This is a genomic window from Singulisphaera sp. GP187, assembly GCF_900129635.1.
Lineage (GTDB): Bacteria > Planctomycetota > Planctomycetia > Isosphaerales > Isosphaeraceae > Singulisphaera.
Window position 1 is genome coordinate 403,701 of the sequence record NZ_FSRB01000002.1, and the last position, 461,373, is coordinate 865,073.

The following is a 461,373-nucleotide window of genomic DNA, read 5'->3' on the forward strand; positions in this document are numbered from 1 at the left end:
TCCTGGAAGGCCCGCAGCCCTCGAAAGGGGCCGAAGTGCGCGGCCATGCCAACGATCGCAACCGGGATCGAGGGCAACTCGGTCGCCGCGTCCACCACGGGCTCCGCCGACTCCGGAACCCATTCTTCAATCAAGGCATGAGCGTTGATCCCGCCGAAGCCGAACCCACTGACCGCGGCGCGACGGGGTTGACCCTCGGCTCGAGCGGGCCAGGGCTGGGCCGCGCTGAGGATCCGGAACGGGCTGCTCCCTGGTTCCTCCAGGCTCGGCGCCGGGGTCGTAAAGTTCGCGGTCGGCGGGAGCGTCTTGTGCTTAAAGGCAAAGAGCACTTTCAAGAGCCCGGCCGAGCCCGCCGCCGTCAGGGCGTGGCCGATGTTCGACTTCACCGAGCCGATCGTACATTGCCCGGCGGACCACCCCTCTGTTCCCCAGAGGGTCCGCAAGCTGGCGAACTCGACGGCGTCGCCGACCGGCGTGCCGGTCGCGTGGCACTCGATGAGGTCGACGTCGTGCGGGTCCCAGCCCGACCGCTCGTAGGCCGAGCGCATCGCGCGGAGCTGACCTTCGGAGCTGGGGGCAAGCAGGCCGCCATCGACGTCGTTGGAGAGGCCGACGGCCGCGATGACCCCGTGGATCGTGTCCCCGTGCCGGAGCGCATCGCTCAGCCGCTTGAGGACGAACATCCCGGCCCCTTCGCCGACGACCAGGCCGTCCCCTTGGGCGTCGAACGGCGAGGGCCGGCCCGAGGCCGACAGCGCGCGGAGCTGCGAGAACCCCATCTGGGTGTAGAGCGGGTCGGGCCGCGACAGGCCGCCGGTCAACATCGCGTCGGCCCGCCCCGCTAGAAGCTCGTCGGCCGCAAGCTTGAGGGCGTAAAGCGACGAAGCGCAGGCAGCGTCGAGCGTATAAGTCCCCCCGCCGAGGCCGAGGGCCTTGGCCAGGACGCCCGCCGGCAGTCCTGCCACGTAGCCGTTGAGCGGCTCGCCACGGCCGGCTATCTGATCCACGGCCCCGACCTGCTCGGCGATCGTCCGCCCGAGCACCTCACGGGCCAAGGCCGACGAAGTCTCGGTCGGCAGCACGATGTTGCCGAACACGACGCCGACCCGGCCTCGGTCCAGCTCGGTGGTCACGGCGCTCCGCCAGGCCTGCCGGCCGGCGTGGAGGGCGAGGTGGAACATCGGGTCGAGTCGCCCGAGCTCCGCCGGGTCAAGGTCGAGCCCGCTGGGGTCGAGCTGGAAGTCTTCGATGAAGCCACCGCGGGTCGAGTAGACCCGGTCGGGAGCTCCGACCCGGGGGTCGTAGGCATCGGCGACGTCGAGCAGCCACCGGCCGCGCGGAACCTCGCGCGTGGTGTCGATTCCCCCCGCGACGTTCGCCCAAAACCGATCCAGGTCGGGAGACTGAGGGAAGATTCCCCCGATCCCCACGATCGCCACGCGTTCTCGATGCTGCATTGCTCTTGGTGTCGATGAGTGGCGAAGAGTCGTTTACCGACTGTCAGAAGCGATGGCTGCGTCTTTTGGAGGGTGGGCACGGCCCACCAGGTTTTTGGCAAAACGGGATGGTGGGCCGTGCCCACCCTCCAAGACGCGAGCTTACGGCTTTAGCCGATCGGGGTCATCTGGTTGCGTCGAAACGCCTGGTTCAGGGAGGAATCGATCACACATTCATAGTCCCCCATGCGAGCGACGACCTGGCCGTCGCCGTCGAGGAACTCGATGTCGGCGCGGGCGCGATGGGTCCCGGCCTCGGTGATTCGCGTGAGGATGCGGACCCCGTCCGTCGGGAAGGCGCGACGGAACTGGCGGTAGTTGCCGACGAACGTGGGGAGCGAGCCGACGCCGGACCGCTCGACGCTCCAGACGATCAGCATCTGGAAGGCACAGTCGAGGGCCAAGGGGTCGGTCACCCAGGCTTGACGGAGCGGCCGATCGAGCCAGGCTTGGGGCAGTGGCGCGGTCGCGGCCGAGGCGACGATGCCCGACTCGTCGCACCCTTCGATCCGCTCCAGCCCTTGGAGGTCGGGGCCATGAAACAGGACGTCGCGATAGAGCTCGGCCACTCCGGCCGCCAGCGGGGGCAGATTGCGCTCCTCGATCGAAGGCTGGGCCGGCGTGTGCCGGTCGGCCAGGATCACCACGCCCTTGGCGTGGGAGAACTCGCGGCCGTCGCCCAGGGTGCCGCGAACCTCGACGGGCACCTTGTAGGAGGAGCCGTCACGGACCCCCTTGCCCGCGAACACGCGAATCGTCTCCGGGCGATCGTCGCGGAGCACGATCCCCTTGAAGAGCCGGAGGTCGTCGATCCCCGCAAACACGAGCCCCGGGTTCCGCTGCAACGCCCCTTGGGCGAGCCATTCGAGGATCAGAGCCATCGGCAAGACCGGACGACCGTCGATCACGTGCGCCCCGAGGATCGGGGTCGTCGTCAGATCGAGCGTCCGTTCGAAGATCGGGGCGTGCCCGGGATTCGCGGCCGCCTGCCGCCCGTTCCCATCCCCATTCGCATGGCTCGTCCCGTTGTGCGACGGCCCCGCTTCGTGCGGCTTGCCGGGTCCCAGGACCACGACTTCCACCGGCCGGTCGGTCGTCGATTGGATCTCTTCCACGAGGTAGCGGGCCCCGTCGCGGGGCGGGATCAGCGGGATCCCCTCCGACTCGAACAGCGGGCGAAGCGACGGCGTGACCATGCCGCCGTCCCAGGGGCCCCAGTTGACCGCGACGACGCGACACGACGGCCGGTCGCGTGCCTCGCGCTGGGCCCATTTGTTGAGGATCTCGTTGGCGGCCGCATAAGCGACCTGCCCGGTTCGGCCGAACCGCGCGGTGGAGGAGGAGAACAAGGCGAGCACGCGGAGGTCGTCCCCCGCCGTGGCCTCGAGCAAGGCCCGCAGGCCGGCGACCTTGGTGTCGAAGACGGTGGCGAACTGCTCGTCGCTCTGGTCCTCGATCCGGCGGTCGGCCAGCACCCCCGCGCCATGGATCAAGGCCCGAATCGGACCGAACTCGTTGCGGATCTCATCCAGTCGAGCGTGGAGTGCGTGGGCGTCGCGGACGTCGGCCGAGCGGTAGACCACGCGCGATCCGGCGGCCTCGATCCGCTCGAGGTTGGCGAGGATCTCCCGGTTGGCCGAGAGGTCGCGGAACTGGGACCCGATGAGTTGCGGGGTTGCATGGCCGTTGGCGCGGGCGACCAGGGCCCGCTTGATCTCGGCCTCGTCGGCGAGCGAAGCCAGCCAGTCGGGCTCGGAGACCGGCTCGGGACTACGGCCGAGCAACACGATCGTCGGTTGCAGGGCCTCGGCCAGGGCCACGGCCGCCTCGGCGGTGATCCCCCGGGCGCCTCCGGTAATGATGACCACGTCGCCCGGCTTGAGTCCGGTCGAGCTGTCACGGTCTGTGCCGGTCAGGTCACGCGCGACGAGCTCCAAGGTGGTTCGCGTGCCGTCCGGACCGAGGCCCACTTCCCCTGGACCGCGCTGAAAGATTTCGACGAGGAGCAGGGCGGCCGCCTCGTCCGGGCCTGCGACCGCGGGGTCGAGGTCGATCGCCTTGCAGGCGACTTCGGGCCATTCGTGGCCGGCCGTTTTGGCCAGCCCCGCCAGCCCGCCCGAGGTCGGTGCGGAGCCGGAGGCGGCCGGTAAGCCGCCGAGGCCGAACGAGCCATCGAGCCGCGTGACCGTCGCAAGCAAGGCGCCCGAGTGCTGCCCCGCCCGTCTCAGGCTGCCGGCGCAGGTCCGGAGCAATCGAAAGGCCTCTTTGATCGATGAGCCGTCCTCATCCGCGGTCGCCCCCAGGAGCAGCAAGCCGTCGAGCTGGGCCGGAGGAGTGACCGTCTCGATCTCGGCGCGATCGATGAGGCGAGGATGATAGCCCATCCCCATCAGCCGGGCGGCCAGAGCCGAGGCGAGCCCACGGTCGTCGCCGGCGATCCAGACCTCTCCCCCTACTCGGATCGCCACGTTCTCCTCGCGAGACTCGAGCGGCACACGCGTCACGACCAGCCGCTGAATCGCCGGCCGACCGGTCGCCCGGCTCGATTCGGCCTTGGCCGGAGCAGGAGTCGACGTTTCGGCAGACTTGGATGCTTTGTTGGCCACCGGGGTCGGAGCCGAAGTCGCGGGGGGCGCGAGGAAGTCGACGATCTGGCCGAGGGTTCGGAGCGTGCCGAGGTGCTCGGGCTTGACGATTGGCGCTTCGGGGAGCTGTTCCTGCAAGGCGGCGAGGATTTCGACGCGTTTGATGGAGTCGATGCCGAGGTCGGCGTCGAGGAGCATGTCGGGCTCGAGCATCTCGGCGGGATAGCCCGTCTTCTCCGACACCACTGCGAGCAGGACCGCCTGAACCTGGGCGGTCGCGGGCGCCGCGTCGACGACGGGTGAACCCGTCACCGAAGTCACGACCGGCACGGCAAGGAAGTCGACGATCTGGCCGAGGGTTCGGAGCGTGCCGAGGTGCTCGGGCTTGACGATTGGCGCTTCGGGGAGCTGTTCCTGCAAGGCGGCGAGGATTTCGACGCGTTTGATGGAGTCGATACCGAGGTCGGCGTCGAGGAGCATGTCGGGCTCGAGCATCTCGGCGGGATAGCCCGTCTTCTCCGACACCACCGCGAGCAAGACCCCTCGGACGATCTCAGCCGAAGGGGAATTGGCGACCGCCGCCGCAACGGCCGGAGCGGCGGTTGTGGCTCCCCCTTGGCCGAGGAAGTCGACGATCTGGCCGAGGGTCCGGAGTGTACCGAGGTGCTCGGGCTTGACGACGGGGGCTTCGGGGAGCTGTTCCTGCAAGGCGGCGAGGATTTCGACGCGTTTGATGGAGTCGATACCGAGGTCGGCGTCGAGGAGCATGTCGGGCTCGAGCATCTCGGCGGGATAGCCCGTCTTCTCCGACACCACCGCGAGCAAGACTTCTTGGATGCGATCGGCCTTCGCGGGGACCGCGACGGGAGCCGGTGTCGGAGCCGGAGCCGGGACGGGAGCCCGTGCCGGTACTGGCGCCGGTGCGGCGTGAACCGTCGGGGCGGGCCGGGGCGAAGCGATGACCGGCTTCGCTTGAGGCACGGGTTGAGGTTGATGTTGTGGCTGTGGCTGAGCGTGGAACCGAGGAGCGGCGGGCTCAATCCCTTGCGTGTCGCGTGCCCGAGGGAGCTCGGTTCGCGGCTGGTAGGCCGGCGGCGTGGGCGTGAGGTCCACCAGGCCGAGTGAGGCGTAGGTCAGCCGTTGCTGCTGCTCGAGGAGCGTCTGGAAGGTGCGTTGCGCTTTATCCTGGCCGTCGAGGAACTGCCGGTGCAACGATGAGGTCTGTTCGCCGAGCTTTTGGAGGGCGACCAGATTATCCTGCGCGTTGCGGAGTGCCTGGCCCAGCATGGCCGGATCATTCGACCGGAGTGAAGGCGTCGGCTGGGGATGGGGCTGTTGCTGTGGCGCGGAGGTCGGCGCGGGCGAGTGGGTGCCGTTCGTTGGATTCATGGGATGATCGAGGTGCGTTCCGTTGCGTCCGTGATGGGCCGTCGCGCCACCGTTGGTCGAGGGAGCCGGGACGGAGGCAGGCGTCGACTGAACGATCCGAGCAGGAGGCGTCGGCGCGGGCAGCAAGCCCGACGCAGCAGGGATTGAGGGGGTCGCGGGCCGCGTGGAGGCCGGCCGCGGCTTGGTCGCAAGTGAAGGCGAAGGCAATGTCGGGGGCGTGGGCGTGGCGTTGGCCCCGCAGACCTTGACGGTCAGGCTCGGCTTGCGAGCGGCCTGCGGACTGAGGTCGACGCCGTCGTCCCACCGCGAGAGCACGACCGGGTGTCCCAGGGCGGCAACCTGCGCCAGGGTCAGCGCCAGGTCATAAACATGGCCTCGCTTGCCCCGAGACGCGTCGACCGCCAAGGCGGCGTGCTCGCGGCCTTCAAGGATCGAGCGGACCAGGCCGGTGAGCTTGCCGTCGGGCCCGACTTCGAGGAACGTCCGGAGCCCTGCCCGGTGCATTGCCTCGACCTCGGCGACGAACTCGACCGGCTCCGCGAGCTGCCCGGCGAGCAGGCTGCGGGCGGCGTCGGGGTCGTCGGGATAGGGGCTTGCCGTCGTGTTCGCGTAGACCGGAATTCGAGGCGCGGTGAACGGGACCGCGCGAAGCGTTTCGAGGAAGGGCTCGCGGGCCTCGGCGACGAACCGGCTGTGGAAGGCGGCCGACACGGCCAAAGGACGTGCGGTGATTTTCAGGTCTTCAAACAAGCGAGACGCCCGCGCGATCTCGTCGGCGGGGCCGGAGAGGACCGCCTGGCGGGGCGCGTTCTTGTTGGCGATGACCACGTCGAGCTTCGCCTCGCGGACGACTGCCTCGATCCGGTCGAGCGGCGCGGCGACGGCCAGCATCGCCCCTGTCCCCGCCCCCCCTGCTCCGCCGTCGTCCGCCATCAGCCGGCCGCGCCGTCGCGACAAGGCGTCGAGCGCCTTGGCGTCGAACCGGCCCGCCGCGCAAAGTGCGGTGAGCTCGCCGTAGCTGTGGCCGGCGACCGCGTCGGGGCGAACCCCGAAATGCTCGAGGAGCCGGAGCACGCCCAGGCTCATCGCCCCCAGGGCCGGTTGGGCCACCTCGGTCGCGCGGAGCGCGGTCTCCTGGACCTCGGCCTGCGCCTCGGAGAAGGCCGGGTGCGGGAAGACGAGATCCACCAGCCGCCGGCCGTCATCCAAGGGGACGCTGTTGGCTTCGGCCAGGGCGTCGTGGACCTGCGGGAACCGGCAAGCCAGGCCCCGGAGCATCCCGGCGTGCTGCGCCCCTTGTCCGGGGAAGAGCATCGCCAGGCCGCCGGCCGCGGGGCCGGTCGCGTAGTAAATCCCCTCGGGGGGGCGAGCATGGGCCGTGCCGTTACCGTTGCCGTTGCCATTCCCCGAGTGAGGCGTGCCCGCCGGTCCGCGCTCCACCAGGGACCGGGCTTGGTCCAGCAAGCTTCCCAGGTCGGCCTTGCCACGCTCGACGACGATCGCGAGTCGATAAGGGTCGTCGCTCTGGAATCGAGCCCGCGCGCGGCCAGCCTCGACCCGCAAGACTGGCCAGGCCAGGTCGCGCGGCCAGGCCTTGAGTGCGTCGAGCAGGGCGTCTTGACGGGCGGCCGAGACGGCGAGGATCTGGACGTCGCCATCCCAGTCGACGACCGCTTTCTCGGCTTCCACTTCTTCGAGAACGCAGTGGAAGTTGCTGCCGCCGAAGCCGAAGGCGCTCACCGCGGCGCGGCGCGGATGGTCGGCACGCGGCATCCAGGGGCGTGCCTCGGTGTTGATGTAGAAGGGCGAAGTCCCCGGTTCGGCCCCCGCGATCGGCTGGGTCACCTTGGCCGTGGGGGGGAGCACCTTGTGGTGCAAGGCGAGCGCGGCCTTGATCAGGCCCGCGGCCCCCGCCGCCGCCTTGGTATGGCCGATCTGCGACTTGACCGACCCCAGGGCGCACCAGGTCTGCTCGGCGTCGGCCTTGCGGTAGACCTCATTGAGCGCGGCCATCTCGACCGCGTCCCCGACCTTGGTCCCGGTGCCGTGCGCCTCGAGCAGCTCGATCGAAGCCGGCGAGATCCCTCCCAGCTCGTACGCCTGGTTCAGCGCCTTGACCTGTCCCGCCGAGCTGGGCGCGTAGACCGCCCCGACCTTGCCGTCGCTCGACGAGCCGACCGAGCGGATCACCGCGTAGATCTTGTCGCCGTCGCGTTGGGCGTCGTCGAGCCGCTTGAGCGCCAGGATCCCCAGCCCTTCGCCCAAGGCCGTGCCGTCCCCCGCCGCGTCGAACGGCCGGGCGTCGCCGGTCGGCGACAGCGCGGGGGTCTTGCTGAAGCACATGTACATGAAAATGTCATTGAACGTGTCGAGACCGCCGGTCAGGACGATATCGGACCGGCGGGCGGCGAGTTCGAGCACGGCCAGGTGGACGGCGCCGAGGGAGCTGGCGCAGGCGGCGTCGACGACGCAGTTGGTGCCGCCGAGGTCGAGCCGGTTGGCGATCCGGCCGGCGGCGACGTTGCCGAGCAGGCCGGGGAACGAGTTCTCCTGCCAGGCGACGTAGGAGTCGGCGATCCCTTGGACGACCGTTTCGGCGGTGTCGTCGGCGACCCCTGCGGCCTTGAGCGCGCGGCGCCAGATCGGGTGTCCGAGCCGGGCGCCCAGGGGGATCACCAACTCGAGGGTGCCGGTGACGCCAAGGATCACGCTGACCCGGTTGCGGTCAAAGGTCCGGCCCGGTCCGTAGCCGGCGTCCTTGAGTGCTTCGCGGGCGACGAGCAGGCCGAGGAGCTGGGTGGTGTCGGTCGCCTCGATGTTATTGGGGGCGATGCCGAACTCGAGGGCGGGGAAGTCGACCGGGTCGAGGTAGCCGCCGCGCCTGGCGTAGGTCATGTCGGGGGCTTTGGGATCGCCGTCCCAGTAGTCTTCGGGCCGCCAGTGGGTGGGCGGGACCTCGGTGATCGCGTCGAGCCGGTCGCGGATGTTGGCCCAGTAGCGCGACAGGTCTTCGGCCTTGGGAAACAGGCAGCCCATTCCGATGATCGCCACCGGCACCGGTTGGGTTGGATCGACCGACGAATTCAAGTGACTTCCCCTTTTCGCGCCGACGCTGTTGGCTAGCTAGGTGGTCCGTGGCGAGTTCTCACCGCGTTGAGCGGCTCCGATCCCTTTGTCCCTTTGACGGGTGCGGGGTGATGGACGGCGAAGGGCCTTGGGGCCTCTCGTTTACGTGTGGATGGGAATGATTAATTGCTCATCCTTCGTCCCTCACACCTCTGCATTTGAAAACGTTCGATCGGGTCCGCCATTGCCCCACTGGCACGGCTCGGCCTTGCCTTCCAGTTCCAGTCGATCTGATTCACGATTCGAGGCGATTTCTCTCGGCGGGGAGAACTTGATCAGAACCGGTTTCCCCCCGGCCGCGACGCGGGGCGTCGGGCGAGGGCATCCCCACGCACGCAGCAAAAACAAACGGGGCATGGGCATGGGGATGAGGATGCGTTAGGCCCTTTCTCGTGCAACGGGGATATTCAGGCGTTCTTCGAGCTCCGGGAGTTCGAGGGGGACGAGGCGGGGCGTGCCGGCCGGGATCGCGATTCCCTGGCCCCCCAGGCCGCGGGCCCGGGTCAGGACGGCCGCGCCGTAGAGGATGTTCAGGGCGACCGTCACCACCCGGCGATTTTCGGCCCGCTCCAGGAACGAGCCGCGGACCCAGTCGTTGAACGCGGCCATCGCGGGGCCGCACCAAATCTGGTAATCGACGGCGCGCGTCGGCTCGCCCGCGTTGGCCCAGTGCGACGATTGGCCGAGATACCAGCGGAAGATCAGGGCCATCTTGTGCTTGGGATCGCGTGTGCCGCGTTCGATCTGGGCCGGGTCGCGGGTCTGGAAGTAGGCGCGCGTCTGATCCCAGATCGTGTCCAACGGCGCCCGGAAGAAGTTCTTCTCGAGCATCGCGCGGTCGGCGGCCGGAATCTGCTCGATCGCGTCGTAGCCGCGGTAGAACTCAAAGAGCTTGCCGGCCCGCATGGCGAACATCGTGCCACGCTTCAGCACCTGCACCTTGACCCCCATCTCGAACATGTCGGCGGCCGGGGCCATCGCGATGTCCGCCTGCCGCGCCTCGGCGAGCATCTTGCGGACCGGGTCGGACGTCCCCGCTTCGACGCAGGCCTGGTTGACCGACCCGGTGACGAGGTAGGCCGCCCCCATCGCCAGCGCCCCCGCGGCCGACCAGGGGGACGAGATCCCCCCCGCCGCGCCGATCCGGAGCGGTCGGTCGTAGTTGTGCTCCGCCTGCATCCGGTCGCGGAGGGCGAGCATCGTCGGCAAGAGCACGATGGCCGGCTGGTTGTCGGTATGCCCGCCCGAGTCGGCCTCGGCCGTCACGTCGTCGGCCATCGGGATCCGCGCCGCCCAGGTTGCCTGCTCGCTGGTGATTTCGCCCGAGGCGACCAGTTCCCGGAGGAACTTCGCCGGGGGCGGAGCCAGGAACTTTGAGGCGACCTCGACCCGCGACACCTTGGCGATGATCCGGTTGGGCGCGACCACCTGCCCGGCCCCATCGAGCCGGAGGCCGTGGACCCGGTAGCGAACTACGGGCAAGGTCAGGTCCAGGTAGGCCGACGCCTCGACCAGCTTGACCCCGCGCCTCAGGTAGAGCGCGACCACCGCCGCTTCGAGCTCGGGCTCGTTGGGGCTATGGATCAGGTTGAACCCGTACGGGATCGAGGGGCCGAGGGTCCGCTCGAGCCGGTCGATGGCCGCCTCGACGGCCGCCAGCGGCAAGCCCGCTGCGCCGAAGATGCCGAGCATCCCCGCTCGCCCCATCGCCTCGACGATCTCGGCCGACGCGATGCCGTTGGCCATCGCCCCCGCCACGTAAGGAAAGCGGAGCCGATGCGCTTCGCGGAACGAGACGTCGCCGAGGTCCTCGGGCCGGCAGGACGGCAGGACGCCGGCCACCCGATCGCCGCCGAGAGGACCGTCCCAGGCCGCCAGGTCCCACTCCAAAAGCGCGTGGCTACCCTCCCGTTCCACAATCAGGAACGGGTCGCCGACCCGGCAGAGAGCTTGATCCAGTGTCTCTTCGTAGGTCGCGGGAATCACCACGGGCCGTTCTACCCCTCTGGAAAGAAAAGAGCCGATCATACAACGTCCGCGCCTCAGCGCCGACCGTTTTTCCCCAAAGACCCAGCTTGGGGAATGTTGGGTTCAAATCCGCGAAGCCATTTTTCGGGTGGGATCGCCTCGGGAGCCCGACCAGACAGGGCGAACCTCTGAACGGTGAAAGCCCCGGGACTCGCGAACCTACCCAATGGACGAAAACCCAGCAGTCACTCGCCTAGTCACTCAATAAATCACCTTTGTGTGCTTTCGTTGACTTATCAGGTGAGCGCGGCGGAGTGGGGTCGGTTGATAAACCGTACTCTTTTACATCAAGTCATCGGGCGAGGGAACACCCCTGATCCGATGTCGAGTCCCTTTTGGGGTTGCGCCGAGGGAATGGGTTGGTGGGGTTTGGGCCTTGGGATCGGGCCTCGATTCCGGGCGAACAATCGGATAGAATCAAGAAATGACATGGGTTTGGGCGACATGCGGATCCTGGGCCCGGAGCGTCGCCAAAATCGGAGCCATGATCTCGAACCAGAGTGAGAGGGAGGGACCATGAAGATCCGCGTGGGGACCTGGACTCGAATCGGCCTGGTGCTGCTGGGGGCGGTGGCCGTTCCGAGTCTGGCCGCTTGGGGGCAAGCCTTTCCTGGCCCGTTCAACAACCTGACGGCGGGCGGGCTCGTCCCCTTGCCTCCTCCCCCGCCCCCGGGCGCTTGGGGCGAGGTGATCTTCGCCAACGAGCGCTGGATCGTGGTCCAGAACAGCCAGGGGCAGCAGTTCCCGATCGCGGCCGACTCGATCAACCAGTTCCTGGTCCGCTGGCCAACGACCCTGAGGGACTTGACCGGCCGGTCCTTGATTGAGGCCACGGGGGACGACCTGGGTTCGATGTCGCTCAGCACGACCCATATCGACGTCTACGAGGGGAACGACCAGACCCTGGTTCAGCCCACTTATAAGAGCTTGCTGCCGTTCAATCGGGTGGTCACCACGATCGACCCGACGTTCAGCCGGATGATGAACGGTTTTGACATCGCCAGTCAGAATACGCTCTATGGCTGGGCCTATCCGATCAATCCCGGCGAGAACGGGATCCCGGGGCAGTTCTATGCGGTGGGCAACCTGCTGGGAATCAACCCGATCCGGATCGGCGTGCCCGGCGATAACGTCGTCAGGATCTTCCCTGATGACGCAGGGAATATGAGCCTCAGCCAGGTGACGCGCGGTACCCCCACGTTTGCCCAGTCCGGGGATTCCGTCTTCCTCACCTCGGTCGACCGGAATGCGAAGACGCTCGTGCTGTCGCAACTGGTGCTCTACAAGAAGATTCCGTTCAAAGAGTTTTCTCCGACCCCCTGAATGATTGGATTCGTCTCACGCAAGTCGGTTGATTTGATTTGAGCGGCGGCCCTGGTCGGATTGGGGAGGTGGATCGGTCCTCCCCGCCGGGGAGCCGCTTCTTTCTTTTTCGCAGGCACACCGGGACTTGTCATCCATGCGCATTCCGATTTTCGTCCGGGCGGCTTCGTTCGCCCTCGCGTTTACGCTCAGCCCTGTCTTGGCCAGGGCCGAGGAGTTTCCCAAGTCGCTCGTCGAGTGGACGCCGATCGCGGCCAACCCGGTCTTTCAAGGGGCGGGGAATGATGCCTGGGACCAGAAGATCCGCGAGCGGGGGGATATCCTGGTCGACGGGAACACGTTCCACCTTTGGTACACCGGCTATAACGACGACCGGTCGCCGACCAAGTTCCTGGGGCACGCCACCTCGCCCGACGGCATCAAGTGGACCCGAGACGCCGCCAACCCCCAGTTCTCGAAGTCATGGGTCGAGGACGTCTGCGTCGTCCGCCACGATGGCCGCTACTTCCTCTTCGCCGAGGGGAAAGACGACATCGCCCACCAGATGACCTCGCCCGACGGCACCCACTGGACTGACGAGGGAGCGCTCGACATCCGCAAGGTCGACGGCACCCCGATCCCACCTGGCGCCTTTGGCACGCCGACCGTCTGGATCGAGAACGGGACCTGGTACCTCTTCTACGAGCGCGGTGACCGCGGCGTCTGGCTGGCCACCTCAACCGATCGCCTTGTCTGGACGAACGTCAAGGACAGCCCGGTCCTTGCCTGCGGCCCCTGGCCGTACGACCGCGAAGCGGTGGCGATCAACCAGGTCATCAAGCGCGACGGCGTCTACTACGCGTTCTACCATGCCAACGCCCACCGCCCCTGGAAGAAAGACTGGACCACCAACATCGCCCGCTCGCGCGACCTGGTCCACTGGGAAAAGTACTCAGGTAACCCGATCATCCAGAACAACTGCTCCAGCTCCATCCTCGTCACCGGCCCCGGCGGCGATCGACTCTATACGATGCACCCGGACGTGCGCGTGTTCGAGAACCCGAAACCGGCGGCGGCAAAGCCTTAACAGAGAACGCCGCTCCCTTCGGTCCTGAGACTTTTTTTGGGGATCTCGTGGTGCGCTGGGGGCGCAGATCGGCCGGGATATCCTCTCGCGTCCGAAGGAGCAAGGCTGGGGGGCCAAGGTCGTCGACCGGCTCGCCGCCGCCCTGCGGCGGGAGTTCCCAGGGATCGAAGGGGTTTTCCCGCGGAGCCTCAATGACATGTGGGGCTTTACCAAGGCCTGGCCCGATGAGGCAATTGTGCAAGAGGCGCTTGCACAAATCCCGTGGGGCCATAACGTCAGGCTTCTCGACTTGGTCAAAGACCGTGAGGCTCGCGAGTGGTACGCCCGGGCGGTCATCGAAAATGGCTGGAGCCGCAACGTCCTTGTCCACTGGACCTACAGCGGTTTACCGTCAAGTGGCGTACGCTCTCTCCGGTTTCAGCCCCAACGGGGCGGGCCAAGGAAGCCCGGGGCAACGCCCCGGGAAATCAACATGTTCGCATTCAAAATCCCTGTAAGGGCGGCCTAGTCCGAGCGGCGGTTTTGTGGCGTATGTCATGCTGGTGTAACCCTTTAGGTCGCCCTTTCGGGGCTGTAGCTCCTGGTGGCCGAGTCCCCAGGGCGTTGCCCTGGGCTTCCTTGGACCGCCCCGTTGGGGCTGAATTTTGGCAAACAAATCGCAAACATGTTCACGATTGATATTTAGTAATCAATGATTCGTGCGCCATCCGACGGTAAACCGCTGTAGAGCGGTCTCCACAAGCGTCAGGGGCAGGCCACCACGAACTTTGAGCGCTCGCTGCCGGCTCCGCAGTCCGACCTCGCCCGGGGGACCTCTTTTATCATCACGGAACTATGGTCATGCGATTGCCCCGTATGATGCGGTGACTGATGGTCATGGCGGCGATCGTGACAGCCGCGTTCGCGGGGCCGAGGGGCCTGGCGTGGTCGGGTGACGAGACTCAAAAGCCCACCGTCTTGTCCCTACTTCTCCAAGCCGTCGTCGCCGCCGATGACGCGCTGGCGAAAGAATTTCTCTTCGGTGCGGTCGCCGCTACCTTGGCCCGAGCGGGATACGCGGACGATGCCCTCCGGCTCGCCGCCGGTGACCCTGGGAGCGAGGCGTTGGCCTGGGTGAATGGCCGGAGTACACCGGCGACCCGACCCTGGGGGCTATTGGGGGTTGCCGAGGGTTTGCTCCCTCGGGTCGTTGGCCCGAACCTGCAACTCGCCAGTCCGTAAGTCTTGCGCCGGGTGTTTGGTGGGAGTGGCGATGATTCTGCGAGGGGCCACAGTCCTCCGGCAGGGGGCGATTCCACGCCGCTTTGGAGGCTCTGTCATCGTGCTTCGTACTGGCTTCCCGCCGATACTGCCGTCAGGCCCATTGCGGTCATGGCGGTGATAGCGATAGCGATGGTTGAAAGGGGGATTTAGGAGTATAGGTTTTACTTTTACTGTTCATGCGAACAAGATGCAGGCAGGTTTGTGGAACTTAATGACGTCGCACCATCCGTGGGGGCATTCATAATTGAATTCTAAATTTTAGGCCGATCGATCACGTTTAATATTGACGAGCCTAACGGACTCGCGTTATTGAGTGCGAGGCGCGAACTGATTCTCTTCAACAAATTTACTTCCGGTCGATCGCGAGGATTGCCTTTGTCTTCCTTTGCGTGCCTTCGGTGCCTCTGATCGGTGCCTCTGAAGTGATTGCGTTCCTCACCCGCGAGGGGAAGTCATGGCAAGGGGCTTGAGGAATTGCCGACGGCTGGGGCAACCTGCTTGCGGTCATGATGGCCTTCGAAAAGGGGGAAGTGGACCATGGAAGTCGGGGAAGCATCGAAGGGGGAGCGGGATTCGCATCACCGCCCTCGCGGGTTTACGTTGATCGAACTCTTGGTGGTCATTGCCATCATCGCGGTGCTCATCGCCCTCTTGCTACCGGCCGTTCAGGCGGCGCGTGAGGCGGCCCGTCGCGCTCAGTGCGTGAACAATCTCAAGCAACTGGGACTGGCAACACATAATTATGAATCGTCAATCGGGTCCTTCCCTTGGGGACACTCGGGCTTTAGCAGTAGCGACTGGGGGGCCTTCCCACTGCTGCTCAACAATTTCGAGCAGTCGGCCATTTTCAATAGCATCAATTTTGCGAACACGGGTCGCGCGACGTCGAAGCCTAGCATCGAGAACTCGACGGTCCAGTATTTGAGGCTCGAGGTGCTCAATTGTCCCTCCGACCTCGACCGGCTGACGGCCGGTTTCGGAACCGTCAGCTATGCCACCAGCTTCGGGGCATCGCCCGCGGGCTTTGGACTCGCGTCGCCGGACGGGATCTTCGGCTTTGTCGGCATCCCCAATCCCGCGCCCGGCAACGGTCCGGGAGAGCCGATTGTCCGGATCGCCGACGTCACCGATGGTCTGAGCAATACGGCGGCGTTCAGCGAGCGGGTCAAGGGGATCGGCACTTCGAACAACTCCGCGCTTGATAATTTGACCCCCAGCGCCACGTCCATCGCCGTTCTGACTCCGACTTATCCCGGCGACAACGCCGTGGACTCGGCAACGAACGGCCCCCTGCTCGATCCGTCCTTGGTCAAGCCGCCGGCGCCCTTCACCTCGGGGGCCGCGTACTACCGGTCTCTCTGCATCGGTGCAGGCGGCCCGCAGGTTGCGCTCGCCGGTCAGGCCGCGGGCGGCCCGACACCGCCTTGGGGACCCTCGGGCCCGGTCGGCGGCTACTGGTGGCTCGCCATCATGCCTTATGGAACGACCTACAATCACGTCATGGCCCCCAATACTTGGTCGTGCACCGATGGCACAGGCGGCCGCCTCCTCTCCGGCGCCTGGACGGCCGGGAGCCGCCATTCCGGCGGGGTCAACGTCTGCTTCGGCGACGGACACGTCCAATTCATCAAGCAGACCGTCAATATTTCGGTCTGGTGGGCCCTCGGGACCAAGGCCGGCGGCGAGGTCATCTCGGCCGACTCGTTCTGATTCGCCGAGCCGTTGGCCTAGCGAATTCACGGGGCTCTCGGAAATCCGTTTTCATTCGTTCCACGCACACGGGTTTCCGAGGGACCGAGATCAGGAAGAAGTTGGGTTGAGATGCGAGGAGATGTGATGATGATGAGGCGGTGGTGTTTTCTCGACGGCTGGGTTGCCGTGATGGTTCTGATCCTGGGAGGCTGCAACTCAGGCGCTCCCTACGCCGAAAGTTCGCTGCAAGAAACGTCGGTGAAGGGGGTGATTAAAGTTCACGGCAAGCCGCTTGAGGGGGGCGAGGTCCACTTCAATCCAGCCAACGTGAATCGCAAGGTGGGCGGACGCAATGCTCCCATCGCGAAGGACGGCAGCTTCACACTCAGAACGCTCGTAGGCCAGAACATCGTGAGCGTCTCCCCACCCACGGAAAAGGCACGCGGCAAAGACGTCGTCGGCCTGGAATATGAAGAAAAGAGCGTCGAGCTCAAGCCCGGGGAAAATACGCTGGACTTTGAGTTCCTCCCCTGATGCGGTTGGCTGAGAGAATGCGTGCGAGGCGAGACGCGGATGTATTGATGATTGTCAGTCGATGGGGCGGCAAAACGTCCCTTTTCGCACCGCTCAGTGGAAAGCGTCGCCGGACCCGTTTGGAACTTGTCGTCCCTTCAGAATCGATTTGCGGTGAGAATCGAATTTCTGCCGTGGCGCAGGCACGGCTCACCATCCCGATCTCCTTGTCCAAAGGGAGGTTAAGAGGGAGGCCGTGCCCATCCTCTGGGAATCGTGGGGCCCACGATGAGGCCAAGACCGATCGCGCCGAGGCCGGGAAAAAACGGGTTCGACGAAGCTTTCCCGCCGATGCGGGGGCGTGTCATCGTTGGTGGCGAGACGGGGTAGTGGAATGCCTATTTTAGCGACAGATAGCCGTGTGCGGGGCTGGCTCGCCACCGATCGATCTCGGGCTCCTTCCTCGGGCGGCCCGGGGTGACCTCCGTTTTCGCGGTCGGGCCTCGCTCGGCTGTCGCCTATATCCTTCGGATGTTCCCCCAATCCACCTCCGACTTTCAAGACGCTCACCGTGAGGGCAGGTGCTCGGAATCGATCACCTTTCGCTCGGTTGGTGGCAACGGGTAGAATGGAGCGATCGGCTTGGCCCGGTCGGGTCTGACGGCCGCAACGTCCATGGCTACCGTTGCATCAACAATCGGCCCGATGGCTTCGTACGGACGTGTTCCTACTGCGCTGCCGGCGTTTCGAGGATCATCGCGGATTCCTCGCGTCAGCGCCGTTAGGGGTGGGAGTCGAGGAGACTAGGGTCGTCATTGAAGCATCACGATCTCGTCAGCCCGATTGTCAACGCGATCAGGCTCATTCGGGTTCGATGACCCGCCCGGCTATGGCGAGGTTCCGGTGATGAACCACCCCGATCCGTTCAAAGTCGCCGCGGCAGCGGACTCACACGAGCTGAGTGCGGCGGTGCCGCGGCCGGATCCTCGGGTGGAGGGGCCCGCGGGTCCCGACTCGTTCGCCCGTGCCGACTCGTGCTTTACGGGGGCGGGTCTGGCGCCGGAATTGGCCGAGCTGGCCGAAGAGATTACGCGGCGTTTGCAGGACGGTGAGGTCGTCGACCTTGATGACTACGCCGCGCGGCACCCGGAGTGGGCCGATTCGCTCCGCCAACTCATGCCGGTCCTCCGTGAGATGGCGGACATGGGCCGCGCCGTGGTCGGGGGCAGCGGCTCGGGGGAGGTTGCGGGGGGGCGATCGAAGGGGAGCGGATCCTCGGCGACTTCCGGGTGCTTCGGGAGGTCGGCCGCGGGGGCATGGGGATCGTCTACGAGGCCGAGCAACTCTCGCTGGGCCGCCGGGTCGCTTTGAAGGTGCTCCCGCTGGCGGCGGCGATGGATCCGCGGGCCTTGCAGCGGTTCCAGCTCGAGGCGCAGGCGGCGGCCTGGCTCCAGCACCCGCGGATCGTGCCGGTCTATGCGGTGGGCTCGCTCGGAGACGTGCCCTATTACGCGATGCACTTCATCGAGGGGGCCAGTCTCGCCGAGTTGATCGCGGAGTTGCGCCGGCTCGAGGGGCTGGGGGGCGAGGATCCTCCGCATGCGAGCCGGACCAGCGGCATCGTCTCACTGGCACGTGGCCTGCTGTCGGGGTGGTTCGCGCCCTCGCAGGAGGAGGACGAGGGCGAACGGTCCAACGTCGGGCCGGTCCCTGAGCTGCCCGCGTCCGACCCCACGGTCGCGTCCGACCGTTTGCAACGACGCTTGAAGCCGCTCAACGACGTCTCGATGCGGGGGCAGGATTACGCACGGACCGTGGCCCGCCTCGGCGTGCAGGCGGCCGAGGCGTTGGAATACGCCCATGAGCATGGCATCCTCCACCGGGACATCAAGCCGGCGAATTTGCTGCTCGACCGCCGTGGGGTCTTGTGGGTGACCGACTTCGGCTTGGCCCGCGGACCCGGGGAAACGGGGCTGACGCTGACCGGCGACGTGCTCGGGACCTTGCGGTACATGAGCCCGGAACAGGCCCTGGCCAAGCGGGCCTTGATCGACCGCCGGACCGACATCTACTCGCTGGGGGCCACTCTGTATGAGTTGCTCACCCTGCATCCGTTCGTCACCGGCACCGACCGTCAGGAAATCCTGCGCCAGGTGATCGAGGAGGAGCCGGTGCCAATCCGGCGGCACAGCCCCGAGGTGCCGGTCGACCTGGCCACGGTGGTGACGAAGGCGATCTGCAAGGATCCGACCGGGCGTTACGTGACGGCCCAGCACTTCGCCGACGACTTGCGGCGGTTTCTCAAGGGGCGGCCGATCGCGGCCCGGCCGACCGGACCACTCCGGCAGGCCTGGCGGTGGTGCCGCCGTCGCCCGCTCCCGGCCGGGCTGGCGCTGGGGCTGGTCGTGACCCTGATCGCCGGGTTCACCGGGGTCTTTTGGAGTTGGCGCGACGCGGTCTACCAGAAAAATCTCATGGTCAAGGCCCACGAGGCCTTGGTGATCGCCAACGCCCACGAGCGGGCGGCCCGTCAGCAGGCGCAACGCCGATTCGTTCTGGCCAGGGAGGCGGTCGAGCAGTATTACACCGGCGCCAGCCAGGACGTTTTACTCCTCCAACCTCAGATGGAGTCGCTTCGTAAGCGATTATTGGGCACCGCCTTATCGTTTTACAAGCGGTTGCAGGCGACGATCGAGGAGGAAGCCGACGATCCCAGCACGCGGGTGGAGCTGGCCACCGTCTATCGCCAGGTGGGGCGGATCGCGGTCGAGGTCGGCTCCCGGAGGGCGGGCCTCGAGGCGTTGGAGCGGGCTCGGGAGCTGCTCGAGGAGCTGGTGCGGGCCGACCGGGCGGACTCCGGGCTCCGCCGCGACCTGGCCTCCTGTCTCGATTTCATCGGCAAGCTCGAGGTCTATACCTCCGGGCGGGAGGCGGAAGGGCTCCGGTCGCTGGAGCGGTCTCTGGAGCTCTGCGAAGCGTTGTCGGCCGAGCACCCCGACGACGCCGACGACCGGTTCGCGGTCGCCGCCGCCGCCGGTGAGATTGGCTATGCACGGGCTCGAAGCGGCCGGATCGCCGAGGGCCTGCTCTCGCTGGGGCGAGAGCGGGACATGCTGGAACGACTGGTCGTCGAGCATCCCGATCACGACTTCTACCGGAACCAGCTCGCCCTGAATTACGGCCAGCTCGGGGAAATTCAGGCGTCCGCGGGCCAGATCCCCGAAGCGCTCCACTCCCAGGAGCGGGCCGCGGCCCACCTCGACCGGCTGGCGACCCATCATCCCGAAGTGGCGGTCTACCGGCGACGGTTGGGGCAAGCCGAGACGGACACCGGCCGGCTCCTCTCCGACTCGGGCCGCTCGTCCGAAGCCTTGCCGCACCTCGAACGGAGCTTGGCGATCTTGGAGCAGGTGGCGGGAGAAGTTCCCGCCGTCTCCAGCTATCAGCGCGCGGTCGCGGAGTGCTACGACGTCCTGGGGATGGCCCAGGCCAAGCTGGGCCGCCTCGACGAGGCGATCCAGTCGCTCGCCCGGGCGCGGGCGACTCTGAAGCGACTGATCGCCGACCACCCCGACTTCATCGCCTACCAGGCGGACCTGGCCGAAAACTACTTGTGGACAGGGGTTGTGTACCAGGACTTGGGCCGGTCGGTCGATGCGACCCGTGAACTCACCAACGCCCGTGCGCTGCTCGTGCGGATGGCGCCCGGGATCGACAGCCTGTATGCCCTGGCCTGCACCGAGGCCAGGCTCATTCTCCTGACCGAGCCGGCCGAGCGCGAGGCTCAAAATGACCGAGCGATGGCGGCCTTGCTCCAGGCCATCGCCAAGGGCTACCGGGCGGTCGACGCCCTTCTGACCGACCCTTGTCTCGACTCCCTGCGGTCGCGCTCTGACTTCCAGCGGCTCTTGCTCGACCTCCAGTTTCCCGACTCGCCCTTCGCCCCGTGACGTGAGCCGGCTCACGGTTGACGAGATTCGAGGTCCCCAAAAGCGGCGCTTCCGGCGAGGCCTGATCCCACGGTAGAGGGGCGGCCGTTGCGGAGCGCCCCGCCGACAGCCGCTCAAGGCCCGCGCCGGTCGGAGGGGCCGAGCGCGGTGTCAACCATTTGTCGGGGGTAAAAACTTCGACGAACCGGTTTTTTTTCGAATCTGCCGCCCCAGCCCTGCGGGGTAAAGAATGGGAGGGGTTAACGACCATGACCGACTTGCTTTCAAGGACGCATGAGTTAATCGACTGTGCCAATCAGGGGGATGAGGCGGCCCGCCAAAATCTCCTGGAACGATATCGTGACTATCTTAAGCGGATGGTCGCGGTGCGGCTTGACCGACGCTTGGCGGCCCGGGTTGACGCATCGGACGTGGTCCAAGAGACCCTCGTCGAGGCGGCCCGGCGGTTGGATGACTACCTGAGGGAGCGGCCGATTCCATTCTACGGCTGGCTCCGGCAACTCGCTGAAGAGCGAATCGTCGATACTCACCGCCGGCATGTCACCGCCCAGCGCCGGAGTGTCACGCTCGAACATCGAGAGATTGACTTGCCGAACGCCTCGACCGACGAGTTGGTTCGGCGGTTGTTTGCGGCGGACACCAGCCCGAGCAACCACCTGATTCGCCAGGAGCGACACGAACGACTGAAGCGATCGCTGGCTTCGCTTCCGCAACGCGACCGGGAGGTGCTCGTGATGCGACATCTCGAACAGCTCAGTACCGCCGAGATCGCCGCCATGCTCGAGATCAGCGAGCCGGCCGTGAAGTCCCGACTGCTCCGGGCCTTGATTCGCATGCGAGAACAGATGGGCGACCCGGCGTGAGCAGGCCCTTCGCCACGGCCCTCAAATCAAATCAGCTCAGCTCAGCTCAGATCCGATCCGATCCGGAATCATTTCACCGTGCGACCCCGAAGTCTTGGCCCGCGGTAACCCTGGATGGCCACCGGCAGGCCCTACCACGAGACCTAGTGAAGCCATGAAACTCGTTCCGAACTTCCGACGCGTGTGGCAGACGACCGGCCTTGCCGCCGGCCTCCTTCTCGCCAGTTGCCTTGTGCTGACCCCGGGTTGCGGGACCGAAGCCCCGAAGCCGCTGGAACCGCTGGCGCCCACCACCGCTCCCGAGGTCAAGGCCAAGGCGAAAGTGGGGAAGAATGTCGAGGCCTACGATGACCTCAAGGAGCGTCGAGCCAAGAAACGTTTGGCCGCTCAGAATCCAGGTTGATCCGTTCCCGATTTCGATTCCGATTCAGGCCGGCGCGGCCGCGGCCTCCGTTCTTCATCAATTCTTTCGCTCGAAGTTGCCTTCGCATGTGAGTTCTCCCCTCATTTCTACCGCCAGAGGAGTTACCCGACGATGCGCACTACATTCCGACGGAACCGAGCCGGTTTCACGTTGATCGAACTCCTGGTCGTGATCGCCATCATCGCGGTCCTGATCGCCCTCTTGCTCCCCGCGGTGCAAGCCGCCCGAGAGGCCGCGCGACGTGCCAGTTGCGTCAATAACCTGAAGCAACTCGGTCTGGCCACCGCCAACTACGAGAGCAGCTACGGCTCTTACCCGATGGGCGATCACCGCGGCCGGGGCTCGGACGGCAACACGATCCGCCAGAATTTCGGTCCGTTCCTGGCGCTGACCCAGTTCATCGAACAGGGCAACATCTTCAATACGTTCAATTCAAGCTTGCAGTGCTATATCTGGCAGAATAGCACGACCAACGGATTCGGCCTGGGCGCGCTGTGGTGCCCGAGCGACGGCGTGATCAACAGCCTTCGCTGGCCCGGCCAACCCGGCGACGGTTGGGAGGGAGCCCCTGTCCCGATGACCTACTCCAGCTACGCGGGCAACCTCGGGCCGCTCGTCTACTACACCAACAATGTGGGCGACACGAACGTCATGGCCCAGATGAAGGGGGTCTTCTCCTACATCGGCGGTTGTTGCAACGACGGTCGGCCGAGCGTCTCACCGACCCGATTGGCCGACATCACCGACGGGACCAGCAATACCCTCCTCTTCGGCGAACATGCCCACGCACGGATCTCCACGACCGGCTCGAACGCCGGTGACATGTACGGCTGCAACTGGTGGACCTCGGGCGACTACGGCGACACCACCGCGTCGAGCTTCTTCCCCCCCAACTTCTTCCAGACCAGTAATGATGGCTACAATCTTCCGAGCTACTTCGCACGCGGCGACAACTTCTCGATGACCTTTGCGAGCATGCACGCGGGCGGGGTGAACTTCTCGTTCTGCGACGGTTCGGTCAAATTCCTCAAGAACTCGATCAACTCGTGGAACTCGAAGGCGATCACCTTCAACAAGCCGAATTACAACACCAACGGGGCGAACTTCGGAGTCTACCAGGCCCTCTCGACACGCAACGGCGGCGAGGTCATCAGCTCCGACGGCTACTGATCTCAATCTGAGTGGATCATCGAATCCCACCACTTCCCCCCGTTGCCGTCGTGGAGCGACTGGCCCCGGGGGGACTTTCGTCTGGCGAGCGCCGAGCGGTTGCCGCCTCGGTGCCCTGGGACCGCGGGCGTCCCGCCCGCCTTCTCCCTGATTCGTCAGGGTCGTGTTTCCTGAGACCGCGGGCGACCCACCCGCCGCTTCTTGGTTCGCCGAGAAGAGCAGGAACCGCCGAAAACCGCTCGAGCCACCCGGGATCGGCCGGACCTGGTTCGCGAAAGAGCTCCGCGCCGGGTGAAACCACAAAAGGCAACGGTATCAAGCAAAAGGCAAGGTGGGATCGTGAGCAACGGTGAGGGGACGGGAACGAAGACGGGGCGAATCGTTTCGATGGACCAGTTCCGCGGCTACACCGTCGCGGGCATGTGCGCCGTGAACTTCCTTGGTGGGTTGCAGGCGATCCACCCGGTGATGAAGCACAACAACAATTACTTCAGCTATGCCGACACGATTATGCCGAGCTTCCTGTTCGCCTGCGGCTTCTCGTATCGGCTCACCGCGCTCAAGCGACTCGACCAGTTTGGCCCGGCCGCGATGTACCGCCGGTTCATCTGGCGAAGCCTGGGCCTCGTGCTGCTCTCGGTGATGATGTACGGTTTTGGCGCGGAGTTCAAATCGTGGTCGGAGCTGACGCCTGAGAACCTCCAGAAGTTCTTCGCCAGGCTGCTCAAGGCGAACCTTTGGGAGGTGCTGGCGATCATCGGCGCGGTGCAATTGCTGATCATGCCGGTGATCGCGGCCGGGCCTCGCGTGCGAGCTATCAGCCTCGTCGCACTGGCCGGGACGCACCTGGCGCTTTCCTATTTCTTCAATTTCGACTTCGTCTACGGCCAGCCGAACCGGCTGGACGACCTGCTGGGAACGTCCGGGTCGACCGCCTGGGACGGCGGTTTCTTCGGCCTGCTCTCGTGGGGGGCGATCATGCTGGCGGGGACGCTCGCCTATGACGCCGCGGCGGCGGCAACCCCCGGCAAACTCACGGCCCGATTGCTTGGCTGGGGGGTCGTCCTGATGGCGTTCGGCTACGGGCTCTCGTGCCTCTCGATGCTGTCCGACGGCGAGACGGCAACCGGTCGGGGCCATGTCGCCGCCGCTCCGGTCTGGCCCTCCTTCGACAAACTCTCCGGCCGGCCGCCGCAGTCGCTCCTGGCCGAGCCGCCGTTCGTGCAGCCTCCGCCCCCCGAGCGCCGGCCGCACAGCTACTGGATGATGAATAAGCGGCTGGTCAGCCTGCCGTTCATCCTCTTCTCGACCGGGTTCGCGTCCGCCCTCTACGGCCTGTTCGTGCTTGCCTGCGACGCGGGCGGCCGTCGCTTGGGTCTGTTCCGGACCTTCGGCCAGAACGCACTGGCAGCCTACGTCCTGCATCACATGGTCGAGTCGCAGGTCCTCACGATCGTACCCAAAGACTCGCCGCTCTGGTGGTGCCTTGCCGGCCTCTCGCTCTTTTTCGGGGTTACTTACCTGTTCGTCCGCTATCTGGAGAGCCAGGCCGTTTTCATCCGACTCTGAGCGCCACATCCGTCAAGTTTGCCAATTCGGGCCGGCCGAGCCAGATCTCAGAGCTCGGTCGGCCCGGTCGTGTTCCGGGAAAACGAAAGCTTCTTGGCATGCGTGCAATCCAGGCCCAAGCTGCTCGGGAATCGAGTGATTTGCCCGTTCGAAAATCGCTTGAACCCAGGGAGGGGCACGCATGCACGCACTAGGCGTTCGAAGACGGGTGTTTCGGACGCTCCCTGCCATGGTAAACTGAAGCGTGGCCCTTCACGGGGGCTGCTCTGCCGGATCACCCCAATTTGAAACACGAGGCATCGGGGGCTCTCCGCGCCGTTCGCACAATAGCTGGGCGAGCGTCGTGATCTCCTTCCCCCCGATACTTCCAAGCGCTTTCCCACAGCTGCAGGACAACATGCCCCAGACTCACGCGAAAATCGATCAAATTTACGACCAAGTCGTTCAGCGCAACCCGGGCGAGTCCGAGTTCCACCAGGCCGTCAGAGAGGTCATCGACACCCTGGGCCCGGTCTTGAGGAAATATCCTCAGTACGCCGAATCCAAGATCATCGAACGCATTTGCGAGCCCGAGCGGCAGATCATTTTTCGCGTTCCCTGGCAGGACGACAACGGCGAGGTCCACATCAACCGCGGGTTTCGGGTCGAGTTCAACAGCGCCCTCGGCCCCTACAAAGGGGGGCTGCGGTTCCACCCGTCGGTCTACCTCGGGATCGTCAAGTTCCTCGGCTTCGAGCAGATCTTCAAGAACGCCTTGACCGGGATGCCGATCGGAGGCGCCAAGGGAGGCTCGGACTTCGACCCCAAGGGTAAGTCGGACAGCGAGGTGATGCGGTTCTGCCAGAGCTTCATGACCGAGTTGTTCCGCCATCTCGGCGAGTACACCGACGTACCGGCGGGCGACATTGGAGTCGGTGCCCGGGAGATCGGCTACCTGTTCGGCCAATACAAGCGGATCACGAATCGCTACGAGTCGGGGGTCCTGACCGGCAAGAGCCCGCATTGGGGCGGCGCGTTGGTGCGTCGGGAGGCGACGGGCTACGGCTCGGTCTACTTCATGGACGAGATGCTCAAGGCACGCGGTGAGTCGTTGGAAGGCAAGGTCTGCGTGGTGTCCGGGTCGGGCAACGTGGCGATCTACACGATCGAGAAGATCCAGACGCTGGGCGGGAAAGTGGTGGCGTGCTCGGACTCGGACGGGGTGATCTTCCACAAACGTGGGATCGACCTCAACCTGCTCAAGCAGCTCAAAAATGTCGAGCGCCGGCGCATTGCCGACTACGCCGACGAACACAGCGACGCGGAGTACATCCCCGGAGGAAACATCTGGGACATTCCGTGTAAAGTGGCGATGCCGTCGGCGACCCAGAACGAGATCAACGAGGCCTCCGCACGCCAGCTTGTGGCCAACGGCTGCATCGCGGTCGGCGAGGGGGCGAACATGCCGACCATGCCCGAGGGCGTGAAAGTCTTCCAGGAGGCGGGAATCGCCTACGGCCCAGGCAAGGCGGCCAACGCCGGTGGGGTAGCGACCTCCGCCCTGGAAATGCAGCAGAACGCCAGCCGGGATACCTGGACGTTCGAGCACACAGAGCAGCGGCTTCATGAGATCATGAAAGAAATCCACCGCTCGTGCTACGAGACCGCGGCGGAATTCGGCAGCCCCGGGAACTACGTGATCGGCGCGAACATCGTGGGGTTCTTGCGGGTGGCGGAGGCGATGTTGGCGTTCGGCGTGATCTGACCGATGCCGCGCCGCAAAGACTCGGAGAGTGGACCGTTCCCCCCCCCTGCTCTGCACACTCTCCGGGGCTTATCGAGGAAACGTATTGTTATAGAGAAATGTCGGTTAACTAATTGTGCTCACGAATTTCCACGTTCATAGTTGCGATACGGCAGTGGTTTGCCAACGCGATGCGTACGCTCTCACCGGTTTTAGCCCCAACGGGGCGGCCCAAGGGAGCCCGGGGCAACGCCCCGGGGAATTGATATGTCTGCATTGCTGAGCCCTGTAAGGGCGGCCTGGTCCACGTGGCGGCTTTGCGGTGTAGCTCGTTCTGGCGTAACCCTTTAAGTCGCCCTTTCAGGGCTGATGGCCCTCGTGTGGCCGAGCCCCCAGGGCGTTGCCCTGGGCTTCCTTGGGCCGCCCCGTTGGGGCTGAAATTTTGTGTTTTATTTGAATGTATTTGTTGTGAAGCGTGTTCAGCCGTGGAGCTCACCGGTCGATCGATATTCGAACGCGAGGCCGCTGGCCGGGCTCAACCGCCGATGGGCAAGGTGAGTACCGGGCCGGCCGTTTTCTCGTCGGATTCCTGGAGCGATAGGATGATCTCGAGAACGGCCAGGACGGAGCGCGAGGTCACGTCGTCGCGAGGAATGAAGAACCAGTAGCCCCGGTAGTGCACGGCCACTTCGGCGTCGTGGGGGCGGTGCTTCTGGGAGGCAACGAAGAAGTTGCCGGTGGTGACTCCTGTCCAGTTGAACGGGCGGCCGTCGGGCCCCGGGGTCGTCGGCGCTTCCCCGTCACGGACGTGTTCCTCGGGGACGCAGACTCCCTTGGACAGGAAGGTCATGACCTGGAGGATCGATCGCAAATTGAGATAGATCGTATCGCCCGCGCCATACGTGCCCAGCGGGCTGCGCTCGGCGTTGGGCTGGAGCTCGGACTTGATCTTGTAGTGGCTGAGCCCCGGAGTCAGATGAAAGATTTGGGCCAATTCTTCCATCTCGGGGGAGTGGGTGAAGCGAGGGCGGACCTTGAGGATCAGGTCTTTTTCCCGCTTGTAGAGGGCGAGTCGACCGTCTTGGTTGGTGCGGAAGGCATAGCCGTCCTTGGCCGCGCCCAGCAGGTCGCTCCCTTGCACGAGGCCTTCGGGGATGGGGCCGGAGGCGGTGTCGTCCGATTCGCTGGTCGAGTATCCGAGCTCCACGCCCCCTTGGTCGTCAATCGCCTCGAGCAACTGGACCCCGCGGAGGAAGAGGGAATTCTCGTCCGGAACTTTGGGGACCAGGGTCGTGGCCCGGAATGCGTTCGGCACGTCGTTGATGTCGTTCAGGGTCATCCAGAAGAGCTGGTCGACCCGCGCCCCGGCGTTGACCACGCTGAACAGGTCGGTCGACAACGGGTTGAGCAGCGACTTGGCGACCGCTCGCCCCTGGCGTGGATGATAACTCAGGGTCGGCGTGTCGTGCCCCGACAGGCCGACGATCCCGAAGTTCGTCTGGGCCCCGCCCGGCCCTGGGTAGGTGGTCCCGCCCGCCACCTCGAACTGGCTCGTGATGTTGGGGAGGTCGATAAAGATGGGCGAGTCGGCGTAACGGAGTCGCACCAGGTTCATCAAGAGCTGCTCGTCGTTCGTGGCCCGCACCACTTCGTTGTAGCGCATCCGGGTGGAACGGATGGCCGCAGGGCCGAGGCAGCCACTCGCCGCCATGGAGGCGGCAATCAGGGCCACCCATTGCAAGAATCCAGGCCGACTCGGAGGTTTGCGTCCTTGCACGCCCATAAAGCCTCGACCGGCCCGTCCGGCCGTGCCTTTCCCCTTTGAACGCGGGACCTCCCGGCATCTCACTCGGTTTATTTGTCGGCCGCAAATCCGGGAGACTTGACGAAATCGTTAAGGTTGCCGTCGGATGGCCCCAGCGCTTGTCGGGTGGCCCGTGCTCGCCCGACAAGACAGAGAGGCGCTCAGTAGGAATCGGCGCTGATCACTTCGCCACTGCTCCGGGTGCCGAGTGCCCACCAGGTATTGAGGTTGATCGAGTCCTTGATGAATTTGACGCTGCCGTCGCCGAACAGGGTGTTGACGCCGCCGGAGTGGTTGCTGGTGGCGTTGGCGAAGTTCACCCCGTTGGCGCCGCCGGGCCAGCCGCCGCCGCCGTAAAACGTGCAGGTGTTGAAGGCGTACTGCTTCGAGTTCGGTGGGACGATGGTGTTGAACAGCGTGAAGCCGGCGACGCCGAAGCCCCAGAGGTAGCCTCGCGTGTTCACGATGTTCGCGGGATTGCCGGCCTTCCAGGCCGTGGCACAGCCATCGAGGTTGCTCATGGCTTGAGGCACATTCATGGAAACATCAACGCTTTTGCCGCCCCACTGCGGGGTGCCGCCGGAGCCGACGATGCCGTTGCCGCGCGTGGCCGTCTGTTGCGGGGCGCCGACGATCGATTCGGCGAATGCGATCGTATTCGAGCTGCCGTCGGTGCAATCGCGAATGCCGTACGAGAACATGTAGGAAAAGAGGCCGGTGCTGGACGTTCCCCCTTGGCCGTTGTCGCCGGGGATATAAGTGGTTCCGGTCGAGGCGTGGTAGCTGTTGACGTTGGCGTTATCGTTGTTCATCGACCAGCCCGACAAGCCGCCGGAGCCCGCATTGCCGTCGGACGGGCAGAGAAAGCTCGCGATCTTCGACACCAGGCCGGTGGCATTGGCCGCCGCGCTGCCGGCTTGCGAGAAGTTGATCGCGTGGTAGACCGCCGTCTGCTCGAGGTTCCCCAACATCTCCGCCTGCGGGCTGAACCCGTCCCAACTCACGCAGGGGCCGGAACTGCTCTGGCCGGTGCACGCGTTGCCGAGCGGGAAGCAGTCGTTGACGGAGTGGTAGTTGTGCAATGCCAAGCCAATCTGCTTCAAGTTGTTGACGCACTGGGAGCGGCGAGCCGCTTCGCGGGCCGCCTGCACCGCGGGGAGGAGCAATGCGATCAAGACGGCGATGATGGCGATGACGACCAGCAGCTCGATGAGCGTGAAGCCATGCTGACGGCGGATTTGCGCATTCATTTCGATTGCTCCTTGAGAGGTTCAGAGATCGATGTCCCACCCTCAGTCGTTGGTCTCGGTTTTCTTTGATTTTTCTGATGGGCAACCGCGGGAATGGATAGGCCGTTGGGTGCCACGGGTTGTACCCAACCCGTGAGCGATCGCCCAGGTTTTTTGGCTTACGGGTTGAGTACAACCCGTGGCACCCAGGGCTTGCACATGATTCAATGCAAAGAAGGACAGCTCCACCTGCTTACCGATTCGGTCTTCGTTTCTTGGCACCCTTCTGGATATCTGCCTGATGCTTTTTGTTGTTCTCACCGATCCGCTGAATCCCTTCGATGCGGTTTTTCGGCGCCGGTTGCACGGTCGCCGACTCGGCGGGAGCGGACCCTCCGCAACCGTTCAGCAGCATCAGAACAGCGCCCAGCGAGAGAGCGATGAGGCCGCGGGAGAGGAACACGATGCGGCGGCTTTGCACGGCAAACCTCCTGGCGAGAAAAAAAAGGGATCGCGATCGGCCCGAGCCGGTGTTTCGGTCGACAGTGCCACGAAATCGTGCTGCGCGAACCTGGGACGCACGCCTCAATCGAGAGAGAGCCGCGAACGCTCGCGCCGGATCTGTTTTGATTCGTGGGCGGAAACGCCCCGCCCTTTGCCTTGACCTTTGCCCGAACCGCGAAGCTGCCGAGCACGACTTCAGAGGGCAACTCACGGAGTTCGGATCTGGGGGCGGAGATGCAGGGTGACTACCCTGTTGAGGTAAGTACCCCCCGGCTTGAAAAAAGCTGACAGCAATTGTTCGCGGCCGGGAAAAAATGATCGGAGGTGGGGTCGCGGGTCTCCCTTTCCAAGGCGGAGCGGCCCACAATGGAATCGGGTCGGGCCGCCATCGACTCCGGTCATGACCCGTCCGAATCTCGGGCGGAAGCAAGAACGGGCGGGGGCAGGTGTCAGGTTTCTCCTCTTCGGGGGGTACTTATCCCATGACGGACGCTCCCCATCTCCGGACCAGTGCCACACTGCTGGGGAGGTTGCGCCATCAGCCCACGGACCAGGTGGCCTGGGGCGAGTTCGTCGACCGCTACGGCCCTGAAATCTACGGCTGGTGCCGGCGCTGGAATTTGCAGGACGCGGATGCCAAGGACGTGACTCAGGCCGTCATGGCGGCACTCTGCAGTAAAATGAAGACGTTTACTTATGATCGAAATCTCAGCTTTCGCGGTTGGCTGCGGACCTTGACCCATCACACCTGGAGCGACCTGGTCACACGGCGACGACCCACCGCGCTGGGGGGTGATCGTGGCGGCGAGGGGGATTCAGGGTGGCTCGAGTCGATCGAGGCCCGCGACGATTTGCTCGTGCGGCTCGACGAGCAGTTCGACCGGGAACTGCTCGAGGAGGCTTCGTTTCGGGTCAGGCTGCGCGTCGAGCCGCACACGTGGGAGGCGTTCCGGCTCACGGCGATCGAGGGACTCGCCGGCGCGGTGGTGGCCGAGCAGCTCGGGATGAAGGTCGCCACGGTCTTCAAGGCCAAGAGCAAGGTACAGCGGATGCTTCGCGAGGAGATCGGCCAGCTTGAGGGGACCGACCCCGCGGGCACTGAGTGAGTGCGGTGAGGACTCGGGCCGGGGACTTTTGAAATGTTTAAGACTTGCCCATCGTCGGAACAACTCCGCGAGCTGCTGGCCGACCAACTGGGCGAAGCGCAAGATCATTCGATCGCAGATCATGTCGAGGGATGTTCACTCTGTCAGGAGTCTCTGGAACGACTGACCGACACGGCCGTCCAGCCCGGGCGCCGGCTGCCACGGCTCGGGCGTTCCCGAGTTCGGGGCGACCGCAACGTCGACGTTGACACCGGCTTTCTCCACTCCCTGAAGAGCGACCCCCCGGCCGGCCTCTTCTTTGGCGAGAGTTCTTCGAGATCCGAGCCGCCGGGGAGCCCTGAAGTCGGCGACGACCGGCCGGCCCCGGACGGTTACGAACTGCTGGGCGAGTTGGGGCGCGGCGGTATGGGGGTGGTCTACAAGGCCCGCCACTGCCGACTCGGTCGCCCGGTCGCGCTCAAGATGCTTCTCTCAGGCGCCAACGCCGCCCCCAGGGAACTCGACCGTTTCCGCCGGGAGGCGGAGTCGGTCGCCCGGCTCCAGCACCCGAACATCGTACAGATTTATGAGGTTGGGGAGTACGACGGGCGGCCCTTCCTGGCCTTGGAGTTGGTCGAAGGGGAGAGCCTGGCCCAGCTCATCGTCGAGAATCCCCAGTCGCCCCGCCGCTCGGCGGAGCTGGTCGGAACGCTGGCAGGCGCGATCCACGCGGCCCACCGAGTCGGGATCATCCACCGCGACTTGAAACCGGCCAACGTGTTGCTGACCGGCTCGGGCCTCCCCAAGATCACCGACTTCGGGCTGGCGAAGTGGCTCGACGGCGAGGCAGCGTACCCGACCCTGACCGAACAGTTCCTGGGGACGCCGAGCTACATGGCGCCCGAGCAGGCCGTGCGCCAGCGGACCCCGGCCGTCCGCCCGGGCCTGGATTCGGGGCCGACGGCGGCGGCCGATATTTACAGTCTGGGGGCGATTCTCTACGAGATGCTCACCGGGCGCCCGCCGTTTCGGGCGGGGACGCCGCTGGAGACCGTGCTCCAGGTCTTGCACGAGGAACCGGTGCCGCCGACCCGGCTGCGGCCGAACGTGCCCCGAGACCTGGAGACGATCTGTCTGAAGTGCCTGGAAAAGAGCGTGTCGCGGCGCTATCACACGGCCCTGGAACTCGCCGACGATCTCGAACGGTTCCTGAACTTTGAACCCGTCCGGGCCCGCCCGCTTTCCGCGCCGGCGCGGGTCTGGCGGTGGTGCCTTCGCAAGACGCCGCTGGCCATCGCCTTGGGCTTGGCGGCGGCCGCGCTCGCAACCACGATCGGCCTCTCGATCAGTCTGGCCGTTTATCATTACCGGGCGGCCTCGCACCTTGGCAAGGCGTTGCACGAGGTCCAGACGCGGCAACGCGCCGTCGACCAGCAGGCGTCCCACCTGGCGTACGAGCACGGTCAGGCCCTGGCCGAACAGGGAGACGTGGCCCAAGGAATGCTCTGGCTCGTCCGCGGCCTGAAGAGCGCCAGCCTCGCCCACGACGCCAACCTCGAGCGTGCCTTCAGGTTGAACCTCTCCGGTTGGATGCCGCGAATTCACCCGCTCCGGGTCCGGTTCGAGCACCCCGGCCCGATCCAGGCCGTGGCGTATCGTCCCGACGGCCGCACCATCGCGGTCGGGGGCGACGATAGCTCGGTCCGGCTCCGCGACGCCGCCACGGGCAACCCCCTCGGCGCTCCGTTGCCGCACCCGATGAAGGTCGGGGCGCTGGCGTTCAGCCCCGACGGCCGCACCCTCCTGACCGGCTGCGACGATGGGGGCGTCCGGCTTTGGAGTGTCAGGACCGGCGAACCGGCGGGTCCGGAGTTCTATCAAACCGAGGCGGTGCTCGGCGTGGCGTTCAGCCCGGACGGCCGGGTTGCGGTGACGGGAAGCACCGACAAGACCGCGCGGCTCTGGGACCTGTCGACCGGTGAGCCGATCGGCCAGCCGATGATCCATGGGAATTTGATCACGTCGGTGGCGTTCAGCCCCGACGGCCGGACCGTCATGACCGGCAGTTGGGACAAGACGGCAAGGCTCTGGGACGCCGCCACCGGGAGCCCGGTCGGCCACCCCCTGAGCCACCGGGACTGGGTCTCATCGGTGGCGTACAGTCCCGACGGCCGGACGATCTTGACGGGTTGCTATGACCGCACGGCCCGCCTCTGGGACTTCGCGAGCGGCCGGCCAATCGGCCATCCACTGCGGCACCAGCATTGCGTCCACAACGCGATCTTCAGTCCCGACGGCAAGCGAATCCTGACCGGCTCCTTCGACGGCATCGCCCGGATCTGGGACACCGCCTCCGGCGATCCCATCGGCCCGCCGATCCGACATCGGCACACAGTCTCGTCGGTGGCGTTCAGCCCGGACGGCCGCAATGTGTTGACCGCCGGTTTCGACAGAACGGTCCTGATCTCCGAGGTTGCGACCCCCTTTGGCCGTTCGTTTTCTCATGACGGATTCATCCGTGCGGTGCTTTTCAGCCCCGACGGCCGGACGATTCTGTCCGCAAGCCAGGACCACACCGCGCGGCTCTGGGATGCGGCGACCGGCGCGCCGATCGGGGCGCCGCTGGTCCACAGCGAGGAGGTCGAATCGATCGCGTTCAGTCCCGACGGCCGCACGGTTTTGACCGGCAGCTTCGATCACACCGCGCGGCTCTGGGACGCCGTGACGGGTGAGCCGATCGGGGCTCCGCTCCGTCACGAGGACCGGGTCCAGACCGTGGCGTTCAGCCCGAAGGGGGACACCGTGCTGACCGGGAGCGAAGACAAGACGGCCCGGCTCTGGTCGGCCAAGTCGGGCGAGCCGCTCGGAGCTCCGTTACGCCACGAGGCGTGGGTCAGGGCCGTGGCGTACAGCCCCGACGGCCGGTACATCGCGACCGGCAGCGACGACAAGACGGCCCGGCTCTGGGACACCCTCCGCAAGCAACCGGTCGGTCCCCCCTTCCAGCACCGGGGCAGGGTCATGGCCGTGACGTTCAGCCCCGACGGCAAGACCCTGCTGACGGGGAGCGACGACATGAAGGCACGCCTCTGGGACACCGCCTCGGGCAAGATGCACGTCCTCCCGCTTCAGCACGACGGCCCGGTCTCGGTCGCCGCCTTCAGCCCCGACGGCCGGATCGTGATCACAGGCGGCTGGGACCGCATGGCCCGGCTCTGGGACGCGGCGACGGGCGTGCCGATCACCCCGCCTCTGCGGCACGATGGAACCCTCCGGGCCCTCTCGATCAGCCGGGATGGGAAGACCGTGCTCACCGGCAGTTACGACCGCACGGCCCGGCTCTGGGAAGCGGCCACGGGGAAGCCGATCGGCCCGGCGTTCCACCACGAGAACCAGGTCTGGTTCGTGGTGTTCAGCCCCGACGGCCGCACCGTGCTCTCGGGCGGCCAGGAGAACACGGCCCACCTCTGGAATGTGCCCAAGGCCATGACGGGCTCAATCCGGCAAGTCGAGCGCTCGATCCAGGTTGCCACTGGGATGGAACTCCTCGATGACGGGTCGCTTCGAATTCTCGACTCCGCCGAATGGAACGAACGCCGAACCCGTTCGGATTGAGAGCCCGCGCCATTCGCGGGTCCCTCTCCGCAAGGCGAGAGGTCCCCGCTTAAGGCTTATCGAATCGGCGGCTTCAGATTCAAGGTGAGGGTCAAACTGCCGCCAATCGGGCTGGGGGTCGTGATCGACCGAGCGGTATTCTTACCGAACAGGGCGTTGGCCGTGCCGATCCCCCGGAGGTTGCTGTAGGCGCCCGTCCCACTCACGATCGAGGCGTGCAGGGCGAACCGCGCATTGGGGATCTGGCCGTTGCCCCCCGATCCTGTCAGTTGAACGGTGATGCTCCCCTTGGCGTTGCTGATCTTGACGGTGCCTTGGATATCCGGCTGGTTCGGCAGCCGAAACCCGCCGAAATTGAGCGTGCCGGTCATGGTGCTACGGCCCAGCCCTTGAATTTTCCCCGCGCCGTTGAGGTTGACTTGCAGTGGGGCATCCGCTGCTCGATTATCCTGGTCGGTGGCAAGATATCTTCCGGTCAACGTCCCCGAGGTCGCGGAAAGGCGATTTTCGGTCGCGAGGCTGGTCACTTCTGGCTGGACCAGCGGCCGGACGGTCGTCGCACTCATCGTGATCCGGGATTCGAGGCTGTTCGCCGCCGGGCGAAAGGCGCGGGATTTCTGGCTCATCGTTCGGTGACTCGCGAGAGATCGTGATGGGAAGTTGCGGCAAGGCAGCGGGTCCACTCGAACACCGCCGTGTCCTTCCGCCTGCCACTGGATATCGGGAATCACGCCTTGGAGACGACATCCAAAACAAGCGATCTCAGATGGCGGCGACCGATTCATGATTGCGTGAGCCTCGGAACCGATGTCCAAGAGCCCCTCGCTTTGCGACAGCGATTTTCGCTCGCCTGAAAGGCGAGCGGGGAGCGGATCGCTCCCTGTCTTTGTGAAGACGTGTTCCATCGGCGTGTCGCGCGGATTGCACCCAAGATTTCCGTGCGCCACCCGACGGTAAACCGCTGGAGGGATTCGTTTTCACCCGAGCTCGCGACCAGACGGCCGGCAAGGGCGAGCCACCGCGAATTCTGGCCGTGGTCGCCGAACTCGTCAATGCGGAATTGCGAAATGCGTGTCTTGCTTTTTTGATCTTTAATAGAGTCGTCGAAGTGTTTTAGTGAGTTTGTGTGTTTTTGACCGTACGGGTTGACATGTTGCGTTAACTTGGTAACGAAGCGAGGGTTGTCGAGGCGGCTTTCGTGACGTCCGGCAACGCCGCGAACAGGGCGTTCCAGGTTCCGTCCGGGAGGGTGCGTCGCATCCGTTCCTGGGCCATTAACCAGGCCGGGCGGGCCTGCTCGACCTTTGCTTTCCCCGCCACGGTGATCGCGACCAGCTTCTCCCTGCGGTCGGCTCCGGCGCGGATTGTCACCCAACCGCGCTTCTCGAGGGGGCGGAGGCTGCGGGTCAGGGTCGTCGCGTCGAGAGACGCCATCTCGCCCAAATCGCCTTGACGTATCTCGCCCACCCGGTCGAGCAGCCTGAGCAACGAGTGCTGGGTGGATCGCAGGCCGGTCTCCCGGAGTTCCGCGTCGTAGATCCGGGTCACGGCGCGGGCGGCCTGCCGCAGCGCCGCGCAGAGGCATGGCGTCACGGTCGGTTGAGGCTTCCCGAGGATCGGCTGGTTGACGTCTTCCATATTATCTGTATATGCAGGTAAAACCTGCCGGTCAAGAGGGCCGGCACGATCCGAAGCCTGCCACGGAATCGCGTTCCGACCTTCAAGAATGAGGAGCATCGCCATGTCATCGCAAGCCAAAGTCGCGTTCATCACCGGGGCGAACAAGGGGATCGGGCTGGAGACGGCTCGGGGGCTTGGGCAGTTGGGGATCGCCGTCGTCATCGGCAGTCGCGACGAGGCGAAGGGACGCGCCGCCGCCGAGACGCTCCGTGCCGAAGGGATCGAGAACGTCGAGGCCGTCCGGTTCGACGTGACCAAGCCGGAGGATCACCAGGAGATCGCCCGATACCTTGAGGAACACCACGGCAAGCTCGACATCCTGGTGAACAATGCGGGTGTCATGCTCGACGAAGTCAAATTTGTGGCCCAAGGCGGGTTTAACTCCACGTCCACGGTGACGCCCGAGATTCTTCAGAAGACGTTTGAGACCAACTTTTTCAGTGTCGTCGCACTCACGCAGACGCTGCTACCGCTCATCCGGAAGTCAACCGCCGGGCGGATCGTCAACCTCTCGAGCATCCTCGGGTCGCTGACGTTTCACTCCGACCCGAAATCACCGATCTACGGCATGAAGGGGTTCGCCTACGACGCTTCGAAGACGGCTCTCAACGCGTTCACCGTCCACCTGGCCCATGAGCTGCGTGAGACGCCGATCAAGGTGAACTCCGCCCATCCCGGCTGGGTGAAGACGGACATGGGCGGCTCGGCGGCCCCGATGGAAGTCTCCGAGGGGGGCAAGACGAGCGTGCTGTTGGCGACCCTGCCCGCCGACGGGCCGTCCGGCGGCTATTCCCACCTCGGAGAGACACTGCCCTGGTGAAGTGTCGGGAGCCACCTTCAGGCACAACCTGGCGAATGAGCCGGCACGGCGGGAAGCGCCACCGGCTCTGGCTTCATCAATTGTTTGAACCCGCGGAGGACTTGCAACTCGGTCGCTCGCAGGCAGGGTGGTCGTCGTGCAATGGAACGCCAGGCTGTCGAGTGTTGATGATGTCTGACGCGGGCTACAGACCAAGAAGGCTTGTATTGTGTTCTCGAACTTGGAATTCTATTGGTGCAAGCTCGGTTGCGACTTCGCTTCGGCTTGGTTCGCTCTTGCGAATTGGTCGTGTTCGTTTGTGTCGTGTCGACGCGGAACGAAAGCGGGGACTCACACTCGGTCCGGGTGGCCCTGGATTGTGAGTTCGCCTCAGGGAAGTGTGTGTGAGTGAGTGAGGAGAGTTTCCGTTGTCGATGACACAGGCTCTCTTTGTCTTGACGAATCTGGTGGCCATAGGGTGGGGGGGCCTGCTCTATCGCGGCTCGATCGGCCGGCCGATCTGGGAGCGGCTCGGGGTTGCGGCGCTCCCGTTCCTTGGCGGTACGGTCGTCTGGCATTGGGTCGTGAGCATTGCCTTTCAGTCGATGGCAAGCTTCTGGAACGGAATGCGACTGGCGCCCGCGATTGGCCTGCTGCACGGATACAGGCTCTATTATCCGGCCACGGAAGGGCCGATCAACGGCTGGATTTATGGGCCGATCTCTGCGGTGGCCTACTTGCCGGCGGCCTTGCTGAGCAACGCGGGCGGCCAGCTCTTGGTGGCCCGCGGCCTCAGCCTCGTCTATTACCATGGGCCGGCGGCCTGGCTCCTGCTCCGAAGTGACGAGGGGCGCAAGGGGTGGCCCGGCCTGGGCGAAGTCCTGCTCTTCTTGACCTTTGTTCTTTTGGCGACCAACTCGCACGGCTTGCGCTACAGCGCGACGGAAGTGCATGCCGATGCGCCGACACTGGCCCTGGCGGCCTTGGCGGTCGCGCTGATGGTTCGGGGCGGGGGCGGACGGAATCCCAGGACTTGCTCGCTTGCGTTGATCCTGGCGGTCCTGGCCGTCTGGTCCAAGCAACTCACGATCCCGCTCCTACTTGTCGTGCTGCCCGCTTATGCCTTGGCGACGGGGGCGCTCAAAAACCCGTTCCGTTCTCTGCTCCCCGGGATCGTGGGCGGGTTGGCGATTACTTTGGTCCTCTTCTACGTTTTCGACCCGACTAGTCTCCTCTTGAATATCGTGGTGGTTCCGGGCCGCCATCGGTTTCGAGCCAAAACGTTGGTGGACTTCCTCTATCCGCTGGTCGTGCTCCAGGAAAAGCACGCGCCCTTGTTCTTCCTGTTTGCGGTCGGTGGACTGGCCCGGATTGCGCTGCCGAGCGCAGGGGGGGAACGGCGCGATCGCGGTTGGATTCTGTTTCTGATTGCGGGGCTGGCTGAGCTTCCGTTCTCCATCATGGGCTACTTCGGAGAAGGCGGTAATGAAAATAGTATGTCGTTTAGTTTTTATTTTTTGACGTTGGGAACCCTCTTGATGCTCAAGCCGCTGGTCGGCTCGGGACGTGAGACGGAACCGAGGCCAACCTACGGGGTTTGGTATCTGGTCATCGGTCTGAGCCTGATGTTGGCCACGTTTGAGGTCGAGACTCTGGGGAACGCGCTCATCCACCGCAAGGGGGCCTGGCAAGACTCCGTCGTGGCCGAGCGGTTCATCCGCGCCCATCCCGGGGAGGTTTACTTCCCCTGCAATCCGGAAGCCCACCTTGCCGCCGAGGGGATGCTCTACCACACCGAAGACGGGATCAACGGTCGAGCCTATTCCGGAATCATGACGAGCTCCGACCACTTCTTCCGACACATTCCGCCCCGCACCCGGCTCGTCTGCTATCCCCAGAACGCCGCGGGGCAGGCCCGCGTTGGGGCGATGACCTATTTGAAGGACTTTCACAAGACGGACCTGGCCGAGCTGCCGAATTGGGCTTGCTTCGAACGCGATTCCGGCGCGACTAGGTGAGAGCCGATGCCACGGTCCAAAACCGGGCCGCAGACGCGATGCGGTCGAAGTCGGGATTTTAACGCATCAAAATTCAGTTGAATTCTTGGAAAACAGACATATTTTATTTTTTTTGAGAGAAAGTAAGTTGTCGATTACACAGGTTCTCTTCTTCTTGACGTGTCTGTTTTTCGTCGGGTTGGGGATCTTGTACGGCCGCCGCTCGACCGACCGACCGATCTGGGAACGGCTCGGGATTGCGGCGCTTCCGTTCCTCGGTTGCACCGTGGCCTGGCACTGGGTGGTGAGCCTCACCTTTCAAGCGAGATCGAGCTTCTGGAGCAAAGAGAGTTTGGCGGCCGCGATGGGCCTGTCGTACGGATACGGCCTCTCTTACCCGACTCCGGTGGGACCGCTCGGTGACATGATCGATGGGCCGGTCTCAACGCTGGCCTATTGGCCTGTGGTTTTCTTGGGCCATTCGGGCTTCCAGATTCTGGTGACCCGCGGCTTGAGCCTGTGCTATTACTACGGGCCGGCGGCCTGGCTCCTGCTCCGTAACGAGGAACGCCTTGGCGGACGGGAGTGGGACCAGGACCAAGACGAGGACCAGAGGCGGAGCCGGCCCCGTCTGGGATCGCTCTTGCTGTTCATCGCGTTCGTGCTCTTGACGACCAACTTCCGCGCGTTGCGATTCAGCCCGACCGAGGTGCACGCCGATTCGCCTGCGCTGGCCCTGGCGGTCTTGGCCGTTGTGCTGATGGTCCGGGGCGGCGGCGGGCAAAATCCCTGGACCGGCTCGCTCGCGTTGATCCTGGCGGTGCTGGCCGTCTGGGCGCAGCAACTCACGGTGCCACTCCTGCTGATCGTGCTGCCTGCTTATGCCTTGGTGACGGGGGCACGCACGAGCCTGTATCGGTTGGTCGTTCCCGGGTTCGTCGGTGGGTTGGCGCTCACCCTGATCTTTTTGACTGCCTTTGACTGGCAGTGGCTTGGGTTCGGGGGCGGAGTCCCCTCTCTGGCGACTCCGCTTTGGGGCAAAGGCTGGGTGAACTTCCTCGCTCCGCTGATCGTGTTCCAGGAACGGCATGCGTCCTTGCTTTTCCTGCTGGCCGTCGGGTTCGTGGGCCGGATCGGGGCGCTGTGCGATGACCAGGCCGGTTCGCGCGCGGCGTCGGCGCGGTTTCAGCGCGGCGACGCCGACTGGATCGTGTTCCTGATCGTGGGGTTGGCCGAACTCCCGTTCTCCGTTCTCGGCGGTTTCGGGGGTGTCGCCAATGGGCACACGATGGCGTTCAGCCTCTATTTTCTGAGCCTGGGATCGCTTCTGATGCTCAAGCCTCTGCTTGGCTTAGGCGGAGGAGGCGGGCAGGAGCAGGAGCCAACCCGTGACCTTTACCCGTGGAGCTGGTATCTGATCATCGGCCTGAATCTGATGTTGGCGACGATTCAAGACGAGGCCCTGGGGATCGCGCTCGTCGACCGCAAGGGGACCGGGCGAGCGACCGTCGTGGCCGAGTGGTCCCCGCCGCTACTGCCTCCTTGTTCACCAGGTCCCCGCGCGTTACACTCCCCTCCACCGCGTGTTTGAATTCCCGTTCGATTCGTCTGTTCTTGTCCGGTGTTGAAGGCTCGGGCGGGTCGTTCTCCTGGGGCGAGAGGATCCGTGACCATGGCCTGGATCAGAATCGGCAAGCGCACGATCAATATCGAGAACATCGCTCAATTTGTCGTCGAGCAAGAGGATATCGTTCTCATCTCGATGGTCGGCGATCCGGGGAAGAACCCGATCCGATTCGAAGGCGAAGAGGCGAAGGCCGTGCGCGAGTTCATCGACGGTGGCAAGTTAGGGGAAGTCATGAGGGTCTTCGTCCCGCCCCGAGAGAAAACCGAACTCGATGAAGTGCTCGCCCGGAGAAAACGCACGATTCGGGGCGGAGAGACCGGGATCTGAAGCCGAGGTAGCCGAGCCCTGCGTTCGTTGCGAGTGCCATCGGGGCCGAGGGCGTCCCAGGCTTGCAAAACGCTTCGGTTGCCCATCAGGAAAGTCATGTTCTTGAAGGTTCTCACGGGCATGGCTTTTCTCAAGTCTCCAGCGGTTGTTGTTTGCAATGCACTCAAGTCCTCCTGTTGAGTCCTGTGAGATCCTGCCTGGATAAGGCGGGCACTTGTTTTTATTGTTTTTAGGCGATATGGCTAGGTAAGTTGGTTTGATCTGCTGATCGTTGTCCTTCTTGATTTTCTGATGGATGGCCGTGGCACCCTCTGGCCTGCACGAAATCCAAAGGAGGACCACGTCCACCTTTGTTGCGATCATGGCGTGGCCGTTTTATTTGGAGAGCGGACGGGGTCGAGGTGTGGTATCGTGGGGGGGTGGAAGAGTCTACGGGCTCTCCCCGAACGATCTCCCGGAGCGAGCCCGGGCCGGCCCATTATGAGCCCCCTCTTCCATGCGCGACTCCGATATCAAGAAGATTGCGTTCGTCGGTGATTATCTCCCTCGTAAGTGCGGAATCGCTACGTTTACACATGACATGCATGCCTCGGTGGCGACCCAGTTTCCGGACGCCGAGTGCTTCGTGGTGCCGGTCAACGACCGCCCCGAGGGGTACGACTATCCGCCCGAGGTCCGCTTCGAGATCGATGAGCAGGACCTGGACAGCTACCTGAGGGCGGCCGACTTCCTGAATTTCGCGAACACGGACGTCGTCTGCCTCCAGCACGAGTACGGGATCTTCGGCGGCCCGGCCGGCAGCCATATCCTCGGCCTGCTGCGGGACCTGCGGATGCCGGTTGTGACCACCTTGCACACCGTGCTCCGCGAACCCGACGGCGACCAGCGTCGCGTCTTGATGCGACTGGTGAATCTGTCCGCTCGCGTCGTGGTGATGACCGAGCGTGCCCGCACCTTTCTCCAGGAAATCTACGGCATCCCCGAGGCCAAGATCGACCTGATCGCGCACGGCATTCCCGACACGCCGTTCGTCGACCCGAACCCCTATAAGGACCAGTTCGGCGTTGAGGGTCGGCTGGTGGCGCTCACGTTCGGACTGCTCTCGCCCAACAAGGGGATCGAGCATATGCTCCGGGCCGTGCCCGAGATCCTCAAGCAGTTCCCCAACTTCGTTTACATTGTCCTGGGAGCGACCCATCCGGACCTGGTCCGCGAGCACGGCGAACGGTATCGACTGAGTCTGGAGCGTTTGGCACGCGACCTGGGTATCAAGAATCATGTGATCTTTTACAACCGATTCGTTGAACTCAACCAGTTGACCAAGTTCATTCGCGCGGCCGATATCTACGTGACTCCGTACCTCAATCCTGCGCAGATCACCTCGGGCACGCTAGCCTACTCGTTCGGCTGCGGCAAGGCGATCGTCTCGACGCCGTACTGGCATGCCGAAGAACTGCTGGCCGAGGGCCGTGGGGTGATCGTGCCGTTCGCCGACTCGCAGGCGCTGGCGCGGGAGATCTGCGCGTTGCTGCGTGACGAGCCTCGTCGCCTTGAAATGTGCAAAAATGCTTATGATTTAGGCCGGGAGATGATCTGGACGCGTTCCGCCCACCACTACATGGACGCATTCCAGCGGGCGCGCCACGGGCGTCAGGATCAGCCCTTCCGGCCGCTGGCGGTCCGGACGCTGGCCGAGCAGCAGTCCGAGCGGCCGCTCTGGCGGCTCGACCACCTCTCGCGGATGACCGACTCGACCGGGATGTTCCAGCATGCCACCTACACGATCCCCAATTTTGCCGAGGGGTACTGCACCGACGATAATGCGCGGGCCTTGTTGCTGACCGTGCTGCTGGGCGAGCTCGGCCACGACGGGTTGGAGGTCAGGCGGATCGCCACCACCACGGCGGCCTTTCTTCAGGCGGCCTTCGATCATGAGCGGAAACGGTTCCGCAACTTCATGAGCTTCGACCGCCATTGGCTTGAGAAGGTGGGGTCGGAGGATTCCCACGGGCGGGCCGTCTGGGCGCTGGGCGTCTGCGTCGGCCGGTCGCACCGGTCGGACTTGCCCGCCTGGGCGGCCTCGTACTTCGAGCTGGCGCTCCCCCCGTTGCCGGAGATGACCTCGCCTCGAGCCTGGGCGTTCGGCTTGCTGGGCATTCACGAGTATCTCCAGCGGTTCAGCGGCGATCGCTTCACCGGCCAGATCCGCGACGCGCTGACCACCCTGCTCATTGACTTGTACGACCGCACGGCCACGCCCGATTGGCCCTGGTTCGAAGAGATCCTGGCCTACGACAATGCCCGCCTGCCGCACGCCCTGATTGCCGTCGGCCGCGATGGCGGTAATCCGCGTGCCTTGGAGATCGGCCTGCGGGCCTTGACCTGGCTCGTCGAAGTCCAGCGCGCTCCGCAAGGCCATTTTCGGGCGATCGGCTGTCACGGTTTCTATCGCAAGGGGCAGACGCCGGCCCGGTTCGACCAGCAGCCGATCGAGGCCGCCGCGACGGTCGCCGCCTGTCTGGAGGCGTACCGAGCCACCCAGGAACCGCACTGGGTGAATGAGGCCCGCTCCTCCTTCGAATGGTTCCTCGGTCGCAATGACCTCGGCCTGGAGCTGTACGACCCCGGGTCGGGCGGCTGTTGCGACGGTCTCCAGGAGGATCGGATCAACCGCAACCAGGGGGCCGAGTCCACGCTCGCGTTCCTCCTTTCGCTTGCCGAGATGAACCTGCTGGAAAGTTCACTGGCGGCATTTCGCCAGGCGCGGTAGTGTCCCACTGGATCCAGGGAGGGCGAGAAGGGCCGACACTCCTCGAAATTAAGGTTTCAAATCCACCGACATGGACGTTAAACGCACCGGGATTATCCTCAAGCCGTCCAACTCACGCGTTGTCATCCGACCGTTTGAGGTGGCCAACGAAAACCGGATCGAGAAGATCATCGCCCGCGTCTCGTCCCTCTCCGAGGAGGAGGTCGAGGCCGTCCTGATGAACGTGAGGCAGGAGTTCCACGAGCGCCATCAGCGCACCCGGGAATTCTTGCTCCACCGGTTCGATCAGGTCCAGCGCTATGCGCTGACCGACGAAGCGCTCAGCGAGAGCCGCCGCCTGTTGATCGGGGCCTACTTCACCCAGGAATACGCCCTCGAGTCGGCCGCTCTGTTCAATCCGTCGATGGTCTTGCACCCTGATCAGTCGGGCTTGCCCGAGGGGTGGTGCCGATTCATCCTCAGCCTGAGGGCCACCGGCGAGGGCCATATCTCGTCGATCACGTTCCGCTCCGGCGTGCTCGACGCCGAGAACCGGATCCGGATGGACGAGCCGACCCGGTTCGTCGAGGCCCCGGAGATGGTGCCCAACGCCCTTTACCAGAAGCCCCTCTTCTACCGCAAGCTCATCGAGCTGGGGACCAACGGCCCCCTGACCGACCAGGTGATGGCCGCCTTGGGCGACCATTTCACGCTCAGCGAACTGGAACACACGATCCAGAACGTGAAGCATCACAACCGGGCACGCCAGCGCGAGTTCGAGCCGATCGCCCACACCATGGTCATGCTGGCCAAGTCCAACTACGAGATCCGGTTCAGCCCCGAGCTCGACGTCTCGGAACGGATCATCTTCCCCTCGTCCCCCACCGAGACCAATGGGATCGAGGACGCCCGGTTCGTCAAATTCACCCACGATGACGGCCGAGTCTGCTACTACGCGACGTACACCGCGTACGACGGTCGAGTGACCCTGCCGCAGATGCTCGAGACCGAAGACTTCCTCCACTTCAGGGTGGGCACCCTGAACGGGACGGAGATCCGGAACAAGGGGTTTGCCCTGTTCCCCCGGATGATCAACGGTCTCTACGTGATGCTCTCCCGTCAGGACAACGAGAACATCTATTTGATGTATTCCGACATGCTCCACTTCTGGTACACCAAGGAGCTTGTCGCCAGGCCGACCTATCCCTGGGAGTTCGTCCAGCTCGGCAACTGCGGCTCGCCGATCGAGACCGAGGCCGGTTGGCTGGTCCTGACCCACGGCGTCGGGCCGATGCGCAAGTACGCCATGGGGGCCATGCTGCTCGATCTCAATAACCCGACCCGCGTGATCGGGCGACTGGCGACCCCCCTCCTGGAACCGAACGCCAACGAACGCGAAGGCTACGTCCCGAACGTCGTCTACAGTTGCGGTGCGCTACCGCATGGCCGTGAACTGATCATCCCCTACGCCATGTCCGACTACGCCAGCACCTTCGCCACCGTGGCGATCGACGACGTGCTCAACGCCATGACCCGCCCCTGAGCCAAGGGGCTGGCGACCGCGGTTTACCGGCGGGTCGCGCAAGTGGCCGCCGGTTTCAGCCCCAACAGGCCGACTCATGGTGATCTGGTGACGTAAACTCACGAAGTCGATCCGACCGCCGGAAGTCGGTGATTCACCCACTGATAACGCCGTTGATTGCGCGCTCGATTTTCCGCAGGATTTCGAGCAGGAGCTCGAACGCCGGTGGCTCGCCGAAGATCATTTCTTGCATCTTTCGGTAGTCCTGCTCCAACTCCGTCAGACGGGCGTCCCGCGGCACGATTCGGAGTGTGCCCGGCTTTGCGTCCCCGTACCGCGCCCATGCCGCCGGGAAAAACACTTCCTTGTGCCGGGCGACCTTCAGCAACAGGTCGGTGTCTTTGACAGCAGCCTTTCCCAACGCGTGCTCGTACAGCCGCACCACGTCATAGTAGTGCCGCGACTGCCGATCGCGGAACTTCTTTTCCGCTGGGGCGTGGTGCCACATGTGCAACACCGTTGCTTTCTCCCAAAACGTCCGCTCGGCGGCCAGGGCGAGGACTTTGCATCCCGACTCTTTGAGGCATCCGGCAGGAATTACTTTACCTGTATATCTGCTGTTTTTGGCTTGATGATAATGTCGTACTTGGGCAGTGCCGTTGAGCGTTGCAGGCGAGCCTCGTACGCTTTCATTTGTTTGGCGGGAACTCGAATACCGTTTGGATAATGGCCATCAAGGCATTTCACTGTCGGGTGCCGCCCTCTCCAGGTCATCCGCCTGGCGCATTGGAGAACGACCTCCAAGCTGTTCAGCAAGACTCCGTTCCACTTCTTCTCCAGCGCCGACCAACAACGTTCGATCGGATTGTATTTGCTGTGGTAGGGAGGATAGTACACCAAACGCACCTCCAACCCTGACCAGTCGGCGAACTGCACCATCCGTTTCAAGAATTGGGTCCGCCGCCCGGAGTTCTTCGGCCCGTTGTCCAGGTAGATCACCAGGCGTTTGATCGATCGGTGGGCCCGCTTGACCTGACGCCACCACATCTGCAAGGCATCCACCCAGGCATCGCTGGTCTCGTGCCATCCGAAGATGAGCATCAATGCTCCGGTCGCAACGCTCAGGATGCCGACGGGGACCAATTTCTCCTTCGCCGGGGGGTCATGATCCCAGCCCTTGGCCACCACGCCCTGCGCGTCGGTCCGGGTTTTTCCCCCCACGGACGTAATCGCCCAGGCTCACCTTCGCTTTGGTATCCATGGAGATCTCCAGCACTTCGGGATCGCCACGGACCTCGTCATGCACCTCCTGCACGTGGGCGAAGATCGCGTCGGTCTCCTCGGTCTTCTTTAGTGGCTTGCCCTTCTGGATCCGCTTGAGGCGGTAGTTCATGCGATTGAGGATGTCACGCATCGTGCGCTCGCTGGGCAACTCCGCCTTGGGGTAACCCTGATCGATCAAAGCCTGGCGCACCTCGGCGGCCGACAAATTCGTGTACCGACGTGACGACTGGAGTCCTGGGTCGGCGTAGGTGTGGGGTTCCACGACGGCGCGGATCAGGGCCGCCAGGCGCGGATCCTTCTCCTCGCTTCGCCTTCGACCGCGTGCGGCGAAGTTCTCCAGGCAGCGAACGCCCTGCTGGGACTCGTGCAGTCCCTTCTCGATCGTATCGCGTCCCCAGCCGAAACGTCGTTCGGCCAGTCGGGCACTGCCATGGCAAAGTTTGGTAGTCACCTCGGCCTGGAAGAGCCGGCGCTGATGTCCGGTGAGTCGTCGGGCCCCCGAGCGAAGCAGTGCATCAATGTGGTCGGCGGAGCCTTCCATGTTGAAGAACCTCCGTGCTGGAGAGTTGACAGTCCTGGATGTGTTCCCCTACCGTGCTTTTGCAAGCATAACTCCGAACACGGGTAGATTTCCAGATACCGGTCGCCTGAATACATTGGGAAAGTCCGCCGCCGCGTAGGAGATGACCGTTGCCTCGATTGCCGGCCAGTGATCCGACCGTGCCCCGATTTCCAGTCGCACGACCGGCCGGATATAGGCCAGTTCGTCGGCGGGGCGGGACCAATTGCCGGTCGGGTAACGAAACAACAGAGTCTGCCCGTCTGGGTCATCCTCGGCGAGTTCCATCGTCCATGTTGTTGAGTGCGGTTCACCCAACGCATCACTAAATGCGGCCACGAGTTGCGGCAGAAGCCGTTCGCGGATGATCCGCTGGCACGTTTTGGCCAGTGCTTCAAGGCCGTGCTTTCGCTGCTTTCCCGTAGGAGAGTTGAGCGGATCGCTTTCCCCGCTGAAACCCAGTCCAGCCCGGTCGAATGACAGGTCTACATCTTCTGAAAACCGATCGATCACTCCGAACACTTTGGATAGCGAAGTACCACCCTTGAAGAGCAGTCCCGCGGGTGGGTCGGGCAGGGTGAACAGCCGCTTGAGCGTCCAGCAGACCCAGAAGTCCTTCTCGATGATCTCGCTGGTCAGCCTGCGCTGACGAGCCGTCGCCGCGAACAGGTCGGCTCGGTCGCCGGTTGGCAGTCGGGCAACGTCATCCATGGCTCGCTACCTCCGCTTGAGGATGCCCGGCGATCTGCCGCACCGCATCCGCGATCCAGTCGGTTGTGTAACGGGCGTCCTGCAGTAACTGAGACTGATTCCTGGGAGACAACGTCTTGCGGATTCGGCTGATTACGGTGGAATCGACCGCGTCCTTGCCGAGATACCTCATCGCCTGTAACACCGTTGCGCTGGTTCGGTTGCCGATCGGCAGTTCCTTGGGGGCCACATGCTTTACCACGATGACCAAGTTGCCGACTCGTACTTGGCGGCTTCGTCCGTCGGTGAGATACACCGCTTTGGCGGGCACCTGCGTTGAAAGCCCGAGGCGGTTTGCAGCCGTTGCCCCCGAGGGAGCGATCCGGCTCCCCGTTTGGCGTGCAAGTGCGCCAGCAATCTCATCGACATCCGGCGGAACGACGATTCCCAGCCGCTTATTGATCCGCGGGTAGTAGTACAGACCGCGGCCCAGCCGCTGTAACGTCTCTGTCTTGGCAAGCCGCGACAAAGCCTGATCGACCGACTCGCGGCTCCCTATGTCCAGGAAGTCCTTTGGCGTGAACACCTTACTCCGCCCCTGGCGACGTAGGCGATCAACGATTCTGCCCTGAATACTTGTGTCCATAGTTCGGCTCCGATCAGAAAAATGTATCTGTTTTTCTGACAGAAGGCAAGACGGTAATTTAGAGATGCTGACTGGGTGTCTTTGCAGCAAGATGCTATTTGGTAAACTCTTACAGAAAATTTGTGTCAGAAACTCGAGTGCGATTTTCCGACGATTTTCGTGAGGAGTGATCCCGGTACTGTCATGAACAGGAGCGAGGGCCCCGTGCCTGTCCAGACGCCGGGAATCGACGCGAAATCATGTCGCTGGCCAAAAAAAACACGTCGCGGAACCGTACTTCGCTGCGCGTGTCCTTGCAAATTGAGGAAAGAAACACACGGAGGAATTCCTAGGCGGTACGAAATACCTCGGTATCTTGCTTGATTGGAATCAGTAGAAGCCGACCTCATCAGGGTTTGAGACCTTTGTGGTCAAGTCCCCCAACGTTGCCACATGGGCCGCTGAGTTGGGGCTGAAAACAAGAGGCTGGGTGCTGTCCCGATCTGGCATGGAACGTCAGATCGGGATGGAACCCGTGCCGGTCCTCGATTCCCTCGCTTGGGAAGCAATGCATACGAACACACGCTGTCGCATGCGTGGCGAACCATCATCGCATGTCGGTTTCTCTGGAAATTGCTCGATCAAGATGCGCTGGCTTTCTAGGCATCAAAGTCTATGCGGTGGCTGATGCGCTTCGCTATAATCGGGTTGAAACAGACGATGGGGTGATTCCGAAGGACTGTCGGTTCATTGCAGGCACACTCCCATGACGCGATTTGAAAAACAACAGCGCAACGCGGTTGCTCAACTGTTGGGAGCACGCGAACGCTACGAGGACTTGATCTGGGGCTTAGAAGTCGAACGGGCGGGATTGTTGAGTCGAGGCTGTCCGATCCATTCCCCGGTCTGGAGAGGATGCGGCCCGTTGCCGACGACGAAGCAAGCAAGCCGGTTCCAGGGGGCGGTGGACATGCGCACGCGGAGCGGTCCGGCCTGGGGCCGTCGGCAGGCCAAAGCGATCGGCAATCCTGAGACGAAACGACTTTGGACGCCTCGTCACCGAGGCATCGCGTTGAGTAAGTCACGCTCCGCGAACTCGGCCACCGCCGTGAACGCATCCGCGGCGCCGTAGTACACCAGGATCGTTCCCTGGGCCTGATTCCGTACCAGGCCGGTCGGGAAGACGACGTTGGGCACGAACCCGGTGACTTCGAAATCGGCCTCGGGGACGAAGAAGGGCGCGGAGGCCCGGCGCTGAACCTGGGCCGGATCGTCCGGATCGAGGAGGATCGCTCCGCCGAAATAGGCGCCAACCTCGCCAGGCTGGGTCGGTTGCCGGTTTCCGTGATAGATCTCGAGCCAGCCGTCCTGGACCCGGATCGGCGGGGCTCCGGCGCCCACCCGGCCGGCTTGCCACGTACCGCCGCCGCCGGTGGCCGAGGCCGTGACGGCGAGGGGGGCGTGCGCTCCCCAGTGGATCAGGTCGGGCGAGCGCGCGGCCCACATCTCGGGTCGGGTGAACGGTGTTCCACAGACCGGTCGGTGCAGCGCGGCGAAGCTCCCCCCGATCTTCTCCGGGAAGAGGACCACGTCCTTGTTCTCGGGGCAGAAGATGATCCCGTGGCGCTCGAACGAACGGAAGTCGACCGTGGACGCCAGCGCCGTCGCGGGGCCGTGGCGCGACACCGAGACATAAGTGAAATAGAAACGGCCGTCCAGCGGGGTGATCCGCGGGTCTTCGACGCCGAACTCCTCGAGCTCGGTTTGCGGGCGGAACGTGACGTCGCTGATTTCGCGGACCGCGCGCCCGTCCCCGCAGCGGACGACTCGGAGGTGCGAGCTGAACGTGAGCCGGACCAGGCCGTCCGCCTTGTGCTTGACGACTCGGGGATCGATCGGGATCAAGTCGTCGTCGGGCACCCAGTCGACCGTTAATTCACCGGTTGAGTCCCACCTGGGCAGGCCGGTGAACCCCGGGCGTCGCTCGCGAGGGCGCTCGGCCACCCGGACCAGGAGGACGACCTCGTCTTCGGTCTGGACGGCCCCGGGGTTGAAGGCGCCGACGACCTCGAAGTCAGGGCGGGACGAGGGCATGTCCTCGGGCCGGAGCAGGAGCCGGGTCATCAGCCGCGGCACGGTCATCGGCCGGTCTCCGCCAAACGATCGCGTTGGGGATGAGCCAAGGCATCGGCCGCGCAGGCCGTCACGAGCGAATCCCGGCCGTTGGCCTCGGTCACGACCCGCCGGTGGTTGCGATCCCGGATCCAGGCGACCTGATCGGCCATCATGGCCCGGAGCAGCTTGCTGTAGAGCGGTGACTTGGCCTGGCCGTCCCCGAACGCGAGGTCGATTTTCTGGTAGACGTCGTACTCGTGGCCGCGGCCTCGACAACTCCGGTCCTTACCGCCGTAGGGCTCGACCACGTCGAGCCGCGCCCCCGGGAGCAAGTCGCTCAACTCGCGCGACTGCCGCTCGTCCACCACCGCGCGAATCTGGAGCCGAGTCGGTACCCAGTCGTGAAGCGTGATATCTCCCCGTTCGAATACGAGCCGGAGCTCCTGGCGGTCCATTCGCCCGGTCTGGTGAAAGCCGTGGTAGAAGTTGACCCAGGGGACCGCGCCGTAGCGGACCGTGCTCTGGACATGCTCCTCAATGGTCGTCCCCGGCCGAGTCCCCACCTGCGCAGACTCGACGCGCCCGGACCCGAGCCAGCCGGCGAACATGTCGAAGAAGTGGACCCCATGCTCGATGAAGATTCCGCCGCTCTTGCTCGGGTCCCAGAACCAGTGACTGGCCGGCAAGTTCTCATCCGAGGCATAGTTTTCGAAGGTCCCGTGCAACACCTCGCCGAGCATTCGCCCTTCGATCAGCCGGGACACTTTATCGAACAGCGGGTTATACCGCTGCATCAGGTTGGCGACCAGGAGCCGGTCGCGCTGCCGGGCCTTGGCGACCAGTTCGTCGGCCTGGGCGACGGTCATGGCCAGCGGTTTTTCGACGATCACATGCTTGCCCGCCTCCAAGGCGGCCATCGCCTGGGCGTGGTGGAGGAACGGCGGGGTCGCGATGTAGATCAGGTCGACGTCGTCGCGCTGGAACAGCGTTTCCAGGTTGTCATCATTCTCAACCCCGAACCGCGCCGCCGCGGCCAGGGCCGCCGGCCGGTGGGTGCCGGCCATCGCCACGAACTTGACTCCCGGTACCTGCGCGAACTGTTGGAGTGCAAACAGGCCGAACCCGCCGCAGCCGATCACCCCCAAGCCAATCAGATTGTCGCCCATCGATCCTGCCTTTTTTCTCGGGTTGGTGACAGGTCGTTCCGTTGAGCGGCCCGGGAAACCGGTGGCTCCCCCGCGGTCGATTGGTTTGTCGTGGCCAATCGGCCCGGGAGCCCGTTCCCTCTTTTTCCTTTTTGCCTCAACGCTGGGGTGCGATGCAAACGAAAACCGCTCAGGCCGACGCTTCCGGTTCCATTCCGGTCAGGTTGTCCGGCCTTCAATCCAGGAGTAGGGCGTCGGTGGCGCCTGGCTGATTCGCTCGGCGATTCCGTCGGCCGCGTGTTCGTAGCGTTCCGGCTGGCGGCAGAGATAGTCCTGGGCTCGGGCTGCCTGCCCGGTGAGCGAGCGATCGGGAATCCCCCAGCTCTGATTCAGGTGCTCGATGATTTGGGCGTAGTCGCGGACCGTGTAGGCGCCCACGCGCTGGGTGACCGTGGCGAAGTGGTCGTAGAGGTGGGGATCCTGGCCGTCGTGCATCAGGCGTCCGGGCATGGCGATCAGTCCCTTGAGGACCGATCGGTAGGCGAGCGTCCCCCCCTCGGGGTCGCGTTCCATGATCTCGCCGACCACGCGCGTATAAAACGTCTCGTGGCGGGCTTCGTCCCCGGCGATCCGCCGGCAGATCTTCGAGAGCTTCTCGTCCCCTTGCGCGGCCGCGAGCTTGCCGACGTTCATGTGGGTGATTCGGGTCGCTCGTTCCTGGAACGCGGCGTAGATCAGGCCGGAATAACCGTCGTCGTTGCTCCGGGGGTTGAAACCGTTCTTGAGCAAGTGGTGGATGGTGACTTCAACCGCGCGCATGTTCACTCTGCCGGTGAGCCGCAGGTAGGCGTTGAGCAGGTCGCCGTGGCGGTTTTCCTCGGCCGTCCACCCGCGGAGCCACTGGGCCCAGGGCTCGTCGGCGGTCCCGGTGTCGTCCCGGGCGATGCGCGAGAGCGGCAGGGTGTAGTTCGGCAACGCCTCTTCGGTGACCATGTTCCCGACTAGAACGACCAGCAACTCGTCGGAGAGCTGCTCGGCCGACTTGCGGAACGCGGCGAGTTGCTCGGCCCAATCCTTCGCGCGCAGGTTCGGGAGGAAGTCGGTCGGCTGCCAAGCCTGGTCCACCGAGGCGAGCAGGGACAGGTTTTCGCCCACGAACCCTTGCAAACTTTCAATCACATCCATGCCGGGTCGCCTTCCATCTGGTCGCTCGCAGTGCCCGATCCGGGTCGCCGTCCGGCCAGTACGTTATGTTTGAGAATGGGTTCGGTGCCGTTGGGATTCTATGCGTCCCTACAATGGTCTTCCACGTCGCTTCGAACGTCAATTCGTCGCCGAGAGCCGAAGATTGGGACATTTCCTCAGGAAAACAAACCCTCAGCTGTTCCGGTTGCAGGCTTGAAATGGGCGTCGGGATCTGGCCAGGGGACGTGAGCCCTCGAGAATCGCCAGTGCCCCAATGAAGTTTTCTTGCAGCCCCTTCGAGGGCTGGACTGCAAAAAAACAAAGACGCGATCCGCAGGACGATGTTCCAGACAATTGCCTTCAAGCTCCCTGAAATCGGGCAACGGTCCTTGGGGCTTCGCGAGGAGCGGGTCCGAAATGAGATCGCCCATGGATGAGGGCATGAAGCTGAAGGGCATTTTCGGGAGCGTTATTTTGGATCGATTGTAGTGTAGTCAAAAACTATGCCAAAAGCAACGAAAAAATTTAATAATTAATTCAGTTGTCTGTTAATTTTCCGCTTGTCTTGATTTCAACATTGTTATGATGAGTAATGGAGGACAAGGGCCCGACCGATCGATGGCTCGGATTGGGTGGTGGAACCGATGGTAGAGTCGAATTCGAGGAAACCGGGCCGTCCCAAGCGAACCGGGCCGGCGCGTCAGACGGTGGTGGCGTTACGGGGCTCGCCGGAGTGGAAGTTGTGGCTCGACGGGTTTGCCGACCACTGCCGTCTCGGGCTGGCCGATACGATTGAGCAATCCTTGCTCTGCTACGCCAAGGACCGGGGCTTCCGGGGGCCTCCGAAGCGATGATGATGCCGCCGACGGTCAGACGCAATGCTCGCCCGCGAGTTCATCGCTTTGGAGTTTCTTTTGCATGTTGATTTGCTTGGTGAGTTTGGCCGGATTGGGGCTCCTGACCGGGGGCGTCGCACGTTGGGCACGCTCCGTACCCGACTCGATGGGGTGGATCCGCTCGCTTCTGCTCGGGGTTACAGGTTCCCTACTCGGTGGGGTCTTGGCCTACGTCTTGGACTTTGGCGTGCCACCGCGCCCGGGAGCGGGCTGGATTCTCGCGATCGTCGGCGCTGTCGTGCTGCTCTTGGCCGGACGCTTTCCGGGCTATGCCCGGAAGTACTTGTGAACGAGCCAAGCCCGCCCGATCCCCCTTTGTAAAGATCGCGGATCACTACGAGGAGTTTTGAGAGATGTTGAACGATTGGCGCGAGTGTCTGCGGAAGAAGTTGGAGGCCGACCCGTTGGCCTCGTCCGGGCCGCCGATCGAGGTCACGGGGGTCGTCGACCCGCTTGATGACGAGGCCGCCCTTCGCGCGGCGGGGATGGAACTCAAATACAACGCGACGAATTTTCTCGGGCTCGCCCCGCGCCACCTGCGGCTCCTCAACTTTGGGACCACGCCCGTCCTGGGCGGGCAAGTCGAAATGTCCCTCCGGTTTCGCTACTACCGCTCCGGCTCGATCGGCGATGGATCGACGCTGGCCGACGAGACGTCAGAGGCGGACTTCAACGATCTGCCTTGAAATGATCAAAATTGGAATTATTGGAATTTGAGTGGAATGGCGATGAGCTGATCGATTGGGGGCCAAACCCTGGCCCGCACGCGAACCGAACCTGGGAAACGTCCCGCCGCTCCTTTGGCCACTTCCCGCCGATCTTCAGCGTGAGGTCGACGGAACCTTCACGATGGCCGATTCAAGACCTTGGAAGAGGTGGTCCTCCATTACGACCGGCACTTTGTGCTGGCGTTGACCGACCGGGAGGTGGGCGACTTGGTTGCCTACTTGTAAGTCGCTCTGACGCCGTTGAAGCAGGAAGTTGGGCTCGGCCCTCGCTCTGACGCCGTTGAAGCAGGAAGTTGGGCTCGGCCCCCGGTCTTTGGGCGCGCGTACCGGGGGCCGAGTACGGACCCCGGCCATCCCGACCTGGGTCATTCGAGGGTAAACCGCTGTCAGCAAGTGATTCCTTGTTCGAGGGCCCCCTCTGGCTTTGTGGCGGGCGACGCGACTACACTGTTAGGAGACCCATCGCGCACACCGGCCTCTCGATCCGGACGGATCCTCCGATGCGGCATTCTCAGCGACCTCGTCTTCTCCGCGTCCTCCGAATCAAGTCTCGACGCGTCCACGCCCGGCTCGATCGCCTGGCGCCGTTCTTGATGCTCTGGGTCCCTTCCTGGGGGACCAGCATCTTGCTCCACGCGGCGGCCTTGCTGCTCCTGGCGCTTTACTTCTATGCCCATTCGGGCGGACCGAAGGAGCTCGAGATTCGGGCGGCGATCCCGTCCCAGCTCACGGACGACCTGCTCTCACTGACCCCGTCCGACCACGCGGGCGACCCGTTCACCACCCAGAAGTCGGACGAGCCGCCGTCGCTTTCGCTCGATGCGGCCCCGCCCGAGGTCAAAACGGTCAACCAGCCGGCGCTGCCGGCCCTCACTCAGTTCACCCCCGAACTGATGGCCCCCGATCTCCCGACCGAACTGGCCCGCGTGCCGGGCAAGGGCAAGGGGATGGCCATGGCCCTTCATGTGGAAGGCCTCTCCGCGCCGTTCTCGGGGCGGCAGGGAATGAGCCGGGCCCAGCTCGTGCGCCGCGAGGGAGGGACGGTGCGGTCGGAGAAGGCAGTTGAGGACGGCCTCGACTGGCTGGTCCGCCACCAGCGGCTCGACGGCGGCTGGAGCTTGAACTTCCATGGGCAGTGTCAGGGCACCGGTTGCCCCGCGCAGGTCTGTCTCGAGTCGGAAACGGCCGCCACCGGCCTGGCGCTCTTGCCCTTACTCGGGGCCGGCCATATCCACACGGTCAAGACGCGCTACCAGATGAACGTCCGCAAAGGACTGGAGTGGTTGGTCCAACACCAGCAACCGAGCGGCGAGCTGTACATCAACGGTGGCGACACCGCTCGTATGTACAGTCATGCGATCGCCGCGATGGCCCTTTGCGAAGCGTACGGGATTTCCGGAGAGCCAACGCTCCGCCGCCCGGCGCAGCGGGCCTTGGACTTCATCGTCGCCTCGCAGAACTCGCAGGACGGCGGCTGGCGCTATTTTCCCGAGCAACCGGGCGACACTTCGGTCTTCGGCTGGCAGATGTTCGCCCTGCGGAGCGCCCGGTTGGCCGGGCTCCCGGTCCCCCGCAACGTCACCAAGGGATGCCGGGTCTACCTCGATCTGGCGGCCGTCGACGAGTCCAGGACGATGTATGCCTATCGCCCCGGCCGCGGCGCCTCCCCCGTGATGACCGCCGAGGCGCTTCTGACCCGACAATATCTCGGCTGGCCGCGTGAGTTTCCCCCCTTGGTCAAAGGGGTCGCGCATGTCGCGGCCGACCTCGAGCGCTCGTCGGAACGTAATATCTATTACTGGTATTATGCGACGCAGCTTCTCCACAACATGCAGAACAAGGACTGGCCGCGCTGGAATAGCCGGGTGCGCGACGGCCTGATCGCCATGCAGGTGGGCGGCGCCGGCTGCGATCGAGGCAGTTGGGACCCGTTCACCCCCCAGCCGGATCAGTGGGGCCGCGCCGCGGGCCGTCACTTCCTCACCGCGCTCTCGCTCCTGACCTTGGAAGTCTATTACCGCTACCTGCCCCTCTACCAGCCCAGCGATTCGGACCCGGATAAACTCGCGTTGCCGCCGCGGGATGCCCCCGTCGATCCCGCCGACAAGCCGCAACCCCTCGCTCTCCCGGTTGCTCCCCCCGTCCCCTGAATGAACTTGCGGGGCTGCACAAAACCCACCGACCGGGAGGGATTCGCGAGACTGTCGCAAGGATACCGGGATCTCGTTCCCACGCTCGGCGTGGGAACGAGTTTCTCCCGCGAATTTCGGCCTCCGGAGCAGACAGACGGCCCGGTTTCCTTGCGATAGACTTGATTTCGCGTGCATTGCTTTTCTGACTCTCAATTAAACAACGACCCGCCAGAGAGCGAGGAATCACCCTCGTTCCCACGGGGGACCGTGGGAACGAGTTGCAAGCGGCTTCCTCGCCCGGTATCGGGTCGTTGCTATTAAAGACATTGAACTCACTCTCCCCGCTCACCCCCCTGCCCCACCTCTGGCTTATCCAGGCCGAGGAGCGATGCCAGGGCGAGCGAGCGAATTGCCTCCAGGGCGTATTCCCAGCGGCCTTCGGCGCAGAGACCTCGAAGCCCCCCGTCCTCATAGGCTTCCAAGGCGGCCTGGAGGCAGGCTGAACGTACGCCTTCGGCGAGTTGAAGCTCGTGACCCTTTAAGTTGTGACTATTGCGTGATGTGTTCATGTTTAATTGCGCAGGCCTGGCTTTAGGTGCTATTGGTTCCTTAAGCCCGAGCGAGAATTCTCGCACCGTGACTGGTCACGGGAAATGAGTGGGACGGCGGGCTTTTCAAGCGTATCATACATTCAAGGCACGCTTGGAGGGGGTTTCTCTACCAGTTCGGCCGGCCGGCCGGTATTCACCCTGGAGGTCCGCCTGGTTGATTCGTTGATCCGTGACGATCGAGCCTCGACTTCTTACGGTTCCGGCCGCCGTTGAAATCAGGAGCGTGGACAGTCGTATGAGAATTTCTCGCTGTCTTGCCGTTTCGATCCTGCTGGGCCTCCTGCTCGCCACGGGGCGAGCGTCTTGGGCTCAGGTGCCGCCCGATCACGTCCGGCAAATGAAGGAAGGGTTGGCGCTATTCAAAGAGCACGTTCGCCCGGCGCTGACGCAGCACTGCCTCAATTGCCACGGCGGCAAGACGATCAAAGGGGATTTCGACCTCTCCGATCGCCGGCCGCTGATGAACAGTGGCGCGATCGAGGGCGGGGGCAGGGAGAGTTTGCTCTATGCGTTGATCACGCATGCGGAAGAGCCGCACATGCCTCAAAAAGGGGCGAAGCTGCCCGCCGAGACGATCGAGCAGATCGCACGCTGGATCGACCTGGGCGCTCCTTACGACCGCCCTTTGATCGAGCGGGCGAATGCGAACCCGGGCTCGCCCCGGGCCACCGCGATCACCGAAGAGGACCGCCAGTTCTGGTCGTTTCGCCCGCTCCTGACCGGCGCCCCGCCGACGGTGCGGGACTCGGCCTGGGCACGCACCCCGGTCGACCGCTTCATCCTCAGCAAGCTCGAAGAACAGAAGCTGACGCCGAATCCGCAGGCCGACCGCCCTGTCTTGATTCGCCGCCTCTCCCTCGACCTGGTCGGGCTGCTGCCGACGCCCGAGGAGGTCGACGCCTTCGTCGCCGATCCCGCGCCCGACGCCTACGAGCGGCTGGTCGATCGACTGCTCGCCTCGCCGCATTACGGCGAGCGTTGGGCCCGGCACTGGATGGATGTCGCCCGGTTCGCCGAGTCGCACGGCTATGAACAGGATTACGATCGGCCTTATGCCTATCACTATCGAGACTTCTTGATTGATGCTCTGAACCGGGATCTGCCCTACGACCAGTTCGTCCGCTGGCAGGTCGCGGGCGACGAACTGGCGCCGGACGACCCCTCGGCCATGGCCGCCACCGGGTTCTTGGGCGCGAGTGCCTTCCCGACCCAGCTCACCGAGGCCGAGTTCGAGTCGGCCCGCTACGAGGAGCTGAGCGACATGACTGCGACGACCGGGTCGGCCTTCCTCGGCCTCTCGGTCGGCTGCGCCCGCTGCCACGACCACAAGTTTGATCCGATCCCGGCCGAGGACTACTACCGGATGGCGGCGACCTTCTCGACCGCCATCCGCAGCGAGATCGAGATCTCCCCCCGGCCTGGCGAGAAACCGGTCAAGATGCAGGTCACCAGCGAGGGTTTTCCACACACCAAGCACAACGCGGACGGGCGTGGCTTTCCGCACTTTTATCCGACCACCTATATTCTGAGCCGCGGCGACCTCAACCAGAAGAAGGGGGAGGCGGTTCCGAGCTTCCTCCGCGTGTTGATGCCCGCCGGCCGCGACGCCTCATCCTGGCGGGTCGAGCCCCCCGCCGGCTGGACCCGCACCCGCTTTCGCCGCGCGGCGCTGGCGAACTGGCTCACCGATGCGGATCAAGGGGCCGGCCGGTTGGTCGCACGCGTGGCGGTGAACCGGCTCTGGCATTACCGGTTCGGCCGCGGCATCGTCGCCACCCCCAACGACTTCGGCGCCCAGGGCGAGCGGCCGACTCACCCCGAGTTGCTCGACTGGCTCGCGGCCGAGCTGATCCGCGAGGGCTGGCGGCTCAAACCGCTGCACCGCCTGATCGTCACCAGCGCGGTCTATCGCCAGAGCGGGACGTTCGACGAGTCGCGCGCCGTCATCGACCGGGAGAACCAGTGGCTTTGGAGGCATGCTCCCCGGCGGCTCGAAGCCGAGCCGATTCGCGACATCATGCTGCAAGTTGCCGGACTCCTCGACCGGCGGATGCACGGCCCCGGCTCGCTCGACCCGTCGATGGGGCGCCGGAGCGTCTACTTCTTTATCAAGCGGAGCGAGCTGATCCCGACGATGATGCTCTTCGACTGGCCCGAGCATCTCGTGAGCATCGGCCAGCGCGGTACGACGACGACCGCATCGCAAGCCTTGATGTTCATGAACAACCTCGAGGGCCGGCGGGCGGCCGAACACTTCTCCGCTCGCCTGGCCGGCGAACCGGACGCCAACGTGGTCCGGCACGCCTACCGGTTGGCGTTCGGCCGCGAACCGACTGCCGCCGAGACGCGATTCGCCACCGACTTTCTCGACCACCAGAGCGACGCCTACCAGCAGGCTGGCCGGCCGAACCCGGGGCAGCTTGCGCTCACGGACCTCTGCCAGTCATTGTTGGGGACCAGCGAGTTGATTTACCGCCCTTGAAATCCCAGAGTAGAGCCAACCATGAAGCGGGATTCCTCGAACCAAGGTGCGCCGAGCGCTCGGGCGTCGACCGACTCCTCTCCCGAGCCGATCCTCACGCGGCGCCGACTCCTCCAGCGTGCCGGCGGCGGATTCGGCCTGATTGGCCTGGCCGGCTTACTCCACCAAGAAGGACTGCTCGAAGCTCCGGCTTGCGCGGCGGGTGGCCTTGGCAACCTCGCGCTCAATCCGATGGCCCCCCGCCCTGCCCACTTCCCGGGTCGTGCCAAGCGGGTCATCTGGATCTTCATCAACGGGGGCCCGAGCCAGGTTGACACCTGGGACTACAAGCCGGCCCTCGCCAGGTGGAACGGCAAGTCGATGCGCGAGTTCGACGCGACCTTCAAGAACACGACCGGGTTCTTCAAGGATCAGGTCGGCGGCTTGATGAAGTCTCCGTTTCGGTTCCGCCCGCGCGGAGAGTGCGGCAAGATGGTCTCGGAGTTGTTCCCGTACCTCGGCCAGCACGTCGACAAGATGGCGTTCATCCATTCGGCCTACACCGAATCCAACAATCACTCACCTGCCTTGTTCATGATGAATACAGGGTTGCCCCGGATGGGGTTCCCCTGCGTCGGGTCATGGGTGACCTACGGCCTGGGGAGCGAGAACCAGAGCCTCCCTGGGTTCGTCGTGATGAGCGATCCGAGGGGGCGAGGACTCCCCAAAGGGCAGGCGGCCAACTGGGGCGCGGCGTTCCTGCCCGGGGTTTATCAGGGGACGCACCTCCGCCCCAAGGGGTCGCCGATCGACAACCTGGAACGAGCCGGCGGGATGAGCGACGCCCAGCAGCGAGCGCAGCTCGACCTCATCAAGCAGTTCAACCGGATCCACCAGGAGCAGGATCAGAACCAGGGCGAGAGGGAGCTGGCCGCCCGCATCGAGAGCTTCGAACTCGCGTATCGTATGCAGTCGGCCGCGCCCGAGGCGATCGCCATCGACTCCGAGCCCGCGCACATCCAACGGCTCTACGGCCTGGACGACCCGCGCTGTGAGCATGTCGCCCGCCAGTGCCTGACGGCCCGCCGCATGGTCGAGCGTGGTGTGCGGTTCGTCCAGATCTACTCGGGCGGCATGGAAAACCAACGATCATGGGACGGCCATGCCGACATCAAGGGGAACCACGAGCAGTTCGCGGGCGAGACCGACAAGCCGGTCGCCGGCCTGCTGGCCGACCTGGCGCAGCGGGGCCTGCTCGACGAGACGCTCGTCATCTGGGGCGGAGAATTCGGCCGCCTGCCGATCGCCCAGACCGGGCAGAAGCCGGGCCGCGACCACAATCCCCACGGCTTCACGCTCTGGATGGCCGGCGGCGGGATCAAGGGAGGCGTCAGCTACGGCGAGTCGGATGAAGTGGGCTATGCGGCCGCCGTTGACAAGGTTCACGTCAATGACATTCACGCAACCGTCCTCCACCTGCTCGGCCTCGAGCACGAACGGTTGACCTACAACTACAACGGCCGTCGCTTCCGCCTGACCGATGTGGGGGGACAGGTGCTCAAGAAAATCTTATGAGATTGTAGCAAGGAGACCGGGATCTCGTTCCCACGCAGAGCGTGGGAATGCCGTCCGCGACGCTCCGCGTCGTCTTGTCTTCCCCGGCAAGTGGGGCCGCAGAGCGGCCAAAACGGCATTCCCACGCAGAGCGTGGGAACGAGTTTCTCCCGCGAATCTCGGCCTCCGAGGCAGACAGACGGCCCGGTTTCCTTGCGACAGTCTCGATTTTGTTGTGAATTGCTGAGGCCTGGCTTTGACGGTCGCCCCCTATGGGGCTGCCTATTGCCCAAGGCCAGCGCATATCAAAGTGGCTGCAATGAAAGAACTTGTGTAAGATAGTCCGTATTGATCATACAGGACATCATCTTGCCGCGAAGACTATCCTTGTCGGGATGACGCTTCAGGAGCGTCACGGCGAACCGCCGAAGCCAGCTCAAATTGTTCCCCAAAGTTCGCTCGCGAGTGCGGTGCTCGTCCTCGCGAAAGTTGACATCCAGGACCCAATGCATCGACTCGATGCCCCAGTGTCCGCGCACCGCTTCGCCGAACCGCTTGCCACTGAAATCGCAAGTGCTCAGATAGTAACGCATCTCCTCCGACTCCGTACCGTCGGCATGCCGCGTGACTCGCACCGAATAGCCGATCGCTTTGACCCACGGCCACTCTTTCCCCGGGGCGAAATCACTGGGCACCTTGGCCAGAAGATAGGCCCGTTCGTCGATGCGGCCGTGCCCGTCATCGCGGGTCTCGTGATATTGATACCGGAGGTCTTCCAGGTCGCGTTCCATGTGGTCGGAAAAGAACGACTGGATCGCTGCTGGAAGCTTCGGCTGGTTGTCTTTGACGGCGATCACGCAGTCGCCCTTGCCAGTGACGATCTGCTTGACGATCTCTTTCTGGCAGCCCATCGCGTCGATCGTAATGAGCGTACCGGCGAGGTCGATCTGGTTGAGGAGTTGCGGTATCGCCGTGATCTCGTTGGACTTGGCGTCGGTGGCGACCTGGCCCAGTGCGATGCCCTCCTCGCTGGCCCAGGCGCTGACAATGTGGAGATTGCCGAGGCCTTTGGCCTTGTCGTGCGACCCGCGACAAGCCTTGCCGTCGATGGCGACGAGACGGTGGGGATTGTTGACGTCGACCGGAATCGCCTCACAGATCCAGGCTTGAAAGACGCGTTGAAACGCTTCGGGCTTGAGCGTCATGAGCAAGCGTCGGATGCAGTCCCGGGAGGGGATGCCGTTGGGCAGAGTGAGATGCAGGGCCAGCCAGGATTCTCGGTTCTTGGCCCATCGATGGATGGCGGTGGGTCCATCGCAGCCACAGATGACGGCGCAGACCGCAATGACGGCGATATCGACCAGCAAGTGCTTGCGATTGCGTGTATGACGGGGATCGGAGAGCGATTCGAAGTAGGAACCGATCGAAGCCACGTCGACAAACTTGGCCATGAGACGAGATCCTGAGTTCGGTCCGTGTCCAACCTCCACGCGCCAAGTGTCGAGGCAGGCGATCACGAAAACCGTATCTCAGGATATCGAGTTGAATCCTCTCGCGCTAGACCGCCTAAACCGTACAGCTATGCGCGCTGGCCTTGGCCTATTGCCGACTTGGCTTGCCCCGAGGTGGTTGCTGATAGATAAACCGTGATGATTTTACATGTGGCCGCGAGCATTTGAATCGGCATCGTTGGCCGTGGAGGATTCCGTCCGACGTTGCCGGTTCCGGCGGCCCTGGACTTGGTTCCAGGCCAGGAGGCCGGCGATCGAATCGGCATAGAACATGCCGAGGCCGGTCGGTTCGATCGCGGCATCGGTCTGGAGGACGAGTCCCTCCTGTTCGAGGGCTGCGAATTCGCGCGGGAAGTCATGAAGCGGGTCGCTGCCGAAGACGCTTTGATAGTGTTGGCGATCGATCCGGAGGGCGGCAAGGCTGCGAGTCAGGTGGAGAATACGGAGATCGCGAGGCGCGTACGCGAAGGCACGGTCCCAGGTCGCTCCCCCTTGGCTGACGGCCGCGATGTATGCCGAGGCGCTGTCCGGGTTGATCACTTTGACGGCCGTCTGTCCCGAGCCCGCGAATGAGATGCCGGTTGGGCCGAGGCCGATCATGTCGTACCGGCCGGGCTGGAAGCTGAGCGTCTCGTAGACGAACCGCCGCTCGTGGCCGAGGAATTCGTGGCGCTCGAAGTTGGTCAAGGTTGTCTGGTAAAACCGTTGCTCGTGCAGCAACAACGACCGAAGCTCCAGCCAGTTCCGGGCGGCGACGGGGTTCGCCGGTAGTGAAGCCACGAGGCCGGGGTCGCGGGACCACTCCGTACCAAGACCGGCGAACATCACGAGGTGGTATAGGCCGAGGTGGTCGAGCCCGATCTCGATCGCCCGCTCCACGTCCTCGCGCATCGCCGTCAGGGGCTGCCCCGGGAGGTTGAAGAGCAAGTCTCCCGAGACCGTGAAGCCACGCGCGTGGCCGAGGCGAACGACGTCGCGAAACGTCTTGGCGGTGCCGAAGCCGAGCCGACCCATTTGTCGCAGTCGCTCGACGTCGAACGTCTGGATGCCCATGCTCAGGCGGAAGTGGCGGGCCGGGAGTTCCTCACGGAGGATGTCCACGAGCAAGGGGGTACGATTGAGGAAGGCCGCGGGCACGCCTTCGAGCGTCACCTCGGCGGATGCGAGGTCGAAGGCATTCGCCAGGGCGCGGCAGAGCGTGCGAAAGGAGTCTGCCGGGCTGAGGTTCGCCGTGCCTCCGCCGAAGTAGAGGCCCGCGACCGGTCGACCGGCCAGATCGGGATCGTCCTCGAGCTTCTGCGCGAGCTCCCTTGCGACGTGGTCCATCACGACGACCGCCCTGCCCTGGTTGAACGTCTCGTGGGGAAACGTGCAGAAGCCGCACCCCGTGACGGCCGGGTTGCAGAACGGGTGCGGCAGCACGCCCACGAGCAGCCCTCGCTCGGGGTGGAAACGCAGGCGATCCGGTGTGGATCGATCCCCCGTCTCGACCCGCGGCATGGCCGCGGCGAGCGGATAGCCGTGCAAAAGCCGATGCCGCTGGGGGCGTTGGGTCAGCCTCCGCAACTCCGCGCGTTCCTCCGAGACCGGGCCTGGACGTTGGGTGCGACCGAGCATGAGCCGTCTTCCCTTCGGGCCGAGGTATGAACTCGATTCGGAACCGGTTACTGAGAATCAGGACAACGAATGTGCGTGAAATCGTTCCGAAGAGCGGATTTTTTGGAGCCCCTCCAGAATTGATAAATAAGTGTTGCTGTGAATAACTGAGTTGAATTTTGTAGGGTGGGCCCGGCCCACCATTTTCGTCTTCTCTTGTCAGGTAGGCCGAAGCCTACCCGACAGCACGGAGATGGTTACGTGGTTGCCCTTCCTTCTCGGGGGGCGATACCTGGTGGGCCGTGCCCACCCTACAAGACCTTTACATGCTCTCAACTTCGTCGCAAGGCCCGGCCTGGGGTGGCTCCCGTCGGCTCGCCGTTCTCGAGGACGAGGGTGCCGTTGACCAGGACGTGATCGACCCCGTCGGCCAGGGTTCGGCCGGCTTCGTAGGTGGAGCGATCGATGATGGTGACGGGGTCGAAGATGGCGATGTCGGCGACGAACCCAGGGCGGAGCAGGCCGCGGTCGTTGAGCCGGTAGCGGCGCGCGGCGTGGGTGGCCAGGTGCGTCACGGCCTCGGCCCAGGTGTAGTCGCCGAGCTGGCGGGTGTGGTAGCCGAGGAACCGGGCGAACGCGCCCCAACCGCGCGGGTGCGGATGACTGCCGCCGAAGATGCCGTCCGACCCGGCCATGTGCGCGGGGTGGCGGAGGATCGCCCGCACGTCGGCTTCGGTCCGCTCCCCGGCGCGAAACCCGAAGATTCCGACCGCCATCTCCGAGGCGATCAGGCTCTCGCAGACGAAGTCCCCCGGGGCCATCCCGGCGCGGTCGGCGGCCTCGGTCACCTTCAGCCCCTCGGCCCAGCGCCAGGCGGGGTTGGCCGTCATCGTGATCGTCGTCGAGTCGAGCGGATACGGGGTCGGGCTCGAGAACCAGTCGCGGTTCAGTTGAGCCCGGACGACGGGGTCGGCCAGCCGTTTGACCGTGGCTTCGATCCCACCAACCTGGACCTCGGGGGGGAGCGCGACCATCCCGAGGATCGTGCTGCCGGCGAGGTACGGGTAGGTGTCGAACGTGAGGTCCAGGCCCATCGCGCGACCCTGGTCGAGCAAGGGCAAGAGCAGGTCGGCGGGGCCGTTGTAGTGCGAGATGTGGGTGGCCACGCCCGACGCCTTGGCGATCTCGTAGACCTCGCTCATGCCGACCGGGGCCTTGGCGCCGTAGCCGCGCATGTGGGTGACGTAGACGCCGTCGTCGGGGACGATGACCTCGCAGAGCGCGGCGATCTCGCGGGCGTCGGCGTAGCGGCTCGGGATGTAGTCGAGCCCCGTCGACAGGCCGATGGCGCCGGCCTCCATCCCGGTGCGAACCATGGCCTGCATGGCGCGGAGCTCGGCGTCGGTGGCCGGGCGCGGGTCGAGCCCCATCACCTCCATCCGGACGTTGCCGTTGGGGATCAGGTACGCCACGTTCAGGGCCGTCCGGCGATCGAAACGATTGAGGTATTGCTCAATCGTCGACCAGTCGTAGTCGAGGTCCGGGTTGGCGTTGAACCCGGCGGTGTACTGCCTCATGTATTTCATGGTCGCGGGCGACGCCGGCGCGAACGAGCTGCCGTCCTGGCCGATGATGTAGGTCGTCACCCCTTGGCGGAGCGCGGGCAAGTGGATCGGGTCGGCCAGGAGCACGGCGTCGCCGTGGACGTGCGCGTCGATGAAGCCGGGGACGACGTACCGGTCGGTGCAGTCGACCACCCGCGCGGCGCGCGCTCCCTCGAGATTCCCCATCGCGCCGATCATGGTGTCGAGCAGGCCGATGTCGGCCTTGTACGGAAGACCGCCCGAACCGTCGATCACCCAGCCGTTCTTGAGGATCAGGTCGAAGTTCACGAAGGGGCTCGCTTCTCTTTTGGGGGTTGAGGAGGTCGAGGGCGCGGCGGATTCGGATCGAAATCGAATCGATCAGTGAAGCTCGAAGGGCGTTCCGAGCACGAACTCGGGCCGGCGTTTGAGGAACTGCGCGACCCGTTCGGTGCGGCTCAAGGCTTCGGGCAGGAAGGCGACGGCCTGGTCGATCCGTTCGTCGGTCTCGGCGCAACTGAAGCGGAGGAACCCACGCCCGGCCTGGCCGAACGATTCGCCCCCCAAGCAGGCGACGCCGAACTTGTCGTCGGCCGCTTCGAGCAGGTAGAGCGCCAGGCCGTGCGAGCTGATCCCGAGGCGGTTGCAGAGGGGCCGGACGTCGGGAAACACGTAGAAGGTGCCGGCGGGAGGGGCAACATGTATCCCGTCGATCTTCGCCAGGCCGGCCGCCAGCCGCTCGACCTTGTGGCGGAAGAGCTGCATGGTCTCGTCCCGAGCCGCGGCATCCTGCTCCAGGGCGGCCCGAGCGGCCCACTGGACGAACGGCGGGCTGCACGATGCGGTCGTGTTGATCAGGTTGCCGATCGCGGTGACCACCTCGGGGTGCGCGACCGCGAAGCCGATCCGCCAGCCACTCATACTGTACGACTTGCTGAACGTGTAGGCGGCCACCGTGTGGTCGAGCATCCCGGGCAGCGCCCCGATCGACTCGTGGCGGCCGCGCCAGACCATGTGGCAATAGGGCTCGTCGGAGAAGACCATCACGTCGGTCCCGCGCACGAGCGCGGCGATCGCCTCCAGGTCGTCGCGCGTGGCGATCCCGCCGGTCGGGTTGTGCGGCGAGTTCAGAAAGATCGCGCGGGGCTCGGGGTCGGTCTCGAGGAACCGCGCGACGTCGGCCGGTCGGGGGCGAAAGTCATCCTCCACCCGGAGCGGCACCGTGACCGCCCGCGCCCCTCGACGCTCGAGGTTGGGGATGTAGGTCGGGAAGTGCGGGCTGAACAGCAGGACGCCGTCGTCGGGCTCGAGCAGGGCCTCGGCGAAGTACTGCTCGAACGGCTTCGCCCCCGACGCCACGACGATGTTCTCGGCCGTCACGTTGTGGCCGAACTCGTTGTTGACGAAGTTCGCCGCCGAGGCGCGGAACTCGGCCAGACCAAGGCTCGGGCCGTAACCGGTCCGGTTCTCCTCAATGGCCTGGATCCCGGCCGCCTTGGCGTGGGGCGGACTCGGAAAGGGGCTGTCACCGATTTCGAGCTCGACGACGTCCTTGCCCTGCGCCTTCAAGGCACGCGCCAGGGCCAACACGGTAAACGCCGTCTCGGCCGTCAGGTTCCTGACCAGCGAACTGAGTCGTATCATCGGTCACACCCCTCAGCGGATTTCAATCATGGGGAAACAAGAATTTAACCACGAATCACACAAATGGGAATGAAAGAAAAAGTCGAATCTGCTGCAAGGAAACCGGACCGTCTGTTTGCCCCGGAGGCTGAAATTCGCGGAAGAAACTCGTTCCCACGCAGAGCGTGGGAACGAGATCCTGGTGTCCTTGCTACAGTCTCGGTTTTATGTCATTTTTTTTGTTTCCATTCGAGTCATTTGAGTCATTCGTGGTTAAATTCTTCTGCCTTTACCGCGACGCGATCGCCTGGGCGAGGGGCTGGACGATCCGCGGGATGATCTTGGTCTGGACGAGCTCTTCACCGACCTCGCGGAGGCGGCGGAAGGCGTCGAGGTAGGCCTGGTCGGGGCCGGCTCCCCAGTACTGGCGGATCGTGAAGTAGACGCTGATCTGATCCTCGGGGAAGTCGCCCGTGCGGACCTGATAGGCGTTGGTGCGGGTCTCGACCGAGGTCCGGCACTGGAGCCGGAACGACTCGTCGAGGGCCAGGGTGACCGACGGCTCGTAGTTGATCACGCGGGCGCCTGGGCTTTCGAGCACCCCTTCGAGGCCCTGGCCGAGGCCTAGGGCTTCGGCCACGATCTCGTCGTGGTTCCCTTCGTAGTTGAAGTCGAACCCGTACATGAGGTCGAGCGCTTCGCAGTCGAGCACGCTGATCGTCAGCAGGTGGGGGGCGATTTCCAGGACCAGCTCGTGCTGGCGGTAGGCGTCCTCGGTCGACTCGGGATTGACCTGCCCCGAGCGGAGTCGCTTGGGCTCGATCGACAGCCAGCGATACGATTCCTCCTCTTCCTTGTTCCCCTCCAGCACCAGTTCGCCGCTCTCGCGCGTGAAGAAATTCTGGAGGTCGGGGAACGCCTTTCTCATCTGCTCGAAGTAATGGAGCACGGTGTCCCGGCTGGTCGGAAGCTCCATTTCCGTGTTCAAGCTCATGTTGATATAAAAGTCGTCGGCGTCGCAAATAGGCCGGTTCATCCGTTCTTGATCCTGAAAGCCGCTCCGCCTCAGCCGCCTCGGGAACGAGGAGGAGGGAGGGAACCCTTCGAGTCGAAACAAGGATTGTAGCAATTTTGGGGACAAGGCGAAATCGGGCGGTGGGGAAGCTGGCTTTTTGTTTAATTTTTTGTTAAAAATTGGAGAGCGAGGCCGATTTGTCAGGAATCGCGGGCGAGGTTTGTAAAAAAGGGAGATGGGGGAGCGCGGAGTGGTGAAGAACTCGGAATGGCCTGGCGCAAGGAAAAACCCCGTCGCATGGCTTGGCCCCACGCGACGGGGCTCGGTCTCAGGAGATCAGCGATCTTACTAAGCATGCAAGAGGCGTGCCAAAAGTCGGGCCGCACCCCGTCGGACATAGCGCTCGACCTACCGCCCGAGGATTCCATGCATGCCGATCGCCACCAGGATCGAGCCGATCAGGCTGGCCGCCAGCACGATCGCGCCGAGTCGGCGGAGCGACTTCATCTGCCACCACATGAACAGGCCTGAGAACCCCCAGAAGACCATCGCGACGGCCATGGTGTCGACGATCGCGGCCCAGCACCACGGGACGTTGATCTGGGACGGGTAGCGGCAGGCCAGGTGCATGGCCGTCAGGAACCGCCGGGTCGAGAGGTCGGGGCCCCAGGGGCGGACGGTCAGAGCCTCGGTTTGCAACTGATAGCTCGCCCGCCAGGTGCGGCCCTCGCTTTCGACGGCGAAGATCAATTCGGGGGGCGTGCGGACTTTGACCTCCTCGGGCGGCTCGCCCCCGCCCCACTTCGTCAGGATCGCGGCCACGGCGGTTCGGGCCGCCTCGGCGGGGGGCGAGTCCAGGCGCACCGATTCGCGGGCCCAGGCCGGCTTGCTCACCGGTTTTGTTGCGGCAGGCGCGGAACGGACGGTGCCGGTGCGTCCGGCCAACTCGAGGAAGATGACTTGCTCGGCGCCCGACCCCTTGGCCGTGAGCGCGAGGTCGCGCGAGTAGGCCGGGGCCTGGGCCTTCGAGAGCGAGACGCGGTGCGTTCCCCCTTGGTTGATCGCTTGAATGACTTGGGCGGACAGTTCGTCGGCGGTCGGGAACGATCCGAGGGCGGTCCCGGCCGCGTCCTCCGCGGTGATGAGCCGCACCGATCGGTCCGAGAACCAGTCGGGGTGGTTGAACAGGAAGGCCGTCAGGCCGTAGAGCAGCACGAACGGCACGAGGAAGAGGCCTACGTACATATGAGCCCGGCGCACGAGCTTCATGCCCGCGTTGTAGCGCACGCGGGCTCGGGACGAAGGCCGGGCGACCCGGACCTGCGGTTCGGTGGTCATGACAAAGACCCGCTATAGGATCGAATGGGTTGAGACCGATCGGGGAAACCTCAGCGCTCTTCGAGATCGCCTGGGCGAAATTCACGCGATTTCGAGCCGCCCGAGGGCGAGAGATCCGCCTTCTTCTTGAGGTCGATCGTGCCCGAGCCCTCGGGCCCGCAGCCCAGGAACGTCAAAGGGACGACCAGGATCAGGATCAGGAGCAGGGTGGCGAGCCATGACCGCGGATTCGGCGATGACATGGGGAGGAGCCTCCAGTGAGGGTGAGTGACGTGACCCATCGACGCGGCGTCAGTACGAGTCCGCGCCGATGACCTCGCCCCCGGATCGCGTGGAGAGCGCCTGGTACACACCCACCTTCGACCCCGCCGCAATCGAATAAAGGTTTGCGGTCTTGTCGTAGGTCGTCCCGGCCGCCAAGGTTGTCGCCGGGTCGATCGGCCAGGAGTCGATCGAGTCCTTCAAGAACCGGACCGAGCCATCCACGAAGCTGAAATTGGCTCCCCCCGAGTGCAGGCTCGACGCGTTGGCCACGTACCGTGCCCCGAGGGTGCCGACCGGCTTCTTGTGGGCGTTGATCGGGTAATAGGTCTCGAGCATCGAGTCGTACCAGTACCCGGAATTCCAGAACTGGTTGACGACCTGATCGGCCGGCGAGAGCAGGGAATGGCCCCGCTCACCGAAGAGAATTGTGCTGCTCGTGCCGTCCTGGATATCGCCCATGCGAATGGCGCTGTACATGTAGATGGTGCCATTCATGTTGGCCACCTGCTGCGAAAAATTGCTGTCGGCCAGGCGGGGGCGAATCGCCCAGATCCCGGTGCATCCCGCATAGCTGGTGAAGCTCTGCATCCAGTTGCCCGGCGGCGGGGCCTGATAGATGACCGTTGAAAGGGGCTGATTCTGGAGGGCGGCCGGGTCGCTCGGGCACATGAAGGCCGAGATCCCCACGCCGGCGATGGTCACGTTGGCGGGATTCTTGTACGAGAGGCTGAAGTTGACGAGGTTGTAAGCGTTGGCTTGTTCGATGAAGGGCAGGATCATCACGAACGGGCTGAACCCGTCGGCCGTCTTGCCGGGCCCGGTGCCCGACGCGGCCCAGAACGAGCCCGGGGGCAACGTGCCGGTGGCCGATTCGTAGTTGGCCACGGCCAGGCCCATCTGCTTGAGGTTGTTCGTGCACTGGGCGCGGCGAGCCGCTTCACGCGCTGCCTGGACGGCGGGCAGCAAGAGGGCGATCAAGACCGCGATGATGGCGATGACGACCAGCAACTCGATCAGCGTGAAGCCGAGCGAACGAGCGGAGGGACGGGAGTGGGCGACCATGGGGGAGCGCAGCGCTTTCTGCCGGGCCGGGCAAGAGGGTTCACTTCGGCCCTACCGGCGCACGGCACTCCGCAGACGGTCTGCGAGCGGCCCGCCCGGATGCTTGTGGCCGAAGCATCGGAACAGAATCTCGACGGGCAGGTCTTCTGGCTTACGGCTTCGAGCGGCTCCCGGCCGGCCTTCCCGCCTTGCGGCAGTGGCACTCTTTGGACCGGGGACCTAGCCGATTACAGCGGCGGCCCCGCGACGGATTTTCACCGTCTTCCCTATTCTCCCCCGGACCCAATCCAAGAATCGGGCCGGCGGCACCTGTCGAGGACGGTCATTAGAGCCATCTGGGCGGGCTCCGGTCAAGGGGTCTACGATCATGTCTGATGCGTGTGCGCATGAACCCTTTGGCTTCTTGGACGGGCGCGGCTGATCCACCATTCCTGGGATCGCGGGCGTCCCACCCGCAATTTGATTGAAATTAATTATATTTTGATTTTGAAATTATTGAAAACAATTTGTTTTAAGAGCGGGCGGGGCGCCCGCGGTCTCAGGGAAGAGAGACAAGGATGGCATTATGCCCGGGTGACGCCGTTCTCGGGGTGGCGGAGGCGGATCGGGGGCATGTTGTCGGGTTCGGTGTGGGGGTCGGCGAAGATCCGGGCGCGTTGGTTGGCGAGGTTGAGCTTCGACCGGATCGGGAAGGTGGAGCCGTCGCGGCTGGCCGGGAATTGCTGGACGATCTCGCCGTCGTCGACGGAGAGCGGGATCGTCCGCGGGTGGGCCACCAGGGCGGTGGGCGGGATCTCCGCGCCCGCCGGCTCGGTCCGGAACGTGAGTTGCCAGGGGCGGCCCGGAAAGCCAGGACGGCGGAACGCGTACGAGACGGTCACTTCGGGGTGTGGGCCGGGCAGGAGTGTGCGGGCCGTCGGCTCCAGGCCGGGCGAGACGACCGTCTGGCCGGCCACCTGGGCGACGCTGTAGACCCGGATGTGCCACGGACCTTCGACGTTCAAGGGCAAGGTCAAGGTGTGGTGGCCGAGCCGGCCGTAGTCGAGCTCGTGGACCAGGATCCGATGGGCCTCGGGGTCGTCGGAGTCGAGCGGGGCCGCGCCGGCCCGCGCCACGATGAGTGACTGGGCGCCTTGCGGACTCCAACGCCAGCGCAGGTGGACCCGCTGACCGTGGCCGACCCGGGTCGCGCGGAGGTCGGACGGGTCGGGGACGCACGAGTAGGCCACGCTCCGGCCGACCGTAAGCATCCCCGCCGAGGCGATCATCGGCGTGTAGTGGCAGACTCCCAGGGCCGGCGGGGAAGGGTCGCTGGCGTGGTCGGGGGCGGTCACGTCGAGCCAGTGCCCGTCCAGCGCCTCGGCCTCGGCGATCGAGAGCCGGTCCCCGGGTGCACGTCCGGCCGGCTTCAGGGTGCGGAGGATCTTGACCGTCCCGCGCGGCGGCCTGGGCCAGTCGAGCCGGATCCGGCCCCCTGCATCGAGAGCGAGCGTGGGGGTGGGCAGAACCTCGATCGGCGGGTGCGGCTGCGCCGAGACGAAGACACCGCGTGAGGCGACCATCGGGCCGTCGGGCCTCTTATAAACAGAGAAGAGGCCGTAGTGGTAGACCCGGTCGTTTTCGAGATGGCGGTCGTGGGCGCGGTCGCGGAGCGTCTCGACCCGTTCGCCGTCCTTGACGCCGGTGGGGGGAGCCCCGAGCTTGCGGACGACCCGGATGTCGAGGGCGTTGGCGGGAGGGGACCAGAAGAGGTCGACCTCGTGGTCGCTGGCTTCGACCCGGACGTCGGTCACTTCACCGAGCAGGACGATCGGGCCGATGGCCGCGGCGGAGATCGACTCGGCCCCGCCTCGTTTGCTCAGGGCGGCGTAGCTGACCGTGTCGCCCGGGTTGACCTGGCCGTCGTCGTATTCGGTGGCGGTCACCTCGGCGATCCGCGTGCCGTCAGCGAGATGCTCGATCGCGCCGCCATGCTTGCGCAGGAGGACGTACGAGAGCGGGCCGAGGCCGTCGGGGGCCGGAGCCACCCAGCGGAGCCGGACCCGACCGTCGACGTAGTCGGCGATCAGGCTCGACGGGTGGTCGGGCGGGCACCGGTGGAGTCCGTCGAGTGCCTCGGGGAGGTCGGAAGCGAGGGCGAGGCTTTGTTGGTAGAAGCTGCGCGCGGCCCTGGGGTCGGTGGCCGCGGCCGCGCGGCCGCGAGCGGCCAGGCTTTGAGCCCGGCGCAGCGGGGTCGTCACGTCGGCCCGGCTGGGATCGACCTCGGGGTGGCTTGGGTGGAGCATCGAGGCCCAGAGCTCGAGGGCCTCGAGCGCGGCGACGAGTCGGCCCGCGGTCCGCGCGGATTCCCAGGCGGCGCGTGCCCGGTTGATGTCGGCGAGCCGATGCTGGATCCGCTCCATCGCCTTGCGGGTTCCGACGTGCTTGGGCGCGAACTCCTGGATCCGCTGCAAGTGCCGGAGCGCTGTCTCGAGGTCACGCGTCTTATACGCCCGGGTCGCGGCCTCGAAGTGGCGGATCAGCGGGTCGCGGAGCTCGACTCTGAAGCCGCAAGGGCAACGGGGCTCATCGACCCAGTGCGGCTTCTTGCAGATCGGGCAATCCCAGTGGAGCGAGGCCCGGCAGTGGCGGCAGGCCGCCGCCTTCTGCCGCGCGGCCTGGGCGAAATCGGTGACGCCCGCACAGGCCCGACAGCGCAGGAGCCGAGGGGCCACGGGGGCGGTCGCGGCCGACGGGCCGGCGTCGCGGGCCACGCCCAGACTTCGACAGGCGCGGACGATCAGCCGGTCGACGCGGTCGGGCGTAATCCCGAGGGCGGCCCCCTCGTCGTGCAAGGCGTTCCGGGTGCCGGGGTCGAGTCGCGGCAAGCCTTGCAAGGCGAACTCGATCGACGCGATCAGGGCCTCTTCGGCCTCGAGGGCGAGGGTTCGGTCGTAGCGGGCTCGCGACTCGGGGGTGGTCAGGTGCGACTGCGCGTGCGAGACCAGTTCGAGCCAGGCGGTTTTCTCGGCCGTGACTTGAGCCTTCTGCATCCAGCGCCGGCGTTCGGCGTCGGTCAGGTTGATGATCTCCTGCGCCGGGGCGTCGCGGGTGAGCGACAGCGCCTCGTAGAGATCAAGGCGGCGGAGGTGGGTCAGGGCCACCCGAATCTGCCGCCGCATGGCCGGATCGAGCACATCCACCGGAGGGTCGGGCGCGTCCTCCTCGGCGGGACTCTCGGGCTTCGGTGGGATCAACTCGGCCAGGCGGTCGAGGTCGGCGGCCGTGAGGCCGAGCCGAACGGCCTCGTCGCGGAGCAAGGCCCGATCGGCGACGGTCAGCCCCCCTTTGGCGGAGCGGAGGCGGAGCCGGCGCTGGAGGGCGTCGAGCTTCCGGTCACGCTCGACCCGTTGCGCCGCGGCCAGCTCGGCATCGTAGGCGGCTCGATCGGCCGGCGCGCCGAGCAGGGCCTGGCGGATGGCGGGGATCTGATCGAGGTACGACTGATAGGTGTGCTTGTTCTTCGGGTTCCGAGTTCCGGACGACCAGAGCGGCTGGCAACGCGCCAGCGCCGCCTCCAGCGCCCCGCGGTCGGCACCCGGGTCGACGCCCAGCATCGTGTAATAATCAGCGACCATCGTCCGTTGCCGCGTCTCCAAGCCCCGAATCCTGGGATCATGCACCAAGGTTATTTTTGCGCGAAGTCGGCGGCGAGTCCAGGCGGTGCAGAATCATTTTCTTCGCTTTGTCGTACCCCCCCCTCCCCCTTCTCTCCTGTTTGTGGAAGCCCCTTGGCTTTCCAAAGGGCCGAGCGAAAAGATGGCCCCTGGCCTTGCAGCCTCAGGCCGCTACACTACAAGTGGGCTTTTGCGGCCAATCTAAAAAAAATTATGGGGAGAGGTTCGAATATGGTGATTCAACCTCTTGCTTGTCACCCCCACTCCTGTCAACGGAACTGACTTGGTAAGAATCCCCAGCCCTAAAGGGCGGGGCTTTCCGGCTGGGAGTTCACTCCCGCCAGTTCTAAGGCCATCTTACGGGTGGCCTGAGCCCGGATATTCCGGGCGGCGTTTTGGTCCGCGTTCGCACGATGGCCGCACGACACACAGAGGAATTTCGCTTGGCTCGTTCGGTTCTCTCGACAACAGTGGCCACACTCGTGGCACGTCCGGGACGTGTTGCGTGGGTCCACCTGCACGAGGGGAACTCCCGCCAGCGTGGCCTTGTACGACAGGAAGGCGACGAGTTGGCCGAACGACCAAGTGGAAAGCCGGTTGCGCGCGTCTTTGCCCCAAGCCGGGAGCCGGTCACGGATACCGCTGAGATCCTCAACGGCAAGTCCGCGCCCGGTGCCTTTGGCAACCTCGACGAGCGTTTTACTGATGACGTGGTTCTGGTGCTTCCTGAACCGGGCCTCCTTGCCGGCGACCCGCTTCAGCTTCTTCTTGGCCCCTCGTGTGTTTCGCTTGCCCAGTCGCTTCCGTTGCAGGTTGTGCTTCCTCCTGGTCCTCTCGACCGGCCTGCCGCTGTGCTCGTTGCCGTCGCTATCGGTGGCGATGTTGGCAATTCCCAGGTCAATGCCGAGGAAGTCGGTGGTGGGAATCGGAGCTCCAACGGCCACGTCCACGGTGACCAACAAGTACCACTTACCGTCCTTGCGGAGCACCAGATCGGCCTGCCCCTTGGCGTTGGTGAACCGCTCAGCCTGATACTTCCCCATCACGAACGGCACGACCACACGACCCTCCAAGGTCAGGAGGCTGACTCGGTCGGCCTCCTTGAACGACATCATCCGTGGGTCGAACGGCATTGCGGCGTGCTTGCGGAAGTGGGGCCGCTTGGTCTTGTCCCGCTTGTACGCTTCGCAGACCTGGGCGATACACCGCACGGCCATCTGGGCCGAGAGGCCGAATCGCTCGCGGAGCAAGGCGTAGTGCGTCTTCTGGAGCTCAGTCTTGTTACTGACTTTGATCGCAAACGCTTCCCCGGCCAGCCATTCGGCGGCTTCGTTGAACCGCTCGACTGTCGCCTTGAGGGGCGCGGCGTGGATCTTGTCGGGGAAGAGTTGGGTCTGCAATGTCAGTTTCATATCCCAATCACAGGCAGTTCAGGTCACTAAGTCAAGTGGCTAGCATGAACAAAGACACGCGCGATTCCTCCTCGCGGCTAAAGCCGGGGGCTTCCTCGCTAATTTTGGTGAGACTGCTATGCTCGGAGCCATTCTGATCCTCGTGGGCTTGCTCCCTCTCGTCCCTCAACCGGCGGTCGATCCCAGCGAATTCCAGCGCTGGTTCGAGGCCGCCAGCCAGGGCCAACTGCAAATCCCGACCGAGGTCGCACGCGAAGCGGCGCACTTTCGCTATGTCTTTGTCGCCGGATTCTGGAATGAACGCATGCCGGCCTATTTTGCGCAGAATGCCCAGGAGCTGAGGACTCGTGGAGTGCCGCGTGACGCGATCCACTTCATTTACCCAAGTTCTCACAAGTCGATTGAAGAGAACGCCGACCTGGTTCACGCCCGATTCCTCGAGATTGCCGAGGCCGGCCCCGAGCCCTTGGTGGTGATCGCGCACAGCCGAGGGGCCTGCGATACCCTCGCGTTTGCGCTCGAGAACCCGGAGTTCGTCCGCACCCGGATCCGTGCCCTCTTCTTGGTGCAAGGTCCGTTCGGAGGGACCGGCGTGGCCGACTACGTGGCGGGGGACGGCCCGTCATTAGATCCCCGAATTCCCCTCCGTTACCGTGCCGTCGCCAATTTGCTCGGTCGCTTCGAGAAGATCAAGTTGAAGCGAGGCAAGCATGGGGGACTGTCTGGGATGACCCAGCAAGCGTCGGAGGATTTTTGGGAACAGATGTTGGAGAAGCATCTCTGCGCGATCCCGGTCGTCGGGCCGAAGACGTTCTACGTCACGAGCGAGACCACTCCGGAGCAACAGCGACTCTTCAAACGGGCGACCGCGTGGTATCTGCAAACGCTCTCCGGGCCCAACGACGGCGTGGTGGCGCTTGAGGATCAGTCGTTGCCCGCCCTGGGCACGGTGCTGGCCGTTCTCGACGCCGGGCACTCCGACCTGACCAATCGCGGCCCGGCGACCCGCGCTCCTCGGCAACTGCGTCGGGCCTTGATCCAAGGGGTCGTCATGGCGGTGGGGAGCCCTGGGGAACGGGCCCGGATTGACGAACACGCGTCACGCGTGAGCGCTCCAGGGAACCATTTGCTGCAAGGTCAGCGAACCCACTAGCCTCATTGTTGAAGGCGATTCCAAGGTGGGCCGTGCCCACCCTACAAGAAAATTGCAATTCACATGTCTTGTCTTGTAGGGTGGGCACGGCCCACCATTCTTGACTTCAAACAAGAACCTCCCGGATCACCCGGCCGTGGACGTCGGTCAAGCGGCGGTTTGCCCCGTCGTGGTACCAGGTGAGCTTTTCGTGGTTGAATCCGGCGAGGTGAAGCACGGTCGCGTAGAGATCCCACACGCTGGTCGGGTTCACCGACGCGCGGCGGCCGAACTCGTCGGTCTCGCCGAAGCTGACGCCTTTCTGGACGCCCGCGCCGAGCATCCAGCATGTGAATCCGTCGGGATTGTGGTCGCGGCCTGTCGTTCCTTGCTGGTGCGTCGGCATCCGACCGAACTCCGTCGTCCAGAGCACGAGCGTGTCGTCGAGGAGGCCGCGCGCGTTCAGGTCGGTCAGGAGCGCGGCGGTTGGCTGGTCGAAGATGGGACAATGCCGCTCGTAATCGGCTTTGAGGGTCTTGTGGGCGTCCCAGTTGAGCAGGCCGTCCACTCCCGACGCGCGCGAAGCGCAGTAGAGATTCACGTAGCGCACGCCCCGTTCCAGCAGCCGCCGGGAGAGCAGGCAGTTTCGGGCGTAGGCGGCCTTCAGAGGGTTCGGGTCGTCGGTGCCATAGAGCCGTTGGACGGCGCGCGACTCGCCCGCGAGGTCGGTGGCCTCGGGGGCCGAGAGTTGCATCCGCGCGGCGAGTTCGTAGGCGGCCATCCGGGCTTGCAGTTCGGTGTCGCCGGGATGGCTCGCGGCGTGGTTTCGGTTCAGGGTGTCGATGAGGGCTCGCGTGTCGCGATCCTCGGCCGTTGAGACTCCGGCCGGCCGGTTCAGGTTCCGCACGGGTTGTTGCGTGTTGATCATCACGGCCTGATGACGCGCAGGCAGGAACCCATTGCTCCAGTTTGCCTTGCCGTTGGGCGGCTCACCGCGGACGTCGGTGATCGCGACGTACGTCGGCAGGTTGTCGTTCGCGCTGCCGAGGGCGTATGACAGCCAGGCGCCGGCGGCCGGGAACCCTTCGGTTGGCCGTCCCGTGTTCATGAAGACGCAGCCGGGGCCGTGGGTGTTCGTCTTCGACGTCATCCCATGCAAGAATGCGATGTCGTCGACGTGCCGCGCCATGTTCGGCAGGAGCGTCGAGATTTTCTTGCCCGCCTGACCGGTCTCGACGAACGGCCAAGGACTCTTCATGAGGTTGCCGTTCTTCCCCTGAAACGAGACGAGGTTTTCCTCGCCGGGCATGGGTGAGCCGTGGCGTTTTTCGAGCTCGGGCTTGTGTTCCCAGAGGTCGATGTGCGACGCCGCCCCGGGACAAAAAATCTGCAAGACCCGCTTCGCCTTCGGCGCATGGTGAGTCAATCCTCGACCCGGCTGCCACTCGGCCGCGGAGCCCTCGCGCGTCAGCAGCGCGCTCAGGCCGAGACCGGCCATCGCCGTGTAGACGTCGCCGAGGAAATCGCGACGGGTGGTGGGAAGGTCGCTCATGTCAGCCTCGAGGTTGCGGAATCGATGGCGCTCGCTTGCTCAATCGATGGAAATCATCTCGCTCGCGTTCAAGAGCGCTCGGCAGAACGCGGGAAGTCCATGCTGGTCGATCAGACGACAGCCGTGGGCCACCTCGTCGTCGGTCGGGGCGCGGCCGAAGGTGAGCACGAAGCCACGGCGACACTGATCGGCGGGGGCGGAGCCGGCCTCGCGGCCGAGGCGATCGGCGAAGGCGCGGGCGGTCTCGACCGAGAAGCCGTGGTTAAGCATCGTGAGCGCTTGCAAAGGAGTCGTGGTCGACGCGCGCCGCGGCGTGCCGAAGGCATTGTCGGGACAGTCGAAATCGGACAAGACGTCGAGGTAACTCGCGCGGGCCGAGTGGTGGTAAACGCCTCGCCTGTGCGTTTCCGGGCCGGGCCGATCGAGCGGCACATACGTCGCCACGTTGTCTTGAAAGTAGGCGTAGAGCTTGAAGCCCGGCCCGCCCATCTGCGGATCGAGCAGGCCGGCGACCATCAGCATGGTGTCGCGCACTTCCTCGGCCGCCAGTCGTCGCGGCGGAAACCGCCAGAGCGACCGGGACGTTCCGTCGACGCGCGCCGCGGACTCGCGGTAGGTCGAGGCCTGCCGGTAGGTCATCGAGGTCATGATCAGCCGATGCAGCGGCTTGAGCCTCCAGCCGTCGTCGACCAGCCGGCTCGCCAGCCAGTCGAGCAGTTCCGGGTGGCTGGGCCGACCGCCCATGAAGCCGAAGTCGCTGGGGGTGTCGACCAGTCCGGTGCCGAAGTGGTAATGCCAGAGGCGGTTCGCCAGCACGCGCGGCGTGAGCGGGTTGCGCGGGTCGACGATCCAGTCGGCCAGGGCCAGCCGTCGGCCTGATTCGGGAGCGTCGGGCGGCAACTGGTAACCGGGCACGATGGCGTCCAGGACCCCCAGGGCTGCCGGCGCGACGGCCTTTCCCGGCCGTTGCGGGTCGCCCCCGAGGAAGATCCGGAACGGTCCCGGCGCCGGTTCGAACGTTCCGACCCACCACGATGGCAACGGCGGAATCGAAGTCCGGGCCGCGCGAGCGGCGTCGTGCTCGGCCTTGGCGGCGGCGAGCCGCTTGATCGCGTCGGGACTCGCGGCCGCGCGGCCGGCGGCATCAAGCCGGGCGGCTTCGGCCGCCGCGCGCGCCTCGCGGTCGCGGAGCGGTGCGACCAATGCCTCGTGCGCGGCGCGTGCCGAGGCGGCGGCCACGGTGCGGTTGCCATGCCGCACCCCTGCAAAGGTGGCATAGAGGCCGTAATAGTCTTTCTGGCTGAGCGGGTCGAACTTGTGGTCGTGACAGCGGGCACAGCCGATCGTGACGCCGAGGAACGATTCGCCGGTCGCACGGATCAGGTCGTCGAGCGTATTGGCTCGGATCAGGGCGGCCTGTGCCGCGTCCTGGTTACCGACGTCGTCGTACGGTCCACAAACGAGGAAGGTCGTGCCCACCTCGACGTCGGGCTCATCCTTGCCGATCACGTCGCCGGCCAGGTGTTCGCGAACGAGGCGGTCGAACGGCTTGTCGTCGTTGAACGACCGGATCACGTAGTCGCGAAACGGCCAGGCGTTGGGGATGATCTCGTTCCGCTCGTAGCCCCGGCTCTCGCCGAACCGGACGACGTCGAGCCAGTGCCGGCCCCATTGCTCGCCGTAACGCGGTGAGGCGAGCAGGCGATCGACGAGCTTTTCGTACGCGTCGGGCGAGGAATCCGCCTCGAATGACGCGATTTCGTCGGCCGACGGTGGCAGGCCGGTCAAGTCGTAGGTGACGCGTCGGATCAAGGTCCGCCGGTCGGCCGGCGGCGACGGTATGAGCCCCTTCGCCTTCAGGCCGGCGACGATGAACGCATCGATCGGGTTCGCCGGCCACCCCGGCGGCATGTCCTGCCCGAGGGGCGGTGGGACCTTCGCCAGGGGCCGCAGCGACCACCACTCGGCCCCGACTTTCGGAGCCTCCTTGAGGACGAGTCCCCTGGGCCAAACCGCCCCTTGCTCGACCCAGCGGCGCAAGACCGCCACCTGTGCGGACGAGAGCGGTGAGCCTTCCCTCGGCATCTTCGGTTCGCCGCCCTTTGGCGACGGCCCCACGACCTCGATCAGCGTGCTCTCAGCCGGCTTGCCCGGCTCGACGGCACCGGAGTCTTCCAGATCGGTCGCGCTGGCGAGCGAAACGTCCCCCTTCTTACTCTCCGACCGATGGCAACGAATGCAGTGATTCGTCAGGATCGGCGCGACATCGCGCTCAAACTCGACCGGCTCCTGCCCGTCCGCGGAGGCGCCCTTGGCGAGCAGAACCAGAAGGAGCACTTCCGCGATCGATCCGAAACGGTTCTGCCACATGTCAGGAGTCTCAAGCCGCGGGTGGAATCGTGCTTTCACCATACCGCGGCCGACGGCCCATTCCAAGGAGAGGGCTCAGGCCGCAAGGTCGGGGTTCGCGTATACAAAATCCGAAAAGCTCGTATGATTCCTAAAGTTTCACCTCGTTCGAGCAGTGAACCCCATCGCAGGCAGTCACTTCACATCCGATTCCCGTGACCCGGCACGAGGTTATGATGATTCCTAGAGCCAAGGATGGCCGGCGCAGTCGTTTGGACCGAACTTCTTTCGGACTTGGGCTCAACCTTGGAGCACTCGAAGCGCGGATGATGTTAACGGCGTCCACGATCAGTGGATACGTCTATCAGGACACGAACGGTGACGGTCTTTACGGGGCGGGCGACCGCCCGATCGCCGGGAGCCCGATCCAACTCGTGAACTCCGCGAAAATGGTGGTGGGATCGACGACGACCGACGCGTCGGGCAAGTACCAGTTCTCGAGTGATGGGACCGTCCAAGGGACGCCGGGCGCGCAAACGCAAACCCTTTCGTTCCCCGCGACCCCGACCAACTTTACGAAGTCGGCCACGATTTCGCAGTTCGACCCGAGTCTCGGTACGCTGACTTCGGTGGACGTGACGTTCGCCGGGACCCTGTCGAGCGACATCAAGGTAGAGAGCCGAGACGCGAACCCGATGACGGTCGTCGGTCACGCTGAGGGCACGTTGGTCACCCAGGCTCCCGGCATCGCGGACCTGATGCTTCGGCCGACGTCCACGGTGACCTTCCCGGCCTCGGCCTATGACGGCCAGGCCGATTTCGGCGGCACCAGCGGCAAGGACTTTGGCGCGGTCACGGCCAGCGACTCGAAGACGGTCACGTTGACCACGCCCGGCGATCTCGCGGCTTACACGGGGACGGGGACAGTCCCTTTTTCCGTCGGCGCCGCCTCCACTTCGGCCGCCGCGGGCCCGGGTAACCTGCTCTCCGAAATCTCGTCCACCGGCGAGGCCACGGTCAATGTGGTGTACCACTACCTGCCCCAAAGCGACCTGAAGCCAGGCCGCTACTCGATCGTCCAGACCGCCCAGCCCAACGGCTTTCTCCAAGGCTCCAATTCCCGGGGGGGCGTAGTGCTGCCGAGGAGTGCCGGGGTCGACACGATCCCGGTCACGCTCGCCGACAGCGACCTGACCGACAATAATTTTGGCGAACTGCTTCCGGCCGCCGCTGCCCCTCCCCCCCCCGCCGCCCCCCTGCCTTCCAGCAGCCTTTCCGGCTCCGTCTATCTCGACGCCAACAATAACGGCGCCAGGGATCCCAACGAGTTTGGAATCGCGACGGTGAATGTGACGCTCCGGGGGCGAGACAACTCGAATCGACCGGTCATGCTGACTTCCACGACCGACGCCTATGGTGTTTATCAGTTCAATAACTTGCGTCCTGGGCAGTACACGATCACCAAGTCTCAGCCGAACGCCTTCAGGTCGGGGCAAGAGACGATCGGCAGCCAGGGCGGGCAGGCGAGCAGGAACCGATTCTCCCGGGTCGTCCTGCGTGACAATACCCAGGGCGTCAACTACAACTTCGGTGAACAGGCCCGACCGAATTGCAGCCTGGCCTCCGTCCTCGCTCGGGTCGACCGGGGCCTTCCCCTTCGCTCCAACCTGGGACCAAACCTCCAGCGCTACCTCCCCGGACTCGTCGTCTACAACACCCAGCACCCGCGCCGCCGTTGAGCCGGCCCCGCTCGCCCTGGGACCGCGGGCGTCCCGCTCGCCTCTTCTCTTAATATGATCGCCTGTTGCGGACTCCATCCGCCGACCAGAGCGTTGCCCCCCCGCCTTGCTTGGCTCAGTCGGTCCGGGTAATCTAATTATTGTTTAACGGGCGGAACTGGGCGGCCGATGCGGGGGAGATCCGACAGACAATGCGACCGACCTTGCTTCTCACGGTGACGGGCTGCCTTCTCCTGGCGTTCCTCGGCCTCCGAACGGCCGCCGACAACCCCGCCCGCGAGCCGGACGCCAAGGTGGTTTCCCCCGACCCCGACCTCGACCTTCGCCTCCAAGAAAGCATCCGGCCGTTCCTCGCCACGTACTGTCTCGGATGCCACGGCAAGGAGAAGCCGGAGGGCGACCTGGACCTGTCCGTCTTCACGACCGTGGAGTCTGTGACCAGGGCCCTGCCCCACTGGGAACTCGTCGTCGAGCAACTCGAAGCGGGTTCGATGCCCCCGGCAAAGGCGAAGCGGCGCCCGACGGACGAGGCCCGCGCGACGGTGATTGCCTGGATCGGAGCCGTCCGCAAGCGCGAAGCCGACCGGAACGCGGGCGACCCCGGCCCGGTCCCCGCGCGACGGCTCTCCAACGCTGAGTACGACCATACGATCAGGGACCTGACCGGGGTCGACCTCCGGCCGACCCGGGAGTTCCCCGTCGACCCGGCCAACGAGGCGGGGTTCGACAACTCGGCCGAATCGCTCGCGATGTCGCCGGCCCTGGTCAAGAAGTACCTGCAGGCCGCGCGTCAGGTCGTCGATCACCTCGTCCTGAAACCGGACGGACTCGCCTTCGCGTCTCATCCGGTGATCGCCGATACCGATCGCGATAAGTATTGCGTGAACAAGATTATCGACTTCTACAAGCGTCAGCGCGCCGACTACGCCGACTACGTCTTCGCGGCCTGGCGGTTCCGGCATCGCGAGGCCCTGGGCCAGCCCAACGCGTCGCTGGAAACGCTCGCCTCCGAGGCCAAGCTCAGCCCCAAATACCTGGCGACGATCTGGGCCACGCTCACCGACGGCCCGGAAGACGTGGGCCCGACCGCCGCGCTCCAGACGCTTTGGCGGGAACTGCCTCCGCCTCCCCCCGACGGCGATCGAACGGCCGCCGCGCGGGCCGGCTGCGAGCGGATCCGCGACTACCTCGTCACCCTCCGCCGGCAGCTCACGCCCGAGGTCAAGAACCTGGAGGCACGCGGGATCAGCAACGGGTCGCAGCCGCTCGTGCTCTGGAAGAATCGTCAGTACGTTGCCAACCGGATGCGCTACGCGGCGGGGGGAGCGTCCAAGATCAAGGTGGACGCGTTGGGGCTGTCTGGGACGGCCGCCAAGGCGCTCGTCGCTCCCGAGAAGCCGGAGGACCTCGCTTCCTTCGAGGCGACCTTCCCCCGGTTCTGCCGGACCTTCCCGGATGCCTTTTTCGTCTCGGAGCGCGCCCGAGTCTATCTCGACGGCAAGGAAGACAAGAAGAACACGGGGCGGTTGCTGAACGCTGGGTTCCATAGCATGACGGGCTACTTCCGCGACGATGAGCCGCTCTCCGTGCTCATGCTGGACGAGGCCGGTCAAGGCGAGCTCGAACGGCTCTGGAGGGAGTTCGATTTCGTCACGGGCGCCCCGATGCGGCAGTACTCGAGCTACCTCTGGTACGAGCGTGCCGAATCCGGCTTTCTCCGCGACAACGAGTTCGACTTCATCAGGGCCGAGGACAAGGATGCCGCGTCCGAGGCGAAGATCGAGCAACTGGCCAAGGTCTACCTGGCGAAAGTGAGCCGGATCGGCGCCAGCGAGTTGGTGCACAGCGTCATCAAGGATCAGTTCGCGATCATCTCCGCAAGCATCCGTCGCGTTGAGAACGACCGGGTCGCGGCCGAGCCCCGACATATCGAGGCCCTGCAAGCGTTTGCCGAGCGGGCCTATCGCCGCCCGCTGTCGAGCGCGGAACGTGAGGGAATCGCCGCCTTTTACCGGACGCTCCGCACCCAGGATGAGCTGAGCCACGACGATGCCGTCCGCGACACGGTTGTCGGCGTGCTCATGTCACCCTACTTCTGCTACCGGGTCGACCTTGCCGGAGAAGGGACGGGCGTCCGGCCGCTATCGGATTATGACCTGGCCAGCCGCCTGAGCTATTTCCTCTGGGCGAGCATGCCCGATCGTGAGCTCATGGACCGGGCCGCTGCGGGCGACCTGCACCGGCCCGAAGTGCTCGCGGCGCAGGCGCGGCGGATGCTCCGCGACGATCGCGTCCGCGGCCTGGCCACGGAGTTCGCCGGCAACTGGCTCGACTTCCGCCGGTTCGAGGAGCACAACAGCGTCGATCGCGGCCGCTTCCCCGCGTTCGACGACGAGCTGCGCCGGTCGATGTTCGAGGAGCCGCTCCGCTACTTCGTCGACCTGGTGCGCAACGACCGCCCGGTCCATGAGTTCCTCGACGGCAAGCACACGTTCGTCAACCAGGCGCTGGCGCGGCACTACGGTATGCCCGAGCCCGAGGGCTGGGTCCGCGTCGACGACGCGGTTCGCTACGGGCGCGGCGGGCTCTTGCCGATGGCCGTCTTCCTGACAAAGAACGCGCCGGGCCTGCGGACGAGCCCGGTCAAACGGGGCTACTGGGTCGTGCGTCGCCTGCTCGGCGAGAACATCCCGCCACCGCCGCCCGACGTCCCCGAGCTGCCGGAGGACGAGGCCAAGCTCGGCGACCTGACCCTGCGGCAAACCTTGGCCCGGCACCGTGCCGATAAGAGCTGCGCGGGTTGTCACGAGCGGTTCGACGCGATCGGCCTGTCGTTCGAGGGCTTCGGCCCCGTCGGCGAGCTCCGCGACAAGGACCTCGGCGGCCGTCCCGTGGACGTTCGCGCGACCTTCCCCGGTGGGAGCGAAGGCGCCGGCGTTGAGGGACTCCGCCGCTATCTCGAGTCGAATCGCCGGGAGGAGTTCGTCGAGAACCTCTGCCGGAAGCTGCTGGCCTACGCCCTCGGGCGGAGCTTGCTCCCCTCGGATGACGAGACCGTCGACACCATGCGCACCCGGCTGGCGGCCGACGGCCATCGCTTCGGCAGCCTGATCGAGAGCATTGTTGCCAGCCCGCAGTTCTTGAATAAACGAGTCGAAGCCAACCACGCGGAGTGACGCAGATGAAGAGCACTTCGGACCAGGGAGAGCGCGAGAATGGCCGGGGCCGGGCGTCCCGGCGGACGTTCCTCCGCGGCGTGGGCGTGACGATGGCCTTGCCGTGGCTCGAGTCGGTCCCCGCCTTGGGTGCCTCGTCCGTGGCGGGAGCCGCCGCGCCTTGTCCGAAGCGGTTTGCCGCCTTGTTCATGGGTTGTGGCGTCAATCCGACCCAGTGGTGGGCCAAGGGCTCCGGCGCCGCGATGGAGCTGGGCCGTTGCCTCGAGCCGCTGGCCCCCTTGAAGACGAAGATCAACGTCATCAACGGCCTGTTCAACAAGCAGGCCACGGGTGTCGGCATTCACCCCGGCCAGACCGGGAACATCCTCTCGGGTGCGGCCTTGCAGAAAGGGGCCGAGCTCAAGGGGGGGATCAGCGTCGACCAGATGCTCGCCCGCCACCTCGGCGAGGCGACCGTCCAGCCGAGCATGGTTCTCGGGTGCGAGCAGCCGATCACCGGCTACCACGAGACGAACTTCTCGATGGCGTACAGCTCGCACATCTCCTGGCAGAGCGCCACCTCGCCGGTGCCGATGGAGGTCTACCCGTCGCTTGCGTTCGACAGCCTGTTCGACAACCGAGGGACCAGGCGCAATCAGAGCGTCCTCGACCGCGTCCGGGACGAGGCCTCCGGCCTGAGCCGGCGGGTCAGTGCGGCCGACCGGGCGAAGCTCGACGAGTACCTGACCAGCGTCCGCGAGGTCGAGCGCAGGGTCGTGCCGATGCGGTCCGAGAAAGACCAGGCCGAGGGCCGAGCCGCCAACCAAGGCAAGCCGCTCGTCACCATGCCGAGGCCCGACAACGGCCTGCCCGAAGATATTCGTGAACACATGCGGCTGATGTGCGACCTGATCGCCCTGGGGTTCCAGACCGACAAGACGCGGATCGCGACCCTGCTCCTCTGTCGCGACATCTCGGGCCTCTTTTATCCCTTCCTCGACGTCCGGGCCGCGCACCATGGCGCCTCGCACGACGACAAGTCCGAAGCCTACGAGCGCGTGACCCGCTACTACGTCAGCCAGCTCGCCTACCTCGCCACCCGCCTCGACGCCATGCCCGAGGGTGAGGGCACCGTGCTCGACAACACCTGCCTGCTGTTCACCAACAGCCTCTGGTCCGGCACCCGGCACGACGCCAGCAAGGTTCCCGTCGTCCTGGCCGGAGGTCTCGGTGGATCGCTCGCGACGGGCCGCACACTCGACTATGCGGACAAGGGAGACGACAACCGCAAGCTCTGCAGCATGTACCTCTCGATCATGGACCGAATGGACGTCAAACTCGACCGCTTCGGCGACGCCGACGCCCGCCTTACTGACCTCTGAGCCGAGATCCGAGGCAAAGATCTGCATTCCTCTGGCGAAACTGCCTCTCCTAATCCTGGAACCGGGGGCGGGGTGCCCGCGGTCCCAGGAAAACGAAAAAAAGCAACGACCCGCCATCGAACTAAGAATCCCCCTCGTTCCCACGGTCCTCCGCTATGCATTACCCACAAGTGGGGGTCTGGCCCGGTGTCCAGCAAGGGTGATCGGCGCAAGTGCTTGAGAGTCCTCCAGTTGTGGCATCCAGCTCGGGCCACAGCCCCCTTCCGTAACCTCCGGATTGCTAACGACTTACGACTTGTGGGTAAGGCATAGCGGTCCTCCGTGGGAATGCCGTCCCCGACGCTCCGCGTCGTCTGGCCTTCGCAAGCCGAGGACGCAGAGCGTCCCAGACGGCATTCCCACGGGGGACCGTGGGAACGAGGAGTGAGAGGCTTCCTAGCTCTGTCTCGGGTCGTTGAAAAAAAGAGCTTTGCTGGGTGGCACGTACGTACGTGTTTAGCGTGTCCGAGAGCCATTTTCCTGGGGGTTTTCGTGGGTCTGACAAGAGTACGACGGCCGTTCTACGAGTGTCAGACTTTCACGAGACCCCTGTTTTCAGGCTGCGCGACACGCTAAACACGTACGGTTGTACCCAACCCGTGAGTGGGAAGCCCCTGCTTTGGGCTCACGGGTTGGGTACAACCCGTGCCACCCAACGTCAGTAACTCGGCGTCGTCAACAACGGATGTAACTCTCACCGGACCAGAGAATTACTGCCGCTCCGTGGCTGCGGTTCGTTCGAGAGAAGGGGGGGCAAAAAATCGCCGTTCTTCGTCATGATGGGTGCGGCTAGCAACCGGCACTCACCTGGATTGAGGAAGAACGGCGATGAAGGCAGCTCGGACGCTGCAAGGCTTGCAGCAACCGCAGTCGTTGATCGGCTATGTCCGACAGTTTCTCACCCCGACGGTCTGGAAGCAAGCCCGAGGGGTTGTTCCTCAAAGGCGGTCGGCGCCGCGGTGGGATCTCCAGCCACTGGTCGTGGTCATGCTCGCCATGACCTGGGCCACCGGCGACTCCGAGTCCGAGAGGTTTGAGAAGGCCCGGGGATACTACGTCGCCTGCCATGAGTCGCGAAGACGCCCGGGAAAGACCCTCGTCGGCTTCCAGAAAGCGATGCGACGCGTCCCCATGCGACAACTCAGGGCGTTGGCCGCGGGGGTTCGGCAACAGATCCACGCCCGACTGGGGTCGCGGCGGATTGTCGACGGCTTCGAGCCGATGGGCTGCGACGGCTCGCGGATCGAGTGCCCCCGCACCCCCGAGTTGGAACGGGGACTCGGGCAGGCCGGCAAGAACGACGCGGCCCCCAACGTCTGGCTGACGGCGTTCGTCCACTTGCCCACGGGACTGCTTTGGTCGTGGCGACTCGGCCCGGGCACCGCGGCCGAGCAAGAGCATTTGAGGCACTTGCTCGCCACCCTCTCGCCCGAGGCCCTGATCGTCTGCGACGCCGCTTATATGGGCTTCGATCTGGTCCGGGCGATCCTCGGTGTCAAGCGATCGTTCCTGTTCCGGATGTCGTCGCGGGTCGACCTCTACACCCTCGAAGTGGCGAACCTGGAGGATTGGACCGAAGGCCCTGTCTTGTACTGGCCGAACTATGTCCAGAAGAAAGGGGAAGCGCCGATCCAATGCCGCTTGATCCGGATCCCGGCCAAGGGCAAGGGTAAGGGGTCGGTCAAACGCGACGTCTGGCTCCTGACCGACGTCCTCGACCCAGCCCGGATGTCGGCGGCGACGGCCGCCAAATTCTACCGCTGGAGATGGCGTAATGAAGGACTATTTCGCACATACAAGCGTATAATCAATAAATTGAAACTCGCTAGCCGCACGGTGGCCTTGGTGCATCGCGAGGCCGAGTTGTCACTGCTGGCCACGCAGATCCTCCTGGCGCATGCCGACCTGGCGCTTCGGCCGGCGTCGGCGTCGGCGACCGATGGCCCAGTGATCAGCCCCCGCAAAGTTCTGATCGAGATCCGCAAGGAGATCGACGCGGCCGTGAAACCCAAGGCCAAGTGTTACCACAAGCGACTCGCGGGCTGCCGCGCCGGGTGCCGGAAGCAGAAGAGCCCGAAAGCCACACGCAAGTGGCCTCGTCGCAAACCGCATAAGCCGCCGAAACCGCCTGTGCTCCACACCCTGACTCAGGAACAGAAAGCCTTGCTAAACAAGCACATGAGTGCAGTAGGATGAGGCATCAGTAATCGACGTTGCGTGCCACCCGAGAGTGTTTGCTGGAAAATGCGAGCGTTTGTTGTTGTGTTGGGTGGGTGTGGTCCACCAGAGCAATCGTTCGCGGCTTCATCCCGATCAGGTGAGCATCGGTTGGCCACAGGCTCGCAGCAACGCCGTCTGGACCGTCAGATCGTGTTCATACGGGAAATCGGTCGGTTTCTCCCCGCGAATGATCCGGGCCATGTCGGCTGCGTCGTCAACGTAGCGAATATATTTGGGAAACGAGATATCCTGACGTCCCTTCTTGTACCCGCCGCGCGTTTTTGACAGCACCAGGTGGGCCGACGGGTTATCGAGCGGTTGGATCTGGAAGGTTCCTTCGGTGCCGCAAACGACGAGGTGTCGCCGCTCGCCGCCGTCCACTTCGATCGCGGTTGACTTGACCGTCGCCAACGCACGCGGGTACTCGAACACCGCCAGCATATTGTCGAGGAGTGAATCGTCGACGCTTGCGGTATGCCGCGAAAATGGTGTGACCGTGGTTGGCCTTCCCAGTACGCCGACCACCAGGTCGATGACGTGACAACCGAGCTCGAACATGATGCCGCCGCGGTACGCGACCAGTTCCCGCCGCGCGGCCGGATCGACGACTTTGCTCATGACCGTGTGGACTTCGAACACGTCCCCGAGCCAGCCCCGTTTCAAGAGGTCGCGGAGCAGCACCACGGCGGGGTTGTAGCGGTACATATACCCCATCTGGACCAGCAGCTTCCGCTTCGCCGCCGCGCCCAGGATCCGCTGGTATTGCTCGAGCGACTCACCGGCCGGCTTATCGAGATGAATGTGCTTGCCCGCTTCGACGCAGGCCTCCGCTGTGTCGAGCAGGTCGCGAACCCGCGTCTCGACGAGGATCGCCTGCACTCCCGGCGCGTTGAGCAACTGCTCCTGCGTCATCCACTTGAGGTCGCGATAAGGAGCGAGCGACTCGGCCTTTCGACGGAGCTCCGCATCAGGCTCGACAATCCCGACGACCTCATAGTCCGCGGATTGCCGGAACACGGAGAGTTTGCTCGCATGGGCATGTCCCACGCCGATCTGGCCGATCTTGATGCGTGGCCGCGCTGGGCTGGCGCCGCTTCCCGATTGCGCGTTCGCAACCAGGCCGGGTGTCAGCGAGCAGGCGAGCGCTCCGCCGAATCGTTTGATGACCGCACGTCGGTTTTCAGAGTTCATGGGGATTTCGATCCTCGACCGCTCGATCCGTGATACCCAGGGTGTCGTGACAGTTCATCATTCGAATCCCGAGGGATCAAATACCAATTCGGGAAATGGCCAACCCAAGCCTGGCAAATCCGAGTGAGAAGGTCCAATTCGGCTTCCTCTTGGTAACATGGAGGTTCCCCTGTCGCTCTCCCGGAAATCGACTGGATTCCTCAAGGCGATACGCCCGCTTTTTCGCACTCGATAAGGTCAAAGCAGATGTCCGACGATCCCTATTTGCGACTGACGAATATTGGTCATTGCCGGATCCTGTCGCGGCTTGGCGAAGGCGGAATGGGGGTCGTCTACAAGGGGCATCACACGGACCTCGACCTGGACGTGGCCGTGAAGTTTCTCCACCCGCAACGGGTCCAGGCGGCCGAGGCGCCGGAGCGGTTCCTCCGCGAAGCCAGGCTGGCCGCCCGGTTGAACCACCCGGGAATCGTCCGGGTGTTCGACTGCGGCGAGACTGACGGGTATTATTATATCGTGATGGAGTTTGTGGACGGCCAGAGCTTGGCGGACCACATCGTGGAACGCAAGGCGGTCCCGGTCGCCCGAGCCTTGCAGATTGCCGAGGCCGTGGCCCGGGCGCTGGGCACGGCGTTCGACCAGATCGGGGTGATCCACCGCGATATCAAGCCGGCGAACATCCTGCTCACGACGGCAGGCGCGGTGAAGCTGGCCGACCTCGGCCTGGCCAAGATCGTGGCCGACCTGGACGCCACCGTGGCGTATACCTCGGCCGGGATCGCGCTCGGAACGCCCAGCTATATGTCGCCGGAGCAGTTCGACGACGCCAGTCAAGTCGATCTCCGGGCCGACATCTTCTCCCTCGGCGCCACCTTGTACCACATGCTCGCGGGCGAGCTGCCGTTCAAGGGGACCTCGCTGTTCCGGATCCTGAAACAGGTTCAAGAGGCCGACCCTGACCCGCTCCCAGCCACGGTGCCCGGCACGGTGGGAGCGATCGTCGCCCGGATGATGGCCAAACGACCGGAGGACCGGTTTCAGACCTATCCGGAATTGATCGAGGCCCTCAGCGGGGCACAACGGTCGCTGGGGGACGACACGCTCATCTCGACGCGGACGCTTCTCAAGCCGTCGACCACCACGATCATCCCCGCCCCCAAGCTCACCGGGCGGACGATCCGCGCGGCCTCGCCGACCGAGAACCGGGCGCTCTTGGTCGTCGATGTTCAGAATGATTTCTGCCCCCATGGCGCACTCGCCGTGCCCGAAGGGGACCTGGTCGTTCCGATCATCAATAAGCTCTCCCGCCGCTTCACCCATGTCATCCTGACGCAGGACTGGCACTGCGACGATCACCTGTCGTTCGCCTCCTCGCATCCGGGCATGAAGCCAATGACGTTGATCGAGCTTCATTACGGGCCGCAAATCCTCTGGCCCGACCACTGCGTGCAAGGCACCCCAGGCGCTCAGTTCCACCCCGACCTGGACCTGGATCGCTGCGACATGATCATCCGTAAAGGTTATCGCCGCGACATCGATTCCTACTCCGCGTTCTTTGAGAACGACCGGCAGACGCCAACCGGCCTGGCCGGTTACTTGCGGGAGCGCGGACTGACCCGGTTGTTCATCGTGGGCCTGGCCACCGATTTCTGCGTCGCCTATTCCGCCATCGATGCCTGCCGGTTGGGATTTGAAGTGACCGTCATTGAAAACGCTTGCCGAGGCATCGACGTGGAAGGCTCGCTCGCCGCGAGCTGGCAGCAAATGGCCGAGGCCGGCGTGATCCGGGCGTGAGAACCCGGGACCACGATTGCAACCGCGTAGCGAATCGCGTCCCGGGCAATCGACGGGGGAAATTCTTTGTCTGTTTTGCCCTCTTTGCCTAATCCTTTGTGTGACCGCGGATGCACCGATCGGCCGGGACGCCGGGGATTCCAAGGCAACTTGAGATGCGTGGTCTAAGTTGTTATCTTGAGCACAGTTAATTCCGCATGCCGACTCGAGAGCCTCCGTGGTCTTTGCGCCGGGGGCCGGTTGCCATGCGGGTCATTAGAAACAAGAAGAACGGTTCCGATCGAGGACGAAAGACTATGGCCAGGCCGAGCGTTTACTTCGACATCAGCATCGACGGCACCCCCTCCGGACGCATTACCTTCGAACTGTACAACGACGTGGTGCCCGAGACCGCCGAGAACTTTCGCGCCTTGTGCACCCACGAGAAGGGGTTCGGCTACAAAGGTTCTTCGTTCCACCGCGTGATTCCCAAGTTCATGCTCCAAGGGGGCGACTTCACCAACCACAACGGGACCGGTGGCAAGTCGATCTATGGAAATAAGTTCAAGGACGAGAACTTCCAGCTCAAGCACGATAAACCGTTCCTCCTGTCGATGGCCAACGCCGGCCCGAACACGAACGGCTCGCAGTTCTTCATCACCACGGTGATCACCGATTGGTTGGACGGCAAGCACGTCGTCTTCGGCGAAGTGACCGAGGGCTCCGACCTGGTCAAGAAGATCGAAGCCCTGGGCTCGAGCAGCGGGAAGCCGCAGGCCAAGATCACCATCGACGCCGCCGGCGAAGTTTGAGCTGAAGTCGCACCTCGAGTTAGGACTAACGTCGAGGCGGAATCTCACGCGGCGGCGAACGCCCCGCGGCCGGGTTCCGACTCGACGCGATTTTTTTCGAAGGTCGGAGCAAGGTGCATTCGGCGATTACGTGGACTTCGCGGTTTGAACTCACCGTCCAAGGAGTCGCCCGGCCGGGCCGTTGAGATTCAGGACCTGGGGAAGTCAGTAGGCGTCCGCGTCGAGGATCTCGCCGCCGGCTCGGGTGCAGAGGGCGTGATAGACGTCCAGGGCGATTGTCGACCGGACGAACCGGACTGATCCGTCGGCGAAGAGGAAGTTGCCTCCGCCGCTGTGCGGGCTGTAGAAGTCATCCGGCGCGGTTCCTTGGGCGTTGAAGCCGACGTCGCCGGCGTGGGCGACCACCAACTCGCCGCCGTGGCCGATCGAATGGTAGTCGGGGATGCCGGCCGGGGCATCGTCGGAAAACGAGCTGATTCCGCCATCCGGTGCGCCGACCCAGGGGGTTTTGACCAAGCAGGCCCCGCGCTCGCCGATGGCGATGGTGGAACTGGTCCCGTCGAGAATCTCGGAGTGTCGGACCACCAGGTTCCTTCGGAACAGGCCGTCCCCCCGATCCGGGAAATCGTCGATTTCAAGCCCGGCACCGAAGCAGGCCGCATAGCTGTTGGTGTGGAAAATGCCGACCGGCGGGTTGCCATCGCGTACGACCGTGAAGAGGCCGGCGTCGCGGTCCGCCGGGCAGATGTAGACACCGGTCGCGGCCTGCCGAGTCGTCAGGTTCGCGGTCTGCTCGACGGGGAGCTGGAAGTTGGCTGTGTTGTAGAGCGGGACCTGCTCGATCTGGGCAAGAATCAGGGTGGCCCAACTCCAGCCCGGGCTCGTCTGGTAAGTGTTCGGACTTGGGGTCGCGACGTATCCCATCGGCAAGGCGCCGTGGACCTCGTGATAGTTCATCAAGGCGATTCCCATCTGCTTGAGATTGTTGACGCATCGGATCCGGAGCGCCGCTTCACGGGCCGCCTGGACGGCGGGCAAGAGCAACGCCCCCAGGACGCCGACGATCGCCAGAACGACCAGGATCTCAATCAGACTGAACCCTCGGCGTGCCCTTGCCATCACTTCTCCTCCCGAATCTTCGGTGGACCGGAACCATGTTGTTTTAAAGTCAATATTTGGGTTTGCGAATAAGTGATGATTGATGGAATCGACTTTGTCAGGATTGTGATTCCCAGGTCAGTGGCACGCCTTCCGGGCCGCCTCGATCAGCCAAGCGAGCCAGGTCCCCCGGTGTGGTGCCGGTAAAATCAACATCAGTGCAATTCCCGACCCGAGGAGTGCCGAGGCTGTGCTCGCGATCAGGCCGACCCGAGGGATCGGCCTCGGTTGAGCCCGAACGGGTGAGCGCCGGATCTGGCTCTGTTGCCGGCTGGCTGCGTTCAGGGTGGCCTGGGCGAGCCGAGGTGGGATCACCTTCGCCGACGCGCGGTCGGGCCAGAGCATGAGGAGAAGCAATGGGGTGAGTGTGAGGCCGCGACGGTCGAGCCGGGATTGGAGCCGTTCGCGACCGCGCGCGAGCCGTTCCTTCACGGTGCTCGTGGGGCAGCCGATGAGCTGAGCCGCCTCGTTGGTGGTCCTGCCGTCGAGGTAGCAAAGCCGGATCGGTTCGCGGAGCTTGGCCGGGAGCCGATCGATTTCCTCGTGGAGGGCGCGATGAACCTCGTCGGCTTCCACCTGGGAGTCGCCCGTCACCTCCGTCGTTTGTCGAACCTTGTACTCGCGAATTCGGCGCCGGCTCGTGTCGACCCGTGATCGAACGGCAATTCGGTGCGCGACGCCGTGGAGCCAGGGGCCGAGCGAATCCCGCTTGCAGATCGAACTGGCTTTGCCCGCGAGCAAGAGGAAGGTGGATTGGAAGGCATCCTCCGCATCCTGGGATTGCCCGAGGACCTGTCGGCAGACGCGCCACACCCTGGGGCCGTGCCGGGCCATGAGTGTCTCGAACGCTTTCGCGTCGCGGTCCTCGACGAAGATGCGGAGCAACTCACTGTCACTGGCTGCGATCATGGCTGTCATCCCATCGTCATCAGTGATGAGGCCCGGCCCCCTTGAGATAGTGCAACGGAGCGCCGCTTTGGTCGGATCTTTCTTTTTGGATTTTTTTGGGGAAGCCGTTCGCTCACTCGCTCCCGAGGAAAATTGCGCTGGGGCCGAAGAAACCGTCGACCGCCGCCGGCCTTCCCCGCACTACTCTGGTGAACGGGGCGGACGTCGTTTTATCGTCCCGTTGGGATGGAAATGCCTGATGCTGGAGAACTCGTCATGCATGATGATAACTCGACTCGCAACTTGAGCGTAGCCCAGGGCGCGACGGGGCCTGATTCGCGGCGGTTGTTCCTCCGAGGGGCGACCGCGGCAGCCTTACCGAGCCTGATTGTGGCGACGTCGTCGAACCTGCTGGCTGCGAATCCGAAGCCCAAGCCCAAGCCGAAACCGATCCCCCTTTCCTCTGTCCAGGTTGACCGGGCGGTGGTTCGGGTCTTGATCCATGAGATCCAGAATGACGAGGCGGACCACGTCACGATCCTCCAGAAGTTGCTCGATGACTCGGGCAATCCGCTGACCCCAAAGATCCGGCCGACGCCGGTTTTGAACCTGTCCAACCTCGTTCAGCACAATCTCCGCTCGTTTCTGATGACGGCCGCCGCCTTTGAGAACACGGGCTCGGGGACGTATGGGGGAGCGCTTTTCGCCGTCCAGCAGACCAACGAATACTTCCCTACCGCCGTCGGACTCTGCACCGTCGAGTCGCGTCACGCCTCGTTTTTGAATGCGCTCCTCAGTCAACCGCTTGTTCCCGACTTTGCGCCCGTCGAGTCCCCGATCGCACAGGGAGTCACCCTGTCACGCGTCGCCCCTTTCGTCTCCGACCCGGTGGTCGGGCTTCCCTCGTTCGACCCGGTCAACTCGTCGGACCCCAACAACTTCCGGATCCTCGACTTCCTCCTGTTCCTGGAATACATCGAGGCCGCGTTCTATCGGATCAATGTCCCGCGGTTCTTCCCCTGAGTGATACGGACGGACCATGGCCGTAATGTCCCGCGGTTCTTCCCCTGAGTGATACGGACGGACCATGGCCGTCAGGACACCCGCCTTCCTTCGATTGAAGGACTGCGATGGTCGAATGCAGGCATAGACGAACGGCAGTGTCCTTCCACACCGACCTATTCCCTCCCCTCCGCATGCTCCGCGAAAATGGGAGTGAACCCGAGTCTGATTGGTCTTTGGAATGCGACCAAGTGTTCACTCAGATTGCCACCCCGGACGCGCCCCACTCGCCGGTCTTTGGGAGCTGACGGACTCGGACGGGGCGATTTCGGTCCCGCCGCTGGATGCGGCTGGCCTGCATAGGTGTGCTGATTGATTGAAACCGGTCAAGACATGACGATGCGCCTCAAGCAAATCGCAGTCTTCGCCAACCGGCGATATGCCCGTCGCAGGGCGAATATGTCTTGGCCAAGAACTGGCCATTATGTGGACCCCTTTTGATAAAAAAGGATCCACCTCCAGGTTGTTGTGGTCGACCTGGGTCTGTTCAATCAGTTGCGCCGGGCGGAATCGAACCACCTACCTCCAGGTTATGAGCCTGGCGAGCTACCGGTGCTCTACAGCGCACACGTACATTAACCGGTCCCGCCCCAGCTGTCAATGGAGAGCCGCCCTGAATGTCGCAAGCTGAGCAACAACATTGATTTGCGGATTACTTCGCCGAAGCGATCGCCCACCCCTGTCTCGAGTCCTTCGCGTGGAAGTGGGGCGTTTGACCTGTTTCGTTCGCCCTGCAAGGCGAGCAAGGAGCGTCAGCGCCCTGCCCCTCTCCGCAAAGCCGTTCTGACTTGCTCGTCGCCAAGTGCTTCCTGGGACCGCGGGCGAATCCAAAGTCGTTTGGTCCCTGCACCGCCAACAGGCTGGCCTTGTGGGGCTCAAGGCGGCCCACCTGTGTCGAACGGAAATTGTCTCTTGGCCAAGAACTGGCCATCACACGGACCCCTTTTGATGAAAAAGGATCCGACTCCCAGGTCGTTGTGATCGGCGTGTCGCCGTTCGACCTGGGTTAGTTCAGTCAGTTGCGCCGGGCGGAATCGAACCACCTACCTCCAGGTTATGAGCCTGGCGAGCTACCGGTGCTCTACAGCGCACACGTACATTAACCGGTCCCGCTCCGGCTGTCAATGTCGACCTGCCCTGAATGTTGCAAGCTGAACAGCAACATTAATTTGCGGATTGCCTCGCCGAAGCGATCGCCCACCCCTGTCTCGAGTTGTTCGCATTGAAGTGGGGCGTTTGGCCCATTTCGCTCGCCTTGCAAGGCGAGCGGGTCCGCAAAGCCGCTCTCACTTGCTCCCAGTCAGGTGCTTCCTGGGACCGCGGGCGTCCCGCCCGCTCTTGTGTTGAATTGAAAATATCAAATGGAATTGCGGGCGGGTCGCCCGCGGTCCCAGGGGGAGGCGAGCGAATCCAAAGTCATTTAGCCCCTGCTCACCATTCGCAATGTGAGACGAAGCGAGGTCTGTCCTCGCCATGGCCCACCTGTGTCGAATGGAAATTGTCTCTTGGCCAAGGACAGGCCAGCATGCGGATCCCTTTTGATAAAAAAAGGACCCGTCCCCAGGTCGTTGTGATCGGCGTGTCGCCGTTCGATCTGGGTCTGCTCAGTCAGTTGCGCCGGGCGGAATCGAACCACCTACCTCCAGGTTATGAGCCTGGCGAGCTACCGGTGCTCTACAGCGCACACGTACATTAACCGGTCCTGCCCCGGCTGTCAATGTCGACCTGCCCTGAATGGTGCAAATAGCTTTGTACCATTGGTTTGCGCATCGTTTCACCGGATCCGTTTTTTCCGGCGACAGCGTCACTGTGTGTCCAACAATTCCTGTGGGGTGGGCACGGTCCACCATACTTATCTTCTCGTTTAGCACAGAGATTGGGATGGTGGGCCGTGGCCGCCCGCCGGGAGGGAGTCTCAAGCTTCCCCGCGAACGCGAATTGTCCCTTGACCAAGAACTGGCCATCATGCGGACCCCTTTTGATGAAAAAGGATCCGACTCCCAGGTCGTTGTGATCGGCGTGTCGCCGTTCGACCTGGGTTAGTTCAGTCAGTTGCGCCGGGCGGAATCGAACCACCTACCTCCAGGTTATGAGCCTGGCGAGCTACCGGTGCTCTACAGCGCACACGTACATTAACCGGTCCCACCCCGGCTGTCAATGTCGACCTGCCCTGAATGTCGCAAGCTGAGCAGTATCATGAATTTGTAGATCGCTTCGCGGGAGCGAAGCTCGCCCCCTGTCCTTGTGACTTCGCATTGGCGTGGGGTGGATTGGCCCGTTTCGCTCGCCTGCAAGGCGAGCGGGTGGCGTCCATTCCCCGTCCCTCTCCGCAAAGCCGTTCTTACTTGCTTCTCGCCAGGTGCTTCCTGGGACCGCGGGCGTCCCGCCCGCTCTTGTGTTGAATTGAAATATCAGATCAAATCAAATTGAATTGCAGGCGGGTCGCCCGCGGTCCCAAGGGGAGGCGAGCGAATCCAAAGTCGTTTGGTCCCTGCACCGCCAACAGACTGGCCTTGTGGGGCTCAAGGCGACCCACCTGTGTCGAACGGGAATTTTCCCTTGGCCAAGAACTGGCCATCACACGGACCCCTTTTGATGAAAAAGGATCCGTCCCCAGGTCTTTGTGATCGGCGGCTCGTCGTTCGACCTGGGTTAGTTCAGTCAGTTGCGCCGGGCGGAATCGAACCACCTACCTCCAGGTTATGAGCCTGGCGAGCTACCGGTGCTCTACAGCGCACACGTACATTAACCGGTCCTGCCCCGGCTGTCAATGTGGAGCTGTCGTGAATGTTAAGATTTGGATCGCATGAATTTATCGCATGTGAATAAATTGCTAGATTGAGAACCCCGAGGAAACTTCAGACGATCGGTTGACCCGTGTGAGGATCAGGTAGCGAGCCCGCGATCGGGTTGGATTGAGCGTGGAGCCAGGCGGAGAGGTCGAAGTCGTGATGATCGAGGTTGGGGACCTGTTCGCGCTCGAGGCTGAGGAACCAGTGAGGGTGGGCATTCTTGCTGTCGGGGAGGCAGTATTCCTGGCTCACAAGCCGCCACTGCTCTTCCTTCGCCTGGTTGAGCGGGAAAAAGGTGTCGCCCGGAAACTCACCTTCGACGACGGTAAGCAGGAGCCGGTCCCAGAGGGGGAATGTGTCCTGATAGACCACTCCGCCGCCGATGATCATGACTTCGCCGTGGTCTCCCCCCTGTTGCTCTGCGGCGATCTTGATTGCGGCTTCCATCGAGCTGGCGACCCGAAATCCCTCCGCGCGGTAGTGGGCCGAACGCGACAGGGCGATGTTGAGTCGACCTGGCAGCGGGCCACGGAGCGATTCCAAGGTGCGGCGTCCCATGATCACCGGCTTGCCCATGGTGGAATCGCGGAACCGTCTCAGGTCGCGCGGCAGGTGCCAGGGCATTTTGACGCCATCGCCGATCACTCCGGTTCGACTCATCGCGGCAATGGCAGATACGATCATGGCGATTCCTTCTCAATCCCTCTCTCATACAACTCATCAATCATACGGTCGCTCAGACCGCCACCTCGCCTGAGAGGCGGGCATGGTGGCGATAGCCAACCAGCCGGAATTGTTCGGGCGTGAGACCGTCGAGGCTGGTCACGCTGTCATCGATTTCCAGCTTCGGGAGTGGATAAGGCTCTCGGGCCAGTTGCTCGCCCACCTGATCGAGGTGATTCTCGTAGATGTGTGCGTCGCCGAATGTATGGATGAACTCGGCGGCCTCGAGACCGGTCACCTTGGCGATCAGGTGGGTCAACAACGCATAGCTTGCGATGTTCCAGGGCACGCCCAAGAACAGGTCGGCCGACCGCTGGTAGAGCTGGCAGGACAGTCGGCCGTTGTTCATCGAGAACTGGCAGAGCGTGTGGCATCCCGACGGGCCGTGAATCTTGGGGAGGTCGGCGGGGTTCCAGGCGGTGAGGATCAGCCGGCGCGCGGCCGATGCGGTCGGATCGGCTTTGACTTGCTCGATCCCGCGGAGCAACTCCGCAACCTGATCCACGCGCTGTCCGTCGCTCCCCTCCCAGGCCCGCCACTGCTTGCCGTAAATCGGGCCGAGTTCGCCGGTTTCATCGGCCCACTGGTCCCAAATCTTGACGTTGTGGCGCTGGAGGTAGTCGACGTTCGTTGATCCGCTCAGGAACCAGAGCACCTCGACGACCACCTGCCGGAACGGCACGGTTTTGGTCGTGACCAGGGGAAACCCTTGAGTGAGGTCGTAACGGTTCTGATACCCGAAGAGGCTCCGCGTCTTCGGCTTCGTCCCCGTGCTCTCCAGCACCGCGCGCGAGGCTTTCACCTCGCCTCGTTCGTAGACCAATCGTAGTAAATCCAAATACTGCTTCATTTTGAGATCCTTCCCGCTCCTGGTTGAACACGTTCCTCACCTCGCGACGGGCAGGAAGCTCTCCCAGCATATGCTAGGGGTATCGACATTGAGGACTACGAGAGTCGCGGCGCAACCGAGCGAAATTGTTTTTGAAGCGTTTGGCAAACTCGGCATCATTGGAATTGTTGAGAGCCTTCCGGCGATTACAAGAGAAGTCGTTGTTACCACGCCTTGGCAAGGCGGTCGTTGTATTGAGGATTTTGTATCATAAATGATGCGGTTTTCGCTTGGAATCGGGTCTTAACTGATGCCATTGTAGGAGGTGGGCCGCGATTGCGGTTTTTTTGTGGGGAGGAAGGGAGGGCGTGAATGCGAGACGACGCTGGGGCGCTCAGTATGCTGAATCACCGACGGCGAGAACTCGGTCTCAGCTACGAGTTACTTTCGAAACGAAGTGGTGTCTCTCGACCGACGGTGCAACGGATTCTATCCGGCCATCATTCGGCTGCGAGCTTTGCCAGCATCCTGGCGATTGCCCAGGCGATGGGGCTCGCGCTTCGGTTCGATTCCGAGGTCGATCCTCGCAAGCTGAAACGTGAGCAGGCCGAACGGAAGGCGAAAAGGCTCGTCGCCCTGGTTCAGGGGACGTCGGGGCTTGAGGGCCAGGCGGTGGATCGGAATATGGTCGAGTCAATGATTGAGCAGACCACACACGAGCTTCTTGCAGGCTCGACGCGAAAGCTCTGGAGCGAAGATTGAGCCGTTGGCAACTTCTCCCAGGTGAAACCCCGATCGACCGCTCGGGGCTCATGCTTTCGTACATAGTTTGTCTTAAGCACTTGAAGAACTCGGGCCGAGGGTATCGCGTTTGAGCTGGGCGAGCCGCTCCCGTTCGGGCCTGGCCTTGTAGAACGGGTCGAGGGGATAGCAGCCGGAGACCAGGCCGTTGCGCGGGGCGGTGGTGCAATCGCTGAAGGTCCGGCAGATCCGTTTGCGGTCCGAGACCCGGCCGGCGATGACATCGGCGGGGAGGTCGGGATAGGACAGGACCATTCGGCCCAGGCCCACGAAGTCGGCGCCGCCGTCGCGGACCACGCGCTGGCCGACGTGGGGGAGCCAATCTTGCAAGTAAGTATAGCCCGATCCGACGATGGCGAGGTTGGGGTGGCGGGCCTTGAGGGTGGCGGTGGCGGCAACCTGGCGGGCGACGCCGATGAGCGGGTCTTCCGGAGGCAGGTAGCCGTCGGACGGGGGAAAGGCGCTGGGGCGCTGGATGTGGGGGTTGTAATACGGGCTGCCGGCCGTGGTGCAGACCCAGTGGATGCCGAGCTCTTCCAGTAAGTTGAGGAAGGTCGAGGGCTCGGCCAGGTCGAGGGCCAGGCCCGTGCTCGGGTCGCCGCCGAACGCGTAGGGATAGGGGGAGCCGAGGCCGGGCCAGGGCCACGGTTCGCCCCGGCCGTCGGGGCCGGCCCGGTAGGGGAGGAAGTCGAAAATGCTCAGCCGTACGCCGACCTCCAGGCCGGGAGCTTCCGCCTTGATCCCTTCGACAATCTCGCGCAAGAACCGGGTGCGGTTCTCGAGGCTCCCGCCGTACCGGCCGGGGCGATCGACGGCCGAGAGGAACTCATGGCCGAGGTAGCCGTGGCAGTGCTTCACGTCGACGAACGCATAGCCGGCGTCGCACGCCTGCCGTGAGGCGCGGACGAAATCGGCGACCAGGCGGGCGATCTCGTCGTCGGTCAGCAGGTGGACGTCGGCCCCGAGGCCGAACTTGGGGTCGAGGCAAGGGTGCCGGTAGAGGACTTGCGGCTCCATCTTGCGCTTGTCGTACGGCCGGGCGAACCGCCCCGAGTGGGTGAGCTGAAGCCCGACATACAGGTCATCGGTGCGGCCGAAGTGCTCGCGGTGGACGGTGTCGAGCCGGAGGCGGAGCCGTTCGAGGCTGGCCAGGTTGGCGTCGTTGATGACGAGCTGGTTCGGGTTCGCGCGGCCGTCGGGGCGAACGGCGACGGCTTCGCCTCCCCAGATCAGCTTGGCGCCGCTGAGCCCGAAGTTCTCCCAGCGACGGATCGTCAGGTCCGACGGTTTGCCGTCGAGTTCGCCGTCCCATCCTTCCATGGGGAGGATCGCGAACCGGTTGCCGACCGTGCCCCCGCGCCAGTGGTAGGGCCGGCCCAACGGAGCCTCCGCGCCGGGCTCGACCGACTCGTCGAACGGGAGGTCGATACCGAGCCGTTCCTGGGCGTCGCGGAAACTTGCGGCCGACTTCAAACTGGCGATGCGGCGGGGTTCCATTCCTTGAGCCTCTCGAGACCGACCGGACCGGGGCGCCTCTGTTCTCTGCGCTTCCATTCTCCGCGCGACCAGGGCGGCGATCAACCGCCCGGTCGTGATGTCGGTCTCGGAGTCCTACGGCCCGGTCTCAACCCTCGTGAGGAATGGCCGAAGCCGAGGTTGAGGTGTCGCGGCTGCCGATGCCCGCGATCCCGCGGAAGTGGGGGGACGGGAAGATCGACGAGGGGGCCGGATCGGTGGCGACGGCCTCGGTGAGCAAGAACGGGGCGGGGCCGCGGTGGACCTTTTGCGCGATGGCGCGGAGGCCGGCCTGGGCGAACAGTTCGCGGAATCGCTTCGATGAGGCGTGATGCACGTCCCCTTCGACCCCGGCGACGCAGACGTCGTAGATGAACCAGCCCCAGAGGCCGTCCCGGTAGCCGTCGATCAGCATCAGCCGGCCCCCCGGCCGCAACACCCGGTGCATCTCGGCGATCGCCCGGTCCTGGTGGGGGTAGTGGTGGAAGCTGTTGGCGCAGGTCACGATGTCGAACGTGCCCGAGGCGAACGGGAGCCGTTCGCTATCCGCCTGCGCCGGCTGGATGTGTCCGGCATGCTGCCGCCAACGCTCGGTCCCCTTGGTGAGCATCTCGGCCACCAGGTCGATGCCCCAGACTTTGGCGTTGGGCAACGACTCGCGGATTCGGGAGGCGAAGACGCCGGTCCCGCAGCCCACGTCCAAGATCCGCGCGGGGCGATCCTCCACGACGGTACGGATCCTCCGGATCAAGGCCCGGTGCGATGGCCCGAAGAGGAGCCATTGCAGGATGGAGCGATCGTAGCTTTCGCTCCAGCGGGTGAACTCGTGCGTCGCCTGGTCCCGGTCGTACGCCATGGTGCCTCCCTGCGATCTGTTGGATCTGTCGGTGGGAAGGGCGGGCATTTCCATTCGCTCGCCATCGCGCCCCTTTTTGTTTTTTTTTGCGGGTTTCGCCATCGAAAACCAGAAGGGGTGGGCCATTGTGCCCCGAGTTGATCCCCAAGGGAATTCCAACTACGATGAAAAAGCCGGATATTCCGCGAAAAAAGCAACGTCGCCTCCGCCCCTTTTCCCTCGTTTCACGTGGAGAGAGCGCCCCGAAGTGCCCAACTTGCCCATCTATCTCGACAACCATGCGACCACGCGGGTCGATCCCCGGGTCCTCGAGGCGATGCTCCCCCATTTCACGTTGACCTATGGCAATGCCGCGAGTGTTGCGCACCGCTTCGGCTGGGAGGCCGCCGAGGCGGTCGACCGTGGCCGGGAGCAGGTTGCCAGGCTCATCGGTGCGGAGGCGAGAGAGATCATTTTGACGTCGGGGGGGACCGAGTCGAATAACCTGGCGATCAAGGGGGTCTTGCCGGGCCTGAAGTCGCGTGGGAACCATGTCGTCACCACCGCGATCGAGCACAAGTCGGTGCTTGACCCGCTGAAGCGGCTGGCGCGCGAGGGGTGGGAATTGACGATGGTCCCCCCTGCCCCGGACGGCCTGGTTTCGGCGGAGTCGATCGCGGCCGCGCTGACCGAGCGGACCGTCCTGGTCTCGGTCATGGCGGCCAATAACGAGGTTGGCACGCTCAACCCGATCGCCGCCATCGGCCGCCTCTGCCGCAGCCGCGGTATCCTGTTCCATACCGACGCGATCCAGGCGGTCGGCAAGGTCCCGCTCGACGTTAACGACGATTCAATCGACTTGTTAAGTCTTTCCGCCCACAAGATTTACGGGCCGAAGGGGGCGGGTGCGCTGTATGTGCGCCGTCGTGATCCGCCGGTACGGCTGGTCCCGCTTTTCGATGGCGGCGGTCATGAGCGTGGATTGCGGAGCGGGACCGTGGCGGTCCCGTTGGTCGTCGGCCTCGGCGAGGCCGCCACGCTGGCGGTTCGGGAGCACGCCGAAGAATCGGCCCGGATCTTGGAGCTCCGCGAGCGGCTGCATGCGGCGATCTCCGGGCGGGTCCCGGTCCTCCGGCTCAACGGTCATCCGACGCTCCGGCTGCCCGGCAACCTGAACCTGAGCTTCGCCGGCGTCGATGGGGAAGCGTTGATGATGGCGATGCGCGACGTGGCGGTCAGTTCGGGCTCGGCCTGCACGTCGGCCAACCCCGAGCCGAGCCACGTCCTCCGCGCGATGGGGGTCGACGAGCCGATGGCGCGGGCCAGCCTGCGATTTGGCCTGGGGCGGTTCACCACCGCCGAGGAAATCGAGTTCGCGGCCGACGCCGTGGCCAGGGCCGTAACCCGGCTCCGAGCCTCGGATGCGCCTTGAACGAAGCAGCACCACCCATACTGTCTTCCACCGGACGGTTCTCGGGAACGTGGATCCAGGCGAATTCCACCTGGCCACGAACTTCGGGGGGCTGGGCCGCGTAGGATACTTGGCGGACACCTGACCCATTGAATCACGCGCTGAGCTCTTCCACCGGCGTGTGTGGCGACAAATAGGGGCTTTGCGAGCCTCTTGTCGGATGTGCGGGAAGGCGTTGGGATTTGACTCGACGTTATGATAGGATTATGGGGAGCGACGCAGCGTCGTCGTACCGGGGACGTTTCGCCAGCAAAGGAGATTACCGATGGGTGTGACCCTGAGTGAAAAGGCTGCTGTTGAGGTCAAGAAGATTGTCTCCGAGCAGAATCTTCCCGAGGAGACGGTGCTCCGCATCGGCGTCCAGGGGGGAGGCTGCAGCGGTTTCTCATACAGCTTGAACTTCGACACCGCCGTCTCCGAGCGCGACCGCGTCATCGACGTTCACGGCGTGAAGCTGGCCGTCGACAAGAAGTTCGACCCCTACCTCGACGGAACGGTTGTCGATTTTTACGACGGCCTGGAAAAGCGCGGCTTCGTCTTCAACAACCCGAACGTCGTCAAGTCGTGCGGCTGCGGCAGCTCGTTCCAGGTCTGATCGTCATCGACCGGCGTTCGACGCCAGCCGTCCTCGAACAACGAATCAAAGGGGTGGGCCATTCCAGTGGCCTGCCCCTTTTTTTTTTGAGCGGTATCTACCCTCGAATCACGCAGACCCCACCGTTTCGCAAAAAGACAGACAGTTGCACCTCGCTCGATGTGTTTCGTTTGTCGTGAGCCGATCGCCCTAACTATTCGACGGCAGGTCGCGACGCTGGAAGACGGCGAAGGCCGTGGCAACGCCGATCGCCCCCACGGCGCCGAGGGCCGTTGCGTGACGGACGAACGACTTGCCCGTGACGGCGACCTCCACCGGGTCGAAGGCCTTGAAGACCGAGAACCGACCAATCCACTCCCAATCCGAGAGCGTGGGTAACGTCGACGCGATCCCCGCGGCGAACCCGGCAATCGTTACCGCCGCGGCGATCAGATTCGGCCGCCAGCGGACGACGTCCCGGGCGGCGAGGAGGAGCGTGTAGCCGTAGACGGCCACGCCGACCAGGGCCAGGTTCGCGGCGGGCTTGATCAGGGCCAATGCCGTGGGCGGGTCAGAAACGCGATTGTAGAATCCCCCGACGCGGTTGCCCACGACCAGGGCCGAGGCGAGGACGACGAGCCCGAGCAGGCCGCCCATGACCTGCGTGGCGAAGTATCCCAGCCTTGAGACCGGCCGCGACAGGGTCAGGTCGAGTGTGCCCCGCTCAATCTCCCCGGCGACCGCGGCGCTCCCCCGCGAAATCGCCCACAGGCAGATGAGCAGCATCACGAACGGGTGGTTCCAGAACATGACCTGGAACGACAGCGAGGAGAAATCCATCGCCGCGCCGCCCATGCTCCGGGTGAAACGCTCGAATCGCTCGGCGTCGTTGCCGCTGACGCGGAGGAACTGACGCTCGATACGGGCCGCGATGAACGCCGAGAGCCAACCCAGGCCGAAGAGCGACGCCGAGGCGAGGCCGAGGAACCATCGCGATTCGTCCCATTGCCTGCGGAGCATCGTGACTATCGCTGTCATGGTCGGTCGTCCTCATCACTCGCGTCGGGCCCGTGGTATCGGTCATAGAGGCTGCGTAGATCCTCGGTGCCGATGGCGATGTCAACGATGGGCTGAGCACCAATCCAGGTCATCAGCGGGGAGATGACCCCGCGATGCTCCCAAAGTACGGTGTCCCCGTCCCGCTTCCTCGCGATGAGGCCCAGTTCCTCGGGGAAGCTCTCGGGTACGCCCCCTTGGTAGCGGGCGAGGACCATCCGGAGGCCGTGTCGGGCATGCATGTCTTCGACGTGCATCAACCGGCCCCGCCGCATGATGGCCACCCGATCGGAGACCGCCTCGACTTCGGAGAGGACGTGCCCCGAGAAGACGACCGTCTGCCCGTTGGTCTTCGCCTCACGGACGAGCGCGATGACGTCGCCCCGGACCGTGGGGTCGAGGGCCGACGTGGGCTCGTCGAGGATGATGATCTCCACCGGGTCGGCGAACGCCTGCGCGAGAGCGAGCTTCTGCTTCATGCCCGTCGAATAGGTGCGGACCTTGCGCGTGAGGTCGAGCCCCATCACCCGTTCCGCCAGGGCGACGGCCCGGTCGAGGCCGATGCCCTCGCGGAGGTCGCTCATGTAACGCAGCATTTTGAGCCCGGTCAGGTGGCCGTAGAGGCGGATTTCACCGGGGAGGAACGAGACAAGGCGCCGCACGTCCCGCCCCTGCCGCCAGGGGTCGAGACCGGCCACTGTGGCGCCTCCAGCGGTCGGGTAGAGCATGCCGAGGAGGAGGCGGATGAACGTCGTCTTGCCCGCCCCATTCGGCCCCAGGAGTCCCAGGACTTCGCCCTTCCGGACTTCGAGCGTCACGTCCGACAGGGCGGTGAAGCGCCCGTATCGCTTCGTGAGCCCTTGGGTCGCTATCACCGGCTCGTCCATTCCATTCGCCTCGCTCCACGTGGACCGCTCACCGATTGGGGATTGATACCGTTCGGGATCGGATTGCCCGGTCGGTCTACCGGTCCTTTGAGGCCCTTCTCATCCGCGGGTCGCTTGTCCACGAAGAATGGAGCCACCCTGGCATCGCCTCACCCCCGCTTTGTCGTCATCAAGCTGAGAACTCCTTCGTCAGCCGCTCGGTGCGAAACTCGATCGATTTCCTCCACGAATTACTCGATCGCCGAACCATTGTTTCAAAAAAATCGTCAGGCGGGACGTGGTTCCGTGATTCAACGGGACGCCTCTGGAGGATCGGCTTGGGCGTCATTGCCCTCCGGCCGTTAGGTTTGCCGGCGGTTCGACGGGCTTGTTAAGATGGTCCGATCTCAAGGTCGGAAGCATAAGCACGTCTGCCAACGAGTCACGGTCGGGAGGTCAGGTGATGCACAGGTCGATTCGACTTGCGGCGGCATGGTCGGTCTTAGCCGCTGGGGTGGGCGGGTCGATCCCGACCTTGCACCTCCAGGCGGCGCCGCCCGAGGCGCCGGTCCAGAAAAAGGGGGCTGTCACGCCGGTCGCGAGCGCCGCCGTGGGACCGCGCTCGGCCGTGGCGTTCGGCTTTGGCGGCAAGGTGGGTCCCAAGGACCAAGGGTTCGTGCCCGGGTTCGAGTCGTACAAGCTTCGGTTCGGCCCGGGCGACTGGGCGGGCGCCCGGATCATCATCACCAGCGCCTGGGGCGACAAGAATCCGGACACCGATCTGTGGAACTGGCCGGACGGGCGCAACGTCCGGGCCACGGACGCCCTTTCCGACAAGGACGGCTCTTATTTCATCTACTCCCTGGCGACAGCCAACGCGGACGACTGGGTCGTCGCCAACTTCCGCTACACGTTGCGGGATGGGCGACACGGCGTCGCCAGCACCATCATCCCTTACGGCGGGAATCCCGAGATCCCCAAGCAGACCGTCGCGGCGCTTGGCTTCGGCGGAAGGCTCGGGCCGAAGGATGAGGGCTATCTCCCCGACTTCGAGTCGTACAAGCTCCGGTTCGGCCCGGGCGACTGGGCGGGGACCAAGGTTCTCGTCAGCAGCAACTGGGGCGAGGGGTCGGACGACGCCGACCTCTGGGGCTGGAAGGACGGGACCGAGGCCAGGTCGTCGGAGGTCCGCCGCGACGCCCAGGGATATTACTTCGTCCACTCGCTCCGCGCGGCGGGCCATTCGAGGTGGGTCGCCTCGCTCTTCCGGTTCGCGAGGAAGGACGGCCGATCGGGAGTCGCGCAGTCGCTCTACTCGTTCTCCGGAGCGCTCGTGCCGCCGAAGCCGCCGGGGCAGTCGATCCACGCGCCGACCGCCCCGCCTCCCGCGGCCAGAAAGCTCCCGAAGCCGACCTCACGCGTCCTGGCGGCGGCCCGACCGACCGTCGCCGACCTGAAGTATCTGCGGGAACTCACCGATGCCTTCCAGGGGATGGAGCTCGACGAGTTCGCGGAGACCACCCGCCTGGACCTGAACGGCAAAGCGATCGACGACGAGGGCATGGTCCACCTGCGGGGCCTGAAGCGACTTCGGACCCTCTCGCTCCGGGGGACGAGGGTGGGGGACGCGGGACTCGAGAACCTCGCGGGGCTCACGAGCCTGCGCGAGCTCAACCTGATCGGCACACCCACGACCGACGTGGGGCTCCAGGTCGTCAGCCGCCTGACCGGCCTCACCGATCTCAACGTCGACCAGACGCTCGTGACCGACTCGGGAATGATCGTGCTTCGGAAGCTCGCGAATCTGGAGGAACTGACGCTCGTCGCTACCGACGTCGGCGACACCGGTCTCGCGGCATTGAAGGGGCTGGCGAGACTGCGCCGGCTCGTTCTGGGGAAGGATCCCGCCTTCGTGGGCGAACGGATCACCGGGGCCGGCCTGGCGGCCTTACAGACGCTCCCGAACCTAGAGCAACTGGGACTGTCGTTCCTCACGATCGGGGACGACGGGCTCGCGCAGCTTCGGGGAATGCGCAAGCTCTCCCTGCTCGACGTCTCGTCCAGCAACGTCACGGATGCCGGTCTCGTCCACTTGAAAACGTTGCCGGAGCTGAAGCAGTTGCACCTCGATGCGACGCCCGTGACCGCCGCCGGCCTGGCGCATCTGAAGGAGATCCCCAAGCTCAAGTACCTTTTCCTCGGCTACTCCGACCTCGGCGACGCCGCGATGGCCCAGCTCGCCCCCCTCAAAAACCTCGAGGTCCTCGCGGTCACCAAGGGGAACGTCACCGACGCGGGGCTCGCGCAGCTGCGAGGGCTCACGCAACTCGATCGCCTCTTTCTCCCGGACAACAAGATCACCGGCGCAGGCGTGGCGAACCTCCAGCGCTTGACCCGGTTGAACCAGCTTAACCTCTACTACAACAAGCTGGACGATGCCTCGCTCGCCGTGTTCAAGGCCCTGCCGGAACTGCGGCAGCTCTACATCTCAGGCGACCAGATCACGGACGCGGGCCTCGTCCATCTCAAAGCCTTGAAGAACCTGCGCTACCTCAATATCTCGTGGACCAAGGTGACCCAGGCCGGTCTCGACGACCTCAAGAAGAGCCTCCCGGAGCTCCGCGTCGACTCCGGCGATTTCTGAACCGGGCCGCTCGAGTCAAAAGAGTCGCTGATTTGCCGGCGTCGCGACGCTCGAAGCCGGCTTCCCCCCCGATGCCGGAGCGGGATGAGTCGCGGGCGACGGTTGATACGCGACCTGCTGATGATCGCAATGACCGCGCACGCCATGGCTGGCGATCGGGACCAGCGCTTCTCACCGTACGTTGATCGTTTTCAGACGATTGCGTTACATCCAACGGTCATTACCGGAATCGGCCCGTTGCTCATCGCTCGTCAGGCTGAGGTGGTCCAGGTTTTCCTTGGGGTCGTCGTGCGGGGCTTCGCAAGAGAGACTGAGGCGGTCCATCGACTGGTGGGCTGTGTCGGCGCTGGGTCGGTTTGGCGACACTCGATGATTGTCCTGCCTCGGGGACCCGGTTGTGAGCTCGGACAGGCGACTGGTGAAAGGCGTCATGACTGGGTTCCTCTGAATTCGCTTGGTTTGTGGCGCGTGGAGGGAAGTGAACGGCGTCCTCCGACTGACGCTGGACTCGCGATCGGGCCGGACCGGTGGCCCATTCAGGACGGCTCCGCTTTGGGGGGAGCGTGGTCCGAAGGCCAAGGGTCGACGGGTCGGTCTCTCAAGTCCGGTGGGCGGATCGCACTTCAGCCCAGCGCGGACGACTCCGGACGGAACACGGGGCGAGATGGGCATGCCTTCTCAGCCGGAGGCAGAAGAAGGCTTGCGACATTCGCACCGTCACCGACGAGTGTGGACCCGTTGTATCGGTCGGAGGTTTCCGCCTGAGCGAAAGAGCATTGCGCGTACCGGACAGCGCCGGCCGCGGCGGATCTTTCTTAAGGCCTAATCGCTGTAAGGGATAGGGAAGGCGACCTTGCTCGGTCACTTGCCCTGCGGGGGATTCGGAGCCAGATATGTCGGCAGGTTTTTGCCGGCCGCGGCGGGTTTTTGCCGGCCCGATCCGACCGGGATCGAATGGGGTCGGCCCGGGGTTATTGGAGGGAGTAGCGATTCATCTTGTAGCGCAAGGTGCGGACGCTGATCCCGAGGATCTGGGCGGTCCGCTCGCGGTGGTTATTGCATTGAGCCAGGGCCGCGAGGATGACCCCCTTCTCCGTTTCCTGGACCGCCGCGTCGAGGTTCAGGGTGCCTGGCCGTGGTGGTGCCTGGATTTCCTTGGGCAGGTCGCTGGCATGGATCACCGGGCCTTCCACGATCACCACGAGTCGCTCGATGCAATTGCGGAGCTGGCGGACATTGCCCGGCCATGAGCCGTCGCACAGGACGCGCATGGCGGCACCGGCCACGAGTTTGGGCTCGCGGCGATGTCGGGTGCAGGCCCGTTGCAGGAAGTGCTCGACGAGCAAGGGGATATCGTCGCGCCGCTCGCGTAACGGGGGGACCCGCAGGGGCACGACGTTGAGCCGGTAGAACAGGTCCTTGCGCAAGGCGCCCTCGGCGACCAGCTCGTCGAAGTCCCGATGGGTGGCGGCCACCATCCGCACGTCGAGCGGGATCAGCGATTCGCCCCCGACTCGGCGCACCTCTTGTTGCTCGAGGACGCGGAGCAGGTCGACCTGCGTCTTGGGGGCCATCTCGCCGACCTCGTCGAGGAAGAGCGTGCCGTGATCCGCCATCTCGAACCAGCCGGGCTTCTGGCGGATCGCTCCGCTGAACGCCCCCTTCTCATAGCCGAACAGTTCGCTTTCGATGAGCGTCTCCGGCAACGCCCCGACGTTGGCGGTGATGAGCGGCCCGTCGCGGCGCCGGCTCAGGTTGTGGATCGCCCGCGCAATCACTTCTTTGCCCGTGCCGCTTTCCCCCTGGATCAACACCGTGAGGTCGGTATCGGCGACCTGGCGGATGCACGCGAACACGTCGTGGATCGCGGCGCTCTGGCCGATCATCTCCGGGAACTCTCCGGCCGCCGCCAGCCGATCGCGGAGCCGGCGGTTCTCGGTTCGCAGGCGATGGTGCTCGAAGGCGTGGTGGACCAGGTGCCCGAGAATCTCCAGGTCGACGGGCTTGGTGAGATAATCGTGCGCTCCCAGCCGCATCGCCTCGACGGCCGTCTCGACCGTGCCATGGGCGGTGATCACCAGGATCAGAGTCTCGGGCCACTCGTGTTTGATCAACCGCACCAGGTCGAGACCGCCGAGCGGGCCCGGCATCTTCAGGTCGGTGATGACGAGTTGATGGGGCATCCGCTGGAACAGGGACCACGCCTCGGACGCGTCCGCCGCCGTCGTGACGTTGTAGGACGCCTCCTCCGCCAGCGCCAGGGCGAGCCCCGAGCGGATGTTGGGTTCATCGTCCACAACCAGGATGCGAAACGGTCGATCGCTCATGGTGCACCGTTGGCCCCGGCGATCGGCTCCCGGGGAATGAAGAGGCTGAAGGTCGTTCCTTGAGGACCGGTCCGGAAAAGGATTCGGCCTCCGTGTTGGCTGACCACCTTTTCGGTCAGGGCCAGCCCCATGCCGGTCCCTCGCGTCTTGGTTGAGACATAGGGCTTGAACAGGTCTTGCTGGATTTCCGACGGGATTCCCGGTCCGGTGTCGGTGATCCTGATCAATAACTCGCCATCCGGGGCGGAGGCGTGGAGGTTCAGGCTTCCTCCCTCGGGCATTGCCTCCAGGGCGTTGATGACCAGGTTGAGGACCGCCTGCTTGAACTTGTCGGCGTCCATCAGAGTTCGGGGGAGTTTCGCAGGCGGGCGATCCAACGTCACCTCGACATTCTGCTGGGCGGCCTGGGGGCCGATCAGCCGGAGGGTCTCCTCGAGAATTTCATGGGCATCGGTCGGTCGGACGATCAGATGCGGGAGGCTGGCGAAGTCGCGGAAGCTATCGAGGACGCCGTTGAGCCTGAGCACTTCGGATTTGAGCACCTCGATCAGCTCATCCACCGGTTTCTTGAGGTTCGGATCGCGCAGCCGCTTCTCCAGCAACTGGACGTGGATGCTCAGGGCGGTCAGCGGATTCTTGATCTCGTGATGGAGGCCCGAGGCCAGCGTTCCCAGGCTGACGAACCGCTCCATCCGGCGGACGCGATCCTCCATCAGGATCCGGTCGCTCACGTCACGGACGAGCATGACACAACCAAGGGCCGCGCCCGCGGAATCCTTGAGCACGTGGGCGTGGGCCCGAATTCGCCGGAGGCGGCCGCCCCGTTCCACGTCGAAATCCTGGTCCCAGACCGCCACGTGCCGCGCGGCGACCTGGGTGGCCAGCGCGATCAGGGGCGATCCGCCCGAGGCGATGCTCGCCAGCGGGCGGCCGACGCACTCGGGCTCCAACCCCAGGATTCGGCTCGACGCCGGATTGATGCTCGTGACGTTGTTCTGGAGGTCGATCGTGATGACGCCCTGATCCATGCTGGCCAGGATGTCGCGGGCCATCAACTTGACCTGATGCAACGTCCGACGGACGCCGAGCTGATGTTGCTGGAGCCAGAGCGTCGTCAGCGTGCAGAGCAGCAGCACGGCCGAGGCCATGGCCCGGACAATGATCCGGGTGCCGATTTCCTGCCGTAACGACTCGATCTCGGCCACCGGGACCGGACGGAGCCCGCCGACCCAGGTCCCCAGCAGGCGATACTCTACGAAGACCTGTTGGACGGCGGCGATGCTCAACACCAGGGCCACCACGAGCATGATCAGGACGATCGCCGGAGTCAACGAGATCCGGGTCTGAGCTTCGGAGGCCTTGATGCGGAGTAACGCAAGGCCCTCCCCCCCTCCTCTGCCCATCAAGCCGTCCCCCCTCACGTTTGCGAGGCCTATCGAAACCATCGGTTTGTCGCCGCGCCGGAACGTGCATTTCCTCGTGAGCCGTCCCTGGGGGGGAGGTGCGGCCGGAGGATCGCGTCACCGTTGCCAATGGCGAGGGCGAATCGGTTCGTTCGTCGTCCCGCTCATCCAAAAGGATGATCCATCATACCAAGGGAATTCACCCGGCTACATCGCCACTCCGCGGGGCCGCGCTGGCAAGCACCCGCGGGCACCGGCAAGAACCCGCCGCCCCGGCAAATGATTGCCGGATCCCACTCCGGGGTCGGCCGTGGCCACGGCCTTGACGCGGGCTTGGTGAGACGGTTTATCTGCCGAGTGAGACTGATGTTGCGATGAAATCGTGAGAATTCGGCGAGTCCTGGCACAGTCCTTGCTTTGGGTGACGCCAGGTCCTCGTTTTGGGCGGTGAGTCAATCGGATTCGCCGGCCATTTTTTCGGCCTCGACTTTATGCAGGCGCGAAACGACTCGTGGTAACTCCCTCGCTCCTTTTACTCAGTTTGCTCACCCTGGGACGAGCGGCCTTCGACGAAGGTCCCGCGGATTTCCATCCGCCGGATCTTCTCTGGATCGTGGGGTCGTCTTTGCCGGGGGCGGGTGACGGGATTCCCGTCAACCAGGAAGCGGTGTTGGAGGACGGCGAGGGAGAAGAAGAGAAGGGCGAGAAGGAGGCGATCGCGTCCGACTCGTTCGCTCCGATCACGATTGGCGTTTTCGGCCACGAGTCAGTTCCCGAGCAGCCCCCGGATCCCCAACACGTTCGCGGACGATCGCGATCGCTCCGCGCCCCCCCGTGTTTCTCCTGAGAGCCGGCCCCCCACTCCCCCCCCGCCGGCTTCTCCTCTCTCCCCTTGTCACCCGTTCCATCGGCCTCGTCCCCTCCCCCCCACGCCGTCCGATGGCGCCGCGCGGATCCCACCGGGAACGGATCTCATTCCCGATCAACGCGCCGTAGGGTTCGCTCCCCGCGCTGTCGGGAGCTGGGCCCTCGGTCCGGGATGACGTGCGGCGTCCGTTGCGTGCCCCCCCATTCCCGCTGGCTCTACGCCCTCGATCCGCGGCACGATCCCTCGTGGGATTCCGGAGAGAATAGGTCTATGAAAACCGAATTCACTGGCGCATTGGAGAAGCCGCGCAATGGCCTGGCCGGGCTCAAGCACTGGCGGCATGATCTCCTCGCCGGGCTCCTGGTCTCGTTGATTTCATTGCCATTTTCGCTGGGCATCGCGGTCGCCTCCGGGGCTCCGCCGATTGCCGGTCTGTTGTCGGCGATCATCGCCGGCCTGATCCTCCCGTTCCTGGGGGGCTCCTATGTGACGGTCAGCGGACCGGCCGCCGGCCTGGCGCCCGCCTTGCTGGTCGCGATGACGGTTCTCGGGCGGGGGAACTTGAAGACCGGTTACCCGCTCTTGCTCGGCGTCATCTGCCTGACGGGGGCCGTCCAGGTCGTCCTCAGTAAGCTCAAGGCGGCCCGGTTCTGCACGTTCTTCCCTTCCGTCGTGGTTGAAGGCATGCTCGCCTCGATCGGCCTGATGATCATCGCCAAGCAGTTGCCGCACCTGATCGGTCATGAGTTCAAGTTTCATGAATTCTTCAGCATGCTTGCCGAGACGCCGTCGCAATTGAGGCAGACCGAGCCGAAGGTCTTGGTTCTGGGGATGGTCTGCCTGGTCTTGGTCTTCTCGCTCGGATCGCTCAAGGCCCGCTGGCTCAAGGTCGTCCCTTCGCAGGTGCTCGTCGTCGGGATTGGCATTATCCTGGCCCGGCTGCTCCAGCTTGACAGCCGCTACTTGATTCATATCCCCGACGATCCCTTTAAACACGGAATCGTGCTGCCGAATTTTCAGGGCCTGATCGCCGATCGGTCGCTCTGGCTGTCCGTCGTGACGGCTGTCATCACCCTGACGCTGATCGACGGCGTCGAATCGCTGGCCACCATCGCGGCGATCGACCGGATCGACCCGTTTCGCCGCAAGTCGGACCCCGACCGGACCTTGTTCGCGATGGGGGTGAGCAACATCTGCTCGAGCATGGCCGGCGGCCTGACGATCATCCCTGGCGGGGTCAAGAGCACCGCCTGCATCCAAGGCGGGGGACGCACCCAGTGGGCCAACTTCTACAACGCGTGCTTCCTGCTGATCTTTTTGTTTGTGGGCCGAGGCCTGATCAACCTGATCCCGTTCAGTGCGCTGGCGGCAATTCTCATTTTCACGGGGTACAAGCTGTGCCGGCCCAGTGTCTGGCGGCACACGGCCGCGATCGGCAGTGAGCAGTTGCTGCTCTTCGGCACCACGGTGATCGCCACGCTGGCGACCGACCTGCTCTGGGGCATCATGATCGGCACGAGTGCCAAGATGCTGATGACTCTCGTCTTCGAGTTACGGGCCGGTGTCTTGCCGATCCGAGCCGCCACGCCGCTTGGGCTGGCGACCGGTACGGTGGGAGGGGTCGCCGACCTGTTCCGCAACCCGGTGGTCGATCGCGAGTTGATCGACGGGGCCTACCACCTCTACTTGGGGCGACCGCTGGTCTGTTTCAACACCCTCCAACTGAGCAAGGAGTTGGAGAATATCCCGACGGAGGCGGAGAACGTCTACCTCCACCTTGAAGACGGGGTCTCGATCATCGACCACACCGCGTGCGACAACTTGACCTACTTTACCGAGGAATTCGAGAGCCAGGGGAACCGTAAGCTCGAGGTGCTCGGGATGGACCGGATGCAAATGCGTTCCGACCACCCCTCCTGCATGCGGCTCGGCACTCCGGTCCTGGTCGTGGCGTCCGGGGATGGCCCGCGTCTCCTGGAGGTGGTGGACGACCTCGGGGTCCAGATGGGTGAGATCGATTAAGCGACGATCTCGTGGGTGAACAGGCCAGAGATCCTCCGGGAAAGAGGCTCATCTTGCCGGGTGCGGGAATGCCTTGGCCTGTGGCGCACGGGTTCCGAAGTGTACGGAACCCGTGGCCCCCTAATTTCTTTTGTTTGCCTGTTTGGATCAGCCAATCGAGATAATTTGTGAGGATCATAAGATTGGCAGGGTGAGGAACGGAGGTTCAGGGCTCCGTTCCTCTTGATCCGGATCACCAGCGCCAGTCTTTGGCCAGCTCGCGGTTGACGACGCAGTCGGCCGGCCAGACGCCCTGGTAGAGCGACACGACGCATTTCGCGGCCAGTTCGGCCATGTCGGCCATGCTCTTGACGTCGATGCCCCCCATGTGCGGGCTGAGCACGACGTTGGGGGCACTCAGTAATGGGTTGTCCGGCTTGGGAGGTTCCGATTTCAGGACGTCAAGCCCTGCGCCGGCGAGGTGGCCCGAAACGAGGCTCGCGGCCAGGTCGGCCTCGACGACCAGGCCTCCGCGTGACGTGTTGAGCAGGTACGAACCGGGGCGCATCCGCGCCAGGGTCTGGGTGTTGATCAGGCCCTGGGTCTCTGCGGTCAGGGGCATGTGCAGGCTGACGACGTCGGCCGCCGCGAGCAAATCCTCGAACGAGCCGCGGACGATGCCGTGGCGGGTGTCGAAATCGAGGTCGGGGACCGGGTCATAGGCGAACACGCGCATGCCGAAGGCGAGGGCCCGCGTCGCCATCGCGCGACCGATCCGGCCCAGGCCGACCAGGCCGAGCGTCTTGCCGCGCAACGGCTGGACCAGGGTCCGATCCCAGCCCCCTTGGTGGATGCTCCGGTCGTTCTTGACGATGCTCCGCGTCAGCGCCAGGAGAAGGGCGAACGCTTGCTCGGCCACGCTCTCGTGGTTCGTCCCCGGAGTAATCACGACCGCCACATTACGGGCGGTCGCCGCGACCACATCCACGGCATCGTATCCGACCCCGGTGCGCGCGATCACGCGAAGCCGAGGCGCGGCGTCGAGCACCGCGGCCGTGATTCGTTCGCCGCCCGCCACCATGGCGTCGACCTCGGGGAGAATCGCGCGGAGCGAGGCTTCACTGGGAACCTGCTCGCCGCGGAAATCCACGCATTGGAATCCGGCGGCTTCGAAAACCTCGCGGTATGAACCAGGTCGATCGCGGAGTGGCTCGGGTGTGATCAAAACAGTAGGCATGGCGGGTCCGGCGGCAGTTTGCGATGAAAACGGTGAATCCACGGTTCGCCACAGGCTAACCGCGCCGGAGAGACGTCGCTAGAGGCCACTCGCCGCCGTTGAAGTCCACTCCGTTCGCGATCGATCCCTCGACTTCTTCACCAAGATCCTCCTCGTCTCAGGCTCAGGCTCAGGCTCAGGCCCGACTCGGGTCGACGGCCGCCGGCACGGCCCGGTTCAGAAAGTTGGGGATGGTGCCTTGGAGCGACGCGGCAACTCGACTTCGGCATCGTGCAAGTCGCTTGCCATTCCGCGCGATCAGGAAGCCGTGGCCGCTCGACGCGCCCGTCACGAGAATGAGACGGTCGGTGCGAGGTCGGTCAGAAACAGGGCGCGTCGGCGACCCGTTTTTTGAAATTCTGGCTCACGGTCCCAAAATGATTGTCCCAATCATATTTTAGTCCACTGACCCTTGAGCTTTCCAGGATCTCCACGTTGTAGAGTCCCATTTGCCGGATCTTCGCTTGCAGTTCCAAAGATCGACCTTTCACCGGATCATCGAATCCAACCCAATAGAAATAAAAACGCGTTGTCGGAACGAGTTTCGGGATCGGGATGGGAAGGATCCCCGGGAGTGTTTGAAATCCAACCAAGGAGTGGTGAGACAGGGCCGACTCGAGCCACTCCCCGATGACGTCGATGTCCACTCGTTTCTTCTTTCCTTTGACCTCAATGGTGCGAGATCCCTGGCCATACATCGTGTCGAATCCCCAGACTTCGCAGACCGGCGAGCGCATGGTCCTGACCTGCTGCGAGAGGATGCCTCCCGCTCCGGAATGACCAGCGAGTACGATGTTGCCAATCTCGGGGCGCCTCTTTTTGTCAGCATACTGGGGAACATGCTTGCAGATCCACTTGGTCACTTCCGCCAGGAAATCATCCGCCCCGCCCGAATTGGCAAAGATGCCCATGCCCGGGTTGAGGCTGCTGCCGGGCGCCGCGCCCATCGTCGGCGCGATCAGCACAGCCTGTTTCCCGGTGGCATTGATGTATTCACGCAAGTAAAGATCGTGGAGTTTTCCGCTCCAGTATTCATTGATGGTCTTGAATTCATCCTTCTTGTGCCCGTGAAAGTAGAGGATGACGTTGATCTTGTCCGGAAACTTGAATCCCGCGGGAAAGAAGACCCCTGTTGCATTGTCTTGACTGTTTGGCATCACTTCGATGGGAAAGTAATACGTGGCCTCGGCGGGGCCACCGAAGTCCGACGGGGACGACGCGGAAAACGGATGCTCGATGGGCGGGACGTTACTGGGCAGCTTATCCACATAATCAAAGCGGGAATTGGTGCGTGGAGTCGGGGCGGGTTTTTTTAGAGGGGCCATGAGTTGTCTTCCTGAATCAATGGTTGCAGCCGGTATCGAGCACCACATGCTCGCTTCGGTGGCCTCGCGCATCATTCAGTGTCAAGCGGTCGACCCCTGAGAGTATTTCGTCAACGAGTTGGGAATGTGACAGGGGGACTGGCTTTCAAGCAGAAAGTGCCCCTCAGCCTCGACTTCGTACGTGCATGGCTGCAGTTCGTCTGGTTCGATGGCTGGGGATGGGGGAGGAGGGATGGCGGCCAGAGTCGTCGCCGGCCGGCGGTTGCCGGATCGCCCACTTGATGAAGAAATTCGGGGTAGATACGCTAGGGAAATCCGTTGACTTCCCCGGAGCCGGCGATGGACACAGCACCACCGAGCGCCGAGCCGCGCAAGGCAAGCACCGGCGACGCGATGATCCTGATCTTCGCGTTCGCGGTCGGTCTTGCGATCTCCCTCCGCCCCATGTCGGACATGGTCGAATGGTATGGCTTGCTCATACCGTCAAGCCGCTTTGACCTGTTGGGATGGTGGACGGCCTTCGCGCGGAAACTGCCGCCGCAATTCCTGCTAATCCAGGGCGGCGTCCAGCTCCTGTTTTGCTTGATCATACCCCTCACCCTGGCCCTCATCGTCGCCCGACTGCGCCAACCAAGGCCGTCCTCATGGCGGCTCCAGCCGGGCTTCGTGGCCTCCGTAGCGTTGTGCTTGGCCGCCGTCGTGAGCATCGACGTGGAGTACTTCAACCTAATAATGATCCCTCCCCTGATCGGATCGATCCTGCCGGGCGGGGCCGTGCTCTTCTCGTGGCTGGTCCTACTGACCATTCGCCGGTGGCACCCTGAGGCAGGCTGGATCGACCGTTCCGGGCGAGTGGTGGGTGCCCTTTGGTTGGCGACGATCCCCTGGTCGCTCTGGGTGGCGAATTGACGGGGAGCAGGCCGCAGGGCCAGCTCGCGTAACTGTGCGTTACACTTTGGACTCAAATGCTCACTCTGTACAGTAGACCGTTACCTCGACATCCTGCGAGGTCAGTTCGTCGGCGATAATCGGTTTGACCTCTTCCCACCGCCCGCCGGCCAGGCCGTAGCCGATGCGGGACATGTGGTCTGACAGGACTTTCCTATTGGTGATAAAATCGTGAAACGTTTCCACGTTCCAAATCTCGGATCGCGAATCCGGCCATGACCGACCCCACTCCCGAGAAGCCAGGGCGACGCCCACGATATCGCGGCAAGAACCCGCGAAAGTTTTCAGAAAAGTACAAGGAGCACCGGCCCGAGCAGTATGCCGACGATGTGGCGAAGGTGATCGCCGGCGGCAAGACGCCGGCCGGCACGCACAGGCCGATCATGGTCTCCGAAATCCTCGAGGTTCTTGCACCTCGGCCCGGGGACGTGGCGGTGGATTGCACCTTGGGCTACGGCGGTCACGCTCGCGAATTGCTCGCGGCCGTGCAACCGGGGGGACGGCTGCTCGGGGTGGACGCCGACCCGATCGAGCTGCCCAAGACCGAGGCTCGGCTTCGCGCACTCGGCTTTCCCGCGGAAGCGGTCGTCGTCAGGCGGATGAGCTTCGCGGGCTTGACGAAGTTCGTCGCCGCGGAAGCGCCCGAAGGCGCGGACGTGGTGCTCGCCGATCTCGGCCTCTCCTCCATGCAGATCGATGACCCCGCGCGGGGTTTCACCTTCAAGGAGAACGGCCCGCTCGACATGCGGATGAACCCCGCCCGGGGCTTGCCCGCCTCGGCCCTGCTGTCGACGCTGGCCGAACCCGAGCTGGCCCGGATCCTCGTCGACAATGCCGACGAACCCCTCGCCGCCGAGATCGCCGCCGCGATCGTTCGCGCCCAGGCACGCGCGCCGCTGGCCTCGACCCGGGCGCTGGCCACGATCGTGCAGACCGTTTTCGAACGCTGGTCCGGCCGTTGCCTGGGGACCGCCGACGACGCGGTCCGCCGCGTCTTTCAAGCGATCCGGATCGCCGTCAACGATGAGTTCGGCGCCTTGGAGGCCCTCCTCCGCATGGCCCCGTTCTGTCTGAAACCAGGGGGGCGAATCGCCTTCCTGACGTTCCACTCCGGCGAAGATCGCCGGGTCAAAGCCGCCTTCAAGGACGGTCTTCACGACGGGACCTACGCGTCGATCGCGCCCGAAGTGATCCGCGCCTCGGCCGAGGAACGGTTTGCGAACCCGCGTTCTTCCTCGGCGAAGCTCCGGTTCGCCGTCCGCAGCGCCTCATAAACCACTGTTTTTTTGTCCGTTTGCTATGACGAAGGCCAGGACCGATATCGGATGAGGGCCGTAAATCATCCGCCGCCACTCGGTTCGGGCGGCGGATCGCGCTCGCCCTGCAAGACTTGCAAGTTCGTGCGTCTCAGCGCCTCCCTCAGATTCTCGCATTCCCGCTTCTCGACCTCCGCGTCGGTTTCTCGTGAGCAATTCACGAAATTTCGTTAGCCGGTTACGGATTCTCGTGGATTTCGTTGTTTGCGTGAAATGTCGGTTCTCCCATGTTGTCGACGCAAATCCTTGGAGAATTAAAGGGTTGTGAAAACGATTCGGCTTCGGCACGACGCCTGCTTATCTCGGAAAGGTGAGTGTACGAACCGAAGCGCAAAGCGGGTCCTCATCCATCGACGCCGCTATCGGCCCCGTTGGTTCGGGCCAACGCTTCAGACGCTCGTGAGACCAGTTGGGACAGCTTGGGGGAGGCCTTGCGTGATGGACCAGGGTATGAGCGACGGTCGGGGCGATGGGGCAGCCAAGAAGAAGCCGCCCAGCAAGGCCGAGGCGGTCAAGGTCGCCAGCCAGTACCTCAGGACGTTCGTGGCCGACGAGATCGGCAACGGCCGGGCCAACTTCTCCGAGGATGCGGCGGCCGTCCTGAAGTTCCACGGCTCCTACCAGCAGGATGATCGCGACGTCCGCAGTGTCATGAAGCGAGAAGGGAGAGAGAAGGAGTATCAGTTGATGGTCCGGGTCCGCATGCCCGGCGGTAAGCTCGCCACCGCTGCGCAGTATTTGACGGTGGCGAACGTGGCCGAGACCGCCGGCAACGGCACGTTGCGCATTACCACCCGCCAGGAGTTCCAGATCCATGGGGTGGTGAAGGCCGACCTCCCCGCGACGATCCGCGCGATCAACGAGTCGCTGCTCTCGACCCTGGCCGCCTGCGGCGACGTCGAGCGGAACGTGCTTTGCTGTCCCGCGCCACTCTGCGACGGCATCCGCACCGCGATGCAAGCCGACGCCGATCGCTGGGCTTCGCACGTGGCCCCGCGGTCGTCGAGCTACTGGGACATCTGGCTCGACGGCGAGAGGATCGCCAATCCGCTTCTACCCCAGGCGGGGCCGGTCCGGGTGCCGACCGCGGGCGACGACCCGGTCGAACCGATCTACGGCAAGGCGTACCTGCCACGGAAATTCAAGACGGCGTTTGCCCTGCCGGAGGACAATTGCACCGATATCCATGCGAACGACCTGGGCTTCCTGGCCGTGGTCGAGGCGGGCAAGCTCGTCGGCTACAACGTGCTGGTCGGTGGTGGTCTGGGCACGACCCCCAGCGCCCAGAAGACGTTCCCATTCCTGGCTGTGCCCCTCGGTTCCATCGATCGGGCCGATGTCCTCGACATTGCCGAGGCCGTCATCAAGGTCTTCCGCGACTTCGGCAACCGCTCCGATCGCAAGCGGGCCCGGCTCAAATACCTCATCCACGACTGGGGCGTCCCCGCGTTCCGGGCCAAGGTCGAGGAATACCTTGGCCGCCCGCTCGCGGACCCGAAGCCGGTCTGCGTCACCGACGTCGACGACCACCTCGGTTGGCACGAGCAGGGCGACGGCAAGCTGTTCCTCGGCATCCCGGTCGAGAACGGTCGGATCAAGGATTCCGATGGCCACCGCCTGTTCAGCGGGCTGAAGACGTTCTTCGAAACCTACGGCACCCCCGCCCGGCTGACCTGCCAGCAGAAGATCCTCCTGGTCGACCTCGACCCGGCCTGGAAACCGAAGATTGAGGCGTGGCTCCTGGACTACGGGATTGCCGCGGTCGAGCAGGTGAGCACCGTCCGCCGCTGGTCGATGGCCTGCCCGGCGTTCCCCACCTGCGGCCTGGCCGTCACCGAGGCCGAGCGCGCCCTGCCGACGATCATGGACGAGCTCGAGGTCGAGCTCGACAGGCTCGGGCTGGGCGCCGAACGGTTCACCGTGCGGATGACCGGCTGTCCCAACGGCTGCGCCCGTCCCTACAACGCCGACGTTGGCCTCGTCGGCCGCTCGGCCAGTCGTAACCCGGACGGCACCCCCGGGCCCGGCACCTATACCATCTTCCTCGGCGGACGCACCACCGGGGACCGGCTCAACGTTGTGTTCAAGGACTACGTCCCATTCGACCGAGTGGTCGCCGAGCTCGTCCCGGTCTTCGCCCGGTTCAAGGGCGAGCGCACCGTGGGCGAGACGTTCGGCGACTTCTGCAACCGCGTCGAGATCGAGGAACACGCCGGCAACCTCAGTCCGGCCTGAGGCGGTGCGATCACCCCCAAAGAGAACGCCTGGCTCGGGTTGGGGCCGGTGCACCCCCTGCCACCAACCCGGCCCCATTGAGGATGAACGCAGGAACTCCCTGAAGCCGGAAATGAAGCAGGCTAACGTCCGGTGCGCCGAGTCGTTTGGACGGAAGGCGGAACGGCCCCTCCCGCCGGGTCGAAGGTTCCTGATTCTCACGTGTCGCTCACCGGTTGCCGACCTGTTAGAATCCTGATTGAGCTTATGATCGAACCGGCGGACGTTCACCTCGCGGAGGCCCGGTGATGACGATTGGAAAATGGCCGCTCGCCGCTATTGCGGCGGCGGGTCTGCTGGGTCTCGGCCTGGCCGAGCCCGATCAGGACGTGGCCGCACGACTCACCCGGCCGACGAAGATCCTCCTGGACTTCCGCGACCGCCCGGTCGCGGAAGTCATCAAGGAGCTCGCCCGCCGTAGCGGCAAGCGGGTCGTCGAGAGCCGCTCGATGGTGAAGAGCGTGGCGGGGGTCAGTCGCATCGGCGTCCAGCCGGACTTGAGCTGGCTCGAGCGCACCGTGACGTTGGAGTCGCCAGCTCCTGTTCCCTTCTGGGAAGGGATCGACCGGCTGGCCGAAGCCGGGCGGCTTGCCTACCGGGTGGGTGAGTTCGGCGCCATGGGGTCGTCGTCGACCGGCGTGTCGGTTGAGGGGGATGGGACCGCTCCGAGCCCGGCCTGCTACGCCGGCCCGTTTCGGGTGGGCCTGCTCGGGGTTCACGAGTACAACGAAGTCATCCTGGTCCAGGGGGCCTGGGTTCGGTTTTACCCCGCAACCACGGTGGGTCAAGCCACCGCGGCGGATTTGAGCGCGGCGCCCAAGGATGGTGGGCCCTGTTATGTCGAGCTCAACGTCGCTCCCGAACCGGGCCTGATCTGCAGACGCACCGGGCCTCTGCAAATCCTCGAGGCCGTCGACGAATCGGGGCGGTCGCTCCTGGCCCCCGCGCGGGAAGATGCAAGGCAATCGTTTGATGCGTTTGCGGGGGTGGGCGGGGGCTTTACCCCGGTCTTGCGGATCCCGATCAAGCCTCGCGCCCCAGAGGGCGGGGGTGGGGGCGGGGGCCGGAGCCAGTCGATCAAGACGCTCCGCGGGTTGATCCCGGTCGAGATCGCCGTGCTCCAGGCCGAGCCGGCCCTGGTGATCCCCTTGGGGGCCGCCGAGGGGAAGACATTTCGCGGCGGTGGGGCCGAGTTCACGGTGGGGAGCGATCGAACCGATCCCGACGGGCGGATGAACCTCGCCGTTACGTACCGGCTCGCGACCGAGTACGAGGCGACCGTGCGTGAATCCCGACTGGCGGCGCTGAGGACTTACCAACTTCAGATTGTCGACGCCCGTGGCGAGCCGGCCTGGCATCAGTCCAGCTCCAGCGGAGGCGATGGCCGCGGCACGATGAACTTCTCCTTGGAGTACATCCCGAGCCCCCAGGAGCCCGAGCCAGGAGTACGCCCCAAACTCCCACCGGCCGCGATCCGCTATTATGACCTGGACCGCGCCGCGTTCCAGATCCCGTTCGAGTTCCACGATATCCCCCTACCGTGAATCCATCGCCGGGAGGCGCTGCCATGAGCCTGACACGACTGATCCTGCTCGCCCTCCTCGGCCTGGCCGCTGACCCCGACGCCCTGGTGGGCGAGCTTTCCTCGCCCAAAGAGGCGGTTCGCGTGGAAGCTGCCGGGGCTCTCGAAGAGCTCGGCCGCCCTGCCCTGCCCTCGCTCTACCGGGTTCGCGGTTCCGACGATCCTGAGCTCCGTCGTCAGGTGACCAAGCTGGTCGACCTGATCGAGCGCCAGCGGCTCCTCCAAGCGACCAAGGTTCGGCTTGACTTCGAGGACAAATCACTCGCCGAGGTCGCCGAGGCCCTCAAGGCGCAGACCGGCGTCTCGGTCATTCTCGGACCGGACGAGGTGCTGCGGACGCGGCGGGTCACCCTGCACGTGCCGGAGCCGGTCCCGTTCTGGGAAGCCCTCGACCGCGTGGGGGCGACGTGCGGAGTGCGGCACAATCCCGGGCTCCCTCGTTCCCCATCGCCCCGTGAGCCAACCATCCTCCTGGGACTTGCCGAAGGGCCCCCCGTGCCCGCCAGCGATGCCGGCCCGTTCCGGGTCTATCTCGTCCGGCTGGGTCGCCACCGGGAGGTCACACCGGTCAGGCCGCCCGCCAAGGCAAAGGCCCGTGAATCCCTCGCCGTTGATTTCCATCTGATCGCCGAGCCCGGTCTCGTCGTGAACCAGATCGGGCCCGTCGTGCTGGACGAGGCCGTCGACGACCAGGGCCGCGACCTCCGCCCCGACCCCCCCGTCGGGCCTCATCCCACTCGAATCCAAGGTCCTCGGTTCGGGGAAGCAAACGCGTCGCTTCTCTCGTTGTCGATGCCGCTCAAGACCGTGGCCGGACCCGGGGGGCGACTCCGACGGATCAAAGGACACGTACCGGTTTCGGTGATCACCCGCACCGGCGATCCGATCATCGTGCCGTTGACCGGTGAAGTGGGGAAAATCTCTACCAAAGAGGGGATCGCGCTGAGTCTGACCGACATCGACCGCGTCGGTGAGGCCACGACGTTCACGCTGATGATCCGCGGCGAACCGGGCCGCCAACCTTTTTTGACACCGCTCCAAGTGATTCCCCTTGGGGATTTTCAGCCCTTTTATCGCCGCGAAAACCATGTCCAGGTCCAGGACGACCAAGGGCGGCCGCTCTGGTGGAGCGAGCGTGGGCTCATTCATAAGGCGAAAGACTTGGAAACGGTCACCCAGTTCACGGTCCCTCATCGAGAGGGCCGAACCCCGACGCGCGTTCTCTACCACGGTGTGGTCGGGGCTGCGACTGAGGTGGCGTTCGAGTTTACCGACATGCATTTGCCTTGATCTTCATTTGTGGAATGATTTGGACTCTCGACATTAAAGCGAGGGAGGGCGAGTCGAGAGCCCGAGGATTCGCCCACTCGTTGACGTGCCCCAACGCGAGTTTTCGGGGTCGGGAGACGGCGTGATGCCGAGGCAAAACCGGGTGACGCCGTTCGGCGAGATCATCGCCACCCCGGAGCGGGGGACGTACCTGGGCAACCGAGGTCTGCTTCACGATGCGGCGGGCCGCGTTCGCCGGCCCTGGCAGGTGAAGCGCTGGATTCTCTGCCGGCTGGAGTTTCGCGAGCGGCGACGGGTCATCATGGCCCCGGGCCGTTACACCGAGCTTTTCTTCCTCGACGAGGCGACCGGGCTGGCGGCCGGGCATCGTCCTTGCTTCGAGTGCCGGCGGAACTGGTTCGCAGCCTTCCGTGAAGCCTGGGCCACCGCGAACCCCGGCGCAGGCCCCCCCACGGCCGCGTCGATTGACGAGCGGCTCCATGCCGAGAGAGTCGGCCCCGGCCGCTTGAAACCGACCTATCGGGCGGCCCTTGATGACCTGCCGGACGGCGTCTTGGTGACCCGGGACGAGGGGAGCGACATTGCTTACCTGCTCTGGGAGAGGCACCTCCTCGCCTGGTCGCCTGGCGGTTACACGCGCCGGCGCTCACGACGGGATGGCGAGGAGGTGACCGTACTCACGCCGCGATCGACCGTGGGGGCGATCCGGGCGGGTTACGTACCCGAGATCCATCCCTCGACGCAGGGGTTGTGGGCGACCTGATCCGATTTGGTCGGCGGTCGAGCTGAGAATCTTCACGGCTTCGATCCCCTGCGCCTGCCCAGTACTTTCGTGAAGCTGGGTGATTCGGAAGTGCGCGATGACCCGGTGACCCATGATTCGGCGGAATGCTTTCGACGTCGCGTCGAATGCCGTTGCCATTCCTCAATAGGGAGCGTCCTCGACCCGCTCTGCCAGTTCTTCACCCGCCGCATCCGATCCTGAACCGCCCAATGGTCGTTTTCGAGGATCTTCATCGTCCGCAACCTGGAACGACAGGGTCTCACCCCGGCTGATCCCGTGGCTTTTTTGTAGAAAGTCGTATGAAACCGACGGGCTGTTCCCTTCTCTAACGAGCGTGGCGGGCTGTCAAGACCCTGGCAGCCTGAAACCGGTGGAATGGGATATGTCGCGTCGAGGTGCTTTCGTCAAGTCCTGAACGAACTTGGGCGCGTCGGCCGGGCCCCGATCTATAATCAAATTAGAGAATATATTAATTTATAGATTTTTGGCCTTAAAGATAGGCGGTTACGTCGATCCCTTTCTCCTTTCGAGATCCTTGACAGTCTCCCGGTACACCTCCTCGAACTCCTGGTCGAGCTCGTCCGACCACGGGCCGGGAAATACGCGCTCCCCGGTCGCGGTTTCGAATGCTTCGGGACGGCTGCGCCAGGTCTCTGCCAGCGTCGAATCCTCCGAGGCGATCTTGTAGGCTCTGACCAATTCGAGAAGGCGATACTCGACCGAGGCCGACTTGCATGCGATGGCCAGTCCCTCGCGGATCGCTCCGAATACAAGCTCCCGGAGGCCATTGGTATGTCCTTCCACTCCGGTTCCCGGATGCTCGTGGTCCTCTCTGCAATCCTCGACGCTGTACGATGAGTATCCCCGACATGCGATCGGCCTGACTTCGTAGACCGTGCACTTGCCCGCCTCAAGGAAGGGACAATCCAACCGGACGCGATCCCTCTGGCTCATGTCCATACCCTCGGTCGCCGCGATATTGGCCTCGACGCGACGATCGAGCGCCGCTTGCCGCGCTTCGTCGAACCGCTCGCGAACAAATGTGGCGATGGCCAAGACCTCGGGGGCCGAAGCCGCGACCGGGACCATGCAGCAATAGGTACAGCCGCTCCGGCACGCGACTCGGTGCCCGTCATGACAGGCCGCGTGAACCTGCCTGATCGACCGGTCGGTGAGCGCGTTGGTACTTCGCGCCAATTCGATGGTACTGAGAGCCGACGGCGGTCCTGACAGGATCTTCAGCGATTCCTCAGCCGCCGCAAGCCGAGCTCGAATGACGACCGGCTCCTCGTTGAACCTCCCCGGTGGCGCGGAAGGTCGAACCCGCTTCGCCTTTCTTCTGGGAGGTCTGGGGCGTTCGGGCTTGCGGGGCATTGGGAGGTTTTCTCACGCTGGTGGCGATGTTCGTCGCGGGGAAACCCCATTCTACCCGAATCGATGTCGCCAATGACCTCGGGGCCACGTCTGGAACACCAGATCGACCCGGAACGGCACCGTCACTCTCCCCGTCGTCCAGCCGGAGGCGCAGAAGAGTTGCCTGAGGGCGCCCCATCTTCCCTCTGATATCATCCGAAGCTGCCCACTCTCCCGGTCGAACACGGAGCCGACGATGAACCGAGCCCTCTTCCTGATCGCCCTTACGTGGGCCACGGCGGTAAACGCCCAGACGCCCAGCACTTCCGAGATTCCACTCTACCCAGGGGCGGCTCCCGGATCGGAGAAATGGGACTGGCAGGAGAAGTCCGTCACCACGGGCAACGGCCTGCCGATCGTGACCGACGTCGTGCGGCCGGTGTTGATTCACTACCCGGCCGACAAGGGTAAAGCCGTGGGCTCTGCCATGATCGTCGCGCCTGGTGGCGGGTTCAGGGCCTTGATGATGAGCTACGAGGGGGCGGACATCGCCAAGCGTCTCAACGCGATGGGCGTCGATGCCTATGTCCTGAAGTACCGGCTCATCCACACGGCTCCCGGAGCCCCGTCCAGGGAGGACGTCGTCAAAATGGCGGGCGAGGACGGTCGGCGAGCCGTGCAGGTCGTGCGGGAGAAGGCGGGCGAATTCGGCTACCGACCGGATCAGGTCGGTATGATCGGTTTCTCGGCGGGAGGCATGGTCACGTCGGAGGCTCTCTTCGGGCCGAAGGAAACACGGCCGGATTTCGTTGCGCTCATCTATGGGATTCGCGAGCTCAAGGAGATCCCGGACCCCGCACCGCCGCTCTTCCTGGCAGTGGCCGCCGATGACGCCGGGTTCGTCGGTCAGACGGTCGAGCTGTTCAACGCCTACCGCAAGGCGAAAGGATCGGCCGAGCTGCATGTCTTCCAGGCGGGCGCGCACGGCTTCGTGAACAAAGGGGGCGGCGCCGACCATTTCATGGACCGGCTCGAGGAATGGCTCCTGGTCAACAAGCTGCTGACGAAGCCCAGGGATGGGAAGTAGTTGGCTGCACCGGAACGAATCGCCCGCCTCGGAGCAGCCTTGGCCCGCTCAAGATTCCCCCGCAGACTCATCGACCCGGCCAACGCGCTCGCCTGGTTCGCCATGGATTTCCTCCGGCTGGCCCAACTGCGGTGGCTGGCTTACGCGATGATGGCGGTCATCCTGAGGGGAGGGCCGTTGTGGCGCGGAGCCGCGTCCGAGGTTGTCAGAGCAATGCCCGAACCTGGCGGACTCCGCATATGTCAGAGCTGTGGCCAGCGTCGGCGGTGCGCTCGTCGATCGTCATGCGGAGTCAATCGTCTTGGTCAATCGAGCCCTGATCGTCATCCTCGCGACTGTCGTCCTCGACGCCGTGGGGATCGGCCTGGCCCTCCCAGTCATCCCTTCGCTGCTCCGCGAGCTCTCGCACCAGACGCGGATCGCCGGCCGTTTCGGCTACTTCATGGCGATCTACCCGTTCATGCAATTCCTGTTCTCGCCCGTGCTCGGCCGACTTAGCGATCGATTCGGCCGACGGCCTGTCCTGCTGGTCTCGCTCGGCGTGGCGACGATCGACTACCTTGTCATGGGCTTGTCGCCCCTCCTGGGGGTCCTGTATGTCGGGCGGGCGCTCGCCGGGATGACCGGGGCCAACCTGGCAGTCGCCACGGCCTACATCGCTGACATCTCCAGCCCCGACGAGCGGGCCAGGCGCTTCGGCTACATGAACGCCTGCTTCGGGCTGGGGTTCGTGGGCGGTCCGCTCCTGGGTGGGCTGGTCGGCAGCCTTTCGCCACGCTATCCGTTTCTTCTCGCGGCCCTGTTCAGCGGCCTGAACCTTCTGATGGGGATCTTCGTCCTCCGCGAGTCCCGCAAGTCAGGCGGAGAACCGGAGCAAGAGCGGCGCAGTTTCATCGCCTCGCTGCTGTCGATCCGAGACAACCGCACGCTCTTGCCGCTCCTGATGATCTACTTCCTGGTCAATCTGATCGGCCAGATCCCGGGGTCTCTCTGGATCATCAACGGGGAAGATCGGTTCGGCTGGGACGTCTGGATGGTCGGCCTGACCTTTGCGGCGTTCGGCATCCTCCATGCCGTGGCCCAGGCCTTTCTTACCGAGCCGACCACGCGACGCCTGGGCGAGCGAGGGGCGATCCTCTTCGGGGTCGTCTGCGATTGCTCCGCGTTCGTCGCGATGGCGCTGATCACGCAGGGGTGGATGGTCTTCGCGATCATGTTCCTCTTCACCGCCGGCGGGATCGCCCTGCCGGCGTTCCAGGCCATCCTGTCGCGGCAGGTAAGCGACGAACATCAGGGCGAATTGCAGGGGACGCTGGTCAGTCTCACGAGCCTGACCGAGGTCGTCGGGCCGATCGCCGCCACGAGCATCTATGCCGCCTCGCCTCCGTCGGCCCCGGGGCTCGTCTGGCTCGTGGGGGCCGGGCTCTATTTGCTCTGCGTCCCGGTCATCCTTCGGCAGATGGCGGCGTCTCACGGGAAGCCGGTGGAGGCGGTTGAGGCCGTTCGATAGCCCTGGTCTGTAACTCCGCCCTGAGCCGCTCCATCACTCCGGCCGGGATCGGCGACTTGCCCTTCTCGTCGCGGCGGGCGGTGCGGACGCTGAGGGCGTTCGCATGGTGACCACCTTCGCTCTCATCTGCTACGCCTGCGTCATATCGGTCCCAAAGAGGACTATCTCGGCGAGGAAGCCCGTGGCCGACCCGCATCGGGAGCGGCCCCGACCGCCATGCCCAAGAGTCCGATGATGGTCAGCATGGACAGGCCCATGAACCAGAGGTGGTTCCCGTTCAGGGACGCGAGGCCGATGCTGCAAGCCGCGATGACGAGAAGGATTTGCCCGACGGTAAGCCGAGGTGGATGCATCGTGATTCTCCCGGGAACGCACTCCTCTATTTTAGGCATCTCAGCGCATCCGGTAAACCACCCGGTTGGGGGAAGGCCCCCCGTCCCGCAGACCACAATGGCCGAAGATCGGCAGATGGATTGTTGTTTTCCATAGAGGGTTTAATGATCAAGATAACCTTCGCTGTTTAATACGGAGCAACCCCGCCCCCCGCTCGATTACCTTGATCGGGATCGACGTGACCTGCGGCTCTCCGTTCGTCTCAGCCGCCACACAGAGGCCGGTATGGCGAATCTAAAGCCGGAGCCACGTCGCTCAGGCTGCCAACCGCTTTTGCCACCGTTACGGAGGCTGCGGCGCCATGATCGGCGCGGGGCGGCAATGACTGCCGCCCCGGCCATTCGCCCTTACCTTGGCATCGACTTGGCCGACTGCTCGCAGACCTGACGCATCACGCCGTCGAGCGGCCCCATCCACTCCCTCACCTTCTTTACGACCTCGGGCCCGGCTTCCTTCGGCGTGCCGGCGTGAAACGGCGGCTCCGGGTCGTACTCCATGGCGAGCTGCGTCACCTTGGCGATGTCCTCACCGAGGAGCTTGGCCAGGAGCACCAGGCCGAAGTCCAGCCCCGCCGTCACGCCGCCGCCGGAGATCCGGTTGCGGTCCACCACCACGCGGGCATCGACCGGGGTCGCCCCGAACAGCGGCAGCAGGTCGCGGCACGCCCAGTGGCTCGTCGCCTTGTACCCCCGCATGAGCCCCGCCGCGCCGAGCAGGAGCGAGCCGGAGCAGACGGAGGTGACATACTTGGCCCGCGAGCCACGGTCGGCGAGGAAGCGGACCGTCTCGGGATCGTTCATGATGCCGAACTGGCCGGGACCGCCGCCGACGAAGATCGCGTCGAGGTCCTTCGGGCAGTCGGCGAACGTCCCGGTGGGCCGTAGCCCGATTCCCGTGTCAGACTCGATGAAGTCCCGCGTCTTCCAGATGAGGTGGACGTTGCACGAGGTGGAGAGGGCCGTCTGCGGCCCGAGCAGATCCAGCAGGGTGAGCCCCGGGTAGAGCAGCATGCCGATCTCCGGCCGCCGCCCCGAGTGCATCGGCTGGAACTTGAGCTCGGGCTGTTGCGGCTCGTTACCCGACGCAATCATTGGGACGGCCAGGGCCGAGGCGACGACGCCACCGAATTGCCTGCGGTTCATCTTGCGATCTCCCGAAAGGAAGGACTTACTCACGGCGCGCAGCGGGGCACGCCGCCCCAAGGGCGTCTCGCCGATCGTTCGGCTCCTGGACGCTTTGGACGACTTCAGGCGGGGACGCTGCCGGCCTCGGGCCGCGACCGATCCACCAGGGCCCGGAAGGCCGTGTTGGCTCGCTCGTCGGCGTCTGGCCGCCTTAGGAAGCGTTGGCTGGTGTGATGGCTCAGGTAGATCCCGCAGAGCTCCCAGACGAATTGCTCGACGTCGAGGTCGGCCCGGAGGTGACCCTGTTCGACGGCCTGGCGGGTAAGGCCTTCCAGCAGGCCGCGCCACTCCGCCTCCATGGCGACGACCTTGTCGCGGACGGGTCCTTCCACGTCGTCGAGCTCGAACATCGCGGCGGCCACGGGGCATCCGCCGGGCAGGCCCGCGCGACTCGCCCAGCCGAGCCAGTTGCGGACCAGGGCCTCGAGCCGTGGCAGGCCTTCGAGGGCGCCCATCGCGGGTTCGATGACCACCGGCGCTGCAACGCGGGCCATCTGCTCGAGCAGGCCGATCTGGACCTCATCCTTCGAGCGGAAGTGGGCGAAGACCCCGCTCTTGGACATGCCGACCTGCTCGGCGATCTGGCCGAGCGTGACCCCCGCCATGCCGTCGCGGCTCATCAATGCGAGCCCCTGCTGGAGGAGCCGCTCGCGCGTTTCGTGGAGCTTCTTTCCCATGACAGGAAAATAGCACGACCGGTCGTGACGCGCCAAGAGACGAATCGCACGGCCGTTCTTTTTTTTGGGGACGTGGTTTGGGATCGCCCCGCTTTCGTCTGGTTCGCTTTCCGATCAGGGGCCGCCCGAGGGGTGATTCGGCCGTTGGCCGTCGGCTCTCCTCCGGGTCTGTCGTCAAGGCGACCCGCTTCGCGGTCCCACATATTTCGGCCAGAATTCGGCAATATGTGTGTGTCTGAACGAGTGTTTGAACCCCGTGACGAAGCGTGATCCGACCGCCACAGCCTTTACAGGATTCCGAAGACGAATGACGGTCGGCAGGTCTCTGGTTTCGTCGAGTTGTGAAGGCATCCTTGTCCGTTTAGGACTCCGATCTGATTCGCGATTACCGGAAAATTCGCTGAGAGAAGAGATAGAGGTTGTTCCTCCATTCGGTCGCGTCGTGCGCGTGGCCATCAACGTGCCAGACGTGCGGGATGTCCTTGTCCTTGAGGTAGGCATGGACACCCTGGCTGATGCGGATGAGGTTGTCCTTCTTGCCGCAGGCAATCCAGAGGAGTTTCAGTTGCTTCTTCGCATGCTCCGGATCGGGAACTAACTCGACCGCCGGCTTCGTGTTGGGGGCCGAGGAGAAGCCACCGATCCAGGCGAAGGTATCGAGGTGAGCCAGCCCGAAGTTGAGCGACTGGCCCCCGCCCATGGACAGGCCGGCGAGAGCCCGATGCTCGCGGTCCGCCTGAACCGAGTATCTCGACTCGATGGTGGGGATGACATCCTGCAACAGGTCCTGCTCGAACGCCGCGAAAGCCGGCGCGGCGGCGAAGATGTTCCCCTCGGCACGGTCGTTCTTCTGAGCGCGGCCGTTCGGCATGACCACGATCATGGGCGTGACTTTCCCCTCGGCGAGCAAGTTATCCAAGAGGACACTTGGCTTGGCGAAGCGCTGCCATTCCGTCTCGTCTCCGCCGATTCCATGCAGCAGGTACAGCACAGAATATTTCTGGTCCGCGGAATAACCGGGAGGGGTGTAGACCTGCATCTTGCGGGTCGTTCCGACTGACTTCGAGTCGTAGGAGATCATCTCCAACTTCCCGTGAGGCACCTCCTTGGCCGCGTCGATATCCGCGGGAGGATCGGGGAACGCCGGCACGTCGTCCGGATTCAAGACGATGGGTTGGCGCTGCTGGGGGCCGGGCCGGCCGATCGCAGCCCGGTTCGCGAACAGCAGCGGGGTGAATTCACGCAAGCAACGGCGCCAGGTGAGCCATTCGTGCGACGTCCCGGGCGATTCATAGTACACGTGCTTGATCCCGGCCTTCTCGAGCGCCTCGTGATAGTTCTTCACGCTCTCATACATTCGCTGAGGCTCGGTGGTGCCGATGCCCAACCAGACCAGACGCACCTTTTTGTTGAACTCTTCCGGGTCGGCCATGACGCCTCCGTGGGCCGTCTTCGGGTCGAAAGCGCCGCCACCGAACCCCCCTCCCCCACCGCTGAAGCCGCCGATGTACGCGAATTGATCCAGATGCTTGAGCGTGATCTGGAACGTCTGCATGCCGCCCATCGAGAGTCCGGCCATCGCCCGATTCTCGCGATTGGGGATCGTGCGGTAGGTCGCGTCGATCATCGGGATCAGGTCGTTCACCATCACCTCCTCGAACGCGCCGAACATCCGGCTCATGTCGGGGCGTGGGGGAGGGTTCTGCCCGGGCGTCGCGGGACGAGGCGGGGCGAGTGCCTGGGCCTCCTCGCCGGGGCGACGGGCGTAGCCTTGCTCCATGACGACCAGCATCGGCTTTGCCTTCTTCTCGGCGATCTGGTTGTCCATGATGAAGGCCAGATGCCCCTGGTTCGGCCAGCCCCGCTCGTCCTCGCCTCCGCCATGCTGCAAGTAGAGGACGGGATAGCGCGCGTCGCGCTCCGCGTCGTACGCGGGCGGGGTGTAGACGAAGATTCGCCTCCAGGCCTGTGTCGTCTTCGAGAAATACCAGCGTTCGCGGACCTCGCCGTGGGGCACATCCTTCGGGAGATAGTAATCGACGCCCTTTTCGGGGATCTCGATCCCGCTGGCATCTTTGCCGGTCCCGTAGAACGTCTCGCTCGAGGGGTCATTGACCTCGGCGCTGTCGATGAATACGCGGTAGTAATGGAATCCCGGCACCTGGGGTTCGGAGGTCGCGGTCCAGAAGCCGGCCTCGTCCTTCGTCCCGGGATACCGCTGGCTGTCGAAGAACGCGAAGACGACCTTCTGGGCGTCGGGGGCCTTGATTCGGAAGGTCACGCGCAGGTCGTCGTGAATCCGAGGGTATTGCGCCCCCCGGATGTTGGTGGGCGCGGGGACGCCCTCAGCGGGTTTCGGGTCCTGAGCCGCGACGGGTGCGGCCAGGAGGAGAGTCAGCAGGCCGTAGAACCACGAACTGTTCATCGAGAGGCCTCCCTTTGAGGGCGTGATCGGGACTGCGTCGTAGCCTCGAGCGGATCCCACAGGTTCCCAGATTCAAAGCGGGTTCGGCGTTTGCCTGTTTGGAAGATTTCGAAGTCGGTTCGGTCGAAGCGATCGGGCCGAGACGAGCCAGGTCAGGGACGGCCCTGACGCCCGGTGATGTGGGCCCGATCAGTCGAAGCCTTCGACCGTGACCGCCAGGACGATCGGGGCGGAGCGGTCGCTCCCCTTGACCAGCTCGATGCTGGCGATGGTTTCCCTCTGCTTCGGGACGACGGTGAGGTAGCGGACCTGTTGCGCGCCGAGCTTGAACGCCTGCTTCGAGCCCGGGACGTCGTTCGTGCCATTGAAGTCGGCGAGATGCACGCCGTTTTTCAACGCGTGATCTTCTGTCGAGCCGTCCGCGTACTTGATGCGCACGATCATCGAGACGGTCCCCGCGCGGCCGGCAGGGTATCCGAAGACGGACACACCGCCCAGGAGGTGGATCGCCTTGGCCGTCGCGTTGACCGGGAGTTCGGTCGACATCGGCATCTTCGGCGGGATCGCGCCGAGCGGGCTGTGCAGCATGACCGCGTTGGGCACGCGATCTCCCTGGGGGTCCACCAGCGCGAACGGCACACCGTCGACGACCTTCGGGCCCCAATCCTCGAAGATCAGCCGGCCGGTATCCGTGGCCGAATCGGACAGCATCCCCCTGCTGGTCGAGGCCGTCGCGACCTTGCGGAGGTCGAGCGGCAGGTATTTCCCCTTCTGGGCGAGGAACTGCAGGAGGTCGGCCAAGCCCTCATTTGGGATCGACTTCTCGAATCCGTCGGGCATGAGCGACTTCTTCGATGCGGCCAGTTCGTCGATGTCCTGGCGGAGGATTGTCTGCTTCTTGCCCTCGGCGTCAAGCAGGTCGATGGACGTCCTGGTCTCGCTCGCCAGGAGGCCATTGAGGACGCGGCCGTCCGTCGTCGAGGCTGTGTATTGTAAGAAGTTTCCCTCGACCGATCGGCTCGGATCGAGGATGTGGACGAGGAGTTCGCTCTTGGGGTGCGCGGCCATGCCGGTGAGGTCCGGCCCGACCTTGCCCCCTTCGCCGGAATGGGTATGGCACTTGGCGCACTCACGCTTGTAGACCTCTTTCCCTCGCGAGGCGTCTCCACCCTTCAGGACGACCGGAGCCAGTGCCTGGATAACCTTCTCGCGATCCAGGTCGGGCAGCCCGTCCCCCCTGGCCAGTAGGGCCTTGGCCCGCCCGGCGATCGACTTGTCGGGATGGGCCGCCAGGGCCTGTGTCTGGGAGAGCGATAAGAGGGACAACGGTATCTTTCCCGCTTCGATTCCGCCGATCAGCGCGTTCGTCCACTCCTTCTTGCCGAGCAATGCCAGGGCGCACGCCTTGCTGGCCGCCGGTGTCATCGGTCCCATCGCGTCGACGAGGGCCGATCCGACCTCGGCAGAGTCACTCCTGGCCACGGCGGAGATCAGGCCGACGGCCAGTTCAGGGGTGGCCTTCGGGTTCACCAGAGAAATGACGTTGCGCGCAGCTTTCGGGTCGGTCTTGCGAAGCTCGATCAGTTGCCTCGCGGCGTCGACTCGCGATGACTCGGGCTTCCTCTCGTCGGACGCTGCGGCGAGGAAATCCCGGGCGAGTTGGGCCGTGTATCCGTCCAGGCCCTTCACGCCCCAGCCTGAAGCGAGTCCGAGCAACTGGCCTCGTGCGTCCGTCGCGAGCTTCGGCAGGAGTGCGGCGATGGCCTTTTCGGAATCGACGTCGAGCTTCGGCTCCTTGTCCTTGGGCCAGCCTTTTGCAAACCCGGCGACGATCGCCTGGCTGACAAGTGGGTCGGCCTCCGCGAGGGCCGACAGCATGGCGCCGATCGTGTCCACCGGTCCCCCCCGGGCATGATGCTCGGCGAGCCGGGAGACGATGGTCAGCGTATCGGACGAGGGCGGACGAATGAATTTGTGGCGGGCCAGGACATCGAGGACTTTCGCATCATGGCGAGCCGCGGCTGAGGTCGCCGCGTCCATCAGGCCTCGATCGCGGTCGAACCCGCCCGTCGCGATCTGCTCTGCCAAAGCGCGGGTATCGCCGTCGGCCTGGGCCAGGTCCGCGATCCTCAGCAGTGCTGCGAGGCGCACCTGAGCGTTGGGGTCGCCGAGGAGGGCGCCGGCCGGGGACAATCGGGCGGCGACCAGGTCGGTCGGCAGGGCGAGCGCCGCGTTGCGACGAACGCCGGCCGAGCGGTGCTGGACCGCGGCGGCGAGCGCCGCCGGGCCGGCCTCGCCGGCCTGCTTCCAGCCGTCGAGAGCCGTCAGCGTCCAGATCGCATGGATTGCCCCCGGATTGAGCCCGGCGGCGTCGACTGAAGGATCGGCCACGAGTTTCGCGAGGTCGGCCGCGACGTCGTCCTTGCCGCGTTCGACGAGCATCCTCTGGGCGTGCAGTCGCCAGAACATATTGTCGTTCTTCAGCGCGGCCACGAGCCCGGCCGGGTCGTCTTTCGACAGCCTCGGCTGCTCGCTCGGCTTGCCGTCCTTCGCGACGATCCGATAGATGCGCCCGTGGGTCTTGTCGCGAAGGGGCGTCTCGTAGGCCGAGCCCTTGCCGGTCTTGTACCCCTCCGGCGTCGGGTTGTGCTGGACGATGAAGTTGTACCAGTCGACCACCCAGACTTGCCCGTCGGGGCCGATCTCGGCCAGGATCGGCGAGGTCCACTCGTCGTCGCTCGCGACGAGGTTCCAGGCGTTGTGGGATTTGAAGTCGGTGCCGTCCGGATGCAGCGTGAACGTGGCGACGAGATGTCCTGTCGGCTCGGCGACGAAAGCTGTCTTGTTCCAGTATGGCTCCGGGTAGGTACGAGCCGTGTAGAGCGCCGAGCCCGCCCCTGCGGTGAAGCCACCGTGCCAGTCGACCTGCCGGACGTTCTCGGTGATCGGGAAGAAGCGGTTCGAGTCGGCGATGTTCGGCAGGACCGTGGGCGACATGCCGCGCACCGACTCGTAGTAGCGGTTCGGGATCGGCATAAACACGCTCGGGCAGCCGTTGGCGGTCGAGCCGAACAGTAAGCCCTCTTCGCTGATCCCCACGCCCCAGGAATTGTTGTTCGTGCTACGGAGGAACTCCAGCTTCGAGCCGTCAGGCTTGAAGCGGAAGAAACCCTGGCGGAAGTTGTGACGCTCGCCGCCGACCTCGCCGATGAAGCCGGAATATCCGATGATCGCGTAGATCCAGTCGTCGAGCCCGTAGCGCAGGTTCGACGGGCCGGCGTGGGTGTCGCGCGTGCCGAAGCCCGTGAATAGGACGTTCCGCTCGTCGGCCTTGCCGTCGCCGTCGGTGTCCTTGAGGAAGAGCATGTCGGGGGCCTGCGTCACGACCAGGCCGCCGTTGATGGAAAGCAGGCTGGTCGGGATGCTCAGGTTGTCGGCGAAGAGTGTCGTCTTGTCGGCCTTGCCGTCGCCGTCAGTGTCCTCGACGATCGAGATCCGGTCGCGGCCCACCCCCTTCGGCTGCATCTCGTTCGGATAGTCGACGGTTTCGGCAACATAGAGCCGGCCGAGGTGGTCCCAGGTCATGGCGATCGGCTTGAAGATCTGCGGTTCGGCCACGAAGAGCTTCGCCTCGAAACCGCCGGGAAGGGCGAGGTGCTCCTGCGACTCCGCGGGGGGCAGCGGCTTCTGCATCTTGCGGATCGGCTCGCCGAGAGTGCCCCATCGGGCTCCGGGCGTGTAGAGCGGGATCTCGGCCTTCTCGTACTCGAACGGCTTCAGGCTCTTCGCCACGCGGGGACGCGAGTCGTACACATCCCCCTTGTTGGCCGCCCAGCGGATGCCCCGTTCGACGAGGTCATGGAAACCGGGATGGCCCCAGGTCCTGGCGTCGTGGCCGTAGGCGGTATAGAAGACACGCCCCTTGCCCTGGGTGCGAGTCCAGGTCCAGGGCTCGGAGCCCGCCGGATCGTCCCGGGTCTGGAGGACGTGCCGGTCCTTCGTGTTGTGTTTCGTGTGGACGTAGGTCTCATCCCAGGTGCGGAAGGGCTCCAGTCCCTTGATGATCGGGTGATCGGGGTCGATCACGGTCGTCTCGAACTGGCCGGTGCCATGCTTCTGGAACTGGGCCCCTACGAGCGCGATGTACTCCGGAGAGTTCAGGAAGCAGAACGAGGCACAGTGGAGCGGTACGAAGCCGCCGCCGTTCGCCACGAAGTCGAGCAGCGCCTTCTCCTGGTCCTTGCCGATCTGGGTCGTGTTGGCGTAGATCACCAGCGCGTCGTACTTCGCGAGGGTCCCAGCGTTCAGGTCCGAGATGTTCTCGGTATACGTCATCGCGATGCCACGTCCCGACAGGACCGAGGCAAGCTGGGGAAAGCGATCGGCCGGGCGATGGGGGCCTTGATCCCCCAGGAAAAGGACGGTCAGCGGCTTCCGCTTCGGCGGGGGTGGATCAGCGGCGTGGGTGGCGAGACCGGAAAGCCCGAAGAGCGAGAGGGCCAAGACGACCAGGCGAGTGGGGGGCTTCATGGTGCGAATTCCCTCGCGAATCGAACAATGGATGTTCGGTCGGCGCAACCGAGGCCAGCGGTCCGCCCGACGAGATCTTCTCACGGGGCGGTCCACAGTCTCGTTCTCGAACACGGTTACGAGCGGTGTAGCGATGAGGGGGACACGCGCGAACTCACAGGATCGCCACCCCAAGACCAGTGCGGGCGATACCACGACCTCAAAGGCACGCGGCCTCTCGATATCCAGTTAGGGAAACAAACCCAGACGTTACAGCCGCCGTCAGTTTTTTTTGAAGGAGTCGGAGTTTGGGACGGCCGGATCCTTCGCCTCGACACGCAGGGCCCCGACGCATCGCCAGAATTCTCGGAGAGTACGTCGCTCGGGTTCGGGGATCTCTGCCAGCGCCGACTCTTCGCGAATTCCAGCCAGCACCGGGTCGACCTGCCATCGACCGAGTCGTTTCAAGACCGCGGCTCGGTGGCGAGAATTCCCTGTGCGCAGGACCGCTTCGGAGGCTCTGAGGTCGGCGTCCAACCAGTCGAGGGCCTGCTTGACCCAACGTGCACGCGAACCAGGCTCGGAGGGTGACTCCTCGCTCCCGGGTTCGGACGCGGCGAGTGCCGCGGCGCGTGCGGCCTGGAACCGGTTCGCCGAGGCGAGGTCATCCGCGAGTGCAGGCGACGAGGCAAAAGAGTCGGCCCACAGTCGAGCCGCCCCGAGCGTCTGATGTCGAGCGAAGGCGATCCGTGCGAATGACACCCCCTCTTCGGCGTCGCTCGGGAGCTCGACCCCCGCCAGGACGGCCGGGAGTCTTCCCTCCAGGGACATGAGGTCCCTGGCGGAGGATGAGAGATCGGCCGGGGTCAGATAGGGGTCCGCCGGCGGTGGGCCGGGGTCGACGCGGGCCAGGACCGCGAGCGCTTCCCGATAATCGCCCGTCTCGATGAGGGCGCGTCCCAGGAAGAGGTTCGCCGAGGAGAGACGAGGGTCGAGGCGGACGGCCTCACGGAATTCAGCGACGGCCTCGTCGAGGCGACCGGCCGATTGCAAGGCGTGGGCGAGCGCCTTGTGGGCCACTGCAAATCTCGGAAATTTGCGGACCGCCTCCCGTTGTTCCTGAATCGCCGCGAGCCAATCGCCCCGGTCGGAGTAGGTGATTGCGATCTGGTCCCGCACCATCCAGTCGTCCGGTTTGATCCGCTTCGCTTCGCCGAATTGGGCGGCGGCTTCGTGAGGTTCGCCCAGCGCAAGTCGCGCCGAGCCCAAGGCCACGTGAGCGAGGGCATCTTCCGGCCGAAGTCGGTTCAGCTCGCGGAAGACGTCCGCAGCCTCAGTGGGCTGGCCGCTCAGGAGGAGCGACTTCCCGAGGCCGTCCAGGGCGATCCCACTCTTGGGCCGGACGCTTGCGGCGACCGCGAAGAAACGGACCGCCTCGTCGGGTCGGCCGGAAAACATCAAATCCCGCCCGAGGTCGGCATTGACCCAAAAATCGTCGCGATGCGATGCCTGGGCACGGCGCAGGAGCGAGATGGACTGATCTCTCCGTCCCAGAAATGCGAGCGAGGTGGCCAGCCGGGTGACGCTCGCCACCGGCAGACGGTCGATGTCGGCGATGGCGGCGAGCCGCTCCAAGGTCTCGAGCCGTTGAGCTGGTCCGCCATTCGTCCGCTCGAGCGTGTCGCGAAGCCCGTTCCTCCACGGGTCGGGATCGGCCGCCCTGGCAGCGGCAATGAGCCTCCGCGCACCGGCAGGGTTGCGGAGTACCTGCCCCCGACGCAGGAACGCCCATTGATCGAGGGCGCTGGCCAGATCCGCAGCCGCCGGGCTGGCGGCAAGCACCTTCACGGCTGACGCCGGATCCGACCGGTCGAGGTCGACGCCGTAGGCGCGAAACGCCGAGGCGAAATCGGCGTCGGCCTTGGCGTCGTCATTATGAACGCCCAGGTCGTTGAGGACGGCGGCCAGCCGCTCGACGATCCGGCGATCCTTCTCGGCGTCCGCGGCCGCGTCGCGCTCTCGGACCAGCTCGGCCAGATAGGCATGGACCCGTGCGCGCAGCCCCTTGCCGGGGTTGTCGCCGAGGACCGACTCGGCGCGGCGGGCGGCCTCGATGGCCTCGACCCAGGGGATCGGATCGCCGCCCGAGGCTCGAGCACTCTCCCGTTTCTTCGAGGCCTCAGCCAGCGCCCCGTCGACCGCCGCTCGCAGGTTCCCCTCGCGCCGTCGTCGCTCGCGGTCCATCCAGCCCCATCCGGTCACGCCGAAGAGCAGAGTTCCGACCATCGATGCCGCAAGGGCCAGCGTCAGCAGCCGGCGCCTCCGCTCGCCGGCCGCCTGGGCCTCGGCCCTCGCCTGGGCCAATTCGGCTTCGCGGAGACGCCCCTCGACGCCTCGGAGGTAGGCCGTCAACTCGGCCACGACCACCCCAGCGTCTCGAGGCCGATGCTTCGCCGCGGCGGCGAGGCAGGAACGCGCCAAGGCCGTCAACTCCGGGTCGGCGTCGCACGCATCGAGGCGTGCCATCGCGTCCGAGAGGTCGGCCCGCTCCGCCCTGCGATACAACTCGGCGCCGGCTTCGTCCGCGAACGCCGGCCGGCCGGTCAGGATCTCGCAGAGGATTGAGCCGAGGGCGAAGACGTCCGCCCGCTCGTCGAGTGTGTCGAGTGAGCCCCGTGCCTGCTCGGGTGCCATGTAGGAGGGAGTGCCGAGTACGGAACCGGGGCGCGACTCCATCGCCGCAGATCCACTGCGCAAGGTCCAGACGGCGGGGTCGTCGCCGCCGGCGAGGATCGCCTTCTCTTCGTCGGCCACCCCGCCCTGATCGAGCACCTTGGCAAGACCCCAGTCCATGACCTGCACCTCGCCGAAGCTGCCGACCATGATGTTCGACGGCTTCAGGTCGCGGTGGATCACGCCTCGGGCATGGGCGTAGGCCATGGTCTGACAGACCTGCTCGAAGACCGAGAGAAAACGGATCCGGTCTTCGTCGGGGCCCCGACGCGTCGCGAGCAGTGCCGCCAGGGTGCGGCCCCGTACCAGCTTCATCGCGATAAAGAGCCGGCCGTCGGGGAGGCGCCCCAGCTCATGGACGGGGACGATCCCCGGATGCTGGAGCTGGCCGCCGATTTGCGCCTCCTCCACGAACCGACGGACCATCTCGGGATGATCGCGGTGCTCCTCCCGGATCACCTTGACGGCGAGGTCCCGGCCGAGTTCGAGGTCGCGTCCCTGGAAGATGACGCCCATCCCGCCCCTGGCCAGTTCGCCGATCAGTTGGTAACGCGCCGGCTGGCCCGAGAGTTGGGACGTCTCGGATGACCTCGGCCGGATCAGACGAGTGTCCTCTGAGGTGTCACGGAGATGAACTCGGGGGATTGCCGCGATTGCTCGGTCTTCGTTCAAAACACCGATCGGCGGTTCGACGGGGCCAAGTTCCGCATCCAAGTCGTCATGGTCCCGGTTCGTCCCGGGGTTCCCAAGGCCCGCCTCAGGATCGACCGCGAGGGCGATCCCGACGCGTAACAAGCAACGCGGGCAGAGGCCGGCCGGCGAGGATGCCGGCCGGCGGCCTGAGCAGTCGGGGCAGATTTCGAGCGAGAACATCCCCGGCTCCATCGATCCGGTCCGATCCAAACTGAGGGCCCTCCCTTTTTCTTTGGGAGAAAGTCGGCGGAGGTTACAGCGCCGTGACGGGATTCAGTCCTCCAGAGCGGCAAAGAGCGTCCGGATTTCGTCCTCAACCTCAGTCGCGTCGCCGACGGTCGCGGCGATCTCCTCGCGTAACATCACCCCATAGCGGCGTCTGAGGCGATGGACGGCGACGCGGACGTTCCCTTCGGTCATCCCCAGCCGCCCCGCGACCTCCGCATAGGCCCCCGACGCCGGATCACGAGTGAGCTGGGCGATCAATTCCTCGAACTTGGCCGACCGTCCCGCATCGTCGTATTCGCGGCGGAGCCGTTCGACGATCCGATCGAGAAGGGTCAAAGCCCAGGTCCTGTCGAAGATGCGCTCCGGGGTCATCCCGTGGGCCGGTTCAAGCGCATACCGGTGCTCGGCATCGCAGGGGTCGATCGAAATCAAGAACCGCCCCCCACCCCGCTTGGCCGCAGTCTCATGATCCCGACGGGCTGCCAGTTGACGGGCGCAGATCGTACGAAGGAACGCCCGGAAGCGACCCCGCGCCGGATCGGCCTTGGCGAAGAGGTCGCGTTCCAGGACGTAGATAAAGAAATCCTGAGTCAGGTCTCGCGCCTGATCCGGCGGGTATCGGCGGTGCCTGATGTAGGCGTAGATGGGATACCAATAGGCCTGGCAAAGGCCCGACAACGCTTCCCTCGCCTCCGGGGCGTCCCTGCGGCTGGCCGCGCACAGGCGGCCCCACTGCGTGGTCGGAAAGAGGCTCCCCGCATGACTGTCGGTTTGCGTCTCCGACATGGCAGCTTGGCTCGGTTTTCGGGATGGAAGGTTGTGGCCTCGGAGTTCGACTCGATTATGGCATTCAGATCAGGCGGTGACGAGAGCCCCGATTTGCCAAGTTCACGCGGCGGTCACGAGCTTTCTTGGAGATTGGTCGGCGAGCGATTCGTTCGGAGGAATCGCACCTGTCACCTACCTCTTGAAGAGTTCGACGGTGCTCTTCTGGCTGGCGTCGTAATCGGCGGCGAGGGCGAAGATCTCCTTGACGCGCAGGTACATCCGGCGTTCGCTGGCGCGGATGTCGCGAATCCGCTCCAGCAACTCGTCGAAGTAATCGGGAACGCCGGACCCCTCGACGGGCGGGTTTTTGAGCCGCTCGTCGTCCATCGTGAATCCCTTGACCAGATACTCCCGCAACCGCTCCGTCGCCCAGCGGCGAAACTGCGTGCCGCGCGACGAGCCGACGGCCAGGATCACGTCGAGATTGTAGTGTTTGACGGCGCGGCGGACTTCGCGGCCTCCCTCCTGGCGAACTTGTAAGTAATCCTTACAGGTTGCCACCTCGTCGGCTTCTCCCTCCTCATAAATCGCCTTGATGTCGAGAGTTATGTTCTGAGGCGTGGTCTGGAAAAGTTCGGCCATGAGTGCTTGGGTGAGCCAGAGTGTCTCGTTCTCGAAACGGCACTCGATACGCGTGCGGCCATCCTCGGCCTGATAGAGGAGGACTTCTCCGTTCGGCTCTAAAGGGGGAGGATGACATAACGATTCTCCTCAGCGATCCCAGTCACAAAGGAGTGAACGCGTTCGAAACCGGCGGCCCGATGTCCATGGTTCGTGCTTTCTTCGACATAAACCGCTCTACGTTCTGGTTGAGAAATGGAAACGATGTTGTCTATATGACATAAAAATGGGCGTTTGAAACAGGTATTCCTGAAGTCATATGCTTCGGTCGTTTCTCAAGCAGAGCCTAGAGCGGTTCCCAGCCGGCTGGCGCACGGAAAAAGGGGACAGGCACCCGGCCTCCCAAGCGTTCGGTGAGATTCAAGGGCTCAGGGGCCGGGAGCCAGTCCCCTTTTTCCTCCGCGGTGCGCAATGCAAAGGAAAACCGCTCTAGTCGAGCCGAACCGGGTTCTCCAGGAGCTTCAACACGGTGGCGTCGGCGTCGAGCTCGACCAGGCCGCCATGGGGCACGGTCGCGTTGTGCGGGGTGTGGCCGATGGGAAAGTTGAGGATCACCGGCACCTTCGCTTTGGCGAAGTATTCGCGGAGCACCCGATCGGTCTCTTCACGATCCGCGGGTTCTTTGCTGGTGAACGACCCGATCACGACCCCGGCCACCTGGTCGAGCACGCCGGCCAGCCGGAGTTGGGACAGCGATCGGTCCACCCGGTACGGCGCCTCGTTCACGTCTTCGATGAGCAGGATGGCCCCTTTCGGTTGGATCGCATACGGGGTGCCGAGGGTGCTACAGATCAAGGTCAGATTCCCTCCGAGCAGTCGCCCGCTGGCCTTGCCCCCCACCAGGGTCTCGGGTTTCCGACCCTCGGGGACCGCCACGACGAAGCCGTTCTGCCCCGGCTGATATTGGTCGGCGAAGATCAACTGCCGGAACGACCGGCCCGCAAACCTGTATTCCCCCTTGTCGTCCGGCGCCAGGCCTGCCATCGGCATGGGTGAGTGGAACGTGACCAGCTTCGCTTCGCGGGCCACGGCCAGGTGAAGCGCGGTCAGATCTGAATAACCGATGATGATCTTTGGATCCTTGCGCAGGGCCGGGTAGTCGATCCGGTCGATGATGCGTGTCAGGCCATAGCCGCCGCGGACCGGGAAGATCGCCCGGACCTTGGGGTCGCGGATGAACCGGTTCAGTTCCTCGGCCCGCTGGTCGTCGGTGCCTCCGAGATACCCGTGCTTCCGCTCCTCGATCCCCTCCGGAATGATCACCTTGTACCCGGCCTGCTCCAGCGTTTTGGCGTACTCACGCAGGGGGGCCAGGACGGCGGGGCCGGCCGGGGCCGCGAACGCGATGGTGTCCCCAGGCTTCAGCGCGGGGGGATTGAGCCACTCGAGGGGGCGATCGGTGTCGGCCGCAACGGCCGGGGCCATCCCGGCGACGTTCGACCAGGCCCAGAGCAGGCAACACCCGAGGAATCGCGTCCGGATCGTTCTCAGGCCGGGCATGGTCCGTGCTCCGAAGAGAAGAAGAGTCATGATTTTCTGATTCGGTGAGTGGTCGGTATGGCGTCTCCGGCTCCCATCGAGCCGTTAACTCCGAGCAATCTTACGTCTTGGGGCCATCCCGTCGTCTCTCCTTTGCGGACCGATCGGGAGTCCGCGGGGTTATCCCGTCGTTGTTTGAGACGAACACGCCCTCAGGTTCCTTGGGCTAAAGATATTGTCGTGGAACCGTCTACTCATTAAACTAGCTGGTTCGCGATAGCCCTAGGGAACGGGAACGATCTCGGCCATGTTCGACGACCTACAAAAACGGCTTACTTCTGCCTTTGGGCAGTTCCGCGCGCGGGGGCTGCTGACCGAGGCCAACATCAAGGATGGCCTCCGCGAAGTTCGCACCGCACTCCTGGAAGCCGACGTCAATCTGCAAGTCGTCAAGGAGTTCATGGAGAAGGTCGGCGAACGCGCTGTCGGTCAGCAACTGATCAAGAGCGTTCGGCCCGAGCAGCAGATCGTCAAGATCGTCCACGACGAGCTCATCGAGCTGATGGGGCCGATCGACCCGACGATCCGGTTCGAGAAGACCGGCCCGACGGTCATCATGCTCTGCGGTCTCCAAGGCGCGGGCAAGACGACCACTTGCGGTAAGCTTGCGCGGTTGTTGGCTTCGCAGGGGCGAAAGCCGTTGCTCGTCGCGGCCGACCTTCAGCGCCCCGCCGCGATCGAGCAGCTCAAGGTCATCGGCCAGCAACTGCAAATTCCGGTTTTCAGTGCGCCGGAGTCGAACCCGGTCAAGGTCTGCCAGGATGCGCTCGCCGAGGCCAACCGCCAGGCCCGCGACACGATCATCCTCGACACCGCCGGCCGGCTCCACGTTGACGACGAGCTCATGGCCGAGCTCAAGCAGATCGAGAAGAAGGTCAAGCCGCACCAGGTCTTGTTCGTCTGTGACGCCTTGACCGGGCAGGACGCGGTCGCCTCGGCCGGCTCGTTCAACGAGGCGCTCGAACTCGACGGCGTGATCATCACCAAGCTCGATGGCGACGCCCGAGGTGGGGCCGCGCTCTCGGTCCGCAAGGTGACCGGTGTCCCCGTCAAGTTTGTCGGCATGGGGGAGAAGCTCGACAAGCTGCAGCCGTTCGACCCCGAGCGGCTCGTCGGCCAGATGCTCGGCATGGGCGACATCGTCGGCCTGGTCGAGGCCGCGCAGTCGGTCGTGGATCAGGAGGAGGCGCAGCGGCAGCAAGAGAAGCTTGCCAAGGGGAAGTTCGACCTCAACGACTTCCGCCAGCAGATCACCCAGATGAAGAAGATGGGGTCGGTCCGCGACCTGATGGGCAAGATCCCTGGCCTGAACCAGATGCCCGTGAACCTCGACGAGATCGATGCCGACGGTGAGGTGCAGCGGATTCAGGGGATCATCGATAGTATGACCCCCGAGGAGCGGCGCAATCCGAACCTGATCGATATCTCGCGACGGCGGCGGATCTCGGCCGGTGCGGGCGTTGACCCGTCCGACATCTCGGCCCTGGTCAAGCAGTTCGACGCCATGGCGGCCTTGGTCAAGCAGATGTCTCAGATGACCATGCTTGACAAGATTCGCGCCATGAGCGGACTCGGCCGCGCGGGGGCGTTCAACCCCGGAGCCCGGCTGATGGCCCCCAAACAGGGGACCGGCAAGCGGCTCACCCCCAAAGAACGCGAAAAACAGCGCAAGCTGCGTGAGAAAGAAGAGCGGAAGAAGCGTCGCGACGAACGCGGCAAAGAAGGATGACCTGACGACTCTTGGTTTTGCGGCTGAGGGCCACGGGTCGGACTGACTCCGTGGCCGCTCGCCGAGTCGCTCGGCTTTTCAGACATACAACGGAAGCAGAGTTAGCCGAATCGTTTAGGGAATGGGCCGGACGGATCAAAGATAAAAAAGCCAGAGGACCCGACGAGGGGACCCTGACTTGATCCTGACGACCCGCGAGGCCGCCGCAGGCTCGGGACCGGCCTCGTCCCGCGGAAACATTGTGCAAGGGGTTCCCGAAGGACTTGCCATGCGTCCGAGCCATCTTTTCTTTTTTGAGGAGTTTCCGAGTGGTCCGTCTTCGCATGAAATCGTTCGGCCGCCGCCATCGTCCCTTCTTCCGGATCTGTGCGATGGATATCCGCTCACCGCGTGATGGTCGGGCGATCGAAGAACTCGGGCACCATGACCCGATGATCCGCAACGTCGATGCTCGTACGGTCCTGAATGTCAGCCGGATCCGCTACTGGCTGTCGGTCGGCGCCCAGCCGAGCGATAAGGTCCAGGCGCTCTTGAACCGGTACAAGATCACCAAGCCCGCGCCCGGCGAGCACTGGGAAGTTCCCGAAGCCCCCGCGGCGACCCCGGCCCCCGCGCAGGCGACTGCTCCGGCCCCGGCGTCCCTTTCGCAGGCCCCTGCCGCGGCGCCCACGGCGCCGCCGGCCTCGTAATCGCAAAGGCTGACGATGTCTGCCTCGCCGCTTCGTTTTGACCTGATAAGCCTGTTCCCAGCCCTCTTCGACGGCTTCCTGAGCGAGAGCATCCTCAAACGTGCGATCGACAAGGAACTCGTCGCGGTTCACCGCTGGGACCTCCGCGACTGGGCCGAGGGGAAGCACAAGCAGGTGGACGACCGTCCGTTTGGTGGGGGGCCCGGCATGGTGCTGATGGCGCCACCGACCGTTGCGGCCGTCGAGGCGGTGCAAGCCGCCGACGACCGTCCCGCCCGCTTGATCGCGCTGTCGCCGCAAGGCCGCAGACTCGATCAGGACCGGGTCCGCGAACTGGCCGGTGCGTCTCGGATCATCCTGCTCTGCGGCCGCTACGAAGGTTTTGATGAACGGATCTTCGAGACCCTGGAGCCGGAGCAACTGTCGGTAGGCGACTACGTGCTCTCGGGGGGTGAGGTGGCCGCGATGGTCGTCGTTGACGCCGTCATGCGGCTCTTGCCCGGCGTCCTGGGTGATGCCGAGAGCGCGATCGACGAGTCGTTCGGACCCGACGGTGGCCTCGAGTACCCCCACTATACCCGCCCCCGCGAGTTCCGCGGCCGAGCGGTCCCCGACATTCTGCTCAGCGGCGACCACGCCGCGATCGCACGCTGGCGACGAGAACATCGACGATAAGCCAAGTCAGACACAGGAAGGAAAGGGTTGAGCCATGCAAAATCAGTTGATGGAGACGGTCGAACAATCGAGTATGAAGGCGACGATCCCGAAGTTCGAGATCGGCGACACGGTTGACGTCCACGTCCGGATCCTGGAAGGCGAGAAAGAGCGGATCCAGATCTTCAACGGCGTCGTCATCGCACGCTCGGGCACCAAGACCCGCGAGATGTTCGTGGTCCGCCGGATCGTCCAGGGCGAAGGCGTCGAACGCAAGTTCCCGGTCCACTCCCCGCGAATCGCCGACATCGTGGTGAAGCGGTCGGGCAAGGTCCGTCGCGCCAAGCTCTACTACCTCCGCGAACGGTCGGGCAAGGCCGTCCGCCTCAAGGAGCGGTTCCCCGGTGGCAAGTCCACCCCGGCCGAGGCCAAGGCCGCCAAGGCCGAGCGTCGCGCCACCAAGGTCGCCGCCAAACGCGCCAAGGCCGAAGCCGCCGCCGCGGCCAAGTCCGCGCCGACGCCTGAGACCGCGCCCGAAGCCTGACCCGTGCTCCGGGATTGAACGACCGATACCGATTCCCAAACCGAAAAGGGATCGACCACGAAGCCAGCCCCTGGCTTCGAGGCCGGTCCCTTTCGGTTTTCCACCGACCTCGCCCACCTCCCTCTCCCTTCTCACCGCACCGGTCGGTCCCTCGCCGGAGGGCTGCCCGCGCTGGCGTTGGGCCTGGACCGGCGCTCAGTCCGCTTGCCGGTGCCTCCCGCTCAAGAGGCCGACGATCAGGTCGTGCCAGCGAACGGAACGTCTCCCCTTGGGACTCCGGAGACCTTCACGATGGTTCGACGCGGCCGCGGCCGCTCCTACCTGGCCAGGAAGAGCCGTGTGTTTTTGTCATTTGTTTTGTAGCAAGATATTCCGAAAATCAATGTTGGCCAGGCAGCCGGCCTTTCCGAGTCGCGAACGGGCGGCGAGATCTTTTTCTTTGGCCTCGGACGCCAGGCGCGTCGGTCCTCTTGATCTTGAGTGCGTTTAAAATTGCCAAGGAATGAGCCAAGAAATCATCGCAAGGTCATGGAATTCAAGATCAACGAGGATGGTTAATTTTGTCTGTGTTAGAAAACAACATGCTTGCGATTTCTATGCAATTTGCATAACTTCGAAGTGACTCGATGGTTTGCGGTTGTCATATCGGTTCTTGGTGGCTTTCAAGCAGATTCTTTGGGCGATCCGGTCTACTCGGATGGCTTTTCCCCCTCTGGCTCGCGACGCTGGAAGAAGTCGAACGTCGGGGATCCGGAACTCTCCGGGGAGGGGGCCAAGGAAAGGCTTACATCATGTCACGCGGCTCTCCCAAGGCTTTGGACCTTTCCGATCGACGTCCGCCTCTGCGTCCGAGGCGACCCAAGCCGTTTTACCTGGCGGCGGAATGGCTCGAAAATCGGTTGATGCTCGATGGGGCGTCGGCCGCCCTGCCCTCCGCCCTTGTCGTCGGGCGTACCCTCTCCTCGTACACCGTCGGCGGGATTCAAAACAACCAGGTGGCGATCACTTATTCCGTTTACAACGAACAGACTGATCCGGAGTCCGGGGTCCAGTTGACAACCACACTGGCGCCTGGCGTGACGATCGTGAGTGCCTCGGCGGCGCCGGCGCGCAACGGCCAGGAGTTGACGTGGGGCTTGGGGACGATCGACGGCTTTGGCCGGACCAGCGTCACGCTGGTCGTCGCGAGGAATGACCCCGCGTCGTTGCCGCTCGACCTCGGTTCGCAGGCCCTCGCCACGCTCGGCACGCAAGTTGTCTCGGACACCGCGCCGGCGGCGACCTTGCGCGCCGGCGCGATTCCGGCCGAGTTCCTCACGGCCACGGTCGACGCCAATTCGCAAGACCCGTTCATCCAGCAGAAGGCGGCCGAGCTCGATTATGACCCCGCGGAAATCTTTAGTTATCTGCGTGATGCGGTCGGGTTTGAGTCGTACACGGGGTCGCTCCGAGGGGCGCGGGGCACGCTCTGGAGCAACGCGGGCAATGCGCTGGATGAAGCGAGTCTGGGGGTGGCCCTCTATCGCGCCTCGGGCATTCCGGCCCGGTATGTTCAGGGGACGCTCTCGGATGCGGCTTCTCAGCAGTTGATCCTCTCGATGTTTGCGGACCCACTGCGAGTCGTCGGCTTCCTCAGCCCGGGCGTGGCGGCCTCCGACCCGGCGCACGATCCCACGCTCCTTGCCGAGACGCGCCAGCACTACTGGATCCAATTTGACCTGGGGGGGGGATTCCAGGATGCCGACCCGACCTTCAAGAACGGGGCGATCGGCCAGACGTTTACGGCCGCCCAGGGAACGTTCGCCGAGGTCCCGGACGCACTCCGGCACAAGGTCACGATCACATTGGAGCGTGAGCTGACGCAAAACGACCTCTTTGGCGGGTCGTCGCAGAGCGTCGCCCCGGTTCTCACCGACACCTTTGACACCGTGGAACTCGTGGGCAGGCCGATAACGATCGGTCATTTCGTCTCGAGCTCGACGTCCGGTTTTGTCTTCTCGGCGACGACCAACACGTATACGCCGTATCTCCTGGTGGGAGACGGGACTCTCGAATCCTCGCATGATCCGCTTCTTTTGGGAACTTCGTATCAGGAAGTGCTCACGAATTTCCCGTTTGGCAGCCAGATTCTTACCGGCGTCTTCTTGAAGATCAAGATGACCGCTCCTGACGGCACCGTGGTCAACCTGGACAAGACGCTCGCCGATCGGTTCGGGGTTGCCGCGAGGCAAAAGGGGGGCGGGGGCGCCTTGTCGGTGAACCCGGGCGAGCCGCTGATCACGCCGCTCGACCTCACCACGCTCAGCATCGAGCCGGGACGCTATAACCTGAAAGCGCTGGAGACTCTGAACCAACAGCTCGCGGCTCAACAAGCCACGTTCACGAGCTTTGCGCAGCAGGTGGATGCCACCCCCCCCGGCCCCGCTCGGGATCAACTTCTCGGCCAACTCAGCAGCGTGTTCGGCAACGCCTTGATCGCGATGGCGCGGTCGCGGCTCGCCCAGTTCGCCGTCATGTCGGATACGTTCACGGACCAGTTGGGCAGCAGCGAACTCGTCAAGGCCTACTTCGACAGCCCGCGCGTCGTCCTCTTTGATTCCCGGGCGATTCCGCGGGCCGACGGGACTGTCTCGCTCCGGTTTTCAATGGACCTGCTCCGCGACCTGCTCCGCGCGATTGCGGTTCCCGGCCAGAACGCCCAGGCCAACATCGGCTTTCAGCTCGTGCGCGGCCTCAGCGAGACGTTCGTCGAAACCATCGCGATGGGGACGCCTCCCCCGACTGCCACGGGCGCGCCCTTGATTCCGGTCAGCGCGGTGTCGGTCTTCCAGTCGGCCCTGGCCCAGAACATTCCCCTGGTGGTCCTGAGCGGCCAGAATCGCGGCCAACTCGACGCGCTCCCGTTCTCGGCCCAAGCCAAGCTCCTGATCTCCAACGCCATCGACCAGGGCAAGGTCGTCCTGGTGCCCACTCAGAACGTGACCATCAATGGGGAGCCGCGGATCGCCTGGTATGAGACCGATCCGGTCACGGGCGCGACCGTGGACGTGATGGATGACGGCGGACACCAGGCCGTGTTCGCGAGCACCGCGGAAAAGGTCATGTTCTATACCATCACCTACCTGATCGAGTTCAACCTGGGGGTGGTCGCCGGGATCGGGATCGGTCAGAGCTTGTTTAGCCTGGCGCGGTTCGCGTTCTTCTCGGCCGTGAATTTCAACAGCGCGGGGCTTCCTACTAATGTTCAGACATTTCTTCAAATCAAGAACTGGATCGGCACCCTGTTCAACGCAGCCATTCAGGTGGCCAAGGGGATCCCGAACGTCTTCTTTGCCGCCGGCTTTGCCTTGGGGTTGAAGTTCTCGTTCGACCACTCCAACGACCCCCCGCTGCAAGACCTCTTGATTTCACCTCGGCCGTTGGATGCGTTCAAAAACTTGGGCCAGGGAAGCAGCCCTGGAGACACGATTGCCACCGCCATCGTTCCCGACCCGCTCTATACCCTCCCGATCCAAGGAGCGCAATTCCCGATGTTCCGGATCGGGATCAAGAACCTGGGAGCCAGCACGCGCCGGTTCAGCTTGAACCTGGTCGATTTGCCGGCCGGATTCAGCGGCAGGACCAGCATTCCCGAGGTGGTGATCCCGCCGGGCGCGACGGCCGAGGTGGGCCTGATCCTCTTCCCGACCGGGCCGATCGCTCAACCCGGAACCCTTGTCTCGTTCGGTGTCCAGGTGGCCGATCTGGCGGATCTCAGCCGGACGACCACCCAGAGCCTCACCTTCGCCTTGCCCGAGGTCCACGGCGTGAGCGTGACCCTCGACCGGACCGAGGTGAGCACGACTCCCGGGAACCCGGTCCAGGTCGTCCTTCGATTGCAGGCGACGGGAAACGTCCCGGAGCATCTGACGTTCGCGACCCGCCTTTCCAATGGCCTCACGCTGAGCGGACTCACTCCCGTCACGATCAATCCCGGCGATACGGTGACCCAGACGGTCACTCTGACACCCGCCCCGGGCACACCGCTGAACAGCGCGCTTTCCGCGAGTCTCGACACCAAGTTCGGGACGGCCTTACCCGAAACTCGCGTGATTAACGTGAACGTCGTGGTCCCGGGCGCGACGGCGATCGCCGACGCGTCGGTGGCCGCGAGCCAGTTGGGCAACTCCGCGCTGGCCGCCCGACTCAACGACCTCAGCCTGGCCCTGACGAACCTCGTGGGGAACCCGTCCAGCGAGGTCTTCAAGAGCCAGGCCCTGGCCAGCCTCGACAGCGTCATCGGCCAGCTCGGAAGCAACCCCGCGATCGCTCCGCTCCGTGCCGATCTGACGTCGGCGAAGGCGACGCTCGCCAACGCCGGAACGTCCGCCCAGATCCAAGGCGCCATTGTCGCGTTGGGCAACGTGCTCGACTCTCTCGGTTCGATTCTGACGAATCTGATCAAGCACCGCTTCGAGCTGTCCTTCGTGACCAACAGCCAGGTCGCCCAGCCGCAATCCCCCTCGACCTTCTCGCTCCTCCTCCGGAACCTGGGGACCGAGACGACGACCTATCTCCTGAGCCTTCCGGGCCTGCCGGCCGATGTCACCGGCAGCCTGTCGCAGACCTCGATCACGCTGGCCCCCGGCGCATTCACGACCAGCCTCCAGGTGACTTTGACCCCCACCTCCACGACCCAACTCGCTCCTTTGAGCTTTGTCGTGCAGGCCAGCGCCCAGGGGGCTCCTGAGATCAGCGGCACTGCGACCGGCTCGCTCACGGCGCGAAGCGAGTTCGTCTCTGTCGTTTCGGTCAGTACCGACCCGCCGTTCGTCGATCCGGGCGGCACGGTGAAGGTCTCGACTCGCGTGCTCAACGCGGTCAATCGGGAGCAGCAGGCACTGGCGTCGTTCGTGGTGAAGAACGCCGGCGGCCAGACCGTTTTCAACTCGCAGGCGGTGCCGGTCACGCTCGGCGTGCTCACGTCGCTGACGACGGTCCCACTCGGTCCCCTCGACACGACGAACCTCTCACTTGGCGAGTACACGATCGTTGTCAGTCTGACCGACGCCGGCGGCCAACCCATCCCCGGCGCGACCGGCGAGGGGCGCTTGCTCGTCGGTTCTCCGGTGTCGTCGACAATCGCGGTGACCCCCAACGTCCTCCCGACCGGAACGAGCACGGTCGCGAACACGCTGACCATCAACAGCACCGCTCCCCTGGTGGGGCCGCTCGGCGTGTTGTCCCAGACGGCCGTTCCGGGCGCCGCCGGTTTACTCCGGAATGGGAACCTGCTCTACGTCGGGGCCAACGACGGCATTCGCGTTTACGACATCACCAACCCGAGCCAGCCGCAGCTGGTGCGCACGGTCGGCACGACCGCGGATCTCCTCAAGATGCGCGGAGACCGACTCTACGCGTTGAAGGCGGGCGGCGCCTTTGGATCGATCGTCGTCTCGATCTATTCGATTGCCGATCCGGCGAACCCACAACTCCTGGGAGCCACGCCGGGGATTCCCTATGACAACGCCACCGATATGATTGTTACCGACACGCATGTGTTTGTGCCGATCTTCAGTATCTTCTTCTTCCTGGCCAACAACGACATTTTCGAGCAAACGGGAGACCTGCTCTCCATCGATGTTTCGAACCCGGCCGCGCCGCATCTCGATGGCGTCCTCCGGAATACCTACGGCACCAACAACGACAACATCGGGAACGAGTTCGGCATCAATCTCACGGGGGGTGACGGCAACCTCTGGTCCGTCGTCCAGGTCGACCCGACCACGCTGCTGGTCACGGGAAGCACGGCCGTGCACACTGATACCCAGACGGGGTCGGGCGTCGTGGATGTCATCGATATCAGCGATCCGACCCACATGAAGATCGTCCGGAGCCTCACCATCCCGGGCACGGTGCAGGCCGTCGGCCTCGCGATGGAAGGGAACCGGGCCCTCGTTACGGGGTCCACCGGCGGCTGGAACGACTTTGGGACCGATCTGGGCTTTACCGGGAACTTCGTGCTCGCCACGCTGGATCTCACAGACCCGCGCAACCCACAACTCATTTCGACGCAAACGTTGCCCCGCGCCTCACGGGGGCTCAACTACGACGTGCCGCTGGGGAATGGCCTTTTCGCGTATTCCAGCCTTGGGGCCGCGAGTGACTCCTCCCAGCTCACCGTGGTCGACGCGACCAACCCTCAGCAACTTGGCACGAAGAGCACCACCGTACCGGCCGCAGTCACGAGGTTGTTCGGGGAAGGGAATTTCCTCTATACCACGAGCACGAGTGGATTGATCATCTATCAGATCGCTGGTGACAGTTCCATTCCCCTCACCGCGCGAGTGGACGTTCCGAAGAACAGGGGCGTGGCCGTCGTGCCCGGATCGTTCAGTCTCGCGCCGACCCAGATCATCACGGGGGTCGATCGCGATACTTATGTCTGGAACCTTTCCCTCATCGCGGCTTCGAAAACCGAGAAGATCACCTGGCAATCGACCGTGACCAACATGCAGGCGGGCGAGTCGCGGCCCGTGACGCTTGGTGCTTCGGTCGCGTTCACCAGCCAGGGAGCCCCGGGGCAGGTGACATTGCCCGCGCTGGATGTTTCCGCCAATCAGATCCTCGGACTCGATCCGGCGTCGCGGTCGGTTCGGCCGGGGGCGGCGGCGCCCTACACGCTCGTGGTCTCGAATCCCACGAACGCGGCCGTGACGTATGCCCTCTCGATCCAGGGGGTGTCTCCGACCTGGTCGAGCTTGCCGGCCTCGATCTTGGTTCCCGCCGGCGGCACGCTCAACGTTCCGTTCACGCTCACTTCGGAAGCCCTCGCGGCGCTGGGGGCCTATGGGTTTGCGGTCACGGCCAGCGCTCCGACCGGTGCCACGGGCTCGGTGCAAGGAAGCCTGACCCTCGCGGGCGCACCCGTGTTGCCCGACACCAATGCGCACGGTGTGGTCGTCACGCTGATTCCGACCCAGGCCACGGCCGGTCAAGGGACCGGAGCGAATTACGTGGTGCGGGTGACCAACACCGGCAGCGTTCGGGAAAACTTCGCCTTGACGGTCAATGGACCGGGGGGGATCGTCAGCCTGTTCGGGCGAGACACGGTGGATGTCGCTCCGGGCGCGGGCAACTTCCAAGAGATCCCGCTCACGCTCAGCGCGTTGGTGGGAACGATGCCCGGGTTGTACGACTTCACGGTCAACGCCCGCGCGACCTCCTCGTCGGGAGTCACCGGTTCCGTCGCGGGGACGCTCAATGTGACGGCCTTCGGAGTGGCGGTCGGCTTGACTCCGCTGTCGACCACCCCGACCGGCGTGCTGGACATGACGGTCACCAACAAGGGGACCGTGACCGACACGTTCAACCTCACGCTCGCCGGGCCCGGCGCCCTGACCGCCACCCTCGGCCAGACCGAACTGACGCTGGCGCCAGGCGCATCGCGGGTCGTTTCGATCACCACGACCAGCGTCAACGTCGCGGTTCCCGGGGCGCTCAGCCTGACCGCCGTGGCCACGTCGCGGGGCAATCCCGCCGTGAAGGCCACCGCGACGGCCGCGATCACGATTGCGCCGACCGTCGGTCTCCAGGCTCAGTTCGTCAAGGACAGGGAGGTCCTTCCCCGGCCCGGCGGCTCGACCTTCTCGCTCCTTGTCCAAAACCAGGGCAACACCGAGGATTCGTACGAGGCGGTCATTACCGGGAGCACTGGTCCGGTCTCGGCCCACCTGAGGGGACTGGACGGCACTCCTGCCCAGACGATCCCACTGTTCCGACTTCCAGGCCTCTCCACCGGGACCCTCTTGCTCCAGGTCGACCTCGCCGCGTTCGGTAGCGGGGCGGTGACCATCCAGGTGAGGTCGTTGAAGAACAAAGCGCTCGTCGCCCAGGCCACGGCATCCGTCAGTGCGTCCGCAACCTCGACCACCTCAACCGAGCTCCGGATTTCTCCCAACCCCGTGACGGCCGGGCAGCCTGTGACGCTGACGGCGACGGTCCGACCCGCGCCGGGATCGGGAACTCCGACCGGGTCGATCAGGTTCTTCGATGGCGCCTTGGCGTTGGGGACCACGGCACTGGACGCCAACGGCTCCGCCACGCTCGTGGTTCCGACGCTTGCCGCCGGAACCCTGACCGGTCTGGCCCCTGGGTCGCACACGATCAAGGCGGTCTACAGCGGCGATGCCACTCATGCCTCGAGCACGTCGGGGCCGGTCAGTCTGGTTGTCAACGTCCCCCAGACCCGCGGCCCGACCGTGACGAGCCTCTTGCGGTTCGGCTACCACCTTCAGCCGACGGTCCTGGTCCTGACCTTTAGCGCGGCGATGGACTCGGCAAGGGCTCAGGACGTGAGGAACTATTCCCTGGTGTTGCTCCGCGGCCGTCCGGTCGGTCGCCCGATCACCATCCAGAAAGCGGTGTACGATCCCGCGACCTTGACCGTCACCCTTCATCCGACCGAGCGTTTGAAGCTCAGCAACGTCTATCAATTGACGGTCCGAGGCACAGCGCCCGGCGGCCTGACCAACACGGCGGGCCAGTTCCTCGACGGCCAGCGGACCGGCGGGGCGGGCACCGACTTCCGCGGCCAGATCACACATCAGACCCTGGCGGGGCCGGCAACGGCCTCGGGGGGCGTCGTTTCGACCCAACCGCGGAACCGGCCCTCGCGACGTTTCCCGACCGTGTCGGCGGCCGCAGTCGACGCCCTGGCGGCCTCAGGTCACCTGAGGGGCGGGCTTGCGCGGGTGCACACCGCGCATCCGGTGGTCGTTCCTCCGGGCACCCACCCCACCCCTGGCGGGCAGAACGATTTGAACATCCGTCGTTGGAGCGGGACGGCCTACCCCGCCTCTCAGTTCAAGTTTCGCGGAGTATGAAAGCCTCAGCTCATAGGCCCTTCGGTCAGCGGCGAGTCTCGAGGAGCGATTCGCCGGTTTCGAGAAGACTTTTGAGGCCTGGATCAACGGCCATCCGCCCGGCGTGGCTTCGGTGAGCTTCGAGCCGGGCTCTCCCATTTGTCGACCGGTTTACTGAGCTCCGGCTCGCCGTCCACCGCCGCTGGGCTTTTGGCCTTGTCTCTGTCCCCCGACCGGCAGGATCACGCGGAAGCGGCTCCCCCGACCGGGAGTGCTCTCGACCTCGATGCGCCCGGCGTGGTCGGCGACGATGCTGTGGCTGATCGCGAGCCCCAACCCTGTCCCCTGGCCCATCGGCTTGGTCGTGAAGAACGGGTCGAAGATCCGCGGCAGGTCCTCGGCCGGCATGCCGCAGCCGTCGTCCGCGACCTCGAGGATCACCTGGTCGCCCTGCGCCCGGATGCCGATCTCGATCCGCCCGCCGTTCCGGCCCGTCGCCTCGATCGCTTGCATGGCATTGATCAGCAGATTTAGGACCACCTGGTTGATCTGGGCCGGGGCGCAGACGACCTGCTGTAACCCGCCATCGTGCTGCTCCACCACAATGTGGCGTTGCTCCAACTGGCCCCAGATCAGTTCCAGGCTGCCGGCGATCGCCTGATGCAGGTCCACCTGATCGACGGCGGCCTGGTCGAGCCGGGCAAACAGACGCAGGTTCTGGACGATGTCCGAGATGCGTTTGACCCCCTGCCGCGTGCGGCTCACCATTCGCCCGAGGTTGGCTCGGATGTAGGGCAGGTCGATGGCCTCGGCGATCCGGTCGATCCGCTCGGCCAGCTCGGGGTTGGTCGCCGCCAGGGCTGGCCGGGCCTCATCGTGGGCGGCCAGCACTTCGGAGAGGTAGCGGGCGTCGCGCTCGAGTACGGCCAGGTTGTTGGCCACATAGGCCAACGGGTTATTGATCTCGTGGGCCACCCCGGCGCTGAGGAGGCCCAGCGAGGCCAGCTTCTCCGCCTGGATGAGCATGGCCTGCATCCGTCGACGTTCGGTGAGGTCGTGGATGATGCCGATGACCAGCCCGTCGTCGGCCGCCTCCAGCGGGCTGAGGGTGAGGTCGATGGGGAATCGACCCCCATCCTTGCGCCGGCCGTACAGGTCCCGCTCCGGGCCCTCGAGCCGCGGGCTGGGCTCGTCGACCGTGGGGGTCGCCCCATCGCCGGGCCGGAAGCCATCGGGGACCAACAGCTCGGCGGGCCGACCGAGCAATTCCTCCCTGGTGTAGCCGAACGCCCCCTCGGTCCGCCGATTGAGGCGGACAATTCGGCCTCGGCCGTCGGTGATGACGATCGCATCCGGGGCCGATTCCAGCAGTTGCCGGGATTCGGCCAGGGCTTGCTCCAGCGTGCCGGCCTGTTCCAGCACGCTCCGCTCGTGCACCTCGAGCAACTGCTCCAGGGCCGCGGCCCGGGAGCGCACCCGCGAGGCGCTCTCGCTCGGGTGGTCCCCGCCGGCGTTGTCGCCCTCGCCAATGGCCTGGCCGGCGGCAGCGAAGACCGGCCCGCCGGCGAAGGGCAGGACGGCAAGCTTGACGCTCAGCGCCAGGGGCTTGAAGAGATCGGCCGTCGCCCTCGGGATGGGGACCCGGCTGAACAGGATCACCGCGAAGAGGTCTCCGCCGGGCAGCACGCCGCCGAAGCCCAGGACCGACTCGATCCCGTGCGGGGCCACGAACTCCTCCTGGGCGGGGACGAACGGGCTGCCGCGCGCCCGGGGGACATGGAAGACGTTGAAGGACCGCTGCTCCAGGTCGAGCAAGACGGCCGGATCGGGCTGCAGGACCGTGCCGACCTCGAGCCCGAGCTGCTCGATGAGCTGGCTGATCATGGGGGCCCGAAGGATCGTCTCCTCGCTGGGCAGTGGGATCGCCCGGTGCCCGCGCGACCGCTCCCGATCACTCCACTCCGGGCGGTCGCCGACGGTCGCCAGCAGGGTCAGGCACTTCAGGGCCGGCGCATCGGGCGGCCGGCCCAGCATCTCGAGGGCGATGCCCTGGAGGCCCGCGTCGAGTTCGCTGTAGGGATGGGTCTTGAAGAATCGAACCAGGGCACAGGCCCGCGCGCCGGTCCGGCCGTCCACGAGTTGGTCGTAGAGGTGGCGCACGATGCGCTCGGCCGCCCCCTCCATGCTCCGCTCGTTCCGTCCGAGTCGGCGGAGGCCGGCCCCGCACTCGATCATATTGCTCAGGGAGAACCGCGCCAGGTCGAACATGGCCGTCGCCCCACGCCCGGACGCCGCCCCAGCCGAGAAGAGGGGTCTCCCTCTATTACAAACCGTCGAGGGGGGGGCGGTAAAGAGCCTCTCCACCAGTTCATGCGGTGCGGACGCCGTCGACGGCGGCGAAAAAGTACGCGTTCACGGTCCGAGGGCGACTGCAATTCAGAAGTGAACAAGCGGTTGAGCATGAAGGCTGACCTAGCCACGACAGGACCCGAGACAACCCTGAAGGTGCGTCGGTGTGTCGGACGCATGGGTGCGCCGTGGCAAAGGTTTGTCTGGTCTTGTCGGGAGTGCCCCGACCCCGCTGGAAGAAGGCGGGTAAAACGATCCGCTTACCTTCGACCGAAAGGATCGAGGGGACAACAGCATGCGGAAGAAGCGACGTGAGACCCAGCGTCAAGGGCCAAGAGTCGTTCGCGAGTTAGGCCACGCATGGGTAAGGCTGGATTGCTTGAATTCCAGTCCCAGTGGGTGTGTTCGGTCATCGCCGGGAATGACGCTGAAACCCAGATTCCTGTCTCACAGGGGTAGGCCGTTCACCTCCCCGTCCCACCTCCGCTCGTACAGGTCGCCGAACTGCCCGCCATCGATCGACGCGTCGAGGATCGTGCTGATGACCTTGAACTGCTCGGCGCGGTTGTTCCTGTCGCGGGCATCCACGCGAGCAAAGCGGGCGCGTACCTGATCCAAGCTCGTCAGGAAATCGGCTTCGGCGTCTCGAGTCGGAATGAATGATAAAGAAGCGCCGCTGGGGTAGGTTTGGTGAGCGAATATGACGGATTATATATATGTCAATGAGCAAAAGTAAACATAATATTCAAAAAAATGTGCATGCGAGCGAATGAGCGATTGTTTATGGTAGGCAAATGGTGACGCCGGCAAGACCAACACGCTAACAGGCGAATCGTCAAAGTTTGCATCGAGTGACGACGGACTCGGCCGAGAGTGCGCGGATGCGACACCCGTGGTCCCCTCATGAGCCGAAAGGCTTATGCTAGTGCCATGCGTCGATCAGGCCGATGCGCAAGCGGAAGGAGAGTCGAGTCGCTGGGCCACACAACTCCTGGGTAAGCCGTCCGCGTGTGCCGGTCCAAACGCAGTGCGCACAGAGGTTCGCCGAGGCGATTTGTTGGATGCCACGATCGAGCTGCTGAAGTGCTGTAGTAGGCCGATCTTGAGCGAAAATCACTGGCAGGCTTCTCCGCCGCCTTGGCCGGCATGCACGACCCCGCAATCCTGCCCCTCGAACTGATCCTCCCCTGCGGTCGCCCGAGCGCGTCGAGATGACTGCCGCCGAGTTGGCCACACTCCTGGCTGGTATCGACGTCGACTCGGGCCGCCGCCGGCCCCGCTATGCCCGGCCCATCGCGCCAGCACGGGATTTCGAGAAGATCGGGACAACACACGAGTATGCGAAGTCGTAGTCGAGGGTATGGCGTTCCTCCCCGAGCAGCTACCCGACGACCTTGACGCCGCCCACCGGCTCATCCGCGAGGTGTTGGCCACGCTGCGCCATCTTATCGCCAAGCTCGAGCAACTCCGAGGTCCGCCTAACTTTACCTCGAGGGTCTGCGCCATAGTCGGGATAATCGCCTTAGAAAAAAGTTAGGGATTTAATTTGACAAGATATGGCGTCCAGCGATAATGACCATGGTCATTGAAATCATAGATGCCATAAATAGTCGGGATATCTCTCAATGATTATTGTGGGGTCCTGGAGGCTCAGGGCTTGGCGCAGGCTCGTGGAGGGTGGTGAGGCGACTTATCCTCTGGGCGAGAATGCGACTGGTGTGCTGATCTACGCCGAGGACGGCACGATGGCGGTGCAAATGGTGGCCGCGGATCGCCCGTCGATCGCCATGGACGATGCCCTCGGAGGCGACCCGTGCCAACGAGCGGCCGCGTACTCAACCTGTCTCGCGTACTTCGGAACCTACGAGGTGCAGGGCGACAGCGTGATCCATCGGATCCAGGGGAGCTTGTTCCCGAACTGGTCCGGCACCGTGCAGACCCGGCCCCTCGCCTTCGACGGGAACGTGCTCGTCCTGCGGACACCGCCGACGACGGGCGCGGACGGGACCGTCGTGAACGAGATCGCCTGGGTTCGCGTGGACCAGGGATGACACCGATAAGCGTCGACTGTGTCCGGCATCGCCGGCATTATTTCCACCACCACGGCCCGCAAGACCAAGGAGCAAATCGCCATGGCGACAGACGTCCAAGTCGAGGTCCACGCCCGCGCCAAGACCACGGCCGAGGTCGCCGGCCGTCCCAGGTTCTCGCCCCATGTCGCGTTCGAGCCGACCGAGTTAACGACTATTGCCTATCCAATGTTCATGTTGATGATGAGGAACGTCGCGACCGACACCTTTGTGTTTATTGATCCCAACGATTCCACGATCGTCTCGCAGCCGGGGTGCATTCTCGCCGCCCCGTCGTACCCCGCGTTCCTCTCGGGCGTCGACCAGGACTACGTCTACAACTGGACTCGCGACGGCGCGATCGCCGCGATGGAGATCGCCGCCGCCAGGATCCCGCCGCTCGGAGCCCCTGGCGTCCAGCCCCTGATCGATTACGTCAGGTTCGCGCAGACCTGTCAGAACAATGCGGCCGCGGCCGGGATCTTCGCGCGGGCCTCCTTCACGATCAACGGCCAGCCGCGTCAGGATTGGACCGATCAGAACGACGGGGCGGCGCTCCAGACGCTGGCGGTCCTGAAGGCGTACGACCAGCTCGACGCGCCGACCCAGGCCATCGCGAAGCAGGTCATCAACAAGAACCTCAATTTTCTCCTGCAGGTGTACAAGGACGAGACGTTCAACCTGTGGGAGGAACACTTCGCCTTCTCGTTCTTCGCGCGGTCGGCCCAGTTGAAGTGCTTCCAGGCGATCCAGTCCAACACGATTGGCATCGCCGTGCCGTCGGGCACGGGCGACGCGATCACCTTCCTGAAGTCGGCGCTGGCCAGCCACTGGGACGGCCAATACTATCTGTCGCTCCTGGACACGTCGGGCCAGCCCCCGGTCTCCTTCTACGACCCTAACATCGACATCGTCTCGGCGTGCCTCTACGGGGCTATCCCCTGCACCGACACGAAGCTTCTGGCAACCGCGGCGTTGCTCCGCTCCCAGTGGGCGGACGACAGCTCGGCTGAGCAGTATCCGATCAATCACGCCGACGCGGCCCTGGGCCTCGGGCCGTTGCTGGGCCGCTATCCCGGCGACCTGTACGACGGCGACTCGCACGATAATTTGCTCGGGCGGCATCCCTGGGCACTCTGCACCTGCAACCTCGCCGAGCTGTACTACACCCTCGCGAACGAGATCACCAGGAGCAACTCGGTCCCGCTCGACTCGATCTCCGCGCCGTTCTTCCAGCACTTCAATGTGACGTTTACCACGCCGATCGCGACGGTGGTCGCCGCCTTGCAGGACGCCGCAGACGCGATGCTCCGCGCGGTCGTCTACCATAGCGATCACCTCGAGCTCAGCGAGCAGTACGACGGCGTCTCCGGGTTCGAGAAGAGCGTCAAGAACCTGACGTGGAGCTACGCGGCGTTCCTGTCGGCCGTCCGCGCCAAGACCGGCAAGAATTTATGAGGGTGAGTTCTCATGCAGGGGCGTACCGATCGGTTCTTATCGTTGTCGGCGGTCCTGACCGGGTTCACTCGCGCGGAACTGCTCTGCGCGGGCGTGGTCGACGAGTACCTCCGGACGCTGGACGCGATCCTGCCCGCGGGCCTGGTCGATGAGCTCCTGGCCGCGTGCGAGCAATTACCCCAGGGGGTCGATCTCGAATCGGCCTTCACTGCGCAGATCCTCGACGACCCCAGGATGGGGCCGGTCGCGCGGAACCTGGTCCTCCTCTGGTACTGCGGGACCTGGACGGCCCTCCCCGACGCCTGGCGCGCCGCCTACGGGGCATCGCCCCTGGACACGAATCACGTGGTGTCGGCGGTGGCGTATCAGGCGGGATTGCAGTGGGTGGCCGCCGGTGCGCATCCGGCGGGGGCGCAGCAGCAAGGCTTCGGAGCGTGGGCCATGGCGCCGGAGAGGAGCGACCCTTGAGCGACGTCGCGGAATATGACCTGATCGTCGTGGGCGCCGGGGTCGCTGGCTCGCTGACGGCCAAGCATCTCACCCGCGCCGGGTTCCGGGTGCTCGTGCTCGAGGCGGGACCGGCGACGGCCAAGAGCCTGGACGGTTACCTGGAGCATCTCGACACCTTCTACACGGCGACGGGCAAGGGCCCCGAGTCGGCCTGGCCGCCCGCCCCCAACGCGCCCCAGCCGGATACGTCGAACTTGCGCGAGAACAACGGCTACTTCGTGCAACAGGGTCCGAACCTGTACGGGAGCACGTACACACGGTCGCAGGGCGGTTCGACCCTGCACTGGCTCGGTGTGTCGTTGCGCATGCTCCCGGAGGACTTCGATCTGCGCACGCGCCACGGCGTCGGGCGCGACTGGCCGCTCTCCTACGAGGACCTCGAGCCCTACTATCGGAAGGCGGAGCGCGAGCTCGGCGTCGCCGCCGACGTCGACGAGCAGCGCTATCACGGGCTGACCTTCCCCGCGGGCTACGACTATCCGATGCGCCGCCTGCCGCCGAGCTACTCGGACCAGAAGCTCGCCGCGGCGATCGACGGGATGGACGTCTCGCTCGGCGACTCCACTCATTCGCTCAAGGTCCGCATCTACCCCGCGGCGCGCAACTCGATCCCGCGCGGCGAATACGTGCCCGTCGGCACCGTCGACGAGCGTGACGACGGCCAGCTCGTCGAGCAGTACCTAGGACAGCGCTGCGCCGGCAACACGTCCTGCACGCCGATCTGCCCGATCCAGGCGAAGTACAACGCGGGCAAGACGCTGGCGCAGGCCGATCGGAACAACCTCCAGGTCCTGTCGCGGGCGGTCGCCTCGCGGATCGACATCGACACGACAACCGGGGAGGTCCAGGGCATCACCTACCAGCGCTACGACGACTCCGGCCACGTGGTCGAGCACGCGAAGGCCCGCCTCTATGTCCTCGCGGCGCACGCGGTGGAGAACGCCAAGCTCATGCTCGCGTCCGGGCTGAGCGGCGAGAGTGGCCTGGTCGGCAAGACCCTGATGGATCACCCGGCCCTGTACGCGTGGGGCCTCGCCCCGGAGCCGATCGGCGCCTATCGGGGGCCGCTCTCGACGGCGGGCATCGAGGACCTGCGAGCCGGGCCGTTCCGTGCCAAACACGCGGCCTTCCGCTTCGACATCGGCAACGACGGCTGGAAGGCGACGACCGGGGCGCCCGACACCGCGGTGGCGAACGCGGTCGCGAAGGACAAGCTGTTCGGGCGGAAGCTCCGCGACCGGCTCACCTCCACGCTCCCCCGCCACGTGCGCGTCTCGCTCGCCATCGAGCAGCTCCCGGACCCCGCGAACTGCGTGACCATCGACCGTCGCTACCTCGATCCGCTGGGCAATCCGAGGCCCGTGATCCGCTACCGGATCGACGACTACACGCTCGCCGCCATGGCCGCCGCCACCGGGGTCTATCAGCAGGTGTTCCGCAAAGCCGGGATCACCGACTGTACGAACCCGGACGAGAGCGCCTGGTTCCCCTCGGTGCAGTACGGCGACACGACGTTCCACTACCACGGCATGGGCCACTTCTCCGGCACCCACGCGATGGGGAGTGATCGGGACGGCTCCGTCGTCGACTCCTACCAGCGCTCGTGGGAGCACCGCAACCTCTACCTGGTCGGCTCCGGCAGCTTCCCGACGATGGGCACGTCCAACCCCACGTTGACCCTGGCGGCCTTGGCGATCCGTACCGCGGAGCACCTGATCGCCGAGCTGAAGCGACCGTGAACCGCGGCACGACGCTTGAAATCGCTATATCTAAGTTTGTTTACTTTCGAGGGCCTGACATGATCTTCCCGCCTGGTGCGATGCATCGGATGACTGTCGAGGCTGTGAGTGAGAAAACCTACGACGCGGTCATCGTCGGCTCGGGGATCTCGGGCTCGATCATCGCGAAGGAGCTCGCCGCCGCCGGCAAGCACGTCCTGATCCTCGAGGCCGGTCCCGGCGGCGATCGCACGCTGAGCGGCTACGAGGACTACCTCAACCGGTACTACGCCACTGCCGCGAAGGACAACCAATCGCCGTATCCGCTCAACGCGAACGCGTCGATGCCGCGGAGCACCGACGCCCGCAAGATCACGCCGGGCCAGCCGAACACGTCGGCCTACCTGGTCCAGAACGGCCCCCTCTCGACCGACACGACCTACACCAGGGTCCTCGGCGGCACCACGATGCACTGGGAGGCCAAGATCCTGCGCATGCTGCCCGAAGACTTCGAGATGCGCACCCGGTTCGGTCACGGCGAGGACTGGCCGCTCGGCTACCAGGACCTCGAAAAGTACTACGAGATGGCCGAGCGCGAGATGGGCGTCTCGGGCGACGCCGTCGACCAGCCCAAGCTGGGGGTGAAGTTCAATGGCTACGTCTTCCCGATGCAGGGTCTCCCGCTTTCCTACCTCGACCGGATGGTCGCCAACGGGATCGACGGCACCAAGGTCAAGGTGGACGGCGAGGTCGTCGAACTGAAGGTGCGGGCCTTCCCGCAGGGCCGGAACGGCATACCGAACGCGGCTTACGACGGCGGCAAGGGCTACGTCCCGATCGGGGCCGTGAGCACCAGCCAAGTCGAGGTGGGAGGCCGCTGTCAGGGCAACAATAATTGCGTGCCGATCTGTCCCATCCAGGCCAAGTACCACGCGGGCAAGACCCTGGCCAAGGCCCTCCAGACCGGGCGGGTCGACATCCTTGCCCAGTCGGTCGCCTCGAAGGTCTGCTACGATCGCGACAACGGGCGCATTACCCACATCGAGTTCAAGACCTATCATGACCCGTCGTCGCCCCAACACGTCAAGGGGACGGCACGGGGGCACATCTTCGTGCTGGGCGCCAACGCGATCGAGAACCCCCGGCTGTTGCTGGCGTCCGCGGTCCCGAACACGAGCGGCCTCATTGGCCGCAACCTGATGGACCACGCCTACCTGCTGAGCTGGGCCCTGATGCCCGTGGTCTGCGGCACGATGCGGGGGACGAACTGCACCGGCGGGATCACGGACCTCCGCGGCGGGTCGTTCCGCAACAAGCAGGCCGCCTTCAGCGTCGACATCCACAACGACGGCTGGGGCTGGGCGGCGGGCTCGCCCGCCTCCGACCTCCTCGAGATGGTCGACTCACGGTACAAGTTCGGCGCGGAACTCCGGCACGACCTGGCCGACCGGATCACGCGCCAGCTGCAGTTCGCATTCATGGTCGAGGTCCTGCCGAACCCGAGCAATCGGGTCGGCGTCGACCCGGCGTACACGGACCAGCTCGGCAACATGCGCCCGGTGATCTCCTTCTCCGTCCCCGACTACACCATGCGGGGGGTGGCGTACGCCCGCCAGTTCGCACGGCTGATGTTCCAGCGGCTCGGGGCCGCCGACCACACCGCGTACGACCCATCGGACTACGGCTACCAGACCTACGAGGGGGAAGGATACGCCATCCGGGGGGGGAACCACCTGGGGGGGACGCACGTGATGGGCACGAACAAGAGCAACTCGGTGGTCAATCCCGATTTGCGCTCGTGGGACCACGAGAACCTCTTCCTGGTCGGCGGCGGGAGCATGCCCACGATCGGCACGGCCAACGTGACCAACACCCTCGCCGCGCTCTGCTTCAAGAGCGTCAAGGCGATGCTCAAGCAGCTCTCCTAGGACACCGGGACAAGTCCACGAACCGGAGCACTCCATGCCGACAAAGATTCAGACAATCGACGACCTTAAGAAATACTTGCACATCGCGATGCAGATCGAGCACGCGACGATCCCGCCCTACCTGACCGCGCTCTATTCAATCCATCCCCAGACTAACTCGGACGCGACCCACGTCCTCCGCGTGATCGCCGTCGAGGAGATGCTCCACCTGACGCTCGCCGCCAACATCCTCAATGCGATCGGCGGCAAGCCGGACCTCACAGCCCAGGGATTCGTCCCGCAGTACCCCGCCTACCTCCCCGACGGGGAGAACGACTTCAAGGTCGACCTCCAGGCGTTCTCGAAGGACGCGATCGAGACCTTCCTGAAGATCGAACGACCAGGCAAGGCGCCCGACGAGGCCTCCCGGGTGGTCGCCCGGAAACGGGCCCACCCCGGGACCCTCTGCGACGTCCCGGGCGAGCCCGGCATGCACTTCTACAGCATCGGCGAGTTCTACGAGGAGATCATCCGCGGCATTCATCACCTCCACAAGAAGCTGGGCGATCAGATGTTCTCCGGCGATCCCTCCAGGCAGGTCGGTCCCGAGTATTACTACTCCGGCGGGGGGGAGCTGTTCAAGGTGACAGCCATGAAGTCGGCCGTGGCGGCCGCGAGGCTGATCATGGAGCAGGGCGAGGGGTTCGGCGGAGAAATTTACACGCATGAGCATGAATTGGCACATAATTACCGCTTCGAGCAACTGTGCTTCGGGAAGTACTACCAGGCCGGCGACACACCGGGGCATCCGTCGGGCCCGGAGGTCAAGGTCGACTGGGACGCGGTATACCCCATCAAGAAGAACGCCCGGATCAGCGACTACCCGGACCCCTCCGGGCTCCGGACCGCGGCGGTCGCGTTCAACAAGCAGTACTCGGGGTTCCTCGGCCTGCTCACCCGGGCGTTCGACGGCGAGCCCCAGCTCCTGATGGAAGCTGTGCCGCTGATGTTCAATATCCGCAACAAAATCACGCAACTGATGCACAACCCGATCCCGGGGATGGACGGCTTGAACGCCGCGCCCACCTTCGAGGTTCCGGGTGTTTCCGCGGGGGGGCACCATGATCGAGAGGTTTCTCGCGTTCTCCGCCGAGGTCACGGCGTTCACGGAGTTCGAGCTCCGGGGGACAGGGCAGGCGGAGGCGTACCTCACGGCGGTCGAGGGCGTCATCGGCGGGGTTCTACTGGGCGAACTGCTCGACGCCTACGAGCGCGTCCCGCGCGGGTCGAAGGACAAGCGAGTCTCCGGCCTGCGCCGGGAGATCTTCGGCGACGAGAAGCTCGGCCCGATCGCCCGGAACATCATCAAGCTCTGGTACATCGGCATCTGGTACGAGCTTCCCCACGCGTGGACCGAGGCGTTCGGCGCGATCGAGAAGAACGTCCTCTTCATGGTGTCGGCGTCCGCCTACACCGAGGGACTGCTCTGGGTCGCGATCGGTGCCAACCCGCCGGGCGCCAAGGGGCCCGGCTATGGCTCCTGGGTCGGCCCCCCGCAAATCGAAAAGGCATGAGGCAACCTCCGAGACCTCGATCGCCCCGACTTACATCTAACCGAGGAGCGCTGGGCCATGAACACCGGTTCCAAGACACTCGACCCGAAGAAGGTCCCGTTCGGCATCACGCCGACGCTCTGGTGGAACGACGACTTCCCTTCCATCGACATCGGCGTCACGTTCGGTGAGTGCGTCAGCGAGATGGCGCTGGCGGGCTTCGTGGGCTGCAGCGTCGGGCACAAGTACCCGACCGACCCGAAAGTCCTGAAGCCCGCGCTCGAACTGCGCGGCCTTCGCGTCTCCGAGCCCTGGGTCAGCACGTACTTCACGATCAAGGAGATGAAACAGAGGACGCTGCACACCTTCCATCAGCAGATGAAATTCCTCAAGGAGATGGGCGCGACGGACATGGTCGTGGCCGAGTTCGGCCAGGCGGTCAACCCGCTGCCGGCGGTCTCGATCTTCGCGAACCGCCCGATCTTCACCGACCACCAGTGGAGTGAGCTTCTCAACGGCCTCGAGGAACTGGGCAGGCTCTCGAATGACAACGGCCTGCGCCTCTGCTACCACCCCCACATGGGGACGGGGGTGATGATCGAGGAAGACGTCGATCGCCTCATGGAGAACACGAACCCCGACCTGGTCCATCTCCTGCTGGATACCGGGCACCTCGCCTTCGCCGGCGCCGATCCGCTCCGGGTGACGAGGAAGTACGGCCGGCGGATCAAGCACATCCATCTCAAGGACGTCCGCGCGGACGTCGTCACCCGTGTCCATAAGGAGCACCTCTCGTTCTACGACGCGATCGAGGCGGGCGTGTTCACCGTGCCTGGCGATGGTGCCATCGACTTCGTGCCCATCTTCGCCGCCTTGGCCGAGGCCGACTTCGAGGGCTGGCTGGTGATCGAGGCCGAGCAGGACCCCGCGAAGGCCAACCCCCTGAAGTACGCGAAGATGGCGCGTTCGTATCTCCACGAAACACTGGGATGGTGACCATGGCAATCGCTCGCGACAGGAACATCTATTTCAGCTTCTTCATGTTCACCGCCGATCTACGGCCGGATGATCGCGTTTACACGCAGGAGATCGTCCGCCACATCCGGAAGCTCCGGGAGATGGGATACGACGGCTTCGACCTCCCCATCGCCCCCGGTAATACCACGGATCACCAGGGCGAGGTCGAGAGCTATTCCCGATTCCGGGAGGAGCTCGATAAGGCCGGCCTGGGCGACGTGAAGTTCACAACGAACGTGGCCGCGACGCGGACCTTCGACCCGTCGTCGTCGTACGCCGAGCAACGCGAGGTCGCGTTCGCCTACCTGAAGTCGCGGGTGGATATCACGAAGGCCCTGCGCGCGGACATCATGGCCGGCCCGATCGTCTTTCCCTACAGCGTCTTTCCCACGACCGACGCCAATCAGCCGATCTGGAGTAACGCGTTGCAGGACTGGGCCGAGCCGCGCTATCGGAACGCGCAGCCCCTCATCGAAAGGCTGGGCGAGCACGCGGACGGCCAAAGCGTTAAGGTGGCGATCGAGCCGGTCGACCACTGGGAGACGCCGTCACCCAACATGGTGCGGGAGGTGATGAACTTTCTCCGCCATGTCCGGAGCCCACAGGTCGGGGTGTGCATCGACAGCGCCCACGTGGTGCTGGGCAGCGACGGCCCGGAGGTGGTCACGGGCGAGGTGCGTAAAGTCTCGAAGTCGCGGCGGCTGCATTATGTGCACATCTCCGCCCCTGACCGAGGGGCGGTGCACGACAGCTGGATCCCCTGGAAGCCCTTCCTCGGGCCGATCCTCGAAGGCTACGACGGGCCGTTCCTGGTCGAGGTCTTCAACGCGATCCCCGTCTTCTTGAACGGCCTGCGCCTGACCAGGCGGAAGTTCTCGATCCCCGGTGAGGACGCCTCGATCCCCGGCTGCCCGGATGCCTACGAGATCGCACGGCTGGCGATATTGGAGGTCCGCCGGCAGATCGCCGAAGTCGCCGGGCCGGAACCCTCGAGCTCGAAGAAAGTCGGCTGATCCTGATTGCTCGAGATCGACGTGAAAGGACATGCGATGAGCGACTCAAACTCAATCCGAGCCGGTGCGCCGGGCGCGGTGACCATCTCCGGCGGCGATCAGGGCTCGAGCGCCAACAACTCCGGCCTGTTCCGTGCGGCGTCAGCGCACCAGGAGACGGCGGAGCGCTTGGGACCCCTCCAGGACCTCCCAGGCTTCTGGGAGGGTATCGGCTTCGGCCTGATCGCCCGTCCGAACTTCTCGGGTGGCAACGAGAACGGGATATTCCTTCAGTTGAACATCTTACGCGAGACGATCGAATTTACTCCCATAGGCTCTCCGGTTTTCAACCGTGGCAGCCTCCAGGGCGACATCGCCCTCTATGGCTTGACCTATCTCCACCGGGTTACCGACGCGGCGACGGGAGCGGCCCTTCACATCGAGCCGGGCCTGTGGCTGAACATCCCGCCGACAACGGAGCCCGCATCAGACCGGACTATCGCCCGGCTAGCCACCATCCCTCACGGGAATTCGATCTGCACCGTCGGACACCCGGAAGACGTCGTCTTTCAAGGGCTTCCCGAGATCCCACCGGCGAACACCGTACCGTTCGCAATCGGGGGGGATGCCCCGCCGCCGGGTACGAAGAATCCCTTTCCGGAGTATGATCTTAGCGTTGTCAGTAATTTCCGCACCGACCCACTGCCCGCGGAGATCACCCAGGCGCTTGTCGACGACCCCAACGTCCTGCTAAGGAATGCTCTGCAGGGTCAGACCCTGACCAAAATCATCCGCCTCATCACGTCGACGACTCCTGCGGGAGGCATCGAGAACATCCCATTCATTGTCGAGAATGTTAACGCCCCGAGCCTGGAGTCCGTCTTCGCGATCGAGACCGTGGAAAGCTCGCAGGGCAACACGTTCTTGCAGCTCCAGTACTCGCAGACCGCGTTACTGAATTTTCGCGGAAAAAGCTACCCGCATGTCACCGTTGGGACCTTGATCAAGGCATTCTGAGCTTACCGTACGCCAATCCAGGGCGATCCTCGTCTCTCCGTGCCCCGAAGGCCACTCCCGCGCGGTGGCCGATAATGTTGTCGCAATGCCACCCGAGGGGGTCGCATTGCGCGCGTCGTAGAGCGGTTAACCGACGAGTTGCGTACGCTCCCGCCGGTTTCAGCCCCAACGGGGCGGCCCAAGAGAGCCCGGGGCAAGGAACGCTGACGAAACAACTTCCCGATATTACAAATTGGGTAAGATGCGGTAGTTCCATCGAGGTAGGATTGAATCTCGGACCAAGTTCACTGCGTCCTTGGTGGCTTGGCTCACTTTTCTGCCGGTTTCGTAAACCTTGTCGAGGATATCCACCACCACCGAGAGTCCCGTCCTTGTCTTGGCCTTTCTCATCAGTTCGGCCACCAGGCCGACGTTGTGGAAGATCACGCCCCGACAGACGCGAGTCAGGTGCGGGAACAGCCGATGTTCGATCGGGTTGTACTCCATCCCCAGATCGTTGACCAGGCGTTCAACGTCGGTTCGGAACAGGTGGGCTTGGCTACGGTCGGTATCGGCGCGGTTACTGCCGCCACCGTCGCAGAGCAGCATCAGCGACTTGGCTTCAGGGTAGGCCACGCGACCAAATCGCTCCCACCAATCCTTCAGACAGTGGCAGGCGAATTCGCTGGTGTCGTGACTGGTTCCGAGGTGGATGTACCCGCGATTCTGCTTCAGGTCGTAGATCCCATGGGGCAGCACTACCCCTTGGGCGAACTCGGCGTAGTCGTGGTCGAAGACCCGGATCGTCTCACGTGTGAAGAGCTTGCCACCGCGGAAGAAATTGCCGAGCAGTTCCCGAGATTTCAGATCCATACTGAGGATCGGGTCGGCGGAATTGAGGTACTCATGCTTGAGCCGGCTGATCGTCTCGAACTGGCTGTTGCGATCGGGATGGTTGCTCAGATGCTCCATCCTCAGGGCCTTCCGCTCGTGATAGCCATGCCGGTCAAGAAGCTGTTCTACAATATGCACACTAACTGAATCTCTATATTTTTTCATAAATTCGACGATCTCGGTCCTGGTCAGATTGGTCCAGATCAGCGACTCTTGAGTGGGACTGCCGGCGGTCTGATTCACCAGGACCTTCTGGAAGTCTTCGTCGAGCTTGGGCTCTTGCTCGATCCGTCGCTTTCGACCCTCACCGGTCTTGCGGACCCGCGGCGTGGGTCGGTCAGGAAGTTCTTCGAGGTCACGCTGCCCCTGGCGGATGGTCTTGGGATCGATGTTCAAGACCGAGGAGATATACTCGATCCCACCGTGGCCGAGTTTGGCCGATTCAATGGCGGCGTAACGTCGCCGATCGTTCTCGCGCAAGGATTGGCAGAAGGATCGCATCGTTTGCTCGAGGCTGTGAGGATAAGGTGACATGAAATCCCTCGCGAGTGGAGACCAGGTGCGGAACCATGGCCCCGCTATAGCACCTCCTACTTGAGCCGGCAAGGATGCGAGGTAGGGGTGAGGGATTTCGTTGAGTTTTTCAACTGAGCGGGTGGCGTCTGATCCGGAAACATATCCATCTTCACTATTTTCTCCAGAATCTCATGGCGAACGGAGGTCTGATGCCCTGAGATCGGGAGGTTGTTTCGTCAGCGTTCCACGCCCCGGAAAATCCACATGTCCATATTCCATAGCCCTGTAAGGGCGTCCTAATCCGGGCGATCCGCCTGCGATGAGCGACCCCATTGGCGTGACCCGTTAGGCCGCCCTTTCAGGGCTCCCGATCCTCGTGACCGGGTCCCCGGGGCGTTGCCCCGGGCTCCCTTGGGCCGCCCCGTTGGGGCTGAAAACAAGAGGCTCGCGTGTTGCACCCAGGCTGGCTGGGAACGCCAAGTCGGGACGGAACCATAACCGACTTCCTCGCTGACTCCGCTTGTGGGCAATGCAGGTGAAATTCGCTCTACAGCGGTTTACCATCTGACTGAACGCGTGAATAATTCCATAAAGATGGATATGTAAGAGTGGGAAGCATAGAAAGGAACTCACTGCCATGCGTCCCTATTCCTTGGATCTTCGTGAACGTGTCGCGGCGGCCGTCGATCATAACGAGGGCTCGATCCGCTGGATCGCTCGAGTCTTCAGGGTGAGTACTTCGTTCATCGTTCGCCTGCTCCAGCGTCGCCGCGCCACCGGGATGCTCGATCCCGAACCGCACCGGGGCGGCCCACCTCCGGCCCTCGGGCCGGACGACCTGAAACGTCTCGCCGGGCTGGTCCAAGAGCAGCCCGATGCCACGCTGGAGCAACTCCGGCAGGAGGCGGCTTCACGTGCAGTTTAAAAACCCTGTGGTATGCCCTGGACCGTCTGAATCTGACCTTCAAGAAGAAGAGCCTGCACGCCAGCCAGCGTGACCAGCCCCCTGTGCAAAAGAAACGACGTTCGTTCCGGCGGAAGGTGCGCAAAATCGAGGCAATGAGGCTGATTTTCGTGGACGAGACAGGGATCACCACGGCGATGACTCCGACCCACGCCCGAGCCCCGCGGGGTGAGCGGGCGGTCGGCTCGGCACCCGCCTCCTGGGCGACGATCACCTTAATCGCGGGCTTGGGGCTGGACGGGGTGCGCGCCCCACTGGCCTTCCCAGGGGCGACCGACACGGCGGTGTTTTAGAAATATGTGGAACAATCACTGGTGCCGGAACTGCACAAGGGAGATGTGGTCATTTTCGACAACCTCAAGCCCCACCTGAGCGCAGTGGTCGTGAACTCGATCGAGAAGGCGGGGGCGCAGGTGCTGCCACTCCCACCGTACAGTCCAGACTACACCCCGATCGAGGAGATGTTCTCGAAGGTCAAGCAGGGACTTCGTCGAGCCGGGGCGAGAACGAAAACCGAACTCTACGATGCCTTGGGGGAGGTCCTCCGGTGGGTCACGCCTCAGGATATCCTCGGCTGGTTCCAACATGCCGGGTTGTGTGCAACGCCAAGGTAAACCGCTGTAGGAAATCGCCGGCGATTGCGGCTTCTTACCGAATCGCTGCGCCATCTGACGCCGGGTGGTTTGGCTTCGCCGGCGCGCCATTCCACAGCGGATGGCAGGCGACGCCAGAGCTTCGATTCCGCTATGCTTTTGTCACCCTCGGCCCGTGAACGGTTTCGCGAAAAAAAAAGAGCAGCAACAGCTTCTGGTTGTGAGCAAAAGTCGATATAAACGTCAACGACTTGATGCCACGGTTTTCAGGCTGTCTTACTCATCCTCATCGGGAGATTCTTCCTCGGGAAGGTGGACCCGGATGCGGTTTCGCTCGACAGTCCAGAGCTTTCCCTCAATTGGGCTTCGGGCGAGCGCGGCAATCAGCGTATTCACCGTGGCATAGAGTTCGACAGGAATCAGGCGGCGCGGGCGCAAAACGGCGATCCCGGCGTAGTGCTTGGGAGGGAAGAGGAACGGGTTGGAGAAGTCCAGGTCGAGCGTCACCAGACAGCGGCGTTCGGCACCACAGACCTCAATCAACCGGTGATCATCCGCGCCGGATAGTCCCTGTTCCGCCACCGTGGCGACATCGTGACCGGCGTTGGTGAACAGTTGCCTGCCCCGTTCGCCCAGGTTTTCGTCGAGCTTGAGAAGCACCGGTCATCCCCCGATTTCGACGTAGTGCTCGCGCGACATCTCCGCACCGTAGGCGATACATGCCAGGATGTCGGCCACTTCGAGACCTGGGTAATTATTGAGGATTTCAGGAATCGACTCGCCGCTCGCCAGGAAGTCGAGGATCAGGGAGACCCAGACGCGGTGCCCTCGGATGCACGGCTTTCCGAAGCAGATGTTCGGGTCGATGCTGATCCGAGCTAAAATCTCGTTGCGATTCATGACGCACCTTTTCCCTTCGAGATGGAGGTTGCTTATCCCCCCGGGCGAGCGTAGGAAGTCACCAGGGCCCGGGCGGTGCGGACGCCGTCGACGGCGGCGCTGATGATGCCGCCGGCGTAGCCGGCGCCTTCGCCGCAGGGGTAGAGGCCGGCCACGGTCGGGCATTGCCGCGTGTTCGGGTCGCGGGGGAGGCGGACCGGTGAGCTGCCGCGCGATTCCGGGCCGGTGAGGGTGGCGTCCTTGAGGAAGAGGCCGAAGAACCGGCGGTCCATGATCGGCAGGCCCCGTTCCAGGACTTGGAGCACGATCGGCGGGAGGATCAGGCCGAGGTCCATCGGCACGGTGCCTCGGGGGTAGCTGCTCGGGACTTGGCCCTGGCTCGGGCGATCGGCCAGGAAGTCGCGGGCCCGCTGGATCGGCGCGGCGTAGGTCCGCCGGCCGGCCAGGTAGGCCAGGCGCTCGAACCGCTGCTGGAAGTGGACCCCCGCCAGCGGGTGCCGGCTCCCCGTGTCCTCGGGGGTGATCGTCACGACCAGGCCGCTGTTGGCGAACGGCGAGTCGTGCCGGCTCTCGCTCATGCCGTTGGTGCAGAAGTAGCCGGGCTCGCTCACGCTCGGCATGACGTAGCCGCCGGCGCACATGCAGAAGGTAAACAGGTCGCGGCCCCCGGCGCGGGCCACCAGGTTGTAGTCAGCCGCGCCCAGGGCCGGGTGGTCGGCCTTCGCGCCGTACCGGGCGACGTTCACCTGCCCCTGCGGCTGTTCGATCCGGACGCCGAGCTGGAACGGCTTCGCTTCCAGCGGAACGCCGCGGCGGAGCAGCATCGAGTACGTGTCGCGTGCGCTATGGCCGACGGCCAGGATCGCGGCGTCGGCCGGAAGATAGCCCGAGCTGGTCCCGAGCCCGCGGAGCCGGCCGTCGGCAATGTCGAGGTCTTCGACCCGGCATGAGAACCGGACTTCGCCCCCCAGCTCCTCGAACTTGCGCCTCAGGGTGCGGACGATGAGCGGGAGCCGGTTCGAGCCGAGGTGGGGGCGGTGCTCGTAGAGGATCGAGGGCTTGCCGTGGCAGTCGGCGAGGATTTCAAGCACCCGGCGAACGTCAGGACCGGTGCTTCGGCTGGTGAGCTTGCCGTCGCTGAACGTCCCGGCCCCCCCTTCCCCGAACAGGTAGTTGCTCTCCGGGTCGACCGGTCCGCCGGCGTCGAACTTGCGGACGTCGGCGACCCGATCCTTGACCTCGCGCCCGCGCTCGAGAATCAGCGGCCGATAGCCGTCCAGGGCGAGCAGGTAACCTGCGAACAGCCCGGCGGGGCCCGCTCCGATAATCACGGGGCGATGGGAGAGCGGACCCGCTCCCGGCGCTGGCCAGTCGAACTGCTCGGGCGTGAACCGTTCGAGGTCGGCCGCGCGGCCGCGACTGACGACGAGCTCCGCCTCCCGGTCGGGGACCTCGACCTCGGCCGAGTAGACGAAGTGCAGGTCGTCGTGCCGCCGCGCGTCGAGGCTCTTGCGGAGGATCCGCCAGTGGGTGATCGAGTCCTGACCGAGGCCGAGCCGCTCCGAAATCTTTCCGGGCAGCGCGGCCTCGGGATCATCCAGTTCCAGGCGAACGTTAGCGATTTTTAGCGACATGATTCTTTCATCTCTGTACTCGCCCGTAAAGGCGAGCGGGGAGCTGATCACTCCCTGATTTCGCAGCCCCGAAGGGGCGACCGTCAATCGCCAGGGGCGCAAGCCCCTGGGAACGAGATAAGCTTAAATGAGGATGTTTTGCAGCCCCGAAGGGGCGACCGTCTTGAGCGAGGAGAGGACGTTTCTGACTCTCGATCGCGATCAACCGGCCGTCGGTCCGAAGCAGATCAGGGTGATGTCGTCGGCCTGAGCGTGGCCGGCGGAGAATTCACGAATATCCTGGAGAATCGAGCGGCCGACGGCCTCGGGGCTCCCGGGTGACTCGGCCAGCCGTTTCAGGAGTCGGCGGTTATCGCGGGAGTCGTACAGCTCCTCGCGGGTGCTCCTCGCATCGGTCACGCCGTCGGAGTGAATCACGGCGACGTCACCGGGGTTGAGCGTGACCTCGGTCTCCTGATAGGGCGAGTAGTCCATGATTCCGAGCGGGAACCCGGCGATATCCTCGCCGATCTCCTCGACGGTCCCGCCGGCCCGACGGATCAGGATCGGCAGGTGCCCGGCCGAGCAGAGCGTGAGCTTCCGATTCTTGGTATCGAGGATACTCAGGCTCAGGGTGATGAACTTCTCTTCGATCCCGGCGGCGTAGAGTAGGCTGTTCAACTCGGTGGCCGCGGTGCCGGGCGCGTCCTTGGTGAGGATGCAGAACCGGGTGTCGCCCGAGAACTTGGCCATCATCAGGGCCGCGGCGACCCCCTTGCCCGACACGTCCCCCAGCGCGATCGCCCAGCGGTCGTGGGAGAGCTTGACGAAGTCGTAATAGTCGCCGCCGACCTCGTAGGCCGGGTCATAATGGGCGAAGAACTCGAAGCCGGGGACCTTGGGGACCGACTGCGGCAGGAACCGCTTCTGGACCTGCTCGGCCAGCTTCAGGTCGCGCTCCATCCGCTCGCGTTCCAGCAGGGTCTCGTGCATGGCCGCGTTCTGGACGGCGATCGCGGCCTGGCTGGCGACCGCCGCCAGGACGTCGAGGTCTTCTTGGAGGAACTGCTTGCGGTCGCTGGTGTCGAGCTGAATGATGCCGAGCGCCTGGTTGTCGGGGGTCAGGAGGGGCACGCACATGACCGAGCGAATCTTGAGGTCGGCGATCGAGGCGCTCGTGGGCAAGTTCTTGTCGTTGCCGGCGTCCTGGCTGAGCACCGCCTTCTTCTGGCCGAGCACGTGGTTGACGATCGACCGGCTGATGCTCATCGGGATTTCGTCTTCCGGAATCGTCGCGAACGCCGACGAGGACCGGCGATTGGGCCGATACTTGAACGCCTTGCGGACCAGCCGCTTGGTGTTCGGGTCGAGCAGGATCAGGAAGAGCCGCTCGGCCTGGGGGAAGAGCTCCATCAACGAGTCGAGGATTTTGGGAGCGACGGTATCGATCCGCAACTCGGTCGACAGGTTGCGGGTGATCTCGAGAATCGCCTTGAGCTTGACCTCGGGCCGGACTGCGCTGGCCAGGGCACTCGAACGCGAGGCGTCGAGCGTGTGAATGTTCGGGTCGTCGATCTCCTCCTCGGTCACGACCATGACGTCGCCCACTTCGCGCGGGCCGGTCTCTTTGGGCGGGAAGGTGTAGTAGAGGAATTCGACGTCGCAGATGTTGATGCGATCGCCCGGCTGAAGCGGATGGTCCTTGCCGGGCTCGACCCTGGAGTTGTTGACCTTGGTCAGGTTCCGGGAGTGGAGGTCGGCCAGGAAGAACTTGTCGCCCACGCGGCGGACCTCGGCGTGCCGTCGGCTCACTCCGTTGGGGTCGAGAACGATGTGACACTCGGGCGAGCGACCGATCACGGTCACATCCGCCTTCAGCTCGATGATTTGCCCGGCGGGATGACCGGTGACCCGTTTCAGGATCGCCATACGAAGAACTCCGTTGACGGGACGGACCGCGGGACTCACTCAAGAGCGGGTTTCAACCGAGTCGGCCACGACCTTGCGGCTCGCGGAGCTCGACATTATACAGCCTCTGCAGCAGGCTCGCCTGGATTTCCCGGAGTCCCTGGGGGACCAGGCTCGTTCCGCCGTCGCGCGGGTTCGCGGCCTGGGCGGTGACCTCGAGCGAAAGTTCGAGGAGGGCCGGGTCGATCACCGTTTTGGGGTCGAGGTTTTTGGAGCCGAGCCCGGCGATCACGTCTTCGACCTTGCCGTCGAGGGCGTCGACGGCAGCCTGCACGATGACGGCCAGCTCTTGCTCGTGCATCCGGTCGGTGTTCCAGCGGCTGAGCTCGGCGGCGAAGGCCCGGAGCCGGTCGGCGTCCTTGCGGCGGAGCAGTTCCCTGGCGAGCTGGATGTACGCCTTGGAGGCCCACTCGCGGGCGCTTGGGAAGTTGCCCGGGACCGCGAGCCAGGCCCCCTCCTGGTCGGTTTTGGCGACGTGAAGCTGGGCGTAGCGATACTGGGCTTCGGGACTGTTTTGCTTGAAGACGTCCCGCCATTCGGGAACCATCCAGAGCGCGGGCATCTCTTTCGGCTGGGGGGCCGACTCCGAGATCAAGTCGGGAGCGCGGGTCAGCCAGCCCCAGACGAGGCCGATCGCCAGGCAGGCGGAGATCAGGCCGGTCATCTGGCCGCCGCTGAGCCGGACGGTTGCCAGGCGAGCCCCGAGCCCCGGTCCTTCGGGGCGGGTGCGAGCCGGTTTGGCGGCGGGGACCACCACGGCGGCGGTCGAGACCGGGGTGCCGTTGCCGTTGCCATTACCGACGCCCGCCAGGTCGGTGTCGGGGATCGTGGCCGTCGTCGCCTGCAGCGAGTCGCGCACTTTTGCCAGGTCGCGGAGCATCTCGGCGGCGGACTGGTAGCGATCCTTCGGCTTCTTCTCCATCAGCTTCATGACCAGCCGCTCGAGCTCAGGCGGGATCTCGGGCCGGTGGACGATCGGGCGGACCGCGGTGTCCTTGACGTGCTTCAAGGCCACCGCGAGCGCGGTCTCAGCGCGGAACGGCGGGGTCCCGGTGAGCATATGATAGGCCGTCACCCCGAGCGAGTAGAGGTCGCTGCGATGGTCGAGGGCATGCCCCTGCGCCTGCTCGGGGCTCATGTACTGGGGGGTCCCCATCGTCACGCCGGGCTGGGTCAGGTGGATCTTGTCGGCATCGGAGTCGCGACAAAGGCCAAAGTCGGCCACTTTGACCTGCCCCTTGCGAGTCAGGAGCAAGTTCTCGGGCTTGATGTCGCGATGGATGAGGCCGATCTCGCCGGCCGCGCCGATGGCCACCCCGGTCTGCTTCATAATCGAGAGCGCCAGGGGGAGGTCGAGCGCTCCTTTTTTGATGAGGAACTCGCGGAGGTTCGTCCCCTGGACGTACTCCATGGCGATGAACCGGATGTTGTCCACACAGCCGAGCATATAAACGTGGACGATGTTCGGGTGGTTCAAGCGGGCGACGGCGGTGGCCTCAGCCTCGAACCGGCTGAGGTAGGTCGGGTTGTTGAGCATGTCGGTGCGCAGCACCTTCAGCGCCACCGGGCGGTTCAGGCTGATCTGGCGGGCGAGATAGACCTCGCCCATCCCGCCGCGCCCGAGCAGCCGCTCGACCTCGAAGTCGCCAAGCGTCTTCCCGGTCAGATCCCGCGTCCCCCCAGCGGCCTCGGTGCCTGCCGAGCCGTCCCAGGCGGCGGTCTCGCCGACCGACTGTTGTTGTGAGTCAGGCTGCTCCGACGAATCGCTCATGGCATACCCGGACCACCAGGACCAAAAGGCGGTGTCCTGTGATCCCCCCTAACGACGATTCCGTTCCCTACCGATCCCACACGCACCCCTAGTTTACGACAAGCCCCGCGCCCGCGTGAAGAGCGTTGCCAACGGTCCGCGATTTCGCCGTCAAGAGCTGAGCGGCGAGCGCTTCGCGTGATGCCTGGATGCTGCAACGCTCGCCTTTCAGGCGAGCGAAACTTAGACCAGCAACTCGCGGCGGAACGACTTGAGCCAGCTGACGATTCGCTTGGGGGCCTGGTCGGGGCCGTAGAGGCCGCCGTGGGGGAAGAGGTGGGGGGCGGCGTCGGTGGGCTGGAGCCAGGTGACGGACCGGACGAACGGCTTGGCGATCGCCAGGGCCATCCAGCGCGAGGCCCAGGCCGCTTGGGTGTACTCGTCGGGCGCGGTCGGCCATTGGCTGGCCTCGACGCGGACCGACGGGTCGGCCTTGGGATCGGGGGCGGCGGACGAGGGGAGGACCATGTCGATGTGCAAGGGGAGATTCAAAAGCGCGTAGAGATCGAGAAGCTTCGAGAAGTCGAAGAGGTCGCGGATCGCGCTGCCGGGGGCCGAATAGCCCGGAGTGATCTCCAGTCCCAGGCCGGCCAGGCCCAGGTCGGCGCGGACGAGGTAGTCGGCCAGGTGGAGCGGGCCGAGCTGGAACGGGCTCGAGCCCATCCATTCGGCCCAGGGGCGCTCGAGGCTGATCAGGACCTGCGCGGCCGGATCGGCCTGGCGGGCGATCTGTACGGCGCGGGCGGTGATCCGGATCTGCTCTTCCTCGGAAAGGCCGAGGACGTCGTTGCAGGCGGGACGGTGGACCAGGTTCCAGACCGGGACCTTGCCGCGGTAGCGCGTGACCGTCTGGCGGACCATGTCGACGACCAGGCCGAGGATCGTGTCGAAGTCCCCTTCCCAGAGCCAGATCCAGTCGGGCAAGGCCGAAGGACGGAAGTCGAGGAGCGGGCCTGCCTGGATCGCGATCCGCTGTTTTCGAGCCCAAGCGAGCTGGGCGTCGAACTCGTCGAATCGGAGCTGCCCCTCGGTGGGGGCGAGCGATTTCCAGGGGCAGGTGATCCGCGCTGCGTTGAAGAGGCTGTTGTAGTCGGCCGCCCAGGGGGCGTTCTTGGGGTCGCCCTCGAGCGCGCAGCCGAGCAGACTGGGAAGCTTGGGGCTGGTCGCCAACCGGGTCTGGAGCACCTGGGCGGTGTAGACGTCGGTGAGCAGGTCTCCCACCTTCCAAATGGCGGCCAGGCTCGCCTGTGCGGCGTTGAACGACACCTCTTGGTCGTCGCCGGAGGTGGCTGCCTTGATGAACGCGTGGTGGGCTTCGGCGAGGATGCCCTCGAGCTCGGGAGGGGTCCGCAGGCCCATCTGCCGCCAGTCGGCCAACTGGTTGCGCACGTCGTTCAGCTTGCCGCGCGCCAGTTCGACGGCAAGGTTGTACGGCTGGGACCGTTCGGCCAGGGTGGCCGTGCCGACGATCGGGGTGCCGTGGCCCTCGACCGGCCAGGGGACGAAGAGCCGGCCGCTCTCGTTGTTCTCGCGATGGCAGATCATCAGGCCCTGGCGGAACTCGATGTTCAGCCGGCTTGGCGTCCGGTCCAATCCGGTCAAATACGCCTTGCGCAGTTCGGGAATCCGGGACGCCAGCGTGGGCGATGTCAGTTGGAACTTGAACAGGCCCATGCCACCTCGCCCTGGATCAGACCCAGAAGGATTTGCCTCATGACACAATCGGTTCGCGGAAGCGAGATTCTCAAGTGCGTTCCGCCCTCACGGCCCCATTGCCTCTCGCTCAGGACCAAACTTCGGGATTGACGAGGTTGGGAGGGCGTCGGCCCGCCAGCGCCGCGACCAGGTTCTCCCCAGCGATCCGCGACATCGCGGCTCGGGTCGCGTGGGTGGCGCTGCCCAGATGCGGGAGCAGTAAAGCATTCTGACAGTCGGCTAACCCCACGGCCATTCTTGGCTCATCTTCGTAGACGTCAAGGCCCGCCCCCGCAATCCGGCCCGACTTGAGCGCGGAGACCAGGGCCGCCTCGTCCACGACCGGGCCGCGGGCGGTGTTGATCAGGTAGGCCGTCGGCTTCATCTGCCCCAGCGCCTTGGCGTCGATCAGGTGGCGGGTCTCCGCCGAGAGCGGCACGTGGAGACTCACAAAGTCGCTTTCGGCCAACAACGCGTCGAGCGCGACATGACGAGCGCCCAGGGCGTCGAGCTCGGGGCTGGGCCGGCGGCCGTGGTAGAGCAACGGCATCGCGAACCCGAGTGCCCGGCGGGCGACCGCCACGGCGATCCGGCCCGGCCCGATCAGGCCAAGCGTCTTGCCGGTGACGTCACCGCCGAGCATGTACAACGGCCCCCAGCCTGGGAACCGTCCCGCACGCATCTCGGCGTCCCCCTCGACCACCCGACGCGCCACCCCCAGGATCAGGGCCCAGGTCAGGTCGGCGGTCGCTTCGGTCAGGACCCCCGGGGTATTGGTCACCAAGATCCCCAGGCGGCTGGCCGCCGCCACGTCGACATTATTGTAGCCGACCGCCATGTTGGCGAAGATCCGGCACCCCTTCGCCGCTTCGAGCACCGAGGCGTCGACCTTGTCGGTGAGCAGGCAGAGCACCGCGTCACATCCGGCGACCGCCGCGCTCAGCTCCGCGCTCGAGAGCACCCGATCCTCGGAATTGCTTCGGAGGTCGTCGACCGCCTGACGCACCAACGTGGGACCGGGCTCGGGAATCGGCTGGGTGATGAACGCGCGTCCGGGCACGGCTCGACGTCTCCATTGCCATGAAAATCGGGGATCTCGCGGCAAACATCGTTGCCTGCAATTTGAGCATATCCTCGACTCAACTCGTTGCCTAGGGGCCGCCTCCGCTCATTCGGGGACTCGTTCATGACGGCGAAGCATGAATTCGCCGTCGTGTGCTCGCCGGGGCAATTCGCGGCTCGAACGCCGTCGATTTAACGGATCAGGCCAGCTATGTTAAGGGGCACGCACGCCGCGTAAACGCCTTGTTTTGCTGGCAACGGTTCAAATGAGCGGGATAGTTTTTTGCTATTCGTTGTCAGGTGGGGGCACGGTTTTTGTGACCTACACTTGCACGATCGCCTGGTTTCACTCAAGGATTAGAATGGTGAGACGGTTTGGGCGATTCAAAATCGGGAGCTAATAAAAATTATGCGACCTAATGATTCGATCGCTAAGCCGGCCCGAAAAGTCCTCTTGATCGAGAATGTCCAGGCCGACCGCTACTTGTTGCGGAATTGGCTGCAAGCCGAGAAAATGGAAGTCTATGAAGCGGACGATATTCACACCGGAATCGCCGCGTGCCTGACGTTTCAGCCGGACTTAATCTTACTCGAGTTACGGTTACCGACCTGGTCGGGCTACGAAGTCATCCGCCGGCTCAAGAATGACCCGAAGACGCTGTCGATCCCGGTCATCTTCATCGCCGACTCGGCCCTGACGGGCGAGAAGGCCAAGGGGATTGACATGGGCGCGGTCGACTTCATCTCGAAGCCGTTCGACCCGGTGGAGCTCGTCGCGCGGGTCGGCTCGGCGTTGCGGACCAAGGCGCTGCTCGACCTCTTGGAGCAGCGGGCGCACCTCGATGGTCTGACCGAGCTGGGCAACCGGTTCGCGTTGCGTGATCGGTTCCCGTACGAGTGGGAGAGTTGCCGGCGGGAGGAGAACCCGATGTCGGTGTTCATCGCCGACCTCGATCACTTCAAGAAGATCAACGATCAGTTCGGCCACGCCGCCGGCGACGAAGTGCTCCGGCAGTCCGCGCTGACCTTGCGTCGCTCGGTCCGGGAGGGGGACTTCGTCGCGCGTTACGGCGGCGAGGAGTTTGTGGTCGTCGCCCCCAACTGCGACCTGGATGGGGCGGTTCAACTGGCGGAACGGTTCCGCGGCGAGATTGCCGACTTGAAAGTCTGCTTCCGGAGCCAACCGATCCAGGTCACCTGTAGCGTCGGTGTGGCCTTGGTCTCGGACCGCGCCGGGTCTGATGCGCTCGACGTCTTGGACCAGGCCGACCGGGCTCTCTTCCATTGCAAGGACGCTGGCCGCAACGCGGTCTGGGTCTGGGATCCCGTCCGAGGCGGGGCGATTCCCAGTAACCGGCCGGCATCCGAAGCCCTGGCCCGAGCGGTCGCGACGGTGGACGTCTGAGGGGGCCCAGGCCCTGCCGCCGGATCGGCTCGGCTCGGACCAGGCCACAACAGTGCGGTCAGGAGTAGAGAACCCCGATTCGCCGGCGATAGTCGTCGTAGGTGGCCTCGAAGAGCGCGCGGGCACGTTCGGGCCCCACGTGGCAGGCGGCCGTGAGAACCTGGGGAGGTGCGCCGGCCTCGGTGAGCCGGCGCGCGACCTCGGCCTTGATCAGGTTGATGATCGTGCAGCCCGAGACGCTCGACACCGGCGCGACGGGGGTCGCGAGCCCGTCGATCCAGACCGCCGAGTCTCCCGCGGGGGCCTGCTGGTCGAGCACCAGGTCGGCCACGTCGGACAGCTTGCGGCCCGACTCATGCTTCGAGGTCGAGACCGCGGCGTGCGGAAGCGACGTCAACGCAACCACGAACATGCCGAGCGCCTTGGCCTGAACCGCCACGTCGATCGTCACGGCGTTGCAACCGCTGGTCGAGATCGCCAGCAACGAGTCGCCCGGCGCGGTGGCGAAGTTCCGCCAAAGGACCGGGCCGAACCCTTGCACGTTCTCGAGGAACATGGCCTGCCGCTGCCCGTTGGCCCCGACCACCTGGTTGTGGTAGGTCATCGACAGTTCGACGATTGGGTGGAACCCGGGGAACGAGCCGTACCGGGGGAACATCTCCTCGACGGCCATCCGCGAGTGGCCGGTGCCGAAGACATGGACCAGGCGGCCCGCCAGGATGGTCTCGGCGAACCGATCGGCCGCCTGGCGGATCGCGGGAAGCTGGGTGGCCTCGATCGCGTCGATCGCCGCGCGGACGGCGCTGAGGTATTGGTGGCAGACGTCGGGCGTGTCGGGGTTCATGGGGTCGTTTCGCTCCGATGGCGTCCCTCGGAGACGCACCAGCCGCCGTCGACCGTCAGCACGGTGCCGGTGACGAATCGGGAGGCGGGTTCGCAGAGGTAGAGAGCCGCCTCCGCGCAGTCGTCGGGCGTCCCCGGACCCCCGGCGATCGGCTGCTTGGCGGCGAGGTAGTCGCGGATCACCGGGTCGCCGACGGCCCGCGTTGCCATCGGGGTGTCGATCAGGCCGGGGGCGAGCAAGTTGAATCGGACCCGGTCGCGGGCATAGCGGGCGGCGGCCGCCAAGGTCATGGCGCGGATCGCCCCCTTGCTCGCGGCGTAGGCGTACGTCCCGAACAGGTCGGGCGAAGGGGACCAGCCGAGCACCGACCCCATATTGAGCACCGTTCCTCTCAGGCCGGCGTCGTCGATCGCTTGCGCCCGCATCTGCCGGACGGCCGCCTGGTTGGTCAGAAAGAGCCCCTTGGCGTTGGCGTCCATCACGGTGTCCCAGCCCTCGGCGGTACACTCATGGAGCGGCCCGTCGCCGAACCGCCGGCCGCTGATTCCGGCGACGTGGAACAGCACGTCCAGCCGTCCGCCGAGCCGGTCCATCGCCTCGAGGAAGAGGGCCTCAACGGAAACGGCGACGGTCACGTCGGCCGTGACGCCGTGGACCGGGCCGAGCGCAGTCAGTGGCCCGCTCAAGGCGAAGGCTTCACGGATCGACTCGTCCGAGTGGCCCGAGACGACGACGCGCGCCCCCTCCTGCAAGAACCGGCGGGCCGAGGCCAGGCCGATCCCACCCGTTCCGCCGACGATCAAGCAGCTCCGCCCCTCGAGCCGTCCTCCGCGCAACAACGGGATTCATCCTCTCTTGTCGGGTGGGCACGGCCCACCAATTCTGGGTCTCGGGCAGAAGCCGGTGGGCCGTGCCCACCCGACAAGAAGGAATCATCAAGCGATCAATCTTTGATTTGGAAGATCGCCTCGATTTCGACGGCGATTCCGCCGGGGAGCGACCCCATGCCCACTGCGCTTCGGGCTCCCTTGCCCGCTTCGCCGAAGACCTCGACCATCAGGTCGGAGAAGCCGTTGATCACCTTCGGCTGTTCGGCGAATTCGGCCGTGCAGTTGACCATGCCCAGCACCTTGATGAGCCGGACGACCTTATCGAGCGAGCCGAGCTGGGTGCGGATGGTCGCCAGGATCGCCAGGCCGGTTTGCCGGGCGGCGGCATGGCCTCCCGTCACGTCCATATCGTCGCCGACCCTGCCGATGATCATCGAACCGTCGGATCGGAGCGGGCCGTGGCCGGAGACGTAGAGCAAGTCGCCGTACCGAGTGGCCGTCACATAGGTCGCCACGGGCTTCGGCGCGGGGGGCAGCTCCAGCTTCAGTTCAGCCAGGCGGGCATCAGCTCCCATGTTGTTCTTCCTATCAAGGTTGCGGCGGATCGTCGGATTTTGACGGAACGGCCCCAAAACTAACCGCTGACCTTCGCCAAATCAACAGACAGGCCCATTCGCCAGGAGCCCCTGCAAGGAGTCGCCCGGGTCGACACGACTCGTCGACTCGGTTCGGTTCGGTTTGACCTCTCGCGGTCGCTTGACGGGTTCGCTAGGATGAGAGATGTTTTCTACCAGAAATGGAGACTGTCGCAAGGATACCGGGATCTCGTTCCCACGCTCTGCGTGGGAATGCCGTCCGCGACGCTCTGCGTCGTCTTTCTTCCCCGGCGGGTGGGGCCGCAGAGCGGCCAAAACGGCATTCCCACGCAGAGCGTGGGAACGAGTTTCTCCCGCGAATTTCGGCCTCCGGGGCAGACTGACGGCCCGGTTTCCTTGCGACAGACTCCGGAAATACGTTCGTTCTTCGTGCCCCCCCTAAAGGCGGAACAGACTTCGCGATGAGCCGACCCTCGCAACCATTCACCGTGGCTTTGGTACAAATGCGGTGCTCAACCGACCCCGACGACAACGTACGTCGGGCCTGTGAGCGGCTGCGCGAGGCCGCGGAACGCGGTGCCCAGGTCGCTTGCCTGCCCGAGTTGTTCCGCACGCAGTACTTCTGCCAGGTCGAAGACTCCTCGCGGTTCGACCTGGCCGAGCCGGTCCCCGGGCCGACGTCCGAGGCCCTGGCGCAGGTTGCGCGCGAGACCGGCATGGTCGTCGTCGGCTCGCTCTTCGAGCGCCGGACGGCCGGGATCTACCACAATACGGCGGTCGTGTTCGACGCCGATGGGTCGATCCGAGGCCGTTACCGCAAGATGCACATCCCCGACGACCCGCTCTATTACGAGAAGTACTACTTCACGCCCGGCGACCTCGGCTTCCAAACGTTCGAGACCAAGGCCGCACGGGTCGGAACCCTGGTCTGTTGGGACCAGTGGTATCCCGAGGCCGCGCGGTTGACCGCCCTCAAAGGGGCCGAGATCCTTTTCTACCCCACGGCGATCGGCTGGCACCCGGCCGAGAAGGCCGAGTACGGCGAGGCCCAGGCCAATGCCTGGGAAACCGTCCAGCGGGCGCATGCGATCAGCAACGGTCTGTACGTCGCGGCCGTCAACCGCGTCGGTCACGAAGGGCCGGCTGACGGCGGACTCGAGTTCTGGGGGGGATCGTTCCTGGCCGACCCATTCGGCCGGGTCTTGGCACGCGCGGGGCGCGACACCGAGGAAGTCCTGATTGTCGCTTGCGACCCCGGCCTCATGGAGGAAACGCGCCGCAACTGGCCATTCCTTCGCGACCGCCGGATCGACGCTTACGGTTCCCTCACCCAACGTTTTCTCGACGAACTCCCATGAGCACACCGGAAACGCCTCCACCCACACCCGACCCCACACCCACTCCCGCCCAGCTTGGCTACCGGATGCCCGCGGAGTGGGAGCCGCACGAGGCGACCTGGATTGCCTGGCCACACCACCGCGAGGACTGGCCGGGCAAGTTTGCGCCGGTCCCCTGGGTCTACGTCGAAATCGTCCGCCACCTGAGCCGGGTCGAGCGGGTGAACATCGTCGTCGAAGGGCGCCGGATGCGCGACGACGTCAGCGAAAAGCTCCTGGCGCACAACGTCGACCTCAACCAGGTCACGTTCGTCAAGGCACGCACCGACCGCGTCTGGCTCCGCGACTCGGGCCCGACCTTCGTCGTCAACGACCAGGGAGAGGGCGACCAGCGGGTCGGCCTGATCGACTGGCGGTTCAACGCCTGGGCGAAGTATGACGACCACCGGCGCGACAATCGAATCCCACGCCGGGTGGCGCGCAAGCTCGGCCTGAAACGCTGGACCCCTCGGGTCGATTGCGAAGGGGAGAGCCGCCGCGTCGTCCTGGAAGGGGGCGCGATCGACGTCAACGGCCGCGGGAGCCTGCTGACCACGGAAGAATGCCTCTTGAGCGAGGTGCAGGCCCGCAACCCGGGGGTCGATCGCCAAACTCTCGAGGGCATCTTCGCCGACCAGCTCGGCGTTCGGAACGTCATCTGGCTCAACCAAGGGATCGTGGGCGACGATACCCACGGCCATGTGGATGACTTGGCTCGGTTCGTCGACCCCACGACGGTCGTCGTGGTTGTCGAGAACAAGGCCTCCGACCCGAACTACGAACCCCTGCAAGAGAACTTGCGGCGGCTTCAAGAAGCGCGCGACCAGGACGGTCAACCCCTTCGGGTCGTCCCCTTGCCGATGCCCGAGCCGGTCCTCTTCGACGACGACCGGCTTCCGGCCAGCTACGCGAACTTCTACATCGCCAACCGCCTCGTGCTCGTGCCGACGTTCAACGACCCCGCCGACCGTGAGGCCCTCAACACCTTGGCCTCCCTCTTCCCCGATCGCGAAGTGGTCGGCATCCACGCCGTCGACCTCGTCCTGGGCCTGGGCACATTGCACTGCCTTACGCAACAGCAACCGGCCGCTCCGGCCTGACCTGCCCCTCTCTTCGCTCGCCTTTCCCAAAGGCGAGCGGGGAGCGTCAGCTCCCTGTCTTCGTGGTTTCGCGTTGGCGTGGGTCGGCAGACAGCGACGCGCCCCTCTCTTCGCTCGCCTTTCAGGCTCGCTTTTGCACGTCGATTGATCATTTACAAATCGCCAACGTTGCGGCGCACCGCGTTCTTCGCGCATCTTTCAGACTCGCTGATTGCCACCAGACTCTTGACAAATCGATCCGCAGACGTCACTCTGTGACTCTAGTTGAGACTGAATCTCAGTTTCATTGGAGTTGCCTGGCTGACTCGGCGTTGGTCCCGCCGATCATCGGTTTCACGTCCGCGTTCAGGGACGGAACGACGTCGAAGTGTGTGGGCGGGGCGAGCGAACGTTTGAACGGCTGACGGGGGATCGTCAGTCACTCGAGCATCGAGGATCATGTCTATGAATTTGCATCGAGATATGGCGGATCGTTGCTTCGAGCTCGTCGGGCTCGGGCGGATTGACGAAGCGACCGAGATGGCGGAGCGCGCGGTCGAGGGCGACCCCGAGGATGGCCGCTTCTGGCAGTTCCTCGGACTGCTCCGTCATCGGCAGGGAGATTATCCCGGCGCCTGTGCCGCGTTGGAGACGGCGAGCTTGCTGGTGCCGCTCGAACCGGCCTCGCGGTGTGCGCTGGCGGAATGTCATGCCAGGGCGGGGCGCAAGGGGCTGGCGTGCGACCTCTACCGCCAACTCGGTCGGGACGAGCGGTGCCCGACCACGCTGCTCTCCGCCGTCGCCGCCGGCCTGGGGAGTCTCGGGGAGAATGAGGCGGCCCTGGCGGCTTGCCGGAAAATCGTCCGCCGTGACCCGGAACATCATCATGCGCACTTTGGCGTGGCCTTCTATCTGAGGCGGCTCGGGAGGCCCCTTCCGTCGGTCATCGCGGCCATCTCCCGGGCCCATGAACTGGCCCCCCAGGTCTCGCTCTATCGGGTCAGCCTGGCCGTGTTGCTCGACCACTCCGGTCAGCGCGAGGAGGCCTGCGACCTGCTCCGCGACGTCGACCCGACCGCCATGCAGTGCAGCTCCTGCCTCCAGAGGGCGATGGCGATCTTTCAGGAAGCCGGCGATTGGGAACGGTTCGAGGCGTTCCGGGTCCAGACCGAGGCGGTCCAGAAACCACGGCGGCATGACGTCTGACGATTAACCCGCTCCCGTAGGGTGGGTACGGCCCACCATCTTGTGTGCATGTCACAAGTTGATACCATGGTGGGCCGTGCCCACCCTACCGGGGAGCGAGTCAGGTTCTGAGAATCAGTTCAAGATCTCAAGTTTGGGCATCTTGGGGGTCTTGATGTTCTGGATGCTGATTTGCGCGGCGAGCTGTTCGACGACGCCGAGCAAGTAGGGGCGAGCCAGGGACCCGGGGGCGAGTGCCTCCTTGATTTTGCCCTCGTCGCCGCGCTCACGGACGTTGATGTTCAAGGGGACTTCGCCCAGGAACGGGACGCCGAGCTGTTCGGCCTTCTTTCGGGCTCCGCCCCGGCCGAACAGGTAGGCGCGTTCGTCCCCGGGTGCCTCGAACAGGCCGCCGGCTTCGACCAGCTTCCGGGCCTTGGGGCCGCCGCGCTCCAGGAGATAGGACTGGACGTCGAAGAAGCTCATGTTTTCAATCATCCCGAGCATCGGGACCTTGAGCTGGCGGAACATCGCGACCGCCCGGGTCGCGTCCAGCAGCGCCACTTCTTGCGGCGTGCAGACGACCACGGCGCCCGTCAACGGGAGCGCCTGCGAGAGGGTCAACGGGACGTCGCCGGTGCCTGGCGGCAGGTCGATGACGAGGTAGTCGAGGTCGCCCCAGTCAACTTGGTGGAGGAACTGCTGCATGATCCCGTGGAGCATCGGTCCGCGCATGATCACGGCACGCTCGGGTTCGAGCAAGAAGCCCATCGACATCAGCCGCAGGCCGTTCGCCTCGATCGGCTGGATTCGCTCCCCTTTGGCCATCGGCCGCCCGGTGGCTCCGACCAGGTGGGGGATCGACGGCCCGTAGACGTCGGCGTCCATCAGGCCGACCGTCGAGCCATAGGCTTGGAGCCCGTACGCGATCGCCGCGGCCATCGTCGACTTGCCCACGCCCCCTTTGCCCGAGCCGACCGCGATCACGTTCTTGACGCCGGGGATGTCCCCTTTCTCGGCGATCCCCTTGCCCCGGACCTCGGCCCCCATGGTAATCGTGACCGCCCAGTCGCTGCCGAGTCGGTTGGCGAGCGCTCCGCGGACGTCCGCCTCGATCTTGGCCTTCATCGGACAGGCGGGAGTCGTCAGGTTCACGGTCAGGGCGACCGTCCCTTCGCCGATCTGGATGTTTTTGATCATGCCGAGATCGACGAGGTCGCGGTGAAGGTCGGGGTCCTGCACCCCTTTGAGGGCGCTGAGCACGTCTTGCTCGGTCAGGCTGGAGCTTTTCTTGCCGAACATCGAAAGAGTTCCTCGGTCAGCGGAGCGTGGGTGTTCCGGGGGGCGTTGAATCAAATCAAAGAGGGCGCGAGGCCGGAGGCCAGGTGGGGCCGGACCGCGGGGAGAGCAGCAGGTAAGGGGCCAGCCAGTTCCAAGGTTCGGATTCGGGCTCCGGCTTGCGGGCGTTCGACCAGCCCTCGGCTTCGGTTCGCCGCTGGGCCAGCATGATCCAGCGCTCGAGTAACCGGGCCACCGTGGGGGGCGTGACGACCCCGGAATAAACGTGGGTGGCCCCCAGTTCGCGAGCCAAGACGGCCACGCCGTCATGCGCACCGGGGTCGAGCACCAGGACCAGGGCCGAAGGGACCGCTCGGGTCGCCCGCTCCAGGTCGTCGAGGCCGGCCCGAGGCCGCCGGTCCAGATCGATCACCAAAATCGGGCTGGTCGTCCCGGCCAGCGCCCCTTCCAGGTCGGCGAGCGACCGCGACTCGGTCAGCCGGATCGGCCAGGCGGCCAACCTTGGCCGCAACTGCCGAACCCAGTTGCCCAACCGCTCGTGGATGATCAGCGGCAGATTTGCCAAGAGCGCAACCACTCCCCAACAAAGAAGTTTCGAGACGACCCCCAGCCCTGTCGTTTCCTCCGAATGGGGAACCCCCAAACGAGAAAAGTTCTGCGTTGCAAAAAAAAGAATGAAATGAGGAGGGGCGATCGGTCGGTCACCAATTCCGACGACGGCCCATCCCCATCGAGTGATTTTATCAGCTTGGCCGCTCCGCGGCGAGGGTTGAACCGCTGCGTTTGGAGCCGGTTTCGCTTGAACGGTTCGGGGACGAAGGTAGAATTGGAATGGAAATCGCAGGAAGAAAATTCGCGCGCTGAGTGTTTGAACCGCGAGAGAGGTCAGTCCCGACCATGCCCGACCGCGATTATTATGAAGTCCTTGGGGTGGCGCGCGACGCTACGGCCGACGCGATCAAGAAAGCCTATCGCACGCAGGCACGGAAGTATCACCCGGACGTCAATCCCGGTGACAAAAAGGCCGAGTCTCGCTTCAAAGAGGTGCAGCAGGCTTACGACATCTTGTCTGACCCGGAGAAGCGCGCGCTCTATAATAATTACGGCAACGCGGCGTTCGAGGGAGCCACGGCGGGACCGCGGGCGGGAGCCCACGAATGGACGGCGCGCCAGGCGGGCCCGGGCTCCGGGTACGACCAGTCGTTCGATTTCAACGACTTTTTTGGACCGGGAGGCGCGGCGGGGGCCGCCGAGGCCGATCCGTCGGGGGGCGGTATCTTCGAGGAGTTGCTGGGCCGGATGCGCGGCGGTAAGGGGCGGCAGCAACGGCCGACGGGACCTCGGCCCGGCCGAAACGTCGAGGCCCACCTGACGATCCCGTTCATCACCGCGATCCGCGGCGGCGAGACCAAATTCGACATCGAACGCGAGGATGGCAAGCACGAGACCCTCGCCGTCAAGGTTCCGCCCGGTGTCGAGACCGGGGCCAAGCTGCGGCTCCGCGGCCAGGGGGAGCCGGGTGAGCAGGGCGGCGCCCGAGGCGACTTGACGATCCATGTCACCGTCGAGCCCCACCCCTACTTTACCCGAGACGGACGCAACCTTTCGGTCGAAGTGCCGATCACGGTCCCCGAGGCGGCCCTGGGCGCCAAGATCGTGGTGCCCACGCTTGACGGGACCAAGTCGTTGCCGATTCCGCCGGGCACTTCGAGCGGCCAGAAGCTGCGGCTCCGCGGCCAGGGCGTTCCCGAATCCGGGGGCAAGCCGGCGGGGGATCTGTTCCTCATCCCCAAGATTGTCGTGCCGAAGAAGGTCGACGAGACCAGCCAGCGCCTTATCCAGGAGTTCGCCGAACGGAACCCGCTCAACCCGCGTGAAGGTATCTGGTGAGCTCACCGGGGAGAACCGAGCCAGTCCAACGGATCGGGGCCTTCGACCAACCATGAGACCGACGACAATCACCATCATCCCCCGTGACGTGGTGGCCGAGAAGCTCGCGATCGCTCCGGCGGTTCTCATGCGGTACGAGGCTCGCGGACTCGTCCGGCCGGTCCGCGAGGGGGCCGTCGAGGGGTACAGCCCGGCCGAAGTCCGCCGAATCTGGACCATCCTCACCTTTCAACGCGACCTTGGGATTAACCTGGCGGGGGTTGAGACGATCCTCAAGCTCCGCGATCAGATGGCCCAGATTCATCGTCGGCTCGACGCCTTTGCTCGGGAACTCAGTGACCTGATCGAGCGCGATTCCGGCTCCGGCTCTGGTTCCGACTCGAACGTTGAGACTGATGCCTGAACCTCCTCCCAGTCGCCTGAGTCGTCTTTTGAAAGAGCATCCGCGCGAGCGGCCTCGGTTCGCCCGGGCGGTTGCCAGCTTGCTGGGCGCGGGGCTCGTCGCGTTGGGCGCGTTTGGTTTTCTGGTCGTCTGGCACTTGATCCGCCGTGGCCGTTTGATTCGCGAGAACCTGTCTCCACCACGCAAGGTTCAGCTTCCCCCCATCGAGCCGACCCGGCCCAATGCCGTTGAGGAACGAGGATCAGGACCGTCATGACCCCGCCGTTGTCCCCAGTACCCCCTGTGACCTCGACCCCTTCGGCGACGTTTCGACCGTACGAACGCTTGAACGACCCGGCGGATTTCCGACGCGCCTTCGAACGCAAACGTTCGGCCTCCGACCCCCGAATGGTCGTGCACGGCGTCGAGAACGGCCGCGATTATCCCCGCTTGGGGATCTCCGTCGGCCGCAAGCGGATCCGCTCGGCCGCCGCGCGGAACGTTGTCAAACGCGCCATTCGCGAAGCGTTCCGCCTGAGCAAGGCCGAGCTCCCGCCCGGGCTCGACCTGGTGGTCGTTCCCCGCGGCCCCGGCTTGACCGCCGCCGAGGCCAGGCGAACTCTCCCCGGGTTGGCTCAGGCCATTGCGCGACGTATCGGTCTGAAGGCGGCGAAAGCTCCGACACCGCCATGAAGCTTGCTCCCGCTCTCGCCTCGCTGCCGCTCTGGCGCTGGCCCGCCCAGGCCGTCGCCAGTCTCCTGATCCTGGCGATTCTGATCTATCAGAAAACGCTGAGCCCCCTGCTCTCCCTGTTCGGCCCGGTCTGTCGCTTCGAACCGAGTTGCAGCCGTTACATGATCGGGGCGTTGCGTAAGTATGGCTTGATCACCGGCCTCCGCAAGGGGATCGGTCGGGTCTTGCGCTGCCACCCTTGGGATCCGGGCGGCTACGACCCCCCGTGATTCGTTCGCCTTTTCAGGCGAGCGAAACGAGGAAGCTCACCGGGCCTGGAGTGCTTGGTGGAGGTCTTCCCAGAGGTCGTCGGGGTCTTCCAGGCCGATGGAGAGGCGGATGAGGCCGGGGGTGTCGCCAGAATGAATGCAAATGGCGGCGGTCGGCGAATCGGGTCTCTTCGGATCCGCCTGTGGCGACGACGGGAAGCAGGAGACGAGCCAGGGCGGCACAGCTTTGAGTGCGAGCGTGCCGTTCTCGCGTAAAGCGTTCGAGGATAGGGTCGGCGGCGGGCTACTTGCTCTTACTCCCTGCCAGGTAGCCCGCAAGCGCGGCTGCGATCCCGGCGACCATGGTCATCGCCTTATCTGGCAATCCGGTCTTCGACTCCATGAGCGTCGCGATACAGATCCCGGCTATGAAAGCGATGCCAACAATCGCCATCACGAAGACGTGGACAATCAACGAAAGCCGACGCTTGTGGGCCTCCTCGTCCGCCTGGCATTTAAGTTTATGGTATGGGTGGCGTCTTCTTCCACCCGCCGCAACCGCGACTGGCGGACGTCCGGCGGCTCCGCGCTCCCGAGGGTGAAATCAACCTTCTTGTCGAGCAGCTTCGGTTCGTCGGGGTCCTTGGCCATGCCTTTAGAACCCCACCAGTTCGATGTCCAACGCGTCCGATGACGAGGCGACGCCGAAGTGCTTCCCCTCCTCCTTGGCCTCGACGGCGGTTTTGAACATCCCCAGAGCCACTCGAATCACATCCCCCTCGCTGAGACCCGTCCGGCTGGCGAGGCCGGAGAGGACTCTGTCGGCCTCGGGCGTCATGCCGAGGTTTCTCTCGATGCGGGCGGTTGCCGTTCCGCCCAGTGAAATCCCACCGGATGTGGTTACTTCATGCTGAGTACCCATGGCACACCTCCCTGGAATTTTAGCCTTTGAACAACTCCCCCTATTCTATCCTTAGAACGCCGGGGTGCCGTAAGCGCTCGAGATTCCCAGGGGGGAGGCCGCGATTGGCACTCCCGTCACTCCGCGCATCGGACCGCCCTTGGATCACTTCCGCTTGCGACGATCCGCTCGTTTTGCGTCGCGACGCCGTGCCCGCTCACGTGATTCCTCCAGGCGATGCGTCAGCACGTGTCCCGGATGGTTCCGAGCCCACCGATCGGGCAAGAGGTCCTCGACTCGTTCCGGGGCCACGCTCAGCGTCATCAGCACGTCCTTGACGTAGGCCCACGGCTCCAGACGATGACGCTTCGCCCCTGCCACTATCGTGCTCAACACCGCCGCTCGCGGTCCCGCATCCACATTCCCCAGGAACAACCAATTCTTCCGGCCGATGGCTTGGTCGCGGAGGCGACGCTCCGCCACGTTGTTGTCGATCGTCAGCCGGCCGTCCTCGGTGTAGCGGCACAACGCCTTCCACTGATTCCGCGCATAGGTCAGAGCCTGGCCCAACGCCGATTTCGGCAGCGACTGGTCCGCAAGCCGATCGAGGTCCCCTCGAAGCCGTTCCAGGATCGGCACCGCTTCTTGCGCACGCAGGGCCTGTCTCGCCTCAACGGACAACCCTCGGGCGCGATCCTCCACGTCGTATAACCGGCGGATCGCTTCCAGGATCAAACCCGCGTTCCCCGGCGACGACGACCGCGCATCGTAGAACTTGCGGCGGGCGTGCGCCCAGCAAGCGACTTCAAGGATCGCCGAAGGCGACCCGAGATAGAGTCCGTCATATCCGGCATATGCGTCAGCCTGAAGATAACCCGCGAAGCCGGCGAGGAACGTCGCCGGCCCGTCGCGTTTGCGACTCGCCGTATGGTCGTACACGTCGTAGGAATGATCCTCGTCCCCATGATAGAGCCAGAACCGTGTCGTCAGGCTCCCGGGAGCCTCGCCGCCCAGCGCCTTGACGGGGGTGTCATCGGTCCAGATCACCGGAGATTGGAGCACGAGCTGCTTCTGGAGGTCGTAGAGCGGCCCCATCAACTCGGCGGCCTTGCGGACCCAATCGCACAGCGTCGCACGCGGCAGGTGCAAACCGTAGCGAACCGAGATGTCCTCGAAGCGGTACAGGGTCAAGTGATCGATAAACTTGGAAATCAGCAATTGCGAAAGCAGACCCGCTCCCGCGATGCACCCCGGGAGCGGCCGCTCCGGTCCGTCGGGGCTTTTCACACCGTCGTGGCAGTGCGAGCACGCGTACTTGGGAAGGACGTGGACCCGGACCTCCAGGCGAGCCGGGATGAATTCGAGCTCACGCCGCTCATCCTCGCCGATGCGTGCCTTGGACCGGCCGCAGCATGAGCAAGTCTTGTCCGCCTCGGGCACGTCATGTTCGATGCGGACCTGGGGCAGGCGGCTGAAATCCAGCGTCCGCGATGGCCGGGACTTCCTCGGAGCGGCCGGCGTCGGGGCCTCCGGTTCGGCCTCGGGAGTCACCTCGAGGTCCTCGCCGAACGCGAAGAGATGACCTTGTCCGGGATCGTCGCATCGTTCGCTACGTCGCCCGTAGACATAGCGGCGGTACCGCTCCAACTCCTGGCGCAGGCGGTCGTTCTCTTGCGCCAACTCCTCATTGGCCCTGGTGGCTTGATCGAGTGCGGCGAGCAGGTCCTGGATCCGTTGCTGCATCGCATCGACGGGAGGGGCCGCGTCGCCAGAGACTGGCGGCGACGCGGGCGATTCGGGGCCGGATTGGGCATTTCGACCGAGAGGAATAGTCATCACTTGAATTATCGCATGCTCACCTCTGATTTCAAGTGGTTTTCCCGGGATTCTCCCTGTTTTTCTCAGGCCTCCGGTATCGTTTTCGTTGCTGGGCGTTCCCCAGGTCGATGCCGCCCAGGAGCATGGCGAGTTGGGCGGACCGGAGTTCGATCGGGGCGTCGGAGGAGGGCCGGAGGGGGACCTGGAACGAGCCGGCTTCGAGGCGATAGTACCAGATCGCCAGGCCATCGACATTCCAGTAGAGGATCTTGATGCGATCACGTCGGCGATTCAGGAAGAGGAAGAGATGGCCGGAGAGGAGCTCCTCCTGAGGGAAGGCTTGGCTGACGATTCCCGAGAGCCCGTCAAAGCTTTTTCTGAGGTCGACGGAGTCGGCGTGAAGGAGGATCCGCACGGTGTGTGGGACGCTCAACATGAGGTGTCCTCCATCCTCGCCGCGACGCGGGCGACGGTCTCGACGACCCGGCAGACGAGTTCGTCGCCCGCGGCGATGGGCAGGAGGATTCGTCCGCCGTCGGGGAGTCGGATGGTGAGGAATTCAGCGGAATCGCCGGATCGCGACTCGGGGGCGGCGGCGAGGATGACCGGCACGAATGCCGGTTCGCGAGCCGGAGAGGGGACAGGGCCAGGCGAATCCGAGGCGAGGCGTCGCTTCCAAGCGTGGAAAGACGCGGTCGAGATCCCTTGGCCGTGGCAGAACTGGCCGATGGTGAGACCGCTGTCGGACTGCTGTTGCAGTCGCCGACGCCAGAGGACTGGGAGGGCAGGATTGGCGGCACGTGGCATCTTCTGACTCCGGAGGACGAACAAAATGGTCCGTCTTCCAGGCTATCAGGCGGCACAAGACTGGCTATTTCGAGCGCTTACGGGGTGCCACGAGTTGTATTTAGCCCGTGAGCCAAAAACCCAGGCTATCACTCACGGGCTAAATACACAATAGTGTCCGGGATTCCTGATGGCGAGGAGGCTTTTCGTCAGGACATCCCAGAATAATTCGATTTGAACAGCCTTGCAGCCGCCTCCTTCGGTTTGGAGGGCGATCCCGGCGCATGCCGCGGCATGACCTCGTCCGCAGCGCGTGGACGGGCCCTGATCGCTTATTTGGGTTTTTCGGCACGCTTCCGCGCAACGCGGTCACGCTGTAATTGGCACTGACGCTCCCGCTCGCGAAGGATCGGCATGATCTCGTCCATCGTCGCCGTGCCGTTGGCCACCATTCCCAGCAGGCTAAACATATACTTGCTGGGGCGATTTCCTGTATGGATGTACATGAGCGTGACGCCGATCACGGCGACGTAGAAGCTCAACAGCACACCCTCGCGGCTGTGACTGATCAGATGATCGAACCGCGCGTAGCTTTTCAGCCAGCGGAAAAACAGTTCAACTTGCCATCTATGACGATATAATACTCCGATAATTGATGCGTCGGGCTCGAGCAGGGTCGTCAAGAGGTAGACCGGATTCTCGGGGTCATCCTTGGGGACGATGACCACTTCGCGAAGGACGATGCCCAGCGGTTTGCGATGCGTCGAGCCGGGAAAACGGACCAGTCGATCGGAGATGACGTCCGCGTCGCGGGCCTCTTGGGTGAGTTCCCTCGTCTCGGTCGTCTCGAGGTTGGGGGTGCGTTCTCCGGGTTTCCGGAACCGCATCACGAAATCCGCCGCCGGTTCTACGTGGGCCTTGATCAGCTTGAAGCTGAAGATCCCCCGGTCGTAGAGATGGATCGCCCCGGGGGTGATGGAGTACGCGGCGGTGGTCGCCTCGCTCTGGCCGGCCTCGGGGACGACGATCAGCTCGGGGAGCCAGGTTTGGGCATCGACATGGAAGTCGAGGCGAGCGCCGGTCTTGCCGCCGCGGCGGCGGACGCTCCAGGCCACTGAGGCGGCGGCATGAAGGAAGGTGCCATCGACGGCGAGGACCTGGCGGTGAAGCGAGCTCAGGGGATCGGCGGCCTGGTTCGGGTTGGGACTGGGCTTGAGAACGTTGCGTCGGAGCTGATCGAGGATCGGCTGCAAGCGAGTGTGGTCGGCCAACTTATTGAAGTCGGAGAGGGTGCTTTTGCAGAGTTTCTGGATCGAGAGGAATTTTTGGGCTTGTCGGGTTTGGCTGAAATCCTCGATCGTCCTGAGGGTCCGCAGAGTGGGGTTGAAGAAGGCCAGGAGCATGGCAACGAAGACGTCGTCGAGGAAGAGGTCGCGGTTGCCATGGGGGTCCTGGTCGCGAAGTTGTGCGATGAGCCGTTCGATCGAATGGATGTGCTTGGCCCCGACCACTTGATCGGGCCAGATGGGCAAATCACGAGAGAGCCACCCCGGTGCCCCGACCCGTTCAGGTCGCTGGGAAGGGGGAGTGTCAACCAGGGGTGGTTTCTTGGCCGCCATGACGAATACTGTGGCCGACCGTAACCAAAAGCGCAAGCGAAGATTTGATGAAGGTCAATCCCGGACACTATTGTAAATACAACCCGTGGCACCCAACGGCTATTACATCACTGCGGTTACCGATCAGAAAATCAAAGAAAACCGAGACCAACGGCTGAGGGAGGGGATCGAAAGCATCCATCTACATCGGCCTTTGACGGATATAAAAGTTTTTACGGGTGATTATAGCCAATGGAATTGCGGTCTTTGATTGATTGATTCTCGACTTACGTCGCCGGCAAAGTGATCCAGGTGAAGTCGAGGCGGCGCGGGCGCCCACGCTTCAGGCCGAGTCGAGTCTCGCGGACGAGACCCCAACCACCCTGCCCCCTGGCCGAGCCTTTTCGACTGCGCACGATTGCGTGGTTAAACGCGACGGCCTGGCGACGGTTAGGAGCATGGGGTATCACTGGCTGAGGCGGATGAGGATCCATCATGATCCGACCCATCGCGACGCTTGTCCTCGGGATCGCATTCCTTCTACCGATCGGGGCCCGATCGGCCGACGGGGCCGAACCGGCCTCGTACTGGCTGCGGCGGGCGCGGGAGCAGGCCGAGGCCGTCGAGGAGCCCGCGGCGCGGGCGAAGTTGTTCGGGAGGATCGCGGTCGCCTCCGCGCGGCTCGGCGACGAGCCGGCGTATCGTCGCGACATCGCGCGGGCGAAGGAGGCGATGGCGGCCGCGCCCGAGCCGCCGGAGTCTTCGCCCGTCGACTCGGCGGTGGGCGAGGCGATCCCCGCACTGATCGTGGCGCGGGCGAAGGCCGGCGATCTCCCGGGGGCGAAGGCCCTGGCGGAGGAGCACCTCAAGGGGCGTGACTCGTACCGCCACGCCTGGATGGCCGTGATCGCGGTCGCCGAGGCGGAGGCTGGCGACCTCGATGGGGCCCTGGCCACCATCAATGCGCTGGGGAAGTACGACCGGCCCGACGCCTTGGCGCAGGTGGCCGCGGCCCTGGCCCGCCGGGGTGACCCCCGGGCCGAGCAGGTCGTAAAGATGCTCGGAGACGACGGCCTGCTTGAGCGGTCTTTCGCCCTGGGCGCGATCGCCGTGGCCCAGGCCAAAGCCGGTCGATATGTCGAGGCCATCGCCACGCTTGAGAAGGTGGGCGATGAGCGCGTCCGGGTCGATTTCCACGTCGAGATCGCCGAGATCCAGGTCAGGGCCGGCGACGCCGAGGCCGCCCGCGCGACCGCCGCCACCCTCCCCGTGGAGCCTCAGCGCGACCTCGCCTACACCCGGGTCGCGCTCGCCGAGTTGGATCGGGGCGAGACCGCCGGGGCCAGGCTCACGGCTGCGAAGGTCTCCGAGGCGACGCCCCGGGCGCAACTGCTCCGCGCGATCGTCGAGGCCGATGCGCGTGCGGGCCGGCTCGACGCCGCCCGGCGGACGGCCGATTCGATCCCCGCGGGCGAGCGGGAGCGACGCGAAGCCTTCCACATCCTCGCCCATGCCCTCGCCGTTGCGGGCGACATCGATGGGGCCGTTCGGGTCGCCGAAGATCAGTCGGAGGTCGGGTGGCTGGCCGACATCGCCTTCATCACCCTCGACCGCAACCGCGACGCCGAGGCGCGGCGGGTCGTCGACCGGCTCCGGCGAGTCTCCCGCGCCCACCCGGAGGACGCAGGGCCGCTCGGCCCCCGCCTGGCCGTCCTCGAGGCCCGGCTCGGCGACCCGAAGGCGCTCGACCGGCTGACCGGGGTGCTGGATGCCCTGCTCCGCGCAGGGGACGACACCGACCGTCGCCGACGGATCGAGCCCATGCTCTTCGGTCTCTACATCGGCGCCGGGCGGATGGACGACGCCCGGCGGCTCGTCCGCGGGAAGCCGGCGCGGGATGTCGACAGCCTCATCACCTGGGCGGTCGCCGTAGCGGTCGAGTCGGGCCAACTCAAGCGTGCGGAGGAGCTGACGTTCCTCCTCCCGACCCCCGGTTCCCGTGAGCACTACGTCGCCCTCCTGGCCGTCGCCCACCGCAAAGCGGCCGCCGCCGCCGGCGCCGCGGTCTGGGTCGACCGCCTCCCCACCCCCCACGACCGCGCCGCCGCTTATCTCGGCCTGGCCGATCCGATCCTCTCGCGATGAGCTGCGGTTGGGAGCTGCGATAGACCTTGAGAAGCCGCGATCGAGTCGCCAGCCACTTCAATTGGGATATCTGGGAATTTCCGTGAAAATGGTGCCTGCCTTGTCGGACTATCCAGGTTTGCCGCTTTGCCGTCTTTAGGTGCCTGGTTACCATTCCGGTCCGCCTGGCGCAACGACGCCCTTGCGACGCGGAGGTGAAGAATTGTATGCCAGGAGTCAGCTTATCCAGATTGCGCAGATTGCTTCAAGATATAGGAATGTCCCCTGGTATGTAGCAAATCAGAGAGAATAACTCTTAACTCTCTGGCTCATAAAGACTTCCATAGTAGGAGTGGGATTTCTTCCCGGTCCTTTCTTGGAGGTCCATTCGCATGGCAACTCGCACTGCTTCCAGGCGGCATCGTCGCTCCCACGAGATTCAGAAGCCTACGGGAACCTTGCATCCCCGAGTGCAAGCCGTGGGCCCAGAACGGTTTGGGATCGTCAGCATCGATTGCGCCAAGGCACGATCCAAGTTCCTGCTGGCCGATTTCTATGGGACGGTCCTGCTCCCTCCCACGGTCATCAACCACGATCGCGGGGGGTTCGAGGCAGCGATTCATGCGGTCCACGCGGCGGCTCAGCGGCTTCGGCTCGGGGTGGTGATCGTCGTGGTCGAACGCACGGGGCGGTTTCACCTGCCGGTCCAGGCCGCGTTCCAGGCGGCTGGCTTTGAGGTCCGGATCGTCCATCCCTTCGCCACCAAGCAATTTCGCCAGCCCGCCGATCCCGGCAATAAAACCGATGACACCGACCTCTCCGCCATCCATCGCGCGGCGGTCAACGGTTTCGGACTCCTCGAGCACGAACCCGACCCCCTCTACGCTGACCTCCAACTCCTGGCTCGTCATCGCCGCGATCTTGTCACCAAGAACGTCACACTTCGAAACCAAATTCACGACCATTTTCAATTGATCATGCCAGGGTTTAGTGCGGTCATTGATCCGTTTGACAGCCCACTGCCGCTCTGGATCGTCAAGAACTTGCAATCGGCCGACGCGATTCTCGAGGTCGGTGTCCTCGGGCTCCTCAGGCGGCTTCGTGAGGCGGGATTCCATCCGCATCTGAAGACCGTCGAGAAGATCGTCGCCTGGTCCAAGGCGGCTCCCGCACAACATTCGCAATCGCCAAGTCATCTGCGGTTGCTCATGTCACTTGATGGAGATCGGATGACCAAGCTTGAGGCCATCCGGACCGTCGAAGGGGATCTCGCCGGGTTCCTGGCTCGCACCCCCTACGTGCTGTTGCTGGGAATTCCGGGGATCAACGTGGCGACCGCCGCCGAGTTCGCTGGCGAGATGGGGCCGATCGGCCGTTATCCCAAAGCCCGTTCGATCACCGGCCGCGCCGGGCTGTTTCCCTCGCGGTATCAAAGCGACACCGTCGACCGGAGCAACGGGGCGTTGGTGCGCCGCGGCAATCACTCGCTCCGCGAAGTGATCCTCCGGATCGCCGACAATTTGATCACATGTAATGATTATTTCAGGATCCAAGCCGCCAAGTGGCGATTGAGTGGCAAGGATCCGCGCGACATCCATGTCAAGGTCGGCGGCCGATTCTGCCGGATCGCCTACCAGATGGTGGCGGGGCAATCGGTCTACCGCCACCCGAGCTGTCAGCATCGGCATTATGTTCTTGAAAAACTGATCAAATTTTTGAACGAACACAATGTTGATTGTGCACGTACTATGTTGATCTTGGATTCGGCGGTGTGCCAGCTTCCCCGATCGGAGCATCGGTCGGAGGCGGTCCCGCTGACCGAGGAACTGTCGCGGCCCCGGTCGAAGCGGGGAACCGGTCCGCAACTTTTGGGCGAAATTCTCCCCGCGGTCTTGGCGAAGCTGGGGGTGAATTTGCTACCATCGAGCGTGTCAGGGGAGCCTGATCCCACAGAGTGACGACCCGGCCGAGGGACCGAATAACGTCGAATGTCCCCGTGGCGCAAAGCCGTGGTTAAAGCGTGGCGCTCTGTCCGATCACCAACGTCGGATCCGGCTGTGTGGGGTCACTCCCCTGATATGACCAGTGTGGCGAGCGTGATCTGCAGCGACAGAGATGGTCCATCGGCCCGCGGTTCGTCCCCGGAATCTGAACAAACCGCCAGTATTCCTGGCCGGGACGGGGCCACTTCGTCCCCAGGCTGCCCGCCCTCGTTTTGACCGATTCCTACATGGCTGTCTTTGGATTTCCGGCCCCGACACCGTTCGAGTGGGGCGGGAAGCGAGCCGCTCGTCGGCAGCGAGAGCGTCACCACCGGGTCGGCGGCTCGGGGGCATGCACGCGTGTCTCCCCCCCCCCCCCCTTCGCCGGGCCGGGAGACTCACTTATGGCTACAAGCAAGCCAAATGACCCACTAGGAATGACCCCTTTGCATTCCACGTTCGATGATTTCATAAATCCGGCCTGTTCGGGTCAGCCACTCGAATAGCTTGTCCGTAGGCACACTTTTATCCAGGGCACATAACCTTGACACCAGTTCTACGACCCATGGATCCTGGGTGCCGGAGCAATCGCATTCGGCCGCCGCCTGGCGGTATTCATTTGCCTGATCCTCTATGAGAGACCCGTTCGCGACGCCCTCGGAGACCATTCGATCAAGCCAGGGGGCGATGTCGCCACGAAAGGGGGTAGTGGCCAGAGCGGCACGAATGTCGCGTCGATAGTCATCAACGAGGGGACCGACGTGCGACTCAGCTCGCGAGAGAAGTTCCAGCATCTCCCTCACATTAGCGACTAGATCGCTATGATCCCATATCTCATTAAGTGATTTGCCAATAGCCAGTTGCCTTTTAAAGAGATATACAGGCAATGCTAACGAATTGCTGCCATTGTTAAGATCATGAAAATAGTTGGCATGATGCATCCATGGCCCTTTCTTGCTGGTGCTGAAGAAGGAACAAGACAGCTGGACGTGCGGATCATTCGTCAGTGAAAACAAAATATCGAAAATTAGTGGGTTTCCGATCCCGCCGTATCGCAATATGCCATTGATGGATGCTATTTCTCTCAGGCATTTGGCCAAGAGTTCCGCTTCTCCTGCAAATCTGTTGTATTCAGCCGCTGACAGTGCTCGGTCGACTGCCGGGGGGTTACCATTCCAGGATTCCAAAATACGAGCAATGTTCTGCAGCTGTAACCTCAATGAGGCAACGCTGCATCGATAATCCAAGTGTGCAAGAAGACAGGCCAGGAACAGACCAAGTTCCTTCCGTTCCTCAGCGGTGAACAGGCCAAGCTTAGGATAATCGCCCATTAATCCACACCCCGATGGAATTCCAGAAGGACGGATTCTGCTCCACGGTCACCGGCTTCGAGAACACGCACGATTCCGGGATGCCGACGCGGCGTAGCTCGGCGAGTGCCAGTCCGAGATCCTTTCGTCGGTGGCCGGTGACGATTATGACGGGAACCTTATTCCGGTTCGCGGTGGCGGCGATCTGGACACCGGCGAGTGGTGAGTAAGCTCGGAACACCATGTCTGCAACGCATCCGATCACCGGGGCACCCGAATTCAGCAGCTCGCACGCTTCCGTCGGGTCGCTGACGAGCAACAGTTCGCAGCGGCCGCCGATGATCTGCTTGATCTCGTTGAAGGCGAGGTCGCCGGCCTTCATATCATCGTCGGCGACTAGCAACGTCGGCCCTGAGATCGTCCGCACCTTGCTGGGGGCACGGGGTACGAGCCCCACCACTTTGATCCGATCGCGGATGGCGTTGCAGGCGGGGCCGAGCGCCGCCAGGAGGTTCCCATCGATACGATCGGGAATGAATGTGGCCGGGAGCAGGCCGAGCAGGTCGGTGGGCAGGTGGAAGTCGGTCTGCCCTCGGGGAGACACTAGGAACGTGCGATCCCGCCCCAACCGCCCGATGAACAGGCCGAGTTCGAAAATGACGTTGTCGCGCACTGCGGACGATTCTTTGCCGCGAATCTTCACGACATCGTCGGGGGCCAAGACGAAGACGCTGAAATCGACCGTGTAGAGGCAGCTCAAGAGGTCCGGTAGTGTGAAGCTCGATAGCTCGAAGACTCCCTGATTCCAGACCGTGACCTCGGCGTCGTAATCGAGGTTTTGTTGGATGGCGTAAGCTATCCGCAGGCCTTCGGCCGAGGAGCCGACAAAGACGCTTGGTTTCATGATCGACTGCCCTGAGGAACCGTAAAAAGAATGATCGGTGCCAGATTGTAATATACCGGATATTTGCCTCAGCGATTTGTGAAAGCGAACAACATCAATTTCGGATGGACGTACCGCCGGAGGATGCCATCGACTTGACTTTGCGAGGCCGACCGCGGCGTCTGGCCGGCTTCAGTGGAGCCAGGCCGGGCCTCGACTTGGCCCAACCGGACGTGCCGAGCGGCTGATCCTTCAGGACCGAGCGGCGGATCGCCGGCAACTCCGATTCCACTTGCGGGGCACATACCTTTTCACGCGGACATTAAAGGGGACATTCCAATAGTGTTCGGCACGAAATTTGCGACATCTCCACCCTGGCCAATCTTGCCCTCAAGGGCCGAAGTCGGTGGCCAGGCACCCAAAGTGAGAGTATTAATAAACGTGGGTGATATGTTAAGTCTAGCGATGAGAGCTCGTCTTCGCTGAGCCTCCCAGATATCCTAATTGAGGTGCCCGGCCACCGCCGCCCTGCCTGCTCTCGCTGTTCGGCCCGGTCTGTCGCTTCGAACCGAGTTGCAGCCGCTATATGATCGGGGCGTTGCGCAAGTATGGCTTGATCACGGGCGTCGGTAAGGGGATCGGCTGGGTTTTGCGCTGCCACCCTTGGGATCCGGGGGATGACCCCCCATGATTCGCTCGCCTTTTCAGGCGAGCGAAACGAGGAAGCTCACCGGGCCTGGAGCGCTTGGTGGAGGTCTTCCCAGAGGTCGTCGGGATCTTCCAGGCCGATGGAGAGGCGGATGAGGCCGGGGGTGATCCCTTGCCGGGCCCATTGGTCGGCGGATTGGCCGCGGTGGCTGGTGGTGGCCGGATGGCTGAGGGTCGTTGCCACGTCGCCGAGGCTGGGGGCGAACGGGATGTGGCGCAAGCCGCGGATGAAGGCGTCGGCTCGGCCGCGTTCGGTCAGGTCGATGGTCAGGATGGTGCCGAAGCCGCCTTTGAGGAGGCGGGCCGAGCGCGCGTGGTCGGGGTGGTCGGGCAGCCCCGGATAGTGGACGGCCGCCACTTCGCGGACGCCGGCCAAGCGCTCCGCCAGGTCGAGGGCCGTCGCGCAGGCGCGGGTCGACCGCAAGGCCAGGGTCGCGACCCCGCGGAGGGCGAGCCAGCTTTCGAATGGGTTGCCGGTCAGGCCGAAGGTCGAGGCCACGGTGGAGACCCGGCCGATCAGGTCGCCTCGGCCGGCGAGCAAGCCGAGGGTCAGGTCGCTATGGCCGCCGATCAGCTTGGTTGCCGAGTGCGCCACGACCTCCGCGCCCAGCTCCAGAGGGCGGCAGAGCAGTGGAGCGAACGTATGGTCGATCACGAGCGGTGCCTTGACCTCGCGCGCGACTTCGGCCAGGCCTTCGATGTCGGCCAGGCGGACCAGGGGGTTCGAAAGCGTCTCGGCGAAGACCACGCGCGTTTTCGGGCCGATGACCGCGCGGAGCGTGCTGGGGCGGGTGGCGTCGAAGGTCCGGTGCCCGATGTCGAAGCGGGCGAGCTCACGGGCGACCAGGGCGACCGTCCGGCCGTACAGACCCTCGGAGAGGGCCACCTCATCGCCCGGCCCGAGCAAGGTCAAAAGCAGGGCCGCTTCGGCCCCCATGCCCGAGGCGCAGACCAAGGCTGCCTCGGCCCCTTCGAGCGTGGCCACTTTCGAGGCCAGCCGCACGGCGTTGGGATGCCCGTCCCGCGCGTAGATGAAGCCGGGTTCGCGCCCTTCATAGAGCGCATCGATCTGGTCCAGCCCCTCGATCCGATAGACCGCGCTCAGTTCGATCGGCGGCACCAAGGGGGCCGTTCGCGACGGCGGTTCCTCCGCCGGTCGGGCGCAAGTCGTTGAGTCATCGGGGGGCTGAGGCGAGGCCATCGGTTTCGGTCCTGGGGCTACTCTTCTCGGGGCCTTGCCCTGATTAGCTGGCGCTGCTGGTCGCGGAGCCGCCTTTGCGGTGGAATCGCGCGGCCACGCCGAGCAGGGCGATCATTTCGCCCAGGCTGCGGAGGGCGCCTCGCAAATTACCGGCGGCGCGTGCTTCCCCCTCCTGGCGGCGGTGCTGGGCGAACTGGGTCCAGTCGAGCGACCAGGCCTGCTCGATGGCGTGCGCCTGGATCTTGCGGGTCAACTCGGAGAATCGATCGATCACTTCGAGAGTGATCGGGCAATCGGCGGAGCGGTAGGGGTGATCGGCGACAAGTTCGACGGTCGGCGCCCGTCCTTTGAACATCTTTGCCAGGGTGCTCTTCCAGTTCCCGCGTTTCTTGCCGTTCGCCGGTTCCTTGGAGGCGGGGGTGGTGGAGAGGTCGTCGGCGGTATCGGGCTCAACCCAGGGGCCGACGCGGAGGACGAGCACCGTGACGTTGTCGTGGCCCCCGCGCAAGTTGGCGAGGCTGACCAGATAGCGGCAGGCGTCCTTGGGGTGGAAGTTGGCCGCGAAGACGCCGAGCTCAGGGTCGGTGACGGGGCCGGAGAGACCGTCGGAGCAGAGCAGATAGACATCGTTGGGCTCGACGGCCAGGGGGCCTTCGATGTCCACCTCGACGTTGGGGTCGGGGCCCAGGCTCCGTGTGATCACGTTTTTCGGGACGGCGACGTTCGCGTGCTCGGACGAAAGATGATTGCGCCTGACCAGCTCCCAGACCAGGCTATGGTCGAAGGAGAGTTGGTCGATCCGGCCGTTGCGGATCCGATAGACCCGGGAGTCGCCCACGTGCGCGATCAGGGCCCCTTGGGGCAAGAGCAGGAGCGTCGAGCAGGTGGTTCCCATCCCCTGGAAGTCGCGATTGGCGGTGGCCCGGCTGTGGATCAGCGTGCCGACCTCGCGATAGGCCTTGGTGATCGCTTCGGATGGGGTGTTGGTCTTGGTCTTGGTGTAGTTGTGGGGGATGTTGTCGCAGGCCATCTTGCTGGCCAGCTCACCGACCGCGTGCGCCCCCATACCGTCGGCCACCATGTACAGGTGCCCACGCTGACGCCAGACCTCGGCGGTCGAGGCGCGGACCACCGAGTGGCTGTCTTGGTTATTCGAGCGACGCATCCCAGTATCGGTTGCGGCGGCGTCGGTGATGATGTCGTCCCAGTTCACGACCCGGCCTTGTGTCTATATACGCCTGCGACCTTGGAGACCACACCCGACCTAACCTTAGGTCACAGTGAGGAAGCAGGGTTCACATCTTGAGAACGCCCTAAGCTAAGCCTATTGACCGTCGCCCTGAGCCAAAATCGGGCGATCCCGACGGATCGACCCACCGGCGAGCGGCCTCCGAATCCGTTTTTCGTTCGTTGGTTCGTGACGTCATCTCCGGTCGGATGGGGCATTGTAACGCCCTCACGAATGTCGCAAAGAGAAAAACTCTCAGACACGCCAATCCAGACCATCTTACCTGACGGTGTCAATGACTGCGAGGGGGGTTGCCACCAATGGTGGATTCTTTGGAACGTGATCGCCCATCCACGATGGAGGGTCAATGAGGCCGACTGCGCGCGGTTTCCACCGGATAGGCATGAGTCATTACTTCGGGTATCGTGGGTTTGTGACCGGCGAAATCGGAATCATTTTCTTAAAAGGAGCGATTTCGGCAACCGGCACGGCTTGTGAGGCAGGCCAGTTTGGCAGGCGCGGCGGGAATCTCGCCCGCGTGCCGCCGGTTTTGCCTCTTCGAGGGCGCCTCGCGTCCGCCTCGAATCGATTGTGTCGAAACTCCCTCGGCGTGACGGGTTATGCAGACCGGGCACGTCCGACCTGACGGAACTTTCTCTCGGGACGCGGCCCACCTCATGACCTCCACCCTTCGTCTTCCGGAACTCGGGTTCACCAAGTTCACGCTGGCCAATGGCCTCGATGTGATTGTCCGCCGTCAAGGGCCCCTGCCCCTGGTGGCGGCCAACCTCTGGTATCACGTCGGCTCCAAGAACGAGGAACGGCGTCAGCGCGGTTTTGCGCACCTGTTCGAACACCTGATGTTCGAGGGGTCGGAGCACTACCCCGGTGACTTCTTCAAACCGCTCCAGCGCCTGGGAGCAAGCATCAACGGCTCGACCTCGACCGACCGGACCAACTACTTCGTCGACCTCCCGGCCGCTCACCTCGAGCTTGCCCTGGCGATGGAGTCGGACCGGATGGGCTGCTTGATCCCCGCCTTGACCGACGAGAAGCTGCGGGTTCAGAAGGACGTCGTCAAGAACGAGTACCGGCAAAATTACGCCAACCGCCCCTACGGAATGGTCTGGCGGATCCTGGCCGAGGCTCTTTACCCCCCCGGGCATCCTTATAGCTGGATGACCATCGGCGTGATGGAAGAAGTGGAGGCCGCCACCCGCGAGGACGTCGAGGCCTTCTTCCACCGGTTCTACGTCCCGAGCAACGCCAGCCTCTGCCTCGTGGGCGACCTCGATGAAGACCGGGCCCTGGCTCTGGCCGACCGTTACTTCGGCTCACTCCCCGGCGGGACGAAGGCGCTGCGGCCCTGGACGCCCCCCGTGGAGCTGGCGCGGAGTGAGGAGATCCTGCTCTACGAACGCGTCGAGCTCGACCGGTATTACGAAGTCTGGCCGACCGTCGCCCATTTCGAGGGCGATGACGCCCCGCTCGTTCTCCTGGCGGATATCCTGTCGCGCGGCAAGTCGAGTCGTTTGTATCGCAAGCTGGTGGTGGAGACCGGTTTAGCCCAGGACGTGACCGCCTATCAGTCGAGCCGCGAGCTCGCCGGATCGTTTGGCGCCGTGGTTACGCTCCGCCCCGGCGAGTCGTGGGAGAAAGCGCGTGCCTTGTTCCACGCCGAGCTCGCCCACCTCGCCGAATATGGCCTCGAAGAGGGGGAGCTCGAGCGGGTCAAGAACGGGCGGCTGGCCGGCTACGTTTACGCGATGGACAATATCGGCGGCTTCGGCGGTGTGGCCGACCGGCTCAACGCCTACAACATCTACCGGAGCGACCCCGGGTGGATGGCCGCCGACCTGGAACGCTTCCAGGCCACCACGGCCGAGGCGATTGTGAGCGTCGCGCGGCGGCACCTGGTCGACCGCCCCACGGTCCGGCTCACGGTCCTCGGCAAGAAGGAGCCGACCACCGCCCCTCCCTTGGACCGTTCCGTCAAGCCGGTCAGCGCGGCGGCGGTCCCGTTCCGGGCTCCGTCCCCGGAAATGACGGTGCTCCGTTGCGGCCTGCCACTCTGGGTGATCCCCCGTCGCGACCTGCCGATCGTCGCCGCGACCATCGCCCTGGGGGGAGGCGCGGGGATGCACCCGCCCGACTCCGCCGGCCTGGCCGAGCTCACGACCGCGATGATGGACGAGGGGACCACCTCACGCTCCTCGATCGACCTGGCCCGCGCGGCCGAGGAGATGGGGACGAGCCTTTCGACCAGTTGCGGCTGGGACGGCGCCTATGTCGGGTTTCAGAGCCTGACCCCCCACTGGCTCACCAGCCTCGACCTGGCGGTGGACGTCTTGCGGAACCCGACCTTCCCCGAGTCGGAATGGACGCGCATTCACGGCCAGACCCTGGCCGGCCTCAAGGCCGAGCGCGACAGCGCCGAGGCCCGCGCCCACCGGGGCTTGCTCCGAGCGCTCTACCCACTCGACCACGCCTACCGGATGCCGATCGACGGTGACGAAGCCATCGTCGCCCGCCTGACCCGCGAGGATGTCCGCCGGTTCCACGAACAATTCCACGGCCCGAGCCGCGCTGCCTGCATCGTGGCCGGCGACGTCGATCCCGCCGAGGTCGCCCGGGCCCTGGACGAACGCCTGTCCGGCTGGTCGGGCCCCGAGGCTCCCCCCCCTGCCCTCGCATCCCCCGCGCGGGGCCAGCGGCCGCGGATCCTCCTGCTCGATAAGCCGGGGGCACCTCAGGCGGTCGTCCGGGTCGGCCACGTGGGCTTGCCCCGTCTCGATCCCGACTTCACCGACGTGCTCGTCCTGAACCAGATTCTCGGGGGCCAGTTCACGTCGCGGCTGAACGCTAAGCTCCGCGAGGAGAAGGGATTCACCTACGGCGTCCGCAGCCACTTCGACTGCCGACGCGGCGCGGGTCCCTTCTTCGTCGGCGCGAGCCTCCAGTCCGATCGGCTCGCCGAGGCGCTGACCGACCTCCGCGGCGAGATCGAGGCCCTGGTCGGCGATCGCCCGCCGACCGCATCGGAACTCGATGACGCCCGCCGCGCCTTGATCGAGGGCCAGGCCCGTCAGTTCGAGACCCCCGCGGCCCTGGTCTCGCGCTACGCGGGCCTGTTCATCCACGGGCTCCCCGCCGACCACCATGCCCACTTCGCCGAGCGTCTGGAAGCGGTGACCGTCGACTCCTTGGCCGCCACCGCCCGCCGCCAGATCCAACCGTCCGCGTTGGCGGCCGTCGTGGTCGCCGACGCCTCGGTCGTGCTCGGACCGCTTCGTGACCTCGGGTGGTGCGAGGTTGAGGTCGACGTCGATATAAGCTGATCCAGGGTTGGCATCGGAATTCCGCCTTCCGGTGAGTTCACCCTTGGCGTGAGCACTTGCAATGTTATGATCGTCCTTGGGATCCATGGATTCCAAGGACGATTTTTTTATGCGTTCATGCCTGGTTCTGTGGGCCTTTTCGCATTGTCCCGATTGGGCACGCCGTTGTGTGCCTTGCCTGGTCGAACCGGTTTGTCGACGTCAGCCGCTTCTCGATCAAGATCCCTCCTGGGCGACTGAGGGAATGGAGGACCTACCCTGATGGTCGAGTTCACGCCGTGGCGAGTCCGGGCCCACATGATTGTCCTTGTTTTTGTGGTGAGCATGCTCTGGGGGTTGCACTACGCGTTGACCTGGGAATCGGCGGGAATTCCGTATGCGCTGACGTTCCTCTCCGCGTTTGTCGTGACTCAGTGCTGCATTGCCGATTCCAAGGTGGTCCGCAAGCCGATCCTCCTCTCCTTTCAGTGGTTGATGCTTCTCTTTTGGACGGTTTCGGCCCCGGCCTATCTCGTCTGGACCAGGCGGCTGCGCGGAGTCGGTCTCGCGATCGGCTTCTTCGTGCTTTATGAAGTCTTCCTGAATTTGACTTTTTTTGTGGTGCGCTACCTGGTGGATGGTCCGGCCTTCTTCAGACGATGATCGGGCAAGCCTGATTCTCCATTCCGATCGTCAAGGCTTTCGAACTCGAAGGGACACCCGGAGTACAGAATCTCAGGGGCGTCCGCGACGTCAAGCGGAAGTTCGGCCGTTCCGACGAGTGTGGCGAGGTCCCTTCCCAATTCCTGCAGCATCGCCGATGAGTAGCCCGGCCAATGTTTCCGAATCCGTCCCTCCGGGGCGATGAGCACGACGTATGCGGAATTTTCGATGTTGTAGTCGCGGATGATTCGGTGGTCGGGATCGAGCAGGAGCGGATAACGGACACGGTGTTTGTCCGCCCACCGTCGTGCCGTTTTCGCATCGGAGTTAATCACGCCGAGGAACGTGGCACCGGGATAGGCGGCATGCACTTGGTTGAAAAGAGGTTGGGCCGCATCGCTGCACGGACACCCCTCCTTGACGAAAATGAGAACGACCGGTCCCTTCCGATCGAGGTTGCCGAGGATGTAGCGGCGACCGTCGAAATCGGTCGATTCGAAGGCGGGAGCCTGGCGCTCGACCATCGTACGGCTGACCTCCGTCATTATCGGTGTGACGGCGTGCTTTGTCGGTCCTTCGATAATGACCATGCGAGGGGCCTCGGCCGCTTCTGAGTCAGCGCGGATCCGGGTCCAGGCATAGAAGAGGACAAGTGAGGTGAGCATCAACGCTAATAGACCAGCGGTGAGACATTTAAGCATGACATCCTTGCTTTGTTCATGCCTCGGCCAGAAAATCTGAAGCACCGGCCGAGGCCCTGTTTGTGAGCGAGAGGCCATTCGAGCGGCGATGGAGGACGACCCAATCCGCGCACAGAAGCCTCGGTGAAGGGAACAAAGCCCTGAATGGGGGGATGCCAGGGCCGGACGTATGGAGATCGTCCGCCCTGGCTGGCGGGGTTAAAAACCGACATTCGGCCGCCCGACCCGGCACTGGCCGCCTGATCCGATAGGGTCGGGTTCGTCCCGCTGCTGGGAACGTTTCGTGGCTTGCGACGAAGATTCGTCCGTCATCAGGATCAAAAGGCGTCGGCCGAGACGACCTCGCCGCCGCTGCGGGTGCTTAAGCCTCGCCACGTGGCGAGGTTGATTGAGTCCTTGGCAAATTGCACGTGGCCGTCGCAGTAAAGGGCGTTCACGCCACCGGAATGGTTGCTGCGTGCTCCCTTCCAGGCGGGATTGTGGGGTGGGCTGGTCTGCCAGCAGTCGTAGAGCTTGGAATTCGGTGCGAGGTAGTGGTTGTAGAGGGTGGTGCGATAGTCGCCGTCGTACCAGCCGAATCCCTTGTCGAGCCTCCAGCCCGTTGGGTTGGCACAGGCTGAGTCGGAGAGGGGCGTCGAGCCAATGGCCGCGGCTCTGCGGACGTCGGGCGGCCTTGGTGTTGCCCCGCTCTGGGTCGAAGCGCCTCCGGCTGCCGAGCCGATGAGCTGTTCGGAGGCGGCGACGGTGCCACTTGAACCGTCGGTGATCGTGGCGATCGATTGCGCCGGGCCGAGGACGAACGCGCCGTTGGCGGGTACCGTCACGCCGGCATCGCCCGGGTTGGCGCTCAACGGTGAGCCGTCCCCGGTGCAGAACTGGTAGTTGCTCGGCCCCGAAGTCATTCCTCCGGCCATGGTGGTCGGTGGCAGTGCGGCGTCGCTGGGGCAGAGAAAGAAGGTGACCTTCGTCGTCATCACCGTCGTGTTCTCGTTGAACGGAGTCCAGGCGCCAACCCCGTAGATCCCCGTCGGGCCGGCCGCAAGTGGAAAATTCATGTTCAAGGCATTGTAGATGTTCGTTTGCTCGAGGTAAGGCGACAACTGGGCCAGGACCGACCAGCGATAGTGCAGGGCTGGGGCGGGCAGCCCCGCCGTATTCTGGGGATAAAGGAACCCGACGGGGAAACTGTTGTTGGAAGAATGATAATTGTGTATGGCGATGCCCAGCTGCTTCAAGTTGTTGGTGCACTGGGCACGCCTCGCAGCCTCGCGAGCGGCTTGGACGGCGGGCAGGAGCAGTGCGATCAGCACGGCGATGATGGCGATCACCACCAACAGCTCGATCAGAGTGAATCCATGACGACGACGCATAATCGAATCAACTCCCGGTGGGGGCGCTCGGTACGTGGACCGGCGTGAAGCCAACGACCATGAAAGCCGCGGAACACGAGAATCAGGATATGGACACGCAAAGACGTTGCCTTGGCTCCGGGCGCACCGGACGTGCGCGCACGGAGCTCTCGGGATCCATCGCCAGCGATGACCCGGTCTAAGGATCAGGCGATCGCAAGCGGTCTCGGCGGCTTATCGAGGCGGGAGGCCCGCCGGGCCGGGAGGAGGCACCGCGAGGAGGGAGCCGTCAGCGAGTTGATCGCTGCGGGCAAGGGTTGCCCGAACTCCGTGAGCGTGGCGGACTTGCAGAAGCGTGTGGAGACGCCGGAAGGAACGTTGGGCAGGCCCGAATCACCGCAGGGAGCGGCGTTGAGACAGGGACTCGCATTAGCCAGGGGCCCTGCGACCGTTGGCTCGGCAACGGGTGTGGTCGGGAGAGTGGCTTGGGGTTTTCGCGGTTTGCAGCAGCACGAGTGACCACGGCAGCGATCGCCGCATTTGCAACTGTGAGCGTCAGCTTCCGCCGCAACACGCTCCGTTGCCTTGAGCGAGGACGCCGTTGCCTCCTTGCCTCCCCACCCGAGACCGAATGCGAGCAAGGTCGCGGCCAGCAGCCACCGCGTCCTCTCGCCGGTCAGGGGGTCTCGGGGGCAGTGTCGCATGCAAACGGCCTTCCATGCGCAAAATGGGAGTGGCTGCGAAATCAAGGCCCTATCTTTGATTCCAAAACATGCGTTGTCAAGCTGTTGAATTCAACCTTCGCCATAAGTCGGGTGAGCTGGGCCGACCCGACGAAACAGGCTCCTCAGCAAAATCTGTGGGTGTGGTTCGGCTCAGGGCATAGTGTCCGGGCCCGGATGTTTCTGTTGCCGAAGAGAATGGGATGAACCACGGAGACACGGAGGCACAGAGGAGAGGGAAGAGTTATGAATGTTCAAGATTTGGCGGGTTGGGTGATCGGGTCGGCAATCGAGGTTCATCGAGTGCTCGGGCCGGGATTGCTGGAGTCGGCGTACGAGAATATTTGTGTTATAAATTGCGGCAAAACAACATCTTGTTTCAGAGGTAGCAGAAGCTCCCTGTCCATGGCAAGGACGTTCATCTTGATTGTTGTTGCAACATGGATATCGTCATCCCGGAACGCCTCGTCATCGAGCTGAAAACCGTCGAAAGACTGGTCACGATCGATCCACGAGGCTCAACTCTTGACGTACCTGAAATTCAGCGAGATCCGCTTCAGCCTCCTCCTGAACTTCAACGTCCCCGTCTCGAAGGAAGGAATCAAACGAAAGATCCTCTAACTCAACTCTTTCCCCTCTCTCTTCTTCCCTGTGTCTCCGTGTCTCATCCTCCCATGCCCTCCACCCACTGATTCCGCGGAAGAGCCAAAAGAGGAGGCCCAATCCTCTGTGCGAACTTTTCTAACGCGGCGAACGTAGCAAGCAACAGATGCAGCCAGTGAAATGCCGATGAACAGGTAACGACGGGTGAAAGGCTCTTGCTGGATTATGCCTCAATTCACCTTGCCTTGAGTCGTCGGCCTGCATAAACTGCAAGAGTACCGGATGACCTCTGTCGGTTCGTAGCCGACACCCAGTGGAAACGATTCGCATGTCCACGACGCTCCGCCATCTTCGTCACTCGCTGATTGTCCTCGCGACAATCGTGGGAGCGTCGCTGGCTGCGAGCGAGACCTCGGCCTGCACGACGATGGCGCGAGGTGATCGGGCCTGTGTCACGGTTTGTGGGTGCTGCACAACCAAGACGAACGACGTCCCAGCGAATGGGGTGAACGTTGCGGTTGAGTTGGTAAGCCCAACGGTGGTGATTCCGCAGGTTCCGGCGGGGTGTGCGACCTCATCACCCGGCGGGGCTTGCTCCTGCCGGTCGCAGGAGCCGGTGGCTCCCACGCCTAAACCCTCGCGAACGACCGCGGAGGGGCGCACCGAGTTGAGCCCAGGCTCGGCTTGCGTGCCTTTTGGCGACGATTCGGCCACACGAATCCAGCTCGCCTTGCAGGTCCCGGCGGTTCAAAACCCGCCGAAGACCCCACTCTATCTCCGCAACGAACGCCTCCTGTTTTAACGCCTCCCCTGTGACGTAGCCCTTTTGGCTTCGCTGGCGAGAGAGCGTTTGCGCCGCCCCCTGTCCGTCCTGGACAAGCCGGGTCCGCGATGCTCTGCCGTCACCGAACCTTGAGCTTCGACACCGGGGATGAGGACGACGGCCTGCCCATTGGGTTGGTTGCGGTGGGACGTCCTCCCCCTCCCTGGAAACGGGGTGCGGGAGCGGTCCGCGCTGTGCGGACCGCGATTCAAAGGCGAAGAAACCGAGGAGACGAGATATGAATCGGCGTGGAATGATCGGGATGGCGACGGCTCTGGTCCTGGCACTGTTCACCGGAGCATCGGCCAGTTTCGCGGAGACCAAGGCCAAGTCGGCCTGTGTTTGCTGTGGAAATGCTTGCGCCTGTGAGCTCTGCACTTGTGATATCGATGCCAAAGCGGGCCAGGCGTGTGACTGCTGCGAAGGTGCCGCTTGCTGCTCGGCCGAGTCCGCGACAGCGGCCAAGGCGAACGAGTCGGCCAAGGTCAAGTCGGCCTGTGCTGATTGCTGTGGCGCTGCTTGCGTCTGCGATGCCTGCACCTGTGATGCCAAGGCCAAGGCGGGCCAGGCGTGCGACTGCTGCGAGGGTGCCGCTTGCTGCGTGGCAACGCATGAGGCGACGGCCAAGGTGAAGGTCGAGAAGGCCGGCAAGGCCTGCTGCTCGATCAAGGGCAAGAACGTGCCGACTGCGACCACCCGCTAACCTCCGGCGCGGCCGCCCCCCGGTACCAGCGGAAGGCGGCCGCGGTCTTGCCCGAAGGAAAGACTGCACTCGAGAGCGGCCTCGCACCTTGGCGAGGCCGCTCCCTGATCACATTCTACCGCGTTGAGGCGTGTTACCGTCATGAACCGTCGAGAAAAAAAGTCTCATGTGAACGTCGGTCGAAAAACGTAGCGCACGCCGGTCTCCGGTGTTCGGTCGAAAAACGTAGCGCTCATGGATTCACTCGTGGCGTCTGGTACACCAAAGCGAACCTGGTTTCGCCTCGATACCCCACGCGTCGCGAGGTCTATGGGTGTTCACGCACATGCACAACTGGGCCGAGATCCGCCGCCGCGTCCTCGTGGACGGGCAGAGCAAACGTTCCATCTGCCGCGAGTTCGACATCCACTGGGATACGCTCCAAAAGATCCTCCTCCATAACGAGCCTCCGGGCTATCGCCAGGCCCGGCCCCGCGCCCGGCCCAAGCTCGAGCCGTTCTTGCCGATCATCCACCAAATCCTCCAGGACGACCGTAAGGCCCCGAGGAAGCAGCGGCACACCGCTCGTCGCATCTTCCAACGCCTTCGCGATGAACATGGCTACCGGGGCGGCTTGACCATGGTTCAAGGCGTCGTCCAAACCTGGCGGGAGGGGCAAGCTGAAGCCTTCCTCCCGCTCGTGCACCGGCCCGGCGACGCTCAAGCGGACTTCGGACGCGCCGTCATCAACATCGCCGGCCAATCCTGGACCGCCGCGCTGTTCGTCATGACGCTCACTCATTCCGATGCGATCTTCTGCGCCGTCTTCCCGCGAGAATGTACGCTCACCTTCCAGGAGGGACATCGCCTTGCCTTCGCCTGCTTTGGCGGCGTACCCCGACGGATCACCTACGACAATACCCGGATTGCCGTGGCTCGGATCATCGGCCAGCGAGGGGAGGGCGGGACAGCCGAGTTTCTCAGAATGAAGAGTCATTACTTGTTTGAATCACACTTCTGTCGCGTCCGCTCCCCCAACGAGAAAGGACATGTTGAGTCGCTTCTCGGTTACGCACGTCGTAACTTCCTCGTGCCGGTCCCCGATGCCGTTTCCTTCGACGCCCTCAATGCACGCCTGGAGCAGGGCTGCCGGAGCGACCTGGGCCGCACGACGCGGGGCCAGACCCTAACCAACGCCCAGCTCCTGGAGCGGGAGCGGGCCGAGCTGCTGGCCCTACCCGAGGAGCCGTTGAGCATCCGCCAGGTGGAGACGGTGCGGGCCAATTCGTTGTCGCTGGTGCGATTCGATCGGAACGACTACTCGGTCCCGACTCGATACGCACATCGACGCCTGACCGTCGTGGCGGACGTGGAACGGGTACGGGTGGAGACGACCGAAACGATCGTCGCCGACCATCCTCGATCCTGGGATCGCTGTCGGACGATCTTCGATCCGGTGCATTACCTCGGCCTGCTGGAGCGGAAGCCCGGGGCGTTGGACTTCGCCCTGCCCCTGGCGGGCTGGGAGTTGCCGAGGTGCTTCGCCACACTCCGTGGACGCCTGGCCGAGGACCAGGGGTCGCGAGGCCAGGTCGAGTATATCCGCGTCCTGCGACTCCTGGAACGAGCCACGCTCGAGGAGTTGACCGCGGCGGTTGAGCAGGCCTTGAGCCTGGAGGTGTCGGCGGTCGACGGGGTGCGGTTGATCCTCGAGCACCGGCGGGATCGGCCGACGGCGAGGTTGGATCTGGAGAGCCGCCCCCACTTGCAACGCGTGAGCGTCCCGGCGCCGGACCTGAGCGGCTACCGTTCGTTGTGCGGGGAGGTGCCGTCATGAGCAAGCCAAACTCGGTTCCGGGGGACTTGGTACGTTTGAAGCCGATGCTGAGGTCATTGAAACTGCCGACGATCTGGGCGGAGTGCGAGAAGGTCGCCCGGCAGTGCGCGAGTGAACGAGTGGACCATCTGGGTTACCTGTCGCGGGTGTGCGAACTGGAGATGATCGAGCGGGAGCGGAAGGCGGCGGCGCGGCGACTGAAGGGCGCACGGTTCCCCGCGGTGAAGACGCTGGGTGAATTCGCGTTCGCGGCGCAGGCGGTGATCCCCGAGATTCTGTTGCACGATCTTTCGAGATGCCATTACATTGACAAGCGAGAGAATGTATTGTTTGTCGGCGCGTCGGGTACGGGGAAGACGCACCTCGCGACCTCGCTGGCGGTGGAGGCATGCCAGCGAGGTAAGCGGGTGCGTTTTGTGCGGGTGACCGAACTGATCACGAGCCTGCTGGAGGCCCGGGATCAACACCAACTGGCGAGGCTGAAAGGCCAGTTGAGCAAGCTGGACCTGCTCGTGCTCGACGAGTTGGGTTACGTGCCCGCGAGCAAGGTGGGAGCGGAGTTGCTCTTTGATGTAATCAGCACATCATATGAGAGAACCAGTCTGATCGTGACGACGAACCTGCCGTTCGAGCGTTGGACGGAGGTTCTCTTGGACGCGAGCTTGACGGCGGCTGCGTTGGATCGCCTGACGCACCGCTGCCACATCGTGGAGACGGGTAGTGAGAGTTATCGCCTCAAGGAAGCGAAGCGTCGTCACGCGGCTCCGGATGGTTTGAATCGCGCCAGGAGGGCATCGAGCACGGACCTTGTGAACGAAAGTCGAGTGGCTGAGCGATCGTCCCCTGTGGACGACCCGAGCTCAAACAGGTAACGTCTGTTTACCGGGCGCTACGTTTTTCAACCGGCGTGCGCTACGTTTTTCGACCGACGTTCACAGTCTCACGACCCTTGGAGCGACGGCCACCGGACTCGCTGCTTCTGAGCCTGTTCCTAACCTGATGACTTCATGTAACGATCGCCAGATTGCTTGGTCCTGGCTTGGCGCTTCGGGCCGGAGAGATATCTTCGCACGACGTGTCCCTTCCACATCCAGAATCCGGACAGGATCACAATCGGGACGAAAACATATCGTGTCGCCAATGCCGCACTGGGGATCTCCGCCACCGGACCGTAGATCAACCCGAGGATGGGGATACTCAGAATCAGGTGGAGCCAGCGAAAGATCTGCCGTTCGGTTTTTGCGGTCATCCGAGGGATCTCCCGCTCCGCATCTCCCGTGGCCTGACCCCTCGCCACATGCCAACTTTGCCTCGTCTCATCTCTGAAGCCCTCTTCGCGCGAATGAGTCTCGACAGGTCCATATTGTAACCCTCGATCGGATTGGAAGGGGCCGTTGCGACGGTCAGGCACGTCCGCTTTCGCCTGGCCGTGACCGCGGGAGCTTAAAGCCCGCGGCGATGAGCCAGAAGAAGCCAGGGAAACGAGTCAGCGGGATGAGAAACAACGCCTGGGGGATGATGAGGCTCAAGCTGCTCAATTCACCGATGACGCCCACGATTAGGCCGAGCATGACCAGCCATCGCGGCAGGAGACGCAGGAACGCCGCGGGGATGCTGATACCCGCGATCAGCAGGCCGAGCGGCACGCTGTAACCCACCCCTCCTGTCGCCACCAGCAGGAAGTAGAGCGCGCGAGCCAGAGAGGCGCTATCCGCAATGCCCGGCTGTCCGATGGTCCATTGAACCAGGGCCGAAAGCGCGACGAAGAACGACGCAGACAGCCCGCCGAAGAGAGCGATCGTGGCCCCCGCGGCCTCGTCACCGTGATATCGGAGGCGGCTCACCATCGTGGCCGTGAAAATACCGAGGGGAATGGACGAGCCGAACTGGAGGAACGCACAGAGACGTACTTTGGCGGATTCGCTTTGAAAATAGGTCACAATCTCGCCAGCCGGCTGGAGCGGCGACGGGAAATGAGGCTCGCTGACGAGCCCGGTGACCGGAATGAGGCTGGCCAAGAATAGGGCTGTGAAGACGAGAGCCACCGCACCCGGGTTGGGACCCCGATGTCGTTCATTGGCTTCGGTCCGGTGGAGAGGGGATTCTCTTGTCATGGCGTTGTCCGATACTCTTGAGGCCGAGAAACCGCCCGTCACAACCGGGTCGGGAACGGTTCCGATCGCGACCGCTGTCGCGCCGGAACCGGGGTAATGTTATTGTAGTGAATCGTTACAGTCAATAACGATCATTCGGAGGAAACCATGAGCCGGTCCCGTGTCACGAAGCCATCCTTGGAGCCGGCAACTGGGCTGGTCTTTCTCCTGACTCAGGTGGGCGCCCACGCCGCCGCCCGGTTTGCGGAGCGTCTCGCGCCCCTGAAACTCGCGCCGCCGCACGCTGGCATCCTCTGGGGTATCAAGCAGGCCGACGGCCTCAGCCAGCAGGCCCTCGGCGAAAAACTCGGGATGTACCCCAGCCGGCTCGTGCTGATCCTCGATGAACTCGAACAGCGCGGGTTCGTCGAACGCCGAGACCGGGAGACGGACCGACGGTCCTACGCGCTGCACTTGACCGAGGCGGGGGCCGAAATCCTGGAGCAGATCGGACGCATCACTCGCGAGAATCAGGAGGGGATCTGCGCGGCTCTCGACGAGGCGGAACGAGTCCAACTTAAGGATTTGCTCTCGCGGATCGCGGCTGAGCAGCAGCTTACGCTCGGCGTCCATCCCGGCTATCGCAAGCTCGGCGGCGCGCAGCCTAAGTAGCGGGCCAAGTCAGCGGCATGAAATTTGTTGGATGGATCGAGAAATGGGTGGGTGCGAGATGTGCGAAATGCGTTATTTTGAGTGATCTTGGTGGCATGTCCGGCAAGTCGTGGAGGATCTTGGCCGGGCCGGCCGGGCGACTCTAAACTCCACCTTCGACGTTGACGAACTTGTCGGATGCACCGCTTCGCCGCGAATGTCAGAAGTTCTCGCGACTCATTCTGCCCTTGCCAACGACTCCTCCACCGTGAGGACGGACGGCCCGGCTGTTTGGGAATGCCTCCCGCGGGCCGTCCATTGGGAATTTCCGCGAAAATGGGCGGATCAGGTCTTGAGCAGTTCGCACGCTTGGGCGTGACCGGGAGCGGGGAAGCCGTATTCGCTGGCGGTGACCCGCGCCAGGGCGGCCAGATGTCGCCAGCGGAAGGCGGGGCGGGTGCTGGCGAATTCCTCGGCGACGGTGCGGTAGTACTTTTCGGCGTGCAGGGCGCCGTCTTCGCTGATCGCGTATTTGATCAGGAGGTCGAAGACAGGGCGGGCGGGTTGGCCGAGCGTGCCCAGCTGGTGGACCAAGGCGCAGGCCAGGGCCTGGTCATTGGCCTTGATTGCGGCCTCGACCTCGGGGAGCAGGGATTCGGAGTCGGTTCGGGAGCGGACTTTGGACTCGTGCTCGGCGAGCGGGTATGGCTGTGGATTCAGGCCGTTGGCCTGGCCGGCGGTGTGGTAGGCGCCCACGATCAGGCTGGCGGCCGAGTTGCGGCGGTTGCTGACGCGGGCGATGTTCCGCCAGGCGTTGGCCGAGTCGGAGGCGTGGACCCCCACCGAAGCGCCATGGACGCTGCCGACCGGCTTTTGCGAGGAATCCGCCTGGCGGCGACCGGGGTCGCGGAGCACAAGCTGGTTGGCCGCCAGTGAGATGGCCTCGCCGATGGCCTCGGGGGCCATCCCCTCGGCCAGGGCCGCCGCGACGGCGTCGGCCGCCTGGCTCCTTGAGGACCCGACGATCGTCTGGGCGAGGTGTTCGACCCAAGCGTCGTCCGCCTCCTTCCGTCCCGGTTCCCGTTCGACCAGGTGGTGCTGGTCGAGCAGTTTGGGCAGCAAGGCGCGGAGCTCGGCATTCCCGCCCCGTTTCTGGATCTCCCGCTCACCGTCCACGCAGAAGCGAACCGACTGACGGAGCAAGGTATGTGCCTGTTCCTTGCCGGTCAGGTCGAGCAGGGACCAGGCGCGCCAGGCGAGGACCACGCGGTGCACGTTGAAGTCGTCATGCACGAGATAGAGGAGGTCGTTGTAAGCCTCGTCGAGCGGCCCGCTCGCCAGCGCGGCGAAGGCACGCTCGGCCCCCACCATGTCCTGCTTGCGCATCAGGTCGCGAAGCGCTTCTCCGTCCGGGCGGCCTCCCGCTCCGATGATGGTTCCGTTCAGGGTGTTGTTGGCTTCCACCGGGTGCAAGGCTTCGTGGGCCCGGCCACCGCTCTCCTGAATGTGGTGGGTATTGCGGTAGAGCACTTTGAGGATGGGCATCGCCTGCTGCGACTGGGGCAACTCCCTGGACATCTGATAGGCCGGCGACAGGGCCATGATTGTGTGGTAGCCCTCGTAGTCTTGTCCACCGAAGGTGCGGGCGTTCGCCAGAGCGGCGGCCGCCACGAGCTGGCGAAGATCGGTGCCGTTCCGCATCCGCCGGACGACTTCCGGCAGCAAGCGGTCCACCGGGGTCTCCTGCATCAGCGCGACCAGCGGTTCGAGCGCTCCGAACGACAGGGTGCCGGCCACTTCATCGGCCATGGCGGCCGAGGCCAGGCCCAGGTCCTCCGCCAGCGCGGGGCCGATGCTGGCGAGCAGCATCCCGCGACCCACGTCCGCGAGAAAATCACGGCGACTGTGACGACTCATAATCATGACCTCCAGACTTGGTTTCAGTCGATCTGAGAGGTAGGCGACACGGTCCTGATTCTAGCCTCGGGGATCTTGGATGTGTTAAACGTTTCTTTTGCATCGTCGCGGTTTCCGGTTGCAGCCCCCGAAGTGACGGTCGTCCCGCGGGGGCTGCAACAGTAACCGATATTTTCAGACGTCGCAGAGTACCACCGCCTGCTCCAGACCGGCCAGCGGGTCGCGCACCGGGATGAACTCCTGGCCGACGTAACCCTGGTAGCCGACCTCCAGGAGGGCCTCCATGATCGGCTTGAAGGCGATCTCTTGCGCGTCGTCGAGCTCGCCACGACCGGGGTTGCCCGCGGTGTGGATGTGGCCGAGGTAATCCTTGTGCTCGCGGATCCGGCGGATGACGTCGCCGTCCATGATCTGCACGTGGTAGATGTCGAAAAGAAGCTTCAAGTTCGGTGAATCAACGCGTTTAATAATGTCGATGCAATAATCGGTATGGTTCCCCTGGTAGCCGGGGTGCCCCTTCATCGGGTGCGAGCGATCACGCGTGTTGAGCATCTCGAGGCAGAGCGTCACCTGCTTCTTCTCGGCGTAGCCGATGATCTCCTTGAACCCCTCGACGCAGTTGGCGGCCCCAACGTCGTTGGGGAGTCCCTCGGCCATTCCGGTGAACGTAATGACGTTCTTGAACCCGTGGGCGGCGCAGGCGTCGATCGAATCCTTGGTGGCCTTGAGCACCTGCTCACGGTACTTGGGGTTGTTGAACCCCTTCACGAACGGCGGCTCGGCCCCCATGTCGATCGAGGCGATGGCGCATTCGAGGCCGTGTTTTTTCAGCAAGGGGAAATGCTCGGGAGCGATCAGTTCGATACTGCCGCAGCCGAGCTGCTTGGCAATCCCGATCATCGCCTCGACGTTCCAATACTTCTCGAAGCACCAATGAACGATCGACTGCTTGATCCGTCCCTTGGTGATCCGTGCGCCGGCCTGCCCCGCCTTGGTCTCGGCACCGCTCGCACTCGCACTCGCGGCCGTGGCTCCACCGAGACTGGCGAGGCCGAGGAGGGCGGCCCCTTCCAGCAACTGCCGGCGGCTGGAACGATCGAGGTCGGCCTGGTTTTGATTCTCCGGATTCATGGCGATTTGGTTTCCCGATTAGGAAGGATCGAGGGAGAGTTTGCTGTCGGAATTAGACCAGCGGAGACCAGTTGCGCACGGCCGCGAGGATCTGCTCGACGACGGTCTCGTCATCGAGGTCATTCTCGGCAAGCGCGACCACGATGACCGCGCGGACCTTCCCCTTGAGGTCGTGAAGCGGGACGGCCACCGAGCGGGTCGCGTCGAAGGCATGGAGCCAGTAGCCCGACCCCGTATCGTCGGGCCCTTGTTGGTCGACGCGTGAGATGGCCGGTACACCGGTCAAGGCCGCCCGGACAATCCCGAGCTCGAGCTTGGAGGTCGGGATGGACCGCGTGGCCTCGGCGAAGCGTTGCGCCACTTCCTCGCGGAGCGCGGGGCTGGCGACGAACGAAATTTGCTCCAGCCAATTACCCGCCAGCCACCAGTATCCGGCCGCCCGCGCTCCCAGGTCGAGCCGGAGAGTGGCGACGTTTTGCCTGACCTCTTCATCGGGGAGGTGAGTCATGTCATCGCGATCCATCCCGGATCGACCCGGGTCAAAAATCAAATCACGGAATCCGGGCGGTCGACCGGGGCTGAAGTGAAGTAAAGTGGCTTAGTTAATTTTGATCATCTCGACGTCGAACTTGAGCGTGGAGTTGGGGGGAATCACCGCCCCTGCTCCGCTCGAGCCGTACCCTTCCTCGGGGGAATGGTCAACTGTCGCTGGCCGCCCACTTGCATTCCGGCCACGCCGACGTCCCAGCCCTTGATAACGCGTCCCTGGCCCAAGGTGAATGAGAAGGGCTGGTTGCGGTCGCGCGAGCTGTCGAACTTGGTGCCGTCGGTCAGCGTGCCCGTGTAGTGGACGGTGACGGAATCGCCCGCCTTCGCTTCCGGTCCGGTGCCGACTTTCACGTCATTGATCTCTGTCTTGAAGTTGGCCATGGGGATGCCTTTCCATTGGATTTTGGAGAGAAGCGAATTGCACTGTCGAGCCGAGATTCCTCCGAAATGCCGGCCCGGGCTTATGTTAACCCCCGCGACCGATCTCGACAACCCGCCCAACGCCTGCGCCGCCGGATCGCGAGCGACTCCGTTGATTTATCGTAAATCAGAACGTTGTCGGATCTGATGATTCTAGGAAATGCGGTGTTGTTGATTGTATCGCTGTCTTGTCGGGTGAGCATGGCTCACCCTGGCGATGAGGACTGAGAATGGGGGAGTGACGTGGAGCGGATGCCCCGCCGCTCGGCTCGGATCTTCAATCCACCCGTCCTGGGAACTCAAAACGGCGTCTCGACTTGGCCGTCGCTTGCGATTGCGGCGGCCCTTGGTCCAAGCTACTCTTGAGGCTTTGAGAACCGCGCGGCTTCGGCGCTTTGCCTTGGGCGCGAGCGATTCCTGATCTCTTCTTGACCTTCGACCAGAGAGCCAGCCATGACGAAATCGGTGAAAGTGACCGTGACCGAACGCGACGGCCGCCAGTACGCCTCGACGGGGTCGGCCTGGGAGCCGGTGATCGGTTACTCCCGCGCGGTCCGGGTCGGCAGCACGATCCACGTCACCGGGACGGTGGGGGTCGAGGCGGACGGGACGTTCGCTCCGACCATGAAGGGGCAGGCGAAGCGAGCGTTTGAGATCATCCTCGCCGCGATCGAGGCCCTCGGGGGCAGTGTCGGCGACGTGGTCCGGACTCGGATCTACGTCACGGACATCTCCAAGTGGGAAGAGGTTGGTCAGGCGCATGGCGAGCTCTTCGCCCACATCCGCCCGGCCACAACGATGGTCCAAGTCGCTCGTCTGATCGACGACGCGGCGCTCGTCGAGATCGAAGCCGATGCGCATCTCAGCCCCGAGGAGTCGCCCCTACTCTAACCGGAACGCGAGCGATCGTTATTCCGTTCCAGGGGGCCGGAGTTCCACCGGGACCTTCCGGCCCGCCAGGTAATAGACGTACGCCGAGACCGCGCGAAGTTCGGGGTCGTCGAGGACTCCGCCCCAGGCGGGCATCGCGGTCCCCTTGGCTCCTTGCGCGATGACTTGCATGACCTGGTCGGGGCGATCGCCGTGCTTCCAGGTTGCGTCGGACAGGTCACCGACCGGCGGCCCGACCAGGCTCAACGCGGTCGGGCCGTTGCCGCGCCCCGTCTCGCCGTGGCAGCCGACGCAGCGAGCCAGGTAGATCGTTCGCCCCTGGACCAAAAGCGGGTCGCCGGCAATGGCTTTCGGGGGTGGACCCGCCGGTTTCTTGAGCAGGTTGTAGGTCAAGGCCGCGCCCCCGAGCAGGGCGAGCAACGCGAAGAAGATCCGTCGCGAGGCGTCGCGGTCGATCCCCGGGGGGGGCTGGGGTTCCGTGGTCTCGTCGGTGGACAAAAGGGAAGCCCTTCAGAGTCGAAAGCCAGGTCTTGAGCGGCTCCGCCGTCAGAGCGGTTCGGACGAGGCGGGATCCGCGGCTCGAGCCGTTGGGCTTGGCCGCCACTCATTCATACGCGGTTTTTGGCGGTTCGGCCAGGTCGACGTCGGGAAAGAGTCGGCGGAATTCGGCGTCGGCGGCGGATTCACAGGCCTGCGAGAGGTCGTTGATGTCCTGGCCAGCCTGTTCTTCGACCAGGACGTCGATCCAGATTATGTGGTCGGTTTTCAGTGCGAGGACGATCTCCGAGCCGGTCCAAAGGTGATCGGGATCGACCCGTCTGAGTGTCGAGCCGCTCGGCCTCCAAAGGCGGGTCATTCCGACCCTATGGTAGGCGAATCCGAACTGGAAGCGTTCGGGAAAGGCCATAATCGGCTCCGGATTCGCGGAGTTCGTTTTCAGAGCAAACCGCCGTGGCGCGAGTCCATGCCATTTAAGACAAAGAGGGCCTCTCCCTCTTTCACTGTCTCCTTGAGTACGATCGCCGTGGGGCTTGTCTCACCGCCTCTCTCCTATGAATACTCGGAGGAAGGCCATCGCGCTGCGACATTGTTGCAATGCGATCTTCCGCGAATCCCAGGCCCGGAAAATTGGACCTCATTGTGCCGATTCTCAATATCGAGGGGTGGGAATCGACAATATCCTCATCGTCGGTCCATGGGGTGGGGCGTGTCTCCCCGGTAAAAACACTGATTTCGTGGTGGTCCGCGCCCAACCTCCAAGCGAATTCGGATCCATGGGTTCCCGTCGCGCCGAGCGGACACGGCCCACCATTGTTGTCTCTTTGATTGAGGATACATCTTGATTGTTATGACGGACAAGTTCGCTTTGATGGAGATCGCGACGATGAGGTTGGTTCGCTCAGTCGTGTTACTGACCTTGATGATCACCGCGGTGAGTGCGCGGGAGGTCCGAGCCGAGTTTGCGCTTCGTGATGGGGACACCGTCGTTTTCCTGGGTGACAGCATCACCGCGGCACGTACCTATGGCAAGATCGTCGAGCGTTATACCTTGCTCCGATTCCCCGGACGCAAGGTGCGGTTTCGCAATGCGGGCTGGGGAGGCGACACCGCCGTGGGGGGCCTCGCCCGGCTCGACCGCGACGTCTTTGCCCATCAGGCGACGGTGCTGATCGTCGCCTATGGTATCAACGACATCGGCTGGGGAGCACGGGCTGATGAAGCGCACAAGACCGCCTACCTCAACGCCGTTCGAGGGATTGTCGAACGCTGCAAGGCCAAGAATGTCCGCGTTTTCATCGGCTCGGCCGCGGTCACGGCGGCCGACCCCGATCAGAGCGAGACCGACTTCCTCCAACGCATGTGCGACGAAGGCATGGCCATCTCCCGTTCCCTCGGCGAGGGCGCCATCGATCTCCAGCGCACGATGCGCTCGATCCAGAAGCAGGTGAAGGTCGCCAACGCTCACGCCAAGGACGAAAAAGAGAAGCAGACGCTCCATGCCGCCGACGGCATCCACCTGAACGACCTCGGTCAACTTGCCATGGCCTATGCCATCATCAAAGGGCTGGGAGCGCCGGCCGACGTCTCCTCCGTGGTCATTGATGCGCGCACACCGGCCCTGGTCCACGCCCACGACTGCAAGGTGTCGAACCTCAAAGGAGACGCCACTCGCCTGGAGTTCGACCGCCTCGACGAGGGGTTGCCCATCAATTTCGGTGTGTTCGGCGCCTTGCAGTTTCGGTTCATCCCGATCCCCGAGGAGTTGAATCGCTACTTGCTGAGCGTGCGTGATCTGCCCACCGGCCGGTACGCGGTCGAAGCCGATGGGCGAGGGATCGGGATCTATACGAATGAACAGTTGGGCCAAGGTGTGAACATCGCTTCAGCGACGTCCGACGCCTGGGAGCCGGGCGGCCCCTGGGATGCGCAGGCGGCCTTGCTCTTGCAGGTCAATGATGCGCGTGACCAGGTTGCCCAGGCCCGTCGCCTGACCGGACGCTACCTGGCCGACAGTCCTAACCGGGGGGAAATCGAAGGGCGAGCCGACGCGATCAACGCAGAGCTCGAGGAACTGCAACGCCGGATCGCTCGACCCACCGCTTACCACTTCGTCGTGCGCCCCGCCGTCGCGCCCGACCAGGCCAAATGAGGCGTTGAGAAGGACGTGTCGGCATCCCTGGATTGCGCATCGACGATTCACCAATCGTAGTACGCCTTGCGACTGGACGGATCTCGTCTTTATCGTCCCGGAAGTTCGCGTTCGATCGCCTCCATGAACTTAGAGAATTCGGCCTCGGAGTATCCAACGGATTGATAGCGGATGCGTCCGTCGACGCCGATCAGGTAATTGCAGGGAAATGCAGGCACTGCGAATCTAACGGCCACCTGATGCTCGGGATCGGCCGCGATCGGGAACGACAGGTGATTCTTTGCCCGGAACTCGTCCAAGTCCGATTCCTTTTCGCCCGTCCCGATCGCGATTATGGACAGTCCACGATCCTTGTAACTCTTCCAGACCTCCGGCTCCAGCCTTGCAAACTCGCGAACGCAGGGCCCACACCGAATCGCAAAGAAGTTGACCAGAATCGGCCCGCGACGCGGTGTCGCCGAGTCGAATAGGTCTCCCGCAAGGGTCTTCACCCGGAACGCCGGCGCCGCCTGCCCCGTTCGTGTCTTGGTTAACTCCGGAACGTGGTGCCCCTTGTCACGCCGCCACATTGTAAGGCTTCCCACACAAGTGGCGATGTAGCCAACCGCGAGAGTAGCCAGGACGACCTTCCGCCTTCCACAGGTGACATGGCCGGACCGAGGATCTTTACGCATGAACGGCCCCTTCCTGCGGCGTGAGGCGATCACGGAGAGGACCAGCCCCATAAGGAAGCCGAGGAGGGAGCCATAAAAATAACCCATGAGCAAAGCTTGAGGGATCGGTGCGATGCGCCAGCCAAGCGCGAGGCCACCGAGAACCCCCATCACGACCCCTACGGAAGTTCCGAGCACGGCATCAATCAGTGACCGCCCCAGGAACCTCGGAGCACTATGCCGTCTCGATCCTGAAATGCCGAGGATGGCGAATGCGATCGCGCCGATGAGGATGCCGAGTGCAGCCTGCACCCCCGGGAGTCCGGAGGTTGCTGCTGTCATTGTATGCTTTCCCGTGAATGGGAAGAGTCGCCTATCAACAGTCATGAAGACCGGGAAGACGATCAGGGCCTCCAAGAAACCGGCGAGTGCCAGGGCGATACTCCCGACGAGGCCGAAACCGATGATTCGGCCGGCACTCCGCCAAACGGACGCGGTCGGTTTACCCAGTGCCGAAGTTGACACGAGAATCCCTCCCGTATGATGACGGGTTCCGAACATCGGTCCTGCATGTCACGCGATTGCGACAGGCTCTTCGGCCGATACCCATGAATATTATCGTGAACGCGCAGTTCTATTGGCAACGGACCGATGAGAAGGCCGTCTCCGTCGGCTCCCGGAGCGAGGCAATCGGCCGCCTCAGCAGACCCGAGCGCCCCCCCCGGGAGGGGAACCGGCCGGAATTTACGCGTCACCATCTCCTCGTCGTGGCGGAATGGAGCGAACTGACCAGGGGGCAGATCGCCTGGCAGCCGCTCTCGCCGGCCGTCGTGCCGAAGCTCAAGGGCTACCGCGCGACGCTCGATCGGTTGACTTGCGACGACACGCGCCCCGCCGAATGGCGCGGCCTCGTTGCCAAAGAGCCACCCGTGACCGATTATTGATGGGTGATTTTTGGTAGGCCAAAATAAGCCTGGAAGTGTGGGGGTACTGTGTTCTGGGTGCCACGGGTTCGGTACTCAGAACCCGTGCTCTACAGTCCAAGACTTTCCCACTCGGCAGTCGATTGTCATAAGCATCGAGTGCTTGTTTGATTCGCCGACTTGTTTTGTTCGCCCACTTGAACTAGGGTGGTCTAAGCCCGGGACTCATTGTTTTCCGGCCGTGAAGAGAACGATCTCATGTCCGGGTTCAGAATTGTGGTCCTCTGTATCGCATCGGCCGTCGCGTACGGCATTGTGCATGACCAGATCACGGCGCGGGTCTGCATCGAATATTTCACAATCGGCCACCCACCGGTCTTCTTGACAGCGTCGCCCACTTTGCTCGCGCTGGGCTGGGGAATCATCGCGACCTGGTGGTGCGGCCTGATCTTGGGCGTTCCACTCGCCCTGATCGCGCGGCTCGGCTCGCGTCCCAAGCTGACGGCGGCTGATCTCCGGAAACCGATCGCGATCCAACTCGTTTGCATGGGCATGGTGGCGGCGATCGCGGGTTGTAGCGGCTACGTCGCGGCTCGCGCTGGTTGGGTTGAGTTGATGGAACCGCTGGCCTCCGAGATCCCTGAGCCGGCGCGTGTCCCCTTCCTGGCCGACCTCTGGAGTCACCTGGCCTCCTACGGGTCCGGGTTCCTCGGTGGGCTCCTCATCTGGGGCTGGGCGTGGCGTGAGCGGAGCCGACGTCGCTCTGTAATTACAAGTCAACACGTATTGAAATCTATACGTGATGTGGACCAAATCCAATGAGCTGGGGTCTCGGGCCGGAGAGCATCGGGATGAACGACTTCCTGGACTGGGCGCGTGACCTCTCGCCGGTTGTGGCCGCAGCCTGGCTGTTCGGGGCGAACCTGGTTTCGTTTGCCGTCGCCATGGCGTTAGGGCACCTGGCCACGCACTCCCTATCCCGCCACCGCGTCTCGCTTCCGCCCGACCCGCTGGAGACGAGGGAGCTCCTCTACACGGCGGTCGGGTTCGTGGTCAACTGGCTGATCACCATCGCCGCCTGGTTCCTCTGGCGACATGGTTTCGTCGTCATTCGCCGGGACACCGGCTGGCGTGCCTGGCTCGACGTGCCGATCCTGGTCCTGGTCATGGATCTGGCGATGTACATGCTCCATCGGATCGTCCATCTCCCCTGGCTGTTTCCGATCCACCGGCTGCACCATCACTATGACCGCCCTCGCCCGCTGAGCCTTTTCGTGCTCAACCCGCTGGAGACGCTCGGCTTCGGCCTGCTCTGGCTGGTCGTGATCCTGCTCTATCCGAGTTCCTGGCTTGGCCTCTCGACCTACCTGGGCATCAACCTCGGCGCCGGAATGATGGGCCACCTGGGTGTTGAGCCGTTTCCTGGCTGGTGGTCGCGCGTGCCGGTCTTGCGCCAGCTCGGGACGAGCACCTTCCACGCCCAGCACCACCAGGACGTCCACCACAACTTCGGGTTCTACACCCTGATCTGGGACCGCCTTTTCGGAACCCTCCTCCCGACCTACGACGCCCAATTCGGCCACCCCTTGGCGGTTCCGCCCGCCGACGCTTCTCACTCGGTCTGATCCGGTCGGGTGGGCCGTGGCGCGGCGTTCTTCACGTTCGATCCATATGAGGGAGATAAGCGCCACACGACTCGCGGACGACCAGGCGAGACGTGAGCGTGAGCCCTCGCGGCGGCAGTGTCGGATCGGCGATCCGCTCCAGCATCGCACGCAAGGCGACGATGGCGAGCTCGCGGCAGGGTTGGTGCATTGTCGTCAGGGGGACGGAGAGCAACGAGGCGAACCGGACGTCATCGAAGCCGACCACCCGCACGTCGCCGGGCACGCGGACCCCTGCCTTGGCGAACGAGCGGATCATGACCGCCGCAACGTCGTCGTTGGCACAGAGTAAGGCGTCGACCCGCCCCGTTGCCAGAATGGCCCGGGCGAAATGGGGGTCGTCGGGGTCGCCGACCTGGACGAACCCCGGCGCGATCGGTAATCCGCGGTCGAGGATCGCCTCGCGGGCTCCCGCAATTCGGGCGTTCACCGTCGGGGCCGAGTGGGGGCGCAGGGCGAAGGCCAGGTCGCGGCAGCCGAGCTTCAGCAGGTGGTCGGCCAGCCGGTAGCCGCCGGCGAAGTTGTCGACCCCGACCAGGTCGAACTCGCTCCGCGCGGGGAAGGTACCGAGGTCGCGGTCGAGCAGTACGACGGCGAGGCCCGCCCGTCGCAGCTTTTCGGCCAGGCTGCGGTTGACCTCCTCACGACGGGCCGTGTGCTCGAACGGCGCGAAGAAGACGCCGGCCACCTGGCTCCGGATAAACTGTTCGCAAAGCTCCTCCGCATCCGTCTCGCTGACGTCCCCCTGCGGCTTGGGGTGGCCGCCGCCCCAGATCAGGCCATAGCCGTGGACCCGCGCCAACCCGGCCAACTCCCCGCAGATCGCCTCGAAGACCTCCGTCGTTCCCAGCCCCGGGATTAACAGGCCGAGCTGTCGTGACGCCGTTACGGTCGAGGGGACGCTCCTCACAAAGCTCCCTGAGCCCACCCGCCGTTCGATCAAGTCCTGGTCCTGGAGCTCCCGCAAGGCGCGGGCAACCGTCGGCCGAGAGACCCCGAACCGGGTCACGAGCTGCGTTTCGCTGGGTAGGCGATTGGACGGTTCGTACTTCCCCGCGACGATTTCCGCGAGCAATTCGCGCGAGATCCGCTGATGCTTCGGTTCGGATGACATCGGTTCATCCCTCGCAATTGGCCTGATTGTCATGACAGATATTTGGCAGGTTGCCGTGAAATGACAATACCAATTCCAGGCGGTCCGTCTATACTTGCGAGTGAACGACGCCATGAAATCGTACCGAACACTCGCAAGTATCAGAGAGAAAGAGAATATCGCGATGAGCAAGAGTGATATTGGGACCGGACAAGTCGTCCGAGAGCGAAGCCGCAAGCTGGCCCGGTCTCATGGCACGGCCCCATTACGATCCAATAACGCGTGTTTGACTTTGGTGGGTGTCACCTACCGCGACCTCGACGCCTCGCTCGACGCGGTGGAGGACGGGAAACGCTCGGGGGATGTGGGGATCGAGTTCGGCGGGTTTGCGATGAATGCGGCTCGCGCCGCGGTTCAATCGCTGCCCGACGGGTCAGTCCGTCTTGTGACTCTCGTCCCCTGGGCCGAGTACCCTGCCGTCAGCCGAGCCATGCCCGCCGGGGCGGTCCTCGACCCGATCCTCCTGGATGACGCGCCCTCGGGCCGGCTGCCGGATAGCCTGGTCCTGAGCGACCCGTCGCGCGACTTGCGAGCGATCCTCAAGGGGCGTCACGACCTGCATTCGCTCCTGAGTCTGGAACGGATCACGGAAGGAGCGCTTGGCGCCGCGATCATTGCGGTCGGTCGCGTTCCGGCGGCGTTCGCTCGCGCGTTGCTGGAGCAATGCCAGCGCCGTGATTCGCGGTTCGCCTGGTGTGGCGGTGCAGCGCTGCCGGCCGAACTCGAGTCGGAATGCCCGATCCTCCTGGTGGATCGCGACGAAGCCATCGAAATGCTTGAATGGGATCATCCTGAGGCTGGGACGAGAGAACTGGCCGTGGCCCTGGCTCGCCGCGCCCGGGTATCCGGGGCCATCCGCGTGGTCACGGGTGGGGGAACCCGGCCGACGGCCGTGGTCCGCGACGCCGGCGGCTCCTATGAGTGCCTGGAGGCCGATCCCGTGACGATCGCCGACCCGCGGCATCCCAAGGGTGCGGGGGACAGCTTCGCGGCCCGCTTCCTGGCCGTGGCGTTTGCCGATCGGTCGGGATCGAGCCGCCGTCAGCCCGCGTTGGGGGAAGCGCTCCAGCACGCGCGGTTCGCCGCGGCCGAGTTTGTCGCCAGCGGGTTTCATCGCCCTGCCGAGGCGATCGAAGCGGCCATCGCCGCCCGCCCGGAATACGGCGAGGAAGGCGTTTACGCCCTCCGCCGTCGGACCGTCTCGAAAAGGCCCTCCCGGTTTTCGAATGCCATTGCGCGGCACTGGCCGCCGGTGCCTTGACTGAGCCGAGCGAAATGCCGAGCCGTCACGAGCGGGAGTCGCCTTTCTCCCGTTCGTACGCGCCCAGGATCGACTTCAGGAGCCCTGGGAATCGCCCTTCAACCTCAGCCAGGCGGAGTCGGCTGGAGAGCTCGACCCCTTTGCGCTCGCACTGGATCAGGCCGGCCTCGCGGAGGATCTGATAGTGCTGCGAACAGGTCGACTTGGCCAGCACCTTGCCCACCCGGCTGATCGTTTCCACACAGCTCTGACCCGACTCGGCCCCCATCAATTCGCAAACGATGCCGAGGCGCACCGGGTCCGAGAGCGCGTGGAGAATGTCGGCGACGCTCACCTGCCCGATCTCGGGATGGCGGAGTGGTCTGCCTGCCATGTTGACAACCCTCTTGATCTGCTCTGACCTGAGCTGGCCAACGCTCTCGATACACCCGCGCTGGGCCACCGCTGTGCGTTAGTTCCCTTGTTCGGGATTTGTGAACTACCTATAGTGGAGTGTACGTGATCGTCGCTGTGGAAACCAGTCACGAACCGGCTTTGATACGCAGGAATTTCCTCATGCCCACGCTTCAGGATCCGCTTGTAGTCGGCGACTTGCAGCTTCCGAACCGGGTCATCATGGCGCCGTTGACGCGCTGTCGCGCGGTGGCCGGCCGGGTGCCGAATGCGCTCATGGCCGAGTATTACGTGCAGCGAGCGTCGGCCGGCCTGATCATCTCCGAGGCGACCTCGGTGACCCCGATGGGCGTGGGCTATCCCGACACGCCCGGCATCTGGTCGCCCGATCAGGTTGCGGGATGGAAGCCGATTACCGAGGCGGTTCATGCCGCGGGGGGCCGCATTCTCTTGCAACTCTGGCACGTGGGGCGGGTCTCCGACCCGATCTATCTCGACGGCGCACTCCCCGTCGCTCCGAGCGCGATCGCGCCTTCGGGCCACGTGAGTTTGGTTCGGCCGCTCAAGCCGTTCGTGACCCCGCGGGCCCTCGAGCTGGAAGAGATCCCGTGGATCATTGAGGCCTATCGCAAGGGGGCGGAGAACGCCAAGCTGGCCGGGTTCGACGGGGTGGAGATCCATGGTGCGAACGGCTACTTGCTCGACCAGTTTCTCCAGGACAGCACCAACCAGCGAACCGACGCGTACGGCGGGCCGATCGAGAACCGAGCCCGGCTCATGCTCGAGGTGACCGACGCCGTGATCTCGGTCTGGGGACCACGTCGGGTCGGCATGCACCTCGCCCCGCGCGGCGATGCGCACGCGATGGGGGATTCGAACCGCTCCGCCACCTTCGGCTATGTGGCGACGGAGCTGGGGCGGCGGGGCATCGCTTTCCTCTGTGCTCGCGAGCACCTCGGCGAGGGGCGGATCGGGCCCGACCTGAAACGAGCGTTCGGCGGCGTCTACATCGCCAACGAGAAGTTCACCAAAGCCACCGCCGAGCAAGTGCTCAACGCAGGCGAGGCCGACGCCGTTGCCTTTGGTGTCCAGTTCATCGCCAACCCGGACCTACCCCACCGCTTTGCGGTCGATGCCCCGCTCAACTCTCCGAACCCGGCGACCTTCTACGCGTCCGGCCCTGACGGCTACACCGACTATCCCCGCCTCGAGGCGGTGACCCAATCTGCTTGAGCAAATAATGGACAAATTTTGAGATTTCGTGGGGTTGGCTGTGTCCACCCGGCGAACGGAAAAGGCTTCACGGGAGCATGATCTGATGGAATATCGGCAGCTTGGCGGATCGGGTTTCAAGGTCCCCGTACTCAGCTTTGGTACCGGCACCTTTGGGGGCGGCAACGAGTTCTTCAAGGCGTGGGGGGCGAGCGACGTCGCCGAGGCGACACGGTTGGTCGACGTCTGTCTTGAGGCCGGGCTCACCATGTTCGACTCGGCCGACGTCTACTCGGACGGCCTGGCGGAGGAGATCCTCGGCCAGGCGATCAAGGGACGCCGGGACCAGGTGCTCATCTCCACCAAGGGGACGTTTCGCCATGGGGCGGGGCCGAACGACGTGGGCTCCTCGCGGTTCCATCTCACCAGGGCGGTCGAAGGGAGCTTGAGGAGGCTGGGCACGGATTATATCGACCTCTACCAGCTTCACGGTTATGACGCCTTGACGCCGGCTGAGGAGGTGCTGGGCACGCTCGACGACCTGGTTCGCGCGGGGAAGATTCGCTACATCGGCTGCTCGAATTTCTCCGGTTGGCACGTCATGAAGGCGCTGGCCGTCTCGGAAAAATACGGGCTCGCCCGGTACGTAGCGCATCAGGCGTACTACTCGCTGATCGGCCGCGACTACGAGTGGGAGTTGATGCCGCTGGCCCTCGACCAGAAGGTTGGCGCTGTGGTCTGGAGCCCGCTCGGGTGGGGCCGGCTTACCGGGAAGATCCGCCGCGGCGGGCCGCTTCCGCAAACCAGTCGGCTTCACAATCAGAAAGTGACCGACATCGGCCCGCCGGTTGCGGACGAGTTCCTCTTCCGCGTGGTCGACGCCCTCGATGAGGTCGCGAACGAGACCGGCAAGACCGTACCTCAGATCGCGCTCAACTGGCTGCTCCAGCGGCCGAGCGTCTCGACCGTCGTCATCGGAGCGCGGAACGAGGAGCAACTGCGGCAGAACCTCGGCGCCGTTGGCTGGAACCTCACCGCGGCCCAGGTCGCGACGCTCGACGCCGCCAGCGCCGTGACCTCGGCCTATCCGTACTGGCACCAGCGCGGCTTCGCCGAGCGAAACCCACCGCCCGTTGCCTGAGCGATCGATGGTCTTGGCATCGCCCGCCCGACCAGGTAGGGTCATTCCCACCGGCCGGGCGTTTTTTTTCAGAATCGCCTGTTCTCTGGTGCGCAACACGAGGAACGCAATGACTCACCGGCGACGATCGCTTCGAACTTGCTTTCCCTTACTTCTGTTCTTGCTTTCATTCGTCCCGGGTCCGAGCTTCGCCGCCGAGCCTACGTTCCGCAACCCGCTCAAGCTCGATGGGGCGGACCCCTGGGTGATCGTGCATGACGGCTGGTACTACCTCTCGACGACCACTTCGAGTGATATCCGGCTCCAGCGTGCCAGGCGACTGGGGGAACTCAAGGACGCGCCCAGCCAGGTCGTCTGGAAGGACGACAATCCATCGCGATTTCGAGATCTCTGGGCCCCCGAATTCCACCGATTCAATGGCGAGGACGGCCCGCACTGGTATCTCTACTACACGGCGTCCGACGGCGACGACACGCATCACCGCCTGTACGTGGCGGAGAGCCGCGGGGACGACCCGCTCGGTCCTTATACGTTCAAAGCGAAATTCAAGACCGATCCCGACGATCGCTATTACGCGATCGACGGCACCATTCTCAAGGTCGACGGGTCGCTCTACTTCCTCTGGTGCGGCCGCCCGAGCACGACGGGGCAAGGGCTCTATCTGTCACGGATGTCCAACCCGTGGACGCTGACCGGTCCGCGTGTGGCTCTGCCCGCCGCCGGCTTCGGCTGCGCGGGGGTGCGCGAAGGTCCGGTCACGCTCCAGCGTCACGGCAAAATCTTCCTGATCTACTCGGCGTGCCCCGCGGATACCCCGGACTACAAACTCGGGATGCTGATCGCCGACCCCGCCAGCGACTTGCTGGATCCGGCGTCGTGGAACCAGCACCCCACCCCGGTCTTCGAACGCGACGACGAAAAGGGCGTCTTCGGGCCAGGGCATAACGCCTTCTTCCGCTCTCCCGACGGCCAGGAAGACTGGATCGTCTACCACGCCAAGTCGGGCACCCGCCAGACCTACGCCGATCGCTCCACGCGGGCCCAACGATTCCACTGGAACCCGGACGGGACGCCGAACTTCGGCCGGCCCCTCCCCCTGACCTCCGAGATCGCTTCCCCGTCGGGCGAGCCTCCCGAAAAACAGTAAAGCCGTGAGTGTTTGCTGGATTCTTGATTCGTAGGGTGGGCACGGCCCACCTTCTTATTGTGTTTCTCTCTCTCCAGAAAGACAGGGAGCGACCGCCCCCTGTCTCTCTTCCCCTGGTGGGGCCGCGGTCTCACCTATCCGTTGGCTCGCTCCCCCGCGACGACGCTGAGGTCCCCCTGGGTGGGCACGATCCGGCTGAGTTGAAAGCCCGCTGCTTCATAGAGCTGCCGGAACTCGTCCGCGGTGCGCTCGGCGCCTCCTGGCAGGAGGAGCATGTTGAGGTCCAGGAGCTTGCCGAACGAGGGTTGGTTCCCTGTCGGTAGGACATGCTCGACGACCAGCAGTGTTGCCCGTTCCGGCATCGAACGGCGGATGTTCCCCAGAATTCGCGTGGACTTTTCGTCATCCCAGTCGTGGATGATGTGTCTCATGAAATAGGCGTCGGCTTCGACGGGGATGGAGTCGAAGAAGTTGCCGGCGATCAACTGGCAGCGATCGGCGACACCGGCCTGTTCCAGGTTTTGGCGGGCGCGGTCGATGACGTGAGGGAGGTCGAAAAGGATCCCGTTCATTTGGGGATAGCGTTGTAAGATGCCGATCAGGTTCCGGCCATTGCCGCCGCCGATATCCGCCAGGACGTTGATGCCGGAGAGGTCATAGGCGTCGAGAAAGGCTTGGGTTTCGCGTCCGTGGATCGAGGTCATGGCGGCGTCGAATAAGGCAGCCTGTTCGGGGCGTTCCCCCAGGTAGTCGAAGATCGGCTTGCCGTAGATGCGGTCGAATGCGGTTTCGCCCGTCCGGATGCTCCCCAACAAGTCGCCCCACGCCTGGTAATGCTCTTCGCCCATCATGACGGCCATCGCCCACTGCGAGCTCGGCTCATCGCTCCGGAGCGTCTCGGCCAGCGGAGTGAGCTGAAACCGACCCGCGCCGTCCTCGGAGAAGATGCCCACGCTCGCCAGGGCTCGGAGCAGGCGGTAAAGCGAGCGAGCGTGCGTGCCGGTGGTCTGGGCAAGCTCCTCAACGCCCTTGGGGCCGTCCTTGAGCCGGTCGGCGAGACCGAGCTTGGCGGCGACGTATACGGCTTGCGAGATCCAGGATCCGGTGATCATCCGGGCCATCTGGTCCTGGGCGGTCGGTTCGGGCATGATCGGCTCCTTCGTCGGTTCAGAACAGTCTTCCGTGCCCTGGGCTGGGCTCGAAGGAAGATAGCGGTTCCGTGGAGCCGATGACAAGCCGGGAATCGCCACTTGTTGGCGGCGGTCATCCTTGACTTCGCACGCCCGGAAAGTTTCGCTCGCCCTAACGGCGAGCAGGGAGCGTCAGCTCCCTGTCTTTGTGAGAGAGAAGAGGCAAGCGCGATCAGACAGGGAGCTTACGCTTTTTGTTTATCATGAAAATTGACGATCAAGTCTTTTGTTCAAAATCAACGTCGATGACTTCTTCTTCCCCCTTGCCCTGTTTTTGCCCCGCGCCTCCGTTCGACGATGTGGCGGCTCCTGCTCCCGCCTGGCCTCCAGGTGTGGCCGCTGATGCGGCGTAGAGGTGTTCGGACATGGCCTGGCTGGCCCGTTGCAGGTCCTCGAGCGCCTGGTTGATCGCGGCGGTGTCTTCCCCGGTCTTCACCTGGTTGACCTTGGCGATGGCGCCTCGGACCGCAGCCATATCGGATTCCGAAAGTTTGCCCTTATTCTCCTCGAGGAGTTTTTCCAGTTGGTAGACGCGCTGTTCGGCACTGTTGCGGGCCTCGGCGAGATCGCGACGGCGCTTGTCCTCGGCGGCGTGCGCGGCGGCGTCGTGCTGCATGCGCTCGATCTCGTCCTTGGTCAGGCCGCCGGACGATTCGACCTTGACCGACTGCTCCTTGCCGGTGCCCTTGTCCTTGGCGGAGACCTGGAGGATTCCGTTGGCATCGAGGTTGAACGCCACCTCGATTTGAGGCGTTCCCATGCGGGCGGGCGGGATCCCGTCCAGGTTGAACTCGCTGAGCAGCCGGTTATCGGCCGCCATCGGCCGCTCGCCTTGATAAACCTTGATCGTGACCGCGGTCTGGTTGTCGTCGGCGGTGGTGAACGTCTCTTTCTTCTCGGTCGGGATCGTGGTGTTCCGCTCCACGAGCTTGGTGAAGACGCCTCCCTTGGTCTCCAGGCCGAGCGAGAGTGGGGTGACGTCGAGCAGGAGCAGATCCTTGACCTCGCCGGTCAAGACCGCGCCTTGAATCGCCGCGCCGACGGCGACGACCTCGTCGGGGTTGACCCCCTTGTGGGGCTCCTTGCCAAACAGTTCCTTGACGATCTGCTGGACCCGTGGCATCCGAGTTGCGCCGCCGACGAGGACGACCTCGTGGATCTCCGCCGGGGTGAGCTTGGCGTCTTCGAGCGCCTTGCGGACCGGCGGCTTGACGCGCTCGAAGAGTGCGTCGGTCAACTTCTCGAACTGGGCGCGGGTGATCACCGTCGTGAGGTGCTTGGGGCCGTGCTGGTCGGCGGTGATGAACGGCAGGTTGATGTCGGCCTGGGCCTGGAACGAGAGGTCTTTTTTGGCCTTCTCGGCGGCTTCCTTCAAGCGTTGGAGGGCCATCTGGTCTTGGCGAAGATCGATCCCCTGCTCTTTCTTGAAGGTGCTGGCGATGTCGTTGATCAGGGCCTCATCCCAGTCGTCGCCCCCCAGGTGGGTGTCGCCGTGGGTGGAGAGGACTTCAAACACGCCGTCGCCAACGTCGAGGATCGAGATGTCGTAGGTGCCGCCGCCGAGGTCGAAGACGGCGATCTTCTCGTTCTTCTTCTTGTCGAGTCCATAGGCGAGGGCCGCGGCGGTCGGCTCGTTGATGATTCGGGCGACTTCCAGACCGGCGATCTGGCCGGCGTCCTTGGTGGCCTGGCGCTGGCTGTCGTTGAAGTAGGCGGGAACCGTGATCACGGCCTTGCGGACCTTGTGTCCGAGGTGGCTCTCGGCGGCCTCCTTCAGCTTGCGGAGGATGTAGGCCGAGATCTCGGGGGGCGTGTACTCCTTGCCGCTCACCTGGATTTTGACGAAGTCGTCGGGGCCGCCGACGATGGTGTACGGGACCATCTTTTCCTCGGTGGCGACTTCCTTGTGCCGCCGCCCCATGAACCGTTTGATGGAATAGACCGTCCCCTTGGGGTTGGTGACGGCCTGGCGTCTGGCCGGCTCGCCGACGAGGACCTCTCCCTTGCTGGTGAAGGCGACGACCGAGGGGGTCAGCCGGCTGCCCTCTTGGTTGGGAATGACCGTCGGCTCGCCCCCTTCCATCACCGCCACGACGCTGTTGGTCGTCCCCAGGTCGATCCCAATAATCTTTTCGCCTTCTGCCACGATGAACCTCCTCTCGAGTGTCCGACGAGCCAGGATCCAAGGTCGACGTCAGTCAGGTCACGCACGAGCGTTGGGAACGAGCCTCACGAGGGCAAAGGGGACGAGTGAATCCGTCGGCAAGTCGTGATTTCTTAGGGTCAAGGGTTATGCGAAGTTCGGTGGACGTTTGATGATCGACTCGCTCGGGTCGATCACGGGATGGCCGATTCCATGGATCATGAGGTGCGACCAACTCCGCATCCGGAATCCGAGGACGATCATCAGCACGCCGAAGGCGATCGAGTACGCTCCGATCAGCCAGACGACGGCCAGGGCCCCGGTGACTGGCCTGACGATCAGGGCCAGTCCAAACAGGACGGACAGCATGCCGCTGATCGCCAGCAGCCATTCGCCTTCGATCTCCTTGCGGAGCCGGAGGGCCGCGATGATTTCGAGCACGCCCGTGAGGACGGCCCAGAACGCGATCAGGTAGAGTAACGCCAGCGCCGTGATCCCCGGCCAGGCGAATGCCACGATGCCCACGGCGACGCCGAGCAGGCCATCAATGAGCAAGGCCCACCAATGCTGTCCCCCCACCGGCCGCCCGGAAATGGCCGCAGCGATGGTGAAAAGGCCACCGACCAGGGCGAAGGCCCCGTAGAGCAGAATCAAGCTCGCCAGGGTGATCCCCGGCCAGGCGAAGGCCGCGACCCCGAAGAGCACCGCGACGACACCGCGCAACACCAGGGCCCACCAGTTCCGTGCCAAGACGACCATTTTCTTGCTCCCATGCGTGAATAGAGATTTGAATCAAAAAGGATGCATTGGTTGAGTTTTTTTGAGCCATTCCCTTCCCTACCGTGGGGGGCGGACTCGAGGACTTTTCGGGACAGTAACGAGGACCAACCGAGTGATCGCCAGCCACTCGGGCGGTCGTTTCGAGACCCGGTCGCAGTTGCCGTCGTCATCGCTATTGCCGACGGCCCCCCGCGATTGCGGGGGGCGTGGACCGGTGGGTCAAGAACTGGTGATTAAAGATGGTGATGGAGCCATGTGTTGACTTTGTCCCACCAGTGCGTCGCCGTTTGGCCCTGGCGTGCTCGCTCGGCGGGGCTGGTGGGGTGGGTTCGCTCCAGGCGGAGCTGGTTCTCCATTTGGTCGACCTCACGCAGGAGATCATCTACATCCTTGCGCTTGTCTTTCGGGAGCACTTCGCGGTAGACCATCAACCGCTGATGAGCGACATTGATATTGGTCATGGCCTGCTCGGTGTTGTTCTCTTCCAAGGACCGCTTCGCAAACCAGATCGCGTCCCGGGCGGAGGCGAGTTCGGAGTCCTCCTTGAAGGAGCGGAAATCGAGGCCACGGACCAGGGCCATCGCCAGCGCCTTGGAGGCGACGTCGGCCTTGTTCTCTCCGAGGGCCTTGGTTGCCCTCGTGAGCTGGGCCTCGATCGGGTCGAGTTTGGCGATGGCCTCCGTGATGACTCGCTCGGACTCGACAACCTGGAGGCCGGCGACCGCAAATGCATTACGTCGGGCCTCCACGATCGGGGCCAACGTCTGGGAATGGAGAATCCCCGCGTATAAGGGAATGTCGTCGTCCTGGATCGTGAGCTCGTCCTCGAAGATCAGTTTGCCGTCGGGGGCGACGGTCTTCGTATGGACAATCGTCTTGGGCAGCATCTTGCGGATCGCCAAGGTTCCCTCACGCCCCTTGGTCAGTTCCTTGAGCGCCCCAGTGGGATCGTCGGCATCAAGCGCAACGCGAGCCTTCTCGATGTGCTCGAAGATATCCACCATCAGCAGCGAGAGCTGCCGCTGATCTTCTTGGGGCAGGCTCCCCGTGGTCTCGTTCGTCAGCTCGGTATGATACCCCTTCTCGGTGCCGAAGGTTCGGACAACGCGAGGGTTGTTCTTCTCCTTGTTGGTTTCTTGGTCCTTGGTCGAGGTCGAGGACGTCTGCTGCCCCCACGCCGGCCCAGCGGTAAACCCGAAGACCAGCAGGCATGCGGCCAGAAGTCGCCACGTGGATCTCGACTCTGAATGACGGTCTCGCATGATTGGATCTCCTTAAGTTTTGGTGGCTGGTCAACCTCCCGAGGTGCGTTGCTCGGGTGGATACTTCATGCATTCTCCGAACAGGGCATCGAATTCCGGACTCAGCTCAGCGGCCTCCCCCTTGAGTTGCCGCAGGAACTCGCGTTCCTCGTCTTCGACCTTGTCGTCCTGAAGAACCATGCGTCGGAGCCATTCCGACTTCTCAGGTCCGATCCGGCCGTCCGCCAGGATGTACTTCTTGATCGAGTTGTAGAAGAATTGCTCGAAGGCATGCGTGCGCTGTTGCACTCGCTTGTGCAGCTCGACCAGGAAATCGGCCTCTCTGAGGTTGAACGTACCGTTGGTCAACAAGGCGCTGCGAAGCACCTCGATTTCATGGCCTTCCACCCGTCCGTTGCGGAGGATCCGCTCTTCAAGTCCGCGTAAATCGACCATGATTGAGTCTCCCGAAAAATATAAAAAAAGGGCCCCCCCTCGAAGGGTTTGGGTTCCTTGAGGTTCGGGGCTCCGGGCTGACGGGATGCCCCGTTGGTTGGGGCGGGATCCGAATCACTCATCTGCGGGGCCGACCGAGGTCGTGCGCGGGACAAACCGACACACAGCGAGTTCACGCGTCTTGGAATGAGCTCGAGACCTGGGCGCTCAGCCAGGCAATCGTGGCTTCCGCGACTCCAAACGAGGAGGTGGGGTTTTGCCCGGTCACGAGGTTGCGATCCGTGATGATATAAGGCATCCAGGACTTCCCTGACTGGAAGTCGGCCCCTTGGTCGCGCAGCCTGGTTTCGAGGAGGAACGGCATCTTGGCCGCCAGCCCGACCTCGTGCTCTTCCTGGTTCGTGAACCCGGTGAGCCGATACCCCTGAAACGTCCAGGTGCCGTCCGCATGAGTGGCCGGCAGCAGCCCCGCGGAGCCGTGACAGACGGCGGCAATGAGCTTGTGGTCCTCCTGCATGCGACTGAGGATTTCCCCGAGCTCCGGCGAGTGAGCCAGGTCCTGCAAGGGGCCATGGCCCCCTGGCAGAAAGATTGCGTCGTAGGAGTCGACCTGGGCCTGGGAGAGTCGTTCCAAGACGAGTGGGTGCTTCAGATCCTCAAGCGAGTCGAGATACTCCTTGAAGTGCTTGATCACCTTCGACCCTCCCGAGTTTTTCTCCGGAGTCAGGCTTTCCTGATCAAGCGGGGCCGGGACGCCGCCCGGCGTGGCGATCTCCACGATGAAACCGGCCGTTTTGAACAACTCGTGAGGGACGACGAGCTCCTCGGCCCAGAAGCCGGTCTTCCGAATCGTCCCATCGATCAAGGTCAGGTGATCGACCCCAGTCACGACCATCAGGAGTCGGATCATGTTGTCGTTCCTTTCGCCTCGGCACGTTCGTCGTCGATCCCGCGCTTTTCCCGTCCCGGACGATCGAACCTTGCACTCAAGTCAGCAGACGCAAGGGGTGCGCCATGCGATCGGTGCGGGGCGGGATCTTTTGGGTGGATCGTCTTAACTTTTGGATTTGCAACAGGTTGCGAGCAGGGATGGGCGGTGTGGGACGTGAAGCGAGGGCGGTGGGCGAGTGATCCCCGGCACGGAGATCGGGTGACACTTTGTCGGGCCTACTCAGAGTGAGCGACATCTTGGCGAAGCGGCGCGCCGTGGTTTTTCCCAACCGCGCGGCTCCTGCGTTCGCTTTTTTGAACCCATTCTCTCGCGCGGCGAACGTGGGCATGCGCAAGGCGTTGGCAGGGAGCAAAGTTCGCCAGCTCCCGGCGCCTACCTGGGCTTGGAGTCACTTCGCTCGGCATACCCCTGGCACCGGAGGACCGGCTGGCTGGGGTATTTCACGAACCGAGCATCGGTTTGCGACCGTTCGCAGAGCAAGAACCGGGATCCTTTCCCTGAGATGATCACCCTCATCCCCTCGCAACGTTCACAGAGGCTCACTGTCATCATCGTGATCTCCTTGCCAGAAAGGAGGTTGAACGGAGAAATAAATCTCAGATTTTTAACCACGAATAACACGAATAGTTCAAGGATTTAGAATTAATTAATTTTTGGTTTTGTTTGTTGTTTTATTCGTGTTATTCGTGGTTGAAAATCTTAATTTGGGACGTGCCCACCCCAAGGTTGACCACGCCGAAGCGTCAGCCTGCTCATTCTGCCGTCCGTGACGAGCCGGAGGCCGCTCCCTTGGGATCGGACGCGTTGTCGGCTTGCGATGAAGATCACTCTTCCTCGCGCAAGGCTTCGATCACGCTGACCGGCGAGGGGGTCGCAATGATCCGCGCGAGCCGGAAGCCGGCGGCTGCCAGGAGGTCGCGGAACTCGTCCGCGGTCCGCTCTCGTCCCCCGGTCATCACGAGCATGTTCAAATCCATGAACTTGCCCAGGGAGGGCTCATTCCGTGGCGGGATCACCGACTCGACCAGGAGGAGCCGGCCCCCTCGAGCCATCGCGCGATGGCAGTTCTTGAGGATCGCGACACTCTTGGCGTCGTCCCAATCGTGAATGATCCACTTGAGCGTGTAGATGTCGCCGCCGCCGGGGACCGACGCGAAGAAATCACCGCCGACGGCCTCGATCCGTCCTCCCAGCCCCTCCGCGCTGAGGAGGCCGTTTTGCCCCTCCGCGACGACCCGAGGCGCATCGAAGAGAATCCCCTTCGCCGTCGGGTTCGCCTTGAGGATCGCAGCCAGGAAGGTGCCGTGTCCCCCTCCTACGTCCACCACGGTGCGGCCATGGGAGAAGTCGCAGGAGCGGACCACCGCCGCTTCGATCGACCGGGTGAGCCCGGACATCGACTCGTTGAAGACCTGGGCGACCTCCTGGTTCTGAGCGTAATACTCCCAGACCGGCATCCCGAAGTGGTGGTCGAAGGCGATCTCCCCGGTTTTCACGCTCTGGAGGACGTTGCGCCAGGCGTCGTAATGGTCTTCGCCCAACTCCGAAATCGCACTCGCCCGGAGCGAGCCGGGAACGCCGGACCGGAGGACGTCGCTCAGGGGCGTCGCCGCGAATCGCCCTTGCTCGTCCTCAAGGAAAATTCCGGTGCTCGCCAGCGCCCGGAGCACCCGGTACAGCGAAGGGGCGTGCGTGCCCGTCGCCGCGGCCAATTCGTCGGCCGACTTCGGCCCCTCCTGCACGAAGTCGGCAAGTCCGAGCTTCGCGGCGACGTAGACCGCCCGCGAAGTCCAGAAACCGTTGATGATCTGGAAGAGCTGCTCGGTAGGGGAAGGCGTCGCTTGAGCCATGCAAATCCTCCTGGGCATGAACCGGGGAAGGTGGAGACCTTAACCCGGTGTTTTGTTCAACGCAATCCATCTTAAATAACGATGTTGTTGGTATAAACGATCAATCGAATGAAAAAGAATGAGAGAATGGCGGCATACCCTGGCCGAGGCAAGTCCGCCTTCGCCAGCCCGGAACTGGTACGGCGCCAAGTGACGTGAGACGATAAGATACGCGACCTCACCCCGGGTATCGTGCCAGATCAAGGACAGAACGTCGGGACCGGGCTGGTCGCCTCAGCCCATGGAATCGAAATCGGCGAGGAAGAAGCGACACGTGATGACGACAATCATGAGGGGCGACCCCACGACGTGCGATCCGGAGCGGGACGGTTGATCGCGCCGGAGTCTCCCGCCGCAAGCGAACGGCTGGAGCGAACGCCGCGCTGGCGCAGAGTGGTGGGCGATCTCCTGTGGGGACTCTCGGCCTTGTTCTGGCTTGCCCTGGTCGGGACCTTGTGGGTTCAGCCCGACGCGTGCGCGGCGATCACGGTCTTCCCGGTTTGGGCTTGGCTCGTTCCCGGCTTGACTCTCAGCCTTACGGCGTGGGGAGTGCGTCGTCAGGGCCGTCGCGGAGTCGCGATCGTCGCCTTCTTGGCCTGGTGTCTTTTCGTGCTTGCGTTTGCGGAAGAACCAGGGAGCCTGATGCGGTCGTTGACCGCGACCTCCTCCGAGAATGCCTGGCGTGAGGCGAGGCGGGCCGGACGAGCCGTGCGGGTCGTTTCCTTGAATTGCGCGATCGGGAATCCGAACGCCGCGCGCGAAGTCGCGCGCTACCGCCCCGACATCGTGCTGCTCCAGGAGTCGCTCAACCGAGCGGTGGTCGAGGCGTTGGCTCGCGAATTATTCGGGGAGGAGGGGAGCGTCGTTCCCGGGCCCGACGCCTCGTTGCTCGTGCGCGGGAAAGTGGTCGCCGCACCCTTGCCGCCGAACCTGCGCGCGTACTTCGTCCAGGCGCGAGTCCAACTCGCGTCGGGTCTCGCGGTCGAGGTGATGAGCACGAGACTGGTGCCCGCGGTCTTCCGGCTCGACGTCGGGTCGCCCGACTGTTGGCGTGAGCAAGCGGCCAATCGGCGACAACGGCGCGAGCAAGTCGCAACCCTCGTCCGTCGCCTTGAGGCGATCCCTGCCTCGATCCCGATCATCCTGGGAGGAGACCTCAACGCCCCACAACGAGACGCGGCGTTCCGGCCGTTTTCGCCTCGACTTTACGACACCTTTCGCGAGGCGGGACGGGGTTGGGGGAATACGATCATCAATGACTTCCCCTTTCTTCGGATCGACCAGGTTTGGGCGTCGCGTTCGCTTCGAACGCGGAAGGTCATCGTTGCCAAGACCCGGTATTCGGATCATCGTATGGTGATTTGCGACTTGGAACTTTTGCAGCCCTGAGGGGCGACCGTCAAAAATTAAGGGCGGGCTCGGTTCAAGCGAGGAATATCGCCAAATCACGATTTCTCCAGGCCCAATTTCTCAAACCGAGCCGAAAACTGCCCCGAGGAAATGGCGGATTCGGAAGCCGCCGACCAGATATTGGTTTTCGATCACGAGGTAGATGATCGTCGCAACCAGGAAGAGCCCCGCCATGGCGATGAGGTAGAGAGCGAGCACCGGCAACGGGCCCAGCCGGGCCTCGAACCGGCGAGCGCCTTGCCAGGCGAGCCAGCCGATGACTGGATAGGCGACGAGGCCTGCTGAGGCCAACGCGATCAGGCTGGGATCCGCCTGACGCTGATCCTGGACGTTCACGATCGCGATCGCCGTGTACAGGACCAGCAGCCCAAGATGCCAGGTCTTCAGTTGGCAGCAAGACGCCAGCCACGCTTTCGATCGAGAAGGAGCGTGAATTCCCGTCATGTTCGTTTCCTTATCGAAGGACCTGACCCGAATCAGTACTGATCGTTCGAGATCACCTCGCCCCCGCTCGGCGTTCCCAGCGCCTTGAAGATTCGCGGGTCGATGGTGTTCTTGAGGTACCGGACCGAACCATCAACGAATGAGAAATTCGCTCCACCGGGAAAGGGGCCGCCAAACCCGTCGAGCGAGCGGTTGATTCCTTGGGCCGGATCACGCCAGTTCGTGGGGTGGCCCCACGGCTTGAAGTGGGAAGGGGCCTCTCCCGCCATGAGCGTTTGCGCTCCGCCGTCGGTGATGTCTTTGGAGTTGCGACTTTTGTCACCTCCGAGCACCCACGCATTTCCGGAGTAATGACTGAGGGCGTAACCCTTGCTGTCCTTCTCGAAGCCGTGGATTCCCGGGTTGTTGTAGAACTCCAGGGTGGTCCCGAACGATGTGCTGTTGCTCCGGTCGTTCCAAGGGAGGTCGAAGTTGATCTGGTTGTACAGAACCTGATTGTCCATTTGGGCCAGGATCAGTGCCTGCCAACCGTGTTGAGCACGCCCCTGCGAGTCGAACGTCCCACCGGGAGGATAATATGCTGTTTCCTCATGATGATGATAGTTGTAAAGAGCCAGCCCCATCTGTTTGAGGTTGTTGACCGCTTGAGAACGCTCGCCTCTCATGATGCCAAATGAGAGAAGAGGCTCGCTCGATGTCAGGAGCCAACCCGTCTGGTGGGCGACTCCCACACTCGTGAGCCCGGCCACGAACATCAATACGATGATCGCAACCAACGAGGTGGTCCACGACCACTTCCACGGACTCGTGGGTGGGTCGCCCCCCTGCCCTTGTTGAATCTGTCCGTGGAGCCATCGCAGGAAGTGGTGCAGCCCGACCGCGAATAAAGTGAGGCAAACGACACCACTGAGGATGCCGCTGCCGTTGATCTGAACCTCCGGGGACCTTTTCAGAAAGAGCAGCCAGCCAAAGGCGAGGCTCACGATCAGATCGATGGGTACGGCGATGCCGGCGCATCCCAACAGCAGGAGGATCAGGAATCCCAGGCTTCCCCACTTGAGGCTTCCCCACTTGAGGCTTCGACGCATCAGGGGTTCCTCGCTTCAACGTTCTCTTGGGTTTCCTGAGCGTTCATCCAGCGGATCTCGCCGCTGGTCAGGAGCACGAGCCGGCCGTTGCCGAAGAGGTCGGGCTCGAGCGCGAGGGGTGTTGCCCCTCGGTCCGCGACCTGCCCGCCGTGATAGACGTACCGCATGCCTGAAGGGTCCGGCACCTGCCAGAACGGCTCGGGAATGGCGGGGTCGGTGGCGTCGGCCGGGAATTGGCCCTCGTGCCCTCGGGCGTAGGTCCAGAGCGCACCGCGGAGCCGTTCGAGGCTCTGGCGGCGGGTCGACTCTTGCTCGGGGATCGGTGGCTTGGTCGCGTCCGGGAGTTTGAAGGTGTACCCCTCTTGCCGCCAGGCGCCCGGAGTCATGAGCTCACGCGCCCCCGAGATCATCGTCAGGACGAGGAGGAAAAGCAGGCCCCAGAGCACGACAACCCCCACCGCCTTCCCATACGAGAGCCGGGGGAGCCGGGAGAAGTCGGCACGGAGCGAATTCCAGACCCACTGGATGCCCAACGCACAGACCAGGAAGCCAACCAAGAAGAACGAGATCGTTTGCGCCCGCATCCGCGCGATGTCGGAAAGCGTTACGGTCGGCATGCCCGCAACCGCCGACCGCGGCCCCAGAGCGAGCAGGATTGTTCCGAACATGAGACTGCGGACAATCGATGACATGGCGTTTGGCCCCTGGGTTCCAGGTCAGCCGGTGAGCGGCCAAGACAATTGTCAGACTTCGGCTCGAAGATTTCAAGAGGAGGATCGGGAGACGCATCCCCACTCGCTTTTTGCGGGAGGTTTGAAGTGGTCCGGCCTTTGCCTGATTAGCTCACACGTTGCAGGGCGCCGGCGGCGGAGCTGTCGTAGCCGGGCAGGTCGGCCAGGGCTTGTCGGTAGCTCGGTGAGCGGACGGCCTGGACCAGGGCCTTGAGCCTGGGGTCGTCTTCCCAACGGGTGGGGAAGCAGAGGTCGTACGCCTCCTGGCGGACGCCGAGGAAGTCGAGGCCCGCCTCCTCGCTGACCAGGCGGAGGCAAACGCCTGCGTCGGCCCAGCCGCCCCGGAGTGCTTCGGCCACCCCCCGATGATCGGACGCGATGCGGTTGGGAATCCAACGACCCGCCAGCAGCTCGTCGAGGCATTGGCGGGCTCCCGACCCGCTCTCTCTCCCAATCCAGCGCAGGTCCGAGCGAATCGCCGCCCCGACCGTCGCGAGCTCCAGGCCGGGGGCCAGAGCGACCCCTTCCTCCCAGTGGGCGACCCGGAGCAGCGTGTACCCCGGCCCCAGCTCCTCGCGAACCACCCCGGCATTCCCCCCCGGCTCGTCATGGCGGCTCAGGTGAATCCCGGCGGCGTGCACCAGGCCTTGGCCCAGTAAGGTCAGGGCCGCCCGGCTCGGCCGCTGGAATGCCAGGAGCCGGACCCCGGCCTCGCGCGCGAGCTCGGCGGCCAGCAAGCCGACGGCCGGGTCGCAGCAGGCCATGATCAGCGTCCGCTCCGGGTCGATCGCGATCGGTTCCCCCGCCTGCCGAGTCCCGTCATGCACGACCCCGTCGTGCGGGACCATCCCCAGCGGCCCCGGTTCGGCCGGATAGAGCCGGACCGCGCCCCCCAACTCGGCCGCCCAGTACCGACAGGGCTCGCGCCTTGGTTCCCAGGCCCAGGTGGGCGCTCCGGTCTCCGGTTTGCGGAGCCGGAACAGATCCTCCACCCGACACTCCAACGCGGCGGCCAACGCGAGCGCCGCCGCGGCCGACGGCACGAGCCGGCCCGTCTCGATCGCACTCACCCCCGCGCGGGACAGTCCCGACCGCCGCGCCAGATCCTCTTGAGACCAGCCCCGACGGCCCCGCCATTCCCGGAGATAACTCGCGAACTCGCTGAGCTGCGCCATGATCGTGTCAGTCTCCGCTAGACTTGTAGCGGGCGAGGGGGCTCGGTATAACGGAGCATTCGGTACGATTGTGTCGCATTCTGGCACGATGATAACAGGCGGAGCCTGCGATCGTCATCCCCACCGGTTGGGCTCAATTTCCATGAGAACGGCAAGGCACCGGCCCGGTTTCACGCTGATCGAGTTGTTGGTGGTGATTGCCATCATTGCGGTTTTGATCGCCTTGCTCTTGCCCGCGGTGCAGGCGGCCCGTGAGGCGGCCCGGCGGATTCAGTGCGCGAACAACCTGAAGCAGATCGGGCTGGCGATGCATAACTATCTCTCGGCCAGCAACGTGTTCGCGCCGGGGCGGATCAACACGTACGTCGCCGGCAACGGCCACTGCTGGGGGGCCTATTCGCAGATGCTCCCGCAGCTCGAGTTGCAGTCGCTCTTTAATACGATGAACTTTAGCATGAACCCGGACCCTGACTACACCAGCACCAGCGCGGCCGTGAACATGACCGCGGCCGTCACGGTTCTCAGCACCCTGCTCTGTCCGTCGGACGGCGGGCCCACCCTCGTCCCGGTCGGCGGTGGTCCGTACGCGGTGCACAACTACCTACTCAACGTGGGGTCGGCCTTTTCGGTGGTGCAAACTCCGCCCTCGGGCATGCTCGCCCCGAATGGAATCTTCTTCGAGAACTCGGCGGTGTCGATGGCGGCGATCACCGACGGGACGTCGCAGACGGTGGCGATCAGCGAGACGATCCGCTCCACCGACGGGTCACCCACCGGCCTGAACACCCAGACGGTCTTCTTACGCGACCCGCTCGCCGGCTTCGTGCTGACGGGTAACAACTCGGCGGGCAACGGCCCGCCGATCACCAGCGATGCGGACTACGTGAGCCGGTGCCTGAGCACCAACCCGCCGACCGGCTTCCAGCCGACTCGCGGCGTCAAGTGGCTGTACGGGGCTCCAGGGCACAGTATGTACAACCACCGCCGCCCCCCCAACGACAAGCGGTATGACTGCCGGGGCGGGTTGCCGCACAGCGACAAGAGCGCGGCCGACTGGCAGAACCTTTCCCTCAACATCACCTCGCGGAGCCGGCACTCCGGCGGAGCCAACTCCCTGTTCTGCGACGGCCACGTTCAGTTCGTCAAAGACTCGATCAACGTCACCGCCTGGCAGGGACTCGGCAGCCGCAACGGTGGCGAAGTTGTCTCGGCCGATGCGTTCTAAGGGTTCATAGATTTTTAGAGATATTGAGTCAAGTGGTGGTGTAAAACGCTCGGTCGTGGGCTGAGACCGAGGCGGATAGGCAACGGGGCGAGTGACTTGGTAGATTCAGTTTGACGGAATGTCCGAGACTCGTCACGACAGTCTGCCAACGAGGAGTCCGAAGTGATGTCCGACGACCATACGAATAGCCCCGGCCGCCGCGAATTCCTTCAAGCCGGAGCCCTGGCCACGGCCGCGGCCCTGGGTGCGGCCTCTGGCCTGCAAGCTCAGAATGAGGCGGCCAAGCCCACGACGCTTCCCAAGCGGAAGCTGGGCAAGACGGGCGTCGAGATCACCCTGCTTGAGATGGGGACCGGGGCGCTCCGCGAGCGTGGCGTGCTCGACCGCCTACTCCGGCTCGCCTATGCCAGCGGGGTCCGCACCTTCGACACCGCCAACCTGTACGGCACCGAACCCGGCTTCAAGAAGTGGTTCGAGCAGGCGCCCGAGGTCCGCAAGGACGTCGTCCTCGTCACCAAGGATGAGGTCAACACCCCCAAGCAGATGCTCAAAATGCTTGACGAGCGGCTGGCCGCCTTGGGGACCGACTACGTCGACTTTTACTTCGTCCACGGCCTTGGCGACCACCACACGCTCGACGAGTCGATCAACTTCGTCAAGGGCCAGGAGTTCAAGGAGACGGCCGAGGCGATCCGCAAGTCGGGGAAGGCGAAGTTCGTCGGCTTCTCCACCCACCACAAGGACCGCGCCCAGACGATTCAGGCGGCCGCCGAGGGGGGAATCGTCGACGCGATCATGCTGATGTACACGCCTTGGCTTGACAAGGACTCGCCGCTCAACAAGGCGCTCGACACCTGCTACAACAAGGGGGTCGGCCTGATCTCGATGAAGCAGGTCGCCGGCCAGTTCCCCGCCAAGCCCAAGGTGAACGTGCTCGACGAGGTCGTGCGCCGCGCGCCGATGCTCGCCGAGAAGAAGCTGTCCCCCTATCAGGGCCTGCTGCACGCGATCTGGACCGACGAACGGATCAGCGGCTCCTGCGTCTCGATCAAGACGACCGAGCAGCTTCGTGAGGACGCCGACGCCGCGCGCCGCTACGAGCCGCTCAAGACCACCGAGATCATGCAGCTTCGCGACGCCGCCCTCGCGTTCGGCCCGACCCTCTGCGCCGACTGCGATGGCCGTTGCTCGGTCGCCGCCGGCACCAAGGCCGAGCTCGGCGACCTGACCCGGTTCCTCACCTACCACGAGCACCACGGCATTCGTACCGAGGCACGCCGCCAGTACGCCGCACTCAGCCCCGAAGCCCGCGACTGGGCCGGCGCCGATCTCGAGGCCGCCCGCGCCGCCTGCCCCAACAAGCTGGACTTCGCCAAGCTCCTCCCCGACGCGGACCGGTACCTGGCCTGATCCTGGCCACGGTTGACGTTCAGCCCAAGGGCCGGTCGGGACCATCGTTCCCGTCCGGCCCTTGGTTCGTTTAGTGAATAGCAAATTGAGAAATGAATAGGCCTTTGCTGAGAATGAATCAGGCGAGCGAGGAGCGTGAGCTCTCTGTCTCCCGCTCAGGCCGATTCCATGGTGGGCCGTGCCCACCCTGCAAGAGAACTTGAATTCATGTAATTCGATTTGTAGGGTGGGCACGGCCCACCATCTTTCGGGTTCTTGTCTTGTCCGGACCACCCACCCAGAATGGTAAAATCCAACCGCCGAAACTCAAAGGAGTCACCAAAATCGTAGGATTGGATTTCACTCAAACGATCCGCTCTTCTTTTCCGTATCATGTCCAGACCGTTGTAATTGGCAAAGGTCGTCGTATCATGGTCCCGCTTCAGACCGGATTCGCTCGACTCAAATCCGCTGCCGTCGGGAACCAAGGCGGTTTTTCGATAGTCTAAGGTCTCGTCCGCTCGGGCTGCGAGGACGCTTGCGGGGCAATTGACGTTTGTCCTATCTGGCTTCGCGGCTCTTAATCCTTTAGAATGCTTCCTCACCGATCTGACGCGTCGATGCACGGTCCGGCATCCTGGAGCGATGGAATGGCTCAACCTTCTCCGTCTCCCGTTCACGAGTCGCTTGGCGAGGACGACGTCCAGGCAATCGACCAGTTGCGCGAGGCGAATGCCCGACTGCGGAATGAGCTTGCCAAGGTGATCGTCGGTCAGACCGATGTGATCGAGCGACTGGCGATCTGCCTGTTCGCTCGCGGTCACGCGTTGCTGATGGGCGTCCCCGGGCTGGCCAAGACGCTGCTGGTCAGCAAGCTCGCCGAGACAATGTCGCTGAAGTTCAGCCGGATCCAGTTCACCCCCGACCTGATGCCGATGGACATCACCGGGACCGACATCCTCCAGGAGGGGCACAATGGGCGGAGAGAATTTCAGTTTATCCACGGGCCCGTCTTCGCCAACATCGTTTTAGCCGACGAGATCAACCGGGCCCCACCGAAAACCCAGGCGGCGATGCTCGAGGCGATGCAGGAGCAGAACGTCACCGTGGTCGGCAAGTCGTTCAAGCTCGAACCGCCGTTCCTCGTGCTCGCCACCCAGAACCCGGTGGAGCAAGAAGGCACCTACCCGTTGCCCGAAGCCCAGCTCGACCGATTCATGTTCCTCATCGAGCTCGACTACCCGTCCGAGGCCGAAGAAGTCAGGATTGCGCGCACGACCACCGGCGACGCCCTGCCTCAGCTCGACCACCTGCTGACGCCCGAAGACGTGATCCGCTTCCAGCACCTCGTGCGGCGAGTGCCGGTTCCCGATCATATCTATACCTACGCGGCGCGGTTGGTACGCAAGACCAGACCCACTGATCCGACCGCCCCGGCCTGGCTCAAGCCGCTCGTGTCGTGGGGGGCCGGCCCGCGTGCGGTCCAGTATCTGATCCTGGGCGCCAAGGCCCGCGCGGCCTTGCTCGGCAGCTACATGGTCCGGCTCGAAGACGTTCATGAGGTGGCCGTTCCCGTGCTCACGCATCGCGTGATCACCACGTTCGCGGCGCAAGCCGAAGGGATCGACGCCAAGAAGATTGTGAGCCGGCTCGCCGAGGAGGCGAACATGGAACGGTAGCGGAGCGACCCCACTCCGCGGAGCCTCGGCTCAAACGGGACGCGGGCGCGTGCGTCCGCGCTCGTTTGAGCCGAGGCTCTTGATCCTTTCACACGGAAAGCTCATCCAGCCATGTTCCCGGATCGCCAGCCCCGAAGCTTCCTTGACGCCGGCGTGTTGTCGCGGCTCGCCAGCGTCCCATTGATGGCGCGTCGGCCGATGCAAGGGAGCGTGTCCGGTCGACACCCCAGCCCGCATCGCGGCTCGAGCGTCGAATTTTCCGAATATCGTAAATATGTCCCCGGTGACGACCTCAGGAGGTTGGACTGGCGGGCCTATGGCCGGTCCGACCGGTTCTTCGTCAAGGAGTTCGAGGCCGACACCAACTTGCGGTGCTGCCTCGTCCTCGATACCAGCGGCTCGATGGGCTACGGCTCGGCGGGCGTGACCAAGATCGAATACGCCCGGCGGATCGCCGGGGCGCTCGGGCACCTGGCGATGCGCCAGGGGGATGCGGTCGGGCTCGCCTGCGTGGCCAAGGGCCTGGTTCAGACGATCCCGCCCAAGCGGAACCCCGCGCACCTGATGACCGTCTTCGACATCCTCGAAGCCGCCAAGCCGCAAGGCGAGACGCAGCTCGCCACGGTGCTCCACGAGCTGGCGGAGACCGTTCGCCAGCGTGCGCTCATGGTCGTGATCTCCGACCTGTTCGTCGACCCCGGCGAGCTCCGGAGCTGCTTCCAGCACTTGCGGTTTCGCCGGCACGACCTGGCCCTGTTCCACCTGCTCGACCCCAAGGAGCTGAGCTTCGACTTCCGCCGGCCGATGCGGTTCCTCGACATGGAAGGGGGGCCGGCGATCTTTGCCGAGCCGAACGAGATCGCCGATCGCTATCGCAAGGCGATCGGCGCCTACCTGGAAGGAATCCAGGAGGCGGTCCGTGAGTCGGCCGTCGACTATCATCAGGTCAAGATCGACGACGACTATGAACAGGTGCTTCTCCGATTCCTCGTCGGCCGCGCACGATCGCGGGGGGTGCGATGAACTTTCTCCACCCGTTGATTCTGGTGGCCCTGCCGCTGGTGGCCCTGCCGGTGATCATTCACTTGATCAACCAAAGGCGCTATCAGACCGTGCAATGGGGCGCGATGATGTTCCTGCTGGCGGCGAACCGGATGTCACGCGGGTACGCGCGGCTCCGCCAGTGGCTGATCATGGCCTTCCGGATGGCGGCCATCGCCGCCCTGCTCTTCGCGCTCAGCCGGCCGCTGGCGGGGGGCTGGCTCGGCTTCACCGCGGGGGGACGGCCGGATACCACGATCATCCTGCTCGACCGGTCGCCCAGCATGCAGCAGGCGGGCACCGGGACGGGCGGGTCGAAGCTCGAGACCGGGAAGCGGCAGCTCGCCCGGGCGCTCGGAACCCTCGGCTCGAATCGCTGGGTCCTGATCGAGAGCGGGACCAACCAACCGCGCTCGCTCGAATCGGCCGACGCCTTGCTGACCCTGCCCGACACTGGACCCTTGAGCGCGGCGGCCGATATCCCGGGGATGCTCGCGGCCGCGCGCGACTACGTCCGGACGAACAAGCCGGGGCGCACCGAGATCTGGATCTGTTCCGACCTCAGACGCGATGATTGGGAAGTCGATGACGGCCGCTGGCGCTCGCTCCGCGAGTCGTTCCTCGGGTTCCCCCAAGGGGTCAGGTTTCACCTGCTCGCCTATCCCAGAACGGCACCTTTGAACGTGTCGATCCGGGTGACCGGTGTTCGCCGTCAGGCGGCCGGTGACGGCGGTGACGCTGACGTCTTGGTCTCGCTCAGCCTGGCGCGCGAAGGGAGTGAGAAGGGGCAGACGACCGTCCCGATCCAGTTCGAGATCGGGGGCGCCCGCTCGGAACTGACCGTCGAGATGAATGGGCCGCGGTTCACCCTCAAAGATCATCGGATTCCGTTGGAGCGGGGCCGGCGCCGCGGCTGGGGCAAGGTCTCGATCCCGGCGGACGCGAATCCGGCGGACAACGACTTCTACTTCGCGTTCGATCAGCCCGCGCCTCGGCGCGCGATCGTCGTCGCGGAGGACGGGCAAGCCGCGCAGGCGTTGCGGTTGGCCGCCTCGATTGCGCCCGACCCCGCGTTAAAATGCTCGGCCGAGGTCGTGCCGATCGATCAGCTCACGTCCGTCGAGTGGGAGACCGTCTCCCTGCTCCTCTGGCAGAGCCCGCTCCCCGAGGGGGAGACGGCCGACCTGGTCCGTTCGTTCGTCGAGCGCGGGGGTCGGGTCTTCTTCTTCCCGCCTCGGGTGCCCGGTGGGGCCGAATTCCTGGGGGGGCGGTGGACGGCCTGGGGGAACCATCCGCAAGAAGTCACTGTGGAGACCTGGCGAGGGGATCAGGACTTACTCGCCAACACCTTGAATGGGGCCGCGCTGCCGGTCGGGCAGTTGCAAGTCCGCAAGTGGTGCGGCCTGTCGGGCGACCTCACCCCGCTGGCCAGCTTGAAAGGGGGCGACCTGCTCCTGGCACGAGCGACGACCAACGCCGGGGGGCCTATTTCTGCGCGACCACGCCGGCGGCCGGCGACTCGTCGCTGGCGACCGACGGTGTGGCTCTCTACGTGATGATCCAGCGGGCCCAGGCCGCCGGAGCTGAAGCGCTTGAAACGACCCGGCAACTGGCGGCCGGCCCGATGACCGGCACCGACTCCACCGGCTGGTCGAGACTCTCCGGGGGAGACGAGGCCGTTTCCACTGAATACGCGTTCCACCGCGGCGTCTACGCCTCGGGCGATCGGCTGTTGGCGATCAACCGGCCGATCGCCGAAGACGCGTCCCCAGTCTTGACCGACGAGCAGGTGGCCGGCCTCTTTCGCGGGCTCGACTTCGCGCGGGTGGATGACCGGGAAGGGAACGTTGATTCGTTGATCCAGGAAGTTTGGCGTTTGTTCCTGATCGCGATGATGACGGCCCTGCTCGTCGAGGCCGCGCTCTGTATGCCCCGGCCCGTTCGGGTCGCGGCGGGGGCAGCAACATGAATGTGTCGCGATCGCTGACGTTCCTGTGGACCCCCTGGTCGGTCGCCGCGTCGGCCTTGCTCGTGCTAGTGGCCGCCGGGCTCTGCTTCGTCGCCTGGCGGCGGAGCGGGTACAGGCGCTCGCAAGGGATGCTCGAGGGGCTCCGCTTCGCGATCGTCTGCCTCGGTGCGGTCTTGCTCAACCAGCCCGAGTGGGTTGAGGAGTATCGTCCCGAGGAAAAGCCGTCGGTCGCCGTGCTCTGGGACGCGTCGCCCAGCATGGAAACGCGCGACGTCATCCAGACGAGGCGGCCGGTTCCCACCGCCGCCCCCTTGACCCGGCGCGAGGCGATCGCGTCGCTCGCCGATGCCGCGTCGTGGGACAAGCTCCGCGGGCGGATGAACGTGGTCGTGCAGTCGTTCTCGCCCAAGGCCACGGGGCACGGCACGGACCTGTACGCTCCGCTCGCCCAGGCGCCCGAAACGTTCCAGAACCTGCGTGGGATCGTCCTGGCGTCGGACGGTGACTGGACCGAGGGGCAGCCCCCCGTTCAGGCCGCCGCCCGGCTGCGTTCCTTGGGCGTTCCGATTTTCGCGGTCCCCGTCGGCAGCCCGACCCGACTGCCCGACATCGAGTTGATCAACCTCGATGCCCCGACGTTCGGGGTGGCGGGCAAGGCGGTGCGGGTGCCGTTCACGATCGACAGCTCGCTGCCCCGCGAGCATGTCACCACGGTCACCTTGAAGACGTCGGACGGCGACGAGATCACCAAGGACGTGCGCGTCGCCCCGATGGGCCGGACCAGCGACGCGGTCGTCTGGAAGCCGAAGGGGACGGGCGACTTCACGCTCGCGCTCAACGTCCCGGCCCACCCCGACGAGTTGATCTCCGACAACAACCGGCTCTCCACCCCGATCTCGATTCGCGAGGAGAAACTCAAGGTCCTGGTCGTGGAGTCGTACCCGCGCTGGGAGTACCGCTACCTGCGGAACGCCCTCTCGCGCGACCCCGGGGTCGAGGTCTCTTGCCTGCTCTTCCACCCCGGGCTCAGCAAGGCCGGGGGAGGGAACAAGGACTACATCAAGCAGTTCCCCGCGGGGCTCGACGAACTTTCGAAATATGACGTTGTGTTCATTGGCGACGTCGGGCTTGACGACGGCCAGCTCACCTCCGAGCAGTGCCGGCTGCTCAAGGGGCTGGTCGAGCATCAAGCCAGTGGTCTCGTGTTCATGCCTGGAATTCAGGGGCGGCAATTCTCGCTGCTCGAGACCGAGCTGGGCGACCTCTGTCCGGTGACGCTCGACCCCGCCCAGCCCGGCGGTTGGGGGTCGCGAACGCCGAACCATTTTGAGCTGACGGAGCTGGGGCGGCGGAGCTTGCTCACCAAGCTTGCCGACACCGAGGACGAGAACGCCGAGGTCTGGGAGGGTTTGCCCGGGTTCCAGTGGTACGCCCCGGTGCTTCGGGCCAAGGCGGGGAGCGACGTGCTCGCCGTCCACAAGGACATTACCAACGAGTCGGGCCGAATTCCGTTGCTCGCGACCCGGACCTTCGGGGCGGGCAAGGTCCTGTTCATGGGGACCGATGGTGCCTGGCGTTGGCGCAAGGGGGTCGAGGACAAGTACCATTATCGGTTCTGGGGTCAGGTGGTGCGCTGGATGGCCTATCAGCGGAACATGGCCAAGGGCGAAACGATGCGGCTCTACTACGTGCCCGACCAGCCGCGGATGAACAAGGTCTTGACGTTCCACGCCAACGTGATGGACCGGAGCGGCGAGCCGCTCCGTGGTGGCGACATCTCCGCGCGGATCACGGCCCCCTCGGGCAAGGCGGAGGTGGCTCGGTTCACCTCGGCCGGCGACGAGTGGGGCGAATACACCGGCCGGTTCACCGCCACCGAGGCGGGGCCGTACAAGGTCGCCCTGATCTGCAAGCAGACCGGGGCGACGCTCGACGCGACCTTCTTCGTGCAAGGGGCCTCGGCGGAGCGGATTGGCCGTCCGTCGCGACCCGAAGTGTTGGAAGAATTGGCCCGGGTGACCCGCGGTAAGGTCGTCGAGCCGGACAAGCTCGACGATGTTGTCCGCACCCTGGCTGCGCTCCCCGACCCTCCTCCCGCGGTCCGCAGGTTGCAGTTATGGAGCCACGGGGGGGTGGCGGTTGTTATGATTGGCTTAATGGGGGCCTTCTGGGTGGGTAGGAAGGCCGTCGGACTCGTCTAAGAACGGTCCTGTAGGGTGGGCACGGCCCACCAAAGATAAAAAGAGGGTGGGCCGTGCCCTCCCTGCAAGAGTCATGTTTGAAAATGTCGGTTAACCGCTAGCCATAAGTGAGGTCGATATGAGCCTCGCCGGATCACAGAATCGGTTAGAGCTACCGGAGTCGTTGCGGACTCAACTCCGCGACTATCGTCGTCGAGTCTGGACCGTCAAGATGGCAGAGGCCGTCTTCGCGGCGGCCTTCGGAGTCGTCGCGGCGTTCCTCCTGATGTTCTTGCTCGACCGTGTCTGGGACACGCCGGGCTGGCCGCGCGTCGCCCTGTTCGTGGTTGCCGCCCTCGCCTGCGCAGTTGTGCCGCTTTGGTTGTACCGCTGGGTCGGTCGGAACCGCCGGTTCGATCAACTGGCCCGGCTCCTGGCGCGCAAGCACCCCCATTTCGGCGACCAGCTTCTGGGGGTGATCGAGCTGGTCCACAGCGACTCGGAGCAGACCCGGTCCCGTGCGCTCTGCGAAGCGGCCGTGCTCCAAGTGAGCGACGACGCCGGCAAGCGCGACCTCAACGCCGCGGTGCCGAACCCGCGCCATCGCACCTGGGCCTGGCTGGCCGCCGTTCCGGCGACCGCGGCGCTCGCTTTGTTCTTCCTCTTCCCGGCCGCGGCGTCCAACGCCTGGTCCCGGCTGATCGCCCCCTGGCGGCCGATCCCCCGGTACACGTTCGCCGCGATCAAGCCGTTGCCGGATCGCCTGGTCGTGCCCCACGGCGAGCCGTTCACCGCCGAGGCGAAACTCGCCGCGGGCACCGCCTGGCGCCCGGTCCGGGGCGAAGCCCGGCTCGACGGTCAAGGGGCCGTCTCCGCCCTGCTCCGCGACGACCTCTACGCGTTCGACCTGCCGGCGATGATCGCCCCAGGGCCGCTCGAGGTCCGGGTGGGCGACTGGCTCCAGCGAGTGCGCGTCGAGCCGACCCTCAGGCCCGAGCTGACCTCGATCGTGGCCAACGTCGCCTTGCCCAAGTACCTCGGCCGCCCCGAGCCGCTCCGCAAAGACGTGCGCGGGGGCTCGGTCTCGCTGGTCAAGGGGAGCCAGGCAACCTTCGCCGTCACGGCCAGCCGTGACCTTTCCTCCGCGCGGGTGGACGGCCAGGGCCGGACCCCGTCCGGCGCGACCGTCGCCAGCCCCTTGCTGGTCGTCGACGGGCCGCGCAACCTCGAGTTTCAGTGGAAAGACCAGTACGGGCTGGCGGGCAAGGCGCCGTTCACGCTCGCGGTCAACGGGCGGGACGACGAGCCTCCGACCGTCTCTTGTGAGAATCTGCCGCGGAATAAGGTGGTGCTCGACACCGAGCTGCTCGCCTTCAAGGTGCACGTGCAAGACGATTTCGGGGTCAAGCGCGTGGGCCTGGAGTGGCACGGGGTTGAGAACCCACTCGTCTCGTCACCGGCCATCGGCGAGCAGATCCTGGCGGCGGGGGGGACCGACAAGGAAAACCTCGACCTCAACGGCACCTTCACCGCCAAGAACCTGGGCATCGAGCCCCAGCCGGTCAATGTGCGCGTATTCGCCGAGGACTACCTGCCGGGTCGTGCTCGGACCTATTCGCCCACTTACACCTTGTACGTCCTGAACGCCGAGCAGCACGCGATCTGGATCGCCGAGCAACTGAGCAAGTGGCATCGGCAGTCCCTGGAAGTGCGCGACCGCGAGTTGCAGCTCTACGAGACCAACAAGCAACTCCGCGACCTGACGGCCGACGCCCTCGACCGGCCCGAGACCCGGAAACAGGTTGAGAGCCAGGCGGCCGCCGAACGGGCCAACGGGCGCCGGCTCGCGATGCTGGTCGGTTCGGGTGAAGACCTGGTCAAGCAGGCTTCGCGGAACCCGGAGATCGGCGTCGGTCACCTCGAGCGCTGGGCCGAGATGTTACAGGTCCTCAAAGATATCTCGACGAATCGGATGCCATCGGTCGCCGACCTTCTCAAGGAGGCCGCGCAGGCGCCAAGCCTTGCCGCGAACGCGACGGGCAACAAGGCCCCCATGGCCGGGCAGGTCCGGGCGGCCGGGGCCGGAGCGCCCACCGAGCCCAAGAAGTCGAACCCGGCGCCGTCGGCGGTCCCTCGGGTCGTGGACATGGAATCGTCGCAGAACTCGCCCGCCAAGAAGGGTCTGCCGCCGGCTCCTCCGGGGGGAAATTCCAAGCCGAAACTTGGCCTGGCGCAAACGAACGTGATGGGCAAGGGGTCGGCTACGCCGCCTCCCCCGGCCCCGCCCGCGGCGGAGAAGGTTGACGAGGCGGTTAACGCCCAGCGCGACCTGCTGGCCGAGTTCGAGAAGATCGCCGACGAGCTCAACCGGGTGCTCGCCAACCTCGAAGGGAGCACGCTGGTCAAGCGCCTGAAAGCCGCGTCGCGGGTTCAGCTCAAGATCGGCGGCCGGCTCGGTGACTTCGTGGGGGATGCGTTCGGCCTGCCCGAGTCGCGGATCGCCGACAAGGCGGTCAAGGAGTTGGTCACGCTGGCCGACCAAGAGGCCAAGGGAAGTCAGAATGTCTCGGTGATCATGGATGACTTGCAGTCCTACTTCGAACGTCGGCAGTTCGTTCAGTTCAAGGCGGTTCTCGACGAGATGAAGAAAGAGGATGTAATCGGCGGCTTGCGCCAGCTCGGTGACGACCTCAAAAAAGAACAAGGCATGTCGATCGCTCAGTGCGAGTTCTGGTCGGACTCGCTCGACCGCTGGGCCGAGGACCTGGTTGATCCCGCGTGCAAGGGGACCTGCCCCGGTTCCAAGTCGAAGAGTAGTCTTCCCCCTTCGGTCGTGCTCGAGGTGCTTCAGATCCTCGAGGGGGAGGTCAACCTTCGCGAAGAGACCCGCGTGGCCGAGCAGGCCAAGCCCGCGTTGCTCCTGAACGGCTATAAGACGGAAGCGGGCAAGCTTTCGAAAACTCAGAAAGAGCTGTCGGGCCGGGTTGAGAAGGTGACCGGAACGATCCGCGAGCTTCCCGACGCCGCGAAGGAGTTCGCCTATGAGATCGCCCTGCTCGGCCAGGTCGGCTCGGTCATGAACGATGCGGCCGGGATCCTGCTCGAGCCGGAGACCGGCAGCCCGGCGATTGCCGCCGAGACCGAGGCAATTGAACTCTTGCTCAAGTCAAAACGGATCAACCCCAAGGGGGGTGGAGGCGGCGGCGCGAACCCGGGCGGGGGTGGGACCGGCACGACGCAGGACTCGGCCCTGGCGCTCCTCGGGGTCGGCCTGAACGAAAAAGAGGTCAAGGAAGATCGCGGGACCTCGCAGACGACGGGTGATTCGGGTCCCTCGCTTCCCGAGGAATTCCGCTCCGGCCTCGATGAGTATTTCAACCGGCTCGAGCGCGCCCCGGCCGGGCAATGAACGGGCTGGAACGCCGCGAAGCCACGCCGGTTGCTCAACAGCGGGCGTGGCTGTCGTCGATCCGCTTCGAGGTTATCCAGCAATAAGTCGACATGCCTACTGGGCCTGCTGACGAAACGACCGGCGGTTGGGATTGTCATTCCCTGGGACGCCCGCGGTCCCAGGGAATTCAAAGAGAGCGATGGCTCATTCACCCGGTTGATGGTGAATTGATGGGATTTCTTGAGACTGTAGCAAGGCGAGTGGGAACGAGTTTCTCCCGCGAATTTCGGCCTCCGGGGCCGACTGACGGCCCGGTTTCGTTGCGACAGACTCGGTTTCTTGGGCGATTAGGTCTTTCGGATTACGAATGGTTTTTTAAACGGTTAGGCATTGCTTTTTCCGTGTTCTATGTCGTGGGCGTCGCCGGCTTCGCGGCGATGAAGATGACTGAGCCGCACTCGATGATTGCAACGATGACCTGGGCGGACGTTATCTTCGGTCCGGCGATCGTAATCATCTCGGACACTGGGCTCATCCTCCTTGGTGCCTGGGTTGAAAGTCGCTTCAGAAATCGAGAGAGACGCTGAATTGTTTGGTATTCCGATACGATCGCATGCCAAATCGAATCGAAACGAGGAGAGTTGATGAGAGGTCGCGTCATTCGCCTGGTCGCCATGGTCGGCGTCGCGTTCACGGTCTGCACCCCTGCATTCGTTGCCGCTCAGGTCCGCAAGGAGGAACGGGTCGAGATTGCGCCTGTGCAGGCCGTCATCGTGGAAAAGAAGGCGGCGGTGGCACGCGAGGCGGAGGTACGGATCCAACTGGCCGCGCCCATGATCATCAACGGGGCCCTGAATGGGAACGGCATGGTCGACCAGTGGACGCGGCAATTCCGCCCGATTCTCAGGGTGGAATACCTGTTCATGCGAGGGATTTGCGACCCGAGCAAGGACACGCGGCTGCCGATCGCCCGCGCCGGGCTGCAGGCGCTGGATGAGGCGGCAAAGAAATACGTCGACTGGCAAAAAAATCAGAACATGGTCGTGGCGGGGCGTCTCGTCGAGCGGCCGGCGATCCCCGACACGCGTCAGTTCATTCAAGAGGCCCTGGCGGCCGCGGTCAAAGCCCAACTTTCTCCCAGCCAATATGAACGCTATCGGGCTGAGCTCGACGCCCGCTCGGTCGAACAAAAACGGGTTGCGATCTTGAACCTGGTGGCGAAGCTCGACAGGGTCCTGGTTCTCTCTCCCGAGCAGCGGGATCAGATCAGCGAATCGCTCTCTTCCCACTGGGAGGATGTGTCGGCCCAGGGGTTCCAATCGTTCAACCTCGACGACCAATACCTGCCGATGATCTCCGATGCTCTCGTCGCCAATTTCCTGAACGCCGCGCAGAAGACGATCTGGATCGGGATTCAAAAAGTGACTTTCGGCTCAAATGGTATTGGGATTGGCATGCACATGCAGGATGGCCCTTTGGATGACGAGTTTGCGGACGAGGTTGCCAAGGAAGCGGTCAAGCCAGGGACGGAGAAGTGAGCCCGACGGCCGTGAGCGCCGGCCTGCCTCGGTCTTTGCCTGGAGGAGTCGCCATGATTCGCGCACTTCGAGTTGGCCTGCTGCTGCCGGTGGTGGCCTTCGCGGGGTTCTTCGCCGGCGGCTTCAGGCCGTCCGCACAGGGGCAAGTGCTTGACGACGTGGTTGGCGAGGAAAGCGACGGTCAGGTGCTCGAAGTTCGGCAGCGGTTCGCGGTTGCCGAGTCCAACTTCGATCAGGTGGTGTTTGGCAACGTCCGGACTCCCGCGGCCGCGCTCGCCCGGCTGGAAACCCTGGTGAAGTTGAAAATCGACGAAGTCGACCGGATCGCCCGGCTGACCGACGCTCAGAAGCGGAAACTCGAGCTCGCCTCACGCGGAGACATCAAGCGATACTTCGATCAGGTCGCGGAAAAACGGAAGGCGTTTCAGCTCGTCCGCAACGATCAACAGCAGTTTGCCGCCTTCTACCAACAGCTCCTTCCGTTGCGAACGGCGCTGACCCAGGGACAATTCTTCGGCGCCGCTTCGATCTTTGCCAAGACCCTGAGGAAGACGCTCGACGAACGCCAGGTCCTTGCCTACGACAATCTCGACCGCCAGCGGCGTTTGCTCGGCCAGCAGGCCCGGATTGGTCGAATCCTTGCGATCCTGGACAACAGCGTGGGCCTGCAGGCCAGCCAGCGCCAGCAGCTTTTGAAGCTGATCGTCGAGGAGACTCATCCGTCCAAGGTCTCCGGAACCTACGACCTCTATCTCGTGCTGTTTCAGCTCTCTCGGCTGCCTCAAGATCGCATCAAGCCGATCTTTCGGGACGCCCAATGGCAACTGGTGAAGACGCAGCTTGAAAACGCAGGTAGATATGAGTCAATGCTCACAAAGCAAGGGGTTCTCCCCATCGCGCCGGACGCCGAGCGTTGGATCGTGGCGGTGGAGACCGACGGTTCGAAACCCGCGCCGAACCCGCACGAGAAACATGACTAGCGCAGGGAGCCTTTCTCATGGTGGATCGCGATTCTTCGGGGCTTGTTGGGCCGTCAGGGGCTCCGAGCCTCGTTCTTGACAAGAGTCATCGGTTGATGCGTTGGCTCGCGTGTGCCGGGGTGGCTGCGTTCGTCTGTGCGCCCGCGTTCGTCACCGCCCAGGTTCGCAAGGAGGCGGTCGATATCGCACCGCCACCACCACCGGTCGCGGCTCCGGCTCGCCCTGCCGAGGCCGTCAAGGCGACGACCAAGAAGGCACAGATCGTTGTGCCTGCGTTGGGGGTGGTGAACCGCGTCAGGCTGGTGGATGGGGCCGCGAACGGCATGGTCGAACAGTGGAAGAGGCAGTACCTCCCGATCCTCCGCGTGGAGTATCGCTTCGTGAGGACGGTCTGTAATCCTTCCAAAGAGCAGCGAATCCCGATCGCTCGCGCCGGGTTCAAGGCCCTTGACGAGGCCGCGAAGGATTACGTCGACTGGCAAGTGAATCGCAATCAGCCGATGCTTGCGGGGGGGGCGAGGCCCGCGGCTCCCGATCCTCGGAAGCGAATTCAGGACGCCCTGGTCGCCGTCGTCAAATCCGGGCTCTCACCCTCTCAGGTGGAGCGCTATCGCGTTGAGCTCGAGGCTCGAGCGGCCGAAGCCAGGCGGGTGGCGATTTTGAACTTTGTGGCGAAACTCGACCAGTCGCTCATCCTCTCCGCCGATCAGCGTAGCAAACTGACGGACTCGCTCACGTCCCACTGGGATGAGGCGTGGGGCGTGGGTCTTCAAAACTACAACCTGGATGACCTGTACGTCCCGATGATCCCTAATCAGTTTGTCAGTATGTATTTGAACGATGCCCAGAATCGAGTCTGGAGCGGGTTTCAGAAGGTTTCGCTCGATTACCAGAATTTTTTCGGCGGAATCAACATGCGTGATGGCCCGCTGGATGACGAGTTTGCGGACGAGGTTGCCAAGGAAGTCCTCCCGCCGAAGCCGGAGCCGTGAGGCCAACCACCGCGATGGCCGTCCTCTTTCCCCTCTCCCCTCGAGGAGCCACCATGGTTCGTCCGTGCCGGCTTGGTTTGCTGCTGATTCTCGCCATGCTCCTCTCAGCCTGTGGGGCGGGGCGATCCGCTCGCGCCCAGGCGCTGGACGACGAGGATGAGGTTGAAGGCCCGGCCATGCAGCAAGACTTTTTCATTGATGAGTCGACCTTTGATTCCTGGGTCTTTGGGAATTCACGAAACGCCACGAATGCACGTGCCCGTCTCGACTCCATGCTGGAACTGAAGCTCGCCGAGCTCGACCGGGTGGCTCGATTGACCGAAGCCCAGAAGAAGAAGCTCGAACTTGCCTCCCGAGGCGACATCAAGCGGTTTTTCGATCAGGTCGCCGTGAAGCGGCAGACATTTGACTTGGTTCGTCGAGACCGCCAGAAGTTTGGGATGTTTTATCAGGAGATCCAGCCGTTACAGCAAGCCTTGCAAAGGGGCCTCTTCGGTGACGGTTCGCTCTTTGCCAAGACAGTCAAGAAGTCCCTCGACGACGGGCAGGCCGTCGCCTTCGACGCTTTGAACGCCCAGCGGCGACAGTTCCAGCGACAGGCGCGGCTCGGTCGTCTTCTGGTAACCTTGGATCACAGCGTGGGATTGGATCAGGATCAGCGTCAGCGTCTCACGAAACTGATCGTCGAAGAGACCCGCTCGCCGATTCGGCCGAGTTCTTATGATCTCTACTGCGTGCTCATTCAACTCGCCCAGCTTCCCGAGGATCGCATCAAGCCGATCTTCCACGACTCGCAGTGGCTCGCGATCCACCAGTTGCTGGCCCAGTCCAAGGCCTACAAGCAGATCATGAGAAGAGAGGGGGTACTCCCGGGAGAATCACCGGATGAACCTTGGGCCGTGGCGATCGACCCCGAAGCTCCGAAATCGGCTTCGGACGGGAAGAAAAGTGATTGATGTGAGTTGGGGAAATGATGCATCGATTTAAGTATGTTGCAGGAAAACCGGGCCGGCTGTCTGCACCGGAGGCCGAAATTCACGGGAGAAACTCGTTCCCACGCTCGGCGTCGGAATGCGGTCCTGGCCGCTCTGTGGCACCACCCGCCGGGGAAGACGACGCGGAGCGTCGCGGACGGCATTCCCACGCAGAGCGTGGGAACGAGATCCCGGTAACCTTCGTCCCTTTGGGGCTGGCATAGGCGGAGATTTCGCATCAGTCATTCGCTGGCAAGCAGATCCAAGGTGGTTTCGATGTGTATCCCAGGCCGCCGCAAACCGTGTCCGTGTCCCGAGGACCTCGTGATGTCCCGACTTGAAGCAACTCCCTTTTTCTCAGGGACGACGACTGCGGGACGCGGGTTCGCCCTTTCACTCGGCGTCGTGACTTTGTTCCTTGGGCTGGTGACGGCCGGCACGGCGAATGCCCAGTTGCCCGTGGCGAAGTCGGGGGAAGTGATTCCCCGCGACGTGCGCGAGATGTATGACCGTGGGCTGCAATATCTCGCCTCCTCGCAAACCGAAAACGGGGATTGGGCGAGCCAAGGGGGGGAGTCCGGGCCCGGGACGACCGGTCTCGCGATCATGGCCTTCCTCGCCTCGGGCGAGGACCCGAATTTCGGCCCCTACAGCAATCACGTCCGGCGCTCGCTCCGCAACATCGTCAACGCGCAGAACGCCGACACGGGATACATCGGGAATAGCATGTACCATCATGGCTTCGCGATGCTCGGCCTGGCCGAGGCCTATGGGGCGGTGGACGAGCGGAACCTCTGGCCCGACCCGAAGGGGAAGCGGTCGATCGGCCAGGCCCTCGAATTGGCCGTTCGCACCGCGCTGACCTCGCAGAAGAAGAACCCGCTCGGGGCCTGGCGGTACTCGCCGGAAGCGACCGACGCCGACACCTCGGTCAGCGGCGCGGTCATGATCGGCTTGCTCGCGGCCCGCAACGCCGGGATCGAGATCCCCGATGAGGCGATCAATCGCGCCGTCGGCTACTTCAAGTCGATGACCTCGTCGGGCGGGTTCGTCGCCTACGCCGGAGGCATGGGCGGGTTCGGCGACTCGACCGCCCGCTCGGCGATCGCGACCCTGGTCTACTCCGTGGCCAGGCGCAAGGATCTGCCCGAATTCAAGGCGACCCTCGACCACATCAAGGAACGGCTCGACCAGCCGGTCCAGGGCTATCCCGAGTACGGGCGGTACTACCAGGCCCAGGCCTTCTTTCAAGGCGATACGGCCGCCTGGGAAAAGTGGAACAAGATGGTGATCCGGCAACTGAAGCAGGCGCAACGCGCTGACGGCAGCTTCCAAGGCCAGTGGGGACCGTCGTTCAGTACCTCCATGTCGTTGCTGGCTCTTGCTCTCAATTATCGATTTCTCCCAATCTACGAACGATAAAACAAAAAAAGAAGCGAACAAAAAAAGGGACGTTCACCCATGCGTTACAGCCGTCCGCCCGCGACGACGGAAACCCGCATCCACGGCCTCCCTCGGTGGCTCGTGCTCACCGGCGCCTTGGCCTTCTCTTCCGTCTGGATCGGCCCCGTCGCGCGGGCGGAAGAACCCGCGTCGGGACCGCCGGCGAGTCTCAAGCTTCATCTGGCCGACGGCGGTTTCGTGGCCGGCAAGTTCCAGCCGACCGATCGGCAGGGGATCCTCCGCTGGCAGGGGAACGCCTTCACCTCCCCGTTCGACTTCGACCTCAAGGCGGTCGACGCCGTGCAAGCTCCGGTTCCTGCCCGGCTCGCCGCTCCCGAGGGCTCCTTCCGGTTCGAGCTCTCGGGGGGTGACGTCGTGTTTGGGACGGTGGTCAAGCTCGACGACAGGGAGGCCGAGCTGGATCTGTCCCGGATCGGCCGGCTCCGCGTTCAACGCCCGCACCTGCTCCGGGTCGAGCGCTGGCAAGGTCGCTCCGACCTGGTCTACCTCGGCCCGACCGGCCTGGCCGGCTGGACCGCCGCTCCGTCCCCGGCCGGCGCACCCAAGGTCTGGCGCGAGGAATCGGGCGAATTGATGACCGACCAGGAGGGAGCGACGCTCAGCAACGACGTTCCCATCCCGGCACGGGCGGTCCTGGAATTCGAACTCTCCTGGAAGAACCAGCCCGATTTCGTGCTCACCCTGGGGGGCGCCGTTAAACCGGGCGCCAACGAGAAGACCGATGAGAATCCGTTTCGGTTCGAGGTCTGGGAACATGAGCTGGTCGTTCATCGGGAAACGGCGAAAGAGGCCGACGTGGCGTCCTTGGGCAAACTGAACGCAGGTCCGGGACGTGTTCATTTCAAAGTCTACCTCGATCAGGAGCGAGGACGGATCATCGTCGACACCCCGGACGGCAAGCCGCTGGCCGACCTGAACGTCGCCGGATCGAAGCCTCGGGTGCTGACCGGGTTTCAACTGGAGAACAAGAAAGGGGATCTACGGCTCGAACGGCTCGAGATCACGCAATGGAACGGCGAGCTGCTCCGCGAGCCGCTGCCCGACGGCCCGAACCTGCGCCGGATGAACGGATCGAACCTCTCGGCCAAGACGCTTCGGTTCGACGCCGAGTCGAAGTCGTTCGTCGTTGTCGACGGGGACAAGGAGTCGCGTGTCCCTCTGGATGAGACGGCCCGCCTGACCTTCTCCCCCTTGACCGACGTCCCCGCGCGGGCGGTCCAGATTCTGCTCCAAGAGGGAGCACGGCTCAGCGGCGACTTGATCGCGATCGAGAACGACGCGGTGGTTGTCAAGCATCCGGGCGTCGAGGAGCCGGTGCGCGTGCCGATCGACCGCCTGCGGTCGCTGGTCGCGAACCATCCTGAGGTTCAAGACGCCCCCGCGGTGAAAAAGGCCGAATCCATCCCTCGCCTCGAGATGGACGGGGTCCGGCTGACCGGTCGGCTCATCGATGGCAAAAACGAACCGGGAGTGAGTTGTCTGACCTGGCAGCCCCAAGGGAGCGCCACGGCCAGCACGCTCGTCGGCGCGGCTTCCGGCCGGATCCTCTACAAGGAACCGCCGCCGCCGGCCCCGGTCGTGACGGCGACGGCGATGCGCAATGGGATCCCGGGGCAAGTGTTCGTAGGCGGACGTGTCCAGGTGATTCGGCCAGCAGCTCCGGCGCCCCCGGCTCAGGGGGTGGTCCAGGGATTCCTCATGGCGTTTGCCGGCGCACCTCAGGGACGGCCGGCGGTTCCGAGCTCGACCGGGCCTGCTGGGGCCGTGCCCGGACGCCGGGCGCTTTACCTGCGGACCGGCGACATCATCCCGGCGGAGGTCACGAAGATCGACGAGAAAGGGGTGACCATTCGCACCAGTCTCAGCAAAGATGCGTTCGTGTCCCACGAGAAAATCAAGGCCGTGGAACTCTCGGAAGAACCAATTAATCCCGTTCGCTTGAACAAATCGAAACGCGAACGCTTGCTTACGGTTCCTCGCGTTCAAAAAGGGAGTCCGCCCACCCACCTGATCCGATCCAAGAATGGCGATTATCTCCGGGGCCGGGTGGTCGGGATGGACGAGACGTCGCTCCAGGTTGAGGTCCGGCTTGAGGTCAAGACGCTCCCTCGCGACCGGGTCGCTCGGATCATCTGGCTGCAACCCGAGGACCTCGAGGCCGGCAAGGCTCCGCAACCGGAACCCGTGCAGGAACCGAAACCGGCCAAGGCCAACGAGGAATTCCTTGTACAGGCGTTGCGCAAGGACGGCGTTCGCCTCACCTTCGCGCCCGATCGGTTCGAGGGCGACGCGCTTGCGGGGACCAGCCCTGTCATCGGCGAGTGCCGGGTTCGCGTCGACGAGGTCGACCTGTTGCTGATTGGCAAGACGATTGAAAAAGAGGCCTCCCAGCTCACCTTCCAGCGCTGGCTGCTGACGGACGCCCCCGAGCCCAAGGTGACTGAGGACGGCGGCGATGGGTCTGCCGGCGGTGGTGGTGGAGGCGGCTCGTCGGGCACCTCCTCGCCCCTGGTCGGCAAGCCGGCCCCCGACTTTTCGCTCGAGCAACTGGGGGGCAAGACGTTCCACCTGGCCGACGCCAAGGGAAAGGTGGTCGTGCTCGACTTCTGGGCCACCTGGTGCGGCCCTTGTCTCCAAGCCATGCCGCAAGTCGAGAAGGTCACGGGCGAGTTCCGCGACCAAGGGGTGATGCTCGTCGCCGTGAACCTCCAGGAGTCGCCTAAGGAAATCACGGCCATGCTCGAACGGCATAAGCTGAACCTGACCGTCGCTCTCGACAAAGATGGCGCCGTGGCCGAAAAATACAAGGCCAACGCCATCCCCCAGACCGTGGTGATCGACCGCGAGGGGAACGTCACCCGCCTCTTCGTCGGTGGTGGTTCCCACCTCGGCGATCAACTTCGCGAGGCGATCCAGACGACCCTGGGCGGGCCTGATGCCAAGACACCGGCAAGCGGTGGGCCTGATCCGAAGCCGCCGGTCAAATAACGGGGCCAGCCAAGCCCCCGGCCTGGTTCGCCATAAGAAGGGACGCCCTGCGCGGTAAGTTCGGCCCCGAATTCAACGGAATACCTCGAATTGGGATCGTCTTCCCCCCCCTGGGACCGCGGGCGACCCGCCCGCTCTTGTTTGTTAATTAATGCATTTATTAATCAATTGCGGGCGGGTCGCCCGCGGTCCCAGGGGGGGGAAGACGAAACAGCGATCGTGGTTTAAGTGGCGAGTATGCTCGACTTCGCATCACCTCAATATCGTCCCAAGGAGGATGAGGTCATGAAATCGATAATTGGCTGTATCAAGATGCATTTGAGGTTGTGGGCTGGGGTCGTGGCCCTTCTCACCGCGTCCCCATTCCTTGAGGCCGCCGCGGCCGCGCCGTTGGCCCACTACTTTCCGAAAGAGGACCTGGCGGTCTACGCCGAATTCGACGGGCTCGACACGCACGGCGAACTCTGGCGGAAGACGGCGGCCTATCGGCTCTTGAGCGGGACCCCCACCGGCGCCATGCTCGAAACCGTACTCGTTCAACTCGCCGGGCGGCTCCGTCCGAACACGACGGGGACCACGCCCGAAGTGGGCGAGCTGCGGATCTTGGCCGAGCACCTGATTCGGCATGGCTTCGCCGTCGCGATCGTCCGGAACCCCGGCCAGCCCCGTCCGGTCTGGGTCGGCCTCGTGTTTCGAGGCGGGGCCAAGGGCCAGGTCCGGGCGGTGGTCGAGAAGTTTATTGCATCGACCGGCAACCCCGACGCGAAGCCGCAGTCGGTCGCCAAGCCCAAAGGCCGAACGCTCTCGATCGAAGGAGGGACCGAGCCTCGCGTCGCCTGGTGGCAGGAAGGAGACGACCTCGCGCTCAGCCTGCTTTCTCCGGCGGGGGCCGACGTGATGATCGAGGCCCTTGATGGGGGCCGGCCCGACGCGACCGCCCACCCAGACCGGGTCGCGCTCGCGCGTGTCGTCGACGGTTTCACCCCGGTCGGCCTCGCCTTCGCCGATCTCTCCGCCTTCGCTCCCTTGCCTCCCCAGGCGGCCGCCTTCGGTCTCGACCGGGTCAAGCGGCTCGAATACCGCTGGGGCATTCAGGGGGATGCGCTGATGACCGTGACCCGCCTGGTGGCCCCTGCCCCGCGCTCGGGACTGCTCGCGTTGTTCGACCAGCCCACCTTCGGCCCCGAGAGCCTCGCCGCACTGCCCCCGGGCCTGGCGGGAGTCACGGCCTTCTCGGTCGATCTTGGAGGGGTCTACGACCGGTTCGTGGCCGGACTCAACGCGACAAACCCCGCGGGCCGCCAGACGCTCGAGTCGACCGAGATCGCGTTCCGCACCGTGACCGGCCTCCGGATTCGCGACGACCTGCTGGCTCAGCTCGGATCCAAGGTGACCTACTTCTCCCTGCCGACCCGAGGCGATGCGCCGAGCCAGGTTGTGGCTGGGCTGGCGCAGGGCGTTCTGCGAACGCCACGCTTCTCGGCGATTCTTGAAGTGAAGGACCAGGCGGCCTTCGCCAAGCTCCTCGACGGCGCCGTCAGCAAGACAGAGGGCTATTTCCGGGATCAGTTCGAGGCGAACAAGAAGCCCCCGCCCGTCCGGGTCCATCCGCTCAAGGGCGTTGCGCACGGCTACTCGGTGTCGATCTCACCGTCGGTCGCCCCCTTGCCGGCCGGATTCCGGCCGACCTTCATCCTGAGGAAGTCATCGCTCATTTTCGCCAGCAACCCGGAGGATGCCCGAGCGACCTTGGAGCTTCAGGAGCGTGTTGCCCCATTACCGGCCTCGGATCCGCTGGCTCTCTCGCTCAACCGGCTCCCCCGCCGCGCGATCATGGCGAGCGTGATCGACGAGCGCCGCTCGCTCTTGCCCGAGTTGATCGCCAACGTTCCTCTGCTGGTGCAATGGGGGCAGGCGTTCGTCGGGCCTCGGTTCATGAGACCCCAGTTTCGCCAAGTTCAGCCGGGCAGACCCGGGATACTGATGCCTTTGCAACAAAGTTTCGTCGCCGGGCTTGAGATCGATCCTGACACGATCCCGACCCCCGAGGAGGTTCGTCCGTTTCTGTTTCCGTCGGTGTTCACGCTCACAGCCGACGATCAAGCGGTGGAATACACCACCCGCGAGGCCTTCCCCGTGTTCAACCCCGTAGTCCTGGCCCCGGTCGCCGTGGCGATACTTTTGCCGGCCACCCAGTCGGCACGCGTCGCCGCCCAGCGCAGCCAGTCGGTGAACAACCTGAAGCAGATCGCGCTCGCGTTGCATAACTTTCATGCCGCGAACAATACGTTCCCGCCGCAAGCCACCTATGGCAAGAACAAGAAGCCGCTCTTGAGCTGGAGGGTGGCAATCCTTCCCTACCTGGAACAGGCCGCGCTCTACAACGAGTTCAAGCACGATGAGCCGTGGGACAGTCCCCACAACAAGGCCCTGATCCCGCGGATGCCGAAGGTCTACCTCATTCCGGGGGCCAAGGTCGAGCCGGGCAAGACGTACTATCGCGGGTTCTCCGGCCCGTCGACTTTGTTTGATGACAAGCAAAAGGAGGGGGTGGGCGTCGGGCTGGCTAACATCACCGACGGAACCTCAGTCACGCTTGGTATCGTGGAGGCGAAGGATGCCGTCGTCTGGACCAAGCCCGACGAGGAGATTCCGTTTGCCATGAATCTCGACCCGGCCAACGTCAAGAAACTCCAGGGGATGTTGGGAGGACACTTCCCGGGGGGCTTCAACGCATGCTTCCTGGACGGATCGGTTCGGTTCATTCAACAAACGATCAATACCGTCGTTCTCAGAGCGCTGATTACCCGCAACGGCGGCGAGGTGATCGGCTCGGACGCGTTCTGAGCGATCGATCTCCCCCGCTCTCCGAGGCAGGCTCAACCTTGTCTCGGAGCGGGGGGATTGCTTGGGTTGGATCGTTTCGGTTGGGACGAAGTCATCACACCCTCAAGTCTCAAAGGGGATGCTCGACGAGCGGGACGCCCTGGCGTATAGTGGAGGCCATTGATCGAATACCCTGTTAGTCTAAGACGAAGGGTTTTCCATGGGCCGCCTCTCCGCGAAGTCACGCGTCTATAAGGACACTACTGCTCAACAATTGCGGAGCTTTCACGAGACGGCTCGGTTAGGGAGCTTTTCCGCCGCGGCAAAGAGTCTCGGATTAGCGAATCCGACGGTTTGGCAGCAGGTCCGCGCCTTGGAACTCGACTTCGGTGAGCGCCTGCTCGAACCGCGCGGGCGGGGTTGTCGGCTCACCGAGGCCGGTCGGTTGCTCGCCGACCTGATCGGTCCGTTGGTCTCGGGGGCCGCGACGCTCAAGCGCCGGTTTAGCGAGGCCCGGGCTCAGTTAGCGCCGCGCCTGGTGCTCGCTGCGTCGCCGCGCATCCTGGCCGAAGACTTGCCCGAGTGCGCCGCGGAGTTCCACCGGTGCCAGCCCGATGTCCAGTTGACGCTCAAGGAACTGTGGGACGACCAGATCCTCGCCATCGTCGAGTCCGGTGAAGCCGACGTCGGCCTGCTGCACGATCGTGGGCCCGACCTGGTCCGGCTCAACCCCTGGCTCGAGTTTCAACCGGTCTACGAGGTGGATATCACCCTCGTCACGCCCATCGACCATCCCCTCGCTCTCCGCCGCCACGTTCGTCCGGCCGACCTCGCCGGATATCCGCTGCTCAACGGCCTGCGCGGGATCCCCGACCTCAGCGTCACGGCCGTTCTCGATAAGGCCGGTGTGTCGTTGTCGGAACCGAAGCTGGTCGAGGCGATCTTTACTGCAACGGTCTGTGAGTATGTAAGGATGGGTTTTGGGATTGGCTTGATCTTTTCCTCATCCCTCTCGGCGCCTCACCCGGGGCTCCACCATCGGGTCATGAACCGCCACTTCGGTGGGACCGTCGTCTATCAGGTCCGCCGGAAAGGGGCGCCGCCGTTCCAATCGGCGATCACCTTCATGGACGTCGTCAAAGAGCGACTGAAGCGAGTCCCCAAGTCGTCCTCCGCTTGAAAATATTGAAAATTGCTGATCTCGGAGTGTGTCGGGTCTGGGTGGCTGGGGTCTGTCAGTGATCCCGCCGGTCGAAAATCGCTCGAATCCCTACCCTCTGCAGCGGGTGAGATGCCTGCGGTCCCAAGAAGAGTGGTCGGTAGGGACGTGACCCTGTCCTGCGTTCTCGCCTCAGGAAGACAGGGAGCTCACGCTCCCCGCTCGCCTTGGGGCGAGCGACCGCTGACCTCTGGGTGGATTTCGCTCGCCTGAAAAGGCGAGCGGGGAGCGTGAGCTCCCTGTCCCTCCTCCTCAATGCCGATCCCTTGTGTCGCCCTAATCCAGGCCCAAAGTTTCAGGGCGACTCGCTCGGCGTGCCCGCTCCCAACTTGGTCGAGTGCCCCTCTTTGCGGCGGAGTTTGAAGATCAGGTAGACCAGGATCGCGAGGTTGGCCAGGAGGATCATGACCCGGAACCGGTTGACTTTGTGCGCCAGTTCGTAAAATTCCAGCGGGAGGAGTAGGACGGTGGCCAGGATGGTCAGGTACTCGGCCCAGCGCCGCTTCAGGAGGAGGCCGACCCCTTCGACGAACTCCAGCAGCGCGTAGAAGTATGTTCCCAGGCCGAGTGCTTCGAGCTGGCCCCGGTTGATTCCATCCACCCGGTCGAGGACCGCGTGAATCAGGCGACTGTCGGGGTCGAGATGGAGCCGCAACGCAAAATCCTCCACGACCTTGCCAAGGTCGTGATTCAGGAGCCGAAAGATCCCGAATCCGGCGGCCCCGAGCATCAGGGCGGTGCCCAGCTTCAACGCTCCAATGAGGCGCAAGCCCAACGTGCTCTGCTCGGAAGGCGAACTCATGAGGTCATCCCTTGGCGTGTTGTCGATCGGGCCGAGGCCGCTTCGAGGCTAATCCGAGACGGGGGTCGACGTCGAGCCTCACGCGATCGCCGCAAGAGACGAGCCGTGGATCGGACCGCTTGGGAGTCCGCCTCGAACCGTTCTCGTGGTGACGAGGTGTGTGCCGCAATGTCCGAGGCACGAACGAGATCGGTTTGGAATCCGCTGGTCGTTCTCGGGGTGGTGAACCTTGGACCGGGACTCTGGGTCTGAACGGTGTCGATTCCCTTGGGTCCGAGGCCGGACGTCTGAGGAGTCGACTCAAGGGAGCGAATGAGAAGGGACCCCGCGATGGTGAGAATGGAGAAAATGACCGAGCGGTTCGAGGCCCTGAGCAACCTCATGGATCGCCTGTGTGCGCCCGACTTGATGTTGCCCGAAGCCACGGTGCTGAGGAATCGTCTGTCGGTCCTGCTGGCGCACGAGGACGAAGCGGTCGAGGTCGATCACGAAGCTCGTCCCCGGTCGTTCGTGCCGACGGCCCCGCGCAGCGAGAAGGGGCGAGCCGGCAACCGGTCGCCCCTTTGCATGCCCTGCCTGGCCGGCTGCTGCTGATCGGCCCGTCTCCGCTCCCCTTTTTTTCCCCTTGGTCGCGACCCGAATGCGAGAGCCAAGGCATTCGGGTCGCCACGTCGGCCGGACGGTTTCCTGCTTCTGACTTATCGCTGCCAATCTCGGTCTGAGACGGCCGAAAGGGCGGCTTCCTGCCGTGGCCTTCCGTGGCTTCGACTGCGGGCCGTCGGGGGGGCGATGCCGGTGAATCCGTTGATCAGGTCGGCGTGATCGAGGTCGGCGATCGACTCAACGATTCGGTCCGGCTGGTAGGCGAAGCGGTCCAGGTCTTCGCGGTTGGTGCCGCCGCTGAGAACCAGGATCGTCTTGAATCCGAGCTGCGCGCCGCCGAGGATATCGGTGTCCATCGTGTCACCGATCACCACGGTCTGGTCGGTCGTCAGCCCCAGTTCCTTGCGCGCGCCACGGAGCATGTACGGGCTCGGTTTTCCCACGCTGAACGCCTTGACGCCGCTGGCCGTCTCGAGCATCGCCACGGTGGCACCACAGCCGGGGCGGAGCCCCGAGACGGTCGGGCAGTTGGGATCGAGGTTGGTGGCGACGAGCTTCGCCCCTTTCAGAATCATTTCGAGGGCGGCCTCGACCATCTCGAAGCTGATCGTTCGCCCTTCGCCGACGACGACATAGTCAGGGTCTCGGTCCACGATCGAGTAGCCGTTCTCATGGAGGGCCGTCAGCAGCCCCCCTTCGCCGATCACGTAGGCGGTGCCCCTTGGCGTTTGATGGGCCAAGAACCGGGCGGTCGCCATGGCGCAGGTATAGACGTGTTCCTCCTCCACGTCGATTCCGAGGCGCTGGAGTCGGGTCGCCACGTCGCGACGAGTCCGCTGGCTATTGTTGGTCAGGAATCGGAACGGGACCTCCGCTTTGCGGAGCTCGTTGATAAAGTGGTCGGCACCGGGGATCAGTTGGCCGCCCCGGTAAATCACGCCGTCCATGTCGATCAAATAACCAAGCATTGACTTGAAATTCTCCCTCGTTCTTGTATTTGAAAACACAGCACGCCATCCCGGCCCGTTCCGGAGAAGAGGAAGCCGGTGGTACCCGGCGGCCTGCCGCGACATCGGTTATGGATTGCGAATGGCATACCAGTGTCGAATCGTGAACGTGGCGCAGCCCGGCGATTCGTATCGAAACACTGGGACTGTCGGTGTTTACGGCCATCAAAAGTGAAACCGGAAGGGTTCGAGGACCGCGTGGCACTGCCCGACTACTAGGCAATCTTCCCTGACCCGAAGGCACGATCGCGTAAGAAAACCGTGAATGAGGAACGCGGAATCGACAATTTTGAAGAAGATATGAGGGTAAAGTAATGGTTCCTTGAGCCTGCCGCATTCTCCGGTGGGATGGCGCTTGAGGTCGGATCGAATCTCCCGCCGTTGTCGAGTCTGTCGCCAGGAAACCGGGCCGTCTGTTTGCCCCGGAGGCCGAAATTCGCAGGAGAAACGCGTTCCCACGCTCGGCGTGGGAATGCCGTTTTGGCCGCTCTGCGGCCCCCACCCGCCGGGGAAGACGACGCGGAGCGTCGGGGACGGCATTCCCACGCAGAGCGTGGGAACGAGATCCCAGTATCCTTTGGGTCTGGCGAAAAAGTTGTGTTTATTGTTGATGCAATAGATTTGTAAAAGGCCTTCAAATCGCAAATTAGAATTCAATGGTGATGCGTGGTCGATGATTCTTGTGATTCAATGGTTCTCACGATTGACATTCGCGTTGCCTTCGGGAAACATGCCGCGTGGCTTTGGTTGTTATTCGTCTAAAGTTCTTCTTGACGCAGAGTTCTTTGGATTGCAAAGTAAAGGCCCGAGGAGCGAAGTGACCCACCTACGGAGGAGGATGTCGTGATGACGGCGTGGTGGAAGGATCTCGACCGCATTTTGAGGGGGGAAGCGACGCGGCTGTCAGCGTTGCGTCGTGGGACGATCGAGGTACGCCTGGGGGGGCTCGCGATCGTGTTGGTGGTTCTGGCGATGCTCTATGGCGCCTGCATGGGGAGCTTCGCCATGCTCAAGGCCGGTGGGCCGTCCTACTGGCAATTGCTTGCGTCGACCGTGAAGGTACCTGCTCTCTTCTTTTTGACTTTGATCGTGACCTTTCCTTCGCTCTACGTCTTCAACGCGTTGGTAGGGTCTCGGCTCGACGTGGACTCGGTCCTCCGGCTGCTCTTGGCCGCGATGGCCGTCATGGTCGCGGTCTTGGCCTCGCTCGGACCGATCATCGCCTTTTTCTCGGTGAGTACGAGCACATATGCGTTTATGATCGTGATCAACGTCCTGGTTTTCGCGGTTTCCGGGACGATGGGGTTGGTCTTCTTGCTCCAGACCTTGCACCGGCTGAGCATCGTCCCTCGCGAGCCCGCGGCGACCGAGGCAACCGAGTGGGTGGGCGAGGCGAAGGGGGAAGCGCATGATGCTACGGCTCCGAGCGCGTTGGACTCGCTTGAGGACCAGGTGCTCGGCCGCCATGTGAAGGCCTTGTTTCGTTGCTGGGTGATCCTGTTCGGGCTCGTCGGCGCCCAGATGAGTTGGGTGCTCCGGCCGTTCGTCGGTGATCCGGGCCGCCCCTTTGCCTGGTTCCGGGGGCGGGAGTCGAACTTTTTCGAGGCGGTCTGGTCGGCCCTGGCGAGCCTGCTCTCATGAGACAACTGGTGAGCCGGGCCGAGGCCGTGCTCCGAGGACGCTCATCCACCTATCCCTGGACCTTGCTCGTGCTTTGCGGCCTGGTCTACGGGAGCGTGATGGGGGCCTTCGGCGGGCTGATCTGGCAGGTGGTCTACTCGGCCGTCAAGGTCCCGTTGCTGCTGCTGGCGACCTTACTGTTGAGCCTGCCGAGTTATCTCGTCATGAATACGCTTCTCGGACTTCGTGGCGATATCGCCGAGGCGGTCCGGGCGATTGCGGGCTCGCAGGCCACCGTGACGATCGTGCTGGTGGCGCTGGCGCCTTTGACCGTGCTCTGGTATGCCTCGTCGGCGGACTATTACGCGGCGATCCTGTTTAACGCCGCCATGTTCGCCGTCGCCAGCCTGGCCGCTCAGATCGTCCTGGCTCGCGCCTACCGTCCGCTCATTGCCCGGTCGCCGCGGCATCGCTGGCTCCTGCGGACCTGGATTGTCCTCTACGCGTTCGTGGGGATCCAGATGGGTTGGAGTTTGCGCCCGTTTATCGGTTCGCCGGGCGCTCCGGTGCAGTTCTTCCGGAGCGGCGCCGGCGAGAATGCATACGTCGTGGTCGCCCGGATGATCGTCGATGTGTGGGCGCGTTGAGCCGGGCCGAATTCCGCCGGCCGTCGTCTTGATTTCGAGGGAGCTCGATCCTTTTCTCGGGCCTTGCCTGCCTGTTATCATCGGCGGGCCCTCCTTTTGGGGATCGTACCACCCTCTTCTCGAGACTCCCACCATGAATCGCGATCTTCGACCGGCGGCCCTCGGCCTGGCGCTCGCCCTGTTTGTTCTGCCTACGATCGGCTGGTCGGCCGATGAGCCCACGTTTACCCGTAAGGTCGACGTTGTCTACGGCCGGAAGTACGGCACTGCGCTGACGTTGGACGTCTTCACGCCCAAGCAGGATACGAATGGGCTGGGAGTCATCTGGGTTGTCAGCGGCGGCTGGTTTTCATCGCATGACACGATTCCTCCCGAGCCCCCGTTCGTCAAGCCGTTGCTTGACCGAGGTTACACCGTCTTTGCCGTGGTTCACGGCAGTCAGCCGAAGTTCACCATCCCCGAAGTGCTCACCGATATGAATCGAGCGATCCGTTTTATTCGTTATCATGCAAAAGAGTACGGAATCGACCCCGAGCGGCTCGGCATCTTCGGCGCCTCGGCGGGGGGACACCTCTCGCTCATGCAGGGGACCGCGGGCGATCTTGGCAAGGCGGATTCCAAGGATGCCGTCGACCGAACCTCCAGCCGCGTGCAGGCGGTCGCCTGCTTCTTCCCGCCCACCGACTTCTTGAATTACGGCAAGCCGGGCGAGAACGCGATCGGCCGGGGGACGCTCAAAGGTTTTCAGGCCCCTTTCGACTTCCATGAGGCTGACAAGACCACCGGCCGATTCGAACGAATCACCGACGAGGCCAAGATCCAGGAAATCGGCGAACAAATCTCGCCGATCACCCACGTAAGCTCGGACGATCCCCCGACCCTCATCATTCATGGCGACGCCGACAAGCTGGTCCCGATCCAGCAAGCGGAGCTGATCGTCGAGAAACTCAAGAAAGCGAACGTCGAGGCGAAGCTGGTCCCCAAGCCAGGCGCGGTTCACGGCTGGCCCCAGATCGACAAGGACGTGCTCCTCTTCGTCGATTGGTTTGATGAGCACCTCAAGAAATCCAAGGATTCGAGCTCGAAGCCTTGATTCCGTCTGAGGATCCGTTCGATTTGCGATCGTCATTATCAAGGATGGGGCATGTTACCCGGCCCGGCCGTTGGAAATCCGAAAAAAACAACGACCCGCCAGAGTGCGAGGAATCCCCCCCCTCGTTCCCACGGTCCTCCGTGGGAATGCCGTCCCCGACGCTCCGCGTCGTCTGGCCCTCGCAAGCCGAGGACGCAGAGCATCCAAGACTGCATTCCCACGGAGGACCGTGGGAACGAGGTGCGAGCGGCTTCCTCGCCCTGGATCGGGTCGTTGAAAAAAATAAGGTGGACAGCCGGGGAACTTCCCGCCGGCCGGGCCACTGAAAGATTCCAACAAACCGCCACATCGGCAAGTCGAGATTCCGCCTCCCGCCTTATCACTCCCGCCCCCGCCCCCGCCCGCGTCCCCCCCCACCACCCTGCCCCTCCCCTTGCGATCGCTCCTCTCTCCCGATCACTTGGCTGAGCCCAACCCTCCTGATCGCAATAAGACCGAGGTGCGCGTCGCGGATGAAGAAACCTGGATCCATCCGGCGGTTGGCGACGGCCCAGGGGGTCGTTCGCGGCGAAGCCGAGGGCCTAAAGATGATCGGTCATCCGTGAGCATGAACTGACTTCGGCCAACCAAGGCATAGGTTGAGAAAAGTATGATTAGAATGGCGAGAATCGACGTGACGGTTGGCTCTGCGACGGTCGTCCCCGCCCGGAGGCCTCAGGGGAAGCGGGCCAGCCCGGGCACTGTCGAGGTGAACGTATTTTCAGTCCGGGGTAACGAGGATTCCGGCCAACGTGATCGAGGCGAGCACCGCCAAGCGGGGCGGCGCCTTCGGCCGGAATCAGCAAGGCGCGCCGTGGTATCGCGACGAGGGCAACGCTGATGCCGAACGGATCAGCGTTGCGAGAAAGATCACCGCCAGTACATAGATCGTCGTCCCATCCGCGATGATCGTTTCCACCCGCCTGGTTTTGAACCTGAATCACCTCAGTTCACTTGTTCCGCCGCCGATCGACTTGGATCTGCTCGGGTTTCGACCGCCTGACCCTCATGATGTGTGTTTATTCTAATAGTAAAAATCCAATTTGGCGCATCCTCCATTTCCTCTTGATAGGTATTGACGCTGGTGCTAAGATTATGTCGTCAAGCACCGAAGTTATGATATATTCCTTTTCCACGGCACGCGAAGTCTTCGGATTCTCACCCCGGCGGCTGTCAAGGCCGACGTTGAGTCTAAGCACAAGAATGAGTGGCCTATCTTCCACTCAACTCAGCCGTTTTCCCTCTGTTGACGGTGGCTATGTTCGTGTTCTAGGTCCTCGAAGCCCGTGCGGACTTCCCGTGGCGAACTTCGAGGGATCGACTTTGGAGGATGATCTCGATGGCGACTGCGTCTGCTGCGGCCAAAGCAACGGCACCCAAACCGACCAAAGCCCAGAAAGAGGCCGCGCTGCGACTCAAGCAGGCCCAGCGCGCCGCAAACCTGCTGAAGCAGGTCAGTGACCCGACCCGGCTTCAGATCATCCTGATGCTCGCCGAAGGTGAGAAGCACGTCGGAGCCTTGGGCGAGCACCTGAACCAGAGCCAGCCCGCCGTCAGCCACCACCTGGCCCTGCTCCGCCACGGTGGAATCATCGCCCCGCGCCGCCAGGGCAAGAACAACTTCTACGCTCTGACCGAGATCGGCGACGAGCTGGCCAAGGTCGTCAAGTCGGTCATCGCCTGACGCAACGCGAGCCCATAAGCTCTCCGCGCAAACGCAAACCACCCGGCATCCGCCGGGTGGTTTGCGTTTACCCAGGCCATGACATGCGCTCATGCGTTGGGGCTGGGTGGAAAAATCGGCATAATTGGACGCAATCAGATGCCGAGGTTAGACGAGTAGCTCGCGAATGGGATCGCCGTTCTCGATGAGGTAGGTGGGCCGTCCGGTCCGATCTTCAAAGGTGACGGCTCTGGCGTCGATCCCGAGGTGGTGATAGACCGTTGCGGCGACGTCCTGGGGGCTGATCGGTCGGTCCACGACATGCTCGCCGCGCTGGCTGCTACGGCCGATGACCTGGCCCATTCGCATGGAGCCGCAGCCCATCAGGACGCTGAAGGTGTTGCCCCAGTGGTCGCGACCGGCATCCTTGTTCATCCTCGGCGTCCGGCCGAACTCGCCCATGGCAACGACGAGTGTTGACTCGTACAGGCCTCGTTCGATCAGGTCCGCGATCAAGGCGGCGAGGGCGCGGTCGAGGGGCGGAATCAGTTTTTTGGCCCCTTCCTCGGTCTTGAGCTGGGGGGCCGTCCCATGGTGGTCCCAGGGGACGCAGTTGACGGTGACAAAAGGTGTGCCTGCTTCGACGAGTCGGCGGGCCATCAGGGCGCTCTGGCCGAAGCTGTGCCGGCCGTAGCGCTCGCGGACGGCGGCGGGCTCGGCGCTGATATCGAATGCGTCGGCCACCGATTGGCCGGTGAGCATGTCGAAGGCACGCTGATAGTAGGCGTCAAGGTCGCGGAGCGTGGGGTCAAGGTCGCGGCGGAGCTGGTCCATGGCGAGTAGCGTGAGGCGCCGGTCTTCCAGTCGCTTGATCGAGATCCCCCCCGGTAGCTTCAGGTTCTTGACCTGGAAGGCCGCATCGTTCGGGTCTGACTCGACGATGAACGGGTTGGCCGACCCGCCGAGGTAGGCCGAGTAGTGGAAGAGGTTGTCCGTCCCGCCGCGGAGGTTGGGCACGGCGACGTAGGAGGGGAGCCCGGGGCGTCTCGAGTCCTTGAGCCGGGCCACGGCCGCCCCCATCGCGGGCCTGCGCTGAATTCGGTTGTCCGGGGCATTGAACGCCGGCCCTTCGTAGCCGGTCAGCATCCAGTGGTTCCCTTTGGTGTGGTCCCCGGTGCCGTGATTGACCGTCCTGAGGATCGCCAGCCGGTCCATCAACCGCGCCTGCTCGGGCAGGAGCTCGCCGAAGCGGACCCCTGGGACGCTGGTGGCGATCGAGCCGAACGGGCCGCGAAATCCCGCGGGCGCTTCAGGCTTGGGGTCCCAGGTCTCCATGTGGCCGGGTCCGCCGCTCAGCCAGAAGAGGATGACGCTGCGCTCATTGCCCGCTGTCATCGTCGCTGTCGCTGTCGGTGCCGTTGCCCCCGAGGCTCGGAGGCGAAGCAGGTCCGGCAACGCCAGGCCGCCGAGCCCGAGCATCCCCGCCTGGAGGAAGCTGCGCCGGGTGGTCCCGTCGCAATCAGGTGCGCCTCCGCCGAAGATCTTGAGCATGGCAGCCACCCTCGACTGGCTCTTATCCTTGGATTGAACGCTTGTTAATTTCGAGGCCTTTCCGACTTTTGTCAAGCCCGGCCCCGGCGGATTGATTTGGCCGCTTCTTCTCGCTTCGTCGTCGCTCTCGATTTCACGGCAGACCGGGAGCTGGCACTCCCGAGCCGATTCACGGGTGGGCTGTGCCCACCCGTGAATCCCAGGCAGAGGGAAGAGCCGGACCTGCTTTTAGCGGGCCTTCTCAAGTTCTTGGAGCAGGTCGAGTGCCTTGGCGGTGATCTTCGAGGCGGCGTCGACCTCCAGGTAGCTCGACCGTGCCCGCCAGGTTTCATAGCCGCCCAACTCATGCTGCTCCTTGGTGGGGAGGTAGCCGTTGTAGCCGTTGGCCAGCTCGATCGTGAACGCCGGCTTGATCGGGCTCTCGGCCTTGAGCTTGAGGCCGATCTCGACGAACACCTCGCAGGGGATCGCGACGATCGCCAGGCCACCGATCCGCAATGCCTGCACGTTCACATCAACTTGCTTGGGATACTTGCTCAAGAGGATCGATTCCCGCGCATAGAGCTCGGGAACCGTGCTCAGGTCGGGTCCTTTCTTGGCGCGGGCGATGGTGGCTTCGGCCGCGGCCAGTTCTTCCGGGTTCGGTTGCCGCACGCCGAGCTTCAAGTCGGCCGCCCGCGCGTCGAGCGTGACCGCGTCGTGGTACTCGACGGAGCGTGCGACCCGGACCGCCTCGGTGGCCAGTTCATTGGCGACCAGTTTGATCCGGCCGTACGGCGGGGTCGGTTTGTGTGCCTCGCGAAAATTGATGTTGTTGATGTCACCACTGGTGCCGTTGGACATCATGGCCACGAACGGCGGATCGAGCCGGTCGCCTTCGATCAATTCTTTGGTGCGATCGGCGAACGCGCCATAGTAGTCGGCCGAGGCATGCCCCGCGCCGACGCCGCCGACGTAGTGGAGCGAGTAGTTGGCCAGGAGCGCGATCGGCTGCCCCGCGGCGGATCGGACCGAGATGACCGGGACCTCGGGGTCGATCGGTCCGGCGGGCTCGACCAGGTTCGGGTTGGCGATCCCTGGGTTCATCTTGGCGCGGTCGTTGGTCTTTCCAAACGGATCGGCGGGGATTGTCCCCGGCTTCATCTTCCAACGCCGGTTGAAAACTTGTTCCGCATTCTTGCCCGTGCCCCAGCCGATCTTGGCCGGCTCGAGGTTGTTGATGGCGCGCTGGGCGGCGTCGGCAATCCGCACGGCGAGGAACTGCAAGTATTCCGGATCCGGGTCGCTTTGGAAGACGCTGCCGGCCGTCGGGCACGAGTGGGCATGGGTCGCTGAGATCAGGACGTGGTCGAGCTCGAGGTGGGATCGTTCGCGGATCAGTCGCTTCGCGTTGGTGATGACCTCGCGGGGGATCATGCAGCTATCGCAGACGATGATCGCCAGCTTCGTCTTGCCGTCGTCGAGCACCAAGGCACGGGCGTGCAGCTCATCGTGGATGTGAGTGGTTTTGCCGTCGTGCATATTGCCGTTGATCGACATCCCGAGCCAGGGCGAGATGTTGCTGGTCGCGGCCCCGGCGCGAAAGCCAGGCTTGGGATCGGCCGCCCGCGCGGAGCGGCTCCATCCCGGGAGGGTGAGGCCAATCGCCGTGCAGGCGATCGCGATCGTCATGAAGCGAATTGACCGGTCGCGGTGGGGGGATTTTGCAATCCTCATCGGTTCTAGCCTTTCTGGGTGTCGGGCGCATGGAGGGCGGGTTCGTCCCGGCTTCAAGGGTTGGGAGCCGGGGAAGGAGGTTGATGAGACACCAATGGAACCGTGCAAGGGCAGTCGCCGTCGCCTGGTTGACGGTGAGGCTTGCTTTCGCAACGATTCCAAGAACTCTTGAAGCGAGCGAGGTCTCTCGGGCGTTGCGAGCGGATTCCGCCTGGGATCGTTTCTTAGCCGAGCCACTCGAGCGGATGGTGGGAACGTTCGGTCAGGGGCATCTCCACCGGGCCGCGGCGGAGTTGCGAGGCATAGCAGGCGAGGATCATCTCAATGGAGGCTCGACCGTCATAGACGCTCACGCGAGGCTGGATGTCATTCTCGACGGCCTGGATCAGGTCGGCCACGATCAGCCGGTTCGCTTCGGGGAGGCTGTTGGCGCCCAGAGTCTCGGCCTTGCCCACCCCGTCGCTCGTGATCTCGACCCACTTCGTGCCTTTTTCGGCCCCGCTCCAGGTCGGGTCGGCCAGCAGATAGGCCGGAGGCACCCAGCCGGTTCCGAGGTCGATCCGGCCCTTCGACCCGAGAATCTGAAGCCCGAACCGCTGGCCCGGTTGTTTGGGCCGAGAGGTCGCGAAGTGGGCGACGGCCGGATTCGCCGTGAAGCCGAACATCGCGTCGACCCGGTCGCCCGCGAGCAGGCCGAGCCCTTCGGCCCCCTGGCGGATCTGCGTTTTTCCGATCGGCTGTCCCGCTTCCGTGACGCGAGCGAAGCACCAGGCGGCGTCCCCTTGGAAGCCGCGGATCAGGTCCATGATGTGCGACCCCAGGACCATCAGGTCCTCCCCGCCGCCGCGTCTGTCTTCTTTACCTCGGCCGCGGAACTCGAGCACCTCGCCGATCGCCCCGTTGGCGATCAGTTCCTTGACGCGCTCGAACCGGGGGCTGTAGCGGGACTGAAAGGCCATGGCGAGCTTGGTGTGCGACCGCTCGCAGGCCGTGACGATGGCGTCGCAATCGGCCAGGGTGGGGGCGAGCGGTTTCTCGGAGAAGACGTGAATCCCTCGCTCGACGCATGCGAGGATCATCTCCTTATGGCAGTCGATCCAGCGCGGGGCGACCGCGACGAACTGGGGTTTTTCGCGGTCGAGCAACTCGCGGTAATCCGCATAGGCATGCTCAACCCCCAACCGCTTGGCTGCCGCGGCCCGTCCCTTGGGGTCGTCGTCGGCCACGCCGACGACCGTCAGCTTCGGCTGATTGAGCATCGCGACGTCCAGGCCGTGCCCGTAGTCGCCCCGACCTGTCCGACCAATGATCGCCGCGCGGTAGGGAGCTTGGAACATCGGCATGGCTCTCGCTCGGAGGATAGAGATCGGTCCTGGCTGGCGCCTTACGCTTCGAGGCGGATCACTTGGGCGGGGTCGGGCTCGCTTCGATGGGTACGGTCACGCCGATCATGTCGAGGGTGACGGTGGTCCCGTCGGCCCCGACCCCCGGGACGATCGCCTTCGAAGCGGCGGGGGGAATCTTGGCGTCGTAATACTTGGGGCGCAAGTCGTTCAGAGCGCGGCTCGCTTCGTCGTCGGTGACGTAGTAGGTCGCCTTGGCCAGGTGGCGGAAGTCACTCCCCGTCTCGGCCAGGAGTTTTTCGAGCGTCTTGAAGATCGCCTCGACTTGCTCGGTCCCCTTGGCGTGGGGGGGGCCGTAGAGGCCCGACAGATAAACGAGGTGCCCGCGGTTGACGCGGACCACCTTGCTGAAGACTGGGGATGCCTTCATCCCGGTCGGTGTCAGGGCTTCGACGACCGTAAGGTCGGTCCGAGGCCCCGCTCTCGCGATCAGCTCGATCTCGATCGGCACCGTTGAACCCGACCGCCACTCGACGTAGACCAACGGGGGAACGGCCCCCGCTCCGAAGAAGGCGGTCATCTCGCGCTCGACCACGGCCGCTGCCGACATCGGCTCTAAAAAGGCCTTGAGCTGGACCACGTGCGATTTGTCCAGGCCCAAGTAAGCCAGGGTCTTGCCGAGACTCTTGAGCGTTCCCCGGGTTGCTTCGGCCAGGTCCATGCTCGGTTCGGCCTGCCCGGAGACGTAGACCCTGGCCCCGGCCGGCAGGATCGCCAGCGGTGCGCCCGAACGCTGTCCGGCGGGAGCCGGCGCCAGCGGCCGGACGCTCTCGGGCGTCTCCGCGATCGCATCGATCGCCACCAGCGCTTCGGGATGAGCCAGGACGCCGATGACGAACGTGACGGCCGGTCGGGCCTGCCCTGTCATCCGGGCCTTGAAGACGGTGCGGAACGTCGGGAGCACGTCGGCGCGCGCGGCGTAAACGTTGACCTTGACCACCCGGTCGAGCCCCGAACCGGCCGCTTTCAGGGCCGCTTCGAGCCGATCGAGCACCACGGTCGCCTGTTCGGCCGCCCGCTCGGGGCCGACGATCGAGCCGCGCTCGTCGAGCGGCAGGAACTGGGCGGTATGCGCCAGGTTCATCGAGCTCGGAACGATGACCACCGCCGAAGTCTGCGTGGAGTCGTCCGGGCCGATGGACCGCACTTTCGGCTTCTCCTGCTCCTCCGCGCGGGAGCCACTGGAGAGGACGAGCCCGACGAAAACGATGGCGAGTGACCTTCGGAGCAAGTGCAGCGAGCGCTCGGCCCAGGCGTTTGGTGTCATGCCCTTTTACCTTTTGATGACTCGGTTTCGCGGTCGTGAACTCTTGTCGACGTCGAAGGGCGACGCGACCCAATCGCGCGAGGATAGCCGAGGCGGAACCCTCGCTCAAGGATCTGGAACCCCAGGATTGCCGAATCGATTTGGCCGGACGCGCTCGCCGTGCGTGTGGCTCGGGTCTCTGACCCCGGTCTTTTGACCTTTGCGCCGGGGTCGAAGACTCCGGCCGCACACACATGGGTAACCCCACTGACAGGCGTGTGTGCAGTTCGTCGGTAAACTGCTGGAGTGAGAGGGGAAGCTACGGAAAAGAAAGAAGCCATTCCTTGAAATCATTCAAGGAATGGCTTCTTTCTTTTTTGCGAATTCCGAGGTGAGGTTTTCTCGCTGGAATCCGTTCACGCTCAGGCGTGAGCCCGCTTTTTTTCCAGGTTGGGCAAGAACCCGGCCAGGAGACCGACCAGGGGGAGGAACGAGCAGACGCGGTAGACGAACTGAATGTTCGTCTTGTCCGCCAGCCAGCCCAGGACGGCGGCACCCAGGCCGCCCATGCCGAACGCGAATCCGAAGAAGAGGCCGGCGACGAGGCCGACGCGGCTGGGCATGAGCTCCTGGGCGTAGACCATGATCGCCGAGAAGGCGGAGGCCAGGATCACGCCGATCGGAACGGTGAGCACCCCCGTCCAGAACAGGTTCGCATAAGGCAAGACGAGGGTGAACGGCAGCACGCCGAGGATCGACACCCAGATGACCGCCTTGAAGCCGATCCTGTCTCCCACGGGGCCGCCGGCGATCGTGCCCGCCGCCACGGATCCCAGAAAGATGAACAGATAGATCTGGGCGGTCGGGATCGAAACCCCGAACCGATCGATCAGGTAGAAGGTGTAATAGCTGCTCAGGCTGGCCAGGTAGAAGTATTTCGAGAAGATGAGCAGGAGCAGAATAACGATCGCCGAGATTACGCGGGCGCGCGAGGGACCGGTTCGGTGGCTGTCATGCGCCGCGCTGAGGCGGCCGGACTTCCTGGCATGCAGATAGGCCTCGTACCACCGGCCCACGGCGAACAGGACGACCATCGCGACCACCGCGGCGATCGAGAAGCAGGCGATGCTCGCCTGGCCCCAAGGGACCACGATGAACGCGGCCAGCAGCGGGCCGATCGCCGATCCGGCATTTCCACCGACCTGGAACAAGGACTGGGCAAATCCGTGGCGCCCGCCCGAGGCCATCCGGGCGACTCGGGAGGCCTCGGGGTGAAACACCGACGACCCGATGCCCACCAGGGCGGCGGCAATCAGGATCAGCACGAAATGGTGCGCCATCGACAGGAGAATCAGGCCGACGAGGGTGAAGACCATGCCGGTGGCCAGCGAGTATGGGCGCGGCTTGCGGTCGGTGGAGAGGCCGATGAGCGGCTGAAGCAGCGAGGCGGTCAACTGGAACGTGAACGTGATCAGCCCTACCTGAGTGAAGGTCAGGTGATACTGCTCCTTGAGGAGCGGATAAACCGCCGGGATCAGCGACTGCATGATGTCGTTGAGCATGTGCGAGACACTGAGCGCCGCCAGGACGGCGAACACGGTCCCCTCGCCCACCGCAGTCGCCGGCTGCCGACTCGGTTCCGTCTCGGCCACGGCCCCGCTGTTACTACTGGTCGCCATCAGCTCAAACCCCTTGCGTCGGCCGAGAAAGGTCGGCCATCCATCCTGATCGCTTTGCCGCCCGGTCGTTCAGAGGCGACGACACAAGAACAGGTCCCCAAGGTTCGCCCCGCAACTCATGGTCCAGGTTAAGGTGCCATGGGAACGCCAACTCTCCGGAATGGCTGAACCGATATGTCGCCCCGCAAATGCGATCGATGTTTGGCCGAATCGCGGTTTTGCATTGTCCTGGGGGGAGGAGGAGTGTGGGCGACTGCACAGGACGACCGATCGAGGATACCCCACGTCATTCTACCGATTGCGTCTACTGTGGCTCGTCTGATTCTTCTCGGTTTTCGCCGACGTTGTACTGTACGAACGTTGCGATGCTCTGCCGTTAAGGGGGAGATCGTACGTCAGGTCCGGGCTCCCCTGTCCCAGGGGATCTACGGCGTGGGTCGCCGACGATTGCCTGCCTTACCGGCCCGTGTTAAGGTCGTCGCTGTCAACGGAGATCCGTTGGCTCGGGCGGACCGGTCGGTCTCTTTGCTGGACCTTCGATTTCCAAGGGCGATCTGACGATGCGTCGTTCCCTGCTTGCGCTCCGAGCCATTTCGTTTTCCTGCCTGATGCTCGGGCTGAGTCCCGTCCCTGAGGCGGCTCGCGCGGCCGAGCCGGCGCCGGGGCGGCCCAACTTCCTGTTCGTATTCACCGACGACCAGCGCTACGACGCCATGAGCGTCGTCCAGCGTGAGCAGGGAGATCGAGCTCGCTTCCCCTGGTTCCAGACGCCGCACATGGACCGGCTCGCCTCCGAAGGGGTGCGGTTTCGCAATGCGTTTGTGGTCAACTCGCTCTGCGCTCCGAGCCGTGCCTGTATGCTCACGGGTCGCTACAGCCACCACAATGGGATCGCCGACAACCAGACTCCGTTTCCCACCGACAGTGTGACCTATGCTTCGCTCCTTCGAGCCGCGGGCTATACGACCGGTTATGTCGGCAAGTGGCACATGGATGGCCAGAAGGGCAAGCGGCCAGGCTTCGATGAGTCGGTGAGCTTCATTGGCCAGGGGAAATATGTCGATTGCCCGTTCGAGGTCAACGGCAAGCTGACGCCGACCACGGGTTGGGTGGACGATCGCTCGACCGATTTCGCCGTCGAGTTCCTCAAGAAGAACCAGGCCAAACCGTTCGCCCTGGTTGTCGGCTTCAAGTCGACCCACGGGCCGTTTGACCCTCCCGACCGCGCCCACGATCGGTTTGCCGGCGAAACGCCCAGGCCGGCGGCCAACCAAGGGGTACGGCCGATCTACCGGGCGACCGCCGAGCCTGCCGCGGCCAAGAAGAAGCAAGGTGCGCCACGGCCAGGGGAAAAGCTCGGTTATTTTCGATGTGTCTCAGCGGCCGATGACAACCTCGGGCGGCTGATGACCACGCTCGATGAACTTGGGTTGGCCGAGGACACCGTTCTGGTCTTCACCAGCGATAATGGCTACTACCTCGGCGAACACAGCCTGGGCGACAAGCGTTCCGCCTACGACGAGAGCCTGCGGGTTCCCTTGCTCGTGCGCTACCCGAGACTGGTCAAGAAGGGCAAGCTCGTCGATTCCATGGTCCTCAACATCGACGTTGCGTCCACCTTCCTCGACCTCGCCGGTGTCCCCGTCCCCAAGGCGATGCAAGGCCGGAGCTGGCGCCCGCTTCTTGAAGGGAAGCCCGACGCTTGGCGTACGGCCTGGTTCTACGAGTATTTCCAGGAGCGTGCCTTCCCGGGCACCCCCACGATCCTGGCCGTGCGGACCGAGAACGCCAAGCTCATCACCTATCCGGGCCATCCCGACTGGACCGAACTGTTTGATCTGAAGGCCGACCCCTACGAGAAGTCGAACCTGGCGAGCGATCCTGCCCACCAGGACCTCCGCCAGAAGATGGAGGCCGAGTTCGCGAGCCAGCAAAAGGCGGTCGGGTACACCTACCCGAGCTATGCGGACTTCCCCCAGCCCTGAATGCGTTGCGGTTCCCTCGGAATCGGCCAAGGGGTGATGATTGATGAGACGACATGAACTTCGTATCGCGGTGTCCTTGGTATTGGCCTGCGGCAGCCTGGCCCACGCCGCCAGTCCTCTACGCCCGAACATCGTCCTTGTGATGGTCGATGACATTGGCTACGGCGACTTCTCCTGCCTGGGCAATCCGATCATTCAGACGCCCCACGCGGATGCCTTCGCCCAGCAAGCGGTCCGCTTCACCGATTTCCACGCCAGCCCGACGTGTGCTCCGACGCGCGCCGCCCTGATGACCGGCCGCCATGAGTTCAAGTCGGGCGTGACGCATACGATCCTCGAGCGCGAGCGGCTGAGCCTGAAGGCGACGACTCTTGCTCAAGTCCTCAAATCTCGTGGGTATGCCACCGGAGTCTTCGGTAAGTGGCACCTCGGCGATGAGGATGCCTATCAGCCAGGTCAGCGTGGGTTCGACGAGGTTTTTATCCACGGCGCCGGCGGCATCGGCCAGACCTATCCGGGGAGCGGCGGCGATGCTCCCGGCAACTCGTACTTCAACCCCGCCATCCTGCACAACGGCACGTTCGAGAAGACGACCGGCTACTGCACCGACCTCTTCTTCAGTCAGGCGCTCGCGTGGATCGATCGGGAGCGGAAGGGAGACGAGCCTTTCTTTGCGTACATCACCCCCAACGCCGCCCATGCTCCGCTCGATTGCCCCGAAGCGTACGCCAAACGCCACGCCGGCCAGGTGCCGGTCAACGTGGCGAAGTTTTATGGGATGATCGAGAACATCGATGACAACTTTGGCATGCTGATCGCAAAGCTCAAGGCCTGGGGGATCGAGAACAACACCCTGGTCGTGTTCATGACCGACAACGGCGGTACTGTGGGAACCAAGACCTATAACGCGGGGATGCGCGGCACCAAGGGGACTCCATACCAAGGAGGGACGCGCGTCCCTTCCTTCTGGCGCTGGCCGTCAGGGTTCAAGGGGGACGCCGAGGTGAATGCACTCGCGGCTCATCTCGATATATTCCCGACGCTGGCCGAGATTGTCGGTTTACCGCTCTCCGAGTCGTTGCGCAACCAGGTGGAAGGCCGAAGTTTGCTGCCGCTTTTGAAGGATCACCAGGCCGATTGGCCCGACCGAACGCTGGTCACTCACGTGGGTCGCTGGAATCGGGGCCAGGTCGAGCAGGCAAAGCATGCAAACGTCTCGATCCGTAACGGTCGCTACTCGCTCGTCAATAACGCCGAGTTGTACGACCTCGAGGCCGATCCGGGCGAGTCGAAGAACGTGATTGCCGAGCACCCCGAAGTGGTCGCCAGCCTCCGGTCCGCCTACGACACCTGGTGGCGGGACATTCTCCCCTGCCTGGAGAACGAAGCGGCCGTCGGTCCCAAGGTCAACCCGTTCAAGGAACGCTACTGGAAGCAGTTCGGCAGCGGACCCGACGAGGCCCTCCGCCTGCGCATGGATCCCACCCGCGACAACGGTGCGGCGACGAAGGCCGATTCGAAGCTGGGAACGCAGTGATAACGGCCATGCCGGTTCGTCTCACGGTTCGAGCACTGATGTTCCTGGTGATACTCGCCGGTTTTTGCCTGGCGGCGTTCCAGCTGCATCCCGCTTTCGGTTTCTTGATTACTGGCATACTCTCCCTGGCACAGATCAGAACGGCCGGTGCGATCAATCAGGCTCGGGCAATGGGCTTGCCAATCCGCCCATCAGTGGTGATTCGCACCTTCGTCGTCTCGATCCTGGTTGCAGCGACGATCCTCGGGCTTTCCCTAATTCCCGGGCTCTGCCTCATGCCTGCCTTCAACATGCCCCAAATGCACGCTCCCCCCGAGTTCGGATTGTCCTCCCTCGTGGGGGTCCTCTTTTCAGCCTTTGTGGCGATCCCGATTGCCATCCTGTTGAGGCGTTGCCTGTGGTAGAGATCGACCCTGGCGTCCTGCGGAGGGAATCTCTTGAACATGACGAATGCGAGGGATGAGGTGACCTTGCTTCGTTCCGATAGGAAGCCGATTGCGAGTCGTCAACTCCGCCATAAAAATGCGTTCAAATTAGTTAATGATTGCATTTGGTTATATGGGTTGAATTTCTTGGGCTGCGGGTGCCTCGCCGCGCCTCGAGGGGAGCAAATCCACTCTGACGCGGCGGTTCATTTGTTCTTTTCCTGAAGCTCCTCAAGCAGACGGGGCACATAGCTGTCATACCGGGAGTGGGGACTCGGCCCGTTCGGGGGGAATTGACGAATCGTTTCGCGGAGCGGGGCGGCCTTGTCACCGAGGGCGCCAATGCCGTTCAGGGCTGACATCGTGACGAAGAAACCGTTCTTCGACCCGTCGCCGAGGCTGGCCAGCACCGAGAGGCTGCGCCCGAGGTCGATGCCGTCCCCGTACCGTCCAAGCGCTTCGGCGGCCACGATCCGCACGTAGGGGGAAGGATCATCGAGTGCCCGGGCCAACTCCTCATGGCCCGTGCGAACCCCTTCGCCGCCGCGCATCAGGAAACCAAGAGCGGCCCAGTAGCGCACGGCGCTGTCACTGTCGGTGAGCGCGGTCTTTAAGCCGGGCATCGCGCTGGGGGCGAGCATCGAGGCGAGCTCGGCGGTCTCGAACACGCGGCGGAATGGATACTTGGCCTCATCGTGGCCCATGTCATAGGGGGAGGAACCGCGGGAGCGGCTCTGGATTTCCCCTTCGGGCAGGAATCCGACGTCGCAGATCTTGGTCTCCCAGGCCCGATGCGCCTGGCGCAGGGTCGCGAGGATCGCCTGTTGCCCTGGTGCCGCGGCGAGGTTCTGGATCTCGTCGGGGTCGGCCTGGAGGTCGTATAGCTCCTCGGCCGGCTTCGTCTTCCAGAAGGCGTCTTGCGCGGGCGTGAGTCGTCCCTCGTCATGGAGTCGCTTCCAGACTTGCGTGGTGGGTGTCTGGAACATGTAGTCGAGGTACTGGCCGTAGATCTTGTGAGGCATGTAATTGCGAATATAGACGTAACGACCGTCGGTCGAGCTGCGGACCAGGTCGTATCGTTCGTCCATCCGCCCCCGGAATCCGTAGACGAAGGGCTGCGCGGGGGCCTGGTATTGACCCAGGAATGCGTGCCCCTGCATCCACGAGGGGGGCTCGATCCCCGCCAGGCTCAAGACCGTGGGCGCCAGGTCCACGAAGCTGACGAGGCGGTCCGACTTGCCGCCGGCCTGGTATTCGGGGGGCCGCAACGCCTTGAACTTCTCGGGAATGTAGACGACCAGCGGCACGTGCAGGCCCGAGTTGAACGGCCAGCGCTTGCTTCGCGGCATCCCCGAGCCGTGATCTCCGTAGTAGAAAACAATCGTCTCTTCGGCGAGCCCGGCGTCGTCAAGTTCTTTGAGCCGCGCGCCGGCGTCGGCGTCGGCCGCGCTGACCTGGTCGTAGTATTGGGCCCAGTCCCGACGCACTTCGGGCGTATCCGGATGATAGGCGGGAACGCGGACCTTGGCGGGGTCGTGGATCGGCGTGTGCGGCCGGGTCCGGATCTGGCTCTCATGGCTCTTGGTCGAGTTGAACACGGCGAAGAACGGCTGGTTCCCTTGACGATTCTTCCAGTGGGCGCGGGCTGATGAGACGTCCCAGGTCGAGCCCGGTTCCTTGAGGTTGTAGTCGGTCTTGCTCTGATTGGTGCAGTAGTATCCCGCCTGGCGGAGATAGTGGGGGAACATCGCCTTACCGTTGGGATAAGCCACCAAGCTCCGCATCGCCTCGGCCCCGGTGCTCGGTGGGTAGAGGCCCGAGATAATCGTGGTCCGGGCCGGAGCGCAGACCGGGGCATTCGACCAGGCGTGCGTATAGATCATCCCCTTGGCGGCGAGTCGGTCGACGTTCGGGGTGCTGGCGTATTGGTCACCGTAACAGCCCATCTGCGGTCCGTGATCCTCGCTGGTCAACCAGAGAAGATTCGGCCGAGCGTCGGCCCGGGCCGAGGCGGCCTGGAACCAAGCCAACACCGGGAGGATCAACCGAATTACACGAAAAAAGGATGACGTGAACATTCGTGGCCTCAGTGGGGACTGGGTTGCGAAGCGGGTGACCGCGGACTGCGACGGAGTTGATGGGTTGGGAGGTGGAATAAAAAATGAGCATGCATTAACTTCGAGGAAACCCTTGGTCGCCAACGTCGTCTGCCTGCAGGGTTCTCGAGACGTGAGGTGAAAAAGTTTCCATGTATTCCCACATGCGTTTCGGAATGGTCGGTTGGTCGTGGTAAAGGAAATATCGGAACAGCCAGTAGGAATCGTCGCGATGAAATGCAAGCTCGACGGTGAGCTGGCCCGGATGTTCGAGGAATTCCGATTTGCGGTGAGTCATCGCGATCCGAGCGGGCTGGCCCTGGAACCGGATCGTCTGGAGCCGGCCTTGGAGGGGGGCTCAGTCGTGAGTTTGGCGACGTCCAGGGTGGCCTCTGGCTTGACGTTGGAGGGCGACCAGAGTTTGATTCCCCCCTCGTCCGGGTGCGCTTTGTCCCAGACGATCGCCGACTCCCAAAACTCGGGCCGGATGAGGGAGAAGCCGGTGGGATGAAAGACTCGTCGCCTTTCGTCTGGCCGCTCGACCGGGATCCCGGAGGTCGCCCGCCGTGGCATGGCATGCTGAACGACGCGGTAGCAGAACGTGAGGAACACCGTGATCGATGCGACCAAGGCGATCTGGCTGATGACCGCGAGCAGTCGTTCGTGGCGGGGGGAGTCGGACGTCATGAGGATCCAGGCTCGATGATGACGACTCGGAAGGGAGAGCGAGCGCCTCGCTGGCACGAACTCTCGATTGGAGGCGGCGGACGTCACCAGTCCGTCGGATTCCCCCTCAGTTTAGCCTGCCCCGCGATGGTGTCGCAATCGGTGACTCCACGTGTCGTCGTGCGCGCCGAGTCGTTGCACAAAGTGACCATGCATGGGAAATAATCGGGATCCATTGAAATGGATATTGTGAAAAAATAAGGAGTGAGTGAGGCTGCAAGTCTTGTTGCTTTTCGGTGTCGCGGCTTGGTTCCCTTGGCTCATTCAAAGCGAAGATGCTCGACCGACTCTCCGGAGTCGCGCAGTTCGATCAGCGAGTCGACGCCGATCTGGAGGTGTTTTTCGACATGTTGGGCCGTGACGGTGACGTCGCTCAGGCCGGTCTTGACGCCTTCGGGGGTCATCGGGCTGTCCGAGACCAGGAGGAGGGCGCCTTTGGGAATGTGGTTCACGAAGCCAACCACGAAAATGGTGGCCGTTTCCATGTCGATTCCCGCGGCTCTGCTCTTGCGGAGGTATTCTTTGAAGGTGTCGTCGTGTTCCCAGACCCGGCGGTTGGTGGTGTAGACGGTGCCGGTCCAGTAGTCGAGGCCGTGTTTGATGATCATGGCCGAGACGGCCCTTTGCAGCCGGAACGAGGGTAAGGCGGGGATCTCGGCGGGCAGGTAGTCGTTGCTCGTGCCTTCGCCGCGGATCGCGGCGATCGGCAGGATGTAGTCGCCGACCTTCGCCTTCTTGAGGCCGCCGCATTTCCCGAGGAAGAGGACCGCCTTGGGGGCGATCGCCGAGAGCAGGTCCATGGCGGTGGCTGCGTTGGCGCTTCCCATCCCGAAATTCAGCATCGTGATGTTCTCGGCGGTGGCCGACTGCATCGGCTTGTCCCGCCCCACGACCTCGACGCCGAATCGTTGAGCAAAGAGATCGATATACTTGGTGAAATTGGTCAGCAAGATGTACTGGCCAAACTCCTCAAGGGGACGCCCCGTGTACCGAGGCAGCCAGTCTCTGACAATCTCTTCCTTCGTCCTCACAACCGAGCCCTCTCGAAGTCCTCGCGCTGGGATCAGCTCCGGCCCGGTTGGCCTCCCGTTGGGACCGTAGCCACCCCGCCCGCATTTTTTGATTTCATCCGCGGAGCGAGTCGTACCCCCGACTTCCGGAAAACCGCTCTCGACTCTTATTCTACCGCGGCTCGAATCGGCACGTGACGGCTTCACGAGCTCCCACTCGATTTTGCCAATGGCCAGCGGACGCGGCTTGTATTCCTCTGGCAAATGTCATAGGCTGTCGGAAGCGGGCATGAGGGGCGGCAACCGCGGGCGTGTTGAGCTGGTCCAAGGGGGAGGATTCCGATGCGTTTTTTGCCGAGCGTACTCCGGCGTCAGCTGAGCGGGGCCGAGTTCGACGCCAAGCTGGGGCAATGGGTTTGCTGCCTCGCGGGAGTCGTCATTCTGCCGCTGTCGGTCGTGGCCTTGGTCCGGCACCCGGGCAGTCGATCCGATTTCTTCGTCGGGCTTGGGGTGGCGTTTGTGTTGGCCTTGCTCCTCCTCATGTTGGGGATGCTGGTCAGGCGGATTGACTTGCTCAAGCTTCCCGCGCGGGCGCGTTGGGCGGAGTACCTCGGTGATCTTGCTTGTTTAGGAGTGATGATCGGTGGGATCCGGTTCGTTGCAACGCTCGGCGGTTCGCCCGCCCAGGTCACTCTTGGCATCCTCGTGGTCGGTTCGTTGAGCCTGGCTGTCCTGGTCTTCGGGATGTTGACCACCGTGGCTCGAGCGCTCAGGACCTGAGCTTGAGAGGGGCCGGAGCCAACCGAGGGGAGCGACCGGGTCAGCGGGGAACACCTGTGGTATTCTGACAGAAAGGCTCTGCTTCAGTCCGGGCTCGAGAATTCGGTTGTCACATGCGTAGAACCAATGCCGCCGCGATTCTGCTGGCGGGCCTCCTTGGCTCAGGCACTTCGTGCGGCCTCGGGGGGGCTCCCGGGGCCGGATCCAACGGCCTTGCTTCGCCGCTCGGCGGCGCACCTCGGTTGGGCGTGACCGAGGTGGCGATCGGCCCTGACTTTCAGGCCGTGGCGGGGCAAACGGTCTATGTTCCGGTCTATTCCCACGTCTTTACCTCGGACGATGCGCGTCCGTTTCGGCTGGCCGTGACGCTCAGCGTGCGGAACACCGATCAGGTTCAGCCGATCATCCTCGTCTCGGTGAAGTACCACGACCGAGACGGCCGCCTCGTCCGCGACACGCTCAAGAAGCCATTGCGGATCGCCCCGTTGGCGTCGATGGATTTCTTTGTCGAGGAAAACGACACGACCGGCGGCTCCTCGGCAAGCTACCTGCTCGAGTGGGTGGCCGAACGATCGGTCAGTGCCCCCGTGGCTGAGGCCGTGATGATCGGGACGGCGAGCACCCAAGGGATCTCGTTCGTCTGCCCCGGTCGCGTCGTCGCGGAACGATAGGGACGACCGATGCCACTGCCCTGCCCTTTTCTCTTGCTTGGATTTTGAACCGGCTCTGGACCTGACGATTCGTCGTCGTTCCGGCTAAGATGGGTCATTGCGGTCCATTCCGGTGATGACACGAAGCGGGGATCGGTCGATGGCCAAGAAGAAACCCGGCAAGAAGGCCCCGAAAAAGCCGCTTCCAACGCGGGAGCAAGCCGAGCCTCTGCCCGAGACTCCCGATCACCGTGCCCTGGAAGAAGCGATGCGGGGTTTCTTCGGCCAGATGGCCGGCAGCCACGCGCCCGACACGCCCCAGGGACAGGCAGAGGAACTCATGTTCCAGGCGTTGGAAGTCACCGACAACCGGAAACGTGCCGCGCTCGCTCGGAAGGCCCTGGCTCTGTCGCCCGACTGTACTGACGCCTACATTCTGCTCGGCGAGTGCGCCAAGACCCGCAAGGAGGCGCTGGAGTTCTACCGCCAAGGGGTCGAGGCCGGCGAGCGGTCCCTGGGCCCCGATTTTTTCAAGGCTCACGCGGGGCAGTTCTGGGGTTTCCACGAAACCCGCCCCTATATGCGTGCCCGGCTCGGCCTCGCGGATGTGCTCTGGACCATGGGGCATCGCGATGAGGCGATCGCGCACCTCCAGGAGATGCTCGCGCTCAACCCGAACGACAACCAAGGGGTACGCTACATCCTCGCGGGCTGGCTCCTCAACATGGATCGGTTCGACGAGCTCGTCCGCCTGCTTGACGCGTTCGACGAGGCGACGGCCGCCTGGGCCTACACCAAAGCGCTGTTGGCGTTTCGCCGGGATGGCGATGCGCCCAGCTCCCAGAACCAGCTCAAGGAAGCCCAACGAATCAACCGGTTCGTTCCCGATTATTTGCTCGGCAAAAAGCCGATGCCGCGCGAACAGCCCGGCCTTTATCAGCTTGGCGACGTCAACGAGGCCATCCTCTATGCCGGTGCCGCCATGGGCGGGTGGAAATCGACGCCGGGTGCGCTGGGCTGGCTCAAAGCGGCCGGCTCGAAGGCGAAAGCACCGCAGTCGCGCCAGCCGAAATCGAAAGGGCCACTCCCCTTGGTCCAGAAACGGTTGCTCCGACTTCCGCAGGAGTTCGACGTCTGGCAGGCGGATGTCCGCCAGCTTCGTTCCCGGACCGAGATCGACGGCACGCTCGTTCACCCCTGGGTCGTGATTGTTTCCAGCCGGAGCCAAGACCTGATCCTGACACAGAACGTTGTGGAAGACGCTCCCACGGCGGATTGGCTCTGGGATCAACTGGCCAGCGCGATGCAGACGCCGATCATGGGGGAAGCGCATCGTCCCACGGAATTGCAAGTCCTTGCCGGTGAGTGGTGGGAGTCCCTCACGCCCCACCTCAATGCGATCGGGATCGAGGTCGAGACCGTGCCCGCGCTCGACCAGTTGGATTTCGTCTTTGCGGAGCTTGAGACCGCCCTGGTCGGCGACCAGCCTCCGAGCCTGCTCGACATGCCCGGGGTTACCCCCGAGATGGTTGCCGGTTTCTATCAGGCGGCGGCCGAGTTCTACCGGAGGGCGCCTTGGCGGAAGCTGGGCTATGAGTCGGCCATCCGGGTGGAATGTGACCGGGTCGAAAGTGGCCCCCGGTTTGCGGTCGTCATGGGACAGAGCGGCCTGACCTTTGGGCTGGCGCTCTATGATGACCTCAAGGTGCTCAAGAAACTCTGGAAGGGCCGGATGTCCGACGAGGACAATGCACGCGAGACGGTCGCCCTGACCGTCACCTATGACGACGAGTCGGGGATCCCCGACGGCGACCTGGACGCCATCGCGGAGTACGGCTGGGAGGTGGTGAATCCCGAAGCCTATCCGTCGATTTTTCGCAAGGAACGCGGATTGTCGATGCGCCCTCCGTTCGGTTGGGAACTCGAGTTGATGCAAGGTTGCCTGCGGACCATCCCCGACTTCGTGGCCCGGCATCCCTTGGACGACCTCACACCGTTCGAGGCGACGGTCACGGTCGCTTCGGGCGAGCTCCGGCTGGTCCTTTCCTGGGTAGACGGTTGAGGCGGCTGGCCACCCTTCGTCCGCGCTCAAATTCGCGGACGAAAGGATTTTTCTGAAATAATGTGAGTCGTCCAGCACATCTTTTGTTGATTGTCGATGGCGAAGGGCCGCGGTCGCTTGACCCTCCCACGACCAGGGCGCATAATCGAAGCTGTCACCTCGCTTCGCCAGCGTCTCCATCTTGCCGGGGATCAGTGCTGGTTTTTCGGATCGATCGCTCCCGCCCGAGATTGGCCAGCCTTTCGCCTCTTGAGGCTTAATGTCGCCGGAAATCTTGGCCGCCGCGGGGACGTCCCTTTTCGATCGGATTCGATGGTGTGCTCACCGCGGAGGGAAGGCCGCTTCCTTTTTGTGAGCTTTCCGCGCCGTGGGCTCCTGAACGCGCACCTCGATCCAAGCCTCTCACGATCGATCTTATTCACACCTTTACACGCACTCCCCTTTATCTCGCTGGAGATGCTCAATATGTTACGCAGTCTCCGCTCCCGCAAGGCCAGGGCCGTTGGAGTTCTGGTGCTGGGTGGCCCCCTTTTCTTGGGGATTGCCGCCCGCTCCGCTGAGCCACTTACTTTGACGCGGCAACTGACCGATCTTGGTCGCCAGGCGCTCGCTCAGGGCCAGTCCGCGCAGGCCAAGACATTCTTCCGCAAGGCGGTCGATCTCGACCCCCGCAACGGCGAAGCGAAGCTCGCCCTGAACCGCATTGAGGTCGCCTTCCAGGCACCGCCTCCGGCTCCGCTCGGCGCCGATCCGATTCCACCGGCCGATCCGGTCCCGGCCGGCACCGAGGCCCGCGACGGAAGTCAGCCCCAGGCCACGCTTGAAGAAGCGGCCCGCGTTGCCGACGTCGTCCGCCAGCAGCTCGTCGTCGACATCAACCAGCGGCTTCAGGCCGCTCGCGACCTGATCAACGCCGGACAGCCTGAGGCCGCGCTCACCACGCTCCGCCTGGCGCAGACCGTCGCACGAGCGGCCACCGACGTCCCCGAATCGGTCCGCAACGACCTCGATCGACGGATCCAGTCGCAGCTCCTCTCCACCGTCCGCGCTGAGGAGCGGATCGTCCAGGAGCAGGCCGAACGGCTTCGTCGCGAAGCCTCCGCCGACCAGCGGATCCGGGCGCTCGACCTCGTCGAACGCAACCAGGCGACCGTCAACGTGATGATGGTTCAGTTCGACAGCCTGATGGCTCAGGGGACGTACAACATCCTCTACAACGGCGGCATGGGGGACATCGGGATCGCCACTGCCCCGTTCTACGAGGCGCGGATACTCGCCCAGCAGGCGCGGGCCTTGGTTCCCAACGACCCGACCCCTCGCGTGGGCATGACGGTGGCGGCGTCGGTCGGTTTCCTGGCCCAGGAGCTGGCGTTCGAGCAGCTCAAAGAATTCCGCTACATGCTCTCGCTCCAAGACGTGGCACGCGCCGCGGTGCCGTTCCCCGACACGATTACGCTCGAGTACCCCGACGCCAACCAGTGGCGCACCTTGTCCGAAAAGCGGATCCGCCGCTACGGCCGCGCGGTCGACTTGCTCGACCGAGACGTGAAGACGAAGTCGATTCTGGCCAAGCTGGATGACCCGATCTCGATGTCGTTCGGCAACGAAACGCCGCTCGAAGATGTCCTGAAGTACATCAAGAGCGCGACCACGGGCGCCAACGACAACGGGATCCCGATCTACGTCGACCCGGTCGGACTCCAAGAGGCCGAGAAGACGATGACGTCGCCCGTGACCTTGGACCTGGAAGGTGTGCCGCTCAAGACCACGCTTCGACTGATGCTCAAGCAACTCGGCCTGACCTTCACGGTGAAGGACGGATTGCTCACGATCACCAATGAAAACTCCGAAGACCAGCCGACCGAAATTCGCGTTTACCCGGTGGCCGACCTGGCGATCATCCCCCTCTCGCTCATGGGCGGCGGCGGTGGTGGTGGCATGGGCGGTGGTATGGGTGGCGGCATGGGCGGTGGTATGGGCGGTGGTATGGGTGGTGGTATGGGTGGCGGCATGGGCGGTGGTATGGGTGGCGGCATGGGCGGCATGGGTGGCATGATGTCGGTCCCGCCGCGGGCCCCCGGTGCTGCTTCTCCCCGTTGATCGAGAGTGAGACGCCGCGAGCCACAGTCAGTGTGGGCCCCGACGTTCAGAGTCTCCGGAGCCTTGCGGACATCACCGCGGGGTCTCGGAGACTCTTTCTTTTTTTATCAACGATCCGCCAATGGGCTAAAAACCAGTAGGATTTGGGTGTTTCTGCAAAAGGTTTACCCGAAAAGAGTTGCGTCGCTGCGTCGACTGCAAACCATGACAGGATAACGACTTGCTGCGTTCGCTCTTTTCAGTTGGTTTTTAGCCCATTGGCGGATCGTTGTTTTTTATAGGGGGGGCGTGCCGGAAGCGCCCTCGGGGCTCCTCAATCCCCCTTGGACTCGCCGACAATCCGCTCGGCGGCGATACGAAACAAGCGGCCATCTGTTGGCTCAAGGAGTTGGGCGTTAAAATCGGGCGCTGAGACCGGATGTCTCGGCCCAATGGATGAATCATCATTCGGCGATCGAATCGCAGGATCCCTCCGACATGTTTCCGACTGCCGACCAGATTGAACATGAAGCCTACCTTAGGTGGGAGCGGCGCGGCGGCAGCCACGGCAACGACCGTGGGGACTGGTGTGCCGCCGAGCAGGACCTGCTCCTGACCTTGAACTACGAGGTGGCCGCGTTCTACGCGTTGAATGCCGCTAAGCCACAATTTATTGGCACCCAAGGACGTCGGGTTTGCCGGTTCTGTGAGCAAGCGGCGCCGATCGCGACCTTTTCGGCGATTCCCGCCGCGCTTCCGGCGTTCCTGGAGAACCGGTCGCTGTTCACCTACGAAGAATGCGACGACTGCCACGCGCACTTCGCGTCGAGCGTCGAGGCCGACCTCGAGGCGTTCCTCACCCAGTTACGGAGCGGCTCGGGACCGAACTCGCTGTCGCAAACCTCGATCGCGGCCTTGAAGGGGCTGGCCAAGATGGCGCTGTCGATCCTCCCCGCGGCCGAGCTCCATTCGTTCGAGGACACCCGGGAATGGGTGGTCAACCCCGACCATGATTTCGACTTGCGCCTGTTCGGGGAGCTCGGTTGTGGCTTGCACACCTTGCCTTCGATCCAGGCCGATCCCTGGACGGCGCTGGTGCGGCGGGTCGACGACGAGGCCCCCATGCCCTACATGCTCTTCTTCGTCGGAACCGCCCACGTGGTGATCCAGGCCCCCGTCCCGCTCTCGGCCCGCGACGAAGACCTCGACGGCACGCGGACGATCATCCCCCGCACCGACTCTTCGTATGCGATGGGGAGCGAGCCGGGTCGGCAAGCCCCCTCCCCGTTCCGCTCGAACCCGAACCGGATCCGCCCCAACGCGAATTCCCCAATTTAACACGCCTTTGCCCGGTTAACCCCTCCCCTGCGGAATCGGATTTGCTAGATTAGGATCTCTGCGTAGGGTTTGCCGGCCCGAAGGGGCCGGCGGTGCACCTTGGGATTGACCGCAGCAAAAAGAGGCAGACCGATGAAGACGCCCCTCGCCGCGCTTGCCGTCGCGGCCTTGTCTCTGGCCCTTGGCTCGTCTGCCAAGGCCCAGACCGTCGTGTATCAGGGGACGTCGGCGACCGCGCCGGTGGTGGCCGGCCCGACCTTTGCCGACCCGTCCTACGTTCCCCCTTACAGCTACTACGCGGCCTATCCCAACCCCGCGCGGGGTTATGTGGGCTACGGGACCAACGACTTTCCGTACTACGGCCGGCCCTACGGCGGCCCGTCGGATCGATGGAGTTGGTCGGCCATGAGCACGGCCGGCAACGGTGGCCTTGCTCGTTATTACTATCCCCCGGTCCGCTGACCGGCGCATCGCGCGGGTTGATCCCATGAGATCCGGAGGCGCCGGGACGGCTGGTTCAGGCGTCTCGGTCCGCGATCCCATTCTCAGAGTGACAACTCTTTAAAAAAACAGGGAATAACCGCGGCTTACGTTCGGGTGGTTCACAGGCCGAGCCACCCAGACGTAGGCAATTCGAGAGTATACCGCTGTAACCAAGGAAATTCGTGCGAGCGGCCCAGGATTCGCTGTGATACCAATGCGGGACTGGCGATGACCGGCCGTCGCATGGAGACGGATATCTCGACCGGGTGACCGGCGTTGAGAAATCACAATGGACCAGAGGCATGCCGGCTGGAGGCGGTTTCTCGATGGGCTGCCCGTCGAGAGCCGAATCGGTCGAGTCGTACTCGAATCCTGGCGGGGGGCTCAGCTCGAGGCCGCTGAGGAGGACGTCGGTGGCACGGTGAAGCCGCCCCGGACGTCCCTCGATCCCACCGCGCTTTTTGAACGCCTCGACAACCATCGCGGATTGCTGGAGGCGGCCCGCCCCAACATCGAATGGGCCGACCTGGCGCTGAGCCACATCACGCATCTCGTCTACCTGGTCGACCCTGAAGGCATCGTCTTGCACGCGGTCGGCAACGATCCGGCGAAGATGGCGGAACTGAGCCTCCGCCCCGGTGAAGACTGGTCCGAAGCCTCAAGGGGACGCAACGGGGCCGGCACCGCGTTGGCGGAGAACCGACCGGTGGCCGTGGTCGGACCGGACAACCTCACCCATCCGCTCGACGACTGCACCTGGACCGGTGCGCCGATTCACGCCCCTGACGGCACGCTCCTCGGTGCCATCGGCATCACGACCTGCGCCGACGACGGCACGCCCGACCGGCTGATCCTGATCGCGCACCTCGCTCAACTGATTGAACAGGATTTTGTCCAGAGATATCAGCAGTCAAGCGATCGATTGCCTTTGCCGCCATCGTCCCTGGGCGAGGAGGAGGAGGAGCGGCCGGACAAGTCCGAGATCCTTGAGGCGATCGCCGATCCGTTCTGGATCTGGGATCCGCAATGGCGGTTCGTTTCGCTCAACCGAGCGACCGAGCGTCTGTTGGAGCGATCGCGTGAGGATCTGATCGGGCAGTTGGCTTGGGAAGTCTTCCCCGACGTCTTGGCCTCGACCTTCCCTCGCCAGTTTCAAGAGGCCAAGGAAACCGGTCGGGCCCTCAACTTCGAGCTCTTCTTCCCGCAGCGAGACGCCTGGCATAACGTCCGTGCCCAGCCTTCTCCGTTGGGCCTCATCGTTCATTCCCATGACATCACAGCCCACAAGCGGGTGGAGGCGGAGCTTCGAGCCAGCGAGGATCGGCATCGCCTGATCTCCGACCTGACGACCGACTTCACTTACACCGTCGCGATCGGCCCGGACGGTTCTTCCACGGTCGAAGTGGCGAGTCCAGGGTACTTTCGGATTCTCGGGACAACGCTTGAGGAAATGAACGCTCGGGGATGGGATACGTTCGTGCATGCCGACGACCTGGCCCTGGCCAGGGAGAGCCATGGGCGGCTGATGGCCGGGCAGGCCGAGACCCAAGAGCTTCGCAACGTCGCCCAGGATGGAACGGTCCATTGGATTCGCTACCAGAGCCGGCCGATCTGGGACGAATCGCGGGAGCGCGTGGTTCGTCTCGTTGGCGCGGGGCAGGACGTGACCGAACGCCGGCTGGCCGTGGACGCGCTCAAGGAGGCGGATCGCCGCAAGGAGGAGTTCCTCGCCGTGCTGGCCCACGAACTGCGGAATCCGTTGGCCCCACTCCGCAACGCGCTTCACGCGATCAAGGCAGACGTCGCCGGCACGGTGATCGAACCGGTCCAGGCGATGATGGAGCGGCAAGTTGACCGGTTGACGCGATTGGTCGACGACCTGCTCAACGTTTCCCGGATCACGCGCGGGAAGATCGAGCTTCGTAAGGAGGTCATCGACCTCACCGAATCGGCGCGTCGGGTGGTGGAGAGCGTCGGCTCTCGTTTGGAAGCGGGGCGGCAACAGTTCACGGTGACGATGCTCGAGGGCCCCCTCCTGGTCGAGGGGGATGCCGTCCGGCTCGAGCAGGTGATCGACAACCTGCTCGACAACGCCCTCAAGTACACGAAGCCCGGGGATGCGATCCACTTGGAGGTTGACCGCGAACCGGGCCTGGCGACGATCCGGGTCCGTGATACGGGCATCGGGATCGCGGCCGGGATGCTTCCTTATATTTTCGATCTCTTCATTCAGGCCGAGCGGCTCCTCGTCCAGTCGCAGGGAGGGCTCGGGATTGGCCTGAGCCTGGTCCGCCGCCTGGTCGAGATGCACGGTGGACACGTCGTTGCCTCGAGCGCCGGGCTTGGCCTGGGGAGCGAGTTTCTGGTCCGGATCCCCGCTCTGGCCGAATCGTCTCATGCCCCCTCGATCGCGAAAACGCGACCGTCGGCCGCCCCCTTGCCTCGGCGTCGGATTCTCGTGGTCGACGACAATGTCGACTCCGCGCGGTCGATGGCCTCACTGCTGTCGCGGCTCTGGGATCAGGTTGTCGCCGTGGCCTACGACACGGCCTCCGCGCTGGCGCTGGCCGACTCGTTCCACCCCGACGTCGTCCTGCTCGACATCGGCCTGCCGGGTCCGAGCGGCTACGAGCTGGCCCAGCGGTTGCGCGAGCGCCCCGGGTTCCAGACGACGCTGCTGGTTGCCATGAGCGGATGGGGCCGAGAGGAAGATCGCCGCAAATCGCGCGAGGCCGGGATCAACCACCACCTGGTCAAGCCGATCGCGCCCGAGGATCTCGAGATTCTGCTCGCCGGTCCCGAGACCGAGCGCTCCGTGGCCTCCTGATCGCTTGGGATTGTCCCGGACGGCCTGCCGGGCGTACAACGGAGGGATCGGATCCATCGACCGAGCCCACGGATTCCTGGCACTTGGGGGAGAGGAGACCACGATGAAGAAGGCGACATTTGGGGCAGGCTGCTTCTGGGGCGTCGAGACCGCCTTTCGGCAGGTCGAAGGAGTGGCTGACGCCGCGGTCGGCTATCTGGGCGGAACCCTGGAGAACCCCACCTATCAGGACGTCTGCACCGGAACCACCGGCCATGCCGAAGTGGTCGAGGTCAGTTACGACCCGCTCAAGGTCTCGTATGACCAACTCCTCGACCTGTTCTGGAAAATCCACGACCCGACGACACTCAACCGCCAAGGCCCTGACGTCGGCACCCAGTATCGCTCGGCCATCTTCTATCACGACGAGGACCAGAAAAACGTCGCATTAGCCTCCCGAGAGCGACTCCGCGAAAGCGGCCGGTTCCGCCGTCCGGTCGTGACCGAAGTCACCCCGACCTCCACCTTCTACCGGGCCGAAGAGTATCATCAGCGCTATCTCGAAAAACGTGGACAATCATCTTGTCGCATATAATAAATATTGATGAGTTTTGTTGGCGAGCCTGAAAGGCGAGCGGGGAGCGTCAGCTCCCCGTCTTTTCTTGGCGAGTGCGCTGCCACGGATGGTAGGCCGTGCCGAACCGGCCATGCGGCTTCTTGAAACCGCGGGCGTCCTTTCATCTCATCGCCCGAGGAGTTTCACGGCCTAGGCACGTGGACCTGGTCTTTCTTTGTATTGAATTATGTGAAAGCCATGGGTGCCACGGGTTGTACCCAACCCGTGAGCCAAAAACCTGGGCTATCGTTCACGGGTTGAGTCCAACCCGTGGCATTCAACGGCGATTGCATCACCGCGGCCACCGATCAGAATATCAAAGAAAACCGAGGCCAACGGCTGAGACGCCATCAAGTCCGGCCACTTTGTCCGAGGAACACGGACGTTCCGTAAAAGCCGAATCCGCGACCCATGCCGCCGGTGCCATGGGTGAATGCGATCGACATTGGGGCCCCCGTCGCCTTCGAGGTCTCCCACCTTCGGTTTTTTTCAAAGAAAGACGTTCCGCTCCGGCCCTCCCGTGCAGTATCTCTCGGAGACAAGAGGTCCACTGGGGAACAACGGTATGGCAATCGGACACCGCGGCGCAGTTCTTCGACAGATTGAGCGGGTCTTCAGCTTGGGGACACTCTCGGGGATGTCGGAGGAGCAACTCCTCGACCACTTCACCGCCCGGCACGACGAGGCCGCCTTCGAGGCGTTGATCGCCCGGCATGGCCCGATGGTTTGGGGACTCTGTCGGCGCCTGCTTCACGATCCGCATGATGCGGAGGACGCGTTTCAGGCGACTTTCCTCGTCTTGCTCCGCAAGGCCGGCACGCTTCGGGAACCGGGCCAACTCAGTCCCTGGCTCTACGGGGTTGCCTTCCGCGTGGCGTCGCGCGTCCGCTCCGACCCCGCGCGGCGTCGCGAAAAAGAGGGGAAAGTGGCAAAGCCGGAGGCGGTCGTCTCCGACCTCTCCCGGGAGGTTGATGGCTTACGGAGCGCGATCGACGAGGAGGTCAACCGGCTCCCCGAGAAGTACCGCAGGCCCGTCATCCTCTGTCACCTTGAGGGTTTGACATACGAGGAGGCCGCGCGGCAGCTCCAGTGGACGACCGGGATGGTCAAGGGGCGTCTCACCCAGGCGCGGGAGCGGTTGCGGCATCGACTGACCACGCGCGGCCTCGCCCCCTCCGTCGGGTTGGCCGGTCCTGGGATTTTCCCGGCCGCTCAGGTGGCGGTCCCGCAGGCTTTGGCCATTCGAACGGCCCAAGTTGCCGCCCACATCGCGACCGCCGCTTCCGCCTCAATCCTCGCCCTCGCCGAAGGGGCGATTCGGACCATGCTGTTCACCCAGCTCAAAGCGGCGGCCTTGGTGCTGGCCGCCGGTACGCTGACGCTGGTGTTGTCGGCCTGTGCCTTCGCTCTGGTGCAGACCGACGAAACGCCGCGGGCCGTGGCCACCCCGTTGCCTGAGAAAGCGGTGGACCCCAAGCCGAACCCGGTGGGGCGATCGATGGAGTTCCGCGTCGTTGAGCCCGGGACTGACCGAGGAATTCCCGGCGTCCAGCTCACGGTTCGCGCCGGCGACCTGAAGACCGAAGCGTCGACCGACGAGACAGGGCGCTACGTGATCCAGGGGATTCCACCCAAGGTGGCATCGGCGGTCACGATCTGGGCCACGAAGGCTGGGCTCGTCCCCAAGTCGATTTCTTGGTGGAACGACACCGCGAACACGCGGCTTCCCGGGACGTACACCCTGTCGATGGAGTCAAGCACGACGATCGGTGGCCTGATCCGGGACGAGGCAGGTGTGCCGATTGAGGGGGCGATCGTCTACATAAGGGCCGACTCCGGGTACGGCGATGGCGTGCCGTTCACCGACGTCTTCGAGTACCCGGCCAAGACCGACGCCCAAGGGCGGTGGCGGTGTGACCTGATTCCCGCGGGCGCCTCCGACGTTTCCACGCGGCTGGTCCACCCCGACTATGTCAGCGACCAATCCTATGGCGATACGCCCGTGCCGTCTCCCGAGCAGCTCAGCGCCCAGTCCGCGGTCATGGTCATGACACGCGGAGCGACTCTGAGCGGGACGGTGACCGATGCCGGCGGCCGGCCGATTCCAGGTGCCGATGTCAAGCTTGGCATCGATCGCTTCGGGGCCCCCCAGCCCCCCAGCACTCAGACCGATGCCGAGGGCCACTATCAATTCCACGTGAAGCCCGGAAGCCAGGTCCTGACCGTTCAGGCCAAAGGGCACGCGCCCGACCTGAAACGGCTCCCGGCCGTCCAGGGCCGCGAGCGAGTCGACTTTCAGCTCCTCCCCGCGCAGCCGTTCTTCGGGCGGATCGTCGATCGGCAAGGGCGGCCGGTCGCTGGAGCGCGTATCGTCGCTGATACCTGGCGTGGCTGCCGCACGCTGAACACCAAGTTCACCACCGACGCCGAAGGCTACTACCGCTGGGACGACGCACCTGCCGACGAGGTTCTCATCGATATCTGGAAGGGGGGCTATATGCCGATCCGGAAGCGGCCAATGACGGCCTCCCCCGAAGAGGTCGAGATCAGGTTGGCGCCGATGTTACGGGTCCAAGGCTCGGTCGTCGATGCCGAGAGTGGCCAGGCGGTGGAGTCCTTCAAGGTGATCCCGGGGTATGTGATTGGCGATTCGCAATCACCGTATTGGTTGTACAGCGACCTGATGTCGGCGAGCGGGGGAAAATACGAGATCAGCCTCAACGATCCGAGAACGCCTCACGTCCGCATCGAGGCGAAGGGCTTTCAACCGGCCGTCTCGCGGCCGTTCCGGGGCGATGAGGGAGACACGGCCTACGACTTCAAACTCCAGAAGGCCGCCACGATCACCGGAATCGTTCGTTTGCCCGATGGCAGGCCGCTTCCAGGTGCGGAAGTCATCATGGTGTTGGCAGGACGGTCCACGATGATCAACAACGGCCGGTTCACTCAGCGGGATCGGAACCCGTGGGTTGAGACTGGCCCCGACGGTCGTTTCTCACTCCCCGCACCGGAGAAGGATTACTCGATTGCCGTTCTCCACGACCGTGGTTACGGAGAACGGTCGTCGCAGGGCCTGGCCGCCGATCCTGTCGTCACCGTTCGCCCCTGGGGCCGGATCCAGGGGACCTACCGGATCGGCTCGGCACCGGGGGTGCGTCAAGCGATCAAGGCGGATCGACGGCACTCCACCGGCGGAACGGTGGTAAAAATAGCTTTCGATTACCAGGTCTTGAGCGACGGCCGGGGGCAGTTCACCCTCGATCATGTCCCCCCCGACGAGTTCCTGGTGTCCTCTGTTTTCCAGTTGCCCAGGGACATCACCACAGCGTCGGGTCAGAGCGTCATCGTCGCGGTTCAGCCCGGCGAAACGCGGAGCGTGTCCCTCGGAGGGAAGGGGCAACCCGTCGTCGGACGAATCGGCATCCCCAAGGGATCCGACCGACAGGTGGATTGGTCGTACGGTTCCTTCGCGTTCGAGACTGCGCTGGAGCGCCCGATCCCTCCCAAGGGGCTGGACGCCCAAGAGCAGATGCGCTGGTGGCGGGAGTCGGAGGAGAGCAAGGCATACTCGCGGGCCCACCACCGCTTCCCGCTCCGGATCGGTCCCGATGGCTCGTTCCGGGTGGAGGACGTGCCGGCCGCCCCCTACATCCTCTCGATTCAGATGTACGAACCCCCGTCGGATCATCGAAGGGGCGGCCCCGCCAAAGTTGTGGGTCGGGCCGCTCACAAGTTCGTCGTTCCCGAGCAGCCGGGCGGCCGAAGCGATGAACCGCTCGACCTGGGTGAGATTCCCTTGAATCTGAACAAGCGAGTGGGCGACCCTGTGTCAGACTTCTAGGTTCCCACCCTCGACGGCAAGACCGTCGCCCTGGCCGACTCTCGAGGCAATTACGTCCTGCTCGACTTCTGAGCGACATGGTGTACTCCTTGCCTCGCCGAGACGCCGCATCTGAAGGCGACCTTCGAGGCGTTCGGCCACGACGACCGATTCGCCATGATCGGCCTGAGCCTGGACCCCTCGAAGGACGAACCGCGGACGTACGTGGCCAACCAAGGATTACCCTGGGCTCAGGGGTACCTCGGCGCCTGGTCGGAGGCCACACTCCCGGCGGAATACGGCGTCGAAGCGATCCCTTCGATCTGGTTGATCGGGCCCGACGGCAAGGTGGTCGCCATGAACCTGCGCGGCGACCGGATCAAGGAAGCCGTCTCCCAGGCGCTGGCGACACCCCCACGATGATTGGGGGCGGCGCGGAACCGTTCGAGACCGTCAGCGCCGATGACGACGTCACCCGTTGCAATGGTGTGGAAGTTCTTCGAAATCACTCCCAGACCTGATTCTCCCCGCCCGCCCGTAAGGCAAGCGGGGAGCGTCAGGTCAATGTCCTTGTGAAGCCGTGTTACCGCGATTTTTCGCTTGGATTGCACCCAAGAAATCCTCTGACGCCTCGAATGCTCTGAGAACCGGGGTCGATGGGGGGCCGTGCCTGTCCCCAGGATTTCCGTGCGCCAACCGACGGTGAACCGCAAGAGTGGGGGGGGTGGGCCTGTTCTTTGGCTGACGGGAGCCTGATTGAGCTTGAACGGCCAGCCTTGGCCCTGAGTCTGTTCCTCGGTTCGAGCCTTTGAGCGGACGCCTGTCCCCTGGGGCCGCGGACTCCCTGCCCGTAATTCCAGAGGATTCGATGGAAACTGAACCTTGCCCTTCCCTGTCCCCTCTTTTTTTTGTTGACAACGGCCTGAGTTACATGTAGTGTACGGATGTATCAAGAGGGCCGACGGTTGGTTCACTTTGCCCCCCCCTTGGACCCTGCGCCGGGGACCTGCTATGATTCAATGACAAATGTCATGGCGGGTGGGAGAGGAAGGGGGAAGAGGTCTTCGACGGGTCGGGTCTGACGATCGCTCTGCGAAGTCACGTCGGGAGACGGCCGAGAGCGCGGCGAGTGGAGCCGACGTCTATTGGTGGAGAAGTGAAAAAATGTACGTTAATATGAGAGCGTATGTTCGAGGGACGATGGGGACGTGGGACGCGGCCGAGCGGGATCGGGCGGCGGCCGGAGGATGTTTGAGTCGTGGGAGGAGGCGGGCCGTGCTGCACGGGCTTCGATCCGAGCTCAGGCTGAGCGGGAATGACACGGTGGAAAACGTCCGGGGCGACCATGACCATGACCGAGGAGCTGCGACGAGTCCGCGGGAGGACGCGCTGGGACTGGGGGCCGAGGATCGGGATGCGATCCAACGCCGCCGCCGGCGTTACGAACAGCTTCAACACGCCGAGGGGCGGCTTCGTCCGCTGCAGAAAACCAGGCTCGCCGAAGTCTACTGGCGCGTCCATGCCGAGCTGCACCGGGTCGGCCGCGAAATCGTCGAGGAACGTGGTCTCGAGGCGGGAGGGTCGTGGCTCGATTGCGAATGAGCCGCTCTCTGCCGAGATTTCCGAGGGCGGGCGGGCGGGAGCGTCTCTCAACGCGCTCGTCTGAGGAGGAGGAAATGTCCCGCCAGGCTTGAGAAGTCGTCCGTCCAGACCACCGCTCCGCCGCGCGGCCGTGGTGGTATCCATTTCGGGTCGGTTGCCACTCCACCGAGGTCCAGGTCGCGGGCGGCCATCACGGCCCAGATCGATTCCTGCTTCCCGGCGCGCTTTTCCTCGGGTTTGAGGGGCCGGTCGGTACGAATTCGGCAGACGAGGCCCGCGTCGCGCGCCAGGGCCTCCAGCACCGACTCGAGGTCGAGGGAACGGTTCGAGATGTGGAACGCGAGTATCCCCTGCCCCGCCAACTTCCGGCGATAAACGGCCAGGGCCTCGCGCGTAAGCAAATGCGTGGGAATCGCGTCGGAGCTGAAGGCGTCGAGGACGATCATCGCGTAGTGATGGTCCGGCGCCTCGCGGAGCCTGAGTCGTGCATCGCCGATGACCACGTTGAGCGAACTCGCTCGGCAATCGCGGAGGAAGGTGAAGTCGTGCGGGTCGGACGCGATCCGCATCACGGCCGGGTCGATCTCATAGAACGTCCAGCGCTCCCCCGGCTCGGCGTAGGACGCCAACGAGCCCACACCCAGTCCGACAATGGCAACGTTCCCCCCAGCGCCCGAGGGCCGGGCGTGGAACTCGTCGAAGACCTGGCCGATCGGACCGCTGCGGTGATAGTAGCTGAGCGGCTCCCGGCGCCGCGCGGGGTCGAGGCTCTGCTGGCCGTGAAGCGTACGCCCGTGGAAGAGGCGATGACTCCGGCTCTGGCGGTCCTCGGTCACTTGCAGGACGCCGAAGAAGTTCCGTTCTTGGTGGAGCACGCGTCCGTTGACCCCGGCCGTCAGTCCGCTCGCGAGCAAGCCCGCGCCGATCGTGAGCGCGAATCGCACGGGGCGCGCCCGGCGGGTCCAGCAAACCAGCGACACCAGACCCGAGACGAGCATCGTGCCCAGAGGGACGAACCAGGCCTGGTCAGTCGTGATCGACGCGGTCGTGAGCCCGAACACGGCCAATGGGATCGCGACGTCACCGATCCGCCGTCGGGTTGGCCGGCCATCAGGCGTGTTGACGCCTGGTATCACGAGGCAGGCCAGCACGAGGGCGAGCGGATATTCCGCCAGGCGGTTGAAGACCAACGGCGCGATCAGGGCGTTAAAGGTTCCGCCCAGGAAGCCCCCGATCGCGATCGCCAGGTAGAATGCCGTCAGGTGTTGCGTCGCGGGACGATCCTGAGCCAACTCACCGTGGCAAACCAGCGCGGCGGTGAAAAAAGTGACGAGGTGGAGTGGGATCAACCAGGGCGGGACGAGCCCGAAGCCAAGCACCAGGGCCAGCGCCATGACCGCCAGGGGGAGTGCTCGGACCATCGCCCCATGGGACACGATCGGTCTGCGAGCGAAGACGACGATGAACGAGAGCAGGTAGAGCCCCAGGGGGATCACCCAGAGGAGTGGGACAGGCGCGATGTCCGTCGACAGATAAGTGGTCACCCCCAACATCAAACTCGAGGGGATGAACGCCAACAACACCCAGCGCCACCAGCGGCCGGCTCCAGGTCGGACCGGGCTCGCGGTCTTGGGGACATCGGGGCCCGGCGCCCTGACGACGATCGCCGCGCACCCGACGATCAGGCCTGCGACTCCGATGTAACCCGCGGCCCAGAGTTCGCCTTGCCTGGCGAGCGAGACGTTCGGCTCGATCACGAGTGGATAGGCGAGCAACGCCGCCAAACTTCCGAGGTTGCTGGCCCCGTAGAGGAAATAAGGGTCGGCCGCGGCGCGGTGCTCGGTTCTGGCAAACCAACTCTGGAGCAACGGGGCCGTGGTCGCGACCGCGAAGAAGGGCAGGCCCACCGACTGAAAGAGCAGCATGAGCAGGTGGCCCGTCGTGTTGTTCGTGCCCCCGGCGAAGTCAACGCCAGCCTTGGCGTCGATGCCGAGCGGCAGGAAGAACCAAGGGCCGAGGAGCAGAAACGTATGCACCAAGGCCTGGCGACGCACCCCCAGCCAGCCGGTCAGCGCATGCGCGTAGACATATCCGGCGAGCAGGACCCCTTGGAAAAAGACCATGCAAGTCGTCCAGACGGCGGGCGCGCCTCCGAACAGCGGCAGGACCGCCTTGGCGATCATCGGCTCCGCCGAGAACAAAAGGACCGCGCCGAGCAGCAGCGTCAGGGCGAACAAGAGCGGCAAGGGTGGCCTCGAGTCCCGTCTTTTTGGGCTTTTCGCTCACCCGTAAGGCGAGCGGGGAGCGGATCGCTCCCTGGCTTTCGATTCATCGCGTGGGAGTCATTCCGAAGCCAGGGCATCGGTTCGTCGAACCATTTTTCTTGGCGTTGTCGTCGGCCCCACGATTCCCGTAGGGTGGGCACGGCCCACCATCTTAACCTGCTTTTTAGCAAGGAGATAGGGATGGTGGGCCGTGCCCGCCCTCCGGGGGATTCGATCTTGGGTGCCGATTGATCTTGGTGTGATTATGGCTTTATCACAGGTTCGGTGTTGCGTTGCAAGCCAGGGAGTTCAGGCTTCCCGCTCGCCTGGGAGGAATTTTGATCAAGAAAAGGAGGACGATCGGTGGCTTTCGGATCCTCAGCGAGGCGTAGGCGTCGGCTTGAGGGAGGAAATCTCTGGCATCTCGGTCCCCTTCACGGGCATGATCTTGGTAACGTCCGGTTCGCCGTCCGCCGGGTTCGACCAAAGACCGACGACTTGGGACGGCCTTGAGAGTTTACGAAGAAGGAAGGTTGATGATGATGGATTCCCAATCACAGGTGCGTCGTATCGGGTTCTCGTCTCGCCGGTTCGTGCTTTTCCTCGGGTTGGCGTCGGCCCTGTGGGCCGCTGCGCCCGCTGGGGCGCAGGACGGTGCCGCGGATCAGGACAAGGCGGTGGCCGACATTCAGAAGCTGGGTGGGAAGGTCGACCGCGACGACAAGGCGCCGGGCAAGCCTGTGACCAACGTGAGCCTCGCGATCACCAAGGTGAGCGACGCTGATCTGGTCGTTCTCGAGAAGCTCGACAAGCTCACGAGGCTGTCGCTCGTCGGCACGCCCGTCACCGACGCCGGCCTTGAGCACCTCAAGGGGCTGACCGAACTCAAGAAACTCTACCTGGTCGACACCAAGGTGACCGATGCCGGCCTGGCGCACCTCAAGGGCTTGAAGAACCTCGAAGTGCTCAGCCTGGTGGGAACTCAGGTGGGCGACGCGGGGGTGGACTCGCTGAAGGATTTGTCAAACCTCCAGTCCCTCTTCCTGTTGGGGTCGAAGGTCACCGACGAGGGAACGAAGAAGGCCGTCGAGGCCCTGCCCAAGACCAAGATCGACCTCGCGGCCAAGATGGCCGAAGAGGCGGCCAGGAAGAAGGCCGAGGAAGAGAAGAAGGCCGAGGAAGAGGCCAAGAAGAAGGCCGAAGAGGCCAAGAAGAAGGCCGACGAAGCGAAGAAGGCCGTCGAGGCCAAGGTCAAGGCCGAGGAAGAGGCCAAGAAGAAGGGCGAGGAAGCGAAGAAGGCCGAAGAGGCCAAGGTGAAGGCCGATCAAGAGGCCAAGGTGAAGGGGGACGAGGCGAAGAAGGCCGTCGAGGCCAAAGTGAAGGCCGAGGAAGAGGCTAAGAAGAAGGGCGAAGAAGCGAGCAAGGCCGAAGAGGCGAGCAAGAAAGCCGACGAAGAGGCGAAGAAGGCCGAAGTGAAGAAGCCCGAAGAAAAGAAGGCTGAAGAAAAGAAGCCCGAAGAGCAGAAGGCTGAAGAGAAGAAGCCCGAGGAGAAGAAGGCCGAAGAGAAGAAATAAGCGGTCGGACGCGGTTCACCTGGGCGGCTGGGGGCTCGCCTTCGAGACCCCAGCCGCCCGTTCAGGCCCATTCAAGGGGAACCGTGTCGTAGGGCCTCGATGCCGTCGTTCCGTGGTTCCACGCCTGTTGAGGCGTCGTCATTCATGAGTGGCCAGGAGACGCGGATGTTCGGCTTCTTCAAGCAAAAACGGCGTGAGCAACTCCGCGAGGCGCCGTTCCCGGCCGATTGGCTCGAGATCATCGAGCGCAACATGCCGCTCTACCGCAGGCTGTCCGAGCCGGACCGAAGCGAGTTGCAGGGACATATCCAGGTTTTTCTGAGTGAGAAGCATTTCGAGGGCTGCGGTGGCCTCGAGATGACCGAGGAGATCAAGCTGACGATTGCCGCGCAGGCCTGCCTGCTCCTGCTCCATCGCGAGACGGACTATTATAAGCGACTGATCACGATCTTGGTCTACCCCCGCGCTTATGTGGCCAAGGGGGTCGAGTCGCTGGGGGGCGGGGTCTTGCTCGAAGGGCCCCAAGCTCGGCTGGGGGAAGCCTGGACGGACGGCGTCGTGGTCCTCTCCTGGGACGATGTCCTGAGCGGTGCGGCCGACATCCGGGACGGGCAGAATGTCGTTCTCCATGAGTTCGCCCACCAGCTCGATCAGGAAGACGGCGTGGCCGACGGCGCCCCGATCCTCGAGCATCGTAGCTCTTACGTGGCCTGGGCTCGCGTTCTCGGGTCCGAATATGAGCAGCTTCGCGCGGACGAACAGCAGCAACGGAAAACCGTCCTCGATACCTATGGAGCGACCAATCCGGCCGAATTCTTCGCGGTCGCGACCGAGTGCTTCTTCGAGAAGCCGGTTCAGCTCCGGAAAAAACATCCGGCGCTCTACGAAGAGCTGAAGGAATACTACCGCCAGGATCCCGAGCAACGGCTCGCGGCCGTCGAGCCCGAAGGCCCCTAACCCCCCTTCTGGTGCTCACGATCAGCGCTCGCTCTTCTCCACGAGTGGCGGGAGGTCCAAGGCCCTGGACCTCTTTCAGACGTGCGTTATCATCGAATAAGGTGAACATTCGGACGCTCTTTGAGCACGGGCGGAAGCCGCTTTTTTGGGGATGGGGGATCGGGACTCCTCGACTCCGCGGAACAACCTGGAAAAACATGGCCTATCATGGAGTGTGACGAGCGTTCCGTGGTCCTCGGGAGCAACCAAGGCTGCTCGCCGATCACGGAACAATCGCAACTCATTGGTTACTCATGGCTATTGATTTCGATTCCAGCCGTTCTGGGGAGAGTCACCTTGCGTTTCCGACTCGATGACGAAGGTAATACCTGGCTCCCAAAGTTGTCTCACGCCAAGCCGGACCGGGAGACGCTGACCCACAAGCAGCGGGTCGAGTTCCTCAAGCTCTTGCACGACGGCTTGGGCTGTACGATGGCCTGTGCTCGGCTCGGGATCGGCGTTCGTGAGATGAAGCAAGCGATCGCGGCCAGCGCGGGCTTCCGCCGCGCGGTCAGGCAGATCGAATTGGTTCGTGCTGAACGTATGTTTGCACTTCTCTATGATGCTGCGCTCAACGGCGACATGAAAGCCGCGCAGTTCCTCCTGGCCCGCCACGACCGCAAGGTCGAACAACGCAAGGCCCGGCGCGACACCTCGTCCTGATCGATCCTGACGAGCCGGAATCGAATCGAATCGAGTCGAATGGCATGGTGATGCGCCTGCCCGCTCCGGAGCCGGGGCTTCAGCGCTCGTTGTCGTTGCACCGTGGAGCCAACAATCTCAGGGTTGTTGGTGAATGATCATCCGTCAATGACCGTCGGCCATTCTCCCTGGGCCGAAGCCAGAAACCGGATGGGGCGTGAGGCTCGACCCGGCCGGCACTTGAACCTCGTTCAAGAAGGCTGCCGCCGTCTGGTCGCCCGAACTCCAGGGGGCGATGACTCGAAGCATGAACTGGAAGTGGACCACGCTTCCCGCGACCACGAAAACGTGGAAGATCTCGTGCGGGCCGATGACTCCCGGCCAGAGGATCGGCCAACCGACCACGTTGATGATCGCGCCCACGCTGTAGAAGGCACCACCGACCAGGATCGGACGGAGCAGGCGAAACGACAGATTCCGGGCGAGTTCGATGTAGCAGAGGATCGATCCCCAGCCCATCAGCAGATAGAGCCCGGTCGGCAGCCACTTCGGTAGGTTGGCACACGCGAGGTGGAGCGTGATCCCGAGGAACGCTGAAAGCCAGGCGAAGGCCAGGGTGCCGAATCGCCAAGGGCCACGCATCAGGGTCCAGGCGATCGGGGTGTAAGTCCCCGCGATCAGCAGGTAGATCCCGATGTGGTCAAAGAGCAGGTAGGACGAAAGCGCGTCGCCAGCCCCGTGAACGCTGTGGTAGAGCGTGCTGGCCGTGGCACACAAGGCCAGGCAAATCGTATATCCCAGCAGCATGGCCTGCCGCGTACGATGGCCGCCGGCACGGAGCCAGAGTAAGATCGATCCGGGGAACGCCAATAAGAGCCACGCTCCGTGGCTCCAGGCACTGACAGGTTCGCGTAAGTCGAAGAAATTCATGGGATCGTTTCACCCGGCCGGGGGCCGCCATGAGATCGGAACCCCACTCGCCTTCTTCGCTCGGAACTCGGTGGACCGCGCCCATTCCGTACGACCGCGTCTCGCATTCCATCCTAAGCAAATCCGATTCCTTTCGGGGAAGCATTTTGCTCAAGGTGGCCGCTCATCGAGCGTTGACCGTCATTCGCTCGCGTTCGAGCTCGAAGACTTGCTGGGCGGGGATATCGATTGGTTCGGCTTGGATCGTACGTGTCCTTGAGCGAATCGTGCGAGCGGCCGAGGGGAGTCGGGACGAGCGTCTCAGGAAAGTTGGGGCCGGAGGGTGGAGTTGGGGCCGGTCGACAACGGAGGATTACTGATGGATGCCAAGGAGCTTCGCGCCGCGCAGGCGCCATTGAAAGCCCGCTATCGTGACGAACCCGCCACGGCGCGAGTTACTTTGAGCGCCCGGGGAACCCTGGATGGGTCGGGGCTCACCTGCCGGCTGGACAGTGCTCGGGGGCGGGTTGAGGCCGGCCTGCACCCGGCGACCGGTGGTGATGGGCTGGCGCTCTGCTCAGGCGACATGTTGCTGGAGTCGCTGGTCGCCTGCGCGGGGGTGACCTTGCGTGCGGTGGCCACCGCCCTGGAAGTGACCATCCGCGGGGGCACCGTGAGCGCCCAGGGCGATCTCGACTTTCGAGGCACCCTGGCCGTCGATAAACAGGTGCCCGTTGGTCTCCAGGACATCCGGCTCGAGTTTGAGCTTGAGACCGACGCGACGGCGGAGCAGTTGGAAACGCTTTTGAAGCTGACCGAACGCTATTGTGTGGTCTATCAGACTTTGAAAAACCCGCCTGCCCTGTCCGTCTCCCACCACCGCGTCGTTCTCGACTGACGTCGCCTCGCGACGAAATCAGAGGATCCATCACTTGGTCTGATCATTCGGGAGGGGAGGAAGGCCTTCGAGTGCCGCGCGGACGACCGGGAGCTCCTTGGTCTCCCGCGTGATCGCGCGGACGATGCCGTCAGGGCCGATCACGACGGTCGTGGGCAAGCGCCGGATGCCGAACGAGGCGGCCGTCAAGTCCTTGGGATCGAGCAGGACGGGGACGGGGAGCCGGAGCTTCGAGGACGCGAGGGCCTTCCGCGCGTCCTCGGCGTCCTCGCCCACGCTGACCGTGTACAGGGCCACTCCGCGTTCCTTGCATTGGGGGGCGAGCTCGGCCAAGGGGGGAAGGACTGCCAGGGAGTCACTCGACCAACTCGCCCAGAAGACGAGGACGACCGGCTGGCCCTTGAGGCTGGCGAGGTTGACCTCGTTGCCGTCGAGCACCTTGAGAGCGGTCGCCGGCGCGGGCTTGCCGACGAGTTCGGCCGACTCCTGGTAAAAGAGGGTCTCGAACACGTCCTCGACACGCCTGGCCTCTGCAGGCACCTCCGCGCGAAAGACTTGATCCGGAATCGGCTGGTCGATCGTCCAGGCGTAGCGGGCCTCGCGGACCACCGTGCTCTCCTTACCGCCGCTGAGCGGTGTCACCCGGGTCGAGGTCATTTTTCGCTCGAGCGGTTGGTCCTTGGGGCCGATCCAGAGGTCGAGGACTGCGCCATGCCAGTCGACGCGAAAGTGTTCCGTGGCGATGCCGTCGACCTCCTCGGGGCCGACGAGCTTCGCTTCGGTGGTCTCGCGGAGAATATGGTCGCGCATGTCGTGCCGGGTGAGGATCTCCAGGCCCGACCCTTCGAGGACCTTGGGGATGATCAGGGTCCGCGCGATCTGGCCGGCGGGGTTCGGCCCCTCGTACCGGGAGTAGACCTTCGGTTCGAGGTCGTAGAGTGTGACCAGCGATCGGCCGTCGCACACCGCGCGAAGTACCGGTTTTCTGACGTCGTCGACAACCGTCTCGGATTCAATTGCGACGGAGTCGGGCCGCCGGGCGGTCAGGGTGTGGGTCACGACCGTGTCGGGGGCGGCTTCGCCGGCGACGGTCGACTTGGTGATCATCTTGACCAAGACGCGGAACGTCTTGGCGTTCCTCATCACCGTTTGCGAAGCCGTCAGGACCTCGTCAAACCGCGGGTCGATCCGTTTCGCCTCGGTCAAGGGCTTGAACGGGGAATCCTCGGTCTTGGGCGTCTGGGCCAACACGACGAGGCCAAGCACGGCGAAACAAGAAGAAAACATGAATTTGCTCCGATTTGGAAAAGCCGATTCGGGGCGACGCGGGGGCTTCGCGGTCGATCAGTTCAGCATCCCTTGGAGTTGGTTGAGCATGTTGGCGAGGTCTTGGAACCGTGCGATGTTGGGCCCGATCCGCCCGCGCGCGACCGCGGCGATCCGTCGACCGATGGCGTTCGCGTAGTTCTGGGCCACGGCCATCGTCTGCACGAGTTCGCGCCGGGGTGCGCCGACCAGGACTTGCTGGTTCAAGTTGAGCAGGCTACCGCGGAGGTTACGTGCGTCGGCGACGAACTGGAACCCTCCGGGCACCGCGCCTGCATTGGCGGAGATGCCTTGAAGGAAGCCGTCGCTTTCGGCCAGGACCTGGTTGAGCAAGGCCAGGAAGGCTGGCCCCGGACGAGGACCGCCGCTTCCGGGGAGAACGGGAAAGCCGGGGTTCGCGATGACTCCGCCCCCGATCCCTGGCCTGGGGAGTCCGAGCTGGCCCGGGATGTTCAGGAGGGCGGCCACCTGATTCAGCGAGTCGAGGACGAGCGACCAGGTCTGGATCACCGGTGGCGGCGGATTGGTTTGTGCCAGGAGCGTATTGATGTCGTTGGCCACCAGGCGGAGTTGCTGGCAGGTCTGCTGCAAATCTTCGAAGCGAACCGGGGAGTTGAGCAAACCTTGGAAGTAGCGGACCTGCTCGCTCAGTGATTGCGCCGAGTCGGCCAGCGGCCGGAACGTGTTCTGGACGAAGCGGGAATAATTGTTCGTCGCGATCCGGAGGTTGGCGGTCGCATCGGTCAGGCTGCGAATTGAGCACGGCAGCCCCGGGATCTGGATCGGCTGGACGCCGATCAGCGGCGGCGGCCCGCCGGGCAGTGGGCCGTAGGCGCCGATGATGTTGCGGATCTGGAAGGCGACCTTTTGGAGCCGGTCGACCGACGCGGAGCTGCGGGGCGAATTTCCCCCCACGCTGCGCATGACGCTATTCAACTCGGTGAAGGCCACATCGAACTGGTTCATGGAGCCGCCGATTTGCGCCTGCCCCGCGGCGCCGAACTGGGCGTTCTGCGCGACCTGGTTGGCCGCGTTGAGCACCGCTCCCGCCCGCATTTCGAGCTGGCGGCCCTCGAACGTCCCGTAGAGTTCATAGCGGAGGTTGTCGAGCAGTTGCTGGGCCTCGGTGGCCAGGGAGTTGGCCAGCGACGGCAACCGTTGCGGACTGACCGCGCCGGCGGGCGGATAGAATTGGTTGTCGTCGGGGTTGTACGGGGCGCTATAATTCGGGGTGTTCGGCGGCGGATACGGGTTCCCGAATTGTCCGAGGGAGGGCCGAGAAACCAGAAGGACCAGGAATGGACACCATCCAACGATGAGCACTCGCGTTTTCATGTTTTGGGTCCTCGGCGACCGCCAAAGGAAGTTGCGTCCGGCCCGTGGGGCGTACGGCTTGGGGCGCGGGAGTCCGAAGTGATCCCTTGGGCACTCCTTTGTAACGGTTCGCTCACGCGCGAGCCGTCGCGAATCCGAAGCGGTTGGGATTCCGTCGTGGCCGCCTGCTGACAAATCCGGCCGGGATCGGCTAGAGTTGAACAGGTTGATACGGATGTTTCAATGATGACGGCTCTGATCATGGCCTGATTTCTTCCGAGAGGCGTGGACTGGGATCGAGCCGTTGCGGATTTCAATCGGGTGCGCGATCGGCGACGATCGACGACTCGACGGGACCAGACCTTGATATCCAACCTTGCTCGCCCACCCCACTCGGCCGCCGTTGACGGGGTCAGTCGACCACGGATCAAAACAACCGGAGAGACCTGCGCCTGCGGTATGGCCGGGGGGGCGGTCGGGCTTTTCTCATGAATGTGACTATTCCGTGTGCCCACTGCGGGCGACCGCTGAAGGCTCCTCAGCAGATGGCCGGTCGACCGGTCCAGTGCCCAAGTTGCAGTGGTCGGTTTGTGCTCCCCGAGAACCTCGGGCGGTCCGCCCCCACGCGAGGGCCGGGTTCGTCGTTGTCCGCCCATTCGATGCCGACCCATGATGATATGCTGAGCCGTTCGATGCTGGTGCCGGCTCCCGGCGCGGGGGGTGGGGCGCCGGCCGGCCTGATCTGTCGCCTTGCGCCCGATTCGCTCCGCTGGCTCGAAGTGACCGAGCACCTGGGCGCGTTCCTCGGTCAGACTCTGGGCGAACTCCGCAAGCGGAGCTTTCTGGAGTTTCTCCACCACGACGATCAGGCCCTGGCCGAAGATGAGTTTCGCCAGGCGCTCGAGCATGGGGAACGACACGACTTCGTGCTGAGAGTCCGAGGCGCCTCGGGCGAGTGGCACTATATGCGGGTCCACACCCAGGCCCGCTACGAGCGGAACGGCCGGGTCCACCACATCCGCTGCAACCTGAAGGATGTCACCGACCGGATTCGCGCCGAGCAGGAACTGCGGAGACGGACCGAGCAGTTGACCGACGCCAACCAGCGGCTCCGTCAGGCCAATGAGAAGCTCAAGGAAGCGCAGAGCCAGCTCATCCATTCCGAGAAGCTCGCCTCGTTGGGCACGCTCGCGGCGGGCATGGCGCACGAGATCAACAATCCGCTGGCGTTCGCTTCCAGCAACGTCGAGGTGCTCGAACGCGAGTTGGGCACGATCTTGACGCTCCTCGGCCGCTATCGGTCGGGCTGGGACCTCTTGCAGCAGGCCAACCCCGAGCTGGCCGCCGAGATCGCTCAGCTCGAAGAGCAGGTCGACATGCCCTATCTTCAGGAGAACCTGCTGAGCATGGCCCAATCGACCCGCAAGGGGTTGAAACGGGTCGCCCAGACCGTTCAAAACCTGCGTGGATTTGCCCAGCTCGATCGGGCTGAGATCGGTGAAATCGACGTCAACCTGGCGATCGATCAGAGCCTGAGCATGCTCGGCGACCTGTTGAACCGCAACCAGATCGAGGTGGTCCGCCGCTTCGCCGATCTCCCCCTGCTCGAATGTGCCCCCGCGCACATCAACCAGGTTTTCCTCAACCTCCTGATGAATGCCATGCAGGCCATCGAGGCGTCCGGCCGACCGTCCGGCCGCCTCGAGGTGATCACCGGGCGTTCGGGGGAGCTCATCCTGGTGGAGCTCATGGACGACGGCTGCGGCATCCCTCCCGAAATTCTCTCCAAAATCTTCGACCCCTTCTTCACCACCAAGCCCATCGGTCGCGGCACCGGACTCGGCCTGAGCCTCAGCCACGGCATCATCGCCGAGCATGGCGGGCGCGTCGACGTCGAGAGCGAAGTCGGCTCGGGGACCCGGTTCCGGATCCAGGTGCCGATCCGTCGTCCCGCCGGCCGCGCTAATCCTCCGAAAGACGCAAGCGCCTCGGCCCCGCCCATCATGTAGCGATCGCCCGTCCCTTTTTTTAACGACCCGCCAAAGAGCTAAGAATCCCCCTCGTTCCCACGGTCCTCCGCTATGCCTTACCCACAAGTGGGGGTCTGGCCCGGTGTCCAGCGAGGGTGATCGGCGCAAGTGCCTGAGAGTCCTCCAGTTGTGGCATCCAGCTCGGGCCACAGCCCCCTTCCGTAACCTCCGGATTGCTAACAACTTACGACTTGTGGGTAAGGCATAGCGGTCCTCCGTGGGAATGCCGTCCTCGACGCTCCGCGTCGTCTGGCCCTCGCAAGCCGAGGCCGCAGAGCGTCCCAGACTGCATTCCCACGGGGGACCGTGGGAACGAGTCGCGAGCGGCTTTCTCGCCCTGGATCGGGTCGTTGTTTTTTTGGACGGGCGAGCCTTTGAGCCCATCGCCGTTTTTTTTCGCTCGCCCGTAAGGCGAGCGGGGAGCGTGAGCTCCCTGTCTTTGTCGGTTGACGCGGAAAAGTGTTTTATTGCTTGCATGTTGATGATAAAATGTCTGTTAGTGTTTGAATGAGAATTTATTGGAGGCTGTCGCAAGGAAACCGGGCCATCTGTCTGCCCCGGAGGCCGAAATTCGCGGGAAAAACTCATTCCCACGCTCGGCGTGGGAATGTCGTTTTGGCCGCTCTGCGGCCCCACCCGCCGGGGAAGACGACGCGGAGCGTCGCGGACGGCATTCCCACGCAGAGCGTGGGAACGAGATCCCGGGATCCTTGCTACCGTCTCTTTTTTCGCCCGCCCGCATGGCGAACGTGGGTCATTGTCGCTTGGCGTTGGAATCGGTCCGAAGACAGGGAGCTGACGCTCCCCGCTCGCCTTTCGGGCGAGCGTTTGCTTGTGCCGGGTTCGTTTTTTTCAACGGGGCCAAGAAAAATCGCCAACCAGGCGATGAAATCGAAATGCCAGCCTCTTGAATACCCCAGGACGTTCTTGTAAAAGAGTTCCACTTGCCCTTGGCGGTTGCTGTTACGGCTACCGTTGAGGGAGGGCTTTGGGGTCTGGAAGACCAGGTCTAGCTCGGTGCTCTGCACCAGGGCGGCGTTGCGCCGCTCGAGCGTTTGGGGGTTCATGCGTCACAACGAAGGCTGTTTCAGACTCGCTATCGTCCGGAGGGCCTCGTAGTTCTTCGCGGGTCTGGATCAACCTCGCCGGTCGTGGTTCCGCGAAGAACTACGAGGCCCTCCGGACGGCGAGTCAGAGAGCCTTCGATGTTCCAGGTCTAGTGGTAGACGATCTTCCAGACCTCTGAGAGCGGGCTGTCTCGATCCCTTTCGAGCAGCCCGCTTTCTTCTCGTGGTCGTGGCGATTGGGAAATGAGCCTCATATCAGTCCGTGAGGTTGGCCTTGCCTGATTGGAGGTAAGGTCAAGGGGCAACAAGAGGCGGCTTCCCGATCATCTCCTACCTCCAGCGGGATTGGGCGACCGTGTCGATTCCCTTACGCTTGGCCGACGTGAGACTCGCCTGGGAGACCCAGGATCCCGACCTCGTCCGGCTCGTCGAGCGCCTGGCGGAGCAGTCGGACGACGACGACTCGGAAACGCCCGTTCGCGACGGGGCACCGACCTTCGCCAAGTTTCTGGCGGAGATTCGCGGCAAGCCGTTTCGACGCAAGCCGCGGGTAGAGCAGGCGCACTACCGCGTCGAACAGGTCAAGGCGCTGGAGGCGGCGGACGCCGAGGTCCCCTTGCCCGACCGGCTTCGCCTGCACGAGGTGATCGACTCGCTCTGGCGCGACGACGGCCCCTACGCTCGCTCCTGCTTGCTGGCGATCATCGCCCGGGTGAAGCTCACTTACGGCCCTTGGCGGGCCCTGAAGCGGATCTTCAAAGAAGCCGAGGCTCGAGGCGATACCGAGGTCCTCGGCGCTCTGGCCGCGCGGTTCGATGCCGCCTACGCCAACCGCGACTACGAGGTCAGTCGCGACACGCTCATCTACCTCTGCCGCCGGGCCTGGCGGTACCTCAGGCGGACGGCGGTCACCCTCCCAGCCTGCTATGCCGACCTCGCCGGGGAAGTCCTCGCCTGGTATCCCGAGAGGACCAATTGGTCGGAGACCTGGGTTGCCAACCAGATCTTTCATCACGAGAGCGGCAAGTACAACCGGAGCAAGTTTTCCCTCTCCACCCGATCCGCGGATTTCTTGAAGGAGCGAGCATTCGCCGATCTCTGGAAGCGAACGCCACGCCCTTTGTTTAGCCTGCTGGAACGGGCGCGGAGCGATCGAGTCCGTGAGTTTGCGGCCGGCGCATTGAAGGCCGATTTTCGGGCCTCGATCCGCGAGATCGAACCCGGGTGGGTGGCGCGTCTGGTCGACGTCGAGAGCCGGTCGATCGACGAGTTCGTGGTCTGGATCCTCAACAACGTGCCTCGGTTCGAGCAGGCCGCGTTTCGCACGCTCGGCCTCCACGACGCGGTGCTCAGGCTGTTCGACTCCCCCTCGCCCGAGGCCCGTGGCTACGCGGCCAACTACGCCCGGACCCATGCGCGGGACCTCCCGGTCGCGGAGCTCGTTCGCCTGGCCAACAACAATCATGTGGCCGTCCGAGGTCTTGCCGGCGACCTGCTGCTGGCACGCGATCCGCGCAAGGAGGTCGGGCTGGACGCCTGGGGGCAGCTCCTCGAAACGAGCTACGGCTACGAACTGGCCGGGACCGTGCTTCGCAAACATTTTGGAGGCCGCGAGCTGACTCCCGAATGGTTCAAGGAACGCCTCTTCTCGCCGAGCCGGCAGTCGTTCCTGTTCGCCCAGGAACGACTCCCCGAAGTTCATCCGTATCAGAAGCTCGGAGTCCCCTTCTTTCGAGGGATGATCGAGGAGATCGAGCACCGGCCTACGTCGACCTTGCGCGCGGTCGCCTACGCGATGAGCCAGCTTGCGCGGTTTGATTTGAATGAGCTCGACCCCCTCTTTCTCCAATGGCTGATCGTCCACCCGTTCACGAGCCGCACGGTGGCCGATTGGATCGACGCGGGAACGCTCAAGGCGAGCACCCTGCCGCTCGATTTTCTGAAGACCGTTGCGTTCCACCCGTCCTGGGAGGCCGACCCCTGGGTCGTCGCGCTCAAGCGGCAACACGACTGGGCCCGAACCCTCGAGTTCAACGAGGAGCTGGCCGACCGGGTGCTGAGCTGGCTCCGGGACGTCCGGCGGTTCTCGCCGGCGGATCTCGGTTTTGACTGGCTGTTCAAACTGGTGGTGCGGAGCGAGCCGCGATACCACAACTTTGCCGTCGAGACGATGATTCGCGGGTTCGTCCCGGCCGACTTCGCCCTGGAAAGTGCGGCGGCACCGACAACAGCACCGGCCCAGGCGAGCGAACCGGTGGCCGTCGACTTGAAGGGGGCCTCGTTTCTGTTCACGGGGAAGATGGCGACGATGCCTCGCAACGAGGCGGAGGCCAAGGTCCGCCAAGCCGGAGGCGCGGTCGCGTCCGGGGTCACGGCGAAGCTGTATTACCTCGTCATCGGCGACGAGGGGTCACCGCTCTACGGGAGCGGTAAGAAGGGGTCGAAACAGCTCAAGGCCGAGGATCTCAACAACGCCGGCGCAAACATCAAGGTGATTTCCGAAACGGCTTTCTTGAAGATGATGGCCGGTGAGCAACAGACGTTCTCCGCCGACACGACCCTCGCCGGTTGCGAGCGGCTCTGGGACATGGCGACCGCGCCGGGGCCCGGCGATGCCCCGCTCGCTCAGTTTGCTATCAAGTATCTCAGACGTCATCATTCCGACATTGCCCTGGCGGAGACGGACCGGCCGGTCGACCCCGGGGCGGAGATCCCGGCCGCCTTTTTGACGCTCGACCGGTTGCAGCCGCTCTTTTCCGAGAGTCGCAAGCCGCTCCGTGAGTTCGCCCTGGAGGTGGCCAACTGGGATTTCGCCCGCTGGTCGCCGTCGATCGAAGCGTTGATCAGCCTGGCGGAGGTCCCCTACCCCGAGGTTCGCCAGTTCGTGGCGAGGGCGCTGCTGGCCGACGAGGCGCCGGAGAACCGCCGGTTCCGGGTCCCTCCCGAAGTTTTGACCCCCTCCGCGGTCTACAGCTTCTGTGAGTCAGCCGACGAATCGACGCGTGATCTCGGCATGCAACTGATTGCGCGATCGCCCCGGCTCCGGCTCCCCGAGGAGTTGTTCCGGCTGACGGAGAGCCCCGACCGCAAGATTCGTGCCTTCGTGATCCGGGCGCTCTGGTCGCTCTATCGCGATCGGGGGATTACCGAGGGGTGGAAGCCGGTCGTCCCGGCGCAGTCGACCGTGGGCCTCGCGGCAAAGAAGGCGGCCGCCAGCCTGGCCGAGTCCCGGGGCCATGGGGCTCCGGCCCGGCCCGAGAACTTGCCCTCGGTGCCGCTGAACCTCTGGAAGTTCCTCAGACGCACCCTCTTCGAGATCCCTCCCGCCCGGCCCGAGGCGGTGAAGGACCAGGAGCCGGGGGGGGCCGAGCGACTCAAGCCGCTTCCGGCCCGCAAGGCCAAGCTGGCCCTCGTCGAGGTCATGAGAGACCTGGCGCTGGAAGAGAAGGGGTTCGCCCGGGGCGTGCTGCCGCTCCTCGAAGAGTTCCTGACCTCAAGGGGGCTGAGCGAGCGGGCGGCCTGCCTGGTCGCTGTGACCCGGATCCGCCACGCTCATCCCGAACTCGCCGGTCCCGATTCCGCCCGCCGCCATGAGGAGGCCGTCTCTTGAGCCTCGAGAAATTCCTCAACTACCGGGGGGACGTGAAGGCGATCGCCGGGGTCGGCCCGACCCTCGCGTTCGTGACCGTCCATCCCGAAGGACGAGCCACCGGGGTCTACCGGCTCGACGCCGACAAGCTGAGCTTGGAGCTTGACCCGCTCCCAGGCGGCGGTGTGGTCGTGCTCGGCGATCCCGATGAGGAAACGCTCTGGGTCGGCGGGGAGGATGGGCAGGTTTACCGCGGCTCCGTGCGGGGTGGCACGCTCAAGCCGGTGGGACCAGCGCTTGGCTCGGCTCCGAAGGCGCTCGCGCTGTTGGCCGACGGCCGACTAGCCGTGCTCGTCGGTTCGCAGGTCGTCATCCTGATACGGAAGGATGGCAAGACGCTGCAAACCTTGGACCTGCCCGAGCCGGGCACGGCGCTGGCGGCCGACCCGACCGGTCGCTGGCTGGCGGCCGGAACCGCCCAGGGAACGGTCGCGGTTTTCGATGTCGAGGACAAGCCCGAGTTCTTGCTGAGCGCTTCGGAGAAGCTCCACGAGGGGGCGGTCACCGCCCTTTTGTTCGAGCCGGAGGAACTGCGGTTTCTCTCGGCCGGTGCCGACCTGAAACTGTTGTCGACGCACGCTCGAGGCAAGCTCGAACCCGAAGACAAGGGCAAAGGGGCGACCCACACCGACCGGATCAGTGGCTTGATCTGGGGACCCGGCGACCGGCTCTACTCCGGCAGTCGTGACGGCACGATCAAGAACTGGCCGCGGTCCGGGGGCGCCCGCCCCGCCACGCTCAAGGACGGCGTGGCCAAAGTGGTGGCACTCACCCTCGTGCAGGTCCACGATCGGGCGCGGTTGGTGGTGGCCTGCGACGACAACACGCTCCGGTTCTTCACCCTGGACGCGGCGGGCAAGTTCGGCGACCCGTCGCATCGGGTCGAAGGCGCGCACCGCAGGGCCCTGAACGAGCTGGCCCAGCCCGAAGCGCGGCAGCGCGAGGCGGCGATCGAGGAGCTGGCGACCTACGACGATGCCACTTCCCTGGACTTGATCTCCGCCCAGGTCGGCCAGGACGCGGATCCGGCGCTGCGGCTCCTGGCGGTTCGGAAGCTCGGCGCGTCGACGCACCCCCGCGCCGCGAAGCTCCTGGAGCCCTGGCTCGCCGCGACGGGCGAGGCGGTCCGGCTGGCGGCCCTCGAAGGGCTCCGCCGGCACATGGGGGAGACCGACCTCAGGCCGCTCGACCTCGCGCTGAAGGTGGAGAAAGCCGACGTCGGCCGCGAGGCGGTCCGGGCCTTGGAGTCGCTCGCGAAGCAGGACGATCGCGCCTTCGCTCGGCTTCTGGAGACGCTCAACGCCAACCCGGCGGAAGTGCGTCAGGCGGCCCTGGCGAGCCTTGAAACCGTTTACGACCCGACGTCGCCCGAGGCGAGCCTGGTCGCGCTCAATTCCAAGCATGCCGACGTCAGGCGACTTGCGATCGTTCGCCTGTTTCAACGCGGGCTGCTCAAGGACCAGGGGGTGCAAACCGCGCTCCGTCGCCGGGGCGAGGACGATGATCCGGAGGTCCGTCGCACGGCCTTTCTGCTCTCGCTCTCGACCCGCGAACCGTTACTCGAGGCGTTGCGCCGCCGCGATCCCGACCTCCAGCGCCAGCTTCTCGAGCTCGAAGGAGCGCCCGCCGAGGAGGAGTCGAGCGAGAAGAAAGCCAGGCCGGCGAAACCGCGAGCCAAAGCCGCGAAGACCGAAGCGACCGAGTCGGCGCTCGAGGATGACGACTTCGCCCCGCTCTTGCAGGCGACGGCGAGCCGGGCCCTGGATACGAGCCTGCGCGGGGCGCGGGGCCTGGCCCTGCTCGGCGACCCCCGCGCCTTCGGCCTGCTGCTCCAACTGAGCCGCGAGGAGGATGCGCGGGCCCGCGTCGAGGTCTGCCTCGCCATGGCCGCGCTCGACGACCCCCGCGCGATCGAGCGGCTCCGCTCGTTGCTCCACGACCGCGAGCCCGAGGTGCGCGACGCCGCCTTCTCGGCCCTGGCTCAGATCCACCAGGCCGACCCGTTGCTCGGCGCGGAGTCGGGCCTGGGATCGTCGTTTGAAGATGTGCGGCGTCGTGGCTTGCAACTGTTGATCGCCGAGATTCGCAAGGCTCCCCCCCAAGGGACGGAGGGCCCTGCCCTGGCCCACCTCGCCCGTGCCTTGAACGACAGCTTTGAATCGGTCCGCAACGAGGCGTTCAAGGCGACCTTGAACCTCCAACTGGCCGGAGGGGGGGCGTCGACACTTCGCTTCGTGGGGCGGAGCATCCATGCCGCCGTCCGTCGCGAGGTCTTGACCGAAGCGATGGCGCAGGTCAGCCAACCTTGGGGCTGGGACCTGCTCCTGGAATTCTTCAACGACCCCGACCCCACGCTCCGCGGCGATGCGTTCGAGTTCGCCACCAAGAAGACGAAGGGCCTCGAGTTCCTGGATGCCGGGCTCGGCTCGCGTCATCCCGACATCCGCAAGCGGTCGGTCGAGGCCCTGATCAAGAAACGGACCAAGGCCGCGCAGGCCTTGCTCGTTCGAGCCGTGGGGGATGAGGACCGCGACGTCCGGCTGGCCGCTCTCGAGTCTCTGGTCGTGGCTGACGCTCGGCCCGAGCTTGCCGCGGCGCTCGCCAACCCCCACGCCGACGTCCGCCTGAGGGCGGCCCGCGCCCTGGCGGGCCATGGCGATGGGGCCGCGCTCGAACCGCTCGTCGCCCTGGCGACCGAACCGGAGCCGCTGGAAGCCGAGCGGAAAGGGGATTGGGCCAAGCGGGTCGAGCTGGCCCTCGACGGGCTCGGAGCGCTCGGATCTCCCGACGCCCTGACGACGATCATCCCTCAGCTCGACAGTCCGCACGGCTCGATCCGCGCCCAAGCGGCGGCGGCCTTGGTCTGGGTGGCCCGACCGGAAACGCTCGACGCCTTGCGGCAAGCGCTTGCGCATCCGGACCCACGGGTGAAGTACAACGCGGCCTTGGGCTTGGCCTATGCGGGCGAGTCGTCGGTGACGCCGATCGTGTTCTCAACGCAGGCCCGCGAGGTTCTCGACGCCCACCAACTCCTGGCGGCCGCCTTGGCGCTCGGGGCCGCAGGGGAGGATCAACTCGTCGTCTTCCTTGATGACTCGAAGGGCGCGATCCGGTTCGAGGCGCTTCTGCTTCTGATGCTCCTGGAGTGGAAAGCACCGCGGGGGGCCGCCGCCCGGACCTTGGCCTGCCTCTCGAGCCGCACCCCGCGGGGCCGGCTCGTCGCCGCTCGAGCCTTGGAATGTCTGTCCGACCCAGCCGCCTTTCAGTCATTTGTTGTTCACTTGATCAATGACCGGGATGACGAGCCGAGCCGGACGATCGCCGAATCGACGGTCGACGCCTTGGCGGAGCTGCTGGCGTATGGCACTCCCCTGGTCCGGGCTCGGACCGTGGGCCTGCTCGCGCACCTCCGCGAGAAGGAGCAGGCGGCCTGGGACCTGTCGTGGTCGGTCCACGCGTCGCGCTTCGCCCCTGAGATCGCGGCGCTTCGAACCGAGGCCAAGACGCGCCCAGGCGTGCCGTTGGCGTACGGCCGGAGCGAACTTCAGGAGCTGGCCTTCGGCGCGTATGTGGGCCTGGTCCGCGAGCAAGGGGGTTCGTCGAACCGCAAGAAAAAAGGGAGCGGCGTTGACCCGCAGGTGATCCGGGTGCGGCAGACCGCGCTCGGTCGGCTGCTCGCCCTCGCCCAGACTGATCCGCATTTCGCCCGAGGGGCCGTTCCTGTCTTCATTCAAGCATTGGGTGATCCGAACCAGGCGGTTCGCCTCCAGGCGTTCGAGCAGTTGCAAACCCTGGGAGTGGACGCAACCCTGCTCGGCGCGGAGGCCCTGGGCGCGGGACACACCGACCTCGGGGTCAAGGGCCTCGAAGTCCTGACCCGCGGCGCGGCGGCCGCCGAAGGGCGGGCGATCCTCGAGCGAGTCATGCTCACGCGTCAGGACGAACTGGCGATCGAGGCCGCGCGGCTCCTGATCGAAGCTCAAGGACCGGTCGCCGTGGCCGGGCTGGCGCTGACGGCGGCCCACGAACCGTTACGGGAGCGCGCCGTCGCCTGGCTGGCCGCCGAGTATGAAAAGGACGAAGCCGCCCGCGTCCGCTTGCGCGAGGCCCTGAACTCGCGCTACCAGCGGGTCCGCGAAGTCGCCGCGCTCGAGCTGGCGACGAAGAAGGATCAGGCCGCCTTCCCCGCGCTGGTGCGGTTGCTGGAGCACGCCCAACAGCCAGCCCCGCAGGTCAAGATCATCCGGGCGCTCGTGACCCTGGGCAATCCGCAAGTTCCCGACGCCCTGCTCGATCGTTTGCAAACCGACCCGAGCGGCACGGCGGCGGCCGACTCCTTGATTGCGTCGGCCGGCGGGTTCCGACGTCCCGAGAATGCCGATCGCCTGCTCGCCTTGATGGAGAACGATCGCAAGCGACGCGAGCTTGCGTTTGCGGCGGTGCTCACGATCAGCGGGTTCGATCAATACATCCCCGACCCTGAGGACGAGCAGGCCGACCGTCGCTGGGAGTCGGAGCAGTACCCGCGCCATCCCGAGATCATCGCCCGCCTGCTGGACCGTTGTTCGGCCCTGGGTGAACCTCGGCTCTTGAACCGGCTCATTCCCGGGGCGCGTTGGGCGCGTGCCAAAGTCGTGGACCCGGCCTTGGCGACCCTGGTTCTGCACCCCGACGAGGCGCTGCGCCGTGGCGTGGTCGAAGCCCTGGGCTGGCGGGTCCGCAAGCGGGCAAGCGATCCCGAACTGTTGCTGAAAGTGTTGTCGCATCAAGATCCGATCACCCAGTTCTTGGCCGCGGAGGCGCTGGCCAAAGGGGGGCGGACCGAAGGCTTGAACGTCTTGCTCGCCAGTCTCGACTTCGTGAGCGACTTGACCCTTCGCCGCCGCGCGGTCAAGGCGCTGGGCGAGCTCGGCGACGAGCGGGCCCTCGACACCCTGCTGCGGCTCGCGAGCGACCCGGGGCACGCCTTGCAGGAACAGGCGGCCGAGGCCATCGGCCACCTGGGGCGGTCGTCCCAAGGTGACGAGATTTTCAAGCTCTTGGAGCGATACACCAAGGCGGAGCAGGCTCTGCTCGCCGCCAACGCGGTGCGCGGGCTCCGCTGGCTCGACACCCGGGCCGGGTGGCAAGCCGTCCGCCGCGTGGCGCTCGAAGGCGATTCGTTGCCCGTCCGCGGGACGGCCTTGGAGATGCTCGGGTTCAATGACGATCCGGCGACTCGCGACCTGCTGCTCCGCCAGCTCGCTGGCGGAGACGAAGACGGAGACGCGAACGACGTGACGCACCTGTTCAATCTGACCCTCGCCAGTGCCCGGCGTCTGTTCGGCCCCGATTCGCTCGAACCCGACTACGCGCTCTTGCGGAACCCGGAGCTCGACGACGAAGCCGAGCAGCGCAAGGCGGTGGCCCGAGTCTGCGAACGGGGCGAAGCGAGTCCGATCTTCGAGATCGTGACGAAGGCGTCGCGCGAGGTGCAAGCGTTGTTGACGACCCAACTCCTGAACCGCCCCAGTCTCCCGCTGGAGGCGGCCTGGGTCGCTCTCGAACGCCCCGAGGCGCCGGCCGTCGAGCTGGCGGCCCGGGTCCTGGGCCGGGCGGGTCAAGCGGCCAAACCGAAGGTCGCTGCCCTCGAAACGGTCCTGCCGAGGTGGCGCGACGCCTGGGAAGAGTGCCGGCGCAAGAGCGAACGCGGCGAGGACGACGCGACCGAACGACTGGCTGAGTCGCTCACCCCTTGCGTCCGGATCCTGGTCTGGGCGGCGGGCCGGCTGGGCACGGCGCGGGAGACCCTGTTGGAAATGGCCGAGGCCCGCGCCGGCGATCGCGCCTACCGGCCGATCCGGCTCGAGGCCGTGACCGCCTTGGCCGCTTGGAAACCAACGCCCGCCATTGCGGCCGCCCTGGAGCGGGCCGCGCTGGGCGACGACCCCGAGCTCCGTGGGTTTGCGGCTTCGGCCGCCGGCCGCGTGGGGGGGGATCTGGCCGCTCGTCTGGTCGGCCCGTTCCTATCGGACCGGGTGACCTTTTCTCGGGTCGTCAAGAACAAGGAGGTCGAGGCGGCAGGGCCGGCGCGGTTGGCTGCTGCTCGGATCCACGAACAAGGGGTTGTGCTTCCCTACTTGGTCGCTCAGGCCGATGTCGAAGGCCTGACTGCCGTGATGGAAGATCGAAGCTTGTCTACACCCACCCGCCTGGGGGCCGTGGAGGCGCTGGCCAAGCTGGGCCGGGAGGATGCCGAGGAGCGGCTCCGGACCCTCGGCGCGGCGGCTGATGACGATGAAGACCTGCGCAAGGCGGCCTGGCGCGGTCTTCGGCGATCGAAACGGGCTCGCGTGAAAGCCGCTGGATCCGAGGTGCGCTCATGAGTGACGAGATCCCGAGCGACGAGACCGCGACCACTCCGACCTCGGAACCGGCCGGGCCCGAGCATGTCGAGGTGCACCTCACCTATGCCGGGGCGAGTGCGCTGGTGGCTGCGGGGGAGACCGCGGAGCTGGCCCTGGCCGGCAACATCCGCCGCGCTCCCGTTCGGTTTGAGGCGACCCTCAAGGATCCGCTCCGGTTTCGCGAAGCGATGTCGGCCCTGTATGCGGTGGTCGGCAGTGACTATCGCTACGTGCCCAAGGATCGGACCGCGTACGTCGCCTTTCTGCGGATGCGCCGCGAGTCGGCCGGTCAGGGGCTCTGGCAGGCGCAACGGGCCTATTTTTCGTGGCTGTTGCGCAACGACCCGTTGGCCTACCTGATCCTCGACCCCGTGATCACGGTCCATCCCGACCAGGTTTTCTTCGAGGTCTTCAGCAAGGACGAGGGGGCCTATGCCAAGCTCGGCATCGACCGGGACGCCTTCGATCAGGCGGGGGAACCAACCCACGGCACCACCAACATCGACTTCAGCCAGGCCCTTTTTGCCGGCCTCCAGCAGTTGCGGAGCTACCGTGAGACCAGGCTGAGCCTGGGCCGGGACGGGGTGAAGGTGGCCACGGCCACGGTCGGTGAAGTGCTCGAGAAGCAGATCCGGGTCCCCGACTCCTGGCTTCGTGGCTTCCTCCAGGTGCAGTCGGCCGCGGCCCTGCCGATGGAGACGTTCTCGCTCGCGCCGATGGATCTTTATAACGTGTTGCGTCAGCTTCGGCTCCAGGCCGATCGCAAGGGGCAGCGTCGCGGCCTGCGGATCGAGCTGGTTCCTGGGGAGGCGCCCCGGCTCGTCATGGAGCCCTGGGAGCTGGTCGTCCCGTCCACAAGCGGGATTTACAAGGGGAAGGCGGCCAAGGTCGTGCGCGTCTGGGGCCGGCGGCGGCTCTCGGCCTTGCGACGGTTCCTTCCCTTCGTCGATCAGGTCGACGTCGCGCTCCTGGGCAGTGGCCTCCCGAGCTTCTGGATCCTCCGTGGTGGCGGCTTCTCGCTCACGTTGGGGCTGACCGGCTTCACGGCGGCCAACTGGTCGCAGGCGATCAGCTTCGACCTGCTCCTGCCGCGCAAGACGCAGTCGACGCCCGCGCTGGATGCGGTGCTTGGCCACCTCGAGAAGCGCTGGTCGGCGGGCGCGGGGGAACTCGCCAAGTCGACCGGCCTGAAGTGGCCCGCGCTCCTCGAAGCGGTTCAACTCGGCTGCCAGCAGGGTAAGCTGATGTATGACATTGCCGCGAATGTTTATCGGTTCCGCCCCTTGACCGATGACCCGCTCGACCTGACCCGCCTGGAGTATCGCAACCCGCGCGAGCGGATCGCCCATGACTTATTGGTTCGGCGTGGTGCGGTCAAGATCGTCACCGAGAACCGGATCCCGGCCACCGGCCTGGAGCTGACCGGCAAGGTCGTCGTCGAGGAAGACCGGCGCGAGTATCGCCCCCAGTTACTCATGGCCGATGAGGGGCAAGTGACCCGTGCGGATTGCACCTGCCCCGCCTTCCGCAAGCAGGGTTTGAAAGCCGGCCCTTGCGTCCACCTGATCGCCCTCCGACTGGCCTACGCCGAGCAAGAGGCGAGACGGCTCAAGGGGGGCGATCCGAAGCAAGCGATCACCGTCGAGACCCGGACCTACAGCCGGCGTGACCCGGCCGGCGAAGAGGTCCATCAGGTCTCGTTGGAGCGCCGACGGCTGCGGATCCGCTGGGGGCGAGCCGGGGTCCCCCCTCGTTTGCAAACCCTGACGTTCGACACTCTCGACGAAGCGCGGACCGCCTACCTCGCCCGGATCGGCGAGCTGGACGCCCGTGGCTTCCTCGACGCCACGGCGGGATGAACCCCAGATGAGCAGGACCACCAGTCGGACCAACGACCCGATGACCCTCTGGCGTGCGATCGAGCAGGCCGGCGGCACGCAGGCCTACGTCGAGGCTCAACTCGCCGAGCGCGGATTCCTGGTCAAGCGGCGCGAGACCGACAAGATGTCGGAGCGCGAGCTCGATGCCTACAAGAAGTCGCTCAAGGCCGAGGCGAAGGAGAAGCGGGCGCTTCAGGCCGACGCCTGGCGGGCCTACAAGACGAGCCACATCGTCTACCTCGGCGAAGGGATCTTCTGGAAGGATGATCCCGGCGGCCCCGATAAGTGGGACCTTCCCCATGCCGAGGAACGCGCGGCCGAGAACGAGCTCCCCCCTTTGGACTCGCCCCGGCAACTGGCCGAGGCCCTCGAGCTGAGCCTGTCCGAGCTCCGCTGGCTGGCCTTCCACCGCGACGCGGCGACCCGAATCCACTACCGCCGGTTCACGATCCCCAAGCGTGACGGCTCTGAACGTGCGATCTGGGCACCCATGCCGAAGCTGAAAAGTGCTCAGCATTGGATCCTTCGAAATATCGCCGAGAAGCTTCTCGTCCATGGCTCGGTCCACGGCTTCCTGCCGGGCCGCTCCACCTTGACCAACGCGGCGGCGCACGCCAACCCGAAGGTCGTGGTCAAGATGGACATCAAAGACTTCTTTCCGACCGTCACCCTACCCCGCGTGCGCGGAATCTTCCGCAAGGCGGGCTACCGCGAGCAGGTCGCCACCCTGCTCGCTCTGATATGCACCGAGTCGCCACGCGAGGTCGTCGAGCATGACGGCCAGACCTATTACATCGCACTCGGCCCGCGCTGTCTCCCGCAAGGCGCTCCCACCAGCCCGGCCTTGACGAACACGCTCTGTCTTCGGATGGATCAACGCCTCAGCGCCCTGGCAAAGCGGTTCGGCTGGCGGTACACCCGCTACGCCGACGACCTGACCTTCAGCCTGCCCCACGACCACAAGGATCAACCGAGGCTCGGCGCCCTGGTCGGCACGGTGCGGCGGGTCGTCGAGGCCGAAGGGTTCACCATTCATCCGAGCAAGACCCGCGTCGCCCGCTCCGGGGCCAGGCAGACGATCACCGGCCTGGTCGTCAACGGCGACCAGGCCCCCCGCGCCCCCCGAAAGTTCCGCCGCGAGCTTCGCGCTGCCATCCACAACAGCCGCAACGGCAAACCCTTGCATGAAGGCGAGTCGCCCACCACCTTGGCCGGTTCCGCAGCTTATGTGTACATGACCGATCCTGAACTTGGCGCGAAGCTGCTCGACGCGATCAAGCAAGAGGCTTGAAGCTTTTTAGAAATGATATGTGTTTTTGTAGTGTGGGGACGGCCCACCACGTTCCGTTTTCAACGGCCCACCAGAGAGCGAGGAATCCCCCTCGTTCCCACGGTCCTCCGTGAGAATGCCGTCCCCGACGCTCCGCGTCGTCTGGCCGTGGCAAGCCGAGGACGCAGAGAGATTGTGATTTTTTTAATCGGAAACTCGACTATAGAGGTCCAAATTCATTGGATCGATCTTCAGTCGGAGTTTGAAGCTCGAGAGAGGCATCAAAAGTCTGTACTTTTGCACCCATTTTACGTCTGTCGTATGAAAAAATCACAACCTCAGAGCGTCCCAGACTTCATTCCCACGGGGGACCGTGGGAACGAGTCGCGAGAGGCTTCCTCGCCCTGGATCGGGTCATTGAAAAAAAACGGAAACGCCTTCGGTCGTAAGGCTTCGTAGGCCAGTCATCCCGGCAATTCGCAGAGCCGAAGGGGCAACCGACCGTCAGTGTCGGATCAAGGCTTGGCTGAGGATATGGTCCCCAGAACCGGAGCCGCGTCGAACGGTTCGGGCGTGGGCTCGACCAGGCTATTGTCGTGGACGAGGGTGCCTTGTGGCCCGACGAAGAAGCTTTGCCCGTCGGCAACCTCGAGATTGAACACCGGCTGAACCGCTTCGTACTTGATCGAGAGGACCTTCGCCACGCCGTTGAGCGTTCGAATGGTATCGCCGGGGGTGAGGTCGCGGGCCATCGTCCAGCCCTTCCCCGCCTTCCAGAAGCGATGGATTCCGGTGGCGATGGTCGACTCCCCCTCTCCCTCCAGTTCGAGCCGGAGGGTTGCCGCGGGCGGGTTGTGGAAGACGGCCAAGACGGGATCAAAGTTTAACGTCCCGGTCCGGGTGTTCTGCGAGAGGACCCGGTCGCCGACCTGGATCGACTCGATCTTGCGGAGGCCGTCCAAGGTATGAACCAATGTGCCCGCCCCGAAGCACGAGTGATGAGTCAGGACCACGGGCGGTTCTATCATCTGGGTAAACGTGGGTTTGGACTCGGGGTCGAGCTCGGTGGACTTGTACTGATAACCTTGCTGGTCACTCCACCAGGTCCTCCACGCGTCCTGATTTTCACCCAGTTCCTGACCGGTGACTGATTCGAGGACGGGAAGAGCCAGCATGTTTCTCGCATGAGTGGTCGTGTTGACGGCCACGATCTCGTTGACGTCGTTGATGAGCTTGGCCTGCGCGACGTCGGCGTCGCGTTGAGACGCGTTCACGACGTTGGCAATTTGGGCGTCGCGGCGGACCGCAGCCCCCGTCGCCGCCAGGACCGGGGAAGCGGTGCCGTTCACGCCGTTGCGTCCGAACTGTCCCGCGAGAATCCCGACCGCGGCACTCGGGTTGTTGACGATGCCTTTCACGCTCGCGGCCGAAACGGTGCCCGTGGGGGCGCCCGGCGCGCCGTTCGCCAGCCAGAGATTTTGGGGGGTGAAGGGCTCGAAGGGGATCGAGGAATCAAACAAGCGCGGTGGGATTCGCTCGAACGGGATCGGTTGCGTGGTGTAGACCCGTCGCACGTTGAATTGCTTGCCTTCAATGAAGAGGACCCCTTGGCTGCCGGGTCCGTTCACCGGCCGCACTTCATACTTGATCGGGTCGCGCAGAAGCTCGACCAGGAGGGTGACGAAGTCGCGCGGGTCGCGTCGTTTGAGGGTCTCGGTCGCCACCCGCCGGACCTCGGCCGATTTGCCGAAGACCGAGAGGGTCGCCAGGGCCCGCGAGGCGGTCCCCGCGTCGATCTGGCCGAGCATCTGGACCGCGACGAGTTGTCGGGCCGCGTCACCGGAGGCGAAGAGCGCCCAGATCATCGGCACCGCGCGCGGGTCGGTCACCTCGGTCAGCCGCCGCTCCGCGATCTCCCGGGTGCGGCTCTCCGGCAGTCGTTCCCGCCATTTCTCGAGGAGCGGCCGCCAGTGCCGATCGGCCTTTTTTTGTTCTTCGACGTTCCGCTTGAGGGTGGCGATCTGCTCTTCGGTCATCCAGCGACCGTCCTGCTTCTTGCAACCCAACCGCTTCCAGGCGGCGTCACGCGCGGGGTCCAGCCGGGTCACGGCCGTCAGGTGTGCGGTCGCCTCGGCCTTCAGGCCGTGCTTCTCGCACCAGAGGGCCAGGTCCCAGTGCCCGTCGGCCGTACGGTGCATCGTTTCCCGCTTCGCGTTGTATTCGGCGAGGGTGGCGGTCAAGGTGGCGTCGGCCCGCACCTTGTCGCGGATCGTCTCGGGGCGCTGCCACTGGCCGCCATAAGAGACCAGGCCCATCAGGCCACGCGCCACGGAGTGTTTGGGCTCGGTCACGACGGCGATGGCCAGGTGCTTGAGCCGCTCGGCCTGGAGCCCGTGCTCCTCGCACCAGAGCGCGAGCTTCACATGCGCATTGGGATCGCGGCCCACCGTTGCGCTGGCCGTCTCGTAGGATTTTAGGTCTTCGGCAAGTGAACTTGAGCGGCTTTCGGGGCTGGCCGCTATCAAAATGGTACCGACGAGAAGCGTGCCAAGCATCGCGAGTCCTCCGCCAATCGAAGCCGGATAAGACATGTCCCTGCTGATCCTATCGAGCCCCCAGGAACGAAACAACGTGGAGCCGGTGGCCATGCACCTAAAGGGGGTAAGACGGAGAACCTGGAAAACCCATCAAGGCTGGCGACCGGGTACCCATCTTCACTGAACTTTTCAGACCTCCGCGCTGAAGTGCCTGGCGAGTCTTGCCCCTCGCGCCCCCCGGAAGTTTCGCCGCGAGCTCCGCGCGGCCATCCACAACAGCCGGAACGGCAAGCCGCCCCATGACGGCGTCTCCCCCACCACCCTGGCCGGTTCCGCCGCTTATGTATACATGTCCGATCCCGAGCTCGGCGCGAGGTTTCTTGAGGCCATCAAACAAGAGGCTTGAAGTTCTCACGAAGCGGCCGTTGCCGGCGATGTCCAGCATGAAGGTATTTGTCCAGCATGAAGGTATTATAGGAGCCTGGCCACCATTCCATCCCCGCGCCGCGACCAACGGCTCGGCCTTGACAGGCGGGGGAAGGAACGGCCCCGCTTGCGTCAGGGATAGGAGGGGCCGCGCCAGCGGGTCGCCCGGCTTCGGGCGACGGAACCCCCGGATAGCCCGCCCGGACGCCCAGTTGGCAAGCCAGGCACCCCCTTTGCCCTCTTCTTCCCGCTCATCGGGCGCGGTAAAATCGAGCAAAGACCCACGGCGACGGCAGGCAGGTAAACCAATGGCCAAAGAGGATATCGGGGAACGCGGCGAGTGGCTTTTCAAGCTCCTCATGACCGAACTCTGCGGTCGCCCCGACCCGTACTTCCGGCCGCGCTTCCTGGGTGAGAAGTACCCTACGTTCGACTTCATCATCGAAGTCGTGGATCAGCCGTCCTGCTTCTTCTTCGTCCAGGTCAAGGGCACTACACTCGGCTACACGGTGAAGGAGAACCGGCTCCGGGTTCAGGTGAACCAGGACGACGTCGATCTCATGGTCGCTTATCCCGCGCCCACTTACGTGGTCGGAATCGACGTGAACCAGAACGGCGTCGGATACCTCCTGTCCGTGAACGAGCCCCGCGACAACGTGGCGAGCCTGACCACCCAGTTCCCGATCGATTGCAATGCCCTGAAGGATCTGAGAGACGAGGTGATCGGGTTCTGGTCGACGCGGAACATGGTGCTTGCCGGGTCGCGCTTCAAGGAATAGGAACCAAGCATGCCAACCACATCCGAGCCTTGGTTCGTCGCAGAGCGAAGCGAAGCACTGGCCGGGCTCCTGCTCACCTCCCGCAAAGACGTCCGCATCCGGCAGGAGCGGAAGCTCGATACCGGTCTGGACTTCATCGTGGAGATCGCAACCGACGATCCGCTCTCGATACAGCAGTTTGTGGTCCAGGTGAAGGGCACCACGTCATCCAATCCCAGCGACTGGATGCAGGACGTGAAGCAACTCTTCAGGGGGCCGGGCAGCCCGGTCTACCTCCCGGTATGCGCGTTCGTGGTCAATGTCCGCGACAACAAGGCGGTGTACGCCTGGGTGGCCGAGCCGCTTGTCGAGGCAAACGGCGTCAAGCTCCAGTTCCATGAGCAGGGCGACTTCCAGCCGCTGGACACGGCGGCGGTCGGCGAGATCATCGACCGGGTGAAAGCCTGGTACGAGGCACTTCCGAGACAGCTTACGCCCAGCTGAGGCCCATAACCGCGACCGGTCAGTCCCATGCGAACCGCGGCATCTGGCCGCCTGGTGGCTTCCATTCCTCCCAGTCGGTGGCTAGCTCCTCTTCCGGCGTCGGGGAGAACGGGAAATAGGAACCGCTGGGGAAGCCCTCGGTATTGTCGAGCCAGTAGCGGACCGGCGAGGTTTCACCGCGCGGGCCGGTGTTTTCGAGCACGATGATTCATTCAGGCGGCCACTCCGTGCGGAGGAAACGAGCCGATGGCCATGCACCTAAAGGGGGCAAGACGGAGAACCTGGATAACCCGTCAAGGCTGGCGGCCGGTCACCCATCTTCACTGAATATCCCAGACCTCGCCGCTGAAGTGCATGGCGACTCTTGCTCCTTCCCCATGACGGCGTCTCCCCCACCACCCTGGCCGGTTCCGCCGCTTATGTGTACATGACCGATCCCGAGCTCGGCGCGAGGTTTCTTGAGGCCATCAAGCAAAAGGCTTGAAGTTCTCACGAAGCGGCCGTTGTCGGCGATGTCCAGCATGAAGGCGTCGCCGTACTGGCGGTGGCACGCGTCGAGCAGGCCGGGCGGACTCCGGACCGTTCAGCGTCCCTCTCCCAAGGGGGCGGTGCGAGCTGGCCACTGAATCGGGCTTCGGCAGCGAGATGTCCGGGGATCCTCACCCGACATCTCGGTTGCCGCCACCGTTGTGGACGCGCGCCACGGATCGGGTCAGGATCGTCGGAACCGGCGATTGAACTGGCCGTTGTCCTGGCCGTCGACGTCGCCGTCCCCGTCGAAGTCGAAGTACCAGAGGTACGAGGGCTCACAGGCACTGGTCCGGAATGCGGATCGGAATCGCTCGCGGTCCTCGGCGTCCACATCGCCGTCGCCGTCCGAGTCGCCGAACAGCCGGGAGACTCGGACCAACCGATCGCCCCCCGCCGAGCCGTTGCCGTCGCCATCCAACTCGCGGCCCCAGCGATCGTGAACCCGGTCCGCCCGAACCGTCAGGGTGTAGTTTCCGTCCGCGAGCGAATTGCCGACGAACTCCGGCCCGGCAAAGCTGAGCACGGCCGCCGTCCGGCCGCCGACCACGGAAACGTCGAGCAGGAAGTGAATCGGGGTGCCGTCCTGCCGGCGCAGTTCGATCGCCCCGGGGTCGAGGACCGCGGCCCCGTCGAAGGTGACGGTGATGCGGTTGACCATGGAACGCTGGGCGGAGCCGTCATTGATGACGACGCTCTCGACCTTTCGGGGTGCTCCCGCCAGCGCGTCGTCGGTGCCTTCGTACAGGGTTCGCACCCGGTAGGAGCGGTACTCGGGCGAGGCGACCTTGAGGACGTAACTCGGGGTCCCGTCCGGCAGGACCTCGATCGTTTGGCCGAACTGTCTCGGGGGTGGCACATCGCCCTGGCTTCCGGACATGAACGAATAATTCCTGTTCGAGAGCCGTTGGGCGGACCCGAGGCGGAACGAATAGTCGCCCAGGTCGGCGTTGAGCACCAGGGTCGCCGTCATCGTGGTCTCGTCGAGCGTCCACACCTGTCCGCGGCTGTTGGCGGCGGGGTCACTCGCCTGGCGCGTGTTGCCGTTGTCGAAGAGGATCAGCGTGTGGTCGTCGATGTAGTGGGCGTTGTGCTGGTGAGAGAACCACGGGTTCGGGTCCGCGGAGTTGACGGTGAAGTCGCTGCCTGCGCCCAGCCGCCAGATGACATGGCCGTCGCCGGCCCCGTTCTCGTAGTCGATCTTGATCACCCAGTCCTGGTGGCGGACGGAAAGGATCAGGTTGCCGTCCGTGGGCGACAAGGACACGGCGTTCACGTGCAGCCAATCGACTGCGGGGAGGAGAGGGACGACGCCCGTCGGTTCCGGGGAACCCGGTTGCGTGACCTCGCCCAGGACGGGCCCGCGGTGGACGTCCAGGTGGTCGAAGGCGTCCCAGGCCCACTTCACCTGGAAATTGGTGTCGAGCACGAGGACCATTTCACCCACGTAGTGGGTGGGAGTGCCGTTAACGTCGATGGTCCGCTCCGGGTACGCGAGCGCGACCGTGGTCCCGTCGGCCAGCCGCTGGACGTCGTGGTGGAAGGCGTGGACCGGCTCGAACCCCAGCGCCGCGAGCTGGGCGTTCACCGCCGCGAGGTTGGTCTCCCGCACGGGGTTGCCGGCCAGGTCGATCTCCCGCAAGACGTTCGGCGCGGTCGGTATGGGTGTGTAGCGATCGACTCCGTTGAGCAGGAGCGTGCCCCCGGGAACGAGGCTCTGGCCCACCTTGGCGAGGGTGAAGCCGGATTGGGAGAGGTCGTAGTACCATGTCACCAGCCCCGACAGATCCGTCGCCACGAGCGAAGGGGCTTGGGGGTTTCCCTGGATGAGCTGGTGGAAGATCATATCCTGGTTCGGGTCACTCTCGGGACCTGGGGGCTGCTGCACGGTGAAGGCGGGGATGGTCAAGTTCGCGGGGATACTCCCCGTCGTGAAGGACAGGGGCACGGAGCCGGTGTCGTCGCTGAAGACGTGCCGCATCTCGTAGGTCGTGTTGGGCAGCATCCCCGCGATGAAGATATTGCTGCTCTTCCCCGGCACGACGGCGCGCGTGTCCGTGTTCCTCCAGGCTGGGTCGTCGCTCGCCACCGCGAACTGGACGAAGACCGAGCGGGCCGAGGACGGCGGGACGCTGTACAGGGCCACGAGCGGGTTAGCCGTCGGCGTGACGACTGCCTGCGAGCCGGTCACTCGCGAAGCGACCTCATCCGTCACCACCGCGGAAGCGGTCTCGCTCGCCTGGTAGCCGTCCTTGACGTTGACCCGGATGTCGTAGGCGCCCTCCTGCATCGGGGTCCAGGCGAAGCGGTTGCTGGGACTGAAGTCGCGGACGACGTGGAAGGTGCCGCCGTGAGGCGCGGCGCTGAACTGGTAGACGGGGTTGACCCCAACATCGACGGCCGTGGCCGTCCAGGTCACGCTCTCGCCGATCAAAGGGGAATCGTCACTCGGAGCCAGCGCAACGGTGCCGGACAGCAGGCTGCGGTCCTCCAGGGCTTCAACCCAGAGCCGGGCGGAGTGTCGCCGGGGAGATCGTGGAACCGACGAACCCGGACAGTGGGGTTTCCGGTCGCGGACGGATGAACCTAACCACATGATAGCCTCCTTCGCGGATAGGGTCTGCGATCGAATGACAACGGCTCCCTCAGCGCGCAGACCGAGCGCTGGGGCGGTCTTACCACGCCCGTTCAGGTTCTTCTCAAGGGGAGGGACTCACCGGCCGCCTGGCTTCATTCGCGAACGACCGGGCACCTCCCCCAAACGCGACAGATCCCAAATCTTGGCCGTGTAATCGTGGCTCCCCGAGATCAGGCTCCGGCCGTCGGGGCTGAACGCCACGCTGGTGACGAGGCCGGTATGACCGCGGAGGTTGAGGAGCAGATCTCCGGTGTCGCTGTCCCACACCTTCACGGTGCTGTCCTCACCCGCCGAGGCGACCCACCGACCGGAGTCGGGGCTGAAGGCCACGGCGTAGACGTCTCCGCTGTGTCCCGGGAGGTTCTTCTTTGACGGGAAGGTTCGCAGCTCCTCCCCGGTCTGCACGTTCCAGACCTTGACCGTGCTCCCCTCGCCCCCCGTCGCCAGACGTTGGCTGTCCGGGCTGAACGCGACGTTCAGCCACTGACCGCGGACCCCGACCGTGAGGATCAGGCGGGCGTCTTGCGTCTCCTCCAGGCGGGTGGCGTCCCAGAGCTTGACCTCTCCCAGGTCGCTCACCGAGGCCAGATGCCGACGGTCGGGGCTGAAGACCAGTCTCCGGACCGGCCGTCGATGGGTGCCGAGCGGAGGACCGACGGGCCGGCCATTCCGCCCGTCCCAGACCTGCACCGTCCCGTTTCCCCTCCCCGTGACCAGGTAGCGGCTGTCGGGTTCGGGGCTGTAAATCACGGAGAAGAACTCCAGGGCGCCGAGGATCGCGTCCGGGAGCGTGAAGTCTTCCCGCCCGGTCTGCGGGTCCCAGACCTTGACCGTGAAGAGCCCGCCCTCCGCTCCGGCGGAGGCGACCCGCCGACCGTCGGGCCGCCAGGCCGTGTCGAAGACGATGTCCCTGTGGCCGTCAAACCCTGCGCTGACCACCCGTCCGGTCCGCGGATCCCAAACCGTGGGAGGCGCGTTGAGGCCGGCCGAAACGACAAGCTGGCCGTCGGGGCTGATCGACTGGTTCCAGATTTCCTGGCCTTGCTGCGTGAAGGTCAGGCGTTCCCGACCCTCGTTCCCCAGGAGTGGGGTCGCGTCCCAGATGCGGATGGTCCAGTCCTTGCCGGCCGAGGCGAGCCGGAGGCCGTCCGGGCTAAACGCCACACACGCGCAGGCGCCGGTGTGTCCACGGAGGACGAGGACCTCCCGACCGGTCGTCGCATCCCAGACCCGCACGGTTTTGTCTTCGCCGGCCGAGGCGAGGCGGAGGCCGTCCGGGCTGAAGACGGTCCCCAGGACGAGCCTGCGGTGCCGGAGCGTGCGGAGCAGCCTGCCGGTCGTCGTATCCCAGACGTCCACGCGGCGGGCGTAGCTCGACGTGGCGAGCCGCGCCCCGTCCGGACGCCCGGCGTTCGGGCCGAACGACAGTGCCGTGACAGGATGGTGGATTTCACGGGATTCCGCGAAGATCGAGAGCGGCTCGCCCCCCGCTCCCGCATCCCAGAGCCTCACTCTCCCCCGCCAGGCCCCCGTTGCAAGCCGCTGCCCGTCGCGACTGAACGCCACGCTGATCGGCCGCTTCTCGTGCCCGGGGAAGCTGTGCAAGGGTCGATCGTTCCTCCAGTCCCAGGTCGTCACCACACCGTCCGATCCCGCCGCGAGCTGTCGGCCGTCGGGGCTGAACACCGCGGCATAGGCGGTCCCGAAGACGTGGTGGGGACGGCTCGGGCGATCGAACATCGGGAGGCCGGTCGTCAAGTCCCAAATCTTGACCCGATCGTCCGCGCCGACGGAGGCCAGGTGCAGGCCGTCGGGGTGGTACGCGATGCTGGAGGCATAGCCGCTGTGAGCCTTCCCGATGGTCCGGATGAGCTGGCCCGTTCTGCTGTCCCAGACCTTGATGGCTCCGTCCCCGTCCGCCGCGGCGAGGAAACGGCCGTCCGGGCTGAACGCCACGCTATTGACCTCGGCCTCGTCCCGCAGGATGAGCGGATCCTCCCGGCAGAGCCGCTTGAGGTAATGCCACTCCCACGCGCGGAGGTCTTCCGGACACTCGCCGAGGAGCTCGGAGGCGCGGAGGAGGTCGTCCGCCGCCAGTTCGCGGTGGGCCAGCGCGATCCGGTGGAAGTACCCATCCCGCCGCAGATCCTCCTTGGCCCGGGTCTCGGCTAGCAGCGCGCTTGCCGTCACTCGTTGCTCGTACGCGATCCAGAGCGTGCTCGTCGCCAGGCCCACCACCGCCAGGGCCACGGCAGCCGCGCTCACCGCCACGCTCCGGTGCCGCCGGATGAGCTTGCGGAAGCGGTATACCGCCGACGGCGGGCAGGCCAGCACCGGCTCGTCGTCGAGGTAGCGCCGGAGATCGGCCGCGACCCCGGCGGCCGTCTCGTAGCGCCGGGAGCGGTCCTTCTCCAGGCACTTCATCACGATCCAGTCCAGATCGCCCCGGACCAGCCTGGTCAGCCGGGCCGGTTCCATCCGCCGCTGTGCCGAGAGCGACGGCAGCGAATCATTCGAATCCGAGATCCGCGTGCTCGGCCTGGGCGGCTCCTCCTCGCGGATCAGTCGTCGCATCTCGTCCCACGACGCCCGGTGGAATGACTCGCGGTCGAAGGGCGTCGTGCCGGTCAGCAGTTCGTACAGCAGCACGCCGAGCGAGTAGATGTCGCTGCGCGTGTCCACGTCCACACCCGACAGCGCCGCCTGCTCGGGGCTCATGTACAAGGGGGTGCCGATCAATTGCGCGAACGCGGTGAACAGCGTCCGCTCGGTGAGCTTCTGGCCGATCGCCTTGGCCACGCCGAAATCAATGACCTTGGGCACCGCGGCGCCGTCGACGACCGTCACCAGGACGTTGGAGGGTTTGAGGTCGCGGTGGATGACGCCCTTCTGGTGCGCGTGCTGTACCGCCTGGCAGACGTCGCCGAACAGTCCCAGACGCTCGCGGATGGTGAGCTTCTCGCGGTCACAGTAGTCGGTGATCGGGATCCCGCGGACCAGCTCCAGGACGAAGTAGGGACGTCCCGATTCCGTGGTGCCGGCGTCGAGGACCTTGGCGATGTTCGGGTGATCCATCAAGGCCAGCGCCTGTCGCTCGGCCTCGAACCGGGCGATCACCTGGCGGCTGTCCATCCCGGCCTTGATAAGCTTCATCGCGACGGTCCGGCGCAACGGCTCGGTCTGCTGGGCCATCCACACCGTGCCCATGCCGCCTTCGCCGATCGGCTCCAGGAGCTTGTACGGGCCGATCACCGCGCCGGGGGCTTCGGCGGGTCGGCCCTCGAAGGCGGCTGTCGTCTCGAGCGCCGGACGCTCGAGGAAGCTGCCGCGGTCGGCGCGGGCCTCGAGCAGGCGCTCGACCTGTCGGCGCCGCTCGGTGTCGAGGCCGCATGCCTCGTCGAGGTAGGCGGCGCGTGCCTCGTGGTCGTCGCGCTCCAGGGCGGCGAAGTAGATCACCTCGAGGCCATCGTCGAAAGTCTTACGCGTCATCGCGATACCCCCACCCCGGAGGGCCTGGCGGCCTATCTATACTCAACGTGCGTAAAACGGACGCGGCGCGCCTCACCGTCGCGGCGATTCTTACGAAGAAGCCCGGCGGGGACCTCGGCCCTGGAGCTCGCAGTAGAGCCAGGACCGCGCGTAATCCCAGTGCCGGGCGGCGGTCGCTCGGGAGATGCCGAGGGCCTCGGCGGCCTCCTCGACCGACAGGCCGGCGAAGTAGCGGAGCTTGACCAACTCGGCCTTCCCGGGGTCCTCGCGGGCGAGGCGGGTCAAGGCCTCGTCGAGGGCGAGCAGGTCCTCGGCAGGGGCGCCGTCCGGACCGTCCGGGATGTCGATTCCGTCAAGTTTGACTCGGCTGTGCGCGCCCCCGCGCTTCTGGGCCTTCTTCCGGCGTGCGTTCTCGATGAGGATGCGGCGCATCGCCTCGGCCGCCGCGGCCAGGAAGTGGTTTCGGCCGCTCCAACCGGCCTGGCCCTGGCCCCGGGCCGAGCCGACGAGCCGCACATAGGCCTCGTGGACCAGGGCCGTGGCTTGAAGCGTCTGCCCTGGCCGCTCTTGCGCCAGACGTTGCGCCGCCAGCAGTCGCAGCTCGTCATACACAAGCGGCAGGAGCTGCTCGGCCGCCGTCGGATCACCCTGCTCGACGGCCGAGAGGAGGCCGATCAGGTCCTTCATCGGTGCGGGCCCCGGGGGCCGCCTCGCTCCCTCCATCCGAGTGGGCTGGGACACAGTCGCCCGGCGACTGTTCACTCCGTAAGACCTGGGGGGGAGGGTGCAGCCGGCTCCAGCTTAACCCCCGCCGCACGATGGGGATAGCCCTCACGGCCCGTCGCCGATTTCGCCAATCTCTCCGGCCTCTTGTCGCCCGGCGGCTGCGGATCCGCTGGGGTAGGAGTGATATGTGCTTTTTTAGGGTAGGCATTGCCCACCAGGTTTTGCTGTTACTCCCTCGAAACGCAGCAGGCCGAAGCCTACCCTACAAGAATCGAAACGCCTTCGGTCGTAGACTTCGTAGGCCAGTCATCCCTGTAATTTGCAGCCCGGAAGGGGCGATCGTCAGGGCCGGATCAAGGCTTGGCTGAGGATACGGTCCCCAGAACCGGAGCCGCGTCGAACGGTTCGGGCGTGGGCTCGACCAGGCTGTTGTCGTGGACGAGGGTGCCTCGAGGCCCGACGAAGAAGCTTTGCCCGTCGGCTACCTCAAGATTGAACACGGGCTGAACTGCTTCGTCCTTGATCGAGACGATCTTCGCCACGCCGTTGAGCGTTCGGATGGTATCGCCGGGGGTGAGGTCGCGGGCCATCGTCCAGCCCTTCCCCGCTTTCCAGAAGCGATGGATCCCGGTGGCGATGGTCGACTCCCCCTCGCTCTCCAGCTCGATCCGGAGGGTCGCCGCGGGCGGGTTGTGGAAGACGGCCAGGACGGGATCAAAGCTCAACGTCCCGGTCCGGGTGTTCTGCGAGAGAACCCGGTCGCCGACCTGGATCGACTCGATCTTGCGGAGGCCGTCCAAGGTATGAACCAATGTGCCCGCCCCGAAGCACGAGTGACGAGGCTGAGTGTTCGGCGTTTCTACCATTTGGGTAAACGTGGGTTTGGACTCGGAGTCGAGCTCGGTGGACTTGTACTGATAACCCTGCTGGTCGCTCCACCAGGTCTTCCACGCGTCTTGATTTTCACCCAGTTCCTGACCGGTGACTGATTCGAGGACGGGAAGAGCCAGCATGTTTCTCGCATGAGTGGTCGTATTGACGGCCACGATCTCGTTGACGTCGTTGATGAGCTTGGCCTGCGCGACGTCGGCGTCGCGTTGAGACGCGTTCACGACGTTGGCAATTTGGGCGTCGCGGCGGACCGCAGCCCCCGTCGCCGCCAGGACCGGGGAAGCGGTGCCGTTCACGCCGTTGCGTCCGAACTGTCCCGCGAGAATCCCGACCGCGGCACTCGGGTTGTTGACGATGCCTTTCACGCTCGCGGCCGAAACGGTGCCCGTGGGGGCGCCCGGCGCGCCGTTCGCCAGCCAGAGATTTTGGGGGGTGAAGGGCTCGAAGGGGATCGAGGAATCAAACAAGCGCGGTGGGATTCGCTCGAACGGGATCGGTTGCGTGGTGTAGACCCGTCGCACGTTGAATTGCTTGCCTTCAATGAAGAGGACCCCTTGGCTGCCGGGTCCGTTCACCGGCCGCACTTCATACTTGATCGGGTCGCGCAGAAGCTCGACCAGGAGGGTGACGAAGTCGCGCGGGTCGCGTCGTTTGAGGGTCTCGGTCGCCACCCGCCGGACCTCGGCCGATTTGCCGAAGACCGAGAGGGTCGCCAGGGCCCGCGAGGCGGTCCCCGCGTCGATCTGGCCGAGCATCTGGACCGCGACGAGTTGTCGGGCCGCGTCACCGGAGGCGAAGAGCGCCCAGATCATCGGCACCGCGCGCGGGTCGGTCACCTCGGTCAGCCGCCGCTCCGCGATCTCCCGGGTGCGGCTCTCCGGCAGTCGTTCCCGCCATTTCTCGAGGAGCGGCCGCCAGTGCCGATCGGCCTTTTTTTGTTCTTCGACGTTCCGCTTGAGGGTGGCGATCTGCTCTTCGGTCATCCAGCGACCGTCCTGCTTCTTGCAACCCAACCGCTTCCAGGCGGCGTCACGCGCGGGGTCCAGCCGGGTCACGGCCGTCAGGTGTGCGGTCGCCTCGGCCTTCAGGCCGTGCTTCTCGCACCAGAGGGCCAGGTCCCAGTGCCCGTCGGCCGTACGGTGCATCGTTTCCCGCTTCGCGTTGTATTCGGCGAGGGTGGCGGTCAAGGTGGCGTCGGCCCGCACCTTGTCGCGGATCGTCTCGGGGCGCTGCCACTGGCCGCCATAAGAGACCAGGCCCATCAGGCCACGCGCCACGGAGTGTTTGGGCTCGGTCACGACGGCGATGGCCAGGTGCTTGAGCCGCTCGGCCTGGAGCCCGTGCTCCTCGCACCAGAGCGCGAGCTTCACATGCGCATTGGGATCGCGGCCCACAGTTGCGCTGGCCGTCTCGTAGGATTTCAGGTATTCGGCAAGTGAACTTGAGCGGCTTTCGGGGCTGGCCGCCATCAAAATGGTGCCGACGAGAAGCGTGCCAAGCATCGCGAGTCCTCCGCCAATCGAAGCCGGATAAGACGTGTCCCTGCTGATCCTATCGAGCCCCCAGGAACGAAACAATACGTTGTGTGAAAAGAGCCGGAATTTGCTGATGCGTTGGCGATTCGATCGGGTGGACACGGCCCACCCTCTTCTGGCTCGACTTGTCGGGTCGGCTTCAGCCTGCCACCACCTCAAGCAAGAGGCAGGCTGAAGCCGACCCGACATTTCATGAATTGCGAGCATGAAAGGAATTAGGAATGGTAAGTCGAAAAGTGATTTCAATATATCGTTAATTACGTGGTGTTGGGGGCAGTGATTTGCAGGTCCGGGCGATCCGGAAGCCAACCCTAATGTTGGGATCGTCGACGCCGTCACCGTTTCGAGACGCCGATCGAATGGCTTCCTCGGTCCGGTGGGAGGCGCCGCCGCGTATTACGAGAAATGCCTGTTTGTTGATGGTCGTCGGGAGACCGACATTCCGAGCATTGTCATCCACCGTACCGCGTGGATAACGCACACTCTTGGGGTCGGGGCCGAGACAGCGTTCGTAGGCGTTCCCCAACATGTCGAAGAGTCCCAGGGAATTGGGCATCTTCTGACCTACGGGTTGGAACCGATCCTCGGCTTGGGGAGATCTCCAAGCGTAAAGGGGCAGGAGGTCGATATCGGATCCGTAGTAGCGAGACGTCGTCGTCCCCGCGCGGCAGGCGGCTTCCCATTCGGCCTCCGTCGGCAGGCGGTAGCCCGTGCGAGTGAGATAGTCCGGCATCATTTGAAATCCGAGCTTGATGTCTTCGATCTTCGGGAAGCACATCTGGTTTTCGGGGATTCCCTCCTGTTCGCTGAGCCAGCGGCAGTACTTTGCCGCGTCATAGAACGTGGCTTGATTGATCGGGCAGGTTGGATTCGGGCTGATACTTTTGTTGTAGGGACACTGGATTGACGAGGCAAGAAACTGTTGGACGGTCACCTCTTTGGAGGAGATCTCGAATGTTCGGCGGATCTGACGGGTGTGTTGCGTTTCATCCATGCCGGGGATCGACTCGCGCCCTTCTTCGTCTGGGGGCGATCCCATCAGAAACGTCAGCGGTCCTTCGACGAGGACCATGGTTTGCCCGTTGCTGTTGATCCGCCACCCTTGTCCTGACTTGGGCTTCACTCTTGCCAATTTGCGGTCGGCGTCGCGTACCCGATCGCCGAACGACCATCGCCCCAACAACCAGTCGAGAGCCGAGTGGACCCCCGGGTCCGGATCCTCCTGGTACAAGGTCAGTAACTTCGGGAGCAGGTTGCTGCGCATCCCCTGGGGGAGGATGTTGTCGCCGAATCCCCCCAGGCAAAGGACTAGCGCCTGGCGAACGGAGGGCACGGGATGATGCTTGGCTTCCTCGAGCAGTTTGAGCGGATCGAGCTCGAAGCCGGGGATCCGCAGGATCAGGTAAGTCCGTAGGCGTGGGTCGGGCTGATTTTCGAGCGATTGCCAGAGCGTGGAGTCTGAGCCGAGCGACACCATGACGAGCGCCGCGTTGGCCTTCTGTTGGGCCAAACTGTCGAGTGTTTTCGGCGTTGCTTGGGGGGGAATCGGCGCAGAGAGCAGCTTGCCGACCAGGGCCGCGAGCTGGGATTTACTCTCGGCGGACTGTGTGGATAGGAGAATGTGCAACTGTCGTGGGTCGGCCTGCTCGATGAGTTCGATGAGTAAGTCGGGCCGGTCGTGGGTGTACTCCGCCAGCAGGGACGCCGCGATATAGCCTCGTTGGTTGTCACGTTGCGTCAGGAAGGCGTTCTTGAGTGGGATCCGGAGCTTCTCGCGAATGGGATGGAGGAGGTCGCTCCAATGCGTGATTGCGAATAGATCTTCACTGGTTAGGGTTGAGACAATGTCGGAAACCACGGCGCCCCAGCGCGGGCTGTCCGGGTCATACGAGGCCAAGGCGCTCGCCGCACGCAGCCGACGATCCGGCGACATATGGACGGTCTCGAGCTCCCGCCAGAGTTTCTTCCTCGCTTCGGCGCTACCGGGAGTGAGGGCGTTGCGGATGACCTGAACGTTGGGCGGGGCCGCCGCGAGCAACTGGTCGATGAGTTCGACTTCCTGGTTGCGGTCGACCGGCAGGAGGGCGAGGCTGGCGCGGAGCGACTCCTGCGAGCCGATCTTGGCACGGGCCCTTGCGTTTCGCAGGCGAGGGTTCACCCAGCGGCGATAGGGCGCCATATGTTGGATGATTTCCGGGACCTTGGCCGTCTCGGCCGCGAACAGACGGTCGACCAAGCTGCCGGCCCTGAGGTAGGTGTAGCTCTCCATGCCGATCGCCGTCGCAATGACCACGACCAGGAACGCACGGGAGCAGCGGCCCGCGTGGTGACGCATCGCGATGCGCATCAACTTCGCTTCACGCTCGTTCCAACGGTTGCGCTGGGTGGAGAGGCGGATCTCGAGCCACTCCAAGAACGAAGGGAGCTGTCTCCGCTCTTGCTTGGTCCCCCAGAGTGCGGCTCGCTCGGCCAGTCGGATCTCGGCTCGCCCGCGCCTCGTCTCTCGCTGCTTTTTGGTCAGCCAATCGCGGAGCGAGGGCACGAGGTAGTCGTGGGTGAGCTGATAGTGGGTCTCGAGGCCTGGGACCTCGCCCGCTTCGTCCCCTTGAGGATCGGTCGGGGAAATTAACTTCAGTTCGTTGACAAGGATCTGCAGGATCGCGTCGAAGTCGTGGTGAGTGGCTTCGCGGCCGGAAGCCTCGAGCAGCTCGCTCCGGGAACGCATGTGCCCCTTGATCTCGGTCCCGAGCTCCGGCAGTAAGGCGCGGAGCACCTCGCGCATCGCCCGCTGGTGCCGGCGATACTCGGGAGGGGACGTCGCCGCGTTCAGCGTTTCGTCGAGGAAGGCCACCCCGACTCCTTGCGTCCCACCGACTTCCTTCAGGGTCGCGAGCGTCCAGGTTTTGTGCTTGACCATCTCGGCGAACAGGCTGAGCTGGACGCAGACCACCTGGCCGTCTTGCGCTAGCCCTTCGACGGCCTGGTTAATGAACGTAAGTTGATCCTTTTTCGGCTCGTCCGGATCAGCGGGTAAGGCCTCGAACGCGCGGCCGAACGCGGCGAGGACCTTCTTCGCGTGCCGCCTGCTGAACAGATCCACGGCCGCGCTGTTCTGCCCCTCGACGAGCCGGATCTCGAGCGCCTGCATGAACCGGGTCACCGACATCCAGAAGTCGTCACGGACGATGAGGAGGCACTGGAGCCGAACACCGTCGCACTGCCGGAGCGCCTGGACCAACTCCACGTCTTCGGTGCCGCGGTTCGCGTGGAGCCATTGCTCGAACTGGTCGATCACGAGGAGGACCTTGCCCCCCTCGGGAACCCACGCTCCGCGGCGGATCGAGCCCAGAAGTTCGGGGAGCCGCGCTTCGGTTGGCAGCGTGTCGAACCGCTTGCGGAGCGCATGCTCGAGCCGCGATTCCAGCTCCCTCGGGGTGGCTTCGAGCAGGAGCGGCGTGACGGTGGCGTCGAGTCGTGGTAACAGCCCCGCCTTGACGAGTGAAGACTTCCCGCACCCCGAAGGGCCATAGACCAGGCCGACTCGGAAGGCGCGGTCGGTGTCGGTGGCTTCGACTCGCGACTTCCAGAACCGGAGGCTGTCGGGCAGGCCATCGCGGTCGCGAGGACCGGGCAGCAGCTTGAGAAAGAAGTCGGCGTCTTCCGCCTCGAAGCACCGAAGGCCCTTGGGAACGATCTGCAGGGTGTGCACCGAGGAATCGGGCTCGGGCCTCGGCCTTGCCGACCCCGAGATCGAGTCCCACGTGCCTGACCCATCGAGCTGGGTCAGGGCGTGACGCAGGTCGTCGGCCATGTCCTGCGCGGTGTTGTAGCGATCGGTGACCCGTTTCGCCAGCGCCTTCAGGCAGATCCGCTCGAGCTCCTTCGGAATGGAGTCGTCAAGCTGACGAGGGGGACGAACCTCGAGCGTCTTGATTCGCTCGATGGTCTCCGTCCAGCCTCCCCCCTTGAACGGGCGCGTGCCGGCGAGCATCTCGTAGAAGACCACGCCCAGGCTGAAGATGTCGGAGCGGCCGTCGACCCGGTGCCCCTCGCCCCGGGCCTGCTCGGGACTCATGTAAACGGGTGTCCCGGCAAAGACGGGGCCTTTGCCGAACTCTTCCTCCTTCAGGGCGAGCCCGAAGTCGGCGAGGTAGGGCCGCCCCTCGAGGTCGATCAGAATGTTCCGCGCCTTGATGTCGCGGTGGACCAGGTTACGGGTGTGTGCGTGGTGGGCGGCCTCGGCGATCGTCGCGATCTGCGTCGCAGTCTCACGGTGGGACGGTCGACCCAATCTCAGCCGCGCGGCGAGGTCGCTCCCCTCAATGAGCTTCGAGACGATGTAGCAGTCGCCTTGCTCGGACCGGCCGACGTCGAAGACGGGAACGATCCCTGGATGGTCGAGGCTGGCGAGGACTTTTGCCTCAAGCAGATAGGAGTCAACGTCACGGGAAGTCTTGATCCGACTCGGATAAGGAACCTTGATCGCCACCCGGCGGTTCAAGGCTGCGTCGAACGCCTTGAACACCCGTCCGAATCCCCCCTCCCCCAGCATTTCCTCAATCGAGTAGCGACCGATCGTCTCCGGCGGCCTGGTTCGCCGTGCCCCCCGCGCGGTGAAACGGTCGTCTTGCCCTGGCTGACTCGACGATGGGCCACTGACAGTGGGCGCATCCGTGTTGATGAACTCCTCGGTTGACTCCGAGTCATCGGACTCGGAATGAAATTCGGGGCCTAACGTGCTGAAGGTCGCCTCTTCGAGGATCGAGAGAATGAGGGAAGCCTGCTCGGGGAAACGTTCCTGGTATTCTTCGGGCCGTGGCTCCCAACCGCCTTTGACCCGATGTTCCACCTCCAGTGTGATCAGTTCACGCAGTAGCGACAGGGAGTCGAACCCTTGCATTTCAGACAGGTAGGTCTCGATGCGAGGAGCCTGGCCGGCGATCAAGGCGGCTTCGAAACGGTCGCACGCGTCGATGACGCGGCGCACCTGCGACAAGGGGAAGTCGCCCGTGTCCGACGAGCCGGCTCCACTCATGGCCTTGGTTCCGCGCACCCGCGTCGGCGTTGCGCTGGCCCGTGAATCCGCCCGTCGCCTGGGCGTGCCCTTGCGTTCCGTCGGTGGACTGGCGTCGGCGTCGACGGTGTCACGCTTCAACCTCGCGGATCTCGGAGAATCTCAAGATCGTCGATGATCGAGGGAGGATTGCCACGATTTGGCCCAGGCTCGCCTCCCACTATCCGGAAAACGAAGGGCCGAGGCAAGGATCCGCCTCGGCCCTGGCCGTTCATGCACCGGAACTTTCAAAAGTTTCATTTCCAGAAAGTTTCGCGTTCTGTTTCGGCCGATTTCGGACCGGAGTCCTCGGCGGTCAGGAGGAGGCCAACCGCCGCGGCCGAAGTTGCCAAGTCACTCAAGGCGATCGGGTCGCCGGTCGCCGGCTTCTGATCCGCCTTTTTCATGAGCCGGCGGATTTTTTCAACCAATTCCTCCAATTCGGGAAGGCCTGGGGCCGAGCCGTTGAGTGTCTTCCACTCAATCAGCACCGCCTCAAGTTTGAGAACGAGAATCCGTAAGGCATCGACCAGGTTCTTCCCGCCCGCCTGGATGGTGGTTTCGAGCTCTTCCAGGAGTCGCAAGGTACGTGCCCGGGGGCCTCCGACGTCGAGCGGACTGGGGGATTGGTACTCAGGGGCCGCCGGCATCGCGCACATGAGAACCGGTTCGTCGTCGCTCTCGTCGATCTCGAGCTTTGCGAGGTCGAAATCCATCAAATCGGGTGGGGCGTTCCGGGCCTGACTCGGTGAAATCAGCGAGTGAGCGCGAAGGGACGCACTGCCCCCTCGCGAACTTCTCGGCTCCATCCATCCCTCGGGGCTTTCGACCGGCTGGATCACCTGGTGGATCTGCCCCCCCGGGTTGACGACCTCGGACCGGTCGATGGCCACGTATGCTGTGAACCGGCAGAGGACGCCGAACTTCAGCGAAGTTGAGACGATGGCCTTCTCGATCTCCGCGCATCCGGTCGGCCCGACCGTATAGCGGTCTTCAAGCTTGCGCAACTGACCGCGTGCCCAGGCGGCTGCAATCGCCGGGTTGTCGCGGAACCGCGCCGTGACAGCCTGTGACCACGCTTGCCCGCTCGCGTCTCGGCCCGACACGGTGAGCGACTCCGGGAAGGCGCCGCGGTAGCGTCCGAGGATCAGCACCGGCGCCTCGGCAAACACGTCGGGGATCCGACCGGGCACGAGGGTATCGGGGATCAGCGGCAGTTTGCCCTCCTCGAGGCGAACCTCGGTCAGAACGGGGGTGCCGATCCGGCGCCGCATGGCATCCATCACCTCGTCGAGCCGATCATCCGACTCGACGATCTCGCAACTCCCGCCCCCCAGTTCGGCCAACCTGTGGAGGAACCCCTCATTGACCGCCCGGTCGATCCCGAGCGTAAAGATCCGGATTCCTTGAAGGCGTCGACCGAGCCCCTTGAGGATCTGATCCTCGTTGCCAACCTGCCCATCGGTGACCAGCACGAGAATCCGGTCCCGGCCGGTCTCGGCGTGCGTGAGCACCTCGACCGCTTGATTCAGCGGACTCGCCATCTCGGTACCGCCTCGAGCGCTCAGGGCGGCGAGGAACTCGACCGCTCGAAAACGCTGGCGATCGGTCGCCGGGACCAGTCCTTGATCCGGAAACCCAGGGGGACATTCGATCTGGTCATCAAAGGCATAAATGTTGAAGCGATCGGCCGCTCCCAACGTGTCGACCATCCGTGCCAGGGCGCGTCGGGCCGTCACCATCTTCCAGCCCTCCATGCTGCCGGAACGGTCGAGCACGAAGATCAAGTCGCGCGGCCCGGCCACCGGGGGAGTGGCGGCCGGAGGGACGATCGTCAGCACAAAGGTTCCCTCGGCATCGACCCGGTTCGGCGTCGAGTCGGGATGAACCGAGAGGGAGGTGTCGATCGATTCGGCGCCGAGCTTGAACCGCAAGATGAAGTCGCGATTGAGTCGTTCGTCGGTGGTGAGCAGCGTGACGCGGCGATACCCTTGGTCGCCGGCTTCGTTCACGGCGTGGAGGCTCGAACGGAGTTCGCCCACCGACGCGATCGACTCGTGTACGTCGACTGTCAGCGCCAGTTGAACCGGGTTCGGAAAGCCGGGCAGCAGTACGGGGGGCGAGATCCGCGAGGCGTCGGGCACGGCGTCGGTATCGTGGGCGACCCCCTGCCCGGTTGACGGTCCTGGCAAGGGAATCCCGGGAATATAGCGTGGGGCGACCACCAGCGGGAAGCGGAATGTGACCTCGCCGTCAGCGAACGGGAGCGGGCCGGTCAGGGAAAGGTCGATGACCGCCTCTTCTCCCGGCGGCAGGTTGCCCACCCGCAAGGTGAAGACGCCGGGCCGTTCTTCCTCGGCAATGCTCGCCCGGTGCCCGGCCTTGATCGCTTGCTGGTATTCCTTCCGCGCCTGGCCTCGTTCCTCGAGCACCCCTTCGATGACGCGGCCGGCCACTTCCATCCGGAATCGGGTGACCGCCGCGCGGTCAGGCAGGGGAAAGAGATAAGTGGCCTCGAGTGGTTCGTCGAGGACGTTGACGAAGGTCTGGCGAACCGAGACCTGGGCCAGCAGGCCGTCGATCCGCCCGCGGACTTCCATGGCCTTCAACGGCAAGAGACCCCGGTCGGATTGTAAGGCGCCGAGGCCGGCTTCGTCACCGTCCGGCGTGCCCCGTCTCGTCTCGTCGTCGGACAGCAGTGGTAACAAGTCGTTCATCGATCCCCCGTTCCCTTTCCCGAGGGCGAGCCGATCAGCCCGCGCTTCGTCAAGAGCCTGAGCAGTGGTCCCGCGGCCTTGCGGATTGCCTCGATATCCTCCGCGACGACGGGACGGATCGGCGTGATCAGCAACGTCGCCTCCTGTTCGCCGAGCCGGATCCCTTGCAGTGGGGGGGGCGTCTCCATCGCCCGCGCGACGGGGATTTCCTCCGACCTTTTCTCCTTCGCAAGCGGAGCCGGCGTCTCCTTCCAGAACGCCGAGTCTTCCGCACGGAACGGAGCGGCGGGTTCAGGCCCGCTTGCCGATCCGAGGTTCATGCCGGCCGGCAACCGGGCGAGTTGCGCGAGGCCCGCGTCGGTCAGCCCCACGATCTGGCGCTGGACGTCAGCCAGGCTCAGCCCGCGCGCCTGGAGCCGTTTGATGGCCGCAAGCTGCATCAGGTGCCTCGCCCCATAGTACGCGGTACGCCCGCGGATCTCCGCCGCGCGGTCGATCATGCCGAGTGTCGTGTAATAGCGGATCGTCCGCCGGTCGGGCACATCCCGCACCCGGTCGTTGGGCGGGCCGTCATAGTCGAATGCCAGCGCCTCGGCCGCTTTTGAGCCGAGTTCGTCGATGGTCCAGAGCGGTTCGGGGTTCGCCTTCATGACAGTGTTGTACCGTTTCGATGCAACACTGTCAAATGATTTCGAGAGTACTGGGATGTCCGGCATCTCCTAAGGCGAGCGAAGCTTCCTGTCTTTTTGGTTTTCTTTCAACGATCCGCAATCGAGCGAAAGAAACCGATGATTTTTGCGGTTTCCGCGACGGGTTTGTTTGCAGGAGCACGGTCGGCCCGGCCGTCATTGCCTCGGGTCGGTGCGTCCAGTGCGCGGGCCAGAAGACTGAGGTCCGCGTACGGACGCTCGACCGACTTTTTGTATTCGATAGCCCAAGAGGTTGACGAACACCCCAAAATTACGGGCCCTTAGCCTTCAAAAACGAAAAGTCGGTCTAGTGGTCCGATGTCCGCCGCTCTAACAGCACCTTTCGCCAGCGCTCTGCTGCCTGGACCATGTCGCGGCCAACATGGTCGAGAAACTGCGCCATATCCTGCAGTCGGGCACCGGCGGGCGTGTCGAGGCCAAGGATGTCGGCACCCTGCTGGGCCAAATCGGACAGCAGGGCATTGATCCGAGCACTGGCCAACCAGGACTGGAACCAGACCTCGTCGTCGATGGTGTACTCCTCGTGCCGTTGCATGGGCCTTCGTTCACGCCTGGCCAGCTTCTGCTCTTCGAGCTGACCGATGGCCTTGGAGATTGACGCCGGGCTGACTTGCAATCGCTGGACGAGGTCGGCAGCGGTGAGGCTACCGTCAGTAGTCACGAGGCAGGCAAGCACCCTGGCTGTCATCCGCGGGAGTCCCGACAGGACCAATAGCGCAGCGCACTGTTCCTCAAAACCGTGCAGCGCTCTGAGATCGCGCCTATGGCCGACCGGTGGCGTCGGAGGCAGTGCCCACTTGCTCCGGTGAGCGCGCTGCTTGGACGCGCGGTGTGCCGGATCGGCCTGGTAGCCGTCGGGTCCGCCGTTGCGCGTGACTTCTCGGCTAATTGTTGACGTCGGACGCGCGAGGCGCCGCGCGATCTCGGCGTAGGTGAGTTGTTCCTTCAGTCCCGCAGCGATTTGTTCGCGGTCCCCGTCGGTCAACCGGCCTCCTGGCATCCTTGTCTTGCTCCCGTTGTCACCTGGTCTCGCCACGCCCGGCCTCGGCCGCGCTTGGTCAGTGTTGCATTCACACGCATCTCATTGCAACGTACGCATGAGCGATCGTTGCGTTCACCATCACTGTCATTGCAATAATACCATGATTGTCAATGGAATAGCCTGATTTGTCATTGACGATTTCGAGAACGCAACATAGCATTTGCGAAAAGAGAAACGTGATGTGGGCGAATGGGGCCGTCGCTGCTGGTGCAGTTAGCCCGCCCCCGGAAGGAGTTATGATGGGATTTATCGCCTTTGCAGCGCCCATGGACGTGACGGCTTGACCGCTGGCACCAGACCTTGTACGCGGCGTCATATTGCTGGCCATCGCTCTGGCGCACGCATCGGCAGCGAGCCAATGCTCGGCGTTCTGAACGCAACCTTAAGCATCGGTGGACTGGTCGGCGCTTTGCTGATCGGGGCATGGGGCGGTTTCAGGCGTCGTATCGATACGATCATCCTCGCCATGGTACTGGTCTCAGTCGCAATCGTATTTTTTGGAACAAGACAGTCGCTCGCTGTGATGGGCGCGGCTCTCTTTTTTGCGATGTTGGGAGTCGCCGTTGCCAATGCCACCGCCATGACTCTGCTTCAAAGCAAAATCCCGGGCGATATGCAGGGGCGCGTCTTCGCAATTTTCACTCAGCTAACACTCTTACTTATGCCATGGGGCTATCTTCTGGTCGGTCTGCTGGCTGACCAGGTTTTTACTCCATGGGCGAATTCCACCGCTTGGAGAGAAGGTCCAATTGGGATTCAGTTCGGCGTCGGCACGGCCGGCGGAATGGGCGGATTGTTCGCCATCAGTGCGGTTTTGGCGTTGCTTGCCACATTGCTCGCGTATGCATTACCGTCTGTGCGTCATCTCGATGCGATGCTGACGACTTGTGACGGCGCCACTGAACGAACTCTGGCAGATTAAGGAGACGAATTCATGCGTATCGTGATGATTGCGACGGGATCATGGGGTGACGTGCGCCCGAACGTTGTTTTGGGGCAAGCGCTTCAAAGAGTTGGTTATGAAGTATTGTTGGTGGCGGCGGAGGAATTCCGAGAATGGGTCGAAGGGCGCGGCGTCCTTTTCGCTGGTCTTAGTTTCAATATGAAGGCGATGCTTGATGCGCAAGTGAACAGTATTGGTCTGTTGAAGAAGCTGCATTTGATGCGTGAAATGACGCAAACGACAGTGCAAATGGGCAAAGAAACCGCCGATGTTGTTCGCGAGGGCGATGCTGTCTTGGTGAATGAAGGTGTTTTGGCGCTGGTAAGTGGCATCCTTGAAAAAAAGAAGGTTCGCTTCATTCACATCAACTTGCAACCTTGGGTTCCGACCTCTGAATTTTCGGGAATGGCACCCTTACCGCCAGCCTGGTTGCCGATTCAGGAAGGGACCTACAATCTTTGGTCAGGTGCCCTTGTGCGGCGCGGCCAATGGTTGGCGATGGGTAAAATCGGTAACCGCCTTCGCACCGATTTTCTTGGCATGCCTAAACAGACCTGGGCCAAACATCATGCCATGCTCGAATCCACGCCATCTTTGCTGTTGGTCAGCCCCCAGGTTCTCCAGCCCCCTGCGGACTGGCGGCCGCAAAATCGCGTAACTGGATATCTATTTGATGATGACAGCGGATGGGAGCCGCCTCAAAATTTGCTCGATTTCATGGCGGAAGGCGAAAAGCCGGTTTTTATCGGCTTCGGCAGCATGCGCGAACGCAAGCCTGAGGACACCACCCGCCTTTTTCTTGATGCCGCAAAGCAGGCGGGAAAGCGAACCATCTTGCTCAGTGGCTGGGCCGGGATTGGAACGTCCAACCTGCCAAAGAATGTTTTTCTACTCAAATATGCTCCACAGAGCTGGCTTTTTCCACGCATGGCAGCGGTGGTTCATCACGGTGGCGCGGGGACAACCGCTGCCGGACTGAGGGCAGGTGTGCCGTCATTGGTTGTGCCGGTTATGTCTGATCAACCCTTCTGGGGGCGGCGAGTTCATCAACTCGGTGCAGGCACCGAACCGATCCCCCGCCCGAAACTGACCGCCAGTAATCTTGCGGCGGCGATTATAGAAGCAACAACCAATCGCGCCATGCAGGAGAAGGCCGTGGAACTGGGGACGAAAATCAGAGCGGAGGATGGCGTAAGCCAAGCGGTGAGCGCAGTCAGGGAATTCCTCGGTTAAACGCAGCAAACCCGAATCATAAAAACTCTCAGGCTCGCAATCCTTGCGGTTTTGGGACCAGATTGAATTCCCAGGGCGGTTCGAGTGCCTCCCCGGGCTCCGCTCTCTGAGGCTGCGGGATTGCCTCATCACCGACGCCGGCCTCCCCCCCGATCGGGAAAATGCGTGGCCTCGAAGAACTGGACGATCCACCATGCCGGCCGGCAGCCGGGCGAGTTGCGCGAGGCCCGCGTCGGCCAGGCTCAGCCCGCGCGCCTGGAGCCGTTTGATGGCCGCAAGCTGCATCAGGTGCCTCGCCCCATAGCATAGTACGCAGTACGCCCGCGGATCTCCGCCGCGCGGTCGATCATGCCGAGTGTCGTGTAATAGCGGATCGTCCGCCGGTCGGGCACATCCCGCACCCGGTCGTTGGGCGGGCCGTCATAGTCGAATGCCAGCGCCTCGGCCGCTTCTGAGCCGAGTTCGTCGATAGTCCAGAGCGGTTCTTGGCTCCTTGTCATAACACTGTTGTACGAGGACAATGTGACACTGTTAAATTGATTGTCGACTCAAACGGGCCTTGCCATCGAGCTTTGCCGCCTGGGTTGTGGCTTTCACTGGCTGGCGGCCCGGTCAGAACTGGGCGAGGTGCTTCAGCACGGTGGCCCAGAGCAAGTTGGCGAGCCAGAGACTCCCCAGGCCGAGTCCGAGGGTTTCTCTCCATCCCTGTGTGGGTTTCCAACGGCCCGCGAGGACGAGCAGACCCCAGGCCGCGGCGATTGCGGTCCCGACGCACAGGGCGTTGTTTTCCCAGAGGCTGGGGAACGGCTCGGGGTTGAAGCCATAGGGGGACAGATCGAAGCGGCGAACCACAAATTCTTGGAAGAGGCCGCCGCTCGAGAGCACGAAGCCGACCGCCGCGGCGATTCGTCCGGGCCCCCATCGAACCCGCCGCATGCCGGGCATGTTCGGTCGTGGCCGGATGGCCACGAACCCAACGCCCAGCCCCACAATGGTCAGGAACGGCAAGCCCGTTTCCCTCGCTCGGGCACAAAGTCTCCATCCTTCGATCACTGCCGGGATTCGGTTGATCGTGGTCAAGGGCGAGTGCGGGAAGGCCTTGGCATATTCCTCTCGGCGAGTCTCGACGTGATGACCGGGAATCGTTTTTAACGAATGGATGGCAGAGGGCCTTGAATTCTGCTGCGGTGCGATGAAACCGAAGGCCGTTTGGAGGTCCGTTGCGTCGCGAGTCGCGACCCAGGCCCCTGTCACCAGGCACGCTACGAGCACCATGAGATCGAGGCGAGGAACCGCGCGTGGGGGGGCGGATGGAATCATGACCAGGCCCTGGAAATGAGATTGCCGAGAATCACCGCCCAGCGGATGCCTTCGATTTCGCCGAGCACGAACTCGAGGAGCCAGCAAACCCCAAGGAGGCGGCCGAGCCGATCGATCAGGCCTCGTTCGGCACGCCAGTGCCCGCTGAGGTAAAGAGCGAGCCACGCCCCCGCCACGGCGGGGCCGCAATAGGGCCAGGGACCCCAGAAGACTTCCACTTCCAAAGTGCCGAATTTGAATACCGTTGCACAGTACGATGTGATTGTGGAAATCGCTTTGATCGCCATACCGGCAAGTGCCGCAACGCAGGCGGCCAGGCCAGGCTGTCGCCAAAGTCGGCGGCGACCGGGCCGAGGCGGGCGAAATCGGATCAAAATCAAGGCGAATGAAAGGATGATGAGGAAGAGCCCGATCTCATCGTGCAGGAGGGGGAGCAGACGGTGGTGGTCGAGGTACCAGAAGTGTGTCCCCATCCGCCTCGAAGTCAGGTGGCGGATCGCTGTGAGCCATACGGCTGGGACGGCGACGAGGATCATTCCGTCAAGTAACGCAAATTTTCGGCTGACATGTCCCTGCATGGCGGTTGCCTTGGGAATGACTGAGATCCGCACTCGGCGGAGGGGGGGCCGGAGGATCGAACGGGTGCTGAAGCCCGTTGGGTCGGGTCGACTTCAGCCTGCCGTCGCTCGGGAAGGCGGCAGGCTGAAGCGGACCTCGCGGTTCACCTCGATTGCATCTTCGGATTCTCTCTGGGTTGGACTCAACCCGTGAGCGGAGGCCTGGGTTTTTGGCTCACAGGTTGAGCCCAATCCGTGGCACCCGGCGCCGCCCGCTATTCAAAGGTAGATGCTTAACTTTCACACGCCTCGAAGATGGTGGCGACCCCCTGCCCTTGGCCGACGCACATGGTGGCCAGGCCGTACTTCGCCCCTTGGTCGCGCATCCGGTGCAGGAGCGTGGTGACGATCCGCGCGCCGCTGGCGCCGAGCGGGTGGCCGATGGCGATCGCGCCGCCGCGTGTGTTCACCTTGGACTCATCGATCCCCAGGAGCTTCATGCAGGCCAGCGCCTGGACGGCGAACGCCTCGTTGAGCTCGATGCAATCGATGTCGGCCAGGCTCAGCCCCGCGCGGGCCAGGGCCTTCTTGACCGCCGGGACCGGGCCGATGCCCATTTCGGCGGGATCGACGCCGACGGCCGCCATTGCACGCACCTTGGCGATCGGCTTCAGGCCGAGCTCGCGGCACTTCGCTTCGGACATGATGAGCAGAGCCGCCGCCCCCACGTTGATCGGCGAGCTGTTCCCCGCTGTCACCGAACCCCCTTCGGGGTTGAACGCCGGGGGAAGTGCGGACAAGGCTTCGAGCGAGGTCTCGCGGCGGATGCACTGGTCGCCCGTCAGGAGGATTTTGCGCCCTGAGTCGTCGCGGCCCCAGGTGGGAACGACCTCGGTCTTGAACTCGCCCCGGTCGGTGGCGGCGGCGGCGAGCTGGTGGCTCCGCAGGGCGAATTCATCCTGCTGTTGCCGAGGGATCCGGTACTTGAGGGCGAGGTACTCGGCGGTCAGGCCCATTTGCATGACCCCCTCACCGTTGTGGCGCAAAATGCCGGGATAAGGATTGTAGTCCTTGCTCATGGGCACATGTTCCATGTGCTCCACACCACCGGCGATTTGCACGTCGTCGCACTCGGCGGCGATGTTCATGGCCGCGTCGTTGATCGCCTGCAAGCTCGAGGCGCAGTTGCGGTTGATCGTCACCCCGGCCGTTTCGATCGGCAGGCCCGCGGCCAGGGCGGCGATCCGGGCGATGTCAAACCCCTGCTCCCCTTGCTGTTGGACGCAGCCGAAGCGAACGTCCTCGATCAGTTTCGGGTCGATGCCGGTCCGTTGCACCACGGCTCTGATCGCGTGGGCGGCCAGGTCTTCAGAGCGGACATCGCGAAAGATTCCCTTGTCCGCCGAAGCCCGCCCTACCGGCGTTCGCACGGCATCGACGATGACCGCGTGTCTCATCGGTTGGTCCTTTGTTCCTGGATCCGTGTCTTCAATAAAGTCTCGTAATATCTTTGGACGAAAACCGTTGGCTTTGGCGCTCAGACGGGCGTTGACTTCGGGACCGAGATCCCTTGCGGGATCGGGTAGAAGGTCGCGCCGGTCTGGGCCTGCCGGGTCAAGGTCTCGGTCGGTTCGTACCGCTTGCCCAACGGGGCGAATTGGCCCAGGCGATCGACGATCGCGCCGGCCCCCTCAGCGTCGCACCAACGAAGGATTCCGCCGCGGAACGGCGGGAAGCCGATCCCGAGGATCAGGCCCATATCGACGTCGGCCGGCTCGCGGACGATCGCTCCTTCGAGGACTCGGGTCGCTTCCAGGAGCATCGGTAAGAAGAGGCGGTCGGTGATCTCCCCCGCGCTCAGGGGGGACGCGCTGGCGGTCCGGTGCGGTTCGAGGATCGGGGCGAACGCCGGGTCGGCGGCCGGCTTCGAGGACTTGCCGCCGTAGGTGCGGAAGCCCGCCCCCGACTTCTTGCCCAGGCGGCCCGCCTTGACGAGGTCTTTCAGGAGCGCGGGCATCGTGGCGCGGTCGGGATAGGCGGCGGCGAGCACCTTGCCGGCGTAGAACGAGGTGTCCAGGCCCACCATGTCGTGCAGAGCGATCGGTCCCACCGGCATGCCGAACGCCGTGGCCGCCTTGTCGATCGCGTCCATCGGAACCCCTTCCTGGAGCAGTAGGAGGGCTTCGGTCATATAAGGGAACAAGACGCGATTGACCAGGAACCCGGCGCAGTCGCGCACCACGATCGGTGTTTTCCGGATCCGCTTGGCCAGGGCGACGATCGTGGCCACCGTCTCGTCGGAGGTGGCTTCTCCGCGGATCACCTCAACCAGCTCCATGCGGTCGACTGGGCTGAAGAAGTGCATCCCGACGAACCGGGCGGGGTCGGGAGCCGCGGCGGCCATCCGTGTGATCGAGATCGTCGAGGTGTTGCTGGCGAGAATCGTCCCCGGCTTGAGAACTCCGGCGAGTTGCTTGTATGTCGCCGTTTTCGCCTCTTCATTCTCGGTGATCGCCTCGATGACCACGTCGCGATCGGCGAGGATGCCGTGCCCGGTCGAGGTGCTCAGTTGCGCGAGCATGTCGGCCAGGTCCATCGGGGCCGCCCGGCCGATCTTGATCCGGGAGAGGACCACGTCCTCCGCCTGCTTGATCCCGGCGGCCAAGCGGGCGTCGTCGACGTCGACCATCGCCGTCGGAATTCCCGAGCGGGCGTGCGCCGCGGCGATCCCGGCGCCCATCAGGCCCGAGCCGACCACGCCGACGCGATCGACCCGCTCCGCTTTGACATCGGCGCGGTCGACCCCCGAGTCGTGCGTCAGCCGGTTCTTCATGAAGAAGATCCCGATCAGGTTGGCGGCGATCGGCGACCCGAACAGCCCGAGCGCGACCTTCTTCTCGGCCTCGAGCCCCTGTTCGAGCGGGAGGTTGCACCCGTCCTTGATCGCCTTGAGCGCGGCCAAGGGGGCGGGATATTGCCCCTTGGTCTTGCTGCGGAGCAACCCTTCGGCGGTCGCGAACGCGAAGGCGGCTTGATCCGGACTCAGGCCGAGCGGTTGCCTTGCCTGTTCGCGACGTTTTTTCCAATCGCCGCTCTCCTGGAAATACTCGATCAACCGCCGCCCTTCTTCGACCAGGCGATCGACCGGAACGGCGTCGAAGATCACCCCCAGCTCGGCCGCCTTCTTGGCGGTCAGAGGCTGCCCGCCGCAGATCACCTCGATGGCGTTGAGACCGATCAGGCGCGGGAGCCGCTGCGTCCCTCCCCAGGCGGGCAAGAGCCCGATGTTGACCTCGGGGAGCTGGATCTTGGTTTCGGGAGTGGCGGTGGCGATCCGCTCGTCGAACGCAAGGGCGAGTTCGGTCCCCCCTCCCATGCAGTTGCCGTCGATCAGCGCGACGGTCGGGAATGGCAGTTGGGCGACCCCACTATAGAGCTTGTGCCCGAAGTCGATCGCCTGGCTCACCTGATCGGGCGAGGCGTAGGCCAAGCTCGCGAGTTCCTTGAGGTCAGCGCCGGCGATGAATTGACCGGGCTTGCCGCTCCGGAACAAGAGTCCGCGCAGGTCGGTCCGGTGCGCGAGCTGGCCGATCCACTTCGCCAACTCGGCGAGCACGGCCTGCGAGAGCGTATTGACCTTCTTGTCGGGCAGGTTGAGCGTCAGCAGGGCGATGGACCCGTCGAGCTCTTCGAGCTGGAATGCGTCGGACATGACGACCCTCGACTGTTGTGTTCGTAGAGTGGGCCCGGCCCACCAATTCTTGGAGGATGGCCGGTGCCCAATGGCACGTCGCTGCCTTCTCAGTCTTGTCGGGTCGGCGTGAGACGACCCGACAAGAGAGAAGACAAGAAGATGGTGGGCCGTGCCCACCCTACGCGGAAACGTCAACCTGTTTGTGGGTTTGACTTATTTGCTGCTGCGAGCCGGTTCGTTCTCGTAGGGCATCAAGATCGCTTCGGGCTCAATACCGACGCCGGCGATGGCCTCGAATCCTCCGGAGGCGATCGTTTCCCCCAGCTTGGTGGTGGCCCGAATGTCGGCGTCGCTCGGCCGAGCGCCCGAGAGCTTGCGGCGGAGGTCACGACAGAGGACGTCGGCCGCCGCCTGGACGACCGGGCTCGATTGGCGGCCCGCCCAGCAACTGGTCGTCACGATCACCATCAGGTCTTGCAGCCGTTGTGACAGTTCGGCCATCCGACACTGCCGATCGGCCAGTTTCAACTGATGGGTGCGCATCACGCCGCTGACTTCCAGGCGGCCGTGCCGCAAGGCGTTGATCGCGAACCGGGCGTGTTCGGCGAGCGGGCGCGGGAGGTCGATTTTGGCGGCACTTCCCCCGAAGGTGAGTGCGAGCCGTTCCTTGATGAACCACTCGGCGTAGGGGAGGAGCGCCTTGCGGAGCATCCAGGCGTGCGCGGGGTTCATGAGGTTCGGCTTTGAAATCTTGGCGTCGTGGAGCGTTCGGCCGATCGGCTCGAAGTAGGTCTTGCCGTGTTCCTTGATCAAGGACTTGAAGAAGGCCATGCCGAGCATCTCGCCTTCGCCTTCATAGATGCAAGGGGCAAGATATTCGTGAACGTTGTCGCCAAAGAGATGGCCGTGGAGGAACGCGCGACCGCCGTGGGTCTTCATGAACAGCTCGATGGCCGCTTCCTTCTGCGCCTCGCTGCCGAAGATCTTGGCGACGATGCACTCCATCTCACCGCGATATCCCTGGTCGAGCAGACTTGAACACCAGTCGACCAGTGAGTCGCAGCCGACGATCAGGGCGGCCAGTCGGCCGACCCGGCGACGGACCAGTTCGCGGTTCTCGATCGGCGCGCCATAGGTCCGGCGGAACCGGGCCCAGGGGAGCAAGTTTGCCAGCATCGTCCGCATCGTGCCGGCCGCGACCGAGCAGAGCGCCACGCGACCGAGGTTCAGGCCGTGGTAGGCGATCGTCAGCCCGTCGCCCCGCGCCGGCTCGAGCAGGTTTTCCTTGGGGACCCGGAAGTTGTGGAACCGCAGCCCCTTGTTGTGCGTGTGCTTCAGCGCGTGCAGGCCGTAAGGGACGGTCTGGAACTGCTCGTTTTCCTGGTCGGGCAGGTCGACGATCAAGACGGCCGGCTTGCCGTTGACCAGACAGACCAGGCCCACCGTCCGGCCGGGGATGGCGTTGGTAATGAAGAGTTTTTCGCCGTTGACGACGTAGGCGTCGCCGTCCAGCGTCGCGGTCGTCCGCAAGGCTGTCAGGTCCGACCCCGCGCACGGTTCGGTCAGGGCGAACCCGGAGAGCCGCTGGCCGCTCGCCAGGAGCGGGAGGTGCCGGCTCTTTTGCTCAGGGGAGCCAAACGTCCGGAGTGGGTCGACCGCGCCGATACAGCCGTGGACCGAGGCGAGCCCGGCGACCGTGGGGTCGACCGTGGCCATCCGGGTCAGGAACCGGGCGAACGCGGTGAACGGGACTCCTTGCCCGCCGTAGGCAGGGTCGACGAGCAGGCCCCAGTAGCCGGCCTTTCCCAGGTCGTCGAGCACTTGCCCCGAGATTTTCCGGTTGGCGTCGAGCAGCGTCCCCGCGTTGCGATGGCGGCGCACCAGGGCGAGCGACTCGTCCATGATCGCGGGCCAGGCGCCTGAGGGCTGGTCCGTCGGCTTGGAGTAGAACAGGTCGAGCGGGAACTCGCGGTCCCAGATCGCGCGGTGGACCGGGCTCTGAGAGGTCTGATAGCGCGGAGCGAAGAGAGCCTCAACCTGATCGTCGGCCCGGTCAAGGGTCCCGGTCCGCTGGGATTCCTCCCGGCTCTTACCGCCGAGTTCCAGTGCGGTCTCGACAAACGTCCGTGGTTCAACGTCCTGGAGGTCCTGGCTCATCGACAACCCCTCCGTCTCGCACAAGTGGGTAGCGCCCACCCTCGCATTTTGATAGGAACGCCGGTGGGCGACGCCCACGGTACACGATGATTAGCCGCTCGTCGACTCCGTGGTTTGATTGGGTTCAAGCACGGTGACTTCGCGCAGCCGCTCGGTCGGTTCGACAATCTCTTGAGGGATCGCCACGATCGTGGTCTCGGGAAGCGGCTGCTCGAGCAGCCAGTCTTCGAGGATCACGTGACTGATATAGGGGGTCCGAAGCAAGGCGGCCTTCGACGGCAACAAACGGGTCAGCCAGGCATGTCGGTTCAGCTCGGAGGCCAATCCGCGCCCGAGAATATGTAAGTATTTATTGCCATTGCCCATCTGGCGGATCACATTGTTTTCGAGTCGGGCGAAGGTGGCGGCGATCAGGCTGGGGGTCGGCCCGACGTGGACGACGAACTCGACGCCCGAGGAGAGAGTTTCGTCGATCACGTCCCAGAGCCGCTGGGGATGGTCGGTCCAGCGGATCAGGACGTCGCGGCTATCGACCATGTTGTGGCTGGCCTCGCCGGTCACCATCGAGAGCACGGTCGGCGACGGAGGCGTCAGGGTTTCCTCGAGCTGATAGAGCATCATCGCCGTTCGGTTCGGGATGTGACGCTGCCAGACCAAGGGGGAGTGAAGCGGCGGCCACTGGTTCGGATTGCGTCTGAGCATCACCTTGTCGGGGATGAAGTCGCCCATCAACTGTTCGATCCGGTTGAGGGTGTCTCCTTGGCCGAGCAACAGCGCTGTGTTGGGCGAGAGATAGGCCGAGGGGCCGATCAGTCCTTTCCCTTCTCCGCTGACCACGCGGCAGAGCCGCTCGACGTCCTCGGTGCGGAGCGTGGCGCCTCGGGTGAACAGGACTCCCAGGGTCGTGTCGGCGGCCAATTCGCCGCAGTCATGCGCCATTTCGAGCGGCACGGGGAGGAGGCTCTCGAGGGTGTAGCTCCCCCCGAAAATCAGTGCGGAGAGTTCGCCGATGCTGTAGCCGAAGGTCATCCGCGACTGGCGGATCGGGACTTCAAACACCTCCTCGAGCAAGCTGAGTTGCGCGAGCTCCATGCCGACGATGGTCGCGATATCGTGCGGGAAGGTCGCCAGTGAGGTCTTCTCGCCGGCCTGAATGAATTCCGCGAGGTCCACCCGCGAATGGATCACTTCGGAGCAGATCTCGGAGACCCGGTCCAGGGTGGCGTGGACGATCGAACCGTAGACCGGATGTTCGAGCAGTTCCCGGCTCCGGCCCAGGTTGGCCACGTCGTAGCCGCGAAACGCGAGCGCTGTGGTTTCGATATGGCGGGTAAGATCGGCCGTCGTCACCATACGTGCGCCTCGAGCGAGACCATCGCTGGAATGGGAAGAGCCGGTCGGTCCCGGCGATGAGCGCGTCGGCTCAGAGTCCATGGGCGTCGACCATCGTAGCCAACGGCCGTCAATGTGCTTCATGATCCTGACCCCGTGATTGGCGTCATCGCACTGGATCTTGCCGCGTCCACTTTTAGTATTACGACCAGAAACGCCCGTGGTTCTCCCCAAACTGTGAGAATGGCTTGTCCAAGCGGGCGATCCTGAGAAAAGTAGGGGTCCTATTGAGTTTGCTGTTTTTGTGGGGTTTGTTGCCTTGTTTTCGCGGGTGGAGGTCGAGTTCCCTCACTCGATTCGAGGCCGCGCGCAGACGAACGACGACCGATCCACGGACAGTCCGTGCTCGTTCGACGAACGGGGCTCGTACTCGATTTTTGGGTCCACTTCCCCTGCCTAGCGATATTGTAGGTGCGAACCCGCGCCGAGAGAAGGGTGGGAGGATGGAGGCATCGGCGCGATCGCACTACAACCTGGGCGGGGGTGTCCCACTCGGTCGGTGTGCGTCCTTGGGGGCGTTTTGGGTCGTCGATCAGCGTCCGCCGCGCGGGATGATCAGCTCGCGGGTCCACTGATTCACCCCGAGGCCGCAGGCGTTGAGGTCCTCGTGGAGGATTCGGAACGCCTCGTGGGCGCGGGTGGATGTGGGATAGCTCAGCCACCCCTCGAACTTCGACCCCTCGGAGTGGGACCAGGACGAGGTGGCGTGGGTCCGCTCCGGGGTCGCCGCGAAGGTATCGGTCAGCAGTTTGCGGGCGAGCGGGGCGTCGGGATGATGGGCGCCCCAGGGACCCGCGGAGGGAGCCGTCCAGTTCAAGGAGAGGCAACAGCTCAGGTTGCGCTCCGAGGCAGGCATCGTGAGCAGGTCGGTCGGGTCGGCCAACTCAAAGCGAAGCGCGAGAATCTCGACGTCGACCAGCCTCGGGGGGTCGATCCAGCGGTCGCGGCGGCCGGGTCGGAGCCACTCCGAATCACCGGAAGCCGGCTTGCGGTAGGGAGCCGGTCGCTCGGGCCCGGTGTTGGTTTTTCGCGCCTCCTGAACCACCCGGCCGGCGACCCGCGCGGTGCTCAGGATCTCGTACGACCGGGCCACGATCCGGAAGGCCCACTCGTCGCCCCCCTGGTCCGGGTGGTGCTTCCTCGCCTTGAGGCGATACGCGTCGCGGATCTCCTCGAGGCTGGCGTTGTTACTGACCCCGAGGATCGCGCTCGGGTCGATCTCGAACCCGTAGGCAATGGAGGGCGACTTTCCCGATGGATGTTGCGCTGACAGGGGGCACACTCCTCTCGCCTCGCCGTCCGGCCGAGAGTTGAAGTCGCGGCTTCGTTCTTCGACGCGCAATCAACCAGACCGTACGAAGATATCACCGGAGTGGCCTCGCCTACAAGTATTCAGCCTGCCGCGTGGGAGCCGGCCAGACTTCGGACGCCGCACCGGAATCAGATCGAACTCCGAATTGGCGGAGTCGCGGAAATTGGTGGAATGGTTACAGCTCCCCAGAGATTCGCTCCCCTCCCGAGATTGTTCCGAGGGCCCGCCAAGTCGCCGGGGTGATCGATTCCTTCACGAAACGCACTGAACTATCAGTGAACATAAGATTGATTCCGTTTTATTGAACTTCGATCCCACGGCACGTCTCGGAAGTGCGATCCACGTCGATGAACTCGGTCTCGACGACGTGAATCGCGTCCGGAAGATGCTTGGCCTATCGCTCCTTCCGACCCGAAACGAGCCTGCGGCTGCCGCCGCTGCCGCATCCGGTCGGTGACCGGGTGGGGCACGTTGTTTGCGTCATTGGCCCTCATTGTCGCGAATGTGAAGTGCGTCCTTGGCTGCAGACACTGGAACGACGATCAACCAACCGTCGGAAGCCACGGACACGGCCACACCTCGCATTCTCCCCGACGCATCGACCACCGGCCCTCCGGTCAAAAGGGGGCCCGTCCCGACGCCGACCTCGAATGCCGTGGGGAAACCGCCGTGGGGAAACTCCTCATCATTCGGTGCTGCCGGGATGGGCCGAGCCGAACCTGACACCGAACCGATCGAACATGCCCCGCCAGGGGTCGGGATCGCGACGAGCTCCCCGATGGAGGGGAGCTCTTGCGCTGACCAGCCCGGGACGGCCCGGAGGTCGTTCGCCGAGATCTTGAGTAGGGCCAGATCGTTCGCACGCGAGAGTCGAACGACCTCGACTGGACTGATACGGCCGTCTGCCAGGCGGCAGGACGGAGTTTTCGTGAGCCCGCTCCCTCTGGTCACGATTTGGCCTTCAGGGCCGACGATCGTCCCGAGGGCGACCGGTTCGTCGCCGTCGAGAATGGTGACCACCGAACGCACCATCGTTTCGACGCCTCGGCGGACCTCGGCACGCTCACTTTCGATGGCCGCATCGCCGTCGAGAACTCTGAATTTGGCATCAAGCAAGTGGTCCCACTGAGCGCGGATGATCTCGATTCTGTAGAGCATGTCGCCATCGAGTCGGTTCGAGGCCCCAACGACCGCGACAACATGGCCGTCCGGATCGAACATTCCTCCCCCGGACATCCCGCCGCTTACGGGAAGCTCCAACTTCACGTGAAGTGCATAGGACCCGGGCACAAATAATCGATGACTCGGAGGCACTACAACACCGGCCGAGCCCCGAGGTGGTCCTCCCGGCTCCAATTCGCCGGGATATCCTCCGACGAGGCAACGGGTACCAGGCTGGAGTCGACGGGAGTCACCCATGTCAGCATGAGGCCAGTCTCCTGACTCTGTGATCTTTGCCAGGCCCACGTCGCTGATCGGGTTCACTCCTAGAACTTTTCCTGCGACGGTTTGGCCGTCCCACAGCGCGATCGACAGTTGATCCCCTGGATTCTTCATATGGTGCTGGCAAGTGACGATTGTGCCGTCTCGATTGACGATCACTCCACTCCATGGCTGTTCGCTTTCCATGTTTGCCGCCCGCATCCGTACGGTCGCCGATGCCGCCCGATCCCTGACGAATGGTGTGACGGGCGTACTTGGCTCGAATGGCGTGGCGGCCTCTTCCCGTTGCGCGGCAGTCCAGAGCAATTCCCGGTCGGCGTCGTTTCCGGCCCGTAAATTGTCCCAAAGTGACTTAATCAATCCGACGTCGGTGAAGAAGCGGTCGTCTTCCTGCCCTGGATAGGACACGTCGCCGAGTCCCACAAGGTCTCCGGCAAGATTGAATACAATTTCGCCTGTCCATCCGGTTGACGCATGCCCTCCGGTTGTGCCCAACCAGGCCGAGGAGTCAACCTTGGTTACCGTCTCCAAGCGTAGACTCGGAGATTGGCAGGGTTGACCGGAATACTCCCTGAAACCGAGGGCGATCACTGACTGGCCGGGTTGCACTCCGGGCGAATCTCCGAGGCCAGCATGAGGCCAGGGTCCGTCGCCATCAAGTCGTAGCAACATCAGCTTCCATTGCCCAGACCAGCCCACGATCCTTCCAGATACCTCGCGACCGTCGGAAAGCAGGACTTTGATGAAATCCACTGTCCCACCCGCAACACAGAGCACGAGACCGTCCGCCGTGACGATCACGCCGGTTTTGCGCCACCAAGGGCGTGAGGTCTGCTTGGTGTGACCCTCCACGGAAACGATTGACGGGCTGACCCGTTTGAAGGCCACTCCGACTCGTTGAGTTAAGCGACCTGACTTCGAATCGCCGCCGTTTTCGTTAAATAAGGAGGTTGTGCATGCCTGGGCAGCAACCCCTTCCCGAGGAGGCAGAGCCGATGTGGCGACCAGTACTATGAATAAGGCGAGTTTCATGCGACCTCCTCGAGTCGAGGTTTCCCGGGGAGTGTCCATGGAATCGGTCCACCAGAGTGGAGATCCATGCAGATCTGTCACTGTATGGTGAAACATTATTGTTTGAACTCGTGCGGCGCCAAGACACATATTGCTCAAGATGATCCGCATCCGGTGCTGAATATTTTCACAAAGCGGTCGGGCATCAGTGAGTCACTTGTACCTTGCAGCGATCGCGCCTTAGCCCGCCTTGATCTTGCCGGGGGAACGCATCGCGAGGGCGAGAGCCTCGACATTCGTCGCGACGCTCAGGGCCTGGGTGCCTGCGATGATGCCGTCCTGATAGAGTTGGAGCAGGTGGGTGTCGAAGGTCTGCATGCCGCGCTGGCCGGTCGTGATGTAGTCGGCAATGTCGGCGATCCGTCCCTCGAGGATGTATTTCGCCGTCACCGAGTCGCAGCGGAGGACCTCGACGACCGGCCAGCGCTGGCCGGACTTACTGACGGTGAGCCGTTGCGCGATGATGCCGACGAGCGAGGCGGCGAGTTGTTCGCGGGCGATCGCGAGCTCGGACGGGGGGACCATCGCGAGGATCCGCTCGATCGTCTGCGCGGCGTTCGAGCTATGGACGGTCGCCAAAACCTGGTGGCCGGTGTCGGCGGCGCGGAGGGCCATTTGCACGCTTTCCGCGTCGCGGAGCTCACCCACGAGGATCACGTCGGGGGCCTGGCGCATCGCCTGGCGGAGACCGTGCCCGAACGTCGGGGTGTCGCGGCCGACTTCGACATGGGAAACGAGCGACTTCTTGTTGACGTGTTCGTATTCAACCGGGTCTTCGAGTGTGAGGATTTTGAGGTGATAGCTCGAGTTGAGCAGGTCGACGATGGCGGCCAGCGTGGTGCTCTTTCCGCTTCCGGTGGCGCCACTCATCAGGGTCAGACCGCGGCGGGCCTGGGCGATCTCGCGAATGACCGGCGGTAGGTGCAAGTCCTCGACGGTCCGGATTCCCGGCAAGATGACCCGGAGCACCAATCCGGGCGCACCGAGGTGGCTGTAGAGGTTGCCGCGGAACCGGGCCAGCGGGGGAAAGGCATACGAGAAGTCATAACCTTGGGCCATCGCCTTGTCGATGTCGTCGATGATCGTCCGCGGCCCGATCGCACGAATCGCTTGGCGGACCTGCTCGTCAGTCAGTGGCGGCAACTCGAGCTCGCGGATCTGTCCGAGGATCCGCAGCATCGGCGGGGAGCCGGTCTGCAGGTGGAGGTCGGACGCCCCTTGATCTACCGCGAACTTGAGAAGCTGGTCAATCGTCATCGCGCAAGGTCTCCGGTCCGGAGCGTCGTGTTGAGGTCTCGAGGTTATTCGGGGGCCGACCGGTGCCGCCGACCCTTTTCGGGTGGTTCCGGCTTGAGGAGCGGTCCCACCCGCTCTTCGATCGGGCCGAGCGTTGTGTCGGCCTTGGCCTCGAGCTTGGCGGTCGCCCGCTCGATCCGTTGCTCGAGTCCGGGGAGCTTCCGTTCGATCGCCGCTTCGACGACCGGGGCTTCCTCGTAGATCAGGTATGCCAGTCCGACCAGCGCGATCGGCAGGAACGAGCCGACCGTCTTGTACACGGCCGTTTTCATCCGGTTCCAGCGCGTCGACCAGTAGTAGATCGCATAGAACGGGATCAGGAGGTTGGCCAGCCCATACCTCAGTCCCTCTTTGAACGGCAGCGAGATCAGGTACGCCACGCCCACGTAGAGCATGCTGACGTTCGAGGCAACCACCCCCAATGCGCCCAGATGCAGCAGCGTCTTCCACTGGAAGAGATAGCCGATCAGGACCAAGACCAGGAAGCCGACCGAGGCCACGTACAGCCAATTCCGCAGCGTCCGCAGGTTTCTTGCGAGCCAACGGGCCGACATCCGCGGTAAGAGCGTCCAGAGCGGAGGCGGCCCGGTGGAGGAGTGGGCCCGACTGAGCTGGTATGGGTCGGTGACCACGTAATCATCGGAGGGACGCCCATGCGTCAAGGGGGGCTCGTCGGCGTCGGAAATCATCTCCGCAATGATGCGCGGGTCGGCCTCCGCCGCGCGAACCTTCAGCGGTGGGGGCGTGTTGAGGAGTTTTCCGAGCGGCTCCGAAGGCTCCTCGCCCGCCAGGGGGCGAAGCCGAAGCGCAGGGCCGGCCTCCTCCACCCTGGACGTGGGGACCACCAAGGAATGACCGCAATGCTTGCACTTGCCGTGCTTGCCCCCGAGATGATCGTCCACCTCGATCGTATGCCCGCACTGTTCACATTGAAATCGGATAGGCATCGGTGGTTCACATGGGGTGATGAGCCTGGCGCCCTGCTCGGCCAGTCAATGGGCTCGAGGCCGGACATGGCTAGCTTGACTATACGTCTCATCTCAGGTTGCCGAAACGTGAATCCCCAGAAACTCGGCTTCGGCCAACCCGAAAGACGACGCTGTCCTCTGCTTCCATTTTAGGACAGAGCGGAAACCTCGACGCGGGAATTGGACGCGACCGACCGATTTCCACCGAACCGCGATGGAAGCCCCGAGGACTCCACCAGCTTGAAATTGTCTTTGGCATTTGCCAATGGCAAGAGGGAATCCCGGCACATCTTCACGTGGAGAGATCGCCCTTCCCACAATCGTGAGAAAAGAGTATTTGATGGGCTCGGTCCATTGGAATGGGCCGAGCCTCACGGTCGCCGAGGCTGAAATTCGGCTCCTCATGGCTCATTGACGGCGGCCGGTCGTCCAGGATGGATGATGACGCGGCTCTTTGGCCCCATCCGCGCGTTCGCCCCCGAGCGTGGGGGACTGCCCTCGACCGTTCGCCCCGGTGGCGACTCGGGTTGATCGTGGCGGTTTGCGGCTTGCTGGCAACTTCGGGGGGATGCGTCAGCATCGGTGCCCACGAGGCGAGCTTGCGGAACGCGCTTGAGGGGCGTCGCGAGCGGGTCGAGGCGATGCGACTCCTGAGTGCGCCGACCGGGGTTTTCCTCACCCGGCACGGCCTGGTCGACGAGGCGGCGAACGACCCGGGCGCAACGGCTCGTTGGCTCGAGACGCGGCTCGCCGCCCAGCCCGAACCGGGGGGAGCCCTGGCCTTGGCCGAGCTCTCGTTTCGGGAGGGCCTGTTGCGCGAGCGGAAGTCGCCCGCGTCGGCGCTCCCCTGGTATCGCGATGCGGCGGCCTGTGCGGCGCTGGCCCTGGCCGAACCGGCGGGTTCGAGTTCCGAGTCGGCGATCGAGACCCATAATCTTGCCTTGAAACGGCTAATCCGACTCTCGCAGGACGATGGCGTTCGCGGCGAGAGATCGTGGCGGGACGTGCTGGGGGCACAGGGGCTGGCCCTTGTGAGTTCGGCCACCTATCTGCACCCCACGCAGCTCGCGGACCTCAAGGTGGCCGACGACCTACGGGTCACTGGCATGGAGAACGTCTATCGGTCGAGTGGGCTGGGGATACCGGTCGTGGCGCATCGGCTGGCCGATTCGACCGCGACGACCGATCCCCGCGACCAGTTCTTGCCACGCGAGATTCGCCTTGGGGCCACCGTCGTCCTGCTGCCCGAAGGGGGCCTTGGCGCGGGTGAGTGGCGGCGGCGGCCGGCGTCCCTCTACTTCGCGGACCCGTTCGGAGCTCCTTCCCTTCCGTTTGGGGAGAGCACCGTCAGTCTGGCGACCGATCGGACGACGCCGCTGGCGGATCAGGTCGCCCGGGTTCACCTTGATGAGCTCGAGTGGGCCGGCCTGTTCCATTCGTCATTCCGGCGCACCGGGGTCCAGGCGGGGCTTTACATGCTCCGGCCCTATGATCCGGGCAAGATTCCCGTCGTCCTGGTTCATGGCCTCTTTTCCAGTCCAAGAGCCTATGTGCAGACGATCAACGAGTTATCGAACACACCGTTGATCGCTTCACGATATCAGTTCTGGGTGTTCCTCTACCCGACTGGCCAGCCGATTCCGGTGTCGGCCGCCCGGCTGCGGACCTGGCTGACCCGAGCGCGCGAGACGCTGGATCCGGAGCATACCGACGCTGCGTTCGACCAGATGGTTCTGGTCGGGCACAGCATGGGTGGCCTGCTCTCCAAGATGATGGCGCAAGACCCAGGGCTCGAGCTCTGGAACTCGACGATCCGGATCCCTCACGACCAGTTCCGATTCTCGCCCAAGCTGCACGAGACCCTGGAAGCATCCCTCATCTTCCGCCCCCTGCCCTTCGTCCGTCGGGTTGTGTTCATCGCCTCGCCGCACCGGGGCAGTCCGCTCGCGAGCGACCTCTTCGGCCGGACCATCTCACGCCTGGTGGGCCGTCCCGATGAGTTGGCCGAGAGCATGAAAGAGATCGAGGCACTCAACGGTCCCAAGGTGATCGCCCCCGAGATGCGCGGGCGGACACCGAACGCCATCGGTAACCTCCGGCCCGACAGCCCGGTTCTCGCCGCTCTGGACCGGGTTCCGATCGACCCGAACGTCCCGTACCACTCGATCATTCCTCAAATCCTCAAAGTGAGCGGGACCGACGGCGTGGTTCTCTATAACAGTTCACACCTCAATGGCGCGGCGTCCGAGCTGATCGTCTCGGGCAACCACTCGTCCCAGCAAAAGCCCGAGGTGACACAAGAGCTCCGGCGAATCCTCCTCGAGCATCTGGGAAGCGTTGGCTCAGCCTCCGGGCCAGTTCCGTGAAAACGGACAAGGCACTGATGGTAGATAAAAATAGGGTGTCTTTTTGGGGAAAATGTGTGAATCCTTGATCGAGATTCGGTTTCTCGGGATGGTGGTCGCCTCTCCCCAATCACTTCAAAAGGAGAGCTGAACGATCCCCGTGCAGATTCGAGGAACGGCATGGATGGTGATCGTGGGCCGAGCCGTTGGGGGTGGACGACGCGTCTTTACGTGATGCTGGCGGCGTTGGCTGTTTTGGGGGGCATGGTCGCGATCGGGCTCTTTTCCTCGAGACGGCCCGCGGCGCGAAGCGGTGAGATCCGGGCGGACGATCCCTCGTTGTTCTATTCCCCTTGGAATTGGTACGGCGACGGATCGAGCTTCCAGACGACTCACTTCGGCGCCTGGTTGAAGTTCGGTTGGACGGGTCGAAACCTGAGGCTGAAGGTCGACGTCTCGATGGCGGACCACGCCGGGATTGGTGCCGACGCGTACCCGGTGATCGGCTATTCGATCGATGGTGGGCCGTTCCGCGTGCTTCGACTCGAGCGGGGCGACCGGGAGCGAACGCTTGCCGCCGACCTGCCGGCGGGGAGGCATCGCTGTCAGGCCTACTTGCGTTGGATCGGCTTTGGGGTGGAGCGCTGGAGGGCGGGCCGGCAGGTCGCACTCTGGCGGGTGACGGGCCTTCGGCTCGACCCGGGTGCGACCACCTACCAGGACCCAACGTTGCGGCCCCGCCGCGCCTTGTTCTTCGGCGACTCGATTCTCGACGGCGCGTTCAATCGGGGCGGTGAGACCGACGCTTTCGAAGCCTGGCCTGAAGTGGTCGCCGAGCGGCTTGACGCTGAGCCCGGCAGGGTTGGATTCGAGGGGCAGAGTTACGCGATCGGCACCGGCTCGGAACACGGCAACGTGCCCGCCCTGTTCATTCCCTTGAACCCGCGAGAGAGCACCTGGGATCTGGTCGACTCGTATCATCCCCGGCTCGCCGCGGGGCAATTCGCACCACGTCCCGACTACGTCTTCCTCTGTCATGGCGTGAACGACGCATTCTGCCATGTTCCCCTGGTTGAGGTTGAAGCCTCGGTCCGCGGTCTGCTGCCCAGGATTCGCGCTGCGTCGGGGCTGTCGGCCCAACTCTTCGTCGTGATCCCGTTCGAGGGCTCCAACCGCGCTCCCATCCAGGCCGCGTTCGACGCCTACCAGGCCGCGTCCCCCGACTCGAACTGCCATCTGATCGATCTCGGTGATGACGTTTCCTCCAAGGTCGAAGACCTGGTGGACGGCAAGCCTGCCCGCCGCTCCTTCGATCGCCTTCACCCCAACAGCGCCATGCACGCCCGCCTTGGCACCATGATGGCCGATCGGGTGAGCGCGATTCTTTCGCATTCGGGGCAACGATGATCGTCGTTAAGTGGGATTGTTTGGTGGCATGGTTTTGTGTTTGAAATGGGCAGCCCCTCTGAGGTTGCAATGGCCCGGCCCGACGAAAACGGGCGTGGATAGAGACGGTCGCCACGTGACCGGGGGCTCTACGTCCGCCGGAAGCCAGGGAGCATAAGCTCCCTATCCCTCTCGGTAAAGCCGCTCCCTGTTGCTCCCCGCCAGGGGCTTCCTGGGACCGCGGGCGTCCCGCCCGCTCTTGTATTGAATTGAAATATTAAATTAAATTGAATTGAATTGAATTGCGGGCGGGACGCCCTCGGACCCAGGGGGAGGGAGCGTCAGCTCCCTCTCGTTGAGCCTTCGCATGGGGTGGTTCTTTTGACACTGGGGCAACGGCATCGGGTTGACGGATCCGGGCGGAAAACCCGGTAATATGACGATAATCTCCTTGGATATGACTTCTTTGACGCTCGGTAGCCCCGGCGGGGCGGACCAATGTGGCCGAGGGAAACGCTGTTAATCGTTTATGTCTCTCGATTGTCCTTGACCAGGTGCTTGAGCTTGTCGGGATTGCGCACGATGTAAATCGAGGCGATAAACCCGTCCCGGACGTCGATCGCCAAGGTGTGAATTGCCCCGTCGGGTTCGGTGACGAGGAACCCGGGTTGGCCATTGATTCGGGTCGGGGTGACGCTGTATTGCGCGTATCGATCGTACTTCGAGGCGAGGCCCACAAAGAATCGAGTGATCTTGGCACGTCCCAGGATGGGCCGGAGCGCGGCGACCCGTTTGCCGCCGCCGTCGGTGCTGAGGACGGCATCCTCGGCGAGCAGGCGGGTCAGGGTCTCGGCGTCGCCACTGCGCGCGGCGGTGAAGAAGGCTTCGGCGAGCCGGGCTCCGGCCTCAGGGGGGATCGGGAACCGGGGCTGCGACTCCTTCACGTGGGTGCGGGCGCGGGCGGCAAGCTGGCGGCAGGCGGGCTCGCTCCGGCCGAGGGTTCGGGCCACCTGGCCGAACTCGATGTCGAAGACGTCGTGGAGCAAGAAGGCGGCCCGTTCGAGCGGTGAGAGCCGCTCGAGCGCCAGCATCAGGGTCATCGACAGCTCATGGGCGTAGTCGCTCGCCGTCTCGGCATCGAGGGGCTCGTCATCCAGGACCGGCTCGGGGAGCCAGGGGCCGATGTAGTGCTCGCGCCGGGACCGGGCCGACTTGATCTGATCGAGACAGAGCCGGGTCACGACCGTCGAGAGAAACGCACGCGGGTTGGCCACCGCCGCGCGATCGGTTGTGTGCCAGCGCAGATAGGCCTCTTGCACCACGTCCTCGGCCTCGGCGACCGAGCCCAGCATGCGATAGGCCAGGCCGGTCAAACGCCGCCGCTGGGTTTCAAATTCCCCCGCGTCGATCGGTTCAGGCGTTGTTGTCGTCATCAGGCCACCTGGTGCCGGGCGACGGCCAAGGTCTTACCGCCGATCGTGATCCGGCTGCACGCCTTGCCCTCTCCCAGCGCGTATTTCAAGGTCGGGAAGAGCCGAGCGGAGGTCAGTGCAAAGCTGAGCGAGACGAGCCCTCGCTTGCCCCACCGCGCGACGACCTGCTCGCGAAGCCCGTCGGCCTCAGGGTCGTGGGCGAGCGTCGCCTCGGCGAACCGAAAGCCGAGCCTCACCTCTTCGGGCATGGCTTGCAGGTCGCGTTCGAGAATCGCTTGCAGCACTTCGGGGGGCACTCCCTCACGCTCGGACATCGTCGTCACCAACTGCGTGCAAGGCCCGCAGTCCTCGGCCATCGCCCCCACCAGCTTCGCGGCCGACCAGACGGCGAGCGGCACGTCTTTGCGGTACCGGGCGATCCCCATGACCTTGGCGAACTTGCGGAACGCCGCGGGATCCGCGTCGAGCAGTTCGCGGGCGTAGGTCATGTCGTAGATGTATGAGGTTTCAAACGCATGAATTTGTCGCTTGATCAACCAGCCGAACATCGTGAAGCTCCCTTCCAGCCAGCGTGGTCGGGCCGAGGCGGATGCATGATCTCCTGGTGAGCATTGCGTCCTCGAACCGCCCTTGGCAAGTCTTTCTCAATCAGGCTTCCACCCTAACGACGAGGGAGCCGTTCGCGACGTGACATTCGCGGGTCGAGGTTTTTGAGGGCGAGACGTAAGCGGGTTTCTGGAAAGGGGTTCGGGAAATGGGGGCGTGGCAAGGTGCGAGCCATGCGATGAGGCTATTTCGCGAATTCGGCGTACTTATGCATCGTGTAGAAGTGCCGGCCGTTGCGGGGATTGAGGAATCGGTAGAGGGGCACGGTGTCCGGCTTCTCGTCGGGGTAGAGCAAGCAGGCGATTCCGTCCGAGCGATAGCCTGCGCGGGCGACGCCTTCGCCGTCCGGTGCCGTGGTGTAGAACGGTTCTTTGCGGCTCCGCCAGCGATAGAGCGGGACCGTGCCTTCGGTCGCGCTCGGGTAGACGTAACAAGAGACGCCTTCGGAGACGTACCCTTGGCGTTCCAGTCCTTCGGGGGTGACAGTGTACAGGTGATGCCCTTGCCGGGGGTGGAACCAGCGTGTGAGCGCGACGGTCCCCGGGTGTGGCTCCGGATAGACGTAGCCCACGACCCCTTCGGTTTTGAGCCGGGTGACGTCGAAGTGGAGCACCACGTCTGACGGGGCATAGTCGATCGCGCAGAGGACGCCGTAATCACGGAACGCCTTGACTCGCTTGTTGATCTCGGCGTTGATCTTCGCGCCGAGCTGAGACGCCTTGCCGTCGGCGATTTGAGTGACCACCTGATCGAACGATCGGCCGAGGATCTTCGCCAACGCGCCGGCGAACCCTTCGAGCTCGCGCCGCTTGACCTCCTCGACCTCGACCCGGAACCGCGGGGCGCCGTCACGCCCGGGCTCGACGTTGATCCCGATCCGCACGTCGAACCGGAAGCCGGTCCAGTTCTCGGTGGATTCCTCCTTGCGGGGGCGCTTCTCCTTGAGCGGAGACACCGTGGGGGGGCGGAACTCACCGACGACCTGGCATGCCAACTCGAACCGCCGCGACTTGGGGTCGATCGCCAGGAGCCGGAACTTCTGAACGGTTCCTTGGTACTTGCCGTCCTTCTGGAACGGAATCGTCGGGACGTTCTCGATGACGCCGGAGAGGAAGTCCTTGTCGAGCTTGATCTCGGCCGCCGCGAAGCCAAAGGCGGGGAAAAAGAGACTCGCAACGGCGAAATGAAGGACGGCGATCGTCCCGGAGGCTGGAACCCTCATCGTCACTTCTCTCTCTTCGTCCATGAAGCAGTCGCGGGCCCCAGGCAGCCGCCTTGCGCCGCAAACAACGGTGGCGACTCGGCGGATTCGCCCTGATGGTAACCGTGCGCCACCATCAAGGGAAAGGCCGATTCGCCGCGTGGCAATGACCTGGACTGGCCGGCGGTTGAGAACGAGCATCGGCGTTCTCAAGGGGACGGCTTTCTCCACCCAGGGCCACCTGGATGTCGGGATCAAGGACGGGGGACTGTTGGCGGTTCGGGGTCGGTGGCCGGCAAGCCCGCGTCGCTCCTGACCCGGACATAAGACGGGAACCGCGGGACCCCGCCGTCGGAAAGCTCTTGGTAGCGGAACGTGATCGTGGCGCCGATTGCCGGCGGCGCTGAGCGTTCGGCGTCGGAGAAGCCCGTGCCGACCGAAAACGTGTCCCGTCCGCCAACTCCACCAGCAAGGCGCCGAGCCGTCCCTTGTGCCGCCCTGCCCCTTTGAGATGCTCGAGCACGCGCGCCTCGGCGTCACGAAAGCTCTTGACCTTCAAGAGCGTGGTCGACCGCCCGACCTCGTAGCGCGAGCCGGGCTGGCGGAGCATCAGCCCCTCGCCCCCGAGTGTCTCGACCCGCGCCAGCTCCTCACGCAACTGCGCCAGGCCGGTGCAGGCGGTATGCTCGTGGGCTTTCAAATAGGCCGACCGCGATCGAGCCATCTGCTCGCTGACGAACGCCAGGCGGTCTTCGAACGTGGCGTCGACCCCGGGGGCGTCGAACACGACGTAGCGGACTTCCTTCCAGTGGTCGCTCTTGTCCTGGCGGCGGACGATCCCGACCGTCCGCTGGAACGCCTTGCGGCCGATCCAGAGCTCACCATCGAGCGGAGTCTCGGGGAGCCCTTCGAGGAACCAGGCGGGGGCGTGGAACAGGTTGCCGAGCCGTGAGATCAGTGCCTTGCCGTTCCAGTAGGCTCTCACTCCGTCGAGCTTCTCGCTGACCCACCAGCCCGCCAGGTCCTCGGCGTTGTCCCACTTCTCCGCGAGCAGCAACGGCGGCCCCGTCTTCGTGGCGGCGCCCTCTCCGTCGGGCTCGCTCGCCGTTTCCAGCTTTGGCCCAGGGTCGAGGCCGACCCGAGCCTGCTCCGCCGTCTCGCCGCGCAGCTTGCGCAGGTGCTTGCAAGTCCGCCGCTCGATCGCCGTCGACTGGTTTCGCCAGGCCGGACAGGAGCAGGAATAAACCCCTCCGGTATTCTTCAACACGTAGGGCTTGGCCCCCGATCCTTTCATCTCGACCGACTCACCGTCACTCAGGTCGGGCATATCGGTTCGTCCTTCCCCGTTAAGGGCTGTTGGACCCAGGTTTCTCCGTGCCGGGTGCCAACTTTATCGGACCGGGATGTTCGAGACCATGGCCTTGGTCATCTCGTCCTGGCCCCCTTGAGGTTGACGGTCCAGCACTTGGCAGAATCAAGATTCGTAGACGAAATGATTGCATGCATTGGGTGTGGCTGGTTTGGCAAGTCGGACCAGGTGGAGCCACGCCGCCATCGGCCTTTTTTTCTCGGATTGGCGCTCGAACGGTTTCGCGAAACGGCTCAGGACGCGTCGCGCATGGTTCGAGCACGGGCCGGGAATGGGAGAAGTCGATATGGTGCATAGACGTGCTCACGATTGACATACTGGTCCATTGAGAAATCTGTCATTCTGTCTCAGTCGTGCCGAGTGTGGTGGAAAAAACCCACGGTCGATGGTGTTTGCTCCAAGAGTGTCGACTTAAATCACCGTTTCTGGGAGATCTCGTGCAAAATGATCGCCAAGTGGGTTGAGCGGCACATTCATTGCGTAGTCATCACCCAATGTCATTTGCATTCCATTAGGGACGGAGCCGGACAGTTTCCTCAGTTTCGGAGTGTCAGGCTACCGGGAAGGTGACGCCCCAATGACACCGCCATGACGCGGTGATTGGCCTGAATTTTGAGGAGGGTTTCATGCTCCCAATCTCCGATGCCACCAATCACAGAGCCTTACCCGACGACGATCCCTCCAGCGATTGTCACGAGGATTCCGGGGGGGAGCCGGTTCCCCGGCCTTGGGAGAATCGCAAGGCGACCGCTCGGGCGCACCGGGCCAGCCAGGCTCGGTCCGCCAGCACACGCCGTCGTTCCGTTGATCCGTGCACGAGCGAGATGGTTTACTCCCCGGCCGAGCTCGAGTTCATGTTGGCCATGCAGGCGTATAAGCAGTCGAGCGGGCGGATGTTTCCGACCTGGAGTGAAGTCCTTGAGGTGCTCACGAAACTTGGTTACGAGAAGTTCCCGTAAAGCGACGACCGCCCACCCTTTCCAATGAATTCAGGAGCGGGCAGAATCCCCGGTCGTCCAGGCCATTGAGCGGTTGCGTCCCGCTTCTGGATCTCCCCCGAGTCTTCATGTCGTTGGATTCTGGGGAGAAGAGCGGTTTTCAGCTCAGGGGCGATTCTTTGGGAACGCCGGAATCGCAAAAGGAAAAATGGCGTTTTGGGTCACAATCCTGTAAATTGCCGATGAGAGACACATCTCGTCAGGATTTCGCGATCAAATCAGTCGCCCCATCGTGGTCATTTGACCTGTGAGTTGACACTCGATGAGTAAAGTCATCATGACAGATTTCATTGAGAAGTTGCCTCAGGCCTTCCGGGAGGGGGATTCTCACGTGACGGCCAAGGATGTCGAGGCCGACAACGTGCAACTCCTGCAAGCGATTTATCATGCGGTGATTCAAGGGGATCTTGCAGCCTTCGCGGACCTGCTCGCGGAGGACGTTGACCTCGAGATTCTGGGTCCGTTAACCATCCCGTTCCTTGGCTCATGGCAGGGCCGACAGCAGGTGACGGAAGCCGTGCGGAATAACTTCGCCACGGTGGAGGATCAGAGTCCCGAATTGCAGTCCGTGATCGCCCAGGGGAACACGGTGGTCGCCAGTGGACGTGAGCGGGGCCGTTACAAAGAGACAGGGCAAGCTTACGACGTCCAATGGGTCCAGTTCCATACCTTCAGCAATGGGAAACTGGTTCGCATCCGCCAGCTTGTTACCGACTCGCGAAGTTGACCAAGCTTTGGTCTCACCTCGGCCCAGCCGATTTTCACTGAGCTCGCCTTAAACCGAGGGGCTGCCCACCCTGAAACTGCGGAGTGGGATCCTGGGGGACTCGTGCACGCAGATCGTGGTGGCGTGGTGCGTCACGAAGCGTGCTGAGTCGTGACCCATGGCCACGATATTGGCTTCCTTATGATTTGCTGGTTATTCTATTGTTCTGAAGCATGAACTCTCTCAATTGCAGTTGACGGTCGATTGGCCTCGCCCCATAATCCGGCCCACTCGAACTCACATCCGCCGCTTCCTCACCTCCCCTCTTCTCCCATCTTGCTCTTGACTCGTCCTCCAACAAGCGAGGTTGATCGATGTCCGTCTTACTCGTCCTTCTGGCCGTGACATTAAGTGGTGAAGATGGCTCCTCGATCCCGAGTGGCCCCGCGGCTTCGCCGCAGGTGAAGGCTCGGAGGATCGAGGGAGCGGCGGCCGCGACCGGACCGACGATTTCCTATGAGGTTCGGTACGTCACGATGACGGATCTGGATTGGCGTGGCAAGTTTGACCCCAAACTCATTCCGGTCGCTCGCCAAGGGGGCGCGGCGGTCTGGGCGGCCGATTCGGCGACCTTGGCCGAGTGGCTCAATTTCTGCCAGGCTGACAGTCGATGCCGCATCGTCCAGGCGCCGAAGGTCACGACTCCGGCGGGCGGCGAGGTCAGCCTGACCCACGGCGAGGTCATTCACTACGTGGCTCACCTCGAACGGGTCGCCGACGGCCCCATCAATAAGGCGAGTAAGCTGGCGTTCAAGCCCGAGATCGCTCAGGTTCATAACGGGATTCGCACGCGTCTCTCGTCCGGCCGGATCGAGGAGCAAGGTCTTCGCGCACGGTTCCTGATCGAAAATGACCGCCTCGTGTCCTTTCAGGCGTCGCAGTACCGCGAGATGGTCAACCCGCTCGAGGAGAGTCCGGTCGAGCCGCAGGGCCTGTTCGCCTCGGGGGTGAACCGGCTCGCTCAGCCTCACGCGGCGAGTCTCGCGGCGACGATCCAGTACCCCGTGGTTGACTCCGCGCGGGTCGATGGCGAATGGCTGATACCGACGGAGGGGGCGCTGATCGTCAGCCTCGGAAGTTCCCTCAAGAAGGGGAAGGTTCTCAAAGAAATCCGCAATGAAGAACTGGTCGTGATTCGCTATCGACCCGACCCTGGCGCATCGCCCACCCCGATCGCCGCGGAGCAGACCGCCGCCGTGCGGCCGACTCGTCTCAAAAGCCCCGCCGCGAACTGAACGACCGAGAATGCAGCCGACCGCCCGCCGCTGTGGGCTTGACCCGGGAACCGCGTTTTGAGGGGAATTCGAGTGGCCTCGGTGGTTTGCAATCGGGGTCGTACAGCAACCTGAGCGGATCGCGGAGCCATCAACTAATCCGTTTCAAGCCGGTGAATCAAGACCCAAGAGGGGGACTGGCTGGCCCGGAAGAGCATCGCTCCCCAACGTCAACCGGGTTCCCCGGGGCCAGGGTCAGGGGAACCCGAGTCGGGTTGCCCCAACCGGCTCCGTCCCTCATCCTGGTTCGGGCTCGACGTAGTGCCACGATCCGCCGCGCGTCTGATAGCGCTCGAATTGGCCGGGCACCGAGGGTTTGGGGTTCCGATCGGGGCCGAACTTGACGTTGACCTTACCCGACTGCACGAACTCATACTCGATGACAAAGCCATCCGGGGGCACGAACTCCGGTCCTCCCGGCTTCCCCGCCATCGTGATCTCCTCACCGTGCTTCGGTCCACCGACGATTTTCATGAGGGTCCTCAACGGGCCTGTTGGACGTTGCAAACGATTCCGTCCGCATGGGCAGGCGATGATGGACTCGATTGGCCCGCTTTGTAAAGCCCCGCCGAACCCAGGATGGTGTCATCAGCGATTCACGATGGATTCGCCGTCAGGGTCGGATTCGTCCCGTCGGGTGGGCACGGCCCTCCATCCCGATCTCCTTGGCAAATCGAGAGGTTACGTTGAAGGGTAAGACCCCGCAACAGGTCCATGAGGTGGGTCGGTGATCGTGCCAGGAAGGGGCAGGAAGAACCTCTCCGACTTCGAATGAACGCGACCTTGATCCGTCGATTGGTGCGGATTCGGGAGTTAGGGCCGAACGACAGTGTGATTGTGGTTTCAATAAATTGTAATGTTTATCGATGTTTTCCGGCGATGTGAATCCACGCTGACGAAGCTCAGTTGCGGAGGTGTATTGACTGGGAAATGATTAGGATGGGTGGGATCTGCCCGGGTTGTGTTTTTGGCGATCACGAATTCATATTTTTGTTGATCGACAGTTTCATGTGTCGGGGCCCCGCTCAACCCGCAGTGACGGCCCCTGCACGACCGTCGGCGGATCCGACTTTTCTGGGCATACGGCCGAGAGCGATCGGGGTGCTGCTGCTGTCCCTAAGGCTCTCGGCGATGCGACCTCCTGGCCAGTCAAGGGCGGCTCAAGAGGGCGGAGTCGCACCCGGGCTATCCTTCTTTGAGTTTGCGGAGGATGCCTCGTGTTGATCCACGGCGTCTCGGAGGAAGCCGACGACGAGTGCGTTCAGCGAATTCTTGTCCTCACGCGCTCGCGAAGCCAACTGCTCGTGAAGGGCTGGGGGCATCCGGATTTGAAAGTGGACGACGGTCTCGGGCATTTTACACCTGGTTGGGCGCGCTGCGCTCGGTCTCGAACGGAGCGAAGCCGTTTCGGGGTATGATATAAGGTTCAGGATCATTCTCTGGGTGCCAGGAACCCTTGTCAATCGTCAAGCCAAGGACGCTTGCCAGCGCCTCCTTCGATGCAGTCGCCAAGGGGCCAATCCGGTCCAAGCGATTGCCGAGTTGTCGTCCAATTCGGCAGTGGCGTCCCTCCATTTCCGTCCGAAGCAAAACACACCAGCCACCCCGATCGTTCGGCCTGTACTCCCCCCGAACGTCAACCGCCGTCGAGCCGATTCGGGCCGCGCCCATGCGAATCGGAGGAATTGCTCTTGAACCAGATCGCTCCGCTCGATACTGTCTGTGGGCCGATTCCCCGATAGCTCAATCGGTAGAGCGAGCGGCTGTTAACCGCTAGGTTCTAGGTTCGAGTCCTAGTCGGGGAGCTTTGAGAGTCTTCTTAACGGAAGATCCGAAATGAGAAGGGGTCACGGTGAAAGCCGTGACCCCTTCTTTCATTGATCTGGCCCCTTTCCGTTCGAGGGACCCGCTCTATCGACGATCCCTCCACGGTCACCCGGAATGTGGCCCCGCTGATCGTCAGTGTCGCACGGCGGCGCCTGCCTCGATTGATGCTGCACCGTTTGATGCCCACGGCCGGCCGATTGTCCCGCCGGCCCCGGCTTTCGGCCCGAGGCTGCATCCGCTTGTGGCCATCGCCCCGGTTTGCTTAAACACGGTATCGAGCCAGGCAAGCTGTTCAACTCCAGGAGGTTCGCCCCGGAATCGGTCAAGGCGATCAACGAGGTGGCTGCCTACACTTGCGCCGGTCGAATCACCGGCCTACCGGCAGCGTGAGCAGGGGGCCGCCCGGCTGTTGACGCCCGAAGTCGAGGCGGCTGAGCGAGAGGACCAGGGCGAAAGTCGCCTTGCTGGGTTGATCGCGATCGTCGATGTAATACCAGTAGTCGCGGTATTTCACCGCGACATACGCCGTCGGGGGTGGCTTGTGTCCGCGGCACGCGTGGACCGCGAACAGCCCCTCGGTGATCGCTCGCGCATCGACCGACTTCCCGTCGGGCCCGGTCGGCAGTCTCACGAGCCCGGCTTCGATGTGTTCGCACGGGACCTCGACCCCGTTGGCCAGGTAGAAGAACACCTGGGCCGTGGATCGTGGGCTGACCTGAATCGCTTCCGAGGGCGGGCTTGGGGCTTGGAGCGGGTCGAGGACCACTCCCGGCGAGACGACGACCACATAGCGGGGTTGTCCCGGCCGAAGGTTCAGCAGACCGGCGACCTCTTCGATGATCGGATGATGGAGGGCGACCGGGTTCACCTCCAGGACCAACCGCCGTTCCTTGCGCGAGAGAACCCAGTCCGCCCCATCCCCGCGCGGGCGATATTCCAGGCCCGACTTCGCCGCCTCGACGACCACGGAGGCCGCGATGGCCGACGAGGGCAACGGTCCGCCGACTTCGACGAGATGTTCTTCCGGTCGCACGGCACCGAGGCCCAGGTCCTGGGCCGCCTGGAGCAGTTCCGTCACCCGTCGGAACCGGCCGAAATCGGGGATGAGTTCCCGTTGCGGTCCGCTGGCCGTGATCGCGTTCGGCACGCCGTTGAGCCGCTCGACCCAGAGGCGCAGTACGGTCGCCACGGGCCAGCTCGTCTGCTGGAGGAGGATTAAGGTGTCCGCCGTGATCGGGGTGAGGAACTTCTCGACGGCATCCCCGTTGTCCGACGGGATCAGGGTCAAGGTCGGGCGGTTCGCGCCGCTGACGTTGATGTCCGGTAGGATCGAGGTGAACGATCGGAACGTGCTGCCCGCGGGGTTGGGCGCGTTGAAGAACGGCCGCGCTTCCGCGCCGCCGGCCAGTTCGTACTGCGCTGCGATCGACGAGACGTTGAGGTTGAGGGGCGACTCGTTGTAGCGCATGTGGACGAGGTTGCGGAGGAGTTGCTCCTCGTCGACGTGCCGGACGGCCTCGTTATAACGGCCGTGCGACCGCTCCAAGACTTTCGGGCCGAAGGCACATCCCCCCTCGGCGAGCACACAGGCGAGGATTCCGGCGATCGTGAGCCGCGCGAGGCGCTTCGATCTCGGCTTGAGCACATCCCCGACCCTTCTGCTTTGCGAGGCGTTCTCACTCCCTCGACCGAGGCGGACGAACCTCGGGGCGAGGGCATTCTGAGGTTTTCGACCGCCCCGTCAAGGCGAATCAGGTGCGTTGACGCAATCGACCTACGATCCGCCCCGAAATGCAGGTCGAGAGCCTGGGGCGTCCGCTGCCGACCTCAGCGAAAACGCGGGAGGAGCTGGCCGTTGCGCGGTTCAATCGGCCCCGATCACCTCCATCAGCTTGGCGTGAGCCACGCGGTAGTTGGCCTCGGCGTGCAACTGCTCCAACTCGGCCTTCGCCGTGGCTGCCTTGGCGGCCTGGATCGCGGCTGGCAACCGGGCGGGACCCTCGGAGTCCCGTCGCGCTTGAACCATCTCGTTGGCGAGTGCCAGGCCCTCGTTGGCCTGTTCGAAGCCGGTGTAAGCCTGGCGAGCCTCGAGCACGACCTTATCGATGGTTGCCTGCACGTTCTGCTGGGCCTGGGCAATCTGGTATTCCCGCTGGTGCTTGACGTGACGTCGCTTGCCCCAGTCGACGAAGGTGTACGAGGCGGAAATGCCGAACGCCCCGAAGTTGGGCTGAATGATGGGGGCGGCGGTCTGATTGAAATAGGAACCGAAGATGTTCACGTCGGGCAGGAACTCGGACCGTGCGATCTGGAACGCCGCGGCCGCTTTGTGGGACGTTGCCATGGCTTCCTGGACCTGCGGGTTGCAAGCCAGGGCCCGGCCGGCGGCCTCGTCCGCCGAGTGGACGGGGGGCTGCGGTGGCATCGGCTCCTCGAGCACGAGCAAGGTGCCCGCGGGGAGTCCAATCAGGTTGTTGAGCTGCTCGGCGATATCGGCGGACTGGCCATGCACCTGATTCAGCGCCTGCCTCGCCTCGATCGACGCCACGCGGATTTCGGGCGAGGAACCGATCTGGGCGAGTTGCTGGGCATAGTTCACCTGAACCTGCAGCGCGGCTTCGATCCGCTGGGCCCCATGCAGGCCGTAGAACGCCTGGGCCACACCAGACAACAGGTCGCGAGTCCCCTTGGCCAGTTGGGCCTGGGCGATCTGCTCGTCGGCCTTGGCGATCTTGACCGCCGCGTTGACGGCGATCAGCTTCGTGATCGGCTGGGCCAGCGTGATGGCGGCCAGGCTGCTGTCCTGATTGACGGCGTTGACAGCGACCGTCCGCGACCCCGGCGGTAGGATGCCGAGCCGGCCTGTTCGTATCGTGTTGACGACGCCGAGGTTGGTATTGAAATGGAAATAGTCGACGTTGCCGAGGAGCTTGGGGAGGTAATCCGTCTTCGCCGCGGCCGTCACTTCTCCCTTCTCTCGCATAGCCAGCTTGGCCAGCCCGAGGCCCTTGCTCGTGACCAAAGCCCGCTGCTTGGCGTCCTCCAGCGTCAGGTGATAGACCGTCTGCCCGGGAGCGAGTCGATTCGAGCCCGGCAGCAGCGCGTCCTGCGCAGATGCCGTTCCGGCGCATAGGAGCAAGATCGCGAAGGCCGATCGCAGGTACAGGCGTATCCAAGGCCGCATCGATCTGACCCCCTCCTAGGGCTGAACCTTCGCAACAAGCCCCCTTCGGTCCTTGGAGCCTGAGCGACGCCGAACTCTCCTCGCCGGCGTTGGAGGGATTATCGGCACAAGCAGGGCAAGCTGGGTAGGCAAAATCTGCTAGCCGCGGCGCGCCGGGGTGGTGGCGGCAGGCGCGGGTTCTGCCTCGCGTTCCAAATGTGCTAATTTGTCCATTAAGAGAAAGAAGTGTTTTGCTTCAGTCGGAAATGGAGAGCGGCCTCGCCCGAGTTCTACGGGTTTGGTGACACCTGGGCGAGGAGCCAGTGGCCAGGCGAGGAGCCAGTGGCCAGGCACTTAAAGTGGGTAAGGTGGGAACCCAGGGAGATCCGTTGAGGATCTTAATTGGACACCTAAGTCTTTCCCAAATCTCCCAGACGGCCCAATTGAAGTGCCTGGCTGCTAGCACTCCCTCGAACCCCAACGCCAAGATTGCCACGCCGATCATCAACCGTCGCGTTGTAAGTCGTGGGAGTCGCATGAGGGCTAGTGCATGATTACTGCCATTTTGGACAGTACTTGCACCTCAAGCCCGGCTCAATAATAATAAAGAAGCCATTTAAACACCCAAAGACCGATTGAGCCGATTTCACGATCCGACGAGGACCGAGCTGGGTCGCATCTCCTTCGGGAATTCGATCGCCCCCCCACTCCCCCCTCCCCCCCTCGTATCGGTCCCCGGCGTGGGCGGCCGGGATCGCCGATCGTGCGGGTTGGGAAGGTCGCCAATCGAATCGGTGTTGGCACGTGCTCTTCCTATCCATTCCGGGGGGGTCCCAATCATGATTCGGAAACATCGCGCCTTCACGCTGATCGAATTGCTGGTGGTGATCGCCATCATCGCTGTCCTGATCGCCCTGCTTTTGCCCGCCGTCCAGGCCGCCCGCGAGGCTGCGAGGCGCGCCCAGTGCGTGAATAACCTGAAGCAGCTCGGGCTCGCCATGCAGAATTACCACGACACCGTCGGCTCGCTCCCCATAGGCCGGCAGAACGCGCCCCGGCGGACGTGGGCGTTCTCGATTCTGACGACCATCGAGGGGAATACCCTCTTCAACGCGATCAACTTCACGACCGACTTCTACCAGCCTCAGAACACGACCGCGATCCGGATCAACGTCAACGCGTTCGACTGCCCCTCCGATCCGGGCGGCTCGAACATCGAGGAACCGGCCTCCCCGTACCCTCGGGCCAAGGCCAGTTACATGGTCAACTACGGGAATACCTGTTGGCACCAGGACGGCTCGCGCCCGGGCCAGGCCACCGGCCACACCCCCTTCACCCCCGAATCGACCCTGGCCCAGGTCCCCCCGCCCTACACGACGGTGGCCTACCTGCCCGGCCCGTTCACGGGCGACAAGTCGTACGGCCTGCGCGACTTCACGGACGGCACGAGCAATACCGTGTTGCTGAGCGAGATCAAGATCGGGCTCAATCAAGGTAGCAGCTCCGACCACCGGGGCGACATCTTCAACGACGACCGGTGCTGCTTCGAGTTCTACACCTACTCCCCGCCGAACGCCAAGACCTACGACCAGATTGAAGGTGGGTTTTGCCTCTACCCCAACGCCACCAACCCGCCCTGCGTCAACGTGAATCTGACTTCGTTCTGCGCCGCGAGGAGCTTCCACTCGGGCGGGGTGAACGCCGCGATGGGCGACGGCAGCGTCAAGTTCATGAAGGATTCGATCGCCGTCAATATCTGGCGGGCGCTCGGGAGCATGGGCGGCGGCGAGATCGTCTCCAGCGATGCGTACTGACCACCTCCCCGAGCGACGAGGGATTGAATTCGCGGCGATCGACCTTCTTCCAGCGGGCGGGCTCAAGGATCTCCGAGGACTGGACATCGGATTGGATCCCGGGTTCCGAGAGCCTGCGCCCCCGACCAGCGATACGGGACGTGGGAATTTCCACCAAATCGAGGGGAATCATGACAGTCAAGGTCAAGCGATCCTGCTTATTGGTGTTGCTCCTCCTCGGGTTCGTCCTCGGTTGTAGCAGGAGCGAGCCCGAAGTCAAAGTGGACCCCGCATTGGCGAAGAAGCCCTTCCCGAAGGCGGGAGGACGCCAAGTGCCCTGACGGTCATGGGTTACCCGGTTGTCGAGTCAAGGAACGCTCTCTAGCCAGAGCCAGTAGAGCCAGTGGCCAGGCACCTAAAGTGGGTAAGGTGGGAATCCAGGGAGATCCGTTGAGGATCTTAATTGGATACCTAAAATTTTGCCGAATCTCCCAGACGGCCCAATTGAAGTGCCTGGTTGCTAAGGACTGCGCCCTCGTCCATCGGATCGCGTCCGAGTGTCCATGGCATCGCGTGTGGGGTTCGCGTCGTCCAGCTCGACATCGCCCGACCCTCGAACATGGCCACCCAAGGGCGATCGGGTGGGATGCTCGGCCTCGTTTGCGTCGTGGGCCGCCTCGTCCTGGCCGATGGATAGCCGGGGTGGACGTATGGACGATCGGTTCGGCTCGGTCTCAGCCTGGGCGGATTCGGTTGGCTTGGTGAATCGAACGATCGCGAAAACCGCGTGAGGTATGGAGTTGGGAAGCGTGCTCCATCGCTCGGCCACTTCGGCTAGCTCAAGAAACTTGCGGCGCGGATCGAGAACCGCCAACTCACCAATGAGTTCAGCGATAGCATCCGAGGCCGTAGGGCGGTGTCGTATTGTATCGATTGCCTATCGGACGCTGGCAGGTTTCGTTGTCCGGTTCGGCTTGACTTAACCCCTTGGACGGGGCTGGAAGTGTTGTCATCTATCGTGAATAGCGGCGGAGGGACTCGAACCCCCGACACGCGGATTATGATTCCGCTGCCCGGTCACACGGAAAGCCTTTTTTCAAGCGGTTTGGCGAGCGACGATCGCCCCTTTTCCCCCTATTTGCCCACCGACAACTGTCAAACTGATCCCGATCCGCTGAGCGAGTTTCCCGACTTGGCCGAACTTGCCCGACTCTGGCCGAGTCTTCCCCCTGCCCTACGCGACGGAATCATGGCGATGGCCAGGGCCGCCACGCCGACCGACGCCACCCAAGGTGAAGTCGAGCCACGCCGATCGTCCCCGCGTCCACGTCGAGACTACGTTACAGGCCCGGCCGACGCGACGGTTGATGTCCACGAGGCCGAGCAAGCCGCCCCTTCCTTGGGTGGCACTGGCAATCGTCGCGGGTTCGTTGACCTGACTGGCGACGCGAACCGCTCGGGCCGCGAGGCCGTGGAAGCTCAGACGCGATCCGGGAGGCGAGGCCGAGCTACGCGCCGGGATGGCCGGTCGTGACGAGGCTGAGACCGTCTCCTTTATGTGTGTCGGAATGGGGTTTCGGCACACATAAGGCCAAGCTCCGGACACCAGGACAAGATGAGGTGAGGCAAGGGCCGAGTTCCCCCACGCCCGCTTTGAGCCGCCCAGATGAGGCGAGCAAGCGAGCGCCGGCCGAACCGCATCCCTTAGGCGGCTTCCCCCTAGTCCGCCAGGATCGCCCGCGAGCATTTCAATTACCCTGATTCGCCAGACCAGGCAATTCGCCTAGTTCTCTCGTCTTCGTACCGAATCGTGCAATATGCACGAGTAAACAATTGCCCGAATAGGCAACACGAAGATTAAGAAGATTTTATCTTAGGACCAATGGGCGTATGACTACATGTAAGGCATTTGCATGAACGGAGTTGCATAAGGCGTGTCAACGTGACTCTTCTGCTAAACAAGTGCTAAACGTGGGTTTAGGAGAGGATATGTAGGAGGGTGAAAAAAAATATCCGCGATAGGGGGGCGGAGAGAGGATATGTAGGAGGCGCGTGTGTTTGTCTTGAGGAACCGAAGGGAGCCAACAATGAGTGCAGACAAACGAATGAATGCGGCGGAAATTGCGGCTGAGACCGGAATGTGCAAATGGACCATCCTTGACTGGGCAAAAGCGGGAAAAATCCCGTGCGTTCGGATTTCGCCCCGAACCATCCGCTTTGACAAGTCCAAGGTACTGAAGGCACTGGGCCTGGAAGACGAAGTGGTTGTCAGCAATTGAAGCTTGGGCCGCTCGGCTGGTAAGCAACCGACACACAATTAGATCAGTATTCAGTCATACGAAAAACGCCCCAGGCGGTCGTGACTCCGCGAGGGGCGCTCGTGTGACTCATGCCGGAGTTAAGCGACTCCGGAAAACCGACATTCCTTACGCATCAAGGAAAGCCAGTGGTTTAAATGGTATCACGTTACGTCACAGAAAACAAGCTCCTAGCGGCCGAAAATGAGTCGATTCCCGACTCCGGCCCGGGCTGGAATCCGGCTGACGGAATTCCGGGCGATGGGGCAAGCGATGGAGTGGCGATCAAGAGCGCCGCGACCGCCAGCGTTCCCCTCACTGGGCCGCCGACCCCCGCCAAGGTCGACCGAGAGACGCTTGACTCGATCCTCTGCGTCATTGTGGAGCCTGGCGACGTTATCGCGATTCGTATCTTTGGGGCCGAAAAGAAGAACGGATACCTTGTCAGGTCGGAAGACTATCCGAAGACGTATGAGGGGTGCTACTCGGCCCGCGACAACATGGCCGTTGACGCCGCAAGTGCGAGCGGTGTGAGTGTGTACCTGATCTCGAATCCGGTTCATGAGCATGTGCTCGCAAGGGCAAAAAACAGGCTCAGGAAGATCGGGAAGGGCGAGGGCGTCAGCGTCAAGGATATCCGTTGTCTACGGTGGGCTTATTTCGACTTCGACGCGGTCAAGCCAGACCCAAACATCCCGGCGACGGACGAAGAACGAGACGCCGCCTTGGCCCTCCGAGACGCATTCCTTCTCGCACACAAGGATATGGCCGCTCATGCGATCTGGGGATGTAGTGGTAACGGAGGGTGGGTTCTCGTCAGGCTCCCCGACTACCCGAACGACGAGACGCATCGAGCGATCGTCGCCGAGACGGTTGACTATGCCGCCGACAATTTTGGAGCCGACCGAACGACGAAGAACCCGGCCCGGCTCTCGCCGTTGCCTGGCACGGTCAAGCATAAGGGCGACCCGATCCCTGGACGCCCCCATCGGAACGTGACGGTGGATCAAACATCACTCGCTCTGTTCAACCGCAATGACTCGTTCGACCTGATCGGGTTTCATGAGTCGGTCGTCAAGCCCGCCCGAGACGCCGCCCAGCAAGCGACGGGCAAGCCCGCTAGCCCCACGACGTCCAAGAGGTCAACCGGGTCTCCCAAGGCCGGCAGCACGTCCGTGGGCGGCTCCGGGGATCGGGTCGAGCAACGGGCTATCGCATACCTGGCCAAAGTCGATCCCGCGATCCAGGGGCATCACGGATCAGATGATTGCTTCAAAGCCGCTTGCGTGGGCCCGGCCTTCGATTTCGATGAGGAGACGACGTTCCGCCTACTCCGGGATCACTACAACGAGCGATGCGAGCCCCGTTGGTCCGACGATGAGCTTCGGCACAAGATCGAGGATGCATACGCGAAAGAGCCGAGGCGAGGGTGGCTTCTCGGGGCCAAGTCGAGCCCCCCAGGTGAGGGCGAGCCGGTCTCGCCTGACGCTGGCGAGGATTTTAAGCACCTTGACGCCCCGCAGGCGATGGCGAGGCAGATCAGGCACAAGAAATACTGCCACTGGGGCGTGAGCACGCTACGCAAGCACGCGGACGAGTTCTATCTCTGGAACCGCAGATCCTACCGTCCAATGTCAACCGAATCGATCCACGACGAAGTGTCCGAATTCGTCCAGGCAGAGATCATCAAGGAATTTGCGCAGCGTAAGATGGCGGAAGGTCTCAAAATGGCCAAAAAAGAGACGATCGAGGAAAAGGACAAGGCCAAGGAACGGCCCCTGAAACGAGGATTTGTTGCCGACGGAGTCCAAGCCCTTGGTGCGACGGTTCGCACGCACGCCGACAGCATCCCGGTCTGGCTCGACGGCGAGGGCGACGACTGGAATGCTTCGGACGTGCTTTCTACGAACAATGCACTTGTTTATATCCCCAGCTACCTGAACGGCGAACAATGCACTCGCCTGCCGACCCCCAGTTTTTTCACCACGCACTCGCTCGGGTACGACTGGCAACCCGACGCTCCCAAGCCTGAGCGATGGTTGCGGTTCCTGGCCGAGACCTGGCACGACGACCAGCAATCCATCGATACGCTTCAAGAGTGGTTCGGGCTACAACTTGTCCCGGTCACGAGCTACGAAAAGATGCTCGCTCTGATCGGGCCGCCTCGCGCCGGCAAAGGTGTGATTGCGTCGATGATGCGGGAAATGGTCGGCACGGCGAACTGTTGCGGACCGACATTTTCCGGTCTCGCTGAGACGTTCGGGATGCAAAGTCTCATTGGAAAACTCTCGGCGATCATCGACGATGCTCGGCTCTCGGGAAAATCGGATCAAGCCATTATCACGGAACGGCTCCTATCGATCTCCGGTCAAGGATGCTTGGACGTTCGCCGTATGCACCGGCCGCAATGGACCGGGGTTTTGACTTGCCGGATCACGCTCATCTCGAACGAGCTACCCAGGCTCAACGACAACGCCAACGCGCTGGCGAACCGCTTCATCGTGCTCAAGTTCACGAAATCTCACCTTGGAAGCGAGGACAACAGCCTCAAGACGACACTCCTGAAAGAGCTTCCTGGCATCCTGCTTTGGTCGCTCGAAGGTTTGCGGCGGCTCAATGAACGAGGGCATTTCGTTCAACCTGAATCGGGCCGCGACATTCATGAGGAAATGGAGGACATGTCGTCTCCCATTGGTTCGTTCGTGAAAGATTGTTGCGTTGTCGATCCCGATGAAGAGGTTGAGAAGGGGCAACTCTACACCGCATGGAGGGCATGGTGCGAGCAAAACGGCAGAAAGGAGGCCGGGGAACTCAGCACGTTTGCCCGAAACCTCAGAACCGTGGTTCCCAGCCTGAAGTCGACGAGACCACGCGATGGTGGCCGGCGAGTTTACGCGTTCAAGGGTGTCGGGCTCTTGCCGCCTGAGTCATTGACGGTGTTTTCGGGCGATGGCCAGCTGTCCCCTAGCGATGAGCCATCGGCCGAGTGGTTCGACCAGAACAGCGTGCCGTTCTGATGCCGGTCCGGGGTGGTCCGGGTTCCAAGCCCATGGTCCGGGATCCAAATCCGATCCTGGACCACATGCAACCTCTTACTGTGCAATAGGTTGCGATGTTATTTTTCAAGGTGGTCCATGTGGTCTGGGTTATTTTAGAAAGTCCCCCCTAAGAGAAAAAACGGAAAACAAGCGCAAAGGAAAGCTACTTAGAGACGCAATAGGGATTTTGCCCTCCGATCCTGGACCACCCCTCCTGAATATGGACGCAAATCATTACAGGGCAATGGGATAGGAAACGGTCTAGGATCAACCCCAATCCTGGACCGCCCGGACCAACCCGGACCGATTGTCCCGCAAGTTGCCACCCTGGATTCGCCAAACTCGCTAGCTGTCCGCAGTTAGCCATTAGCCTCAATATTCTTCATTAGCTCACGTTTCCCATTCTCACTCGAAAGGATCTAGTCTTATGGCTGTTCGATGCTTTTGCGACCGATGTGACGCACCAATCAACGGCGACCCGGTCGGCACGGCAATTCACGACGTCATCGACATCGGTGCGGACAAAACCTTCCTGAAGCTTCATTTCTGCCACAGCTGCAACCTTGCGCTGAAATCCTGGCTCGCAACGCCCCCGGCCAAGCCGAGCCGCTACCAGGCCGCACAATCCTTCACGACCGAGGGGCCGCCCGACGTCGGCTCTACCTTGGGTGGCGAAACCGGGGGGAGCGAGGGGCCAACCGCATGTTCCGCAACCGAGGGGCCAGCCTCAGCCCATGCCTACGCCCTGCTGGGTGGCGGATACGTCCCCGATGGGGCCAACTGATGCGTCTCGCCAATCGTCGTGGCCAGCGATCACAGCCGGTCTCGCTGTTCACGCTCCGGCTTCATAGACAGGCAGCCAAGATCGCTAACGGCATTTGCAACCCGCCCGGCCAGGTCGATCGGCTCGATGCTTTGCTGGCCGCCTTCATCAAACAAAACCAAGGGTCGAACAGTCGGCCCGTTCATCCTTCATGACTTGGAGAACTCTCATGGAAACCCTGCTTGAGTGGCACCGTCAGCCCGGCGAAAGCGAAAAAGCATTCGACGCATTTCAGCGATATTTGGCGCTTGGCCCAGAAAGGTCAGTCGACGCGTTGCGGAGAAGCTACGCAGAAAGTGCGGTAAAAAAGTCCAACCGCCTTCTTCAAAGCTGGTCGTCACAGTGGCGATGGATTGCCCGATGCAAGGCCCACGCCGACCACGTGACGGCGATCGAGAACGCGTCCCGCGACAAGGTGCGTGCCGAGGAAGCCGAAAAGTGGGAGCGTCGCCGACTCCAGTCGGCTGCGGCGAGCTGGTCGGATTCAAATCTTCTCAGGCGAAAGGCCGCTCAGATGATGACCTTCCCGCTGGCGGAAGACGTGGTCGAGGAGAATGACGAAGATGGACGGCCGATCCGGATCACTCGGACTCCGGCCAAATGGACGATGGCGACGGCCGGCGCGTTGTACAAGCTCGGGGCCGAACTGCGGGCGGCGGCGATTTCCGAAGCTACCGGGAACGCGGAGGACGATTTTGACCCGAGCAACGCGACCCCAGAAGAGTGCCGCGCGTACCTTGCCCGCGAAGGCATCTTGAAGATCGCGACCGGAACCGCCGGCGCGAGCCAGTAGGCCGCCGCCTCATCTGGGCAGCATCGACCCGCCCGCCCCACACTTCTCGGCGACCTAATCGCCAATCAATATCGCCTCAAGGCAGGCCGACAGTATCGCCCGAGACGCGTTCTCGGCTCTGCGGTCGCCCGATTGCCAACGACGAAGTTTTGTATAGGCGTTGGGTGTGTAAGCGGCCTTCCTGGCGATGCCCCGAAACGCTCGTTTTGACAACCCGCGCCCGGACATGTAGCCGGGCCATCTCCCTCTCAAAGGATTCCATCTCATGCAACACGATCGAACTGACCACGAGCCCGCCACCCCGGCCGCCCTGGCTCCCGAACTGCCTGATGATGCCGCTACCGCCACTCTGGCCAACGCCATCGCAGACGCCATCGCAAGCGGGGCCGCCCAGCCTCGAATTGAACGCATCCTCCCGGATGGCACTGTCGAAGTCCGGCCAATCACCGCGACACCTGATGAGTGGCGAGCCGCCGTCCATCGGGCCGCCGCTCACGCCACCGCACTCCAACTGGGTGGCAACATCGACGACGAATCCCAAGCCGAGAAAGGAGCCTGACACATGGTTTCCAAAATCGATCGATTGACGACAAACGGCGGCCTTTCTGTTGTTGACAAATATATCGATTATTTATGCGGGGAGATTGAGCGAGCCCAAAACGTGATGGTAAGCCCACCGTTGCAAGCCAGCTTGACCCCCACCGGGTTACGACTCGCGTGCATGATTCCGGCCACAACCCGCATTGCCAAGGCGTCATCCAGCGGCATCCCCGCTCGCGTCGGCAGCACGTTGGGCAAGGCGACGGACGTGGTGCTCTATGACTTGGCCGAGGGAGTCTTGGCCAGCGAGACGGTTACCGAAACGGCCTACAACATGTCGACAACGGCCATCGGAGCCAACTCGTACGTGATGCTCAACCGAGTCGGAAATTACTGGATCGTGGCGTTTGAGGATTGCCCGGCCTGATCTGCTCGCCCGTCGCTCTATCCATTCCTTGCTTCCCACCTTACCCATCGCCCCGGCATCTTGGCCAACCGCCAGGTTCCGGGGATTTCCTCTCACCTTCAACTATCACATCGAGTTTCACGCGTGCCAAATCGATTCTCTCCGGGCTGTAAGTGCTGCCATTGCAAGCTCGGCCCCTGCACCGCGACGATCCCCACCGTGCTCTCGTTCGAGGACGTCTACTTCGGCGTCACGATGGCCGCGATCTGGACGCCGAACAACCCGGCTGTTCCTTGTGGCGATGGTGGATGGGTTGCATACCACCTGTTCGATTATCCCGGATCAGGTGGGGGACCGGGGCATTGTTCACAATCCTGTCCACCTGGCAATGTTGCACTCAAATATGTGCTGACATTTAATCCAGTCTCGCATCTTCCGGTGATGACAATCTACGGCAAGGCTTCAACTGATGGTTGCCCTAACCTGACCGGAACAATCCCGGATGGTCCATGGGATACGGCCGACAGTGCGTCATGGTCGCGGATTTCCTGGTCCTGTACGCCAACCTTCTCCGCGACCTTCGGAAAAGTTTTTGGATCCACATTCTACGATTGTAAAACCAATCCCGCCGTACGAATCCTGGTGACCACCCCATGAAATGTTCGACATGTCCGCTTCTCACAGAGGGGCGATCATGCCCCGGCGAGCAATCCAAATTCGTCTGTAGCCAGTCCCACCAGCCGGGACTGATCGCTCAACTCCGCTCGTTCGCGACGGCCGTCGTACACCACGTGGCGGCGGGACGACCCCAAGCTTCCCAAGCGCAACGGGAGGCACGCCTTGCCGTTTGTGCCGCATGCCCCGAATACGACGAAGGCCGTTGCCGACTTTGTGGATGTTTCCTTGCGACCAAAGCGGGTTGGGCCGATCAGGAATGCCCGGTCGGCAAATGGATGGCGATCGTTCCCATGCCCGCTGAACGGCTCCGCGAGGCACCGGTTGAACCCGCCCTGGCTTAGTCTATGGCCGAGCCAGCCGGGTCGGTTGCGTAACCTGCCTGCCCGTTCACCTGCTCGAGAGACCGGGACCGCCAACCCGGCCGAACCTGACCATCTAATGCCCCTCGGTGCGAACCCGCCTTACGCCGGGGGCCAGCCGCCGCCTCTTCCTTGGGCAGCTTGAACCACACCATTTGAGGATCACGACATGATCGCTACCATCGCCTCGCCTGACACCACCGCCACTGGCATCGGTTCCCCTGCCGGCATCTCAGGCGACGTCCTGGAAGGGCTGGCCGAGGGGATCGCCCAACTCGTCCGCCAGGGGTTTGACGCCGAACTGATCGTTGAACGAATCGACCGGGCCGCCGATGGTCTGGGGTTGCCGGCAAGCCATCCAGCCTGCCAAGCATTCCGGGAGACTGCTAGGACGATGACGATGGAGGCGATGGAGGGCAGGACGGTCAGTAGCCCGGGGGTGTAGCGTGGACGACTTTGCCTTGGGTTGGCCCTCAGGCTCGCCCTGATATCCCTGGGTGGCGTCATGGCCATGGTTGACAGAGTGCTACCGGTCGGAGCAAGGAGTGGCGCGGAGCGGGCAAGCCGAATGGCCGGTTCCGTGGCCGTGAAATTTTATCCATTAGGCAGGAAACAAGTTACGGCGAAAGCGTTGCGACCGGTTCCCTGGTTGAACTATTAAGAAGGGGGGCTTTGCCGTTGAGCAACAATCTTAGTTTACCCAATTGAACAGAAGAACGGAAGAATGGTTCAGCATGGTAAAATTGGCCAATTTTTGTTGACCGAATGCCGACAGATCCGTATAGTTTTCACAGGAGGCCACCTTGAAAGACAAACGCACAATGAGCCTCAACCTCACTGAGGCCGAGATGGAGGTTCTTGATGACTTGGCTCGCCGCAAAGACCTGACAAAAACGGCCGTCATTCGCCAGGCGATCCGCCTCTATCAACTTGTTGACCAACGGCTCTCGAAAGGAGAGAAGCTGGTTTTCGAGGATGAGGCTGCGAACAAAAAGTCGGAGCTAATGGTTCTATGAGCGTCTCGAAGATCGAGCTCGTGGATCATAGGACGGGCGAGCTTGTGAACGCGAGCCTCCGCCACGCTCTCACGGTCGACGACCTGTTTGCAGCGGAGGCCCATTGGGGTCCTATTCGTCTCCAGGCAATCAGGAGACTCTTTGGCGAAGGTTTGCCACCCGAGAAAATACCCCAGCATTATCACTGGAATTGGGGTCGAAAACAGGAACACCTTAGGTTTTTGGCCTATCAGTGCATCGGGATTGAATGCCAAGGTGATATGCAGGGACTCATGATGGTCAATTTGGCGACGCACTTCGCGCAATTTGACCCTGATCGTGCCAAGCCGATTGTTTATATAAACTACATCGAGAGTGCCCCGTGGAACCTGGCTCCATTCGTGAAAGAGCCACGATTTGGCGGAATTGGCACTCGGCTTTTCTCAGCAGCAATTTCTCTCAGCATGAGCGAAGGTTTTCATGGACGGATCGGCCTTCATTCGCTACCCCAATCGGAATATTTCTACAGTGGGATATGCGGTATGACTATGGGCGATCCTGATCCTGGAACTGAAGGGCTCAGATACTTTGAATTAACCCGTGATCAGGCTAAAGCCTTTTTACAGGGAACTCCAAGGCCATGACTCACTCCGTTCCCGACCGCGACTGGTTTCTGAAGAGGGCCAAGGAAGAGGCAAACACGTTCATTTGTGTCGGTGGACTTGCATGTTCGCTTCGCAACGTGGATCCTTCTGGCCACACTCACCGATCTCACGGCAAGTTGGCTTTCGCCAGGCTGATTCGCCTCCAAAGGCGGAATCTCCGTTTAACCACAGTTCAACTCGCCGAAAAGGCGGACATTGATCTAGATGAACTTGTCAGTATCGAGACTGGCGACGATTTTGTGCCCGAACCGAGAACAATTTCTCAGTTGGGGAAGGCACTTCGGCTTCCCGAACAACGACTGATGCAGTTGTCGGGTCTGACCGAAGCCAGAGACGAGCAATTCAACCAAGCCGCCGTCCGCTTTGCTGCCAGTTCTGAGCCTCTCGAAAAATTATCTTCCGAAGAGAGAAAGGCTCTCGAAGAGTTTGTGAGGATTCTGGCCAGGGCGTGATTTTCGGAAAATTACCTTGCTGGCGGGAGAATCCGGATTGCGGAACACATTCTTGAAGGAACGAACTGCACGCGACATTGATGGGCAGGTCGCGAAAATCCTGCAAGGCCTCGGCAATCCGGATCCTCCGATCAGACTCGAGGATGTACGAGATCTCTTATCTCTGGACCTACGATACTTTTCGTCGACCGACGACGGGCTGATTCGCGAGCTAGCCCACAACATGCGGGTAGCAGGCAAACAAATACTTCTCAGGCCCACGCTACTTCTTGATGCAATCAAAACATTTAAATTGGCTGCACTGTATCTTCCTGATCGCAAAAGAATCATGATCGATTCATCAATGCCACCAATCAAGCAAAGATGGGGCTACGGGCACGAAATTGGACACAGCATTATACCTTGGCATAATAACTACATGCTTGGAGACGATCAGCAGACTTTGACTCCTGCTTGCCACGAACAACTCGAATCCGAAGCAAATTATGCAGCAGCACGAATTCTTTTCATGCAAGGCAAGTTTGAATCTGGAGTTTCCGCAAGCAGCCTCAATTTTTCTCAAGTAAAAGCACTGAGCAAAGCGTTCGGAAACAGCATGACAACAACACTGTGGAGAGTTGTGGACTTCCTTGATATTCCGGCTATCGGCGTAATAAGCGGACATCCCAAGCGGATTCTAGAGGACTTTGACCCTGCAAACCCATGCAAATATTTTATTCGATCAAAGCCATTTTGTGTCCAATTTGACCACTTAAGCGAGACCGACCTTTTTGCTATCATTTCGGGCTACTGTAAATACTCAAAAAAAGGACCATTGGGCTCTGAAGAGGTAGAATTAATTGACAGAAATGGCAAACGGCATGTCTTTCTATTTGAAACTTTTCATAATAGTTATGACGCCTTGACTTTGGGGGTATACCGGCGGCCTGGCACTTTCGCCATCTCCCCGTGCACTCATTAGTTGAGCGCAATCGCCTTCTCGTCGTCCCTTCACGACTGATCCCCCCCCCCCCCCCCAGAATTTTCCTGATGAAATGATGCGGGCCTATGTTGCTCGCCATCGCACTTCCTTCCCTGCATTCCCCAACCTCTCGAACTCCCGGTCTCAGCAGACGAACACTCGGCAAACTCCACCTTGCCTACGGTCAACCTAACCAGTTGAACCGGCCCCTTGCGACTCGGGATCAAACCGGTCAGCCAGGCTATGCCGATGGGCCTGGGCCTCGTCTGGAAGCGTCGTCAAAAGGCCTGACAGCCTGACGCCTGTTGAGCCCTTGCAAGCCACCCAGTCGAGCCGTCCGAACCCACGACGACAAAGCCCCGTCGCTCCGCATGATCGCGGGCCGGCGGGGCTTTTGCATGCGCGGGGTTCTCTTGCGCTAGCCACGTCCAAGCATGCCCACCTCCCTGGCTTGCTCGACTGCCCGCCGCCACCTCCTCCTGGGTGGCTCCCTCGGCACGGGTGAGATTCTCCCCATTACGTCCCGATCCGATCCAACCCCGCTCGCCCGACCCGCCCACGAACGCGCCCGCCCGATCGACCAACCGGCCCGTTCCCCGGTTACAATGGCCCTGGCGACGTCTTGCAATGGACCTGACGACGTCTTCCACGGCCAGTTCTCCCGGTCGGGGTTCTCAGTGATGGCACTCCCTCAGTTCCGACTCCGAACTTTGATGATCGTCGTGGTGGTCACCGCTCTTGGCCTAGGCCTGGTGGTCCGAAGAGGACGGCTCCTGAGACTCGGCTCATACCACGCAAGCCAATCGACTCTGACGATGACATATCAAGTGGACGGAGCGACGGCAGGCTACGACGCGGCTCTACAGCCGGGTGCGATTGCCTTTTCGACATCTCGCAGCGCGTGGCATGCAACGTCAGTAACTCGGCGTCGTCAACAACGGATGTAACTCTCACCGGACCAGAGAATTACTGCCGCTCCGTGGCTGCGGTTCGTTCGAGAGAAGGGGGGGCAAAAAATCGCCGTTCTTCGTCATGATGGGTGCGGCTAGCAACCGGCACTCACCTGGATTGAGGAAGAACGGCGATGAAGGCAGCTCGGACGCTGCAAGGCTTGCAGCAACCGCAGTCGTTGATCGGCTATGTCCGACAGTTTCTCACCCCGACGGTCTGGAAGCAAGCCCGAGGGGTTGTTCCTCAAAGGCGGTCGGCGCCGCGGTGGGATCTCCAGCCACTGGTCGTGGTCATGCTCGCCATGACCTGGGCCACCGGCGACTCCGAGTCCGAGAGGTTTGAGAAGGCCCGGGGATACTACGTCGCCTGCCATGAGTCGCGAAGACGCCCGGGAAAGACCCTCGTCGGCTTCCAGAAAGCGATGCGACGCGTCCCCATGCGACAACTCAGGGCGTTGGCCGCGGGGGTTCGGCAACAGATCCACGCCCGACTGGGGTCGCGGCGGATTGTCGACGGCTTCGAGCCGATGGGCTGCGACGGCTCGCGGATCGAGTGCCCCCGCACCCCCGAGTTGGAACGGGGACTCGGGCAGGCCGGCAAGAACGACGCGGCCCCCAACGTCTGGCTGACGGCGTTCGTCCACTTGCCCACGGGACTGCTTTGGTCGTGGCGACTCGGCCCGGGCACCGCGGCCGAGCAAGAGCATTTGAGGCACTTGCTCGCCACCCTCTCGCCCGAGGCCCTGATCGTCTGCGACGCCGCTTATATGGGCTTCGATCTGGTCCGGGCGATCCTCGGTGTCAAGCGATCGTTCCTGTTCCGGATGTCGTCGCGGGTCGACCTCTACACCCTCGAAGTGGCGAACCTGGAGGATTGGACCGAAGGCCCTGTCTTGTACTGGCCGAACTATGTCCAGAAGAAAGGGGAAGCGCCGATCCAATGCCGCTTGATCCGGATCCCGGCCAAGGGCAAGGGTAAGGGGTCGGTCAAACGCGACGTCTGGCTCCTGACCGACGTCCTCGACCCAGCCCGGATGTCGGCGGCGACGGCCGCCAAATTCTACCGCTGGAGATGGCGTAATGAAGGACTATTTCGCACATACAAGCGTATAATCAATAAATTGAAACTCGCTAGCCGCACGGTGGCCTTGGTGCATCGCGAGGCCGAGTTGTCACTGCTGGCCACGCAGATCCTCCTGGCGCATGCCGACCTGGCGCTTCGGCCGGCGTCGGCGTCGGCGACCGATGGCCCAGTGATCAGCCCCCGCAAAGTTCTGATCGAGATCCGCAAGGAGATCGACGCGGCCGTGAAACCCAAGGCCAAGTGTTACCACAAGCGACTCGCGGGCTGCCGCGCCGGGTGCCGGAAGCAGAAGAGCCCGAAAGCCACACGCAAGTGGCCTCGTCGCAAACCGCATAAGCCGCCGAAACCGCCTGTGCTCCACACCCTGACTCAGGAACAGAAAGCCTTGCTAAACAAGCACATGAGTGCAGTAGGATGAGGCATCAGTAATCGACGTTGCGTGGCATGCGAGGATGTCCGCTAAATACTATCAGGCTGCGTCCCATCCCTGGCTCCCCGTCTCGCCCGACCCGCCTGAGCCGGAATGAGCGGCCGTCCCCCCCCCTCTGGGTGGCATCATACCTCCCCCGCCACATCCCGGCCTCACGCACCCCCGGTCCCGGCAGACGAACACCCCGCCAACTCCACCTTGCCCACGGTTAACAGAACCGTTGAGCCGATCCCTGCCAATGACGTGGGGACCGCTCGCAAGCGACTGATGCGAGAGCCGGGGGAGTTGGTGTGCGCGGGTCGCTCGGCGACTGCGTAGGGAGCGTGAACCCAGGGCTGGCGTGAGAAGGATGCGATAACTCTGTCCAACTACCTTAGCTACAAGGAACATGGCATGCACTGGCACCAAGCATCGCTCACGTGATGGCTGTTCCGGTTTTGCATTAGATTTACAAAAATTCAAAAAAGGGAGTTGCCATGGGACGGTGTGATACTGATAATCATAGAAGTGCCCAGGATGAACGTGAACGCCCGGGAGCTAACCAGGGCGTTCACATGCTAACAAAGCTCAACCGATCAGATTGCTTTGGTCCTTCTCTTTGCTCGGAACTCCTTCTAGCTTCCGATACCGGTCTTTAGCTTGAGTCTTCATTTCCTCTATCTCGTGGGGCAAGAAAATCCCTGCGTCACAGAGACGGTCCCACCGGTCAAACTGCCAGATTAGACATCTTGCCGAACGAAACCAAAGGACAACGGGCACGAGCGCGACCAGATAGCCCCCTAGGAAAGCTGTGGTCGTGTCGAGATTAAATAGCGGCTTGCAAATTAACAACGCTAGTCCACTGCCGCCTAAGGCCAGTCCCTCTTGCAAGGAGACCGCCAAGGTGAACCTCGCGAAAGCTCTCAACTTTCGCGTCATTAACCAATCAAGCACGGGATGTGTGCACCATGGCGCCAATCAGAAAACTTGGAACAAAGCCCGCAAGAAAACCAAGTTCGATGGGCCATCCCAGCAGATAAGCAAGTGACATACCTGCACCGCTTGAGATTATTACCACGCTAGCCGAATCGTGATAGTTGAAGGAACCATCAATGAGCCTGTATGCGCGTCCGCACATGGTGCGTTGCGGCTCAGGCTGGCACTTACTCCCACCGCCCGCTTCCATACCTTCTGGAGCCAGGCGAACACTGTGATCAGCCGTTGACATTGGATCGTCCGATTTCATGGGCGGGCCTCCGTGCTCTTCCCCTTAGGGGAGATCTCGAGGCGCCGCTGGTGCAATGGCGAAGTTGCAATTCGTCGGGCGCCGATCCCCCAAGGATTCGGACAATACCCAACCGCCCGATCGAGGTCTAGGGACATTATTGCCCTTCCCCGCAAAGCGTCATTCTACGTCTACTCCCCCAAGACGCGAAAGACCCCAAATCCGGAAATAGTGTAAAAATTGGGCAAAACTGGGGTCTTTGGGGCAGAAGCATAACAAAGGGGAGTGTGCTTGTGCGTTTTATAAGACACCCGCACACGGGGTGCCACCCGGACCCTTTTTGCCCAATTCCCTCAACTGCTTCGCCCATCCTGCTGACCCTTACCACAAGCCGATACTCCTTCCCTCCCACTTGCACGGCCGTAACTGCGGCCAGCACTAGGCAGGTGAGATTCGCACGAAGGGGCGGGGCGATTGCGATCCGCTTCGCAAACGCTTGCCCCTATATTCTAGAATTCTGCGATCCAGAGTTTGTCGCTGAAGCGGCGCAATTGCGGCGAATCTACGCCAAACCGCCAATTTTAGGGCCGTTTGCGATACCTTCCTGGGATCGCCTGGATCGCACCGACATCGCGGCAAAATATCCGTTCACCTTGGCAAGTCGTCGTTTCTAGTACGAAACCTGCGATCTTGTCTCGGATGCCAACCGCGTGGGTCGTTAGTAGTACGTTTGAGGGCCAGCAAGGTTCGAATCTGCAGCCGCCACTCAAACCTCAATCCTCGCAGTCCTCGCGGCCACCCAGATGACGTGGGCCGCTCTGCCCGGGACAGCCACGCTCGTGCCAGCCCCCTGGGCAGCTTGCCCCATTTTTACTTTCAAAAAGCCGGCGGCCGGTCAGGATCAGCTTGCACGGTTTGGGGAGCGGCGGCCGAACTTACCCTCTTGCTTGACGCTGGCCCTGGCCCTGGCCCTGGCTCTGGCCCTGGCCCTGGCATCAACGGCCGAAACAGGACGACGATGACGCAGGTCGCTGGGAGGGCAACCGCCAAGCCTACCACGATCGGTTGAGCGGTCTCGGGCAGGGCACGGAACCAACCGAACCGGATGACTACCCGACTGAACCATGCCCAGGCTTGTCGGCGGGCTTCATCGGCTCGCTCCATCGCGGCCTCAAGGGCGGCATCGCGCTGGGCGTCGAGTTTGGCTCGCCTTGCCGCAATCAACGCGTCTCGGTCCTGCTGATGCTTGCGTCGTCTCGCCTCCTCCTGGGCGGCTTGTGCGGCTTGCTCGGGAGTGATCGTCACCGCTTGGACCGGTGGAGGGGCGGTGTACGTCTGGGTCGGCAATAGGGCTTCAATCAAGCAACCGAGCGGCCCAAACAGGAAGCCGATCACAAGCCCCTCTGAAGAACTTCTCCCTTTAACCGAAGCTATCCAGCTACCGAATAGGGCGAACATCACCCAGAGCGCGAGCAGAAAAAACATCGTTCTCAACTCCTGAAAGCTACTTTATTCCAATGACCCCATGCTGCCACGAATCTGACCTTCGATCAGAACATTCGTCCAGGGGTTGGGATTATTCTGACCGCGCATGAAAAAACCGCCCCCCAGTGATTGGCGAGCGGTCTCGGGGTGGGCCAGGTGGGCCGATCAGATCAGACGGGCCGGGGGGAGGAGGCCGCCCAGGTGGAGGCCAGCCATCACGCCGCTTCGACCAGTCGCCTCCCCTGGCTTGGGCGGCCGGTTGATCTACCAATGGCTTATCCGTGGTAATCGGCGACCATTTATTCGCTACCATCCCAAGGGAGGGTTCTTGAAGTAAAAGAGTGGATCGTCATCCTGCCCAGCGTCAGGCTCTTCTTTCTTCTCGTCCCCTTGTTCTTCGCGGCCCGTCGATCTAAAACCCTCCGGCAAATATGCTGGATCGGGCTCTTTGCCCCGCGCCTTCATGCTGGCCGCAACCATCAATTCAAGCTCGGCCATGATGGGGGCAAGTTCTTGTTCTAAATGCTCGGCTCCCTTTTCGTCGATCGTCCGCCTCGCCCACAAGATGAGCAAATTTACAAGCAATTGTTGATTTATTCTCGCGCCGAGCAAGGCCATGCTATTGCGTTCGCTCAGAAGGGCGACGACCTGATTGAGCATTCCGTGAAGAGGCTCCAGCGTTTGGGTGCTCAATGGAACGTGAAAAAATCGACTCCTAGTCGATCGCCATGTCGGTTTTCGCTCCCGCTTGCTGGCCATAGCTAGACCCTGCCTTTCCCGAAAATTCTGCAATTGCCGGAATTCCAATAGGACGGTGTTCGTCCGTACCCTCCCGAATATTTATGATGATGCAGAATCCCGACGATTTCATGAGCAATTCAATTTGTGGGCAAGTACTGAGCTGCCCTGTGCGGGGGCCTCCTTGTCAGCTTGAACGCCAGGCGAGTTGGTGCCAGGCTCAGCAGTTCAGACAAGGGCCGAAACCCCGGCTCGGTCGCCCGCCAGTTGGGCGGCATGGGCCGATGCCGCTTGTCCCTGCCCCCAGGCGCCTTCCTGCAATTCCTGCAATAGATAATAATATGTGGTTTTTATGTTGATCGGCGGCGGCATTCCCGTTAAGTTGACTTGGATGTCCCGCTCTTCCGATGTCTGGCCAGTCTAAAGAGGCCGTCGATGATGACGGATGCCAATGACGACGCCACTTGCCATATCCCAGATCTCGTCCCGCCTCAACGACAGCCGATCATGGCACTCGCTTGGGTGGCTTGCGAACCTGAAGCTTCTCAGCAAGAAGCTTCAGCGCCTGTTCGACTGTGGTTGTCAGGGGGGCGCTGTTCGCTTCGGCCAGTTCGTCCAGCCAAGCCTTCCACTCTTCCGTACCGCGTAACACCAGCACGTTCTTCAGTTGAGACGGGGTGACCTTATCCGTCTCCGGTCGTTTCTTGGCCATGATGGCACCTCGCTTTCTCGCCGAAGCATAGACTAGTCTAGGGCTAGTGGCAAGCCAGTCACAGAAATGTGAGGTTTCCCAAGTTCTCGTTTGACATGAGACTAGTCTGAGACTATACTTCAAATGTCGAGGGAAGGAACGGCCGACCTGAGACGAAAACGGGGCCGCGAGTGCTAGTAACACTCCGGCCCCACGGGAAACCCTGAGCAAACAGGATCTCCGATGAACATTATCCTCGCTGCCGCTCCGGTTGACAAGCCCCGGTTGACCACTGGCCGATTCGCTTCACCCGCCTCTCCCTGGGCCATTACCGAAGTCCTGACCCCTCACTATGAAATCGGCTACCGCGTTGGCCCGAACGGCCGAATCTACGCGTCGAAGGCCGCCGCCGAGCGGTTTGCCCTGGCCCGTCAGAACCGCTTGGTTCGCCCCAACTGATCGTCTCCCGATGGGCCGCCCGGCGATGGGCCTGGGCGGCCTGGACCGTGATTCCGAACACTCACGACCCGGGAGACTGACGACAATGGCCACGAGAACCGCAACCGCCCGATCGCTCAAAGTCGCCTGCCCGTTCTGCATGGCTGGCGAGGCGATCACACTCGACCTGAACGACCTGCGGGCCTGCACGTGCGAATCATGCTCTGAGTCATTCAGCCCTCAGCAGGCTTACGACCGGGCCGCCGAGCTTGCGGCCAAATGGGCCAGCGTCGTGGCCTGGATCGAATCCGCCCCGGTCACGTGACAACCGCTCAGAGGCTACCCAGCAGGCTGCATTCGCCGGGTGGGTAGCCGACAGCCACCCTCGTTCATTGTGTTCCTTGCCTTCCCGAAGCTGTTCTCAAAACTCAGGAGTCTCAAACGATGACCAATGCTTCCAAGCTGACCGCCGCGTCTTTCGATTTCAACGGCGAGTGTCGGCCCCTGACGATCGACGAATTAGACCAGGCTCGGTTCTTCGTCAAACACCTGGACTTGGCCCGTGGCTTCGTCGATGGACAATTCGGGCATGCCGATGAAACTGATGAGTTTCGGGCCGCCCGCGAACGTTACGAGTCGTTCGAGGGGGATGAGCGTGCCTACCTCAAGGCCGCCCGCGAAGATCGGGATTTTCTCTTGCCAGACGACCTTCAGAGCTACGCAGGCTACTCGGCGAACCTTTACGAGCCGGGCACCATGGAACGAGCGGTCTGGTCGATTCTGCGATCCGCAGAGGTTGACGTAATCCGTCTCATCGACGCTCTAGCCAATGTCGCCGCGCCCACGATGCCCGGAGTGGAGTCCGATCCGCCGCGCCTGGTCTTGGATGGCCGCTGGTTCTCCTTTGCGTTCCTGGACGAAGACTGCGATGTGCGTGACGCTCGCCTGATCGTCGAAGACGCAAGGGAATTGGCAGGGGCGTACTGAGCGAACGACTCCCGTCATGCGGCCCGAGAGCCGATCAACCCCAAGGTTGACTCTCGGGCCGCCCGAGAAGGCAGTGAGGCAGATTCCCGTGGACTTGATCGTCGACACGCCGTACGAATTTCCGGGATTTCTTCCTCAGCCGGCTCTCTGCCGCCTCAGAATCTTTACGGCGGGGCTCGATCGGCCGCCGATCGTCATTGCAAGCGATTCGCCCCTCTATCGCGGTGCGAGCATCACGATGTACGTTGAAAATCTGGCCGCGATCGTCTGCCGGGATTTCCAGATCGCCCCGGACGCGATGATCTGGATCGAGCACTATCGCAAGTGGCGAAGTTACGGGGAGACATTTAGATTTGTGGAATTTCAAGTCAAGCCCAGGAATGGCGAGCCATGGAAGCCGGCTTGGCACTTCACGGACCGGCCCACGGTAGAGAGACTGGTTGGCGGGCCGCTTACAGACTGATGCCAGCCTGGAAGGGTTCACCCCGGCCGATAGGGCCAGCCTCCTCATCGACGGTCGCCAGTTCTCGGTCACGTATCTTGATGAGGATTACAACCCCCGAGACGCGAGGCTGATCGTCGGGCCTGCGGCCGGCTGCCAGGGCGATGATGGGAACGTGCTGGCCAACTAACAACTGGCCGGTTGAGCCAGAGATGGAGCGCAAGAGGCTGCCCAGGGAGATGCCGACGTTCGGCCTCTCTTGGGTGGCCTTCTCTCTATGATGCCGGCAAACCACATAAAACCTAGGAACCTAGGAACCTAGGTTCAATGTGAATATCTTTATTCGACGCTTGACGAAAACTAACTGATCCGATAGATTCTAATCCAGTCGACCGACGTACAGTGACGCGGCCTGACGGGACATCTGATTCGGAGAGCAAAGATGAGCCGACGAACCAACCTGGCCAACACGATCCCCGCCCCGACTTCCGCCCTCGAACCCCTGCTCGGGGTGGATGATCTCGCCGATACTCTCGCCGTTGGACGCCGGACCGTCGAGCGGATGCGATCGGCCGGCAAGCTACCACGGCCAGACCTGCACATCGGCCGGCTACCACGCTGGCAGGCCGCAACGATCCGTGGGTGGCTGGCCGATCAGGTTGGGACCAACTGAGCGGAAAATGCCAGGGCAACGGGACACCAAGGCGAGGGGGCGAAGCAATGGCGTCTTTCAGGAAGCGTGGGGCGGTATGGTACTTCCGTTTCGTCGATGCCGATGGTGTGAAACGCGAGGTTAAAGGTTGCCCGGATCGTCGGGCGACGAAGGAAATGGCCAATGAGGCCGAGTCCGAGGCCGCCAAGATCCGATCCGGGGTGATCGAGCGTGACACGAAGACTCAGGTGAAGGTTGGTCGTCTGCCGGTCGGCGACCTGCTGAACGAGTTCCATGCCCACCTGATCGCCAAGGGGAACACGGCCAAGCATGCCGACCTGTTCGTTGACCGCGCCCGGCGTGTCGTCGCTCTGGTCAAGGGCGGTTCTCTGGCCGACATCGACCCGCCCCGTACAGCCTCCGCCGCCGATCGCTCCCGAGCCTCTGCCCTGGCGGGCAAGCTGTTGGCCAATGCCCGAATCAGCGACCTGTCTTCCACGGACGTTCAAGCGGCCTTGGCGACTCTGAGGGATGGTGGCCGATCGTTGGCGACCTGCAACCATCACCGGGCCGCGATCCGGGGGTTCACGTCATGGCTTATCAAGGATAAGAAACTCAGGGCGGATTCTCTCGCGGGAGTCGTTGGCTTCAATGCCAAGGAAGATCGTCGACACGACCGACGTACGATCAGCTTGGAGGAGTTGCGGCGTGTTGTCGAGGCTGCCCAGGTGGGGGCGAACTATCGCGAGATGTCCGGGCCGGCGCGTGCCCTCTGCTATCGCCTGGCAGTTTCCACCGGCCTTCGCTTCTCGGAGATCGCGAGCATCACGCCCGGGTCGTTCGACTGGTCGGCCGATTCTGCCACAGTAACAGTCGCGGCGGGTTACACGAAGAATGGCGATCCTGCCACGCTCCATTTACCCGCAGATGTCGCCGCCGACCTTCGCCGCTGGGTGGCCGCCCTGCCCGCCGGCTCGCCAATCTTCCTGCTACCCAGTCGAGGGGCCGATATGCTCAAGGTGGACTTGGACGCCGCCGGTGTCCCCTACCGAGATGCAGCCGGGCTGGTGTTCGACTTTCACGCACTCCGTTGCCAGTGTGCGACGTTGGCTGACGAGGCCGGAGGATCGCCCCGGCTGGTTCAGCAGATGATGCGGCACTCCGACCTGAAATTGACTGGCCGCTACACTCGCCATCGCAACGCGGAGATTGAGCGAGTGGCCCATCAGCTACCCAGCTTGGGGCGAGGCACGCCTTTGCCGGAACTTGCACCGATTGGTACGGACGTTCAACCCATCAGTGAACGCTTTGCCCACTATTTGCCCACCGTAGGGGACGTGACAAGTTGCGTCACGATACGACAGGTCGAAATGTCCGAGACAGAACGTTTGGGACCGACGAGCCATAACCTATTAGGGCTGACGGGGATTGACGCTTCGAGGCGGGATCTGACGGGGACTGTCGTGAATAGCGGCGGAGGGACTCGAACCCCCGACACGCGGATTATGATTCCGCTGCTCTAACCAACTGAGCTACGCCGCCCCAGTGAGGGGACTGAACTTACCAGATCGCTCCTCGGACTTCAAGCGTGACTCCCGGTTGAGGTCGATTTTTTTTGCGGACAGCTGATTCGTGACCTTCCGCAATGGCCACGGGGAACTCGACGGCCGGAAGGTGGAGGAGACCGCGGCTTGTTGATCCTGCCGCGCACGCTTGAGGGGCGGGCGGAACGGGCTATTCAGCGGGTGGGGTCATCGGGTCTACTGGGTGATGGAAAACAGCGAGCGTTCGCCCGCCGCGGAGGCAGGCGGCGTCAGTGGCGCATCGGGATCTTGACGCGAAATGCCCCCACAGTATCTCTTTACGATCGAAAATCTGTCCAAGGCCCACGCGAAGAGAGACATCCTCAAGGGGATCTGGCTGTCGTTCTACCCCGGCGCCAAGATCGGGGTGCTCGGCGGGAACGGGGCCGGTAAGAGTACGCTGCTCAAGATCATGGCCGGGGTCGATAAAGACTTCCTCGGCACCGTGCGGCCTGCGCCTGGGATCACGATCGGATACCTGCCCCAAGAGCCGGTGCTCGACCCCTCGCTCGACGTCCGCGGCAATGTCGAGCAGGCGGTGGCCCACATTCGCGGGCTGCTGAACCGGTTCGACGCGATCAATGCCCGGCTTGGTGAGCCGATCGACGCTGACGAGATGGACAAGCTGCTCGAAGAGCAAGGCAAGGTCCAGGATCAGATCGAGACGACCGAAGGGTGGGACCTCGACCGCCGGGTCGAGATCGCCATGGACGCGATGCGCTTGCCCCCGGGCGAGGCCGACGTCTCGACCCTCTCCGGTGGCGAACGACGCCGGGTGGCGCTCTGCAAGATCCTCCTGCAACGCCCCGACATGCTACTGCTCGACGAGCCGACGAACCACCTCGACGCCGAAAGCGTCGCCTGGCTCGAACGCCACCTCCATGACTATACGGGGACGGTCATCGCGGTCACCCACGACCGCTACTTCCTCGATAACGTGGCCGGCTGGATCCTCGAACTCGACCGCGGCCAAGGGATCCCGTGGGAGGGGAACTACACCTCCTGGCTCGAACAGAAACAGGCGCGGCTCGCCCTGGAAGAAAAGCAGGAGAGCAACCGCCGCAAGACGCTCGCTCGCGAGCTCGAGTGGGTCCGGTTGGCCCCTCGCGCCCGGGTCGCCAAGAACCGGGCTCGGCTCCAGCGCTACGAGCAAATGGCCAGCGAGGATGTCGATCGGCGGGACGAGGCGATCGTCTTGCAGATCCCGCCCGGCCCCCACCTCGGCGATCTCGTCGTGGAGGCGGACAACGTCAAGAAGGCGTTCGGCGACCGGCTCCTGTTCGAGGAGATGAGCTTCCGCTTGCCCCCTGGCGGCATCATCGGCGTGATCGGGCCCAACGGCGCGGGCAAGACGACGCTCTTCCGGATGATCGTTGGCCAGGAGACCCCCGACGACGGGGCGCTGCGGGTCGGCGACACGGTCGTCACCTCGTACGTCGACCAGAACCGCGACGCCCTGAATCCGGAAAACTCGATCTTCCAGGAGATCAGCGGCGGGCTCGATGTGGTCACGCTCGGCAAGCGCAAGATCCCCTCACGCGCCTACGTGGCCCAGTTCAACTTCAAAGGGCCCGACCAGGAGAAGAAGATCGCCAACCTCTCGGGTGGCGAACGGAACCGGGTCCACCTGGCCAAGCTGCTCAAGAGCGGAGGGAACCTGCTCCTGCTCGACGAACCGACCAACGACCTCGATATCGACATGCTCCGGGCCCTGGAAGAGGCGATCCTCGACTTCGGTGGCTGCGCGGTGGTGATCAGCCACGATCGCTGGTTCCTCGACCGGATCGCGACCCACATCCTCGCCTTCGAAGGGGATAGCAAGGTCGTCTGGTGCGACGGTAACTATCAGGCCTACGAAGCCCAGCGCCACGAGCGACTGGGGACCGACGCCGATCAGCCCCACCGCATTCGCTACAAGGCGCTGCGACGCTGATCGATCAGTGAATCGAACCGAGCTGTTTCCCTGACTGACGACCTTTTGCGGGGTGTCACGAAAACCGTGGCACCCAGAATTCCCTTGTCCCTGGTTCATGTCGTCTGGTTCGAGATAGGTTGTTAGGTCGATATCCAAAAAACATGATGGAGGCGAGATGGACGCCGCGACGGAAAGACAGCCCGAGGAGCTGGAAGTCCGGATCGAAGAGGGCGTTGTCTCGCTGGTCTTGAATCGCCCCGAGACGCGGAATGCGCTCTCGCGAACGCTGCTCGGGCGGCTCGAGGAAACGCTTGCGGCAATCGAGGCCGACCCCGCCGCGCGGGTCGTGATCCTCGGCGCACGCGGCCCCGTCTTCTGCGCGGGGCACGACCTCGGGGAGATGACGAGCCGGTCCGAACCGGAGTATCGCGACCTGTTCGCGGCCTGCTCGCGGGTGATGCTCCAACTCCGTCGACTCCCTCAACCCGTGATCGCCCGGGTGCAAGGGATGGCGACCGCCGCCGGCTGCCAACTCGTCGCGGCCTGCGACCTGGCGGTGGCCTCGACGGAGGCCCGGTTCGCGACCCCGGGGGTCAAGATCGGCCTCTTCTGCACCACGCCGATGGTCCCGCTCGTCCGCGCCATCCCCGACAAGGCGGCGATGGAGATGCTTCTGACCGGCGCCCCGATCTCGGCGGAGCGGGCCCTGGCCCTCGGGCTGGTGAATCAGGTCGTCCCGGCGGGGGAGCTCGACGCCGCGGTCCGCGAACTGACCGGCACCCTCCTGGCGATGAGCCCGCTGACGATCGGGCTCGGCAAGCGGGCGTTTTACGAACTCCGCGACCTCGACGAGTCGGCCGCCTACGCTCGCGCGGTCGACGTGATGACCGAGAATGCCCTCCAGCATGACGCCCAGGAAGGGATCGCGGCCTTCCTCCAGAAACGCAAGCCGAGCTGGACCGGGGACTGAAGATCGGCCCTTCTATTCCTCGATTGCCAAATCTTGGGATGGGTCGAATGACGACTGCTGCCCTCCATGTCTTCCCAGGTTTCCTCGGCCTCTGTAAACCACCGAGATTTCAGCAAGAAAACAAGCCGGGAGAGGTTTGGCTTTCTAGGTGGTCCGGATAAGATGCAAGTTGCGCGTGGGCGGGAGCACGTGCAACAGGCTGAGCATGAGGCGAACGAGGAGCTTACCCTCCATGGCCGATATTGTGTTCATCAATCCGCGTTTTGAGGTGTCGTACTGGGGCATGGAACATGCCTTGCCGTTTATGGGCAAGCGGGCCAATTTGCCGGTGGCCTGCCTCCCCTTGTTGGCCGCGCTGACGCCTGGCGAGCACACCGTCACGCTGGTTGACGAGAACGTGGAAGCGATCAACTATGAGCGGTTGGCCAAGGCCGATATCGTCGGCGTGACCGGGATGAGCGTGCAGCGGTTCCGGATGAAGGAGATCCTGACCGAACTCAAACGTCGCGGGGTGTTTACGGTGGTCGGCGGGCCACTGGTCACGGTTCAGGAAGACTACTTCGGCGACCTGGCCGACGTGATCTTCATCGGCGAGGCTGAGGAGACCTGGCCCCAGTTTCTCAAGGAATGGAAGCAGGGGTTGCACCAGGTTCGTTACGAGCAGCTTGAGAAGACGGACATGGCGACGGTGCCGACGCCACGCTTCGACCTGCTCAAGATGCGGCACTACATGTTCGGGAGCCTCCAGTTCTCACGCGGTTGCCCGTTCCAGTGCGAGTTCTGCGACATCATCGTGACGTTCGGCCGCCGGCCTCGTATCAAGACGAGTGCCCAGATTCTCGCCGAGCTCGATGCGGTTCATGCGCAAGGGGTCGATATTGTTTTTATTGTTGACGACAACTTGATCGGCAATAAAAAGGCAATCAAGGAAGTTTTGAAGGATGTGGTGGCCTGGCAAGTCAAGCACGGCTATCCGCTCACGTTCTTCACCGAGGCCTCGATCGACCTGGCCGACGACCCCGAGCTGATGGAAATCATGGTCGAGGCCAACATCCTGGCCGTCTTTGTCGGGATCGAGAGCCCCCGGGAAGAGTCGCTCCGCGAGACCAAGAAGTTCCAGAACGTCCGCACGGGGGGGACCCTTCTGGAGAAGGTCCACCGCGTTCAGGATGCCGGCATCGAGGTTTGGTGTGGGATGATCCTCGGCTTCGACAACGATGACGCCACGATCTTCGACGCCCAGCGCGAGTTTATCAGGGACGCGCGGATCACCAGCACGATGATCGGGATGCTCTACGCGATTCCGAAGACCCCGTTGCACGCGCGCCTGGCGGCCGAAGGTCGGCTCGACCCGGCCGACGAACCGGAGTATGGCACCAACGTCATCCCCTTGAAGATCAGTCGTGAAGCGCTTCGTGACGGCTACGTCAGCGTCATGAACGACCTGTACACGGCCGAGGCCTACTTTGGCCGGCTCGACGCCCTGTACATTGACGCCAAGATCAAGATGGGCCAGGGGCGGGCCCGGTACTGGCGGAAGCATCCCTGGGCCGGCTTCAAGACGAACGCGATCTGGACTGTGCAGTCGATCGGCCTCTACATCCGAATCATGCGCGGCATCCCCGAAGTGTCGCTGCGCCGTGAGTACCGCAAGCGGATCTGGAACCTGGTCAAGGCCAGGCCCGACCCCGGTCTTGTGCTCTTCTATATCATCAAGTGTGCCATGCACTATCACGCCTATTACATGGCCAAGCAGATGGCCACCGGTCGGAGTCCGATTTTTAACTCTTACTGAGGGGGGAGCCCGGTTCGAAGTCGCGAGAGGGCCAGAGTTTCGCCGCTGGATTTGGCATTTCGCGGTCTCCCGTGCGCTCCGGGCCGATTCCATGGTGGGCCGTGCATACCCTGACAAGAGAAAAAGTCTTGATTTGAATGCTCTTGTAGGGTGGGCACGGCCCACCGTCTTCGGCTCGAGCCCACCTGATGAAGTCGGCCGGGTGAAGGGTTGAGGCTGTTCGTGCGGGAGCGTATCCTGAAGACGACCGCTCCCGATGGCGACATTTGAATAAGTGCGATCTCCGCCCACGAGTCCATCGCGGATTGATTCCGTTGTGGAATCGACCTTCCTCCCGGCTGTCGAGGCTGAACCACAATGCTTGCTGGGATCCTCCTCACTGTGGCTGTCACCGTGGCCGAACTGCCGCCCGCCGCCACGGGGCCGGTCGACTTCGTCCGCGACATCCAGCCGATCTTTCAGCGGGCCTGCCTCAAGTGTCACGGGCCCGAGAAGCAGAAGGGGGGCTTTCGGCTCGACGTCAAGGCTGCCGCACTCAAAGGGGGGGATAGCGATACTCCCGCGATCGTGCCGGGGGAGAGCGCCGGCAGCCCTTTGATTCAGTTCGTGGCAGGCGTCGATCCCGACATCAAGATGCCGCCGCAGGGCGCTCCGCTGACCGCGGAACAGGTCGGCTTGCTCCGGGCCTGGATCGACCGGGGAGCGATCTGGCCCGACTCCGCGAGCGCCCCGAGCGAAGACGCCTTGAAAACGCACTGGGCGTTTCAGCCGGTCAAACGGCCGGCGGTGCCGGCGATCGCGGGGGCGGAACCGACGCCGAGCCGCCAGCCGATCGACGCCTTCATCGCGGCCAAGCTCGCCGAGAACCGGCTGATCATGGCCCCCGAGGCTGACAGGCGGACCTTGGTGCGTCGGCTCTATTTCGTGCTCCATGGGCTGCCGCCCACGCCCGAGGAAGTCGCCGCGTTTGTCGCCGACGACCGCCCTGGGGCCTACGAAGCCCTCGTGGATCGGCTGCTCGACTCCCCGCGCTACGGGGAACGCTGGGCGCGACACTGGCTCGACATCATGGCGTTCGGCGAGACCGACGGGTTCGAGGTGAACACACCGCGCGCCAATGCCTGGCCCTATCGCGACTATGTCATTCGCGCCTTGAACGCCGACAAGCCGTACCCCGAGTTCATCAAGGATCAACTCGTTGGTGATGCGACCGGCGAAGATGCCGCCACCGGCTTCATCGTCGCCAAGGCCGCACTCCTCCCCGGTCAGACCGGCCGCGACATCGAGTCGATCCGGCTCGCGCGCCAGGATCAACTCAATGACATGGTGCTCAACGCAGGGTCGACGTTCCTCGGCCTGACGATCCACTGCGCCCGCTGCCACGACCACAAGTTCGATCCGATCTCGCAACGCGACTACTACGCGATGACCGCGATTTTCGCCGGCGTGCGGCACGGCGAACGCCCGCTCCGCGCGGCGGACGATACGGAGCGGCGGCTCGCGGCGCAAGCGTTGAAGCCGCGGATCGCCGCCCTCGAAACCGAACTCGCCCGGTATGAGCCTCTGGCCGATCCTTCGATCGTCGAGTCGAAGCCGACCGATCCCCGGTTCAACCAGGAGACGTTCCCGCCGACCCGCGCCAGGTTCGTCCGGTTCACGGTTCAGGACGCCAACCTGCACCCATCGTTCGGCCTGATTGAGCCCTGCCTCGACGAGCTCGAGATTTTCACGACGGACGAAACGAACGTCGCGCTGGCCAAAACGGGGGCGAAGGTCTCGGCGTCGGGCACGATTCCCGGGTCAAGCATTCACCGGCTCGAACATGTCAACGATGGCAAGTATGGGAATAGCCGGAGCTGGATCTCCGACGAAAGAGGTCGGGGCTGGGTGTTGGTGGAACTGCCCGACGAGGTGACGATCGCCAAAATCGTCTGGAGTCGCGACCGTGAGGGAACCTATACCGACCGCCTCGCAACGGCCTATACGATCGAGGCCGGGCCTTCGCTCAACGCGATGAAGCCGGTTGCGGGTCGGTTGCCGTTACGCTCCGCGGTGAGTCCGCGGCTGACGGTGGACCGGTTCCGGCCGGTCGCGGCGAAGCGGTTGAGGTTCACGATCCTTGCCTCGAGCAATATTGAGCCATGTCTCGATGAGTTGGAAGTCTTCACGTTTGGTCCTCATTCACGCAACGTGGCGTTGGCCAGTGCGGGGGCCAGGACGAAGGCTTCGGGCACGTACCCTGGGTCCCCCATCCACCGGCTCGAGCACCTGAACGACGGTCGCTATGGCAATGGGCGGAGCTGGATCTCCGACCAGAACGGGCGGGGCTGGGTGGAAATTGAGTTTCCGGAAACCAACACGATCGACCGCGTGGTCTGGGCCCGCGATCGCGAAGAGGCCTATGCCGACCGGCTGGCGACGAGGTACCGGATCGAGGTGGCCGACGCGTCGGGCGACTGGACGGTCGTCGCCACGTCTCAGGATCGGCGCCCCTATGTGGCCGGCGCCCCGTTCTCTGCCGTCGAATCGACCGCGGGGCTCGATGAGGCCGAGGTCAAGACGCTCCACGCACTTCGCGAGGAGAAGCAGACGCTCGAGCAGCGGGTCGCCGAGTTGACCCGAGCGTCGTTGGTTTATGCCGGCATCTTTGCCCAGCCTGATGAGACGTTCCGCCTGAGCCGGGGCGACCCGATGCAGCGCCGCGAGCCGGTGGACCCGGGCGCGCTCGCGCAACTGCCGCCGAAGCTCGAGCTGGCCGCCGATGCGCCCGATCAGGTCCGTCGCTCGAGCCTGGCGAACTGGATTGCCGACCCCGAGAATCCGCTCACGGCCCGGGTGATGGTGAACCGGCTCTGGCACTATCACTTCGGCGAAGGGCTGGTCAACACGCCGAGCGATTTCGGTCGCAACGGGGCTCGCCCGGTGAATGGGCCCCTGCTCGACTGGCTGGCGAGCGAGTTCGTGGCGCGGGGCTGGAGCCTCAAGGCGATGCACCGCCTGATCGTGACCTCGGCCACCTTCCGCCAGTCGAGCCGGCCCCGTGCCGATGCGATCGCGGTGGACTCGGGCACGCGCTTGCTCTGGCGTTTTCCGCCCCGCCGGTTGGAAGCCGAGGCGATTCGCGACTCCATCCTCGCGGTCGCCGGCACGCTCGACCTTCGCATGGGGGGCCCCGGTTACAGCGCCTTTGCGCCGAACACGAACTACGTCCGGGTCTACAACCCCAAGACCGAGTACGGCCCGGCGGACTGGCGGCGGATGATCTATCAGACCAAGGTCCGCATGGCGCAAGACTCGACCTTCGGCGCCTTCGACTGCCCCGACGCCGGCCAGAACCAGCCGAGTCGCCCGCGGTCCACGACCCCGTTGCAGGCGCTCAACCTATTCAACAGCCAGTTCGTCGCCCAGCAGGCCGGGCAACTCGCCGACCGGCTCAAACGCGAGGCGGGGGACGACTTGACGAGGCAAATCCAACTTGCCTATCGACTCGCGCTCGGTCGCGAACCGGACGGCGAGGAGACGCGACTTTGCACTTTGCTGGCTCAAGACCAGGATCTCGCGACGTTTTGCCGGGTCTTGCTCAATACGAATGAATTCTTGTTTGTGCCATGACTTGACCGAATCCCGCTAATTTTCAAGCGGTTTCCGGCGCGTAGCCATCTTAAACATCATGATGGTGGAGTCTCTCCGATGCCTGATTCTTCCTTGTCCAACGCAGGCCGCGGGTTGCTGAACCGCCGGCAATTTCTCGAACACGCCGGTACGGGGCTGGGCGGGATCGCGCTGGCGAGCCTGCTGGCGAATCAGGGCTTGCTGGCCGCGGAGAACGAGCGCACGCCGATCCGGCCGGTGATCCGCCCTGAGAACCCGCAGGCTGCGCGGGCGCCGCACTTTTCGGGCAAGGCCAAGCGGGTCCTGGTGATCTTTTGCTCGGGCGCGTGCAGCCAGCTCGAGTCGTGGGACTATAAGCCTGCCTTGATCAAGATGGACGGCCGGCCGATGCCAGGGGCGAAGGAGGGTTTTCTCACCTTCCAAGGGGAGAATGGTAACCTCGTCCGGCCCCAATATGCATTCAAACCGCGCGGGCAGAGCGGCAAGATGATCTCTGAGCTGTTCCCGCACCTGGGCGCGCTCGCCGACGACCTCTGCTTCATCCACTCGATGACCGCCAAGAGCAACACCCACGGCCCGGCCGAAAACCAGATGAGCACCGGGTTTACGCTCGACGGTTTTCCGAGCATGGGGTCATGGGTCTCGTACGCGCTCGGCTCGGAGGCCGACGACCTCCCTGCGTTCGTGGCGATCCCGGACCCGCGCGGGGTGCCGCAGGCGGGGGTGAACAACTGGGCTAATGGCTTCCTCCCTGCGGTCTTTCAAGGCACCCCCTTCAACGCCCAGAAGCCGATCTACAACCTCGAGGCGCCCCGAAACCGTTCGCCCGTGAGCAATGTCGCCGCACGTGATCTTCTGAAGCGGCTGAACGAACGGCATCTCGCCGAGTACCCGGGCGACTTCGAGCTCTCCGCGCGGATCGCCAGCTACGAGCTGGCCGCCAAGATGCAGCTCTCCGTCCCCGAGGTCGGTGACCTTTCAAGGGAATCGGCCGCCACCCTGCGCGACTACGGCGCGGATGATTCCGACCCGGTGCGGAGCGGCTTCGCCAAAAACTGCATCCTCGCCCGCCGCCTGCTCGAGCGCGGGGTGCGGTTTGTTCAACTCTTCAACGGTTCCTACGCGATGGGTGAGGGAATCGGCAATTGGGACGGCCATCGGAAGCTCAAAGAGCAGTATGATATCCACGCGCCGATCCTCGACCGCCCCGCCGCCGCGCTGATCCGTGATTTGAAGCAGCGCGGGTTGCTCGAAGACACGCTCGTCGTCTGGACGACCGAGTTCGGCCGGATGCCGACCTTCCAAAAAGGGGCGAGCGGCCGCGATCACAACCCGAACGGCTTCACCGCCTGGCTCACCGGCGCGGGGGTGAAACCGGGGTTCAGCTACGGGGCGACCGACGACCTCGGCCACAAAGCCGTCGAAGGGGTCACGACGATTTATGACCTCCACGCGACCATCCTCCATCTCCTCGGCCTCGATCACGAACGCCTCAGTTATTATCACAACGGCATCGAACGCCGTTTGACGGACGTCCACGGTCACGTCGTGAAGGACATCCTCACCACGGTCTAGCCGACCCTGCTTTTCGCACGCCTCTCGGGAATGCGCTCGCCCTTTTGTGAATGGGCTCGCGTGGAAAAACCGAACGGCCGGGATCATCCTTAATCGGGGCAAACTTCGGTTCCCCTTTGATTCCTGGCCCTCGTCCCTACAATGGGAGGGTCAAAAAACACATTCAACGGCTGTGCGAGCGATCCTGATGCCAATTATTGAGGCGGAGGGTCTGTCGAAGACCTACCGCGTCTTTCAGAAAAAGGACGGCGTGCTGGGCGCGATGCGTGGGCTCTATCGTCGCGAGTACAAGGAAGTTAAGGCGGTCGACCAGGTCGGGTTCTCGATCGAGCCGGGAGAGATGGTCGCCTTTCTCGGCCCCAATGGTGCCGGCAAAACGACGACGCTCAAGATGCTCTCGGGGCTGATCTATCCGACGAGCGGCACCGCGCAGGTGCTCGGGTTCACCCCCTGGCAGCGGCAGGACGCCTTTCGTCGCCAGTTCGCGCTCGTCATGGGGCAGAAGAACCAGCTCTGGTGGGATCTCCCCGCCTCGGACAGCTTCCAGCTCCACCGCGAGATCTATTCGATTCCCGCCGCTGAGTTCAAGAAAACCCTCGACGAGCTGACCGAGCTGCTCGGGGTCGAGAAACTGACCCGCCAGGCGGTCCGCGAGCTCTCGCTGGGCGAGCGGATGAAGATGGAGCTGATCGCGGCCCTCTTGCACCAGCCGCAATTGTTGCTCCTCGACGAGCCGACAATCGGCCTGGACGTCGTGGCTCAGGTTGCGATTCAGAAGTGCCTGCGCGACTATCACACCCGCCGCGGCATGACGATGCTCCTGACGAGCCACTACATGCGCGACGTCGAAGCGCTCTGCTCGCGGGTCCTGGTCATCACCCACGGCACCTTGGTTTACGACGGACCGCTCTCGGGGATCACCGAAAAATTTGGGTCGGCGAAGCTCGTTCGCCTCGACTTCGTCGAAGGGGTCGTCCCCGACGGACTCGAACGCTTTGGCGAAGTGACCCGCAGTGACGGCGCTTCGGCCGACCTGAAGGTCGAGCGATCGAAGGTGGCCGAGGTCCTGGGAGCGATCCTTGACCGGTACGCGGTGGCCGACGTCAGCGTTCAGGACCCGCCGCTCGAACAAGTCATCGCTCGCGTCTTCGAGGAGGGGCGCAAAACTCATGACGCCGCCTGACACTCTGACGACGACCTTGCTCGCCCCACTGATCGATGATCGGGAGCCGACGCCCCCCCACAGCCCATCCGCGGGCCCTTGGGCGACCTTCCGCAAGTACTACAAGATCTTTCGCGCCTCGCTGGTCGAGCGAATGACCTACCGGGGCGACTTCCTGTTCGGCACGATCCTCCGGTTCCTGCCGATGATCACCACGATCTTGCTCTGGCGGGCGATCTACGACGGCGCGGGGGAATCGAAGCTGGCTGGGTTCAGCTACCGGGAGATGATCGCCTACCTGCTCCTGACCAACATCAGCCGGATGTTCTCGAGCATGCCGGGCCTCGCGGGAGGGATCGCGCGCGACATCCGCGAGGGGACGCTCAAACGCTACATGCTCCAGCCGGTGGACATGATCGGCTACCTCCTCTGCTACCGGATCGCGCACAAGGTGGCCTATATCGTCACCTCGTTCTTGCCCTATGCCCTGCTCTTCTACCTCTGCCGGAACTACTTCGACGGGTTCCCCGACGCCTTGACGATGGCGGCCTTCTTCTTATCGCTGGTGATGGGCTTCCTCGTCGGGTTCTTCTTCGAGGCGAGCGTCGGGACTGTTGGCTTCTGGTTCCTCGAGGTCACGTCGCTGCTCTATATCGTGATGACCTTGAACTTCTTCATCTCGGGGCACATGCTTCCGCTCGACCTGCTCCCCGAGCCCTGGTCGACCATCCTCAAGGCGTTGCCGTTCCAGTACATGGCCTATTTCCCGGCCGTGGTGTTCCTGGGCAAGGTCAAAGGGATGGCCCTGGTCTATTACCTGGTGGCCGAACTGTTCTGGGTGCTCTTTTTCCTGGTGATGGCGAAGGTGCTCTACCGCTTTGGGCTCCGCCGCTATAGCGCCTACGGAGGTTGACCACTTTGGGTGCATTGCCGGTTCGATATGTCCGCTTGTTAGGGAACCTCGCGCGCTACACGTTGAGTCGCGAGCTGGCGTTCCGCGGGAACTTCCTGGTCAAGATCTCCGTCGAGGTGATCTGGCTGGGGATCCTGGTTGCGTTCTACCGCACGGTCTTCGCGAAAACGTCGATGGTCGCGGGCTGGCCCGAGGATGAGTACTTTTTCTTTATCGGCTGTTTCTTCGCGATCAGCGGGCTGATCGAGGCCCTCTTCCTGGAGAATTGCAACGACTTTGCCGAGTTGGTCCGCACCGGAGACCTCGACTTCCTCTTGCTCAGGCCGATCGACGAGCAGTTCCTGGTCTCGTGCCGCAAGGTCGACTGGGGGAGCATGCCGAACGTCCTGATGGGCGGGGCCGTGATGGCGGCCGCGCTCTACGCGATGGGTTGGCAGTTCGACCTGATCCGGGTGGTCGTTTTCCTGATCACGTTCATCTGCGGGACGGCGATCGCTTATAGCTTCATGCTCGCCCTGACCTCGCTGACGGTCTGGCTGGTCCGCAACCAGAGCCTGATGGAGATGTGGTGGCTCTTCTCGAGCCTGGCCCGTTACCCCAAGGAGATCTTCCTGGGCTCCTGGGCCGAGCCGATGGCGGCCTTCTTCACGTTCGTCCTGCCGATCCTCCTGGTCGTCAACGTTCCGGCCGCGGCGATGGTCCGAGCCCTCGACCCCCGCATGGTCGTATTCACCATGCTTGCCACAGTCGCCTGCGTCTGGGCGAGCCGCCGGTTCTTCCTGTATGCGCTTCGATCCTATCGAAGCGCAAGCAGTTGAACGTAAATAAGAGCGACCTTTCAATCTAGGCTTCACGCCTGCGGTCCGCTCGGGCCGCAGGCGTGAAGCCTCTTCTCATTCCGCAAACGGATTCCCGGATCGCGAGTCTTCTGGTGGCATCATTAAATTCTCGTGCGAGATCGAGTTAATGCAATTATAAGTGGCGATATGAATTATTCGATCGAGCAAGCGGCCTCCTCCGTTCGTTCTTGAATGTCTTCCCCTGGGACCGCGGGCGTCCCGCCCGCAATTGCATTGATTGTATTCAAGAGCGGGTGGGACGCCCGCGGCCCCAGGGGGGGGGGGAGTGGAACCGGAGCCGCCTGGGTTTGGGTTTCATCCGGAACTCACGATAAGCTCGCGAGAACATTCCGTGATGAACTCGCCTGAGTCTGGAGGCGCGTCTCACGGGAATAAAGATATGGAATCGAGGCGATCGGCTCAGATCAGAGATTTCCCAGCCGGCGCCTGTTGAAATAAGTTGGAAGATCTGTTGGAATGCCAGTCAGATTCAATCGTGCCAACGTTCCCGAGGGGGGGACGGACCGTACGGGGGTTTCTGACCAGGTACAAAACCTGCCACGAAGCTCGTGGTACTCTCTCGCATCACCGTCTCGTATTCATCGTAAGTCAGTCGCATCGGGTCTCGGTGGAACACACCGGGCAAGCCGAGCCTGATCGCTGTTCGCGCTGGACTCATGGTTTTGGGTCGTCGCAGACTGCGTGACGGCTCGGTTTGAATTTGGGATCGCCCGAACTGGACGCTCATAGGTGGTTCGATTGAGGTGATGGTCAGGAGTCAAGCAAGAATGAGCAGCCGGAATGGGCCAGCTTGCTGGCAAGGGGTGAAGCTCGGTTTGTGTCTCCTCGTGGTTGGGGGGATTTTTATCGGCTGCGGCAACGCGGAGGAAGGCGGCACGGCCGAGTTTCGCCAGAAATTCGAGCAACCCGCGGTGGCGCCGCCGGTCCCCAAGGAGAAACCGACCCCCTATAAGGACATGAGCCCTCGCGAGAAGAAAGCACTGAAGAAGGAGGGCTGAGAAGCGAAGAAAGCCGATTGAGTGGGTTGGCGAGTCAGCCTTTCCTGAGTTCAGTTAAGGGTTTCGGTTTCATCTCGACCTGGCTGCTTTCGATCGTGACTGGAAACTTGAAGGTACCAGGAGCCGTTTTTTATCAATCGACCGGTCAGGAGTTTCTCCTTCGTCATTCCAGGAGATACGTTTCATGTTGGTTTCCCCCCACGTCCACGTTCGTCGTCATCGCCGTGGTTTCACGCTCATCGAACTTCTCGTCGTCATTGCCATCATCGCGGTCTTGATCGCCTTGTTGCTGCCGGCCGTGCAGGCGGCCCGAGAGGCCGCTCGACGTGCTCAGTGCACCAACAACCTGAAGCAGCTTGGGCTCGCGTTCCATAGTTACGTGAGCGTCAACGAAACCCTTCCGATGGGCGATTTCTTCAGTCGGAGTGCCTTGACTCCATCAAAATTAATCCGCCAGCAATTCGGTCCGTGGGTGGCGCTCAGCCAATTCATGGAGCAGGGTGCCGCCTTCAATGCCTTGAATTCAAGCATCTGCATTCAAGTTGCCCAGAACTCGACTGTCGGTGGATTTGCCCTCAGCCTCCTCTGGTGTCCCAGCGACGGCAATGTCGTCGGCCTTCGGTATCCGGGGAAAGATGAAGGCTGGGACGACAACGCCCCGTTGCCCATGACGTTCAGTAGTTACGCGACCAATCTCGGTCCGCTCTACTACCATCCCAAGGGCGATACGAACTACCCCCTCATCAACAACAATACCGGGGCGGTCTATCACGTCGGCCATCCGGAGGGGACGAATATCTCGCCTGCCAGGCTGGCCTCGTTTACGGACGGGACGAGTAACACGCTCCTGGCCGGGGATCATGCGTACGGCGAGGTCGCCAACTCGGGCGATGATAAGTACGGGCCCAACTGGTGGCACTCTGGCCTTGGTGGTGACACCTCAGCGTCCACGCTCTACCCGCCCAACTTCTTCAAGACCTGGGCGGCTTCGCAGGCCGTGCCGAGTAAGTTTTCCGTGGGTGGGAACTATACGATGACGTTCAATAGTTTCCACTCCGGCGGCTGTAACTTCCTGCTCTGTGACGGCTCGGTGCGGTTCATCAAGAACACGATCAATTCGTGGAACCCATTCCAGGTTCAGTACAACGGCCGAGACCAACTCTACACCGGGGTGGGGGGAGCGTTGCCGTCGGCCGGCGTCTACCAGGCGCTGTCGACGCGCAACGGGGGCGAGGTGATCAGCTCGGACGCGTACTGAGTGAGTCCGCGTTGACCGGATCCGCTCGGGGTTCCCCACCCCTGATTTTGACTCTACCGATCGGCCCTGGACCGCTCTCGCTGGCGGTCCGGGGTCCCATCGTCTCTGTGAATTTGCTGTGAAAATATGATTTCTTCAGGAACCATCAAGGGGCCCCCAGTCCCGCGGTTCTTCCTGTCGCGGGAATCGTTGGACCAACAATGACGCCTTGGCCGATCGCGCCGCAGAAGGGGAAAACGGGTTCGGCGAAGCTTTACGCACGACCGGCAAGAGGTCGCCATTGCCGATGTAAGGACCGTCCTGCGCAGTCGATCGATCATTGCGGCTTCATCGGCTCACCATTCCATTCCGACGGCCATTTTTCCGGCCCCTGACCCTCCGATTCCAAGGCCCCGTCGAGGATCCCATGAGTACCGAGGCAAATTCCGGGCGGATCCACTCCATGGACCAGTTCCGCGGCTACACGGTGGCCGGGATGTTCGTGGTCAACTTCCTCGGCGGGATGGAGGCGATCCACTCCCTGTTCAAGCACAACAATACGTACTTCAGTTATGCCGACTCGATCATGCCGAGCTTCATGTTCGCTTGCGGGTTCTCCTACCGGCTCTCCATGCTCCGCCGGCTCGCGCGCATTGGCCAGGCGGCCACCTGGCGTCACGCGATTGTCCGTGGCCTGGCATTGGTGTTGGTCTCGGTGATGATGTTCGGCTTCGGCGACGGGTTCAAGTCCTGGTCCCAGATGACATCCGGGGGCGTGCACGAGTTTATCGCGAAGCTCCTCAAGGCGAACCTCTGGGAAGTGCTGGCGATCATCGGCATGACGCAGATCCTGATTCTGCCGGTGATCACGGCCGGTCCCCGGGTGCGCCTGCTGGCCACGCTTGGCCTGGTTGTCGCGAACGTTGTGCTGGCGGACCTTTTTAACTGGAACTTTGTGCACGGCCTGCCGAACCTGGTGAGTGACTACTGGGGGGCCGCCCGGAGCCGGGCCTGGGACGGTGGCGCGTTCGGCCTGCTGGGCTGGGCGATCCCGATGCTGGCCGGCACCCTCGCCTATGACGTGATGGCGGCAAGTCCCCCGGTTCGCTCCGCACGCACGTTCCTGGCTTGGGGCGCGGTCTTGATGGGGATCGGCTATGCCTTCTCCTGCCTGACGACCCTCTACGACGTCGACGCGACCCAGCCGCCCGCCAAGCGTGCCGAACTGGCCGACTCGCCCGTCCGGCCGCCACTGGCGCGGATCAAGGGCCGGTCGCTCTCGAGCCTGCTGGCGGAGCCTCCGTTCGTGGCACCACCGCCGGCCTCGACGCGCCAGCACAATTACTGGATGATGGGGAAGCGAATGCCGAGCATGACGTTCACGGTCTTCTCGACCGGATTCGCTCTGGCGGTGTACGCGCTGTTCATTCTCGGCTCAGACGTGGGCTCGTTGCGGGTTCGCCTGTTCAATACGCTCGGGCAGAATGCGCTCGTGGCGTACCTGATCCATCACGCGGTCGAGACGACGATCCATGCCATCGTCCCCAAGGACTCTCCGCTCGGTTGGTGCCTCACGGGCCTGGTCCTCTTTCTCGGGATCACGTACCTGTTCGTCGACTTTCTCGAGAGGCGATCGATTCACGTGCGGCTCTGAGGAGACGCCACGCGTCCGCACCGGTTCGGCGTCCCTTCGGGGCTGCCCACACGCGGAACACGCATCAAGGCATCCCGACTTGTAAATTCAGGCGACGATATCGAGGAGCGAGCAAACTCAAATGGAAGCGACCGCCATACGACCGGCCCCGGCCTTGAGGCCCTCGGGAAGTCGGATCGTTTCGCTCGACCAGTTCCGGGGCTATACCGTCGTCGGGATGCTCTTCGTGAACTTTCTGGGAGGCTTCGATGCGCTTCCCGCCCTATTTAGACACCATAATACGTATTGTAGCTATGCCGATACGATCATGCCACAGTTCTTCTTCGCGGTCGGGTTTGCCTACCGGCTGACCTTCCTGCGGCGGCTCGAGACGTCGGGTGCGGGAGCGGCGATGGCGGCCGTTCTGCGGCGTGGCCTGGGACTGATCCTGCTCGGGTTCGTGATCTATCACCTGGACGGCCGGACTCAATCCTGGGCCGAGTTGCGGGCTTTGGGCACGCGTGGGATCGTCACGTCGGCGTTTCAGCGCAACCTGTTCCAGACGCTCGTGCACATCGCCCTGGCGTCCCTCTGGTGCCTGCCGGTGATCGCCGCCGGCCGCGCGGCACGGGTCGGCTTCCTGGTGCTGTCGGCGGGCCTCCACGTCTGGCTGTCGTCCTGGTTCTATTTCAACTGGGTCTGGAACCGGCCGGGGATCGACGGTGGCCCGCTTGGTTTCTTGACCTGGACGATCCCGCTGCTCGTGGGGTCGCTCGCCTATGACACCATGGCCAATGGTCGAGAAGGAAGGGTTACCCGGCTCGTCGGTTGGGGCGTGGTGTTGATGGTGATCGGTTACGGCGTCTCCTGTTTCGATGGGGCGCTCGCGGCCCCGCCGTTCGTGGCGCCGAACCGGTCGGTGACGCTCTGGACCATGAGTCAGCGGTCCGGGAGTCTCTCCTACCTCACGTTCGCGTCGGGTTTTTCTCTGGCGTTGTACGCACTCTTCGTCGTGGCTTGCGACAAGGGCGGGTTTCAAGTCAGGATGTTCAGCGTTTTCGGCCGCAACGCGCTGGCGGCGTACATCCTCCACCCGCTCGTGGCCGGGGCGATGAAACCGTACATGCCCCAGGACGCACCGTCCTGGTACGTTGCGGCGGGCTTCGGCCTCTACTTTGGGATCAACTATCTGTTCATCAACTACCTCGACCGGTCCGGCCTCCACTTGCGTCTCTGAGGACGCGGGGGATCGAGGGCGGTTCTGAACCACTTCGCCGATCCCCTCTTTTTTCGACTTCAACGTGGTCGGCCTTGGTGTCATCGTGCGCTCGACTGGCTTCGCTTGCTGAATGGATTGTTAGAGAAACGCGTGGACTTGGATTTGTTGTGCCGGTCCGGCCCCGACCCTTGCGGATCGTCGAGGGGTGGCGTATTGTGGACAATCGTTTATTGAGAGCCAGAGAAGCCATGCACGCATTCTGTGGGGCCGAAAGGGGCGACCGTTTCTAGCCAGGGTTGAAACCTCTGGAAACGATTTGACAGGTTGGCGCAGTGCAGCCCCGGAGGGGCGACCGTCAGAGCCGGCTCTCGGCTTGCGACGGTCGCCCCTTCGGGGCTGCAAAGAATTCTGATTTGAGTTCTTTTTGCTCCCAGCGGCTTGCGGCTCTGTCTCTCTGGCCAGGAACGGTCGCCTCGCCGGGGCTGAGATGAACCCGTACATTCGGGTAAAGGCTTTCGCCATGCGGATGCTGAGACACAACGCCGGGACCCCTCGATGACACCGGGCCGATCGTCGCTGGAAGCTATTATCAAAGGGTGTGGGATCAGGTTGACCGGCACTCAGCTCGACCGGCTCTGGGCCTATCACCGGATGCTTCGCACCGCGAACGCCGAGCTGAATCTGACGCGGATCCACAACTTCGAAAACATGGTGCTCAAGCACTATGTTGACAGCCTGCTCGTCTTGAGGTTTACGGAACTCCCCTCCCCCTTGATCGACATGGGGAGCGGCCCTGGCTTGCCGGGGATCCCGCTCAAGATCGCTCGGCCCGAGACCCAGATGATCCTGGCCGAGCCGCGCGGGGCACGCGCGGAGTTCTTGGAGGAGGTCTGCGGCCGGCTGAAGCTCGGCGGCGTCGAGGTCCTGGCCGGGAAGGTGAACTCGAAGCTTTCGAGAAAGGTCGCCGGGGTGATTACCCGGGCGGTGGCGTCGATCCCCGAGACGCTCGACCGGGTGGCGAACTGTTTGGAGGTCGGGGGGCGGATGCTCTTCATGAAGGGGCCGGATTGTGACGCCGAGATTGCCGAGGCCGCCAAAACGCACGCGGACCGGTATCGGCTCGTGGCCGATCACGCCTATCAGATCCCGGGGACGCCGCACGACCGCCGGCTCGTGATTTACGAACGCCTTGAAGGGGCGGGAGACGTAGCGATGGGCGAAGAGACCGATCATTCCGCCTCGGTGCGCGCGGTCGCGATCACGAGCGAGTCGAACCCGACGTTCAAGCTCTGCCGTGACCTGCTGGGCGGGCGCGGGATCCGCAAACAAGGGCGAGCACTGCTCGCGGGCGCCCGGCCGATCGCCGAAGTGCTCGAACGCTTTCCAGGCCATGCGGAGGGCTGGCTGACCGATTCTCAAGGGGCTCCTCCCCCACGGCGGATCTCCCCTGGTATCGCCTGGCCGACCCCTTGTTTCGGGCCCTCGACGCCTCGGGAACTCATGCCCCCCTGCTCCTCGTGCGATTGCCCGAGATCCCCGAATGGTCGGACGAGACCCCTTGGCCGGCCGGCTGTACCTTGTTCGTGCCGTTCCAGGATCCCGAGAACGTCGGCGCGGTGATCCGCTCGGCAGCCGCCTTCGGCGCGGCCCGGGTCGTCCTGCTTCGCGAGGCGGCGCACCCGTTCCACCCCAAAGCCGCCCGCGCGGCCGGTCCGGCCTTGTTTCAGGTTCCCCTCCTCCAAGGGCCGTCGATTCAAGATCTGACGTCGGACCAGGTTCCCCTGATCGCCCTGGCCACCGACGGCCCTGAGCTTGGTGCGACCCCGTTCCCCGAATCGTTCGGCCTGGTCCCAGGCGTCGAAGGCCCCGGCCTTCCGGCCCACTTCCGTGAAGGCGAGCGCCGGCGGATCGCGATGGCCCCCGGCGTCGAGTCGCTCAACGCGGCGACCGCCACCGCCGTGGCGCTCTACGCCTGGCGGCAAAGCCATCCCAGCCCCCTCGGTTGATGGGGCAACGCGTGTTTAAGTGGTGTTTTGAAAGTCTGGCGAGAGATTCGTTCGTCTGCCTCGGTTTTGGGCGAAGGTGCGAGATAAAAGGGCGTTCGCCTGGGAGGCGCGCGAGGGGGAACCGCGGTTTTTCCAGGGTGGGCGGCCTCGAGTCGGCGAACTTGGGCTCGATGGCACGGGAAATGAAATAAGCACGCTGGCCTTCTTCTTGTTCTGCAAGAAGTCGGCTTCGGGGGCCGGACGGTTAGGGAGAGCTACCGTTCCGGCCTCCTTTTTTTTTTGCGGCTTCTGATTTGGAACCGCGGTCCCAGGGAATCGAATCCCTTCCTGGGCGTTCGCCTGTTCCCGAGCCGTTGGGACCGCCGATTTCGAGCGCTCCACGTCGAATAAGCCGGCGTTCGAAAGCGTCAGAGCTTACGAGCCTCGCGGACGAGGTGGGGCAGCTCGGGGAGGATGATCTTGGTCATGGCCAGTTGCACCGCGGCGCGTGAGCCGGGCATGACGAGCAAGACCATCCGCCCCATCAAGCCACCCACCGCGCGACTCAAAAGACAGGCCGGCCCGATCTCGGCGTAGCTGAGCATCCGGAAGAGCTCGCCATAGCCCGGGAGCGGCTTGCTGAGCAGGCTACTGACCGTCTCGAAGGTGAGGTCACGCGGGCTGATCCCGGTTCCCCCGGTGACCAGGGTGGCGTGCAACTCCTCACGCGCGGCGAACCGTTGGAACAGCGGACGCATCGCGTTCGGGTCGTCAGGGACGATCTCACGCTCAAGGATCCGGTGGCCCGCCCCCTCGGCCAACTCCACGATCAAGGCCCCCGACGTGTCGGTCTCACGTGTCCTGGTATCAGATACTGTTAAGATAGCTAGGTTCAGTGATCTGGGGGCCTCAGCCCGATGCGCGGTGACGGCTTGGCTCATGCTCATTCCCTCGTTGGTCTTCGGGTGGTGTCAGGTTGCCCAGCTATCCAAATGACCGGGATGCTCGGCAGTTGATTGTCGTGAGCTTGTCGACCCTCGTAAAATAGCGATGTCCGCGGGTTTCACCGGCATTCCGGTGGGCGAGCGAGCGGGCAGGAGGTCTTGGACGCATGACCGGAATGCGAACGCTTTCGCGGTTCGGTGTCGCCCCCCTGCACGTGGGCGTCGTTTTCAGCGTGTTAACTTGGGGCGGAGTCGAGTGCTTCGCCGATCGGATCGTCCTCCGTGGCGGAGGCGAGATTCAAGGGAAGGTTGTCGCCGATCCGAGCCGCCCCGACCGCGTGCAGGTCTTGCTGGCGACCGGCAAGACCCCGTTGAGTTTCGAGAAGCCCAAGATTCTCCAGGTGATCGCCGCGCCGAGCGTGCTTGACGAATACGTCGTCCGGCGCGACAAGGTCGGTCCGGGGCCGGAAGCGCAATACGAGTTCGGTCTTTGGTGCGAGTCGCAACAGCTTTCCGATCTGGCCGCGCTCCATTATGAAGCGGCGGTCGCCCAGGACAAGTCGTTCGCCCCCGCGCATCAAAAACTCGGCCACACCCTGGTCGCTGACCGCTGGCTGAACGCCGATGAGTTCCGCGAGTCGCAGGGGCTGGTTCGGTACAAGGGGAAATGGATCACCCAGGAGGATCGCGACGAGCGCGAGGCGCAGTTGGTCGCGGGGGCCGAGCAGGCGTCCTGGGTCCGGCGGATCCGGTTGCTCCGCCAGGCCATCGCCAGCAGCCCGGAAGAGCGGGCGCGCCAGGCGGAGCAACAGTTACAGGCCATTCGCGACCCGGTGGCCGTCGTGCCGTTGGTCCGCGTGCTCGGTCGCGACGAGGTGCCGTTTCGGATCCTGCTCGATCAGATCCTGGGCCTGATCCCGGGACCCGAGGCGACCACGGCTCTGGTCAACCGGCTCCTGGCCGAGTCGACCCACGAGGTGCGCGAGGGGACCCTGGCGGAAATCGAACCGAGGGGGGACGCGAATGTCACCCCGATCCTCGTCAGGGCGCTCCGTTCGACCAACCCCCAAGTCGTCAACCGGGCGGCGTGGGCCTTGGCCCGCCTTGGCACGGTGGCGGCGGTTCCCAAGCTCGTCCCCGCGCTGATTACGACGCAGTATCAGATGGTGATGGTTCCCGAGAGCCACGGCCCCCCTTCATCTTCGGCTGGACTCGGGTCGGTCGGTGTTCCGATCTATACCAACGGCAGCTCGGTGGGCTTTCTGACTCCGCCCGCGGTCGGGCCGGGAAGCGTCGCCTATGGCGCGACGTCCGTCTCCGCGACTCCGGACCTGGTCAGTGCGCTCACGGTCGGCGATGGGTCCACCCACGGCAGTCGCGGCCCCTCGTTCAAAATGTTGTCTTACTCGTATCGGAACGTCGAGGTTCACGAAGCGCTGGTCGAGATGACCGGTCAGGACTTCGGTTACGACATTCCGAGCTGGCAGCGCTGGGTGACCAAATCGTTTCGCGCCGAGCCTGCTCCGACCCGCCGGGTTCCTCAGCCGTGATCTGTCCACGCTCGAGTCGTTTCTAGACTTGAGTGCGCGACGCCTGAGTGAATTACGGCATTAGAATTCATGAAATGATCAGGTGAACGGTTTATGACTGCATCGCAGCCGCCTCGGATCGTGATCATCGGTGGAGGGTTCGGCGGCCTTTCCGCTGCGCAGAGGTTGCGACGGGCTCCTGCCCAGATCACCTTGATCGACCGCCAGAACCATCACCTGTTTCAACCCCTGCTCTATCAGGTTGCGACCGCCGCGCTCAATCCCAGCGACATCGCTTCGCCGATCCGGCGGACCCTCCGTCACCAGAAGAACGTTGAGGTGCTGCTGGGCGAGGTGACAGCGATCGACCTCGAGGTGAAGCAGGTTCTGCTGGCCGACGAGTCGATTCCGTTCGACTTTCTGATCGTGGCCACGGGGGCCACGCACTCGTATTTCGGCCACGACGAATGGGCCCCGTTTGCCCCGGGCCTCAAGACGATTGATGATGCCCTGGAGATCCGTCGCCGGGTCCTCTTCGCGTTCGAGGCCGCCGAACGGGAGCTCGACCCGGCTCGGCGGCATGCCTGGCTGACGTTCGTGATCGTCGGCGCCGGGCCGACCGGGGTCGAACTCGCCGGCGCCTTGTCGGAGATTGCCCACCACGCCTTGGCCCGCGACTTCCGGCACATCGACCCAACCCAGGCACGAGTCATCTTGCTCGAGGGGTCGCCGCGCGTGCTCCCGGTCTACGTGGAGTCGCTTTCGGAAAAGGCGCGCGAGCAGCTCGTGGCGATGGAGGTCGAGGTCCGCACCGGGCAGATGGTCACGGCGATCGACGCCGATGGGGTCAGCGTTGGCACCGAGCGGATCGAGGCCCGGACCGTGCTCTGGGCGGCCGGAGTGGCCGCCTCCCCCCTGGCCCGGACCTTGGGGGCCGGGGTGCCGCTCGACCGCGCGGGGAGGGTCCGAGTGAATCCCGACCTGACGATCCCGGGGCGGGACGATGTTTACGTCGTGGGGGATCTGGCGAGCCTCGACCAGGACGGCAAGCCGATCCCAGGGGTTGCCCCCGCGGCGATGCAAGAGGCCGTACACGCCGCCAAGAACATCGAGCGAACGCTCCGGGGGCAAGGACGACTGCCGTTCCGCTATCACGACAAAGGCTCACTCGCCACGATCGGCCGGGCCGCGGCCGTCGCCGACCTCGGCCGGATCAAGCTTTCGGGGCTGGTCGCCTGGCTCGCCTGGCTCTTCATCCACATTCTCTTCCTGATCGGGTTCCGCAACCGGTTCGTGGTCCTGTTCGAATGGGCCTGGTCGTACCTGACCTACGACCGGGGCGCCCGGCTGATCACAGGACCCCCCGCTCGGCGGCCGGTGGCTGAACCCGAGGATCGCGAACCGGGGGTGATCGCGGGGAAGTCTGAGGAGCCAGGTCGCAAATAAGGGTTTGGGGGAGCGGGAGTCCCCTCTTCTGGTGTAGGGTGGGCACGGCCCACCATGGAATCGGCTGGGAGGAAAGGACAAAATTCGTGGGCCGTGCCCACCCGACAATAGGGGAAGAGGGATTCGTTTCGTGAGGTCGCCCCCCATGGAATCGGTACGGGAGAAGGGGGGCAAAGGAGCCGAGACGTTCCGCTCGCCTTCCGCTGCGGTCACGCGAATCGGTTGGGAAATCAGAAATCAAGAGAGGGAAGGGACGCCGTGTCGGACGAGCAGCAGCGGGAGCGGGGACGCGTCCTCCGCGAGGTGAGGCAGCGGTTGGAATCGCTCGGACGTGCGGGGGTCGATCGGATCCCGGCCCCGGTGATTCTGGAGTTTGCGCCCCTCGTGTCGAGTTTGGCCGCCACGCTCGAGGTCCCGGCCTTGGCCCCTGCCTCTGCCCCCCGCGGCGAAGTGGAACCGGTCCGGCGCCCGGTCCCGACACCCGCTCCAACCCCCCGCGTTGCCGTTCCAGCCGAAGTGGAACCGGTCCGGCGTCCGGCCGCGCCCCCGCCGCCGCCCCGGGCCCCGATCGTTCTGCCCCCCTCCTCGCTCTTCGGCGCCTCCGAGCGCGGCAATTCCATCGTGCCGCCGGCGGAGCGGCCGGCCCAGCTTGCCGCCTTGGCGGCCGAGATTTCCGGCTGCCAGCGCTGTCCTCACCTGGCGGCTTCGCGGACCCAGACCGTCTTTGGCACCGGCTCGGCGACGGCCCGCTTGATGTTCATCGGCGAGGCGCCGGGGGCCGACGAGGACCGGACCGGCGAGCCGTTCGTGGGCCGCGCCGGGATGTTGCTGACGGATATGATCACCAAGGGCATGGGGCTTCAGCGCTCGGAAGTCTACATTGCCAACGTCCTCAAGTCGCGTCCCCCCGAGAACCGTGACCCCACTCCCGACGAGATCGCGCATTGCCTTCCTTATCTCGACCGCCAGATCGAGATCGTGCGCCCCGAGTTCCTCTGCCTGCTCGGTCGCACCGCCGCGCAAGCGCTGCTGGAGACCGCGCTCTCGTTGACCCGGCTCCGCGGGAAGTGGCATCGCTGCCGGGGTGTGCTGACGATGGTGACCTATCACCCTTCGTACCTGCTGCGCTACCCTGCGTACAAGAAGGATGCCTGGGACGACCTGCAAATGCTCATGAAACAGATGGGGCTGAACCTGCCGACCCGCGAGAAACGATGATTCCGGCGGAAATGGTTGCGCTGGCGACCACGTTCGGCGGGGGAGTACCCTCTTGCCGGAACGACCTGCGAGCCGTTAAGTTTGGGACTCGATGCGCGACGAAACGAGCCGCGATTGAGATCGCAAGTACGACTTTGGGGTTCAGGAGGCTTCCGCCAGTGCCAGACACGCTCGACGAACTGCTGACTCGCGCCAAGGAGATTCGCAAGGACATCCTCAAAATGACGACCGAGGCTGGCTCGGGGCACCCGAGCAGCTCGATGTCGGCCGCTGAGTTTGTCACGGCGCTCTATTTTGGCGGCTTCCTCCGCTACGACGTGAAGAACCCCCACTGGGCCGATCGCGACCGGTTCATCCTCTCGAAGGGCCACGCCGCGCCGGTGCTCTACTCCGCGATGGCCGAGGCCGGTTACTTCCCCAAAGCCGAGCTCATGACCTTGCGGAAGCTGGGCAGCCCGCTCGAAGGGCACCCCAACATGGTTCGCCTCCCGGGCATTGAAGCCTCGACCGGCTCGCTCGGCCAGGGCTTGTCGCTCGGCGTGGGCCACGCCTTGGCCGCTCGGGTCGACAAGAAAGACTACCACACCTACGTCATGACCGGCGACGGTGAGCTCGGCGAAGGACAGGTCTGGGAGGCCGCCGCGTCGGCCGCGAAGTACAAGCTCGACAACCTGACCCTGATCGTCGACCGCAACCACTATCAGCAGACCGGCGCGGCCGAAGATGTCCTGAACATGGACCCGATCGACGGCAAGTTCACCGCGTTCGGCTGGAAGACCCAGGTCATCAACGGCAACGACATGGGCGAAGTGGTCAAGGCGCTCGAACGGGCCCGCGCTGTGAAGGGTCAGCCCAGTTGCATCGTCTCCTTGACCCACAAGGGACAGGGCATGCTCAAGCTGCTGGCCAAGCTCGGCGACCTCAACTTCCATGGCAAGCCGATGCCGGCCAAGAACCTCGACGAGGCCCTGGCCGAAGTCTCCGCCTCCTGAGCGGGGCCGAGGGACTTCGCGGGCCGCGACGCGGGCGTCTCGTCGCTCGGAACCAAGATCAACAAATCAAAAAAAGAGTGGGCTCTGCCCACCCCATGCATAACTCGTCGGCCGCGGCTCTGACGCGTAACCCCCGACGAGAGGATCGATCGAAGACATCCGGGAAAGGTGCCGACGACAATGGCTGGAGCATCCTCCGCAGTGCAGTCGAAACGCGAGCTGGGCAAAGCAACACGCGACGCCTTCGGGCGTGCCTTGGAGGCCCTGGGGGCCGAACACACCGACCTTGTCATCGTGGATGCCGACGTCAGCAACTCCACCCGGACCGAGTGGTTCGGCAAGAAGTACCCCGATCGGTTCTTCAATATCGGAATCGCCGAGAGCAACCTGGTCGGCGTCGCCGGTGGCCTGGCCAGCGCGGGCAAGATGAGCCTGATCGCCAGCTTCGCGGCGTTCGTCACCTGCAACGCCTACGACCAGCTCCGGATGTCGGTCGCCTACCCCCGCCTCAACGTCAAAGTGGTCGGCAGCCACGCCGGCATCTCGATCGGCGAGGATGGCGCCTCGCAGATGGGGATCGAGGACGTCTCGCTGACCTGCTCGCTCCCTGGCTTCGTGGTCATCGTGCCGGCGGACGACGTGTCGACTCACGCGGCGACCGCGGCCATGCTCCAGCACAAGGGGCCGGTCTACCTTCGGGTCGGTCGCCCCGAGGTTCCTCGGATTTACACCGAGGGCAAGGTCCCGTTCACGATTGGCAAGGCCAATCAGCTTCGCGAGGGGACCGACGTCACCTTGATCGCCAACGGCCTGATGGTGGCGCCCACGCTCGACGCCGCCGAGGCCTTGGCCGCTGAAGGGATCAACGCCCGCGTCCTCGACATGCACACCGTCAAGCCGATCGACGTCGACGCGCTCCGCGCGGCCGCCGAGCAGACCGGCGCCCTCGTCGTTGCCGAAGAGCACCTGGCTCACGGCGGCCTGGGAAGCGTGGTGGCCATGAACGTCGCCGAGATCAAGCCGGTGCCGATCCGCTACGTCAACCTGGGCGACCAGTTCGGCGAGAGCGGCTCCCCCGACGCCCTGATCGAGAAGTTCGGCATGACGGCCGCCAACGTCGTCAAGGCCGCCAAAGCCGCGGTCGCCGCCAAGAAGAGCTAACGAAGACGAAGACGGAGGCGGAGGCTCAAGCCGGTTCGGTTCGAGCCTCGTCCCGTTGGGAATTACCAATCGAATGTCATAAGGGTTTTCCCACAAGAGCCCTTCCAGTCAGGAGTTCCCCACCATCGCCAAACGCAAACCGCCCAGCAGCCGTCCCGAGCGTCAGCTCGACGAGACCGCTCGAGCCATCGCACGCTCCCGAGAGATCGCGGGAGTCGACAAGTCACAGGAACTGCCGCGAAGCCCAGGGAATGACCCGCAGTCGATGTCGAGCCGGACGGCTCGCTCCAAGGGGCATCTGAAGTCGAGCGGACCGATCATTTCGCCGTCAACCAAACGCCCGAAAGCGCCGGGCGGCTGAGCCAACGCCGCTCTCGCTTCCCTGGGACCGTAGTCGTCTCGCCCGCTCTTCTTGAGTTTGCCACCCTGGATCCGATGACCGTTGGGGGCCAGGGGCTCAAATCTCCAGGATCGAGAAGAGCTCAAGTTAGCATGGATCGATATAGCAGCCCCGAAGGGACGACCGTCAAGAGCCGAGGACTGGCTCTCACGGTCGTCCCTCCGGGGCTGTGGCGAACCTACCTCCCACCAAAGACGCGGCCGGAAACCCCGGCGGTCTCCGGGGGTCTTGGATCCCGAACTCACTGGGATCGGTCAGATCACGTCCACGACCTGCCTGTCGTTGCAATCCGCGGTCGGCAGAAACTCGAGGTTGCCGGTGGCGACGTCGTAGATCGTTCCGACGATGGCCAACCGCCCGTCTTGAACGAGGCCGTTGAGCGTCTGGCTCTCCTGGAGGATCTCCTCGACCACGCGCGCGACGTTGCGCCGGGCCACATCGTTGACGAATGTTTCTTTTTCGGATGGCGACATGAGCGCGAGATTCTGAGCGCGGAGTGGGTCGATCGATTTCTGAATGTCGCGCACGATGAATTCGAGATGTTCACAACCCGAGCTACTGGCGGCGGTCTCGGGGGCGCAGGCGAGGTTAACGGCCGCGGTCACGGCGCCGCAACGCGTGTGTCCCAAGACCAGGATCAGCTTGGCCCCGGCGACGGTACAGCCGTATTCGATGCTGCCCATGACCTTCCGGCTCGTGATGTTCCCCGCGATTCGGACGCTGAAGACGTCACCCACTCCCAGGTCGAAGAGCAGCTCGGCGGGCGTCCGGGAGTCGATGCAACTGACTACGATGGCCAGGGGATGCTGGCCGCTGGCCGTGGCAATCACCTGGCTCGTGAGGTCACGGGTCAGACGTTGACCGGTGCGGAACCGCTCGTGGCCTTCCTTGAGAAGTTGGAGCACTTGCCCCGGGGTGGACGTGCGCTGGATGTCGCGGGAGGAGTAGTCCACGTACTGGGTCTGATCCTGAAGCTCGTATTGGCTTCGGAACCCGCGCAGACTGACCTCCACGCCGCGGGCCGGCGCGGTTTGCTCTTTGAAGTCCCGGATCAGGCTCAGCACGTCTGGGTCGATATAATCCGTGTCATGGGCGTCGAGCAGGATGTGACCGCCGCGGGGCACTTCATTCAGGGCCAGGGCCAGGGCGGCCCGGTTGAGGAAACTGACCTGAGTGGCCAGCTTGATCCGGATGACTTCGCCCCCCAGGTGCTTCTCCACGGTCCGGCGCAACGGACGGCGGACGTTGCTGCCGAGGATGAAGGCTGTGCTGACCGCAAGCCCGATCAGGATGCCGACCAGGAGGTCGGTCAGGACGATGGACACGACGGTCAACGCGAACGGCAGGAACTGGTAACGCCCCTGGTTCCACATCTGCCGGACGAGCGCCGGGCTGGCCAGTTTGACGCCCGTGACCAGGAGGATCGCCGCCAGGCAGGACAACGGGATCAGGTTCAGCCACCCGGGCAGGAGCGTGACGCTGACCAGCAACAAGATGCCGTGGATGATCGTTGCGAGTCGCGTTTTGCTTCCGGCGTTGAGACTCACGGAGCTGCGGATGACCACTGAGGTGACCGGGAGGCCGCCAATCATCCCGGCGACCACGTTGCCGATCCCCTGGGCCCAGAGCTCCCGGCTCGGGGGTGAGTTCCGTTTCCGAGGGTCGAGCTTGTCGACCGCTTCCAGGTTCAAGAGCGATTGCAACGAGGCCACGGCGGCCAGGGTGAGGGCGGCGACGTACACGGCCGGATTCGACCACTGCGAGAAGTCGGGGTGCTGGAAATACTGGCGGTAGCCGGCCAGGCTCTCGGCCACCGGCACCTGCACGAGGTGACTCGCCCCAATCACCCAGCGCCCGCCGAGTTGCCGGAAGAACAGGTTGAGCCCGATGCCCAGGAGGACCACGACCAAGGCGATCGGAAGGCCCGATTTCTTCCGTTGTCCCCACTGGTTCCAGACGATCAGCACCGCGATCGACACGAGGCCGATGACGGCGGAACCGGGCTGGATATGCCCGAGCAGCTCGCCGAGCTCGGAAAACGAGTTCTCATGATCCCGCTGGAAAAAGGCCATATTCCCTTCCGGGTCGGGGTCGTGTCCTAACACGTGGGGAATCTGCTTGAGGATGAGGATCACCCCGATGGCGGCGAGCAGGCCCTTGATCACGCTCGAGGGGAAGAAGGCGGCGAGGAACCCGGCCTGAGCGACCCCTAACGCGATCTGAATCAGGCCGGCGATCACCATCGCCGTCAGGAACGTCTGGAACGACCCCAGCGAAACGATCTGCGCCGCCACGACGGCCGTCAGACCGGCGGCAGGGCCGCTCACACAGCTCTGTGACCCGCTCAGCATTCCGACCAAGATGCCGCCGACGATTCCGGCCAGCACGCCTGAAAACAAAGGGGCGTTGGATGCCAACGCCACCCCCAGGCACAACGGCAGAGCGACGAGGAACACAACCACTCCGGCTGTGAGATCGCGAGTGAACGTCGATGGCGACAGGTCCATGTTGGATGTCATGGAGGCCTCTTTTTTGGGGGGGGAGAGGATCTCTTTCCGGCAGTTTACCGTTTCTGAGATCCCTGGCCTCCCCCACTTTTTTTTTTCGGCGGTGTGGAACCTCCTTGGTCCCTCGGATGACTCGAGAGCCTGTCCGGGTCGGAAATACCGATCAGCGTCAGCGAATGAGAACCCGTAAAGCAGGGAAGTCCGGGGGCCACTCGGAACCCGTGGCACCCAACGTCAGTAACTCGGCGTCGTCAACAACGGATGTAACTCTCACCGGACCAGAGAATTACTGCCGCTCCGTGGCTGCGGTTCGTTCGAGAGAAGGGGGGGCAAAAAATCGCCGTTCTTCGTCATGATGGGTGCGGCTAGCAACCGGCACTCACCTGGATTGAGGAAGAACGGCGATGAAGGCAGCTCGGACGCTGCAAGGCTTGCAGCAACCGCAGTCGTTGATCGGCTATGTCCGACAGTTTCTCACCCCGACGGTCTGGAAGCAAGCCCGAGGGGTTGTTCCTCAAAGGCGGTCGGCGCCGCGGTGGGATCTCCAGCCACTGGTCGTGGTCATGCTCGCCATGACCTGGGCCACCGGCGACTCCGAGTCCGAGAGGTTTGAGAAGGCCCGGGGATACTACGTCGCCTGCCATGAGTCGCGAAGACGCCCGGGAAAGACCCTCGTCGGCTTCCAGAAAGCGATGCGACGCGTCCCCATGCGACAACTCAGGGCGTTGGCCGCGGGGGTTCGGCAACAGATCCACGCCCGACTGGGGTCGCGGCGGATTGTCGACGGCTTCGAGCCGATGGGCTGCGACGGCTCGCGGATCGAGTGCCCCCGCACCCCCGAGTTGGAACGGGGACTCGGGCAGGCCGGCAAGAACGACGCGGCCCCCAACGTCTGGCTGACGGCGTTCGTCCACTTGCCCACGGGACTGCTTTGGTCGTGGCGACTCGGCCCGGGCACCGCGGCCGAGCAAGAGCATTTGAGGCACTTGCTCGCCACCCTCTCGCCCGAGGCCCTGA

Annotated in this window: 341 protein-coding genes, 8 tRNA genes, 10 pseudogenes and 1 riboswitch (2 of these 360 running past the window's edge); of the genes and pseudogenes, 198 read left to right on the top strand and 161 right to left on the bottom strand. The window is 63.9% G+C overall.

Going from position 1 to position 461,373, the window contains the following annotated elements:
* From BUS42_RS26080 to BUS42_RS26100, 3 genes are all read right to left on the bottom strand, one after another.
* Window positions 1-1,457: the start of a beta-ketoacyl synthase N-terminal-like domain-containing protein gene (locus BUS42_RS26080; protein WP_083670641.1), read on the bottom strand. 5,701 nt of this gene lie to the left of the window's left edge; 1,457 of the gene's 7,158 nt are visible here — the first part of the coding sequence; its start codon is at window positions 1,455-1,457; its stop codon lies off the left edge, out of view.
* Window positions 1,458-1,606: 149 nt separating this feature from the next.
* A complete protein-coding gene (locus BUS42_RS26095; RefSeq protein WP_074311935.1) occupies window positions 1,607-8,557 on the bottom strand; it encodes a type I polyketide synthase in 6,951 nt (2,316 codons plus the stop codon).
* A gap of 417 nt (window positions 8,558-8,974) precedes the next feature.
* Window positions 8,975-10,624, bottom strand: a complete 1,650-nt coding sequence (locus tag BUS42_RS26100; protein WP_074311937.1) for a PfaD family polyunsaturated fatty acid/polyketide biosynthesis protein — start codon at window positions 10,622-10,624, stop codon at window positions 8,975-8,977.
* 516 nt (window positions 10,625-11,140) lie between these two features.
* Here BUS42_RS26100 and BUS42_RS26105 point away from each other — a divergent pair.
* From BUS42_RS26105 to gdhA, 13 genes are all read left to right on the top strand, one after another.
* Entirely contained in the window at window positions 11,141-11,947 is an 807-nt protein-coding gene (locus BUS42_RS26105) for a hypothetical protein (protein WP_074311939.1), read from the top strand.
* 136 nt (window positions 11,948-12,083) lie between these two features.
* Complete coding sequence (locus BUS42_RS26110; protein WP_074311941.1) at window positions 12,084-13,013, top strand: glycoside hydrolase family protein; 930 nt, start codon at window positions 12,084-12,086, stop codon at window positions 13,011-13,013.
* A 79-nt stretch (window positions 13,014-13,092) separates the two neighbouring features.
* Window positions 13,093-13,521 carry a DUF1016 N-terminal domain-containing protein gene (locus BUS42_RS26115; protein ID WP_254054009.1) on the top strand — a complete coding sequence of 143 codons (429 nt, stop codon included), beginning with the start codon at window positions 13,093-13,095 and terminating at the stop codon, window positions 13,519-13,521.
* Window positions 13,522-13,889: 368 nt separating this feature from the next.
* Window positions 13,890-14,234 (top strand): hypothetical protein, encoded by a 345-nt coding sequence (locus tag BUS42_RS26120; protein WP_143206514.1) that lies wholly within the window; start codon window positions 13,890-13,892, stop codon window positions 14,232-14,234.
* A 579-nt stretch (window positions 14,235-14,813) separates the two neighbouring features.
* Complete coding sequence (locus tag BUS42_RS26125) at window positions 14,814-15,986, top strand: DUF1559 family PulG-like putative transporter (RefSeq protein ID WP_074311945.1); 1,173 nt, start codon at window positions 14,814-14,816, stop codon at window positions 15,984-15,986.
* A gap of 126 nt (window positions 15,987-16,112) precedes the next feature.
* Window positions 16,113-16,502: a hypothetical protein gene (locus tag BUS42_RS26130; RefSeq protein ID WP_254053802.1), complete on the top strand. Its 390-nt coding sequence runs from the start codon at window positions 16,113-16,115 to the stop codon at window positions 16,500-16,502.
* 885 nt (window positions 16,503-17,387) lie between these two features.
* Window positions 17,388-17,852, top strand: a complete 465-nt coding sequence (locus BUS42_RS45390; RefSeq protein ID WP_254053803.1) for a hypothetical protein — start codon at window positions 17,388-17,390, stop codon at window positions 17,850-17,852.
* Window positions 17,771-20,431 (top strand): serine/threonine-protein kinase, encoded by a 2,661-nt coding sequence (locus BUS42_RS26135; protein WP_254053804.1) that lies wholly within the window; start codon window positions 17,771-17,773, stop codon window positions 20,429-20,431. Before BUS42_RS45390 ends, BUS42_RS26135 begins: the two co-directional genes overlap by 82 nt.
* A 248-nt stretch (window positions 20,432-20,679) precedes the next feature.
* Window positions 20,680-21,294, top strand: coding sequence for a sigma-70 family RNA polymerase sigma factor (locus BUS42_RS26140; RefSeq protein WP_074311947.1), 615 nt, complete (start codon window positions 20,680-20,682; stop codon window positions 21,292-21,294).
* A gap of 154 nt (window positions 21,295-21,448) precedes the next feature.
* The gene (locus BUS42_RS26145) at window positions 21,449-21,697 is read left to right on the top strand and encodes a hypothetical protein (RefSeq protein WP_074311949.1); all 249 of its coding nucleotides are present in this window, start codon (window positions 21,449-21,451) and stop codon (window positions 21,695-21,697) included.
* A gap of 132 nt (window positions 21,698-21,829) precedes the next feature.
* Window positions 21,830-22,888, top strand: coding sequence for a DUF1559 domain-containing protein (locus BUS42_RS26150; RefSeq protein ID WP_074311951.1), 1,059 nt, complete (start codon window positions 21,830-21,832; stop codon window positions 22,886-22,888).
* 339 nt (window positions 22,889-23,227) lie between these two features.
* On the top strand, window positions 23,228-24,457 hold the full coding sequence (locus BUS42_RS26155; RefSeq protein WP_254053805.1) for a heparan-alpha-glucosaminide N-acetyltransferase domain-containing protein: 1,230 nt from the start codon (window positions 23,228-23,230) through the stop codon (window positions 24,455-24,457).
* Window positions 24,458-24,854: 397 nt separating this feature from the next.
* A complete protein-coding gene (gdhA, locus tag BUS42_RS26160) occupies window positions 24,855-26,201 on the top strand; it encodes an NADP-specific glutamate dehydrogenase (protein ID WP_074311955.1) in 1,347 nt (448 codons plus the stop codon).
* A 514-nt stretch (window positions 26,202-26,715) separates the two neighbouring features.
* On the opposite strand, the gene BUS42_RS26165 is transcribed toward gdhA, so the two are convergent.
* From BUS42_RS26165 to BUS42_RS26175, 3 genes are all read right to left on the bottom strand, one after another.
* A complete protein-coding gene (locus BUS42_RS26165; protein ID WP_254053806.1) occupies window positions 26,716-27,963 on the bottom strand; it encodes a hypothetical protein in 1,248 nt (415 codons plus the stop codon).
* A gap of 182 nt (window positions 27,964-28,145) precedes the next feature.
* Entirely contained in the window at window positions 28,146-29,234 is a 1,089-nt protein-coding gene (locus BUS42_RS26170; protein WP_074311957.1) for a DUF1559 domain-containing protein, read from the bottom strand.
* Window positions 29,235-29,466: 232 nt separating this feature from the next.
* Window positions 29,467-29,694 (bottom strand): hypothetical protein, encoded by a 228-nt coding sequence (locus tag BUS42_RS26175; RefSeq protein ID WP_074311959.1) that lies wholly within the window; start codon window positions 29,692-29,694, stop codon window positions 29,467-29,469.
* A gap of 505 nt (window positions 29,695-30,199) precedes the next feature.
* On the opposite strand from BUS42_RS26175, the gene BUS42_RS26180 reads away from it, so the two are divergent.
* Entirely contained in the window at window positions 30,200-30,823 is a 624-nt protein-coding gene (locus BUS42_RS26180) for an RNA polymerase sigma factor (RefSeq protein WP_074311960.1), read from the top strand.
* A gap of 33 nt (window positions 30,824-30,856) precedes the next feature.
* Window positions 30,857-34,417, top strand: coding sequence for a WD40 repeat domain-containing serine/threonine protein kinase (locus tag BUS42_RS26185; RefSeq protein WP_074311962.1), 3,561 nt, complete (start codon window positions 30,857-30,859; stop codon window positions 34,415-34,417).
* Between the two features lie 56 nt (window positions 34,418-34,473).
* Here BUS42_RS26185 and BUS42_RS26190 read toward each other — a convergent pair whose 3' ends face one another.
* Together BUS42_RS26190 and BUS42_RS26195 are read right to left on the bottom strand one after the other, a co-directional pair.
* Window positions 34,474-35,043 carry a hypothetical protein gene (locus tag BUS42_RS26190; protein ID WP_074311964.1) on the bottom strand — a complete coding sequence of 190 codons (570 nt, stop codon included), beginning with the start codon at window positions 35,041-35,043 and terminating at the stop codon, window positions 34,474-34,476.
* A 532-nt stretch (window positions 35,044-35,575) separates the two neighbouring features.
* The gene (locus tag BUS42_RS26195; RefSeq protein WP_074315333.1) at window positions 35,576-36,055 is read right to left on the bottom strand and encodes a MarR family winged helix-turn-helix transcriptional regulator; all 480 of its coding nucleotides are present in this window, start codon (window positions 36,053-36,055) and stop codon (window positions 35,576-35,578) included.
* Between the two features lie 103 nt (window positions 36,056-36,158).
* On the opposite strand from BUS42_RS26195, the gene BUS42_RS26200 reads away from it, so the two are divergent.
* The 6 genes from BUS42_RS26200 to BUS42_RS26225 all read left to right on the top strand — a co-directional run bounded on the left by BUS42_RS26200 (window position 36,159) and on the right by BUS42_RS26225 (window position 45,139).
* Entirely contained in the window at window positions 36,159-36,917 is a 759-nt protein-coding gene (locus tag BUS42_RS26200; RefSeq protein WP_074311966.1) for an SDR family oxidoreductase, read from the top strand.
* Window positions 36,918-37,330: 413 nt separating this feature from the next.
* Window positions 37,331-38,914 (top strand): hypothetical protein, encoded by a 1,584-nt coding sequence (locus BUS42_RS26205; RefSeq protein ID WP_083671077.1) that lies wholly within the window; start codon window positions 37,331-37,333, stop codon window positions 38,912-38,914.
* A 127-nt stretch (window positions 38,915-39,041) separates the two neighbouring features.
* Window positions 39,042-40,484: a hypothetical protein gene (locus tag BUS42_RS26210; protein WP_254053807.1), complete on the top strand. Its 1,443-nt coding sequence runs from the start codon at window positions 39,042-39,044 to the stop codon at window positions 40,482-40,484.
* Window positions 40,485-40,565: 81 nt separating this feature from the next.
* The gene (locus tag BUS42_RS26215; RefSeq protein ID WP_074311970.1) at window positions 40,566-40,847 is read left to right on the top strand and encodes a hypothetical protein; all 282 of its coding nucleotides are present in this window, start codon (window positions 40,566-40,568) and stop codon (window positions 40,845-40,847) included.
* Window positions 40,848-41,343: 496 nt separating this feature from the next.
* Window positions 41,344-43,617 (top strand): glycosyltransferase family 4 protein, encoded by a 2,274-nt coding sequence (locus tag BUS42_RS26220; RefSeq protein WP_074311972.1) that lies wholly within the window; start codon window positions 41,344-41,346, stop codon window positions 43,615-43,617.
* Window positions 43,618-43,687: 70 nt separating this feature from the next.
* Window positions 43,688-45,139 carry a glycoside hydrolase family 130 protein gene (locus BUS42_RS26225; RefSeq protein WP_074311974.1) on the top strand — a complete coding sequence of 484 codons (1,452 nt, stop codon included), beginning with the start codon at window positions 43,688-43,690 and terminating at the stop codon, window positions 45,137-45,139.
* A 133-nt stretch (window positions 45,140-45,272) separates the two neighbouring features.
* Here BUS42_RS26225 and BUS42_RS26230 read toward each other — a convergent pair whose 3' ends face one another.
* From BUS42_RS26230 to BUS42_RS26270, 8 genes are all read right to left on the bottom strand, one after another.
* Window positions 45,273-45,716 (bottom strand): nucleotidyl transferase AbiEii/AbiGii toxin family protein, encoded by a 444-nt coding sequence (locus BUS42_RS26230; protein WP_083670646.1) that lies wholly within the window; start codon window positions 45,714-45,716, stop codon window positions 45,273-45,275.
* Complete coding sequence (locus tag BUS42_RS26235; protein ID WP_159452217.1) at window positions 45,716-46,339, bottom strand: ISAzo13-like element transposase-related protein; 624 nt, start codon at window positions 46,337-46,339, stop codon at window positions 45,716-45,718. Before BUS42_RS26235 ends, BUS42_RS26230 begins: the two co-directional genes overlap by 1 nt.
* Window positions 46,281-46,943 carry an ISAzo13-like element transposase-related protein gene (locus BUS42_RS42115; protein ID WP_074305553.1) on the bottom strand — a complete coding sequence of 221 codons (663 nt, stop codon included), beginning with the start codon at window positions 46,941-46,943 and terminating at the stop codon, window positions 46,281-46,283. The genes BUS42_RS26235 and BUS42_RS42115 overlap by 59 nt, the downstream gene beginning before the upstream one ends.
* A 48-nt stretch (window positions 46,944-46,991) precedes the next feature.
* The gene (locus tag BUS42_RS26245) at window positions 46,992-47,672 is read right to left on the bottom strand and encodes a nucleotidyl transferase AbiEii/AbiGii toxin family protein (RefSeq protein WP_074311978.1); all 681 of its coding nucleotides are present in this window, start codon (window positions 47,670-47,672) and stop codon (window positions 46,992-46,994) included.
* A complete protein-coding gene (locus tag BUS42_RS26250; protein ID WP_074311980.1) occupies window positions 47,665-48,297 on the bottom strand; it encodes a DUF6088 family protein in 633 nt (210 codons plus the stop codon). The genes BUS42_RS26245 and BUS42_RS26250 overlap by 8 nt, the downstream gene beginning before the upstream one ends.
* A 1,035-nt stretch (window positions 48,298-49,332) precedes the next feature.
* Window positions 49,333-50,418, bottom strand: a complete 1,086-nt coding sequence (locus BUS42_RS26260; RefSeq protein WP_074311984.1) for a glycoside hydrolase family 130 protein — start codon at window positions 50,416-50,418, stop codon at window positions 49,333-49,335.
* Window positions 50,415-51,557: a Gfo/Idh/MocA family protein gene (locus BUS42_RS26265; protein WP_074311986.1), complete on the bottom strand. Its 1,143-nt coding sequence runs from the start codon at window positions 51,555-51,557 to the stop codon at window positions 50,415-50,417. Before BUS42_RS26265 ends, BUS42_RS26260 begins: the two co-directional genes overlap by 4 nt.
* 198 nt (window positions 51,558-51,755) lie before the next feature.
* Window positions 51,756-52,721, bottom strand: coding sequence for an acyl-ACP desaturase (locus BUS42_RS26270; RefSeq protein ID WP_074311988.1), 966 nt, complete (start codon window positions 52,719-52,721; stop codon window positions 51,756-51,758).
* Between the two features lie 644 nt (window positions 52,722-53,365).
* Here BUS42_RS26270 and BUS42_RS26275 point away from each other — a divergent pair.
* From BUS42_RS26275 to BUS42_RS26290, 4 genes are all read left to right on the top strand, one after another.
* Window positions 53,366-53,575 carry a hypothetical protein gene (locus BUS42_RS26275; protein WP_074311990.1) on the top strand — a complete coding sequence of 70 codons (210 nt, stop codon included), beginning with the start codon at window positions 53,366-53,368 and terminating at the stop codon, window positions 53,573-53,575.
* Between the two features lie 64 nt (window positions 53,576-53,639).
* A complete protein-coding gene (locus BUS42_RS26280) occupies window positions 53,640-53,906 on the top strand; it encodes a GlsB/YeaQ/YmgE family stress response membrane protein (protein ID WP_074311992.1) in 267 nt (88 codons plus the stop codon).
* Window positions 53,907-53,970: 64 nt separating this feature from the next.
* Complete coding sequence (locus BUS42_RS26285; RefSeq protein WP_074311994.1) at window positions 53,971-54,303, top strand: hypothetical protein; 333 nt, start codon at window positions 53,971-53,973, stop codon at window positions 54,301-54,303.
* Window positions 54,304-54,845: 542 nt separating this feature from the next.
* Window positions 54,846-56,495, top strand: a complete 1,650-nt coding sequence (locus BUS42_RS26290; RefSeq protein WP_074311996.1) for a prenyltransferase/squalene oxidase repeat-containing protein — start codon at window positions 54,846-54,848, stop codon at window positions 56,493-56,495.
* A 314-nt stretch (window positions 56,496-56,809) separates the two neighbouring features.
* Here BUS42_RS26290 and BUS42_RS26295 read toward each other — a convergent pair whose 3' ends face one another.
* Complete coding sequence (locus BUS42_RS26295; protein WP_074311998.1) at window positions 56,810-57,046, bottom strand: hypothetical protein; 237 nt, start codon at window positions 57,044-57,046, stop codon at window positions 56,810-56,812.
* Window positions 57,047-57,323: 277 nt separating this feature from the next.
* On the opposite strand from BUS42_RS26295, the gene BUS42_RS26300 reads away from it, so the two are divergent.
* Together BUS42_RS26300 and BUS42_RS26305 are read left to right on the top strand one after the other, a co-directional pair.
* A complete protein-coding gene (locus BUS42_RS26300; protein ID WP_074312000.1) occupies window positions 57,324-59,570 on the top strand; it encodes a DUF1549 and DUF1553 domain-containing protein in 2,247 nt (748 codons plus the stop codon).
* 21 nt (window positions 59,571-59,591) lie between these two features.
* Window positions 59,592-61,124 (top strand): DUF1501 domain-containing protein, encoded by a 1,533-nt coding sequence (locus BUS42_RS26305; protein WP_074312002.1) that lies wholly within the window; start codon window positions 59,592-59,594, stop codon window positions 61,122-61,124.
* A 284-nt stretch (window positions 61,125-61,408) separates the two neighbouring features.
* Here BUS42_RS26305 and BUS42_RS26310 read toward each other — a convergent pair whose 3' ends face one another.
* The 10 genes from BUS42_RS26310 to BUS42_RS26355 form a co-directional block, all read right to left on the bottom strand.
* Entirely contained in the window at window positions 61,409-62,554 is a 1,146-nt protein-coding gene (locus BUS42_RS26310) for an ISAs1 family transposase (RefSeq protein ID WP_074312003.1), read from the bottom strand.
* A 204-nt stretch (window positions 62,555-62,758) separates the two neighbouring features.
* Window positions 62,759-64,231 carry a radical SAM protein gene (locus BUS42_RS26315; protein ID WP_074312005.1) on the bottom strand — a complete coding sequence of 491 codons (1,473 nt, stop codon included), beginning with the start codon at window positions 64,229-64,231 and terminating at the stop codon, window positions 62,759-62,761.
* Window positions 64,232-64,542: 311 nt separating this feature from the next.
* Entirely contained in the window at window positions 64,543-66,102 is a 1,560-nt protein-coding gene (locus BUS42_RS26320) for an N-acyl-D-amino-acid deacylase family protein (RefSeq protein ID WP_074312007.1), read from the bottom strand.
* Between the two features lie 72 nt (window positions 66,103-66,174).
* Window positions 66,175-67,437, bottom strand: coding sequence for a pyridoxal phosphate-dependent aminotransferase (locus BUS42_RS26325; RefSeq protein ID WP_074312008.1), 1,263 nt, complete (start codon window positions 67,435-67,437; stop codon window positions 66,175-66,177).
* A 268-nt stretch (window positions 67,438-67,705) separates the two neighbouring features.
* Window positions 67,706-68,452 carry a hypothetical protein gene (locus BUS42_RS26330; protein ID WP_074312010.1) on the bottom strand — a complete coding sequence of 249 codons (747 nt, stop codon included), beginning with the start codon at window positions 68,450-68,452 and terminating at the stop codon, window positions 67,706-67,708.
* A 387-nt stretch (window positions 68,453-68,839) separates the two neighbouring features.
* Entirely contained in the window at window positions 68,840-69,769 is a 930-nt protein-coding gene (locus tag BUS42_RS26335; RefSeq protein ID WP_074312012.1) for a hypothetical protein, read from the bottom strand.
* A 50-nt stretch (window positions 69,770-69,819) separates the two neighbouring features.
* Window positions 69,820-70,011, bottom strand: a complete 192-nt coding sequence (locus BUS42_RS26340) for a hypothetical protein (protein ID WP_074312014.1) — start codon at window positions 70,009-70,011, stop codon at window positions 69,820-69,822.
* A 49-nt stretch (window positions 70,012-70,060) separates the two neighbouring features.
* The gene (locus BUS42_RS26345; protein WP_074312016.1) at window positions 70,061-71,095 is read right to left on the bottom strand and encodes a DUF1559 domain-containing protein; all 1,035 of its coding nucleotides are present in this window, start codon (window positions 71,093-71,095) and stop codon (window positions 70,061-70,063) included.
* A gap of 118 nt (window positions 71,096-71,213) precedes the next feature.
* Window positions 71,214-71,423, bottom strand: a riboswitch (cobalamin riboswitch).
* Window positions 71,424-71,658: 235 nt separating this feature from the next.
* Complete coding sequence (locus BUS42_RS26350; protein WP_074312018.1) at window positions 71,659-74,733, bottom strand: hypothetical protein; 3,075 nt, start codon at window positions 74,731-74,733, stop codon at window positions 71,659-71,661.
* 320 nt (window positions 74,734-75,053) lie between these two features.
* Window positions 75,054-76,163, bottom strand: a complete 1,110-nt coding sequence (locus BUS42_RS26355; RefSeq protein ID WP_074312020.1) for an RNA-guided endonuclease InsQ/TnpB family protein — start codon at window positions 76,161-76,163, stop codon at window positions 75,054-75,056.
* A 118-nt stretch (window positions 76,164-76,281) separates the two neighbouring features.
* Between BUS42_RS26355 and BUS42_RS26360 the strand changes: the two genes are divergently transcribed.
* Window positions 76,282-77,316, top strand: a complete 1,035-nt coding sequence (locus BUS42_RS26360; RefSeq protein ID WP_074312022.1) for a lipase family protein — start codon at window positions 76,282-76,284, stop codon at window positions 77,314-77,316.
* A gap of 106 nt (window positions 77,317-77,422) precedes the next feature.
* On the opposite strand, the gene BUS42_RS26365 is transcribed toward BUS42_RS26360, so the two are convergent.
* Complete coding sequence (locus tag BUS42_RS26365) at window positions 77,423-78,847, bottom strand: DUF1501 domain-containing protein (protein ID WP_074312024.1); 1,425 nt, start codon at window positions 78,845-78,847, stop codon at window positions 77,423-77,425.
* 39 nt (window positions 78,848-78,886) lie between these two features.
* Window positions 78,887-81,217 (bottom strand): PSD1 and planctomycete cytochrome C domain-containing protein, encoded by a 2,331-nt coding sequence (locus BUS42_RS26370; RefSeq protein ID WP_074312026.1) that lies wholly within the window; start codon window positions 81,215-81,217, stop codon window positions 78,887-78,889.
* Between the two features lie 305 nt (window positions 81,218-81,522).
* On the opposite strand from BUS42_RS26370, the gene BUS42_RS26375 reads away from it, so the two are divergent.
* The 4 genes from BUS42_RS26375 to BUS42_RS26390 all read left to right on the top strand — a co-directional run bounded on the left by BUS42_RS26375 (window position 81,523) and on the right by BUS42_RS26390 (window position 89,707).
* Window positions 81,523-82,935, top strand: coding sequence for a choice-of-anchor E domain-containing protein (locus BUS42_RS26375; protein WP_074315337.1), 1,413 nt, complete (start codon window positions 81,523-81,525; stop codon window positions 82,933-82,935).
* A gap of 191 nt (window positions 82,936-83,126) precedes the next feature.
* Complete coding sequence (locus BUS42_RS26380; protein ID WP_074312027.1) at window positions 83,127-86,111, top strand: DUF1592 domain-containing protein; 2,985 nt, start codon at window positions 83,127-83,129, stop codon at window positions 86,109-86,111.
* A 5-nt stretch (window positions 86,112-86,116) separates the two neighbouring features.
* Window positions 86,117-87,472 carry a DUF1552 domain-containing protein gene (locus BUS42_RS26385; protein WP_074312029.1) on the top strand — a complete coding sequence of 452 codons (1,356 nt, stop codon included), beginning with the start codon at window positions 86,117-86,119 and terminating at the stop codon, window positions 87,470-87,472.
* Between the two features lie 867 nt (window positions 87,473-88,339).
* Entirely contained in the window at window positions 88,340-89,707 is a 1,368-nt protein-coding gene (locus BUS42_RS26390) for a transposase (RefSeq protein WP_074304734.1), read from the top strand.
* Between the two features lie 117 nt (window positions 89,708-89,824).
* On the opposite strand, the gene BUS42_RS26395 is transcribed toward BUS42_RS26390, so the two are convergent.
* On the bottom strand, window positions 89,825-90,922 hold the full coding sequence (locus BUS42_RS26395) for a Gfo/Idh/MocA family protein (protein WP_074312030.1): 1,098 nt from the start codon (window positions 90,920-90,922) through the stop codon (window positions 89,825-89,827).
* A gap of 246 nt (window positions 90,923-91,168) precedes the next feature.
* Here BUS42_RS26395 and BUS42_RS46690 point away from each other — a divergent pair.
* The 3 genes and pseudogenes from BUS42_RS46690 to BUS42_RS26405 form a co-directional block, all read left to right on the top strand.
* Window positions 91,169-91,951, top strand: a pseudogene (locus BUS42_RS46690) (serine/threonine-protein kinase); the annotation flags it as partial.
* Window positions 91,952-92,098: 147 nt separating this feature from the next.
* A complete protein-coding gene (gene pncA, locus BUS42_RS46695; protein WP_410001726.1) occupies window positions 92,099-92,716 on the top strand; it encodes a bifunctional nicotinamidase/pyrazinamidase in 618 nt (205 codons plus the stop codon).
* Window positions 92,717-93,012: 296 nt separating this feature from the next.
* Window positions 93,013-93,507, top strand: coding sequence for a peptidylprolyl isomerase (locus tag BUS42_RS26405; protein ID WP_074312033.1), 495 nt, complete (start codon window positions 93,013-93,015; stop codon window positions 93,505-93,507).
* Window positions 93,508-93,711: 204 nt separating this feature from the next.
* Here the strand turns inward: BUS42_RS26405 and BUS42_RS26410 are convergent, their stop codons facing one another.
* Together BUS42_RS26410 and BUS42_RS26415 are read right to left on the bottom strand one after the other, a co-directional pair.
* Window positions 93,712-94,626 carry a DUF1559 domain-containing protein gene (locus BUS42_RS26410; RefSeq protein ID WP_074312035.1) on the bottom strand — a complete coding sequence of 305 codons (915 nt, stop codon included), beginning with the start codon at window positions 94,624-94,626 and terminating at the stop codon, window positions 93,712-93,714.
* Between the two features lie 117 nt (window positions 94,627-94,743).
* Window positions 94,744-95,574 (bottom strand): RNA polymerase sigma factor, encoded by an 831-nt coding sequence (locus BUS42_RS26415; protein ID WP_074312036.1) that lies wholly within the window; start codon window positions 95,572-95,574, stop codon window positions 94,744-94,746.
* Window positions 95,575-95,829: 255 nt separating this feature from the next.
* Between BUS42_RS26415 and BUS42_RS26420 the strand changes: the two genes are divergently transcribed.
* A complete protein-coding gene (locus tag BUS42_RS26420) occupies window positions 95,830-96,576 on the top strand; it encodes a ferritin-like domain-containing protein (RefSeq protein ID WP_074312038.1) in 747 nt (248 codons plus the stop codon).
* A 534-nt stretch (window positions 96,577-97,110) separates the two neighbouring features.
* On the opposite strand, the gene BUS42_RS26425 is transcribed toward BUS42_RS26420, so the two are convergent.
* From BUS42_RS26425 to BUS42_RS26455, 7 genes are all read right to left on the bottom strand, one after another.
* Window positions 97,111-97,182 (bottom strand) — tRNA-Met (locus BUS42_RS26425).
* Between the two features lie 452 nt (window positions 97,183-97,634).
* A tRNA-Met gene (locus BUS42_RS26430) sits at window positions 97,635-97,706 on the bottom strand.
* A 521-nt stretch (window positions 97,707-98,227) separates the two neighbouring features.
* A tRNA-Met gene (locus BUS42_RS26435) sits at window positions 98,228-98,299 on the bottom strand.
* Window positions 98,300-98,667: 368 nt separating this feature from the next.
* A tRNA-Met gene (locus BUS42_RS26440) sits at window positions 98,668-98,739 on the bottom strand.
* 541 nt (window positions 98,740-99,280) lie between these two features.
* Window positions 99,281-99,352, bottom strand: a tRNA-Met gene (locus tag BUS42_RS26445).
* Between the two features lie 121 nt (window positions 99,353-99,473).
* Window positions 99,474-100,091, bottom strand: a complete 618-nt coding sequence (locus BUS42_RS26450) for a dihydrofolate reductase (protein WP_074312039.1) — start codon at window positions 100,089-100,091, stop codon at window positions 99,474-99,476.
* 52 nt (window positions 100,092-100,143) lie between these two features.
* Window positions 100,144-100,980: a thymidylate synthase gene (locus BUS42_RS26455; RefSeq protein WP_074312041.1), complete on the bottom strand. Its 837-nt coding sequence runs from the start codon at window positions 100,978-100,980 to the stop codon at window positions 100,144-100,146.
* 351 nt (window positions 100,981-101,331) lie between these two features.
* Between BUS42_RS26455 and BUS42_RS26460 the strand changes: the two genes are divergently transcribed.
* Window positions 101,332-101,721: a helix-turn-helix domain-containing protein gene (locus BUS42_RS26460; protein WP_074312042.1), complete on the top strand. Its 390-nt coding sequence runs from the start codon at window positions 101,332-101,334 to the stop codon at window positions 101,719-101,721.
* A gap of 72 nt (window positions 101,722-101,793) precedes the next feature.
* Here the strand turns inward: BUS42_RS26460 and BUS42_RS26465 are convergent, their stop codons facing one another.
* Together BUS42_RS26465 and BUS42_RS26470 are read right to left on the bottom strand one after the other, a co-directional pair.
* A complete protein-coding gene (locus BUS42_RS26465) occupies window positions 101,794-103,257 on the bottom strand; it encodes an NADH:flavin oxidoreductase (RefSeq protein ID WP_074312044.1) in 1,464 nt (487 codons plus the stop codon).
* 127 nt (window positions 103,258-103,384) lie between these two features.
* Entirely contained in the window at window positions 103,385-104,131 is a 747-nt protein-coding gene (locus BUS42_RS26470) for a class I SAM-dependent methyltransferase (RefSeq protein ID WP_254053808.1), read from the bottom strand.
* A gap of 247 nt (window positions 104,132-104,378) precedes the next feature.
* Between BUS42_RS26470 and BUS42_RS26475 the strand changes: the two genes are divergently transcribed.
* The gene (locus BUS42_RS26475; RefSeq protein WP_074312045.1) at window positions 104,379-105,542 is read left to right on the top strand and encodes a cysteine desulfurase family protein; all 1,164 of its coding nucleotides are present in this window, start codon (window positions 104,379-104,381) and stop codon (window positions 105,540-105,542) included.
* A 304-nt stretch (window positions 105,543-105,846) separates the two neighbouring features.
* Window positions 105,847-106,176 (top strand): HesB/IscA family protein, encoded by a 330-nt coding sequence (locus BUS42_RS26480; RefSeq protein ID WP_074312047.1) that lies wholly within the window; start codon window positions 105,847-105,849, stop codon window positions 106,174-106,176.
* Window positions 106,177-106,365: 189 nt separating this feature from the next.
* Here the strand turns inward: BUS42_RS26480 and BUS42_RS26485 are convergent, their stop codons facing one another.
* Window positions 106,366-107,193 (bottom strand): ABC transporter permease subunit, encoded by an 828-nt coding sequence (locus tag BUS42_RS26485; RefSeq protein ID WP_074312048.1) that lies wholly within the window; start codon window positions 107,191-107,193, stop codon window positions 106,366-106,368.
* Entirely contained in the window at window positions 107,190-108,098 is a 909-nt protein-coding gene (locus BUS42_RS26490; protein WP_254053809.1) for an ABC transporter ATP-binding protein, read from the bottom strand. Before BUS42_RS26490 ends, BUS42_RS26485 begins: the two co-directional genes overlap by 4 nt.
* 442 nt (window positions 108,099-108,540) lie before the next feature.
* Here BUS42_RS26490 and BUS42_RS26500 point away from each other — a divergent pair, with 442 nt between their 5' ends.
* Window positions 108,541-110,721, top strand: a complete 2,181-nt coding sequence (locus BUS42_RS26500) for a leucine-rich repeat domain-containing protein (RefSeq protein ID WP_074312052.1) — start codon at window positions 108,541-108,543, stop codon at window positions 110,719-110,721.
* Window positions 110,722-110,925: 204 nt separating this feature from the next.
* Here BUS42_RS26500 and BUS42_RS26505 read toward each other — a convergent pair whose 3' ends face one another.
* From BUS42_RS26505 to BUS42_RS26515, 3 genes are all read right to left on the bottom strand, one after another.
* Window positions 110,926-111,087 (bottom strand): hypothetical protein, encoded by a 162-nt coding sequence (locus BUS42_RS26505; RefSeq protein WP_254053810.1) that lies wholly within the window; start codon window positions 111,085-111,087, stop codon window positions 110,926-110,928.
* Between the two features lie 605 nt (window positions 111,088-111,692).
* A complete protein-coding gene (locus BUS42_RS26510) occupies window positions 111,693-113,048 on the bottom strand; it encodes a sigma-54-dependent transcriptional regulator (RefSeq protein ID WP_074312055.1) in 1,356 nt (451 codons plus the stop codon).
* A complete protein-coding gene (locus tag BUS42_RS26515) occupies window positions 113,045-114,451 on the bottom strand; it encodes a two-component system sensor histidine kinase NtrB (protein WP_074312056.1) in 1,407 nt (468 codons plus the stop codon). The genes BUS42_RS26510 and BUS42_RS26515 overlap by 4 nt, the downstream gene beginning before the upstream one ends.
* Window positions 114,452-114,962: 511 nt before the next feature.
* On the opposite strand from BUS42_RS26515, the gene BUS42_RS26520 reads away from it, so the two are divergent.
* Together BUS42_RS26520 and BUS42_RS26525 are read left to right on the top strand one after the other, a co-directional pair.
* A complete protein-coding gene (locus tag BUS42_RS26520) occupies window positions 114,963-115,298 on the top strand; it encodes a hypothetical protein (RefSeq protein WP_143206517.1) in 336 nt (111 codons plus the stop codon).
* A gap of 291 nt (window positions 115,299-115,589) precedes the next feature.
* On the top strand, window positions 115,590-117,341 hold the full coding sequence (locus BUS42_RS26525; protein ID WP_074312060.1) for a SulP family inorganic anion transporter: 1,752 nt from the start codon (window positions 115,590-115,592) through the stop codon (window positions 117,339-117,341).
* Between the two features lie 232 nt (window positions 117,342-117,573).
* Here BUS42_RS26525 and BUS42_RS26530 read toward each other — a convergent pair whose 3' ends face one another.
* Both BUS42_RS26530 and BUS42_RS26535 read right to left on the bottom strand, forming a co-directional pair.
* On the bottom strand, window positions 117,574-118,557 hold the full coding sequence (locus tag BUS42_RS26530) for a phosphoglycerate dehydrogenase (protein ID WP_074312061.1): 984 nt from the start codon (window positions 118,555-118,557) through the stop codon (window positions 117,574-117,576).
* A gap of 359 nt (window positions 118,558-118,916) precedes the next feature.
* Window positions 118,917-119,996, bottom strand: a complete 1,080-nt coding sequence (locus BUS42_RS26535) for a hypothetical protein (RefSeq protein WP_143206518.1) — start codon at window positions 119,994-119,996, stop codon at window positions 118,917-118,919.
* 264 nt (window positions 119,997-120,260) lie between these two features.
* Between BUS42_RS26535 and BUS42_RS26540 the strand changes: the two genes are divergently transcribed.
* Window positions 120,261-120,830, top strand: coding sequence for a hypothetical protein (locus BUS42_RS26540; protein ID WP_074312064.1), 570 nt, complete (start codon window positions 120,261-120,263; stop codon window positions 120,828-120,830).
* Between the two features lie 60 nt (window positions 120,831-120,890).
* On the opposite strand, the gene BUS42_RS43845 is transcribed toward BUS42_RS26540, so the two are convergent.
* A complete protein-coding gene (locus tag BUS42_RS43845) occupies window positions 120,891-121,055 on the bottom strand; it encodes a macro domain-containing protein (protein ID WP_159452298.1) in 165 nt (54 codons plus the stop codon).
* Window positions 121,056-121,084: 29 nt separating this feature from the next.
* On the opposite strand from BUS42_RS43845, the gene rsmH reads away from it, so the two are divergent.
* The 5 genes from rsmH to BUS42_RS26565 all read left to right on the top strand — a co-directional run bounded on the left by rsmH (window position 121,085) and on the right by BUS42_RS26565 (window position 128,094).
* On the top strand, window positions 121,085-122,143 hold the full coding sequence (rsmH, locus tag BUS42_RS26545; RefSeq protein WP_074312066.1) for a 16S rRNA (cytosine(1402)-N(4))-methyltransferase RsmH: 1,059 nt from the start codon (window positions 121,085-121,087) through the stop codon (window positions 122,141-122,143).
* Window positions 122,144-122,623: 480 nt separating this feature from the next.
* Window positions 122,624-124,420: an NADPH-dependent assimilatory sulfite reductase hemoprotein subunit gene (locus BUS42_RS26550; RefSeq protein WP_254053811.1), complete on the top strand. Its 1,797-nt coding sequence runs from the start codon at window positions 122,624-122,626 to the stop codon at window positions 124,418-124,420.
* Window positions 124,421-124,707: 287 nt separating this feature from the next.
* Window positions 124,708-126,003, top strand: a complete 1,296-nt coding sequence (locus BUS42_RS26555) for a hypothetical protein (RefSeq protein ID WP_074312067.1) — start codon at window positions 124,708-124,710, stop codon at window positions 126,001-126,003.
* A 23-nt stretch (window positions 126,004-126,026) separates the two neighbouring features.
* Window positions 126,027-127,331 (top strand): HEAT repeat domain-containing protein, encoded by a 1,305-nt coding sequence (locus BUS42_RS26560; RefSeq protein ID WP_074312069.1) that lies wholly within the window; start codon window positions 126,027-126,029, stop codon window positions 127,329-127,331.
* Between the two features lie 124 nt (window positions 127,332-127,455).
* Window positions 127,456-128,094 carry a hypothetical protein gene (locus BUS42_RS26565; protein WP_074312071.1) on the top strand — a complete coding sequence of 213 codons (639 nt, stop codon included), beginning with the start codon at window positions 127,456-127,458 and terminating at the stop codon, window positions 128,092-128,094.
* A gap of 525 nt (window positions 128,095-128,619) precedes the next feature.
* Here the strand turns inward: BUS42_RS26565 and BUS42_RS26570 are convergent.
* Window positions 128,620-129,312 carry a YkgJ family cysteine cluster protein gene (locus BUS42_RS26570; protein ID WP_254053812.1) on the bottom strand — a complete coding sequence of 231 codons (693 nt, stop codon included), beginning with the start codon at window positions 129,310-129,312 and terminating at the stop codon, window positions 128,620-128,622.
* 412 nt (window positions 129,313-129,724) lie between these two features.
* Between BUS42_RS26570 and BUS42_RS26575 the strand changes: the two genes are divergently transcribed.
* Together BUS42_RS26575 and tet are read left to right on the top strand one after the other, a co-directional pair.
* A complete protein-coding gene (locus tag BUS42_RS26575; RefSeq protein WP_074312073.1) occupies window positions 129,725-130,555 on the top strand; it encodes an alpha/beta hydrolase in 831 nt (276 codons plus the stop codon).
* 295 nt (window positions 130,556-130,850) lie between these two features.
* Window positions 130,851-132,078 (top strand): annotated as a pseudogene (tet, locus tag BUS42_RS26580) (Tet(A)/Tet(B)/Tet(C) family tetracycline efflux MFS transporter).
* A 148-nt stretch (window positions 132,079-132,226) separates the two neighbouring features.
* Here the strand turns inward: tet and BUS42_RS26585 are convergent.
* The 9 genes and pseudogenes from BUS42_RS26585 to BUS42_RS26630 form a co-directional block, all read right to left on the bottom strand.
* Entirely contained in the window at window positions 132,227-132,418 is a 192-nt protein-coding gene (locus tag BUS42_RS26585; RefSeq protein WP_074312074.1) for a hypothetical protein, read from the bottom strand.
* Window positions 132,419-132,805: 387 nt separating this feature from the next.
* Window positions 132,806-133,600 carry a DJ-1/PfpI family protein gene (locus BUS42_RS26590; RefSeq protein WP_074312076.1) on the bottom strand — a complete coding sequence of 265 codons (795 nt, stop codon included), beginning with the start codon at window positions 133,598-133,600 and terminating at the stop codon, window positions 132,806-132,808.
* Between the two features lie 104 nt (window positions 133,601-133,704).
* Window positions 133,705-134,355: a TetR/AcrR family transcriptional regulator gene (locus BUS42_RS26595; protein ID WP_254053813.1), complete on the bottom strand. Its 651-nt coding sequence runs from the start codon at window positions 134,353-134,355 to the stop codon at window positions 133,705-133,707.
* Window positions 134,356-134,704: 349 nt separating this feature from the next.
* Window positions 134,705-136,744, bottom strand: coding sequence for an alpha/beta hydrolase-fold protein (locus BUS42_RS44445; protein WP_216821087.1), 2,040 nt, complete (start codon window positions 136,742-136,744; stop codon window positions 134,705-134,707).
* Between the two features lie 189 nt (window positions 136,745-136,933).
* Entirely contained in the window at window positions 136,934-141,274 is a 4,341-nt protein-coding gene (locus tag BUS42_RS26610) for a PVC-type heme-binding CxxCH protein (protein ID WP_074312080.1), read from the bottom strand.
* A 261-nt stretch (window positions 141,275-141,535) separates the two neighbouring features.
* Window positions 141,536-144,859 (bottom strand): serine/threonine-protein kinase, encoded by a 3,324-nt coding sequence (locus tag BUS42_RS26615; RefSeq protein WP_159452299.1) that lies wholly within the window; start codon window positions 144,857-144,859, stop codon window positions 141,536-141,538.
* A 93-nt stretch (window positions 144,860-144,952) separates the two neighbouring features.
* Window positions 144,953-145,693 carry an RNA polymerase sigma factor gene (locus BUS42_RS26620; protein WP_074312084.1) on the bottom strand — a complete coding sequence of 247 codons (741 nt, stop codon included), beginning with the start codon at window positions 145,691-145,693 and terminating at the stop codon, window positions 144,953-144,955.
* A gap of 180 nt (window positions 145,694-145,873) precedes the next feature.
* Window positions 145,874-146,365 (bottom strand): annotated as a pseudogene (gene rhuM / locus BUS42_RS26625) (RhuM family protein); the annotation flags it as partial.
* Window positions 146,366-146,785: 420 nt separating this feature from the next.
* Window positions 146,786-147,856, bottom strand: a complete 1,071-nt coding sequence (locus BUS42_RS26630; protein WP_074312086.1) for a S66 peptidase family protein — start codon at window positions 147,854-147,856, stop codon at window positions 146,786-146,788.
* A 286-nt stretch (window positions 147,857-148,142) separates the two neighbouring features.
* Between BUS42_RS26630 and ffh the strand changes: the two genes are divergently transcribed.
* The 5 genes and pseudogenes from ffh (at window position 148,143) to BUS42_RS26655 (ending at window position 160,375) form a co-directional block, all read left to right on the top strand.
* Window positions 148,143-149,624 carry a signal recognition particle protein gene (gene ffh, locus BUS42_RS26635; protein ID WP_074312088.1) on the top strand — a complete coding sequence of 494 codons (1,482 nt, stop codon included), beginning with the start codon at window positions 148,143-148,145 and terminating at the stop codon, window positions 149,622-149,624.
* Between the two features lie 308 nt (window positions 149,625-149,932).
* A complete protein-coding gene (gene rpsP, locus BUS42_RS26640; protein ID WP_254053814.1) occupies window positions 149,933-150,313 on the top strand; it encodes a 30S ribosomal protein S16 in 381 nt (126 codons plus the stop codon).
* A gap of 15 nt (window positions 150,314-150,328) precedes the next feature.
* Window positions 150,329-150,988: a tRNA (guanosine(37)-N1)-methyltransferase TrmD gene (gene trmD, locus BUS42_RS26645; RefSeq protein ID WP_074312092.1), complete on the top strand. Its 660-nt coding sequence runs from the start codon at window positions 150,329-150,331 to the stop codon at window positions 150,986-150,988.
* A gap of 34 nt (window positions 150,989-151,022) precedes the next feature.
* Window positions 151,023-151,364 (top strand): annotated as a pseudogene (gene rplS, locus BUS42_RS26650) (50S ribosomal protein L19); the annotation flags it as partial.
* Between the two features lie 938 nt (window positions 151,365-152,302).
* On the top strand, window positions 152,303-160,375 hold the full coding sequence (locus BUS42_RS26655) for an Ig-like domain repeat protein (protein ID WP_074312096.1): 8,073 nt from the start codon (window positions 152,303-152,305) through the stop codon (window positions 160,373-160,375).
* Window positions 160,376-160,525: 150 nt separating this feature from the next.
* Here BUS42_RS26655 and BUS42_RS26660 read toward each other — a convergent pair whose 3' ends face one another.
* Both BUS42_RS26660 and BUS42_RS43850 read right to left on the bottom strand, forming a co-directional pair.
* Entirely contained in the window at window positions 160,526-162,622 is a 2,097-nt protein-coding gene (locus BUS42_RS26660) for a two-component system sensor histidine kinase NtrB (protein ID WP_074312097.1), read from the bottom strand.
* A gap of 528 nt (window positions 162,623-163,150) precedes the next feature.
* Entirely contained in the window at window positions 163,151-163,321 is a 171-nt protein-coding gene (locus tag BUS42_RS43850) for a hypothetical protein (RefSeq protein WP_159452300.1), read from the bottom strand.
* Between the two features lie 593 nt (window positions 163,322-163,914).
* Between BUS42_RS43850 and BUS42_RS43855 the strand changes: the two genes are divergently transcribed.
* From BUS42_RS43855 to BUS42_RS26710, 11 genes and pseudogenes are all read left to right on the top strand, one after another.
* Window positions 163,915-164,055: a hypothetical protein gene (locus BUS42_RS43855; RefSeq protein WP_159452301.1), complete on the top strand. Its 141-nt coding sequence runs from the start codon at window positions 163,915-163,917 to the stop codon at window positions 164,053-164,055.
* Between the two features lie 273 nt (window positions 164,056-164,328).
* Window positions 164,329-164,754: a lipocalin-like domain-containing protein gene (locus BUS42_RS26665; RefSeq protein ID WP_074312099.1), complete on the top strand. Its 426-nt coding sequence runs from the start codon at window positions 164,329-164,331 to the stop codon at window positions 164,752-164,754.
* A gap of 81 nt (window positions 164,755-164,835) precedes the next feature.
* On the top strand, window positions 164,836-166,230 hold the full coding sequence (locus BUS42_RS26670) for a glycoside hydrolase family 15 protein (protein WP_143206519.1): 1,395 nt from the start codon (window positions 164,836-164,838) through the stop codon (window positions 166,228-166,230).
* Window positions 166,231-166,242: 12 nt separating this feature from the next.
* On the top strand, window positions 166,243-166,698 hold the full coding sequence (locus tag BUS42_RS26675; protein WP_074312101.1) for a hypothetical protein: 456 nt from the start codon (window positions 166,243-166,245) through the stop codon (window positions 166,696-166,698).
* Window positions 166,695-168,479, top strand: coding sequence for a GMC family oxidoreductase (locus BUS42_RS26680; protein WP_074312103.1), 1,785 nt, complete (start codon window positions 166,695-166,697; stop codon window positions 168,477-168,479). The genes BUS42_RS26675 and BUS42_RS26680 overlap by 4 nt, the downstream gene beginning before the upstream one ends.
* 59 nt (window positions 168,480-168,538) lie before the next feature.
* Window positions 168,539-170,386, top strand: coding sequence for a GMC family oxidoreductase (locus BUS42_RS26685; protein WP_074312105.1), 1,848 nt, complete (start codon window positions 168,539-168,541; stop codon window positions 170,384-170,386).
* A 34-nt stretch (window positions 170,387-170,420) separates the two neighbouring features.
* A pseudogene (locus BUS42_RS46700) lies at window positions 170,421-171,467 on the top strand (ferritin-like domain-containing protein); the annotation flags it as partial.
* Window positions 171,468-171,486: 19 nt separating this feature from the next.
* The gene (locus BUS42_RS45400) at window positions 171,487-171,939 is read left to right on the top strand and encodes a hypothetical protein (protein ID WP_074312107.1); all 453 of its coding nucleotides are present in this window, start codon (window positions 171,487-171,489) and stop codon (window positions 171,937-171,939) included.
* Window positions 171,940-171,996: 57 nt separating this feature from the next.
* Window positions 171,997-172,914: a myo-inosose-2 dehydratase gene (gene iolE / locus BUS42_RS26700; RefSeq protein WP_074312109.1), complete on the top strand. Its 918-nt coding sequence runs from the start codon at window positions 171,997-171,999 to the stop codon at window positions 172,912-172,914.
* A gap of 2 nt (window positions 172,915-172,916) precedes the next feature.
* Window positions 172,917-173,948, top strand: coding sequence for a sugar phosphate isomerase/epimerase family protein (locus BUS42_RS26705; protein WP_143206520.1), 1,032 nt, complete (start codon window positions 172,917-172,919; stop codon window positions 173,946-173,948).
* A gap of 36 nt (window positions 173,949-173,984) precedes the next feature.
* Window positions 173,985-174,944, top strand: coding sequence for a heme-binding protein (locus BUS42_RS26710; protein ID WP_143206521.1), 960 nt, complete (start codon window positions 173,985-173,987; stop codon window positions 174,942-174,944).
* Between the two features lie 225 nt (window positions 174,945-175,169).
* Here BUS42_RS26710 and BUS42_RS26715 read toward each other — a convergent pair whose 3' ends face one another.
* Window positions 175,170-176,351, bottom strand: a complete 1,182-nt coding sequence (locus BUS42_RS26715) for an ISAzo13 family transposase (protein ID WP_216821090.1) — start codon at window positions 176,349-176,351, stop codon at window positions 175,170-175,172.
* A 619-nt stretch (window positions 176,352-176,970) separates the two neighbouring features.
* Here BUS42_RS26715 and BUS42_RS26720 point away from each other — a divergent pair.
* The 3 genes from BUS42_RS26720 to BUS42_RS42135 all read left to right on the top strand — a co-directional run bounded on the left by BUS42_RS26720 (window position 176,971) and on the right by BUS42_RS42135 (window position 177,911).
* Window positions 176,971-177,258 carry a COG3415 family protein gene (locus BUS42_RS26720; protein ID WP_074312115.1) on the top strand — a complete coding sequence of 96 codons (288 nt, stop codon included), beginning with the start codon at window positions 176,971-176,973 and terminating at the stop codon, window positions 177,256-177,258.
* Window positions 177,259-177,407: 149 nt separating this feature from the next.
* Window positions 177,408-177,590 carry a hypothetical protein gene (locus BUS42_RS42130; protein ID WP_143206522.1) on the top strand — a complete coding sequence of 61 codons (183 nt, stop codon included), beginning with the start codon at window positions 177,408-177,410 and terminating at the stop codon, window positions 177,588-177,590.
* 6 nt (window positions 177,591-177,596) lie between these two features.
* Window positions 177,597-177,911, top strand: coding sequence for a transposase (locus tag BUS42_RS42135; protein WP_083670668.1), 315 nt, complete (start codon window positions 177,597-177,599; stop codon window positions 177,909-177,911).
* Window positions 177,912-178,166: 255 nt separating this feature from the next.
* Here BUS42_RS42135 and BUS42_RS26730 read toward each other — a convergent pair whose 3' ends face one another.
* The 7 genes from BUS42_RS26730 to BUS42_RS26760 all read right to left on the bottom strand — a co-directional run bounded on the left by BUS42_RS26730 (window position 178,167) and on the right by BUS42_RS26760 (window position 186,936).
* Window positions 178,167-178,550: a DUF5615 family PIN-like protein gene (locus BUS42_RS26730; RefSeq protein ID WP_074312117.1), complete on the bottom strand. Its 384-nt coding sequence runs from the start codon at window positions 178,548-178,550 to the stop codon at window positions 178,167-178,169.
* 3 nt (window positions 178,551-178,553) lie between these two features.
* On the bottom strand, window positions 178,554-178,790 hold the full coding sequence (locus BUS42_RS26735; RefSeq protein ID WP_074312119.1) for a DUF433 domain-containing protein: 237 nt from the start codon (window positions 178,788-178,790) through the stop codon (window positions 178,554-178,556).
* A 32-nt stretch (window positions 178,791-178,822) separates the two neighbouring features.
* Window positions 178,823-180,424, bottom strand: a complete 1,602-nt coding sequence (locus BUS42_RS26740) for an NAD(P)/FAD-dependent oxidoreductase (RefSeq protein ID WP_074312121.1) — start codon at window positions 180,422-180,424, stop codon at window positions 178,823-178,825.
* 201 nt (window positions 180,425-180,625) lie between these two features.
* The gene (locus tag BUS42_RS26745) at window positions 180,626-182,332 is read right to left on the bottom strand and encodes a SpoIIE family protein phosphatase (RefSeq protein WP_074312123.1); all 1,707 of its coding nucleotides are present in this window, start codon (window positions 182,330-182,332) and stop codon (window positions 180,626-180,628) included.
* 52 nt (window positions 182,333-182,384) lie between these two features.
* Complete coding sequence (locus BUS42_RS26750; RefSeq protein ID WP_074312125.1) at window positions 182,385-184,142, bottom strand: protein kinase domain-containing protein; 1,758 nt, start codon at window positions 184,140-184,142, stop codon at window positions 182,385-182,387.
* 222 nt (window positions 184,143-184,364) lie between these two features.
* Window positions 184,365-185,855, bottom strand: coding sequence for a glycoside hydrolase family protein (locus tag BUS42_RS26755; protein ID WP_074312127.1), 1,491 nt, complete (start codon window positions 185,853-185,855; stop codon window positions 184,365-184,367).
* A 109-nt stretch (window positions 185,856-185,964) separates the two neighbouring features.
* On the bottom strand, window positions 185,965-186,936 hold the full coding sequence (locus BUS42_RS26760) for a 2-hydroxyacid dehydrogenase (protein WP_074312129.1): 972 nt from the start codon (window positions 186,934-186,936) through the stop codon (window positions 185,965-185,967).
* A 411-nt stretch (window positions 186,937-187,347) separates the two neighbouring features.
* Between BUS42_RS26760 and BUS42_RS26765 the strand changes: the two genes are divergently transcribed.
* Entirely contained in the window at window positions 187,348-188,343 is a 996-nt protein-coding gene (locus BUS42_RS26765) for a GGDEF domain-containing response regulator (protein WP_074312131.1), read from the top strand.
* 58 nt (window positions 188,344-188,401) lie between these two features.
* Here BUS42_RS26765 and BUS42_RS26770 read toward each other — a convergent pair whose 3' ends face one another.
* The 3 genes from BUS42_RS26770 to BUS42_RS26780 all read right to left on the bottom strand — a co-directional run bounded on the left by BUS42_RS26770 (window position 188,402) and on the right by BUS42_RS26780 (window position 190,592).
* Window positions 188,402-189,187 carry a sugar isomerase domain-containing protein gene (locus BUS42_RS26770; RefSeq protein ID WP_074312133.1) on the bottom strand — a complete coding sequence of 262 codons (786 nt, stop codon included), beginning with the start codon at window positions 189,185-189,187 and terminating at the stop codon, window positions 188,402-188,404.
* Entirely contained in the window at window positions 189,184-190,026 is an 843-nt protein-coding gene (locus tag BUS42_RS26775) for an SDR family NAD(P)-dependent oxidoreductase (RefSeq protein ID WP_083670671.1), read from the bottom strand. Before BUS42_RS26775 ends, BUS42_RS26770 begins: the two co-directional genes overlap by 4 nt.
* 104 nt (window positions 190,027-190,130) lie before the next feature.
* On the bottom strand, window positions 190,131-190,592 hold the full coding sequence (locus BUS42_RS26780; RefSeq protein ID WP_074312135.1) for a RidA family protein: 462 nt from the start codon (window positions 190,590-190,592) through the stop codon (window positions 190,131-190,133).
* Between the two features lie 482 nt (window positions 190,593-191,074).
* On the opposite strand from BUS42_RS26780, the gene BUS42_RS26785 reads away from it, so the two are divergent.
* From BUS42_RS26785 to BUS42_RS26795, 3 genes are all read left to right on the top strand, one after another.
* On the top strand, window positions 191,075-191,971 hold the full coding sequence (locus BUS42_RS26785; RefSeq protein WP_074312137.1) for a carbon-nitrogen hydrolase: 897 nt from the start codon (window positions 191,075-191,077) through the stop codon (window positions 191,969-191,971).
* The gene (locus BUS42_RS26790) at window positions 191,968-193,089 is read left to right on the top strand and encodes an agmatine deiminase family protein (protein ID WP_074312139.1); all 1,122 of its coding nucleotides are present in this window, start codon (window positions 191,968-191,970) and stop codon (window positions 193,087-193,089) included. Before BUS42_RS26785 ends, BUS42_RS26790 begins: the two co-directional genes overlap by 4 nt.
* Before the next feature lie 444 nt (window positions 193,090-193,533).
* Window positions 193,534-194,274 (top strand): tetratricopeptide repeat protein, encoded by a 741-nt coding sequence (locus BUS42_RS26795; protein ID WP_074312141.1) that lies wholly within the window; start codon window positions 193,534-193,536, stop codon window positions 194,272-194,274.
* 114 nt (window positions 194,275-194,388) lie between these two features.
* On the opposite strand, the gene BUS42_RS26800 is transcribed toward BUS42_RS26795, so the two are convergent.
* Both BUS42_RS26800 and BUS42_RS45405 read right to left on the bottom strand, forming a co-directional pair.
* On the bottom strand, window positions 194,389-195,555 hold the full coding sequence (locus BUS42_RS26800; RefSeq protein ID WP_074312143.1) for an Mrp/NBP35 family ATP-binding protein: 1,167 nt from the start codon (window positions 195,553-195,555) through the stop codon (window positions 194,389-194,391).
* 55 nt (window positions 195,556-195,610) lie between these two features.
* Complete coding sequence (locus tag BUS42_RS45405; protein ID WP_254053816.1) at window positions 195,611-196,117, bottom strand: hypothetical protein; 507 nt, start codon at window positions 196,115-196,117, stop codon at window positions 195,611-195,613.
* Between the two features lie 332 nt (window positions 196,118-196,449).
* Between BUS42_RS45405 and BUS42_RS26810 the strand changes: the two genes are divergently transcribed.
* Genes BUS42_RS26810 through yidD (BUS42_RS26830) form a run of 5 tightly spaced genes read left to right on the top strand, consistent with a single transcriptional unit; the run spans window position 196,450 to window position 198,786 of the window.
* Complete coding sequence (locus BUS42_RS26810) at window positions 196,450-197,442, top strand: DnaJ C-terminal domain-containing protein (protein ID WP_074312147.1); 993 nt, start codon at window positions 196,450-196,452, stop codon at window positions 197,440-197,442.
* Between the two features lie 52 nt (window positions 197,443-197,494).
* Window positions 197,495-197,845 carry a chaperone modulator CbpM gene (locus BUS42_RS26815; RefSeq protein WP_074312149.1) on the top strand — a complete coding sequence of 117 codons (351 nt, stop codon included), beginning with the start codon at window positions 197,495-197,497 and terminating at the stop codon, window positions 197,843-197,845.
* Window positions 197,838-198,101, top strand: coding sequence for a hypothetical protein (locus BUS42_RS26820; RefSeq protein ID WP_074312151.1), 264 nt, complete (start codon window positions 197,838-197,840; stop codon window positions 198,099-198,101). The genes BUS42_RS26815 and BUS42_RS26820 overlap by 8 nt, the downstream gene beginning before the upstream one ends.
* Window positions 198,098-198,517: a ribonuclease P protein component gene (rnpA, locus tag BUS42_RS26825; RefSeq protein ID WP_074312153.1), complete on the top strand. Its 420-nt coding sequence runs from the start codon at window positions 198,098-198,100 to the stop codon at window positions 198,515-198,517. The genes BUS42_RS26820 and rnpA overlap by 4 nt, the downstream gene beginning before the upstream one ends.
* Complete coding sequence (yidD, locus tag BUS42_RS26830; RefSeq protein ID WP_074312155.1) at window positions 198,514-198,786, top strand: membrane protein insertion efficiency factor YidD; 273 nt, start codon at window positions 198,514-198,516, stop codon at window positions 198,784-198,786. Before rnpA ends, yidD (BUS42_RS26830) begins: the two co-directional genes overlap by 4 nt.
* A gap of 450 nt (window positions 198,787-199,236) precedes the next feature.
* Here the strand turns inward: yidD (BUS42_RS26830) and BUS42_RS45410 are convergent, their stop codons facing one another.
* The 6 genes from BUS42_RS45410 to BUS42_RS26865 form a co-directional block, all read right to left on the bottom strand.
* A complete protein-coding gene (locus BUS42_RS45410; protein WP_254053817.1) occupies window positions 199,237-199,416 on the bottom strand; it encodes a hypothetical protein in 180 nt (59 codons plus the stop codon).
* A 4-nt stretch (window positions 199,417-199,420) separates the two neighbouring features.
* Window positions 199,421-199,687, bottom strand: a complete 267-nt coding sequence (locus tag BUS42_RS26845; protein WP_074312159.1) for a hypothetical protein — start codon at window positions 199,685-199,687, stop codon at window positions 199,421-199,423.
* 144 nt (window positions 199,688-199,831) lie between these two features.
* On the bottom strand, window positions 199,832-201,502 hold the full coding sequence (gene tnpC / locus BUS42_RS26850; protein WP_074306046.1) for an IS66 family transposase: 1,671 nt from the start codon (window positions 201,500-201,502) through the stop codon (window positions 199,832-199,834).
* 31 nt (window positions 201,503-201,533) lie between these two features.
* Window positions 201,534-201,920 (bottom strand): IS66 family insertion sequence element accessory protein TnpB, encoded by a 387-nt coding sequence (tnpB, locus tag BUS42_RS26855; RefSeq protein WP_074306044.1) that lies wholly within the window; start codon window positions 201,918-201,920, stop codon window positions 201,534-201,536.
* Window positions 201,914-202,291 (bottom strand): IS66 family insertion sequence element accessory protein TnpA, encoded by a 378-nt coding sequence (gene tnpA, locus BUS42_RS26860; RefSeq protein WP_074306042.1) that lies wholly within the window; start codon window positions 202,289-202,291, stop codon window positions 201,914-201,916. Before tnpA ends, tnpB begins: the two co-directional genes overlap by 7 nt.
* Window positions 202,292-202,602: 311 nt before the next feature.
* Window positions 202,603-203,889 (bottom strand): IS4 family transposase, encoded by a 1,287-nt coding sequence (locus BUS42_RS26865; protein ID WP_254053251.1) that lies wholly within the window; start codon window positions 203,887-203,889, stop codon window positions 202,603-202,605.
* Between the two features lie 474 nt (window positions 203,890-204,363).
* Between BUS42_RS26865 and BUS42_RS46160 the strand changes: the two genes are divergently transcribed.
* Both BUS42_RS46160 and BUS42_RS26875 read left to right on the top strand, forming a co-directional pair.
* A complete protein-coding gene (locus tag BUS42_RS46160; protein WP_074312161.1) occupies window positions 204,364-206,013 on the top strand; it encodes a hypothetical protein in 1,650 nt (549 codons plus the stop codon).
* Window positions 206,014-206,471: 458 nt separating this feature from the next.
* Window positions 206,472-207,950, top strand: coding sequence for an IS110 family transposase (locus tag BUS42_RS26875; RefSeq protein WP_159452259.1), 1,479 nt, complete (start codon window positions 206,472-206,474; stop codon window positions 207,948-207,950).
* Between the two features lie 455 nt (window positions 207,951-208,405).
* On the opposite strand, the gene BUS42_RS43095 is transcribed toward BUS42_RS26875, so the two are convergent.
* Both BUS42_RS43095 and BUS42_RS26885 read right to left on the bottom strand, forming a co-directional pair.
* Window positions 208,406-209,305, bottom strand: a complete 900-nt coding sequence (locus BUS42_RS43095) for a hypothetical protein (protein ID WP_143206524.1) — start codon at window positions 209,303-209,305, stop codon at window positions 208,406-208,408.
* Entirely contained in the window at window positions 209,289-210,188 is a 900-nt protein-coding gene (locus BUS42_RS26885; RefSeq protein ID WP_074312165.1) for a TIR domain-containing protein, read from the bottom strand. The genes BUS42_RS43095 and BUS42_RS26885 overlap by 17 nt, the downstream gene beginning before the upstream one ends.
* Window positions 210,189-210,708: 520 nt before the next feature.
* On the opposite strand from BUS42_RS26885, the gene yidD (BUS42_RS26895) reads away from it, so the two are divergent.
* Window positions 210,709-210,858 (top strand): membrane protein insertion efficiency factor YidD, encoded by a 150-nt coding sequence (gene yidD / locus BUS42_RS26895; RefSeq protein ID WP_256386225.1) that lies wholly within the window; start codon window positions 210,709-210,711, stop codon window positions 210,856-210,858.
* Window positions 210,859-210,894: 36 nt separating this feature from the next.
* Here the strand turns inward: yidD (BUS42_RS26895) and BUS42_RS26900 are convergent, their stop codons facing one another.
* Complete coding sequence (locus BUS42_RS26900; protein ID WP_074312171.1) at window positions 210,895-212,076, bottom strand: trans-sulfuration enzyme family protein; 1,182 nt, start codon at window positions 212,074-212,076, stop codon at window positions 210,895-210,897.
* 43 nt (window positions 212,077-212,119) lie between these two features.
* On the bottom strand, window positions 212,120-213,289 hold the full coding sequence (locus BUS42_RS26905) for a PP2C family protein-serine/threonine phosphatase (RefSeq protein WP_074312173.1): 1,170 nt from the start codon (window positions 213,287-213,289) through the stop codon (window positions 212,120-212,122).
* A gap of 692 nt (window positions 213,290-213,981) precedes the next feature.
* On the opposite strand from BUS42_RS26905, the gene BUS42_RS26915 reads away from it, so the two are divergent.
* Both BUS42_RS26915 and BUS42_RS26920 read left to right on the top strand, forming a co-directional pair.
* Window positions 213,982-216,642 carry a M16 family metallopeptidase gene (locus BUS42_RS26915; RefSeq protein WP_074312175.1) on the top strand — a complete coding sequence of 887 codons (2,661 nt, stop codon included), beginning with the start codon at window positions 213,982-213,984 and terminating at the stop codon, window positions 216,640-216,642.
* 261 nt (window positions 216,643-216,903) lie between these two features.
* Entirely contained in the window at window positions 216,904-217,284 is a 381-nt protein-coding gene (locus BUS42_RS26920; protein ID WP_074312177.1) for a hypothetical protein, read from the top strand.
* Here BUS42_RS26920 and BUS42_RS26925 read toward each other — a convergent pair.
* Both BUS42_RS26925 and BUS42_RS26930 read right to left on the bottom strand, forming a co-directional pair.
* Window positions 217,248-217,985 (bottom strand): peroxiredoxin family protein, encoded by a 738-nt coding sequence (locus BUS42_RS26925; RefSeq protein ID WP_159452303.1) that lies wholly within the window; start codon window positions 217,983-217,985, stop codon window positions 217,248-217,250. The two genes, BUS42_RS26920 and BUS42_RS26925, sit on opposite strands and share 37 nt — an antisense overlap.
* A gap of 317 nt (window positions 217,986-218,302) precedes the next feature.
* Window positions 218,303-219,355 carry a DUF1559 family PulG-like putative transporter gene (locus BUS42_RS26930; RefSeq protein WP_074312181.1) on the bottom strand — a complete coding sequence of 351 codons (1,053 nt, stop codon included), beginning with the start codon at window positions 219,353-219,355 and terminating at the stop codon, window positions 218,303-218,305.
* Window positions 219,356-220,302: 947 nt separating this feature from the next.
* On the opposite strand from BUS42_RS26930, the pseudogene BUS42_RS45420 reads away from it, so the two are divergent.
* The 5 genes and pseudogenes from BUS42_RS45420 (at window position 220,303) to istB (ending at window position 224,873) form a co-directional block, all read left to right on the top strand.
* A pseudogene (locus tag BUS42_RS45420) lies at window positions 220,303-220,677 on the top strand (GxxExxY protein).
* 310 nt (window positions 220,678-220,987) lie between these two features.
* Entirely contained in the window at window positions 220,988-221,461 is a 474-nt protein-coding gene (locus BUS42_RS26945; RefSeq protein ID WP_074312185.1) for a hypothetical protein, read from the top strand.
* Between the two features lie 259 nt (window positions 221,462-221,720).
* Entirely contained in the window at window positions 221,721-222,185 is a 465-nt protein-coding gene (locus tag BUS42_RS26950) for a hypothetical protein (RefSeq protein WP_074312187.1), read from the top strand.
* Window positions 222,186-222,498: 313 nt separating this feature from the next.
* Window positions 222,499-224,001 carry an IS21 family transposase gene (gene istA, locus BUS42_RS46165; protein ID WP_074312189.1) on the top strand — a complete coding sequence of 501 codons (1,503 nt, stop codon included), beginning with the start codon at window positions 222,499-222,501 and terminating at the stop codon, window positions 223,999-224,001.
* Window positions 223,998-224,873: an IS21-like element helper ATPase IstB gene (gene istB, locus BUS42_RS26960; RefSeq protein ID WP_074312191.1), complete on the top strand. Its 876-nt coding sequence runs from the start codon at window positions 223,998-224,000 to the stop codon at window positions 224,871-224,873. The genes istA and istB overlap by 4 nt, the downstream gene beginning before the upstream one ends.
* 119 nt (window positions 224,874-224,992) lie before the next feature.
* Here the strand turns inward: istB and BUS42_RS26965 are convergent, their stop codons facing one another.
* The gene (locus BUS42_RS26965) at window positions 224,993-225,250 is read right to left on the bottom strand and encodes a hypothetical protein (protein ID WP_074312193.1); all 258 of its coding nucleotides are present in this window, start codon (window positions 225,248-225,250) and stop codon (window positions 224,993-224,995) included.
* Window positions 225,251-225,404: 154 nt separating this feature from the next.
* Entirely contained in the window at window positions 225,405-226,115 is a 711-nt protein-coding gene (locus BUS42_RS26970; RefSeq protein ID WP_074312195.1) for a hypothetical protein, read from the bottom strand.
* Between the two features lie 147 nt (window positions 226,116-226,262).
* On the opposite strand from BUS42_RS26970, the gene BUS42_RS26975 reads away from it, so the two are divergent.
* Window positions 226,263-226,766 (top strand): MarR family winged helix-turn-helix transcriptional regulator, encoded by a 504-nt coding sequence (locus BUS42_RS26975; protein WP_074312197.1) that lies wholly within the window; start codon window positions 226,263-226,265, stop codon window positions 226,764-226,766.
* Between the two features lie 324 nt (window positions 226,767-227,090).
* On the opposite strand, the gene BUS42_RS26980 is transcribed toward BUS42_RS26975, so the two are convergent.
* The 4 genes and pseudogenes from BUS42_RS26980 to BUS42_RS46705 form a co-directional block, all read right to left on the bottom strand.
* Window positions 227,091-228,662, bottom strand: coding sequence for a hypothetical protein (locus tag BUS42_RS26980; protein ID WP_254053818.1), 1,572 nt, complete (start codon window positions 228,660-228,662; stop codon window positions 227,091-227,093).
* Window positions 228,663-228,836: 174 nt separating this feature from the next.
* A complete protein-coding gene (locus tag BUS42_RS26985) occupies window positions 228,837-229,793 on the bottom strand; it encodes a hydroxypyruvate isomerase family protein (protein WP_074312199.1) in 957 nt (318 codons plus the stop codon).
* A gap of 52 nt (window positions 229,794-229,845) precedes the next feature.
* Window positions 229,846-230,301 (bottom strand): hypothetical protein, encoded by a 456-nt coding sequence (locus BUS42_RS26990; RefSeq protein ID WP_074315371.1) that lies wholly within the window; start codon window positions 230,299-230,301, stop codon window positions 229,846-229,848.
* A gap of 90 nt (window positions 230,302-230,391) precedes the next feature.
* Window positions 230,392-230,723: pseudogene (locus tag BUS42_RS46705) on the bottom strand (FKBP-type peptidyl-prolyl cis-trans isomerase).
* A 492-nt stretch (window positions 230,724-231,215) separates the two neighbouring features.
* Between BUS42_RS46705 and BUS42_RS27000 the strand changes: the two are divergent.
* Complete coding sequence (locus tag BUS42_RS27000) at window positions 231,216-231,653, top strand: RidA family protein (protein WP_074312201.1); 438 nt, start codon at window positions 231,216-231,218, stop codon at window positions 231,651-231,653.
* A gap of 18 nt (window positions 231,654-231,671) precedes the next feature.
* Here the strand turns inward: BUS42_RS27000 and BUS42_RS27005 are convergent, their stop codons facing one another.
* Together BUS42_RS27005 and BUS42_RS27010 are read right to left on the bottom strand one after the other, a co-directional pair.
* The gene (locus BUS42_RS27005; RefSeq protein ID WP_074312203.1) at window positions 231,672-232,151 is read right to left on the bottom strand and encodes a c-type cytochrome; all 480 of its coding nucleotides are present in this window, start codon (window positions 232,149-232,151) and stop codon (window positions 231,672-231,674) included.
* A 106-nt stretch (window positions 232,152-232,257) separates the two neighbouring features.
* Entirely contained in the window at window positions 232,258-232,560 is a 303-nt protein-coding gene (locus tag BUS42_RS27010) for a hypothetical protein (protein ID WP_074312205.1), read from the bottom strand.
* A gap of 477 nt (window positions 232,561-233,037) precedes the next feature.
* Between BUS42_RS27010 and BUS42_RS27015 the strand changes: the two genes are divergently transcribed.
* On the top strand, window positions 233,038-234,303 hold the full coding sequence (locus tag BUS42_RS27015) for an SGNH/GDSL hydrolase family protein (protein WP_159452304.1): 1,266 nt from the start codon (window positions 233,038-233,040) through the stop codon (window positions 234,301-234,303).
* Between the two features lie 89 nt (window positions 234,304-234,392).
* Here the strand turns inward: BUS42_RS27015 and BUS42_RS27020 are convergent, their stop codons facing one another.
* Entirely contained in the window at window positions 234,393-235,481 is a 1,089-nt protein-coding gene (locus tag BUS42_RS27020; protein ID WP_074312209.1) for a peroxiredoxin family protein, read from the bottom strand.
* An 83-nt stretch (window positions 235,482-235,564) separates the two neighbouring features.
* Between BUS42_RS27020 and BUS42_RS27025 the strand changes: the two genes are divergently transcribed.
* The 3 genes from BUS42_RS27025 (at window position 235,565) to BUS42_RS27035 (ending at window position 237,504) form a co-directional block, all read left to right on the top strand.
* Window positions 235,565-235,900 (top strand): hypothetical protein, encoded by a 336-nt coding sequence (locus BUS42_RS27025; protein ID WP_074312211.1) that lies wholly within the window; start codon window positions 235,565-235,567, stop codon window positions 235,898-235,900.
* A gap of 237 nt (window positions 235,901-236,137) precedes the next feature.
* Window positions 236,138-236,701, top strand: coding sequence for a hypothetical protein (locus BUS42_RS27030; RefSeq protein ID WP_074312213.1), 564 nt, complete (start codon window positions 236,138-236,140; stop codon window positions 236,699-236,701).
* A 29-nt stretch (window positions 236,702-236,730) separates the two neighbouring features.
* Entirely contained in the window at window positions 236,731-237,504 is a 774-nt protein-coding gene (locus tag BUS42_RS27035; RefSeq protein ID WP_074315373.1) for a sterol desaturase family protein, read from the top strand.
* A 31-nt stretch (window positions 237,505-237,535) separates the two neighbouring features.
* On the opposite strand, the gene BUS42_RS27040 is transcribed toward BUS42_RS27035, so the two are convergent.
* On the bottom strand, window positions 237,536-238,657 hold the full coding sequence (locus BUS42_RS27040) for a GntR family transcriptional regulator (RefSeq protein ID WP_074312215.1): 1,122 nt from the start codon (window positions 238,655-238,657) through the stop codon (window positions 237,536-237,538).
* A gap of 163 nt (window positions 238,658-238,820) precedes the next feature.
* Between BUS42_RS27040 and BUS42_RS27045 the strand changes: the two genes are divergently transcribed.
* Window positions 238,821-239,957 carry a carbohydrate kinase family protein gene (locus BUS42_RS27045; protein WP_143206526.1) on the top strand — a complete coding sequence of 379 codons (1,137 nt, stop codon included), beginning with the start codon at window positions 238,821-238,823 and terminating at the stop codon, window positions 239,955-239,957.
* Between the two features lie 25 nt (window positions 239,958-239,982).
* On the opposite strand, the gene BUS42_RS27050 is transcribed toward BUS42_RS27045, so the two are convergent.
* Window positions 239,983-240,330: an ArsR/SmtB family transcription factor gene (locus tag BUS42_RS27050; RefSeq protein WP_074312219.1), complete on the bottom strand. Its 348-nt coding sequence runs from the start codon at window positions 240,328-240,330 to the stop codon at window positions 239,983-239,985.
* Between the two features lie 182 nt (window positions 240,331-240,512).
* Here BUS42_RS27050 and BUS42_RS27055 point away from each other — a divergent pair, with 182 nt between their 5' ends.
* The 3 genes from BUS42_RS27055 (at window position 240,513) to BUS42_RS27065 (ending at window position 243,850) form a co-directional block, all read left to right on the top strand.
* Window positions 240,513-241,583 (top strand): alkene reductase, encoded by a 1,071-nt coding sequence (locus BUS42_RS27055; RefSeq protein WP_074312221.1) that lies wholly within the window; start codon window positions 240,513-240,515, stop codon window positions 241,581-241,583.
* An 85-nt stretch (window positions 241,584-241,668) separates the two neighbouring features.
* Window positions 241,669-242,703 carry an aldo/keto reductase gene (locus BUS42_RS27060; protein WP_074312223.1) on the top strand — a complete coding sequence of 345 codons (1,035 nt, stop codon included), beginning with the start codon at window positions 241,669-241,671 and terminating at the stop codon, window positions 242,701-242,703.
* Between the two features lie 109 nt (window positions 242,704-242,812).
* Window positions 242,813-243,850, top strand: coding sequence for a glycoside hydrolase family 43 protein (locus tag BUS42_RS27065; protein ID WP_083670685.1), 1,038 nt, complete (start codon window positions 242,813-242,815; stop codon window positions 243,848-243,850).
* A 134-nt stretch (window positions 243,851-243,984) separates the two neighbouring features.
* On the opposite strand, the gene BUS42_RS27070 is transcribed toward BUS42_RS27065, so the two are convergent.
* From BUS42_RS27070 to BUS42_RS27105, 8 genes are all read right to left on the bottom strand, one after another.
* The gene (locus BUS42_RS27070) at window positions 243,985-244,998 is read right to left on the bottom strand and encodes a methyltransferase (protein ID WP_074312225.1); all 1,014 of its coding nucleotides are present in this window, start codon (window positions 244,996-244,998) and stop codon (window positions 243,985-243,987) included.
* A 259-nt stretch (window positions 244,999-245,257) separates the two neighbouring features.
* Window positions 245,258-247,186: a molecular chaperone DnaK gene (dnaK, locus tag BUS42_RS27075; RefSeq protein WP_074312227.1), complete on the bottom strand. Its 1,929-nt coding sequence runs from the start codon at window positions 247,184-247,186 to the stop codon at window positions 245,258-245,260.
* A 144-nt stretch (window positions 247,187-247,330) separates the two neighbouring features.
* Window positions 247,331-247,942, bottom strand: coding sequence for an HdeD family acid-resistance protein (locus tag BUS42_RS27080; protein WP_074312229.1), 612 nt, complete (start codon window positions 247,940-247,942; stop codon window positions 247,331-247,333).
* A 254-nt stretch (window positions 247,943-248,196) separates the two neighbouring features.
* Window positions 248,197-249,225, bottom strand: coding sequence for a YfdX family protein (locus BUS42_RS27085; protein ID WP_074312231.1), 1,029 nt, complete (start codon window positions 249,223-249,225; stop codon window positions 248,197-248,199).
* Window positions 249,226-249,255: 30 nt separating this feature from the next.
* Window positions 249,256-249,660, bottom strand: a complete 405-nt coding sequence (locus tag BUS42_RS27090; protein WP_074312233.1) for a hypothetical protein — start codon at window positions 249,658-249,660, stop codon at window positions 249,256-249,258.
* A gap of 172 nt (window positions 249,661-249,832) precedes the next feature.
* On the bottom strand, window positions 249,833-250,570 hold the full coding sequence (locus BUS42_RS27095; protein ID WP_074312235.1) for a type 1 glutamine amidotransferase domain-containing protein: 738 nt from the start codon (window positions 250,568-250,570) through the stop codon (window positions 249,833-249,835).
* A gap of 414 nt (window positions 250,571-250,984) precedes the next feature.
* Complete coding sequence (locus BUS42_RS27100; RefSeq protein WP_074312237.1) at window positions 250,985-251,164, bottom strand: hypothetical protein; 180 nt, start codon at window positions 251,162-251,164, stop codon at window positions 250,985-250,987.
* Window positions 251,165-251,436: 272 nt separating this feature from the next.
* Window positions 251,437-252,462, bottom strand: coding sequence for a methyltransferase (locus BUS42_RS27105; RefSeq protein WP_074312239.1), 1,026 nt, complete (start codon window positions 252,460-252,462; stop codon window positions 251,437-251,439).
* A gap of 369 nt (window positions 252,463-252,831) precedes the next feature.
* Here BUS42_RS27105 and BUS42_RS27110 point away from each other — a divergent pair, with 369 nt between their 5' ends.
* Window positions 252,832-253,890, top strand: coding sequence for an endonuclease/exonuclease/phosphatase family protein (locus BUS42_RS27110; protein WP_143206527.1), 1,059 nt, complete (start codon window positions 252,832-252,834; stop codon window positions 253,888-253,890).
* Window positions 253,891-253,971: 81 nt separating this feature from the next.
* On the opposite strand, the gene BUS42_RS27115 is transcribed toward BUS42_RS27110, so the two are convergent.
* The 4 genes from BUS42_RS27115 to BUS42_RS27130 form a co-directional block, all read right to left on the bottom strand.
* A complete protein-coding gene (locus BUS42_RS27115; RefSeq protein ID WP_074312243.1) occupies window positions 253,972-254,355 on the bottom strand; it encodes a hypothetical protein in 384 nt (127 codons plus the stop codon).
* Window positions 254,356-254,387: 32 nt separating this feature from the next.
* Window positions 254,388-255,443: a DUF1559 family PulG-like putative transporter gene (locus tag BUS42_RS27120; RefSeq protein WP_074312245.1), complete on the bottom strand. Its 1,056-nt coding sequence runs from the start codon at window positions 255,441-255,443 to the stop codon at window positions 254,388-254,390.
* Window positions 255,443-256,135 carry a hypothetical protein gene (locus BUS42_RS27125; RefSeq protein ID WP_254053819.1) on the bottom strand — a complete coding sequence of 231 codons (693 nt, stop codon included), beginning with the start codon at window positions 256,133-256,135 and terminating at the stop codon, window positions 255,443-255,445. Before BUS42_RS27125 ends, BUS42_RS27120 begins: the two co-directional genes overlap by 1 nt.
* A 146-nt stretch (window positions 256,136-256,281) precedes the next feature.
* The gene (locus tag BUS42_RS27130; protein WP_074312247.1) at window positions 256,282-257,349 is read right to left on the bottom strand and encodes a substrate-binding domain-containing protein; all 1,068 of its coding nucleotides are present in this window, start codon (window positions 257,347-257,349) and stop codon (window positions 256,282-256,284) included.
* Window positions 257,350-257,491: 142 nt separating this feature from the next.
* On the opposite strand from BUS42_RS27130, the gene BUS42_RS27135 reads away from it, so the two are divergent.
* From BUS42_RS27135 to BUS42_RS27210, 16 genes are all read left to right on the top strand, one after another.
* Window positions 257,492-258,574 (top strand): DUF1559 domain-containing protein, encoded by a 1,083-nt coding sequence (locus tag BUS42_RS27135; protein ID WP_074312249.1) that lies wholly within the window; start codon window positions 257,492-257,494, stop codon window positions 258,572-258,574.
* A 165-nt stretch (window positions 258,575-258,739) separates the two neighbouring features.
* Window positions 258,740-259,984 (top strand): aldo/keto reductase, encoded by a 1,245-nt coding sequence (locus tag BUS42_RS27140; protein ID WP_074312251.1) that lies wholly within the window; start codon window positions 258,740-258,742, stop codon window positions 259,982-259,984.
* 629 nt (window positions 259,985-260,613) lie between these two features.
* The gene (locus BUS42_RS27145; protein WP_074312253.1) at window positions 260,614-261,642 is read left to right on the top strand and encodes an AAA family ATPase; all 1,029 of its coding nucleotides are present in this window, start codon (window positions 260,614-260,616) and stop codon (window positions 261,640-261,642) included.
* A 111-nt stretch (window positions 261,643-261,753) separates the two neighbouring features.
* The gene (locus BUS42_RS27150) at window positions 261,754-262,665 is read left to right on the top strand and encodes a DUF58 domain-containing protein (protein WP_074312255.1); all 912 of its coding nucleotides are present in this window, start codon (window positions 261,754-261,756) and stop codon (window positions 262,663-262,665) included.
* A complete protein-coding gene (locus BUS42_RS27155) occupies window positions 262,662-264,239 on the top strand; it encodes a BatA domain-containing protein (RefSeq protein WP_254053820.1) in 1,578 nt (525 codons plus the stop codon). Before BUS42_RS27150 ends, BUS42_RS27155 begins: the two co-directional genes overlap by 4 nt.
* Window positions 264,224-264,652, top strand: a complete 429-nt coding sequence (locus BUS42_RS45440) for a hypothetical protein (RefSeq protein WP_254053821.1) — start codon at window positions 264,224-264,226, stop codon at window positions 264,650-264,652. Before BUS42_RS27155 ends, BUS42_RS45440 begins: the two co-directional genes overlap by 16 nt.
* Window positions 264,649-266,853, top strand: coding sequence for a hypothetical protein (locus tag BUS42_RS27160; RefSeq protein WP_074312257.1), 2,205 nt, complete (start codon window positions 264,649-264,651; stop codon window positions 266,851-266,853). Before BUS42_RS45440 ends, BUS42_RS27160 begins: the two co-directional genes overlap by 4 nt.
* A gap of 118 nt (window positions 266,854-266,971) precedes the next feature.
* Window positions 266,972-270,241, top strand: a complete 3,270-nt coding sequence (locus tag BUS42_RS27165) for a hypothetical protein (RefSeq protein ID WP_074312259.1) — start codon at window positions 266,972-266,974, stop codon at window positions 270,239-270,241.
* A 626-nt stretch (window positions 270,242-270,867) separates the two neighbouring features.
* Window positions 270,868-271,761: a hypothetical protein gene (locus BUS42_RS27175; RefSeq protein ID WP_074312263.1), complete on the top strand. Its 894-nt coding sequence runs from the start codon at window positions 270,868-270,870 to the stop codon at window positions 271,759-271,761.
* A 53-nt stretch (window positions 271,762-271,814) separates the two neighbouring features.
* Window positions 271,815-272,741 carry a hypothetical protein gene (locus tag BUS42_RS27180; RefSeq protein WP_074312265.1) on the top strand — a complete coding sequence of 309 codons (927 nt, stop codon included), beginning with the start codon at window positions 271,815-271,817 and terminating at the stop codon, window positions 272,739-272,741.
* Between the two features lie 95 nt (window positions 272,742-272,836).
* Window positions 272,837-273,733: a hypothetical protein gene (locus BUS42_RS27185; RefSeq protein WP_074315379.1), complete on the top strand. Its 897-nt coding sequence runs from the start codon at window positions 272,837-272,839 to the stop codon at window positions 273,731-273,733.
* 53 nt (window positions 273,734-273,786) lie between these two features.
* A complete protein-coding gene (locus BUS42_RS27190) occupies window positions 273,787-274,689 on the top strand; it encodes a hypothetical protein (RefSeq protein WP_074315381.1) in 903 nt (300 codons plus the stop codon).
* 345 nt (window positions 274,690-275,034) lie between these two features.
* Window positions 275,035-276,129, top strand: coding sequence for a prenyltransferase/squalene oxidase repeat-containing protein (locus BUS42_RS27195; RefSeq protein WP_074312267.1), 1,095 nt, complete (start codon window positions 275,035-275,037; stop codon window positions 276,127-276,129).
* 39 nt (window positions 276,130-276,168) lie between these two features.
* Entirely contained in the window at window positions 276,169-279,159 is a 2,991-nt protein-coding gene (locus BUS42_RS27200) for a TlpA family protein disulfide reductase (RefSeq protein ID WP_074312269.1), read from the top strand.
* A 285-nt stretch (window positions 279,160-279,444) separates the two neighbouring features.
* Window positions 279,445-282,006, top strand: coding sequence for a DUF1559 family PulG-like putative transporter (locus BUS42_RS27205; protein ID WP_074315383.1), 2,562 nt, complete (start codon window positions 279,445-279,447; stop codon window positions 282,004-282,006).
* Window positions 282,007-282,205: 199 nt separating this feature from the next.
* Complete coding sequence (locus BUS42_RS27210; RefSeq protein WP_074312271.1) at window positions 282,206-283,165, top strand: LysR family transcriptional regulator; 960 nt, start codon at window positions 282,206-282,208, stop codon at window positions 283,163-283,165.
* 334 nt (window positions 283,166-283,499) lie between these two features.
* Here BUS42_RS27210 and BUS42_RS27215 read toward each other — a convergent pair whose 3' ends face one another.
* On the bottom strand, window positions 283,500-284,006 hold the full coding sequence (locus BUS42_RS27215) for a DUF2127 domain-containing protein (protein ID WP_074312273.1): 507 nt from the start codon (window positions 284,004-284,006) through the stop codon (window positions 283,500-283,502).
* A 330-nt stretch (window positions 284,007-284,336) separates the two neighbouring features.
* Between BUS42_RS27215 and BUS42_RS27220 the strand changes: the two genes are divergently transcribed.
* A complete protein-coding gene (locus BUS42_RS27220) occupies window positions 284,337-284,600 on the top strand; it encodes a hypothetical protein (RefSeq protein ID WP_074312275.1) in 264 nt (87 codons plus the stop codon).
* A gap of 104 nt (window positions 284,601-284,704) precedes the next feature.
* On the opposite strand, the gene BUS42_RS27225 is transcribed toward BUS42_RS27220, so the two are convergent.
* Entirely contained in the window at window positions 284,705-285,577 is an 873-nt protein-coding gene (locus tag BUS42_RS27225) for an HAD-IIA family hydrolase (protein WP_074312277.1), read from the bottom strand.
* 885 nt (window positions 285,578-286,462) lie between these two features.
* On the opposite strand from BUS42_RS27225, the gene BUS42_RS27230 reads away from it, so the two are divergent.
* The 5 genes from BUS42_RS27230 to BUS42_RS27245 all read left to right on the top strand — a co-directional run bounded on the left by BUS42_RS27230 (window position 286,463) and on the right by BUS42_RS27245 (window position 290,699).
* A complete protein-coding gene (locus tag BUS42_RS27230; RefSeq protein ID WP_074312279.1) occupies window positions 286,463-287,257 on the top strand; it encodes a hypothetical protein in 795 nt (264 codons plus the stop codon).
* A complete protein-coding gene (locus tag BUS42_RS27235) occupies window positions 287,254-287,883 on the top strand; it encodes a hypothetical protein (RefSeq protein ID WP_074312281.1) in 630 nt (209 codons plus the stop codon). The genes BUS42_RS27230 and BUS42_RS27235 overlap by 4 nt, the downstream gene beginning before the upstream one ends.
* 133 nt (window positions 287,884-288,016) lie before the next feature.
* Window positions 288,017-288,976 (top strand): alpha/beta hydrolase, encoded by a 960-nt coding sequence (locus BUS42_RS27240; protein WP_074315385.1) that lies wholly within the window; start codon window positions 288,017-288,019, stop codon window positions 288,974-288,976.
* Between the two features lie 791 nt (window positions 288,977-289,767).
* Complete coding sequence (locus BUS42_RS46065; protein WP_256386207.1) at window positions 289,768-289,902, top strand: hypothetical protein; 135 nt, start codon at window positions 289,768-289,770, stop codon at window positions 289,900-289,902.
* 452 nt (window positions 289,903-290,354) lie between these two features.
* Entirely contained in the window at window positions 290,355-290,699 is a 345-nt protein-coding gene (locus BUS42_RS27245) for an ArsR/SmtB family transcription factor (RefSeq protein WP_015246869.1), read from the top strand.
* 147 nt (window positions 290,700-290,846) lie between these two features.
* Here the strand turns inward: BUS42_RS27245 and BUS42_RS27250 are convergent, their stop codons facing one another.
* From BUS42_RS27250 to BUS42_RS27270, 5 genes are all read right to left on the bottom strand, one after another.
* The gene (locus tag BUS42_RS27250) at window positions 290,847-292,229 is read right to left on the bottom strand and encodes a DUF1501 domain-containing protein (protein WP_074312283.1); all 1,383 of its coding nucleotides are present in this window, start codon (window positions 292,227-292,229) and stop codon (window positions 290,847-290,849) included.
* A 228-nt stretch (window positions 292,230-292,457) separates the two neighbouring features.
* Entirely contained in the window at window positions 292,458-293,945 is a 1,488-nt protein-coding gene (locus tag BUS42_RS27255) for a neutral/alkaline non-lysosomal ceramidase N-terminal domain-containing protein (RefSeq protein ID WP_074312285.1), read from the bottom strand.
* Between the two features lie 224 nt (window positions 293,946-294,169).
* Window positions 294,170-295,288, bottom strand: a complete 1,119-nt coding sequence (locus BUS42_RS27260) for a Gfo/Idh/MocA family protein (protein ID WP_143206529.1) — start codon at window positions 295,286-295,288, stop codon at window positions 294,170-294,172.
* 58 nt (window positions 295,289-295,346) lie between these two features.
* Window positions 295,347-296,615, bottom strand: a complete 1,269-nt coding sequence (locus BUS42_RS27265; protein WP_074312287.1) for a RidA family protein — start codon at window positions 296,613-296,615, stop codon at window positions 295,347-295,349.
* A 401-nt stretch (window positions 296,616-297,016) separates the two neighbouring features.
* Window positions 297,017-298,273: an MFS transporter gene (locus BUS42_RS27270; protein WP_074312289.1), complete on the bottom strand. Its 1,257-nt coding sequence runs from the start codon at window positions 298,271-298,273 to the stop codon at window positions 297,017-297,019.
* Between the two features lie 560 nt (window positions 298,274-298,833).
* On the opposite strand from BUS42_RS27270, the gene BUS42_RS27275 reads away from it, so the two are divergent.
* Genes BUS42_RS27275 through BUS42_RS27285 form a run of 3 tightly spaced genes read left to right on the top strand, consistent with a single transcriptional unit; the run spans window position 298,834 to window position 302,199 of the window.
* On the top strand, window positions 298,834-300,258 hold the full coding sequence (locus BUS42_RS27275) for a sulfatase family protein (RefSeq protein ID WP_074312291.1): 1,425 nt from the start codon (window positions 298,834-298,836) through the stop codon (window positions 300,256-300,258).
* Window positions 300,259-300,301: 43 nt separating this feature from the next.
* Complete coding sequence (locus BUS42_RS27280; RefSeq protein ID WP_074312293.1) at window positions 300,302-301,795, top strand: arylsulfatase; 1,494 nt, start codon at window positions 300,302-300,304, stop codon at window positions 301,793-301,795.
* A gap of 8 nt (window positions 301,796-301,803) precedes the next feature.
* On the top strand, window positions 301,804-302,199 hold the full coding sequence (locus BUS42_RS27285) for a hypothetical protein (RefSeq protein ID WP_143206530.1): 396 nt from the start codon (window positions 301,804-301,806) through the stop codon (window positions 302,197-302,199).
* 227 nt (window positions 302,200-302,426) lie between these two features.
* Here BUS42_RS27285 and BUS42_RS27290 read toward each other — a convergent pair whose 3' ends face one another.
* The 3 genes from BUS42_RS27290 to BUS42_RS27310 all read right to left on the bottom strand — a co-directional run bounded on the left by BUS42_RS27290 (window position 302,427) and on the right by BUS42_RS27310 (window position 306,073).
* Window positions 302,427-304,253, bottom strand: a complete 1,827-nt coding sequence (locus tag BUS42_RS27290; RefSeq protein WP_074315389.1) for a sulfatase-like hydrolase/transferase — start codon at window positions 304,251-304,253, stop codon at window positions 302,427-302,429.
* 357 nt (window positions 304,254-304,610) lie between these two features.
* Window positions 304,611-305,003, bottom strand: coding sequence for a hypothetical protein (locus BUS42_RS27300; RefSeq protein WP_074312299.1), 393 nt, complete (start codon window positions 305,001-305,003; stop codon window positions 304,611-304,613).
* Window positions 305,004-305,302: 299 nt separating this feature from the next.
* Window positions 305,303-306,073 (bottom strand): AMP nucleosidase, encoded by a 771-nt coding sequence (locus BUS42_RS27310; RefSeq protein ID WP_074312303.1) that lies wholly within the window; start codon window positions 306,071-306,073, stop codon window positions 305,303-305,305.
* A gap of 321 nt (window positions 306,074-306,394) precedes the next feature.
* Between BUS42_RS27310 and BUS42_RS27315 the strand changes: the two genes are divergently transcribed.
* From BUS42_RS27315 to BUS42_RS27360, 11 genes and pseudogenes are all read left to right on the top strand, one after another.
* Entirely contained in the window at window positions 306,395-306,832 is a 438-nt protein-coding gene (locus tag BUS42_RS27315) for a hypothetical protein (protein ID WP_074312305.1), read from the top strand.
* Window positions 306,833-306,945: 113 nt separating this feature from the next.
* The gene (locus tag BUS42_RS27320) at window positions 306,946-307,503 is read left to right on the top strand and encodes a DUF3124 domain-containing protein (protein ID WP_074312307.1); all 558 of its coding nucleotides are present in this window, start codon (window positions 306,946-306,948) and stop codon (window positions 307,501-307,503) included.
* A 139-nt stretch (window positions 307,504-307,642) separates the two neighbouring features.
* Window positions 307,643-309,544, top strand: coding sequence for a DUF7309 domain-containing protein (locus tag BUS42_RS27325; RefSeq protein WP_074312309.1), 1,902 nt, complete (start codon window positions 307,643-307,645; stop codon window positions 309,542-309,544).
* Window positions 309,545-310,009: 465 nt separating this feature from the next.
* A complete protein-coding gene (locus BUS42_RS27330; protein WP_143206531.1) occupies window positions 310,010-311,644 on the top strand; it encodes a hypothetical protein in 1,635 nt (544 codons plus the stop codon).
* Between the two features lie 477 nt (window positions 311,645-312,121).
* The gene (locus BUS42_RS27335; protein WP_254053822.1) at window positions 312,122-312,961 is read left to right on the top strand and encodes a DUF2934 domain-containing protein; all 840 of its coding nucleotides are present in this window, start codon (window positions 312,122-312,124) and stop codon (window positions 312,959-312,961) included.
* A gap of 132 nt (window positions 312,962-313,093) precedes the next feature.
* Complete coding sequence (locus BUS42_RS27340) at window positions 313,094-313,423, top strand: hypothetical protein (RefSeq protein ID WP_074312315.1); 330 nt, start codon at window positions 313,094-313,096, stop codon at window positions 313,421-313,423.
* Window positions 313,424-313,733: 310 nt separating this feature from the next.
* Window positions 313,734-316,271 carry an ATP-binding protein gene (locus BUS42_RS27345; RefSeq protein WP_074312317.1) on the top strand — a complete coding sequence of 846 codons (2,538 nt, stop codon included), beginning with the start codon at window positions 313,734-313,736 and terminating at the stop codon, window positions 316,269-316,271.
* A gap of 103 nt (window positions 316,272-316,374) precedes the next feature.
* Complete coding sequence (gene msrA / locus BUS42_RS27350) at window positions 316,375-316,845, top strand: peptide-methionine (S)-S-oxide reductase MsrA (RefSeq protein ID WP_074315391.1); 471 nt, start codon at window positions 316,375-316,377, stop codon at window positions 316,843-316,845.
* Window positions 316,846-317,431: 586 nt separating this feature from the next.
* On the top strand, window positions 317,432-320,707 hold the full coding sequence (locus tag BUS42_RS27355) for a sigma-70 family RNA polymerase sigma factor (protein ID WP_254053823.1): 3,276 nt from the start codon (window positions 317,432-317,434) through the stop codon (window positions 320,705-320,707).
* A gap of 84 nt (window positions 320,708-320,791) precedes the next feature.
* Window positions 320,792-321,109 (top strand): annotated as a pseudogene (locus tag BUS42_RS45445) (TlpA family protein disulfide reductase); the annotation flags it as partial.
* An 852-nt stretch (window positions 321,110-321,961) separates the two neighbouring features.
* Complete coding sequence (locus BUS42_RS27360) at window positions 321,962-322,288, top strand: hypothetical protein (protein ID WP_074312319.1); 327 nt, start codon at window positions 321,962-321,964, stop codon at window positions 322,286-322,288.
* A 47-nt stretch (window positions 322,289-322,335) separates the two neighbouring features.
* Here BUS42_RS27360 and BUS42_RS27365 read toward each other — a convergent pair whose 3' ends face one another.
* On the bottom strand, window positions 322,336-324,534 hold the full coding sequence (locus BUS42_RS27365; protein WP_074312321.1) for a fused MFS/spermidine synthase: 2,199 nt from the start codon (window positions 324,532-324,534) through the stop codon (window positions 322,336-322,338).
* A gap of 554 nt (window positions 324,535-325,088) precedes the next feature.
* Here BUS42_RS27365 and BUS42_RS27370 point away from each other — a divergent pair.
* From BUS42_RS27370 to BUS42_RS27380, 3 genes are all read left to right on the top strand, one after another.
* A complete protein-coding gene (locus BUS42_RS27370) occupies window positions 325,089-326,126 on the top strand; it encodes a leucine-rich repeat domain-containing protein (RefSeq protein WP_074312323.1) in 1,038 nt (345 codons plus the stop codon).
* 144 nt (window positions 326,127-326,270) lie between these two features.
* Window positions 326,271-327,083 carry a M90 family metallopeptidase gene (locus tag BUS42_RS27375; RefSeq protein ID WP_254053824.1) on the top strand — a complete coding sequence of 271 codons (813 nt, stop codon included), beginning with the start codon at window positions 326,271-326,273 and terminating at the stop codon, window positions 327,081-327,083.
* Window positions 327,084-327,419: 336 nt separating this feature from the next.
* Entirely contained in the window at window positions 327,420-327,785 is a 366-nt protein-coding gene (locus BUS42_RS27380) for a hypothetical protein (protein ID WP_074315393.1), read from the top strand.
* A gap of 144 nt (window positions 327,786-327,929) precedes the next feature.
* On the opposite strand, the gene trhA is transcribed toward BUS42_RS27380, so the two are convergent.
* Complete coding sequence (trhA, locus tag BUS42_RS27385) at window positions 327,930-328,694, bottom strand: PAQR family membrane homeostasis protein TrhA (RefSeq protein ID WP_074312327.1); 765 nt, start codon at window positions 328,692-328,694, stop codon at window positions 327,930-327,932.
* Between the two features lie 358 nt (window positions 328,695-329,052).
* Here trhA and BUS42_RS27395 point away from each other — a divergent pair, with 358 nt between their 5' ends.
* On the top strand, window positions 329,053-329,571 hold the full coding sequence (locus tag BUS42_RS27395) for an OsmC family protein (protein WP_074312331.1): 519 nt from the start codon (window positions 329,053-329,055) through the stop codon (window positions 329,569-329,571).
* Window positions 329,572-329,601: 30 nt separating this feature from the next.
* On the opposite strand, the gene BUS42_RS27400 is transcribed toward BUS42_RS27395, so the two are convergent.
* Together BUS42_RS27400 and BUS42_RS27405 are read right to left on the bottom strand one after the other, a co-directional pair.
* Window positions 329,602-330,858, bottom strand: coding sequence for a DUF2092 domain-containing protein (locus BUS42_RS27400; RefSeq protein ID WP_074312333.1), 1,257 nt, complete (start codon window positions 330,856-330,858; stop codon window positions 329,602-329,604).
* A 57-nt stretch (window positions 330,859-330,915) separates the two neighbouring features.
* Window positions 330,916-332,232: a hypothetical protein gene (locus tag BUS42_RS27405; RefSeq protein WP_074312335.1), complete on the bottom strand. Its 1,317-nt coding sequence runs from the start codon at window positions 332,230-332,232 to the stop codon at window positions 330,916-330,918.
* 656 nt (window positions 332,233-332,888) lie between these two features.
* Between BUS42_RS27405 and BUS42_RS27410 the strand changes: the two genes are divergently transcribed.
* The 5 genes from BUS42_RS27410 (at window position 332,889) to BUS42_RS27435 (ending at window position 348,514) form a co-directional block, all read left to right on the top strand.
* Window positions 332,889-334,220, top strand: a complete 1,332-nt coding sequence (locus tag BUS42_RS27410; protein WP_254053825.1) for a sensor histidine kinase — start codon at window positions 332,889-332,891, stop codon at window positions 334,218-334,220.
* A gap of 1,443 nt (window positions 334,221-335,663) precedes the next feature.
* Window positions 335,664-338,918: a BRCT domain-containing protein gene (locus BUS42_RS27420; RefSeq protein WP_173878273.1), complete on the top strand. Its 3,255-nt coding sequence runs from the start codon at window positions 335,664-335,666 to the stop codon at window positions 338,916-338,918.
* Window positions 338,915-345,322 carry a HEAT repeat domain-containing protein gene (locus BUS42_RS27425; protein ID WP_074312341.1) on the top strand — a complete coding sequence of 2,136 codons (6,408 nt, stop codon included), beginning with the start codon at window positions 338,915-338,917 and terminating at the stop codon, window positions 345,320-345,322. The genes BUS42_RS27420 and BUS42_RS27425 overlap by 4 nt, the downstream gene beginning before the upstream one ends.
* Window positions 345,319-347,202 (top strand): SWIM zinc finger family protein, encoded by a 1,884-nt coding sequence (locus BUS42_RS27430; protein ID WP_074312343.1) that lies wholly within the window; start codon window positions 345,319-345,321, stop codon window positions 347,200-347,202. The genes BUS42_RS27425 and BUS42_RS27430 overlap by 4 nt, the downstream gene beginning before the upstream one ends.
* Before the next feature lie 7 nt (window positions 347,203-347,209).
* Window positions 347,210-348,514 (top strand): reverse transcriptase family protein, encoded by a 1,305-nt coding sequence (locus tag BUS42_RS27435; RefSeq protein WP_074312345.1) that lies wholly within the window; start codon window positions 347,210-347,212, stop codon window positions 348,512-348,514.
* A 494-nt stretch (window positions 348,515-349,008) separates the two neighbouring features.
* On the opposite strand, the gene BUS42_RS27440 is transcribed toward BUS42_RS27435, so the two are convergent.
* Window positions 349,009-351,084, bottom strand: coding sequence for a polymorphic toxin-type HINT domain-containing protein (locus BUS42_RS27440; protein WP_254053826.1), 2,076 nt, complete (start codon window positions 351,082-351,084; stop codon window positions 349,009-349,011).
* A gap of 680 nt (window positions 351,085-351,764) precedes the next feature.
* On the opposite strand from BUS42_RS27440, the gene BUS42_RS27450 reads away from it, so the two are divergent.
* Window positions 351,765-352,235, top strand: coding sequence for a hypothetical protein (locus BUS42_RS27450; protein WP_074312349.1), 471 nt, complete (start codon window positions 351,765-351,767; stop codon window positions 352,233-352,235).
* 9 nt (window positions 352,236-352,244) lie between these two features.
* Window positions 352,245-352,718: a DUF4365 domain-containing protein gene (locus BUS42_RS27455; protein ID WP_074312351.1), complete on the top strand. Its 474-nt coding sequence runs from the start codon at window positions 352,245-352,247 to the stop codon at window positions 352,716-352,718.
* 19 nt (window positions 352,719-352,737) lie between these two features.
* Here BUS42_RS27455 and BUS42_RS27460 read toward each other — a convergent pair whose 3' ends face one another.
* The 9 genes from BUS42_RS27460 to BUS42_RS27505 all read right to left on the bottom strand — a co-directional run bounded on the left by BUS42_RS27460 (window position 352,738) and on the right by BUS42_RS27505 (window position 371,990).
* Complete coding sequence (locus BUS42_RS27460; protein WP_074312353.1) at window positions 352,738-352,920, bottom strand: PDDEXK family nuclease; 183 nt, start codon at window positions 352,918-352,920, stop codon at window positions 352,738-352,740.
* A 510-nt stretch (window positions 352,921-353,430) separates the two neighbouring features.
* Window positions 353,431-355,842, bottom strand: a complete 2,412-nt coding sequence (locus BUS42_RS27470; RefSeq protein ID WP_074312357.1) for an aryl-sulfate sulfotransferase — start codon at window positions 355,840-355,842, stop codon at window positions 353,431-353,433.
* Between the two features lie 117 nt (window positions 355,843-355,959).
* Window positions 355,960-359,373, bottom strand: a complete 3,414-nt coding sequence (locus BUS42_RS27475) for a WD40 repeat domain-containing serine/threonine protein kinase (RefSeq protein ID WP_074312359.1) — start codon at window positions 359,371-359,373, stop codon at window positions 355,960-355,962.
* A 90-nt stretch (window positions 359,374-359,463) separates the two neighbouring features.
* A complete protein-coding gene (locus BUS42_RS27480) occupies window positions 359,464-360,060 on the bottom strand; it encodes a sigma-70 family RNA polymerase sigma factor (protein ID WP_074312361.1) in 597 nt (198 codons plus the stop codon).
* Window positions 360,061-360,452: 392 nt separating this feature from the next.
* On the bottom strand, window positions 360,453-362,492 hold the full coding sequence (locus BUS42_RS27485) for a polymorphic toxin-type HINT domain-containing protein (protein WP_074312363.1): 2,040 nt from the start codon (window positions 362,490-362,492) through the stop codon (window positions 360,453-360,455).
* A 286-nt stretch (window positions 362,493-362,778) separates the two neighbouring features.
* The gene (locus BUS42_RS27490) at window positions 362,779-367,680 is read right to left on the bottom strand and encodes a bifunctional serine/threonine-protein kinase/formylglycine-generating enzyme family protein (protein WP_254053827.1); all 4,902 of its coding nucleotides are present in this window, start codon (window positions 367,678-367,680) and stop codon (window positions 362,779-362,781) included.
* Window positions 367,681-367,835: 155 nt separating this feature from the next.
* Window positions 367,836-370,295, bottom strand: a complete 2,460-nt coding sequence (locus BUS42_RS27495) for a VIT domain-containing protein (RefSeq protein ID WP_074312367.1) — start codon at window positions 370,293-370,295, stop codon at window positions 367,836-367,838.
* The gene (locus BUS42_RS27500) at window positions 370,292-370,945 is read right to left on the bottom strand and encodes a helix-turn-helix domain-containing protein (protein WP_074312369.1); all 654 of its coding nucleotides are present in this window, start codon (window positions 370,943-370,945) and stop codon (window positions 370,292-370,294) included. Before BUS42_RS27500 ends, BUS42_RS27495 begins: the two co-directional genes overlap by 4 nt.
* Before the next feature lie 346 nt (window positions 370,946-371,291).
* Window positions 371,292-371,990, bottom strand: a complete 699-nt coding sequence (locus tag BUS42_RS27505) for a GbsR/MarR family transcriptional regulator (protein ID WP_216821093.1) — start codon at window positions 371,988-371,990, stop codon at window positions 371,292-371,294.
* Between the two features lie 415 nt (window positions 371,991-372,405).
* On the opposite strand from BUS42_RS27505, the gene BUS42_RS27510 reads away from it, so the two are divergent.
* Together BUS42_RS27510 and BUS42_RS43105 are read left to right on the top strand one after the other, a co-directional pair.
* On the top strand, window positions 372,406-372,969 hold the full coding sequence (locus BUS42_RS27510) for an MFS transporter (RefSeq protein ID WP_074312373.1): 564 nt from the start codon (window positions 372,406-372,408) through the stop codon (window positions 372,967-372,969).
* Between the two features lie 12 nt (window positions 372,970-372,981).
* Entirely contained in the window at window positions 372,982-374,223 is a 1,242-nt protein-coding gene (locus BUS42_RS43105; RefSeq protein ID WP_074312375.1) for a glycosyltransferase, read from the top strand.
* Between the two features lie 284 nt (window positions 374,224-374,507).
* On the opposite strand, the gene BUS42_RS27520 is transcribed toward BUS42_RS43105, so the two are convergent.
* From BUS42_RS27520 to BUS42_RS27575, 11 genes are all read right to left on the bottom strand, one after another.
* A complete protein-coding gene (locus BUS42_RS27520) occupies window positions 374,508-374,723 on the bottom strand; it encodes a hypothetical protein (protein ID WP_254053828.1) in 216 nt (71 codons plus the stop codon).
* 112 nt (window positions 374,724-374,835) lie between these two features.
* The gene (locus tag BUS42_RS43110) at window positions 374,836-375,231 is read right to left on the bottom strand and encodes a hypothetical protein (RefSeq protein ID WP_143206532.1); all 396 of its coding nucleotides are present in this window, start codon (window positions 375,229-375,231) and stop codon (window positions 374,836-374,838) included.
* Window positions 375,232-375,539: 308 nt separating this feature from the next.
* Entirely contained in the window at window positions 375,540-376,121 is a 582-nt protein-coding gene (locus BUS42_RS27530; protein WP_143206533.1) for a hypothetical protein, read from the bottom strand.
* A 272-nt stretch (window positions 376,122-376,393) separates the two neighbouring features.
* On the bottom strand, window positions 376,394-377,557 hold the full coding sequence (locus BUS42_RS27535; RefSeq protein ID WP_074312381.1) for a thiolase family protein: 1,164 nt from the start codon (window positions 377,555-377,557) through the stop codon (window positions 376,394-376,396).
* An 80-nt stretch (window positions 377,558-377,637) separates the two neighbouring features.
* Entirely contained in the window at window positions 377,638-379,812 is a 2,175-nt protein-coding gene (locus BUS42_RS27540; protein WP_074312383.1) for a 3-hydroxyacyl-CoA dehydrogenase NAD-binding domain-containing protein, read from the bottom strand.
* Window positions 379,813-380,007: 195 nt separating this feature from the next.
* A complete protein-coding gene (locus tag BUS42_RS27545; protein ID WP_074312385.1) occupies window positions 380,008-381,951 on the bottom strand; it encodes an acyl-CoA dehydrogenase family protein in 1,944 nt (647 codons plus the stop codon).
* A 90-nt stretch (window positions 381,952-382,041) separates the two neighbouring features.
* On the bottom strand, window positions 382,042-383,304 hold the full coding sequence (locus BUS42_RS27550; RefSeq protein ID WP_074312387.1) for an ACP S-malonyltransferase: 1,263 nt from the start codon (window positions 383,302-383,304) through the stop codon (window positions 382,042-382,044).
* A 571-nt stretch (window positions 383,305-383,875) separates the two neighbouring features.
* A complete protein-coding gene (locus BUS42_RS27560) occupies window positions 383,876-384,625 on the bottom strand; it encodes a J domain-containing protein (RefSeq protein WP_074312389.1) in 750 nt (249 codons plus the stop codon).
* 510 nt (window positions 384,626-385,135) lie between these two features.
* A complete protein-coding gene (locus BUS42_RS46210) occupies window positions 385,136-387,280 on the bottom strand; it encodes a trypsin-like peptidase domain-containing protein (RefSeq protein ID WP_083670693.1) in 2,145 nt (714 codons plus the stop codon).
* 69 nt (window positions 387,281-387,349) lie between these two features.
* Entirely contained in the window at window positions 387,350-388,426 is a 1,077-nt protein-coding gene (locus BUS42_RS27570; RefSeq protein ID WP_074312393.1) for a type IV pilus twitching motility protein PilT, read from the bottom strand.
* Window positions 388,427-388,470: 44 nt separating this feature from the next.
* Window positions 388,471-389,412, bottom strand: coding sequence for a zinc ribbon domain-containing protein (locus tag BUS42_RS27575; RefSeq protein WP_074312395.1), 942 nt, complete (start codon window positions 389,410-389,412; stop codon window positions 388,471-388,473).
* Window positions 389,413-390,032: 620 nt separating this feature from the next.
* Here BUS42_RS27575 and BUS42_RS27580 point away from each other — a divergent pair.
* Window positions 390,033-391,799: an esterase/lipase family protein gene (locus tag BUS42_RS27580; RefSeq protein ID WP_254053830.1), complete on the top strand. Its 1,767-nt coding sequence runs from the start codon at window positions 390,033-390,035 to the stop codon at window positions 391,797-391,799.
* A gap of 159 nt (window positions 391,800-391,958) precedes the next feature.
* Window positions 391,959-393,185, top strand: coding sequence for a GDSL-type esterase/lipase family protein (locus BUS42_RS27585; RefSeq protein WP_074312397.1), 1,227 nt, complete (start codon window positions 391,959-391,961; stop codon window positions 393,183-393,185).
* Between the two features lie 506 nt (window positions 393,186-393,691).
* Here BUS42_RS27585 and BUS42_RS27590 read toward each other — a convergent pair.
* The 4 genes and pseudogenes from BUS42_RS27590 to BUS42_RS27605 form a co-directional block, all read right to left on the bottom strand.
* On the bottom strand, window positions 393,692-394,597 hold the full coding sequence (locus BUS42_RS27590; RefSeq protein ID WP_074312399.1) for a sigma-70 family RNA polymerase sigma factor: 906 nt from the start codon (window positions 394,595-394,597) through the stop codon (window positions 393,692-393,694).
* Window positions 394,597-395,145: a hypothetical protein gene (locus tag BUS42_RS27595; protein WP_074312401.1), complete on the bottom strand. Its 549-nt coding sequence runs from the start codon at window positions 395,143-395,145 to the stop codon at window positions 394,597-394,599. The genes BUS42_RS27590 and BUS42_RS27595 overlap by 1 nt, the downstream gene beginning before the upstream one ends.
* A 242-nt stretch (window positions 395,146-395,387) precedes the next feature.
* Complete coding sequence (locus tag BUS42_RS27600; protein ID WP_074315402.1) at window positions 395,388-396,425, bottom strand: hypothetical protein; 1,038 nt, start codon at window positions 396,423-396,425, stop codon at window positions 395,388-395,390.
* A 233-nt stretch (window positions 396,426-396,658) separates the two neighbouring features.
* Window positions 396,659-397,731 (bottom strand): annotated as a pseudogene (locus BUS42_RS27605) (DNA ligase).
* A gap of 668 nt (window positions 397,732-398,399) precedes the next feature.
* Between BUS42_RS27605 and BUS42_RS27610 the strand changes: the two are divergent.
* The 3 genes from BUS42_RS27610 to BUS42_RS27620 all read left to right on the top strand — a co-directional run bounded on the left by BUS42_RS27610 (window position 398,400) and on the right by BUS42_RS27620 (window position 400,772).
* Entirely contained in the window at window positions 398,400-398,732 is a 333-nt protein-coding gene (locus BUS42_RS27610) for a hypothetical protein (RefSeq protein WP_074312403.1), read from the top strand.
* A gap of 316 nt (window positions 398,733-399,048) precedes the next feature.
* The gene (locus tag BUS42_RS27615; RefSeq protein ID WP_254053831.1) at window positions 399,049-399,498 is read left to right on the top strand and encodes a nuclear transport factor 2 family protein; all 450 of its coding nucleotides are present in this window, start codon (window positions 399,049-399,051) and stop codon (window positions 399,496-399,498) included.
* Window positions 399,499-399,851: 353 nt separating this feature from the next.
* Window positions 399,852-400,772, top strand: a complete 921-nt coding sequence (locus BUS42_RS27620) for a hypothetical protein (protein ID WP_074312407.1) — start codon at window positions 399,852-399,854, stop codon at window positions 400,770-400,772.
* Window positions 400,773-401,048: 276 nt separating this feature from the next.
* On the opposite strand, the gene BUS42_RS27625 is transcribed toward BUS42_RS27620, so the two are convergent.
* Together BUS42_RS27625 and BUS42_RS27630 are read right to left on the bottom strand one after the other, a co-directional pair.
* Window positions 401,049-401,285, bottom strand: a complete 237-nt coding sequence (locus BUS42_RS27625) for a hypothetical protein (RefSeq protein ID WP_074312409.1) — start codon at window positions 401,283-401,285, stop codon at window positions 401,049-401,051.
* A gap of 686 nt (window positions 401,286-401,971) precedes the next feature.
* The gene (locus tag BUS42_RS27630; RefSeq protein ID WP_315850742.1) at window positions 401,972-402,247 is read right to left on the bottom strand and encodes a toxin-antitoxin system HicB family antitoxin; all 276 of its coding nucleotides are present in this window, start codon (window positions 402,245-402,247) and stop codon (window positions 401,972-401,974) included.
* Between the two features lie 296 nt (window positions 402,248-402,543).
* Between BUS42_RS27630 and BUS42_RS27640 the strand changes: the two genes are divergently transcribed.
* Window positions 402,544-402,616: transfer RNA gene (locus BUS42_RS27640), tRNA-Asn, on the top strand.
* A 389-nt stretch (window positions 402,617-403,005) separates the two neighbouring features.
* Here BUS42_RS27640 and BUS42_RS27645 read toward each other — a convergent pair.
* Window positions 403,006-404,283 carry an HhH-GDP family DNA glycosylase gene (locus tag BUS42_RS27645; RefSeq protein ID WP_254053832.1) on the bottom strand — a complete coding sequence of 426 codons (1,278 nt, stop codon included), beginning with the start codon at window positions 404,281-404,283 and terminating at the stop codon, window positions 403,006-403,008.
* Between the two features lie 219 nt (window positions 404,284-404,502).
* Complete coding sequence (locus BUS42_RS27650) at window positions 404,503-405,822, bottom strand: TolC family protein (RefSeq protein ID WP_074312415.1); 1,320 nt, start codon at window positions 405,820-405,822, stop codon at window positions 404,503-404,505.
* Between the two features lie 818 nt (window positions 405,823-406,640).
* On the opposite strand from BUS42_RS27650, the gene BUS42_RS27655 reads away from it, so the two are divergent.
* Entirely contained in the window at window positions 406,641-407,615 is a 975-nt protein-coding gene (locus tag BUS42_RS27655) for a DUF1559 family PulG-like putative transporter (RefSeq protein WP_074315406.1), read from the top strand.
* 1,002 nt (window positions 407,616-408,617) lie between these two features.
* Here the strand turns inward: BUS42_RS27655 and BUS42_RS43860 are convergent.
* Window positions 408,618-408,718: transfer RNA gene (locus BUS42_RS43860), tRNA-Met, on the bottom strand.
* A gap of 68 nt (window positions 408,719-408,786) precedes the next feature.
* Here BUS42_RS43860 and BUS42_RS27660 point away from each other — a divergent pair.
* From BUS42_RS27660 to BUS42_RS27720, 16 genes are all read left to right on the top strand, one after another.
* A complete protein-coding gene (locus tag BUS42_RS27660) occupies window positions 408,787-409,128 on the top strand; it encodes a hypothetical protein (protein WP_143206534.1) in 342 nt (113 codons plus the stop codon).
* A 553-nt stretch (window positions 409,129-409,681) separates the two neighbouring features.
* A complete protein-coding gene (locus BUS42_RS43115) occupies window positions 409,682-409,873 on the top strand; it encodes a MerR family transcriptional regulator (protein ID WP_143206535.1) in 192 nt (63 codons plus the stop codon).
* A gap of 176 nt (window positions 409,874-410,049) precedes the next feature.
* Complete coding sequence (locus BUS42_RS27665; RefSeq protein WP_074312419.1) at window positions 410,050-412,908, top strand: DNA primase family protein; 2,859 nt, start codon at window positions 410,050-410,052, stop codon at window positions 412,906-412,908.
* A 448-nt stretch (window positions 412,909-413,356) separates the two neighbouring features.
* Window positions 413,357-413,713 carry a hypothetical protein gene (locus BUS42_RS27670; RefSeq protein WP_074312421.1) on the top strand — a complete coding sequence of 119 codons (357 nt, stop codon included), beginning with the start codon at window positions 413,357-413,359 and terminating at the stop codon, window positions 413,711-413,713.
* A complete protein-coding gene (locus tag BUS42_RS27675) occupies window positions 413,713-413,907 on the top strand; it encodes a hypothetical protein (RefSeq protein ID WP_074312423.1) in 195 nt (64 codons plus the stop codon). The genes BUS42_RS27670 and BUS42_RS27675 overlap by 1 nt, the downstream gene beginning before the upstream one ends.
* Window positions 413,908-414,134: 227 nt before the next feature.
* Window positions 414,135-414,545 carry a hypothetical protein gene (locus BUS42_RS27680; protein ID WP_074312425.1) on the top strand — a complete coding sequence of 137 codons (411 nt, stop codon included), beginning with the start codon at window positions 414,135-414,137 and terminating at the stop codon, window positions 414,543-414,545.
* 265 nt (window positions 414,546-414,810) lie between these two features.
* Window positions 414,811-415,104, top strand: coding sequence for a hypothetical protein (locus BUS42_RS27685; protein WP_074312427.1), 294 nt, complete (start codon window positions 414,811-414,813; stop codon window positions 415,102-415,104).
* Window positions 415,105-415,209: 105 nt separating this feature from the next.
* Complete coding sequence (locus tag BUS42_RS27690; protein ID WP_143206536.1) at window positions 415,210-415,512, top strand: hypothetical protein; 303 nt, start codon at window positions 415,210-415,212, stop codon at window positions 415,510-415,512.
* Window positions 415,513-415,710: 198 nt separating this feature from the next.
* Window positions 415,711-416,148, top strand: a complete 438-nt coding sequence (locus BUS42_RS43120; protein ID WP_143206537.1) for a hypothetical protein — start codon at window positions 415,711-415,713, stop codon at window positions 416,146-416,148.
* Window positions 416,145-416,510 carry a DUF6171 family protein gene (locus BUS42_RS46710; protein ID WP_410001719.1) on the top strand — a complete coding sequence of 122 codons (366 nt, stop codon included), beginning with the start codon at window positions 416,145-416,147 and terminating at the stop codon, window positions 416,508-416,510. The genes BUS42_RS43120 and BUS42_RS46710 overlap by 4 nt, the downstream gene beginning before the upstream one ends.
* A 187-nt stretch (window positions 416,511-416,697) precedes the next feature.
* Entirely contained in the window at window positions 416,698-416,973 is a 276-nt protein-coding gene (locus BUS42_RS27695; RefSeq protein ID WP_254053833.1) for a hypothetical protein, read from the top strand.
* A gap of 376 nt (window positions 416,974-417,349) precedes the next feature.
* Complete coding sequence (locus BUS42_RS27700) at window positions 417,350-417,544, top strand: ribbon-helix-helix protein, CopG family (RefSeq protein WP_074312431.1); 195 nt, start codon at window positions 417,350-417,352, stop codon at window positions 417,542-417,544.
* Window positions 417,541-418,167: a hypothetical protein gene (locus BUS42_RS27705; protein WP_074312433.1), complete on the top strand. Its 627-nt coding sequence runs from the start codon at window positions 417,541-417,543 to the stop codon at window positions 418,165-418,167. The genes BUS42_RS27700 and BUS42_RS27705 overlap by 4 nt, the downstream gene beginning before the upstream one ends.
* Window positions 418,164-418,640 carry a helix-turn-helix domain-containing protein gene (locus tag BUS42_RS27710; protein WP_083670696.1) on the top strand — a complete coding sequence of 159 codons (477 nt, stop codon included), beginning with the start codon at window positions 418,164-418,166 and terminating at the stop codon, window positions 418,638-418,640. The genes BUS42_RS27705 and BUS42_RS27710 overlap by 4 nt, the downstream gene beginning before the upstream one ends.
* Before the next feature lie 52 nt (window positions 418,641-418,692).
* On the top strand, window positions 418,693-419,601 hold the full coding sequence (locus BUS42_RS27715) for an ImmA/IrrE family metallo-endopeptidase (RefSeq protein ID WP_216821094.1): 909 nt from the start codon (window positions 418,693-418,695) through the stop codon (window positions 419,599-419,601).
* A gap of 1,084 nt (window positions 419,602-420,685) precedes the next feature.
* Window positions 420,686-422,053 (top strand): transposase, encoded by a 1,368-nt coding sequence (locus tag BUS42_RS27720; protein WP_074304734.1) that lies wholly within the window; start codon window positions 420,686-420,688, stop codon window positions 422,051-422,053.
* A 937-nt stretch (window positions 422,054-422,990) separates the two neighbouring features.
* Here BUS42_RS27720 and BUS42_RS43130 read toward each other — a convergent pair.
* The 4 genes from BUS42_RS43130 to BUS42_RS27740 form a co-directional block, all read right to left on the bottom strand.
* On the bottom strand, window positions 422,991-423,290 hold the full coding sequence (locus tag BUS42_RS43130) for a hypothetical protein (RefSeq protein WP_143206539.1): 300 nt from the start codon (window positions 423,288-423,290) through the stop codon (window positions 422,991-422,993).
* Between the two features lie 855 nt (window positions 423,291-424,145).
* Window positions 424,146-424,754 (bottom strand): hypothetical protein, encoded by a 609-nt coding sequence (locus BUS42_RS27730; protein WP_074312439.1) that lies wholly within the window; start codon window positions 424,752-424,754, stop codon window positions 424,146-424,148.
* 306 nt (window positions 424,755-425,060) lie between these two features.
* Entirely contained in the window at window positions 425,061-425,414 is a 354-nt protein-coding gene (locus BUS42_RS27735; RefSeq protein ID WP_074312441.1) for a hypothetical protein, read from the bottom strand.
* A gap of 583 nt (window positions 425,415-425,997) precedes the next feature.
* A complete protein-coding gene (locus BUS42_RS27740; protein WP_074312443.1) occupies window positions 425,998-426,204 on the bottom strand; it encodes a hypothetical protein in 207 nt (68 codons plus the stop codon).
* Window positions 426,205-426,426: 222 nt separating this feature from the next.
* On the opposite strand from BUS42_RS27740, the gene BUS42_RS27745 reads away from it, so the two are divergent.
* The 6 genes from BUS42_RS27745 to BUS42_RS27770 all read left to right on the top strand — a co-directional run bounded on the left by BUS42_RS27745 (window position 426,427) and on the right by BUS42_RS27770 (window position 428,723).
* Window positions 426,427-426,642 carry a hypothetical protein gene (locus BUS42_RS27745; protein ID WP_074312445.1) on the top strand — a complete coding sequence of 72 codons (216 nt, stop codon included), beginning with the start codon at window positions 426,427-426,429 and terminating at the stop codon, window positions 426,640-426,642.
* Between the two features lie 85 nt (window positions 426,643-426,727).
* Window positions 426,728-426,946: a hypothetical protein gene (locus BUS42_RS27750; protein WP_074315410.1), complete on the top strand. Its 219-nt coding sequence runs from the start codon at window positions 426,728-426,730 to the stop codon at window positions 426,944-426,946.
* A 119-nt stretch (window positions 426,947-427,065) separates the two neighbouring features.
* Complete coding sequence (locus tag BUS42_RS27755) at window positions 427,066-427,608, top strand: hypothetical protein (RefSeq protein ID WP_074312447.1); 543 nt, start codon at window positions 427,066-427,068, stop codon at window positions 427,606-427,608.
* An 88-nt stretch (window positions 427,609-427,696) separates the two neighbouring features.
* The gene (locus BUS42_RS27760; RefSeq protein WP_143206540.1) at window positions 427,697-428,071 is read left to right on the top strand and encodes a hypothetical protein; all 375 of its coding nucleotides are present in this window, start codon (window positions 427,697-427,699) and stop codon (window positions 428,069-428,071) included.
* Window positions 428,049-428,240: a hypothetical protein gene (locus BUS42_RS27765; RefSeq protein ID WP_074312451.1), complete on the top strand. Its 192-nt coding sequence runs from the start codon at window positions 428,049-428,051 to the stop codon at window positions 428,238-428,240. The genes BUS42_RS27760 and BUS42_RS27765 overlap by 23 nt, the downstream gene beginning before the upstream one ends.
* A 252-nt stretch (window positions 428,241-428,492) precedes the next feature.
* Window positions 428,493-428,723: a helix-turn-helix transcriptional regulator gene (locus BUS42_RS27770; protein ID WP_074312453.1), complete on the top strand. Its 231-nt coding sequence runs from the start codon at window positions 428,493-428,495 to the stop codon at window positions 428,721-428,723.
* Here BUS42_RS27770 and BUS42_RS45460 read toward each other — a convergent pair.
* Window positions 428,705-429,265: a hypothetical protein gene (locus BUS42_RS45460; RefSeq protein ID WP_074312455.1), complete on the bottom strand. Its 561-nt coding sequence runs from the start codon at window positions 429,263-429,265 to the stop codon at window positions 428,705-428,707. The genes BUS42_RS27770 and BUS42_RS45460 overlap by 19 nt on opposite strands.
* Before the next feature lie 186 nt (window positions 429,266-429,451).
* Here BUS42_RS45460 and xerC point away from each other — a divergent pair.
* Window positions 429,452-429,892: pseudogene (xerC, locus tag BUS42_RS46715) on the top strand (tyrosine recombinase XerC); the annotation flags it as partial.
* A 278-nt stretch (window positions 429,893-430,170) separates the two neighbouring features.
* Here xerC and BUS42_RS27785 read toward each other — a convergent pair.
* Window positions 430,171-430,244 (bottom strand) — tRNA-Met (locus BUS42_RS27785).
* 300 nt (window positions 430,245-430,544) lie between these two features.
* Between BUS42_RS27785 and ettA the strand changes: the two genes are divergently transcribed.
* The 14 genes from ettA to BUS42_RS45465 all read left to right on the top strand — a co-directional run bounded on the left by ettA (window position 430,545) and on the right by BUS42_RS45465 (window position 450,180).
* On the top strand, window positions 430,545-432,218 hold the full coding sequence (gene ettA, locus BUS42_RS27790; protein ID WP_074312457.1) for an energy-dependent translational throttle protein EttA: 1,674 nt from the start codon (window positions 430,545-430,547) through the stop codon (window positions 432,216-432,218).
* Window positions 432,219-432,375: 157 nt separating this feature from the next.
* A complete protein-coding gene (locus tag BUS42_RS27795; RefSeq protein ID WP_074312459.1) occupies window positions 432,376-433,170 on the top strand; it encodes an enoyl-CoA hydratase in 795 nt (264 codons plus the stop codon).
* Between the two features lie 232 nt (window positions 433,171-433,402).
* Window positions 433,403-434,965: a B12-binding domain-containing radical SAM protein gene (locus tag BUS42_RS27800; RefSeq protein ID WP_074312461.1), complete on the top strand. Its 1,563-nt coding sequence runs from the start codon at window positions 433,403-433,405 to the stop codon at window positions 434,963-434,965.
* A 357-nt stretch (window positions 434,966-435,322) separates the two neighbouring features.
* On the top strand, window positions 435,323-438,577 hold the full coding sequence (locus tag BUS42_RS27805) for a DUF1553 domain-containing protein (RefSeq protein ID WP_074312463.1): 3,255 nt from the start codon (window positions 435,323-435,325) through the stop codon (window positions 438,575-438,577).
* A gap of 78 nt (window positions 438,578-438,655) precedes the next feature.
* Complete coding sequence (locus tag BUS42_RS27810) at window positions 438,656-440,152, top strand: DUF1501 domain-containing protein (RefSeq protein ID WP_074312465.1); 1,497 nt, start codon at window positions 438,656-438,658, stop codon at window positions 440,150-440,152.
* Between the two features lie 187 nt (window positions 440,153-440,339).
* Window positions 440,340-441,335: an ABC transporter ATP-binding protein gene (locus tag BUS42_RS27815; RefSeq protein WP_074312467.1), complete on the top strand. Its 996-nt coding sequence runs from the start codon at window positions 440,340-440,342 to the stop codon at window positions 441,333-441,335.
* Complete coding sequence (locus tag BUS42_RS27820; protein ID WP_074312469.1) at window positions 441,322-442,227, top strand: ABC transporter permease; 906 nt, start codon at window positions 441,322-441,324, stop codon at window positions 442,225-442,227. The genes BUS42_RS27815 and BUS42_RS27820 overlap by 14 nt, the downstream gene beginning before the upstream one ends.
* Window positions 442,228-442,232: 5 nt before the next feature.
* Window positions 442,233-443,045, top strand: coding sequence for an ABC transporter permease (locus BUS42_RS27825; RefSeq protein ID WP_074312471.1), 813 nt, complete (start codon window positions 442,233-442,235; stop codon window positions 443,043-443,045).
* An 809-nt stretch (window positions 443,046-443,854) separates the two neighbouring features.
* On the top strand, window positions 443,855-444,085 hold the full coding sequence (locus tag BUS42_RS27830; protein WP_143206541.1) for a hypothetical protein: 231 nt from the start codon (window positions 443,855-443,857) through the stop codon (window positions 444,083-444,085).
* A 184-nt stretch (window positions 444,086-444,269) separates the two neighbouring features.
* Window positions 444,270-445,343 (top strand): DUF1559 family PulG-like putative transporter, encoded by a 1,074-nt coding sequence (locus tag BUS42_RS27835; RefSeq protein ID WP_074312475.1) that lies wholly within the window; start codon window positions 444,270-444,272, stop codon window positions 445,341-445,343.
* A gap of 406 nt (window positions 445,344-445,749) precedes the next feature.
* The gene (locus BUS42_RS27840) at window positions 445,750-446,976 is read left to right on the top strand and encodes a heparan-alpha-glucosaminide N-acetyltransferase domain-containing protein (RefSeq protein ID WP_074315412.1); all 1,227 of its coding nucleotides are present in this window, start codon (window positions 445,750-445,752) and stop codon (window positions 446,974-446,976) included.
* Between the two features lie 121 nt (window positions 446,977-447,097).
* Window positions 447,098-448,192, top strand: coding sequence for a hypothetical protein (locus tag BUS42_RS27845; protein WP_074312477.1), 1,095 nt, complete (start codon window positions 447,098-447,100; stop codon window positions 448,190-448,192).
* 537 nt (window positions 448,193-448,729) lie between these two features.
* Entirely contained in the window at window positions 448,730-449,794 is a 1,065-nt protein-coding gene (gene rsmG / locus BUS42_RS27850) for a 16S rRNA (guanine(527)-N(7))-methyltransferase RsmG (RefSeq protein WP_254053834.1), read from the top strand.
* Window positions 449,791-450,180: a TrmH family RNA methyltransferase gene (locus BUS42_RS45465; RefSeq protein WP_254053835.1), complete on the top strand. Its 390-nt coding sequence runs from the start codon at window positions 449,791-449,793 to the stop codon at window positions 450,178-450,180. Before rsmG ends, BUS42_RS45465 begins: the two co-directional genes overlap by 4 nt.
* Window positions 450,181-450,587: 407 nt before the next feature.
* Here BUS42_RS45465 and BUS42_RS27855 read toward each other — a convergent pair whose 3' ends face one another.
* Window positions 450,588-451,100, bottom strand: a complete 513-nt coding sequence (locus BUS42_RS27855; protein ID WP_074312479.1) for a MogA/MoaB family molybdenum cofactor biosynthesis protein — start codon at window positions 451,098-451,100, stop codon at window positions 450,588-450,590.
* A gap of 170 nt (window positions 451,101-451,270) precedes the next feature.
* On the opposite strand from BUS42_RS27855, the gene BUS42_RS27860 reads away from it, so the two are divergent.
* From BUS42_RS27860 to BUS42_RS27880, 5 genes are all read left to right on the top strand, one after another.
* Entirely contained in the window at window positions 451,271-452,653 is a 1,383-nt protein-coding gene (locus BUS42_RS27860) for a HEAT repeat domain-containing protein (RefSeq protein ID WP_074312481.1), read from the top strand.
* Between the two features lie 93 nt (window positions 452,654-452,746).
* A complete protein-coding gene (locus BUS42_RS27865) occupies window positions 452,747-454,078 on the top strand; it encodes an NAD(P)/FAD-dependent oxidoreductase (protein ID WP_074312483.1) in 1,332 nt (443 codons plus the stop codon).
* 258 nt (window positions 454,079-454,336) lie between these two features.
* On the top strand, window positions 454,337-455,296 hold the full coding sequence (locus tag BUS42_RS27870) for a uracil-DNA glycosylase (RefSeq protein WP_074312485.1): 960 nt from the start codon (window positions 454,337-454,339) through the stop codon (window positions 455,294-455,296).
* 158 nt (window positions 455,297-455,454) lie between these two features.
* Window positions 455,455-456,288 (top strand): transketolase, encoded by an 834-nt coding sequence (locus tag BUS42_RS27875; RefSeq protein WP_074312487.1) that lies wholly within the window; start codon window positions 455,455-455,457, stop codon window positions 456,286-456,288.
* A 180-nt stretch (window positions 456,289-456,468) separates the two neighbouring features.
* Entirely contained in the window at window positions 456,469-457,449 is a 981-nt protein-coding gene (locus tag BUS42_RS27880) for a transketolase family protein (protein WP_074312489.1), read from the top strand.
* A 654-nt stretch (window positions 457,450-458,103) separates the two neighbouring features.
* On the opposite strand, the gene BUS42_RS27890 is transcribed toward BUS42_RS27880, so the two are convergent.
* Window positions 458,104-460,368, bottom strand: coding sequence for a SulP family inorganic anion transporter (locus BUS42_RS27890; RefSeq protein ID WP_074312493.1), 2,265 nt, complete (start codon window positions 460,366-460,368; stop codon window positions 458,104-458,106).
* 392 nt (window positions 460,369-460,760) lie between these two features.
* Between BUS42_RS27890 and BUS42_RS27895 the strand changes: the two genes are divergently transcribed.
* On the top strand, window positions 460,761-461,373 hold the start of the coding sequence (locus tag BUS42_RS27895) for a transposase (RefSeq protein WP_074304734.1). Its footprint extends 755 nt past the window's final position; 613 of the gene's 1,368 nt are visible here — the first part of the coding sequence; the start codon lies at window positions 460,761-460,763; its stop codon lies off the right edge, out of view.

What these genes read in the sequence shown, in the direction of transcription:
- BUS42_RS26100 (WP_074311937.1), bottom strand. Translation starts at nt 10,624, where the DNA reads ATGATCGGCTCTTTTCTTTCCAGAGGGGTAGAACGGCCCGTGGTGATT.
- BUS42_RS26105 (WP_074311939.1), top strand. Translation starts at nt 11,141, where the DNA reads ATGAAGATCCGCGTGGGGACCTGGACTCGAATCGGCCTGGTGCTGCTG.
- BUS42_RS26110 (WP_074311941.1), top strand. Translation starts at nt 12,084, where the DNA reads ATGCGCATTCCGATTTTCGTCCGGGCGGCTTCGTTCGCCCTCGCGTTT.
- BUS42_RS26120 (WP_143206514.1), top strand. Translation starts at nt 13,890, where the DNA reads ATGGCGGCGATCGTGACAGCCGCGTTCGCGGGGCCGAGGGGCCTGGCG.
- BUS42_RS26125 (WP_074311945.1), top strand. Translation starts at nt 14,814, where the DNA reads ATGGAAGTCGGGGAAGCATCGAAGGGGGAGCGGGATTCGCATCACCGC.
- BUS42_RS26130 (WP_254053802.1), top strand. Translation starts at nt 16,113, where the DNA reads ATGATGATGAGGCGGTGGTGTTTTCTCGACGGCTGGGTTGCCGTGATG.
- BUS42_RS45390 (WP_254053803.1), top strand. Translation starts at nt 17,388, where the DNA reads ATGAACCACCCCGATCCGTTCAAAGTCGCCGCGGCAGCGGACTCACAC.
- BUS42_RS26140 (WP_074311947.1), top strand. Translation starts at nt 20,680, where the DNA reads ATGACCGACTTGCTTTCAAGGACGCATGAGTTAATCGACTGTGCCAAT.
- BUS42_RS26145 (WP_074311949.1), top strand. Translation starts at nt 21,449, where the DNA reads ATGAAACTCGTTCCGAACTTCCGACGCGTGTGGCAGACGACCGGCCTT.
- BUS42_RS26150 (WP_074311951.1), top strand. Translation starts at nt 21,830, where the DNA reads ATGCGCACTACATTCCGACGGAACCGAGCCGGTTTCACGTTGATCGAA.
- gdhA (WP_074311955.1), top strand. Translation starts at nt 24,855, where the DNA reads ATGCCCCAGACTCACGCGAAAATCGATCAAATTTACGACCAAGTCGTT.
- BUS42_RS26165 (WP_254053806.1), bottom strand. Translation starts at nt 27,963, where the DNA reads ATGGGCGTGCAAGGACGCAAACCTCCGAGTCGGCCTGGATTCTTGCAA.
- BUS42_RS26170 (WP_074311957.1), bottom strand. Translation starts at nt 29,234, where the DNA reads ATGAATGCGCAAATCCGCCGTCAGCATGGCTTCACGCTCATCGAGCTG.
- BUS42_RS26180 (WP_074311960.1), top strand. Translation starts at nt 30,200, where the DNA reads ATGACGGACGCTCCCCATCTCCGGACCAGTGCCACACTGCTGGGGAGG.
- BUS42_RS26185 (WP_074311962.1), top strand. Translation starts at nt 30,857, where the DNA reads ATGTTTAAGACTTGCCCATCGTCGGAACAACTCCGCGAGCTGCTGGCC.
- BUS42_RS26190 (WP_074311964.1), bottom strand. Translation starts at nt 35,043, where the DNA reads ATGAGCCAGAAATCCCGCGCCTTTCGCCCGGCGGCGAACAGCCTCGAA.
- BUS42_RS26195 (WP_074315333.1), bottom strand. Translation starts at nt 36,055, where the DNA reads ATGGAAGACGTCAACCAGCCGATCCTCGGGAAGCCTCAACCGACCGTG.
- BUS42_RS26200 (WP_074311966.1), top strand. Translation starts at nt 36,159, where the DNA reads ATGTCATCGCAAGCCAAAGTCGCGTTCATCACCGGGGCGAACAAGGGG.
- BUS42_RS26205 (WP_083671077.1), top strand. Translation starts at nt 37,331, where the DNA reads ATGACACAGGCTCTCTTTGTCTTGACGAATCTGGTGGCCATAGGGTGG.
- BUS42_RS26215 (WP_074311970.1), top strand. Translation starts at nt 40,566, where the DNA reads ATGGCCTGGATCAGAATCGGCAAGCGCACGATCAATATCGAGAACATC.
- BUS42_RS26220 (WP_074311972.1), top strand. Translation starts at nt 41,344, where the DNA reads ATGCGCGACTCCGATATCAAGAAGATTGCGTTCGTCGGTGATTATCTC.
- BUS42_RS26225 (WP_074311974.1), top strand. Translation starts at nt 43,688, where the DNA reads ATGGACGTTAAACGCACCGGGATTATCCTCAAGCCGTCCAACTCACGC.
- BUS42_RS42115 (WP_074305553.1), bottom strand. Translation starts at nt 46,943, where the DNA reads ATGGAAGGCTCCGCCGACCACATTGATGCACTGCTTCGCTCGGGGGCC.
- BUS42_RS26245 (WP_074311978.1), bottom strand. Translation starts at nt 47,672, where the DNA reads ATGGATGACGTTGCCCGACTGCCAACCGGCGACCGAGCCGACCTGTTC.
- BUS42_RS26250 (WP_074311980.1), bottom strand. Translation starts at nt 48,297, where the DNA reads ATGGACACAAGTATTCAGGGCAGAATCGTTGATCGCCTACGTCGCCAG.
- BUS42_RS26260 (WP_074311984.1), bottom strand. Translation starts at nt 50,418, where the DNA reads ATGACCGTGCCGCGGCTGATGACCCGGCTCCTGCTCCGGCCCGAGGAC.
- BUS42_RS26265 (WP_074311986.1), bottom strand. Translation starts at nt 51,557, where the DNA reads ATGGGCGACAATCTGATTGGCTTGGGGGTGATCGGCTGCGGCGGGTTC.
- BUS42_RS26270 (WP_074311988.1), bottom strand. Translation starts at nt 52,721, where the DNA reads ATGGATGTGATTGAAAGTTTGCAAGGGTTCGTGGGCGAAAACCTGTCC.
- BUS42_RS26275 (WP_074311990.1), top strand. Translation starts at nt 53,366, where the DNA reads ATGGTAGAGTCGAATTCGAGGAAACCGGGCCGTCCCAAGCGAACCGGG.
- BUS42_RS26280 (WP_074311992.1), top strand. Translation starts at nt 53,640, where the DNA reads ATGTTGATTTGCTTGGTGAGTTTGGCCGGATTGGGGCTCCTGACCGGG.
- BUS42_RS26285 (WP_074311994.1), top strand. Translation starts at nt 53,971, where the DNA reads ATGTTGAACGATTGGCGCGAGTGTCTGCGGAAGAAGTTGGAGGCCGAC.
- BUS42_RS26290 (WP_074311996.1), top strand. Translation starts at nt 54,846, where the DNA reads ATGCGGCATTCTCAGCGACCTCGTCTTCTCCGCGTCCTCCGAATCAAG.
- BUS42_RS26295 (WP_074311998.1), bottom strand. Translation starts at nt 57,046, where the DNA reads ATGAACACATCACGCAATAGTCACAACTTAAAGGGTCACGAGCTTCAA.
- BUS42_RS26300 (WP_074312000.1), top strand. Translation starts at nt 57,324, where the DNA reads ATGAGAATTTCTCGCTGTCTTGCCGTTTCGATCCTGCTGGGCCTCCTG.
- BUS42_RS26305 (WP_074312002.1), top strand. Translation starts at nt 59,592, where the DNA reads ATGAAGCGGGATTCCTCGAACCAAGGTGCGCCGAGCGCTCGGGCGTCG.
- BUS42_RS26310 (WP_074312003.1), bottom strand. Translation starts at nt 62,554, where the DNA reads ATGGCCAAGTTTGTCGACGTGGCTTCGATCGGTTCCTACTTCGAATCG.
- BUS42_RS26315 (WP_074312005.1), bottom strand. Translation starts at nt 64,231, where the DNA reads ATGCTCGGTCGCACCCAACGTCCAGGCCCGGTCTCGGAGGAACGCGCG.
- BUS42_RS26325 (WP_074312008.1), bottom strand. Translation starts at nt 67,437, where the DNA reads ATGATACGACTCAGTTCGCTGGTCAGGAACCTGACGGCCGAGACGGCG.
- BUS42_RS26330 (WP_074312010.1), bottom strand. Translation starts at nt 68,452, where the DNA reads ATGAACCGGCCTATTTGCGACGCCGACGACTTTTATATCAACATGAGC.
- BUS42_RS26335 (WP_074312012.1), bottom strand. Translation starts at nt 69,769, where the DNA reads ATGACCACCGAACCGCAGGTCCGGGTCGCCCGGCCTTCGTCCCGAGCC.
- BUS42_RS26340 (WP_074312014.1), bottom strand. Translation starts at nt 70,011, where the DNA reads ATGTCATCGCCGAATCCGCGGTCATGGCTCGCCACCCTGCTCCTGATC.
- BUS42_RS26345 (WP_074312016.1), bottom strand. Translation starts at nt 71,095, where the DNA reads ATGGTCGCCCACTCCCGTCCCTCCGCTCGTTCGCTCGGCTTCACGCTG.
- BUS42_RS26355 (WP_074312020.1), bottom strand. Translation starts at nt 76,163, where the DNA reads ATGAAACTGACATTGCAGACCCAACTCTTCCCCGACAAGATCCACGCC.
- BUS42_RS26360 (WP_074312022.1), top strand. Translation starts at nt 76,282, where the DNA reads ATGCTCGGAGCCATTCTGATCCTCGTGGGCTTGCTCCCTCTCGTCCCT.
- BUS42_RS26365 (WP_074312024.1), bottom strand. Translation starts at nt 78,847, where the DNA reads ATGAGCGACCTTCCCACCACCCGTCGCGATTTCCTCGGCGACGTCTAC.
- BUS42_RS26370 (WP_074312026.1), bottom strand. Translation starts at nt 81,217, where the DNA reads ATGTGGCAGAACCGTTTCGGATCGATCGCGGAAGTGCTCCTTCTGGTT.
- BUS42_RS26375 (WP_074315337.1), top strand. Translation starts at nt 81,523, where the DNA reads ATGATGTTAACGGCGTCCACGATCAGTGGATACGTCTATCAGGACACG.
- BUS42_RS26380 (WP_074312027.1), top strand. Translation starts at nt 83,127, where the DNA reads ATGCGACCGACCTTGCTTCTCACGGTGACGGGCTGCCTTCTCCTGGCG.
- BUS42_RS26385 (WP_074312029.1), top strand. Translation starts at nt 86,117, where the DNA reads ATGAAGAGCACTTCGGACCAGGGAGAGCGCGAGAATGGCCGGGGCCGG.
- BUS42_RS26390 (WP_074304734.1), top strand. Translation starts at nt 88,340, where the DNA reads ATGAAGGCAGCTCGGACGCTGCAAGGCTTGCAGCAACCGCAGTCGTTG.
- BUS42_RS26395 (WP_074312030.1), bottom strand. Translation starts at nt 90,922, where the DNA reads ATGAACTCTGAAAACCGACGTGCGGTCATCAAACGATTCGGCGGAGCG.
- BUS42_RS26405 (WP_074312033.1), top strand. Translation starts at nt 93,013, where the DNA reads ATGGCCAGGCCGAGCGTTTACTTCGACATCAGCATCGACGGCACCCCC.
- BUS42_RS26410 (WP_074312035.1), bottom strand. Translation starts at nt 94,626, where the DNA reads ATGGCAAGGGCACGCCGAGGGTTCAGTCTGATTGAGATCCTGGTCGTT.
- BUS42_RS26415 (WP_074312036.1), bottom strand. Translation starts at nt 95,574, where the DNA reads ATGATCGCAGCCAGTGACAGTGAGTTGCTCCGCATCTTCGTCGAGGAC.
- BUS42_RS26420 (WP_074312038.1), top strand. Translation starts at nt 95,830, where the DNA reads ATGCATGATGATAACTCGACTCGCAACTTGAGCGTAGCCCAGGGCGCG.
- BUS42_RS26450 (WP_074312039.1), bottom strand. Translation starts at nt 100,091, where the DNA reads ATGATCGTATCTGCCATTGCCGCGATGAGTCGAACCGGAGTGATCGGC.
- BUS42_RS26455 (WP_074312041.1), bottom strand. Translation starts at nt 100,980, where the DNA reads ATGAAGCAGTATTTGGATTTACTACGATTGGTCTACGAACGAGGCGAG.
- BUS42_RS26460 (WP_074312042.1), top strand. Translation starts at nt 101,332, where the DNA reads ATGCGAGACGACGCTGGGGCGCTCAGTATGCTGAATCACCGACGGCGA.
- BUS42_RS26465 (WP_074312044.1), bottom strand. Translation starts at nt 103,257, where the DNA reads ATGGAACCCCGCCGCATCGCCAGTTTGAAGTCGGCCGCAAGTTTCCGC.
- BUS42_RS26470 (WP_254053808.1), bottom strand. Translation starts at nt 104,131, where the DNA reads ATGGCGTACGACCGGGACCAGGCGACGCACGAGTTCACCCGCTGGAGC.
- BUS42_RS26480 (WP_074312047.1), top strand. Translation starts at nt 105,847, where the DNA reads ATGGGTGTGACCCTGAGTGAAAAGGCTGCTGTTGAGGTCAAGAAGATT.
- BUS42_RS26485 (WP_074312048.1), bottom strand. Translation starts at nt 107,193, where the DNA reads ATGACAGCGATAGTCACGATGCTCCGCAGGCAATGGGACGAATCGCGA.
- BUS42_RS26490 (WP_254053809.1), bottom strand. Translation starts at nt 108,098, where the DNA reads ATGGACGAGCCGGTGATAGCGACCCAAGGGCTCACGAAGCGATACGGG.
- BUS42_RS26500 (WP_074312052.1), top strand. Translation starts at nt 108,541, where the DNA reads ATGCACAGGTCGATTCGACTTGCGGCGGCATGGTCGGTCTTAGCCGCT.
- BUS42_RS26510 (WP_074312055.1), bottom strand. Translation starts at nt 113,048, where the DNA reads ATGAGCGATCGACCGTTTCGCATCCTGGTTGTGGACGATGAACCCAAC.
- BUS42_RS26515 (WP_074312056.1), bottom strand. Translation starts at nt 114,451, where the DNA reads ATGGGCAGAGGAGGGGGGGAGGGCCTTGCGTTACTCCGCATCAAGGCC.
- BUS42_RS26525 (WP_074312060.1), top strand. Translation starts at nt 115,590, where the DNA reads ATGAAAACCGAATTCACTGGCGCATTGGAGAAGCCGCGCAATGGCCTG.
- BUS42_RS26530 (WP_074312061.1), bottom strand. Translation starts at nt 118,557, where the DNA reads ATGCCTACTGTTTTGATCACACCCGAGCCACTCCGCGATCGACCTGGT.
- BUS42_RS26535 (WP_143206518.1), bottom strand. Translation starts at nt 119,996, where the DNA reads ATGATGCGCGAGGCCACCGAAGCGAGCATGTGGTGCTCGATACCGGCT.
- BUS42_RS26540 (WP_074312064.1), top strand. Translation starts at nt 120,261, where the DNA reads ATGGACACAGCACCACCGAGCGCCGAGCCGCGCAAGGCAAGCACCGGC.
- rsmH (WP_074312066.1), top strand. Translation starts at nt 121,085, where the DNA reads ATGACCGACCCCACTCCCGAGAAGCCAGGGCGACGCCCACGATATCGC.
- BUS42_RS26550 (WP_254053811.1), top strand. Translation starts at nt 122,624, where the DNA reads ATGGACCAGGGTATGAGCGACGGTCGGGGCGATGGGGCAGCCAAGAAG.
- BUS42_RS26555 (WP_074312067.1), top strand. Translation starts at nt 124,708, where the DNA reads ATGACGATTGGAAAATGGCCGCTCGCCGCTATTGCGGCGGCGGGTCTG.
- BUS42_RS26560 (WP_074312069.1), top strand. Translation starts at nt 126,027, where the DNA reads ATGAGCCTGACACGACTGATCCTGCTCGCCCTCCTCGGCCTGGCCGCT.
- BUS42_RS26565 (WP_074312071.1), top strand. Translation starts at nt 127,456, where the DNA reads ATGCCGAGGCAAAACCGGGTGACGCCGTTCGGCGAGATCATCGCCACC.
- BUS42_RS26575 (WP_074312073.1), top strand. Translation starts at nt 129,725, where the DNA reads ATGAACCGAGCCCTCTTCCTGATCGCCCTTACGTGGGCCACGGCGGTA.
- BUS42_RS26585 (WP_074312074.1), bottom strand. Translation starts at nt 132,418, where the DNA reads ATGCATCCACCTCGGCTTACCGTCGGGCAAATCCTTCTCGTCATCGCG.
- BUS42_RS26590 (WP_074312076.1), bottom strand. Translation starts at nt 133,600, where the DNA reads ATGAACCGCAGGCAATTCGGTGGCGTCGTCGCCTCGGCCCTGGCCGTC.
- BUS42_RS44445 (WP_216821087.1), bottom strand. Translation starts at nt 136,744, where the DNA reads ATGAACAGTTCGTGGTTCTACGGCCTGCTGACTCTCCTCCTGGCCGCA.
- BUS42_RS26610 (WP_074312080.1), bottom strand. Translation starts at nt 141,274, where the DNA reads ATGAAGCCCCCCACTCGCCTGGTCGTCTTGGCCCTCTCGCTCTTCGGG.
- BUS42_RS26615 (WP_159452299.1), bottom strand. Translation starts at nt 144,859, where the DNA reads ATGTTCTCGCTCGAAATCTGCCCCGACTGCTCAGGCCGCCGGCCGGCA.
- BUS42_RS26620 (WP_074312084.1), bottom strand. Translation starts at nt 145,693, where the DNA reads ATGTCGGAGACGCAAACCGACAGTCATGCGGGGAGCCTCTTTCCGACC.
- BUS42_RS26630 (WP_074312086.1), bottom strand. Translation starts at nt 147,856, where the DNA reads ATGCCCGGCCTGAGAACGATCCGGACGCGATTCCTCGGGTGTTGCCTG.
- ffh (WP_074312088.1), top strand. Translation starts at nt 148,143, where the DNA reads ATGTTCGACGACCTACAAAAACGGCTTACTTCTGCCTTTGGGCAGTTC.
- trmD (WP_074312092.1), top strand. Translation starts at nt 150,329, where the DNA reads ATGTCTGCCTCGCCGCTTCGTTTTGACCTGATAAGCCTGTTCCCAGCC.
- BUS42_RS26655 (WP_074312096.1), top strand. Translation starts at nt 152,303, where the DNA reads ATGTCACGCGGCTCTCCCAAGGCTTTGGACCTTTCCGATCGACGTCCG.
- BUS42_RS26660 (WP_074312097.1), bottom strand. Translation starts at nt 162,622, where the DNA reads ATGTTCGACCTGGCGCGGTTCTCCCTGAGCAATATGATCGAGTGCGGG.
- BUS42_RS43855 (WP_159452301.1), top strand. Translation starts at nt 163,915, where the DNA reads ATGACTGCCGCCGAGTTGGCCACACTCCTGGCTGGTATCGACGTCGAC.
- BUS42_RS26665 (WP_074312099.1), top strand. Translation starts at nt 164,329, where the DNA reads ATGATTATTGTGGGGTCCTGGAGGCTCAGGGCTTGGCGCAGGCTCGTG.
- BUS42_RS26670 (WP_143206519.1), top strand. Translation starts at nt 164,836, where the DNA reads ATGGCGACAGACGTCCAAGTCGAGGTCCACGCCCGCGCCAAGACCACG.
- BUS42_RS26675 (WP_074312101.1), top strand. Translation starts at nt 166,243, where the DNA reads ATGCAGGGGCGTACCGATCGGTTCTTATCGTTGTCGGCGGTCCTGACC.
- BUS42_RS26685 (WP_074312105.1), top strand. Translation starts at nt 168,539, where the DNA reads ATGATCTTCCCGCCTGGTGCGATGCATCGGATGACTGTCGAGGCTGTG.
- BUS42_RS45400 (WP_074312107.1), top strand. Translation starts at nt 171,487, where the DNA reads ATGATCGAGAGGTTTCTCGCGTTCTCCGCCGAGGTCACGGCGTTCACG.
- iolE (WP_074312109.1), top strand. Translation starts at nt 171,997, where the DNA reads ATGAACACCGGTTCCAAGACACTCGACCCGAAGAAGGTCCCGTTCGGC.
- BUS42_RS26705 (WP_143206520.1), top strand. Translation starts at nt 172,917, where the DNA reads ATGGCAATCGCTCGCGACAGGAACATCTATTTCAGCTTCTTCATGTTC.
- BUS42_RS26710 (WP_143206521.1), top strand. Translation starts at nt 173,985, where the DNA reads ATGAGCGACTCAAACTCAATCCGAGCCGGTGCGCCGGGCGCGGTGACC.
- BUS42_RS26715 (WP_216821090.1), bottom strand. Translation starts at nt 176,351, where the DNA reads ATGTCACCTTATCCTCACAGCCTCGAGCAAACGATGCGATCCTTCTGC.
- BUS42_RS26720 (WP_074312115.1), top strand. Translation starts at nt 176,971, where the DNA reads ATGCGTCCCTATTCCTTGGATCTTCGTGAACGTGTCGCGGCGGCCGTC.
- BUS42_RS26735 (WP_074312119.1), bottom strand. Translation starts at nt 178,790, where the DNA reads ATGAATCGCAACGAGATTTTAGCTCGGATCAGCATCGACCCGAACATC.
- BUS42_RS26740 (WP_074312121.1), bottom strand. Translation starts at nt 180,424, where the DNA reads ATGTCGCTAAAAATCGCTAACGTTCGCCTGGAACTGGATGATCCCGAG.
- BUS42_RS26745 (WP_074312123.1), bottom strand. Translation starts at nt 182,332, where the DNA reads ATGGCGATCCTGAAACGGGTCACCGGTCATCCCGCCGGGCAAATCATC.
- BUS42_RS26750 (WP_074312125.1), bottom strand. Translation starts at nt 184,142, where the DNA reads ATGAGCGATTCGTCGGAGCAGCCTGACTCACAACAACAGTCGGTCGGC.
- BUS42_RS26755 (WP_074312127.1), bottom strand. Translation starts at nt 185,855, where the DNA reads ATGGGCCTGTTCAAGTTCCAACTGACATCGCCCACGCTGGCGTCCCGG.
- BUS42_RS26765 (WP_074312131.1), top strand. Translation starts at nt 187,348, where the DNA reads ATGCGACCTAATGATTCGATCGCTAAGCCGGCCCGAAAAGTCCTCTTG.
- BUS42_RS26770 (WP_074312133.1), bottom strand. Translation starts at nt 189,187, where the DNA reads ATGAACCCCGACACGCCCGACGTCTGCCACCAATACCTCAGCGCCGTC.
- BUS42_RS26780 (WP_074312135.1), bottom strand. Translation starts at nt 190,592, where the DNA reads ATGGGAGCTGATGCCCGCCTGGCTGAACTGAAGCTGGAGCTGCCCCCC.
- BUS42_RS26785 (WP_074312137.1), top strand. Translation starts at nt 191,075, where the DNA reads ATGAGCCGACCCTCGCAACCATTCACCGTGGCTTTGGTACAAATGCGG.
- BUS42_RS26790 (WP_074312139.1), top strand. Translation starts at nt 191,968, where the DNA reads ATGAGCACACCGGAAACGCCTCCACCCACACCCGACCCCACACCCACT.
- BUS42_RS26795 (WP_074312141.1), top strand. Translation starts at nt 193,534, where the DNA reads ATGAATTTGCATCGAGATATGGCGGATCGTTGCTTCGAGCTCGTCGGG.
- BUS42_RS26800 (WP_074312143.1), bottom strand. Translation starts at nt 195,555, where the DNA reads ATGTTCGGCAAGAAAAGCTCCAGCCTGACCGAGCAAGACGTGCTCAGC.
- BUS42_RS26810 (WP_074312147.1), top strand. Translation starts at nt 196,450, where the DNA reads ATGCCCGACCGCGATTATTATGAAGTCCTTGGGGTGGCGCGCGACGCT.
- BUS42_RS26815 (WP_074312149.1), top strand. Translation starts at nt 197,495, where the DNA reads ATGAGACCGACGACAATCACCATCATCCCCCGTGACGTGGTGGCCGAG.
- BUS42_RS26820 (WP_074312151.1), top strand. Translation starts at nt 197,838, where the DNA reads ATGCCTGAACCTCCTCCCAGTCGCCTGAGTCGTCTTTTGAAAGAGCAT.
- rnpA (WP_074312153.1), top strand. Translation starts at nt 198,098, where the DNA reads ATGACCCCGCCGTTGTCCCCAGTACCCCCTGTGACCTCGACCCCTTCG.
- yidD (WP_074312155.1), top strand. Translation starts at nt 198,514, where the DNA reads ATGAAGCTTGCTCCCGCTCTCGCCTCGCTGCCGCTCTGGCGCTGGCCC.
- BUS42_RS45410 (WP_254053817.1), bottom strand. Translation starts at nt 199,416, where the DNA reads ATGGCCAAGGACCCCGACGAACCGAAGCTGCTCGACAAGAAGGTTGAT.
- BUS42_RS26845 (WP_074312159.1), bottom strand. Translation starts at nt 199,687, where the DNA reads ATGGGTACTCAGCATGAAGTAACCACATCCGGTGGGATTTCACTGGGC.
- tnpC (WP_074306046.1), bottom strand. Translation starts at nt 201,502, where the DNA reads ATGACTATTCCTCTCGGTCGAAATGCCCAATCCGGCCCCGAATCGCCC.
- tnpB (WP_074306044.1), bottom strand. Translation starts at nt 201,920, where the DNA reads ATGTTGAGCGTCCCACACACCGTGCGGATCCTCCTTCACGCCGACTCC.
- tnpA (WP_074306042.1), bottom strand. Translation starts at nt 202,291, where the DNA reads ATGCCACGTGCCGCCAATCCTGCCCTCCCAGTCCTCTGGCGTCGGCGA.
- BUS42_RS26865 (WP_254053251.1), bottom strand. Translation starts at nt 203,889, where the DNA reads ATGGCGGCCAAGAAACCACCCCTGGTTGACACTCCCCCTTCCCAGCGA.
- BUS42_RS46160 (WP_074312161.1), top strand. Translation starts at nt 204,364, where the DNA reads ATGATCCGACCCATCGCGACGCTTGTCCTCGGGATCGCATTCCTTCTA.
- BUS42_RS43095 (WP_143206524.1), bottom strand. Translation starts at nt 209,305, where the DNA reads ATGGGCGATTATCCTAAGCTTGGCCTGTTCACCGCTGAGGAACGGAAG.
- BUS42_RS26885 (WP_074312165.1), bottom strand. Translation starts at nt 210,188, where the DNA reads ATGAAACCAAGCGTCTTTGTCGGCTCCTCGGCCGAAGGCCTGCGGATA.
- BUS42_RS26900 (WP_074312171.1), bottom strand. Translation starts at nt 212,076, where the DNA reads ATGGCCTCGCCTCAGCCCCCCGATGACTCAACGACTTGCGCCCGACCG.
- BUS42_RS26915 (WP_074312175.1), top strand. Translation starts at nt 213,982, where the DNA reads ATGACCTCCACCCTTCGTCTTCCGGAACTCGGGTTCACCAAGTTCACG.
- BUS42_RS26920 (WP_074312177.1), top strand. Translation starts at nt 216,904, where the DNA reads ATGGTCGAGTTCACGCCGTGGCGAGTCCGGGCCCACATGATTGTCCTT.
- BUS42_RS26925 (WP_159452303.1), bottom strand. Translation starts at nt 217,985, where the DNA reads ATGCTTAAATGTCTCACCGCTGGTCTATTAGCGTTGATGCTCACCTCA.
- BUS42_RS26930 (WP_074312181.1), bottom strand. Translation starts at nt 219,355, where the DNA reads ATGCGTCGTCGTCATGGATTCACTCTGATCGAGCTGTTGGTGGTGATC.
- BUS42_RS26945 (WP_074312185.1), top strand. Translation starts at nt 220,988, where the DNA reads ATGTCCACGACGCTCCGCCATCTTCGTCACTCGCTGATTGTCCTCGCG.
- BUS42_RS26950 (WP_074312187.1), top strand. Translation starts at nt 221,721, where the DNA reads ATGAATCGGCGTGGAATGATCGGGATGGCGACGGCTCTGGTCCTGGCA.
- istB (WP_074312191.1), top strand. Translation starts at nt 223,998, where the DNA reads ATGAGCAAGCCAAACTCGGTTCCGGGGGACTTGGTACGTTTGAAGCCG.
- BUS42_RS26965 (WP_074312193.1), bottom strand. Translation starts at nt 225,250, where the DNA reads ATGACCGCAAAAACCGAACGGCAGATCTTTCGCTGGCTCCACCTGATT.
- BUS42_RS26970 (WP_074312195.1), bottom strand. Translation starts at nt 226,115, where the DNA reads ATGACAAGAGAATCCCCTCTCCACCGGACCGAAGCCAATGAACGACAT.
- BUS42_RS26975 (WP_074312197.1), top strand. Translation starts at nt 226,263, where the DNA reads ATGAGCCGGTCCCGTGTCACGAAGCCATCCTTGGAGCCGGCAACTGGG.
- BUS42_RS26980 (WP_254053818.1), bottom strand. Translation starts at nt 228,662, where the DNA reads ATGAGTCGTCACAGTCGCCGTGATTTTCTCGCGGACGTGGGTCGCGGG.
- BUS42_RS26985 (WP_074312199.1), bottom strand. Translation starts at nt 229,793, where the DNA reads ATGAATCCGGAGAATCAAAACCAGGCCGACCTCGATCGTTCCAGCCGC.
- BUS42_RS26990 (WP_074315371.1), bottom strand. Translation starts at nt 230,301, where the DNA reads ATGACTCACCTCCCCGATGAAGAGGTCAGGCAAAACGTCGCCACTCTC.
- BUS42_RS27000 (WP_074312201.1), top strand. Translation starts at nt 231,216, where the DNA reads ATGACGAAATCGGTGAAAGTGACCGTGACCGAACGCGACGGCCGCCAG.
- BUS42_RS27010 (WP_074312205.1), bottom strand. Translation starts at nt 232,560, where the DNA reads ATGGCCTTTCCCGAACGCTTCCAGTTCGGATTCGCCTACCATAGGGTC.
- BUS42_RS27015 (WP_159452304.1), top strand. Translation starts at nt 233,038, where the DNA reads ATGAGGTTGGTTCGCTCAGTCGTGTTACTGACCTTGATGATCACCGCG.
- BUS42_RS27025 (WP_074312211.1), top strand. Translation starts at nt 235,565, where the DNA reads ATGAATATTATCGTGAACGCGCAGTTCTATTGGCAACGGACCGATGAG.
- BUS42_RS27030 (WP_074312213.1), top strand. Translation starts at nt 236,138, where the DNA reads ATGTCCGGGTTCAGAATTGTGGTCCTCTGTATCGCATCGGCCGTCGCG.
- BUS42_RS27035 (WP_074315373.1), top strand. Translation starts at nt 236,731, where the DNA reads ATGAACGACTTCCTGGACTGGGCGCGTGACCTCTCGCCGGTTGTGGCC.
- BUS42_RS27040 (WP_074312215.1), bottom strand. Translation starts at nt 238,657, where the DNA reads ATGTCATCCGAACCGAAGCATCAGCGGATCTCGCGCGAATTGCTCGCG.
- BUS42_RS27045 (WP_143206526.1), top strand. Translation starts at nt 238,821, where the DNA reads ATGAGCAAGAGTGATATTGGGACCGGACAAGTCGTCCGAGAGCGAAGC.
- BUS42_RS27050 (WP_074312219.1), bottom strand. Translation starts at nt 240,330, where the DNA reads ATGGCAGGCAGACCACTCCGCCATCCCGAGATCGGGCAGGTGAGCGTC.
- BUS42_RS27055 (WP_074312221.1), top strand. Translation starts at nt 240,513, where the DNA reads ATGCCCACGCTTCAGGATCCGCTTGTAGTCGGCGACTTGCAGCTTCCG.
- BUS42_RS27060 (WP_074312223.1), top strand. Translation starts at nt 241,669, where the DNA reads ATGGAATATCGGCAGCTTGGCGGATCGGGTTTCAAGGTCCCCGTACTC.
- BUS42_RS27065 (WP_083670685.1), top strand. Translation starts at nt 242,813, where the DNA reads ATGACTCACCGGCGACGATCGCTTCGAACTTGCTTTCCCTTACTTCTG.
- BUS42_RS27070 (WP_074312225.1), bottom strand. Translation starts at nt 244,998, where the DNA reads ATGCCCGAACCGACCGCCCAGGACCAGATGGCCCGGATGATCACCGGA.
- BUS42_RS27080 (WP_074312229.1), bottom strand. Translation starts at nt 247,942, where the DNA reads ATGGTCGTCTTGGCACGGAACTGGTGGGCCCTGGTGTTGCGCGGTGTC.
- BUS42_RS27085 (WP_074312231.1), bottom strand. Translation starts at nt 249,225, where the DNA reads ATGCGAGACCGTCATTCAGAGTCGAGATCCACGTGGCGACTTCTGGCC.
- BUS42_RS27090 (WP_074312233.1), bottom strand. Translation starts at nt 249,660, where the DNA reads ATGGTCGATTTACGCGGACTTGAAGAGCGGATCCTCCGCAACGGACGG.
- BUS42_RS27095 (WP_074312235.1), bottom strand. Translation starts at nt 250,570, where the DNA reads ATGATCCGACTCCTGATGGTCGTGACTGGGGTCGATCACCTGACCTTG.
- BUS42_RS27100 (WP_074312237.1), bottom strand. Translation starts at nt 251,164, where the DNA reads ATGATGACAGTGAGCCTCTGTGAACGTTGCGAGGGGATGAGGGTGATC.
- BUS42_RS27105 (WP_074312239.1), bottom strand. Translation starts at nt 252,462, where the DNA reads ATGGCTCAAGCGACGCCTTCCCCTACCGAGCAGCTCTTCCAGATCATC.
- BUS42_RS27115 (WP_074312243.1), bottom strand. Translation starts at nt 254,355, where the DNA reads ATGACGGGAATTCACGCTCCTTCTCGATCGAAAGCGTGGCTGGCGTCT.
- BUS42_RS27120 (WP_074312245.1), bottom strand. Translation starts at nt 255,443, where the DNA reads ATGCGTCGAAGCCTCAAGTGGGGAAGCCTCAAGTGGGGAAGCCTGGGA.
- BUS42_RS27125 (WP_254053819.1), bottom strand. Translation starts at nt 256,135, where the DNA reads ATGTCATCGATTGTCCGCAGTCTCATGTTCGGAACAATCCTGCTCGCT.
- BUS42_RS27130 (WP_074312247.1), bottom strand. Translation starts at nt 257,349, where the DNA reads ATGGCGCAGCTCAGCGAGTTCGCGAGTTATCTCCGGGAATGGCGGGGC.
- BUS42_RS27135 (WP_074312249.1), top strand. Translation starts at nt 257,492, where the DNA reads ATGAGAACGGCAAGGCACCGGCCCGGTTTCACGCTGATCGAGTTGTTG.
- BUS42_RS27140 (WP_074312251.1), top strand. Translation starts at nt 258,740, where the DNA reads ATGTCCGACGACCATACGAATAGCCCCGGCCGCCGCGAATTCCTTCAA.
- BUS42_RS27145 (WP_074312253.1), top strand. Translation starts at nt 260,614, where the DNA reads ATGGCTCAACCTTCTCCGTCTCCCGTTCACGAGTCGCTTGGCGAGGAC.
- BUS42_RS27150 (WP_074312255.1), top strand. Translation starts at nt 261,754, where the DNA reads ATGTTCCCGGATCGCCAGCCCCGAAGCTTCCTTGACGCCGGCGTGTTG.
- BUS42_RS27155 (WP_254053820.1), top strand. Translation starts at nt 262,662, where the DNA reads ATGAACTTTCTCCACCCGTTGATTCTGGTGGCCCTGCCGCTGGTGGCC.
- BUS42_RS27160 (WP_074312257.1), top strand. Translation starts at nt 264,649, where the DNA reads ATGAATGTGTCGCGATCGCTGACGTTCCTGTGGACCCCCTGGTCGGTC.
- BUS42_RS27165 (WP_074312259.1), top strand. Translation starts at nt 266,972, where the DNA reads ATGAGCCTCGCCGGATCACAGAATCGGTTAGAGCTACCGGAGTCGTTG.
- BUS42_RS27175 (WP_074312263.1), top strand. Translation starts at nt 270,868, where the DNA reads ATGAGAGGTCGCGTCATTCGCCTGGTCGCCATGGTCGGCGTCGCGTTC.
- BUS42_RS27180 (WP_074312265.1), top strand. Translation starts at nt 271,815, where the DNA reads ATGATTCGCGCACTTCGAGTTGGCCTGCTGCTGCCGGTGGTGGCCTTC.
- BUS42_RS27185 (WP_074315379.1), top strand. Translation starts at nt 272,837, where the DNA reads ATGCGTTGGCTCGCGTGTGCCGGGGTGGCTGCGTTCGTCTGTGCGCCC.
- BUS42_RS27190 (WP_074315381.1), top strand. Translation starts at nt 273,787, where the DNA reads ATGGTTCGTCCGTGCCGGCTTGGTTTGCTGCTGATTCTCGCCATGCTC.
- BUS42_RS27195 (WP_074312267.1), top strand. Translation starts at nt 275,035, where the DNA reads ATGTCCCGACTTGAAGCAACTCCCTTTTTCTCAGGGACGACGACTGCG.
- BUS42_RS27200 (WP_074312269.1), top strand. Translation starts at nt 276,169, where the DNA reads ATGCGTTACAGCCGTCCGCCCGCGACGACGGAAACCCGCATCCACGGC.
- BUS42_RS27205 (WP_074315383.1), top strand. Translation starts at nt 279,445, where the DNA reads ATGAAATCGATAATTGGCTGTATCAAGATGCATTTGAGGTTGTGGGCT.
- BUS42_RS27210 (WP_074312271.1), top strand. Translation starts at nt 282,206, where the DNA reads ATGGGCCGCCTCTCCGCGAAGTCACGCGTCTATAAGGACACTACTGCT.
- BUS42_RS27215 (WP_074312273.1), bottom strand. Translation starts at nt 284,006, where the DNA reads ATGAGTTCGCCTTCCGAGCAGAGCACGTTGGGCTTGCGCCTCATTGGA.
- BUS42_RS27220 (WP_074312275.1), top strand. Translation starts at nt 284,337, where the DNA reads ATGGTGAGAATGGAGAAAATGACCGAGCGGTTCGAGGCCCTGAGCAAC.
- BUS42_RS27225 (WP_074312277.1), bottom strand. Translation starts at nt 285,577, where the DNA reads ATGCTTGGTTATTTGATCGACATGGACGGCGTGATTTACCGGGGCGGC.
- BUS42_RS27230 (WP_074312279.1), top strand. Translation starts at nt 286,463, where the DNA reads ATGACGGCGTGGTGGAAGGATCTCGACCGCATTTTGAGGGGGGAAGCG.
- BUS42_RS27235 (WP_074312281.1), top strand. Translation starts at nt 287,254, where the DNA reads ATGAGACAACTGGTGAGCCGGGCCGAGGCCGTGCTCCGAGGACGCTCA.
- BUS42_RS27240 (WP_074315385.1), top strand. Translation starts at nt 288,017, where the DNA reads ATGAATCGCGATCTTCGACCGGCGGCCCTCGGCCTGGCGCTCGCCCTG.
- BUS42_RS27245 (WP_015246869.1), top strand. Translation starts at nt 290,355, where the DNA reads ATGGCGACTGCGTCTGCTGCGGCCAAAGCAACGGCACCCAAACCGACC.
- BUS42_RS27250 (WP_074312283.1), bottom strand. Translation starts at nt 292,229, where the DNA reads ATGCTCAAGATCTTCGGCGGAGGCGCACCTGATTGCGACGGGACCACC.
- BUS42_RS27255 (WP_074312285.1), bottom strand. Translation starts at nt 293,945, where the DNA reads ATGAGGATTGCAAAATCCCCCCACCGCGACCGGTCAATTCGCTTCATG.
- BUS42_RS27260 (WP_143206529.1), bottom strand. Translation starts at nt 295,288, where the DNA reads ATGCCGATGTTCCAAGCTCCCTACCGCGCGGCGATCATTGGTCGGACA.
- BUS42_RS27265 (WP_074312287.1), bottom strand. Translation starts at nt 296,615, where the DNA reads ATGACACCAAACGCCTGGGCCGAGCGCTCGCTGCACTTGCTCCGAAGG.
- BUS42_RS27270 (WP_074312289.1), bottom strand. Translation starts at nt 298,273, where the DNA reads ATGGCGACCAGTAGTAACAGCGGGGCCGTGGCCGAGACGGAACCGAGT.
- BUS42_RS27275 (WP_074312291.1), top strand. Translation starts at nt 298,834, where the DNA reads ATGCGTCGTTCCCTGCTTGCGCTCCGAGCCATTTCGTTTTCCTGCCTG.
- BUS42_RS27280 (WP_074312293.1), top strand. Translation starts at nt 300,302, where the DNA reads ATGAGACGACATGAACTTCGTATCGCGGTGTCCTTGGTATTGGCCTGC.
- BUS42_RS27285 (WP_143206530.1), top strand. Translation starts at nt 301,804, where the DNA reads ATGCCGGTTCGTCTCACGGTTCGAGCACTGATGTTCCTGGTGATACTC.
- BUS42_RS27300 (WP_074312299.1), bottom strand. Translation starts at nt 305,003, where the DNA reads ATGACGTCCGACTCCCCCCGCCACGAACGACTGCTCGCGGTCATCAGC.
- BUS42_RS27315 (WP_074312305.1), top strand. Translation starts at nt 306,395, where the DNA reads ATGCGTTTTTTGCCGAGCGTACTCCGGCGTCAGCTGAGCGGGGCCGAG.
- BUS42_RS27320 (WP_074312307.1), top strand. Translation starts at nt 306,946, where the DNA reads ATGCGTAGAACCAATGCCGCCGCGATTCTGCTGGCGGGCCTCCTTGGC.
- BUS42_RS27325 (WP_074312309.1), top strand. Translation starts at nt 307,643, where the DNA reads ATGGCCAAGAAGAAACCCGGCAAGAAGGCCCCGAAAAAGCCGCTTCCA.
- BUS42_RS27330 (WP_143206531.1), top strand. Translation starts at nt 310,010, where the DNA reads ATGTTACGCAGTCTCCGCTCCCGCAAGGCCAGGGCCGTTGGAGTTCTG.
- BUS42_RS27335 (WP_254053822.1), top strand. Translation starts at nt 312,122, where the DNA reads ATGTTTCCGACTGCCGACCAGATTGAACATGAAGCCTACCTTAGGTGG.
- BUS42_RS27340 (WP_074312315.1), top strand. Translation starts at nt 313,094, where the DNA reads ATGAAGACGCCCCTCGCCGCGCTTGCCGTCGCGGCCTTGTCTCTGGCC.
- BUS42_RS27345 (WP_074312317.1), top strand. Translation starts at nt 313,734, where the DNA reads ATGGACCAGAGGCATGCCGGCTGGAGGCGGTTTCTCGATGGGCTGCCC.
- msrA (WP_074315391.1), top strand. Translation starts at nt 316,375, where the DNA reads ATGAAGAAGGCGACATTTGGGGCAGGCTGCTTCTGGGGCGTCGAGACC.
- BUS42_RS27355 (WP_254053823.1), top strand. Translation starts at nt 317,432, where the DNA reads ATGGCAATCGGACACCGCGGCGCAGTTCTTCGACAGATTGAGCGGGTC.
- BUS42_RS27370 (WP_074312323.1), top strand. Translation starts at nt 325,089, where the DNA reads ATGATGATGGATTCCCAATCACAGGTGCGTCGTATCGGGTTCTCGTCT.
- BUS42_RS27375 (WP_254053824.1), top strand. Translation starts at nt 326,271, where the DNA reads ATGAGTGGCCAGGAGACGCGGATGTTCGGCTTCTTCAAGCAAAAACGG.
- trhA (WP_074312327.1), bottom strand. Translation starts at nt 328,694, where the DNA reads ATGAATTTCTTCGACTTACGCGAACCTGTCAGTGCCTGGAGCCACGGA.
- BUS42_RS27395 (WP_074312331.1), top strand. Translation starts at nt 329,053, where the DNA reads ATGGATGCCAAGGAGCTTCGCGCCGCGCAGGCGCCATTGAAAGCCCGC.
- BUS42_RS27400 (WP_074312333.1), bottom strand. Translation starts at nt 330,858, where the DNA reads ATGTTTTCTTCTTGTTTCGCCGTGCTTGGCCTCGTCGTGTTGGCCCAG.
- BUS42_RS27405 (WP_074312335.1), bottom strand. Translation starts at nt 332,232, where the DNA reads ATGAAAACGCGAGTGCTCATCGTTGGATGGTGTCCATTCCTGGTCCTT.
- BUS42_RS27410 (WP_254053825.1), top strand. Translation starts at nt 332,889, where the DNA reads ATGCTGAGCCGTTCGATGCTGGTGCCGGCTCCCGGCGCGGGGGGTGGG.
- BUS42_RS27430 (WP_074312343.1), top strand. Translation starts at nt 345,319, where the DNA reads ATGAGTGACGAGATCCCGAGCGACGAGACCGCGACCACTCCGACCTCG.
- BUS42_RS27435 (WP_074312345.1), top strand. Translation starts at nt 347,210, where the DNA reads ATGAGCAGGACCACCAGTCGGACCAACGACCCGATGACCCTCTGGCGT.
- BUS42_RS27440 (WP_254053826.1), bottom strand. Translation starts at nt 351,084, where the DNA reads ATGTCTTATCCGGCTTCGATTGGCGGAGGACTCGCGATGCTTGGCACG.
- BUS42_RS27450 (WP_074312349.1), top strand. Translation starts at nt 351,765, where the DNA reads ATGGCCAAAGAGGATATCGGGGAACGCGGCGAGTGGCTTTTCAAGCTC.
- BUS42_RS27455 (WP_074312351.1), top strand. Translation starts at nt 352,245, where the DNA reads ATGCCAACCACATCCGAGCCTTGGTTCGTCGCAGAGCGAAGCGAAGCA.
- BUS42_RS27470 (WP_074312357.1), bottom strand. Translation starts at nt 355,842, where the DNA reads ATGTGGTTAGGTTCATCCGTCCGCGACCGGAAACCCCACTGTCCGGGT.
- BUS42_RS27475 (WP_074312359.1), bottom strand. Translation starts at nt 359,373, where the DNA reads ATGACGCGTAAGACTTTCGACGATGGCCTCGAGGTGATCTACTTCGCC.
- BUS42_RS27480 (WP_074312361.1), bottom strand. Translation starts at nt 360,060, where the DNA reads ATGAAGGACCTGATCGGCCTCCTCTCGGCCGTCGAGCAGGGTGATCCG.
- BUS42_RS27485 (WP_074312363.1), bottom strand. Translation starts at nt 362,492, where the DNA reads ATGCTTGGCACGCTTCTCGTCGGCACCATTTTGATGGCGGCCAGCCCC.
- BUS42_RS27495 (WP_074312367.1), bottom strand. Translation starts at nt 370,295, where the DNA reads ATGAACGACTTGTTACCACTGCTGTCCGACGACGAGACGAGACGGGGC.
- BUS42_RS27500 (WP_074312369.1), bottom strand. Translation starts at nt 370,945, where the DNA reads ATGAAGGCGAACCCCGAACCGCTCTGGACCATCGACGAACTCGGCTCA.
- BUS42_RS27510 (WP_074312373.1), top strand. Translation starts at nt 372,406, where the DNA reads ATGCTCGGCGTTCTGAACGCAACCTTAAGCATCGGTGGACTGGTCGGC.
- BUS42_RS43105 (WP_074312375.1), top strand. Translation starts at nt 372,982, where the DNA reads ATGCGTATCGTGATGATTGCGACGGGATCATGGGGTGACGTGCGCCCG.
- BUS42_RS27520 (WP_254053828.1), bottom strand. Translation starts at nt 374,723, where the DNA reads ATGACAAGGAGCCAAGAACCGCTCTGGACTATCGACGAACTCGGCTCA.
- BUS42_RS27530 (WP_143206533.1), bottom strand. Translation starts at nt 376,121, where the DNA reads ATGCAGGGACATGTCAGCCGAAAATTTGCGTTACTTGACGGAATGATC.
- BUS42_RS27535 (WP_074312381.1), bottom strand. Translation starts at nt 377,557, where the DNA reads ATGAGACACGCGGTCATCGTCGATGCCGTGCGAACGCCGGTAGGGCGG.
- BUS42_RS27540 (WP_074312383.1), bottom strand. Translation starts at nt 379,812, where the DNA reads ATGTCCGACGCATTCCAGCTCGAAGAGCTCGACGGGTCCATCGCCCTG.
- BUS42_RS27545 (WP_074312385.1), bottom strand. Translation starts at nt 381,951, where the DNA reads ATGAGCCAGGACCTCCAGGACGTTGAACCACGGACGTTTGTCGAGACC.
- BUS42_RS27550 (WP_074312387.1), bottom strand. Translation starts at nt 383,304, where the DNA reads ATGGTGACGACGGCCGATCTTACCCGCCATATCGAAACCACAGCGCTC.
- BUS42_RS46210 (WP_083670693.1), bottom strand. Translation starts at nt 387,280, where the DNA reads ATGCGGATCATCTTGAGCAATATGTGTCTTGGCGCCGCACGAGTTCAA.
- BUS42_RS27570 (WP_074312393.1), bottom strand. Translation starts at nt 388,426, where the DNA reads ATGACGATTGACCAGCTTCTCAAGTTCGCGGTAGATCAAGGGGCGTCC.
- BUS42_RS27575 (WP_074312395.1), bottom strand. Translation starts at nt 389,412, where the DNA reads ATGCCTATCCGATTTCAATGTGAACAGTGCGGGCATACGATCGAGGTG.
- BUS42_RS27585 (WP_074312397.1), top strand. Translation starts at nt 391,959, where the DNA reads ATGGATGGTGATCGTGGGCCGAGCCGTTGGGGGTGGACGACGCGTCTT.
- BUS42_RS27590 (WP_074312399.1), bottom strand. Translation starts at nt 394,597, where the DNA reads ATGACGACAACAACGCCTGAACCGATCGACGCGGGGGAATTTGAAACC.
- BUS42_RS27595 (WP_074312401.1), bottom strand. Translation starts at nt 395,145, where the DNA reads ATGTTCGGCTGGTTGATCAAGCGACAAATTCATGCGTTTGAAACCTCA.
- BUS42_RS27600 (WP_074315402.1), bottom strand. Translation starts at nt 396,425, where the DNA reads ATGAGGGTTCCAGCCTCCGGGACGATCGCCGTCCTTCATTTCGCCGTT.
- BUS42_RS27610 (WP_074312403.1), top strand. Translation starts at nt 398,400, where the DNA reads ATGCTCCCAATCTCCGATGCCACCAATCACAGAGCCTTACCCGACGAC.
- BUS42_RS27615 (WP_254053831.1), top strand. Translation starts at nt 399,049, where the DNA reads ATGACAGATTTCATTGAGAAGTTGCCTCAGGCCTTCCGGGAGGGGGAT.
- BUS42_RS27620 (WP_074312407.1), top strand. Translation starts at nt 399,852, where the DNA reads ATGTCCGTCTTACTCGTCCTTCTGGCCGTGACATTAAGTGGTGAAGAT.
- BUS42_RS27625 (WP_074312409.1), bottom strand. Translation starts at nt 401,285, where the DNA reads ATGAAAATCGTCGGTGGACCGAAGCACGGTGAGGAGATCACGATGGCG.
- BUS42_RS27630 (WP_315850742.1), bottom strand. Translation starts at nt 402,247, where the DNA reads ATGATCCTGAACCTTATATCATACCCCGAAACGGCTTCGCTCCGTTCG.
- BUS42_RS27650 (WP_074312415.1), bottom strand. Translation starts at nt 405,822, where the DNA reads ATGCGGCCTTGGATACGCCTGTACCTGCGATCGGCCTTCGCGATCTTG.
- BUS42_RS27655 (WP_074315406.1), top strand. Translation starts at nt 406,641, where the DNA reads ATGATTCGGAAACATCGCGCCTTCACGCTGATCGAATTGCTGGTGGTG.
- BUS42_RS43115 (WP_143206535.1), top strand. Translation starts at nt 409,682, where the DNA reads ATGAGTGCAGACAAACGAATGAATGCGGCGGAAATTGCGGCTGAGACC.
- BUS42_RS27665 (WP_074312419.1), top strand. Translation starts at nt 410,050, where the DNA reads ATGGTATCACGTTACGTCACAGAAAACAAGCTCCTAGCGGCCGAAAAT.
- BUS42_RS27670 (WP_074312421.1), top strand. Translation starts at nt 413,357, where the DNA reads ATGGCTGTTCGATGCTTTTGCGACCGATGTGACGCACCAATCAACGGC.
- BUS42_RS27675 (WP_074312423.1), top strand. Translation starts at nt 413,713, where the DNA reads ATGCGTCTCGCCAATCGTCGTGGCCAGCGATCACAGCCGGTCTCGCTG.
- BUS42_RS27685 (WP_074312427.1), top strand. Translation starts at nt 414,811, where the DNA reads ATGCAACACGATCGAACTGACCACGAGCCCGCCACCCCGGCCGCCCTG.
- BUS42_RS27690 (WP_143206536.1), top strand. Translation starts at nt 415,210, where the DNA reads ATGGTAAGCCCACCGTTGCAAGCCAGCTTGACCCCCACCGGGTTACGA.
- BUS42_RS46710 (WP_410001719.1), top strand. Translation starts at nt 416,145, where the DNA reads ATGAAATGTTCGACATGTCCGCTTCTCACAGAGGGGCGATCATGCCCC.
- BUS42_RS27695 (WP_254053833.1), top strand. Translation starts at nt 416,698, where the DNA reads ATGATCGCTACCATCGCCTCGCCTGACACCACCGCCACTGGCATCGGT.
- BUS42_RS27700 (WP_074312431.1), top strand. Translation starts at nt 417,350, where the DNA reads ATGAGCCTCAACCTCACTGAGGCCGAGATGGAGGTTCTTGATGACTTG.
- BUS42_RS27705 (WP_074312433.1), top strand. Translation starts at nt 417,541, where the DNA reads ATGAGCGTCTCGAAGATCGAGCTCGTGGATCATAGGACGGGCGAGCTT.
- BUS42_RS27710 (WP_083670696.1), top strand. Translation starts at nt 418,164, where the DNA reads ATGACTCACTCCGTTCCCGACCGCGACTGGTTTCTGAAGAGGGCCAAG.
- BUS42_RS27720 (WP_074304734.1), top strand. Translation starts at nt 420,686, where the DNA reads ATGAAGGCAGCTCGGACGCTGCAAGGCTTGCAGCAACCGCAGTCGTTG.
- BUS42_RS43130 (WP_143206539.1), bottom strand. Translation starts at nt 423,290, where the DNA reads ATGAAATCGGACGATCCAATGTCAACGGCTGATCACAGTGTTCGCCTG.
- BUS42_RS27730 (WP_074312439.1), bottom strand. Translation starts at nt 424,754, where the DNA reads ATGTTTTTTCTGCTCGCGCTCTGGGTGATGTTCGCCCTATTCGGTAGC.
- BUS42_RS27735 (WP_074312441.1), bottom strand. Translation starts at nt 425,414, where the DNA reads ATGCTCAATCAGGTCGTCGCCCTTCTGAGCGAACGCAATAGCATGGCC.
- BUS42_RS27740 (WP_074312443.1), bottom strand. Translation starts at nt 426,204, where the DNA reads ATGGCCAAGAAACGACCGGAGACGGATAAGGTCACCCCGTCTCAACTG.
- BUS42_RS27745 (WP_074312445.1), top strand. Translation starts at nt 426,427, where the DNA reads ATGAACATTATCCTCGCTGCCGCTCCGGTTGACAAGCCCCGGTTGACC.
- BUS42_RS27750 (WP_074315410.1), top strand. Translation starts at nt 426,728, where the DNA reads ATGGCCACGAGAACCGCAACCGCCCGATCGCTCAAAGTCGCCTGCCCG.
- BUS42_RS27755 (WP_074312447.1), top strand. Translation starts at nt 427,066, where the DNA reads ATGACCAATGCTTCCAAGCTGACCGCCGCGTCTTTCGATTTCAACGGC.
- BUS42_RS27770 (WP_074312453.1), top strand. Translation starts at nt 428,493, where the DNA reads ATGAGCCGACGAACCAACCTGGCCAACACGATCCCCGCCCCGACTTCC.
- BUS42_RS45460 (WP_074312455.1), bottom strand. Translation starts at nt 429,265, where the DNA reads ATGGTTGCAGGTCGCCAACGATCGGCCACCATCCCTCAGAGTCGCCAA.
- ettA (WP_074312457.1), top strand. Translation starts at nt 430,545, where the DNA reads ATGCCCCCACAGTATCTCTTTACGATCGAAAATCTGTCCAAGGCCCAC.
- BUS42_RS27795 (WP_074312459.1), top strand. Translation starts at nt 432,376, where the DNA reads ATGGACGCCGCGACGGAAAGACAGCCCGAGGAGCTGGAAGTCCGGATC.
- BUS42_RS27800 (WP_074312461.1), top strand. Translation starts at nt 433,403, where the DNA reads ATGGCCGATATTGTGTTCATCAATCCGCGTTTTGAGGTGTCGTACTGG.
- BUS42_RS27805 (WP_074312463.1), top strand. Translation starts at nt 435,323, where the DNA reads ATGCTTGCTGGGATCCTCCTCACTGTGGCTGTCACCGTGGCCGAACTG.
- BUS42_RS27810 (WP_074312465.1), top strand. Translation starts at nt 438,656, where the DNA reads ATGCCTGATTCTTCCTTGTCCAACGCAGGCCGCGGGTTGCTGAACCGC.
- BUS42_RS27815 (WP_074312467.1), top strand. Translation starts at nt 440,340, where the DNA reads ATGCCAATTATTGAGGCGGAGGGTCTGTCGAAGACCTACCGCGTCTTT.
- BUS42_RS27820 (WP_074312469.1), top strand. Translation starts at nt 441,322, where the DNA reads ATGACGCCGCCTGACACTCTGACGACGACCTTGCTCGCCCCACTGATC.
- BUS42_RS27830 (WP_143206541.1), top strand. Translation starts at nt 443,855, where the DNA reads ATGAGCAGCCGGAATGGGCCAGCTTGCTGGCAAGGGGTGAAGCTCGGT.
- BUS42_RS27835 (WP_074312475.1), top strand. Translation starts at nt 444,270, where the DNA reads ATGTTGGTTTCCCCCCACGTCCACGTTCGTCGTCATCGCCGTGGTTTC.
- BUS42_RS27840 (WP_074315412.1), top strand. Translation starts at nt 445,750, where the DNA reads ATGAGTACCGAGGCAAATTCCGGGCGGATCCACTCCATGGACCAGTTC.
- BUS42_RS27845 (WP_074312477.1), top strand. Translation starts at nt 447,098, where the DNA reads ATGGAAGCGACCGCCATACGACCGGCCCCGGCCTTGAGGCCCTCGGGA.
- rsmG (WP_254053834.1), top strand. Translation starts at nt 448,730, where the DNA reads ATGACACCGGGCCGATCGTCGCTGGAAGCTATTATCAAAGGGTGTGGG.
- BUS42_RS27855 (WP_074312479.1), bottom strand. Translation starts at nt 451,100, where the DNA reads ATGAGCCAAGCCGTCACCGCGCATCGGGCTGAGGCCCCCAGATCACTG.
- BUS42_RS27860 (WP_074312481.1), top strand. Translation starts at nt 451,271, where the DNA reads ATGACCGGAATGCGAACGCTTTCGCGGTTCGGTGTCGCCCCCCTGCAC.
- BUS42_RS27865 (WP_074312483.1), top strand. Translation starts at nt 452,747, where the DNA reads ATGACTGCATCGCAGCCGCCTCGGATCGTGATCATCGGTGGAGGGTTC.
- BUS42_RS27880 (WP_074312489.1), top strand. Translation starts at nt 456,469, where the DNA reads ATGGCTGGAGCATCCTCCGCAGTGCAGTCGAAACGCGAGCTGGGCAAA.
- BUS42_RS27890 (WP_074312493.1), bottom strand. Translation starts at nt 460,368, where the DNA reads ATGACATCCAACATGGACCTGTCGCCATCGACGTTCACTCGCGATCTC.